The sequence below is a fragment of the Streptomyces bacillaris genome, from assembly GCF_003268675.1.
GTDB lineage: Bacteria > Actinomycetota > Actinomycetes > Streptomycetales > Streptomycetaceae > Streptomyces > Streptomyces bacillaris.
In genome coordinates this window covers 1,551,984-2,013,356 of record NZ_CP029378.1, presented here as the reverse complement: position 1 = coordinate 2,013,356, position 461,373 = coordinate 1,551,984, and the positions used below count along the sequence as shown (strand labels likewise).

Sequence of the window (461,373 nt, the reverse complement as noted above, 5' to 3'; positions counted from 1 at the left end):
GACCGTACGAGGTGGTCCGCCCGCGCGAGTGGGACCGCGACCCCTCCGCCGTACGCAAGCGGATCGTGGACTTCGCCGGGGAGCACGGCTGGCCGCTGTTCATCAAGCCCGCCCGGGGCGGCTCCTCCATGGGCATCACCAAGGTCGACGGCCTCGAAGGGCTCGACGCGGCGATCGAGGAGGCCCGCCGCCACGACCCCAAGTTCCTGGTGGAGTCGCTGCTGCGCGGCCGTGAGATCGAGTGCGGGGTGCTGGAGTTCGAGGACGGACCGCGCGCCAGCGTGCCCGCCGAGATCCCCCCGGTCACCGCGCACGACTTCTACGACTTCGAGGCCAAGTACATCGACTCGGCCACGGGTCTGGTGCCCGCCCCGCTCACCGAGGAGCAGACCGCCGAGGTGCAGCGGCTCGCCGTCGCCGCCTTCGACGCCACCTCCTGCGAGGGGCTGGTGCGCGCCGACTTCTTCCTCACCGAGGACGGCACCTTCGTCATCAACGAGATCAACACCCTGCCGGGGTTCACCCCGATCTCCATGTACCCGCGCATGTGGCAGGAGAGCGGCGTCAGCTACCAGGAGCTGGTCGACCGGCTGATCCAGGCCGCGTTGACCCGCTCCACCGGACTGCGCTGAGAGACCCGGAAGGCCGGGACGGCGGTGGCCGTCCCGGCCTTCCGGCGTGGGGCGGGGCTCTCCGCGGGCAGGGGGAGCCGCGGACGTGGACAGGGGAGAGCCGCGGGGCAGTACGATCGCCCCGTCAGCGCGCGGAGGATCACGGTGCCGGGGCGGAGAACCACGGGCGAGGACCGCGCGTCCCGCGCGGCACCGGACGGGGGTCAGAGGTGGACGACCGGACAGGTCAGTGTGCGCGTGATGCCGTCCACCTGCTGCACCTTGGCGACCACCATGCGGCCGAGCGCGTCGACCGTGTCGGACTGGGCACGCACGATCACGTCGTACGGACCGGTGACGTCCTCTGCCTGGATGACTCCCGGAATCTTGGAGATGGTCTCGGCGACGATCGACGCCTTGCCCACCTCGGTCTGGATGAGGATGTACGCCTGTACCACGGAACCTCCAGGGCGGCCACGAGGATCATGTGGGGGAAAGGGACGCCACGTTATCGCGTCGCGGAGGGTGACGGGGAGACCTACGGGACGTATGACGTCCACAGCGTGGCGTGCGGAGTGCGGAAGTTGACGTATCCCTTGACGGTGCCGACAGCTCTCCTGACGGTACCGACAGCAGTGACGGCTCGCGACCGGGGGCCCGGACGGGTGTCCGGGGCGATAGATGAGAGGTGAGACTCGGTGAAGGGAACCGTGGGCGAGTTGGGGGAGTTCGGCCTCATCAGAGAGCTGACGTCCCGGCTCACCACCACTCCGGCGGTACGGCTGGGGCCCGGCGACGACGCCGCGGTCGTGGCCGCCCCCGACCGCAGGGTCGTGGCCAGTACGGACATCCTGCTGGAAGGGCGGCACTTCCGCCGCGACTGGTCGACGGCGTACGACGTCGGCCGCAAGGCGGCGGCCCAGAACCTCGCCGACATCGCCGCCATGGGCGCCGTGCCCACCGCTCTGCTCCTCGGCCTGGTGGTCCCCGCCGACCTCCCGGTCACCTGGGCCGCCGAGCTGATGGACGGGCTGCGGGACGAGTGCCAGGTGGCGGGGGCGGCCGTCGTCGGCGGCGATGTGGTCGGCGGTGACACGATCACCGTCTCCATCACGGCCCTCGGCGACCTGCGCAACCACGAGCCGGTCACCCGCGCCGGCGCACGCCCCGGCGATGTCGTAGCCGTCACCGGCTGGCTCGGCTGGTCCGCCGCCGGGTACGCCGTGCTCTCCCGGGGCTTCCGCTCGCCCCGCGCCTTCGTCGAGGCCCACCGCCGCCCCGAACCGCCGTACCACGCGGGCCCCGCCGCCGCCGGGCTCGGCGCCACCGCGATGACCGACGTCAGCGACGGGCTCGTCGCGGACCTCGGGCACATCGCGGAGGCCAGCAAGGTCCGCATCGACCTGCGCTCCGGCCTCATCGACATCCCCTCGCAGATGTCCGACATCGGCCAGGCCGTCGGCGTCGACCCGCTCCAGTGGGTGCTGACCGGGGGAGAGGACCACGCGATCGTGGCCACCTTCCCGCCCGACGCCAAACTCCCCGCCCGCTGGAAGGTGATCGGAGAGGTCCTCAACCCCTCCGCCCTGCCCCAGGTCACCGTCGACGGAGCGCCCTGGACCAGCAAGGGCGGCTGGGACCACTTCGGCACGATCGAGGACACCTACTGACCAGGTCGCGCGGGGGCTCCCGTTAGATTGCTGCGCATGCCCATACGTACCGCTGTACCGCCCCGCGTGCTCACCGTCGCCGGTTCCGACTCCGGCGGCGGTGCGGGAATCCAGGCCGACCTGAAGACCATGCTCGCCCACGGCGTCCACGGCATGAGCGTCCTCACCGCCGTCACCGCACAGAACTCCCTCGGTGTCCAGGGCGCGTGGGAGCTTCCGGTGGAGGCCGTACGCGCCCAGTACCACAGCGTCGTCGACGACATCGGCGTCCAGGCGGTGAAGACCGGGATGCTCGCGTCGGCCGCCCTCGTGGAGACCGTCGCGGAACTCCTCGCCGCCACCGACGCCCCCGTCGTCGTCGACCCGGTCGGGGTCTCCAAGCACGGCGACGCTCTGCTGGCCGCCGAGGCGCTCGATTCCGTACGGACGAAGCTGCTGCCCGTCGCCACCGTCGCCACCCCGAACCTCGACGAGGTGGCACAGCTCACCGGGGTCACGGTCACCGACGAGAGCGGGATGCGCCGGGCCGCCGAGGAGATCCTCGCCTTCGGGCCCCGCTGGGCGCTGATCAAGGGCGGCCATCTGACCGGCGACGCGGTGGACCTGCTCACCGACGGGAGCGCGGAACACTGGCTGCGCGCCCCCCGCTACGACAACCGGCACACCCACGGCACCGGCTGCACCCTCGCCTCCGCCGTCGCCTCCGGGCTCGCGCTCGGCCAGGACGTGCCCACGGCGGTGGAGAGCGCGAAGGCCTACGTCACCGGCGCGATCCGGGCCGGATTCCCGCTCGGCGGCGGCATCGGCCCGGTCGACCACGGCTGGCGCACTCGCCTCGCCGAATGATCACCGCCGGATGAGCACAGCAAAAAGCCGGTCCACCGAGGTGGACCGGCTTTTCGGGCAACCGGAAGGCTGCGCTACGACGGAAACGTCAGCGCGCGACCTTGCCGGCCTTGATGCACGAGGTGCAGACGTTGAGCCGCTTCGGCGTTCGACCGACCACGGCACGCACGCGCTGGATGTTGGGGTTCCAGCGACGGGACGTACGGCGGTGCGAGTGCGAAATGCTGTTGCCGAAGCCCGGCCCCTTGCCGCAGACGTCGCAGTTGGCAGCCACGGGTCACTCCAAAGACTTCAGATGCACTTACAGTGAATTCCGGCGCGCCGGAATCATTGAATGAAGTGGCGGTACCGGAGGAATGGCCCGACTCTCGTCGGGCAACCGAAGCAGCATACAACGCCTGCTTCGGAGATACGAAACTACCACGGGTGGGACCGTCCCTCTCCCGCCCCCTGTCCCTGCCGGGGCTCAGGAAGGCGGGCTAACCTGCGGTGCAGCCCGTTGCCACGGCCGCTTCAAGGAGGACCATCGGTGCCGCAGCTCCCCGACGACCTGAACGCCGTCGCGGTGCGCACCTGGTGCTCACTGGCCCTGGAGGCCCTGGGCCGGGAGCGTACGGAGATCGATGCGATCAACGTCTATCCCATCGCCGACGGGGACACCGGGACCAACCTCTATCTGACCGTCGAGTCCGCCGCCGCGGCCGTCGAAGCCGTCTTCGCCGCCCATGAGACCGGCACCACCACCCCCGCCACCGCCGACGCCGTACGCGCCATGGCGCACGGCGCCCTGATCGGCGCCCGCGGGAACTCCGGCACGATCCTGGCCCAGCTGCTGCGCGGGATGGCCGGGGTGCTGGCCGAGGGCAGCGACGCGGACCACCTCGGCCTCGCCCTGGCCCGCGCCGCCGACGCCGCCCGGCAGGCCGTCGCCCACCCCGTGGAGGGCACGGTGCTCACCGTCGCCACGGCGGCCGCCGAAGCCGCGCGCGGGGACGCCGGGGACCTGCACGCCGTGGTGCGCGCCGCGTACGAGGGGGCGCGCGCCGCGCTGGCGAGGACCCCGGAGCAGCTCGCCGTGCTCGGCCGCGCCGGGGTCGTGGACGCCGGGGGACGGGGGCTGGTGACGGTCCTGGGGGCGCTGCTGGAGGCGGTGACCGGACAGGCGCCGGTACGGGAGCCGCGCACCGGTGCCGTCGGCCCGGCCGGAGCGGTCGCCGCGGCCACGGTGGCCGACGGCCCGCTCGACTGCCCCGAGGAGGCCGGGGGCGGCGGGCCCGCCTTCGAGGTGATCTACCTCCTGGAGGCCCGCGACGAGCAGGTGGACCGGCTGCGCGCCCGGCTCGACGCGCTCGGTGACTCCCTGGTCGTGGTGGGCGGCGACGGCCTCTGGCACGTGCACGTCCACGTCGACGACGCCGGGGCCGCCGTGGAGGCGGGCGTCGAGGCCGGGCGGCCGTACCGCATCCGCATCACCCACTTCGCCACCGAGAGCGGCCACGACGTCCGCGTCCAGGCCGAACCGGCCCAGCGCGCCGTGGTCGTCGTGGTCCCCGGCGACGGGCTGGCCGGGCTCTGCACCGAGGCGGGCGCCACCACCGTGATCGCCCGCCCCGGCGAACCCCCCGCCAGCGGCGAACTGGTCGACGCCATCCGCCGCGCCCACGCCCGCGAGGTGGTGCTCCTGCCCAACGACGCGGCCCTGCGCCACACCGCGGCCGCCGCCGCCGAACAGGCCAGGACCGAGGGGGTCCGGGTCGCCCTCGTCCCCACCCGCGCCGCCGTCCAGGGCATCGCCGCCCTCGCCGTGCACGAGCCGGACCGGGGCTTCGACGAGGACGTGGTCGCCATGACCGCCGCCGCCGGGGCCACCCGCTACGCCGAACTGGCCGTGGCCGAGCACCGGTCGTGGACCATGGCGGGCATCTGCCAGGCCGGGGACGTCCTCGGGCTGATCGACGGGGACGTGGCCGTGATCGGGGCCGACGTCCAGACCACCGCCCGCACGGTGCTGGACCGGATGCTGGCGGCCGGCGGCGAACTGGTCACCCTGGTCCTGGGGGAGGACGTCCCGGACACCTTGGCGGACGCGCTGGAGGAGTACGTACGCGAGGGCCACCTCGCCGTGGACACCGTCGTCTACCGGGGCGGCCACCAGCGCGCGCCGCTGCTGATCGGCGTCGAGTGACCGGAGCCGGGTGTGCGTGCCCGGCGGACGGTTGTCAGTGGCGTGGTGTGCAATGGATCGCGTGTCCTCGTTCGATGAACCTCTCAAGAAGCTGCTCGGCGGAGCCACCGCGAAGGTGATGGCCGAACACCTCGACCTGCACACGGTCGGGGATCTGCTGCACCACTACCCGCGGCGGTACGAGGAGCGCGGCAAGCTGACCGCGCTGGCCGACCTCCCGCTGGACGAGCACGTCACGGTCGTCGCCCAGGTCGCGGACGCCCGGATCCTGATGTTCAACAACGGCCAGGGCAAGCGCCTGGAGGTCACCCTCACCGACGGCAGCGGCCGCCTCCAGCTGGTCTTCTTCGGCCACGGCGTCCACAAGCCGCACAAGGAGCTGCTGCCGGGCCGCCAGGCGATGTTCGCGGGCAAGGTCTCCGTCTTCAACCGGAAGATGCAGCTCGCCCACCCCACGTACCAACTGCTCGACGCCTCCGACGCCGACGAGGCGACCGAGGCCGTGGACGCCTTCGCCGGACGGCTGCTGCCGATCTATCCCGCCTGCAAGCAGCTCGACTCCTGGCGGATCGCCAAGGCCGTGGACGCCGTGCTGCCCAGCGCCCAGGACGCGGTGGACCCGCTGCCCGCCTCCCTGCGCGAGGGGCGCGGCTTCACCCCGCTGCCCGAGGCCCTGCTCAAGGTCCACCGCCCGCAGACCAAGGCGGACATCGAGGACGCCAAGGCCCGGCTCAAGTGGGACGAGGCCTTCGTCCTCCAGGTCGCCCTGGCCCGCCGCCGCTACGCCGACACCCAGCTCCCCGCCGTCGCCCGCCGCCCCGTCGAGGGCGGGCTGCTGGACGCCTTCGACGCGAAGCTGCCGTTCACCCTCACCGAGGGCCAGGAGAAGGTCAGCAAGGAGATCTTCGACGACCTGGCCACCGAACACCCCATGCACCGCCTCCTCCAGGGCGAGGTCGGCTCCGGAAAGACCATGGTCGCCCTGCGCGCCATGCTCACCGTCGTCGACGCGGGCGGCCAGGCCGCGATGCTCGCCCCCACCGAGGTCCTCGCCCAGCAGCACCACCGCTCGATCACCGAGATGATGGGGGAGCTGGCCGACAATTGGGGGCTGTGGCGCGAAGCGCCTCTCGATGAGGGGCGGCGGTCGGGCGACGGGCGGGCGCTGGGGGGATCCGAGCAGGGGACCAAGGTCGTCCTGCTCACCGGCTCCATGGGCGCGGCCGCCCGCCGTCAGGCCCTGCTCGACCTGGTCACCGGCGAGGCCGGGATCGTCATCGGCACCCACGCCCTCATCGAGGACAAAGTCCAGTTCCACGACCTGGGCCTCGTCGTCGTCGACGAGCAGCACCGCTTCGGCGTGGAGCAGCGCGACGCCCTCCGCTCCAAGGGCAAGCAGCCGCCCCACCTGCTCGTCATGACCGCCACCCCCATTCCGCGCACGGTCGCCATGACGGTCTTCGGGGACCTGGAGACCTCCGTCCTGGACCAGCTCCCGGCCGGCCGCTCCCCGATCGCCAGCCATGTCGTCCCCGCCAAGGACAAGCCGCACTTCCTCGCCCGCGCCTGGGAGCGCGTCCGGGAGGAGGTGGAGAACGGCCACCAGGCGTACGTGGTCTGCCCCCGCATCGGGGACGAGGCCGAGGAGGACGGGAAGGGCGCGAAGAAGGCCAAGGCCAAGAAGGCGGCCCCCGATGAGGACCCCGAGAAGCGGCCCCCGCTCGCCGTCCTGGAGGTCGCGGACGAGCTGCGCAAGGGCGCGCTGGCCGGGCTGAGCGTCGAAGTGCTCCACGGCCGGATGCACCCCGACGAGAAGGACGACGTGATGCGCCGGTTCGCCGCCGGTGACGTCGACGTCCTGGTCGCCACCACCGTCATCGAGGTCGGGGTCAACGTCCCCAACGCCACCGCCATGGTGATCATGGACGCCGACCGGTTCGGCGTCTCCCAGCTCCACCAGCTCCGCGGCCGCGTCGGCCGTGGCTCCGCCCCCGGGCTCTGTCTGCTGGTCAGCGAGGCCCACGAGGCGAGCCCCGCCCGCGCCCGCCTCTCCGCCGTCGCCGCCACCCTCGACGGCTTCGAGCTCTCCCGGATCGACCTGGAGCAGCGCCGCGAGGGCGATGTGCTCGGCCAGGCCCAGTCCGGGGTGCGCTCCTCGCTCCGGATGCTCACCGTCATCGACGACGAGGAGGTGATCGCCGCCGCCCGCGAGGAGGCCGTCGCGATCGTCGCCGCCGACCCGGAGCTGGAGCACCTGCCGGAGCTGCGCACGGTGCTGGCCGCCCTGCTGGACAAGGAGCGCGAGGAGTATCTCGACAAGGGGTGAGCGCCCGGGCGGATCCGGGCGGGCCGGTACGTGAGCCACGGGGCCGCCCTGCCGGTCCCGGCCGTACGCCATATCGTGGACGCACAGCGGCACGCGGCCACCCATGCGCGCCGACCCGTACAGATCCCGACCCCGAGGACCCGACACCCATGACCCGCGTGATCGCCGGAACGGCCGGCGGACGCCGCCTCGCCGTACCGCCCGGCACCGGCACCCGCCCCACCTCCGACCGTGCGCGGGAGGGCCTCTTCTCCACCTGGGAAGCGCTGCTCGGCACCCTCGACGGCATCCGCGTCGCCGATCTGTACGCCGGATCGGGCGCCGTCGGCCTCGAAGCGCTCTCCCGGGGCGCGGTCCACGCCCTGCTCGTCGAGGCGGACCAGAAGGCGGTGCGCACCGTCCGGGAGAACGTCCGCACCCTCGGACTGCCCGGCGCCGAGGTCCGTACGGGCAGAGCCGAACAGATCGTGACAGGACCGGCGCCCTCCCACCCGTACGACGTCGTCTTCCTGGACCCGCCGTACGCCGTCACCGACGACGATCTTCGCGAGATCCTGCTCACACTCCGTGCCCAGGGGTGGCTCACGGACGATGCGCTCGTCACCGTGGAACGCAGCACCCGGGGCGGAGAATTCGGCTGGCCCGCCGGATTCGAGCCACTGCGGGCCCGTCGCTACGGCGAGGGAACGCTTTGGTACGGTCGCGCCGCCGCTACGTGCGAAGACGCACGATGACCGGACCGGAGAGCGAGGGAATCACAGTGCGCCGCGCCGTCTGTCCGGGGTCTTTCGACCCCATCACCAACGGACATCTCGACATCATCGGACGAGCCTCCAAGCTGTACGACGTGGTGCACGTGGCGGTGATGATCAACCAGTCCAAGAAGGGGCTGTTCACCGTGGACGAGCGGATCGAGCTGATCCGCGAGGTGACCGCCGACTTCGGCAACGTGGAGGTGGAGTCCTTCCACGGCCTGCTGGTCGACTTCTGCAAGCAGCGGGAGATCCCGGCGATCGTGAAGGGCCTGCGGGCCGTCAGCGACTTCGACTACGAACTCCAGATGGCCCAGATGAACAACGGCCTCTCGGGCGTCGAGACCCTCTTCGTGCCCACCAACCCGACGTACAGCTTCCTGTCGTCCTCGCTGGTCAAGGAGGTCGCGACCTGGGGCGGCGACGTCTCCCACCTGCTGCCGCCCACCGTCCACGAGGCGCTCACCGAGCGGCTGGGCAAGCGCTGATGCGCTGACGGTCCGTCACCAGGTGTCGGGCGGCCGCCGACTGGCCTTACAGTCGTCCCGTCCGTCTCCAACAGAGCAGCAGCTCCGAAGAGCAGCAGAGAGTGGCGAGCACACGGTGGACGTGCAGAAGAAGCTCGACGAGATCGTCGAAACGGTCGGGAACGCCCGCGCCATGCCCATGTCGGCCTCCTGCGTGGTCAACCGCGCCGAGCTGCTCGCCATGCTCGAAGAGGTACGCGAGGCCCTGCCCGGCTCGCTCGCCCAGGCCCAGGAGCTGATCGGCGGCCAGGAGCAGTTCGCGGAGCAGGCCCGCCAGGAGGCGGAGCGGATCATCCGGTCCGCGCACGCCGAGCGCGCCTCCCTGATCGCGGAGACCGAGATCGCCCGCCAGTCGCAGAGCGAGGCCGACCGGATCCTCTCCGAGGCCCGCCGCGAGGCCGAGGAGGTCCGGGCCGAGGCCGACGACTACGTCGACAGCAAGCTCGCCAACTTCGAGGTCGTCCTCACCAAGACCATCGGCTCCGTCGACCGCGGCCGCGAGAAGCTGCTCGGCCGGGGCCAGGGACTGGACGACCAGGGCTACCAGGACCCCGACTTCGCCGAGGCCCCCGAGCGCAGCACCGACCCGGAGACGCTGCGGCAGCGGGCCGACGCCTATGTGGACGCCAAGTTCGGCGCCTTCGAGGCCGTCCTCGCCAAGACCCTGGAGGCGGTCGGCCGCGGCCGGCAGAAGCTGCACGGCCGGGTCGCCACCGACGACCTCGGCGCGCACATCGCCGCCCAGGACGCGGCGGGCGCCCAGGGCCACACCAGCGACGCCGACTATCTGGCCGGCCTGGCCGAGCTGGCCACCCCGGAGCCGCGGCAGGTCCCCCAGCAGCCGCTCTACCCGGAGCAGCCCCAGCAGCAGCCGCAGGCCGAGCCGGGGTACGGGCAGGGGGAGTACGCCCAGCCCGAGTACGCGCAGGCGTCGTACGGCTACCAGGAGCAGCAGCCGCAGGACCCGTACGGCTATCAGCAGGTGCCGGACCCGTACGCGACCTACCAGCAGCCCGCCCCCGGCTACGACCCGAACGCCACCGCGTACCCGCCCCAGCCGCAGTCCCAGCCCGACTACGGCTGGCAGCAGCCCCAGGTGCCCGCCCAGCAGGGCCCGGGGGCGCTGGACGAGACCAGCCTCTTCGACACCAGCATGATCGACCTGGAGCAGCTGCGCCGCTACGAAGAGGGCCGCTGACCGCCCCCGGGCCCCGCCCCGGCGGCGGAGGCCCTGGGCCGATTGGGTGCTGAGCGGTCCGTCCAGTATCCTGAATCCTCGGTCGCGCATAGGTCCGGGATCCCGGCTGCCCGTTTCGGCTACGGAACAGAACAGTCCGTCTATGGACCGCAGACGGCCTCTCCCCTCCACAGCAAGCACGACCTCCATGATTTCGAAAGCAGGAAACGCCCTGAACGGCCACCTCGACCACCGCAGCCCTCTCGTGTTCGATACGCGCGAGCTGGGTCGGCGTCCCGGTGCCCTGAAGCGGCTCTCCCGCTCGGTGGAAGCTCCCGGTTCACCGGTTCTCGGTATCGACGGCGTCATCGGTGTGCCGGAAGGCGCGCCCCTGGAGCTGGACCTCCGACTCGAATCGGTCATGGAAGGGGTGCTCGTCACAGGCACCGCCCGTGCAACCGCCGAAGGGGAGTGCGTAAGGTGTCTGGAGCCGCTGACCGTCGAGGTCGACGCGGATTTCCAGGAGATGTTCTCGTACCCTGACGCCGATGACCGGGGCCGCCCTGCGGACCCGGCCGACGACGCCGAGGACGACGAGGACAGGTTCTTCCTCGAGGACGGCCTGTTCGACCTCGAGTCAGTGCTGCGTGACGCGGTAGTGCTCGCACTGCCCATGCAGCCGGTGTGCAAGGAGACCTGCGCCGGTCTGTGTTCCGAATGCGGAATCAGGCTGGACGAGAACCCGGGCCACCACCACGACGCCGTCGACATCCGTTGGGCGGCACTGCAAGGACTCGCCGAGACCGTTCAGGACGGCGAGAAGGACAACATGGGCGGCGCCGAACCGGGCGTCGACGAGAAGCAGGAGAAGTAGCCGTGGCTGTTCCGAAGCGGAAGATGTCGCGCAGCAACACGCGCCACCGCCGGTCGCAGTGGAAGGCTGCGGTCCCCACCCTGGTTTCGTGCGAGCGTTGCCAGGAGCCGAAGCTCCAGCACATTGCGTGCCCGAGCTGCGGCACCTACAACAAGCGCCAGGTCCTCGAGGTCTGAGCGGCTGGTGAGAGGCCCGATGTCTGAGTTGTCCAGCGCCAAGAAGCAGGCAGACAACGTCAACACAGCCTCGTCCCACACGCTTCTGGAAGGGCGGCTCGGGTATCACCTCGAGTCCGCCCTTCTGGTGCGTGCGCTGACCCACCGTTCGTACGCGTACGAGAACGGCGGCCTGCCCACCAACGAGCGGCTCGAATTCCTCGGGGATTCGGTGCTCGGCCTGGTGGTCACGGACACGCTGTACCGCACCCACCCCGACCTGCCCGAAGGCCAGCTGGCCAAGTTGCGGGCCGCGGTGGTCAACTCGCGGGCGCTTGCGGAAGTGGGCCGCGGCCTCGAACTCGGCTCCTTCATCCGGCTCGGCCGCGGTGAAGAGGGCACGGGGGGCCGGGACAAGGCTTCCATCCTCGCCGACACCCTCGAAGCGGTGATCGGCGCGGTCTATCTCGACCAGGGCCTCGGCGCGGCCTCGGAGCTGGTCCACCGGCTCTTCGACCCGCTGATCGACAGGTCCTCGAACCTCGGCGCCGGCCTGGACTGGAAGACCAGCCTCCAGGAGCTCACCGCGAGCGAGAGCCTCGGCGTCCCCGAGTACCTCGTCACGGAGACCGGTCCGGACCACGAGAAGACCTTCACTGCTGCCGCTCGCGTCGGTGGTGTCTCGTACGGCACCGGCACCGGCCGTAGCAAGAAGGAAGCGGAGCAGCAAGCGGCCGAGTCCGCCTGGCGCGAGATCAGCGCCGCCGCTGAGGCACGGCAGGCAGCGGAGAAGTCCGCCGCCGACGGAGGGGCCGCCGACACCCCTGCCGAACCGTCGCCCGACACGGACGCAGCTCCCGCCTGATGCAGTACTCCGAACCCCTCGGTGCCTCGCGCACCGGGGGGTTCGCCCTGTCCCGGGGAGCCGGTCCCGTGCTCCCGTACTACGCTCACCGTGTCTGGAGTGGTCCACCGTGCCCGAGCTGCCCGAGGTCGAAGTCGTCCGCCGGGGCCTGGAGCGCTGGGTCAGCGGCCGGACCGTCACCGACGTGGAGGTCCTGCACCCGCGCTCGGTCCGCCGCCACCTCGCGGGCGGCCCCGACTTCGCGGCCCGGCTGCGCGGGGTCCGGTTCGGTACGGCGATGCGGCGCGGCAAGTACCTCTGGGTGCCGCTCGACGAGGCCGCCTCCTCGCTGCTCGGCCACCTCGGAATGAGCGGCCAGCTGCTGGTGCAGCCCACGGACGCGCCCGACGAGAAGCACCTGCGGATCCGGATGCGGTTCGACGACGCGCTCGGCACCGAGCTGCGCTTCGTCGACCAGCGCACCTTCGGCGGCCTCTCGCTCCACGACACCACCCCCGACGGCCTGCCCGACACCATCGCGCACATCGCCCGGGACCCGCTCGACCCGCTCTTCGACGACGCCGCCTTCCACACGGCCCTGCGCCTGCGCCGTACGACGGTCAAGCGCGCGCTCCTGGACCAGTCGCTGATCAGCGGCGTCGGCAACATCTACGCGGACGAGGCCCTCTGGCGCGCGAAGCTGCACTACGACCGCCCCACCGCGACCCTGACCCGCCCCAAGTCCGCCGAACTCCTCGGCCACGCCCGGGACGTGATGAACGCGGCCCTCGCCCAGGGCGGCACCAGCTTCGACAGCCTCTACGTCAACGTGAACGGCGAGTCCGGCTACTTCGACCGCTCGCTCGACGCGTACGGCAGGGAGGGCGAGCCGTGCCGCCGCTGCGGGACGCCGATGCGCCGCCGCGCCTGGATGAACCGCTCCAGCTACTTCTGCCCGCGCTGTCAGCGCCCGCCGCGCGCCTCGTCGTAACGGCTCCGGGCGGCCAGGACCTCGTCCATCCGCCCCTCCACGAGCCGGATCAGCCCGAGGAGCTGCCCGGCGACCTCACGCCCGAAGGGGGTCAGCTCGTAATCCACCCGCGGCGGGTTGACCGGCTGGGCCTCCCGCAGGACGAGCCCGTCCCGCTCCAGGGCGTGCAGCGTCTGGGACAGCATCTTCTCGCTGACCCCGTCGACCCGCCGCCGCAACTCGTTGAAGCGCAGGCCCTCCTCGTACAGCGCGCCCAGCGTCAGACTGCCCCAGCGTCCGGTGGCGTGCTCCAGCGTGGAGCGGGAGGGGCACCGCCGGGAGAAGACGTCGAAGGCGAGATCGTCCGTATCGCTGGCCATATCACCAGCTTACGCCCGTACAGCGCTCACCCTGAGGGAGCGCTGTACGGGCGTAAGTGGTCAGGCGCCCGGGACACGGGCTATACGGGTCAGAAGCCGAAGTTCTGGACCCACCACGGGCCGCCGGAGGCCTCGTGGACGCCTATGCCGATCGTCTTGTAGTCGCAGTTGAGAATGTTCGCGCGGTGGCCTTCGCTGTTCATCCAGGCGTCCATCACGGCCTGGGCGTCGGCCTGGCCACGGGCGATGTTCTCCGCGCCGAGCCCCTGGACGCCGGCCTGCGCGGCCCGGTCCCAGGGGGTGTCGCCGTCGGGGTCGGTGTGGTCGAAGAAGCCGCGGGCCGCCATGTCCTCGCTGAAGTTCTGGGCGAGCGAGGTGAGGGCGGTGCTGGTGGTCAGCGGGGAGCAGCCGACCTTCGCGCGCTCCTGGTTCACCAGGGCCAGCACCTCGCTGCGGGTGGAGGTGGCGGAGGGCGAGGGGGCGGGCTTCTGGGCGGGCGGCGGCGGGGCGGCCGTGGTCTTCGTGGGCGCCGGGGCCTTGCTCGCCGGGGCGGTGCTCTTCTTCGGGGCCGTGGTGGGGGCCTTCGACTTCTCGGACGGTGTCGCGGCCGGCTTCTTCGAGGGGGCCGTGGAGGAGGGCGCGGCCGACTTCGACGGGGCCTTCGACGCGGTGGAGGGGGACTCCGACGGCGACTTCGACGGTGTCGTGGACGGCGACTTCGACGGGGCCCTCGACGGGGCCTCGGGGTGCTCGCTGCCCCGGCTGGCGGGGGAGGAGGAGCGGTCGGCCGGGGCGGTGGTGGAGCCGCCCTGCTGCGTCAGCAGGTCCGGGACACCGCCACCGGAGCGGACCTGGTCGGCCGCGGTGGGGCCGCCCGAGGTGTAGGTGGAGCCGCCGGGCAGCAGACCGGAGGCGACGGCGACCGCGCCGACCGCCATCGCGGCCGACGCGCCGAGGAGTCCGGTGCGCACGGGTACGGCGGACTTCTTCTTCCGGCGCGTGCCCCGGTGTCCGGAAGCGGCCCTGACCGCAGGTTCTTCAGCGGCGGGGCCTGCGGCGGATCGTCGGTGGCGTCCCATGCGCTGTGCCTTCCTCATGCTCCGGATGTCGCGGCGACGTCACCATCACCGGTCGATCTTCATCCCTATACTCACCCGATCGAGTGAGGCTATTGCGACGGGACTGTACGCCATGGGCCAAAGGGGCCGCCGTGTTCTTGGAGCAATTGGCCGGTTAGCGTTCGGGCATGAACGAAGAGGCACGGCTGGTCGTCTGGGTACGCGGCCGAGTACAGCAAGTAGGGTTCCGCTGGTTCACCAGGGCAAATGCTTTGGAGATCGGCGGACTCGTGGGCTTTGCACTCAATCTCGACGACGGTCGGGTCCAGGTCGTCGCCGAAGGATCACGTGACAATTGCCACCGTCTGCTGGACTGGCTGCGCTCCGACGACACACCCGGGCGCGTGGACGGAGTCACTGAGATCTGGGACACGCCGCGCGGCGGTTACGACGGATTCGCCATCCGCTGATACGGGCCCCGAACCGGCGCCCCGGTCCGCCCGGTGAGCGCGCCGGAGCCGCCCGTGAGCGAACCGTCACGGGCCGGCCCGCGGAGCCCCGCACCCGAAATGACCTGCGAAGGGACCGCGCGGCGACCGATGGTTGCCAGATACGGGATGTCGTGCAAGGCTGCGGCATTGACGAAGATCCCCACACCCGTCGGGGTCCCGCAGGAGAGTCGCGCCGCATGATCGTCCGGCCGCGCGCCCCCGGGACACCTGGCTCCACGGGGTGTGATCGTGTTGACCGTCAAACTTTTTGGTGAGACGCTGAAAACCCCGCGCACCTTAGCTGTTCGGCAGAGCTGATATGCAGCAGAACCGCAGTGGTGACAGAGCCCTGCCGAGCACCGCGGGTGCGATTCCCAGACGACCCACACCGCATCGGTCGGTCACTCATTGTGGAGGACCATCCATCATGGCAAAGGCGCTTCTCGGTTACGTCGGCGGTTCCGACCCGCGACTCCTCGCCGAGATGCGACGGCTCCAGCAGCGCGTCCAGGACCTGGAATCCGAGCTGAACCGGATCCAGCACGAGAACGACGCGCTCAACGCCGCCGCTCAGCACCAGGAGTCACTGCTCGACAGCATCGACATCGACGTACCCCAGGGCGAGCCTGCGCTGACCTGACCGGTGGCCCCTCGCGGGCCGGTCGGGCCGGGCAAGCTCAGCAGCCTCGGAACCTCTCTCCATAACTGCTCCATCCGATCCGTCCTGCGTCACGGATCGCCGCCTCCCGGAAGGCCGGGTCCCTGACCGACAGGGTCACTGGACGACGTGTGTCCGGGTGTCGGCCCACCGGCAACGGCACGGCCCGCCGGCCGTGGCGATGGACCGCGCAGGACCGCACCACGATCCACCGCGCAGCACCGCACCATGATTCCGCGCAGGATCGCACCAAGATCTACAGGGACGCTTCGGCGTCCCTTTTTCTTTGCCCAGGCCCCCCGGCCCCGCCCTGCCCCTCTCGCTTACCGTCTGATGTGCCCTGCACCTTCATCACCGAAACCGAGAGCGAAAGGTAGAGTCCGGCGGCGTGCACCTCAAGGCCCTGACCCTGCGTGGTTTCAAATCGTTCGCGTCCGCCACCACCCTGCGGTTCGAACCGGGGATCACCTGTGTCGTCGGCCCCAATGGATCGGGAAAGTCCAATGTGGTGGACGCCCTCTCCTGGGTCATGGGAGAACAGGGCGCCAAATCCCTGCGCGGCGGCAAGATGGAAGACGTGATCTTCGCCGGGACCACCGGGCGGCCCCCGCTCGGCCGCGCCGAAGTGTCGCTGACCATCGACAATTCCGACGGCGCACTGCCCATCGAGTACGCCGAAGTGACGATCACCCGGATCATGTTCCGCAATGGCGGCAGCGAATACCAGATCAACGGCGACACCTGCCGACTGCTGGACATCCAGGAACTCCTCTCCGACTCCGGTATCGGCCGCGAGATGCACGTCATCGTCGGCCAGGGCCAGTTGGACTCCGTCCTGCACGCCGACCCGATGGGCCGCCGGGCCTTCATCGAGGAGGCCGCGGGGGTGCTCAAGCACCGCAAGCGCAAGGAGAAGGCGCTGCGGAAGCTGGACGCGATGGGCGCCAACCTCGCCCGCGTCCAGGACCTCACCGACGAACTCCGCCGCCAGCTCAAGCCGCTCGGCCGGCAGGCCGCCGTCGCCCGTCGCGCCGCCGTCATCCAGGCCGATCTGCGCGACGCCCGCCTCCGGCTCCTCGCCGACGACCTGGTGACCCTGCGGGACGCCCTGCGCGACGAGATCGCCGACGAGGCCGAGCTGAAGAAGCGCAAGGAAGCGGCCGAGGCCGATCTGAAGGCGGCGCTCGCCCGGGAGGCCGAGCTGGAGGGCGAGGTGCGCCGCCTCGCGCCCCGGCTCCAGCGCGCCCAGCAGACCTGGTACGAGCTGTCGCAGCTGGCCGAGCGGGTGCGCGGCACGATCTCGCTGGCCGACGCCCGGGTCAGGAGCGCCACCCAGCCCCCCACCGAGGAGCGCCGGGGCCGCGACCCCGAGGACCTGGAGCGCGAGGCCGCCCGCATCCGCGAGCAGGAGGCGGAGCTGACGGCGGCCCTGGAGGCGGCCGAACGCGCGCTGGAGGACACCGTCGCCCACCGCGCCGACCTGGAGCGCGAGCTGGCCGCCGAGGAGCGCCGGCTCAAGGACGCCGCCCGCGCCATCGCGGACCGCCGCGAGGGGCTGGCCCGGTTGACCGGCCAGGTCAACGCGGCCCGCAGCCGGGCCGGTTCGGCCCAGGCCGAGATCGACCGGCTGGCCGCCGCCCGCGACGAGGCCCAGGAGCGCGCGGTCACCGCCCAGGAGGAGTACGAGCAGCTCAAGGCCGAGGTCGAGGGCCTGGACGCGGACGACGAGGAGCTGACCGCCCGCCACGAGGAGGCCAAGCAGGCCCTGGCCGACGCCCAGGCCGCCCACAGCACGGCCCGCGACGAGGCCACCGCCGCCGAGCGCCGCCGGGCGGCGGTCGCGGCCCGCCACGAGGCGCTCGCCCTGGGGCTCCGGCGCAAGGACGGTACGGGCGCACTGCTCGGTGCCCGCGACCACCTGACGGGACTGCTGGGCCCGGCCGCCGAACTGCTCACCGTCCGGCCCGGCCACGAGATCCCGGTCGCCGCTGCCCTCGGCGCCGCGGCGGACGCGGTGGCGGTACGGGACCCGGCCACGGCCGCCGCGGCGATCCGCATCCTCCGCGACCGGGATGCGGGCCGCGCGGCGATGCTGCTGGCGGGCGGGGCGGTGGAGGGCGTGGGCGCCGGCCACGTACCGGGCCAGGGCGGCGAACAGGTGCCGGGTGCCGCCGCACAACTGCCGGTACAGAGCGGAGCGCCGGGCGGCGGTACGGAAGGCGAAGCGCGGGGCGGTACGGAGAACGGCGCCCACCGCCGTACGGAGACCGGCGCCGGTGCCCACGGCCGTACCGAGAGCACCACCACCCTCTCCGCCCCCGCCGTCACCGACCTGATCACCGGCCCCGCCCCCCTCCTGGACGCCGTGCGCCGGCTCGTGCGGGACGCCGTGGTCGTCGCCACCCTGGAGGACGCCGAGGCGCTCGTCGCCGCGCACCCCGGGCTCACCGCCGTAACCGGTGAAGGGGACGTGCTCTCCGCGCACTTCGCGCACGGCGGGTCCGCCGGGGCGCCAAGTCTGCTGGAGGTGCAGGCCTCCGTGGACGAGGCTGCCGCCGAGCTGGCCGAGCTCGCCGTGCGGTGCGATGAGCTCGCTGAGGCCCAGCGGCTGGCGGGGGAGCGGCGCAAGGAGTCGGCCGCGCTCGTCGAGGAGCTGGGGGAGCGGCGGCGGGCGGCCGAGCGGGAGAAGTCGGGCGTCGCCCAGCAGCTCGGGCGGCTCTCCGGGCAGGCCCGGGCGGCGGCGGGCGAGGCCGAGCGGATGACGGCCTCCGCCGCCCGCGCCCAGGAGGCCCTGGAGCAGGCGGTCGAGGAGGCCGAGGAGCTGGCCGAGCGGCTGCTGGTGGCCCAGGAGGCGCCGGTGGAGGAGGAGCCCGACACTTCCGTACGGGACCGGCTCGCCGCCGACGGGGCCAACGCCCGCCAGACCGAGATGGAGGCCCGGCTCCAGGCCCGTACGCACGAGGAGCGGGTCAAGGGCCTGGCCGGGCGCGCCGACGGGCTGGACCGGGCCGCCCGCGCCGAGCGCGAGGCCCGGGCCCGGGCCGAGCAGCGCCGGGCCCGGCTGCGCCACGAGGCGGCCGTGGCCTCCGCCGTCGCCTCGGGCGCCCGTCAGCTGCTGGCCCACGTCGAGGTCTCCCTCGTACGGGCCGATCAGGAGCGCACGTCGGCCGAGGCCGCCAAGGGCGAGCGGGAGCGCGAGCTGACCGCCGAGCGGGGCCGGGGCCGTGACCTCAAGGGCGAGCTGGACAAGCTCACCGACTCCGTCCACCGGGGCGAGGTGCTCGGCGCCGAGAAGCGGCTGCGCATCGAGCAGCTGGAGACGAAGGCCCTGGAGGAGCTGGGGGTGGAGCCGGCGGGGCTGGTCGCGGAGTACGGACCGGACCAGCCCGTGCCGCCCTCGCCCGCGGCGGAGGGCGAGGAACTGCCGGAGGACCCGGAGCACCCCCGTAACCTGCCGAAGGCCTTCGTCCGGGCCGAACAGGAGAAGCGGCTGCGGTCGGCCGAACGGGCGTACCAGCAACTCGGGAAGGTGAATCCGCTCGCGCTGGAGGAGTTCTCGGCGCTGGAGGAACGGCACAAGTTCCTCTCCGAGCAGCTCGAAGACCTGAAGAAGACCCGGGCCGACCTGCTCCAGGTGATCAAGGAGGTCGACGAGCGGGTCGAGCAGGTGTTCACCGAGGCGTACCGGGACACCGCCCGCGAGTTCGAGGGCGTCTTCGCCCGGCTCTTCCCCGGCGGCGAGGGGCGGCTGATCCTCACCGACCCGGACAACATGCTGGCCACCGGAGTGGACGTCGAGGCGCGCCCGCCGGGCAAGAAGGTGAAGCGGCTCTCGCTGCTCTCGGGCGGCGAGCGGTCCCTGACGGCCGTGGCGTTGCTGGTCTCCATCTTCAAGGCCCGCCCCAGCCCGTTCTATGTGATGGACGAGGTCGAGGCCGCGCTCGACGACACCAACCTGCAGCGGCTGATCCGGATCATGGAGGAGCTGCAGGAGAGCTCCCAGCTGATCGTCATCACCCACCAGAAGCGGACGATGGAGGTCGCCGACGCGCTGTACGGCGTCTCCATGCAGGGTGACGGCGTGTCGAAGGTGATCAGCCAGCGGCTCCGCTGACCCCTCCACGGAAACATTCGACTCTTCACGCGAACGTCGGAAGTTCGACGCACGTTCTCGCCCGACCTGGGTACACGTCGGTCCGACCCCACTGGTTTGCTTCGTTTCTTGAACGCATAACCTCTGCGGAGTTGTTTTCGCCTTCAGGTGGTGGCGTGCCGCATGGTGTGCGCCACTAGGAAGGCTCACCCCAACGTCTGACGTGCGGCCAGGCATCAGGAGTTCATGTGACCACTTCAGCGAACGGACCGGAGTCCGGGGCCCGGACGGCCCATCCGGATCACCTCGGCCATGTCATCTTCATCACGGCGGCCGCGGCGATGGGCGGCTTCCTCTTCGGCTACGACAGCTCCGTCATCAACGGGGCCGTCGAAGCCATCCGCGACCGCTACGACATCGGCTCCGGGACGCTCGCCCAGGTCATCGCCATCGCGCTGATCGGCTGTGCGATCGGCGCCGCCACCGCCGGCCGGATCGCGGACCGGATCGGCCGCATCTACTGCATGCGGATCGCCTCGGTCCTCTTCACCGCCAGCGCCATCGGCTCCGCCCTGCCGTTCGCGCTCTGGGACCTGGCGATGTGGCGCATCGTCGGCGGCTTCGCCATCGGCATGGCCTCCGTGATCGGCCCGGCCTACATCGCGGAGGTCTCCCCGCCCGCCTACCGCGGCCGCCTCGGCTCCTTCCAGCAGGCCGCGATCGTCATCGGTATCGCCGTCTCCCAACTGGTCAACTACACCGTCCTCCAGATCGCGGACGGCGACCAGCGCGGCAAGATCCTGGGCCTGGAGGCCTGGCAGTGGATGCTCGGCGTGATGGTCGTCCCGGCCATCCTGTACGGGCTCCTCTCCTTCGCCATCCCCGAGTCCCCGCGCTTCCTCATCTCGGTCGGCAAGAAGGCCCAGGCCCGCAAGATCCTCGAAGAGGTCGAGGGCAGGAGCGTCGACCTCGACGCCCGCGTGGCCGAGATCGAGACCGCCATGCACCGCGAGCACAAGTCGTCCTTCAAGGACCTGCTGGGCAACCGCTTCTTCTTCCTCCCCATCGTCTGGGTCGGTATCGGCCTGTCGATGTTCCAGCAGCTCGTCGGCATCAACGTGGCCTTCTACTACTCGGCCACGCTGTGGCAGTCCGTCGGCATCGACCCGACCGACTCGTTCTTCTACTCGTTCACCACGTCGATCATCAACATCATCGGCACGGTGATCGCGATGGTGCTGGTGGACCGGGTGGGCCGCCGCCCGCTCGCCCTCGTCGGCTCCGTCGGCATGGCGATCGCGCTCGCCGTCGAGGCCTGGGCCTTCTCCGCCGACCTGGTGGACGGCAAGCTGCCCACCACCCAGGGGGCCGTCGCCCTGATCGCCGCCCACACGTTCGTGCTCTTCTTCGCCCTCTCGTGGGGTGTCGTCGTCTGGGTCTTCCTGGGCGAGATGTTCCCCAACCGGCTGCGGGCCGCCGCCCTCGGTGTCGCGGTCTTCGCGCAGTGGATGGCCAACTGGGCGATCACCGCCAGCTTCCCGAGCCTGGCCGACTGGAACCTCTCGGGGACGTACATCATCTACACCTGCTTCGCCGTGCTCTCCATCCCCTTCGTGCTCAAGTTCGTGAAGGAGACCAAGGGCAAGACGCTGGAGGAGATGGGCTGACCCCCGCTACCCCGCACCCCGGCCCGCTGCCCCGGCTCACTCCCGAGCCGGGGCAGCGGGCTCTCCCACCGCCTCGCAGAACAGCCGCAGACTCCGCCACCCCTCCTCCACCGGCATCCCGCCGCAGAGCGGATGCAGCACCAGCGAGTCCGCCTCCAGCGCCGCCAGCTCCCCGGGCGTGACGATCCGGTACACGCCCTCCTCGCGCAGCTCCGCCACCGTCGTGGCCGCCGACCGCACCGCCGAGCGGATGTCCTTCGACTGCCAGGAGGCGTACGTCCGCGCCTCGTGCAGCAGGTGCTCCCCGTACAGCGCCCACGCACGCTCCGGGTCCTCGGAGACGTGCAGCAGCGGGGTGCGCTCCGCGGGCATCACGCAGAAGCCCTCCGTCCCGTGGACCGCGCACCGCTCCCGGTAGTACGCCTCCAGCTCCGGCAGATGCGCGCTCGGGAAGAGCGGCAGCCCCAGCCGGGCCGCCCGCCGCGCCGCCGCCCGCGAGCTGCCGCCGACCAGCAGCATCGGATGCGGCCGCGTGTACGGACGCGGGGTGACGCGCACCGTACGGCCCCGGTACGGGAACGGCTCCCCGGTCCACGCCGCGAGCAGCGTCTCCAGCAGCTCGTCCTGGAGCCGGCCGCGCCGCCCCCACTCCACGCCCGCCCGCTCGTACTCCTCCGGCCGGTAGCCGATCCCCGCGACCGTCACCAGCCGCCCCGCGCTCAGCAGGTCCAGCACCGCGATGTCCTCCGCCAGCCGCAGCGGATCGTGCAGCGGCCCGATGACGGCCGAGACGGTCACCGCGATCCGCCGGGTGGCGCCGAAGACCGCCCCGGCGAAGGTGAACGGGGAGGGCAGCCAGGAGTTCGCCGCCCCGTGGTGCTCCTCGGTCTGGACGGTGTCGAGCCCGTGCCCGTCCGCGTACGCCGCCATCTCCAGGGCGGCGCGGTAGCGGGCCGAGAGGGTGACGGGGGTGGCTGTGGGATCGACGAGATTGAACCGGACCACGGTGAAGGCCATGACGGGTGTCCCTTTCGCCGGACGGGCAGGGCTCGCCTGAGGGGCGCGGCGGGGCGCACAGTAGCTGACGGATCGTCAGAAGGGGAGGGGTCGGGACCGGTCATTACCGCCAAAAGGTGCATCCGCGTCCGGTGGATCGCCGGGCGGCGTGCGGGGCCGTGCCCGTGCGGCGGCCGTGGCCGATACTGGACGGGTTATGGAACTCGTCGAAATCGTCATCCTCGCTGTAGTCATCGCCCTGGCCGCCGTCGGCCTGGTCGGCGGGCTCGTGGTCGGCAGCCGCAAGAAGAAGCTGCCGCCCCCGCCGCCGTCCACGCCGACCATCACTCCTCCCGCCGAGCCGAAGGTCGGCGAGGAGGCCGAGACGCCGCGCGACGAAGCGCGGCGCACCATCGACGAAGTCGGCCTCCCGGACGCCACCGCGCCCGCCGAGGAGGCCCCGGTCGTCGAGACCCCGGCGCCCCCGGCGCTGGAGGTCCCCGAGCCCACCGAGGGCCGGCTCGTCCGGCTGCGGGCCCGGCTCGCCCGCTCCCAGAACTCGCTGGGCAAGGGGCTGCTCACGCTGCTGTCCCGGGACAACCTGGACGAGGACACCTGGGAGGAGATCGAGGACACCCTCCTCACCGCCGACGTCGGCGTCGCCCCCACCCAGGAACTGGTCGAGCGGCTCCGCGAGCGCGTCCGCGTGCTCGGCACCCGCACCCCGGAGGAGCTGCGCGCCCTGCTGCGCGAAGAGCTGATCACCCTGCTCGGCCCGGACCTCGACCGCGAGGTCAGGACCGAGGGCGGCGCCGAGACCCCGGGCGTCGTCATGGTCGTCGGCGTCAACGGCACCGGCAAGACCACCACCACCGGCAAGCTGGCCCGGGTGCTCGTCGCGGACGGCCGCAGCGTGGTCCTCGGCGCGGCCGACACCTTCCGCGCCGCCGCCGCCGACCAGCTCCAGACCTGGGGCGAGCGCGTCGGAGCCCGTACGGTCCGCGGACCCGAGGGCGGCGACCCGGCCTCCATCGCGTACGACGCGGTCAAGGAGGGCATCGCGGAGGGGGCCGACGTGGTCCTCGTCGACACCGCCGGCCGGCTGCACACCAAGACCGGGCTCATGGACGAGCTGGGCAAGGTCAAGCGGGTCGTGGAGAAGCATGGTCCGCTGGACGAGGTGCTGCTCGTCCTGGACGCCACCACCGGGCAGAACGGCCTGGTGCAGGCCCGCGTCTTCGCGGAGGTCGTGGACATCACCGGCATCGTCCTCACCAAGCTCGACGGCACCGCCAAGGGCGGCATCGTCATCGCGGTCCAGCGCGAGCTGGGCGTCCCGGTGAAGCTGATCGGGCTGGGCGAGGGACCGGACGACCTGGCCCCGTTCGAGCCGGGCGCCTTCGTGGACGCCCTGATCGGCGACTGACGCGCACCACCCCGTACGGCGGACGGGCGGCGGCTCCCACGAGGAGCCCGCCGCCCGTCCGCCGTTGTGCTTCCCGGTCAGGACCGGTGGCAGCTGTACGCCAGCGTCCCCAGCAGCAGCCGGGCCTGCGGGGGAGCGGCGGCGGTGTCCAGCACCGGCGGCCGCAGCCAGCGGACCGGGCCGAGGCCGCCGAGGTCGGAGGGCGGGGCGGTGATGTGCGTGCCCGGCCCCAGCGCCCGCAGGTCCAGGTCCGCGTCGTCCCAGCCCATGCGGTAGAGCAGGCCGGGCAGTTCGGCGGCGGCCCCGGGGGCGACGAAGAACTGTGCCCGGCCGGTCGGCGTCACCGCCACCGGGCCCAGTGGCAGCCCCATCCGCTCCAGCCGCACCAGCGCCCGCCGCCCGGCCTGCTCCGCGACGTCCAGCACGTCGAAGGCGCGGCCCACCGGCAGCAGCATCGAGGCGCCCGGGGGCTCGCCCCAGGCGTCCGCCGCCGCGTCGACGCCGGTGCCCGCCGGGACCTCCCGGGCGAAGCCCAGCGGATGGGCGCCGGGGGCGGGGCAGGCCGGCTGCCCGCAGGAACAGGCGCCGTCCCGGGCGCGGGTGCCGGGCACCACGGTCCAGCCCCAGAGCCCGGTGTACTCGGCCACCGCGGTGGCCTCGGCGCCGCGGCCGCGCCGCCGTACGCCGGAACGTTTCTCACGGATGCCGCCGATCGTGAAGCCCATGCCCCCTCCAACGGGTCCGACTCATCGGTGGTTACGATCCGGAGCGCTCGGGTAGCCCTCCGTCGCTGCAACTCGATCGAGTGGTGTGCGCCGTGGTGCGCGAGGTGGTGCGGCGCGGTGCATGCGCCCCCGAGTGCTTCCGTACGCTCGCCATCGGTCGTAGTGGCTCAAGTCAAGCGTGCCGAGCGGCAGTCGGGTTCATTCGAAGGGGTGGCGAATGGTGGCGTTTCCGCAATCCCCCTCGCGGCAGGGGTGATCGTAGGATTACCGTCGGTACACGAACCCTGGGAGAATGTGCAGCCACGGGTATGCCCCGGGCAACCCGGTTTCCTGTTCGACCCCGTGCAACTCCCGTACGAGCGGCGGCGATGCACGGCATTCTGATGGGGGCACAGATTTCTGACGGCGGTTCGCGCGATGAGATTCGGCGGGGAGGATTCAGCGTGATGGGGGCGTTCCAGTGAGTGGCAGCGGCGCAGGCGAAGCGGAGGCCGGGACCGGCAAGCGCCCCAACGCGCAGTTGGGATCGTGGTTCCTGCGCAGCGGCTGGTCCAAGGGCGAGCTGGCCCGCCAGGTCAACCGGCGGGCCCGGCAGATGGGCGCCCACCACATCAGCACCGACACCTCCCGGGTGCGGCGCTGGCTCGACGGCGAACAGCCGCGCGAGCCGATCCCGCGCATCCTCTCCGAACTGTTCTCCGAGCGGTTCGGCGCGGTCGTCGCCGTCGAGGACCTCGGCCTGCGCACCGCCCACCAGTCACCCTCGGTGGCCGGGGTCGACCTGCCCTGGGCGGGCCCGCAGACCGTCGCCCTGCTCAGCGAGTTCTCCCGCAGCGATCTGATGCTCGCCCGGCGGGGCTTCCTCGGCAGCTCGCTCGCGCTGGCCGCCGGCCCCTCCCTCATCGAGCCGATGCAGCGCTGGCTGGTGCCCGTCCCGCCCAAGGGGCCGGGCGAACCGGAGTCGGAGGCCGCCGCCCGCAGGCCCTCCCGCCTCTCCGGTCCCGAGCTGGACCTGCTGGAGTCGACCACCACGATGTTCCGGCAGTGGGACGCCCAGTGCGGCGGCGGGCTGCGCCGCAAGGCCGTCGTCGGCCAGCTGCACGAGGTCACCGACCTGCTCCAGGAGCCCCAGCCCGGCCCCACCTCCAAGCGCCTGTTCCGCTGCGCCGCCGAACTGGCCGAGCTGGCGGGCTGGATGAGTTACGACGTCGGCCTCCAGCCCACCGCCCAGAAGTACTTCGTGCTCGCCCTGCACGCCGCCAAGGAGGCCGGGGACAAGCCGCTCGGCAGCTACATCCTCTCCAGCATGAGCCGCCAGATGATCCACCTGGGCCGTCCCGACGACGCCCTGGAGCTGATCCACCTGGCCCAGTACGGCAGCCGCGACTGCGCCACCTCCCGTACGCAGGCCATGCTGTATGCGATGGAGGCCCGCGCGTACGCCAACATGGGCCAGCCCAGCAAGTGCAAGCGGGCGGTCCGGATGGCCGAGGACACCTTCCTGGACGCCGGACTGGACGGCGAGCCCGAGCCCGACTGGATCCGCTTCTTCTCCGAGGCCGAGCTCAACGGGGAGAACGCCCACTCCTACCGCGACCTGGCCTATGTCGCCGGCCGCAGCCCCACCTACGCCTCGCTCGCCGAGCCCGTCATGGCGAAGGCTGTCGAGCTGTTCGGCGAGGACGACGAGCACCAGCGCTCCTACGCGCTCAACCTCATCGGCATGGCCACCGTCCATCTCCTCCAGCGCGAGCCCGAGCAGTCCACCGTGCTCGCCGGGCAGGCCCTGAAGATCGCCAAGAAGGTCCGCTCCGAGCGGGTCAACACCCGGCTGCGCAAGACCGTCGACACCGCTGCCAGGGACTTCGGGGACGTCGCCGATGTCGCCCGGCTCACCGATCTGCTCAGCGAACAGCTGCCGGAGACCGCCGAAGCGGTCTGACCCGGCACCACGGCCCCGGCCGCGGCACCTCTCCGTACTGCCCGACTCGGCTCCCCCATCGCCTGGTCACCCGGAGGGGAGCCGCGGCCGGTTCGCGTACGAAGGGGCCTCATCCGTCCACACGGCGGCGTTTCGGCCACACCGTGTACGGCATGGGCTGCATGGTAGGCAGCGCACCGGACCCGCCACCCGGGATTCATTCCGTCGTAACACGCACCACCTCTTCGTCACGCTCGCGAAACATCGTGCGGCTTCCCCGGAAACGGCGCTCCGCCAATCTCATGGCGCACAGGCGGTCTCCGGCCATGATCCACCGGACGCCCCTGACCGGCCCGCACCCTTCCCAGTGGTCCCGCAGCCTTCCCCCGCACGCCGCGGCCGCTCCGACGACGAGGAGACGCCGATGCCCCCAGGCATCACGACGCTTGCCGCAGACGCCCCCGAGCTGTCTGCCGCCAACACCGGGTTCATGCTCATCTGCTCGGCCCTGGTGATGCTCATGACCCCCGGTCTGGCCTTCTTCTACGGAGGCATGGTCCGCGTCAAGAGCACCCTCAACATGCTGATGATGAGCTTCATCAGCCTCGGGATCGTCACGATCCTGTGGGTGCTCTACGGATTCAGCCTCGCCTTCGGCTCCGACATCGGCTCGGTGATCGGCTGGAGCGGTGACTACGTCGGTCTCAGCGGGATCGGCCTCACCGAACTCTGGGACGGCACCACCATCCCGGTGTACGTCTTCGCCGCCTTCCAGCTGATGTTCGCCGTCCTCACCCCGGCCCTGATCAGCGGTGCGCTCGCGGACCGCGTGAAGTTCACCGCGTGGGCGCTCTTCATCGTCCTGTGGGTCACGATCGTCTACTTCCCCGTCGCCCACTGGGTCTGGGGCTCGGGCGGCTGGCTCTTCGAGATGGGCGTCATCGACTTCGCCGGCGGTACGGCCGTCCACATCAACGCGGGTGCCGCGGCCCTCGGCGTGATCTTCGTCATCGGCAAGCGCATCGGCTTCAAGAAGGACCCGATGCGGCCGCACAGCCTGCCGCTCGTCATGCTCGGCGCGGCCCTCCTGTGGTTCGGCTGGTTCGGCTTCAACGCCGGATCCTGGCTCGGCAACGACGACGGCGTCGGCGCGGTCATGTTCCTCAACACCCAGGTCGCCACCGCCGCCGCCGTCCTCGGCTGGCTGATCTACGAGAAGCTGCGCCACGGCTCCTTCACCACCCTCGGCGCCGCCTCCGGCGCGGTCTCCGGGCTGGTCGCCATCACCCCCGCGGGTGGTTCCGTCTCCCCGCTCGGCGCCATCGCGGTCGGTGCCATCGCCGGTGTCCTCTGCGCCATGGCGGTCGGCCTGAAGTACAAGTTCGGTTACGACGACTCCCTGGACGTCGTCGGCGTCCACCTCGTCGGCGGCATCATCGGCTCCATCCTGGTCGGCTTCTTCGCCACCGGCGGGGTCCAGTCCGACGCGGCGGGCCTCTTCTACGGCGGCGGTGTCGAACAGCTCGGCAAGCAGATCGTCGGCGTCGTCGCGGTCCTCGCGTACGCTCTGGTCGTCTCCGGCCTCATCGCCCTGGTGCTCCACAAGACCATCGGGATGCGGGTCTCCGAGGACGACGAGATCTCCGGCATCGACCAGGTCGAGCACGCCGAGACCGCGTACGACTTCAGCGGCACCGGCGGCGGCTCGGTCGCCCGCACCACCGCCCCCGCGACGGACCCGACGGCAGCACCGAAGGCAAAGAAGGTGGACGCATGAAGCTCATCACCGCGGTCGTGAAGCCCCACCGGCTGGACGAGATCAAGGAGGCCCTCCAGGCCTTCGGCGTCCAGGGGCTGACCGTCACCGAGGCCAGCGGTTACGGCCGCCAGCGCGGCCACACCGAGGTCTACCGGGGCGCCGAGTACACCGTGGACCTGGTCCCCAAGATCCGCATCGAGGTCCTGGTCGAGGACGAGGACGCCGAACAGCTCATCGAGGTCGTCGTCAAGGCCGCCCGTACCGGCAAGATCGGTGACGGGAAGGTCTGGAGCGTCCCGGTCGAGACCGCCGTCCGCGTCCGCACCGGCGAACGCGGCCCGGACGCCCTCTGACGGAGGCGCTTGCCGGAGCCGGAAGCCGGGCCGGGGCCCACGAGCCGGACATGGTCCGGCTCCGGGCTCCCGGCGCCTCCCGGTGCCTGGCTCTGGCTCCCGGCGCCTCCCGGCTCCCGGCGCCTGGCCGGGGCATACTCCGGCCAGGGGCTCCGGCCTCGGCCGGACGCTCCGGCCAAGACCCCGGGTGCCTGGCCGGGACGTACTCCGGCCGGACGCCCCGGCTGATCCGGCCGAAGGCTCCGGCCCGACGGCCCCGGGCCGAGGGGACAGGCTCCTGGCCGGACGTCCCGGCCGAGGGCACTGGCCCCCGGCCCCACGCCCCCGACCGACGGCCCCGCACACCGGACGGGCGCCCCTGACCGAGGCCCCGCCAAACGGAAGGCACCTGGGTGACGAGCACCGAAGCGATCACCGACAGCGAAGACTCGGGACCCAGCGGCTACGCGGCGGCCCGGCTGCGCCTCCTCCAGCAGGAGGCGCGGTCCGGGCCGCCGCGCCGTGCGGCCCTCGCCCGGCTCACCGACGACTGGCTCACCGGCCTGTTCACAGCGGCCGCGACCCGCGCCGGGGTGCGCGGGGCCGCCCTCGTCGCCGTCGGGGGCTACGGCCGCGGCGAACTCTCCCCGCGCAGCGACCTCGACCTGCTCCTGCTCCACGACGGCAGCGCCGACGCGGCCGCCGTCGCCGCCCTCGCGGACGCCGTCTGGTACCCGGTCTGGGACCTGGGCCTCGCCCTCGACCACTCCGTACGCACCCCCGGCGAGGCCCGGAGGACGGCCGGCGAGGACCTCAAGGTGCAGCTCGGGCTGCTGGACGCCCGGCCCGTCGCCGGGGACCTCGGGCTCGTCGCCTCCCTGCGCACCGCGATCCTCGCGGACTGGCGCAACCAGGCCCCCAAACGCCTCCCCGCCCTCCACGAGCTGTGCCAGGAGCGGGCCGAGCGGACGGGCGAGCTGCAGTTCCTCCTGGAACCCGACCTCAAGGAGGCCCGCGGCGGTCTCCGCGACGCCACCGCCCTGCGCGCCGTCGCCGCCTCCTGGGTCGCGGACGCCCCGCGCGAAGGGCTCGACCGGGCCCGCCGCACCCTCCTCGACACCCGCGACGCCCTCCACCTCACCACCGGCCGCGCCACCGACCGCCTCGCCCTCCAGGAACAGGACCAGGTGGCCGAGGCGCTCGGGCTGCTCGACGCCGACGCCCTGCTGCGCCAGGTGTACGAGGCCGCGCGCACGGTCTCGTACGCCACCGACGTCACCTGGCGCGAGGTCAACCGGGTGCTGCGCGCCCGCTCGGTCCGGCCCCGGCTCCGCGCCATGCTCAGCGGCTCCCTCGGCGGCTCCAAGTCCGCGCCGGAGCGCGCTCCGCTCGCGGACGGCGTGGTGGAGGCGGACGGCGAGGTGGTCCTCGCCCGGGCCGCCCGCCCCGACCGCGACCCCGTCCTCACCCTGCGCGCCGCCGCGGCCGCCGCCGAGGCCGGGCTGCCGCTCTCCCGCCACCTCGTACGCCATCTCGCCACCACCGTCCGCCCGCTGCCGGTCCCCTGGCCGCCGGAGGCCCGCGAGGAGCTGGTCACCCTGCTCGGCGCGGGAGAGGCCACCGTCGGCGTCTGGGAGGCGCTCGAAGCGGAAGGGATCATCACCCGGCTGCTGCCCGACTGGGAACGCGTCCACTGCCGCCCCCAGCGCAACCCTGTCCACACCTGGACCGTCGACCGGCACCTGGTGGAGACCGCCGTCCGGGCCGCCTCCCTCACCCGCCGCGTCCACCGCCCCGACCTCCTGCTGGTCGCCGCCCTCCTCCACGACATCGGCAAGGGCTGGCCCGGCGACCACTCGGTGGCCGGTGAGGTCATCGCCCGGGACATGGCCACCCGGATCGGCTTCGACCAGCACGACGTGGGCGTCATCGCCACCCTCGTACGCCACCATCTCCTGCTCGTCGAGACCGCCACCCGGCGCGACCTGGACGACCCCGCCACCGTGCGGTCGGTGGCCGAGGCCGTCTCCAGCGCCTCCACCCTGGAGCTGCTGCACGCCCTCACCGAGGCCGACGCGCTCGCCACCGGACCCGCCGCCTGGTCCGCCTGGCGGGCCTCCCTCGTGGCCGACCTGGTCAAACGCGTCGCCGCCGTCCTCGCGGGGGAGGCCCCCGAGGAGACGGAGGAGGAAGCGCCCAGCGCCGAGCACGAACGCCTCGCCGTCGAGGCCCTGCGCACCGGCGAACCCGTCCTCACCCTGCACACCCGGCCCGAGGAGCCCGCCGGGGACGGCGAGGTGGAGCCCGTCGGCGTCGAACTGCTCATCGCCCTGCCCGACCGGCCCGGCGTGCTGCCCGCCGCCGCCGGGGTCCTCGCCCTGCACCGGCTCACCGTGCGCGCCGCCGACCTGCGGGCGGTGGAGCTGCCCAACGAGGTGGGGGAGAGCGCGGACCTGCTGCTGCTCAGCTGGCGGGTGGCGGCCGAGTACGGGTCCCTCCCGCAGGCCGCCCGGCTCCGCGCCGACCTCGTACGCGCCCTGGACGGCTCGCTGGACATCCGCGCCCGGCTCGCGGAGCGGGAGGCCGCCTACCCGCGCAGGCGCGGGGTGAAGGCCCCGCCGCCCCGGGTGACCGTCGCGGCGGCGGGCTCCCGCCGGGCCACCGTCATCGAGGTCCGCGCCCAGGACGCCCCGGGACTGCTGCACCGGATCGGCAACGCCCTGGAATCCAGCGCCGTACGGGTGCGCAGCGCCCATGTCTCCACCCTCGGCGCCAACGCCGTCGACGCCTTCTACGTCACCGGCACCGACGGCGACCCCCTGCCGGAACTCCGGGCCGCCGAGGTCGCCCGGGAGGTCGAGAAGGCCCTCGGCTGACCTGTACGGCACCCCCTCGCCCGGCCGGTTCCGGGCGAGGGCTTGGTGTTCTCCGGGGGCCGGATACCCTGGAGGGCGACTGACCTGCCCCGCCCCCGACCCTGAGGACCGACGAGCGCCGTGTTCGATACTCTCTCCGACCGCCTTAGCGCGACTTTCAAGAACCTCAGGGGCAAGGGCCGCTTGTCCGAGGCCGACATCGACGCCACGGCACGCGAGATCCGTATCGCCCTGCTCGAGGCCGACGTCGCCCTCCCCGTCGTCCGGGCCTTCATCGCCAACGTGAAGGAGCGGGCGCGCGGCGCCGAGGTCTCCCAGGCGCTGAACCCGGCCCAGCAGGTCGTCAAGATCGTCAACGAGGAGCTCGTCGCCATCCTCGGCGGCGAGACGCGGCGCCTCCGGTTCGCCAAGACCGCGCCCACCGTGATCATGCTCGCGGGCCTCCAGGGTGCCGGTAAGACGACGCTGGCCGGAAAGCTCGGCCTCTGGCTCAAGGGCCAGGGCCACTCCCCGCTGCTCGTCGCCTGCGACCTCCAGCGCCCCAACGCCGTCAACCAGCTGAGCGTCGTCGCCGAGCGCGCCGGGGTCGCGGTCTACGCCCCCGAGCCGGGCAACGGCGTCGGTGACCCGGTCCAGGTCGCCAAGGACTCCATCGAGTTCGCCCGGGCCAAGGTTCACGACATCGTCATCGTCGACACCGCGGGCCGCCTCGGTATCGACCAGGAGCTGATGCGGCAGGCCGCGGACATCCGCGACGCCGTCAGCCCCGACGAGATCCTCTTCGTCGTCGACGCGATGATCGGTCAGGACGCGGTCAACACCGCCGAGGCCTTCCGCGACGGCGTCGGCTTCGACGGCGTGGTCCTCTCCAAGCTCGACGGTGACGCCCGCGGTGGTGCTGCCCTGTCGATCGCCCATGTCACGGGCAAGCAGATCATGTTCGCGTCGAACGGCGAGAAGCTGGAGGACTTCGACGCGTTCCACCCGGACCGGATGGCCTCCCGCATCCTCGACATGGGTGACCTGCTCACCCTGATCGAGCAGGCGGAGAAGACGTTCAGCCAGGAAGAGGCCGCCAAAATGGCCTCGAAGCTCCAGTCGAGCAAGGGCGGGAAGGACTTCACCCTCGACGACTTCCTGGCCCAGATGGAGCAGGTCCGCAAGATGGGCTCCATCTCCAAGCTGCTCGGGATGCTGCCCGGCATGGGGCAGATCAAGGACCAGATCAACAACATCGACGAGCGCGACATCGACCGCACCGCCGCGATCATCAAGTCGATGACCCCCAAGGAGCGCGCCGAGCCGACGATCATCAACGGCTCGCGCCGGGCCCGTATCGCCAAGGGTTCGGGCGTCGAGGTCTCCGCCGTCAAGAGCCTGGTGGAGCGCTTCTTCGAGGCCCGCAAGATGATGTCGAAGATGGCCCAGGGCGGCGGCATGCCCGGAATGCCGGGGATGCCCGGCATGGGCGGTGGCCCCGGCCGGCAGAAGAAGCAGGTCAAGCAGGCCAAGGGCAAGCGCAAGAGCGGCAACCCGATGAAGCGCAAGGCCGAGGAGGCCGCCGCCGCGGAGCGCCGCGAGCAGGCGGCCGCCCAGGGCGGGGCGTTCGGGCTGCCGACCCAGGGCGACAAGAACTTCGAGCTGCCGGACGAGTTCAAGAAGTTCATGGGCTGAGCGGCGACAGCAGGCATGTGTAAGGGGCGCCCTTGAGAGAGGGCGCCCCTTACGCGCGTACGGCGTCCCTCAGGGCGGCGCGCACGGCTGCCTCAGGTCATGTCGTGCAGACCAGGTAGCGGAAGACGTTCGGCATCCACACCGTCCCGTCCGGGCGCCGGTACGGATGCAGCGCCTCCGTCACCTCCTTCTCCACCTGGGAGCGGTCGGTGGCCCGTACGGCGGCGTCGAAGAGCCCGGTCGACAGCAGCCCGCGCACCGCGCTCTCCTGGTCCGCGTACCCGAACGGGCAGGAGACCCGCCCCGAACCGTCCGGCTTCAGCCCCGTCCGCGCGGCCACGTCCTCCAGATCGTCCCGGAGCGTCGGCCGCCACCCGCCCGGCCGGGGCGGACGCGCGGACTCCGTCAGCCGGGCCGCGACCCGCAGCACCGGCGCCGTGGCACACCGCTCCGGCGGGCCCCAGCCGGTCAGCACCACGGTCGCGCCCCGGGCCGCCAGCGGCAGCGCCGCCTCCAGAGCGGGCACCAACCCCTCGGAGTCACCGGCCGCACAGCCGATCGGCTCGAACACGGTGATCAGGTCGTACGGTGCCCCGTCCGCGCCGGCGCCCGAGGGGAGCCCGCTCTCGTGCAGCCGGGCCCGGTGCGCGGGCGCGCCTTCCGCGCCCTCCTCGGGCAGCAGCCGCGCACGCGCCAGCGCCAGCCGCTCCCGGTCGGAGTCCACGCCCGTGACCTGCGCCCCCCGGGCCGCCGCGATCAGCAGGGCGAGCCCGGAGCCACAGCCGAGCGACAGCATCCGGGTGGCGGCCCCGACTTCGAGCCGGTCGTACACCGCCTCGTAGAGCGGTGCCAGCATGCGTTCCTGGATCTCGGCCCAGTCGCGGGCACGGGTACCGGCGTCCGCCGGCGCGGAGGGATCCGCGTCCCGGAGGTTCCGGACGAGCGTTGGTGTCATGGAAAGCGCCCCAATCCGCCAAGAGGTCGATCTTGCCCGAGTGGACGGCCCCCGTGTGCGTACGTCCGCACCCCCCGTATGCCAGAGAACTGCGCATCCGCCGTTCCGTCCAGGGGTTGTGGGGCACCGATTGCGTACCCCGGTCGTGCGCCTCTCCGAATCAGTCTTACCCGACACCGGGCACCGGGCACGTCGAACGGCCGGCCGGGTACCCTCGCAGGCGGCCCGGTAAGTGGCGACGGGCGCCGGCGCACCGCACACCCCGTACGCCGGGCGCACCGCGCGCTGTGCACCACCTTGGTGCGAGCTGTGCGGCTTCTCCGCAGTTCGGCGCACCCGCCCGCCTCCGGACGCATCCAGGGCACATCACGGGCAACTGACTGGTACGTGCAAATTATTTGGGATGCCCCGGAATAGGAACACCACGGCACTCGGACTCGTTGTCACGACGTGAGCACGACACCACCTGTACTTGCCGCAGAGCTGGCACAGGCGTGGGCCGACATTCAGCGGTACCACCCCGAGCTGCCCGATCTAGCCGCGCCAGAGTCCCTGATCGGAGAGTCCTCGTCCGCCTGTGGCGCCGAGCTCTCCTTCGAACGACTGCTCCACGAGGCAGTCCACGGCATCGCCGCCGCGAGAGGAGTCCGTGACACCTCCCGCGCCGGCCGCTACCACAACAGACGCTTCCTCGCGATCGCCGAGGAGCTGGGCCTCGACCATGCCGAGGAGCCCCACCCCAGCAGCGGATTCTCGCTGGTCACGCTGAACCCGGAGGCCAAGCGCCGGTACCGCCCGACCACCGAGCGGCTCCAGCGCGCCCTCAAGGCGCACACGGTCGCCACCGCCGCCGACACCAAGCGCTCCTTCCGGGGCCCTGCCGCCCGGCACGGTTCCTCCGGGGGCGGGGTCCGGGTCAAGGCCGTCTGCGACTGCGGACGCAACGTCCGCGTCGTCCCCTCGGTCCTGGCCCAGGCGCCGATCGTCTGCGGTGGCTGCGGCAAGCCGTTCCGGATCCCGGAAGCGGCGGTCGCGGTGGGGTGAGGTGAAGTGGTGTGGCACAATGGCTAGCTGTACTCGACAGTCGCACAGGACCCCTCTCTCCTCCGGCTGACGCGTCCATCGGGCACTCCGAGTACCGCAACCCCACGTGGCATCTTCGTTGTGCCCAACCACGTCAGAGACCAGGAGACACCACTTCCGTGGCAGTCAAGATCAAGCTGAAGCGTCTGGGCAAGATCCGTTCGCCTCACTACCGCATCGTCGTCGCCGACTCCCGTACCCGCCGTGACGGCCGGGCCATCGAGGAGATCGGCCTGTACCACCCGGTACAGAACCCCTCCCGCATCGAGGTCAACTCGGAGCGCGCGCAGTACTGGCTGTCCGTCGGCGCCCAGCCGACCGAGCCGGTCCTCGCGATCCTGAAGCTCACCGGTGACTGGCAGGCCCACAAGGGTCTCCCGGCCCCCGCGCCGCTGCTGCAGCCGGAGCCCAAGGCTGACAAGCGTGCCCTGTTCGAGGCGCTGTCCGCGGACGGCGACGAGGCCAAGGGTGAGGCCATCACCCCCAAGGCCAAGAAGTCCGACAAGAAGGCGGACGAGGCGGCTGACGCTGCCGAGTCCACCGAGTCGACCGAGGCCTGAGCATGCTCGAGGAGGCTCTCGAGCACCTCGTGAAGGGCATCGTCGACAACCCCGACGACGTGCAGGTGGCCTCGCGCACCCTGCGCCGCGGGCGCGTGCTGGAGGTCCGGGTCCACCCCGACGACCTCGGCAAGGTGATCGGCCGCAACGGCCGTACCGCCCGCGCCCTGCGGACCGTCGTGGGCGCCATCGGCGGCCGTGGCATCCGCGTCGACCTCGTCGATGTGGACCAGGTCCGCTGACCGCAGTTGAACACCGGCCAGGGCCGGGGAGGGCTTTCGAGCCTTCCCCGGCCTTTGTCGGTCCCCGGCCCTTCTCGCCAGCCACACCGGGGCGCCACCGCGTCCGGACCCCATCCATGCGTCCGTACCCCATCAATTCGGAGAACAGCGTGCAGTTGGTAGTCGCGCGGATCGGCCGTGCCCACGGCATCAAGGGCGAGGTCACCGTCGAGGTACGAACGGACGAGCCGGAGCTGCGGCTCGGCCCCGGCGCCGTCCTGGCCACCGAACCGGCGGCCACGGGCCCGCTGACGGTCGCGTCGGGCCGGGTCCACAGCGGCAGGCTGCTGCTGCGCTTCGAGGGCGTGCACGACCGTACGGGCGCCGAGGCGCTCCGTAACACCCTGCTGATCGCCGAGGTGGACCCGGCGGAGCTGCCCGAGGACGAGGACGAGTTCTACGACCACCAGCTGATCGACCTGGACGTCGTCCTCGCCGACGGTACGGAGATCGGCCGGATCACCGAGATCTCCCACCTGCCCTCGCAGGACCTGTTCATCGTGGAGCGCCCCGACGGCAGTGAGGTGATGATCCCCTTCGTGGAGGAGATCGTCACCGAGATCGACCTGGAGGAGCAGCGCGCGGTCATCACCCCGCCGCCCGGCCTGATCGACGAGAGCGAGGCCGTGGTGGCCTCCTCGCGCGACGAAGAGACGGCCGACGGTGACGCGGACGGGGCGGCCGACGGCGGTGCGGCGGCCGAGGCGGCCGGGGGGCCCGGCGCGGCGCCGAAGGGCGACGGTTCCTGATGCGGCTCGACGTCGTCACGATCTTCCCCGAGTACCTGGACCCGCTGGACGTCTCCCTGGTCGGCAAGGCCCGCGCCCGCGGGGTCCTCGACGTCCACGTCCACGACCTGCGGGAGTGGACGTACGACCGGCACAACACGGTCGACGACACCCCCTACGGCGGCGGCCCCGGCATGGTCATGAAGACCGAGCCCTGGGGGGACGCCCTGGACGAGGCGCTGGCCGACGGGTACGAGTCCGGCGCGCACTCCCCGGTCCTCGTGGTGCCCACACCCAGCGGCCGCCCGTTCACCCAGGAGCTGGCCGTTGAGCTGTCCGCGCAGCCCTGGCTGGTCTTCACCCCGGCCCGGTACGAGGGCATCGACCGCCGGGTGATCGACGAGTACGCCACCCGCGTCCCGGTCGTCGAGGTCTCCATCGGTGACTATGTGCTGGCCGGCGGGGAAGCGGCCGTCCTGGTGATCACGGAGGCCGTGGCGCGGCTGCTGCCCGGGGTCCTCGGCAACGCCGAGTCCCACCGCGACGACTCCTTCGCCCCCGGTGCCATGGCCAACCTCCTGGAGGGCCCCGTCTACACCAAGCCGCCCGAGTGGCGCGGCCGGGGGATCCCGGACGTCCTGCTCAGCGGCCACCACGGGAAGATCGCCCGCTGGCGGCGGGACCAGGCCTTCGCCCGGACCGCCCTCAACCGGCCCGATCTGATCGAGCGGTGCGAGGCGAGCGCCTTCGACAAGAAGGACCGCGAGATCCTCTCCATCCTGGGCTTCGCGCCGGAGCCCGGCGGCCGATTTTGGCGCAGGCCACCGGCCGTGGAAGAATAGGCCGCTGCTGTACGTCCGGCGTGCGCCCCTGCCACAGGGGGAAAGACGCCCGCCCGACGCGATCAGCACTCCGAACTCCTCTCGATATCCCGTCGATGACCTGTGGCATCGGCGAAGAAAGCAGAACTCATGTCTTCCCTGCTCGATGGCGTCAACGCCGCCACCCTCCGTTCGGACGTCCCGGCGTTCCGCCCGGGTGACACCGTCAACGTCCACGTGCGAGTGATCGAGGGCAACCGCTCCCGTATCCAGCAGTTCAAGGGCATCGTCATCCGCCGCCAGGGCTCGGGCGTCAGCGAGACCTTCACGGTCCGCAAGGTCTCCTTCAGCGTCGGCGTCGAGCGCACCTTCCCGGTGCACAGCCCGATCTTCGAGAAGATCGAGCTGGTCAGCCGCGGTGACGTCCGCCGCGCCAAGCTGTACTTCCTCCGTGAGCTGCGCGGCAAGGCCGCGAAGATCAAGGAGAAGCGCGACAACTGAGGCACCGCTGGTGTCCACAGCGCGGCCGGATAGGATTCGGCCGCGATGGACACCCAAGCAGAGCACTCGGAGCGCGATCGCTCCTCGGAACCCCGCACCGGGTCCGAGGAGGGGTCGCGCTTCTCGCGTCTCCGGGGGGTTTCCGCCCGCGTACGGCCCTGGCGGCGGCGCGTCCTCGTCGTGGGAGTGGCGGGCGTGGCCGGGCTGCTGCTGTTCAGCGCCTTCGTGGTCCAGCCCTTCCTGATCCCCAGCGGCTCGATGGAGCCCACCCTGCGGGTCGGGGACCGGGTGCTCGTCAACAAGCTCGCGTACCGGTTCGGCGCCGAGCCCGAGCGCGGGGACGTCGTGGTCTTCGACGGTACGGGCTCCTTCGTACGGGAGGGCCTGGACGCCGACCCGCTGGCCGCCCTGGCCCACGGGGCGGCGGCCTCGCTGGGCCTGGCCGAACCCGCCGACACCGACTTCGTGAAGCGCGTGGTGGGCGTGGGCGGCGACCGGGTCGTCTGCTGCGATACGCGGGGGAGGCTCACCGTGAACGGGACACCGGTGGACGAGACGTATCTCCACCCCGGGGACACCGCCTCCAAGGCGCCGTTCGACATCGTCGTCCCCCGGTCCACGCTCTGGATGCTGGGCGACCACCGCAGCCGCTCCAGCGACTCCCGCGACCACCTGGGCTCGCCCGGCGGCGGGATGGTCCCCGTCGAGCGGGTGATCGGCCGGGTGGACTGGCTGGGCTGGCCGCCGGCCCGGATCGGCGGCATCGAGGGGACCGGCGCCTTCGACGGCGTACGGGAGCCCAGCGGAGCGCATGGGTAACCGCGGGCGCCCCCGCGGCGCCCCGGACCCCGACGCGTCCCTGCCGACCGGGACCCGGCCCACCGCGCCCCGCTCGCTGCCGACCCGGGCCGAGCGCCGCAAGCTCGCCAAGAAGGTCCGGCGCAAGCGCCGCAGGTCCGCGGTGAAGGAGATACCGGTGCTCATCGTGATGGCGCTGCTGATCGCGCTGGTCCTCAAGACCTTCCTGGTCCAGGCGTTCGTGATCCCGTCCGGGTCGATGGAGCAGACCATCAAGATCGGCGACCGGGTCCTGGTGGACAAGCTGACCCCGTTGTTCGGGTCGAAGCCGCAGCGCGGGGACGTCGTCGTCTTCAAGGATCCCGGCGGCTGGCTCCAGCAGGAGGACACCGGGGAGAAGGAGGACCCGCCGGTCGGCGTCAAGCAGGTCACCGAGGCGCTGAAGTTCATCGGCCTGCTGCCCTCCGACGACGAGCAGGACCTGATCAAACGCGTCGTGGCGGTCGGCGGCGACACCGTGAAGTGCTGCGGCGAGGACGGCCGGGTCACCGTCAACGGCGTACCGCTCACCGAGCCCTATCTGCACCCGGACGACCGGCCCTCGACCGTGGAGTTCGAGGTGGAGGTCCCGCCCGGGCGCCTCTTCATGCTGGGTGACCACCGCTCCAACTCCGCCGACTCCCGCTTTCACCTCGACGAACCGGACCGGGGCACGGTCTCCGAGGACGAGGTGGTGGGGCGGGCCGTCGTGATCGCCTGGCCGCTCGCCAACTGGACCACCCTGGAGGAGCGCGAGGCCTTCGCGGCGGTGGCGCGGGCGAGCGGATCGCAGGCCGCGGCGCCGGGGTCCGCGCAGGGACCGGAGGCTGCGGCGCCGAGTTCCGCGCATGGATCGGAGGCCGCGGTTCCGGGGCCGTCGCATAGGGTTGCCACTCCGGATCAGGACGGAATGGTCCGGCTCCCGACCCCTGCGGAACTCCCGCTCGTTATGGGAGTGGTGGGCCTGCGCCGGATGGGGCGTGGGCAGTGGCACGTATTGAGGAGTGGATGTGGGGGATTTGGCGGTCGGCGCACGATCCGGACGCGACGAGCCCGAGGACCGGCCGGGGCACGACGACTCTCCCGCAGGCGGCCAGGCGGTCCCGCCGGGCGGTGAGGGCGGTACGCCCGGCGACGACGGCGGGGCGCCGGGGGGTGGGGGCAGGCCTCCCAAGAAGCACCGTTCCTTCTGGGTGGAGCTGCCGCTGCTCATCGGCATCGCGCTGGTCCTGGCGCTCTTGATCAAGACCTTCCTGATCCAGGCGTTCTCGATCCCCTCGGACTCGATGCAGAACACGCTGCAGCGGGGCGACCGGGTGCTGGTCGACAAGCTGACCCCCTGGTTCGGCGCGGAGCCGGAGCGCGGCGAGGTCGTGGTTTTCCACGACCCGGGCGGCTGGCTGGAGGACACCGCCACCCCCGAGCCCAACGTGGCGCAGAAGTTCCTCAGCTTCATCGGTCTGATGCCCTCCTCGGAGGAGAAGGACCTGATCAAGCGGGTCATCGCGGTCGGCGGTGACACCGTGGAGTGCAAGGAGAACGGGCCGGTCACGGTCAACGGCAAGGCGCTCGACGAGAAGTCGTTCATCTTCCCGGGGAACACCCCGTGCAACGACAAGCCCTTCGGCCCGATCAAGGTCGAGGAGGGCCGGATCTTCGTCATGGGCGACCACCGGCAGAACTCCCTGGACTCCCGCTACCACCAGGAGCTGCCCGGCCAGGGCACCGTCTCCAACGACGAGGTCGTCGGCCGCGCGATCGTCGTCGCCTGGCCCGTGGGCCGCTGGGCGACCCTGCCCGTCCCCGACACCTTCGACCAGCCCGGCCTGAACGCGGCCGCCGCGATGGCCCCGGCCGCACTGGGCCTGGCCGGAGCCGTGCCCCTGGTGCTGTGGCGGCGCAGGAGGCTGACCGTCCGGCGTACCGCCGGGTAGGGTGCCGACTCGGATCAGCGATTGTCGATCTCCGATGGGGGAGCGCTGGGATGAGCGGTACGAAACGTGACGGGGGCGGCCGCGGCCGGACCGGCGCCATGGTGTCGGGTCTGACCGTGGCCGTCGGCTGCGTGCTCTTCCTCGGCGGCTTTCTCTGGGCGGCGGTGGTCTACAAGCCGTACGCCGTCCCGACCGACTCCATGTCCCCCACGGTGAACGCCGGCGACCGGGTGCTCGCCGAGCGGATATCGGGCGCCGACGTCCGCCGCGGTGACGTGGTGGTCTTCACCGACCGGGTCTGGGGCGACACCCCGATGGTGAAGCGTGTGGTCGGCGTCGGCGGGGACACGGTGGCCTGCTGCGACGAGAAGGGGCGGCTCACCGTCGGCGGGACGCCCGTCGACGAGCCGTATCTGGACCGGGGCCGCACCGCCGACGGCAGGCCCGCGCCCGCCTCGCCGCAGGACTTCTCCGCCGAGGTGCCCGAGGGCCAGATCTTCCTGCTCGGCGACGAGCGGTCCACCTCCCTGGACTCCCGGGTCCACCTGGACGACCCGGGACAGGGCTCCGTACCCCTGAGCGCCGTCCAGGCCCGGGTCGACGCGGTGGCCTGGCCGATGAACGGCATGATCGGCCGCCCCGACTCCTTCGCCGCGCTGCCCGGCGGTATCTCCGCCGACGGCCCGCTCCCGCTCCAGCTGGGGGCCGTGGTGGTGGGCATGGTGCTCATCCTCGGCGGAGCGGCGTACGGGCCCGTGGCCGCCCGCTCGGCCCGCCGACGGGCCGCCGGAGCCGCCCGGTGACCGCCGGGGCGCGCAGGGTGGCCCGGGTGGTGCTCCTGGACCCCGACGACCGCATCCTGCTGCTCCACGGCCATGAGCCGGCCGATCCGGACGACGACTGGTGGTTCACGCCCGGCGGCGGTCTGGAGGGCGACGAGACCCATGAGGAGGCGGCCCGCCGCGAGCTGGCCGAGGAGACCGGGATCACCGACATCGAGCTGGGCCCGGTGCTCTGGAAGCGGACCTGCTCGTTCCCGTTCGACGGGCGCCGCTGGGACCAGGACGAGTGGTACTTCCTGGCCCGTACGGCGCAGACCACCACCGCCCCGCAGGGCCTCACCGAGCTGGAATTGCGCAGCGTCGCCGGGTTGAGGTGGTGGACTTCCGCCGAACTTCTCTCGGCGCGTGAGACGGTGTACCCGACCAGACTCGCCGAGCTGCTGCGAAGGCTCCTCGACGAGGGTCCCCCGCGTGTTCCGTTGGTCCTCGCCGCCGAGATCGTCTGATCGTCCGGGGGCGTCGGAAGCTGACGCACAATGGGGGGACGCACGGCTGAAGGGGAAACATGCCATGAGCGCCGAGGACCTCGAGAAGTACGAGACCGAGATGGAGCTGAAGCTCTACCGGGAGTACCGCGATGTCGTCGGTCTGTTCAAATATGTGATCGAGACCGAACGGCGCTTCTACCTCACCAACGACTACGAGATGCAGGTGCACTCCGTCCAGGGTGAGGTCTTCTTCGAGGTGTCCATGGCGGACGCCTGGGTCTGGGACATGTACCGGCCCGCGAGGTTCGTCAAACAGGTCCGCGTGCTGACCTTCAAGGACGTCAACATCGAAGAGCTGAACAAGAGCGATCTGGAACTTCCGGGAGGCTGACCCGCGCGGTCCGGACCACGCGCGGCCCGGACCATGCACAGTCCGGGCCATGTGCGGCCCTGATTATGTGCGTCGCGTACACGACGCGGAGACCCGGTCACCCCTGTGGGTGACCGGGTTTTCCACATCGGCAGAGTTGTCCACCAAGATCCACAACTTTCCGGCGGCCGGGTCAGAGTCGGTCCCGGAGGTGGTGGAGAGATGAACGCACGGGGGGCACTCGGGCGGTACGGCGAGGGTCTGGCGGCACGGCTGCTGACCGACGCCGGGATGACCGTGATCGAGCGCAACTGGCGCTGTCGCGCCGGAGAGGTCGACATCGTCGCCCGGGACGGCGACGCACTGGTCCTCTGCGAGGTGAAGACCCGCAGATCGGGCCGGTTCGAACATCCCATGGCCGCGGTCACCCCGGTCAAGGCGGACCGGCTGCGGCGGCTCGCGGGGATCTGGCTGGAGCGGCACGGCGGGCCACCGCCCGGCGGGGTCCGGATCGATCTGGTCGGGGTGATCGTGCCCCGGCGCGGTGCCCCGGTGGCCGAGCACGCACGGGGGGTGGCCTGATGGGGTACGCACGGGCGTGTTCCGTGGCGCTGGTGGGCGTCGAGGGCGTGGTGGTGGAGGTCCAGGCGGACCTGGAGCCCGGGGTGGCGGCCTTCACGCTGGTCGGGCTCCCCGACAAGAGCCTGATCGAGAGCCGCGACCGGGTGCGGGCCGCGGTGACGAACTCCGGAGCCGAGTGGCCGCAGAAGAAGCTCACGGTCGGGCTCTCCCCGGCCTCGGTCCCCAAGAGCGGTTCGGGGTTCGACCTCGCCGTCGCGTGCGCCGTCCTCGGGGCGGCGGAGCGGCTGGACCCCGCCGCCATCGCGGACGTGGTGATGATCGGGGAACTGGGGCTCGACGGCCGGGTCCGTCCCGTACGGGGGGTGCTGCCCGCCGTCCTCGCGGCGGCCGAGGCCGGATACCAGCAGGTCGTCGTCCCCGAGCAGACGGCCGGGGAGGCCGCCCTGGTGCCGGGCGTCTCGGTCCTCGGCGTCCGGAGCCTGCGCCAGCTCATCGCCGTCCTCTGCGACGAGCCGGTCCCCGACGAGCTCGCCGACGACCGGGGGCGCCCCGACGCCTTGCTCGCCGGACTCATGGTCCCGGGCACCGGCCTCGGCGCCGGTCTCGCCCCCGCCTCGGTGCGCGGCGAGGGACACACCCCCGACCTGGCGGACGTGGCGGGCCAGCCGCGCCCCCGCAAGGCCCTGGAGGTGGCGGCGGCCGGGGGACACCATCTGCTCCTCTCCGGCCCGCCGGGCGCGGGCAAGACCATGCTGGCCGAGCGGCTCTCGGCGGTCCTGCCGCCGCTGACCCGGCAGGAGTCCCTCGAAGTGACGGCGGTCCACTCCGTGGCGGGCATCCTTCCCCCGGGCGAACCACTGGTCTCCCGGGCGCCCTACTGCGCCCCGCACCACTCCGCGACGATGCAGTCCCTGGTGGGCGGGGGCAACGGGATGCCGAGGCCGGGGGCGGTCTCACTCGCTCACCGAGGGGTCCTCTTTCTGGACGAGGCACCCGAATTCTCCGGCAAGGCCCTGGATGCGCTGCGCCAGCCGCTGGAGTCGGGTCATGTGGTGGTGGCGCGGGCGGCGGGGGTGGTGCGGCTGCCGGCCAGGTTCCTGATGCTCCTGGCCGCCAACCCGTGCCCCTGCGGCCGGCACACCCTGACGGGCGCGGGCTGCGAGTGCCCGCCCTCGGTGGTCCGCCGCTACCAGGCCCGCCTCTCCGGGCCCCTGCTCGACCGGGTGGACCTGCGGGTCGAGGTGGAGCCGGTCGACCGCGCCGCCCTGCTGAAGCAGGGCGGCCGGGGCGAGCCGACGGCCGTGGTCGCCGCACGGGTGCGGGAGGCCAGGGCCCGGGCGGCCGAGCGGCTGGCGGGGACGCCCTGGACCACCAACAGCGAGGTCCCCGGCCATGAGCTGCGCACCCGCCTGCTGGCCGCCCCCGGCGCCCTGGCCGCCGCCGAACGCGACCTGGAACGCGGCCTCCTCACGGCCCGGGGCCTGGACCGGGTCCTGCGGGTCGCCTGGACGGTCGCCGACCTCCGGGGCGCGCCCAGACCGGAGGCCCGGGACGTGGCGGTGGCCCTGGAACTGCGGACGGGCATCCAGCGCGGGGCACCGATGGAGGCGGGGGCGCTGTGAGGCGGGCGGAGCGGGAGCGGGTGGAGCCCGAGCGGCTGGAGTCCGAGCTGTTGGAGCGGCCGGGGCTCGATGCGGAGGGCGAGCGACCGGGGTCCGGGGCCGGGGACGGGCCGGAGGCGGGCGTGGAGGCCGAGCGGTTGGCGCGGGCCGCGTTGACACGGGTGGTGGAGCCGGGGGACGAGCGGGCCGGGGCATGGTTGCGGCGGGTGGGGGCCGTCGAGCTGTTACGGGTGCTCCGCACCGAGGACGGGGCCGCCGAGAGGCTGCCGGGGATGACCGCCGTGCGGCTGGAGGGCTACCGGCTCCGCGCGGCGGCGGCCGACCCCGCGCGGGACCTGGCGGCGGTGGCCGCTCTCGGTGGACGCCTCGTCTGCCCGGGGGACCGGGAGTGGCCGAGCCAGCTCGACGACCTGGGGGACGCCCGGCCCGTCGCGCTCTGGGTGCGGGGGCGGCCGGACCTGAGGCTGTGGGCCCTGCGCTCGGTCGCCGTGGTCGGGGCGCGGGCCTGCACGCCGTACGGGGCGCACATGGCGGCCACCCTCGGCGCCGGGCTCGCGGAGCGCGGCTGGGTGGTGGTGTCGGGCGCGGCCTTCGGCGTGGACGGGGCGGCCCACCGAGGGGTCCTGGCCGTGGGCGGTGCTACGGCGGCGGTGCTGGCCTGCGGGGTCGACGTCCCCTATCCGCGGGGCCACGCCGAGTTGATCGGGCGAGTGGCCCAACAGGGCCTGGTAGTTGCGGAGTTGCCGCCGGGCGGCCATCCCACGCGGGCCAGGTTCGTCCTGCGCAACCGGGTGATCGCCGCCCTGACCAGGGGGACGGTCGTGGTGGAGGCGGAGTACCGCAGCGGTTCCCTCGTCACCGCCCGGCAGGCGCAGCGGCTCGGCCGGTTCGTGATGGGCGTGCCGGGCCCCGCCACCAGCGGACTGTCGGCCGGTGTCCATGAACTGCTGCGCGGCGAAGGGGTGCTGGTCACCGAAGCGTCCGAAGTGGCCGAGCTGATCGGGGAGATCGGTGACCTCGCGCCCGACCGGCGCGGCCCGGTGCTGCCCCGGGATCGGTTGGACCCGATCGCGGCGAAGGTTCTCGACGCCCTCCCGTACCACGGCCTGACCAGCACCCGTGAACTCGCCCGTGGAGCGGGCACCTCGGCCGACGAAACGCTCGGGCGACTGTACGAACTGCACTCACTGGGGTTCGTCGAACGCGAGGGCGAAGGCTGGCGGTTGACGCGTCCGTCACCGCGCGACGGTGCCGTACGGCGAGGCGGTTCTTGACCTGGAGCATTCGGGTGAAAAGGTAAGGCCGATGACCTCGCACGATCGATCGGTGACCTGTCGGGGGCCGTCGCCCACGGCGAGGGCCCCGGCTCCCGGCGGGTGCGGGCGGCGCGCGAGGCGGAACGCGATCACGCGGCACGAATCTCCCCTCCTGTGCGGACTGCGACGTCATAGTCACGCTACGCTCACAAGGATTCCGCCCCAGACAGAAGTCCCCAGCACTTCACGGCAGAACGGCTCAAGGCACCACATGCCCCAGCACACCTCCGGGTCTGACCGCGCGGCAGTACCACCGGTTGCGCGTGGCACTGTGCGCCCTCCCGCCCCCTCCTCGCTCGACGAACTGTGGCGTTCGTACAAGACCACCGGCGACGAGCGGCTGCGGGAGCAGCTGATCCTGCACTATTCGCCGCTCGTCAAGTACGTCGCGGGCCGGGTGAGCGTGGGACTGCCGTCCAACGTCGAGCAGGCCGACTTCGTCTCCTCCGGAGTCTTCGGACTGATCGACGCCATCGAGAAGTTCGACATCGAGCGCGCCATCAAGTTCGAGACATACGCGATCACCAGGATCCGTGGCGCGATGATCGACGAACTGCGGGCGCTCGACTGGATCCCCCGCTCGGTGCGGCAGAAGGCGCGCAACGTGGAGCGCGCCTACGCCACGCTGGAGGCGCAGTTGCGGCGCACCCCGTCCGAGTCCGAGGTCGCCGCGGAGATGGGTGTCACGCTGGAGGAACTGCACGCGGTTTTCAGCCAGTTGTCGCTGGCCAACGTCGTCGCCCTGGAAGAGATGCTCCAGGTCGGCGGCGAGGGCGGCGAGCGGCTCACCCTGATGGACACCCTGGAGGACACCGCCGCCGACAATCCGGTGGAGGTGGCCGAGGACCGGGAGCTGAGGCGGCTGCTCGCCCGCGCCATCAACACGCTCCCCGACCGCGAGAAGACGGTGGTGACCCTCTACTACTACGAGGGCCTGACCCTCGCGGAGATCGGCAACGTCCTCGGCGTCACGGAGAGCCGGGTGAGCCAGATCCACACCAAATCCGTGCTCCAGCTCCGGGCGAAACTGGCCGATGCCGGACGCTGAAACTCCACCCTCCGGCCACCCCGTCCGAGGCTGAGCCCTTCCCTCCGGCAGCCGCCGCCGTAGAGTGGATACGTGCCCAGGATTCGAGCGGCCTCCGTGGCCGAGCACCGGACCATGCAGCGCGGCGCCCTCCTGGACGCCGCGCGCTCCCTGCTGTCCGAGGGTGGTACGGAGGCGCTGACCTTCCCCGCACTCGCCGAGCGCACGGGCCTCGCCCGGTCCTCCGTGTACGAGTACTTCCGCTCCCGCGCCGCCGTCGTCGAGGAGCTGTGCGCCGTCGACTTCCCCGTCTGGGCGGCCGAGGTCGAGAACGCGATGGAGCGCGCCGAGACGCCCGAGGCGAAGATCGAGGCGTATGTGCGCCGACAGCTCGACCTCGTCGGGGACCGCCGCCACCGGGCGGTCGTCGCGATCTCCGCGAGCGAGCTGGACGCCGGTGCCCGGGAGAAGATCCGGGCCGCGCACGGCGGGCTGATCGCCATGATCGTCGAAGCGCTGGGCGACCTCGGCCACACCCAGCCGAGGCTGGCCGCGATGCTCCTGCAGGGCTCGGTGGACGCCGCCGTGCGCCGTATCGAGCTGAGCGTGGCGGAGGAGCCCGGCGTCATCGCGGACACCGCCGTCGCGATGATCCTGCGCGGCGTACGGGGCTGACCCCGCCGCCGTACGCGAGTGAGGCCCGTCGGCGTACGTGACCACGGCGCACGCGACCGAGGCCCGCCGCCGTGTAAGCGAGCCGGGCCCGCCGCGGTACACGAGCGAGGCCCCGCAGCCGTACGCGATCGGCCCCGTGCCCCTCATGGCTCGGGAACCCCGGACACCGGCAGCAGCCGGGACGGGCCGCGCCGCAGCAGCGAGAGCGGGTTCAGGTAGGCCTCGCCCCGCCGCAGCCCCCAGTGCAGACAGCCTTCGGCGCAGTGGAACGGCCCCGCCTCCAGCAGCCCGACCGGCCGCCCCGCGACGACCTCGTTCCCCTTCGCCACCAGCGCCCGCACCGGCTCGTACGTCGTACGCAGCGCTGGCGCCCCGCTCCCGGCCAGCTCGACGACCAGGACCCCGCGCCCCGCCACCCGCCCCGCGAACGAGACGCGGCCGGTGGCGGCGGCCACCACCGTGTCGCCCGGCCGGGCCGCCAGGTCGACGCCACGGTGCCCGGGCCCGTACGGACCGGCGGGCGGCTCCCACCCCCGTACCACCGCGGGTCTCCCGGCCAGCGGCCAGACCGGCCCGCCGTCCCCCTCGGTACGGAGAACCGCAGGGGGCGGCGGCTCCCCGGCCCGTACGGTCGGAAGGAGCCGTACGGCGGCCGAGGGCGGCGGCAGAGCGGCCACCAGTACCGCCACCACCAGCAGCACGGCGCAGACGAGAGACGGACGGGCACGGCGGCCCGGGGCACGGTGGCCCGGGAGCGGCAAGGACGGGAAGCGCATGCGCCCACGTTCTCCCGGAGGCCGGGATTCCGGGGATCATGGGCCGCGCCTGTGGACTACTCGCCGGTTGTGGACATCTCCGTCACCCGACCGTGGACACCGAGCGCGCTCGCCGCCGGCAGCCGGCCCCGCCCGCTCATGGACATCTCCGTCACCCGGCACCCGGCGGGTCCCGTACACTTCTTACGGCGATCCGGGTCACCGGGTCGACTTCGCACGCCCCGCCACCTCCCTCTCAGCGGACGGTGGCCGCGCTCCTCGGTCCCTCGTGGCACGGCGCGTCGGGGCGTCAGGCGCGAGCGCAAACCTGCGGTCGCGATAACCGAGTACCTCAAGGAGTACGGCCATGGCCGTCGTCACGATGCGGGAGCTGCTGGAAAGCGGCGTCCACTTCGGTCACCAGACCCGTCGCTGGAACCCGAAGATGAAGCGCTTCATCTTCACCGAGCGCAACGGCATCTACATCATCGACCTGCTCCAGTCGCTGTCGTACATCGACCGCGCCTACGAGTTCGTCAAGGAGACCGTCGCCCACGGCGGCTCCATCATGTTCGTGGGTACGAAGAAGCAGGCCCAGGAGGCCATCGCCGAGCAGGCGACGCGCGTCGGCATGCCGTACGTCAACCAGCGTTGGCTCGGTGGCATGCTCACCAACTTCTCCACCGTCTACAAGCGCCTCCAGCGCCTGAAGGAGCTGGAGCTCATCGACTTCGAGGACGTGGCCGCCTCCGGCCTCACCAAGAAGGAGCTCCTGGTCCTCTCGCGCGAGAAGGCCAAGCTGGAGAAGACCCTCGGTGGTATCCGCGAGATGCAGAAGGTGCCCAGCGCCGTCTGGATCGTCGACACCAAGAAGGAGCACATCGCCGTCGGTGAGGCGCGCAAGCTCCACATCCCGGTCGTCGCGATCCTCGACACCAACTGCGACCCCGACGAGGTCGACTACAAGATTCCGGGCAACGACGACGCGATCCGCTCCGTCACCCTGCTCACCCGCGTGATCGCCGACGCCGTCGCCGAGGGCCTCATCGCCCGCTCCGGTGCCGCCACCGGTGACTCGAAGCCGGGCGAGAAGGCTGCCGGCGAGCCGCTCGCCGAGTGGGAGCGCGACCTGCTCGAGGGCGACAAGAAGGACGAGACCGCGGCCGCCGCCGAGGTCCAGTCCTCCGCCGAGACCGAGAAGGTCGCCGACGCCGAGAAGCCGGCCGAGGCCGTCGCCGAGGCCGAGGCTCCGGCCGCGGACGCCGAGCAGGCCTGACACCCGTCACGCGTGCTGACGGCGGGGGCCGGTGCCACGAGCGCCGCCCCCGCCGTTCACCCGTAGATCTTTCAGACTTCGAGAGAGACATACAGACTCATGGCGAACTACACCGCCGCTGACGTCAAGAAGCTCCGCGAGCTCACCGGCGCCGGCATGATGGACTGCAAGAAGGCGCTCGACGAGGCCGACGGCAACGTCGACAAGGCCGTCGAGGCGCTCCGTATCAAGGGCCAGAAGGGCGTCGCCAAGCGCGAGGGCCGCTCGGCCGAGAACGGTGCCGTCGTCTCCCTCATCTCCGAGGACAAGACCTCCGGCGTCCTCCTCGAGCTGAAGTGCGAGACGGACTTCGTCGCCAAGGGTGACAAGTTCCAGGCCGTCGCCAACGCGCTGGCCGCGCACGTCGCCGCCACCTCCCCGGCCGACATCGCCGCGCTCCTCGCCTCCGAGATCGAGCCCGGCAAGACCGTCCAGGCGTACGTGGACGAGGCCAACGCCAACCTCGGCGAGAAGATCGTCCTGGACCGCTTCGCGCAGTTCACCGGCGCCTTCGTCTCCGTCTACATGCACCGCACCATGCCCGACCTGCCCCCGCAGATCGGTGTCCTGGTCGAGCTGGACAAGGCCGACGCCGAGCTGGCCAAGGGCATCGCCCAGCACATCGCCGCCTTCGCGCCGAAGTACCTCTCCCGCGAGGACGTCCCGGCCGAGGTCGTCGAGGCCGAGCGCCGCGTCGCCGAGGAGACCACCCGCGCCGAGGGCAAGCCCGAGGCCGCCCTCCCGAAGATCGTCGAGGGTCGCGTCAACGGCTTCTTCAAGGAGGCCACCCTCCTCGGCCAGCCGTACGCGCTGGACGCCAAGAAGTCCGTCCAGAAGGTCCTGGACGAGGCCGGTGTCACCCTGAAGCGCTTCTCGCGCATCAAGGTCGGCATCTGAGTCCGTCCGGGCGAACAGCGCCGGACCCGATAGGGTCTGGTGCAGTCGACGGCCGCACTCACGCCGGACGACCGCAGATCTGACGAGGAGGCCATTGCCGCTGTAGGGACACCAGACCCACCGGCAATGGCCTTCTTCGTATGTGCACGAGGAGAATTTCCATGGACAAGGGCGCGGACGCCACTCAGGCCGACGACAGGCGCGACGACGACAAGGGCTCCGGGCGCTTCATGCTGAAGCTCTCCGGTGAGGCATTCGCCGGTGGCGGCGGCCTCGGCGTCGACCCCGACGTCGTGCACACCATCGCCCGCGAGATCGCCGCCGTCGTCCGCGACGGCGCCCAGATCGCGGTGGTCATCGGAGGAGGCAACTTCTTCCGCGGTGCCGAGCTCCAGCAGCGCGGCATGGACCGGGCCCGGTCCGACTACATGGGCATGCTCGGCACCGTCATGAACTGCCTGGCGCTCCAGGACTTCCTGGAGAAGGAGGGCATCGACTCGCGCGTCCAGACCGCTATCACCATGGGCCAGGTCGCGGAGCCGTACATCCCGCTCCGTGCGGTGCGGCACCTGGAGAAGGGGCGCGTCGTCATCTTCGGCGCCGGTATGGGCATGCCGTACTTCTCCACCGACACCACCGCCGCCCAGCGCGCCCTGGAGATCGACGCCGAGGCGCTGCTCATGGGGAAGAACGGTGTGGACGGGGTCTACGACTCCGACCCGAAGGCCAACCCCGACGCGGTGAAGTTCGACGCGCTGGAGTACGGCGAGGTGATCACGCGCGACCTGAAGGTCGCCGACGCCACCGCCATCACGCTCTGCCGTGACAACAAGCTCCCGATCCTCGTCTTCGAGCTGACCGCCGAGGGCAATATCGCCCGCGCGGTCAAGGGTGAGAAGATCGGCACGCTCGTGAGCGACGAGAGCACCCGGGCCTGACGGCCCCCCAGGATGGACAACGGCCTGCCGGTCGGACACCGTGCAGGTGAGGACGCGACGCAGGACCCGCAGGACCCGTCGATGACGGGCCCGCTCAAGACACGCAGGAGCACGTGGTGATCGAAGAAATCCTCCTCGAAGCCGAGGAGAAGATGGAGAAGGCCGTCGTCGTCGCGAAAGAGGACTTCGCCGCGATCCGTACCGGCCGTGCGCACCCGGCGATGTTCAACAAGATCGTCGCGGACTACTACGGCGCGCTGACCCCGATCAACCAGCTCGCCTCGTTCTCGGTGCCCGAGCCGCGGATGGCCGTCGTGACGCCGTTCGACAAGACCGCGCTGCGCAACATCGAGCAGGCGATCCGCGACTCCGACCTCGGTGTCAACCCGAGCAACGACGGCAACATCATCCGGGTGACGTTCCCCGAGCTGACCCAGGACCGCCGCAAGGAGTACATCAAGGTCGCCAAGGGCAAGGCCGAGGACTCCAAGATCTCGATCCGCTCCATCCGCCGCAAGGCCAAGGAAGCGCTCGACAAGCTCGTCAAGGACAAGGAGTCCGGCGAGGACGAGGTCCGCCGCGCCGAGAAGGAGCTGGACGACACCACCGCGAAGTACGTCGCGCAGGTGGACGAGCTGCTCAAGCACAAGGAAGCCGAGCTGCTCGAAGTCTGATGAACGACTCTTCCTGGGGCGCACCGCAGGGAGCCGGTTACCGGGCCGCCCCCGAGATGGGGGTCGCTCCGGCGGGTCCCGCCTACGATGTGCATGAAGCCCAGCAGACTCGGCCCATGCCCAACGTGCCGGACGTTCCCGACGCAGGTAGAGACGTAGAAGCAGACGCGGTCGGCCGCGACCGCCGGAACGGGGATGCCGCGCACGTCGGCGGCCCCCTGTTCCGTGACGAGATGCCGCAGGAGCCCATGTCCACCCCGCTGCCGTCCCCGCCGCAGAAGAAGCGTGCGGGGCGTGATCTGCGCGCCGCCATAGGGGTCGGCGTGGGGCTCGGCGCCGTCATCGTCGCCTCGCTGTTCTTCGTGAAGGCCATCTTCGTCGGCGTGATCGCCCTTGCCGTCGTCGTCGGCCTCTGGGAGCTGACCTCCCGGCTGCGGGAGCAGAAGGGCATCAACGCGCCCCTGATCCCGCTGGCCGTCGGCGGTGCCGCGATGGTCGTCGCCGGGTACGCGCGCGGCGCGGAGGGGGCCTGGGTCGCGATGGCCCTGACCGCCCTCGCGGTGCTGGTCTGGCGGATGACCGAGCCACCGGAGGGCTACCTCAAGGACGTCACCGCGGGGGTCTTCGCCGCGTTCTACGTCCCGTTCCTGGCCACCTTCGTCGCCATGATGCTGACGTCGGACGACGGGCCGTGGCGGGTCCTCACCTTCCTCGTCCTCACCGTCGTCAGCGACACCGGGGCGTACGCGGTCGGCTGGCGCTTCGGCACCCACAAGCTGGCCCCCCGCATCAGCCCCGGCAAGACCCGTGAGGGCCTGCTCGGCGCGGTCTCCTTCGCCATGGTCGCGGGCGCGCTCTGCATGGAGTTCCTGATCGACGGCGGCTCCTGGTGGCAGGGGCTGCTGCTCGGCCTCGCGGTCGCCGTCAGCGCCACCCTCGGTGACCTGGGCGAGTCCATGATCAAGCGGGATCTGGGGATCAAGGACATGGGAACCCTGCTCCCCGGCCACGGCGGCATCATGGACCGGCTGGACTCGCTGCTGCCGACCGCGCCGGTGGTCTGGCTGCTGCTGGTGCTGTTCGTCGGCTCGGGCTGAGCGTCCTTCCGAGGGCGCGCACCACGTCCCACCTGCACGTTCCACGAGTGAGGGTCCGTCGTCCACAGGGCGGCGGGCCCTCACCCGTATGTCTGCGACACTGGATGAACCATGCCTAAGCCCGGAGAACTCACTTTCGTCGCGCCCCGCGGAGCCAAGAAGCCCCCGCGGCACCTCGCCGACCTCACGCCCGCCGAGCGCAAGGAAGCGGTCGCCGCGACCGGCGAGAAGCCGTTCCGCGCCCAGCAGCTCTCGCAGCACTACTTCGCGCGGTACGCGCACGACCCGGCCGAGTGGACCAACATCCCCGCCGGGTCCCGGGAGAAGCTCGCCGAGGCGCTGTTCCCCGAGCTCATGTCCGTGGTGCGGCACATCAGCTGCGACGACGACACCACCCGTAAGACGCTGTGGAAGCTGCACGACGGCACGCTCGTCGAGTCCGTCCTGATGCGCTACCCCGAGCGCGTCACGATGTGCATCTCCTCCCAGGCCGGCTGCGGGATGAACTGCCCGTTCTGCGCCACCGGGCAGGCCGGGCTCGACCGCAATCTGTCGACCGCCGAGATCGTGCACCAGATCGTCGACGGCATGCGCGCCCTGCGCGACGGCGAGGTGCCCGGCGGTCCGGCCCGGCTCTCCAACATCGTCTTCATGGGCATGGGCGAGCCGCTCGCCAACTACAAGCGGGTCGTCGGTGCCATCCGCCGGCTCACCGACCCCGAGCCGGACGGCCTCGGTCTCTCCCAGCGCGGGATCACCGTCTCCACCGTCGGGCTCGTCCCGGCGATGCTGCGCTTCGCGGACGAGGGGTTCAAGTGCCGCCTCGCCGTCTCGCTGCACGCCCCGGACGACGAGCTGCGCGACACCCTCGTCCCGGTCAACACCCGGTGGAAGGTCCGCGAGGTGCTCGACGCGGCCTGGGAGTACGCGGAGAAGTCCGGCCGCCGCATCTCCATCGAGTACGCCCTCATCCGGGACATCAACGACCAGGCCTGGCGCGGCGACCTCCTCGGCCGGCTGCTCAAGGGCAAGCGGGTCCACGTCAACCTGATCCCGCTCAACCCCACCCCCGGCTCCAAGTGGACCGCCTCGCGCCCCGAGGACGAGAAGGCGTTCGTCGAGGCCATCGCGGCCCACGGCGTGCCCGTCACCGTCCGGGACACCCGCGGCCAGGAGATCGACGGGGCCTGCGGACAGCTGGCGGCCTCGGAGCGCTGAGAGCGGCCGGGGCTCCGGGCGCCGGTCACCTCAGCCGTACCGGCCGAAATCCGCCGGTGTAGCCTGGGCGCGAAATCAACTTCATATTCCGACAGGGGAGCGCCACAGCGCTGAGAGTGCGGCACCAAGGACAGGTTGGCCGCAGACCCTCTGAACCTCGCCCGGGTCATTCCGGGTAGGAAGTTCGGACCTTACTCAAGCTGTTGCGCCCTGCCCGCTTCCGGTTACGTCTGTTGCGTCTCCGGGGGCGGGCAGGGCCGCGTCTCTTCCTGGTCACCTCCAGGAGGAATCACATGAACACCACCAAGAAGTACGCCGCCACCGCGCTCGCAGCTGCGCTCGGCGTCACCGTCCTCGCGGGCTGCGGCGGCTCCGACGACGACACCCCGGCCGGGTCCGGCGCGTCCAAGGGCAGCGGCTCCAAGACCGTCACCCTGGTCACCCACGACTCCTTCAACGCCTCAGAAGACGTGCTGAAGCAGTTCACCGAGGAGAGCGGCTACACCGTCGAGCTGCTCAAGAGCGGCGACGCCGGTGCCGCCCTCAACCAGGAGATCCTGACCAAGGGCTCCCCGCGCGGCGACGTCTTCTTCGGCGTCGACAACACCCTGCTCTCCCGCGCCCTCGACAACGGCCTCTTCACCGCGTACGAGGCCAAGGGCCTGGACCGGGTCGCGGAGGGCACCGAGCAGGACAAGGAGCACCGGGTCACACCCGTCGACACCGGTGACATCTGCGTCAACTACGACAAGAAGTACTTCGCGGACAAGAAGCTCGACCCGCCGCAGACCTTCGAGGACCTGATCAAGCCGGAGTACAAGAACCTCCTGGTCACCGAGAACGCGGCGAACTCCTCGCCCGGCCTCGGCTTCCTCCTCGGCACCATCGCCTCCCAGGGCGAGGACGGCTACCAGGACTACTGGAAGAAGCTGAAGGCCAACGGCGTCAAGGTGGTCGACGGCTGGGAGCAGGCCTACAACGAGGAGTTCTCCGGCTCCGCGGGCGGCAGGAAGGCCAAGGCGGACCGGCCGCTGGTCGTCAGCTACGCCTCCAGCCCGCCCGTCGAGGTCCTCTACGCCGACCCGCAGCCCAAGGAGGCCCCCACCGGCGTCTCCACCGGCACCTGCTTCCGCCAGACCGAGTACGCCGGTCTGCTGAAGGGCGCCAAGAACGAGGCGGGCGGCAAGGCGCTGCTCGACTTCCTGATCAGCAAGACGTTCCAGGAGGACGTGCCGCTGAACATGTTCGTCAACCCGGTCGTGACGGACGCGAAGCTGCCGGAGATCTTCACCGAGTTCGGTGAGACCGTCGAGAAGCCGGCCACGGTGTCCCCGGAGAAGATCGCCGCCAACCGTGAGCAGTGGGTCCAGGCGTGGCACTCGATCGCCGTGAAGTAGACGGCCTCACCAAGGCCGCCGAAGCCGACCCCGCCGCCGGACCCCGGTCCGGCGGCGCGCGGACCGGAAGCGGCGGAGGGTGGCGCGGAGCGGCGGTGCGGCTCGGTCTGATGGCCGTACCCGTCGCGTTCTTCGCCGTCTTCTTCGCCTACCCCGTCTCCGCGATCGTCGGCCGCGGCCTGAAGACGGACGGTGTCTGGCAGTTCGGGCGGATCGGCGAGGTGCTGACCCGCCCGGACATCCTCGACGTCCTCTGGTTCACCACCTGGCAGGCCCTCGCCTCCACCGCGCTCACCCTGCTGATCGCCCTGCCCGGCGCGTACGCCTTCGCGCGCTTCGACTTCCCGGGCAAGCAGGTTCTGCGCGCGGTCGTCACCGTGCCGTTCGTGCTGCCCACCGTCGTCGTCGGCACCGCGTTCCTGGCGCTGCTCGGGCGCGGCGGGCTCCTGGACGAGCTGTGGGGGCTGCGGCTCGACACCACCGTGTGGGCGATCCTGCTGGCGCACGTCTTCTTCAACTACGCGGTCGTCGTCCGGACCGTCGGCGGGCTCTGGTCCCAGCTCGATCCGCGCCAGGAGGAGGCCGCCCGGGTGCTCGGCGCCGGACGGTTCGCCGCCTGGCGGCGGGTGACGCTGCCCGCGCTCGCCCCGGCCGTGGCCGCCGCCGCGCTGATGGTCTTCCTCTTCACGTTCACCTCGTTCGGTGTCGTGCAGATCCTCGGCGGCCCCGCCTACTCCACCCTGGAGGTGGAGGTCTACCGCCAGACCGCCCAACTCCTCGACCTGCCGACGGCCGCCGTGCTGACCATGGTCCAGTTCGTGGCCGTCGGCGCGATCCTCGCCGCGCACGCCGTGACCGTACGGCGCCGGGAGCGGGCGCTGAAGCTCGTCGACCCGGCGCAGACCTCCCGCAGGCCGCACGGCCCCGGGCAGTGGGCGCTGCTCGGCGGGGTGCTGCTCACCGCGCTGCTGCTGATCCTGCTGCCGCTCGGCGTGCTGGTGCAGCGGTCGTTCGACGGTCCGGGCGGTTACGGCTTCGGCTACTACGAGGCCCTCCAGAGCGCCGGAGGCAGCGGCTCGACCTTCCTCGTACCGCCGCTGGAGGCCGTCGGCAACTCGCTGCGGTACGCGTTCGTCGCCACCCTCATCGCGCTGGTCGTCGGCGGTCTCGCGGCGGCTGCCCTGACCCGCCGGGCAGGACGGCTCGTACGGGGCCTCGACGCGCTGCTGATGCTGCCGCTCGGGGTCTCCGCCGTCACCGTCGGCTTCGGTTTCCTCATCACCCTCGACAAGCCGCCGCTGGACCTCCGTACCTCCTGGATCCTGGTCCCGCTGGCCCAGGCGCTGGTGGGCGTCCCCTTCGTCGTACGGACCATGCTCCCGGTGCTCCGCGCGGTGGACGAGCGGCTGCGCGAGGCCGCCGCCGTGCTGGGGGCCTCGCCGCTGCGGGCCTGGCGGGAGGTCGATCTGCCGCTGGTGCGGCGGGCGGTGCTGGTCGCGGCGGGGTTCGCGTTCGCCGTCTCGCTCGGGGAGTTCGGCGCCACCGTCTTCATCGCCCGGCCCGACAACCCGACCCTGCCGGTCGCCGTCGCCCGGCTGCTGGGCCGCTCCGGGGAGCTGAACTACGGGCAGGCGATGGCCCTCAGCACGATTCTCATGCTGGTGTGCGCGGTCTCGCTGCTGCTCCTCGAACGTATCCGTACCGACCGATCCGGGGAGTTCTGACCACCATGCTGAGCCTGGAAGCGGCCACCGTACGGTTCGGGAAGCGGGCCGCGCTCGACGCCGTCGACCTGGAAGTGGCCGACCACCGCATCGTCTGCGTCCTCGGCCCCAGCGGCAGCGGCAAGTCCACCCTGCTGCGGGCCGTCGCCGGACTCCAGCCCATGGACGGCGGCCGGGTGCTGCTGGCCGGCCAGGACCAGGCGGGCGTCCCGGTCCACCGGCGCGGCCTCGGCCTGATGTTCCAGGACCACCAGCTCTTCCCGCACCGCGATGTCGGCGCCAACGTCGCCTTCGGGCTGCGGATGCACGGCGTCGGCCGGGCCGAGACCGGGCGCCGGGTCCGCGAACTCCTGGAGCTGGTCGGCCTCCCCGGCGCCGAACGCCGGGCGGTCGCCGCCCTCTCCGGCGGGGAGCAGCAGCGCGTCGCCCTGGCCCGGGCGCTGGCCCCGCGCCCGAAACTCCTCATGCTGGACGAGCCGTTGGGCCAGCTCGACCGCAGCCTGCGCGAGCGGCTCGTCATCGAACTGCGCACCCTGTTCCAGGAGTTGGGCACGACGGTGCTCGCCGTCACCCACGACCAGGGCGAGGCGTTCGCGCTCGCCGACCGGGTCGTCGTGATGCGGGGCGGGCGGATCGCCCAGGAGGGCAGCCCGCTGGACGTCTGGCAGCGCCCGGCCTCCGCGTTCGTCGCCCGCTTCCTCGGCTTCGACAACGTGACCCAGGCGACCGTGACCGGCCGGGCCGCCGCCACCGCCTGGGGCAAGGTCCCGGTGCCCGAAGGCTCCCCCCAGGGCGAGGCCGACCTCCTCGTCCGCCCGGCCGGGGTGCTGATCGGAGCCCCGGAGGACGGGCTGCGCTGCACGGTGGGCGTGCGCACCTTCCGGGGCAACCACGTCACCGTACGGCTGACCCCCGAGAACGCGCCGGTCCTGGAGGCCGAGTGCGCGCTGCGGGACACCCCGGACGAGGGGGCCGTGGTGGGCGTCCGGTTCGACGCGGCGGAGACGGTGGTGCTGGCGGGGGAGTGACGGGACCTGACTGCTGTGACAGGACAGGACAGGCCGGGGCGGGCAAGCTGGAAGACGACCCCGGGCCTTCGGATTCCGGCCCGGGGACCCCCACCACGAGACGAGGACCGCGACCATGAACGGCGGCACCCGCCAGGGCATCGACCTCACCCGTGTGCTCCACGCCCCGCAGCGGCGGGTCTTCGCGGCCTGGACGTCACCGGAGGACTTCGCGGCCTGGTACGGCGGCGAGGCCGAGGTCCCGCTGGACCGGGTGGCGATGGACGTCCGGCCCGGCGGGGCGTGGAGCCTGGTCATCGTGCTGCCGGGCGTCGAGATGCCCTTCCACGGGGTGTACCGCGAGGTGAGCGAGCCCGACGGGCTGGTCCTCACGCTCAAGGACGGATCAGCGCCGAAGGAAGCGGAGGGCGAGATCGTCACCGTGACCCTCACCGATCTGGGTGACGGCACCACCGAGCTGGCCTTCCAGCAGCGCGGCGGCAGCCTCACCCCGGCTCAGTACGCGGCGGCGGAGGACGGCTGGGAGGCCTTCTTCGACGCCCTCGCCGCCCGTCTCGCCACCCACCCCTGACCGCCCTCCGGGGCCTACTTCGCCAGCGGCAGCGCCGCCAGCTCCGCGATCACCCAGGTCAGCGGGGCGAACAGGGCCAGCAGGGCGGCGGCCCGGAGCGCGGCGGCCTTGCGCAGTACGGAGGCGGGCGCGCCCATCCGCAGCAGCGTCTCCGCCGTGTGGGCGCGGGCCTGCTTCGCCTCCAGGGCCGAGGTCAGCAGCGTCGCCGCCGTACAGCCGAGGACCAGCACCGCACCCAGCGCGGTGAGCGGCCCCCAGGGGCGCTCGTCGCCCCCGTACAGCGCGGACGCGGCCACCACCGCGGCCATCACCGCGCAGACCACCCCGAGCGGGCGCCCCAGCCGGCGCGCCTCGTCCATCAGGACCCGGCCCGCCAGCAGCCGTACGGCACCGGGGCGCACCGCCTGGAGCGCCCGCCCGCACAGATAGGTCAGCGCCGGTCCGGCCATGGCCAGGCCGGTCGCGGTCAGCGTCCACCCCGCCAGCACCGCCACCGGGGTCGCGTCGAACCGGCCCGGCAGCGGGAACGCGTGCCCGGCCGTACCCCGGGACGCGTACGCCTCCACCGCGAGCCCGGCGGCCGTCATCGCCACACCCCAGGGCAGCCCGGTCGGCGCGGGCGCGGGCTCCGGCAGCTCCTCGGAGCCGAAGGTGTCCCGCGCCGGGTCCGGCCGGGACCGCAGGGCCAGCGCGCTCGCCACCGCCGCCGTCACCGGTACGAGGGCGAGCAGCATCAGCGCGGCGGCCAGCGGCAGCGGGGTGCCCGCGCCGAGGAACTCCGCCGCGCCGCCGTCGAACGGCATCCCGGTCAGATCGCCCCGCAGGTGCAGGAAGAAGAGCAGCGCCACCATCGAGCCGAGCGTGGTGGAGACCGCGGTCGAGACGGCGGCCAGCACCGAGAGCCGCACCGGGCCGAGGCCCAGCGACGAGAGGCCGGGCCGGGGCCGGGTGCTCGGGTCCGTACGGGCGACGGCCACCGCGAACTGCACGGTGGCGGCCAGCGGGATGAAGCACCAGAGCAGCCGCAGCACCGAACCGGCGGAGGCCGGGTGCGCGGAGGCGTAGCCGAGGGCGGCGAGGAGGAGGAAGCCCACTCCGGCGGAGGCGGCGGCGACCAGCAGCCGCCGGACCAGGACGAGGGGATGCGTACCGCGGGTCAGACGGAGAGCGAGCACGCCGCACTGCCCTCCGCATCCGGTTCGGCGGGCAGGGCGACGGAGGAGACGCGGCGGCCGTCCAGCAGGGAGACGGTCCGGTCGGCGAGGGCGGCGACCCCGGCGTCATGGGTGGCCAGGACCACCGTGATGTCGTGCGAGCGGGCCGCGGCGGTCAGGGTGCGCAGGAGCTGGGAGCGCTCGGCGCGGTGCAGGGTCGCGGTGGGCTCGTCCGCGAAGATCACCGTGGGCCGGGCGCAGAGGGCGCGGGCGACGGAGACCCGCTGGCGCTCCACCTGGAGCAGGGCGTGCGGGCGCTTCCGGGCGAGCGCGGCGATGTCCAGGCGCTCCAGCCACTCCGTCGCGGCCTTCTTCGCGGTCCGGTGCGCGACGCCGCGCAGCAGCAGCGGCAGCGCGGCGTTCTCCCAGGCGGTCAGCTCGGGGACGAGCTGCGGGTCGGCGGCGACCCAGCCGAACCGTTCCCGCCGCAGCTGCTCGCGCACGCGCGGGGTCATGGTGTGGACGGGGAGGCTGTTGAACCAGACCTCGCCCTGGTCGGGAACCAGTCGGCCCGACAGGCAGTGCAGCAGGGTCGTCTTGCCGCTGCCGCGCGGTCCGGCCACGGCCAGGATCTCGGCGTCGCGCACGGAGACGGAGACCCCGGCGAGACCGGGCGATCCGTTGTGGGAGTGGTGCAGGGAGCGCGCCCAGATCACGTCGTTGTCCGGCGGGGCCACCATGGCGTACACCTCGGTTCGGATGAGTTTTCCCGTTCCCCCGTACGGGGGAACGAGGACGCGGCCGATCGGTCATGGGCACCGTAGATAGTCGGACCGGGGTGTCCGGACAGCACGCGGCCCGGACGCATCCCTTCTCACTCGAAAGGGCGCATCCGGGCCGGGTGGACCGTATGAAAGGTGCGCTGAATGATGATCGCTCCGGGGGCCCGGTCCGGATCATCCGGCGTACGCGGTGACGGTCAGAGCTTCGTCCACGCCTCCGTCAGCACCGCGCGCAGGATGCCTTCGATCTCGTCGAACGTCGACTGGTCGGAGATCAGCGGCGGGGCGAGCTGGACGACCGGGTCGCCGCGGTCGTCGGCCCGGCAGTAGAGGCCGTTCTCGTACAGCGCCTTGGAGAGGAAGCCGTACAGGACGCGCTCGGTCTCCTCGTCGGTGAAGGTCTCCTTGGTGGCCTTGTCCTTCACCAGCTCGATGCCGTAGAAGTACCCGTTGCCGCGGACGTCACCGACGATCGGCAGGTCGTGCAGCTTCTGCAGCGTGGTGAGGAAGGCGTTCTCGTTGTCCAGGACGTGCTGCGTGAGGTTCTCGCGCTCGAAGATGTCCAGGTTGGCGAGGCCGACCGCCGCGGAGACCGGGTGGCCGCCGAAGGTGTAGCCGTGCAGGAAGGTGTTGCCGCCCTGGTAGAAGGGCTCCGCGATCCTGTCCGAGACGATGCAGGCACCGATCGGGGAGTAGCCGGAGGTCATGCCCTTCGCGCAGGTGATCATGTCCGGTACGTAGCCGAACTTGTCACAGGCGAAGATCGTGCCGAGCCGGCCGAAGGCGCAGATGACCTCGTCGGAGACGAGCAGCACGTCGTACTGGTCGCAGATCTCGCGGACCCGCTGGAAGTAGCCGGGCGGGGGCGGGAAGCAGCCGCCCGCGTTCTGCACGGGCTCCAGGAAGACGGCCGCGACGGTCTCGGGGCCCTCGAAGAGGATCTCCTGCTCGATCTGGTCGGCGGCCCAGCGGCCGAAGGCCTCCGGGTCGTCGCCGAAGAGCGGGGCGCGGTAGATGTTGGTGTTCGGCACCTTGTGCGCGCCGGGGACCAGCGGCTCGAAGGGAGCCTTCAGGGCCGGGAGGCCGGTGATGGAGAGGGCGCCCTGCGGGGTGCCGTGGTAGGCGACCGCACGCGAGATGACCTTGTACTTGGTCGGCTGGCCCTTGAGCTTGAAGTACTGCTTGGCCAGCTTCCAGGCGGTCTCGACGGCCTCGCCGCCACCGGTGGTGAAGAAGACCTTGTTGAGGTCGCCCGGGGCGTAGTCGGCGAGACGCTCGGCCAGCTCGACGGCCTTCGGGTGGGCGTAGGACCACACCGGGAAGAAGGCGAGCTCCTGGCCCTGCTTGTACGCCGTCTCGGCCAGCTCGTGACGACCGTGGCCGGCGTTGACCACGAACAGGCCGGAGAGGCCGTCCAGGTAGCGCTTGCCCTTGTCGTCGAAGATGTACGTTCCCTCGCCGCGCACGATGGTGGGAACGGGCGCGTTCTCGTAGTCCGACATGCGGGTGAAGTGCATCCACAGGTGGTCGTACGCGGTTCGGCTGAGGTCCTTGCTCACGGCTATCGGGTTCCCCACATATAGGTCTGCTTCTTGAGCTTGAGGTAAACAAAGCTCTCGGTGGAGCGCACCCCGGGCAGCGCCCGGATGCGTTTGTTGATCGTCTCCAGCAGGTGGTCGTCGTCCTCGCAGACGATCTCCACCATCAGGTCGAAGGAGCCCGCGGTCATCACCACGTACTCGCACTCGGCCATGGCCGACAGGGCCTCGGCCACCGGGTCGAGGTCGCCCTCGACATTGATGCCGACCATCGCCTGGCGCCGGAACCCCACGGTGAGCGGGTCGGTGACGGCGACGATCTGCATCACGCCCTGGTCGAGCAGCTTCTGGACGCGCTGGCGCACGGCCGCCTCGGAGAGGCCGACGGCCTTGCCGATCGCGGCGTACGGACGGCGTCCGTCCTCCTGGAGCTGCTCGATGATTGCGAGGGAGACGGCATCGACCGCTGGCGGTGATCCGTTCCCGTTCCTGGAGTCTGCGCTGCGACTGGCCACACCTCCACTCTGCACCGCACTCGTCTGTCTCGCAACCCCAGATCGATGAAATTCGTTGAGTGAGTGCTCCAATGCGACTGAATCCGAAGCTGGTGGTGGTTGCCTATGTCGAAAGCGTCACCGGAACGATTAGGGTGGGTGTCTCACCCATCGGACAGCCGACAGGAGGGGTGGTCATGACCACCGAGGTGCGCCGTCTGCGCAACTACATCAACGGGGAGTTCCGGGACGCCGCGGACGGGCGGACCATCGATGTGGTCAGCCCGGTGACGGAAGAGGTCTACGCGACCTCGCCGCTCTCCGGCCAGGCCGATGTCGATGCCGCCATGGAGGCCGCCGCGGCCGCCTTCCCGGCCTGGCGCGACACCACGCCCGCCGAGCGCCAGAAGGCCCTGCTCAAGATCGCGGACGCGTTCGAGGAGCGGGCCGAGGACCTGGTCGCCGCCGAGTCGGAGAACACCGGCAAGCCGCTCGGGCTCACCCGCAGCGAAGAGGTCCCGCCGATGGTGGACCAGATCCGCTTCTTCGCGGGCGCCGCCCGGCTGCTGGAGGGCCGCTCCGCCGGTGAGTACATGGAGGGCCTGACCTCCATCGTGCGCCGCGAGCCCGTCGGCGTATGCGCGCAGGTCGCGCCGTGGAACTACCCGATGATGATGGCCGTCTGGAAGTTCGCCCCGGCGCTCGCCGCGGGCAACACCGTCGTGCTCAAGCCGTCCGACACCACCCCGGCGTCGACCGTGCTGATGGCCGAGATCATGGGCCAGTTCCTGCCGAAGGGCGTCTTCAACGTCCTGTGCGGCGACCGGGACACCGGCCGCGCGATGGTCGAGCACCCGACCCCGGCGATGGCCTCCATCACCGGTTCGGTCCGGGCCGGCATCCAGGTCGCGGAGTCCGCGGCCAAGGACGTCAAGCGCGTCCACCTGGAGCTGGGCGGCAAGGCGCCCGTCGTCGTCTTCGAGGACGCCGACATCGCCAGGACGGTCGCGGGCGTCTCCGAAGCGGGCTTCTTCAACGCGGGCCAGGACTGTACGGCCGCGACCCGCGTCCTGGTCCACGAGTCCATCCACGACGAGTTCGTCGCCGCGCTCGCCAAGGCCGCCGCCGACACGAAGACCGGGCAGCCGGACGACGAGGACGTGGCGTACGGCCCGCTCAACAACGCCAACCAGCTCAAGCAGGTCAGCGGCTTCATCGAGCGGCTCCCCGCCCACGCCAAGGTCGAGGCGGGCGGCCACCGGGTCGGTGACAAGGGCTACTTCTACGCCCCGACCGTCGTCTCCGGCCTGAAGCAGGACGACGAGATCATCCAGAACGAGGTCTTCGGCCCCGTCATCACCGTCCAGTCCTTCACCGACGAGCAGCAGGCCGTGGAGTACGCCAACGGCGTCGAGTACGCGCTCGCCTCCTCGGTCTGGACGCAGAACCACTCCCGCGCCATGCGCATGTCCAAGAGCCTCGACTTCGGCTGCGTGTGGATCAACACCCACATCCCGCTGGTCGCGGAGATGCCGCACGGCGGGTTCAAGAAGTCCGGCTACGGCAAGGACCTCTCGGCGTACGGCTTCGAGGACTACACCCGGATCAAGCACGTCATGACGTCCATCGAGGACTGACGCCGAGGCTGGTCGGCGCGTACGTCGTACGAGGACTGACCGCCGGCCGCGCTGTCGAGGTGTACGGCCCCGGGCTCCCCGCCCGGGGCCGTGCCCTTTCTGGACAACGTGTGCGGGGCGCGCCCGTCCCGCTGGACGCTTGGTCCATTGTCCGCCGAGGTGATCACCCGGCATCCTGCGCGGGTGCGAGCGATCCCGAAGAACCACCCCATGTCCCGCCGTTCCCTGCTGCGCGCCCTCGGGGCGGGGGCCGCCGGGACCGTCCTGGCCGGCTGCGGGGTGCCCGCCGCCTACGTCGAGCCGGGCGACCGGGCCGGACGCGACAGCTCCGACACCGACCGCACCCTGCACTTCGCCAACTGGCCGCTCTACATCGACACCGACGACGAGAACACCTCGAAGCGGCCCACCCTGGACGCCTTCACCGAACGGACCGGGATCTCCGTCACGTACACGGAGGAGATCAACGACAACGACGAGTTCTTCGGGAAGATCAGCCCCGCCCTGATGAACCGCCAGCAGACCGGGCGCGACCTGATCGTCATCAGCGACTGGATGGCCGCCCGCTTCGTCCGCCTCGGCTGGGTCCAGGAGATGGACCGGGCGAAGCAGCCCAACGTCACCAAGTACCTGGACCCGCAGCTGCGTTCACCCGCCTTCGACGCGGGACGGCTGCACAGCGTCCCCTGGCAGTCCGGGATCACCGGCATCGCGTACAACCGGAAGCGGCTCGGCCGCGAGATCCGCTCCACCGGTGACCTGTGGGCGGACGACCTGCGGGGCAAGGTGACCCTGCTCTCCGGGCTCGACGAGGCGTTCGCGCTGCTGATGCAGGGCGACGGCGTCGACATCACCCGGTGGACCGCCGACGACTTCCACACCATGTGCGAGCACATCGAGAAGCGCGTCCGCTCCAAGCACATCCGCCGCTTCACCGGCAACGACTACATCAAGGACCTCTCCACCGGCGATGTGCTGGCCTGCCAGGCGTACTCCGGCGACGTCATCCAACTCCAGGCGGACAACCCGGACATCGAGTTCGTCGTCCCCGAGGAGGGGGCCGAGCTGTGGGCCGAGTCCCTGATGATCCCCAACCTCGCCCGCCACAAGCGGAACGCGGAACGGCTGGTCGACCACTACTACGACCCCGAGATCGCCGCCGAACTCGCCACCTGGGTCAACTACGTCTGCCCGGTGCCCGCCGCCCGTGACGTCCTCGCCTCCTCGAAGGACGAGGAGACCGCCGAACTCGCCGAGGACCCGCTGATCTTCCCCGACGACGCGATGCGCAAGCGGCTGGCCATTGCCCGGGACATCACCGCCGGGGAGCGGACGGACCTCACCAAGAAGTGGAACACCATCGTCGGGTTGTGAAGCCGTACCAGGGGCGCCGTGAAGGGGGCGTAAAGGCGGGCGTACGCTGCGGATATGAGTGAGCGAGACGCCCTCGCACGGGGGATACGCAGGTGGCTGGTCTTCTTCATCGTCTGTCTGGTCCTGAGCGGGCTCACGGCCTTCCCGCTCGTCACCGAACTCCGCTGGGGCGAGGAGCTGCTGCGGTCCACCCCGGTCCCCGAACACCTCCCGGGCCTGATGGAGTGGGTCACCCGGGTCAGTGAGGGGCTCGCCACCATCGACCGGGACCAGCCCTTCATGCTGTACGGCACCGACTGGCTGGCCTTCGCCCACCTGGTCATCGCGGTCGCCTTCTACGGGCCCTACCGCGACCCGGTCCGCAACATCTGGGTCATCGAGTTCGGCATGATCGCCTGCGCCGGGATCATCCCGCTCGCGCTGATCTGCGGCCCGATCCGGGGCATCCCGTTCTGGTGGTCCGTGATCGACATGTCCTTCGGGGTCTTCGGCGTCATCCCGCTGCTGATCGTCCGCCGCATGATCAAGCGCCTGGAGGTGCTGGAACGGGCGGCGTCCGCCACGCCCCCGGCGCCCCTCGCGGCGAGCGCCTGAGACCTCAAGGCCTCCGGCCCACCGCGCCCGTACCGGCGGGCACCTGCCTCACGGCTTCCGGCCCACCGCGCCGAACTGGGCCACCTCCGGCTCCCGCGGGTTCGTACGCCAGCGGGAGCAGGGGACGATCCCCGGCTCCAGCAGGTCGAGACCGTCCAGGAACGAGGCGAACTCCTCCCGGCTGCGGGCGGTGATCGACGGGGTGGCGTTCTCGTTCCAGAAGCGCATCGCCGCCTCGTTGCCCGCGCCGCCCAGCTCCAGCGTCGGGTGGGTGAGCACCAGATGGCTGCCGGCGGGGACCGCCGCCATCAGCGTACGGACGATGGACCGCGCCTCCTCGGTGTCCAGCACGAAGTTGAGGATGCCGAGCATCATCACCGCGACCGGCCGCCCCAGGTCCAGGGTGTGCCGGGCCGCCTTCAGGATCCGCTCCGGATCGTGCGCGTCCGCGTCCACGTACTCGGTGGCGCCCTCCAGCGAACCGCTGAGCAGGACCCGCGCGTGGGCCAGCACGATCGGGTCGTTGTCGACGTAGACCACCCGGGCGTGCGGGGCCGTGTGCTGGGCGATCTCATGGGTGTTGTCGGCCGTCGGCAGCCCGGTGCCGATGTCCAGGAACTGGTCGATGCCCACGTCCCCGGCCAGATGCCGCACCACCCGGCCGAGGAACGCCCGGTCGGCGCGGGCCACTTCACCGATGCCGGGATACATCCCGGTAACCCGGTCGCCCACCGCCCGGTCCACCGGGTAGTGGTCCTCGCCGCCCAGCCAGTAGTTCCAGACCCGGGCGTTGTGCGCGACATCGATACGGATCCGGGCGGCGGCCGCCTCCTGCGGCCGGCGGTCACTCACGTCTGCTGCTCCTTCGCACACCCATGCGGCACCATGGCATCGACCATGATGCCGCACCGATCAAGTGCGCCTGAAATCAGGGGAGTTGGAGCGCAGCTTGTGCAGGGTGCCGATCCGGTTGGTGGTGATCGAGTCGACGCCCCGCTCGATCAGCCGGCGCATCGTGCGCTTGGTGTCGGCGGTCCAGACGGAGACCAGCAGCCCGTCGCGGTGCACCCGGTCGGCCAGTTCCCGGCTGACCAGCCCGAAGCGGTAGTTCAGCCAGCGCGGCTTCACCGCCTCCAGCAGCACCGGACGCGGCGGGGCGAGCGTCGTCCAGGTCAGGGCGATCTCGGCGGCCGGGTCCGCTCCCCGTACGCGCAGCATCGCGTCCGTGTTCGCGCAGTAGTACGCCCGCTCGCCCGCCCCGCACTCCAGGACCGTGGCGACGATCTTCTTCACCGAGGCGTCCGTGGAGCCGGGCAGGTCCACCATCACCCGGTGGTCCCGGGTGGCCTCCAGCGCCTCGCGCAGGGTCGGCACCCCGCCGCCGGTCAGCTCCCGCACCTCGGCGAAGTCCAGCCGGTCCAGCCGCCGTTCATGGCCCCACAGCCGCTCCAGCGTGGCGTCGTGGAGCAGGACGGGCACCCCGTCGCGGGTCACCCGTACGTCGATCTCGACCGCGTCCGCCCCTCGGTCGAGGGCGGAGCGGATCGAGGGCAGGGTGTTCTCGCGGGCCCGGTACGGATCGCCGCGGTGCGCCACGGCGGTGAGGCGGGGAGTGGTGTCGGCCATGGGGCCATTGTGACGACCGGGGTCAGCGGGCGGGCCCCCGGAGCCAGTTCGCCGTGTACGTGTCGATCTCCTCGGCCAGCCGCCGCTTGCCGGCCGGGTCCAGGAACGAGGCCTCCACCGCGTTCTTCGCGAGGCCCGCGATGCCCTGCTCGTCCAGGTCCAGCAGCCGGGCGGCGACGCCGTACTCGTTGTTGAGGTCGGTGCCGAACATGGGCGGGTCGTCGCTGTTGACCGTGACCAGGACCCCGGCCGCGACCATCTCGCGGATCGGGTGCAGCTCGATGTCGGTGACCGCCCGGGTGGCGATGTTCGACGTCGGGCAGACCTCCAGGGCGATCCGGTGCTCGGCCAGGTGCTCCAGCAGCTTGGGGTCCCGGACGGAGCTGGTGCCGTGGCCGATGCGCTCGGCTCGCAGCACGGTGAGCGCGTCCCAGACGGTCTGCGGTCCGGTGGTCTCCCCGGCGTGCGGCACCGAGTGGAGGCCCTCGGCGATGGCCCGGTCGAAGTACGGCTTGAACTGCGGGCGCTCCACCCCGATCTCCGGCCCGCCGAGGCCGAAGGAGACCAGCCCCTCGGGCCGCCGCTCCACCGCCAGCCGGGCGGTCTCCTCGGCGGCCTGGAGCCCGGCCTCGCCCGGGATGTCGAAGCACCAGCGCAGGATGACGCCCAGCTCGGACTCGGCGGCCTTGCGGGCGTCCTCGATGGCCTCCATGAAGGCCACCTCCGGGATGCCGCGCCGGGTCGAGCTGAACGGGGTCACGGTCAGCTCGGCGTACCGGATGTTCTGCCGGGCCATGTCCCGCGCCACCTCGAAGGTGAGCAGCCGGACGTCCTCGGGGGTGCGGATCAGGTCCACCACCGAGAGGTAGACCTCGATGAAGTGGGCGAAGTCGGTGAAGGTGAAGTAGTCGGCCAGCGCCTCGGGGTCGGTCGGCACCTTGGAGTCCGGGTGGCGGGCGGCCAGCTCGGCGACGATCCGCGGTGAGGCGGACCCCACGTGGTGGACATGCAGCTCGGCCTTGGGCAGCCCGGCGATGAAGGGGTGCGGATCGGTCATGTGTCTCTCTCCCGGTTCGGCGTGTACGGCGGCGGAGCCCCCAGGGCCCCCGGCCGGCCGCACCGATCATCGTAGGCGGGGTGAGGCTGCGCGGGACCGGGCCGTAGCATGACGGGATCACGATGGGGGAGGCCCATGTCAGACAACACAGAGCAGCCCGGGGGCGGGGCCGCGCCGCGCGATCCGTGGGCACCGCCGGACAGCGGGGTGGAGCTGGGCAAGAAGGACGCCGCCACTCCGCCGCCGCCCGCCGTCCACGACCAGCAGACCGTGACGTCGATGCCGAGTGCGGGCCCGGCCCCGGACGGCACCGGACCGATACCGACGGGCGGTGGCTTCGGCCCGCCGCCCTCGGCCGTACCGCCGCCGCCGATCGGCCCGGGCGGCCCCGGCCAGGCGGCACCGCAGCCCCCGACCGCCGGGCACTACGGCTACCCCGCGCCCCCGGCGCAGCCGTACGGCGGCTACCCGGGGTACGACGCCTACGGCGGCCACCAGCCCTGGGGGCCGCAGCCCTCCAACGGGCTCGGCACGGCCGCGCTGGTGCTCGGCATCATCTCGGTGGTCGGCTTCTGCATGTACGGGGTGAACATCGTCCTCGGCATCCTCGCGCTGATCTTCGGCATCATCGGCCTCGGCCGGGCCAAGCGCGGCGAGGCGACCAACCGGGGCATGGCGATCGCGGGGATCATCACGGGCTCGGTCGGGATCGTGCTCGGCTCCGTGCTCCTGGGTTTCATCATCTGGGCCGTCGCCAACGGCGAGGACTTCGAGGACGGCTACGAGGACGACCCGTTCGCCACGTCGCTGGTCATCGAGGGCCGCGGATAGGGAGTGTCCGGCGTCGCGGGCCCGGCCCTGATTCGCCGGACACGCTCTGGCCACCGCCGCGTACGGCATCCGGCGCGTACGGCATCCGCCGCCCGGTCCGGCGGGGAACCCTCCCCGCCGGACCGGGCGGCGCTGTCGTACCCGGGGGTCAGGCGGTGTCGGACATCCCCTGACCCCCGGGCACGAGGGCGCCGGGCGCCCCCCGGGCCACCCGCAGCCGCTCCCGCGCCGCCATCAGCGCGAAGCCCAGCAGATTCAGCCCCCGCCACTCCCGCGGCCGCTCCACCCGCTCGTCGTCCGCCGCCAGCCCGATGCCCCAGATGCGGTCCAGCGGGGAGGCCTCCACCAGCACCCGGTCGCCCGTGCCCAGCAGATAGCCGGCCAGCTCCGGGTCCTGCCCGAACTTGTGGACGCTGCCCTCCACGACCAGGGCGAACCGCTCCCGTATCCACACGTCCTCGTCGAAGCCGCGCACCAGCCGCCCGGCCTTCTTCGCCGCCGCCGGGCTCGTCGCGGACACCGCCGCCCTCTCGGCCTCCGCGTCCCCGAAGAGGCGGGCCTTCCCGGCCATCATCCAGTGCTCGGCGGTGGCATACGCGACCCCGTCCACCGTGAACGGCGAGGGCCACCACTGGCTCAGGCAACTGGCTCCCAGCCGCCCGTCCGGGCGCGGGCGGTGACCCCAGAACGGCAGATACTTCACCCGCTTGCCCTGCGCCACGTCGGCCAGAAGCTCATCGATCGGTCCCATGACATGTGAGTGTGGCATCCGCCACTGACACTCCGTACGGGGATTTCCGCACCGGCACGACACATGGTCGACAGATTCCGTCGCGTAACCAAAAGGCAACAACGGAATCACTTGTTGGGGTCGGGCCCCTCTGTCAGGATCGGCACTCAATTCACGAAGAGGCTACGCCGACCCCGTCCAGCGGGTACAGCGGCGGAGGAGAGCGTCATGAGCAACGGCTTCGCAGTTCAGGACCGCTTCGCGGCAGGTGCGCAGTACATCGGCGGCAAGCTGCTCCCGGGCACGTCCGGCCGCCACCACGACATCGTGAACCCCGCGACCGGCGCGAGCGTGCTCCGCTACGAGCTGGCGGGCACCGACGACGTGGACGCGGCCGTCGCCGCCGCCCGCGCCGCCTTCCCCGGCTGGTCGGCCGCCACCCCCGGCGAGCGCTCCGAGGCGATGCACCGGTTCGCCGCCGTCCTCGCGGAGCAGGCCGACGACTTCGCGTACGCCGAGTCCCTCCAGTGCGGCAAGCCGCTCAAGCTCTCCACCGAGTTCGACGTCCCCGGCACCGTCGACAACACCGCCTTCTTCGCGGGCGCCGCCCGCCACCTGGAGGGCAAGGCCGCCGCCGAGTACGACGGGGACCACACCTCGTACGTACGGCGTGAGGCGATCGGCGTCGTCGGCTCCATCGCCCCCTGGAACTACCCGCTCCAGATGGCCGCCTGGAAGATCCTCCCGGCCGTCGCCGCGGGCAACACCATCGTCCTCAAGCCCGCCGAGCTGACCCCGCTCACCTCGCTGATGTTCGCCCAGGCCGCCACCGAGGCCGGTATCCCCGACGGGGTCATCAACATCATCACCGGCGCGGGCAAGGACGCGGGTGAACACCTGGTGGGCCACCCGGACGTCGTGATGACCTCCTTCACCGGCTCCACCGCCGTCGGCAAGCGGGTCGCGGAGATCGCCACCGCCACCGTCAAACGCCTCCACCTGGAGCTGGGCGGCAAGGCCCCCTTCGTGGTCTTCGACGACGCCGACCTGGAGGCCGCCGTCCACGGCGCGGTCGCCGGATCGCTCATCAACACCGGCCAGGACTGCACCGCCGCCACCCGCGCCTACGTCCAGCGCCCGCTGTACGACGCCTTCGTCCGCGATGTGGCCGCCCTCATGGAGACCGTCCGGCTCGGCGACCCCTTCGACGCGTCCACCGACCTCGGCCCCCTCATCAGCCACGCCCAGCGCGACCGGGTCGCCGCCTTCGTCGAGCGCGCCCGCGGCTACGCCCGGGTCGTCACCGGCGGCGAGGCCCCCGGCGGGGAACTGGCGGACGGCGCGTACTACCGGCCGACCCTCATCGCGGACGCCGCCCAGGACAGCGAGGTCGTCCAGTCGGAGATCTTCGGCCCGGTCCTGGTCGTCCTCCCCTTCGACACCGACGACGAGGGCATCGCCCTCGCCAACGACACCCCGTACGGACTGGCCGCCTCCGCCTGGACCCGCGACCTGTACCGCGCGAACCGCGCCACCCGCGAGATCCAGGCGGGCTGTGTGTGGGTGAACGACCACATCCCGATCCTCTCCGAGATGCCGCACGGCGGATACAAGGCCAGCGGCTTCGGCAAGGACATGTCGGCGTACTCCTTCGAGGAATACACGCAGGTCAAGCACGTCATGTACGACAACACCGCGGTCGCCCGCAAGGACTGGCACCGCACGATCTTCGGGGACCGATAGAAGCTGCCGCATCCCGGGGGCCGACCACGACCGCGGGCCCCCGCGGCCTCCCACCCGAAAGGGCAAACGCGTATGGAGAGTTACGAGCCCGAGCGCCTCACGCCGGTCCAACTGGCGGCCATGAGGCGGTCCTTGACCAACGGTAGGGGCGCCCTCACCCGCCGCTCCCTGCTGCGCGCCTCCGGCATGGGCGCCCTCGCGCTGGGCGGCATAGCCACCCTCGGCGCCTGCGGCATCCCGCCCGCCGGACGCGCCGAGGGAGCAGCCGCCGCCGACGACCACTCGGAGCGGGAGAAGGTGGTGAACTTCTCCAACTGGACCGAGTACATGGACGTCAGCGACGACGAGAAGAGCCGCCCCACCCTCGCGGCCTTCACCGAGCGGACGGGCATCAAGGTCAAGTACACCGAGGACATCAACGACAACGTCGAGTTCTTCGGGAAGATCAAACCGCAGCTCGCGGCCGGGCAGGACACCGGACGCGACCTCATCTGCGTCACCGACTGGCTGGCCGCCCGGATCATCCGGCTCGGCTGGGCCCAGAAGCTCGACGCCTCCAACCTCCCGCACGCCTTCGCCAACGTCTCCGCCCAGTTCCGCAGCCCCGACTGGGACCCCGGCCGCGCCTACTCCTACCCCTGGACAGGCATCCCCACGGTCATCGCGTACAACGCGAAGGCCACCGGCGGCCGCAAGGTCGACTCCGTCACCCAGCTCCTCGACGACCCGAAGCTCAAGGGCCGCGTCTCCTTCCTCTCCGAGATGCGCGACACCGTCGGCATGACCCTGCTCGACCAGGGCAAGGACCCGGGGAAGTTCACCGACGCCGACTTCGACGGGGCGATCGGGCGGCTCCAGAAGGCCGTCGACAAGAAGCAGATCCGCCGCTTCACCGGCAACGACTACACCGCCGACCTCAGCAAGGGCGACATCGCCGCCTGCGTCGCCTGGGCCGGGGACATCATCCAGCTCCAGGCCGACAACCCGGACATCAAGTTCACCATCCCGGCCGCCGGTTACATCATCTCCAGCGACAGCCTCCTGGTCCCCGCCCAGGCCCGGCACAAGACCAACGCCGAGAAGCTCATCGACTACTACTACGAGCCCCCGGTCGCCGCCCAGCTCGCCGCGTACATCAACTACGTCTGCCCGGTCGACGGCGTACGCGAGGAACTCGCCAAGATCGACGAGTCGATGGCCTCCAACACCCTGATCCTCCCCGACAGGGAGATGGCGTCGAAGTCCCGCGCCTTCCGCTCCCTGAGTACGGAGGAAGAGACGGCGTACGAGGAGAAGTTCGCCAAACTCATCGGCGCCTGACCCGGCGCCCCGGCCACCGGCCCCGCCGCGGGCCGCTCCCCTTCCGCCAGGTCACCCCCTTCCTCACCTCACCGAACACACCGGGACCGCGACCCATGACACAGCAGCAGACCGCCGGCGGCGATGTCCGCCTCGCCGGCATCAGCAAGACCTACGGCTCCTTCACCGCCGTGCACCCGCTCGACCTGACCGTCCCCCAGGGCTCCTTCTTCGCCCTGCTCGGCGCCTCCGGCTGCGGCAAGACCACCACCCTGCGGATGATCGCGGGGCTGGAGGAGGCCACCACCGGCACGGTGCTCCTCGGGGAGAAGGACATCACCGACCTGCCCCCGTACAAGCGGCCGGTCAACACCGTCTTCCAGAGCTACGCCCTCTTCCCGCACCTGGACATCGCCGAGAACGTGGCCTTCGGACTCCGCAGGCGCGGCATCAAGTCGGTGAGGAAGCAGGTCGACGAGATGCTCGACCTCGTCCAGCTCGGGGACTTCGCCCGCCGCAAACCGCACCAGCTCTCCGGCGGCCAGCAGCAGCGCGTCGCCGTCGCCCGCGCGCTCATCAACCACCCGCAGGTCCTGCTGCTCGACGAACCGCTCGGCGCCCTCGACCTCAAGCTCCGCCGCCAGATGCAGCTGGAGCTCAAGCGCATCCAGACCGAGGTCGGCATCACCTTCGTGCACGTCACCCACGACCAGGAGGAGGCCATGACCATGGCCGACACCGTCGCGGTGATGAACGGCGGCCGCGTCGAACAGCTCGGCGCCCCCGCCGACCTCTACGAGAACCCCCGCACCACCTTCGTCGCCAACTTCCTCGGCACCTCCAACCTCATCGAGGGCGAGATCGTCTCCACCGGGAGCGACCTGGTCGTGGCGGCCGGCGGCGGCAAGCTCACCCTGCCCCGCGAGCGATGTTCGGCCCCCACCAGCAGTGGCGACCGGCTCCTCCTCGGCATCCGGCCGGAGAAGATATCCCTCGCCCACGCGGACGACGCCGACACCGTCGCGGCGGGCCGCAACCGGGTCACCGGCCGCATCACCGACTCCAGCTTCATCGGCGTCTCCACCCAGTACGTCGTCGAGAGCCCGGCCGGAACCGCCCTCCAGGTGTACGAGCAGAACATCGAGCGCGATACGCGCCTGGTCCCCGGCGCCGAGGTGGTCCTCCACTGGAACCCGGCCCACACCTTCGGCCTCGACGCCGCCCAGGACATCGACGCGGGCGCGACGAGCGTGGAGGACGCGGAGTGAGCGCCACCGAGGCGCCGCCCGCGCCGACCCCCGAGGGGCCCCGGGAGCTGACGCTCCGCAAGCCCTCCACCCGCAAACGGCTCGTCCCCTACTGGCTGCTGCTCCCCGGCATCCTCTGGCTGCTCGTCTTCTTCGCCCTGCCGCTGGTCTACCAGGCCTCCACCTCCGTACAGACCGGCTCCCTGGAGCAGGGCTTCGAGGTGACCTGGCACTTCCAGACGTACGTGGACGCGCTGCGCGAGTACTACCCGCAGTTCATCCGGTCCCTGCTGTACGCGGGCACCGCCACGATCCTCTGCCTGCTGCTCGGCTACCCGCTGGCCTATCTCATCGCCTTCAAGGCGGGCCGCTGGCGCAACCTGGTGCTGGTCCTGGTCATCGCCCCGTTCTTCACCAGCTTCCTCATCCGTACGCTGGCGTGGAAGACGATCCTCGCCGACGGCGGCGCGGTCGTGGACGTGCTCAACACCCTGCACGTCCTGGACGTCACCAGCTGGCTCGGCTGGACCGAGTCCAACCGGGTCCTCGCCACGCCCATGGCGGTCGTCTGCGGCCTGACGTACAACTTCCTGCCGTTCATGATCCTGCCGCTCTACACCTCGCTGGAGCGGATCGACGGCCGGCTCCACGAGGCGGCGGGCGACCTCTACGCCACCCCCGCCACCACCTTCCGGAAGGTGACGTTCCCGCTCTCCATGCCCGGCGTCGTCTCCGGCACCCTGCTGACCTTCATCCCGGCCAGCGGCGACTACGTCAACGCCGAACTGCTGGGCTCCACCGACACCAAGATGGTCGGCAGCGTCATCCAGAGCCAGTTCCTGCGGGTCCTGGACTATCCGACGGCCGCCGCGCTCTCGTTCATCCTCATGGCGATCGTCCTGCTGATGGTCACCTTCTACATCCGCCGCTCCGGGACGGAGGACCTGGTCTGATGCCCGTACTGCGCTGGATACGCCGGAACCTGGTCGTCATCGTGGGTCTGCTGACCCTCGCGTACATGATCCTGCCGAACATCGTCGTGATGGTGTTCTCGTTCAACAAGCCCAACGGGCGGTTCAACTACGAGTGGCAGCGGTTCTCGCTGGACGCCTGGAAGGACCCCTGCGGGGTCGCGGACCTCTGCGGCTCGCTCTCGCTCTCCCTCCAGATCGCCTTCTGGGCCACCCTGGGCGCCACCGCGCTCGGCACGGCGGTCGCCTTCGCGCTGGTCCGCTACCGCTTCCGGGCGCGCGGCGCGATCAGCTCGCTGATCTTCCTGCCGATGGCGATGCCCGAGGTCGTCATGGCCGCGTCGCTGCTCACCCTCTTCCTGAACATGGGCGCCCAGCTCGGCTTCTGGACCGTGCTGATCGCGCACATCATGTTCTGCCTCAGCTTCGTGGTGACCGCCGTCAAGGCGCGCGTCATGTCGATGGACCCACGGCTCGAGGAAGCCGCCCGCGACCTCTACGCGGGGCCCGTACAGACTTTTGTCCGGGTGACCCTTCCGATTGCCGCACCGGGAATCGCGGCGGGCGCGCTGCTCGCCTTCGCGCTCTCCTTCGACGATTTCATCATCACGAATTTCAACGCGGGCTCCACCGTCACCTTCCCCATGTTCGTCTGGGGTTCGGCACAGCGCGGCACGCCCGTCCAGATCAACGTCATCGGCACCGCCATGTTCATCATTGCGGTAATGGTGGTGCTCGTCGGCCAGCTCATCGCGAGCCGCCGGAAGAGCAGTGCACGGAACTGAACATCCCTGAAGGAGTTGGAAACCATGGCCCCAGCTGCCATGCGTATCGCTGCACAATCCCTCTCCGGCGCCAAGCCGGTCTCCTACTGGCTCGACGACCCGGAAAAGCCCGCCGCCCTCCCCGCCCTCACGGGCGACGAGCACACCGACCTCCTGGTCGTCGGCGGCGGCTACAGCGGACTGTGGACCGCGCTCATCGCCAAGGAGCGCGACCCGGAGCGGGACGTCGTCCTCATCGAGGGGCACGAGGTGGGCTGGGCCGCCTCGGGCCGCAACGGCGGCTTCTGCGCCGCCTCCCTCACCCACGGCCTGGCCAACGGCGTCGAGCGGTGGCCGGACGAGATCGCGAAGCTGGAGGAGCTGGGCGCGCGGAACCTCGACGCCATCGAGGCCGCCGTCGCCCGCTACGGCATCGACTGCGAGTTCGAGCGGACCGGCGAGATCGATGTCGCCACCGAGCCGTACCAGGTCGATGAGCTGCGGGAATGGCACCAGGAGATCGTCGCGCTCGGCATCACGGGCGTGGACTTCCTGGACCGGGACGCCGTGCGCGCCGAGGTCGACTCGCCCACCTTCCTCGGCGGCCTCTGGGACCGCCGCGGGGTCGCGATGCTGCACCCGGCCAAGCTCGCCTGGGGCCTGAAGCGGGCCTGCCGGGAGCTGGGCGTACGGATCTACGAGGGCACCCGGGGCCTCGACCTGGTCCGCTCCGGCGAGGGGATGGCGGTGCGGACACCGTACGGGCGGATCTTCGCCCGCCGGGTCGCGCTCGGCACCAACATCTTCCCCTCGCTCGTCAAGCGGGTCCGCCCGTACACCGTGCCGGTCTACGACTACGCGCTGATGACCGAACCGCTCACCCCCGAGCAGCTGGAATCCATCGGCTGGAAGGGCCGTCAGGGACTCGGTGACAGCGCCAATCAGTTCCATTACTTCCGGCTCTCCGCCGACAACCGGATCCTGTGGGGCGGCTACGACGCGATCTATCCGTACGGCGGAAAGCTCAGCGCCGATCTGGACCAGCGGCCGGAGACGTTCCTGAAGCTCGCCGGGCAGTTCTTCGACTGTTTTCCGCAGCTTTCCGGGGTGAATTTCTCGCACGCCTGGGGCGGGGCGATCGACACCTGTTCCCGTTTCACCGCGTTCTTCGGCACGGCCCATCAGGGGCGGGTCGCGTACGCCGCCGGATATACGGGTCTCGGCGTCGGCTCGACGCGTTTCGGGGCTGATGTGATGCTCGATCTCCTCGCCGGTGAGGAGACCGAGCGGACCCGGCTGGAGATGGTCCGCTCCAAGCCGATGCCGTTCCCGCCGGAGCCGTTCGCCTGGGCCGGGATCGAGATCACCCGGCGGTCGCTCGCCCGCGCCGACGACAACGGGGGCCGCCGCAATCTGTGGCTGAAGACCATGGACAAGCTGGGTCTGGGCTTCGACAGCTGACACCTTGTCCAACAGTGTGACCCAGTTCACTACCAACAAGTAGCCTGAACCCGCGTCATAGTTGGCGCCCGACGCTCTCTCGCACGTGAACGCACCGGCAGGACCCTGCCGGTGTCCACGTCAACGGGAGGCAGGCCATGACTGGCTCGGAGACCAGGGCCGCGGTCGAGTGGCTCACATCGGTGGCACCGGATCCGGGTGCCTGCCGGTGGGAGTGGGAGCGCAATCCGCAGGGGATCGCGCTCCTCCCCGCCGGCAAGCGCTGGGACGTGCTGATCCTGCCGGGGGAGCTGGGATATCCGACGCTCGACGTGCTCTCCCGCCTCATCGACCGGCCGGGCCCGGTCCTCGCCGACTTCGGCGAGTCCCGCATGGGCTTCTTCGTCCCGCCCGGCACCGCGTCCCGCTGGCTCGGGACCGGCATCCGGGGCGCGGGCCCCGGCACCTGGATCGTCGTTCCCCACCCGGGCCGGGCGGCCGGGGGAGTGCGCTGGCTGATCCCGCCGGACGGCTCGGGGACCCTCACGGACGCCGGGCTGCTGGAGCTCGCGATGCACGAGGCGGCCGGGGCCGCGGCGTCCCGGCACGACCGCGGGGGCGGGTGGCCTCCGGAGGCCCGGGACGGCCACGAGGAGGGGTGACCGGCTGCCAGAGGTCTTGACAACCTGATTGGTCTGGACCATGTTGTGCGCACGCCACACCCAATTCCCCCCTGCACGGAGGCTGTTGTGGGACGCACCGGACCAACCGTCAGATTTTCCGGACTTCTGGCCACCTGTACGGCCGCGGTGCTCGCCGCCGGTGCCCTGGTCGCCACGGCACCGGCAGCGAGCGCGGCCGACGTGGACGTGGCCCGCAACGGCGGCTTCGAGGCGGGCCTCGACGGCTGGAGCTGCACCGCCGCCAGCGGGGCGGCCGTCTCCACCCCCGTACGCAGCGGCACGGCGGCCCTGAAGGCGACCCCGGCGGGCAACGACAACGCCCGGTGCTCCCAGAGCGTCACGGTGAAGCCCAACTCCCGCTACACGCTGAGCGCCTGGGTGCAGGGCAGCCACGTCTACCTCGGCGCCACCGGCACCGGCACCACCGACGTCTCCACCTGGACCCAGTCCCCGGGCGCCTGGAAGCAGCTCACCACCAGCTTCACCACCGGCCCCAACACCACCTCCGTCAGCGTCTACACCCACGGCTGGTACGGCACGCCCGCCCACTACGTCGACGACCTCACCCTCGTCGGCCCCGGCGGCGACCCCGTGGTCGTCCCGGCCGTCCCCGCGGGCCTGCGGACCACCGCGCTCACCTCCTCCTCGGTCGCCCTCTCCTGGAACGCCGTCTCCGGCGCGACCGGCTACAACGTCTACCGAGGCGGTACGAAGGTGGCCTCGGCCACCGGCCCCGCCGCCACGGTGACCGGGCTGACCCCCTCCACCGCGTACACCTTCCAGGTCACCGCCACCAACGCGGCCGGCGAGTCCGCGAAGTCGGCCGGCCTCGCCGTGACCACCACCGAGGGCGGCGGGGGCGGCGGGGGCAAGCTGCCCGCACGGGCGCTCGTCGGCTACCTCCACTCCAGCTTCGCCAACGGCTCCGGCTACACCCGCATGGCGGACGTGCCCGACTCCTGGGACGTCATCAACCTCGCCTTCGGTGAGCCCACCACCGTCACCTCCGGCGACATCCGCTTCTCGCTCTGCCCGGTCACCGAGTGCCCGAACGTCGAGTCCGAGGCGGACTTCAAGGCCGCGATCAAGGCCAAGCAGGCCGCGGGCAAGAAGGTCCTGATCTCCATCGGCGGCCAGAACGGCCAGGTGCAGCTCGCCTCCACCGCCGCCCGGGACGCCTTCGTCACCTCGGTCTCGAAGATCATCGACACCTACGGCCTGGACGGCCTCGACATCGACTTCGAGGGCCACTCCCTCTCGCTGAACACCGGGGACAACGACTTCCGCAACCCGACCTCGCCGGTGATCGTCAACCTGATCTCCGCGGTGAAGACCCTCAAGGCGAAGTACGGCTCCGACTTCATCCTGACGATGGCGCCCGAGACCTTCTTCGTCCAGCTCGGCTACCAGTTCTACGGCTCCGGCCCCTGGGGCGGCCAGGACCCGCGCGCCGGCGCGTACCTCCCGGTCATCCACGCCCTGCGCGACGACCTGACCCTGCTGCACGTCCAGGACTACAACTCGGGCCCGATCATGGGGCTGGACAACCAGTACCACTCGATGGGCGGCGCGGACTTCCACATCGCCATGACCGACATGCTGCTCGCCGGCTTCCCGGTCGCGGGCGACACCAGCCGCGTCTTCCCGGGCCTGCGCCCCGACCAGGTCGCCATCGGCCTCCCGGCCTCCACCCACGCGGGCAACGGCCACACCTCACCGGCCGAGGTCAACAAGGCGCTCAACTGCCTGATCAAGAAGACCGACTGCGGTTCGTACCAGACGCACGGCACCTGGACGGATCTGCGCGGCCTGATGACCTGGTCGATCAACTGGGACCGGTTCAACAACTGGGAGTTCAGCCGCAACTTCAACTCCTACTTCGGTCGCTGACCGACCGGCCTACGGCCGGCCGCAGCACCCGGCCGTACGCCCACCAGACCGATGCCCGACGCCGGGGTGAAGAGGACCCCGGCGCCGGGCATCACCCATGCCGGGCCCGGGACGAGCCCGGCTCCCGACCTGAACTCCCCAGCCCTCGGGCCCCGTTGGCTCTCGCTCCCCGCGTCCCATGCCGTCCCTCGTCCCGTCCCTTCCCGTCCTGTGCCCGGTGGTGCCCCGGTGTCCCGTCCCGGGGTGATCCGGGACCGCCTGATCAGGGGCGGGAGGCATCCCGGGAATTCCCGGGAACCCCGGCAGGACTTCCTGGGACGCTCGTCCGCCGATCAGTGTTGCCACGGCGCCGACGGCCGGGAGCAGGCTTTCCCCGCTCCCGGCCGGGCCGCCCTTCGGGCAACCGATGCCCAGGGGGAGACCTGATGAGAAGGGGACACATCGTGCTGACCAAGAAGCTGGCCCTCGGGCTGTCGACCGCGGCCCTGCTGGGACTGGGGGCGCTCGGCACCCCCGCCGTGGCGGCGAGCCCGGCACCCGCGGCCGGTGGCCAGATCGGAGTGATGACCGTGCCCGGGTGCGTGTACGCGGGGACGCACCCGTTGGTGAAGTCGGGTGACAACAACCGTCATGTGAAGCACGCCCAGTGTCTGCTGAACGTGCGGCACGGCTACACGGTGGCTCAGGACGGCGCGTTCGGGCCCAAGACGAAGGCCGCCGTGATCAAGGCGCAGAAGCGCTGCTACCCGAACTCGCCCTCCCAGTGGGACGGCATCGTCGGTGACATGACCTGGGCCTGCCTGCACAAGAAGTACTGACGGACGCCGACGTACTGACGGGCGCCGACGTACTGACGGATGCCCGTCGCCGGGCCGCTCAGCGACCGTTCGCGGTCCGGCGGCGGGCCGCCCACCACAGCGGCGCCAGCAGCACCGGCCCCAGGCACCAGCTCGCCAGCACGTCCAGGGGCCAGTGGTAGCCGTGCAGCACCAGTCCGACGCCCGTCGCCGCGGTCAGCAGCACCGCGGCGGCGGGCGTCAGCCATGCGCGCAGCCGCGTCGGCCGGTCCACCGCGAGGAGGAGCAGGGCGGACGCCCCGTACGCCACCGCCGCCGTCGCCGTATGGCCCGACGGGTAGTAGTTGACGGCCTCGGTCAGCGGGCCCTGCCGGGCGGTGGCCACCTTCAGCGGGATCACCAGCGCGGGCACGGCCGCCATGGTGAGGGCCGCGTACACCGGCAGCCGCCTGGCCCCGCGCCACAGCGCGTACGCGATCGCGCAGACCAGCACCGGGAGCGCCACCGGCACCCCGCCGAGGTCCGAGAAGAGCTGGGTCAGGGCGGCGGGGCCGCGCCGGAACAGGCTCTCGCCGACGCGTTCGTCCAGCCGGACCAGCGGGCCGTCGGCCGCCACCTGCCAGGTGATCAGCCCGAACAGGACCACCAGGGCCACCAGCGGGGCGAGAACGAGAGAGGCCGGCCACCCGGGAACAGGGGGGTTGTTCCGGGATGGCCGACGGGACCGGGTCGCCGCGCGCCCCGGGGGGTGTGGGGCGGGCGGCCGTCCGATCGGTGAGGAGTCCCGGAGCCGGAGGCTCCGGTGCCGTGCACAGAGGCACGCCCGGGACGGCGCCGGGGAAGCTCCGGCCCGGAATCCCCCGCGGTCTCCCGCGGGCGATGTGTTTCTCTCATCTGCAGAAACCGTACGGCAGTGAGGGGGCGGCCGACAGCCGCAGCCGCCACCCGCCATCGCCCCCGCACACCTTCTTCACAGGCCCTCACCCGGACGCCGTACGGCAGCGGCGCGGAGCCGCCTCCGTACGCGCCCGGGTTCGAGGGATCAGAGCGTGCCGAATGCCTGCTCGATGACGTCCAGGCCCTCGTTGAGGAGGTCCTCACCGATCACCAGCGGCGGCAGGAAGCGCAGCACGTTGCCGTAGGTGCCGCAGGTCAGGACCATGACGCCCTCGGCGTGGCAGGCCTTGGCGAGCGCGCCGGCCGCCTCCGGGTTCGGGTCCTTCGTGCCGGACTTCACCAGCTCGATCGCGATCATCGCGCCGCGGCCCCGGATGTCACCGATGATGTCGCCGTTCGGGAGCTTCGCCTGCATCTGTGCGAGGCGGTCCTTCATGACCTCCTCGATGCGCTTGGCCTTCCCGTTCAGGTCCAGCTCGCGCATCGTCTCGATCGCGCCGAGCGCACCGGCGCAGGCGACCGGGTTGCCGCCGTACGTACCGCCCAGGCCGCCCGCGTGCGCGGCGTCCATGATCTCGGCGCGGCCGGTCACGGCGGAGAGCGGCAGACCGCCCGCGATGCCCTTGGCGGTGGTGATCAGGTCCGGGACGATGCCCTCGTCCTCGCAGGCGAACCACTGGCCGGTGCGGCAGAAGCCGGACTGGATCTCGTCCGCGACGAAGACGATGCCGTTCTCCTTGGCGAACTGCGCGATCGCCGGGAGGAAGCCCTTGGCCGGCTCGATGAAGCCGCCCTCACCGAGCACCGGCTCGATGATGATCGCCGCGACGTTCTCCGCGCCGATCTGCTTGGTGATCTCGTCGATGGCCTGGGCGGACGCCTCGGCACCGGCGTTCTCGGCACCGGTCGGCCAGCGGTAGCCGTAGGCGACCGGGACGCGGTAGACCTCGGGGGCGAACGGGCCGAAGCCCTGCTTGTACGGCATGTTCTTCGCCGTCAGCGCCATCGTGAGGTTCGTCCGGCCGTGGTAGCCGTGGTCGAAGACGACGACGGCGGTGCGCTTGGTGTAGGCGCGGGCGATCTTCACCGCGTTCTCGACGGCCTCGGCGCCCGAGTTGAACAGCGCCGACTTCTTCGCGTGGTCGCCCGGCGTCAGCTCGGCCAGCTGCTCGCAGACCTCGACGTACCCCTCGTACGGCGTGACCATGAAACAGGTGTGGGTGAAGTCCGCGAGCTGCGCGGAGGCGCGGCGTACGACGGCCTCGGCGGAGGCGCCGACCGAGGTCACGGCGATGCCGGAGCCGAAGTCGATCAGCCGGTTGCCGTCCACGTCCTCGATGATCCCGCCGCCCGCGCGGGCGGTGAACACCGGCAGGGTGGAGCCCACACCTGCGGCGACGGCCGCGACACGGCGAGCCTGAAGCTCGGCCGACTTCGGGCCGGGGATGGCAGTGACGACGCGGCGCTCCTGCGGAATGGCGGTCATGAGGGGCTCCTGGGGGTGTTTCGGACGCTCTTCTTTCTGCAGGCTAGGGGCGGGGGAGGGGCCCGGGCATGCTCCGATCGGGAGTGGTGGGTGCGTGTCGTTGTCCGCGGCGGACAGGACGGCGGCCCGGACCCCGCCGACCTGGCGCGATGCGGGTGCGGGGGCGGCCCGGGACGGCCCGGGACGGTCACTCTTCGGGCGGGTTGCTGAACTCCCCGTGTGCGCGCACTAGATTGACCGGGGCAGCGGACGGACCGGCAGGTCAAGGGGGCAGTGGTTCATGGACGACGAGGGCGCGCGGGGCGTACGGGGCACGGGCGCGGGCAGGGTGCCGGGGCCTCCGGCGGGGGTGCCGTTGCCGCCGGCGGTGCCGCCGAAGGTGCCGGGGACGGGGACACCCTCGTCGGGACAGCCCTGGGGCCCGCGGAGCGGAGAGCCGGAGGCGCCACGGGTGCCCGCGATCCCGCCCCCGGCCGGGCCACCCGCCGCCCACCTCACCGGCCCCACCCCGCCGCCCCCCACTGAGCAGCCACCTGCCTCCCTCGACGTCTGGCTGCGGACGCCCCGCCCCCGGGCGGCCCCGGGCGTCTGGCGGTTCGGGTTCACCCCGCGCCCGCCCGAGCAGGGCGAGGAGGTCTCCGACCGGTCGCTCGTCGTGGGCGCCGTCATCACCCTCCTCTCCGCCCTCCTCCTCTGGTCGCTCTGGCGCAACGGCTACCTCCCGTACCGGCTCGTCCCGCTCAAGCTCTTCACCCCGGGCGAGTGGTGGAACCCGGGCACCTCCGGCGGCCCCCGCACCATCGAGGGCTCGGACGCCCTCACCGTGTACGAGGCCCTCCTCTTCGGGCTCCTCCTCTACGGCTGCGGCCGGATCGGCAACTTCTCCGAGCTGTTCCGCCGCCATGTCGTCGACCGGGGGCAGCCCTTCCTCGCCCTCGCCGCGGCCGTGGCGGCGGGCCTCACCCAGCTGCTCGTCTGGAACGAGGCGCTGCCGGTCGTCCGTCCGGTCCTGGTCCTCGTCGCCGCCGTGGCGGGCGGCGAGATCTACCAGAGCCAGACCGTCGTCAACATCATCTACGGACTCATCGCCGCCGCCGTCCTCTGGCCCTTCGCCCGCCTCGGCCGCTGGCGCGAGCTGATCGCCGCCCGCAGGGGGACTGCCACCCCGCCCCCCGCCGACGACCCGGTCCCCGCCACCGAGACCTCCGCCGACCGCTGGCCCGAACTCCGGGCGGCCGGCTGGACCGACGCGGCCGAGACCCTCACCGCCGAGGTCCGCACCGGCCGGATGAACGACGTGGACGTGGCCCGCCTCCGCCACGCCTGGGCCGAGGCCACCCGCAGCCCCGACCGGCTCGCCCCCCTGGCCGAGGCCGTCCTCCGCACCGGGGGAGCCGCCGCCCTGCACCCCTCGGGCCGACGCGACCTGCCCCGCCGTACCGCCCGCCACGACGTGCTCACCGGCCAGGTCCGCATCGGGCGCTGCGCCGAGGACCCGCACAACCCCTACGCCCGCCGCTCCACCGGCCTGGCCCTGGACCCCACCCTGCTCGGCACCTCGCTGCTGGCCGTCGGGCCGCCCGGCTCCGGCAAGTCCGACCGGCTGGTGCGGCCCGTCGTCGAGGCCCTCGGGCTGCGTGCCCTGGCCGGACAGGCGGCCGTCCTCGCCGTCGGCGGCGCGGGGGCACCGCTGGGCCCGGACGAGGCCTTCGACGTCGTCGTCCGCGTCGGCAACCCCGCCTCCGCCCACGACCTGGACCTCTACGGCGGCACCAGCGACCCCGACGAGGCCGCCGCCGTCCTCGCGGAAGGGCTCGTCGGAGACGTCGGCAGCCTGGACAGCCGCCGCGCCGCCACCGTCCTCGCCCAGCTGCTGGGCCCGTACCGGGCGGCCCACGGCCACTTCCCCTCCGTACCGGAGCTGCGGGAACTCCTCGACGGAGCCCCGGCCGCGCTCGCCGCCCTCCGCGCCACCCTCGAAGCCGCCGGGCACCACGCGATGCTCCGCGAGCTGGAGGCCCGGGCCCGGCAGGCGGGCGCCCCCGGCGACCCCGCGCCCGTCCTCGCGGACCGGGTCGCTCTGCTCGACCGGCCCGCGTTCGCCGGGTTCTTCGCCACCAGCCCCGACGCCCGCCCCTTCGAACTGCGCTCGCTCGGCCAGTATCCGCTGCGGGTCCGCGTGGACCTGCCCGAGCGCGGCCACGCGGAGGCCTCCCGCCTCCTCACCCGCCTCCTGCTCGCCCAGTTCACCGCGATCACGGCGGTCCGCACGGACACCACGCTCTTCGCGGGCCTGGTGCTGGACGACGCGACCCACGCGGTGACCGCCGAGACCGTACGCGGCATCCGCCGGCTGCGCTCGGTCAACGCGGGGGCCGTCCTCACCCTCCGTACCGTCGACGACGTCCCCGAACCCCTGCACACCCCGCTGCTCGGCGCGGTCGGCTGCACGGCCGCCTTCTCCGGCATCACCACCTGGGACGGCAAGCGGTTCGCGGAGGCCTGGGGCAAGGAGTGGGTCGAGACCCGCGAGGTCGCCCAGCACACCGTCTTCGCCGACCAGCCCTTCACCCGCGCCCTGCACGCGCTGCGCAAGCTGGTCACGGGCAAGGCGGTGACCACGGACGCGGTGACCGTACGGCAGGTGGAGAAGGAGCGCTGGTCGGCCTCCGAGCTGGCGTACGCGGTCCCGGCCGGGCACGCGGTGATCCGGCTGACGACGGTGGACGGCGAGCACGCGCCGCCGCTGCTGGTGGAGCTGGGCGGCCGATAAGGGCGTCTTGCGGAACGGGGACGGCTGAGAGCGGTTACAGGAACTCTGCCGCCCTGGCAGAATCGGTGGAGGCCGTTCATACGGGACGGCGAAATACCCACTATCGATCCGGCCGGCGAACCCCCTCGTCGGCCGGGCGCCACCGACACCGAGGGTTCCGGTCCCATGCCCCCCACGCTCGCCTCGCTCGTCCAGCACTCGGCGCTCAAGCTCACGGTGCGGGCGGGGGCGGACCGGCTCGACACCCCGGTGCGCTGGGCCCACGCCAGCGAGCTGGCCGACCCCGTCCCGTACATGGACGGCGGCGAACTGCTCCTGGTGACCGCCACCAACCTGGACGCCGAGAACGCCGAGTCCATGCGCCGGTACGTACGACGGCTGGCCGGAGCGGGGGTCGCTGGGGTCGGCTTCGGGGTCGGCGTGAACTACGACGACATCCCGGACGCGCTCGTCGAGGCCGCCGAGGAAGCGGGCCTTCCGCTCCTCGAAGTGCCCCGCCGCACCCCGTTCATCGCCATCAGCAAGGCCGTCTCCGCCGCCATCGCCGCCGACCAGTACCGCGCGGTGACCGCCGGTTTCGAGGCCCAGCGCGAGCTGACGAAGGCCGCGCTCGCCGGGGACGGCCCCGCCGACCTCCTCGCCCGTCTCGCCGCCCACGTCGACGGGTGGGCCGCGCTGTACGACACCTCCGGCGCGGTCCTCGCCGCCGCCCCCGACTGGGCCGCCCGCCGTGCCGCCCGCCTCACCCCGGACGTCCAGCGGCTGCGGGACCGCCCGGCCCCGGCCAGCATCGTCGTCGCGGACAGCGAGGACCGGGTCGAGCTCCAGTCGCTGGGCACCGGCCGCCGGGCGCGCGGGGCCCTGGCCGTCGGTACGGGCGCCGCCCCGGGCACCGCCGAGCGGTACGCCGTGCACTCCGCCGTCGCCCTGCTCACCCTCACCACCGCCCGCTCCCGTTCCCTCCAGGGCGCCGAACAGCGCCTGGGTGCCGCCGTCCTGCGCATGCTGCTGGCCGGCCAGCCCGACCACGCCCGCGCGGTCGCCGGGGACCTGTACGGCGGGCTGCTCGACGCCCCCTTCCGGCTGCTGATCGCGGAGGCCGCCGCGCCGGCCGCGTACGAACTGCTCACCGAGACCATGGAGGCGGCCGCCGCCCGTACCGGCGAGGCGCTGCTCATGGTCCCCGAGGGCGAGCGCGTGGTGGTCCTGGCGGCCGACGGCGGCGTGGCGGTCGCCGCCTGCGCGGCCTACGCCGAGGCCCAGGACGACCGCGCCCCGCGCGAAGGGGGCGCCGAGGACAGCGACGTGGTCGTGGGCCTCTCCGCCCCCTGCGGCCCGATCGCCGTCTCCGCCGCGTACAAACAGGCCGAGCAGGCCCTCTCGGTCGCGCGCCGCCGGGGCAGGGCCCTGGTCGAGCACGAGGAGCTGGCCGCCGGTTCGGTCCTGCCGCTCCTCGCGGACGACGCCGTACGGGCCTTCGCCGACGGCATGCTCCGCGCGCTGCACGAGCACGACGCCAAGGGCCGCGGCGACCTCGTGGCCTCCCTGCGCGCCTGGCTCTCCCGCCACGGCCAGTGGGACGCGGCCGCCGCCGACCTCGGCGTACACCGCCACACCCTGCGCTACCGGATGCGCCGGGTGGAGGAGATCCTGGGCCGCTCGCTGGACGACCCGGACGTGCGGATGGAGCTGTGGCTGGCGCTGAAGGCGACGGAGGCGGCAACGCCACCGGAGGAGTAACCCCTTCTCGTGTCCCCCTGCCAATCCGTAGCAGGGGGAGGCCGCCCCCACTCCACCCCGGCTAAACGCGATCGAGGCCGCCCCGCCCTACCGTGGGACAACAGAGGGGAGCCTCCAGGGCGCCCACGACGTAGTACATCCCGATCTCCTTACGACCTCCTACGACCTCCGAAGGGCCGGAACCTCCATGACTTCGCCCCACGCCTTCTGGGTGGCCGGCCGCCGGGCCACCGGTGCCGACAGCTTCGACGTCACCAACCCGTACGACGGACGCCTGGTCGGCACCGTCAGCGTGCCGACCGACGCCCAGGTGGAGGAGGCCGTCGCCGCCGCCCACGCCGTACGCGACGAGTTCGCGGCGACCCCGGCGCACGTACGGGCGGCCGCGCTGGACCACGTCGTACGGCGGCTGGGGGAGCGCACCGAGGAGATCGCGCAGCTGATCTCGGCGGAGAACGGCAAGCCGATCAAGTGGGCGCGCGGCGAGGTCGGCCGGGCGATCTCGGTGTTCCGGTTCGCGGCCGAGGAGGCCCGCCGCTTCAACGGCGGCGAGGCGCAGCGCCTGGACACCGACCTCGGCGGCACCGGCCGCCTGGGCCTGGTCCGCCGCTTCCCGCGCGGGGCGGTCCTGGGCATCGCGCCCTTCAACTTCCCCCTCAACCTCAGCGCCCACAAGGTGGCCCCGGCCATCGCCGTGGGCGCCCCGATCATCCTCAAGCCGGCCCCGGCCACCCCGATCTCCTCGCTCATCCTCGGCGAGCTGCTGGCCGAGACCGACCTTCCGGCGGGCTCCTGGTCCGTCCTGACGGTCCCGAACGACAAGATGCCCGCCCTGGTCCAGGACGAGCGCCTTCCGGTCATCTCCTTCACCGGCTCGGGCCCGGTCGGTTACGCGATCATGGAGTCGGTGCCGCGCAAGCACTGCACCCTGGAACTGGGCGGCAACGGCGCGGCGGTCGTCCTCGGGGACTACGCCTCCGACGAGGACCTGGACTGGGCGGCGACCCGGATCGCCACCTTCTCCAACTACCAGGGCGGCCAGTCCTGCATCTCGGTCCAGCGCGTCATCGCGGACGCCTCGGTCTACGACCGCCTGGTCCCGAAGATCGTCGCCGCCGTCGAGGCCCTGGTCACCGGCGACCCGGCGGACGCCACCACGGACGTCGGCCCCCTGGTCAGCGAGGACGCCGCGAAGCGCGTCGAGTCCTGGGTCGCAGAGGCGGTCGACGCCGGCGCCGAACTCCTCACCGGCGGCAAGCGCGACGGCGCCACCTACGCCCCCACGGTCCTGGCAGGCCTCCCCGGCGACGTGCAGCTCGCCTGCGAAGAGGTCTTCGGCCCGGTCATGTCCCTCCAGAAGGTCGACGGCGAGGCCGAGGCGTTCGCCGCCGTCAACTCCTCCAAGTACGGCCTCCAGGCAGGCGTCTTCACCCACGACCTCCAGACCGCCTTCCGCGCCCACCGCGCCCTGGAGGTCGGCGGCGTGATCATCGGCGACGTCCCCTCGTACCGCGCCGACCAGATGCCCTACGGCGGCGCCAAGCAGTCCGGCGTCGGCCGCGAGGGCGTCCGCTACGCGATGGACGACTACACCTACGAGCGCGTCCTGGTCCTCACGGGCCTCGCCCTGTAACACCCCACCGACGCCCCTCCTGCCCGCCCTTCCGCCCGGACAGCGAGGGCGGGCGAGAGGCCGGCGAACCGAACGGCCGGAGCCCACTGTGCGGGGGCTCCGGCCGTTTCTGTCTTTCGGGGTCAGACTCACCGGGTGAGCGGTCTGGCGGCGACCAGAGGTTGGCAGACAGGGCACGGCACGACACGGATCTGTACCGTCGGCTTTATCCGGGAGCCTATGTTGATCAGGATCCTGCCGGATCCTTCACTTAGGCAGCGGAATATGACCCCACGATGCTTTCGTCCCGAGACATAGTCCTGGCTGCTCATAGCCGTTCGCCGATCGCGGCGATCAGGACGGAGGCTTCGAAGCAGACGGCGAGTTCGTCGAACCGGGTGGCGACCGCGTGGTTGCGCTTGAGCCGGTTGATTCCGCACTCGACCGCGTGCCGGGCCCGAGCCTTGTAGTCCTCGTGGTCGAACACCAAAGGCTGACCGCCGGTCTTCTCGCGTCGCTTGCGGTTCGCAGCCTGGTCCGCCGGTTCGGGGATCGTGCACCGGATGCCGCGCTTTCGCAGGTAAGTCCGGTTGGTGCGTGACGAGTACGCCTTGTCGTCCCGCACTCGCAGGGGCGGGACACGAGAACGGCCGGGTCCGGTGCGAGGCACCCGGATGCTTTCCAGGACGGCGGCGAGCTGAGGGCTGTCACTGTGCATGACCGCGGCGAAGGGCGTTCAGATCCAGTTGCCCCAGCCGAACGTGGCAATGTAGGCCCGACGGACGGCGTCCCGGCCACGGCCGCTGCTGATGTGGATCACCGCCAGTGCAAGAAGGAACCAGGCCGAGAGAGCGCCAGCAATGATCAAAGTCCACCGAGGGCCGGAGAAACCGGCGACGGCAATCAAGACGATGACGGTTACGCCCAAGCCCATGTGGGCGGCAGGGAGGCCCGAGCGCAATGCCTCGCGCAGAGCTCGGCGTTCTTGCTGTACGGCCCGGTTGTAGCGAGCCCGAGCTGCGCTTTCGCTGTTCTCCCGCTCAGCGCTGTGCTCCACGGTCGACCCCCTGTAGATCTCCTGGTGAGGCTGCACCCCGAGCAGCCCGTTGACGGCCATCATCGGTTGTTCGTCGCGGCGTGTACCCGCGATGGGAGTACGAGGCGGTCGACGCCCCGATCAAGCACGCCCAGGAGCCCCGGGTTTACGACCTGGGGCTCCTGCGGCCCGGTCAGCACGCCCGAGGGGAGCGGTCACTCAGCCGAGCACCAGGAACGTGGTGCTGATCGCCACGGCAAAGAGGCCGAGGGCGGACATGAGCGCGCCCCAGATACGTACGGACCGCCTGTGCCAGGAAGCATCGCGGTAGAAGTCCATCTGCGGATGCTCGATGCCCCGCCGGGCGTAGCGCCGCAGGAGCTGGGGCTCCGCATAGGCGGGGTTCAGCAGGACCTCCACGACCCACCGAGCCGCTCCACGGTAGTTCGTCGCCAGCGTCAGCCCGGAGAGGAAGACGGCGGCGCCCAGCAGCGGGGGTATCAGCGACATGGGGCCTCCGGGGCTCGTGTGGCACGCACAGTACGCAACCCACCCCACCCGGCCAGCCCCCACCCCCGCGCCAGGGCTGGTGGGGGTGCCGAACTCCGGGTACATGGGTTACATACGGACCAGTGAGCAGCCCGGCTCCTACGCATTCCGCGCGTCCGAGGGTCCGTCCGTCCTGGTGACGCCCAGCGAGGTGAGGCCCCATGTCCGCACCACACAACACCCCCCAGGTCCCCAAGGCACCCAAGGTCACCGAGCGTGAGGCGCGCCGGGTCGCGGAGGCTGCCCGGGAGCAGGACTGGCGTAAGCCCAGCTTCGCCAAGGAGCTGTTCCTGGGGCGGTTCCGGCTCGATCTGATCCACCCGCACCCCCTGCCGCCGCCCGACGACATCCGGCGCGGCGAGGAGTTCCTGGCGCGGCTGCGGGCCTTCTGCGAGGAGCACGTCGACAGTGCCCGGATCGAGCGCGAGGCGAAGATCCCGGACGAGGTGGTCGACGGGCTCAAGCGGCTCGGGGCCCTGGGGATGAAGATCGAGACCAAGTACGGCGGTCTCGGGCTCACCCAGGTGTACTACAACAAGGCGCTCGCCCTGGTCGGCTCCGCGAGCCCCGCCATCGGGGCGCTGCTCTCGGCGCATCAGTCGATCGGCGTACCGCAGCCGCTGAAGATCTTCGGCACCCAGGAGCAGAAGGACGCCTTCCTGCCCCGGCTCGCCACCACCGACATCTCCGCGTTCCTGCTCACCGAGCCCGACGTCGGCTCCGACCCCGCCCGCCTCGCCACCACCGCCGTCCCCGATGGGAACGATTATCTGCTGGACGGGGTGAAGCTCTGGACGACGAACGGGGTCGTTGCCGATCTGCTGGTGGTCATGGCCCGGGTGCCCGCCTCCGAGGGGCATCCCGGCGGCATCACCGCCTTCGTCGTCGACGCCGATGCCCCCGGCGTCACCGTGGAGCACCGCAACGCCTTCATGGGGCTCCGCGGCATCGAGAACGGCGTCACCCGCTTCCACCAGGTCCGGGTCCCTTCCGCCAATCGGATCGGGCCCGAGGGCGCCGGGCTGAAGATCGCGCTGACCACTCTCAACACCGGGCGCCTCTCGCTGCCCGCCATGTGTGTCGGCGCCGGGAAGTGGTGCCTGAAGATCGCGCGTGAGTGGTCCGCCGTACGGGAGCAGTGGGGGCGGCCCGTCGCGAAGCACGAGGCGGTCGGCGCGAAGATCTCCTTCATCGCGGCCACCACCTTCGCCCTGGAGGCGATCGTCGACCTCTCCTCGCAGATGGCCGACGAGGACCGCAACGACATCCGTATCGAGGCCGCCCTCGCCAAGCTGTACGGCTCCGAGATGGGCTGGCTCATCGCCGACGAACTGGTCCAGATCCGCGGCGGGCGCGGCTTCGAGACCGCCGAGTCGCTCGCCACCCGCGGGGAGCGGGCCGTTCCGGCCGAGCAGATGCTCCGGGACATGCGCATCAACCGGATCTTCGAGGGCTCCACCGAGATCATGCACCTGCTGATCGCCCGCGAGGCCGTCGACGCCCACCTCAAGGTCGCCGGTGACATCATCGATCCGGAGAAGGCGCTCGCGGACAAGGCCAGGGCCGGTGCCAACGCCGCCGTCTTCTATGCCCGCTGGCTGCCCCGGCTCGTCACCGGGGCCGGGCAACTGCCGCGTACGTACGGGGAGTTCAACCCGCCCGGCCACCGCGACCTCTCCGGGCACCTCCGGTACGTCGAGCGCTCCTCGCGCAAGCTCGCCCGGTCCACCTTCTACGCCATGTCCCGCTGGCAGGGGCGGATGGAGACCAAACAGGGCTTCCTCGGCCGGATCGTCGACATCGGCGCCGAACTCTTCGCCATGAGCGCCGCCTGCGTCCGCGCCGAGCATCTGCGCGGGGCGGGGGAGCACGGCCGGGAGGCGTACCAGCTCGCGGACGCCTTCTGCGAGCAGGCCCGCATCCGGGTGGAGGAGCTGTTCGGGCGGCTCTGGTCCAACACCGACGACCTCGACCGGCGCGTGGTGGACGGGGTCCTCTCCGGCACGTACGCCTGGCTGGAGGAGGGCGTCATCGACCCCAGCGGCGAGGGCCCCTGGATCGCGGACGCCACCCCCGGCCCCTCCGCCCGCGACAACCAGCACCGGCCCGTCCGCTGAGTCACGCCGCGCAGGGGGCGCGTCCGTACGCCGTGCGCGCCCCCTCCGTACCCGATCCGCGCCCCACCGGGACGCGCTGTCCACGCACACAGCCGGAGCGGCAACAATGGGGGCATGAGCGACAGCCCCGCCCCCCTCGCCGATCCGCATCTCCTCTTCGACACCGCGGACGGCCGCCGGGATCTGGTGATCCTCGGCTCCACCGGGTCCATCGGCACCCAGGCCATCGACCTGGTCCTGCGCAACCCCGACCGTTTCCGGGTCACCGCGCTCTCCGCCGCCGGCGGCCGGACCGCCCTCCTCGCCGAGCAGGCGCACCTCCTGCGGGTGAACACGGTCGCCGTCGCGGACCCGGGCGCGGTCCCCGCCCTGCGCGAGGCGCTGCGCGAGCGGTACGGGGCCGGGGAGCCGCTCCCCGAGATCCTCGCCGGGCCCGACGCGGCGGCCACGCTCGCCGCGAGCGAGTGCCACACCGTGCTCAACGGGATCACCGGCTCCATCGGGCTCGCCCCGACGCTGGCCGCGCTGGAGGCGGGCCGCACGCTCGCCCTCGCCAACAAGGAGTCGCTGATCGTCGGCGGCCCGCTGGTGAAGGCGCTCGCCGCCCCCGGCCAGATCATCCCGGTCGACTCCGAGCACGCCGCGCTCTTCCAGGCACTGGCGGCCGGTAAACGCGCCGACGTCCGCAAGCTCGTCGTCACCGCCTCCGGCGGGCCCTTCCGGGGCCGTACGCGCGAGGAGCTGGCCGACGTCACCCGTGAGCAGGCCCTGACCCACCCCACCTGGGCGATGGGACCGGTCATCACGATCAACTCCGCGACGCTGGTCAACAAGGGTCTCGAGGTCATCGAGGCGCACCTCCTCTACGACATCCCCTTCGACCGCATCGAGGTCGTCGTCCACCCGCAGTCGTACGTGCACTCCATGGTCGAGTTCACCGACGGCTCCACCCTCGCCCAGGCCACCCCGCCCGACATGGGCGGCCCCATCGCCATCGGCCTCGGCTGGCCCGAGCGCGTCCCGGACGCCGCTCCCGCCTTCGACTGGTCCAAGGCCTCCACCTGGGAGTTCTTCCCGTTGGACACCGAGGCCTTCCCATCCGTCGGCCTCGCCCGCCACGTCGGTACGCTCGGCTCCACGGCCCCGGCCGTTTTCAACGCGGCCAACGAGGAGTGCGTCGATGCCTTCCTCGCCGGACAGCTGCCCTTCAACGGAATCATGGATACGGTCACCGCTGTGGTGACGGAACACGGCACCCCCGCCCCGGGAACCCCGCTCAGCCTCGCGGACGTCCTCGAAGCGGAAACCTGGGCCCGCGCACGGGCCAGGGAACTCTCGGCGAAAGCGACAGCGGAGGCGCGCGCATGAGTCTGACCTCGATCCTGCTGACGGTCCTGGGGATCGCCGTCTTCGTCGTGGGCCTGCTGTTCTCCATCGCCTGGCACGAGCTGGGCCACCTCTCCACGGCCAAGATGTTCGGCATCCGGGTCCCGCAGTACATGGTCGGATTCGGGCCCACCCTCTGGTCGAAGCAGAAGGGCGACACCGAGTACGGCATCAAGGCCATCCCGGCCGGCGGCTACATCCGCATGATCGGGATGTTCCCGCCCGGCGCCGACGGCCGCCTCGAAGCCCGCTCCACCTCACCGTGGCGCGGCATGATCGAGGACGCCCGCTCCGCCGCGTACGAGGAACTGGAGCCCGGCGACGAGAAGCGGCTCTTCTACACGCGCAAGCCGTGGAAGCGCGTCATCGTGATGTTCGCCGGCCCCTTCATGAACCTGATCCTCGCCGTCGCCATCTTCATGGGCGTCGCGATGACCTTCGGCTTCCAGACGCAGACCACCGAGGTCGCCGGGGTCCAGCAGTGCGTGATCGCGCAGAGCGAGAAGCGCGACACCTGCAAGGACACCGACCCGGTCTCCCCGGCCAAGGCCGCGGGCCTCAAGGAGGGCGACAAGATCGTCGCCTTCGACGGGCGGCGGGTCGACGACTGGGCGACGCTCTCGGACCGCATCCGCAACACCATCGGTCCCGCCACCATCACCGTCGAGCGCGGCGGCCAGGAGGTCACCCTCAACGCCGTCCTGCGCGAGAACGCCGTCGCGAAGAAGGACGGCAGGGGCGAGGTCATCCCCGACCAGTACATCAAGGCCGGCTACCTCGGCTTCGCCGCCCAGACCGAGATCGTGCCGCTCTCCTTCGGCGACTCCGTCGTCCGGATGGGCGACATGATCGAGAACGGCGTCGACGCGATCATCGCGCTGCCCTCCAAGATCCCCGACCTGTGGAACGCGGCCTTCAGCGACGGCCAGCGGGCCGACGACTCGCCGGTCGGCGTGGTCGGCGCGGCCCGGATCGGCGGCGAGGTGATGAACCTCGACATCCCGGCCCAGAACCAGGTCGCGATGATGCTGTTCCTGCTCGCGGGGTTCAACCTGTCGCTGTTCCTCTTCAACATGCTGCCGCTGCTGCCCCTGGACGGCGGGCACATCGCGGGCGCGCTCTGGGAGTCGCTGCGGCGCAATGTGGCCAAGGTCTTCCGGCGCCCGGACCCGGGGCCGTTCGACGTGGCCAAGCTGATGCCGGTCGCCTATGTGGTCGCCGGGCTCTTCATCTGCTTCACGCTGCTGGTCCTGGTGGCCGACATCGTGAATCCGGTCAAGATCAGCTGATGATCCGACACGTGGGGGTGCGGAGGGGGTTGCCCCATTCGGCCCGGACGGGTCGTCTTCCGGCCTGGACGGGGTCGTCCCTTCCGCCCCACACATGACCACCGGGCACACGCGTCGTGTCCGGTCGGTCACCATCTGGTTGACTTGTCCAGACGGTGCGTGCGTCCCGGCTCCGGTGCCGTAACCTCGAAGCCTGGAGCCCGCCGACATCGGGACCTTGATCCACACCTTGGGGATGCACAGCGCATGACTGCGATTTCTCTCGGAATGCCGGCCGTTCCGACCAAGCTCGCCGACCGAAGGGTCAGCCGACAGATCCAGGTCGGCTCGGTCGCGGTCGGCGGTGACGCGCCCGTTTCCGTGCAGTCGATGACGACGACGCGTACGTCGGACATCGGTGCCACGCTCCAGCAGATCGCCGAGCTGACGGCCTCCGGCTGCCAGATCGTCCGCGTCGCCTGCCCGACCCAGGACGACGCCGACGCGCTCGCCACCATCGCGAAGAAGTCGCAGATCCCGGTGATCGCGGACATCCACTTCCAGCCGAAGTACGTCTTCGCCGCCATCGACGCCGGCTGCGCCGCGGTCCGCGTGAACCCCGGCAACATCAAGCAGTTCGACGACAAGGTCAAGGAGATCGCCAAGGCGGCCGGCGAGACCGGCACCCCGATCCGGATCGGCGTCAACGCCGGCTCCCTGGACGCGCGGCTCCTGAAGAAGTACGGCAAGGCCACCCCCGAGGCCCTCGTCGAGTCGGCCCTGTGGGAGGCGTCCCTCTTCGAGGAGCACGGCTTCGGCGACATCAAGATCTCGGTCAAGCACAACGACCCGGTCGTCATGGTCAACGCCTACCGCCAGCTCGCCGCGCAGAGCGACTACCCGCTCCACCTCGGCGTCACCGAGGCCGGACCGGCGTTCCAGGGCACCATCAAGTCGGCCGTGGCCTTCGGCGCGCTGCTCTCCGAGGGTATCGGGGACACCATCCGCGTCTCCCTCTCGGCCCCGCCCGCCGAGGAGGTCAAGGTCGGCCTCCAGATCCTGGAGGCGCTCAACCTCAAGCAGCGCCGCCTGGAGATCGTCTCCTGCCCCTCCTGCGGCCGCGCCCAGGTCGACGTCTACAAGCTCGCGGACCAGGTCAGCGCCGGTCTGGAGGGCATGGAGGTCCCGCTGCGCGTCGCCGTCATGGGCTGCGTCGTCAACGGCCCCGGCGAGGCCCGCGAGGCCGACCTCGGCGTCGCCTCCGGCAACGGCAAGGGCCAGATCTTCGTCAAGGGCGAGGTCATCAAGACCGTTCCCGAGTCGAAGATCGTCGAGACCCTCATCGAGGAAGCCCTCAAGATCGCGGAGCAGATGGAGAAGGACGGCATCCCGTCCGGCGAGCCCCAGGTCTCCATCGGCGCCTGACCTCCTGCAGCACAGCTCCTCACCGCCCCGCCCGGCCCCGCGCCCGGCGGGGCGGCGGCGTGTCCAGGAGGTCCCCGGGAGTCCGGTTCCGGACCCGGGCAGCGTTCAAGAGGCTTGTTGGGTACAGTGCGGAAATCAGCAGACCGCATGGTGAGGCCCCCTCGTGTTGACGCAGACCACCACCCGGGTCCTCGAACCCAGCGACCTCGGCGCAGCGCTCGCCATCCTGGAGAGCGAGCCCGTGGCCAACGCTTTTGTCACGTCCCGGGTCCAGGTCGCGGGGCTCGACCCCTGGCGCCTGGGCGGCGAGATGTGGGGCTGGTACGCGGACGGCAGGCTCCGCTCCCTCTGTTACGCCGGTGCCAACCTGGTCCCCATCTGCGCCGGGCCCGAGGCCGTGCGCGCCTTCGCCGACCGGGCCCGCCGGGCCGGCCGCCGCTGCTCCTCCATCGTCGGCCCCGCCGAACCCACCGCCCTGCTCTGGCGGCTCCTGGAGCCGGGCTGGGGCCCCGCCCGCGAGGTCCGCGCCAACCAGCCCCTCATGGTCACCGAGAGCCCGTCCGCCGACATCACCCCCGACCCGCTCGTCCGCCGCATCCGCAAGGACGAGATGGAGGTCCTGATGCCGGCCTGCGTCGCGATGTTCACCGAGGAGGTCGGGATCTCCCCGCTGGCCGGTGACGGCGGGCTCCTCTACCAGGCCCGGGTCGCCGAACTCATCGGCGCCGGACGCTCCTTCGCCCGGATCGAGGACGGCAAGGTCGTCTTCAAGGCGGAGATCGGCGCCGCCACCCCCCAGGCCTGCCAGATCCAGGGCGTCTGGGTCGCCCCCGAACACCGCGGCAAGGGCCTCTCCGAGACCGGCATGGCCGCCGTCCTGCGCTACGCCCTGGCCGACGTCGCCCCCGTCGTCAGCCTGTACGTGAACGACTACAACACCCCCGCCCGCAAGGCCTACCACCGCGTCGGCTTCCGTGAGACGGGCACCTTCATGAGCGTGCTGTTCTGACCCCTTACGCGTACGCGGCTTCTGACCCCGTACGCGTACGCGCCCTCGGGCGTACCGTTCCGGCCGCCGCGCGTACCGGCCCGCCCGCCCCGGCCAGTAGGGTTCGCGCATGGCACCAGTCACCGCGCACGGCCCCGCGGACCCCGGCATCGAGGTCGGCCCGATCGACCTGGCCGCACGCGTCGACGAAGCCCTCCACGTCCAGGCGGTCGCCTTCGGGCTGAGCCAGGACGAGGTCGACGTACGCCGCCACATCGTCCTGCGCCACCTCGACCACCCCCAGGCCCGCGCACTCGGCGCCCTCACCCCCGACGGGCGGCTCGTCGGCTTCGTCTACGGGCTGCCCAACGACCGCGCCCACTGGTGGTCCACCGTCGTCGAGCCCTACCTCCGGGCCACCGGCTCCGACGGCTGGCTCGACGACTCCTTCGTCATCACCGAGCTGCACGTCCACCCCGACCACCAGCAGCGCGGCATCGGCCGCACCCTGATCACCACCATCACCGACGCCGTCCCGCAGCCCCGCTCGATCCTCTCCGCGATCGACCGCGACTCCCCGGCCCGGGCGCTCTACCACGCCCTCGGCTACCGCGACCTGGCCCGCCAGGTGGTCTTCCCCAGCGCCCCGCTGCCGTACGCGGTCATGGGCGCGCCCCTGCCGCTGCTGCGCCCCCCGGGCTGAATGGATTTCCGCCCGCCCGCACCGCCCGGTTAACCTCGGCCTCACCACTTTCGCGAGCAGGAGTTCATCATGGCCCAGGTCCAGCGCATGTCCCGATTGATGATCAAGACACTGCGCGACGACCCGGCGGACGCCGAGACGCTCAGCCACAAGCTGCTGGTCCGCGCCGGTTACGTCCGCCGCAACGCGGCCGGCATCTGGACCTGGCTGCCGCTCGGCAAGAAGGTCCTGGACAACATCTCAGGCGTGGTCCGCGAGGAGATGGACGCCATCGGCGCCCAGGAGGTCCTGCTCCCCGCCCTGCTGCCCAAGGAGCCCTACGAGGCGTCCGGCCGCTGGGACGAGTACGGCGACCTGCTCTTCCGCCTCAAGGACCGCAAGGGCGGCGACTATCTCCTCGGCCCCACCCACGAGGAGATCTTCACCCAGACCGTCAAGGACCAGTGCACGTCCTACAAGGACCTGCCGGTGATGCTCTACCAGATCCAGACGAAGTACCGCGACGAGGCCCGCCCCCGCTCCGGTGTGCTCCGCGGCCGCGAGTTCCAGATGAAGGACTCGTACAGCTTCGACACCACGGACGAAGGCCTGGCGCACTCCTACGCCCTGCACCGGGCCGCGTACATCAAGATCTTCGAGCGCCTGGGCCTGGACCACCGCATCGTCTCCGCCGTCTCCGGCGCCATGGGCGGCTCGGCCTCCGAGGAGTTCCTCGCCCCCGCCGCCGCCGGTGAGGACACCTTCGCGGACTGCCCGAACTGCGACTACGCCGCCAACACCGAGGCCGTGACCTTCGCGCTCGCCCCGGTCGACGGCTCGGCGCACGGCGCGGTGGAGGAGCTGGACACCCCCGACACCCCGACCATCGAGACCCTCGCCGAGCACCTGGGCGTCCCCGCCTCGGCCACCCTGAAGAACCTGCTGGTCAAGGTGGACGGCGAGATCGTGGCCGTCGGCGTCCCCGGCCACCGCGAGGTCGACCTCGGCAAGCTGGGCGAGCACCTGGCCCCCGCCGTCGTCGAGCTGGTCACCGCCGAGGACTTCGTCGGCCGTGACGACCTCGTACGCGGCTACGTCGGCCCCCAGGGCCTGGAGAAGGTCCGCTACCTGGCCGACCCCCGCGTCGCCCCCGGCACCGCCTGGATCACCGGCGCCAACAAGGAGGGCAAGCACGCGAAGAACGTCGTCGCGGGCCGCGACTTCGAGGTCGACGAGTACCTGGACGTCGTCGTGGTCGAGGAGGGCGACCCCTGCCCCCAGTGCGGCACCGGCCTCACCCTGGACCGCGCCATCGAGATCGGCCACATCTTCCAGCTCGGCCGCAAGTACGCCGACACCTTCCAGCTCGACGTCCTCGGTCAGCAGGGCAAGCCCGTCCGCGTCACGATGGGCTCGTACGGCATCGGCGTCTCCCGCGCCGTGGCCGCGCTCACCGAGCAGACCGCCGACGAGAAGGGCCTGTGCTGGCCCCGCGAGGTCGCCCCGGCCGACGTCCACGTCGTCGCCGCGGGCAAGGCCCTCCAGACGGAGCTGGCCCTGGAGGTCTCGGAGAAGCTCAACGCGGCGGGCCTGCGCGTCCTGGTCGACGACCGCCCCGGCGTCTCGCCCGGCGTGAAGTTCACCGACTCCGAGCTGATCGGTGTCCCGAAGATCCTGGTCGCGGGCCGCCGCTCCGCCGACGGCGTCCTGGAGCTGAAGGACCGCCGCACCGGCGAGCGCGAGGAGCTGACGGTGGACGAGGCGATCGCCCGCCTCACGGCCGACCTGGCCTGATCCGCTCCCGTACGGACACGGCGGAGGCCCCCACGCTGCACGGCGTGGGGGCCTCCGCCCCGTACCGGAACGTACGAGGACGGCTCCTGCCCAGAGGCGTCCGTCGTACGGCGAAGGCCCCGGCACACCACCCGCCAGGGGCCCTCCCCGTACGCCCTCACCGGCTACAGCCAGCCCGCGAACTCCAGGTTGACCTCGCCCATCTGCCGCCGCCCCTCCGTCAGCGCGCGGGTCCCCGACTCGACCGCCCGGAACAGCGTCCAGCCGCGCAGCCGGGCCTGGTCCACCTCCAGGGACTCCGCCAGCTTCTTCACCCGGCGCCGGGCCGTCGCCCCACCGCCCGGGGAGGCGACCAGGTCCTCCGCCCGGTCCCGTACCAGCCGCGCCAGGTCGTAGGCACGCTCGCCCACCAGCGGCTCCGGGCCCACCGTCAGCCAGGGGGCACGCTCGCCCGCGAGCACCTTGCTCTGCCGGAAGTTGCCGTGCAGGAGGAGGAGTTCGGGGGAGGCCGCCACCAGTTCCGTGCGGGCCGCGAGGGCCGCCTCCACCAGGGGTGCGAGCGCCGGGTCGGCCTCGGCAGCCGCCCGCATTGCCCCGGCCTGCCGCCCGGTCCGCTCGGCCACCGTCTCGAAGGGGTGGCCGGCGGGCGGCTCCACCCAGAGCCGCCGCAGCGTGCCCGCCGCCTCCAGGAGCGCCTTGGCCTCGGGCAGCGAGCGCAGCGACACCTCGTGGTGCAGCCGCTCCAGCAGCAGCGCCCCGGAGCCCGACAGCTCCGCGTCCGGCTCCAGCGGCTTCACCGCGCCCCAGCCGTTCCAGTGCGCCAGCGCCGCCCGCTCCCGCTCCGGCTCGGCGGGCGGCGGGGCGATCTTCAGCGCCGCCGGGGTCCCGTCGGCCCGCCGCACCAGCAGCACCAGGGCGCTGCGCCCGCCGGGGGCGGCCACCCGCTCCACGGCGAGGTCCGGCCCGGCGGCGCCGACGGCCCGTTCGGTGAGCGCGGGGAGCCGGTCCAGCCAGTCGGCCGCCGTGCCGTCCCCGTACATCTCGCCGAGCGCGCGCACCAGGCGCTGCGGCGGTTCGAAACCCATACGTCCTGTGTTCCCTTTCCGGTCCTTCGGTCGGCCCCGAGGCTCAGGGGGTCTGTGCCCCCGCGGCCTCCACCGGGCCCGTCTCCGCCGGATCGGTGTCCCGGGCCCGCTCGGCGAGCCCCGGAAAGGCTACGTTGCCGCCCCGCCAGCGGGCCGCCCGTACGGCGGCCTCCCGGAGGGCGCCCGCCGCGTCGGCGCGCGCGGACCCTTCGGTGGCCCGTACGAGATCGGCGTAGACGCCCGCCACCCGGTCCTCCAGGACGGCGGCGAGACGCAGTGCCGACGCGGTGTCGGCAACCGCGAAGGGCAGAGCGTACGCGGCGTCGGCGGCGACCGGCGCACCGCCCAGGTCACGCACGGTGCGCATGAGCGTGTCCCGGCGGGCGCGGTGCCCGTCGTACGCCGCGCGCGCCTCGGTGCGCCGCCCTGCCTCCACCCGGCCGCCGAGCACCCCGTACCCGTAGACCGCCGCGTGTTCGGCGGCCAGCGCGGCCTGGGCGGCGGTGAGCGCGGGGGAGGGGGCCTCGTCCTCGGAGCGAAGGGTCATGACGGGGTCTCCTTGGCCAGCTCGGTCAGCAGATACGCGTGGGCCGCCGCGCCCGCCGCCACGGAGGCCAGCAGCCGGGCCAGCTCCGGTTCGGCGGTGAGCAGCGCCTCGGCGTGGGCGTCGGCCCGGCGGCGCTCGGCGGCGGCCAGCTCCTTGAGGGCCGTGGGCCGGTCGGTGGAGACGGGACCGGGTGCGGCGGCGGGCGGCTGCGGGCGCCCCGCCGCCACGGCCCCGATGTGCTGCCGCACGGCCGCCCGCAGGGGCGCCAGGCCCGCCGCGGCGTCCGGGTGGGCCTCGGTGACCAGGTCGTAGTGGGCGAGCGCCAGGGCGCCGGTGTGGGCCGCGGCCCGGCGCAGAGCCTTGTCGGCCCGGACCGCCTCGGCCTCGGTGAGCACGGGTCTGCCCGCGCCCGTGCCCTTGTCGTCCTCCCCGCAGCCGGTCAGCACCGCACCCAGTGCGAGAGCCCCTGTCGCGGTGAGCGCCCCCCTGCGGGTCGTCCCCGTGCGCCGCACGTTTCTCCTTCGGGCCGGGACCGATCCTGACAGGATCTGTCCTGAACTGATCACCGCAGGCGAGCGTACCCGCGGCAACGGGGCAGGCGGACGGCAACACCCCTGGCGACCGGATACCCTTTGACCTGACACACCACGATCCCCACAACAGCACACGCGGCCGAGGAGTCACCCGGATGAGCACCACCCAGAGCGAGAGGCTGCGCGGGCTGCTGGAACCGCTCGTCAGCGCGCAGCAGCTGGACCTCGAGGAGATCGAGGTGTCCCGGGCAGGCCGCCGCGGAGTGCTGCGGATCATCGTCGACTCGGACGAGGGCGTGGAGCTGGACACCTGCGCGGAGCTGAGCCGCGCGATCTCCCAGAAGCTGGACGAGACCGATGTGATGGGCGAGGGCGAGTACGTCCTCGAGGTCAGCTCCCCCGGCGCCGAGCGCCCGCTCTCCGAGCCCCGCCACTACGTCCGCGCCACCGGCCGGCTGGCCCGCTTCCACCTCGCAGCCGACGGCTCCGGTGAGCTGGTCGCCCGCATCCTCGCCGTCGACGAGGACGGGCTCGACCTGGAAGTGCCCGGCGTCAAGGGCCGCAAGCCCACCGCCCGCCGCCTCGCCTTCGACGAGATCGCCAAGGCGCGCGTGGAGATCGAATTCAACCGCAAGGACAAGAAGGAAGAGGAGGCGTAGCCGTGGACATCGATGTGAAGCTTCTGAAGGGCTTGGCGCAGGACAAGGAGATCCCGTTCGACGTGCTCGTCGGGGCGATCGAGTCGGCCCTCCTCATCGCGTACCACCGCACCGACGGCAGCTACCGCCGGGCGCGCGTGAAGATCGACGAGCGCGGCCATGTGACCGTCTGGGCCACCGAGGACCCGGCCGACCTCGAAGAGGGCCAGGAGCCCAAGGAGTTCGACGACACCCCCTCCGGTTTCGGCCGGATCGCCGCGTCCACCGCCAAGCAGGTCATCCTGCAGCGGTTGCGCGACGCCGAGGACGACAAGACCTTCGGGGAGTACGCGGGCCACGAGGGCGATGTCGTCACCGGCGTCGTCCAGCAGGGCAAGGACCCCAAGAACGTCCTGGTCGACATCGGCAAGCTGGAGGCCATCCTCCCGGTCCAGGAGCAGGTGCCGGGCGAGGAGTACACCCACGGCCTGCGCCTGCGCACGTATGTCGTCCGGGTCGCCAAGGGCGTCCGCGGCCCCTCCGTGACGCTCTCGCGCACCCATCCCAACCTGGTGAAGAAGCTCTTCGCGCTGGAGGTCCCGGAGATCGCCGACGGTTCCGTCGAGATCTCCGCGATCGCCCGCGAGGCCGGCCACCGCACTAAGATCGCGGTCCGCTCCACCCGTTCGGGCCTCAACGCCAAGGGCGCCTGCATCGGCCCCATGGGCGGCCGGGTCCGCAACGTCATGGCCGAGCTGCACGGCGAGAAGATCGACATCGTGGACTGGGCGGACGACCCGGCCGAGATGGTCGCCAACGCGCTGTCGCCCGCCCGGGTGAGCAAGGTCGAGGTCGTCGACCTCGGCGCCCGCTCCGCCCGGGTCACCGTGCCGGACTACCAGCTCTCGCTGGCGATCGGCAAGGAGGGCCAGAACGCCCGCCTCGCCGCCCGCCTCACCGGCTGGCGCATCGACATCCGGCCCGACACCGAGACCGACGAGGAGCGGGAGAACGCCGACCGCGAGCGGGCCGAGCGGGCCCGGGAGCGCTCGGAAAGGCGTTGACCCGGAGCCCCTCCAGGGAATAGATCTTGGCCGTACGCCGCTGAGATCACGACAACATCCGTTCGATTTTTGCCCCAAAGGGGTGAGGTCGGTACGGGGAGGTAGACTTAATCGTGTCTGGCCGGACGCAAGCCGGCGCTTGTCCCGAGCGGACCTGTGTGGGATGCCGGGAGCGAGTGGCCAAGAGCGAGCTGCTGCGCATCGTGGTGGACGAGGGCGCCTGCGCCCCTGATCCACGCGGTACGCTGCCCGGCCGGGGTGCTTACGTGCACCCCACCTCTGTCTGTCTCGACCTGGCGGTTCGCCGCCGGGCATTCCCCCGGGCCTTCAAGGCCAAGGGGCCGCTCGACACCGCGGCACTCACGCGGTTCGTCGAGCGGGTGACACCGTAAGAAAGTGAACGGCACGGGACCCCGTGCGGTCAGGTACCTCGCGAGTTGGAAGTAGGTCGAGATTGCGATGAGCACTCGATGAGTACGCGATGAGTACGCCCATGAAGTAGCGACGGTCCGGCGGTAACCCGGACCTAAAAGGAGCGAAGTGGCTAAGGTCCGGGTATACGAACTCGCCAAGGAGTTCGGCGTCGAGAGCAAGGTCGTCATGGCCAAGCTCCAAGAACTCGGTGAATTCGTCCGTTCGGCGTCCTCGACGATCGAGGCGCCGGTTGTACGCAAGTTGACCGACGCACTGCAGGGGCCCGGCGGCAACGCCGGCAAGTCCGCTGCGAAGCCGGGCGCGCCCCGTAAGGCGACGCCCGCGAAGCCCGCAGCGCCCTCCCCGGCCGCTGCGGCACGTCCCGCTGCCCCCAAGCCCGGCGCACCGGCCCCCAAGCCGGCCGCCGCCGAGGCCCCGAGCAGCACCCCGGCGGCGCCCGCCGCGCCGTCCCCCGCCCCGCGTCCGGGCCCGAAGCCCGCGCCGAAGGCGGCCCCGGTGACCCCGGTCCCGGCCGCCGAGTTCTCGGCTCCGGCTCCGGCCCCCGAGCGTCCGGCGGCCCCGCGGCCCACGGGTGCCACCCCGGGCCCGCGTCCCACCCCCGCCCGTCCGGCCCCGGCCGGCGGTCAGCGCGACGGTGGCCAGCGTGACGGCGGCCGTGGTGGCGAGCGTGGCGGCGACCGCCCCGCGCGTCCCGCCGGCCAGGGTGCCCCGCGCCCCGGCGGCGCCCGTCCGGCCGGTCCCCGTCCGGGCAACAACCCCTTCACCTCCGGCGGCTCCACCGGCATGGCGCGCCCCTCGGCGCCCCGTCCCGGCGGTGCCCCGCGGCCCGGCGGCGGCCAGGAGCGCCCCGGCGCCCCGCGTCCGCAGGGCGGCCCCGGTGGCGCCCCGCGCCCCCAGGGCGGTCAGGCCCAGGGCGGTGCCCGTCCCTCTCCGGGCGGCATGCCCCGTCCGCAGGCCCCGCGTCCCGGTGCCGGTCCCGCCGGTAACCGCCCCAACCCGGGCATGATGCCGCAGCGTCCCGCTGCCGGCCCGCGCCCCGGTCCCGGTGGCGGTGGCCGTGGTCCCGGCGGCGGCGGTCGTCCCGGCGGTGCCGGTGGCGGTCGTCCCGGTGGCGGCGGCGGCTTCGCCGGTCGTCCCGGTGGCGGTGGCGGCGGGTTCGCCGGCCGTCCGGCCGGTCCCGGCGGTGGCGGCGGCGGTGCCGGTCGTCCCGGTGGTGGCGGCGGCTTCGGCGGCCGTCCCGGCTTCGGCGGTCGTCCGGGTGGTCCCGGTGGCCGTGGTGGCACGCAGGGTGCGTTCGGCCGTCCCGGCGGTCCCGCGCGTCGTGGCCGCAAGTCGAAGCGGCAGAGGCGCCAGGAGTACGAGGCCATGCAGGCCCCGTCGGTCGGCGGCGTCATGCTGCCCCGCGGCAACGGACAGGCCGTCCGGCTGTCGCGCGGTGCCTCCCTCACCGACTTCGCGGAGAAGATCAACGCCAACCCGGCGTCGCTCGTCGCCGTGATGATGAACCTCGGCGAGATGGTGACGGCCACGCAGTCCGTCTCCGACGACACGCTGCGTCTCCTCGCCGAGGAGATGAACTACGTCCTGGAGATCGTCAGCCCGGAGGAGGAGGACCGCGAGCTGCTCGAGTCCTTCGACATCGAGTTCGGCGAGGACGAGGGCGGCGAAGAGGCCCTGGTCTCCCGTCCGCCGGTCGTGACCGTCATGGGTCACGTCGACCACGGTAAGACCCGACTCCTCGACGCGATCCGCAAGACCAACGTGGTCGCGGGCGAGGCCGGTGGCATCACCCAGCACATCGGTGCCTACCAGGTCTCCTCCGAGGTCAACGGCGAGGACCGGAAGATCACCTTCATCGACACCCCGGGTCACGAGGCGTTCACCGCCATGCGTGCCCGTGGTGCGAAGTCGACCGACATCGCGATCCTCGTGGTGGCGGCCAACGACGGTGTGATGCCCCAGACGATCGAGGCGCTGAACCACGCCAAGGCGGCCGAGGTGCCGATCGTGGTCGCGGTCAACAAGATCGACGTCGAGGGTGCCGACCCGACCAAGGTGCGCGGTCAGCTCACCGAGTTCGGTCTGGTGGCCGAGGAGTACGGCGGCGACACCATGTTCGTCGACATCTCCGCCAAGCAGGGCCTCAACATCGAGGCGCTGCTGGAGGCCGTCGTCCTCACCGCCGACGCCTCGCTCGACCTGCGGGCCAACCCCGACCAGGACGCGCAGGGTATTGCGATCGAGTCCCACCTCGACCGCGGTCGCGGTGCCGTCTCGACCGTCCTGGTCCAGCGCGGAACGCTGCGCATCGGTGACACGATGGTCGTGGGCGACGCCTACGGCCGGGTGCGCGCCATGCTCGACGACAACGGCAAGAACGTGGAGGAGGCGGGTCCCTCGACCCCGGTCCTCGTCCTCGGTCTCACCAACGTCCCGGGCGCCGGCGACAACTTCCTGGTCGTCGACGAGGACCGTACGGCCCGTCAGATCGCCGAGAAGCGTGCCGCCCGCGAGCGCAACGCCAACTTCGCCCGCAAGGGCGTCCGGTTCTCCCTGGAGAACCTGGACGAGGCGCTCAAGGCCGGTCTGGTCCAGGAGCTCAACCTCATCATCAAGGGCGACGCGTCCGGTTCGGTGGAGGCCCTCGAGTCCTCGCTGCTCCAGCTCGACGTCGGTGAAGAGGTCGACATCCGGGTCCTGCACCGCGGTGTGGGTGCGGTCACCGAGTCGGACATCGACCTGGCGACCGGCTCCGACGCCATCGTCATCGGCTTCAACGTGCGCGCCGCCGGGCGTGCGCAGCAGATGGCCGAGCGCGAAGGCGTGGACGTCCGGTACTACTCGGTCATCTACCAGGCGATCGAAGAGATCGAAGCGGCCCTCAAGGGCATGCTCAAGCCGGAGTACGAAGAGGTCGAGCTCGGTACGGCGGAGATCCGCGAGATCTTCCGCTCGTCCAAGCTGGGCAACATCGCCGGTGTGCTGGTCCGCTCCGGCGAGGTCAAGCGCAACACCAAGGCGCGCCTGCTGCGCGATGGCAAGGTCATCGCGGAGAACCTCAACATCTCCGGTCTGCGCCGCTTCAAGGACGACGTCACCGAGATCCGCGAAGGCTTCGAGGGTGGTATCAACCTCGGAAACTTCAACGACATCAAGATCGACGACGTCATCGCGACGTACGAGATGCGCGAGAAGCCGCGAGGCTGATCCGCAGGGATTCGGCGGGGTTGCGGGGGTTCGCCCCCGGAGCCCGGCCACCACGGTCGGGGCCGGTCGACGGGTCGTATTTCCGTCGATCGGCCCCGGCCGTTCCGGTACGGTTCTGATGTCCCCGCCAAGTTCTGGCGGGGCACGAACCCGAACCGGCGGGACATCCGGACACACATGTATGTGGGGACCCTGTCCTTCGATCTGCTCCTCGGCGACGTACGGTCGTTGAAGGAGAAACGCTCCGTCGTCCGTCCGATCGTCGCCGAACTCCAGCGCAAGTACGCGGTGAGTGCGGCGGAGACCGGCGGGCAGGATCTCCACCGCAGGGCCGAGATCGGCCTCGCCGTGGTCTCCGGTGACACCGGACACCTGACGGACGTGCTGGACCGGTGCGAGCGGCTGGTGGCCGCCCGCCCCGAGGTGGAGCTGCTGTCGGTGAGACGGCGGCTGCACAGTGACGAAGACTGACACGCAAGCGAACACCAGAAGGAAGAGTGACGGACCGGTGACCGACAACGCGCGGGCCCGCAAGCTGGCCGATCGCATCCAGGTCGTGGTCGCGGAGACCCTGGACCGGCGGATCAAGGATCCGCGGCTGGGATTCGTGACGATCACGGACGCCCGGGTCACCGGCGACCTGCGGGAGGCCACGGTCTTCTACACGGTCTACGGCGACGACGAGGAGCGCGCGGCCTCCGCCGCGGCGCTGGAGAGCGCCAAGGGCGTCCTCCGCTCCGAGGTCGGCCGGCAGACCGGGGTCCGGTTCACGCCGACCCTGGCCTTCGTCCCGGACGCCCTCCCGGACAACGCCCGCACCATCGAGGACCTCCTCGACAAGGCGCGCGCCAAGGACGCGGAGGTGCGCCAGGTGTCCACCGGCGCGACGTACGCCGGTGACGCCGACCCGTACCGCAAGCCCGAGGACGACGAGGACGAGACCGACGGACCCACCGAGAAGAACGAGGGCCCGGCCTCCGCATGACCGACCAGAACCCGACGCCGGACGGCCTTGTCATCGTCGACAAGCCGTCCGGCTTCACTTCGCACGACGTCGTGGCCAAGATGCGCGGCATCGCCCGCACCCGCCGCGTCGGCCACGCCGGAACGCTGGACCCGATGGCGACCGGAGTCCTCGTGCTCGGCGTCCAGCGGGCCACCAAGCTGCTCGGCCACCTCGCGCTGACCGAGAAGGAGTACCTGGGCACCATCCGGCTCGGCCAGGACACCGTCACCGACGACGCCGAGGGCGAGATCACCTCCTCCACCGACGCCTCCGGCGTGACCCGCGAGGGGATCGACGCCGGGGTGGCGGCCCTGACCGGCGCGATCATGCAGGTCCCGTCCAAGGTCAGCGCCATCAAGATCGACGGCAAGCGGTCCTACGCCCGGGTGCGCGGCGGCGAGGAGTTCGAGATCCCGGCCCGCCCGGTGACCGTCTCCTCCTTCCGCGTCTACGACGTCCGCGAGGCCGTCGCCGAGGACGGCACCCCCGTCCTGGACCTGGTCGTCTCCGTCGTCTGCTCCTCGGGGACGTACATCCGCGCCCTCGCCCGGGACCTCGGCGCCGGACTCGGCGTCGGCGGCCACCTCACCGCGCTGCGCCGCACCCGCGTCGGCCCGTACGGACTGGACGCGGCCCGCACGCTCGACCAGCACCAGGAGGAGCTGACGGTCATGCCGGTCGCGGAGGCCGCCGCGTCCGCCTTCCCGCGCTGGGACGTCGACGAGAAGCGCGCCCGGCTGCTCCTCAACGGCGTACGGCTGGACATGCCCTCCTACCCGCCGGGGCCGGTCGCGGTCTTCGGGCCGGACGGGGCGTTCCTGGTGCTCGTGGAGGAGGAGAAGGGCAAGGCCAAGAGCCTCGCCGTCTTCGCCTGATCCCCGGACCGGGCGGAGCGCTGATCCCCGGACGGGTGGCGATCTGATCCCCTGACCATGGAGAGACCTGGCCCTTCGGACCAGGTGGAGACCTGATCTCCGGATCATGTGGAGCGGGCACCCACCCCCCACCGGTGCCCGCTCCACCTTCCCCCACCCCGGGACCATCCCTGCTCCGTCCAGGTCACGGCTATTCACCCCATTGGACGGGCGCTCGGAGTGAATACCGGGGGCGCGGGGGGCGCTTTCGCCGTCCGCGCTACGCCGTACGATCACCGGCGGCCTACGGTCGGACCATGGGCAGTGGGGACCGGTCGACGCTGGTGAGAATCTGTGATCAGGCCGGCCGGCCGCGGGGGACGGGATTCGTCGCGGACGACCGCGGCACGGTCGTCACCGCCCACCAGGCCACCACTGCCCCCGGCCCGTACCTCCTGCACGGCACCGACGGCCGCACCTGTTCCGTCGGCCCCGACGACATCACCCCGCTCCCCGCCCTCGGCCTTGCCCTCCTGCGTACGGGCGGCTCCGGGACGCTCGACGTGGAGCCGCTGCCCATCGCCGTACGGGAGCGGATCGAGCCCGGGAGTTACGTCGGGATCGCCGCCCACGGCCGCCGCGAGGCCCGGGTCCTCGGCACGGCCCCCGCCACCTATACCGCCCCGGACGGCGCCCATCCGGTCCCGGCCGCCCTGGAGCTGGCCCTCGGTACCGACGGGCGCGACGCCCTGCGCTCGGGCGGCGCGGCCATCGGGGGACCGGTCACGGACCCGGCCACGGGCGCGGTCCTCGGCCTCCTCTGCACCGCCCTCACCACCCCGTACGAGTCCGCCGGGCTCGCCCTGCCCCTCCCACGCGGCGCCGACGCCGCCCTCGACGCCCTCCTCGCCCGCAACGCCACCGCCGCCCCCGCCTACGGCCCCGACCTCAACCTCGCCGGGGCCCTCCAGCTCACCGCCACCTCCGTCGGCTCGGCGGACGGGCCCGAGCCGCGCACCGTCCCCGTCGAGCGCGAGGACATCCACGCGGAGTTCACCGCCTTCGAAGCCGGTACGGCCACGGTCCTGGGTCTTGTCGGCGGACCCGGCACCGGCCGCACCACCGAGCTGGCCGCCCTCGCCGCCCGCCGGGCCGACCGGGGGGCGCCCGCCCCCACCCTCTGGCTGCGCGGCGCCGACCTGCTCGCCGACGACACCTCCGTGGCGGACGCGGCCGACCGCACGCTGACCCGCTCGGCCCGGATCGTCGCCGCCGCCGGGGCCCTCGGGGACATGGCGACGGCCACCGCCGAGCGCGTCGCCCGCCTCGCCGCCGACGCGGGCCACCCCCTCCTCGTGGTCCTCGACGGCCCCGAGGAGATGCCGCCGCTGCTGGCCCACCGGCTGGCCGAATGGACGGCGGGCACCGCCCGCTGGCTGCGCGAGCACCGCGTCCGGCTCGTCGTCGCCTGCCGCCCCGAGCACTGGGAGACCGCCGGGGCCCTCCACCCGCCGGACGCCCTGCACCGCCCCCGCCGCCCCGCCCGCGGCCTCCCGCCCTCGCTGCGCCTGGCCGACCTCACCCGGGCCCAGGCCGAACAGGCGCGGGAGCGGTTCGACATCCCGCCGCACGCCCTCGCCCCGGGCCACGACCGGCACCCGCTCACCCTGCGGCTGCTCGCGGAGGTCCGCGAGGCCCTGCCGCCCGGCGTCCAGGGCCGCCCCGACACGGAGGACGTCTTCGGCGCCCACCTGGACCTGATGTGCGTGCGCATCGCGGTCCGGATCGCGGCCGCCGCCGGTGAGCAGCCCCGGGGCACCGCCGTACGCCGGCTGGCCGCCCGGGTCGCGGGCCAGGTCCACGAGGCGGCCCGCCGCTGTCTGGGCCCGGGCCAGGGGGAGCTGGACCGGGAGGCGTTCGAGGAGATCTTCCCCTGGCGCACCGGGTGGGCCTCGGCCGTGCTCACGGAGGGGCTCCTCGTCCCGGCAGGGGCCGGATACCGCTTCGCCCACGAGGAGCTGGGCGACTGGGTCCAGGGCGCGCACCTGGACCTGGACGCGGCCCTGCGCTCCCTGGTGCACCGCTGGCACCGGGGGAGCGGGGGGCGTGGGGCGCGCGCTGCCGGTGGGGGGCCGGTGCCGGTACTGCCGTTCGGCCCGGTACCGCGGGCGGGCCCGGTGTCGGCGCGGCGCTCGGCCCGGACCGGATGGCGTACCGGAGGAGGAGGGGCGGGCCGGACCCGTTGGCGGGTTCCCACGCCCCCGGGGAGCCGCGCTTCGGTGACGAGCCGTCTGCGGGCGCCGAGGAACCCCGCTCCCTCCCCGTGCCCCGGCACCGGATCGGGCCGGTGATCCAGGCGATGGTGCTCCTCGGCCGCCGCCAGGGCACCGCCGCCCTCGCGCACCGGATGGCCGACCTGATCGAGGCGCTGGACCGGCTGTGGACGTACGAGGGGCAGCAGGGCGAAAGCCCCCGCCGCGGGCCCCGGGACGAGGACGCCGCCTGGTGGGCGGCGCACCTGCTCGCCGGAAGCCTGCTCCGGGTGCCCGACGCCCGCCCGTATCTGGGCGTCCTCCGGGTCCTCGCCGGCCGGATCACCCGGTGCTCGGCCGCCGCCGGGGGACCGGCGGGCCCGGGGGCGTACGGGGAGTTCGGCCCCTGGTTCTGGCGGCGGCTCCGGCTGCCCGAGGAGGACCGGATCGACCTCCTCCGCCGTCTGGTACCTGCCGACGGGGTGCCCCGCACCGACGGCGACGAGCGGTACCTCGACGCGGTGGCCCGCCGCCTGGGCTACGACCCCTCCACCGTGCAGCCGCTGCTCTGCCGCTGGTTCACCGACGAGCGCCCGCTGCTGTTCGCCGGCGGCGCCCCCGAAGCCCCCGGCGCCCCCGAAGCACCGGAGGAGGGGCGCCTGCGCCCCACCGTGGCCGACGCCGCGCAGGCCCTGCTCTACGCCCGCCGGGACCTGGCCGTCGACGATCTGACCGACGCCCTGATCGCCACCCCGCACACCCGGGCCGGTGAGCTGCTCGCCGCCCTCGCGGAGGACGAGCCCACCGCGCTCTGCCGGGCCGTCGAGCGGTGGGCCCGGGACGAGGACCGCCCGGCCCGCCGCTCCGCCGCCGCCCGGTACGCCGGACTGCTCCAGCCCCGGATCACCGCCGAGGGCGACCGGGCGCTGCTCAGGTCCGCCGCCGAGATCCTGGTGGGGCGCCCGGCGGACCGGGAGCTGCACCCGGCCGCCCTCACCCTCCTCGTCCGGGACCCCAAGTCGCGGGGCCGCCACCTCCCGCAGGCCCTCCGCCTCTTCGCCCACGGTGAGCCCGGTCTCACCGTGGAGCTGCTCGCGGAGGTCTTCCCGGCCCACCCCGAGCCGGTCCTCGCCGCCCTCCGCGCCCGCCTGGCCCACCCGGGCGACGGAGCGGCGGCGGTGCTGCGGGCCCTCGCCGGGCTCGACACCCCCGCACTCGCGCTGCACGTCGCCGGGCTGGTACGCGAGTACATCGACGCCCACCCCGACGACGGCACCCACGCCGCCGAGTACGTGGACCTCCGCCTGGAACACGGCCCCGCCGCCCGCGCCCTGCTGCTGCCCCTGGTCACGGGCCTGCTCCGGGACCGCCCCGCCCCGCCCCCCGTACGCGCCGCCCTCGCCCGGGTCCTCGCCGGGGCCGGGTCCACCGCCTCCCGGCCGCTGCGGGCCGAGCTGCTGGAGGTCCTGCTGGAGTTCGAGGGGACCACCGGACGCGACCCGGACGTGCTGGACGCCCTCCTCCGGGCCGCCGCCGACGGGGCCCACGGCCGCCCCGAGATCCGCACGCGCGCGCTCGTCCACCGCACCGGCATGCTCCTCGTCCGCACCCCCGAAGGCGCCGTCCGCTTCGACCGCCGCCTGGTCGAACTCGCCCGTGACGTGCCCGGATTCGCCGCCCTCGTCCTCCGCTGGCTCACCGACGCCCCGCAGGAGTGGGCCGCGGTGGTCGGCCCCAGCGCCCGGCACACCGTGGAGGCGTTGGAGACATCACGTCAGGCGATGCCGATGCCGATGCAGGCGGCGGGGCGTGAGCATGGCAGTCTTAGACCTGCGTAACGGCACACCTACACACGTACACAGGTTCGGGCGAGGAGCGGTCACAGTGCAGCGCTGGCGTGGCTTGGAGGACATCCCCCAGGACTGGGGACGCAGCGTCGTCACCATCGGCTCCTACGACGGCGTGCACCGCGGACACCAGCTGATCATCGGCCGGGCCGTCGAGCGCGCCCGTGAGCTGGGAGTCCCGTCCGTCGTGGTCACCTTCGACCCGCACCCCAGCGAGGTCGTCCGCCCCGGCAGCCACCCGCCGCTGCTGGCCCCGCACCACCGCCGCGCCGAACTCATGGCGGAGCTGGGCGTGGACGCGGTGCTGATCCTGCCGTTCACCGCGGAGTTCTCGAAGCTGTCGCCCGCCGACTTCATCGTGAAGGTCCTGGTCGACAAGCTCCACGCCAAGGCCGTCATCGAGGGCCCCAACTTCCGCTTCGGCCACAAGGCCGCCGGAAACGTGGCCCTGCTCACCGAGCTGGGCGCCACCTACGACTACGGCGTCGAGGTCATCGACCTGTTCGTGACCGGTGAGGCCGGCGGCGGGCAGCCGTTCTCCTCCACTCTCACCCGCCGCCTGGTCGCGGAGGGCGATGTCACGGGCGCCGCCGAGATCCTCGGCCGCCCGCACCGGGTGGAGGGCATCGTGGTGCGCGGCGCCCAGCGCGGCCGCGAGCTGGGCTTCCCCACGGCCAACGTGGAGACCCTCCCGCACACGGCGATCCCGGCCGACGGCGTCTACGCGGGGTGGCTGGAGGTGGAGGGCGAGTCGATGCCCGCCGCCATCTCGGTCGGCACCAACCCGCAGTTCGACGGCACCGAGCGCACGGTGGAGGCGTACGCGATCGACCGCGTCGGCCTCGACCTGTACGGGCTGCACGTGGCCGTCGACTTCCTCGCCTACGTCCGCGGGATGCTGAAGTTCGACACGATCGACGACCTCCTGGTGGCGATGGCCGCCGATGTGAAGCGGTGCGGCGAGCTGATCGCCGCCTACGACCGCACCCACTGACGCACCCCTTCCCCGTGCACCCGGCCCGGGGACGGCGGATGCTGGCAGGGTGCGCGACATCCTGCCCGGCCTCCGCTCCCGCTGCGCCGCCGGTACGCCCCTCGCCCTGGCGACCGTCGTCGCCGTGCACGGCAGCGCGCCCCGCGACCCGGGCGCGGTCATGGCCGTCGACGCGGAGGGCACCGTGCTCGGCAGCGTCTCCGGGGGCTGTGTCGAGGCCGATGTGTACGAGGTCGCCCGCGAGGTGCTCGCCGGGGCGGGGCCGCGCGTGGTCCCGTACGGGATCAGCGACGACGAGGCGTTCGGCGTCGGGCTGACGTGCGGCGGCACGATCGAGGTGCTGGTGCGCGCGTACGCCTCCGGAGCCGAGCTGGCCGACCTCGCGGCCCTGCTCGACCTGCTCGCCGCCGATGTGCCGGTCGCGGAGGCCACCGTTCTGTCCGGTGCGGCGGAGACCGGCGCCCGCATGGTGGTCCGGGCCACCGGCGTACACGGCACTCTCGGTACGGAGGGGCTCGACGCGGCCGTCACGGACGACGCCCGGGGCCTGCTGGAGCAGGGCCTCACCGGCATCCAGTGGTACGGGGCGCGCGGCCAGCGCCGGATGGCGGAGGTCGCGGTCTTCGTCCGGTCCCACACCCCGCCGCCCCGCATGCTCGTCTTCGGCGCCATCGACCACGCGGCGGCCACCGCCCGCATCGGCTCCTTCCTCGGCTACCGGGTCACCGTCTGCGACGCCCGCCCCGCCTTCGCCACCCGGGAACGCTTCCCGACCGCCGACGAGGTGGTGTGCGCCTGGCCGCACGACTATCTGGAGGCGACCGGGGTCGACGCCCGCACGGTGATCTGTGTCCTCACCCACGACCCGAAGTTCGACGTGCCCCTGCTCCTCGCGGCCCTGCGCACCCCCGCCGCGTACATCGGTGTCATGGGCAGCCGCCGCACCCACGACGACCGCCTCGCCCGGCTCCGCGAGGCCGGGGTGGACGAGGCGCACCTGTCCCGCCTCGCCTCACCCGTGGGCCTCGACCTCGGAGCCCGTACGCCGGAGGAGACGGCGGTCTCCATCGCCGCCGAGATCATCCAGCACCGCTGGGGCGGCACGGGGCGCCCGCTGGGCGAGCTGACGGGGGCGATCCACCACGGGGCACCCCCCAGCGCTGAGCCTCGTCCCTAGGCCCGATCGCCGCACGCCGCCGCCCAGTGGCACGCCACCTGGGCCTCCCCGCCGCCGTTCAGCACCGGCAGGTTCACCGTGCGGCACGCCTCCGCCACCCCGGCCCGCTCCGCCGCGCCCGAGGCGAGGACCTGGCAGCGGACGTGGAAGCGGCAGCCGGACGGGACCTTCGAGGGGTCCGGGGGCTCGCCGGTCAGGACGACCGGTTCGCCCTCCGCCTCCGGGAGGACGGACAGCAGGGCCTGGGTGTACGGGTGCCGAGGGGCCGTGAGCAGCTGCTCGACCGGGCCGGTCTCGACGATCCGGCCGAGGTACATCACCGCCACCCGGTCAGCGATGTTCCACGCGAGCCCCAGGTCATGGGTGACGACGAGCGCCGAGAGGCCCAGTTCGTCACGGAGGCGCAGGAGGAGGGCCAGGATCTCGCCCCGTACCGACGCGTCCAGCGACGCCACCGGTTCGTCGGCCACGATCAGCTCCGGCTCCAGGACCAGGGCCCCGGCGATCACCACGCGCTGGCGCTGGCCGCCCGACAGCTCGTGCGGGTAGCGCAGGAAGAACCGCTCGGGCGGTCGCAGCCCGGCCCGGGAGAGGGCTTCCGAGACGGCCGCCCGCTCGTCGCCCGCGTACCCGTGGATGCGCAGGCCCTCGGCTACCGCGTCGTACACCGTGTGGCGCGGGTTGAGCGAGCCGCTGGGGTCCTGGAGCACCAGCTGCACGCGCTTCCGGTACGCCTTCAGCGCCCGGCCCGCGTAGTCCAGCGGGGCTCCGGCGAAGGTGACCCGGCCGGCGGTGGGCGGGACCAGGCCGAGCAGCGAGCGGGCGAGCGTCGTCTTGCCGCACCCCGACTCACCGACCAGCGCCACGATCTCGCCGGGCCGGATGTCGAGATCGACGCCGTCGACCGCGCGGGCGGTGGCGGCCCCGCGCCGGCCGGGGAAGGAGACCTTCAGGGCTTCGGCGCTGAGGAGAGGGACTGTGCTCATGCGGTGTTCCTCGAATCGTCGGTCGCGGGAGTGTCCACCAGCACGCACGCCGCCCGCCGCTCGCCCCCGGCCTCCCGCAGCTCCTGGTCCTCCGTGGCGCAGGAGTCCAGGGCCACCGGGCAGCGCGGGTGGAACGTACAGCCGCCCGGCAGCGCCGCCGGGTCCGGCGGGTCGCCCGGCAGACCGCGCGGGGCGCGCCGGGAGGCCAGGTCGCCGATCCTCGGGAAAGCGGCGGAGAGCGCCCGGCCGTACGGGTGGCGGGCCTCCGCGTACACCTGCCGGGCCGGGCCCTCCTCGACGACCCGGCCCGCGTACATCACCGAGAGCCGGTCGCAGGTGTCCGCCAGCACCGCCAGGTCGTGGCTGATCATGATGAGCCCCACGTCCTGGTCGGCCACCAACTGCTCGATCAGCCGCAGGATCTGGGCCTGGATCATCACGTCCAGGGCCGTCGTCGGCTCGTCCGCGATGATCAGGCGTGGGTCGCAGGCGAGCGCCATCGCGATCATCACGCGCTGGCGCTGGCCGCCCGACAGCTCGTGCGGATACGCCTGGGCGCGGGCGGCGGGCAGGCCGACCTGCTCCAGCAGCTCCCCGGCGCGCCTGCGGGCGGCGGCCGGGGTGGCCTTGGCGTTGTGCAGCAGGATCGGTTCCGCGATCTGGTCCCCGACCCGGTGGACCGCGTTGAGCGAGTGCATCGCGCCCTGGAAGACGATCGACGCGCCCGCCCAGCGGACCGCCCGCAGCCGCCCCCACTTCATGGTGAGGACGTCCTCCCCGTCGAGCAGGATCTCCCCGGTGAGCTTCGCCGTCGCGGGCAGCAGCCGCAGCAGCGCGAGGGCCAGTGTCGACTTGCCGCAGCCGGACTCCCCGGCGATCCCGAGCTTCTGCCCGGCTTCCACCCGGAGATCGACGCCTCGTACGGCCGGGACGGTGCCGCCGTACGTGACGGTCAGGTTCCGCACCTCCAGCAGCGGCGGGTCACCGACCGGTTTCGAGAGATCGGGCGACGCGGACGGCTCCGGGCCGGTCGTGGTGGTCGTGGCCGTCAACGGGACACCCCCAGCTTCGGGTTGAGCACGGCCTCGATGGCCCGGCCGCAGAGCGTGAAGGCGAGCGCGACCACGGCGATGGCGAGTCCGGGCGGGGCGAGGTACCACCAGTTGCCCGAGCTGACCGCCCCCGCCTCCCGGGCGTCCTGGAGCAGCCCGCCCCAGGACACGATCGTGGGATCGCTCAGCCCGAGGAAGGCGAGGGTGGCCTCGGTGAGGATGGCGGTGGAGATCACCAGCGTGGTCTGGGCGAGCACCAGCGGCATCACGTTCGGCAGGACATGGCGGGACATGATGTGCCCGTGCCCGCCGCCGAGCGCCCGCGAGCGTTCGATGTACGGGCGGGACTCGACCGAGAGCGTCTGCGCCCGCACCAGCCGGGCGGTGGTCGGCCAGGTCGTCACGCCGATCGCGAGGATCGTCGTCCAGATCGACCGGGAGAGCACCGTGGCCAGGGCGATGGCCAGGACGAGCGTCGGCATCACCAGGAACCAGTCGGTGATCCGCATGACGACCGTGGCGTACCAGCCCTTGAAGTGGCCCGCCGTGATCCCGATCAGGGTCCCGATCGCCACGGAGAGGAAGGCGGCGAGCAGGCCGACGGTGAGTGAGACCCGGGTGCCCCAGAGCATCAGGGCCAGCAGGCTGCGCCCGAACTGGTCGGTGCCGAGCGGGAACTGGCCGCTGGGTGCCTCCATGGGGCCGCCCGGCGCATCGGTCACGCTCTTCGAGTCGGCCCCCACCAGGAGCGGGGCGGTTAGCGCCAGCAGGGCGATGACCACGAGCACGGCGAGGCCGACGAGACCGGCGCGGTGGGTGCGGTACTGCTGCCAGAAGCGGAGGGCGGCCTGCCGGCGCCGGGCCCGGGTGAGGGCGCGCGGGCTGTCCGCCCGTACGGCTTCGGGCGGGCCGGAGGGCTTCTCCGTGGGCTCCGGGGGCTCCTGGTGTTTCTCCATGGACGTCGTCATCGGCCCACCCGGGGATCGAGCAGCGGATAGATCACATCGGCCAGCGTGTTCATCAGGATCACCGCGGAGGCGAAGACGAAGAACAGCGCCTGCACCAAGGGCAGGTCCGGCACGCTCAGCGCCTGGTAGAAGAGGCCGCCGAGCCCCGGCCAGGAGAAGACCGTCTCCACCAGGATCGCCCCGGCCACCGTCGTGCCGAGGTTCACGAAGAGCAGCGTCACCGTCGGCAGCATCGCGTTCGGCACGGCGTGCTTCCGGCGGACGAGGTCGTCCCGCAGCCCCTTGGCCCTGGCTGTCGTCAGGTAGTCGCTGCCCATCTCGTCCAGCAGCGAGGAGCGCATCACCAGCAGCGTGCGCGCGTACTCCACCGCGACCAGCGTGATGACGGGCAGCACCATGTGGTGCGCGATGTCGAGTACGCGGTCGAAGCCGGTGGTGGAGCCGGACTCCATGCCGCCGGTCGGGAAGAGCCCGGGGATCGGGCCGATACCGACCGACAGGGTGATGATCAGGAGCAGGCCGAGCCAGAACGACGGCACCGAGTAGAGCGTCAGCGCGAACGCCGTGTTGGCCCGGTCCCCGGCGGCGCCGTTGCGCCAGGCCGAGCGGGAGCCCAGCCAGATGCCGAGCAGGGTGTAGATCACGAACGCGGTGCCGGTGAGCAGCAGGGTCGCGGGCAGCGCCTCGGTGATCTTGTCCATGACGGGGGCCCGGAACTGGTACGACGTACCGAAGTCGCCGGTCAGGGCCTTGCCGCAGTACTGCGTGAACTGCTGCCAGAGCGGCAGGTCGAGCCCGAACTCACGGCGCATCGCCGCGATCTGCTCGGTCGACACCTGACGGCCGCCGGTCATCTGCTTGACCGGGTCGCCCGGGATCAGCCGGAAGAGGAAGAAGCTGGTGACGAGGACGGCGAAGAGGGAGACGGCCGCCCCGGCCAGCTTCCCCGCCGCGTAGCGGAGGTAGGCGGCCGTGGTGCGGGAGCGCGGGGAGCGGGCCGGCGGCCCGGCCGGAGCCGGGCCGCCGGATGCGGTGCTCTCCACACCCGCCGCGCCTTTGACCAGCGCGGGAGTGGATTCTGAGCTCATGGACTATTCACGGTCTTCCGCGGTCGAGCGGCGGCGCATGGCGAACAGCAGTCCGCCACCGACGAGGACGACGACGGCGATCCCGACCCCGACGAGCACCCCGGTGGAGGAGCCACCGGAGTCGGAGGAGGCCGACGAGGAGGCGCCCGCGGCCGGAACCGCCGACCACCAGCTCCAGTAGCCGTCCTGGCCGTAGATGTTGCCTCCGTCCGACGGCATGGTGGTGATGGACTCGATGTGGTCGGTGCGGTAGGCCTCGACGGCATTCGGGTACGCCATGACGTTCATGTACCCGGTGTCGTACAGCCGCGACTCCAGTTGCCGGACAAGTTCCGCCCGCTTGGCGGGGTCGTACTCGGCCAGTTGCTTCTTGTACAGCTCGTCGTACTGCTGGTCGCAGATGAAGTTGTCGGTCGCCGCCGACTCCTTCGCCTTGGCGGGCAGCGCGGCGCAGGTGTGGATGGAGAGGACGAAGTCGGGGTCCGGGTTGACGGACCAGCCGTCGAAGGCGAGGTCGTACTCACCCGCGTACCAGGGGTCCGAGACGTTGTCGAGGCAGTCGACCTTCAGCCCGATGCCCAGGTCGCCCCACCACTCCTGGAGGTACTTGCCGATCGCCTTGTCGTTGGGGTCGGTGGCGTGGCAGAGGATCCGGAAGTCCAGCGGCCTGCCGTCCTCGCCGACGCGCTTGCCCGCGCTGTTCTTCCGGTACCCGGCCTCGTCCAGCAGGGCGGCGGCCGCCGCCGGGTCGTAGGAGAGCTTCTGCTCGGCCGACGGCTTCCAGAAGTAGTCCGCGAAGCGCGGCGGGATGTACCCCTCGCCCTCCACGGCGTGGCCCTGGAAGACCTTGTCGATGATCGTCTTCCGGTCGACCGAACGGAACAGTGCGTGGCGCACCTTCTGGTCCAGCAGCGCCGGATGCCCGTCACCGAACTTCTGGCCGTCCTTGGTACGGGCTCCGGGGTTGACGGCGAGCGCGAAGAATCGGCGGCCCGGGGCGTCGTTCACCTTGATGTCCGGGGCGTTCTCCAGCGAGGCGGACTGGGCCGGGGTCAGGCTGGGGCTGCCCGCGACGAAGGAGACCTCACCCTTGCGCAGGGCGGCGACGGCCGCGTCCTGGTCCTTGTAGTAGCGGAAGACCAGCTCGTCGAACTTGGGCGCGCCGCGCCAGAAGTCCTTGTTGGCCTTGAGCTTCACATAGCTGTCGACCTTGTAGTCCGTCAGGATGAACGGACCGTTCCCGACGATGGGGAAGTCCTTGTCGTTGTTGAACTTGGAGAAGTCGTCGACCTTCTCCCAGACGTGCTTCGGGACGATCGGCACGTCCAGCGCCGCCATGGTGGCCTGCGGCTCCTTGAGCCTGATGACCAGCTTGTCCTTGCTGGGTGCGGTCACCTCCTCGAAGTTGCCGACGAAGCTGCCGTTGGAGGTGGCCGCCCCCTCGTCGGTCATCATCTTGTTGAAGGTCCAGGCCGCGTCCTCGGCGGTGGCCTGCTGCCCGTCGGACCACTTCGAGTCCGACCGGATCGTGTACGTCCACGTCAGCTTGTCCTCGGACGGCTCCCAGGCGGTGGCGAGCCCCGGGATCGCCCGGCTGTCCTTGGCGTCGTAGTTGGTCAGGTAGTCGTACATGAGCCGGTGGATGCTCGTGCTCAGCAGCCGCTGGGCGAGGAACGGGCTCAGCGAGTCGACGCTCTGCGCGACGGCGACCGTGAGCGTCGTCTTCCCGTCGTCGGCGCGGGCCTCGGAGGGCACCGGCGCGAGCGGGTTTCCCGGGACGACGGCCCCGGCGGTGAGCGCCAGGGCGGCCGCGCCCGAGGCCAGCAGCGTACGCAGACGCCTGCCGGGCCGGGGGGTGCGGGAGGAGACTCTTGTGACCATGGACGGTGACCTCGCGTCATCACTCGCTTGAGAAGGCGGGTTGATCTCTGGTTCGCCAGTTGGTGAAGCGAAGGTCTATCAGCGGTCGGGAGGCTCGTCAACGGTCCGTCAAACCGCGTGTGTACTGCGGAAACAGCCCAAAGGGCCCGCACCGCGCGAGCGGTACGGGCCCTCATTGGTCTACACCTCTAACGCCTCACTGGTGAGGAGCCTGCGGTGGCTGCGGAGGCGTCTGCTGCCGGCCCCCGGGCGGCACCGGACCCTTCAGATCGGCCCGGCCCTCCGGGTCGTCCGGACCACCCGGCTGCCCCTGCGGCGGGGCTGCGGGCCCCGGTCCACCCGATTGGGCCCGCGGGTCACCTGTTTGGGCCCCGGGGTGGTGCGGTGCGCCGGGCGCGGGCTGGTGCGGTGCTCCGGGGTGGGGGTGGTTCGGCGCTCCGGGCTGGGCGTGCGGAGGTGTTCCCGGCTGGGCGTGCTGGGGCGTGCCCGGCTGGGCCTGCGGGGGGAGCGGCTGCCAGCCGTTCTGCGGTCCGGCCGCCGGGCCGGGCTGCGGGGGGTAGGGCTGCTGCGGGGGCTGCGGTGCGCCCGGCTGTCCGGCCGCCTGATATCCCCCGTACGGCGGCTGCGGCTGGCCGGGGTAGGGGGGCTGGCCGGGGTGTCCCGGCATCGGCTGGCTGGGCTGACCGGGGTGGCCTTGCTGACCAGGGTGACCGGGGTGGCCTTGCTGACCGGGCTGGCCAGGGTACGGCTGCTGGTAGGGCCGGCCGGGGCCGGGCTGCTGGGGGGCGTACGGCTGCTGCCCGCCGGGGCCCGGCTGCTGCTGGGGCGGGTAGGGCTGCTGCTGCGGTACACCGGGGTGCTGCGGGGTGTGGCCCTGCTGACCGGGGGCCGTCTGGCCCGGGGCCTGACCGGGCACGGGCGCGCCCGGCACCTGACCCGGCATCTGCTGGCCCGGGATCTGCCCCGGCATCGGCTGGCCCGGGACCGGGTAGCCCTGTTGGCCCGGCAGCGGCGGGGCGTACTGCGGGGGCGGGTTCTGCCCGTCCGAGGTCCACAGCCCCTGCTGCTGCTGGGCGCGGGCGAAGTCCTCCGCGACGAGGGCCGAGAGGTTGAAGTACGCCTCCCGCGTCTTCGGCCGCATCATGTCGAGGTCGACCTCGGCGCCCGCCGCCAGGTGCTCGTCGAACGGGACGACCACGACACCCCGGCAGCGCGTCTCGAAGTGCTGCACGATGTCGTCGACCTTGATCATCTTGCCGGTCTCGCGGACCCCCGAGATGACGGTGATCGACCGCTGCACCAGCTCCGCGTACCCGTGCGCCGAGAGCCAGTCCAGCGTGGTGGAGGCGCTGGAGGCACCGTCGACCGAGGGCGTGGAGATGATGATCAGCTGGTCGGCCAGGTCCAGCACCCCGCGCATCGCGCTGTAGAGGAGGCCGGTGCCCGAGTCGGTGAGGATGATCGGGTACTGCTTGCCGAGCACGTCGATCGCGCGCCGGTAGTCCTCGTCGTTGAACGTCGTGGAGACGGCCGGGTCCACGTCGTTGGCGATGATCTCCAGACCGGAGGGCGCCTGCGAGGTGAACCGCCGGATGTCCATGTACGAGTTGAGGTACGGGATCGCCTGGACCAGGTCGCGGATGGTCGCCCCGGTCTCGCGGCGCACCCGGCGCCCCAGCGTGCCCGCGTCCGGGTTGGCGTCGATGGCGAGGATCTTGTCCTGCCGCTCGGTGGCCAGGGTGGAGCCCAGCGCGGTCGTGGTGGTGGTCTTGCCGACGCCGCCCTTGAGGCTGATGACGGCGATGCGGTAGCAGGAGAGCACCGGCGTACGGATCAGCTCCAGCTTGCGCAGCCGCTCGGCCTCCTCCTTCTTGCCGCCCAGCTTGAACCGGGAGGCGGCGGAGGGGTTCCGGCTGCTCTTCGCCTTCTGCTTGCCGCGCATGAGCCGGTCGGAGGACAGCTCGACGGCCGCCGTGTAGCCCAGCGGCGCGCCCGGCACGGAACGCTCGCGCTGGTCGTGCGTGACCGGGGTGGGCCAGGCGCCACCTGCACGCGGGTCGACGGGCGGCTGCCCCGGGTGCTGTCCCTGCTGCTGGCCGTGCTGTGGGCCGTGCTGTTGGTACGGCTCCGGCTGCTGCGGGGTGGTGGGGGCGGCGGGCGCGGGCAGGTTGGGCGTTGCCTGCGCGGGGAGGGGGGCCGACTGCTGGTGCTGCTGTTGCTGGGGTGTGTCGGCGGCCGGGGCCTGGGGCGGCTGGGGCTGCGGGAAGCCGTAACCTCCCGGCCCCGGGGTGCCTTGCGGGAAGCCGTAACCGCCGGGCCCCGGAGCGCCCTGGGGGAAGCCGTAGCCCCCCGCGCCCTGGGGAGCCTGAGGTGCCTGAGGTGCCTGGGGGTGGGCCTGCGGTGGCAGGGGGGCGCCGCCCGGAGCGGCCGGTGCGCCATGCGGGCCCTGGCCGGGGAGCTGGTGGGGCGGCTGGGGTGCCTGCTGCTGAGGCGCCTGCGGGAAGCCGTAGCCCCCGGGAGCCTCGGCGGGCGGCACGGGCGCGGGCCACTGGGCCGCGGGCTGCGGTGCGATGGGCTGGGGCGTGGCCGGCTGGAAGGCGGGCGGCAGCGGCGGCAGCGCGTTCTCGTCGGCGGGCGCGGACCACGGCACCGGCGCGGCCGAGGCCTGCGGTGCGGGCAGGGCGGCGGACGGTGCGGTGGGCGACTCTGCGGGCGGGGCGCCCTCGGGAGCCGCGTCTTCGGGAGTCGCGTTTCCGGGAGCCGCGTCCTGCGGTACGGCGTCGGCGGGGGCGTCGCCGCTGTCCGCCGTGGCGTCCGCCTTGTCGTCGGATGCGGCCACGTCGGTGGCGTCCGCCGACTTCGGCTCGTCCGCTTCGGCCGACACCTTGGTGCCGGCGTCGGTGTCCGTGTCGGAGTCCCCGGTCACCGAGTGGTCGGCGGGGGCCGGATCGGAGCCCGTACCGTCGGCGGCCGTGGAACTCGCCTCCGTACGGGAGGAGCCCGCACCCTCCTCCGTACGGGAAGCCTCCGCCGCCGCCTCGCGCTCAGCGATCTCCCGCTTCAGGGCGGCCGGCGAGAACCGCATCGTGGCACCGCTCTCCACGTCGCCACCCCCGAACGTGCCCGGGTCGTCACCGGCCCCCTCGGCAGAGGCGGCGGGTGCGGCGGGTGCGGCCGGGGTGGCAGGAGGCGTGGGCGCACCGGGAACAACGGGCCCGACCGGATCGGCGGGCGCGTCCGCCACAGGCGCGGCCGGAGCCGCAGAAGGGACGGACGGGACATCCGGAGCCGACGAGGTCGGCGGGGCCGGGGGAGCAGGCGCCCAGTTGGGGTCGAAGCCGCCCGGGGACGGCTGTGCCGGTACGGACACGGGAGCCCCGTGCGGCGGCGGAGGCGGGGCCAGATGGGAGCCCGCGCCGCCCGACGAATCCCCCGCCGCGTTCTGCGTGTACCAGGCGGGAGGGGTGTAGTCGATGGTGAACTCACCCGTCATCTCGGCGGGATCCGCGTCGGACGACTCGTCGACGGGCGTGTTCCATCCGCCGCGGATCTCGTCCCGATCGCTGTTCACTGTGCCTCCTGGTGTGGTCGAGCACCCTTGTGCCGTGGTGGGTGGGGGCGACCGGTCTCATGGGCCCGGTACGCCCGGCTCTCCCCCTTGCGACGCGCACAACCCGCTCGCAGGTTTCTTCTGCCGCGCCCCACCCACCCTAATCGCCATCGGGGGCACTCCGGCAGGCCGTACCGCCCGGCAAAGAACGGCGAAGAACGGCAAGAGCGGCAGAGAACGGCGAAGGGTGGCGGCCGGGCCCGGCCGCCACCCCGCGTACCGCCGACGGCGCCTACTTGAGGTCGAACTCACCGTCGCGCGCACCCAGGACGAACGCCCGCCACTCCGCCTCCGTGTACCGCAGGACGGTGTCGGGGTCCAGGGAGGAGCGCATGGCGACCGCGCCACCGGGCAGATGAGCGATCTCGACGCGCTCCTCCTCCTGCTCGGTGCCGGGTGCGCACAGCCACTCCACGCCCGAGATGTCCAGAGCGTAGAGCTCGTCCTTTTCCTGCTGGGTGCCCATGCCGGCGTCCCTTCCGATCGAACTGTCGAACTGCCTGTGGTGCTGCGTGGTCCATGCTCCCTGGCGGGAGGGGGCCATGAGGTGCGAACGGAGAGGAATCAGTCCATCCGGCGAGCGGTGCCCAGCAGACCCGTCTCCGCGTCCGTCGCGCTCGTCATCACCCAGTGGTGCTCGCGCCCCGCCACCCAGAGCGTCACCCCGTCCGCCAGTGTCGGCAGCGCCTCGCTCTCGGCCCGGGCGAGCCCCAGGATGCGGCCGATCTGCTCGGCCTCGTCGGGCGAGACCCGCTGGATGCCCACGAGCGCCGACGAGCGCATCAACCGGGGCGCCACGGGGCTGAGATAGGGGAGCAGCGTCAGCACGGACTGCCAGGGGGAGGAGATGACCCGGCCGCGGGGCGGCCGCATACCGCAGTCCCGGATCACCACCACGGGGCTGCCGACCGTGGCGCCCGTCGGCGGGACCCGCCCCACGTCGTACAGGGAGACGCACTCGAGACCGGCGCCCGCCGCCTGGGCCAGCGTGGTCCAGGCCTGGACCCGGCCGGTCTCGACCGCCACCCGGGCGCCGGTGCCCGCGGCCCGCAGCGCCAGCACCTGCGCCGTCCACAGTCCGCCGATGAGCAGGACGTCGTACGGGACCGGGCGGTGGAACCCGATCAACTGCGGGCGCCCCTCCGCGTCGTCGCCGATGATCACGCCGTCGTCACCGACCGGGAGCGACAGGGCGCCCAGATGGTCGGTGGGCACGGTGTGGCCCGCGTGGCGGGGGCCGAGCAGCCCGCGCCTGGCCCCGATCCGCTCCGTCACTCCGCGTCCGCGCCCCACAGCCGCGCCCCTTCCTGAACTGTCTCTCCCCGAACCGTCCCTCCTCGCCGTGCCCCTCACCGGGCCCCTCCCAGCGGGAGCGTCGCCAGCACACCCGGCAGCTGTTCGCGGTCCAGCCGCGCCAGCCCGACCTTGGCGTGCCGGGCGGCCTGCTCCAACGTCCTGCGTACGCCGACGAGTTCGGTGTCCGACCCGCCGGTCACCCGGACATGGCCGCTGACGCTCGTCTCACCCTGCCGCGCTCCGCGCCGTACGGTCAGGCTGAAGGTCGTGGCGTACGCGGGGACCGACGTCAGCAGCGCGACCAGCTGCGGGAGCGGCGTCGCGCCCCGGCCCAACTGGGGCCAGCGGTCCACGGCGTACGTGGTGTGCCACCGGTCGTCGCACCGCCAGACCCGCGAGGTCTCCATCGTGCGCCGCTGCGGCGCGGCGTCCGGACGTCCGGCGCGGCCCGAGAGCAGGGGGTTGGCGCAGGCGGACGTGGCGACGGCCGAGTTCAGCCCGTCCTGGTCCAGAACCACCGCCCGGAACCCGGCCCCCGTGATCCGGCTCGCCACATGGTCCGCGGCCCGCACCAGGGCACGCTGGGCCCCCTCGATCCCGCCGCCGCGCGCCTCGATGGCCTCCCGGCACAGCTCCGGATCCAGCTTCACCGCCACCCAGGTCATCCGGAGCGCGGGCGCCCCGGTCCTGTCCTGAAGGGGCCCGTAGGAGAGGCGGGCCACCGACTGCTGCGGCAGATGGGGCGCGGGAGCGGCCCGTACCTGCTGCACCAACTGCGCCGACTCCAGCACGATGTCGTCGACCTGGAGGGCGTCCCCGAGCAGCGACAGCGGGAGCGAACGGGCACCGAACGCGGGCCGCAGCGCCTCACCGCTCGCCTCCACCCGGACCGCGGCGGTCAGGAAGGTGCCGTCACCGAGCATGCCCACCGTGCGGTGGTCCCGGTCGACATAGATATAAGGAGCGAAGCCGGGGACGTTCTCCGCGACCGGGGCGAGCATGGGCTCCGCGTCGGGGCCCGCCGCCGCGGCCGCCCGCCGCCGGGCCTTCAGCGTGAGGGCGCCCGACAGCCAGTCCTGGAGCGCGCGGCCCCGGCGGCGTACCACCGCGAGCAGCACCAGCAGCACGGTCAGCACCCCGGCGGGCACCAGCCACGCACCGCCCAGCACCGCACCCACCACGGCCACCACGAGCGCCGCCTCGATGATCACCAACTGCCGCCGCAGGGGCCGCACCCGGTCGGTGCGCGCGATGGCGCGCAGGGTGGTGGCCGCGGGGGTGCCCGACGCGGTGTCCGGCGTGGTGGCGGGGGCTGCGGCGGCAGGCCCGCCGCCACCGTTGCTGCGTTGCCGCCGGGAAGAACCGGAGGCCCGGCGACCGGACCGCCCAGTACGCTCGCGCGTGGCTGCACCCATTGCCGCGTTGCCCCCTCGTGTCCCGTATTCGCCGTTTTCCGTACGGGTGTTGATCGGTTGGTCACCCTACCTGAGCAGTGGGGGCCGAACCCCTGGGGGCATAGTAGGGGCCCGGTGCGACAGCGGGGGCCGACGGTGCGTATGGCACCCTGGTCGACCATCGGGGAGAAGGGGCAGCGGAACATGGCATCACGGCGGGACGAGCTCAACGCCTACACCTTTGCGAAGCGAAGGCTGATCGCACAGTTCCTGCAACCCAACCCGACCGGCTCCGAGGAAGGCGCGCCGCGCCCCCTGCGCGCGGTCCTGCCGGGAGCGATCATCGGCGTCGTCGTCCTCGCCGGCTTCGGCGCCTGGGGCATGTTCAAGCCGGTGGCCCCCAAGGGCTGGGACACCCCGCACGAGAACGTCATCATCGCCAGCAAGTCCACCACCCGTTATGTGGTGTTGACGACCAACGGCAAGAAGCAGCTCCACCCCGTCCTGAACATGTCCTCGGCCAAGCTCCTGCTCGCCCAGGACAAGGGCACGGTCGTCAACGTCGACGAATCGGTGCTGGACAACGGCACGATCCCGCACGGCGCGACCCTCGGCATCCCGTACGCCCCCGACCGGCTGCCCGACCCCAAGGACGCCGGGGCCGCCAAGCGGTGGGCGGTCTGCGAGCGGCCCGGCGAGGGCGGCCAGGCCATCCAGAAGGCGGCCTTCGTCCTCGCCGAGCGCGAGAAGAACAAGACCGAGGGCGCCTCACGGCTGCGCGGCGGCGAGGCCATGTACGTCGAGGGGCCCGCCCCCGACCGGACCCGCTATCTCGTCGACGCCGTAGGCAAGGCCTACCCGCTCCCCGACGACGAACTGCTGCTGCGCACCCTGGTCGGCCAGAACGCCAAGCCCCAGCGCGTCTCCGCCGCCTGGCTGGCCACGCTGCACCGCGGCGACCGGATCACCTTCCCCACCCTGGACGGCAAGCCGGGCGACCCGGCGAACGCCCCGGGCACCCTGGACGCCGCCACCAACAAGGTCGGCATGGTCCTGGCCGCCACCGCCGGAACCAGGACCCAGAGCTATGTCGTCCTGCCCGGCAGGGTCGCCCCGGTCTCGGACTTCATCGCCAAGCTCCTGCTCAGCAGCCGGGACCTGTCGACGCTCGGCCAGGCCGGCCGGGAGAAGCCGGTGAGCGCCGCCGACTTCTCGCCGGGCCAGGCCTTCGGCGCGGAGCTCGACTGGCCCGCCCACGAGCCGAAGCCCGTCAACTCACCGGACGTCGGGAAGGGAAGCCGGAACACCGTGTGCAACGTCCTGCGCGACGTCGACGCCGACAACGGCGCCACCACCCTCTCGACCTGGGTCGGTACGGGATTCCCGGCGACGCTCCCCACCGGCTCCTCCAGCGCCTACGTGACCCCCGGATCGGGCGAGTTCTTCCGCCAGTTCAAGGGCTCGAAGACCGACGTGGGCTTCCTCTTCCTGGTCACCGACACCGGCCTGCGCTACGCGATGCAGTCCAACAGCGACAGCGGCCAGGACGACTCCGGCATCGGCGCCTCCGGCTCGGAGAAGGAGCAGCAGGCGCGCCGCCAGGAGGCGCAGCAGGCACAGAACCTGCTCGGCTACAAGGACGTCGACCCCACCCCGGTACCGGCCGTCTGGTCCACGTTCCTGCCGACGGGCCCCAGGCTCTCGACGGGCGCGGCGAGCCAGCCGCAGGGCTCATGAGGACGGCGGGTCCGGGTACGGGCCGTCTCCTCAAGGTGGCGACGGCGGCAAGCCTCCTCCTGGTAGCCCTGCCGCTCCCCACGGCGGCGGCGGACGACGCGACGCAGTGCACGTTCCCCTCGAAGATGTACGCGGGCCGCCCCTGGTCGCTGCAGCGCGTGCTGATGGACGAGCTGTGGAAGCAGTCCACCGGCAAGGGGGTACGGGTGGCGGTCATCGACACCGGCGTCGACGTGAAGAACCCTCAGCTCACCCCGGCCGTGGACGTCAAGGCGGGCCGCAACCTGATGCGGAAGGACCTCAAGACAAAGGACGGCCGGAAACTGGAGCGCGGCAAGGAGGACGGCACCACGGACACCGTGGGCCACGGCACCAAGGTCGCCGGCATCATCGCCGCCCGCGAGGCGAAGGGCACGGGCTTCACCGGCCTCGCCCCCGACGCCACGATCATCCCGATCCAGCAGAACGACGCCGAGGGCAACGGCACGGCCGAGACCCTGGCCGAGGCCATCCGCTACGCCGCCGACAAGGCGGAGGCCGACATCATCAACATCTCCCAGGACACCGCCGACGCCGTGGCACCGACACCGCTCCTGAAGCAGGCGGTCGAACACGCCCTGTCCAAGGACATCGTGGTCGTCGCGTCGGCGGGCAACGACGGGGTGGACGGCAAGGTGAAGCCGACCTACCCGGCCTCGTACGAAGGCGTCCTGGCCGTCGCCTCCTCGGACCGGAACAACGAACGCGCCTACTTCTCCCAGGGCGGCGGGTTCGTCGGCATCGCCGCCCCCGGCGTGGACATGATCTCCACCGTCCCCGGCGGCGGCCACTGCGCCGACAACGGCACCAGCTTCTCCGCCCCGTACGTCGCCGGGGTCGCCGCCCTCATCAAGGCCAAGCACCCCAAGTGGACGCAGCGTCAGATCGTCGCCCAGATCCAGCAGACGGCGGAACGCTCGGTGGCGGGCCACGACCGCCACGTCGGCTGGGGCGTCGTCGACCCGGTGCGCGCCCTGACCGAGGACGACAAGCCCATCGACCGCCCGGTCGCCCGCGAAGGCATGAGCAAAGGCGAAGCCCCCACCCCGGCCGAGTTCCACCTGGGCGAGACGGCCGACGAACGCAACGCCCGCCTGGCGACGTACGTCGTCGTGGGCGGCGGCGTCCTGGTGGCCGCCATCGCCGGTGCGGCCGTGGCCGTACGGGACAGGAATCGCCGCATGAGGCGGGTGGCGGGCGGCGGTTGACGCATGAGACAAGTCACGTGGCAGCCAACCCGATTGGCCCGGCGCCACGCAGTGACTAGAGTTGCCGGATGAGATGGGCTCCGACCGTGTCGATGCGATAGCAACGCCGAACGGTCCGAGCAAACGGGGATGCACAACGGGGAGGACGGCACTGTGACCGGTCCAGGCGGTGATCTCAGGCGTGGTGTAGGCGCGCTGGAGACCTTCAAGAAGCGGGTGGACGCCGTACTCGCGGACCTCGAGGGCTCGGCGGCCGGCAAGTCGAAGGTGGCGGCACAGACGGTGTCCCGCGCCTCCTTGAGCGGCCCCAACGCCCGCTTCGCCGAGGCGGACGGCCTCTACACCCAGTACAACCGCGTCCACGAGTCCCTGGTCTCGCTCTCCAAGTCGCTCGGCGACCAGATCGAGTACCTGAGCCTGGGCGTGCACGCGGCGGCGGTCGGGTTCGACAATGTGGACGACGACACGCGGCGGCGGTTCCACGAGATCCAGACGCGGATCGACAAGGAACACGCGGAGGCTGCCAAGCAGAAGCAGCGCAGTGACGACGGTCGGTCCGGGTCCGGGTGGGGAGCGGAATGAGCGACGAGAAGCAGCCGGAACTGACCCCGGCGGAACAGCAGAAGCAGGACGAGGGTCGCGTCAGGGCCCAACTGGTCGTCACCGACGCGACGGAGCTGGGCAAGAAGGTCCTGAACCTCTTCGCTCCCGGCGGCGGCAGCACCGGAGGCCGTACCTCGTTCGAGGGACACGACCTCAACGCCATCATCGATCTGGTGGAGAACTCCAACCCGGCGGACCTGGAGAACGCGGGCGAGGCGCTCTGGAAGGCCAGGGACGCGATCCGGAGCGCGGCGAAGGATCTGGGCGACTACATCGACAAGGTCGACTGGCAGGGCGAGTCCGGCGAGGCCTTCCGTAAGTGGGGCAAGGGCCTGGTCGGCCACGCCACGAAGCTCAGCGACTTCGCGGACGCGGCGGGCACGCAGATCACGGTGGCGGGCACGGGCCTGGCGTCGGTACGCAATTCCATGCCGCCGCGCGACCGCCGGATGATCCAGACGGACGTGGACGACATCCTGTTCCCGGCCCGGACCCAGACCAACCCGGTGTACGCGGAGGCCATGGCGGTGGAGAGGAACCGCCAGGAGGCCATCAACCAGATCAACCGGCTGGCGTCGTACTACGCGGTGTCGGAGGAAGTGCTGGCTGCGCAGGAGCCGCCGCGGTTCGATCAGCGGCTTGGTATCGATGTCCCTAGGCCAGTCGGCAATGGGGAGCAGAACGTATCAGCGGGGTTGTCGTCCGGCGGTACCGAAACTCTGGGTGCGGATAGGGCCGCGCCTGTCGTGTCGGAGCGCGCAGTACTAGGCGGATCGCCTGGCGTCGGCAGCCAGAGTGGCCGGTCCCCGGCCGAGGTTCTTGGACCCGCGCCTGTGCTGGACGGGAGAGTAGGGACGGAGATCAACAGCGTCGCTCCCCCGACTGTTCCGAACACACTTACCACCACGGCGCCGCCCACTCCGCCGGTTGCCAATGGGCCAGGACCGAACGTACCGACGCCGCCCATGGTGACCAGCTTCGGTAACCAGGTACCGGCAGGTCCCCCGCGGTACACAGGGGCATCGGGCGGACCCCGGTCGGTGAACCCGGTGGGGGGTGGCCTGGGGAAGGCCGCCCCCATGGGCGCTGGCCCCACCACAGCCAGAGGGGACGCGGGCATGCCCGTCGGTCGGCCGAGCCCCATGGCCAGTGGACCATCAGCAGCGGGGCGTATCGGCGGAGGGACGCAGCCGCCCATGGCGGGTCAGTCCGGGGTCATGGGCGGCCGCCCCACCGCGGCTCCCGGTGGTACAGCCGTGCCCGGGAGCTCTCGTACGGGACAGGGCACCGGCATCGTGGGCGGCACACCGCAGCGGACTGTTTCCGGTGTGTCCGGGATGGGCGGAACTCGTGGAGTCCCGCGAGGAACGGTAATCGGTGCACCCGGCGCGAGCGGCAGTACGCCCCGAGGGGCGTCAGGCTCCGGTGCCAAGGGCTTCACTGCTGGTGGTGCAGGCCTGGTTCGTGGCCCTGCTGCTCGGCGGAAGACCGACCGGGAGGATGAGGAGAACACCGGGTCGACTCGTCCGGACTACCTGACGGAAGACGAAGAAACATGGGCGTCGCGACGGCGTGGAGCCGTGCCGCCGGTGGTCGAGTAGTAGCCCCAGGGAAGGTTCTGAAGTCGGAATGACAGCGGGAATGGGCTGGTCCCAGAAGCGCATGTTCGGCGCATTGGCTATGGCTGCTTCGTGGAGCGTGGTCTTTGCCGGGGCAGCGCAGCCTGCCACAGCTGCGGATGTGCAGTCGAAGCAGTGGTACCTCACTGCCATGCAGGCCGAGGAGATGTGGAAGGTCTCCACGGGCGAAGGCGTCAAAGTGGCTGTCATCGACACAGGCGTCAACCGATCCACCCCGTCCCTGCAAGACCAGGTTCTGAAGGGCACTGACGCCACAGCGGCCGAGGGAGACGAGAACGACGACTACAGCGGCCACGGTACGACGATGGCTGAGTTGATTGCCGGAACAGGAAAAGGTGGCGGACTCAAGGGGCTTGCCCCAGGTGCCAAGATTATCCCGATCCGAATCAGTGACGACAAGTTTCAGAAGAATCTCTCTTTGAGTGCCACTGAATGGGCGGACGCTATTCGGGCTGCGGCTGACAGTGATGCCAAAATCATCAGCATGTCGTTTGGTGGAGAGTTCGGTCTGGATCGGGAGAGGGAAGCCGTCAAGTACGCGGAAAGTAAAGGCAAGCTCTTTTTCGCCAGCGTTGGAAACAATGCGGAAAAGGGTAACGATGAAATCTATCCGGCTTCGTACCCTCAGGTTGTAGGGGTCGCCTCGGCCGATAAGGAGGGGAAGGTCTCAAAGTTTTCGCAGAACGGAGACTCTGTAGATATTGCCGCTCCGGGAAGTGACATTCCCCGCTGGTGCGATAACTCCTTCCAGAAGTACTGTGACGGGATCGGCGGAACCAGTTCCGCCACCGCCATCGCCTCCGCCTCCGCCGCCCTCGTCTGGTCCGCCAACCCCGACTGGACCGCCAACCAGGTCCTGAACGTGCTCTTCGACACGGCTGGAAGGGACTGGGAGAAAGGCACTCTCAGCAGGTACCTCGGCCACGGCCTCATCCGCCCCGCGATGAACATCCTCAAGGGCAAGGGCGATCCCGGGGACCCCGACATCAGCCCGCTCACCAACGAGCGCACCACCGGCTCCCCGGCTTCACCGGCCGCCTCCGAGCAACCCTCTACCTCCGCCTCCGAACAGCCCGCCCAGAGCGGCAAGGGCAGCGAGGCCGACGAAACCGTCGCCGCAGGCGACAGCAAGACGTCGGCGTCGGATGACGGCGGCGCCCCCCTAAGCCTCATCCTCGGCGGTATCGCAGGCGTGGCCGTCCTCGGAGGAGTGGTCTTCGCCCTCGTCCGCAGACGCGGCGCGGCCTGACCACAGGTTCCTCACATGTACCGGCCGGTGAGCCATGCCGGCCCCGCACCATCAACTGGCAGGAAAGGAAAGCCATGTCTGCAGATCAGAAGGTCTCAGCCGAAGCCCTTCTCAGGCTCGAGAACGCTCTCACCGAGAGGTTCGACTCCGTGAAGGGCCAGCTCCGGCAGCTGCACGCGACGATCGACAGCCTGGAAGGTGCCTGGAAGGGCATCGGGGCCGGTCACTTCAACCAGAAGCAGACCCAGATCAACAACGCGATGGTCGGCATCGGCAACGAGCTGCTCCGCTTCCAGGAGGCCATCAAGGCCGCCCGTACGATCTCGGGCAACACCGAGGACGAGATCAAGGCCGCCCTCATGGGCGTCGACGTCGTCGACGGCTACTCGGGCGACGCCGCGGCCACGGCCCGGACCTCGAACCTGAACAACCTCTGACCGGCATTCCCCAACTCGACTGAAGGAGGACCACATGGCCGCCAACGACGGTACGACGGTCGTCACTTATGCCAGCCTCGACCTCGCGGCCGCGTCCATCGACCGCCAGGCCAAGCAGCTCGACCAGGACCTCAAGGCGATCAAGGCGATGATCGCCTCGGTCTCCGAGCTGTGGGAGGGCGAGGCCAAGTCGGCCTACCGCTCCGCGCAGACGCGGTGGGACACGCAGGCGACGGGCATCCGGGAGAACCTCTCGCAGATCTCCCGCGCCGTGCGCGAGGCGGAGACCGCCTACCGCAGCGGTGACAAGCGGGCCGCGGCGAACTTCCAGTAGCCGATCAGAGCTGACTGGTAGTCGATCCAGCAGCCGATCAGGGAGCTGACCGGCAGCCCGACCCGCAGCCGATCAGGCAGCGGCCGGCAGCCGATCCGGCGGGAAACAGACCGCAAAGAGCGAACAGCAAACAACACATCAGGGTGGACACGCGCGGGAGGTGTCCACCCTGATGTGCTGCACGGGCCCGCCTACTGCCCCTCCACCAACCCCGTCTGCACCAGCGGATTCCCCCGCCGCCGCGTGATGAAGACGCCCCGCCCCGCCGGCATCGGCCGCGGCCGTACGCCGCCCAGGATGTCCCCCTCCATCGGGTCGCCCGACAGCAGCACCCCCTGCGCGCCCAGCTCCGTCATGCGCTGGAGGAACGGGTCGTACAGCGCCCGGCTCGCCCCCGCCGTGTTGCGGGCGATGATGAAGCGGACGCCCACGTCACGGGCGAACGGGAGCAGCTCCGTGAGGGACGCCAGCGGGTTGCCGCTCGACGTGGAGACCAGGTCGAAGTCGTCGATGACCACGTAGACCGCCGGGCCCCGCCACCAGCTGCGGTCCCGCAGTTCCTGGGCCGTGACGTCGGCGGACGGGGTGCGGCGCTTCATCAGGTCGTGGAGCGCGACCATGTGGTGGTCCATGTTGTTGGACATGGGGATGTACTCCGCCAGATGCGACGCCGGGGTCACGTCCAGCAGCGAGCGCCGGTTGTCGACGACGAAGAGCTTGCAGGCGTCGCCCTCGTACCGCTCGGTCAGCTGCTTGATCAGCAGCCGCAGCAGGTTGGACTTGCCGGACTCGCTCTCGCCGAAGATCAGGAAGAACGGGTCGTGGTCGAAGTCCAGGAAGACCGGTTCGAGGTTGTTCTCGTCGATGCCGAAGGCGACACCGCGCTCCGGAACCGCGTGACCCGCCGGGAGTTCCGCGGCCGGGAGCCGGCGCGGGAGGAGACGGACCTGCGGGGCCGGGGCCGCCGTCCAGTGGCGGGAGACCTCCGCGTTCATGGCCGCCGTCGCCTCGGACAGATCGCTGTCGGAGTTGATGCCGTCGATCCGCGGCACCGCAGCCATGAAGTGCAGCTTCTCCGGGATGAGCCCGCGCCCCGGCACCCCGGCCGGCACGTTGGCCGCGACCTTGCGGTCCAGCTCGGAGTCCATGACGTCACCGAGCCGCAGCTCCAGGCGGTTCATCAGGTGGTCCTTGAGGCTGGCCCGGACCTCCAGGGAGCGGGACGCCGTGACGATCAGGTGGATGCCGTAACCCAGGCCCCGCGCCGCGATGTCCACAGCGGCGTTCTCCAGCGCCTCGTAATCCGTACGGAAGTTGCCCCACCCGTCGATGACCAGGAAGACATCGCCCCACGGCTGGTCCGCCACCGAGATCTCGCCGCGCGCCCGCATCCGCCGGAAAGTGGCGATGGAGTCGATGCCCGCGCTGCGGAAGTACTCCTCGCGCCGCGCCATGATCCCGTACACCTCCGCGACCGTACGGCGCACCCGCTCGGGGTCCAGACGCGAGGCGACCCCGCCGACGTGCGGGAGGCCCGCGATGGCCGAGAGGCCGCCGCCACCGAAGTCCAGCCCGTAGAACTGGACCTCCTCCGGGGTGTGCGTCAGCGCGAAGCCCGCGATGAGCGTCCGCAGCAGGGTCGACTTGCCCGACTGCGGACCACCGGTGATCTGCATATGGCCCGCCGCTCCGGAGAAGTCCCGGTACAACGTGTCGCGTCGCTGCTCGAACGGCTTGTCGATCACACCCAGCGGTACGACGAGCCGCCCCGCCCCCTCGAACCCGGGCTGCGTCAGCCCGCGCCCCGGGACGGCCGAGAGCCCCGGCAGGATCTCGTCCAGCGTCGGCGGGTTGTCCAGCGGCGGCAGCCACACCTGGTGGGCCGAGGCGCCCCGCCCCTCCAGCCGCCGCACGATCACGTCCAGCACCGTGTCCGCCAGCGCGTCGTCGTCCCCCGACCGCTGCTCCGGCACCCCGCCCCCGGCCTGCGGGTCCGGCTGCACGTACCGCACCGGCACCGGCGCCGCCGTGAACGCGACCGGCCTCCGGTCCACCGGCAGAGGCCCTCCGGCCATGGCCGCCTGCCGGTCACCCGCCCGGTACACCCCGGAGACGTAGGCGGCCTTGAACCGCACCATCTCCTCCGTACCGAACTTGAGCAGGCCGGAACCCGGCACGTTCGGCAGGTGGTACGCGTCCGGTACGCCGATGGCCGCCCGGGACTCCGCCGCCGAGAAGGTCCGCAGACCGATGCGGTACGAGAGGTACGTCTCCAGCCCGCGCAGCCGTCCCTCCTCCAGCCGCTGCGACGCCAGCAGCAGATGCACGCCCAGCGACCGGCCGATGCGCCCGATCTGCACGAACATGTCGATGAAGTCGGGCTTCGCCGTCAGCAGCTCGCTGAACTCGTCGATGACCAGGACCAGCGAGGGGATCGGCTGGAGCGGCGCACCGGCCGACCGCGCCTTCTCGTAGTCGTGGATGTTGGCGTAGTTGCCCGCGTCGCGCAGCATCTCCTGGCGCCGGTTCAGCTCACCGCGGATGGAGTCGCCCATGCGGTCCACCAGCGTCAGGTCGTCCGCCAGGTTGGTGATCACCGCGGCCACGTGCGGCATCTGCGCCATACCGGCGAAGGTCGCACCGCCCTTGAAGTCGGCGAGGACGAAGTTCAGCGTCTCCGAGGTGTGCGTCACCGCCAGGCCGAGCACCAGCGTCCGCAGCAGCTCCGACTTGCCGGAACCCGTCGCCCCCACGCAGAGCCCGTGCGGGCCCATCCCCTCCTGCGCCGCCTCCTTGAGGTCCAGCATCACCGGAGCGCCGCCCTCGCCGACCCCGATCGGCACCCGCAGCCGCTCCGCCTGGGAGCGCGGCCGCCAGGTCCGGCTCACGTCGACGGAGGCCGCGTCCCCCAGGTTCAGCAGATCCGTGAACTCCAGGTTGGCCAGCAGCGGTTCGTCGTCGTCCCCGCCCGTCGCCATGTGCAGCGGCGCCAGCTGCCGGGCCAGCGCCTCCGCCGCCTCGTGACTCAGCAGGTCCGGCACCCCGTCGTAGACGAGCCCGTGCCCCGACTCCAGCCGGAGCGACTGCGGCTGCACCACCACGGAGAGGCCGCCACGCGCCCCCTGCACCTCGCCCGGGACCACCTCGATGACCGTCACGCCCTGCAGCCCCTCCGCCGAGGCCAGCACCGACATCGGGGGCACCGAGTCGCCGTCCAGGACGACCACGATGTGCGGCTGCTCCAGGAGCGGCGGGCCGCCGGGCTGGAAACGGGGGCGCCCGTCGAGCCGGGCCGCCAGCTGCTGCTCCAGCTCCAGGACGCTGCCGGTGATCAGACGGCGGCTGCCGGCCCCGTCGGCCGACGACCTGTCCTGTACGTGGGGGAGCCACTTGGCCCACTCCCAGTGCGGGGCCGCATCGGCGCCCGCCGCGACGCCGATCACCAGGTCCTCGGGGGAGTGCAGCGAGGCCAGCGCGCCGACCATCGCCCGTGCCGAGGCGCGCGCGGAGTCCGCGTGGCCGCTGACCGTCAGGTGGTAGAACGCCCGCAGCGACACCGCCATCGGCAGCCCGTCCAGCGTGGAGTGCGTCGTCAGGAACTGCTGCATCGCCCCGGCCGTCAGCGGCTCCAGCTCGTCGACCGGCGCCGTCTCGGGGGCGACCAGGGGCGTCGCCAGCTCCTGGCTGCCGAGCCCGATCCGTACCTGCGCGAAGTCCCCGTCACCGACCCGCCGCTCCCACACCCGGCTGCCCTCGGCGACCAGCGCCCACAGCTGATCGGGGGAGGGGTGCAGATAGAACTGCGCGTCCCGCTGCTTGCGCGCGGTCTTCAGCACCGTCCGCCGGGTCTGCGTCAGGTACTTCAGATAGTCCCGCCGCATGTCCGCGAGCTGGCCCTGCGTACCCCGCCGGAAACGCACCAGCATCGCGATGGCCATGGCGACCGTCGAGGCGATCATGATCACGCCCATGATCCGCATGATCGGGTTCGGCGTCATGAAGAAGAAGACGACCGAACCGCCCATGCCCAGCATCGGCAGGAGCTGCATCAGCGCGCCCTCCTGCTGACCGCGGGGCAACTCCGGCGGAGGTTGCAACTGCACCTGTTCGACCGGCACTTCGGAGGGCAGGGCCCGCGGTGGGCGCTTGACGACGATCTGGCTCACAGCTCACCAATTCCCTTGCCGGACGGAACTGTTCCTATCGGCGCCCCCGTGGCGACGGGCTCCATCCGCGCGTTGGATCCTACTGGCGGAGCGGGGACCCCATGGCGGTAGGGTGTCGCGATGCGTATACGCATCCGCTAACTACCGCAAGAACGCTAACTACCGCAAGAAGACGGTCATTCGGGACGCGGGGCGAAATGCGCGGCTCTGAAGGGTGTTTCCGGCGCAAGCCCCGGAAACCGAGCCATAAGCAACCGGGCAATGAGCATCAGCGCGCGAAGTGCCGAAGCACACAGGGGGAGCAGCAAGGTGACAATGACGGACCGGACGGCAGCCACCACGAGCGGCCGCCCCAGCCACGGCGCCGCGTCCGCCGGCGGCACCGGCTTCTGCCGGGTCACCGTCGTCGCCCCCGACAGCCGGGTCGACGTGGCCCTGCCCGAGGACGTGCCCGTCGCCGACCTCTACCCCGAGATCCTCCGCCTCTCCGGCCAGAGCCCCGCCCCCGGCGCACCCGTCGGCTACCACCTCGTACGCCGCGACGGCACCGTCCTGGACAGCTCCCGTACGCTGGCCGGCCACCGCATCCTCGACGGCGAACTGCTCTCCCTGCGGCCCTTCTCCGAATCGCTGCCGCCCGCCGTCTTCGACGACGTCTCCGACGCGGTCGCCACCGCCGTCGCCAAGGACCGCACCCTCTGGGGCGACTCCCTCATGCGCGGCGCCGGACTCTTCGGCGGCTCCGTCCTGCTCTGCCTGCTCGGCTTCGTCCTCTGGACCGCCGACCCTCGCCACGACATGCACGGACTCCCCGGCATCCTGGCCGCCGTCGTCGCCGTCCTCCTGCTCGCCCTCGCCTGCGTCCGCGCCCGCGTCTACGACGACCGGGGCTCGGCCATCGCGCTCGGCACCGGGGCCATGGTGAACGCGGCGGTGGCCGGTTCCGGGCTGCTCACCCTCTCCGCGGGCCAGGGTGTGGGACGGCTGCAGTTCCTGCTCGCCTGCGCCGCCGTCCTGGTGGTCTCGGTCATCCTCATGATCACCGCACCCGGCGGTGACGGCCCGTTCGTCGCGTTCGTCTTCGCGAGCGCCACCGGCCTCGTCGTCACCTTCATCGCGATCACCGCCGAGCTGAAGCCCACCGAGGCCGCCGCCGTCTGCGCCCCCTTCGCCGTCGGCGCCCTGGCCTTCCTGCCCGGCCTCTCCACCCGCTTCGCCCGCCTCCCCATCGGCTTCGAACCGCCCCGCTCCGCCGTCGGCGACTACGGCACCGGCGACCAGGCGCCCCAGGGCCCGGTGGACGCCGCCCGGATCGCCGCCCAGGCCCGCCGCGGCCACGAGCTGCTGCTCGGCCTGGTCGGCGGCTGCGCCCTGGTGGCCGTGGCGGCGGCCGCGGTGCTGGGCTTCTCCGACAACGTCTGGGGCCAGCTCCTCGCCCTGGCCACCGGCGTCGCCATGCTGATGCGCGCCCACCTCTTCCGCTACACCGCCCAGGTCGGCTGCGCCCTCGCCGCCGGTCTCGGCTCCCTCGTCCTCCTCGGCCTCGGCCTCTCCCTCAACCCGCCGCTCACCCTGGTGCGCGACGCGCTGCGCGGGGACGGTGCCGGACTCGACCTCCGTACGGTGTGGCTCGCCGCCGCCGTCGCGGGCGTCGCCGCCCTGATCACCGCCATCGGGCTGATCGTGCCGCGCAAGGGGGTCACCCCGTTCTGGGGCCGTTTCCTGGAGATCGCGGAGACGGTCGTCCTGCTCACCCTGCTCCCGCTCTGCCTCGCGGTCTTCGACGTCTACCGCTCGATCCGCGCCCTGACCAGCTGACGCCGTACCGTCCGCTCCGGGCCCTCACCGGCGCACCGCCGGAGCGGACCGTGGCCGACCGCCGGAGTGGGCCGTCCGGGTGTGACCCGAATGGCTGGTACTCTGACCAGTGGCCGTTTGTGTACGCCTCTCCGGATCATCCTGGGGACTGCGCTCATCGGACCTTCGCCTCCGAGTCACGGAAGCTCCCCTGAGAACAAGACCAGGGGCACTCGTGGGCGCTTCGAACATCAAGAGGAGTACGCGTGCCGCTCGACGCCGCTACGAAGAAGCAGATCATGGCCGAGTTCGCCCAGAAGGAGGGTGACACCGGATCCCCCGAGGTCCAGGTCGCCATGCTCTCCCGCCGGATCTCGGACCTGACCGAGCACCTCAAGACGCACAAGCACGACCACCACTCCCGTCGTGGTCTGCTGATCCTGGTCGGCCAGCGTCGCCGCCTCCTGCAGTACCTGGCCAAGAAGGACATCCAGCGCTTCCGTGCGCTGGTCGACCGCCTCGGCATCCGCCGTGGTGCGGCCGGCGGCGCCAAGTAAGTACGCCGTGGAGAGGGAGCGGTTCCCGAGTCTGAGGGGACCGCTCCCTTTGCCGTACGTGCGCGACCGGTGTCAAGCTCAGTAATCTGGACACCGGAACACCTGTAACACCACGCAACACCCACGCAATGCCAGGGAGAGGCGCAGCGACGCCGCCGCCGGTCCTCGGTAGTGGCCCCCGGGAACATGCCCGGGAGCTTCGATCGAAGACCGGCCCGCACACACGGTGCGCTTCTCCCGCACCGTCCTCCGCCACACGGGCGGGAGGACGAAAGACGACGAGTATGGAGAAATCACTAGTGGAGAACGAGACCCACTACGCCGAGGCCGTCATCGACAACGGCACGTTCGGCACCCGCACCATCCGCTTCGAGACGGGCCGCCTGGCCAAGCAGGCCGCCGGCTCCGCCGTCGCGTACCTGGACGACGACACCATGGTGCTGTCGGCCACCACCGCCTCCAAGCGGCCCAAGGACAACCTGGACTTCTTCCCCCTCACGGTGGACGTCGAGGAGCGGCAGTACGCCGCGGGCAAGATCCCCGGCTCCTTCTTCCGCCGCGAGGGCCGCCCCTCCGAGGACGCGATCCTCACCTGCCGTCTGATCGACCGCCCGCTGCGCCCCTCCTTCAAGAAGGGCCTGCGCAACGAGATCCAGATCGTCGAGACGATCATGGCGCTCAACCCCGACCACCTGTACGACGTGGTCGCGATCAACGCCGCCTCCTGCTCCACGCAGCTCGCGGGCCTGCCCTTCTCCGGCCCGATCGGCGCCACCCGCGTCGCCCTGATCAAGGGCCAGTGGGTCGCCTTCCCGACCCACACCGAGCTCGAGGACGCCGTCTTCGACATGGTCGTCGCCGGCCGTGTCCTGGACGACGGCGACGTCGCGATCATGATGGTCGAGGCCGAGGCCACCGAGAAGACCATCCAGCTCGTCAAGGACGGCGCCGAGGCTCCCACCGAGGAGATCGTCGCCGCCGGTCTGGAAGCCGCGAAGCCCTTCATCAAGGCGCTCTGCAAGGCCCAGTCGGACCTGGCGTCCAAGGCCGCCAAGCCCGTCGGTGACTTCCCGGTCTTCCTGGACTACCAGGACGACGTCCTGGACGCGCTGGCCAAGGCCGTCACGCCCGAGCTGAAGCAGGCGCTCACCATCGCCGGCAAGCAGGAGCGCGAGACCGAGCTGGACCGCGTCAAGGAGATCGCCGCAGAAAAGCTTCTGCCGGCGTTCGAGGGCCGCGAGAAGGAGATCTCCGCCGCCTACCGCGCGCTGACCAAGAAGCTGGTCCGCGAGCGCGTCATCAAGGACAAGGTCCGCATCGACGGCCGTGGCGTCACGGACATCCGTACGCTCGCCGCCGAGGTCGAGGCCATCCCGCGCGTGCACGGCTCGGCGCTCTTCGAGCGTGGCGAGACCCAGATCCTGGGCGTCACCACCCTCAACATGCTCCGCATGGAGCAGCAGCTGGACACCCTCTCCCCGGTGACCCGCAAGCGCTACATGCACAACTACAACTTCCCGCCGTACTCCGTCGGTGAGACCGGCCGCGTGGGCTCGCCCAAGCGCCGCGAGATCGGCCACGGTGCGCTCGCCGAGCGCGCCATCGTGCCGGTCCTCCCGACCCGCGAGGAGTTCCCGTACGCGATCCGCCAGGTCTCCGAGGCGCTGGGCTCCAACGGCTCGACGTCCATGGGCTCGGTCTGCGCCTCCACCATGTCGCTGCTGAACGCCGGTGTGCCCCTCAAGGCCGCCGTCGCCGGTATCGCCATGGGTCTGATCTCGCAGGAGATCGACGGCAAGACCCACTACGTCGCCCTCACCGACATCCTCGGTGCGGAGGACGCCTTCGGCGACATGGACTTCAAGGTCGCCGGTACGAAGCAGTTCGTGACCGCGCTCCAGCTCGACACCAAGCTCGACGGCATCCCCGCCTCGGTCCTGGCCGCCGCGCTGAAGCAGGCCCGTGACGCGCGTCTGCACATCCTGGACGTCATGAACGAGGCCATCGACGTCCCGGACGAGATGTCCCCGAACGCCCCGCGGATCATCACCGTCAAGATCCCGGTGGACAAGATCGGTGAGGTCATCGGCCCCAAGGGCAAGATGATCAACCAGATCCAGGAGGACACCGGCGCCGACATCACGATCGAGGACGACGGCACGATCTACATCGGTGCGCAGCAGGGCTCGCAGGCCGAGGCCGCCCGCGCCACGATCAACGCCATCGCCAACCCGACCATGCCGGAGGTCGGCGAGCGCTACCTGGGTACGGTCGTCAAGACGACCACCTTCGGCGCGTTCGTCTCGCTCATGCCGGGCAAGGACGGCCTGCTGCACATCTCGCAGATCCGCAAGCTCGCCGGTGGCAAGCGCGTGGAGAACGTCGAGGACGTGCTCGGCGTCGGTGCCAAGGTCCAGGTCGAGATCGCCGAGATCGACTCCCGCGGCAAGCTCTCCCTCATCCCGGTCATCGAGGGTGAAGAGGACGAGAAGAAGGACGACACCGACAAGTGACGTCCCGTAGTTCCGCGACGACGGCCCGCCCCTCCTCCGGGGGGCGGGCCGTCGCCCGTACCCAAACGCTTCTCCAGGGCAGCAACGGCATCGGAACCGTCCGCAGGACCGTCCTCCCCGGCGGTCTGCGGATCGTCACCGAGACCCTGCCCTCCGTCCGGTCCGCCACCTTCGGCATCTGGGCCAACGTCGGCTCCCGCGACGAGACGCCCACGCTGAACGGCGCGACCCACTACCTCGAGCACCTCCTCTTCAAGGGCACCGCCAAGCGCACCGCCCTCGACATCTCCTCCGCCATCGACGCGGTCGGCGGCGAGATGAACGCCTTCACGGCGAAGGAGTACACCTGCTACTACGCGCGGGTCCTCGACACCGACCTGCCGCTCGCCATCGACGTCGTCTGCGACATGCTGACCGGCTCGCTGATCGCCCCCGAGGACGTCGACGCCGAGCGCGGCGTCATCCTCGAGGAGATCGCGATGACGGAGGACGACCCGGGCGACTGCGTGCACGACCTGTTCGCGCACACCATGCTCGGTGACACCCCCCTCGGCCGCCCGGTCCTCGGCACCGTCGACACGATCAACGCCCTGAACCGGGGCCAGATCGCCCGCTTCTACAAGAAGCACTACGACCCCACGCACCTGGTCGTCGCCGCCGCGGGCAACGTCGACCACGCCACGGTCGTACGCCAGGTCCGCCGCGCCTTCGAGAAGGCCGGCGCCCTCTCCCGTACGGACGCGGTGCCCATGGCCCCCCGCCAGGGCTCCCGCACCCTGCGCACCGCCGGCAAGGTCGAGCTGCTCAACCGCAAGACCGAGCAGGCCCACGTGGTCCTCGGCATGCCCGGCCTCGCCCGCACCGACGACCGCCGCTGGGCCCTCGGGATCCTCAACACGGCCCTCGGCGGCGGCATGAGCTCCCGCCTCTTCCAGGAGGTCCGGGAGAAGCGCGGCCTGGCCTACAGCGTGTACTCGTACACCTCGGGCTTCGCGGACTGCGGCCTCTTCGGCGTCTACGCGGGCTGCCGGCCCAGCCAGGTCCACGACGTCCTGAAGCTCTGCCGGGACGAGCTGGACCGGGTCGCCACCCACGGCCTGGCCGACGACGAGATCGCCCGCGCCATCGGCCAGCTCTCCGGCTCCACGGTCCTCGGCCTGGAGGACACCGGCGCGCTGATGAACCGTATCGGCAAGAGCGAACTGTGCTGGGGCGAACAGATGTCGGTGGACGACATGCTGGCCCGTATCGCGGAGGTCACCCCCGACGACGTACGGGAGGTGGCGGCCGAACTCCTCACCCACCGCCCCTCGCTCTCGGTCATCGGCCCGCTCAAGGACAAGCAGGCGGACCGCCTCCACGAAGCGGTCTCCTAACTCCCAAGCGCTCGCACCTAAGGAATCAAAGATGAGCAAGCTGCGCGTAGCCGTTCTCGGTGCTCAGGGCCGGATCGGCTCCGAGGCCGTACGGGCCGTCGAGGCCGCCGAGGACCTGGAGCTGGTGGCGGCCCTGGGCCGGGGCGACAAGCTGGAGGCCCTCGCCGAGGCGGGCGCCCAGGTCGCCGTCGAGCTGACCACCCCCGCATCGGTGATGGGCAACCTCGACTTCTGCGTCCGGCACGGCATCCACGCCGTCGTCGGCACCACGGGCTGGACCGACGAACGGCTCGCGCAGCTGAACGGCTGGCTGGACAACTCCCCGGAGACCGGCGTCCTCATCGCCCCGAACTTCTCCATCGGCGCGGTCCTGACCATGAAGTTCGCGGAGCAGGCCGCCCGCTACTTCGAGTCCGTCGAGGTCGTCGAACTCCACCACCCCAACAAGGTCGACGCCCCCTCCGGCACCGCGACCCGCACCGCCCAGCTCATCGCGGCAGCCCGCGCGAAGGCGGGCAGCGCCCCCCAGCCGGACGCCACCACCACCGCCCTGGACGGCGCCCGCGGCGCGGACGTCGACGGCGTCCCGGTCCACGCGATCCGGCTGCGCGGCCTGCTGGCCCACCAGGAAGTGCTGCTCGGCGGTGAGGGCGAGACCCTCAGCATCCGCCACGACTCCCTCCACCACAGCAGCTTCATGCCGGGCATCCTGCTCGGCGTCCGCCGCGTGGTGACCACTCCCGGCCTCACGTTCGGCCTGGAACACTTCCTCGACCTGAACTGACTGGTCCCCCATGCGCGCAAAGATCACCTACTTCGTCACGGCCGCCGTCCTGGTCTTCTACTTCGTCCTGGTCGGCAGCCGGGGCGTGATGCTCATCCGGCACGGCACCCTGCTCACGGTCACGTTCGGCATCGCCGTGCTGATCCTGCCGGTGATCGGCGTCTGGTTCCTCTGGAAGAACACCCAGTTCGTCCGCCGTGCCAACGTGCTCGCCGCCGAACTGGACGCGCAGGGCGGCCTCCCGGTCGACGACCTGCCCCGCACTCCGTCCGGCCGTATCGAGCGCGACGCCGCCGACGCGGCCTTCGCCAAGCGCCGGGAGGAGACGGAGGACGCCCCGGACGACTGGCGCGCCTGGTTCCGCCTGGCGGTGGCGTACCAGGACGCCAGGGACACCCCGAGGGCCCGCAAGGCGATGCAGAGGGCGATCGCCCTGCACAAGTCGACCCCGAATCCGGCTGGTCCGGTGCTCAAGGACACCGAGTCCAGCCCGTCCTCCGCACCCTCCAGCCCGTCCGGCACTTGAGGACAAGATCCAGCAGGTCCGGCGCCTGAGGACGAAACAGAGCCCGTCCGGCGATTGAGGACATCTTTTCCAGCCTGTACGTGAGTGAGCCCGGGACCCCCACAAGGGTCCCGGGCTCACTCACGTACAGCCGACAGAAGCGGCCTCACCCGAGCCGATACTCATCCGCCCAAGCCTCAACCGCATCCGTGGCCCGCTCGAACGCCTCCTCGCGCCCGAGGAAGTCCGCGTTGTGGTCGGAGACCAGCGGCGGCAGGACCACACCGCCCTGCCGGGTCACCACCAGCGCCTGGCCCTGCACCGTACGGGGCAGACCCAGCCACTTCACCGGCTGCTGGACCGTACGGACCGAGGCGGTCGAGGCCCACGGCACCGTGACGGTCCGGAAGAACCCCACGCGCCGCACACCGTGCCGACTGACCCACGCACCGACCCGGAGCAGCCGCAGCGCCGCACCGATCAGCGCGCCGGCCAGCAGCAGACAGACCGTGGCCCCGGAAGGCGCTCCGGCGAACCCGATGATCATCGCCGCGAGGAGCACGAACGAGGCCAGCAACAACAGGGTGGCCGCCGCCGCGACCCGCCACGGGCCGGGGCGGTAGGGCCGCCGCCAGCTGTCGTGGTCGTCGAACGGCAGCGCGACGTCGTCCGCGCTCGCGTCGAATGCGCGGTCGGCCGTCAGAAAGGGCAGGGGCACGACTCATCCTCACTCACAAGCACGCTCGATTGCTGTGCCCGGTGAGGCTACCGAGGCCGCACCCGGCCCGACCACCCCAGGGGGGCCGTACGAGTGTGCGTCAGCGGCCCTGGGAGGCCTCGGACTGCTTGCCGTGCGAGGCGGGCTGCTCGGAATCGAGCGCCGGGAGCCCCAGCAGCAGCGAGCCGACGAGCCCGGCGACCACGGTCAGTCCGACGAGTGAGCGCCCCAGCAGCTCGGGAACGCTGGCGCGGGGTGCGGGAGGGGGAGTGACATTACTGCGGAACCGGTCGGCCTCGGCGACGAACGAGAACGGGACGGATTCACGCCGGCGGAACATGAGGAAACTCTCCTTGATCTCTGTGGCGGGTGCTGCTAATGAGTCAGACGTACGAACGACCGGATCGGTGCCCGAATCGCCGTACTTGTTCGGGGAACTCCACGAACGGCTGCCCGACACCGCCGCGTACATGCGTCACCCGCCCGGCCCGTAGAGTGGTCGCCGCCCGCGCCACGCCGCCGGGCCTCCCGCGCCGCCCCCGGAAGCGGGCCTCCTGCACCGCCCCTGGAAGGACCCCTGTCGGTGACCGACACTCCCGAACCCGCAAAGCCCCATTTCCGCAGCGATGTCACCGTCGAGCTGGTGAAGAGCGCCGCGGGCGACGCGGATGTGCTGTTCGCCGCCCGGGTCTCCACCGCGGGCGAGCAGTCACTCGAAGAGGTCACCAAGGACCCCGAGCGCTCCAAGGGGCTCATCAACTTCCTCATGCGGGACCGGCACGGCAGCCCGTTCGAGCACAACTCGATGACCTTTTTCATCAGCGCCCCGATCTTCGTGTTCCGCGAGTTCATGCGGCACCGCGTGGGCTGGTCGTACAACGAGGAGTCGGGCCGCTACCGGGAGCTGGAGCCGGTCTTCTACGTCCCCGGAACCTCCCGCAAGCTGGTCCAGCAGGGCCGCCCCGGCAAGTACGAGTTCGTCGAGGGCACCGAGGAGCAGTACGACGTCACCACCCGCGCGATGGAGGAGTCCTACCGGGCCTCCTACGAGGCCTACCAGGAGATGCTGGCCAAGGGCGTGGCCCGCGAGGTCGCCCGCGCGGTCCTGCCCGTCGGCCTCTTCTCCTCCATGTACGCCACCTGCAACGCGCGCTCCCTGATGCACTTCCTCGGCCTGCGCACCCAGCACGAGCTGGCGAAGGTCCCGTCCTTCCCGCAGCGCGAGATCGAGATGGTCGGTGAGCAGATGGAGGCCCACTGGGCGCGGCTCATGCCGCTCACTCATGCGGCCTTCAACAAAAATGGACGAGTCGCCCCATAGGCGGTGTCCGTATTGCGGCGCTTCGAGAAGTTCATCTAGGCTGATCAAACGGACCCGGCACTGCTTGAACCCCCGAGCAGGCAGTGCCGGGCTCCTCTTTCCCGGTCCCCCTAGAGGGGACCACGCGCTGAGCAGCGAGTAGCGTGTTACCCATGGCTCCGATCTCCACTCCGCAGACCCCCTTCGGGCGGGTCCTCACCGCTATGGTCACGCCCTTCACGGCGGACGGCGCTCTCGACCTCGACGGCGCCCAGCGGCTCGCCGCCCACCTGGTGGACGCAGGCAACGACGGGCTGATCGTCAACGGCACCACCGGCGAGTCCCCGACCACCAGTGACGCGGAGAAGGACCAGCTCGTACGGGCGGTGCTCGAAGCGGTAGGAGACCGGGCGCACGTCGTCGCCGGCATCGGCACCAACGACACCCGGCACAGCGTCGACCTCGCCCGCACCGCCGAGAGCTCCGGCGCCCACGGCCTCCTTGCCGTCACGCCGTACTACAACAAGCCGCCGCAGGAAGGCCTCCTGCGGCACTTCACGGCCATCGCCGACTCCACCGGCCTGCCCGTCATGCTGTACGACATCCCCGGCCGCAGCGGCGTCCCGATCGACACCGAGACCCTGGTCCGGCTCGCGGACCACCCGCGGATCGTCGCCAACAAGGACGCCAAGGGAGACCTGGGCCGCGCCAGCTGGGCTATCGCCCAGTCCGGCCTCGCCTGGTACTCGGGCGACGACATGCTCAACCTCCCGCTGCTCTCCGTCGGCGCGGTCGGCTTCGTCTCCGTCGTCGGCCACGTGGTCACCCCCGACCTGCGGGCCCTGGTCGAGGCCCACCTGGACGGCGACGTCCAGAAGGCCACCGAGATCCACCAGAAGCTGCTCCCGGTCTTCACCGGCATGTTCCGTACGCAGGGCGTGATCACCACCAAGGCCGCCCTGACCCTCCAGGGCCTCCCGGCCGGTCCGCTGCGCCTCCCCCTGGTGGAACTCACCGCCCAGGAGACGGCCCAGCTCAAGATCGACCTGGCCGCCGGTGGGGTACAGCTGTAACCACAGACTTCACAACTGAATGAGAAGAACGAGCGAGGCACCTCGCAGAAGCACGACCCCAAGACAACAGCAAGTGCACGAATGACATGCGCGCCACGTGCCTCAGCGGTACGTGGCGCGTGTGGTTAAGGAGAGTCTTTTGAGCCATCCGCACCCTGAACTCGGTACCCCGCCGAAGCTCCCGAAGGGCGCCCTGCGGGTCACCCCCCTCGGCGGCCTCGGTGAGATCGGCCGCAACATGACGGTCTTCGAGTACGGCGGCCGCCTGCTCATCGTCGACTGCGGTGTCCTCTTCCCCGAGGACGAGCAGCCCGGCATCGACCTGATCCTGCCGGACTTCACCACGATCCGGGACCGCCTGGACGACATCGAGGGCATCGTCCTCACGCACGGCCACGAGGACCACATCGGTGGCGTCCCGTACCTGCTGCGGCTGAAGCCGGACATCCCCCTCATCGGCTCCAAGCTGACGCTGGCGCTCATCGAGGCGAAGCTCCAGGAGCACCGCATCCGCCCCTACACCCTTGAGGTGCAGGAAGGGCAGCGCGAGCGCATCGGCGTCTTCGACTGCGAGTTCATCGCGGTCAACCACTCCATCCCGGACGCGCTGGCCGTCGCCATCCGCACCCCCGCGGGCATGGCCGTGGCCACCGGTGACTTCAAGATGGACCAGCTCCCGCTGGACGGCCGGCTCACCGACCTGCACGCGTTCGCGCGCCTCAGCGAGGAGGGCATCGACCTCCTCCTCTCCGACTCCACGAACGCCGAGGTCCCCGGCTTCGTGCCGCCGGAGCGGGACATCTCCAACGTCCTGCGCACGGTCTTCGCCAACGCCCAGAAGCGCATCATCGTGGCGAGCTTCGCCAGCCACGTCCACCGCATCCAGCAGATCCTGGACGCGGCCCACGAGTACGGCCGCCGGGTCGCCTTCGTCGGCCGCTCGATGGTCCGCAACATGGGCATCGCCCGCGACCTCGGCTATCTGAAGGTCCCCGCGGGCCTCGTGGTGGACGTCAAGACCCTCGACGACCTCCCGGACGACGAGGTCGTGCTGGTCTGCACGGGATCGCAGGGCGAGCCGATGGCGGCCCTCTCCCGCATGGCCAACCGCGACCACCAGATCCGGATCGTCCCCGGCGACACGGTGATCCTGGCGTCGTCCCTCATCCCCGGCAACGAGAACGCGGTCTACCGCGTGATCAACGGTCTGACCCGCTGGGGCGCCAACGTCGTCCACAAGGGCAACGCCAAGGTCCACGTCTCGGGCCACGCCTCGGCCGGCGAGCTGCTGTACTTCTACAACATCTGCAAGCCGAAGAACCTGATGCCGGTCCACGGCGAATGGCGCCACCTGCGGGCCAACGCCGAGCTGGGCGCCCTCACCGGCGTGCCCAAGGACCACATCGTCATCGCGGAGGACGGCGTGGTCGTCGACCTCATCGACGGCAAGGCCAAGATCGTCGGCAAGGTCCAGGCCGGCTACGTCTATGTCGACGGCCTCTCCGTCGGCGATGTCACCGAGACCTCGCTCAAGGACCGCCGCATCCTCGGTGACGAGGGCATCATCTCGGTCTTCATCGTGGTCGACAGCACCACCGGCAAGATCGTGGGCGGCCCCCACATCCAGGCCCGGGGCTCCGGCATCGACGACAGTGCCTTCACCGGCGTCACCCCGAAGATCCAGGAAGCCCTGGACAAGTCGGCCCAGGACGGCGTGCTGGAGCCCCACCAGCTCCAGCAGATGGTCCGCCGGGTCGTCGGCAAGTGGGTGTCCGACACCTACCGCCGTCGCCCGATGATCCTTCCGGTCGTCGTCGAGGTCTGACCCCTCACGACCGCCTGACCTGGAGCGGGGCCCTCGATTTGCATCGGGGAGCCCCGCTCCAGTACGTTGACGTCTCCGCCTGAACGGGAAGCACCGCGCGCACTCGTGTGCCCGGACCACCCTGAACGGGGCGGGAATTCCGACTCAGAATCTCTGATAAAGTTGGATCCGCCGAAAGGCAAGGTCACTCCACTGGCCACCGGAAATCAAATTCGGACCGGAAACGGAACGAAAAAGAGTCTGGTAAAGTTGGAACCGCCGAAAAGGGAAACGCGAAAGCGAAGAACCTCGAAAGCACCCCGCTTCGACCGGGATCGGACACTGGAAAGCGTCTGATAGAGTCGGAAACGCAAGACAGCAAGACACAAAAGAAGTAAACGAAGGGAAGCGCCCGGAGGGGCCCGGTGATACGGGACCGAAGGAAGCGTCCGTTCCTTGAGAACTCAACAGCGTGCCAAAAGTCAACGCCAGATATGTTGATACCCCGGCCTGCTTCGGCAGGTTGGTGGTTCCTTTGAAAAGTCCTACGGTCGCCATGTGCGGCGGTAGGCAATACACAGCGAGGACGCTGTGAACGACGGGTCTTATTCCGACCTTGTTGTTCCGCTCTCGTGATGTGTGCACCCGATTACGGGTAAACATTCACGGAGAGTTTGATCCTGGCTCAGGACGAACGCTGGCGGCGTGCTTAACACATGCAAGTCGAACGATGAAGCCGCTTCGGTGGTGGATTAGTGGCGAACGGGTGAGTAACACGTGGGCAATCTGCCCTTCACTCTGGGACAAGCCCTGGAAACGGGGTCTAATACCGGATAATACTCTGTTCCGCATGGAACGGGGTTGAAAGCTCCGGCGGTGAAGGATGAGCCCGCGGCCTATCAGCTTGTTGGTGGGGTAATGGCCTACCAAGGCGACGACGGGTAGCCGGCCTGAGAGGGCGACCGGCCACACTGGGACTGAGACACGGCCCAGACTCCTACGGGAGGCAGCAGTGGGGAATATTGCACAATGGGCGAAAGCCTGATGCAGCGACGCCGCGTGAGGGATGACGGCCTTCGGGTTGTAAACCTCTTTCAGCAGGGAAGAAGCGCAAGTGACGGTACCTGCAGAAGAAGCGCCGGCTAACTACGTGCCAGCAGCCGCGGTAATACGTAGGGCGCAAGCGTTGTCCGGAATTATTGGGCGTAAAGAGCTCGTAGGCGGCTTGTCACGTCGGATGTGAAAGCCCGGGGCTTAACCCCGGGTCTGCATTCGATACGGGCTAGCTAGAGTGTGGTAGGGGAGATCGGAATTCCTGGTGTAGCGGTGAAATGCGCAGATATCAGGAGGAACACCGGTGGCGAAGGCGGATCTCTGGGCCATTACTGACGCTGAGGAGCGAAAGCGTGGGGAGCGAACAGGATTAGATACCCTGGTAGTCCACGCCGTAAACGTTGGGAACTAGGTGTTGGCGACATTCCACGTCGTCGGTGCCGCAGCTAACGCATTAAGTTCCCCGCCTGGGGAGTACGGCCGCAAGGCTAAAACTCAAAGGAATTGACGGGGGCCCGCACAAGCAGCGGAGCATGTGGCTTAATTCGACGCAACGCGAAGAACCTTACCAAGGCTTGACATATACCGGAAAGCATCAGAGATGGTGCCCCCCTTGTGGTCGGTATACAGGTGGTGCATGGCTGTCGTCAGCTCGTGTCGTGAGATGTTGGGTTAAGTCCCGCAACGAGCGCAACCCTTGTTCTGTGTTGCCAGCATGCCTTTCGGGGTGATGGGGACTCACAGGAGACTGCCGGGGTCAACTCGGAGGAAGGTGGGGACGACGTCAAGTCATCATGCCCCTTATGTCTTGGGCTGCACACGTGCTACAATGGCCGGTACAATGAGCTGCGATGCCGTGAGGCGGAGCGAATCTCAAAAAGCCGGTCTCAGTTCGGATTGGGGTCTGCAACTCGACCCCATGAAGTCGGAGTTGCTAGTAATCGCAGATCAGCATTGCTGCGGTGAATACGTTCCCGGGCCTTGTACACACCGCCCGTCACGTCACGAAAGTCGGTAACACCCGAAGCCGGTGGCCCAACCCCTTGTGGGAGGGAGCTGTCGAAGGTGGGACTGGCGATTGGGACGAAGTCGTAACAAGGTAGCCGTACCGGAAGGTGCGGCTGGATCACCTCCTTTCTAAGGAGCATCTAGATTCCGTAAGGAATCGAGAGCCACTACGTCGGCAAATGTTCGACGGTGGTCAGCTCATGGGTGGAACGTTGACTATTCGGCACGATCAATCGGTTTCTGTCAGTACTGCTTCGGCGTGGAACACAGAGGACGAGGGATTGTGTCGGGCACGTTGTTGGGTGTCTGAGGGTGCGGCCGTAAGGTTGTTCCTTCTGATCCGGCCCCAGTGAACTCGTCCTCAGGGACGGGGTGGTGGGTGGCTGGTCGTTGTTTGAGAACTGCACAGTGGACGCGAGCATCTGTGGCCAAGTTTTTAAGGGCGCACGGTGGATGCCTTGGCACCAGGAACCGATGAAGGACGTGGGAGGCCACGATAGTCCCCGGGGAGCTGTCAACCAAGCTTTGATCCGGGGGTTTCCGAATGGGGAAACCCGGCAGTCGTCATGGGCTGTCACCCGCTGCTGAACACATAGGCAGTGTGGAGGGAACGAGGGGAAGTGAAACATCTCAGTACCCTCAGGAAGAGAAAACAACCGTGATTCCGGGAGTAGTGGCGAGCGAAACTGGATGAGGCCAAACCGTATGCGTGTGATACCCGGCAGGGGTTGCGTATGCGGGGTTGTGGGAGTTCTCTTTTGCGGTCTGCCGGCCGTGAGACGAGTCAGAAACCGTTGATGTAGGCGAAGGACATGCGAAAGGTCCGGCGTAGAGGGTAAGACCCCCGTAGCTGAAACATTGACGGCTCGTTTGAGAATCACCCAAGTAGCACGGGGCCCGAGAAATCCCGTGTGAATCTGGCGGGACCACCCGCTAAGCCTAAATATTCCCTGGTGACCGATAGCGGATAGTACCGTGAGGGAATGGTGAAAAGTACCGCGGGAGCGGAGTGAAATAGTACCTGAAACCGTGTGCCTACAAGCCGTGGGAGCGTCGCTGGCAGCACTTGTGCTGTCAGTCGTGACTGCGTGCCTTTTGAAGAATGAGCCTGCGAGTTAGCGGTGTGTAGCGAGGTTAACCCGTGTGGGGAAGCCGTAGCGAAAGCGAGTCCGAACAGGGCGTTTGAGTTGCACGCTCTAGACCCGAAGCGGAGTGATCTAGCCATGGGCAGGTTGAAGCGGAGGTAAGACTTCGTGGAGGACCGAACCCACCAGGGTTGAAAACCTGGGGGATGACCTGTGGTTAGGGGTGAAAGGCCAATCAAACTCCGTGATAGCTGGTTCTCCCCGAAATGCATTTAGGTGCAGCGTCGTGTGTTTCTTGCCGGAGGTAGAGCACTGGATAGGCGATGGGCCCTACCGGGTTACTGACCTTAGCCAAACTCCGAATGCCGGTAAGTGAGAGCGCGGCAGTGAGACTGTGGGGGATAAGCTCCATGGTCGAGAGGGAAACAGCCCAGAGCATCGACTAAGGCCCCTAAGCGTACGCTAAGTGGGAAAGGATGTGGAGTCGCAGAGACAACCAGGAGGTTGGCTTAGAAGCAGCCACCCTTGAAAGAGTGCGTAATAGCTCACTGGTCAAGTGATTCCGCGCCGACAATGTAGCGGGGCTCAAGCGTACCGCCGAAGTCGTGTCATTCATACACATATCCTCAACGGGAGTATGGATGGGTAGGGGAGCGTCGTGTGCCGGGTGAAGCAGCCGCGGAAGCGAGTTGTGGACGGTTCACGAGTGAGAATGCAGGCATGAGTAGCGATACACACGTGAGAAACGTGTGCGCCGATTGACTAAGGGTTCCTGGGTCAAGCTGATCTGCCCAGGGTAAGTCGGGACCTAAGGCGAGGCCGACAGGCGTAGTCGATGGACAACCGGTTGATATTCCGGTACCCGCTTTGAAACGCCCAGTACTGAATCAGGCGATGCTAAGTCCGTGAAGCCGGCCCGATCTCTTCGGAGTTGAGGGTAGTGGTGGAGCCGATGAACCAGACTTGTAGTAGGTAAGCGATGGGGTGACGCAGGAAGGTAGTCCAGCCCGGGCGGTGGTTGTCCCGGGGTAAGGGTGTAGGACGCACGGTAGGTAAATCCGTCGTGCATATAAGTCTGAGACCTGATGCCGAGCCGATTGTGGTGAAGTGGATGATCCTATGCTGTCGAGAAAAGCCTCTAGCGAGTTTCATGGCGGCCCGTACCCTAAACCGACTCAGGTGGTCAGGTAGAGAATACCGAGGCGTTCGGGTGAACTATGGTTAAGGAACTCGGCAAAATGCCCCCGTAACTTCGGGAGAAGGGGGGCCACGCCTGGTGATCGGACTTGCTCCGTGAGCTGGGGGTGGCCGCAGAGACCAGCGAGAAGCGACTGTTTACTAAAAACACAGGTCCGTGCGAAGCCGTAAGGCGATGTATACGGACTGACGCCTGCCCGGTGCTGGAACGTTAAGGGGACCGGTTAGCTGCTCTTCGGGGTGGCGAAGCTGAGAACTTAAGCGCCAGTAAACGGCGGTGGTAACTATAACCATCCTAAGGTAGCGAAATTCCTTGTCGGGTAAGTTCCGACCTGCACGAATGGCGTAACGACTTCTCGACTGTCTCAACCATAGGCCCGGTGAAATTGCACTACGAGTAAAGATGCTCGTTTCGCGCAGCAGGACGGAAAGACCCCGGGACCTTTACTATAGTTTGATATTGGTGTTCGGTTCGGCTTGTGTAGGATAGGTGGGAGACTGTGAAGCGGCCACGCCAGTGGTTGTGGAGTCGTCGTTGAAATACCACTCTGGTCGTGCTGGATGTCTAACCTGGGTCCGTGATCCGGATCAGGGACAGTGTCTGATGGGTAGTTTAACTGGGGCGGTTGCCTCCTAAAGAGTAACGGAGGCGCCCAAAGGTTCCCTCAGCCTGGTTGGTAATCAGGTGTTGAGTGTAAGTGCACAAGGGAGCTTGACTGTGAGACCGACGGGTCGAGCAGGGACGAAAGTCGGGACTAGTGATCCGGCAGTGGCTTGTGGAAGCGCTGTCGCTCAACGGATAAAAGGTACCCCGGGGATAACAGGCTGATCTTCCCCAAGAGTCCATATCGACGGGATGGTTTGGCACCTCGATGTCGGCTCGTCGCATCCTGGGGCTGGAGTCGGTCCCAAGGGTTGGGCTGTTCGCCCATTAAAGCGGTACGCGAGCTGGGTTTAGAACGTCGTGAGACAGTTCGGTCCCTATCCGCTGTGCGCGTAGGAATATTGAGAAGGGCTGTCCCTAGTACGAGAGGACCGGGACGGACGAACCTCTGGTGTGCCAGTTGTTCTGCCAAGGGCATGGCTGGTTGGCTACGTTCGGAAAGGATAACCGCTGAAAGCATCTAAGCGGGAAGCCTGCTTCGAGATGAGTATTCCCACCTCCTTTGAGGGGTTAAGGCTCCCAGTAGACGACTGGGTTGATAGGCCAGATGTGGAAGCCCTGTGAGGGGTGGAGCTGACTGGTACTAATAGGCCGAGGGCTTGTCCTCAGTTGCTCGCGTCCACTGTGTTGTTCCCGGGTTGCGAACAGTTATCGCGCCGGTTGAACAGTTTCACTACTTAATTGAAGAGTGTGCTTGTTCGCTAGAACCCGATAGGGTTTCGGTGGTCATTGCGTTAGGGAAACGCCCGGTTACATTCCGAACCCGGAAGCTAAGCCTTTCAGCGCCGATGGTACTGCAGGGGGGACCCTGTGGGAGAGTAGGACGCCGCCGAACAATTTTTGTGGGAAAGCCCCGCACCGTATGGTGCGGGGCTTTCCTGCGTTCTGCGGCAGACCGCCACCCTGACCAGCCCGTAGGGAGCCGGCCGGACGCGATTATGCATATCCCCCGATCCCGTGTATGGTTTACCTCGTTGCCACAGCGCAGCAAGGCCCCAATAGCTCAGTCGGTAGAGCGTCTCCATGGTAAGGAGAAGGTCTGCGGTTCGATTCCGCATTGGGGCTCAGAGAGAAAAGAAAGGCCCCCGCCATTCGGCGGGGGCCTTTCTCGTTGGTCGTCAGTGTCGGCCTCAGGCGCGGGGCGGTTCCGGGACGCGCATCGCCAGGATGGCCATGTCGTCCGACGCGGGCTCCGCCGCGAAGCGCTCCACGGCCCGCAGGATGCGGGCGGCGACCGCTCCGGCCGTCAGGCCTGTACAGGTCGACAGGACGTCCGCGAGGCCGTCGTCGCCGAGCATGCGGGTGCCCTCGCGGCGTTCGGTGACGCCGTCCGTGACGCAGAGGAGGACGTCGCCCGGGTCGAGGGTGACCTCCTGCTCGTACAGCTCCAGGTCGTCCAGGACGCCGAGCAGGGGCTGCGGTTCGGCGGCGGGCTCCACGGTGCCGTCCTGGCGCAGGCGGAGCGGCAGCGGGTGTCCGGCGCAGACCACCTTCAGGAGGGCGCTGCCGTCCTCCTGGGGCCACAGCTCGCCGTACAGGAGGGTGAGGAAGCGGCTGCGGGCGCCCTCGTCGAGGATGGCCGCGTTGAGGCGCTCCAGGACCGCCGGGCCGGGGAAGCCCTCGCGGGCGAGCAGGCGCAGGGCGTGGCGGGCCAGGCCGGTGACGGCGGCCGCCTCGGGGCCCGTACCGCAGACGTCACCGATGGCGAAGCCGTACGCGCCGTCGCGGATCGGGAAGACGTCGTAGAAGTCGCCGCCGACCTCGTTGCCCTCGCCCGCGGCGCGGTAGATGACCTCGATCTCGACGTTCGGCACGTCGGGGAGGCCCGGGGGCAGCAGGCTGCGCTGGAGGGACTGGCTGATGGCCATGCGCTCCGAGTACAGGCGGGCGTTGTCCAGGGCCAGGGCGGCCCGGCGGGAGAGGTCCTCGGCCAGCTCCAGGATCTCCTGGCGGAAGTGGTCGTCCGAGGGCTTCCCGAGCGTCAGCATGCCGATCACGCGGTTGCGGGCGACCAGCGGCAGGACCACCGTCTCGCCGCCGACCGCCTGGGCCGTGGCCAGGATCGTGCGGGTGGCCGTCGACATGCTCAGCGGCGCGTCGTGGTCCAGGCTGCGGGTGGAGGTGGAGAGAGCCGCGCGGTGGCCGGCCTCGGACGGGGCGGCCCAGATGCGGGCGCCCGGGGTCGGGACCGGGTCGGGCGGGGCGATCTTGGAGAGCAGGGCCTTGAGGCCGTCGATCAGGTCCTCGTCCTCGTGGAGCACGTACGAGAGGTACGGGTCGGAGGACTGGTCCGCGATCGTGTAGACGGCGCACCAGGTGGCCAGGGTCGGGACCGTCATCTGAGCCATCAGCGCCAGCGTCTGGTCGCGGTCCAGCGTTCCGGCCAGCAGGTCGGAGGCCTCGACCAGGAACGAGAGGGAGCCACGGCGGAGCCGTTCCAGCTCACCGAGGCGGGCGGACTCGACGGCCAGGGCGATGCGATCGGCGGCGAACTGGAGGCGCAGGGCCTCCTCGTTCGAGTAGCGTCCCGGAGCCTCGGCCGCGACGCCCAGGGAGCCCGTCAGACGGCCCTCGACCTTGAGCGGGACCGTGACGACCGAGCGCATCCCGGTGTCGGTGAGGAGCGGGACGGCGCCGGGAACGGCCGTGAGGTCCTCGTGGACGGCCGGCATGCGGGCGGAGCCGTAGCGGCCCGTTCCGGCTTCCACGGGCACTCTGGCGAAGCGCTGGCGGGCGGAGGGCAGGCCGGTCGTGGCGCGGACCTCCAGCTCCGTCTCGTCGTCCGTGGCCAGCAGGAGGAACGCGGCGTCCGCGTCGAGCATGTCGCGGGCCCGCTCGACCGTCCGCTGGAGCAGGCCGTCCAGGTCGTCGGGGGCGGGGGAGCCGATGAAGACCTCGAACGGGTCCGTGGTGCGGTTCTCGGCGGAGGAGTCGGAGACCGGGGCGCGGACCGGGGACTGCAGGACGGCGCGCTCGTGGTCGCGGACGAGGAGGCAGACCGTGGACGGTTCGCCGTCGGTGTCGCGGACCCGCAGGTGCGAGGCGTAGACGGGGATGGTCCGGCCGTCGGCGCAGCGGATGCCGTAGCTGCCCTCCCAGCGGGAGAGCCGGAGCGCGTCCGCGATGCCGGTGTTGGTGCCCGGGGTGTGCGGCCAGGCCACGAAGTCGGTGAGCTGCTTGCCGGCGACCTGGTCCGCCGCGTGGCCGAAGAGGAAGGCCGCGTCGTCGTTCCAGGCGGCGATCGAGCCGGAGTGGTCGATCTGGACGACGGCCACCCGTACCCGCTGGTCCGCCACCGGCAGCAGCGCGGTCGGCAGCAGCGGTCCGGCGGAGCGGATGCCTACCGGGCGCTCGGGGAGGTCCAGCTGAAACCAGACATGTTTGCGCGTGGGGGTGTATTCGACGCCCCAGCGGGCGGCCAGGGCCGCGCAGAGCAGGAGGCCCCGGCCGTTCTCGCGGTCCGGGGAGCCGAAGTCGAGCCCGCTGCTCTGGAGCGGGACCTCACGCTCCGGATAGTGGTCGGCGACCTCGACGCGTACGCCGTCCTCGGTACGGAGGCAGAGCACATCGGCCGCCGTGCCCGCGTGGATCACGGCGTTGGTGACCAACTCGCTGGTGAGGACGACGGCGTCGTCGACGACATCGTTGTACCCCCACCCCTGGAGGGTGTCCCGGACAAAGGCGCGGGCGGTCGCGACCGAGCGCCCGACCGGTTCGAAGGTGGCGGCCGCGCGCGCGGTGATCACAGCACTCCCCATATGGTGTCTCGTCGCTTCCCCGAGTCCTGTGCCCGTTTCTCGCCGCTTCGATTCGCTTGCCAGGCTAGACGTTCGTCAAGGGTGCCGGGTACACGAGGGCCGAGATCGGGACAGGACGGTACGGGTCGTGCGCGGGCGCACGGGTGTGCATCCCGGTGGCAGGGACGGGGTGCGAGTGGGGGAGGTTGCCCGCCGACCTGTTCCGGCCTGGTACGTTGCAACGATTTGACGTCCGCCCGGCCACCCGTTGACGGTGTGCTGTGGCGGTGAGCCAAAGTGGAACTGGGCAAGCTTCCGGATAGGCCCTAGCGAAACGGTCAACCCCTGCGGGAGGGACACGGTGGAGTCTGGCGTGGCGGCGCGGGGTTCTCATACGCGTACAAAAGGCGGACAGTCCGTGAAAAAGCAGCGCAATGGCACCGTCGAGGTCGACGCGGCAGCTCTGAACAGACTGCTGGCGGGTCTCGTGGCGATGCGCGACGGAAATTTCCGCAGGCGGCTGACCGTCTCCGGCGACGGCGTGATGACGGAGATTGCGGCGGTCTTCAACGAGGTCGCGGACCGCAATCTGCACCTCACCGGTGAGCTGGCGCGGGTGCGGCGGGTGGTCGGCCGTGAGGGCAAGCTGACCGAGCGGCTGGAGACGGGGGCCCTGGAGGGCTCCTGGGCGGCCGCGATCGATGCGTCCAACGAGCTGGTCGACGATCTCGCGCGGCCGGTCTCCGAGGTGGGCCGGGTGCTGTCGGCGGTGGCCGACGGTGACCTGGAGCAGCGGATGGAGCTGCGGTCGCACACGACGGACGAGACGGTACGGCCGCTGCGCGGCGAGTTCCTGAAGGTCGCCCGTACGGTCAACAACCTCGTCGACCAGCTGTCGGTCTTCACCGAGCAGGTGACGCGCGTCGCCGTGGAGGTCGGTACCGAGGGCAAGCTCGGGGGCCAGGCGCAGGTGCGCGGGATGTCCGGGTCCTGGAAGGACCTGACGGACTCCGTCAACACGATGGCGTACCGGCTCACCGCCCAGGTGCGGGACATCGCGCTGGTGACGACGGCGGTGGCCAAGGGGGATCTGTCGCGGAAGGTCACCGTCCATGTGGCCGGTGAGATGCTCCAGCTGAAGAACACCGTCAACACGATGGTCGACCAGCTCTCCTCGTTCTCCTCCGAGGTGACGCGCGTCGCCCGTGAGGTGGGTACGGAAGGTGAGCTGGGCGGTCAGGCGACCGTGCCCGGTGTGGCCGGGGTGTGGAAGGACCTCACCGACTCCGTCAACACGATGGCGGGCAACCTCACCTCCCAGGTGCGCGGGATCGCCGAGGTGACGACGGCGGTCGCCAGTGGTGACCTGACGCAGAAGGTCACGGTGAGCGCGCGCGGCGAGGTCGCCCAGCTCGCCGAGACGATCAACCAGATGACCGAGACGCTGCGCACCTTCGCGGACGAAGTGACACGTGTGGCGAGCGAGGTCGGTGGTGAGGGCCTCCTCGGTGGTCAGGCGCAGGTGCCGGGGGCCGCGGGGACGTGGAAGGACCTCACCGATTCTGTGAACACGGTCTTCCGGAACCTGACCACGCAGGTGCGGGACATCGCGCAGGTGACGACCGCGGTGGCCAGCGGTGACATGTCGCAGAAGGTCACGGTCGACGTGGCCGGGGAGATGCTGGAGCTGAAGAACACCGTCAACACGATGGTGGACCAGCTCCAGTCGTTCGGTTCCGAGGTGACCCGCGTGGCCCGGGAGGTCGGCGTCGAGGGCCGGCTCGGCGGCCAGGCCGAGGTGCCGGGGGCCGCGGGGACGTGGAAGGACCTCACCGACTCGGTGAACACCGCCTTCCGGAACCTCACCGGCCAGGTCCGGGACATCGCCCAGGTGACCACGGCCGTGGCCAACGGTGACCTCTCCCAGAAGGTCACCGTGGATGTGGCCGGGGAGATGCTGGAGCTGAAGAACACCGTCAACACGATGGTGGCGCAGCTGTCCAGCTTCGCGGACCAGGTGACGCGGATGGCCCGGGACGTGGGCACCGAGGGCCGTCTCGGCGGTCAGGCCCGGGTGGACGGTGTCTCCGGTACGTGGAAGGAGCTGACGGACTCCGTCAACTTCATGGCCGGGAACCTCACCTCCCAGGTGCGGCAGATCGCCCAGGTGACGACGGCGGTGGCGCGGGGCGACCTGTCGCAGAAGATCGACGTGGACGCCCGGGGCGAGATCCTGGAGCTGAAGAACACGATCAACACGATGGTCGACCAGCTCTCCGCCTTCGCCGACCAGGTGACCCGCGTCGCCCGTGAGGTGGGTACGGACGGGCGGCTGGGCGGCCAGGCGCAGGTGCCGGGTGTGGCCGGAGTGTGGCGCGATCTCACCGATTCGGTGAACGGCATGGCGGGGAACCTGACCGCTCAGGTCCGTAACATCGCGCAGGTCGCCACGGCGGTGGCGCGCGGTGACCTGTCGCAGAAGATCGACGTGGACGCGCGCGGCGAGATCCTGGAGCTGAAGAACACCCTCAACACGATGGTGGACCAGCTCTCGAACTTCGCGGAGCAGGTGACGCGGGTCGCCCGCGAGGTGGGTACGGAGGGGATCCTCGGCGGTCAGGCCGAGGTGCAGGGCGTCTCCGGTACGTGGAAGGACCTCACCCAGTCCGTCAACGGCATGGCGAACAACCTGACCCTCCAGGTCCGGAACATCGCGGAGGTCACCACCGCGGTCGCCAAGGGCGATCTCTCCAAGAAGATCACCGTCGACGCCAAGGGCGAGATCCTCGAACTGGTGACGACCGTGAACACGATGGTCGACCAGCTGCTGAACTTCGCGGACGAGGTGTCCCGGGTGGCCCGTGAGGTGGGCACCGAGGGGATCCTCGGTGGTCAGGCGCGGGTGCGCGGGGCGACCGGCATCTGGAAGGACCTCAGCGAGAACGTCAACCTGATGGCGAACAACCTGACCAGCCAGGTGCGGAACATCTCCCGGGTCTCCTCGGCGGTCGCCAACGGCGATCTGACGAAGAAGGTCACCGTGGAGGCGCGCGGCGAGGTCGCGGAGCTGGCCGACACCGTCAACACCATGGTGACGACGCTCTCCTCGTTCGCGGACGAGGTCACGCGGGTGGCCCGCGAGGTGGGTACGGAAGGTGAGCTGGGCGGTCAGGCCCGGGTGCCGGGAGTCGCCGGTACGTGGAAGGACCTCACCGAGTCCGTGAACTCGATGGCCTCCAACCTGACCGGCCAGGTGCGGCAGATCGCCACGGTCACCACGGCCATCGCCAAGGGCGATCTGACGAAGAAGATCGACATCGACGCCCGCGGTGAGATCCTGGAGCTGAAGAACACCATCAACACGATGGTCGACCAGCTCTCGTCGTTCGCCGACCAGGTGACCAGGGTGGCCCGCGAGGTGGGCACGGAAGGGCAGCTGGGCGGTCAGGCACGGGTGCGGGACGTGGACGGCACCTGGCGCGACCTCACCGAGTCGGTGAACGAGATGGCCGGGAACCTGACCCGTCAGGTGCGGGCCATCGCGGCCGTCGCCACGGCGGTGACGCGCGGCGATCTCAACCTGAAGATCGACGTGGACGCGGCCGGGGAGATCCAGGTCCTCCAGGACAACATCAACACCATGATCGCCAACCTGCGCGACACCACGCTCGCCAACAAGGAGCAGGACTGGCTCAAGGGCAACCTGGCCCGGATCTCCGGTCTGATGCAGGGCCGCCGCGATCTGGACGACGTGGCCTCGCTGATCATGAGCGAGCTGACGCCGGTGGTCTCGGCCCAGCACGGCGCGTTCTTCCTGGCCATGTCGCCGGGCGACTCGGACGAGGTGGGTCCGGACAACGGCGACGACGGTGCGTACGAGCTGCGGATGCGGGGGAGTTACGGCTACTCCGCCGGGTCGATGCCGACCTCGTTCCGGCCCGGTGAGACGCTCATCGGGACGGCGGCCGAGGAGAAGCGGACGATCCAGGTCGACAACGTACCGCCGGGCTATCTGAAGATCTCCTCCGGTCTCGGGGAGGCGCCGCCCGCGCATGTGATCGTGCTGCCGGTGCTGTTCGAGGGCAAGGTGCTCGGGGTGATCGAGCTGGCCTCCTTCCAGCCGTTCACACACATCCAGCGGGACTTCCTCAACCAGCTCGCCGAGATGATCGCGACGAGCGTGAACACCATCAGTGTCAACACCAAGACGGAGAAGCTCCTTGAGCAGTCGCAGGAGCTGACCGAGCAACTGCGCGACCGCTCGCAGGAGTTGGAGAACCGGCAGAAGGCCCTCCAGGCGTCCAACGCCGAACTGGAGGAGAAGGCCGAGCTGCTGGCCCAGCAGAACCGCGACATCGAGGTGAAGAACACCGAGATCGAGGAGGCGCGGCAGGTCCTGGAGGAGCGCGCCGAGCAGCTCGCGGTCTCGATGCGTTACAAGTCCGAGTTCCTGGCGAACATGTCGCACGAGCTGCGGACGCCGCTCAACTCGCTGCTGATCCTGGCCAAGCTGCTGGCGGACAACGCCGAGGGCAACCTCTCGCCGAAGCAGGTGGAGTTCGCCGAGACGATCCACGGGGCCGGTTCCGACCTGCTCCAGCTGATCAACGACATCCTGGACCTGTCGAAGGTCGAGGCGGGCAAGATGGACGTCAGCCCGACCCGCATCGCCCTGGTCCAGCTGGTCGACTACGTGGAGGCGACCTTCCGCCCGCTCACCGCGGAGAAGGGGCTCGACTTCTCCGTACGGGTCTCGCCGGAGCTTCCGGCCACTCTGCACACCGACGAGCAGCGCCTCCTCCAGGTGCTGCGCAACCTGCTGTCGAACGCGGTGAAGTTCACCGACAGCGGGGCGGTGGAGCTGGTGATCCGGCCGGCCGGGGCCGATGTGCCGAACGCGATCCGGGAGCATCTGCTGGAGGCGGGTTCGCTGCGGGACGCGGACGCCGATCTGATCGCGTTCTCGGTGACCGACACCGGGATCGGGATCGCGTCCAGCAAGATGCTGGTGATCTTCGAGGCGTTCAAGCAGGCGGACGGCACGACGAGCCGCAAGTACGGCGGTACGGGGCTCGGCCTCTCCATCAGCCGGGAGATCGCGCGGCTGCTCGGCGGCGAGATCCACGCGGCGAGCGAGCCGGGCCGGGGGTCGACCTTCACCCTGTACCTGCCGCTGCACCGCGCCGAACTGCCCCCGCAGGGCTTCCCGCAGGTGGGTTCCGGTTCCGGCGAGGGAGTGGGCACCGGGACCGAGAACGGGCAGGCGTCCCAGGGTGGCGAGTCCGCCCCGCTCGGTGACCCGGCCAACTCCGCGGGAGTCTTCCGGCGCCGCCGCAAGACCCTCGGGGACGCGGCCAGGCGGCCCGCGCTGCCCGCCGGCCGGGCGCAGGGCGAGACCGTTCCGCAGGAGGAGTGGGTGCAAGGGGGTGCGGGTGCGTCGGAGGAGGCGGCGGAGCCGCGGCGGACGTTCCGGTTCCGCGGTGAGAAGGTGCTCATCGTCGACGACGACATCCGTAACGTCTTCGCGCTCACCAGCGTGCTGGAGCAGCATGGACTCTCCGTGCTGTACGCGGAGAACGGCCGCGAGGGGATCGAAGTCCTGGAGCAGCACGACGATGTGACGGTCGTACTGATGGACATCATGATGCCCGAGATGGACGGGTACGCGACCACGACCGCGATCCGGCGGATGCCGCAGTTCGCCGGGCTGCCGATCGTCGCGCTCACCGCGAAGGCGATGAAGGGCGACCGGGAGAAGGCGATCGACTGCGGCGCTTCCGACTATGTGACGAAGCCGGTCGACCCTGATCATCTGCTTGCGGTGATGGAGCAGTGGATGCACGGAGAGTGATGGGATTCTGAACGAATTGGCGTGAGTTGCTGACCGACTGTGCGCGAACGGGTGTGAAACCGCTGTATCCGGGGAACCTTCTGGTCTCCCACCGCGTTTGCGGTATGTGCACAGTGACATCGCGGTGACAGGGTGTGGTGACGGGCGGGGTGCGGCTACCATGACCGGCACAAGGACGGACGGCGTAAGGGAGTCGTCCCCTGGGGCGGCACCCGGTGCATTTCCGGGGCGAGGAGGGCGGGCCATGGTGCAGAAGGCCAAGATCCTCCTGGTCGATGACCGGCCGGAGAATCTGCTGGCGCTGGAGGCCATCCTCTCTGCGCTCGATCAGACACTGGTCCGGGCATCGTCAGGGGAGGAGGCGCTCAAAGCGCTGCTCACGGACGACTTCGCGGTCATCCTGCTGGACGTCCAGATGCCGGGCATGGACGGTTTCGAGACCGCCGCCCACATCAAGCGGCGCGAGCGGACCCGGGACATCCCGATCATCTTCCTCACCGCGATCAACCACGGCCCGCACCACACCTTCCGGGGATACGCGGCGGGCGCGGTGGACTACATCTCCAAGCCGTTCGACCCGTGGGTGCTGCGCGCCAAGGTCTCGGTCTTCGTCGAGCTGTACATGAAGAACTGCAAGCTCCGCGAGCAGGCCGCGCTCCTGCGGCTCCAGCTGGAGGGCGACGGCCACGCGGGCGGGGCGCACGAGAAGGAGCCCGCCGGTCTGCTGGCCGAACTCTCCGCGCGGCTCGCGGCGGTCGAGGAGCAGGCGGAAGCCCTCTCCAAACAGCTCGACGACGAATCCGCCGACGCGGCGGCCGTCGCAACGGCCGCCCATCTCGAACGCAAGCTGACCGGCCTGCGCCGTGCGCTCGACGCGCTGGAGCCGGGCACGGGCGGCGGCGCCGGCATCCTGCCCGCGCAGAACTAGGGCCTCTCGCCGTAGATCTCCGGCAACGGGTGCACACAGCCCCGGGCCTTCGGCCGCGCACCTCGCCGTGAGGGTTTGTCAGTTCCCGGGCACCGGGCGGCGACACGGTCGGGTGAACCAGTAGGCGAACGTGTTCACGGGCGTGGACAGCGGTAACCTCGGCACCATGGCCTCACGTACGTCCGGCAAGGGTTCCCAGTCCACAGCGGGCACCGCGAAGCGCGCCGGCCGTACGCCAGGGCCGGCGAAGAAAGCCGCACCCGCCAAGAAGGCCGCCCCGAAGAAGGCGGCAGCACCCGCGAAGAAGGCACCTGCCAAGAAGGCGGCGGCCAAGCGGCCCGCGCCCAAACCCGCACCGTCCCCCACCAACGGCATCTACCGGCTGGTGCGCGCCGTCTGGCTCGGCACGGCCCACGGCGTCGGAGCGGTGTTCCGCTCCATAGGGCGCGGTGCGAAGGGACTTGACCCCGCCCACCGCAAGGACGGCCTCGCGCTCCTGCTCCTGGGCCTCGCGCTGATCGTCGCCGCCGGCACCTGGTCCAACCTCCAGGGGCCCGTCGGCGACCTGGTCGAGATGCTGGTGACCGGGGCGTTCGGCCGACTCGACCTGCTCGCGCCGATACTGCTCGGCGCCATGGCCGTACGGCTCATCCTGTATCCGGAGCGGCCCGAGGCCAACGGCCGGATCGTCATCGGGCTCTCCGCCCTGGTCCTCGGCGTGCTCGGCCAGGTCCACATCGCCTGCGGTTCGCCGGGGCGCGAGGACGGCACGGAGGCGATGCAGGACGCGGGCGGGCTGGTCGGCTGGGCCGTCTCCAAGCCGCTGATCTTCATGATGGGCGAGGTCCTCGCCGTACCGCTGCTCGTGCTGCTCACCGTCTTCGGGCTCCTCGTCGTCACCGCGACCCCCGTCAACGCCATCCCGCGCCGACTGCGCCAGCTCGGCGTCCGGCTCGGCATCGTGGAACCGGCGTACGAGCCCGGCGAGGGCGACGAGCACGACGACGAGCGGTACGAGGAGCAGTGGCGCGAGGCGCTGCCCGCCGGGACGCGGCGCGGCTCCGCCCGCCGCCAGGACCCCGACGCCGTGTACGACCACGACAGCGTCGAGGAGCAGGCCCTCTCCAAGCGCAGGAGGCCCCGCAGGCCCGCCGCCCAGCCCGCGATGAACCGTCCCCTGGACGCGGTCGATGTCGCCGCCGCCGCGGCCGCCGCCCTGGACGGGGCCGTACTCAACGGCATGCCGCCCTCGCCGGTCGTCGCGGACCTGACCCAGGGCGTCTCGGTGGACCGGGACCGGGAGCGTACCGGCACGCCCGTGCCCGGAGCACGGGAGGCCGAGCAGGCCGAGCGGCCCAGGCCGGGCGTCCGGAAGGCGGCACCCGAGTCCGGCGACGCGGCGGAGCGCTCCGGGGGAGTGCCCGACCTCACCAAGCCGGCCCCCGAGGCCTCGCCCGGACTGCCCGCCCGCGCCGAACAGCTCCAGCTCTCCGGCGACATCAGGTACGCGCTCCCCTCGCTCGACCTGCTGGAGCGCGGCGGACCCGGCAAGACCCGCAGCGCCGCCAACGACCTGGTGGTCGAGTCGCTCACCACCGTCTTCAGCGAGTTCAAGGTGGACGCGGCGGTCACCGGCTTCACCCGGGGGCCGACAGTCACCCGGTACGAGGTGGAGCTGGGCCCGGCCGTCAAGGTCGAGAAGATCACCGCGCTGACCAAGAACATCGCCTACGCGGTGGCCAGTCCGGACGTACGGATCATCTCCCCGATCCCGGGGAAGTCGGCGGTCGGCATCGAGATCCCCAACAGCGACCGCGAGATGGTCAACCTGGGGGACGTGCTGCGGCTCTCCGAGGACGACGACCCGATGATGGTGGCCTTCGGCAAGGACGTCGAGGGCGGCTACGTCATGCACAGCCTGGCGAAGATGCCGCACATGCTGGTGGCCGGAGCCACCGGGTCCGGAAAGTCGTCCTGCATCAACTGCCTGATCACCTCGATCATGGTGCGGGCGACCCCGGAGGACGTCCGGATGGTCCTCGTCGACCCCAAGCGCGTCGAGCTGACCGCGTACGAAGGCATCCCGCACCTGATCACGCCGATCATCACCAACCCCAAGAAGGCCGCCGAGGCGCTGCAGTGGGTCGTACGCGAGATGGATCTGCGCTACGACGACCTGGCCGCCTTCGGCTACCGGCACATCGACGACTTCAACAAGGCCGTACGGGAGGGGAAGGTCAAGCTCCCCGAGGGCAGCGAGCGGGAGCTGTCGCCGTACCCCTATCTGCTGGTGATCGTCGACGAGCTGGCCGACCTGATGATGGTCGCCCCGCGCGACGTCGAGGACTCCATCGTCCGCATCACCCAGCTCGCCCGCGCCGCCGGCATCCACCTGGTGCTCGCCACCCAGCGCCCCTCGGTCGATGTGGTCACCGGGCTCATCAAGGCCAACGTCCCCTCCCGGCTCGCCTTCGCCACCTCCTCCCTCGCCGACAGTCGGGTCATCCTCGACCAGCCCGGCGCCGAGAAGCTCATCGGCAAGGGCGACGCGCTGTTCCTCCCGATGGGCGCCAACAAACCCACCCGTATGCAGGGCGCCTTCGTCACCGAGGACGAGGTCGCGGCCGTCGTCCAGCACTGCAAGGACCAGATGGCCCCGGTCTTCCGGGACGACGTCGTAGTCGGTACGAAGCAGAAGAAGGAGATCGACGAGGACATCGGCGACGACCTGGACCTGCTCTGCCAGGCCGCCGAGCTGGTCGTCTCCACCCAGTTCGGGTCCACCTCGATGCTCCAGCGCAAGCTGCGGGTCGGCTTCGCGAAGGCGGGGCGGCTGATGGACCTGATGGAGTCGCGCTCCATCGTCGGCCCCAGCGAGGGATCCAAGGCGCGCGACGTCCTGGTGAAACCCGACGAGCTGGACGGGGTGTTGGCCGTCATCCGCGGGGAATCCGCTCCCTGAGGGTGGCCGGTTCCGTAGGGGTGGCCCGTCGCCGGGAGCGGCGGGCCGACTCCGTACAGGTGAATCCATCCGTAAAGGTTCTGTGGGCAACCGTTTCGCGCGGTCGTACGTCCAGTTGGAGGGAGGGGTGGAACGATGCTCCACCGCCCTCCTGCCCAGCCCGTAACCCCCTACCCTGTTCGGCCCACTCCAGGTTGCCCAGTCCTCGACAGGGGCACGGTTCCGGTCCCGCTCCGTCCGCGGAGAGGGCCCCGGGGCCGCCCGGCGAACCCGATGGCGCACAAAGTCGTCCCTCCCGGTTGCCCCTCCCTTTCGTAACCCCCCTAGACTGAACATCCAGCAGGTGGCTCACGCTCGAAAGGCGCCCCCGTGTCCATCGGCAACTCCCCCGAAGACGACCGGCCTTCGATCGGTCGTGCCCTTCAGCAGGCTCGCATCGCCGCAGGTCTGACGGTCGAGGAAGTCAGCAGCTCCACCCGGGTGCGCATCCCCATCGTGCACGCGATCGAGGAGGACGACTTCTCGCGCTGCGGCGGTGACGTCTACGCACGCGGCCACATCCGCAACATCGCCCGTGCCGTCGGTATCGACCCGGAACCCCTGGTCGAGCGGTACGACGGCGATCACGGCGGCCGTCCCGCACCGACCCCGGCGGCTCCGCTGTTCGAGGCGGAGCGCATCCGTTCCGAACCGCGGCGGCCCAACTGGACCGCGGCCATGGTCGCGGCCATCGTCGCCGTGGTCGGCTTCGTCGGCTTCACCCTCTTCAACGGCGGGGACGACAAGCCCTCGAACACCGCCCAGGTCGCGGAGGGCTCCAAGCCCGACAAGACCGCCGCCAAACCCGCCACCACCAAGCCGGCCGAACCCGAGCCCGTGCCCTCCGAGAGTGCCATCGCCGCCGCCCCCCGGGACAAGGTGACGGTCAAGCTCGGCGCCAACCAGGGCAAGAGCTGGATCTCCGTCAAGGACCACAACGGCCGGCTGCTCTTCGACGGGCTGCTCCTCGAAGGCGAGTCCAAGACCTTCCAGGACAAGGAGCGCATCGACCTCGTCCTCGGCAACGCCGGGGCGATCGAACTCTTCGTCAACGGCAAGAAGCTCGAGGACCGCTTCGAGCCGGGCCAGGTCGAACGGCTCACCTACACCAAGGGTGACCCCGAGGCCGGCTGAGCCCGCACCTCCGTACCGCGCCGACGGGCGCCCGGCCCAGTGCCGGGCGCCCGTCGCCGTTCCCGGCCCCCTCCCCGCCTGCTACGCGGAGTAACAGCGGCGGGGGCGGGCAACCCTGCTCGGCGGGAGGGCCGCCGGGACGAAGTAGTCTTGAGTCCATGCCCGAACGCCGTACCGTCGCCCTTGTCACTCTTGGCTGCGCCCGTAACGAGGTGGACTCGGAGGAGCTTGCAGGCCGCTTGGCAGCGGACGGCTGGGACCTCGTCGAGGATGCCTCCGACGCGGATGTCGCAGTCGTCAACACCTGTGGGTTCGTCGAAGCCGCCAAGAAGGACTCCGTCGACGCCCTGCTCGAAGCCAACGATCTCAAGGACCACGGCCGCACCCAGGCCGTCGTCGCCGTCGGCTGCATGGCCGAGCGCTACGGCAAGGACCTCGCCGAGGCCCTGCCGGAAGCGGACGGCGTCCTCGGGTTCGACGACTACGCCGACATCTCCGACCGGCTCCAGACCATCCTCAACGGCGGCATCCACGCCTCGCACACCCCGCGCGACCGCCGCAAGCTGCTGCCGATCAGCCCCGCCGAGCGGCAGGACGCCGCCGTCGCGCTGCCCGGGCACGCCCAGGAGGCACCCGCCCCGGCGCCCGAGGACCTCCCGGAAGGCGTCGCCCCGGTCTCCGGGCCGCGCGCCCCGCTGCGCCGCCGGCTCGGCACCAGCCCCGTCGCCTCGGTGAAGCTCGCCTCCGGCTGCGACCGCCGCTGCTCCTTCTGCGCCATTCCCTCCTTCCGCGGCTCCTTCATCTCCCGCCGTCCCTCGGACGTGCTCCAGGAGACCCGCTGGCTGGCCGAGCAGGGCGTCAAGGAGGTCATGCTGGTCTCCGAGAACAACACCTCGTACGGCAAGGACCTCGGGGACATCCGCCTGCTGGAGACCCTGCTGCCCGAGCTGGCCGACGTGGACGGCATCGAGCGGATCCGGGTCAGCTACCTCCAGCCCGCCGAGATGCGCCCCGGCCTTATCGACGTCCTCACCTCGACGCCGAAGGTCGCCCCGTACTTCGACCTCTCCTTCCAGCACTCCGCCCCCGGCGTGCTGCGCGCGATGCGCCGCTTCGGTGACACCGACCGCTTCCTGGAGCTGCTGGACACCATCCGGAGCAAGGCCCCCGAGGCCGGTGCGCGCTCCAACTTCATCGTCGGCTTCCCCGGCGAGACCGAGGCCGACCTCGCGGAGCTGGAACGCTTCCTCACCGGCGCCCGCCTCGACGCCATCGGCGTCTTCGGCTACTCCGACGAGGAGGGCACCGAGGCCCTCGGCTACGAGAACAAGCTCGACGCCGACACCATCGCGGAGCGGCTCGCCCACATCTCCCAGCTGGCCGAGGAGCTGACCTCGCAGCGCGCCGAGGAGCGCGTGGGGGAGACCCTCCAGGTGCTCGTGGAGTCCGTCGAGTCGGACGAGGACGGCGAGGTCGCGATCGGCCGCGCTGCCCACCAGGCCCCCGAAACGGACGGCCAGGTGGTCTTCACCACACGCGAGGGTCTCGTGCCGGGCCGTATGGTCGAGGCAAAGGCAGTGGGCACCGAGGGCGTCGACCTGGTGGCCGAACACCACGAGCTTGCGGAGGCAGCCAGATGACGGGAGTCCCGGCATCCGCGGCAGGCGGCTCCGGCGCGAAGCCGGTCCGCGGCGGCAAGCTGGGCGCTGCGGCCGTCAACCAGGCCAGCCTGTGGAACATCGCCAACATCCTGACCATGGTGCGGCTGCTGCTCGTGCCCGGGTTCGTCCTGCTGCTGTTCCACAACGGCGGCTACGACCCGGCCTGGCGCTCGTTCGCCTGGGCGGCCTTCGCCATCGCCATGATCACCGATCTCTTCGACGGTCATCTGGCCCGGACGTACAACCTGGTCACGGACTTCGGGAAGATCGCGGACCCGATCGCGGACAAAGCGATCATGGGGGCCGCGCTGATCTCCCTGTCGGTCCTGGGCGATCTGCCGTGGTGGATCACCGGGGTGATCCTCGCCCGTGAGCTGGGCATCACGCTGATGCGGTTCTGGGTGATCCGGCACGCGGTGATCCCGGCCAGCCGGGGCGGCAAGCTCAAGACCCTGGCCCAGGGGACGGCGGCCGGGATGTACGTCCTGATGCTCACCGGACCCCTGGCCACCCTGCGGTTCTGGGTGATGATGGTGGCCGTCGTGCTGACGGTCGTCACCGGTCTCGACTACGTACGCCAGGCCGTCGTCCTGCGCCGCCGGAGCCTGGCCGCCGAGCGTGCGGCCGTGGGGCGCACGGCGGAGGCGCTGCAGGAGGCGGCGGGGTCGCCGGGGGCCGGTGTGGTCTCCGGTCCGGGGGCTGCAGGGGCTGCTGGTGCGGCTGGGGCTGTCGCGGACGGTGCCGGTGGTTCCGGTCCGGCTGTGGGTGTGGCCGGCGGTGCGAACGGTTCCGGCCCGGTGATCGCCGGTGGACCGGCCGGTTCCGGATCGGTCGTGGGCGGTGACGCGGTGCCCGTGGAGCCCGTCGTGGGGGCGCGGGACGGCGCGGAGGCCGAGCGGTGACAGCCGCTGCCCGGGTGCTGGGGCGGCTGGTGGAGCGCGGGGAGACCCTCGCCGTCGCCGAATCACTGACGGGCGGCCTGGTGGCCGCGGACCTCACCTCCGTACCCGGCGCCTCCCGGTCCTTCCGCGGTTCGCTCACGGCGTACGCCACGGCCCTCAAGGGGGAGATCCTCGGGGTGGACGGGACCCTGCTGGCGGAGCGCGGGGCGGTCGATCCCGAGGTCGCGCGGCAGATGGCGGCCGGGGTACGGCGTGCGCTCGGCGCGGACTGGGGGATCGCCACGACCGGCGTCGCGGGCCCCGAGCCGCAGGACGGACAGCCCGTCGGAACGGTCTACGTGGCCGTCGCGGGACCTTCCGGCGTCGATAAAGTGTCGGCTCTGCGGTTGAATGGTTCCAGGGCGGACATCCGTAAAGAGAGTGTGCGAAGCGTCCTCGAACTGCTCGCGAGCGAACTCGACGGAAATGTGCGGGCACAGGATACGGAACAGACCGGGGGGAATTGATGTTTGCAGCCCTGAGTGAACACGACATCGCTCCCCGCACGGCCGCAGCGCAAGGCGGTACGGTAGGGCGTGAAGGATGCGGCTACGCGGTCCGAGGAGGGAGCCACCGATGATTCTGCTCCGTCGCCTGCTGGGTGACGTGCTGCGTCGGCAGCGCCAGCGCCAAGGCCGTACTCTGCGCGAAGTCTCCTCGTCCGCCCGGGTCTCGCTCGGTTATCTGTCCGAGGTGGAGCGGGGGCAGAAGGAGGCATCCTCCGAGCTGCTCTCCGCGATTTGCGACGCGCTTGACGTACGGATGTCCGAGCTCATGCGTGAGGTGAGCGACGAGCTGTCGCTCGCGGAGCTGGCCGAGTCGGCAGCTGCCAGTGATCCGGTCCCAGTACCGGTTCGTCCGATGCTCAATTCCGTCTCCGTCTCGTCGGTCGCAGGAGTGCCGTCGGGACGCGTGACCATCAAGGCGCCCGCGGAAGCGGTGGACGTCGTCGCCGCCTGATTCCGCGCGCGGCACAGTGCTCGACCGGAGTCCCGGTCGGTCCCCACAGGGGCCGGCCGGGACTTTCGTTTTCCCCGCGGGTGAGGTGTGTGAGGTGCCGGAGAGCGGGCAGACGGAGGTGGAGGCCAACATGACTGTTTTGTTTGATTTGTGCCATCGTGGGTGGTGCGCCGAAACGGTCGGCGGACCGTCCGACGACGGCCCGCAGTACGCCTGAGGATGGGAGTGTGCATGTCTGTGGTGAAGAGCCCACTGTCCGAGAGCGATCTCAAGCTCGTCGGGGAAGCGCTTCAGGGCGCGCTGGTCGATCTGGTCGACCTCTCCCTGGTGGCAAAGCAGGTCCACTGGAACGTGGTCGGCCCGCGCTTCCGGTCCGTCCACCTCCAGCTCGACGACGTGGTCGCGACGGCCCGGCAGCACTCCGACACGGTTGCCGAGCGTGCCTCCGCGATCGGGGTCAACCCCGACGGCCGTTCCGCGACCGTCGCCAAGGAGACCGCCATCCGGTCTGTCCCTGAGGGCTGGATCAAGGACACCGACGCGGTGAAGGCGCTCGTGGACGCCCTGGGCGTGGTCATCGACCGGATGCGCGAGCGCATCGAGGTGACCGACGCGCCGGATCCCGTCACCCAGGACATCCTGATCGCACTGACAGCAGACCTCGAGAAGCACGCCTGGATGTTCCAGGCCGAAAGTGCCTGAACGGAAGGAACGAACATCGTGACCGGTGACAACGCCATGGACAAGCTCAAGGGCAAGGGCAAGGAGGCCGTCGGCAAGCTGACCGGCGACCGCCGCAAGGAGTCCGAGGGCAGGGCCGACCAGGCCAAGGCCACGGCCAAGGACAAGGTCGACGAGGTCGGCGACCGCGCGAAGGGCGTCACGGACTCCCTGCGCAACGACGACAAGTAGTCGCGACGACGCGAGTAGCGCCTCCGGGCGCTGCCGCCCGCCCGCTGCTCCCGAGTGCCCCCACCGTTCCGGTGGGGGCACTCGGGCGTGTGCGGGGCACGTGCGGGGTGTGAGCGTGGGGTGCGTGTGGGGGAGCTGTCGGGCGTGCGTTCTGGATGCAGGGGGGCCGCTGCCAGGGGAAACTGCCCGAAAGGATGTCGGCCGCAGGAGGGCAGCGATGGTACGGCGATGGGTGCCGGCGCTGGTCCTCGGCGGGCTGTGGTGGTGGGCGGTGCTGCGCCTGGCCCTCCAGCCGGAGCAGGCCGGTGTGGTGGAGGGCGCGGTGGCCGCGGGCGGGTGGGGGCTGAGCCTGCTGCCGGTGCATGTGACGGGTTCCGGTGGGATGGGTTCCGCTTCTGGTTCCGGGGCGGGGGTGGAGGTTGGGGGTCGTGCGGGGGCGGGTTCCGGTGGGACGGGCGTGGGGCGTCCGGCTACGGGGTGGCTTCGGGCGATATCCGGGCCGGGGCGGGAGCGACGGCGGGGGCGTGGGTGGCCGGCGGCGGGGGTCACCAGGGCATGGCGACGCCGCCGTTCGGGCGGAGGATCTGGCCGGTCGTGAAGGCCGACGCGTCGGACGCCAGATACAGCACCGCGTGGGCCACGTCCTCGGGCTCCCCGACCCGGCCCAGGGGCGAGCTCCGGGCCATCGTGGCCTCCGCCCGCCGCTGCTGCCCGGCGTCGTGCCGTTCGGTCATCGGCGTACGGATCCACCCCGGGGCCACCGCGTTCACCCGTATGGCGTGCGGGCCCAGCTCGGTGGCGAGAGTCTTGGTCAGCTGGACCACGGCCGCCTTTGCCGCGCCGTAGCAGAGCAGGCCCGCCTGCGCGGAGTCCACGGCGCCGGACGCCAGCGTGACCAGCGAACCGGGGGCGGAGCGGCCGACCAGGGAGCGGGCCACCTCCTGGCAGGCGTACAGCACTCCCTTGAAATTGACCGCCAGCACCCGGTCCAGGTCGTCGTCCGCCGTCTCCAGGACGCTGCTCGTGTGCATGATCCCGGCCGCGGCGACCAGGATGTCGACCTCGCCCGCCGCCCGGACGGCCGCCCGCACCGCGTCCCGGTCGGTGACGTCGAGCGCGTGGGTGCGGGCCGTGCCGCCCGCCCGCGTGATCGCCTCGTACGTCCGGCGCAGCCCCGTCTCGTCGCGGTCGGCGCAGTGGACCGTGGCTCCGGCCCCGGCCAGCAGCACGGCGCTCGCCCGGCCGATCCCGCTCGCCGCACCTGTGACGAACGCGGACCGGTCCGTGAGGTCGTACGCGGCGTACGCATCGTCCGCGGAGAGGGGCATGAGGGGACCGTACGGCTGGATCTGACGGGCCGTCAATTGTTGTGCCGGACCCTGTTTCACTGCGGCCTCAGGGCGTCAGGCCCGATTGGCAGGACGGGCACCAGTACGTGGGCCGGTCGGCCTCGTCGACCTTGCGGATGGGGGTGCCGCAGCGCAGGCAGGGGCGGCGGTCCCGTCCGTACACGTACAGGGGCTCCTGGACCCGGAGGGGCGGCAGGGGTCTCTTCGGCCGTGCGGGGCCGGGGTGTCGGGGCGGGGGCGGCGTTCGGCGCGGACGGTGGTGGTGCGGGTGGGGCGGTACCGGTTGGCGTCGAGGAGCCGGTGGGCCAGGGCGACCAGCCGGGGGAGGGTGCCGTCGGGGAGTGCGCCCACGGGGAGCCAGGGGGTGACGCGGGCCAGGAAGCACAGCTCGCACTTGTAGACATTGCCGATGCCCGCCAGGTTGCGCTGGTCCAGGAGGGCTTCGCCGAGGGATCGGTCCGGGGCGGCGGCGAGCCGCTCCACGGCCAGGCCGGGGTCCCAGTCCGGGCCGAGCAGATCGGGGCCGAGATGACCGACGGCTTTGCTCTCCTCGCTGGTGCGGAGCAGTTCGAGGACGGGGAGCCGGTAGCCGACGGCGGTGTGCTCGGTGTTGGCGAGGACCGCGCGGATCTGGTGCCCGGGGCCGCCGCGCCAGCGCTCGCCCGGTGCGTACACCCGCCAGGCCCCGTCCATCCTGAGGTGACTGTGCAGGGTGAGCCCGCCCTCGACGCGGGTCAGCAGGTGCTTGCCGCGCGCGGTGACGTCCAGGACCGTACGGCCGCTGAGGTCGGAGGTGGCGAACCGGGGGACGCGCAGGTCGGCCTGGGTCAGGACCCGGCCCGCCAGCGCTGCGTGCAGCCGGGCGGCGGTCTGCAGGACGGTGTCTCCTTCGGGCATACCTCCATGATGGGCGCGCGGGTCCTTGGGTGGGGTGAGGTCGGGTGGGTGGCGGGTGGCGGGTGGAGGGCCGGTTGCCGGTTGCCGGGTGGTTGGGGCGGCGGGGCGGTGGCGGAAGGCCCGGGTGGCCGGTGCTGGGCAGCGGACGGTGGGGGCGGTGGGCCGGGCCGGGTGGCGGTTCGCCAGGTGGCGGTGGGCCCTGGGCTGCGGAGGCGGTCGCGGAAGGTCGGGCGGCGAGTGCCGGGCAGCGGGGGCGGTGGGCCAGGTCAGGTGGCGGTGGGCCCTGGGCTGCGGGGCGGTCGCGGAAGGCCGGGTGGCGGGTGCCGGGGCAGTGGGTCGAGTCGGGTGGCGGTGGGCCGGTCGCTGGGTGCGGCCGGTGCCGCCCGGGCTCCGGCCCGCCGGGTCAGGCTCTCAGGCGCAGGCCTCTCGGGGTGGCGAGGAAGCCGGCCGCCTCCAGGGTCCGGCCCAGGGGGGAGGTGAGGGCGGAGACCCCGTTCGTCCGCTCCACCGTCACGGTGCCCAGCGTCCCGGCGCGGGCGGCGGCGGCCAGGGCCTCGGCTGCCGCCAGCAGTGTGGGGGACTCGGGGTCGGAGGGCCAGGCGAGCAGGGACTTGCCGCCGCGCTCCATGTAGAGCGTCAGCTCGCCGTCGACGAGGACCACCAGGGCCCCCGCCTTGCGGCCCGGCTTGTGCCCGGCGCCGTCCGGGGACTCCGGCCAGGGCAGGGCGGCGCCGTACGCGTTGGCCGGGTCGGCGGCGGCGAGCACCAGGGCCTGGGGCGCGGTGCCCGGGTCCCGGCGGTCGCGGGCCGTGGCGGCCGCCCGCAGCCGGTCCACCGCCCCGTCCATCGCGAACTGGGCGGCCCCAAGACCCTCCACCACATAGCCCCGCCGGGCCTGCCCGCTGTCCTCGAAGGCGGCCAGGATGCGGTACGTCGCGGAGAAGCCGCCCTCCACCCCTTCGGCCTGCACCGCGCCCCGGGTCACCACCCCGTGCCGGTCGAGCAGGGTGCGGGCCAGGGCGTGGGCGCGGTGGGTCGGCTCGGGCTCGCGTGGGGGCAGCAGCGACCAGCGGCCGGAGACCGTCGGAGGGCCGGTGCGGGAGACGGGCCGGGCGGCCGTGGTGAGGGAGCCGTACCGCCCGCGGGGCACGTTGCGCCGCGCGCGGTGGGCGGTGGAGCCCGCCGTCCGGCCCGAGCCGAGGAGCGAGCGGAGGGGGGCGAGGGTGTCGTTGGTGAGCCTGCCCGACCAGGCCAGCTCCCAGAGGGCGTCGGCGAGCTGCTGGTCGGAGTAGTCCGGGTGGGTGGTGGCCCGGACCTGGTCGGCGATCTGCCGGAAGAAGAGGCCGTAACCCCCGTTGAGGGTGGTGAGCAGGGACTCGTGGAGCGCCGACAGCTCCAGCGGGTGCGGGGCGGGCAGGAGCAGGGGCGCGCTGTCGGCGGGGTAGAGGGAGAGCCAGCCGTCCTTGCCCGGCAGCGCTCCCGCTCCGGCCCAGACGACCTCGCCCGTCGTCGTCAGCTCGTCCAGCATCGCCGGGGTGTAGCCCCTGACCCGGCTCGGCAGGATGAGCTTCTCCAGGGCCGAGGCGGGAACGGGCGCCCCCTGGAGCTGTTCGACGGCGCGGGCCAGCCCGTCGATGCCCCGCAGGCTGCTGGAGCCGAAGTGCTGCCACTGGGGGAGGAAGGAGGCGAGCGCGGCGGGCTCCACCGGCTCCAGCTCCTGGCGGAGCGCGGCCAGCGAACGGCGCCGCAGCCTGCGCAGCACCGTGGCGTCGCACCATTCCTGGCCGATGCCCGCCGGGTGGAACTCGCCCTGCACGGTCCGGCCGGCGGCGGCCAGCCGGTGCAGCGCACCGTCCGTGACGGCGGTGCCCAGGCCGAACCGCTCGGCGGCCCGGGCGGCGGTGAACGGGCCGTGCGTCCGGGCGAACCGGGCGAGGAGATCGCCCAGGGGGTCCTTCACCGGCTCGGTGAACGCCTCGGGCACCCCGACCGGGAGCGCCGTGCCCAGCGCGTCCCGTAGCCTCCCCGCGTCCTCGATCGCGGCCCAGTGGTCCGACCCGGCGATCCGGACCTGGATGGCCCGGCGGGCCGTCGCCAGCTCCGGGGCCCAGGAGGGCTCGGCGCCCCGCTCGACCAGCTCGGCGTCGGTCAGGGGGCCCAGGACGCGCAGCAGGTCCGCGACGCCTTCGACGTCCTTGATCCGGCGCTCCTCGGTGAGCCACTGGAGCTCCTGCTCCAGCTCGGTGAGGACCTCGGGGTCGAGCAGCTCGCGCAGCTCGGCCTGGCCCAGCAGCTCGGCCAGGAGGTGGGAGTCCAGGGAGAGTGCGGCGGCCCGCCGCTCGGCCAGCGGTGAGTCGCCCTCGTACAGGAACTGGGCGACGTAACCGAAGAGGAGGGAGCGGGCGAACGGGGAGGGCTCCTGGGTGGTCACCTCGACCAGCCGGACCCGGCGCGCCTCCAGGTCACCCATCAGCTCCGTGAGGCCGGGGACGTCGAAAACGTCCTGGAGGCACTCGCGGACGGCCTCCAGGACGATCGGGAACGAACCGAACTCGGAGGCCACCTGGAGCAGCTGGGAGGCACGCTGGCGCTGCTGCCAGAGCGGGGTGCGCTTGCCTGGCGAGCGCCGGGGCAGCAGCAGGGCCCGGGCGGCGCACTCGCGGAAGCGGGCGGCGAACAGCGCGGAGCCACCGACCTGGTCGGTGACGATCTGCTGCACCTCGCCCTGGTCGAAGACGACGTCGGTGGCGCCTACCGGGGGCTGCTCGCTGTCGTACGAGGGGAACTGCGGGGTCGCTCCGTCGTTCGCCGCGTCCCCGGCGGGCGGGGCGTCGAAGTCGAGCAGATCCAGGCCCATCATGTCGGCGTCGGGGAGCCGCAGCACGATCCCGTCGTCGGCATGCATGACCTGGGCGTCCATCCCGTACCGCTCACCGAGGCGGGCGGAGAGGGCGAGCGCCCAGGGGGCGTGCACCTGGGCGCCGAAGGGGGAGTGCACGACGACCCGCCAGTCGCCCAGCTCGTCCCGGAACCGCTCCACCAGGATCGTCCGGTCGTCCGGGACATGGCCGCAGGCCCGGCGCTGCTCGTCCAGATAGGCCAGGATGTTGTCCGCCGCCCAGGCGTCCAGCCCGGCGGCCAGCAGCCGGAGCCTGGCGTCCTCCTCGGAGAGTCCGCCGATCTCGCGGAGGAAGGCCCCGAGGGCGCGGCCCAGCTCCAGGGGGCGGCCCAGCTGGTCGCCCTTCCAGAACGGCAGCCGTCCCGGAACGCCCGGGGCGGGGGAGACGAGGACCCGGTCGCGGGTGATGTCCTCGATCCGCCATGACGTGGTGCCCAGCGTGAAGACGTCACCGACGCGGGACTCGTAGACCATCTCCTCGTCCAGCTCCCCGACCCGGCCGCCGCCCTTCTTCGGGTCGGCCCCGGCCAGGAAGACCCCGAAGAGGCCCCGGTCCGGGATGGTGCCGCCCGAGGTGACGGCGAGCCGCTGCGCGCCGGGGCGGCCCGTGACCGTACCGCCGACACGGTCCCACACGACCCGGGGGCGCAGCTCCGCGAAGGCGTCGGAGGGATAGCGTCCGGCGAGCATGTCGAGCACGGCCGTGAACGCCGACTCGGGGAGCGAGGCGAAGGGGGCGGCCCTGCGGACCAGGGCCAGCAGGTCGTCCGCCTGCCAGCTGTCCAGGGCCACCATGGCGACCAGCTGCTGGGCCAGGACGTCCAGCGGGTTGGACGGGATGCGCAGCGCCTCGATGGCCCCTTCGCGCATCCGCTCGGTGACGACGGCGGCCTGCACCAGATCGCCCCGGTACTTCGGGAAGACCACTCCGGTGGAGACCGCGCCCACCTGGTGCCCGGCCCGGCCCACCCGCTGGAGGCCGGAGGCGACGGAGGGCGGGGACTCCACCTGGACCACCAGGTCGACCGCGCCCATGTCGATGCCCAGCTCCAGGCTGGAGGTGGCCACCACGGCGGGAAGCCGCCCGGCCTTGAGGTCTTCTTCCACCTGGGCCCGCTGCTCCTTGGAGACCGAGCCGTGGTGGGCGCGGGCCAGCAGCGGGGGAGCGCCCTTGCCCGCACCGGACTGGGCCATGATCTCGGCGGGGGCGTGCGCCTCCGGGAGCGCGGGGGCGGGGTTGTCCGGGTCGAAGGCGGTGCCGGTGGCCCGCTCGTACGCGATCTCGTTCAGCCGGTTGCACAGCCGCTCGGCCAGCCGCCGGGAGTTGGCGAAGACGATTGTGGAGCGGTGCGCCTGGACGAGATCCGCGATGCGCTCCTCCACATGGGGCCAGATCGAGGGCTTCTCCGCCTGGGCGGCGTCCCCGTCGGTGGCCGGGGAACCTCCCAGCTCGCCCAGATCCTCGACCGGGACGACCACCGACAGATCGAACTCCTTGGTGGAGGGCGGCTGGACGACCTCCACCTTGCGCTGCGGCGACAGGAAGCGGGCCACCTCCCCGACCGGGCGGACCGTCGCGGAGAGCCCGATCCGCCGGGCGGGCCGGGGCAGCAGCTCGTCGAGCCGCTCCAGGGAGAGCGCGAGATGGGCGCCGCGCTTCGTACCGGCGACGGCGTGCACCTCGTCCAGGATCACCGTCTCGACGCCCGCCAGCGCGTCCCGGGCGGAGGAGGTGAGCATCAGGAACAGCGATTCGGGCGTGGTGATCAGGATGTCCGGCGGCCGGGTCACCAGGGAGCGCCGCTCGGCGGGCGGGGTGTCACCGGACCGGATGCCCACCCGCACCTCGGGCTCGGGCAGGCCCAGGCGCACCGACTCCTGGCGGATGCCGGTCAGCGGGGAGCGCAGATTCCGCTCCACGTCGACCGCCAGCGCCTTGAGCGGGGACACGTACAGCACGCGGCAGCGCTTCTTCGCCTCGGCGGGCGGCGGCCCGGCGGCCAGCCGGTCCAGCGAGGCGAGGAACGCGGCCAGCGTCTTCCCGGAGCCGGTCGGCGCGACCACCAGCACGTCGCTGCCCTCGCCGATGGCCCGCCAGGCACCTTCCTGCGCGGCGGTGGGCGCGCTGAAGGCACCGGCGAACCAGCTGCGGGTCGCGGGCGAGAAGGCGTCGAGAGCGGAGCCGGTCATGTCCCCCATCGTGCACCCCGCCACTGACAACGGGCCCTCCGACACCGCCCGGCACCCCTCGCCCGCCCTGCGTCGCACAGCCGGGACCTGCGAGAATGGGGCCATGGCGGGAGCGGATCGGGCGACGGAGTGGGCGCGGCACTGGACGTACGCGGAGCTGCCCGACCTCGATCTCCTGCGCGCCCGGTACGTCCGCCACACCTTCCCCCGCCACAGCCACGAGGGGTACGTGTTCGGTGCGGTCACCGGCGGCGTGGAGGACGTGGGGCTGCCCGGCGGCACGGTCCACGCGATCCCCGGCACCGTGGTGATGATCAACCCGGAGGTGCCGCACACCGCCCGGCCCGGGCAGCCCGGAGGCTGGACGTACGACACGCTCTACCCCTCCGCCCAGGTCGTCAACGACATCGCGGCCGAGGTGACACCGCTGCGCGGAACCGTCTGGTTCGGGGAGACCCGCACGACCGACCCGTACGCCGCCCGCCTGATCACCCAGGTGCACCGGGCCGCCGAGGAGGGCAACGCGCTGGCCGCCGACAGCCTGCTGCGGGTCCTGGTCGTCCGCCTCCTCGACCGGCACGGCAGCGTGCTCCCGCGCACGACGCCCCGGGCCGGAGGGGCGCGGGACGCCGAACGCGCCCGGATCGCGCTGGAGGGGAGGATGGCCGCGCCGCCCACGTTGGAGGCGCTCGCCGCCGAGCTGGGCACCAGCCCGTTCGCGCTGCTGCGGGCGTTCAAGAAGGAGTACGGGATGCCACCGCACGCCTGGCTCACCGACGCCCGGGTGCGCAGGGCCCGCCGGCTGCTCGACGCGGGCACCGCCCCCGCCGAGGCCGCGGCCGCCGTCGGCTTCACCGATCAGCCGCACCTCAACCGTCACTTCACCCGGATCGTGGGGGTGCCGCCCGGCGCGTACCAGCGCGAACGGGGCGTGTACCGGCGCGGGCGACCCGCCTCCTAGGGCACCTCTTCAAGGGCGACGGGGAGCGCAAGAACGTACAAGACCGGATCCCAACCCTCCCCGTAACGTGCGGCGGGTGGCAGAACAGACAGCACTCCCAGAGAGCACCGGCGCGACCGGTGCCATATCCGCCGGGCCGCCGACCCCGGCGGCCCCGTCCCCGGCGCCGGACAAGCCCGACGCCGCCGTCGTACGGGACGCGCTCGCCGTCGGTGTCGCCGTCGGGCTCTCCGGCTTCGCCTTCGGCGTCACCGCCGCCGGCTCCGGGCTCAGCCTGCTCCAGATCTGCGCCCTGAGCCTCTTCGTCTTCACCGGCGCCTCTCAGTTCGCCCTGGTCGGGGCGTTGGCGGCGGGCGGCAACCCGTACACGGCGGCGGCCGGGGCGTTCTTCCTGGGCGTCCGCAACGCCTTCTACGGGCTGCGCCTCTCGCAGCTCCTGGTGCTTCCCCGGGCGGTGCGGCCCCTCGCCGCCCACTGGGTGATCGACGAGACGACCGCCGTCACCGTGGCCCAGCCCACCCGGCGGGCCGCGCGCATCGGCTTCACGGTCACCGGGCTCACCCTCTACGTCCTGTGGAACCTCACCACCCTGGTGGGTGCGATGGGGGCCGAGGCGCTGGGCGACACCGAGGCCTGGGGCCTGGACGCGGCCAGCCCCGCCGTCTTCCTCGCGCTGCTCGCGCCGATGCTCAGGAGCACCACCGAACGCGTCACCGCCGGGGTCGCGGTGCTGCTGGCCCTGACGCTGCTGCCCGTTCTGCCGGCCGGTGTACCGGTGCTGCTGTCCGCGCTCGCGGCACCCGTCGTCCTCTTCCTGATGGGACGGCGCAAGCGAGGAGCGGTGACGGCCTCCCCCGGGAAGACGACGGAGACGAAGGGCGGACGGGACTCATGAACGTCTGGATAGCCATCGGACTGACGGCGGTGGGCTGCTACCTCGCCAAGTACGGGGGCCTGCTGGTCCCCGCCGGAGTGCTGGAGCGGCCGCTCGTCCGGCGGATGGCGACCCTGCTGCCGGTGGCGCTGCTGGCGGCCCTCACCGCACAGCAGACCTTCGGCGACGGACAGCACCTCGTCCTCGACGCCCGGGCCGCCGGACTCGCCGCCGCGGCGATCGCGCTGATCCTGCGCGCCCCCTTCCTGGTGGTCGTCGGCGCCGCCGTGGTCGTCACGGCGGGTGTCCGCGCGCTGGCGGGGTGAGCAGGGCCCGGGGCCGGCGGAGGCCCCGGAAGAGCCCGGTCAGCCCGGGGCGCGGCCGTAGGCCCGTAGCGTCTCCAGGGCCCTGAGCGTCACCAGGGGCCTGCCCTCCAGCGCGGTGCCGGGGGCCCACTGGCGCCAGTTGACGGGCCAGCCGCCGTCCTCCTGCTGCTCGGCCGTCAGGTGGTCCAGCGAGCGCTCCAGCTCCTCGTCGGTGAACCAGCGGCGGGCCAGTGACTCCGGCGTACGGGCGTAGTCGTACGGGAAGTGGTGCTCGCCCGGTGCGTACCCCGGCGCCACCGGGTACTCCCCCCGCCGGGCGGGGTCCAGCACCGCGAGCCGCTGGGCGCGCACCAGCCGGCCGAGCCGGTCCGCCGCCCGCTCGGCACGGGCCCGGTCCGGCACCCCGTCCAGGAAGGCGACCGCGGCCTCGATCTCGTACGGGTGCGACTGCTCCAGGGCGTCCACGGCGCCCCAGCAGAAGTCCGTCGCCCGGAACAGCCAGGCGTGCCACACCTCGTTGCGGTGCAGCAGTCCGACGATCGGACCGGTCGCGAGCAGTTCGGCCGGTGGGTCGTCGACGACGGGTACGAAGGGGGCGGCGGGATAGCCGCGCTGTGCGGGGAGCAGCGCCGGAAGCGCACCCTCTTTTGTCGACACCTTGCTCAGATAGCGGCAGATCCGCTCCACGCGCAGTCCGTCGCAGCGGCCGATCGAGTCGAGGACGCTGAGCGCGTGGGCGGTGTGCAGCGGCTGGCTGACCGGCCCCCGCAGATCGGGTTCCAGCGCGTGGGCGTAGCCGCCGTCCTCGTTCCCGTAGGCGGCGAGCGCCGTCTCGACGGGGTCCGGGGAGCCGTCGAGGAAGCGGTGGGCGAACCTGCGCTGTTCGAGGACGCGGGCGGTGAGCCAGATGAAGTGCTCGGCGCGGGCGAGGGGAGGTGCTCCGGTTCCAGCCATGGACCGACCGTAGAGGGGGAAGAGGCCCCGGCACAGGTCCGGCGGACCGGCTGCACTCTCAGGAGCGCGATACTGATGGCATGCGGTTGACGATTTTCTGGGAGCGGATGGCGGACCACTTCGGTGCCGCGTACGCGGACTCCTTCGCGCGTGACCATGTGATGGCCGAACTCGGCGGCCGTACGGTGCACCAGGCGCTGGACGCGGGCTGGGAGGCGAAGGACGTCTGGCGTGCGGTCTGCGCGTCCATGGACGTCCCGGCCGACAAGCGCTGACCCGCCTGTCCCGGCCAGGACCCGTCCCGAGCGGTACGCGCGTCGACCGGCCGGGGACCCCGCTGTCAGTGGCGTAGGCGAGACTTGTCCCGTGTCATCGACAGACGAGACCGTCCCGGCCCAGCCGCCCGCCACCCCGCCCGCCGAGCCCCCCGCGCCGCCGTCCGGTCCGGGCCCCGCCCGGATGCCGGGCTGGCTGCCGCGCGCGATGGTGCTGGCCCTGGCGCTCTACGCCTGCTTCCAGCTCGGCAGCTGGGCGTTCGACCAGCTCATCGGGTTGCTGACCAATGTGCTGATCGCGTTCTTCCTCGCGCTCGCCATCGAGCCCGCGGTGGGCCGGATGTCGGCGCGCGGCATGCGCCGGGGGCTGGCCACGTTCCTCGTCTTCATCGGCCTGATGATCTTCAGCGCGGGGTTCGTCGTCCTGCTGGGGTCGATGCTCGCGGGCCAGATCGTCGACATGGTCGACGACTTCCCCAAGTACATCGACTCGGTGATCAACTGGGTCAACCAGACCTTCCACACCGAGCTGTCGCGGGTCCAGGTCCAGGACAGCCTGCTGCACTCCGACTGGCTGCAGAAGTACGTCCAGAACAGCGCCTCCGGGGTGCTCGACATCTCCACCACGGTCCTGGGCGGACTGTTCCGGCTGCTGACGATCTTCCTGTTCTCGTTCTACTTCGCGGCGGACGGCCCCCGGCTGCGCCGCGCCCTCTGTTCCGTACTGCCGCCGGCCCGGCAGACCGAGGTGCTGCGCGCCTGGGAGATCGCGGTCGACAAGACCGGCGGCTACCTCTACTCACGCGGTCTGATGGCCCTGATCTCCGGCGCCGCGCACTACATCCTGCTGGTCGTCCTCGGCGTGCCCTACGCTCCGGCGCTCGCGGTCTGGGTGGGGCTCGTCTCCCAGTTCATCCCGACCATCGGTACGTATCTGGCGGGCGCCCTGCCGATGCTGATCGCCTTCACGGTCGACCCCTGGTACGCGCTGTGGGTGCTCGGCTTCGTGGTCGTCTACCAGCAGTTCGAGAACTATGTTCTCCAGCCCAAGCTGACCGCCAGGACCGTCGACATCCACCCGGCGGTCGCGTTCGGTTCGGTGGTCGCGGGGACGGCCCTGCTGGGGGCCGTCGGCGCCCTGATCGCCATCCCCGCCGTCGCCACCCTCCAGGCGTTCCTTGCGGCCTATGTGAAGCGGTACGACGTCACCGACGACCCCCGGGTGCACGGCGGCCCCCGGCCGAGGCGCGGGGAGCCGGTCCTCTCCCGGATACGCCGGGCACTCGGCGGCCCGGGGCGTACGGGCCCCTGAGGAGGGGCCGCCGAGCACCCGGGGCGGCCGTCAGGGTCAGAGGTACGAGGGGCGCGTCACCCGGTGGCGGAAGGTGTGCCAGGTCCATGCCTGGGCGGCGACCAGCAGCGGGCAGAACGCCAGCAGGACCGGGATCAGCAGGGTGAGCGTCGCCCCGTCCGCCGTGTGCGCCGACGGATGGAGCGCCGGGCCCGCGAAGAGCGGCAGGGCTCCCATCAGGACGGCGGTCAGAGCGAAGGAGCGGCCGGGACCGGTGCGCCCCACCAGCCGGTGCGCCCGCGACCAGGGACGCCCGGTCAGCCGCAGCGCCGCGAACCCCAGACCGTGCGCGGCGAACAGGGCGGCGACGGCCAGTGCGGTCACGGCCCCCACCGGGGCGGTGGCCGTCCGCTCCGGCGTCCCCGAGAAGAGCGCGGCCAGCAGCCAGCCCCAGGACAGCGCCACCGCCCAGCTTCCGCCCACCACGGCCCCGTCGCATCCCGCCCGCCACCGCAGCCCGCCGTCCCGCCCGCGCAGCCACAGCCCCGCGTCACGCACCATCCAGCCCGCGACCAACGCCACGACCACGGTGAACTGGGCGCTCAGCAGCTCGCCCTCCAGGACCGGGAAGCAGCCCACCAGCACGCCCGCGGTGGCGACGAGCCACACCTCGTTGCCGAGGAAGAACGGGGCGAAGGAGGCGATCACCAGGCGCCGTTCGCCGTCGTCCCCGCCCAGGTACGGCAGCAGCATGCCGGTGCCGATGTCCGCACCGGCGAGGACGAAGTAGCCGGTGGCGAAGAAGGCGAGCAGGCAGACGGCCAGGGTGTCCACGACGGCTCCTCGGTGGCGGGGCGGCAGCAGGCCGACAGCGGATCAGCAGTCGGCAGTGTCGGCATTCGGCAGGTCAGTAGCGGGGGGTGAAGGGCGGCGGAGGCCCGGCGGGCCCGCCGGATTCCGCGGATGCGCCGGAGGCGGGGGCGGGTTCCGCAAGGGTCCGTTCGTCCTGTCCGAGCCCCGTCTCCACCGGTCCGAGACGTGCGTGGCGCAGCAGCAGCCGGCCGTTGAGGACGGCCAGCGCCGCGAACAGCACGGTGAAGACGATCAGCGAGGTGAGCATGGTGGCGGGGGAGTGGCCGGAGACGGCGTCCTCGGTCTTCAGCAGCCCGTACACCACCCAGGGCTGACGCCCGGCCTCCCGGAAGACCCAGCCGCTGATCATCGCGAGGTAGGGCAGCGGCACGGCGGCCATCAGCACCACATGCCAGGGCCGGAAGCGCTCGACGGCCTTGCGGAAGCAGGCGAGCACGACCCCGGCCAGTGAGAGGTACATCATCAGCGCGAAGGCGAGCAGCATCAGCAGGGCGCCGCCCCGCGTCCACACCTCCGACGGCACGTAGTCGCCGGGGCCGAACCGGGCGACCATCTCCGCCTGGAGGTCGGCGATCTCCGCCGTCTTCTGTGTGAACATGGCCGACTTCATCGGCTGGAGATCCGCCAGCCGGGCCAACTGGACCCCGCCGAACGCCGCCGTGACCCACAGGGCCGGGAAGGAGACGAACACCCCGATGCGCAGACTCCGTACGAAGAACTCGGCTTCGGGGGTGCGCCGGAAGAGGTGGAAGGCGCTCACGCCCGACATGAAGAACCCGGCCGTCAGCAGCGCCCCGCCCAGGATGTGCCCGAAGGCCAGCAGCGCGCTGGGGTTGGTCAGCAGCGCCCCGGCGTCCGCGAGGACGAGCTGCCCGTTCTCGATGCGGTGCCCCACGGGGTTGTTGAGGAAGCCGTTGGAGACGAGGATCCAGTACGCGGACACGCAGGCGGTCAGGGCGACGATCCAGATCGTCGTCAGATGGACCCACCGGTTGAACCGGTGCCATCCGAAGATCCACAGCCCGAGGAACGTCGACTCCACGAAGAACGCGACGATCGTCTCGACGGCCAGCGAGGCGCCGAAGACATTGCCCGCGTAGTGCGTCAGACCGCTCCAGCTCAGCCCGAACTGGAACTCCATCACCAGCCCGGTGATGATCCCGACCGCGTAGTTGATGACGTACAGCTGCCCCCAGAAGCGCACCATGCGGTGGTACGCAGCCTTCTTCGTCACCGTGGCCGCTGTCTGGAGGCAGGCCACGACGAGGGCCATCCCCAGCGTCAGGGCGACGAAGAGGAAGTGGCCGCCCGCCGTGAGGGCGAACTGCAACCGCGCGAGGTCGAGCGTTTCCGGATCCACCCCGAAAGCCTCGGTGCGGGGTGGGCGTCCGCGCGTCGGCCCGGGGATGACAACGGGCCTACACCGGGAGTTGTGGGCGGGGCCGTCCGCGTACTACGGAAGTTGACCCCCGGCCCCGGCCCTGCCCCGGGGAGCGGGAAACCCGGCCGGCCGTCCCGCTCAGGCCAGCCAGCCCGGCGTGATCATGCCCGACTCGTAGGCGAGGATCACCAGCTGCGCCCGGTCGCGGACACCGAGCTTCGTCATGATCCGGCTGACATGGGTCTTGGAGGTGGCGGGGCTCAGCACCAGCCGGGCGGCGATCTCGTCGTTGGAGAGCCCGGCCCCCACCAGCCCCATGACCTCCCGCTCCCGCTCGGTCAGGGCGTTGAGGCGGGGACCCGGCTCCGGCTGCCTGCGGCGGCTCGCGAACTCCGAGATCAGCCGCCGGGTCACGGCGGGGGCGATCAGCGCGTCGCCCCGCGCCACCACCCGTACACCGTGCAGCAGCTCCATCGGCTCGGTGTCCTTGACCAGGAAACCGGAGGCTCCCGCGCGCAGCGCCCCGTACACGTGGTCGTCCATGTCGAAGGTGGTCAGGATGACGACCCGGACGCCCGCAAGGCGTGGATCGGCGGTGATGCGGCGGGTGGCCTCCAGGCCGTCGGTCCCGGGCATCCGGATGTCCATCAGGACCACGTCCGGACGGTGCTCGTGGGCCAGGGCGAGGGCCTGTTCGCCGTCGGCCGCCTCGCCGACGACCTCGATGTCGTCCTCGTCGGACAGGATCGAGCGGAAGCCCGCCCGTACCAGCGTCTGGTCGTCGGCCAGCACTACGCGGATCATTCGGTCCTCCCGCTCCCCTCGGTCCGCGGCCGGGCGTCGACCGGCAGCCGCGCGCTCACGCCGAAGCCCTGTGCGGTGTTCCGCGCGGTCAGCTCGCCGCCGAAGGCCCTGGCCCGCTCGGCCATGCCCCGGATGCCGCTGCCGGGCGGAGAGCCCTCGGGCGCGCCCTCGCCGTCGTCGTCGACCCGTACCCGTAGGGCCGCTCCGTCGGTGTAGTCGACCGTCACCACCGCGCCCGTCGCCCGTGCGTGCCGGGTCACGTTGGTGAGCGACTCCTGCACGATCCGGTACGCCGCCAGGTCGACCGGGGGCGGCAGGGGCCGCCGCTCGCCCTCGGTGCGCAGGCGTACGTCGATGCCCGTGGCGCGGGCCCGGGCGACGAGTTCGTCGAGCCGGTCGAGCCCCGAGGCGGGGGAGGTCGGGGCGCTCTCGTCGGGCCCGCGCAGCGCGCCGAGGGTGGAGCGCAGCTCGCGCAGCGCCTCCTTGCTGGTCGCCTTGACCGCCTCCAGAGCCTCCTCGGCGGCGGACAGGGCCGCTGCCGGCTCCGGCTTCTTGCTCAGCCTGTGCAGGGCCGCGCCCGACTGCACGTTGATCAGCGAAACGCTGTGCCCCAGCACGTCGTGCAGCTCCCGGGCGATCCGCAGCCGCTCCTCGGTCGCGCTCTGCTCGGCCCGCGCCTCCTGCTCCCGCTCGGCGGCCAGCGCCCGCTGCTCCACCTCGCGGAGATAGGCGGCACGGGTCCACTGGGCCCGGCCCACCGCGACCAGGCTGACCAGCCAGCCCGCGAGCATGAACAGCGACATGTCGTCGATCTGCCGGTTGCCGTCGTGCTGGCGCGCCTCGCCGAAGCCGACGGCGATCAGGGTGACGACCGCGAGGGCGACCGCGGCCGTGAACCGCCCCTCGGCCGCCGCCGTGTAGAGCGCGAGCGCGAACGTGACCATAAGAGGACCGTCGTACACGGACAGCGGGTAGTAGACGACGCAGACGGCCAGGGTCACGACGGCCACGGCGACGGGTGCGCGGCGCCGGAAGTACAGGGCGCCGCACCCCACCGCGATGAGCGCCCAGCCGATCACCGTACGGTTCAGCGGCTCGCTCTCGTACCGCATCGTCAGCACCGTCCAGACCACCACCAGCAGGGTGACGGCGGCCGCCACCCCGATGTCGGCCGTCCGCGCGGAGAGGCCACCGCCCCGGGGGCGGGAGGCACCGGTGTACGGGCCGGGAGGGAGGGACATGTCAGGAAGGATAGGCACCGGGGGCGGAGGGCGACGACTGCCGTGAACCGGACGACCGCCCTGTATGACGAGTGGCCCGTCACGGATCGGCGGTAGCCCGTGGCTCGGCGGCGGCCCGTGACGGAGACGGATCAGCGGTAGCCCGTCACATCGGCGGGCAGGCCCCGGTCCTGGACCTCCGTCAGATACCGCCAGGCGTCAGGTCTGCTGCCGTCCGTGTCGGTGAAGCCGTAGACCCGGGCGAGCTGCCCGCTGGAGAGCGACCGCCCGTTCCAGCGCGCCACCTCGGGGTCGCGGGCGAGGGCGGCGACGGCCCGGCCCACATAGGCGGGGGACTCGGAGATCGCGAAGTGGGGCGTGTGCGCGATCGCCTCGCGCCAGGTGGCCTCGGTGACCCCGTGGGCCTGGAGCATCGCCTCGGAGCGGAGCCAGCCGGGGGTGAGCGCCACGGAGGTCGAACCGTACGGTGCCAGCTCATGGCCGAGCGCGAAGGCCATCCGGTTCACGGCGGCCTTCGCCAGGTCGTAGAAGAAGGAGACGCGGTAGTTGGCCGCGTTGTACTCGTCCGTCCCGTCGGTCATCTCGACCACCAGACCGCCCGGGGTCTCGATCAGCAGCGGCAGCGCGAAGTGGCTGGTGATGGCATGCGTGTCGACGGCGAGCCGGAGCGTGCGCAGCCCGGTGTCGAGCGACGACTCCCAGACCGACCTGTTCCACTCGATCTCGGCGCCCCAGATGTCGTTCACCAGGATGTGCAGGGCCCCCTGCTCGCCGGAGATCCGGGCGACGAGCGCGCTGACCTGGTCGGGGACCAGATGGTCGACCCGTACGGCGATCCCGCGGCCGCCCGCCGCGTCGACCAGGGCCGCGGTCTCCTCGATCGTCTCGGGCCGGTCCATCTCGGAGCGCTCGGAGCCGCTCGTACGCCCGGTGACGTAGACGGTCGCCCCGGCGGCGCCGAGCTGGACGGCAATTCCCCGGCCCGCTCCGCGGGTTCCTCCGGCGACGAGCGCCACCCGTCCGGCGAGATCGGGGCCCGTATCGGTGCCCTTGGTGGAGGAGCTGTCCGGAGCCGGGGTGCTGTCCGGCCCTTCCGGTGTCGAAGAGGGTCCCATATCGCCTCAATGTAGGGCACATGACCGGTCAGGGCCCGAGCTGTGAGCCGATCTCCGTACGGGACGACACCCCCAGCTTCCGCAGGGCACGGGCCACATGGTGCTCGACCGTCCGGTGCGAGAGGACCAGCTCGCGGGCGATCTCGCGGTTCGAGAGGCCGAGCGAGGCCAGCCGGGCCACCGCCCGCTCCCGGGGCGACAGATGGTCCCCGTACCCCAGCGCGCCGGGCCTGCGGACGGTGACCTGGCCGTGGTCCCGCAGGCCGCGCTGACAGCGCAGCACATCCCATACGGCGTCGATGTCCTGGTAGGCCGCGATCGCCTCGTGCAGCACGGTACGCCCGCCCGCCGCCCCCGCGGCCAGCAGCCGGAGACCCCAGGCCTCCCTGACGTACGCGGCCTCGTAGGGGCGCTCCAGCTCCGTCCAGGCGTCCACGGCGGTCAGGTACGGGGCGTCGGCCCCGCCGGTCCCCGGCTGCGGACCGGCCGCGTCGGTGAGCAGTGCCCGGCAGGTCAGCAGGGCGGCCCGGGCGGCCGGCGCGTCCCGGCGGGCGATGCCGTCGGCCAGCTCGGTGACCAGGAGACGGGCCTCCCCGGCGCGGCCCGCCCGCAGCATCGCCTGGACGGCCGGCGGGGCGAGGGCGCTCGCCCACACCCAGGCACCGGTGCGGCGGACGTGGTGGAGCGCCCCCTCCATCGCCTGGACGGCCGGGGCGGGGCGGTCGGCGGCCAGATGGACCCGGACCTGGGCGGCCGCGGCGGAGGTCAGCACGATGCCGGTGTCCAGCGCGGTGGTGCGGACGGCCCGCTCCAGAAGGCGGCGCGCCACATCGGTCTGCCCCTTGGTGTGCAGGCGCAGCAGCCCGCAGACGAGGAGGGCCTCCGCATGGAAGTCGGGCACGTCCCGGTACTGCTCCTCGGCGCGCTCGGCCCGCTCCAGCAGCCCGGTCCACCGGCCGCGCGTGAAGGCGGTGAGCATGTCCGTGGTCTCGACGAACGCTTCGAGGTACGGGGCGTGGTGGGTCCTCACGGCCTGCCAGGCCCGGGTCTGGCAGGCGCGGGCGCGTTCCGGATGGCCTAGGGCGGTCGCGGCCCCCGCCAGGTTGGCGTGCACCCGGGCCGCCGCCTCGCCGCTGAGGGTGTCGGGCAGCTCGGCCACCGCGTCCCACGCCGAGGGGTCGCCCATGAGGGCCAGAGCGGTGGCCCGGTTGGCCAGGACGGCCGCCCGCAGGTCGTCCCCGTCCACCTGGGGCAGCAGCCGTTCCGCCTCGGCCAGCAGCCGCCGGTGCTCACCGAGCGGCCACCCTTTGAGGGAGGGGATGGCGATGATCGCCAGGGCCCGTGCGGCCTGCCCCGGCGAGACGGCGAGGAGATCCGGAACGGCACGCGCTATCTCCTCCAGCGCCTCCAGACCGGAACCCGACTGGTTGCGCAGCAGCAGCCCCAGGAGGAGCCGGATCTCGCCGCTGGGCCCCGGGCCCAGGGAGCACCGGTCGAGCACCTGCCGCAGGGCGGCGGGCACCTGCGGTCCGGGGCGGGCGTTGAGAGCGACCCGGGCCAGCTTCAGCGCGACCCGGTCGCGGACGACGGCCGGGGGCCCGCCGCGCAGGGCGGCCAGATAGTGGTCGGTGGCCGCACCGGCGTCCCCGTTCCCGGCGGCCCGGTCCGCGGCCGCCTCCAGCCACCGCACCGCCTCCGTGGGGCGGCCGGCCAGCCGGTGGTGTCCAGCGATGCGCACGAGGGGGAGGGGCGAGGTGTGCCGGGCGAGGGCGCGGGCCGCGCGCAGGTGCAGGACGCGCCGTTCCGGCTCCGCGACCGCCTCGTACGCCGCTCTGCGCGCCAGCGCGTAGGGGAAGGCGTAAGTGCCGCCCCCCGAGTCCCCCGCTGCTCGCAGCACACCTTCTTTCAGTGCCGCGGTGAGCGCACGGCGGGTCTCCTCCTCGCCCAGCCCCGCGACCGCTCCCAGCAGGTGTACGGGGGCGGGGTCGTCGAGCACCGCCGCCGCGGCGACCACCTTCCGCGCGTCCGGGGGAAGGCGGCGCAGCCCCTCCACCACGAGTCGGCGTACGGACGCGGGCAGGGGCGGCTCCGGAACTCCGGCCCCGCCCGTTCCGGTGGGGTGCGCCAGGGGATCGGGCCAGCGGCGCAGCACCTCCTCGATCACGTACGGAAGCCCGCCCGTCCACCGGTAAAGCTGCCCCGCGAACTCCTCGGGCACCGCCCGCCCGCCGAGCAGACCGGCGGCCAGCGCACCCGTCCCGGCCACCGACAGCGGTACGAGGTGCCGCTCGGCCGACACCACATGGGGCGGCGGGCGCAGCGGGAAGGGGAACGCGTCACCGTCCTCACCCCGCGCGGTGAGGACCAGCCCCAGGTGCGGCGGCGGGTCGGAGACGAGCGTACGGAGGAAGGCGACGGTGCCCGCGTCGGCCCACTGGACGTCCTCCACGACGAAAACCGCCCTCCCCAGGGATGCGGTCAGCCCGCACAGTGCCCGGACAAGGCGGTGCTGTTCGGCGCGCGGATCGCCCACGGGGAGCGGCGCGGGCGGCAGGAGACCGGCCAGTTCGGGCAGCAGTCCCCGGAGCGCACCGGTCACCGGAGGCAGGTCCTCCGCCAGGGGCCGACACTGGGCCAGTACCTCGACGAGCGGCGCGAACGGGGCGGGAGCGTCCGGCTCCCGGCAGCGGGCGACCAGGGCGGGGGTGTCCGACGGCGGTGTCCGCGTGAGGAGTTCGCGGACCAGCCGGCTCTTTCCCACCCCCGCCGCACCGGTGATCACCACGAGGGCGGGCCGGCGGTCCAGCTCCGCGTACAGGTCGTCGCAGAGGCCGTCCAGGAGCGCGGTGTGCCCGGTCGGGGCTCCGGCGGGGACGGAGGTCGGCGGGTCGGCGTCCATGGCTTCCTTCCGCGCCCGTGGGCAGCAGGGGCATGACGGCCGGGGGCCGGTCGGCCGCCCGGCGGGCTCATGATGGCCTTTCACGACGGTGGGTGGAAAGGGGGGAGTGACGCCTGCGGCGCATGTGCGGGCGCCGCAGGCGTCCCCCGACCGGCCGGTGAGGTTCGCGGAGAGGTCTCACCGGCCGGGTGGGCCGGGATCCACCAGGGTTCGGGACGTGGATCACCGGCGGTCCGGTGGGGTGTTCCCGGAGGAGGTGGAGCCTCGGAAGGTTCCCGGGGCTCCACCGGGACGTCGGCCGGCCGGAACGTCAGCGGTCGGTCAGAACTTCAGCGACCAGGAGTTCAGCGTCCCTGTGTCGTTGACCCAGTTGTCGCTCACCCGCAGCTTCCAGGTGCCGTTGGCGGGTTTGGCGGAGGCGTTCACGGTGAAGGTGCCGCGTACGTCGTCGGCGCTGTCGTTGGCGTTGTAGTCCTTGAGCCGGAAGACACCGCCGTCCGGGGCGACGAGGTCGACCCGGAGGTCACCGCGGAAGGTGTGCCGGATGTCGACCGTGACGGAGAGCGCCGAGGGCGCGTTGCCCGCGATGCCGCTCACGGTGATGGGGGACTCGACGGTCGTGTTGTCGCGGATCGGGAAGGCGTTGGTGTTCTCGAAGGTGCTGCCGGTGGGCGGCGGGGTGGTGTCGCCGTCGTTCGGGACGTACAGCAGGCGGTTGGGCGAACCGGTCCGCGCGTCGGTGACCTTGTTCGGGGTGGCGTCGGCGATCAGCCGGTCGTGGACCTGCTTGGGCGTCCAGGAGGGGTTGGCCGAGAGCAGCAGGGCCGCCGCGCCCGCCACGTGCGGGGAGGCCATCGAGGTGCCGCCGTCGGAGCGGGAGCCGGTGTCGTTGAGGTGGGAGGCGGAGATGACGTCGGAGCCCGGGGCGAACAGGTCCAGGCAGGTGCCGTGGTTGGAGGACTTGCCGCTCGGCCAGATCGACCGGGCGTCGCGGCTGTCGGTGGCGCCGACCGTCACCGCGCCCGGCACGGCGGCCGGGGAGGTGTTGCAGGCGTTGGCACCGTCGTTGCCCGCCGCGACGACGTAGGTGACGCCGGAGGCGATCGACCGGGCCAGCGCGTCGTCGACCGAGGAGTTCCGGCCGCCGCCGATGCTCATGTTGGCGACGGCGGGCTTGACCGCGTTCTTGGTCACCCAGTCGATGCCGGCCAGCACCGGGGCCCAGGTGGAGCCCGAGGAGCCCTGGCAGTTGAGGACCCGTACGCCCACGAGCTTCACGCCCTTGGCGACGCCGTAGGCCGTACCGCCGACCGTGCCCGCCACGTGGGTGCCGTGCCCGTTGCAGTCCTGGGCGACGGAGTCGTTGTCGATGAAGTCGTAGCCGCTGACCGCCCGGCCGCCGAAGTCCCGGTGCGAGGTGCGTATCCCGGTGTCGAGCACATAGGCCGTCACATTGGATGCGGTGTTGGGGTACGTGAACCTGCGGTCGCCGGGCAGATCGCGCTGGTCGATGCGGTCCAGGCCCCAGGTCGGGTCGTTCTGGGTGCCCAGGGCGTACGCGACTCCGTCGGCCTCCACGCGGGCGACGGAGGGATCGGCCGCCAGCCGCTTGGCCTGCTCCTCGCCCACCTTCACGGAGAAGCCGCGGAGCGCGGCGGTGTAGGTGTGGCCGACCTTTCCGCCGTGCCGTCCGGCGAGTGACCTCGCCACCTTGTCGATGTCCGCCCGCGCCACCGAGTCCTTGAAGGTGACGATGTACGAGCCCTCCACCGCGCCCGCGCGGTCGGCGCCCAGGATGCGCCCTTCGGTGGGCGTGGGTGCTGCACCGGCCGTACCGGCACCGGCTATCAGTGCGCCGACCGCACACGCGGCAGCGGCGACACGCCACACCGCAGCTTGAGACACCATGCGATTCCTCCTGAGGGGTGGGCCGGGACCGGCTCCGGTCCCGGCTGGGCCCGCGCACGGCGAACACCGGGCACGGGCGAAGGAAGGGGCGCGGCGGGGGCTCCGGACGAGGGGACGTCGACCTCGTACGGCGGATGCCGATCTTGGGGGGCCGGCAGATGCACGAGGGGCGGAGCCACCGCCGCCTCAGGAAGAATCGAGCCCTGGGGGCGGGTCGAACAATGCGTAGGTGTACCCAACCGTTCCGGGGCGGGTCCGGCACGGCGGGGCGGGTCGGCTACGCGCTGTCCCGGACGGGGCGGGGCCAGGCGCTCTCGCGCAGGAGGCGCAGGCCGTTCAGGCCGACGATGACGGTGGAGCCCTCGTGGCCGGCGACACCGAGCGGCAGGGGCAGGGTGCCGATCAGGTCCCAGGCGACCAGGACGGTGATGAACGCCCCGGCGATGGCCAGGTTCTGGACGACCAGGCGGCGCGCGGTGCGGGAGAGTCGCACGATCGAGGGGATGGTGGCGAGTTCGTCGCGCACGACGACGGCGTCGGCGGTCTCCAGGGCGAGGTCGGAGCCGGCCCGGCCCATCGCGATGCCGGAGTGCGCGGCGGCCAGGGCGGGGGCGTCGTTGACGCCGTCGCCCACGACCAGCACCCGGCGTCCCCGGGCCTCCCATTCCCTGACGGCGGCGACCTTGTCCTGGGGGAGCAGTCCGGCGCGGACGTCGGTGATGCCGACCTGGGCGGCCAGGTGCCGGGCGGCGCGCTCGTTGTCGCCGGTCAGCAGGATGGGGGTGCGGCCGGTCAGGCGGGTGAGGGCGGCGACGGTGGCCGCCGCGTCCGGCCGGAGCCGGTCCGCGATGCCCAGCACGCCCACCGGCTCCCGGTCGCGCAGGACGACGACGGCGGTCCGCCCGGCCTCCTCCAGTTCGGCCACCACTTCCCGTTGCGGCCGGGCGTCGGCGCCGGTGTCCAGGAGGCGGGCGGGGGCGCCGACCGTGATGGTGCTGCCGTCGACGGTGGCGGTGACGCCCTGGCCGGGTACGGAGGTGAAGTCCTCGACGCCGGTCAGGGGCAGGGCGCGTTCGCGGGCGGCGGCGACCACGGCCCGGGCGAGCGGGTGTTCGCTGGGGTGCTCGGCGGACGCAGCCAGCGCCAGGAGCGCGTCCTCGTCCAGGCCGCTGCCGGTGAGGGGGCGCAGGTCGGTGACGTGGGGAGTGCCTTCGGTGAGGGTGCCGGTCTTGTCCAGGGCGACGGTGTCGATCTGCCCGAGGCGTTCCATGACGACGGCGGACTTGACGAGCACACCGCGCCGTCCGGCGTTGGCGATGGCGGACAGCAGCGGCGGCATGGTGGAGAGGACGACCGCGCACGGCGAGGCCACGATCATGAACGTCATGGCCCGCAGGAGGGCCGAGGAGAGGGAGTCTCCGAAGGCGAGCGGGATACCGAAGACGGCGAGGGTCGCGACCACCATGCCGATCGAGTAGCGCTGCTCGATCTTCTCGATGAACAACTGGGTGGGGGCCTTGGTCTCCGAGGCCTCCTCGACCATCTTCACGATCCGGGCGATCACCGAGTCCGACGGGTCGCGCTCGACCCGTACGAGCAGGGCGCCGGTGCCGTTGACGGTACCGGCGAACACCTCGTCCCCCGCCCGCTTGGCCACGGGCAGCGGCTCGCCGGTGATGGTGGCCTGGTCGACCTCTCCGGAACCGTCGAGGACCCGGCCGTCCGCGCCGACCCGCTCGCCGGGCCGGACCAGGACCGTGTCCCCGACCGCCAGCCGCTCGGTCTCGACCGTCTCCTCGGTGCCGTCGGGCAGCAGCCGGGTCGCGGTGGCCGGGGCGAGGTCGAGCAGTCCCCGTACGGAGTCGGCGGTCCGCGCGGTGGCGACCGCTTCCAGGGCGCCGGAGGTGGCGAAGATGACGATCAGTAGTGCGCCGTCGAGGATCTGCCCGATCGAGGCGGCCCCCAGGGCGGCGACGACCATCAGCAGGTCCACGTCGAGCGTCCTGTCCTTGAGCGCCTTCAGGCCCTCCCAGCCCGGCCCCCAGCCGCCGGTGACGTAGGTCGCGGCGAACAGGGTGCCCCACAGCCACGCCGGACCGTCCAGCAGGTGGACGGGCAGGGCGAGGAGGAACAGCACCAGCGCCGTCAGGGCCCAGCGGGCCTCGGGCAGCGTGAGCAGGCGGGTGCGGCGTCGCGGCGGGGCCGGGCGCGTGGCGTCGGAGGGCGGCGTGGAGCGCTGGTCCAGGACAGAAGACATGCCGAAGCAACCCTTCGCGGGTGGGACGAGGACGACGGTCCCACCATACAAGAACATGTGAACAGGTATTCAAGTGTCGTCGTTATGATGGGGTCCATGGGTCACGGACGCGACATCACCACCGGTGCCGGCACCCGTGAGCGCCTCGACGCGGTCGGCGCCGCCGATGTCGCGGCCACCCTGCAGGCCCTGGCCACGCCCTCCCGGCTCTACATCCTCGCCCGCCTCCAGGAGGGCCCCTGCTCGGTCGGTGATCTCGCCGAAGCCGTCGGCATGGAGAGTTCGGCCTGCTCCCACCAGCTCCGGCTGCTGCGGAACCTCGGCCTGGTGACCGGCGAGCGCCAGGGGCGCAGCATCGTCTACTCCCTGTACGACGACCACGTCGCCGAACTCCTCGACCAGGCCCTCTACCACGTCGAGCATCTGCGCCTCGGGCTGCACGACGCCGCTGCCCCCGAATCCGCCGCCACCGTCGGCCGCTGACCGGCGCGACCGGCCTTCGGTGACCTGGGCGCATGCTCGCTCGGTGCGGGTGCGTGCCCGCCCGGGACGCGTGCGTGCCGACTGGGGCTTCGGTGTCGCGGGGCGTCCTCCGTGGGTGCTCGGCAGTCCCGCGTGGTGCGCTTGACACCAAAATCGAACATCCATTCTCATGGATTTCGGCCGGGTTTTTCCGGGCCCGACCGTGGAGTTGTCCACAGGCCGGGAGGACGTCGAGGCCCATTGTCAGTGGCAGGGGTTAGCGTCTTTGACGTGAAGCGATCGACTCAAGCAAATCGGGTGGAACCCATGGCAGGAACCGACCGCGAGAAGGCGCTGGACGCCGCACTCGCACAGATTGAACGACAGTTCGGCAAGGGTGCGGTGATGCGCCTCGGCGAGCGGCCCAACGAGCCCGTCGAGGTCATCCCCACGGGATCGACCGCCCTCGATGTCGCCCTCGGCGTCGGCGGCCTGCCGCGCGGCCGCGTGGTGGAGGTGTACGGACCGGAGTCCTCCGGTAAGACGACGCTGACGCTGCACGCCGTGGCCAACGCGCAGAAGGCCGGCGGCTCGGTGGCGTTCATCGACGCCGAGCACGCCCTCGACCCCGAGTACGCCAAGAAGCTCGGCGTCGACATCGAGAACCTCATCCTGTCCCAGCCGGACAACGGTGAGCAGGCCCTCGAGATCACCGACATGCTGGTCCGCTCCGGCGCCCTGGACCTGATCGTCATCGACTCCGTCGCGGCCCTGGTGCCCCGTGCGGAGATCGAGGGCGAGATGGGTGACTCGCACGTGGGTCTCCAGGCCCGTCTGATGAGCCAGGCCCTCCGTAAGATCACCAGCGCGCTCAACCAGTCCAAGACCACGGCGATCTTCATCAACCAGCTCCGCGAGAAGATCGGTGTGATGTTCGGCTCCCCGGAGACCACGACCGGTGGCCGGGCGCTGAAGTTCTACGCCTCGGTGCGCCTCGACATCCGCCGGATCGAGACGCTCAAGGACGGCACGGACGCCGTCGGCAACCGCACCCGCGTCAAGGTCGTCAAGAACAAGGTCGCCCCGCCCTTCAAGCAGGCCGAGTTCGACATCCTCTACGGCCAGGGCATCAGCCGCGAGGGCGGGCTGATCGACATGGGCGTGGAGCACGGCTTCGTCCGCAAGGCCGGCGCCTGGTACACGTACGAGGGCGACCAGCTCGGCCAGGGCAAGGAGAACGCCCGCAACTTCCTCAAGGACAACCCCGACCTCGCCAACGAGATCGAGAAGAAGATCCTGGAGAAGCTGGGCGTCGGCGTCCGCCCGGACGCGGAGTCCGCCGAGCCGGCCGCCGAAGGCGCGGCGGCCGCAGGTGCGACGGAGACGGCGGCGGCGAAGCCTGCGGCCACCACGGCCGCCAAGGCGAAGACGGCCAAGACCGCGGCGGCCAAGAGCTAGGGCCCATCCGTGACACGTCGTACGGAGTGGCCGGGAGAGCCCGTCGAGCCCGGCACCGGGTTCGGCGAAGGGGCGGGCCGCCGTGCCCGCTCCGCCACCAGGAGCAGCGGTTCCCCCTCCTCGTCGAGGGCCGGGCAGGGGGAGCCGCGTGACCGGCGGGAGCGTGGGCAGCGGCATACGGGGGAGCCGCAGGACCCGGTCGAGCAGGCGCGCAACATCTGTCTGCGCCTGCTCACCGGGACGCCCAGGACGCGCAAGCAGCTCGCGGACGCCCTGCGTAAGCGGGAGATCCCGGACGAGGCGGCCGAGGAGGTCCTCGCCCGCTTCGAGGACGTCGGGCTGATCGACGACGCGGCCTTCGCCGGGGCGTGGGTGGAGTCCCGGCATCATGGCCGGGGGCTCGCGCGCCGCGCCCTCGTCCGTGAGCTGCGGACGAAGGGCGTGGACTCCGCCGTGATCGACGAGGCGGTCGGCCGTCTCGACACCGACCAGGAGGAGGAGCGGGCCCGGGAGCTGGTGGCCCGCAAGCTCCGCTCCACCCGGGGCCTGGACCGCGACAAGCGGCTGCGCCGCCTGGCGGGGATGCTCGCCCGCAAGGGATACGGGGAGGGCATGGCCCTACGGGTGGTGCGCCAGGCGCTGGAGGAGGAGGGCGAGGACACGGAGGGCCTGGACGAGCCGTTCTGAAGTGAAAGTGAAGGGAAGAGACCTGTGCCGCCCGGTTCTCAGTGTCCGGCCAGTCTCAGTGCTCGGCCAGGGCCGCGCGGCGGGCGGCTGCGTCGACGAGGGCCAGTGCATCGGCGGCGGTGCGGCCGGGGGCCCGGTTCCAGGGGCCGATCAGTCCGGTCCACCCCTGGGAGCGCAGCTCGGTGATCAGCCAGGCACCGGCCCGGTCCACGGTGGCGGTGGAGCCGTAGCCGAGCCGGTGCGCGGTGAGCAGCGCGCCGCAGACACAGCGGGCGCCCCGGGCGTTGCGCAGGCGGTACGGGGTGTTCTGCCAGCCCCATTCGGCCAGGATCTGCCGCGCGTAGCCGAGGTGGACGGAGGGCCGGACATCGGCCTGGCCCACCCGTCGCCAGGCATGGACACGGTCGGGCAGGACCGCCCCCAGCCGGCCGGGGAGCGGGCGCTCGGGCGGCGAGGCGGCGGGCAGTGCCCGTAGCGAGTCGTCGATGAGCTGCTCCACGGGGACGGACAGCAGGCTCCGCCAGTCGGCGGGCCGGTCCTGCCCCGAAGAGGGCCGGTCCTCCCCTGAAGGGGGCGGAGCTACGGGCTCGGGGGCGGTGCGCCCCCACCCCGAGACGATCTCCCGCCATGCCCCGGTGTCGTACAGCCGGGAGGCCTGGGCGTCGAGCTGGTCCGGGGTGAGAACAGGGATCGCCATAGCGCGTCATCTCCGTACATTTCGCCTCTGTATGAGGCGAATGTCGGTCGCGCACGGCGATGGCTCCACCGGAATGCGGCGTTCGGGTGTGTCCTGAGAGAGGGGGCCAGGAGAGAAGGTGTCAGGGGCGTGTCACCGGGAGGCCGGCCGCGCGCCAGGCCTGGAAGCCGCCGATCAGGTCGGTGGCCCGGTGCAGCCCGAGCTGGCGCAGCGACGCCACCGCGAGGCTGGAGGCGTACCCCTCGTTGCAGATGACGACGACCCGGAGGTCATGGCTCACCGCTTCGGCGGCGCGGTGGCTGCCCTGGGGGTCGAGCCGCCACTCCAGTTCGTTGCGCTCCACGACGAGCGCGCCGGGGATGAGCCCGTCGCGCTCCCGGAGGGCCGCGTACCGGATGTCCACCAGCAGCGCCCCGTCCGTCGCCGCCGCAGCCGCCTCCTGCGGGCCGATCCGCTCGTAACCGGCCCGGACCCGTTCCAGCAACTCGTCGATCCCGACCCGTTCCGGCGTCCCCGCCCGCTCCGTCCCGCCCGCGCTCCAGGCACCGACGTGGTCGCCGCCGTCGCCGCTCACTGCCAGTCCTCCGGGGCCTCGGTCTGCTCCAGCCGGAGCACGGCACCGGTACGGCTGAAGCGGCGGATGCGCGGCAGCGGCGGGTAGTAGGCGTGGACGGAGACGGCGTGCACGCTGTCGGACTCGTTGAGCACCTCGTGCACATGGTTCTGACCGAAGGCCCGGCCCTGACCGGCCGCCAGCTCCCGCTCCCGGTCCACCCCGTCGTTCAGCTCCAGGGTCTTCCAGCCGTCGGTGGGCAGCCGTACGGCCAGTGAGTGTTCCTTGAGCGTGCCGGACGCGGTGGTGAACGCGCCGACCGAGTCGGCGTGGTCGTGCCAGCCCGTCCCGGTCCCCGGCGGCCAGCCGATCAGCCAGGCCTCACTGCCCCGGGGGCCGTCGAGCCGGACCCAGGTGCGGCCCTCCGGATCGAGCGGGAGCGAGGCGATGAGGGCGGTGTCCTCGGCGGCGCGGCGGACGAAGTCGAGCAGCTCGGCGGCCGTCGGACCGGCGGAGACGCTACGGGCCGAGCCGACCCGCGCGGAGACGGCGGGAGCCGGGCCGACCGGGGCGGAGACCGCAGGGGCCGAGGCCGCCGGAGCGGTGGCGGGGGAGGGTACGGAGGCGGCCGTGGGCACGGTGGAAGGCACGGCGGAAGAAGGGGAAGACACAGGGACCGTCCTGAGAGTTCGCGCGAGGACCGGCCGTGCGGAGAGAGGCACGGGCCGGTGGAGGAAGGCGATTCAGCAGGACGGGCGACACACGCAGCCCGCGTAACGGACGAGGTCCATATGGACCCTCCGCCACAGGCGCACATCGGTGTCGGTCATGATCTGGAGTACACCATGTGCGCCCGTGACGGTCAATTGATCCCGGCGGTCCGGTCGGCGTGAACCCGGTCGCGCGGTCCCGGCGTGCGCGCCGCGCCCTCACGCCTGCCTTCGCCGTCCTCGACGGACCCCGAACCGGACCCGGACCCCGAGCCCGTATCCTCCGCCTCCGTTCCCGCCCCCGCCCCGGCCCCCGCCGATCCGCCCAGCGCCGCCCGGGCCGCCGCGAGCAGCTCCGCGGGACGTACGCCCGCGAAGGCGGCCACCAGATGCCCGTCGGGCCGCACCAGCAGCACGGTATGGGCCGACGCCCCCGGATAGCTCTCCGTGACCAGCAGCTCCGCCGGTGACGGCAGCGCCTCCACCGCCTCCACCAGGCGCGGCATGATGCCCGCGGTCAGCCAGTGGCGCCGGTCCCACACCCCGGTGCCGGGCGCCACCAGGATCACCAGCGGGCGGCCCTGCCCGAGCCGCTCCCGGAGCCGTACCGCTGTTCCGTCCGGTGCCGTCACCCGTACATCGGCGACCGGCGCACCGGGGGGCGTACCCACAGCGGTGTGCGCCTCCGCGTGCGGTGGTGCAAGGGTGGAGTGGGAGTACGAAGGGGGCGCACCGAGGGCTCCACAGCCCAGGTGGCCGTCGGCGAGCAGGGTGTCGTGGCCCCGGGCCGCCCCCGGGACCAGTGTCCGCAGCCCGCCGCCGCCCCGCAGTATCGGCAGGGACTGGTCGGCGGCGCGCAGCCGGGAGGCGACGGCGGCCCGGCGCTCGGCCTGGTAGCTGTCGAGCAGCGGGTCGGCGCCGCCGTGGTGCCAGGCGTGGGCGAGTTTCCAGGCCAGGTTCTCGGCGTCCCGGATCCCCTCGTCGAGCCCCTGGGTGCCGAGCGCCCCCAGCAGATGCGCCGCGTCCCCCGCCAGGAAGGCCCGCCGCACCCGCCACCGCCGGGCGAGCCGGTGGTGGAGCGTGTGGACACCGGTGTCGAGCAGTTCGTACGGAGGGGTCTCGCCGCACCAGCCGGCCAGGGTGTCCCGGATCCGGGCGACCAGGGCGTCCGGGGTGACCAGGTCGCCGCGCGGCGGGAGCAGCCAGTCCAGCCGCCAGACCCCGTCCGGCAGCGGCCGCGCGCTGATCTCGGCGCCCCCGCCGCGCCACGGTGGCTGACGGTGCAGCACCGCCCGGTCGGGCCAGGGCAGTTCGGCCCGGAGCGCGGCGACGGCGTGCCGCTCCACCGCCGTACGACCCGGGAACCGGATCTCCAGGAGCTTGCGCACGGTCGACCGGGCGCCGTCGCAGCCGACCAGATAACTGCCGCGCCACCAGGTCGGATCGGGCCCCTTGGTGTGGACCGTGACGCCGTCGCCGTCCTGTTCCAGGGTGTCGACGCGGCTCAGCTCCGCCACCTTCACCAGCGGCTGGGCCGCGACCGCCGCCCGCAGGGCCGAGGCGAGCGCGTGCTGCGGGATGTGCAGGGGGGCGGGGAGCGGGGACGCGTCCGGCTCTCCGCTCTCCGTGTCCTCGGCGTCCGCGCCCAGCGGCACATCGCGGACCAGCTGCTTCCGGCGCATCGAGCGCCAGCCGCTCCAGCGCAGCCCGTCCTTCTCCAGGGCGGTGGCGCCGAGCCGTTCCACCAGGTCGGCGGTGTCCTCACGCAGCACGACCGTGCGGGCGAGGCGGACCTCCTCCGTGCCCGGCCCCTCGTCGAGGAGCACGCTCGGGACGCCCTGGGCGGCCAGGGCCAGCGACAGCGTCAGACCGACGGGTCCGGCGCCGACGACGATCACCGGGTCCACGGCGCGTCTCCTCCGGCCCGTACGGTCGAGCGGAACGTGGCAGTCGAAGCCGGGTGCGTGATCACAGAACGTATGCAACCCATTGGGGGTGCTTGCGTCAAGTGACCGAGGCAGCGACGCGTGCGCCGCTGCCTCGAATGCTTCCGCCGGGAGAGACCGGCGGGGGTCAGTTCGTCGTCCCTCCGGCCCCACCGGCACCGTCGGTCCCGGTGCCTGCGCCCCCTGCGCCCCCCGCACCGTCGGTGTTCGAGCCGAACGTGCCGGCCGTCGCGTCGATGGTCCCGGGTGCCTGGACGGCCGGCGCCACCGCGATGCCGGTCTTGGCGCGGCGGCCGCGCTTCTCGATCCAGGTGGCCAGCGACGAGAGCAGCAGACAGAGCACGATGTAGATCGTGCCGACGACGGTGATCGTCGAGACGTACGGGTACTGGCCGTTCACCAGCGTGTTGGAGGCGATCAGACGCGCGGTCTGGAGCAGCTCCGGGTACAGGATGATGAAGCCGAGCGAGGTGTCCTTGAGGGTCACCACGAGCTGGCTGATGATCGTCGGCAGCATCGACCGGATGGCCTGCGGCATCAGCACGGTGACCATGACCTGCGTCTTGCGCATGCCGAGCGCGTACGCGGCCTCGCTCTGGCCCCGGGGGACGGCGTTGACACCGGCGCGCAGCACCTCGGCCTGGACACAGCCGTTGTAGACGGAGAGGCCCGCGGCCAGCGCCCACATCGAGTGGTCGGTGAGGAAGCCGACCCAGATCGCGTAGATCGTGATGAGCAGCGGGAGCGAGCGGAACAGCTCGATGAAGGTGGTCGCCGCCCAGCGGATCGGCTTGTGGTCGGAGAGGCGGCCCACCGCGAGCAGCACACCGAGGACGAGCGAGCCGATCGCGGCCAGGCCGAACGCCTTGAGGGTGGCGACGAGGGCGTTGGCGATGTTCTGCCGGATGCCCGCGTAGTTGAAGATGTCCCACATCTCGGGGGCGAGGTGCCCCTTGTCGGCCAGGCGCAGCACGCTGACCACGAGCAGCGCCGCGATGACGACGGTGCCGACGACGGCGTAGATCCGGTTGCGGACGAGAGCCTTGGGGCCCGGTGCGTCGTAGAGAACGCTGGCGCTCATCGGGCGACCTCCATGCGACGCTCCAGCAGCCGGAAGAGGCCGCTGATGGTAAACGTGACCACCAGGTAGCCGAGGGCCACCCAGATGAAGACGGGGACGATGTCGTAACCCTTGTCGCTCATCAGCTTCTGCCAGCCGAACAGCTCGGCGACGCTGAAGGCACCGGCGATCGCGGAGTTCTTGGTGAGCGCGATGAAGATGCTGCTCAGCGGCGGGATGACGGTCCGCGTCGCCTGGGGGAGCACCACGATGCGCAGGGTCTGGGAGAACGTCATCCCGATCGAGCGGGCGGCCTCGGCCTGGCCCAGCGGCACGGTGTTGATGCCGGAGCGGACCGCCTCGCAGACGAACGAGGAGGTGTAGAAGCCGAGCGCCAGCGAGCCGAGCACGAAGGGGCTCATCCCCGGGAAGAGGATCTCCGGGACGACGAAGAAGAAGATCAGGAAGAGCAGCGTCAGCGGGGTGTTGCGCATCAGCGTCACCCACGCGGTGCCGAAGTACCGCAGCGGCGGCACCGGCGAGACCCGGAACCCGGCGACGAGCACACCGAGGACCAGGGCGATAACCGAGCTGACGGCGGTGATCGACACGGTTCCTATGAAGCCGTCGCGGAACTCTGGGAAATTGTCGAGCAGTACGTTCATGAGGTCTCCGCGTCGGCGGGCAGCGGCATCAGGGCAGGGGAAGGGGCGCCCCGTACGTCCGCCGGGCCCCTGAGGGGCGGCGGGGCGGCGTACGGGACGCCTGGGTCACACGCGGTACGTCGGTGACGGGCGCCGGCCGCGCGGGGCGGCCGGCGGGCGTCAGGTCAGTAGCGCTCGAGCGCCGGCGGCTCGACGAAGGCCGAACCGGACAGGCCCAGCGTCGCCTCGTAGATCTTCTTGTACGTGCCGTCCTTGACGCGGTTCTCCAGCGAGTCGTTGATCGCGTCGCGCAGGACCTTGTCGTCCTTGTTCAGGCCGACGCCGTAGGGCTCGCTGGTGAAGGGCTTGCCGACGACCTTGAGCTTGCCGGAGTTGGCGGCCGCGTACCCCTTGAGGATCGAGTCGTCCGTTGTGAGGGCGTCGACCTGCTTGGTCAGCACCTGCTGCACGCAGTCGGAGTACTTGGCCAGCTCGACGACGTTGGCGCCGTACTCGGGCTTCTTGATCTCCTGGAGCGGGGTGGAGCCGACGATCGAGCAGACGCGCTTGCCCTTCACCGAGTCCTTGCCGGTGATCGAGTCGTCGTCCTTGCGGACCAGGAGGTCGGCGCCCGCCTTGTAGTACGGACCGGCGAAGCCGACCTGCTTCTTGCGCTCGTCGTTGATCGTGTACGTGCCGACGTAGTAGTCGACCTGGCCCTTGGAGATGGCCGTCTCACGGACGCCGGAGTCGACGGTCTTCCACTCGATCTGCTGCTCGGAGAAGCCGAGGTCCGCCGCGATCATCTTGGCCAGCTCGATGTCGAAGCCGGAGCGCTCCTTGGTCGACTGGTCCTCGAAGCCGAGGTAGGGCTGGTCGGCCTTGGCGCCGATGATCAGCTTGCCGCGCTCCTTGGCCTTCTTGAAGACCGGCGAGTCCAGGGCGACGTCCTTGGCGACCTCGTACGTGGGCAGCGCGGGGGCCTCGGAGGAACCGGGCTTCGTGCCGCTCGGCTTGTCACCGGCGGAGCCCTCCTTGCCGCCACACGCGGTCGCGGTCAGGGCGAGCACGGCGATGGCCGCGACGGCGGCCGACTTGCGGAGCTTCATGTCAGATTTCCTTAAGCCGTATGGTCGTTGTCGTCTGTCGTCGATCGTTCGGACGTCGTTCGTCAGTGGTGAAGGATCTTCGACAGGAAGTCCTTGGCCCGGTCGCTGCGCGGGTTGCTGAAGAACTGCTCGGGCGCGGCCTCTTCGACGATCTTTCCGTCGGCCATGAAGACCACGCGGTTGGCGGCCGAGCGGGCGAAGCCCATCTCGTGGGTGACGACGATCATCGTCATCCCGTCCCGGGCCAGCTGCTGCATGACCTCCAGGACCTCGTTGATCATCTCCGGGTCGAGAGCCGACGTGGGCTCGTCGAAGAGCATGACCTTCGGGTCCATCGCCAACGCCCGCGCGATGGCGACGCGTTGCTGCTGGCCACCGGAGAGCTGCGCCGGGTACTTGTTGGCCTGAACCCCGACGCCCACCCGCTCGAGCAGGGTCCGGGCCTTCTCCTCCGCCGCCTTCTTGTCGGCCTTGCGGACCTTGGTCTGGCCCAGCACGACGTTCTCCAGCACCGTCTTGTGCGCGAAGAGATTGAACGACTGGAAGACCATGCCCACGTCGGCGCGCAGCCGCGCCAGCTCCTTGCCCTCCTGGGGCAGGGGCTTGCCGTCGATCGAGATCGCACCCGAATCGATCGTCTCCAAGCGGTTGATCGTGCGGCACAGCGTGGACTTCCCGGACCCGGAGGGCCCGATGACGACCACGACCTCGCCACGGGCGATGGTCAGGTCGATGTCCTGGAGCACATGCAGCGCGCCGAAGTGCTTGTTGACGTTGCTCAGTACGACAAGGTCGTCGCCCGCGGGCGCGGCATCCTCGGCGGCCTTGGTCACTGAAACTCCGCTCATCGGCTTCTTGCTCCGTCCTCCTCGGGTTCCAAGGACACTAATGACGCGGTGCGACCAGCGTCATTACATCTGAGCGGAAATTGAGCATAACGATCCGGCGGCAACCGGACACTCCGCGTGAAGGGGACGCCACGTGCGGTGCGAGGGCGTACCGGGTACATAACGGAAACCCTCCTGCAACCGGCAACCCCTTGACGGGCGTACCCGTCATCGGAGTGGATGCCCTGTGCGGCGGAGCGAACGGAGCGCCACCGCAGACGGACTGGCGGCGGCGAAACACTGACGAAGGCGGTCGAACACCGTCGAACGGAGCACGAAGCCGGTTTACGCGAACGAGTCCGGGAAAGTCCGAAGGCCCGGGGAGAGCGAGAGGAGGGCCATGAGACTGCTGCTCGTCGAGGACGACGACCACGTGGCGGCGGCCCTGTCCGCCGTGCTCGCCCGGCACGGCTTCCAGGTCGTGCACGCCCGCAACGGCGAGGAGGCGCTGCGCGCGCTGCTGCCCGCCGAGAAGGAGCCCTTCGGGGTCATCCTCCTCGACCTCGGCCTGCCCGACCAGGACGGCTACGAGGTCTGCGGCAAGATCCGCAAGCGCACCGCGACCCCGGTGATCATGGTGACCGCGCGCGCCGACGTACGTTCCCGGATCCACGGGCTCAACCTCGGCGCCGACGACTACGTCACCAAGCCGTACGACACCGGCGAGCTGCTCGCCCGGATCCACGCGGTCGCCCGGCGCACCACCGGCACCGAGGACACCGCCCCGACCCCGGTCGCCGCCCTGCGGCTGGGATCCGTCGCGATAGAGCTGCCCACCCGGCGCGTCAGCGTCGACGGCACCGAAGTCCAGCTCACCCGCAAGGAGTTCGACCTCCTGGCCCTCCTGGCGCAGCGGCCCGGTGTGGTCTTCCGCCGCGAGCAGATCATCAGCGAGGTCTGGCGCACCAGCTGGGAGGGGACCGGGCGCACCCTGGAGGTGCACGTGGCCTCGCTCCGCTCCAAGCTGCGGCTGCCCGCCCTCATCGAGACCGTGCGGGGCGTCGGCTACCGGCTCGTCGCGCCGTCCGCGTAACGGGCCGGTACATCCCCGGTGCGCACCCGTCTCCTTCCGCTGCTCATCACCCTCATGGCGGCCGTCCTGGCCACCCTGGGCTTCCCGCTCGCGGTGAGCGTGGCCGCCGCCGAGCAGCAGCGGCTGGTCATCGACCGGATCGACGACACCGCCCGGTTCGCCGCCCTCGCCCAGCCCATCACCGACACCGTCCCCGCCTACGACGAGCGCCGGCTCACCCTCGCCACCGACCTGGAGGTCTACGCCTCCGTGTACGGGATCCGGGCCGGCGTCTTCTACCGCAACGACCTGGCCCTGGCGAAGGCCCCGGACGGCTGGATGCTACCGCCCGAGGGGGAGGGGCGCACCGCCTTCAACGAGGCGCTCCTCGGCCGCCGTTCGCACGACCCTCCGCAGGTGTGGCCCTGGCAGGACGGCCGGGTCGTCGTCGCCTCGCCCGTCGTGCGCGACGGCGACGTGGTCGCCGTCGTCGTCATCGACTCGCCCACCGACGAGATGCGCGCCCGGATCCTGCGGACCTGGCTGCTGATCGCCGTCGGGGAGGCGCTGGCGATGCTGGTGGCGGTCGGCGCCGCCGTCCGGCTCACCGGCTGGGTGCTGCTGCCGGTACGGGTCCTGGACGCGGCCACCCACGACATCGCCGTCGGCCGGATGCGCTCACGGGTCGCCGCCGCGGGCGGGCCGCCGGAGCTGCGGCGGCTGGCCCGGTCCTTCAACGAGATGGCCGACAACGTCGAGGACGTCCTGGAGCAGCAGCGCGCCTTCGTCGCCGACGCCTCCCACCAGCTGCGCAACCCGCTCGCCGCGCTCCTGCTGCGCATCGAGCTGCTGGCCCTGGAGCTGCCGGAGGGCAACGAGGAGATCGCCGCCGTACGGACCGAGGGCAAGCGGCTGGCCCGGGTCCTGGACGATCTGCTCGACCTGGCGCTGGCCGAACACGCCGAGGCCGACCTCCAGCTCACCGACATCGTCCCGCTCACCGCCGACCGCGTCGCCTCCTGGCGCCCGATGGCGGACGAGAAGGGCGTCCACCTCTCCCAGGACGGGGCGCCCGCCGCCACGGCCTGGGCGGACCCGGTGGCGCTCTCCAGCGCGCTGGACGCGGTCATCGACAACGCCCTGAAGTTCACCCCGGCCGGGGAGGACGTACGGGTCACGGTCACGCCGGGCACCACCGCGGTGACCGTCGTGGTGGCCGACCGGGGGCCCGGCCTCACCGACCAGGAGCTGGAGCGCGTCGGGGACCGCTTCTGGCGCTCCACCCGCCACCAGAACGTCAGGGGGTCGGGGCTCGGCCTCTCCATCTCCCGCGTGCTGCTCGCGGCGGGCGGCGGCTCGATCGCGTACGAACGCCATGAGCCGCACGGTCTGCGGGTGACGCTCTCCGTGCCGCGCGAGCAGCCGCCCGCCACCGGGTCCCGGGGCCCGGCCGAGCGGTAGCGCCTCGGGGGCGGACCGGGCGCCGGTGCCTCAGGGCTGGATCAAGGGCCGTGCCTCATGGCTTGACCGAGCGGTAGTAGCGCCTGGCCCCTTCGTGCACGGTCAGCGGGTCGGTGTAGATCGCCGTCCGCAGATCCACCAGCTGGGCCGCGTGCACCTCACGGCCGATCCCGTCCCGGCTGTTGATCACGGTCCGGGTGAAGGCCTCCGCCATGGCCGGATCTATACGGTCCGTGGTGATGAGCAGATTGGCCACCGCCACCGTGGGCACCGACGTGCCCCGCTGCGCGTAGCGGTAGGCGTCGGCGGGCATCGTGGCCGACCGGTAGTAGCGCGCGGAGCCGCCGTTCGACTGCAACTCCTTGACCAGCTCCTCCTCCAGCGGGACCAGCTTGATCGCGAACCGCCGCGACAGCTCGTGCACCGCCCCCGTCGGCAGCCCGCCGGACCAGAAGAAGGCGTCGAGATCGCCGGAGACCAGCCGGTCCGGCATCGTGTTGATCCCCGCCGAGACGGCGGTCAGGTCCCGCTGCGGATGGACCCCCGCCGCGCTCAGCAGCCGGTCCGCGACCAGCCGGACCCCCGAGCCCTCCTGACCCACACCGACCCGCTTGCCCCGCAGATCGGCCACGCTCGCGATGTCGGAGTCGCGCGGGACCACCAGCTGTACATAGTCGTCGTAGAGCCGCACACAGCCCCGCAGCCGATGGGCGCCGGGCCTGCCGTCGCGCACATAGGTGGCCACGGCGTCGGCGGTGGCGATGGTGAAGTCCGCCTTCCCCGTCGCCACCCGCGCGAGATTCTGCTGGGACCCCTCACTGGTGAGGAGCTTTATGGAGACCTCGGGCATGTCCTTGGCAAGGGCGCCTTCCAGCCGTTCCCCGTACCGCTGGTAGACCCCGCTCGGCACACCCGTGGAGAACGTCAGCGTCCCGCTCGGCGTCCGTTCGCCCAGCGGGAGGAGCCACCACCCGAGCAGCCCGAGCACGACCGCGAGCACGGCGCCCGTCCGAAGGGTGCGCCGTCGGTCGAACCGGGACAGAGCGTGGAACATGCGCGCGATCCTGCCAGCTCACCGCCTCTCTGACCAGGCCCGGCCGGGCAGGGACCGGGGCGCACCCGGCCACCGCCTACCCTGGTCACATGAGCAGCGGCAACCGGAGCGAAGAAGCAGTGGACGTCCAGAAGAGCTACGAGGTGCGTACCTACGGGTGCCAGATGAACGTCCACGACTCCGAACGGCTGTCGGGTCTCCTGGAGGACGCCGGTTACGTCCGCGCTCCCGAGGGCGCCGACGGTGACGCCGACGTCGTCGTCTTCAACACCTGCGCGGTACGGGAGAACGCCGACAACAAGCTCTACGGCAACCTCGGCCGCCTCGCCCCGATGAAGACCAAGCGCCCCGGGATGCAGATCGCCGTCGGCGGCTGTCTGGCGCAGAAGGACCGCGACACCATCGTCAAGCGCGCCCCCTGGGTGGACGTCGTCTTCGGCACGCACAACATCGGCAAGCTGCCCGTGCTGCTGGAGCGCGCCCGCATCCAGGAGGAGGCGCAGATCGAGATCGCGGAGTCGCTGGAGGCCTTCCCCTCCACGCTCCCCACCCGCCGCGAGTCCGCCTACGCCGCGTGGGTCTCCATCTCCGTCGGCTGCAACAACACCTGCACCTTCTGCATCGTCCCGGCCCTGCGCGGCAAGGAGAAGGACCGCCGCACCGGCGACATCCTGGCCGAGATCGAGGCCCTGGTCGCCGAGGGCGTCTCCGAGATCACCCTGCTCGGCCAGAACGTCAACGCGTACGGCTCCGACATCGGTGACCGCGAGGCCTTCTCCAAGCTGCTCCGCGCCTGCGGGAAGATCGAGGGCCTGGAGCGCGTCCGCTTCACCTCGCCGCACCCCCGCGACTTCACCGACGACGTCATCGCCGCCATGGCCGAGACGCCCAACGTGATGCCGCAGCTCCACATGCCGATGCAGTCCGGCTCCGACCGCATCCTCAAGGCGATGCGCCGCTCCTACCGCCAGGAGCGCTTCCTCGGCATCATCGAGAAGGTGCGCGCCGCGATGCCGGACGCCGCCATCTCCACCGACATCATCGTGGGCTTCCCCGGCGAGACCGAGGAGGACTTCGAGCAGACGATGCACGCGGTCCGCGAGGCCCGGTTCGCCAACGCCTTCACCTTCCAGTACTCCAAGCGCCCCGGGACCCCGGCCGCCGACATGGACGGCCAGATCCCCAAGGAGGTCGTGCAGGAGCGGTACATGCGCCTGTCCGCCCTCCAGGAGGAGATCTCCTGGGACGAGAACAAGAAACAGGTCGGCCGCACCCTGGAGGTCATGGTCGCGGAGGGCGAGGGCCGCAAGGACGGCGCCACCCAGCGCCTCTCCGGCCGCGCCCCCGACAACCGCCTGGTCCACTTCACCCAGCCCGAGCAGCCCGTGCGCCCCGGTGACGTGGTGACCGTCGAGATCACCTACGCCGCCCCGCACCACCTCCTCGCGGAGGGCACCCCGCTCGCCGTACGGTCCACCCGCGCGGGCGACGCCTGGGAGAAGCGCACCACGGCCGCCGCCAAGCCGGCCGGAGTGATGCTCGGCCTCCCCACCGTCGGCGCCCCGGCCCCGCTCCCGGCGGCCTCGGCCCCTGCCTGCGGGATCGGCTGACCGTACGGGGCGGCGAACCGCCTGGCCGGGTCGGGCGAGGGCGACGGGCGAAGAGCCCCCGTCGCCTCGGTGCGGGGGCGCGGCGGACCGTTCCCCCTGCCCAGTACGCTGACCGGCATGCTTGTCGCCGCTGCCGTCTGCCCCTGTCCGCCGCTCCTGGTGCCCGAGGTCGCCGCCGGGGCCGCGCCCGAACTCGACCCCGCGCGGGCCGCGTGCCTCGACGCCGTGGGGGTGCTGGCCGCCTCCCGCCCCGATCTGCTCGTGGTCGTGGGGCCGGGGGACGGCTCGACCGCCGGTGCGTACCCGGCAGGCGCGTACGGCTCCTTCCGCGGCTTCGGCGTCGACCTCGACGTGACCCTGGGCGCGCCGGACCCGGCCGCTCCGGGGCCGCGGCTGCCGGACTCCCTCGCCGTCGGCGCCTGGCTGCTGGAGCGGGCCCGCTGGACGGGTGCACCGGTCGAGGCGCTCGCGGTGGACGGGCGCGCCCCCGCCGGGAAGTGCGCCGGGGCCGGGCAGGAGCTGGCCGCCCGCGCCGACCGCGTCGCGCTCCTCGTGATGGGCGACGGCAGCGCCTGCCGCACGGTCAAGGCGCCCGGCTATCTGGACGAGCGGGCCGAGGCCTTCGACGCCCGGGTCGCCGAGGCGCTGGGCGCGGCGGACCTCGCCGCACTCGACGCCCTGGACGAGACCCTCGCGTACGACCTCAAGGCGGCCGGCCGGGCCCCCTGGCAGCTCCTCAGCGGCGCCGCACGGGGCGCGGGCCTCGACGGGCGGCTGCTGTACGAGGACGCGCCCTACGGCGTCGGCTACACCGTCGCCGCCTGGTCCTGAACGCGCCGATGGCGGCACCGGAAGGCTCCGGTGCCGCCATCGGGAGTGCCGTACCGCCGATCGGGTCAGGAAGCGGGCGGGGGCGGGGTGGCGCCAGGGGTACCGCCGGGCGTGCCGCCGTCCTTGTTGCCCAGCTTGTCCACGGCCTCCTTGGCCTTGCGCGTACCCGAGTCGATCTTGTCGCTGTACTTGCCCTTGGTCTTCTCGTCGACCGTGCGCGCGGCCTTGTCGAGGCCCTGCCCGATCTTGCCCCCGTGCTGCTGCGCGAGGTCGCCGACCTTGTCCTTGGCCGGTCCCAGCTTGGCCTTGAGGTTGTCCAGGAGCCCCATCGGGTCACCTTCCGTGCAGTGAGGACGGTCTGACGGGAGCGTTCTCCCGCCCCCATTGTCCGTCACCTGCCCTTTCCTGCCGACTTTACTCGCCCTTTAGCGTTTCCCTGATGGTCCGCGGAACCCCGGAGTGTGCGGTGGCACCCCGGGGGTTTGGGAGACTGTTCCGGTGAACCGTCCCCCTTCAGCCCCCGTGTCATCACCGTCGTCGGCCCCACCGCGGCCGGAAAATCCGATCTGGGGGTCTTCCTCGCCCGGGAACTCGGCGGCGAGGTGATCAACGCCGACTCCATGCAGCTCTACCGCGGGATGGACATCGGTACGGCGAAGATGACCCCCGCCGAGCGTGCGGGCGTCCCGCACCATCTGCTGGACATCTGGGACATCACCGAGGCCGCCAGCGTCGCCGAGTACCAGCGCCTGGCCCGGCTGGAGATCGACCGGCTGCTCGCCGAAGGCCGTACGCCGATCCTGGTCGGCGGCTCCGGGCTGTACGTGAAGGGCGCCATCGACGCCCTGGAGTTCCCCGGTACGGACCCCGAGGTGCGCGCCCGGCTGGAACGGGAGCTGGCCGAGCGCGGCTCCGGCTTCCTCCACCAGCGGCTCGCCGCGGCCGACCCCGACGCCGCGCGCTCCATCCTCGCCAGTAACGGCCGCCGGATCGTCCGGGCCCTGGAGGTCATCGAGATCACCGGCAAGCCCTTCACCGCCAACCTCCCCGGCGAGAAGCCGGTCTACGAGGCCGTCCAGATCGGCGTCGACGTGGAGCGCCCCGAGCTGGACGAGCGCATCGCCCTGCGCGTCGACCGGATGTGGGAGGCGGGCCTCGTCGACGAGGTGCGCGCCCTGGAGGCGGCCGGACTGCGTGAGGGCCTCACGGCCTCACGGGCCCTGGGCTACCAGCAGATCCTGGCGGCGCTCGCGGGGGAGTGCACGGAGGAGGAGGCGCGGGCGGAGACCGTACGCGCCACCAAGCGCTTCGCCCGCCGGCAGGACTCCTGGTTCCGCCGCGACCCGCGGGTGCGGTGGCTCGGCGCCGGACACCGTGACCGGGAGGAACTCCCGCACCGGGCGCTGACGTTGATCGAACGAGCGGTCACAGCCTGATGGTGTGGTGGCGGAACGATCGCGTAGCGGGAGCTCCGACCCCCTCATGAACCGCCCGCTTCACGGTGGACGGCCTTCCTGACATGAGGTTCGAAAACTGTGAGGACGCTCCAACTGGCGCCGCCGTCAAGACGCTTCCATGGGGTCACGGGGCGGGCGTCCATGGTCACCGTCGCAGTGTCCCGGTCCGTCTCGATGGAGACGCGCAGCCTCACCGGGCCGACAGGCGAACTTGCGCAGATGAGGGTGAGCTTGCCGTGCGTGAACTCCTCGACTTCGTCGATCCGGGGGGACGGCACCTTCTTGAGGGCGTGCAGCACGCTGTCGGTGAGCTGGTAGGCGGTGGTGCCGGCGGGCACCGGCGTCCGGAACACGACGGTGCAGGACACCGCCGCGGCCTCGGCCGCCGGTGTCAGGCCATGACGCGAAGCCGTACGCCAGAGATGCCACGTGTTCGACGTGGCGATCACGACGGCCAGGACGACGCCCGCCAGAAGGCCGACGAGCATCCCTTGGAGGAGCGCGGTCGGCCAAGCGTGCGTGTCCTCCGATATCAGTACACCGGCCATGGCTGCCCCGATGACAACGGCGACCGAGACGGCGGCCACGGCGGTGCGACGCACGATCGCGAGCCAATAGCGCAACATGAATGGAATTCTCGGTTTCTGTTTGAAGGGTCGATCAGAATTCAAGCGTCATGCCGCCTGGACGGTGACAGATAAAAGCAGGACGACATGCGCCCTGGCCTCAGGATCCTGAGGCCAGGGCGCATCCGGGATTACTTCATCGCCTTGGTGAGCTTATCCCATGCCTTGATCGATGCCCGGTCTCCGTACCCCCGGAAGACCTTGCCGCCGATCTTCTTGATCAGTTTTCCTACTGTTCCGCCGAACCCGCCGATCGCGGCCCCGACGAGAACTGATTTGAGGGCGCCTCGGGTGGTGAACCCGTGCCCGCCGTGGTGCGTGTACCAGTACCGCGCGAAGCCGCTGATTCCGCCGCCGACGGCTCCACAGATGATCGGGCCGGCGAACGGTGCGCACACAGCGCCGACGATCGCCCCGATACCCGTGGTGAAGACACTGCACCAGAACCCGCATGAGCGCGGCTTCTTCTGCTTCTTCCTGCCGTCGAGGTCGTAGCAATTGACGGGATCGCCGCCGCAGTACTCGTAGGCGTTGGCATTTCCCCCGTAAATCGGGTCCACGGAAAGGAAGCGTCCCGTGGTGGAATCGTAGAGACGTACACCCATGAGCGTGACACCGTTCGGTGTCTCACTGGAGCGTTGCTTCCCTCCGAGCCAGCCGTAGCGGGCGGAGTTCGTCCCGGGGAGCAGGTTGCCGAATTCGTCGTAGCTGTTGACCACGGGGGTGGTCGAGTCGACCAGGGGAATCTGGGTGGTGACGTCACCGTGGATGGTGGCCAACTGAAGAACCACGTCACCGTCGGCGCCCGTGGTCGCGATCAGGTCGCCGGCGAGGTCCTTGAGGTTTCGGCTGATCCCGCTGCCGCCCTCTTCGGTCCACTCGGGGCTGTCCGCATCCGCTCCGTAGTGGTTCTTCTTGGTGACGGTGGTGTTCCAGGCCGCGTTCTCATCCTGCTCCTCGACCGTGAAGGAAGAGGGGCGGCCGAGAACGTCGAGGTTGTACGTGGTGCGCTTTCCAGCGGCAGTGATCTGACGGACCAGATCGTTGGTGTAGTAGCTGTATGCCGCGCCGCCGGCCTGTGCGGTGGTACGGCCGAAGGCGTCGTAGACGGTGCCGTCGGCGATGAGCCTGTCGGCGCTGTCGTAGGACGAGGAGACCGTCCTGGTCTCCGGTGCACCGCCATCGACATCATCGACGGTGGTGGTCAGGGACTTCCGGTTGCTGTTGTCATCGAAGGCGTAGGCGCGGTGAGTCGTCACGCCGACCTGTGAATCGTCGGTACGTGTGAGGCGGCCGGCCGCGTCGTAGGTGTACTCCTGGTAGGCGCCGCCTCCGGTGTACGTGGTGCGCTCCACGACCTGGTCGTGGATGTTCTTGCTGAGAGATTCCCCCTGGACGGTCCAGCCGGATTCCCAGTGCCAGAAGCGAGAGGTCTCGGCTCCCGTGGGGTCGAGGTTGAACTCGACGTCCATGTTCCAGGGCAGCTTCTGCTTGTAGAGGCGGCCGTCGGAGTCGTAGAAGGCCGTGACGTCGCCAATGCCGCCCATCACCGAGTCGTGGGCACGCGTGGGCAGGCCCGCAGGGCTGTCGTAGGTGTAGGTCGTCTCCGAGGGGACGGAGTTCGCGCTCCGGATGACCCGGTTGCGGCTGTCGTACTCGGTGTTGGTGACGTTGCCGGTACCGTCGTCGTAGGAGACCTCACGGCCGAGCTTGTCGTTGGTGCGGCGGACCGTGTTGGTGCCACCGGTGAGGGTCGCCACGGATCCGTTGCCGGAGTCGTAGGTGACCGACGTGTCGGGAACAGCGGTACCGGAGCCGCCGGTGCTCTGGCTCTGCTTCAGGCGGCCGGCCGCGTCGTACGTAGTGGTGTTCGTACGGGTGACGCCGTTGGCGACCTCGATCGTCCTGGCCGGGTTGCCCCACCGGTCATATTCGAAAGTGGACGTGGCCAGTTCGTCCGGGTTTCCGGCACCACCGGTGATCTTGCCTGCCGGACCCGTGGAGCAGAGCAGGTCCGCCCATTCCGGGCGGCCCGCACATGCACCGGTGCCCGTGCCGGACCAGTAGGTGCTGACCCTCGCTCCCGCGTCGGCTCCGCTCGACTTGGGCAGCGTGGTTTTGACGACACGCCCTTGTGCGTCGTATTCCGTAGCCTTGGTCAGCTTCAGGCCGTCGGGGTCGGTGATCTCCTTGAGGCGCAGCCCCTTGACCCAGTCGTAGGTCATGGCAGTGGTGCGGATATCGCCATCGGTCGGGTAACCGTCGACGAACGCCCCGACAGCCGTCGTGGTGGGCTGGTCGGCGATGCGTGCGCTGCCGTCGGTGGGCCGCCCCTCGTCATACCGGGTGACGGTGTGGGAGCGGGCTGCGACCTGGGTTCCGGCCGCGAGGTCGGGGCTGTCGCTGTCGCCCTTGAGACCCTTCGCCAGAGTCACCAGGTGGAGCGGTTCGTACTGTTCCACCAGCCGGGCACCATCAGCCGTGTACACCGAGACCGAGGCGAGCTTCTGTGCGCGTTCGGCCGGGGAATCAGGGAAAATGCCCAGTTCCTTCTGGGTGTTCACCTGGAAATCGGCACTACCCAGAGCGAGCTCACGGTTGGTCGCGCCCAGTTCGAACACGGTGTTGCCGAAACGGTCGTACTGAGTGGCGGTCAGGTGCCGGCCCGGCAGTCCGGTGTTGACCGAGAGGCCCGAGGCGTTGGTGTAGGTGATCGTCGCCTTGTCGTAGTCACCCGCGCTCAGGTCGCTTCCCGTGTGGGAAGCCGGCACCTGGTCGGCGGGGAAGACCGCTGTGGCGTCGGACGGGGCGTCGTCCTGCGCCCAGGCCCTGGTGTCGGAGACAGCAACCTGATTCGGAGCCTTCGCTCCGGAGAGCGCGACATCGTACACAAGGGACGTGGTGGCCTTGCCGCCGTCGGCCTCGTCCTTGCTTCCTGCCTTCAGAGTGGGACGAGAAGCGGACAGGAGCATGCCGTCACCGGCGACAGCGGCCGCGCCGGCCTTGCCGTACGCGAAGGTCCACGGCAGCTCGCCGGGCGGAGTCTGGGTGAGCACGCGGCCCGCGCTGTCGTAGGTGTACGCGGTCTTCAGCGCCGGGCTGATCCGCGGATCCCATTGCTCGCGCAGTCGGCCCGACGCGTCGTAGGCGTACTGGGAGACGACCGTGGCCGTTGCCGTGGAAGCACCGGGGACCGTGTTCCACAGACGGATGCGATTCACCTGGCCGGTGAAGTCACCCAGGGCCGAACCGGAAGCCGTGGTCGCGGTGGCGTACTGGTACTCCAGGATCCGGCATCCCTTGGTGGAGGGAGCAGTCGCGCAGGTGGATGCCGACACCGCGGAGCTGGGGGAGATCACGTACTTGGGGCGCGCCAGGGGCTTGCCGTTCACGGTGACCGTGTCGGAGTGCACCGTGGTGGTGGAGTTATTGGTGGGCAGAGCGGTACTCGACAGCTGCCAGGTGTCGAAGGACGCGCTGATCTTGGTGAATGTGGCAGTGGATCCCTCGCTCTCCCGCAGAGTGAAGGACTCGGTGAACTTTCCGGTGAGAGTGAAATCTTCCGCTCCGGGTTCGGACTTCCAGCCACCGGCGTTGGTCGCGGTGAACCCGATCTCCGTTCCGTCAGCGGCCACCACCGCGACCGAGGTCGTGGAAGTCCTGCGGAGGAACGTCCAGTCGCTGCCGGACGTTTCCGCGATCGTGCCGGCAGTCCACTGCGGGCCGAAGATCGCTGCCTGGCCTTCCTGCTGACCACCCTCGTCGGGGGTGCGCGAAGAAGCGGTGCGCGCCGCACTCAGGGAGAAGCCGGAGGCATCGACGGCCGACAGCGTGAAGTTACCGGTCAGAGTGTTGACGGTGCCCGGCCCCACAGCTTCGCTGGGTGCCGCACCTGCCTGGCGGTCCACAGTGACGGTGCTGGCAGGAGAGGCGTCGGTGCTGGTGCCGTCGGTGAAGACCGCACGGACATCGATCGGACCGTCCTCGCCGAAGGTGTCGGTGATGTTCCAGGTCAGGGCCTCGGGCGTGCCGGTGCTGACCTTCGCGGGCCAGGACGGCAGAGTGCTTCCATCGGCCTTACGGCGTACGTCCGCGACCGGGACGTCCCTCCAGGTGTCGGTCTCGCCACGCCGGTACTGGTAGCGCACCCCTGTGTCGGTGCTCTTGCCCAGACCTGCCAGCTCGGCCCGTCGAGCCGACCGGTCACCCTCACTGGGGGCGGTCAGAGCCGCGCCCGAACCCGCGTAGAAGACGAAGGTCCTGTCGGCCGAGACGTTGCCCGCCCCGTCCTTGGTACGTGCGGTCAGGGTGTGTTTGCCGGCGCGGAACGCTGGCTTGGCGGTCACCGCGGTGCCGGTGGTGGGGATCGACTGCCAGGCTCCGCTGTCCAGCTTCCACTGCACCTCCTTCACATCCGACGATGGCGGGGTGAGGGTGAAGGAGCCGGTGAAGTCGCCGTTGCCGTTCGGGGTGCCCGACCACTGGTTGGCGGGGAAGTCGGTGGAGGACACGGACGTCGCGGCCGGCGCGGTGGTGTCCACGCTCAGAGCGCGGAAGGCGGACCACGCGCTGGTGGCCGAGCCGTCGCTGGCTCGCACCCGCCACTTGTAGGCACCGCTCGTCAGCGCGGTCGGCGTCCAGGTCGCCTGCGCGCCCGATGCCGCCGACTTACTGCCGGTCCGCAGCGCTGCACTTCCGTTGGCAGCCCACACCTCGTAGGCGAGGGTGACCTGGGAGCCGTCTCCGTCCAGGGACTTCGCAGACAGTGCCGGGGTGCCCGAGGACGCCGCGAACTGGTCGACGGGAGCGATCAGCGTCGGCACACCAGGGATCGAGTTGTAGGTGACCGACATGTACGGGGTATTGCTCGCGGCGTTGCCGGAGTTGAACCGCTTCCACCCGTAGGGGTCGGTCTCGTCGGCAGCGCGTACGCCCAGAGTGTTGCTGCTATTGCCGTTCCCTGCCCATGACTTGGCCAGCGAGGTGACGTCGGCGCTCACCCAGCCGTCGTCACAGGCGGTGGAGAAGCCCTTGGTCTGCGTGCTGGAGCCGTGCTTCGTGCCCCAGCTCGGCTGGTTCGTCCAGAGGGTGGAGGTACTCGCGGTGCCGGTGGACCACACCTCCCAGCCCTTGGCCGTGCAGGACCAGGAGTGGTACGCGAACAGGTTGAGCTTGGCGGCCGTGATCTGCTTGCCCGTGATGTTCTTCATGGGGAAGGACAGGAACGAACGCGCCACCTGGGAGGCCCCGTTGTTACCGATCTTCAGGTCCGTCGAGGTGGACTGACCAGTGGTGTAGCCCTGCTGGACGAAGGTGTCGAAGCTCGCGCCCACGTTGATCGCCGGGTCGATGGTCACCGGGAACTGCGTAGACGCGTCCGCCAGGAACTTCGCGTCCGGGGTCAGCGTCAGGGTGACGGTGTCACCGTTCTGCGCGACCGTCACGTCCACCTCGGCCGTGTGGGTGCGCTCGCCGGACTTCTTGTCCACCTGCGCGTCCCACATCACCGGAGCGGGCAGCACCCCGACGAACTTCCCCTTGGCGTCGGTGAAGGAAACGGAACCGTCCTTCTGCGCCTTTGCCTGGAGGCCCTTGGCCTTCAGGCTGTAGGCGATCGCCCCCTTCGCATCGACAGCGGAACGGCTCTTGAGTTCCAGGAACTGTTCGTAACCGGTACGGGTCGATTCGATCAGCAGGTCCGTCGCGGGCAACGCGTCCTTGTACCGGGCGACGTTGTTCTCGGCACCTTCGATGACAGGTGTCGGCAGGGCCCCGTACCAACCCAGTTGGATCTGTTGTCCGGTGTGGCCTTCCAGCGTCACCAGCGGCGTACCCGCCTGGGACGTTTTCTGCCCAACTCTCTTCAGCCCCTTGGGCGCCGCGCTCCTACCGCCGAGGCGCAGGTCGTGCGGGTGCCCCTTCGCGGCGACCGATCCGTCCGACATCTTTTCCAGGGAGACATCGATGTCCTGCCAAGAGCCCTGATCGTCCAGGAACCTGACCGGACCGGCGTACGCGTCCTCCGTCACCGACCCGTCAGCGTTGACAAAGACTGACGAAGTCTCGGTTCGTTCGTCCAGCGCCTCGATCCGACGCTTCTGGATCTTCGCCTTCAACCGGGCTGCCGCCAGCGAATCCGCTGTCGCGGGCCCCACATCCTTCGTGGGCTCGGCTGCCTGCTGGGCACTCTGCGGCTCAACCGCGAAAGCCCCGCGCTCAGTCGTGACGACCGCAGCCGCCTCGATGGTCATCAGCAGTGTCAATGCCGCGGCTATCGATCGCCAGCGCTGCGTCGATGGAGGGGGCGAGAAGGGTCTGGGGGATGCGACGGATCTCCGTCTTTCCCCCCGCAACATGCTTATCACGCCTGCTCCTTGTGCTGTGTGCGGATTGATCTCCGCATATGCACGGGATGATCGCATGTGCTTCACGGAAGGTGCGCTGAATCTTCACGGGCCGGCAGGGGGTTCTGGTGCTGGATTTTGTCTGCTTCTCCCTCATATGCGGAGTGCTGTCGGAGGCGACCCTCAAGTAGACCTCAATAAAATTGTCCATTTCAGGGCTTAAGTTCGTAATATTGCGATCTAGTATTTTGCCTTCTCTTGGCTATCCGGCTTGGCTGAAATTAGTTAATGGCTGTATCTGCTCTGGCCCCATGGCCTCATGCCGGTTCCCGCCCGACGCAGCGAGCGCTCGGCCTCGCTGACCCGCGGCTCGCCACATCGTCTGAGAACACGTCGTCCAAGAACTCGCCACCGCCCTCGCCGCTGGGATGAGATCCGGCAAATGTCACCTGCCGCGTGGCGTTTCCGGCGGGCCGCTGTGTGCGTGGCCCCGTCGGTATGCGGATCCCGGTCGGGACCGGGCAGCGCGTAGGCGGGCCGCCTCGAGCGGTGGGGTCGCGACCTGTGATTCCATGCCGGTGCGCGTCCGGGACGCGGTCGCGGCTTTCGTGCTGCCGGTGAGGCCGCGCTTGCTGGCGAGCCGCGCCTTCGCGTACTCCTCGAAAGCCATTTCTCCGAGGGTCGCCCGCTGTTCGGCGGTGGTTTCGGAGGGTGGTCCTGTGAGCTCCGTGCTGCTCGGTCAGGCGATCGACGGCGGCGTCCTGGGTGGGGAAGTCAGGACTCCTCGGCCTGCTTGCACCGGGTGTTACGGAAGCGGATGGCGTGGAGGTGCGGGTAGCTGAGGGCCTGCGACACTCCCAGGCCGGAAGAAGCCGCCCATGACCTGCGCAAGCTTGTTCGACATGGTCGTGGTGGTTCCTTCTGCAGGCCGGTCCCGGCTGGTCAATCCGGCGCTGACCTGGGGCTATTGCTGACCTCTCACCGACTCCCTGACCAGCGGCGGGTGCCTGACCTGCATAAACCCCAAAGCGTGGCTATAACGGCCTGATCACGTGATGGCATCGGGACGCCCCGGCCGTCAATTCGGCACCCGTGATCGTGCCATCATCGAGCATCGATCCACCAGTGCAGTCCGAGTTGGGAGGGCGCGTGGCGATGGAGGCCGGCCCTCGCGACACGGAGCAGCACGACGTACCGCCACCGCGGCAGCTCGCGGGGCGGCTGAGTCCTGACGGTCCCGACGGCCCGGACGAGCAGGACGTGGCCCCCGAGGTCGAGGTCGAGCTGCGGCCCGCCCGCAGACTGCGGATCTGGCAGCTCGCGCCCATCGTCACGCTGGCCGCCGTCGGCTCCCTGATGTTCGCCTTCCCGCTCGCCTTCGAGTTCGGCGACGGCGGCGCCGTGGTCGCCATGCTGGGGCTGCTGATCAGCTGCTGCGCGGCCGGCTGGGGCATGATGGCGGCCCGCCGCGTCGGCCACACCTGGCCCGGCCTGCCCGCCCGGGGCTCCGGCGACCGCCCCGACTGGCGGGTGATCGCGCTGTACGTGGCCGTGGGCGCCGGACTCGTCGCCCTCGCCATCTGGCGCGTGGCCCGGTTGCGCTGACGGCCCTCGGGGCGCCGTTCCGGGGCGCTCGCTCGGCCGCCCGGATCGGGGCCTCAGAGGCCCTGGAGTCCGCCCGGGGCGCCCCCAGGGACACCCCTGGAGCCTGCCCGGCGGGTCCGGCCTCGCGGAGTGTCGGTGGCGGCTCGTACAGTTGCCCTGTGAGCACTTCGAGCACTTCGCGGATCAGCTTCCTCAAGGGTCACGGCACCGAGAACGACTTCGTGATCGTCCCCGACCCGGACAACGCCCTCGCGCTGCCCGCCCCCGTCGTCGCGCGGATCTGCGACCGCCGGGCCGGTATCGGCGCCGACGGGGTGCTGCACGTGGTCCGCTCCGCCGCCCACCCCGAGGCCCGGGACATGGCCGCCGAGGCCGAGTGGTTCATGGACTACCGCAACGCGGACGGCTCCGTCGCCGAGATGTGCGGCAACGGCGTGCGCGTCTTCGCCCACTACCTCCAGCGCGAGGGCCTCGTCGAGCAGGGCGGCCTGGCCGTCGCCACCCGGGGCGGCATCAAGCAGGTGCACATCGCCAAGGACGGCGACATCACCGTCTCCATGGGGCGCGCCCTGCTCCCCGAGGAGAGCGCCACGGTCGCCGTCGGGGAGCGCAGCTGGCCCTCCCGCAACGTCAACATGGGCAACCCGCACGCGGTCGCCTTCGTCGACGACCTGGCCCACGCGGGCGACCTGCTCTCCGCGCCGCCGGTCAGCCCCGCCGCGGTCTACCCGGAGGGCGTCAACGTCGAGTTCGTCGTCGACCGGGGCCCGCGCCACGTCGCCATGCGCGTCCACGAGCGCGGCTCGGGCGAGACCCGCTCCTGCGGCACCGGCGCCTGCGCGGTCGCCGTCGCCACCGCCCGCCGGGACGGCGCGGACCCCGCGGTGACCGGCCTCCCCGCGACGTACCGGGTGGACCTCCCCGGCGGCACCCTGACCATCACCGAGCACCCGGACGGTTCGGTCGACATGACCGGCGCCGCCGTGATCGTGGCCGAGGGCACCATCGACCCGTCCTGGCTGGAAACGGCCACCGGCTGACCGGCAGGCACGCCCCGGGGCTCCCGGCTCGAAACGGTGATCGGTCCGGGCTTCGCTCGAATGGGTGATCCGTTTCACGCTGGGCGAGAGCCGGACTGCGCCACGTGGTGGGGTCGATAGCATCAAGCACCGGCCCGGAGCGGCATCCGCCCCTCCCCACCGCCGGTCGACGTTGCCGGAGGTGCCCCCCATGAGTGCAGAGGCCGCCGACCCCGCCGCTGTGCCCCGCAGGCGGAGCCGGCCCAGGATCGATCTGCGCAGACTGGGCCGGGTGGCGCTGCTCGGCCCGGTCCCCCGCGACCGGCTGCCCGCCGCCATCAGCCATGTCGCGGAGGCGCACCGGGCCCACCACCCCGACGCCGACCTGGCCATCCTGCACCGCGCCTACGTCCTCGCGGAGTCCTCGCACCGGGGCCAGATGCGCAAGAGCGGCGAGCCCTACATCACGCACCCGCTGGCCGTCACCCTGATCCTCGCGGAGCTGGGCGCCGAGACCACCACCCTGACCGCCTCCCTCCTCCACGACACCGTCGAGGACACCGAGGTGACGCTCGATCAGGTGGGGGAGCAGTTCGGCGAGGAGGTCCGTTACCTCGTCGACGGCGTCACCAAGCTGGAGAAGGTCGACTACGGCGCCGCCGCCGAGCCCGAGACCTTCCGCAAGATGCTCGTCGCCACCGGCAACGACGTCCGGGTCATGTCGATCAAACTGGCCGACCGGCTGCACAACATGCGCACCCTCACCGTGATGCGCCCCGAGAAGCAGGCCCGGATCGCCAAGGTCACCCGGGACGTCCTCATCCCGCTGGCGGAACGCCTCGGCGTCCAGGCGCTCAAGACCGAGCTGGAGGACCTGGTCTTCGCCATCCTGGACCCCGAGGGGTACGAGGAGACCCGCGCCCTCATTGCCGGTGCCACGGGCGGCGAGGACCCCCTGTCCGCCATCGCCGGCAACGTACGGACGACCCTGCGGGAGGCGGGCATCACCGCCGAAGTCCTCATCAGGCCGCGCCACTTCGTCTCCGTCCACCGGGTCCGCCGCAAACGCGGCGAGCTGCGCCCCACCGACTTCGGCCGGCTGCTCGTCCTGGTCGGGGAGGACGCCGACTGCTACGCGGTCCTCGGTGAGCTGCACACCTGCTTCACCCCGGTGATCTCCGAGTTCAAGGACTTCATCGCCGCCCCCAAGTTCAACCTGTACCAGTCGCTGCACACCGCCGTCGCCGGACCCGGGGGCGCGGTGGCCGAAGTCCTCATCCGTACGCACCGGATGCACAAGGTGGCGGAGGCGGGCGTCGTCGCCCTGGGCAACCCGTACGCCCAGGGACCCGCCGCCCCGCAGACCGAGCCCTCCGACGAGCGCGCCGACCCGACCCGGCCCGGCTGGCTCTCCCGGCTGCTGGACTGGCAGGAGTCCGCCACCGACCCGGACACCTTCTGGACCACGCTCCGCGCCGACCTCGCCCAGGACCGCGAGATCACCGTCTTCCGCACCGACGGCCGCACCCTCGGCCTGCCCGCCGGGGCCAGCTGCGTCGACGCCGCCTACGCCCAGCACGGGGAGCGGGCCCACGCCTGTATCGGGGCCCGGGTCAACGGCCGCCTGGCCACCCTGAGCACCGTCCTCAGCGACGGCGACACCGTGCAGCTGCTGCTCGCCCAGGACACCGCATCCGGCCCGTCCCCCGAGTGGCTCGACCACGCCCGCACCCCCGCCGCCCGCATCGCGATCACCGGCTGGCTCACCGCGCACCTGGAGGCCGCTGGACCGGAGGCCGGGGGCTCCGAAGCCTCCGGGCCCGAGGCCGCGGACTCCGGCCGTCCGGTTCCGGTGCCGGAGGCCGGGGGAGCGGACGGCGCCGATGACCGTACGGAACCGGCCCCCGGCGGCCCGCAGCCCGCCGCGCCCGCCCGCACCCGGTCCGGAGGGAGCGCCGCGGGCGTCGTGGTCGACGGCACCGACAGCCCCACCCGCCTGGCAGGCTGCTGTACGCCGGTGCCCCCGGACGAGGTGGTCGGCATCGTGATCCGGGGCGGCGCCGTCACCGTGCACCGCCAGGAGTGTCCCGCCGTGGCCCGGATGCGGGAGATCGGGCGCGCCCCCGTCGCGGCCCGCTGGCGCGCCGAGGACGGCGGGAGCGACGCCGCGGGCTGCCGGGTCACCCTCGTCGCGGAGTCCTTCGGGCGGCCCCGGCTGCTGGCCGACCTCACCGAGGTGATCGCCACGGCCGACGCGGCCATCGTCTCCGCCACCGTCGAACCGCCCAGCGAGCAGCGGGTCCGGCACACCTACACCCTCCAACTCCCCGACGCCGCCGGGCTGCCTGCGCTGATGCGGGCCATGCGCGAGGTCGCCGGGGTCTACGACGTCAGCCGGGCCCAGCACCCGCCCGCCACCGGCTGACCCCCGGCCACCGGGCGTGATGGGTTCGGGGTCACCCGCCCCCGGCCCCAGCCCCCCGGCCGCCACCAGCCGGGATGCGTCACCGGAGCGCCCCCGGGGCCGCCCCGTTCGGGTGGTGCGGCGCGCGGCGTCGCCGGGAGCGCGCCCCGCGCTGATAGCGGTAGTCCATGCCGCACCTCTCCCGCCGTCTGCGCGCCGCCCTCCTGGCCACCGCGTCGCTCACCCTCGTCGCCGCTGCCGCCCTGCCCGACCCCGAGCCGCTGGGCATCGGTGACCGGCTCTTCCCCGAGCTGGGCAACCCCGGGTACGACGTCCTCGCGTACGACATCGCCTTCACCTACCACGGCAGCAACACCAAGCCCCTGGACGCCGTCACCAAGATCGCGGCCCGCACCACCGCACCGCTGGACCGGATCAACCTCGACTTCGCCCGGGGCACCGTCCAGGGCGTCGAGGTCAACGGGCGGGCCGCCGACTTCGGGAGCAGGAACGAGGACCTCGTCGTCCAGGCCCCCCGCCGCCTCCCCGCGGGCGTACCGCTCGACATCACCGTCCGGCACACCAGCGACCCGGCCGGGACCGCGGGCAACGGGGGCTGGATCCGTACGGCCGACGGCCTCGCCATGGCCAACCAGGCCGACGCCGCCCACCGGGTCTTCCCGAGCAACGACCACCCCTCGGACAAGGCGCACTTCACCTTCCGTATCACCGCCCCCAAGGACCTCACGGCCGTCGCCAACGGGCTGCCCGCGGGCCACACCCGTCACGGCACGACCACCACCTGGACGTACCGCACCGAGCACCCCATGGCCACCGAACTGGCCCAGGTCTCCATCGGCCGCTCCCACGTCCACCACCACACCGGCCCCCACGGACTGCCGCTGCGCGACGTCGTCCCGGCCGCCGACCGCAAAAAGATGGAGCCCTGGCTGAAGAAGACCCCGGCCCAGCTGGAGTGGATGGAGCGGCGGGTCGGCCGCTACCCCTTCGAGTCGTACGGAGTCCTCGTCGCGGACAGCCGCATCGGCTTCGCCCTGGAGACCCAGACGCTCTCGCTCTTCGGCAAGTCGTTCTTCACCGAGCCCGCCTACCCCGAGTGGTACGTCGACTCCGTGATGATCCACGAGCTGGCCCACCAGTGGTTCGGCAACAGCGTCTCGCCCGCCACCTGGTCCGACCTCTGGCTCAACGAGGGGCACGCCACCTGGTACGAGGCCCTGCACGCCGAGGAGAGCGGGGGAGTGACCCTGGAGCGGCGGATGCGCGAGGCATACAAGCTGTCCGACGGCTGGCGGGCGGACGGCGGCCCTCCGGCGCGCCCGGACGCCCCGGCCGAGGGCGAGAAGCTGAGCCTCTTCCGCCCGGTCGTCTACGACGGCAGCGCCCTGATCCTCTACGCCCTGCGCCAGGAGATCGGTGCGGCGGCCTTCGACCGGCTGCAGCGCGCCTGGGTCCGCGTCCACCGGGACTCCACGGCGACCACCGAGGACTTCACCCGGCTCGCCTCCGGCATCGCCGGACGGGACCTCACGGCCTTCTTCGAGGGATGGCTGTACGGGGAGAAGACCCCGCCCATGCCCGGTCACCCCGACTGGCGCGCGGCTCAACCTGCTGCCACCCCGTGAGCGCGGGGGAAACCCCGGCCGTGACCGTGGGGGAAAACCCCGGTGACGGGCCCGGCGGGGCCGTGCCACTATCGACAGGTCGGTACGGCGGACCGCACGGGAAGGCCCGGCGGTGGTGATCGGGAATCATCCGGAAAGATCACACGTTGTGACTGACGTAAAGACTTCTATCGACGTAAGGATCCAATGACCTCCTCTTCTTCCCTTCCCCAGGACGCGCAGGACGCGCGGAGCGCCACGGACAGCACCCCCGGGAGCCTCACCGAGGGCCTTCGGGCCGACGCCCTGATGGAAGAGGACGTCGCCTGGAGCCAGGAGATCGACGGAGCGCGCGACGGCGATCAGCTGGACCGCTCCGAGCGTGCCGCGCTGCGGCGCGTCGCCGGTCTCTCCACGGAGCTCGAGGACGTCACCGAGGTCGAGTACCGACAGCTGCGCCTGGAGCGCGTCGTGCTGGTCGGTGTCTGGACCTCGGGGACGGTGCGGGACGCGGAGATCTCCCTCGCGGAGCTGGCCGCCCTCGCCGAGACGGCCGGCGCCCAGGTGCTGGACGCGGTGTACCAGCGGCGCGACAAGCCCGACCCCGCGACCTACATCGGTTCCGGCAAGGCGCTGGAGCTGCGGGACATCGTCCTCGAATCCGGCGCCGACACCGTCGTCTGCGACGGTGAGCTGAGCCCCGGCCAGCTGATCCACCTGGAAGACGTCGTCAAGGTGAAGGTGGTCGACCGCACCGCCCTCATCCTCGACATCTTCGCCCAGCACGCCAAGTCCCGGGAGGGCAAGGCACAGGTCTCCCTGGCGCAGATGCAGTACATGCTGCCGCGGCTGCGCGGCTGGGGTCAGTCGCTCTCCCGTCAGATGGGCGGCGGCGGTTCCAGCGGCGGTGGAGGCATGGCCACCCGTGGTCCCGGTGAGACCAAGATCGAGACGGACCGGCGGCGGATCCGCGAGAAGATGGCGAAGATGCGCCGGGAGATCGCGGAGATGAAGACCGGCCGCGAGATCAAGCGGCAGGAGCGCAAGCGCAACAAGGTGCCCTCCGTCGCCATCGCGGGCTACACCAACGCGGGCAAGTCCTCGCTGCTCAACCGCCTCACCGGCGCCGGTGTCCTGGTGGAGAACGCCCTGTTCGCCACCCTGGACCCGACCGTGCGCCGGGCCGAGACCCCGAGCGGCCGGATCTACACCCTGGCCGACACCGTCGGGTTCGTCCGGCATCTGCCGCACCACCTGGTCGAGGCGTTCCGCTCCACCATGGAGGAGGTCGGGGAGTCCGATCTCATCCTGCACGTGGTGGACGGCTCGCACCCGGTGCCGGAGGAGCAGCTCGCCGCGGTCCGCGAGGTGATCCGTGACGTCGGCGCGGTCGACGTGCGCGAGATCGTCGTGATCAACAAGGCGGACGCGGCGGACCCGCTGGTCCTCCAGCGGCTCCTGCGCAACGAGAAGTACGCCATCGCGGTCTCGGCCCGGACCGGCGAGGGCATCGACGAGCTGCTCGCGCTCATCGACGCCGAGCTGCCGCGCCCGTCCGTCGAGATCGAGGTGCTCGTGCCGTACATCCAGGGGGCTCTGGTCTCCCGGGTGCACGCCGAGGGCGAGGTCCTCTCCGAGGAGCACACCCCCGAGGGCACCCTGCTCAAGGCCCAGGTCCACGAGGAACTGGCGGCGGAGCTGGGGACATTCGTCCCCGCCGCGCACTGATCACCCGCGCCCTGACCGCCGTACGGCGGACCGGGCCGTGACGAGGACGCCCGACCGGGAAACCCCGGCCGGGCGTCCTCGCGTTCACGCCCGCTGCGGCGCCGTCCAGCCCCTCCGGCATCGGCCCCGCCCTCGCCGTCGAACCGTCGGTCCTGCCCTCGCCCTCGCCCTCGCCGTCGTACCGCCGTACGACCGTCGTTCACGCCCGCCCCCGCCGTACCGCCGTCGCGTTCACGCCCGCCCCGTCGTACCGGAACCGTCCGCCGCGTCCCCGTCCCCGTACCCCGGCGGCACGAAGCACGCGGTCACGGTCTTGCCGTCGCGCTGCGGATGGTGGTGCCAGCTGTCGGCCAGCGCGTCGACGATGGCCATGCCCCGGCCGCCGAGCGCCCCGGGGTCCGCGTCCCGTGGCGTGGGCGGCTGCGGACTGGAGTCGTGGACGCTGACGTGCAGGCACGCGCTGTCCCAGGTCAGCACGAGCTGGGCGTCGCTGTGGGCGTGCCGGTGCGCGTTGGTGATCAGCTCCGAGACGGCGATGAGCACCGAGTCCACCGTGTCCGGCGAACCCTCGGCCCACTCCAGGGATGCGAGGTGCTCGCGCGCCCAGTGCCGTCCCGCCCGTACCCCTTGGGATATGGGGAAGGACTGCGCCCAGCCCACCGCCCTCATCGTGGAATCGGTCATCACCCTGCCTCTCCGTCATGGCCGCACGGAACGCGGTGCCCGGTCGCCTTCCGTGTACCCGCCGGAACGCCGAACACCGTCCCGCCGGGCGGCGGAACGGTGTTCGGGGTGGTCGGCCGGGCGGGAGAGCCCTACTGACCGGCGTACTTCTCGCTCACCGCGCGGTAGACGCCCTCGGCCTCCTTGCCGAGCCGGGGACCGGCCAGCCAGCCCGCCGAGACCGGGCCGATCGAGGTGTTCGAGACCAGGGCGGGCTTGCCGTCCGACCCGGCCGCGACCCAGCCGCCGCCGGAGGAACCACCGGTCATCGTGCAGCCGATGCGGTACATCGTCGGCTCGTCCCGGCGGACCGACAGCCGGCCCGGCTTGTCCTTGCACTGGAGCAGCTGCTGCCCGTCGAACGGCGGCGCGGCCGGGTAGCCGGTGGCCGTCATGTCGGGGATCTGCGGGACGGCCGGAGCGTTGAACTCGACCGGCAGCGCCGAACCGACCGTCTCCTCCAGCGACTTGCCCGTCGACCCCTTCTCCGGCGTCACGTGCAGCACCGCGAAGTCGTACGGGGCACCCTGCCCGCCGGTCGCCGCGCCCTCGGTGATCCACTGCTCGGAGGTCTGGGCCCACCGGCCCCACCACACGCCGTAGGGAGCGATCTTCTCCTTGGGCGCGGTCTCCAGCTCCGTCAGCGAGAGACCGTTGTTGTTGTACGACGGGACGAAGGCGATGTTGCGGTACCAGCCGCCCTTCTTGCCCGCGTGCACACAGTGCCCGGCGGTCCACACCATGTTGGACTTGCCCGGGTTGGCCGGGTCCTTCACCACGGTCGCGGAGCAGACCATCGAGCCCTGGGGGCCGTCGAAGAGCAGCTTCCCGGACTCCGGCGCGTTGTCGTGGTACGGCGTCGCGACCCCGGCCGCCCGCACGGGGGCGGGCGTCGGGTCCGTCACGCCGTCGTCGCCGGAGATGTCGTTGTCGACCGGGGCCTCCGGGGGCGTCTCGGCCTCCCGCATCCGGTCCGGGTCCCAGAGGTCCTCGATGATCGGGTTGACGAAGTCCTTGGCCTCACGCAGCCACTTGTCCTTGTCCCAGTTCTTCCACTCGCCGTCCCGCCACTTGTCCGGGTCGATCCCGTGCTCCTTGAGCCGGTTCTTCAGGTCGTCCGGGATGGCGATCTTTCCGTCGGACGACGGTTCGGCCGAGGCGCTGGGCGTCGTACCGCCCGCGTTGTCCTCCTCCGGACCGCAGGCGGTGGCGGTGAGCGCCAGGACGGCGGCGACCGCCGTGGCGGCGAGCACACCGGAGGGCATCCGGCGCACGCGCCTGCCGCGGCGCGCGGTATCGGTCGGGCGAACGGTTCGCATGTCGTGATCCCCCTGGGACTTCGTCACTCGGTACTCCGTGCTGCTTTTCGGACACTCCGGGCCGTGGAGCAGGTGCTTCCGGCGCCCGGTGCGGCCCCCCACTATGCCGGTGCCGATGGGGACGGTACGCGGCAGGTCCGCGGTTCCGTTCCCGCCAAGGACGTTCCGGTGTACCCGTGATCCCTTGCGGTCGGCGTCGTTGGTACGTACGGGGGACACCAGGACAGCGTTCACCCCCGCACTCCGCCCGCACGCATCCGTACCGACGTGCAACGCAACTGTTACCGCAGGAGGAACAAGAGCCGTGTCCGTGACCGAACCCGCTCCGGTGGCCCCGCCTCCCGCGCCCCCCGTGCACGAGGGCATCCTCCGCCGCCAGTCGCTGCGCGAGTCGGCCGCCCGCACCTATGCGCGGTCCCTGCCGATCGTCCCGGTCCGGGCGCGCGGGCTCACCATCGAGGGCGCGGACGGACGGCGCTATCTGGACTGTCTCTCGGGCGCGGGCACCCTGGCACTCGGCCACAACCACCCGGTCGTGCTCGAAGCCATCCGGAAGGTCATCGACTCCGGCGCCCCCCTCCATGTACTCGACCTCGCCACCCCGGTCAAGGACGCCTTCACCACCGAGCTGTTCGCCACCCTGCCGCGCGAGTTCGCGGAGAACGCCCGCATCCAGTTCTGCGGCCCCGCCGGTACGGACGCGGTCGAGGCGGCGTTCAAGCTGGTCCGCGCCGCGACCGGGCGCGAGGGCCTGCTGACCTTCACCGGCGCGTACCACGGCATGACGGCCGGGGCGCTGGAGGCCTCCGGCGGTGCCCGCGACGTGAAGGTGACCCGGCTGCCCTTCCCGCAGGACTACCGCTGCCCGTTCGGCGTCGGCGGCGAGCGCGGTGCCGCCCTCGCCGCCCGCTGGACCGAGCAGCTGCTCGACGACGAGAAGGGCGGTGTCCCGGCCCCGGCGGGGATGATCGTGGAGCCGGTCCAGGGCGAGGGCGGCGTCAACCCCGCCCCGGACGCCTGGCTCCGCAGGATGCGCGAGATCACCCGCGCCCGGTCCATCCCGCTCATCGCCGACGAGGTGCAGACCGGCGTCGGCCGGACCGGCGCCTTCTGGGCCGTGGAGCACAGCGGGATCGTCCCGGACGTCATGGTCCTCTCCAAGGCGATCGGCGGCTCCCTCCCGCTCGCGGTGATCGTCTACCGCTCTGAGCTGGACCTCTGGCAGCCGGGCGCCCACGCGGGTACGTTTCGTGGCAACCAGCTCGCCATGGCGGCGGGCGCGGCCACCCTCGCGTACGTCCGGGAGAACGGGCTGGCGGACCGGGCGGCGGCCTTGGGGGCCCGGATGCTCGACAGCCTGCGGACGTTGCGGGCGGACCATCCGGGGATCGGCGACGTACGGGGGCGCGGACTGATGATCGGCCTGGAGCTGGTGGACCCCGAAGCCGCGCCCCTGCGGGCCGAGGCCGACGACCCCGCCCCGGCCCCGCCGCCGGACCCGGTCCTCGCCCGCGCCGTCCAGCAGGAGTGCCTGGACCGCGGCCTCATCGTCGAACTGGGCGGCCGGCACAGCGCCGTGGTCCGCCTGCTGCCCCCGCTCACCCTCACCGACGAGCAGGCGAGTGCCGTCGTCGACCGGCTGGCCGACGCGCTGGCGGCCGCGGAGCGTTCACCGCACCGCCGGGCCACCGCCGCGCTGACCTCCTGATCCCCCGCGAACCACAAGGAAGACCGCCGTGAACCCCACCCCCGCGCCCGAGGCCGACGGCCCCGGGACCCCCCAGCACCGAGGGCAGGACGGACCGGCCGCCCCCGGCACGGTCGAGGCGACGACGACCGTGCCCCGTCAGAAAGCGCCGTACGAAGGCGACTTGGCCGCCCCGGTGTTTCCGGGCGGCGAACTCCCGTACGGCGACGACCCCCTGGACCACCCCGACCCGCTGCGGGCCGCCGACGCCGCCGGGACCGAGAGCCTGCTGCGGTGCTGGATCCGGGAGAACGACCTGCCCCGCCCCGAGGACGACACCCTGCGCGTCGCCTTCCCCGCCACCGGCACCGCCCTCCTCGTCCCCGTCGCCTACTGGTCCGCCACCGGAGCCCACCGCTTCGGCCCCCCGGTCCTGGAGGGCGCCCCCGAGAAGGCCCCGCCCGCCGACGCCGTCACCGTCGCCGTCCTCATCGGCCGCGAGGCCGACCGCAACGGCTCCGCCGACCTGGTCGCCCGGGTCGCCGACTCCGTACGCCACACCGCCGGGTTCGTCGAGGAGCGCCGCCGCCACCCCGCGGAACCGGCCGACACCGACCTCTTCCTCACCGCCGAGCAGTCCCTTCTCCTCGGCCACCCCCTCCACCCCACCCCCAAGAGCCGCGAAGGGCTCTCCGAGGCGGAGGTCCGGCGCTACTCGCCCGAGCTGCACGGCACCTTCCCGCTCCACTGGTTCGCCGTCGACCGCTCCCTCACCGCCACCGACTCCGCCTGGACCGACGGCGGTCCGGCATCCGCCGAGGAACTGCTCGCCCCGCACCGCGAGGGACTGCGTCTGCCGCCCGGCACCGCCGCCGTACCGCTCCACCCCTGGCAGGCCGCCGACCTGCTGAGCCGCCCTCAGGTCGCCGCGCTCCAGGAGTCCGGCCTGCTGCACGACCTCGGTCCGTACGGTGACCCCTGGCACCCCACCTCGTCCATCCGCACCGTGCACCGCCCCGGCGCCCGCGTCATGCTCAAGCTCTCCCTCGGCGTCCGCATCACCAACTCCCGCCGGGAGAACCTCCGCAAGGAGCTGCACCGGGGCGTCGAGGTCCACCGCCTCCTCTCCACCGGCCTCGCCGACAGCTGGCAGCGGGAGCATCCCGGATTCGACATCGTCCGCGACCCCGCCTGGCTCGCCGTCGACGACCCCGAGGGCGCCCCCGTCACCGGCCTCGACGTGATGCTCCGGCAGAACCCCTTCGGGCCCGGCGACGACGCCGTCTGCATCGCCGGGCTCACCGCCCAGCGCCCCCGACCCGGCAGGCCGGAGATGCGCTCCCGGCTTGCCGAGGCCGTCACCGCCCTGGCCGCCCGCACCGGGCTCACGGCAGCCGAGGTCTCCGCCGAATGGTTCCGTCGCTATCTGGACAAGGTCGTACGCCCCGTCCTCTGGCTCGACGCCCACGCCGGGGTCGCCCTCGAAGCCCACCAGCAGAACACCCTGGTCCTGCTCGACCCGGACGGCTGGCCGGTCGGCGGCCGCTACCGCGACAACCAGGGCTACTACTTCCGCGACTCCCGTCGCGAGGAGCTGGAACGGCGGCTTCCGGGGATCGGCACCGTCAGCGACACCTTCGTCTCCGACCCGGTCACCGACGAGCGGTTCGCCTACTACCTGGGCATCAACAACGTCCTCGGCCTGATCGGCGCGTTCGGCGCCCAGCGGCTCGCGGACGAGCGGGAACTCCTCACCGTACTGCGCCGGTTCCTCACCGAGGCGGCCGAACTGGGCTCGCCCCTGCCCGCGTATCTTCTGGACCACGGCCAACTGCGCTGCAAAGCCAACCTGCTGACCAGGCTGCACGGACTCGACGAGCTGGTCGGCCCGGTCGACACCCAGTCCGTCTACGTCTCCATCGCCAACCCACTGCACGCCTAGAGGGGCCGGCCGCGACCGCGTCGGCCGCCCGCTCCAGAGAGGAGAGTGCCCCTGTGCCTCCCGCCGACGCGCCCGCGGAATCCGACACGGCGCCGCCGGAAGCGGCCGACGCACCTCCGGATCCCGCCGACATGTCTCCGGAACCGGCCGGTCCGCCTCCGGAGCCCCGCCCCGGAACCGCAGGGCCGGGCGCAGGCACAGGGGCAGGCACCGGCACCGAGGACACTCTCGACCTGAAACTCACCGAGGAGTTGCTCGCTCTCACCGGCCAGGACCGGGGCCGGGCGGCTGCGGCCACCGGAAGCGCGTCCTCCGGCGAACTGCTCACCGACCCGGGCACCTGGCCCGGAGCGGCCACCGGGGCCGGGGTGTTCCACCTGGTCCCGGTGGTCCTGGAGCGCGACCTCGCCCTGATCAGCCGGTGGATGAACGCCCCCGCCGTCGCCGCCTTCTGGGAGCTGGCCGGGCCCGACTCCGTCACCGCCGACCACATCAGGACCCAGCTCGAAGGGGACGGCCGCTCCATCCCCTGCCTCGGCGTGCTCGACGGAACGCCCATGAGCTACTGGGAGATCTACCGGGCCGACCTGGACCCGCTGGCCCGCCACTACCCGGCCCGCCTCCACGACACCGGCATCCACCTCCTCATCGGGGGCGTGAACCACCGAGGGAAGGGCCTGGGCACCACCCTGCTCCGCGCCGTGGCCGACCTCGCCCTGGACAACCTGCCGCGGAGCGGGCGGGTCGTCGCGGAGCCGGACCTGCGGAACACCCCGTCCGTAGCGGCCTTCCTGAGCGCCGGATTCCGGTTCTCCGCCGAGGTGGACCTCCCCGACAAACGTGCCGCCCTGATGATCCGCGACCGAACGTACCGCGATCACCTGTGAACATCGCATCGCACCGTCCACACCGCTCGAACCCCATCGGTTCCACCCGGAGGAGTCCCCGTGCCGACATATCCCGCGAGCCATGACGCAGCCGAGCCCCGCCCGCTGCTCAGCCCCCCGGAGCTGAACCGGCAGGTCTGGGACCGGGCCGCGGCGCGGCTGCTCGCCAAGATGCTCGGTGAGTTCGCGTACGAGGAGATCATCGAGCCCGAACGACGGCCCGGCGACGGCCGCCTGCACTCCCTCACCCTCGACGACGGTACGGAGCTGCGCTTCACCGCCCGCCGGGGCGTGTACGGGAGCTGGCGCGTCGACCCCGACTCCATCGGCACGGCCCACCCGCCCGCGAACCCCCTCTCCAACGGCGCCTCCTCGCACCACGCGTCCGCCGGACACCACGCGTCCACCGACGGCGCTCCGGGCGGGACGCTCCGGCCGTTCCGGGACCCGCTCCGGTTCCTCACCCGCGCCCGCTCCCTGCTCGGCCTCGACGGCGCCACCCTCGGCCACCTCATCCGCGAACTGACCCTCACCCTCACCGCCGACGCCCGGCTCGACCACACCGCCCTCACCGCGGCGGAGCTGGCGGACGTCGGATACGCCGAGCTGGAGGGCCACCAGACCGGCCACCCCTGGCTGGTGGCGAGCAAGGGGCGGCTCGGCTTCTCCGCCGCCGACGCGGCCCGCTTCACCCCCGAGACCCGCACCCCCCTCCGGCTGCCCTGGATCGCCGTGAGCACCCGGATCGCGCAGTACCGGGGCGTGGGCCGCCTCACCACCCCCGAGCACCTGTACGCCGGGGAGCTGGACCCCGCCGTCCGCGCCGCGTTCGCCGCCGAGCTGAAGACCAGGGGGCTCGACCCGGAAAGCTACCTCTACCTCCCCGTACACCCCTGGCAGTGGGACGAATGGATCGTTCCGCTCTTCGCCCCCGCCATAGCCGACGGGGACATCGTGGCGCTGCACACCGACGGCGACGCCCGTCTCGCCCAGCAGTCCGTGCGCACCTTCGCCAATGTCTCCCGCCCCGACCGGCACACGGTGAAGCTGCCGCTCTCCATCCTCAACACCCTCGTCTGGCGCGGCCTGCCCACCGAGCGGACCCTCGCCGCCCCCGCCGTCACCGCCTGGGTCCAGGGGCTGTGCGAGAACGACCCGTTCCTGCGCGACACCTGCCGGGTCGTCCTGCTCGGCGAGGTCGCCTCCGTCACCGTGGAGCACCCGCTCTACGACCACCTCCCCGAAGCCCCGTACCAGTACAAGGAAATCCTCGGTGCGATCTGGCGGGAGCCTCTGCCGCCCCGCCTCGCCCCCGGCGAACGTGCCCGTACGCTCGCCTCCCTCCTCCATACGGACCCGGCGGGCCGCGCGTTCACCGCCGAGCTGGTCGAGCGCTCCGGCCTCACCCCGGCGGCCTGGCTCACCCGCCTCTTCGCCGCCCTGCTCCCGCCCCTCCTGCACTTCCTCTACCGCTACGGCACGGTCTTCTCCCCGCACGGCGAGAACGCCATCGTCGTCTTCGACGAGAACGACGTCCCCGTCCGCCTCGCGATCAAGGACTTCGTCGACGACGTCAACATCAGCGCCCACCCGCTGCCGGAGCACGACACCATGCCCGACGAGGTGCGCGAGGTCCTGCTCACCGAGGAGCCGTCCTTCCTCACCCAGTTCATCCACTCCGGCCTCTTCGTCGGCGTCTTCCGCTACCTCTCCCCGCTCTGCGAGGAGCAGTTGGGCGTGAGCGAGGACGACTTCTGGTCACTCGTCCGGGCGGAGATCGTCCGCCACCACGCCCGCTTCCCCGAACTGAAGGAGCGGTTCGAGCTGTTCGACATGCTCACCCCCGAGATCGAACGGCTCTGTCTCAACCGCAACCGGCTCCACGTGGACGGCTACCGCGACCGGTCCAGCCGCCCGCACGCGGCGATCCACGGCACGGTCCCCAACCCGCTGCATCCCGCCGCCCGGATCCGGGAGTGACCGCCGTTGTCAGTGGTGCGCCGTAGGGTGGTCGGGCTATGACGAAGCCATCCCTCCCCGAGCTCCTGCACGCCGCCGTCACCGCCGTCGGCGGTACGGAGCGCCCCGGCCAGGCCGCCATGGCCGAGGCCGTCGCCGAGGCGGTCGACGACCAATCCCACCTGCTGGTCCAGGCCGGCACCGGCACGGGCAAGTCCCTCGGCTACCTCGTGCCGGCGCTGGCGCACGGGGAGCGGGTCGTCGTGGCCACGGCCACCCTCGCCCTCCAGCGCCAGCTGGTGGAGCGGGACCTGCCGCGCACGGTGGAGGCGCTGCACCCGCTGCTGCGCCGCCGCCCGCAGTACGCGATGCTCAAGGGCCGCTCCAACTACCTCTGCCTGCACCGGCTCCACGAGGGGGCGCCGCAGGACGAGGAGGAGGGGCTCTTCGACCAGTTCGAGGCGGCGGCGCCCACCAGCAAGCTCGGCCAGGACCTGCTGCGGCTGCGGGACTGGTCGGACGACACGGAGACGGGGGACCGGGACGACCTGACGCCGGGCGTCTCCGACCGGGCCTGGGCGCAGGTCTCGGTCTCCTCGCGCGAGTGCCTCGGTGCCACGAAGTGCGCGTACGGCCCCGAGTGCTTCGCGGAGGCGGCCCGGGAGCGCGCCAAGCTGGCGGACGTGGTCGTCACCAACCACGCCCTGCTCGCGATCGACGCCATCGAGGGCGCGCCGGTGCTGCCCTCGCACGAGGTGCTGATCGTGGACGAGGCCCATGAGCTGGTCTCCCGGGTCACCGGGGTCGCCACCGGCGAGCTGACCCCGTCCCAGGTCAACCGGGCGGTCCGGCGGGCGGCGAAGCTGGTCAACGAGAAGGCCGCCGACGCCCTCCAGAGCGCCGCCGAGGGGTTCGAGCGGGTGATGGAGCTGGCGCTCCCCGGACGCCTGGAGGAGCTGCCCGAGGACCTGGCGTACGCGCTGATGGCGCTGCGCGACGCGGCCCGTACGGTGATCTCCGCGATGGGCGCGACCCGCGACAAGTCCGTCCAGGACGAGGACGCCGTACGGAAGCAGGCGCTGGCCTCGGTCGAGTCGATCCACGGGGTGGCCGAGCGGATCACCCTGGGCTCGGAGTACGACGTCGTCTGGTACGAGCAGCACGACCGGTTCGGCGCCTCCGTGCGGGTGGCCCCGCTCTCGGTCTCCGGGCTGCTGCGCGAGAAGCTGTTCACCGAGCGCTCCGTGGTCCTGACCTCGGCCACGCTGAAGCTCGGCGGGGACTTCAACGGGGTGGGGGCGTCCCTCGGGCTCGCCCCCGAGGGCACGGCGGGTGACGACATCCCGCAGTGGAAGGGGCTGGACGTCGGCTCGCCGTTCGACTATCCGAAGCAGGGCATCCTCTACGTCGCCCGCCATCTGAACACCCCGGGGCGCGAAGGCTCCCGTGCGGACATGCTCGACGAGCTGGCCGAGCTGGTGGAGGCGGCGGGCGGTCGCACACTGGGGCTGTTCTCGTCCATGCGCGGGGCCAAGGCGGCCGCCGAGGAGCTGCGGGGACGGCTGGACAAGCCGATCCTGCTCCAGGGCGAGGAGACCCTCGGCGAGCTGATCAAGAACTTCGCCGCCGACCCGGAGACCTGCCTCTTCGGCACGCTCTCGCTCTGGCAGGGCGTCGATGTGCCGGGGCCGAGCTGCCAGCTGGTGGTCATGGACCGGATCCCGTTCCCCCGGCCCGACGACCCGCTGATGAGCGCCCGCCAGAAGGCGGTGGAGGAGGCCGGCGGCAACGGCTTCATGGCGGTGGCGGCCACGCACTCCGCGCTGCTGATGGCCCAGGGCGCGGGCCGTCTCGTCCGCGCGACGGGGGACAGGGGCGTCGTGGCCGTGCTGGATCCCCGGCTGGCCACCGCGCGGTACGGCAGCTATCTGCGCGCCTCGCTGCCGGACTTCTGGTACACCACGGACCGCAACCAGGCCCGGCGCTCCCTGGCCGCGATCGACGCCCTGGCCAGGGCGGAGGGCAAGTAGGACACACGACGGAGCCCCAGGACGCCTCACGGCTCTCCTGGGGCTCCGTCGTGTCCAGGTCGACGAACCGGCGGGCTTCACACCCGCCGCAGCACCGCCACCACCTTGCCGAGGATCGTCGCCTCGTCACCGGGGATCGGCTGGTAGGCGGCGTTGTGCGGCAGCAGCCAGACGTGCCCGTCCTCGCGGCGGAAGCGCTTGACCGTCGCCTCGCCGTCCAGCATCGCGGCGACGATGTCCCCGTTCTCCGCGACGGGCTGGCGGCGCACAGTGACCCAGTCGCCGTCGCAGATCGCCGCTTCGATCATCGAGTCACCGACGACCTTCAGCACGAACAGCTCACCGTCACCGACGAGCTGGCGCGGCAGCGGGAAGACGTCCTCGACCGACTCCTCGGCGAGGATCGGCCCACCGGCGGCGATCCGGCCCACCAGAGGGACGTAGGAGGCGGCGGGCTTCCCGGTCGTGTCGGTCGGCTGGGTGCTGGGCTGGTCCGAGCCGCGCACCTCGTAGGCGCGGGGCCGGTGCGGGTCGCGCCGGAGGAAGCCCTTGCGCTCCAGGGCCATCAGCTGATGGGCGACGGACGACGTGCTGGACAGGCCCACCGCCTGACCGATCTCCCGCATGGACGGCGGGTACCCCCGGCGCTGCACCGAGTCGCGGATGACCTCGATGACCCGCCGCTGCCGGTCCGTGAGCCCCGAGCTGTCCGCCCTGATCCCTGGAGGCCTGCCGGGCAAGGCGCGGCCGGGGCGACCGGGCTCGGGCCCGTCCGTGTTCGTCAGTGAGTCATTCATGGCATGCACCGGCTCAAGTCGGCTCTGGGAGCGGTGGTCCCGGGCGGTGATGGTGGCACTGTCTGCGGTCGTGGTCACGTCGGCGGCCCCTCTCGAATGGTCTCCCTGGCTGGACAACGGTAGTAGCTTTCGAAAGGTTGCGCCAAACACACGTTCGAGTGAAAAACGAATAAAGGGCTGCCGGGATGCTGCCCGCAGGTGTATGAGCATCGGGCGGAAGGCGCGTACGGCGTGGACCCGGGGTTCCGAGGGCTCCCCGGGGGCCTCCCCGTCCAGTCTTTCATCCGGGTCCCTGCCCCGGCGCCCCCGGCGGATCGCGGAGTGCGCGATTCCCGTACCCTCTTCCCTGGCCCGCGCTCCCCCCGGCGCCGCAGCCGGGGTGCGACACGCGGTAGGGCCGAATACCCCGCCGAACCCTAGATCTAGTGGTTGGATCGTCCTGGCCGCCCAGAAGTAGTGGTCCCGGGTTCAAGCGGCCCAGGCCATCGCCTATGCTGGGGACTGCCTCCGAGGGGCCCGCGAGGGTCGGCCGGACGAGGCTATTCAGTCGTGCTGTGAAGGAGGGTTGGGAGCCATGCACTGCCCCTTCTGCAGGCACCCCGACAGCCGGGTCGTCGACAGTCGCACCACCGACGACGGCACGTCGATCCGCCGTCGCCGGCAGTGCCCCGACTGCTCCCGCCGTTTCACCACGGTGGAGACCTGCTCGCTGATGGTCGTCAAACGCAGCGGCGTGACCGAACCCTTCAGCCGTACCAAGGTCATCTCCGGCGTCCGCAAGGCATGCCAGGGCCGGCCCGTCACGGAGGACGCCCTCGCCAAGCTCGGCCAGCAGGTCGAGGAGGCGGTGCGCGCCACCGGCAGCGCCGAGCTGACCACCCACGACGTGGGTCTGGCCATACTCGGCCCCCTGCAGGAACTCGACCTCGTCGCGTACCTGCGCTTCGCGTCCGTCTACCGGGCGTTCGACTCCCTGGAAGACTTCGAGGCCGCCATCGTGGAACTGCGCGCGCAGCGGTCCACCGCGGAGGACCCCGGGAGCGGCGAGACCCTCGAGGTCCCCGCCCCCGCCATCGCCGCCGACTGAGCGGTACGCGCCCGTCACGGTCCGGAGCAGGCTCCGACGACCGGTGACCGGGCGATTGCAGGACCTGTTCCCGTGGCCGAGCGCGGCCCCGGGGCAACGGACACACATTGTGCCTGGGAAGAACTGGGCACTTCAGGGCGTTTTTGCCCACATATGGGAGGCGGCATGACAGAGACGGCGAGCGGCCCGCGAGGTTCCCGCACCAAGGGCGCCAAGGCGAGCAAGGGTCTGCGTATCGAGCGCATCCACACCACCCCCGGCGTGCATCCGTACGACGAGGTGGCGTGGGAGCCCCGTGACGTCGTCATGACCAACTGGCGCGACGGCTCGATCAACTTCGAGCAGCGTGGCGTCGAGTTCCCCGACTTCTGGTCGGTGAACGCGGTCAACATCGTCACCAGCAAGTACTTCCGCGGTGCCGTCGGCACTCCGCAGCGCGAGACCGGCCTCAAGCAGCTGATCGACCGGATCGTGAAGACGTACCGCAAGGCCGGCGAGGACAACGGCTACTTCGCCTCTCCCGCGGACGCCGAGATCTTCGAGCACGAGCTGGCCTACGCCCTCCTGCACCAGATCTTCAGCTTCAACTCCCCGGTCTGGTTCAACGTCGGCACGCCCCAGCCCCAGCAGGTCTCCGCCTGCTTCATCCTGGCCGTCGACGACTCCATGGAGTCGATCCTCGACTGGTACAAGGAAGAGGGCATGATCTTCAAGGGCGGCTCCGGCGCCGGCCTGAACCTCTCCCGTATCCGCTCCTCCAAGGAACTGCTCTCCTCCGGCGGCAACGCCTCCGGCCCGGTCTCCTTCATGCGCGGTGCCGACGCCTCCGCCGGAACCATCAAGTCCGGTGGCGCCACCCGCCGCGCGGCCAAGATGGTCATCCTGGACGTCGACCACCCCGACATCGAGGCCTTCATCGAGACCAAGGTGAAGGAGGAGGAGAAGATCCGCGCCCTGCGTGACGCGGGCTTCGACATGGACCTGGGCGGCGACGACATCACGTCCGTCCAGTACCAGAACGCCAACAACTCGGTCCGTGTCAACGACGAGTTCATGAAGGCCGTCGAGTCCGGCTCCACGTTCGGGCTGCGCTCCCGGATGACCGGCGACGTCATCGAGGAGGTCGAGGCCAAGGCCCTCTTCCGCAAGATGGCCGAGGCCGCCTGGGCCTGCGCCGACCCCGGCATCCAGTACGACGACACCATCAACGCCTGGCACACCTGCCCGGAGTCCGGCCGGATCAACGGCTCGAACCCGTGCAGCGAGTACATGCACCTGGACAACACCTCGTGCAACCTCGCCTCGCTCAACCTGATGAAGTTCCTCAAGGACGACGGCCTGGGCAACCAGTCCTTCGAGTCCGAGCGCTTCGCCAAGGTCGTCGAGCTGGTCATCACCGCGATGGACATCTCGATCTGCTTCGCGGACTTCCCGACGCAGAAGATCGGTGAGAACACCCGCGCCTTCCGCCAGCTCGGCATCGGCTACGCCAACCTCGGCGCCCTCCTGATGGCGACCGGCCACGCGTACGACAGCGACGGCGGCCGCGCGCTCGCCGGGGCCATCACCTCGCTGATGACCGGCACCTCCTACAAGCGCTCCGCCGAACTGGCCGCGGTCGTCGGCCCGTACGACGGCTACGCCCGCAACGCCGAGCCGCACCAGCGCGTCATGAAGCAGCACGCCGACGCCAACACCAAGGCGATCCACGTCGACGACCTGGACTCCCCGGTCTGGGCCGCCGCCACGGAGGCCTGGCAGGACGTGATCCGGCTCGGCGCGAAGAACGGTTTCCGTAACGCGCAGGCCTCGGTCATCGCTCCCACCGGCACCATCGGTCTCGCGATGTCCTGCGACACCACCGGCCTGGAGCCCGACCTCGCCCTGGTCAAGTTCAAGAAGCTGGTCGGCGGCGGCTCGATGCAGATCGTCAACGGCACGGTGCCGCAGGCGCTGCGCCGCCTCGGCTACCAGCCGGAGCAGATCGAGGCGATCGTCGCCCACATCGCCGAGAACGGCAACGTGATCGACGCCCCGGGCCTGAAGACCGAGCACTACGAGGTCTTCGACTGCGCGATGGGCGAGCGCTCCATCTCCGCGATGGGCCACGTCCGGATGATGGCGGCGATCCAGCCGTGGATCTCCGGCGCCCTCTCCAAGACGGTCAACCTCCCGGAGAGCGCCACCGTCGAGGACGTCGAAGAGGTCTACTTCGAGGCGTGGAAGATGGGCGTCAAGGCGCTCGCGATCTACCGCGACAACTGCAAGGTCGGCCAGCCCCTCTCCGCCAAGACCAAGGACAAGGAGAAGGAGGAGGTCGCGGCCAAGGCCGAGGAGACCATCCGTACGGCGGTCGAGAAGGTCGTCGAGTACCGTCCGGTCCGCAAGCGCCTCCCCAAGGGCCGCCCCGGCATCACCACCTCCTTCACGGTGGGCGGCGCCGAGGGGTACATGACCGCCAACTCCTACCCGGACGACGGTCTCGGTGAGGTCTTCCTCAAGATGTCCAAGCAGGGCTCGACCCTCGCGGGCATGATGGACGCCTTCTCCATCGCCGTCTCGGTCGGCTTGCAGTACGGCGTCCCGCTGGAGACCTACGTCTCGAAGTTCACCAACATGCGCTTCGAGCCGGCCGGTATGACGGACGACCCGGACGTGCGGATGGCGCAGTCGATCGTCGACTACATCTTCCGCCGCCTGGCGCTGGACTTCCTGCCCTTCGAGACCCGCTCCGCCCTCGGCATCCACTCCGCCGAGGAGCGCCAGCGCCACCTGGACACCGGTTCGTACGAGCCGTCCTTCGAGGCGGACGGCGTGGACTCCGAGAGCCTCGCCCAGTCCGCCCCGGTCCAGTCCGAGCCCCTGAAGGCGGTGGCGGCTCCCCGTGAGTCCGCCGAGAGGCAGGCCCCGGCGGCGGCCCACACCTCGGCCGAACTGGTCGAGATGCAGCTCGGCATCAGCGCGGACGCCCCGCTCTGCTTCTCCTGCGGCACGAAGATGCAGCGCGCCGGCTCCTGCTACATCTGCGAGGGCTGCGGCTCGACCAGCGGCTGCAGCTGAGCCTGAGCAGTGACGATGGGAGGGGCACCGGCCACACGGCCGGTGCCCCTCCCTTCGTCGTCACCGGGGGCGCTTCCCGCCGTCGTCACCGGGGTCGCCCGGGCCATACGGTCTCCACGGCGTACACCGGATCGAACGGCTCCACCAGCTCCCCGGTGGCCACCTCCAGCAGATGCGGCGGGACCGCACCGGCCGTCAGCCCGCTCACGTACGCGAGGCCCTCGGCGGGCGACAGCACCGGCAGCTTCCGGCGCAGGGCCCGCACGGCGTGGAGCCGGCCGCGGGCGGCGGCGACCGCCCGCAGCGCGTCGTGCAGCTCGTCCACGGCGGTGCGGACCGGCAGCCCCCGTATCCGGCTCCGGTAGTCGTCCTCCCACGCCCCGGTCACCGCGGAGACGGCGCCGATCCGGTGCAGCCCTCCGTCGACGCGGTCGACCAGGTACGGGCCGCCGCCGACCAGCAGGAACGCGGTGTCCCCGGTGCGCACGTACTCCTCGGACTGGTAGGAGACGATCCACACCAGCTCGTGGGGCTCGACATCGACCACCGTCGTACGGACCGCGTCCACGCCCGCTGCCCGCCACTCCCGGTACTCGCGCTCCAACTGCTCCTCGACGGCCCGGACTGCGGCCTCGCGATCGGTCATGCGGGCAGCTTCGCGTACGGGCCCCGGGCGCTGCCAGGGGAATGCGGCCGTGGCAGTGCCCGGGGCCGGGCGGCGTGGGGCGCCGCCCGGCGGGGGACCCACGCGCGGTTGGCCGGAACTGGCTGTTGCCGCTCAGGCTCCGGAGACGCGGTTCCCCATCACGGCGGCGAACGCGTCGGGGTCCGCGTCGAAGCCGCGTACGTCCGCACGGAAGACCCACGGGCCCGACCCCGTACGGGAGAACTCCCCGACGACCGCCGCCGTCGACGGGCCGACACCCGCGAAGTCGTCCTCGACCAGGTTGGTGTACCCCTCCCGGATCTGTACGACGGTGGAGCCGACCTCACCGAAGGTCTTCCGGCCCCCGCGCTGCTGGATCGCCACCCCGACCACCACCCGGCCGTACCGGTCCGCCAGCCGGTCCAGCTCGATCGTCATGACCTCGTCGAAGCCGAACCCCTGGCCCGTCCTGCTGTCCCGGTTCAGGGTGATGGTCCCGTCCGGCGAGCGGCTGTCGAAGTGGACCAGGTACGCGGGGCTGCCGTACGGCTCCTCCGCCCGGTAGGTCGCCGCGATGATGTCGAGGTCGATGTCGGGTTCACCGTGCGGGCTGGGATCCCATTTGATCCGTACTTCGACTTTCCCGATGTCTTTGTTCGGAGTGCTCACCGGACTTCCCCTCCTGGCCGACGGTCCGCGGACCGTTCTCCTCACCCGATTCCCCGATCATGTACGGAACGGGCCGCCCAGCCAACTGCCCCTCTTCCGGACGGCGGATTCGGGCCATGTGAGGGGAAGTGCTGCATGCGACCGCTGTGCCGGACGGGCCCGGTGCGCCCGCAGTTCGGCGGACGGCCGTGATCCGGGCCACGTTCGGCGCCGTACGATGGCGCGGTGCTGGTGAAGTGGATTCGCTGTTCCGTGGTGGACCGTCAGGGGTTCGAACAGGGACAGCGGAAGTGGGCGGGGCTGCGCGGCGAGCCGGGGTTCAAGGGGCAGAGCGGCGGGTGGAGCCGAACGCGCCCCGAAGTCGCCCATGTCTTCGCGTTCTGGGAGAACCGCGTCTTCTACGACTCCTTCATGGCCCGCGCACAGGACCACCCGGCGACCGGCCAGGCGGGCACCTTCCGCGATATGCAGGTCATGCTCTTCGAGCGCCGGTTCGACGTGAAGACCGGCTTCGAGCCCGAGTTCACGGAGGCGGACGTCGTCCGGGTCGCCCACAGCAGCGTTCACGAGGACCGGGCCGAGCACTTCGTGCTGATGCAGAAGCAGGTGTGGAACCCGGCGATGGCCGGTTCCCCCGGGATGGTGCGCGGGGTCTTCGGAGAGGCGCCCGGCAACGAGTTCCTGGTGCTCTCCATGTGGAAGTCGAGCGCCGAGCGCGGCAAGTACCGCGCCGAGGGCGCCCGGCGCCTGGCGGCCCGCGCGCAGACCGACACGGACGTGGCCGCGCTGGCGGGGGACGTCGTCCAGCTGGAACCGTCCTGGACGGTCTGACGACGGCCGGTCCCCGCCGCGGGGGCCTTCCGGGGCACGCGGAATCGCCGTACACCGCCTAACGAGCTCGTGCACGCAGGCGGTGAGACGTCGAGGCTGTCGGCGGGGCTCGGTGTTCACGTTTGCCGTGTCGGCTTCAGGTCCGCGGTCTGCTGGTGGGACAGCAGGCCGGCGACGGCTTGTACGGTGTCGCTCATGTGCTCAGGGCGGCCGAGGTGGCGGGCCAGGGCACGCCAGTTCTTCAGATGGGCGATGCCGTGCTCGACCCGGATCCGCCTTGAGGAGTGTGCCTTGCGCTAGCGTTCGTACATCTCCTCGTACCAGTCCGGGGCGTTCTTCTTGAACTTGCGGTGTGGTGGTGTCACCACCCGGCCGCCGGTCTGCGCGCCAAGGCCCTGGTAGCCGGCATCGGCGAGAATCTCGACCGCGGGCCCGTCGGCCAAGAGCTTGACCAGCCCTAATTGGCGGGCGTGAGTGATGTCCGCGCAGCTTGCGGGTCGTGCTGGGCTGCACCACAGCACGTGGCCTTCGGCGTCCGTGACCACCATGGACTTGACGGCGTTCTGCTTGTTCTTGCCGGAGATGAACTTGTCGCGGTCCTTACGTCCGGCGGCGGGCCGACGGACCCGGATCTCGGTGCCGTCGATGATGCCGGTCGTCCCGCTCGCGCCGAGGTGGTTGACGACGTCGGCCAGAGTTCGCAGCCGCACGTCGGGGCTGACGGTGCAGCCTCGCTCGGCGAGCAGGGGCCGCACCTCGCCGACGGCCCGGGTGATGGTGGAGCGGTCCACGCCGAACCAGCAGGCCAGCACGTCGTGGGTGACCCCGTGACGAAGACGGACGAGCGTGGCCAGCAGCCGATCGACAAACACCAGCCGGTGCTTTGCGCCGGCGCCCACGGCCCGCTTCCGTGGCCGGGAGGTGAGCCGGGCCTGGTGACGCTCTTGCCACAACGGGCCGATCTCCTCGACGAGTTCAGCAATCACTCCCACAGCCAGGCCCGTGATCCGCCGATTGCTGATGATCACCGCACGCGTTGAGTCCCCCATCACAGGACCATGATCAAGGATCAGGAGCTCGACGTCTCACCCCCTACCGTGCACGAACTCGTTAGGAAGGGAGGACCTACAGCCGGGCAGAAAGGCCAGCGGTGCTCCAGGGCGCCCCCCGCTGGGGAGGGAGATAAGCCTGTCAGCGTGATCGCTCACTGCGGGGAATGCTGCCGCGGGGCGCCCAGGAGAGTAACGTCCCGCGGCAGCCGTTCCTCACGGACCTCGGTCCGCGGGGAACGGTGCGGCTCCCCATTCCCCATGGCTTGCCGCAGCATGCACGGCACCTCCTCCAAAGCGCCGCACACCGTGCATTCGCCAGCGGGCGCACCCCGGATTGGTCGGAGGCCGAGAAACCCACCGGACGGGCCAAGCCCGCCACCCGGGGCAGCAGCGGAACAGCGGTCACATCTTTTTCAGCAACACACCAATCCGAAGAGCTGGTTGCTTCGAATAGCAGGCATGACGATCAACGAGATGCGTGTGGCCCGACACGGACCCAGCGCTGTTCCCGCCGCGCTTCGGAGACAACCTCGCTGATCAGCTTTCCCCGCTTCTCACAGCGCTTGCCGGCGTGAACCTCTCCGTGCCGGGACCGAGCCCTTGCAGCCCTCAGGCGGCACTGAGAGTGACCATTCGAACGCACAGGAGACTTCCCGTGAACGCCTTCCGCTACCGCCGTGCCGCCATCGCCGTCACTGCGGCCGTCACCCTGCCCCTCACCCTGGCCGCCTGCGGCGGAGACGACAGCTCCTCCGACGCGGCCGCCGACAACGCCAGCAGCTCCGCTCCCGCCGAGGAGCAGTCGAGCCCGGCGGAGGAGGAGAGCACTGCCATGGACGGGCCGTTCGGCCCGGCGTGCGCGTCGGTTCCGCAGGACGGGGCGGGATCCTTCGACGGGATGGCCCAGGACCCGGTCGCCACCGCCGCCTCCAACAACCCCGCCCTGTCCACCCTGGTCACCGCCGTGAAGAAGGCCGGTCTGGTCGACACCCTCAACAACGCGCAGAACATCACCGTGTTCGCGCCGACGAACGACGCGTTCGCCAAGATCCCGAAGGCCGACCTGGACAAGGTCCTGGCCGACAAGGAAATGCTCACCAACATCCTGACCTACCACGTCGTCGGCGAGAAGCTCACCCCGCAAGCCCTTGAGAGCGGCACCTTCGAAACCCTCCAGAAGTCCACCCTGGCCACCAAGGGCTCCGGCGAGGACTACACCGTCAACGACAACTCCAAGGTCGTCTGCGGCAACGTCCCCACCGCCAACGCCACCGTCTACATCGTCGACACCGTCCTGATGCCCAAGGCCTGACCACCACGTTCCGCACCTGCCACGCGATGACGCGGCAGCGCTCCCTTCCGTGAGCACAGGATGGCGAGCCTGCCGCACGTCGCCACCCGCTGGAGCCGCATGCTCCAGCAACCGGCCCCGAGCCGCCTCCCCCTCCCCGGCTCGGGGCCCTCGTGCGCTGCGGAAGGCCCCAAGGGCGCCGCTGCTGGGCGGGAACGTCTCCGGCCGAGCGGTGTTCCTCCGGCGACCGGCCGTCTGCCCTTTACCGGTGGTCACCTGGATGGTGAGCCGGGTGAGCGGCCGCGGTCTGTTGGCGATGCCGGAGGTCGGGAAGCTCACCCGGGCCGACGAGCAATCCGGCCCTCAGGTCCGCTGGCGGCGCGGACGGCAGCTCCCAAGCCGAGTGCTGCCGGCCCTCCGACGACAACAGGGAGGCCGGGGCCCGGAAGGACATACATGGCCGCTCCCGCCGCAGTGGCGACGGCCCCGCCGGACATCAGTACGGCGCCTATGAACGAGGGTTTCACAGTTCTCAGCAATCTCCGCAACTCCCGCGCGCCCCCATCGGTCCGGCGAGGCGCTCCCGGGCCGGGGCTCCTGTCAGCTCAGCCGCCAGCTCGGCCTCGGCCGGCCCGGACGAGGCCGCTACCAGAAACGGACATGACGGCCTCTCAATCCTCTGCGTCGCGGACCAGGAGCGCGACCTGTACCCGGTTCTCGACCGCCAGCTTGGCGAACAGGCTGCCGGTGTGGGCCTTGACCGTCGCGACGGTGATGCGCAGCCGCTCGGCGATCTGCGGGTTGCCCAGTCCGTCCGCGATGGCCCGGGCGGTCTCGTGTTCCCGTTCGGTCAGCACGGACAGGCGTTGCCGCGCGGTCTCGCGGGAACGGTCTCGGGCGCGAGAGGAGTCCGGGCCGGTGGCCGCGGCGATCACCCGGGCCGTGGCCACAGGGGACAGCACCGGATTGCCTTCCGCGACGCTCCGCACCGCGTCGAGGATGCGGGCGGGCGGGGTGTCCTTGAGGACGAAGCCGAGGGCCCCGGCGCGCAGCGCCCCGAGCACCAGGTCGTCGGAGTCGAAGGTGGTAAGCATCAGCACCCGGGGCGGCGCTGGCCGGATGAGCAGCTCCCGGGTCGTGACCAGACCGTCCCGGCCCGGCATCCGTACGTCCATCAGCACCACGTCGGGCCGCTGCTCGTCCACGACGGCCAGCGCGGCGTTCCCGTCGCCCGCCTCCCCCACGACGGTCAGGTCCGGTTCGCCGTCGATGATGAGCCGCAGTGCCATGCGTACCAGTTGTTCGTCGTCGACGACGACGACGCGTACGGGCCGTGAGGAATCGTGTCGGCTTTCCACTCATGTGCTCCCTTCGTTGCTGTGGGTGTGGCTGTGAAGGTGGCTGTGGTTGTGACCGGGGTCGTCAGGCCAGGGCAGCCGTGCGGTGAGAACGTACCCGCCCTCGGGCGTGGGACGGTGGTCGAGCCCGCCGTCGGCGAGGGTGATCCGTTCACCGAGCCCCAGCAGGCCGAAGCCGGAGGCCGGTGGCGGTGCGGTGAGCAGAAGGAGGGCCGGTCCGTTGCGGACGCCGACGTCCAGGGTGCCGCCCGCCGCGCCGTCGAGGGTCACCTCTACGACTGCGCCGGGTGCGTGCTTGGCCGCGTTGGTCAGGGCTTCCTGGACGATCCGGTAGCAGGTCCGTCCGACGCTGTCGGGCGGGTTGCCGGTGACGGCGTCGGTGAGCTGGACGTCGAGCCCCGAGGCGCGGGCGTCCGCCACCAGGTCGGGTACCCGGTCGAGGGACGGCTGCGGCGGCTCCGGGTGGCCGGGCTCGGCGCGGAGCACGCCGAGGACCTCCCGTAGCTCTTCCAGCGCCTGGTGGGATCCCTCGGCGATACCGCGAACCAAGACGCGACTCTCCTCGGCCGAGAGGTCACCGCGGTGGTCGAGCACTCCGGCCTGCATGGCGACCAGGGAGATGCGGTGCGCGAGGACGTCGTGCATCTCGCGGGCGATCCGGTTGCGCTCCAGGGCCCGTGCCTGCGCCGCCCGCGCGCTCTGCTCCCGTTCCGCGCTCTCCGCCCGCTCCCGCAGGGACCGCACCTCGACGCGCCGCGCCCCGACCGCCATGCCGACGGCCACCGCAATCCCGGCGGTCAGCGCCGGCATCGCCAACTGGACCCACCACCACGCGCCGACCGGATCCTGCACCGGATACACCTCGGCGGCGAGCTGTGTCGCGGTCACGTAGGCCAGGGCCACGGCCCCCATCTCCACCGGCCTGCGGCGCGTGGCGACCGAGCCCAGCGCCAGCAGCGCGGCGCCGGTGGCGAGCGCCGACACGGTGGAGGCGACCGCGACCGTCAGGGCGACCGCGAGGGGCCACCGCCGCCGCCACAGGAGCACCGCCAGGCAGCCCAGGGCCACCGACGGATCGCCTATGAGGGTCCAGGAGCCCGGAGCGCCGTCCTGGCTCCGCATCAGCGCGAGGGTCGAGAGCCAGATCGGCAGGCTCACGACCACGGCCACCGTCAGCCGCCAGGTCTGCTGCCACACCCCGAGCCGCGGCATGAAATCCGTGTTCACCAGTCCATTGTGGCCACCTGATGCGACTGGCGGATCAGACCGGGGACGGAGGCGCCTTATACCCAGGTCCAACCGGTGCCTCTCCTGTGGTCGGAGCCGGGTCGGCCCTACAGGCCGATGTGTCTGCCGCGCCTGACGAACAGAGTCGTTCAGGTGCCGGTCAAACCCTCGCAGGAGCCCACAGGAGGACACCTCATGCGCAGAATTCTGTCCCTCGCCCTCACCACCGCGGCGGTGGCGGTGACGGCGCTGCCGGCCACGGCGTCGTCGGCGACCACGGCAGCGGCACCGAGCACCCTGCAGTGGGGCCCGTGCCCCGAGGGTGCACCCGCGCCCCGTCTGGAGTGCGCGACGCTCGGCGTACCGCTGAATTACCGGGATCCCGACGGCCGGCAGATCGAGGTCGCCGTCTCCCGGCTGGCGAGCGAGAAGCCGTCGAAGCGGCGCGGCGTCCTGCTGACCAACCCGGGCGGCCCGGGCGGTTCGGGCCTGACGTACCCAGCCGTCCTCGCCGCCTCGGGGCTGCCGCAGGAAGTGCTCGACTCCTACGACATCATCGGCTTCGACCCGCGCGGTGTCGGCCGCAGTACGCCGGTGACCTGCGACCTGACGGAGGAACAGCAATGGCGCGGCAACTTCCCGCCGTACGCGCACACCGCGGCCGACGTCACGCGGGAGGCCGGGTACGCACGGAAGATCGCCGAACAGTGCGTGAGCTCACGGACGGCGTGGATGCTGCCGCACACCACCACCGCCAACACCGCGCGGGACATGGACCGCCTCCGGACGGCCCTAGGTGAGCCGAAGCTGTCGTACCTCGGTGCCTCCTACGGCAGTTACCTCGGCGCGGTCTACACGACGCTGTTCCCGCGGCGCGGCGACCGGATCGTCCTCGACAGCAACATGGGCCCCGGCGGCTACGACGTCACGGCCATGCGGTTGCTCGCCCGGGGGATGGAGGACCGCTTCCCCGACTTCGCGGCCTTCGCGGCCAAGCACCACGGGTACGGCCTTGGCACCACGCCCGAGCAGGTCACCGCCAAGTTCTACGAACTCGTGGAACGGCTGGACGCGAAACCGGTCCAGGATGTCGACGGGACCGCGTTCCGCGGGTACACCTTCGAGCAGCTGTACGCCGACGGCTCCATGCCCGCACTCGCGGAGTTCTGGCAGGCGGCCGACACGGGTGGCGAACTGCCGCTCCCGCAGCTGACCGAGGCCACGGAGAACCTCCTGGCCTCGCGTTTCGCCGTGGTCTGCGGTGACTCGCGCTGGCCGGAGACGGTCCGGGAGTACCAGCGCAATGCCGCCGTCGACAGGCTCAAGTACCCGATGCTGGGCGGCTCCACGGCGAGCATCAACCCCTGCGCGTTCTGGCCGCGGGAGCGGATCGAACCACCGGTGCGCATCGCCGGCCACGGCCCGTCGAACGTGCTCATGGTGCAGAACGAGCGCGACCCGGGCACGCCGCTGGCCGGCGCCCGGGAGCTTCGGCGAGCCTTCGGCCGGCGGGCCACGATGGTGACGATCGACCAGGGGGGCCACGGTGTCTACCCGTACGGCGGCAACACGTGCGCCAACGACGCGGCGACGACGTTCCTGACCACCGGGGAACGTCCCGAGCGGGACCTCGCCTGCGCGGCCGAAGAGACCGGATGAGCGAGTAAGCGAGTACGCACGAGGCGAGTGACGGAGGCGAAAGACATGTTCGAGGAGATGCGAAGCCGCCGGGCCGCCCGGCGGATCACCTCGGGGGACGGACGGCCGCTCAAGCGGTTCCGCTGGTGGCAACTGCCCTACCGCTCCCTGTTCTACCTTCGGCTGCCCGACGGCGACGACGGGCCGGCGGTCTATGCCGTGGACGTCAAGCGCGGCCAGGACCAGACGTCCGGCGAGGCCGGGGCCGACCTGTACCTCGACGGCAGGCACCACGCCCGGTCGAAGCTCCCAGCCGCCTTCCCAGTTCCCGGCGGCACCGTCGAGGTACGACTGAGCAGCTTCGGGCTACGGCGCTGCCACTACGTCACCGCCCAGGGCACCGCCGAACACCTGCTCGTCCCGGACAGCGCCTCCGCAGAGGGCCGTCGCGCCCGCCTGGACCAGGCGCATCCGACGCTGAGCCGTGTGATCGGCATTGTCTCGCTGACCGTGCTCGTCGTCGCCTTGGTCCTCCTGGCCGCGCAGCTCGCCGAACGGCTCACTGAGGTGCCTCCGGTGGCCGAGCGCGTTGGTGCCTTCACCTCGCCGGTCCGCCTGTCGTTCTGGGGCAACGCTGTGCTGACCCTGGTCACCTTGACGGCCAGCACGGAACGGGCCCTGCGACTGCGTTACAGCCGGCTGTTCGACGGCGCGGCGGGCTGACGGCTACGGGGCGGTGACAGTCGCCCCGCAGCCCGGCGGGAGGGAAGCGAGGGCGGAACTCTTTGCGGTACGGCGTCCGCGCCCGTGCCGTCGGACGGCGCTCGGGGCAAGGCGCGGGCGGCCGGCACGAGCCAGCCGGGGCCGCACGACGGGGGGCAGGCGGCGGACCTGGACAGCCTCTCCGGTACAAAGCCGTTGCGGGCCTCGCCGGTCGGCGTGTCGTTGACGTCCCGGACGAGCTGGAGGGCGCGCCGTAGCGGCTGGAAGCGGGGTGCGGTGGCGTCAAGCAGGGCATGTGCCGCAGTCAGCGCCTTCCTGGTCTTTTGGCAGGTGAGGGTGATCAAGGCGCGGGTCGCCGGTATGTCGTCGCCTTGTTGGAGTGCGACGCGAAAGGCATCGCAGTGGTCGAGGTCGTGCTGTGGCAGGTACAGGCGTCCTTGTACCAGGTCATCGGCGAGGTCGGTGAGGTGGTCGAGGCGTTGGAGCGCTTCGGCGAGGTGTCGGCTGCTGGGCGGAAGGCCGTGTCGCCGCCACCTTGAAGTTGCAGGTCCTCGACCAGCACCAGTGCGGTTGAGCAACGTTGTCGACGTAGCGTTGGAAGTCCGCCTCGGTGGCGAAGCAGGTGAAGTCCAGCTCCTCGATGGCGCCTTGTAGGTAGGTGCAAACCCAGTGGTGGGGAAGTTCCTGGCGGCGACGGTGTGCAGCAACGCGCGCAGGATCGGGTTCTCGGCGCGGCCGGTTTCCAGTCCGCCGGTGACCCCTTCGGCCCATGCTCGGCAGCCTGGTCGGCGCTGTGAGAGGGGTCTTTGGTCGGCAAGTTCGTTCGTGCGGCGAGGAAGGCGTACGCGGCGACCACGTGGGGCTGCAGCCATGAGGGAGCAGCAGTCGCACTGCGGCGTAGTGCGCGGGGATTCGGCGGGCGCACCCTGCGGCGTCGCGGTCGCGGGGACCCCGGCATGCCGGCAGGGGGCCGACGGGACCTGTGGCGTCTTTCCTGTACGCCCGATAGTCCGGTCACGCTTCAGATCAGCGACGGCCCCGACGCGGTCGCCGGACGCTTGGTCACCGGTACGGCGTGGGGCCCGGGTGCCGACTGAGCCTGTCGGCGTTCGTTCGTCGCACGGTGTCCGCACATCGGCTGTGCGGAATCCCGGCAGCAGTCCGGCGCCTCTGCTCCGCCGGCGGAGCAGGTGGGCACGAGAGCGGCGCGACCGGAACCCGGACGCGCCGCTCTCGAGCTGTGGTCAGCCCCCGGGTCAGTGAAGCTTGTTGACGGCGGTCTTCGTCGTGGTGCGGAAGGCGGCCAGCGGGGCGTCCTCGAGATCGCCCATCTGGCCCCAGCGGACGAGAGTGACGGTGCGGCCGTCGCGGCCGACGGAGAACAGGTGGATGTCGGAGATGCCGATCTGCGGGTCGGCGGTGTCCAGGCTGTAGACCCAGGCGCCCTCCTCGACGGCGAGCTTGCCGTGGGAGGCGCTGACGGCCTGCAGGCCCGGGTTCTGCTGCTCCAGCAGGGGGCCGCAGCCGGCGAGGGACTTGCGGAGGGTGTCGACCAGCTTCACGGCGTCGGTCTCGGTACGGGCGACGGTGGTGACCTGGACGCCGTTGGTGTCGAGCTCGGTGTTGAACTCGCGGTAGCGGGTGTTCTGCGCCGGGATCTTGTACGGGGCGCAGAGGACGCCGCCGTTCTCCGGGATGCCGGTGAAGACCTGGGTGGCGTTCCACGGCGTCGACGAAGGCGGCATCTGGGAGGCGGCGAGGAAGGCGGGCTGGGGAGCGGCCTGCGCCTGGGTTGTGGCGAGGGCCGCGAGGCCCAGAGCGGCAGCGGCTGCGGCGGCGAGTGCGGTGCGGAGCTTGTTCATGGCGGTGGATCCCCCGTTGGGTCGTTCGTTCGGTCAGTGCTCAACCAGCGTGGGGCCGGCGCCCGCCGACTGCAACGATCACGGGCCCACCAGCCGTCCCGCAGCCATTCCAGGAACCATTCCACCCCCTCTGACGTGCAAGGACGTGAAGGATGGGACACAAGGTCGAGGGGGATGGAATGCCGAAGGACGCCGCCGTCGATGAGTTCGCGGGGCTCGTGCGCACGCTGAAGGCGCGGGACGGGAGGAGTTACGAGGCGCTGGGCCGGCGGCTGAGCGTCAGCGCGTCCACCCTCCACCGCTACTGCTCGGGCGCGACCGTCCCGGAGGAGTTCGCCGTGATCGACCGCCTCGCCCGGCTGTGCGGGGCCAACGAGGAGGAACGGCGGGCTCTGCAGGCGGCCTGGACGGAGGCGGAGCGCGCCCGCCGCCGGGCGGCCTCGCCCGCGCCCCCGCCTGTGCCGGCCATGTCGGCCGCGCAGGAATCGAACCCGGAACCGTCCCGCCGGAACCAGGCCCCGGACCCGTCCGCCCCGGACCTGTCTGCGCCGGAGGCGCCCCGCGCCCGCCCCCGTCGAGGCGCCCCCGCTCCCCTCCTCGTCACCGCCGCCGTCGCCCTCGTCGTGCTCGCCCTCGCCGCCCTGCTCGGCCACCCCACCCGTAGGGCTTCCGCCCCCGCTCCCGCTTCGCCCCCTCCGGAGCGGACGGCAGCCTCTCTCCCCTTCACCTGGAGCATCGGTTCCCAGCTCTGGGAGGGCGGCTGCGGGCACACCTACCTCGCCCCCCGCGCGGTTGCCGCGCCGCCGGTTGCGGCCGACGCCGGGGCGTGGGCCGGGACGCACGGTGCCGTGCACGGCGGGGAGGCGCTGGTGCGGATCACGGTCCAGGGCCGGTCGCAGTCCGACGCTGTCGTCCTTCATGCCCTGCATGTCCGCGTGGTCGACCGCGCCGCGCCGCTGCTGTGGAACGCGTACCGGATGGACGACGGCTGTGGCGGCGCCGTGACCCCGCGCCACTTCGCCGTGGACCTCGACCGGCCGCGCCCGCTCGCGAGGCCCGTCGACGGCCTTGACGCCTCCGGCGCCGAGGTCAGGAAGATTCCGGCCGTCTCCTTCCCGTACAAAGTCACCTCATCCGACCCCGAGGAACTGCTGGTCTTCGCGCGGACGGCGGCCTGCGACTGCCGCTGGTACCTGGAGCTGGAGTGGAGTGCCGGGGGCCGTACGGGGACGGTGCGGATCACGGACGGCGGGAAGCCGTTCCGCACGAGCGGGGCCAAAGGGAGGCCCGCGTATGTGCACGACTCCGCCGAAGGGCGCTGGATCACAGATTCGGACTCTGGACAGACCGGGTGACCGATGAGTAACTTCACTCGATCTTGGGATGGGCAAGCGCTACCTGAAGGCAAGTCCCCGTGTAGGCCCCCGGGCACCCGGGGCGCCGCGCGCGACATCGCCGCCGCTGCACCTCTGCGGCCAGAGGCCTCCGTGGACCTGAAGCTCTTTACGGGCCGCATCCTGACGAAGGGTCCGCCGACCGCCCGGCCGGCTACGTCACCGTCAGCCCGGAGCAGGGTGTAGGGCTTGGCGGCTACCTGTCCGTCGGCGGCCAGGTAGTAGGAGTCGCTGATGCGGACCGGGTCGATCGTGTCGGCGTCGACGAACGCGGCGATCTCGATCGCTTTCGCCGTCGGCAGCGGCATCTGCTCGAGCTCCTCGTCCGTCACCGGGGCCGTCTGGTCCTTCGCGATCTCGTACCCCTTGCCGATCTCCTCCTGGGAGACGACCTGGCCGTCGAGCTCGCAGACCTTCCGCGTCCGGACCTGGCCCATGTCCGCAAGGTGCACCCGGTGGAATTGGACGTCGTGGTCTTACTTCTGATTCTCACGGGGCGGGGCGACCCGTATCTTCACCCCAACCCCAGCAATGGGTGACCGGGAAGAGCTCACCCTGCAGGCAGCTCGCGGAGCAGATTCCGTCAGCGCAGGGGGTGTTTCGCTGGTCGGGTTTCGGCCCGGTTTCTTTGATGCAGAAACTGTTGCCATAGGGCAAGAGAGGGAATGGTGGATGACACTCCAGGAGGAACAGGGGCAATCAAGTCGGCTTGATCTGGCACGTTTACGTGTTTGTGCTCGGGAACGTGTTCGTGTCGCGTGAAGGGAGCGTGGCAGCGTGTGGGCTTCCGGTGGCCCGGGGAGGCCACCGTGCCTACACATCCCGTGGGGGGATCGCATGGTTTCGCGTGCTTCCGGCACGCCGTTTCGGCGTGCCCGTACATCTCGCAGAGGTGCTTTGACGGCGGCCTTGGTGGTGGCCGCTTTGGGTGCTTCCGCGCTGCCGGCGCTGGCCGCGCCGGGTGAGGACCCGGCCTCAGCTCCGACTGCGGTGTCTGTCTGGGGCAAGAAGGTCGATCCGGAATCCGTACCGCCGGTCAAAGTCGGAGCCAACAGGCCGCCGGCCAACGTCGAGGAGCCCGTTCCGTCGGCGGCAGAGGCCGCCTGGCGGGCCGCGCAGAAGGAGCGGGCCAAGACCGGCGAGAGCACCTCGTCGTCGGCGGCTCGTTCGGCGGCCGTGCGCAGTTGGGTGCCGCGGGGTCAGGGGGCGGTGCCCTGGCACCAGTTCTCCGATGTCCGGGTCACGGACTCGCTGGTGGCGAGGATCGACCTGTCCAACGGCAACCTCATGCTCGCCGCGACCGACTTCGACGTCGCCGGCGTAGGGCAGAAGCTGCGGCTGGCCCGTACCTACAACTCGTTGGACGCCCCGTGGGGCAAGGTGTCGCAGCGGTGGTGGCAGGAGTACGAGCGCTACCTCTCGCTCTACGCGAACGAAGTGGTGCTCTTCGGCGCCACCGGGGACGCGGCGTCCTTCACGAAGAACGCCGACGGAAGCTTCAGCACGCCGAAGGGCTACTCCAAGGACCTGAGGAAGAACGCGGACGGCACCCACACGCTGACCGACCGCAGGTCCGGCTCCAAGGACACCTACGACCAGCACGGCACGCTGACGAAGGTCACCGACCGCAACAAGGGGGCCATCACCGTCACGCAGCACGACGAGGGCGATGAGCACAAGGGCTTCAAGCTCACCGAAACCCGTTCCGGGCGTTGGGTGGACCTGGTCAAGACGTATCCGAACCAGTGGCAGGCCAAGGACCACACGGGCCGCACCGCCGTCTTCGACCTCGACGGGGACGACCGTCTGGTGAAGACGACGGACACCGAGGGCAAGGCCACGGTGTTCGGCTACGACTCCTCGGACCGTCTGACGAAGATCACCACCCCGGAGGGGCGGGTGACGGTCTTCACCTACGACGGTGAGAACCGCGTCACCTCGATGCTCCGCGCCACCGAACTGAACGGCTCCGGGCACACGGGCCCGACCTGGACCTACGCGTACTCCGCCGCCTCGTTCGACGACGCCGGCACCACCACGGTCACCGACCCCGAGAACCACGCGACGACGTACGAGCACGACGCGGACGGCCGTGTCACGAAGGTCACCGATGCTCTGGAGCGGTCGCGTTCCAGGAAGTACGACGCGAACAACAACGTGCAAGAGGCCACCGACGCCATGGGCACCGGCGGCGTGGGCGGCAACGTCACCACGTACGGGTGGGACGCCCGCAACAACCCCACCGGCTCCACCCTCCCCACCGGCGCGACGGCGAGTGTGACGGGCTACCAGACGATCGCGGGCACCGACCTGCCCGGCCGGTCGACGACGGCGGACGGCGAGAAGACCGACTACACCTATGACACGGCCGGCAACACCAGGTCCGTCGCGGTCCAGGGCACGGGCGGCGGCAACCAGTCCTTCGAGTACAACCCCGCCACCCCGACCTGCGGCGGGTTCGAAGGCCAGGTCTGCAAGGTCACCACGAAGATGACCGCGTCCAAGTCGGTCGCCACCACCTTCACCTACGACGCCAAGGGCAACCTCAAGACGGTCAAGGCCCCGGCACCGCTGGGCACCACCACCTACACCTACGACGACCTCGGCCGGATCTCCTCGGCCAGGGACGCCCGCGGCATCACCACCCTCTACACCTACGACCATCGCGACCGGGTCAAGAAGGTCGACTCCTCCAACTACCAGACGGTCAGCTACGAGTACGACGCTGACGGCAACCTCACCCTCCGCTCCGACGGCACGGGTGTGATCAAGTACGCCTTCGACCCGCTCTCCCGGGAGACGGTCCGCACCCTCCAGAACGGCTCGCAGACCGTCCTGGCCTACACCCCCGCGGGCAACGTCGACACCTACCAGGACCCCGCCGGCCTGACCGGCTACACCTGGAACAAGGTCAACAAGCTCACCGAGCTGAAGGACCCGACGGGCGAGGTCACGAAGTACGCGTACAACAAGAACGACGTCCGCACCACGACCACCTACCCCGGCAACACCGTGCAGACAGTCACGCCGGACAAGTCCGGCCGCCCGGAGAAGATCAAGGCCACCAGCCCCAAGGGCACCCTGGTCGACCTCGCCTACACCTACGGCTACGGAAGCGGCGGGGCGACCGACGGGACCAAGATCCGCACCACCACAGACGCGGTCGCCGGGACGAAGACGAGCTACGAGTACGACAGCGCCGGCCGCTTCTCCTACGCGGCGGAGAACAAGGGCGCAACGCTCAACTCCTCCTGGCAGTACTGCTACGACCTCGCCGGGAACCTCACCTCGCAGGGCGTGGACAAGGGCTGCCCGCGCGGCACCACCTACACGATCAACGACGCCCAGCAGATCACCGCGAAGAACGGCTCCACCACCAACTGGTCCTACGACCAGATCGGCAACGAAACGGCCGGCGCTTCCACCCCCGAGTCCACCCGCACTGGGGTCACGTGGTCGGACTACTCGCAGATGACGTCGATCACCACCGGCGGTAAGACCTATGCGGGCCAGTACGGCTCGACCGACCAGTCCGAGCGCATCAAGCTCGGCGACACCTTCTTCCACAACGGACCCCTCGGCCTCTCCGCCACATCGACGGCCGGAGTGGACACCGGATTCAACCGCGAACCCGGGGGCACGCTGAACTCCATGACCCGCGGGGGCAAGAACCACTACTACCTGACCGACGCACTCGGCAGTGTCGTCGCCCTGGCCGACGAAGCGGGCACGAAGGTCAACACGTACGCCTACAGCCCGCGCGGCGTCCAGCGTGCGGGCACGAGCGAGCAGATACCGCAGCCGTACCGCTTCGCCGGCGGCTACCAGGACACCACCGGGCTCTATCACTTCGCCGCCCGCTACTACGACCCCAACATCGGCCGCTTCACCACCCCCGACCCCTCCGGCCTCGAAAAGAACCCCTACCTCTACGCCGCAGGCGACCCCGTCAACACCATCGACCCCACCGGACTGTGGTCGGTCATGGACACCATCACTACCACGATCGCCGTCGTCGGTTTGGCGGCTGCTGTCCCTACAGGTGGCGCGTCTCTGACAGTCCTTACTGCCGTGGGACTTGTTGGGGCTCAGACGGGACTGGCTGTGGCGGTTGGATGCGGATTCTCAGAGAATTGCTGACGGATGAAGGGAAGACGATATGACCGAGCAAGGCGCCCAGCCCTTCTACGTCCCCTTGGCGGTTCTTCTTCTCGTCGCCTCGGTAGTTGTGAGCGTCATCGCGGGTGACGCTCACCCTGGATTTCGTACCGCAGCAATGATCGTCGGCGGGGCAATTGCCATCGGCCTAGCCTTCTACAAGGCTCGGTCAATGCTGAAAAAGTGAGGCTACAGGTCTCATTTCGCAGATAGTCCAGTGGCTGTATCCTGCCACAAGGGCCCTCCCTTCCGGACGGGCCCTTGTGGCGTAAAAGGTAATTCATGCCGACTCAGCGGTATACCGAGGGGCAGGCTGAACTCCATGACCCGCGGGGGCAACAACCCCTACTACTTGACCGACGCACTCGGCAGCGTCGTGGCCCTGGCCGACGAGGCGGGCACGAAGGTCAACACCTACGGGTATAGCCCCCGCGGCGTCCAACGCGCCACCACCACCGAACAGGTCCTCCAGCCCTACCGCTTCGCCGGCGGCTACCAGGACCCCACCGGCCTCTACCACTTCGCGGCCCGCTACTACGACCCCAACATCGGCCGCTTCACCACCCCCGACCCCTCCGGCCAGGAAAAGAACCCCTACCTCTACGCCGCAGGCGACCCCGTCAACACCATCGACCCGTCCGGGCTCCTCAGCTTTGCCGACAGCGTCGGAATAGTGGCTGGCACGCTCGCAGGGGGCGTAGCCGTAGCGACGGTTGCGGTTGCGTGTGCAGGCACCGCTGGCGTCGGTTGCATAGCTGCGGGTGCAGTGACTGCCGCCTTGTGGGGGGCTGGCGCAGGTGGTGTAGGAGCAGCTATCGCCGGCGGCACCCCGGCCGAGCGCGAAAACAGGGCTCTGGGAGGTGCGCTCGCCGGTCTGGTCGGACCGCTCGGATCTGCCGTATTCCGGTAACTCGGAGCAGGAGAAGCATGGATAGTGGTGGATGGCGAAAATCCGTTCCGCTCGTCCTTGGAACGGCCGCGATAGCAAGCGCTATGGGAATGCTTGCCGCACTGCTCGGCCTGTTCGACGGAGCGCTCTGGCAGACGGCCCTCGTTTTCGGAGGAGCTGGAGCTCTCAGCGGATTTGTCATAGCGATTCTCAAGCCGTAGGCCGTCAAGCGTTAGCTTCGCGGCGAAGACCCTGGAATCGTTCCTGTAATTCTTGAAAGTGGATAGGCCAGACATCCAGGGTTCGGACGTGGAAGGCCCGCGCCTGCTGGTGAGGGCCTTCTCCTGGGATGCCCGGTTACGCGCCGGAAACAACCACCAGCACCCCACCCGAACGGGTGGGATACCGCAGGATGCCTGCGACCAGTCCGGCCCCTTACTACTCGGTCCCGGAGCGCCGGGTGTCGGCATACACCCGGGCCTGGACCCCGGGGATGCCTGGCGTACGCCGGAGCGTGGCCGTTCCGGAGGTGGCCCACTGCCTCTCCAGACCGGCCATCACTTGCAGGGCGGTTTCCTCGTCGGCCGCGGTGATGTCGAACACCACCAAGCCTGACTCGCTGAGGTGCTGCTATTCGATTTCTTTCATGCCTGCTTTTGATCTGCGGCCGCCCGCACGGGTCGGGCGACGATTCCGCCGCGCCCGCCCGGGTCCGGCGACGAGTCCGCCTGCATCGAGAGGGAGAAGCCTGTCTCCACGGGCAAGGTGAGTTACGAGGCCGGCTCGTACTCGACGACGGAGTCGGCGCACGGCTCGGCTAAGGGCTGTCCCGCAAAGATCTTGAAGCCGCCTCGGGCATGGTGGCCGCCTTCCAGTCGGCTCGCCTATCCGGCGAGGGGGAGGTTGTGCATCCGGGCGATACCGAGCATGGCGTGGTGGACGCCGTCGCCTCTGAGGCGGCAGTCGCGGAGGATCTTCCACGTCTTGATGCGGGCGAAGACGTGCTCGACCCGGGCGCGGACCTGCTTGTGGGACTTGTTGTGTTCCTCTTTCCAGTCCGGGAGTTCGGCCTGGCCTGGCTGCCGGCGGTGGGGGATGACGAGTCGGGTGCCTGGGTAGCCGCCGTCGGCGATCGTGACGGTGTTGCCGACGGCGGCTTTGGCGCCGGACTCCTCCCATGCCCTGCAATCGTTGCGGTTCCCGGCGAGCGGCTGGCCGACCACGACGACGAGGCGGGTGTCGGCGTCGATGACGACCTGGTGGTTGGTGGAATACCGGTAGTTCTTGGACCGCTCAGCAATGGTGTGGTCGCGGGTGGGAACCAGGGTGCCGTCCACGATGAGCACGGCGTCCTTGCGCCGAACAGCGGAGCGAGCTGCCGCAAAATTGGTGCGCCAGTAGGCCATGACCAGCAGAACTCGGTCCTCCAGCGGCAGATTCCACGGTCGGCCTCGGTGGACCCCATCTGCTCCATCGCGTCGCAGTGTGGTCAGCAGTTTGCCGAAACAGCGCGGGCTCAGCCCCGCGAACGGGGTTATCCAGGACGGCTCCGATGCCGTGATCACACTCGCCACATCATGATCATCTCTCAGGCCGGCCTCATGCCGAGTCGATCCCACAGCTACGGTGCTCGGGGCAGTCCACAGTGAGCAAGACCCGGGGGGAAACCGTGACGAGACCTCTGCTGTTCCTCGACGTGGACGGGCCGCTCAACCCTTATGCGGCCAAGCCGGAGAGGCGTCCCGACGGCTACACCACACTCAGAGTTCCCCGGAACGATGCTCATGAGGACAGCAGGGGCCTTGCGTCCCGACGACGCCCCCTGCGGGTCTGGCTCAACCCGGAGCACGGACGAATCCTGCTCCGGCTCGGCTTCGAGCTGTGCTGGGCCACCACATGGATGGACGACGCCAACCGGTGGATCGCACCGGTCCTTGGCCTTCCGGCACTTCCCTTTGTGGACTTCGGCCGCGCCCTACTCCAAGAACGCCCTGATGGAGTCCACTGGAAGACCGGACCGCTGGTGGACTACGCAGGCGGCCGTCCCTTCGCCTGGGTGGACGATGAACAGAGCGAGCTGGACCAGACCTACGTGACCGCCCACCACCAAGGGCCCGGGCTCCTCCACCACGTCAACCCGCGGATCGGCCTACGCGAGAACGACTTCCACACGCTCGCCGACTTCGCCCAGTCCCTGGACACCTCACGAGACACCGGCTGAGCACCTCACCAGCTCTGCGGGCCGCTCCGCACTCGAAACCGAGACCTTTGCGGGACAGCGCTTAGGGTCGGTGCATGGCACGACCGCAGCGCATTGTCCTAGTCCGGCACGGCGAGTCCGAGGGCAACGCCGACGACACGGTGTACGAGCGGGAGCCCGACCACGCGCTCCGGCTCACCGCGACCGGGCTGCGGCAGGCCAGGGAGACCGGGGCGCTCCTGCGCGAGCAGTTCGGCGACGAGCGGGTGAGCGTCTACATCTCGCCGTACCGCCGGACCCACGAGACGTTCCGGGCCTTCGATCTCGACCCGGCACGCGTCCGGGTCCGCGAGGAGCCCCGGCTGCGCGAGCAGGACTGGGGCAACTGGCAGGACCGGGACGACGTACGGCTCCAGAAGGCGTACCGGGACGCCTACGGGCACTTCTTCTACCGCTTCGCGCAGGGCGAGTCCGGCGCCGACGTCTACGACCGGGTCGGGGCGTTCCTGGAGAGCCTGCACCGCAGCTTCGAGGAGCCGGACCACCCGGAGAACGTCCTGCTGATCACCCACGGGCTGACCATGCGGCTCTTCTGCATGCGCTGGTTCCACTGGTCGGTGGCCGAGTTCGAATCGCTCTCCAACCCCGGCAACGGGGAGACGCGGACCCTGCTCCTCGGAGCCAACGGCCGCTACACCCTCGACCGCCCCTTCCAGCGCTGGCGCACCCCTGAGCCGTACGGCCGTACCGGATAGAGTGGCAGGGCGATGACCGTTGATTCTGCTTCCGAGCGGCGCTTCGAACGCGCCCTGGCCAGTCTGCGTGGCCTGTCCGTGGGAGACGCCCTGGGCTCCCAGTTCTTCGTCCCGGTCAACTACCCGCTGCTCAAGCAGCGCGTCCTGCCGCCCGGCCCCTGGCAGTGGACCGACGACACCGAGATGGCCTCCTCGGTCCTGGCCGTGCTCGCCGCCCACGGCCGCATCGACCAGGACGCGCTCGCCACCTCCTTCGCCGAGCGCCACGACTTCGACCGCGGGTACGGCCCCGCCGTGAACCGGCTGCTCCGGCTCGTCCGGGAGGGCGGCGACTGGCGCGAGCTGGCCTCGGCGCTCTTCAACGGACAGGGGTCCTGGGGCAACGGTTCGGCCATGCGGATCGCCCCGCTCGGCGCCTGGTACGCGGACGACCCGGAGCAGGCCACCCACCAGGCCGAGATCTCCTCGTACACCACCCACCAGCACCGAGAGGCCGTCGTCGGCGCGATGGCCGTCGCGGCGGCCGCCTCGCTCGCCGCCGCCCCGGACGGACCGCCGACGCCCGAGGAGCTGCTCGACGGCGTCATCGCGCTCGTGCCCCGCAGCGCGGTCGGCGCCGGGCTGCGCAGGGCCCGCGACATGCTCGACTACCAGGACGCCGGGACGGTCGCCGCGGTCCTCGGCAACGGCCGCCGGACCAGTGCCCACGACACCGTGCCGTTCGCCCTGTGGTCGGCGGCCAGGAGCCTCGGGAACTTCGAGGAGGCCTTCTGGCTGACCGCCCAGGCGGGCGGTGACGTCGACACGACCTGCGCCATCGTCGGCGGTGTCGTCGCCGCCGGTACGGCCGGGGCTCCGCCCGCCGAGTGGCTGGCGCAGACGGAGGAGCCTCCCGGCTGGCTGGTCCCGGCGCGCCACTGACCGTACGGGCGCCGAGGCCCCTCGGACCGTGGGGCGTCGAGCCGACGCTCTGTCACGGTCCTGCCACAGCCTCACTCCGAGTGTTCGCGGACAGCGGTTCGGGACCTAATCTTTCGGCCACGCCGTCCCCTGGTCCACCGGTCGACCTGCACGGACGCGCGCCGAATGAGATGCCTGGACCACGCGCCACCCGAGGTCGTGCGTGGGCCCGGTGGGGGAGGGGTCCCATGTCCGAAGAACCGTCCGAGCTGTCTGATCCGTCCGAGCCGTCCGGGGCGTCCAAGCCGTCCGAGGCGGCAGAACCGGCCGGGGCGTCCACGGCGGCGGAGCCGTCGGCCGACCGTCCGCCGACTCCGCAACAGCCCTCTCCGGCCGCTGCCTCTCCTGCTGCCGCCACGCAGGCGGCCGCCGCCACGCCAGCCGCAGCCTCCCCGGTCGCCGCCGCCTCGGTTGCCGCGCCGCCCCGGCTTCAGGCTCCGCCTCCGCGTCAGGCCCCGCCCCCGCACCCCGGCGGGCCCTGGCAGCCCCCGGTGAAGCGACCCAGCGCGACGGCCAGGCTCCGTCCGGCCGCGCCGCCCCCGGCCCCGCCCGCCGTCCTCGCCGCGGTCCTGGCCACCGCCGTGCTCAGCGCGCTCCTGCTGGGCGACGGCCTCGGGGTGAACCTCCTGATCGTCGCCGTCCCCGCCGCCCTGGCCGCCGCCTTCGCGGCGCGGGAGGCCGGCCGTCGGCTGCGGCCCTGGACCGCCACCTGGGCCGTCGGCGGCCTCGCGCTACTCGCCGTCCCTGCCCTCCGGGACGCGGGCTGGCCGACCTTCCTGGCCGTCGTGTCGGCCTTCGCGCTCGGTTCGCTCGCGCTGCACGGCAGCCGGAGCTGGCCCGGCGTGCTGATCGGCTCCGTGGGCCTCCTCGACTCCATCGGGCCGGGGGTCCGGTGGGGCTGGCGCGGGGTACGGGAGCGGGCCGACGGTTCCCGGGGGCGCTGGGCCACCGGCATACGCACCACGGCCGTGGCCCTCGGGCTCCTGGTGGTCTTCGGGACGCTCTTCGCCAGCGCCGACGCCGCCTTCGCCGACCTGCTGGGCCGGCTCATCCCCGATGTGTCGATCGTGGACGGCCCGTGGCGGACGTTCCTCTTCCTGGTGGGGCTCGTCGGCGCGCTGGCCGCCGCCCGTACCGCCGCCGCACCCGTGCGCTGGGACGGGCTCACCGTCAAGCCGGGCAAGCCCCGGGCACGTATGGAATGGGCACTTCCGCTCATCGTCCTCAACCTGCTCTTCGCCGCCTTCATCACGCTCCAGCTGGTCGTCCTCCTGGGTGGCTACGAGAAGGTGCGGGAGGCGACCGGGCTCGACCACGCCCAGTACGCCCGCCAGGGCTTCTGGCAGCTCCTCTGGGCCACCCTGCTCACCCTCCTGGTGATCGCCCTCGCCCTGCGCTGGGCGCCGCGCGGCTCCGCCCGGGACCGCACGCTGGTCCGCGCCGTCCTCGGCACCCTCTGCGTGCTCACCCTCGTCGTCGTCGCATCGGCGCTGCGCCGCATGGATCTGTACGTCGACGAGTACGGGCTGACCCGGCTCCGGATCTCCGTGGCAGCGATGGAGCTGTGGCTCGGCACCGTCTTCGTCCTGATCCTGGCGGCCGGGGTCTTCGGCGCCAGGTTCCTGCCGCGCGCGATCGCCGTCAGCGCGGCGGGAGCCGTACTGGCCTTCGGGCTGATCTCGCCGGACGCGGTCGTCGCCGAGCAGAACGTCCGGCGCTTCGAGGACCGGGGCTCGATCGACCTCGACTACCTCAGGGACCTCTCCGCCGACGCCGTACCGGCCCTGGACCGCCTGCCGGAACCCCAGCGCTCCTGCGCGCTTCGGACCGTCCAGCGCGAGCTGCGCGGCTCCGACTCGCCCTGGTACGCCACAAGCTGGGGCGAGGCGCGGGCTGCGGAGATCCTCCGCGAGCGGCCCGTGTCCGTGGACCGCGGAACCTGCTACGGCCTGGGCACCGACGGCGTACGGGAAGGGGAGCGGGAGGGCGAGCAGGACGGCTACGAGCGGGACCGGGACGAGTACGACCCGTACTGATCCGACGAGCACGGCCCGTACCGGTCTTCCGTGCCGATCGCCCGTACGATCCGCCGTACTGCCCCTCGAACGACGGCGTACGCCCCTGCCGGTCACGTGCCCGCGCCGGTGCGCACGCGCTCCGGTCGCACACCCGGCCCGGGCCCGGCGGCCGAATCTCGGTGTGCACGGTGCCCCGGGGTGTTGCTGCCGTCGCTCTCGGCGTACGCTGGCTGGCGCCATGCCGTACGAACCACCCACGCACACCGTCGAGCGCTCGCTTCGCGCTACCGCCGGTGCCAGGACCGTTGCCGGTGTCGACGAGGTCGGACGCGGGGCGTGGGCCGGACCCGTCACCGTGTGTGCCGCGGTCACCGGCCTGCGCCGACCGCCCGAAGGTCTCACCGATTCCAAGCTGTTGACGCCCCGGCGGCGTGCCGAGCTGGCTCCGGTGCTGGAGAGCTGGGTCACCGCCCACGCCCTGGGGCACGCCTCTCCGCAGGAGATCGACGACCTCGGGATGACGGCCGCGCTCCGGCTCGCCGCCGTACGGGCCCTGGAGGGGCTGCCGGTGCGGCCCGACGCGGTGATCCTCGACGGCAAACACGACTACCTGGGCGCCCCCTGGAAGGTCCGTACGGTCATCAAGGGCGACCAGTCCTGCATCGTGGTGGCGGCCGCCTCGGTCATCGCCAAGGTGCACCGCGACCGGATGATGGCCGAACTGGGCGGGGAGTCCGCGGAGTACACGGACTTCGCCTTCGCCGCCAACGCGGGGTATCCCTCGCCGGTGCACCGGGCCGCGCTGGAGGAGCGGGGGCCCACGCCCCATCACCGCCTCTCCTGGTCGTATCTGGACGCGCTGCCCCGGTGGCAGCACCTGAAGAAGGTCCGTTTTTCCGCCGAGGCGGCCGCACTCGAAAGCGGGGGCCAGCTCGGCTTCGAATTCTGATCGCGCGCAGGCGCCCCACCGACGGTGCCGACCGACCACGTCGGCCCATGACAGACCACCTTCCTGCCTCAATCCCGAGGAGCCTCAGATTCACGAGAGTGCCCAGGGTCCCCGCGTCACTCCGGCCGCCGGCCGTACCGCGCCGACCCCTCGTCCCGTACCCGGTCCGCGTTCCGCGGCCACGCCGCGGCCCGGCCGTCCGGTCCCCGGCCCCGCGCGCCCCGCGCCTCCGGCACAGCGCGCCCATCCTGCACCCGCACCCGTACCCGGCCCCGGTTCCGCGGCGCCCGGGAGCGCTCCGGCCGGGCGGTCGGAGAATCGTTCCGCACCGCAGCTCCAGCTGATCCCGGCCCCGGCCGGCGGAGCCCTCGACGCGGCCGAGGAAACGGTCGACCTGCTGCTGGAGTCCGGCCGTGCGCCGGGCGACATCCTGGTGCTCACCACCGGCGAGCAGCACCCGTGGGCCGCCCACGAGCTGTCCTTCGGCGAGGCCGCGTACTGGGCCCAGCAGGACGCGGGCGACGACGTCTTCTTCGCCGACGCCTCCGCGGTCGACCGGGCGAAGCCCCGGCCCGTGGTCGTGGTGGCGGTCAACGGGGACGCCGACGAGACCGTCGCCCGTGCGCTGCCCGTGGCCCGCGACCGTGCCGCCGCGCTGCTGATCGTCTGCGGGGACCCGCAGACGATCAACTCCGCACTCGGCGCGGGCGTCTGAACCGCAGCACCGCCGCACCGCAGAACCGATGAGCCCCGGCCGCCCGTGCGGGCAGCCGGGGCTCCGGTCGTCGGTCACGCTTCCGGCCGCTCCGGCTTACGGCGCGTGCGTTCGCCACGCCGTTGTGGACGGCTCGGCGCCTCACGCGCTCCGGGCTCGGGGCTCCGCGCTCACCGGGCGGCCGAGCGGTGCAGCGCCTGGGCCGAGCCGCCGCCGGTCCGGGTCAGCGTGGGCGGCTGTTCGGTGACGAGGTCGGCCAGCGGGGCGGGCTCGGACAGGGAGCTGGGCCGCCGTCCGCCCCGCCCCTCACCGAGCACCTGCCAGCCCCCGCCGGTCAGCGTGATGTACGCACCGCACCGCAGCCCGTGCAGGGTGCAGGCGTCCCGCAGGCCCCACATCCACGCGCCGTCCTCCTCGGTCCACCGTTCGTCGCCGTCACGGCAGTAGAGAAGTACGGCTGTACGCGCCGGAGTACGGCGGCGCAGATCGTGCGGGATCACCCGCCGCAGGTGGGCCAGCAGCGCGTTGCGGAACTCCCAGCCGTCCGCCGCGACCGTGTCCCGGCGCACGAACGAGGCGCTCGCCGTGAGCCGTTCCTCATGGTCGAGGACCGCGATCACGGCGGTGGTGGGCGTCGGCCGGTGGCGGGAGTGCAGCCCGCTGACGACCTCGCGCGGGCTGCGCAGCAGCGGTATGCCCGCCGAGGCCCACTCGGCGGGTTCGAGCATCCGGGCAAGGCGGTTGACGGAGGCCGCGGAGCCTGGTGGCGTGGGGAACGCCGATATCGAAGTGGCGGGGGACGGGGCGAATCCGAAGGTCATGGTCCTCCCTTCGCTACGCGCCCACGGTGCGGGCAGGGTCGAGTGAGGGCGCGCCGCGGCACAGCCCTTCCGGGCCCGACGAGAACTGTGCGGGGAGCAGTCCCAATTCTTCCTGGCGTATCGGCAGGCGGCAACGAGCAATTGACGACGCTGACGGGTATCGGCCGGAATGCTACTGATATCCCTGCCCAGCCTCGGCCGGATGACGCCTGCCGTTCCCCCTGATCACCGCTGATCACCCCTGAACCGAGAGGATCAGGGGACACACCCCCTCGGCTCCGGTGCGCCGCAGCAGCCGGGCGGCTACGGCCGGTGTCCAGCCGGTGTCGGAGAGGTCGTCGACGAGGAGCACCGGCCCACCTGCGGACTTCAGCGCCACCTCCGGCCCCGGCTCCCCGTCAGGGCCTCGTGCGGGGCTCGTACCCGCTGTGCGCTGTCGGTCTGCGACACCGTCAGATCCTCGGTGCCCGGGACGTACGTCACCGTCCCGGGCAGGTGACCACCGTGTCCGTGACATCGTCCGGAACTGATCCGTCCGGAGCCTGCGCCGTGAGCACGGGGCGCAGCCGGAGGGCCCCTGGGCTCAGGCTCGCCCGGTCCGGCGGACCGCGCAGGACTCGTCCATCCTCGATCGGCGTGTGCGGACCGTTTGCGAACCAGTGGTGACACAGGGTGAAGTCGTCGATTGTCGGTGCTATCGGGTTGCATGGGGGTATGGACACCCTGGAACTGCGCACCGAAGCCGACACCGTCCTCGCTGAGCTGGTCGGAGCCCCTGTGGGATCGGCGCGGCTGCGGGAGGACCAGTGGCAGGCCGTGGCGGCCCTGGTCGAGGAGCGCCGCCGGGCGCTGGTGGTGCAGCGCACCGGGTGGGGGAAGTCGGCGGTCTATTTCGTGGCCACCGCTCTGCTGCGGCGGCGGGGTGCCGGCCCTACCGTGATCATTTCGCCGCTGTTGGCGTTGATGCGTAACCAGGTCGAGGCGGCGGCGCGTGCGGGAATTCAGGCGCGCACGATCAACTCGGCCAATCCGGAGGAGTGGGAGACGATCTACGGTGAGGTGGAGCGCGGTGAGACCGATGTTCTCCTCGTGAGCCCGGAGCGCCTCAATTCCGTGGACTTTCGTGATCAGGTGCTGCCGAAGCTCGCGGCGACGACCGGTCTTCTGGTGGTCGACGAGGCGCACTGTATTTCCGACTGGGGTCATGACTTCCGGCCTGACTACCGGCGGCTGCGGACGATGCTGGCCGAGCTTCCGGCAGGGGTGCCCGTGCTCGCCACGACGGCCACGGCGAACGCCCGGGTGACTGCGGATGTGGCGGAGCAATTGGGCACCGGGGGCAAGGACGCCTTGGTGTTGCGGGGGCCGCTGGACCGGGAGAGTCTCCGCCTGGGGGTGCTGGAGCTGCCGAATGCGGCGCACCGGCTCGCGTGGCTGGGGGAGCGGCTCGGGGATCTCCAGGGTTCGGGGATCATTTACACGCTGACGGTCGCAGCGGCGGAAGAGGTCGCGGCATTCCTGCGGCAGCGCGGATATCCGGTGGCCTCCTACACGGGGAAGACGGAGAACGCCGAACGGTTGCAGGCGGAGGAGGATCTGCTGGCGAACCGGGTCAAAGCCCTGGTTGCCACGTCCGCACTCGGCATGGGCTTCGACAAGCCGGACCTCGGCTTTGTGGTGCACCTGGGTTCGCCCTCGTCTCCCATCGCCTATTACCAGCAGGTGGGGCGCGCGGGGCGTGGCGTGGATCATGCGGATGTTCTGTTGCTGCCCGGGCGGGAGGACGAGGCGATCTGGGCCTACTTCGCCTCGGTGGGTTTCCCGCCCGAGGAGCAGGTACGGCGCACCCTGGACGTGCTGGGACAGGCGGGCCGACCGTTGTCGCTGCCGGCGCTGGAGCCGTTGGTGGACCTTCGGCGTTCGCGTCTGGAGACGATGCTGAAGGTCCTTGACGTGGACGGGGCGGTCAAGCGTGTGAAGGGCGGCTGGACTGCCACAGGGCAGCCGTGGGCGTACGACGCGGAGCGGTACGCCTGGGTTGCGAAGCAGCGGGCCGCGGAGCAGCAGGCCATGCGGGACTACGTGGCGACCGCCGACTGTCGCATGGAGTTCCTGCAGCGGCAGTTGGACGACGAGAAGGCGGTCCCCTGCGGTCGCTGCGACAACTGCGCCGGCCCCTGGCTCGATCCCGCCGTCTCGTCCTCGGCCCTCGCGGCGGCGACGGGCGAGCTGGACCGGCCGGGTGCCGAGGTCGAGCCCCGCAAGATGTGGCCGACCGGCCTTGCCGCCGTCGGCATGGACCTCAAGGGCCGCATTCCGGCGGGGCAGCAGGCGGTGACCGGGCGGGCGCTGGGGAGGCTGTCGGACATCGGCTGGGGCAACCGGTTGAGGCCGCTCCTTTCCGCGCAAGCGGCGGACGGGCCCGTCCCGGACGACGTGCTGGACGCTGTGGTGACGGTGCTGGCGGACTGGGCCCGTTCGTCGGGCGGCTGGGCCGACGGTACTCCTGACGCGGTGACCCGGCCCGTCGGTGTCGTGGCCATGCCGTCCCGCACCCGTCCCCAGCTGGTCGGCTCGCTCGCCGAGGGAGTGGCCAGGGTCGGCCGGCTCCCGCTCCTGGGCAGCCTGGCCTACACCCCACACGCGGACGAACACATCGCGCACCGCAGCAATTCGGCCCAACGGCTACGCGCGCTCGCGGACTCGTTCACCGTGCCCGACGGTCTCGCCGCGGCCTTGGCCGCCACGCCGGGCCCGGTCCTGCTCGTCGACGACTACACCGATTCGGGCTGGACCCTCGCGGTGGGCGCGCGTCTCCTGCGTCGGGCCGGAGTCGACCAAGTCCTCCCGCTGGTCCTTGCGCTCGCCGGATAGCCGTTGGGGGAGCGGGAGCGTTTCTGCCTGTTCCTGGGCGCTGTTCGTCACGCGTCGGCCGTGCGCGCCTCCTGTTCGGTGGTACAGGGGCTCGGGCGCCCGCGACGGGTGCGACACCCGCCGGGAGGCCATCCTCTGGATCGTGGCACAGCCCGATACGACGGCCTCACGGTGATCAACGAGTTGCCTTCACCGGACCCGGCCTGGTGGCGCTCGACACCACCGAGACCGACGAGGAGACCACGCACCAGCCGGCTCGGACGGGCGGTCACCGCGTGCCGGCGGTCACGTCCACGTCGATCCAGGGGCGTGTGGTCTGGGTGACGGTCACGGTGGGCGCGGGCTTGGGCTGCGCGGTGCGCGTGACGGTGACCGTGGGCGCGGGCTTGGGCTGCGCGGTACGCGTAACGGTCACGGTGGGCGCGGGTTTCGGCTGCGCGTGACGGTGACCGTCGGTGCGGGTTTCGGCTGCGCGGTGCGGGTGATGGTGACCGTGGGCGCAGGCTTGGCCTTGGCCGAGGGTGCGGCAGGGGGCTGAGCGTTGGCCAGTGCGGTCGGCACCACCACGACGAGAATCGGCAGCACGACCGTGCTGGTGATCGCGAGCCCCACACGTTTCCTATGGCCTGCTCGCCGCGGCAGCGGATCTTGGCGTGGGTGGTGTTGTGGCGGCGCTTCCATCGCTTGAGGCGGCGGCTCCGAAACGGGACTCGGACGGCTCCGCCGGCACCTTGATACGCCTTGTCAGCCCAGCATCTGAGTCCCGCTTCAGCGAGGGCTTCGATGATCCCGTGCTGTCGCGCGGCGGTGAGGTCGTGAGTGGAGCCGGGCAGCGCGGGCGAGGCCCGGAGCAGTCGTCCGAACGGGTCGGTGAGGACCTGGACGTTCATGCCGTGGCGCTTGTGTTTCCCGGAGTAGTACGGGGTGTCGGCGGCGATCCGGTCGATCGGCAGCAGGGTGCCGTCGAGGATGACGAACGCCTTCGCCCGGATCGCCTTGATCGCCTCGGCCAGGGACGGGGCGAGGGTGGCCAGGATGTCGACGGCCTCGCGTATATAGCGGAAGGCGGTCGCGATCCCGATGCCGAATCCGGCCGCGAGCTGTGCGTAGGTGTCACCGCACCGCAGGTGGGCCAGAGCCATCAGAGCCTGTCGCGCTGCGGGAAGCCGCCGCCACCGCGTGCCGATCTCCCCCCGCCTGGCGGTCAGTTGCCCGGTCAGGAACCGCAGGGTGCGGGTGGACAGATCAATCGACGACGGGCAGACAAGCACACGAAGCTCCTGGCGGACACGGGTGATCTTGGTCGAGAACCCGTCTACCAGGAGCTTCATCGTTACGCAGGACCGTCCAACTCGTGGTCAACGCCGCCAGCTTGGAAAGCGCTCATGGTCCTGATCACCGAACGTTTCACCGTCCACCCCCTCACCAGGCCCTTCCTCGGTACCGGCGTCCTGGGCGGATACACCACCTTCTCCACCGCCACCATCGACACCCAGCGCCTCCTCGGCAACGGTCACCCCGGCCCAGGACTCCTGTACGCGGTCGCAACCCTGGCGGCCGCGTTCACCGCGGTCTGGGCCACCGCCGCCCTCACCCGTCTCGCCGTCCTCCCCCGTGCCGAGCGGGGGCAGGCATGAACTGGCTCATGGTCATCACCGGCGCGATGATCGGCGCCCCGCTGCGCTACCTCATCGACCACGCGGTCCAGGCCCGCCACAACACCGCCTTCCCCTGGGGCACTTTCACCGTCAACATCGCCGCTTGCGCCGGACTCGGCTTCCTCACCGCCGCCGCGGCCATCACCACCGTCCCCACCGAGTTGCAGCACCTCATCGGGCCCGGTCTGTGCGCCACACTCAGCACCTACTCCACTCTCTCCTTCGAGAGCCTGCGCCTGGCCGAGACCGGCACGAAGTATTTCGCCGTAGCCAACGCCCTCGTCAGCATCGCCGCCGGCCTCGGCACCGCCTACCTCACCGCTGCCCTCGCCACCATGGTGCTGCGCTGAGACCGGACGCCACCGGAATGCTTCTCCCTCCCGGAGAACTTCGGCGCCTGCCAGATCCCGGTCGCGGCCCGGGCGACCGGTGGGGGCTCCTGCGCCAGATGCCCGGGCGCAGCCGGGTCTCACCCGTGGCATCCCCGACGAAGCGGGCGAGGACGGAGTCGGCCGAGGCTCTGAGCGCTGCACGGTCCGCGTTGGTCGTCCCCCATGCAACCCGATGGCGACCACAAACCGCGAACTGCGGGGCGAGCCTGTGGATAACGTTATCCACAGGGGTCGCGGGATCCGGCGGGGCGCGGGACCGTCGAGCCATGAACAAGCACCAGGAATCCACCGGCCCGGCCGACGGCCGGCAGATCACCCTCCGAGGCCCCGCCGAACTGGCCGATGCCCTCCCGTATCTGATGGGTTTCCATCCCGACGACAGCGTCGTGATGGTGGCGCTGCACGGCGACCGGGGCCGGTTCGGCGGCCGGCTCCGGCTCGGCATCCCACGGGCGCCCGGTGAATGGGGTCCGGTCGCCGCCCAGTTGGCGGAGAGCCTGATCACGGGGAGCGAGCGCCGGGAGGGGCGGCCCGACGCGATCCTGATCTTCCTCTGCCAGGACTCGCCGGACGGCGCGAGCGGCCGGGTGACCATGGAGCGGCTGCGGCCGTTGGCCCAGAGCCTGCGCACGGCGTGCGGGGCGCTCGACGTGCCCGTGCTCGAGGCCCTCTGCATCTCGGACGGCCACTACTGGTCCTACTGCTGCCCGGACGTCCGCTGCTGCCCGCCCGAGGGAAAGCCCCTGGCCATGCCCGGTACGACGGTGATGGCCGCGGCGGCGGCGTACGCCGGGATCCAGGTGCGGGGGACGCTGCGCGACATGGAGGCCCGGCTCACCCCCTGGCAGACCCCGGACACCGCCGCCGCTCAACTGCGGGCCCTGGACCGGGCCGCGCCGTCGCTGGTGGCCCGGATCCTGAACGACCGGGCGAAAGCCCAGGTGGCGGAGGAGACCCTCACCCTCGCCCGCACACTCATGGGCCGCCTCGGCGGGATGCGGCCCGCCCCGGAAGCGGTCTCCGACGTCGGGGACGACCAGGCCATCGGCGACGAGGAGGCCGCCGCCGTCATCCTCGGCCTCCAGGACCGGGAGACCCGCGACAAGGCGGCCGCCTGGATGGAGGGCCCCGACGGTCACCACGCCCTGCGGCTCTGGCGCACCCTCGCCCGCCGCTGCGTCGGCCCGTACGGCGAGCACGCGGCGGCCCCGCTCACCCTGGCGGGCTGGGTCTCCTGGTCCACCGGCGACGAGCCCGGTGCCCGCGTCGCCCTGACGATGGCCCTCCGCGCGGACCCGCACTACACCTTCGCCCAACTCCTGCACCGCGCCTGCAACGAGGGCCTCGACCCGGAAACCCTGCGCCGCTGCCTGCGTGGGGAGGCCGAGGGCCCGGAGACGGCGGGTTCGGGTGCTGGGAAGACCGGGGATGCCGGGGGCACCAGGGCGGCGGTGGAGGCCGAGTGGCCTGGGGAAGCCGGGGTGCTGACGGGGGCCGATGAGGGCGCGGCGGCCGGTACTGCCGGGAACGGGGAAGCACGGGCGGCTGGAGCCGCAAAGGAAGCCGGGGCGGCGGTGGGGGCAGAGTGGCTCGGGGAGACCGAGGTTCCGAAGGCGTCGGATGGGCGAGAGGCGGTCGGGGCATCGGTGGACGTCGAGCGGCCCGAGGTGGTGGGGGCGTCGTCGGGGTCGGAGCGGCCGGGGGAAGCGGGGCCCGAGCGGCCGGAGCAGGCCGGGAACGTCGGGGCGGCAGGTGCGGCGGCAGAAGCCGTGACCGCCCGCGGGCCCGCCCTGCGCGTCCGCCGGGTCAGGCCTGCGGCGACCGGGACACGGCGGCGCGGGAGCGGGCGCCGAACCACGGGCACCGAGGGAAGGCCGCCGACGCCCGGCACCACCCGCCCCGGGCCGACCGCCGCCGGGCGCCGCGCGAGCGATATCCGGCGGTACGACCGACGGGGCACCGGGACGCGCCGCTGAGGCGGGGAGCCGAGCCGGGGCGGGGGCCGCATACCGGGGCAGCTCGCTCCGGCCGACGACCCTGGGCGATCACTCGACCACCCCGCCGCCTGCCTCCTGGGGGCGGCCCGCCGCCCCAGCCTTCCGGGCCGCTCGAAGGCCGCCCGCCTGCTTGCGCTGGGAGGGCCGCCCCTTTCCGTCGGGGACTCCCGCCCCGGAGGGCTGTCCGCCCGCCAAGGCCGCGGCCCCCAGGACGATCACCCGGTCACCCGGTCACCCGGCCGCCGGCCTCTGGGCGGTCGGCCCGCCGTTCTCAGGGCTTCGGCCCCCTCCGGCCCTCCGCATCCGGGTTCCGGCCCCCGGGCCCCGGCCAACCAGTCCCGGACCCCCGGCCCCCGGCCACCAGTCCCGGGCCCCGGGCCACGGCCGTCAGCCTTCGGCCCCTGGCTGCTTGCCTCCGGGGGGCGGCCCGCCGCAGCCCCAGCCCCCGGCACGCCTGCCCGCCCGCCAGAGGCCCACCCTCCCCCGGAAGCCCCTGGGGCGGGGCTGGTCCGACCGGAGCGGGCGGCCCCGGGACCAACAGCCCCGAACTTCCCTCCGCCCAGGCCCCATCCGGCCCCGCACCGCGGAATTCCTGATCACCGTCGCACCGAAGGGAGTGTTTATCGTCAGGCAGACGACTATGATCGCGGCATGCCGCCCTACGACCCGTCGAACTTCCCGCCCTTCGCCGTCACCGTGGATCTGGTCGTACTCACGGTGCGCCGCCACGCCCTCTGCGCGCTGGTGGTCCGCCGTGGGGAGACGCCCTTCCAGGGCCGGTGGGCGCTGCCCGGCGGGTTCGTCCGGGCCGACGAGGATCTCGGGTCGGCGGCAGCGCGTGAACTCGTCGAGGAGACCGGGCTCTGCGCCCACGATCCGGCGAAGCCCGCCGTGGGCAACGGCGCGCACCTGGAACAGCTGGCCACCTACGGGGACCCCGCGAGGGACCCCCGGATGCGGGTCGTCAGCGTCGCCCACCTCGCCCTCGCGCCGGACCTCCCGGCGCCCCGGGCGGGAGGGGACGCCCACAGTGCGCGCTGGGCGCCCGTGGACGATCTGCTCAGGGAGGGCGAGGAGGCCACGCCGCTCGCGTTCGACCATGCGCGGATCCTCGCCGACGGGGTGGAGCGCGCCCGCTCCAAGATCGAGTACTCCTCGCTGGCCACGGCGTTCTGCCCGCCCGAGTTCACCGTCGGGGAGCTGCGCCGGGTGTACGAGGCGGTGTGGGGCGTGGTCCTCGACCCCCGTAACTTCCACCGCAAGGTCACCGGGACGCCCGGCTTCCTGGTGCCTTCCGGCGGGACCACCACCCGGCAGGGCGGCCGGCCCGCGCAGCTGTTCCGGGCCGGAGCGGCCACGGTGCTCAACCCGCCGATGCTGCGGCCGGAAGTCTGAGACCACCTCCGGTGGAGGCGAAGGCAGCAGGACCATCGCCGCCGGAAGAAGCGCGAGCCCCGAGCCCACGCTGGGACGGGCGGAAGCCGCCGGGCCGCAGTCGGAGCAGGCGGAAGCCCCGAGGCCGTTGCCGGAAGAGGCGTACGGCGCGAGGCCGTCGCCGGAAGGCAGTGCCGGGCTCCGCCCACCCCGCAGTGCGGAACACCCGCGGGCCCACTGCTGCACCAAAAGTCGGAAATGTCGCGTTATGTTGCTGCGGTACCCCTCTGCCGCCGAGCGGTCTCACCTTCCGCGAGAGAACGCGAGAGAAGCGATGCTCCAGGCCATCGGACTCACCAGCACCCCCCGCCGCAACGCTCCGCCCGCCGTGGACGATCTGACCTTCGAGGCCCCGCCCGGCCGGGTCACCGCTCTGCTGGGCGCCCCGGGGGCGGGCAAGACCGCAGCCCTGCGGCTGATGCTCGAACTCGACTCCGGCCGGGGTGTCGCCTACTTCCGGGGGCGGCCGCTCCACCGCATCGCCCACCCGGCCCGCGAGGTGGGCGTGCTGCTCGGTGATGTGCCCGGGCATCCCTCCCGTACGGTCCGCGGGCAGTTGCGGATGCTCTGCGCCGCCGCCGGGACGCCCGTGACCAGGGCCGACGAGATGCTCGAAGTCGTCGGCCTGGCCGGGCTCGGGGACCAGCGGCTCGGCACCCTCTCGGTGGGGATGGACCGCCGCCTCGGCCTCGCCTCCGCCCTGCTCGGAGACCCGCACACCCTGGTCCTGGACGACCCCGCCGAAGGCCTCTCCCCGCGTGAGAACAGCTGGCTGCACGGGCTGTTGCGCGCCCACGCGGCCCAGGGCGGAACCGTCCTGTACGCCACCGCCGACCCCAAGGAGGCCGCCCGCACGGCCGATCGCGTCGTCACCCTCGACGCCGGCCGCCTCGTCGCGGACCAGGACGTCACCGACTTCGCCCGCACCCGGCTCCGCCCCCGCGTCGCCGTCCGCACCCCGCACGCGGCCCGGCTCGCCGCCGTCGTCATCCGGGAGGCCCGCGCCGCGCGGCGGTCCGTCGAGGTGGTCCCCGAGGCCAACGGCCGGGTGACCGTGTACGGCTCGACCTGCGCCGAGATCGGGGACACCGCCTTCCGCCACGGCGTCCCCGTCCACCAACTCGCGGACGAGATCGGGGACACCGGTCCCGCCGCCCAGCCCCCGGACGGCACCGAGGCGCCCCGCCCCGCCGCCGACCTCTCCGAACTGCCGCCGCCCATCCGGGCCCGCCCTGCCCGGGGGCCGCTGCGCCCGCTCCGCTACGAGCTGCGGCGCTCCCTCGGGGTCCGTACGACGACCCTGATCATGGCCTCCGTGCTGCTGGTCTCCGCCGCCCTCTCCGTCCTGCTCGCCCGCACCGGTGGTACGCCTCTGCCGCGCGCTCTCGCCGCCTGGCCCGAAGTGCTGCCGCTGCCCCCGGCCGCCCTGGGCGCGGGCATCCTGGGCGCCCTCTCCTTCGGTGACGAGTTCCGCTACCCCGCGCTCGCCGCCGGACGCGGCACCGTGCCCCGGCGGATCGGCCTGCTGCTGGCCAAGCTCACGGTGACCGCCGGGTTCGCCCTCCTGCTGGCCGCCCTCACCGTCGTCTGCGGGGCGCAGTGCCTGCGGCTCTTCTACGGGCCGGAGTTGATCACGGTGCCTGCCAACGCCTTCGCCCTCGGAGCGAGTTGGGCGGGGCTGACCGTGGGGTGCGCCTGGGCCGGGCTGCTGGCGGCGGGCGTCTTCCGGGTGACCGGCGCGGGCATCGCCGCCGTACTGGCCGTACCGGTGCTGGTGGTTCCGCTGGTGCAGAAGGTGTTCGCCGCCCCGTCCGCGCGTTCGGTCACCGGCCTTCCGGGCCGACTGCGCGAACTCGCCTGGTGGCAACTGCCGCAGGAGGCGGACCGCTGGGTCCTGGCCGTCGCGCGCCTGGTCGCGCAGCCCGTGGGCGCCGCGCTCGCCCTGTCGTTGTCCGCCCTTGTCTGCGCGTACCTGTTCACCAGCCTTCGCGGAAAGGTGCGTTGGTGATCACCGAGGTCCGGCATCGAGGGGAGGAGCCCGTAACTCCCTAGAAAATGCGTGGTTCATACGGATATGGCGTCAATTGCGGCGTGAGCGCCGATCACCCTTTCGTGTGCTTTTCACCAAAGACCTCAAGGGGTGGGCGAGCCACGCCGACAAAGGATGCGTGAGTACCCTTGCGCACACCATGATGACCGCCGCCCGCTCCGCCGATTCCGGCCTGGCCGGCTCGGGCGAACTCGATCGCTATCCCTACGCGGAGACGCCGGCCGGAGAACGTGCCGCGGCCCGCCCCTGGGGCGGCTCCGATTCCGAGTTGGGGCGGGCGAGCCGACGGGGGGCGGCCAGCCGCGGGCGCGGCCTGCACGGCCAACTCGTCCAGCAGCTCGGCCAGATGATCGTCTCCGGTGACCTCGGTGCGGACCGCCCGCTCGTCCCGGAGGAGATCGGCCAGCGGTTCGAGGTCTCCCGCACCGTCGTCCGCGAGTCCCTGCGGGTCCTGGAGGCCAAGGGGCTCGTCAGCGCACGCCCCAATGTGGGTACGCGCGTCCGCCCGGTCAGCGACTGGAACCTGCTGGACCCCGACATCATCGAGTGGCGCGCCTTCGGCCCGCACCGCGACGACCAGCGCCGGGAGCTGGCCGAGCTGCGCTGGACCATCGAGCCGCTCGCCGCCCGCCTCGCCGCCGGTCACGGCCGCGAGGACCTCCAGCAGCGCCTCGGCGACATGGTGGAGATCATGGGGCACGCGATGGGGCAGGGGGACACGATCACCTTCTCCCGCGCCGACGCGGAGTTCCACGCCCTGCTCATCCAGGCCGCGGGCAACCGGATGCTCGAACACCTCTCCGGCATCGTCTCGGCCGCCCTGCACGTCTCCGGCGGCCCGGTCACCGGCTGCGACCGGCCGGGTGACGCCTCGCTCGCCCACCACGCGCGCATCGTCGACGCCCTGGCGTCGGGCGACTCCGCGGGCGCCGAGACGGCCATGCGTCAGTTGCTCGTCGTCCACCCCGACGTGGACCGTGTGGTGCCCGCCCCCCGCGAGCAGCACTGACCCGGCCCACGGCCGGGGTGGACAGGCCCAGGGCCTGTCGTCAGACTGCCGCCTGCCGTGCGACGCCTGGCACGCACGCTCGCGGCGTTGCCGAAATGCCCTGGTAGCCCTTTCCCCAAGCTCTCAACTGAGTTCGAGCGGGGGAGGCCCCATCCAAGGCCATTCCGGCCCCTTGCGATCGCACGCACCATGCGCCGCGCGGCCGCCCTCCGGGCGACGACGGCAGTCTGACGACAGGCCCTGTGCCGCCGGACCGCACGGGTCCGGCGGCACAATGGTGAGGGATGCCCGTCCTGGCACGGTTCGTCGCGAATGGGGTGTGACTCGGGCCACGCGGATTGGGCGTAACACTCCTCGAAGCAGCGCGATGACTTAAGAGGTGACCGCCGCGGAAGGAATACAGCAGCCCTTGGGTGCGCTGTTCAGTTCTGAGGCCAAACCCGCGCCGTCGGCGACATCCCCAGTCGGCGGACGTCGGTTCCCGCCCTCCCCAGGGCAGGGCCGGAAGCCGTTTCCATCGTTCCGAGAGGTTGTTCGTGTCGGCCAGCACATCCCGTACGCTCCCGCCGGAGATCGCCGAGTCCGAGTCTGTGATGGCGCTCATCGAGCGGGGAAAGGCTGATGGGCAGATCGCCGGCGATGACGTGCGTCGGGCCTTCGAGGCTGACCAGATTCCGCCAACCCAGTGGAAGAATGTTCTGCGCAGCCTCAACCAGATCCTCGAGGAAGAGGGTGTGACGCTGATGGTCAGTGCCGCGGAGTCGCCGAAACGCGCCCGCAAGAGCGTCGCAGCGAAGAGCCCGGTCAAGCGCACCGCCACCAAGACTGTCGCGGCGAAGACCACCGTGACCCGGACCGTCGCGGCCACCGCCGCCCCGGCGGCCACGAGCGCGGAAGCGGCGGCCGACGACGCCGTCGCGGCCGCCCCCGCGAAGAAGGCCGCAGCCAAGAAGACGGCTGCCAAGAAGACCGCCGTGAAGAAGACGGCGGCCAAGAAGACGGCGGCGAAGAAGTCCGGCAAGCAGGACGACGAGCTGCTCGACGGTGACGAGGCCGTCGAAGAGGTCAAGGCGGGCAAGGGCGGCGAGGAAGAGGAGGCCGAGGGCGAGAACAAGGGCTTCGTCCTCTCCGACGACGACGAGGACGACGCACCTGCCCAGCAGGTCGCCGTCGCCGGCGCCACCGCCGACCCGGTCAAGGACTACCTCAAGCAGATCGGCAAGGTTCCCCTCCTCAACGCCGAGCAGGAGGTCGAGCTCGCCAAGCGCATCGAGGCCGGTCTCTTCGCCGAGGACAAGCTCGCCAACGCCGACAAGCTCGCGCCGAAGCTCAAGCGCGAGCTGGAGATCATCGCCGAGGACGGCCGCCGCGCCAAGAACCACCTCCTGGAGGCCAACCTCCGACTGGTGGTCTCCCTGGCCAAGCGCTACACCGGCCGCGGCATGCTCTTCCTGGACCTGATCCAGGAGGGCAACCTCGGTCTGATCCGCGCGGTCGAGAAGTTCGACTACACCAAGGGCTACAAGTTCTCCACGTACGCCACCTGGTGGATCCGTCAGGCGATCACCCGCGCCATGGCCGACCAGGCCCGCACCATCCGTATCCCGGTGCACATGGTCGAGGTCATCAACAAGCTCGCGCGCGTCCAGCGCCAGATGCTCCAGGACCTGGGCCGTGAGCCCACCCCGGAGGAGCTGGCCAAGGAGCTCGACATGACCCCCGAGAAGGTCATCGAGGTCCAGAAGTACGGCCGCGAGCCGATCTCGCTGCACACCCCGCTCGGCGAGGACGGCGACAGCGAGTTCGGTGACCTCATCGAGGACTCCGAGGCCGTCGTCCCGGCGGACGCGGTCAGCTTCACGCTCCTCCAGGAGCAGCTGCACTCGGTCCTCGACACGCTCTCCGAGCGCGAGGCCGGCGTGGTCTCGATGCGCTTCGGTCTCACTGACGGCCAGCCGAAGACGCTGGACGAGATCGGCAAGGTCTACGGCGTGACGCGTGAGCGCATCCGCCAGATCGAGTCGAAGACGATGTCGAAGCTCCGCCACCCGTCCCGTTCCCAGGTCCTGCGCGACTACCTGGACTAGAACACAGGGCGGAAGATTCACCGGTGAGGGCCCGGATCCCCAGGGATCCGGGCCCTCCGGCGTGTCCACGGGGGCGGAGGGGGACGGGCTGGATCACGCTGGGCGAAACGTTTCCACCTCAGCGTCAGGAGCCCCCATGCCCCGTCCCGTCGTCCGTGCCCTGACCGGGGTCCTCGCCCTGACCGCCGCGGCCGTCGTCACGCCGCTCGCCGCGCCGCTCCCGGCGGCCGCGGACAGCGTCGTCGTCGGCGGCCAGCCCGCGCCCGTGGCGGACAGTCCCTGGGCGGTGGCGCTGTCGAGCCGGGACCGGTTCGGGGGAGCGCGCTCGGGCCAGTTCTGCGGCGGTGTCGTCGTGGCGCCGACGAAGGTCCTGACGGTCGCCCACTGTCTGGGTGAAGAGGCGCTCGGCGGGCCCGTGAGCCGGGTGAGGGACCTGCGTGTCATCGCCGGACGGGAGCGGCTGAGCGAGACGACCGGCCAGGAGATCCCGGTCCGGGGGGTCTGGGTCAATCCGGCGTACGACCCCGACACCAACGCCGGGGACCTCGCGGTGCTCACCCTCTCCCGGGCGCTGCCGAGGAGCAGCGTGATCCCCATGGCCCGGGCCGGGGACGAGGCGTACCGGGCCGGTACAGGAGCGGCGGTCTACGGGTGGGGGGACACGACCGGGGCCGGTACGTACTCCTCGGTGCTGCGCTCCGCCCGCGTCCAGGTCCTGCCCGACGCCGAGTGCGCCCGCGCCTACCCGGGCGGCCGGGAGGGTACGTACGACGCCTCAGGGATGCTCTGTGCGGGCGATCCGAGGGGCGGGCGGGATGCGTGCCAGGGCGACAGCGGCGGGCCGCTGGTGGCCCGTGGGCGGCTCATCGGCCTGGTCTCCTGGGGGAGCGGCTGCGGGCGCCCGGGCAGCCCCGGGGTGTACACCCGGGTCTCGGCCGCCGTGAAGTGGGCGGAGGGGCGTATCTGAGGGGGCGGGGACGGCTGACCAGGCGGGGTCCGGGGAGAGGCCCGTGCGCGGGCGAGGGGCCGCGCACGGTGGGCCCCTCGACCGCGCACGGCGGCGGCCCGCCTGCGGGGAGGTTTCTCGCGTGCGGGGAGGCTTCGCGTACGGGGAAGGCTCGTGCTCACACCGTACGGCGGCCGTATACGGAGAGAGTCCGCCGTCCTACGGAGCGTTCCCCCGGACGACGAGAACGGGCGGCACCCCGGTGGTGGGGGTGCCGCCCGTCGGCCGGTCCTGGACCGGCCCCTGGCTCGTCGTGGATGCGAGGTGTCAGCGGTCCTCGTCGGCTGCGGTCGCCTGCACGGCGGTCAGCCGATCCGTCTCATCCTGTATTTCCGCGGCGATCTTCTTGAGTTCCGGCTCGAACTTGCGCCCGTGGTGGGCGCAGAAGAGCAGTTCACCGCCGCTGATCAGGACGACGCGCAGATAGGCCTGGGCGCCGCAACGGTCACAGCGGTCTGCTGCGGTCAGCGGGCTCGCGGGGGTCAGAACAGTAGTCACGTCGCCTCTTCTCTAGCTCGACGAGCTGTCGTACCAGGGTCAACATCCAACCAGGCCGAAAACGTTCCCGCTCGTGGCTTTTCTTCGAAACTTCTTCTCGGTGTGGCTGTCAGTTGCCGGTTGGCGGCGAATGTGCCGTATGCGGAGCGCTACGGTTTCGCATTGCTTGTCTTGGGGGTGGGTCCCGCCGGCCGGCTTGCCGGTTTGTTCATGAGGACGTGCCCGGAGCCTAAATGGTTCATGCCTCGAAGGGAACGTGATGTGCACGTCACTCCGACGAATGATCGAACATCCATGCGAGCCCGGATGAAGCTCGACTAGCATGAGGATTCCCCGAGGGTGGCGTTACAACCGCTCTACCAGGCCTCTGTAGGCTCTCAGCGGCAACCGAAGCCGACCGTGATACCCACATGGGGCCCAGATGAAATTCAGCGAGGAGCGAACCGCGTGACCGCCGAAACGTCCGTGCCGTCCACCGCGATGCTGGCCGCAGCAGGCGGCGACCGGGACAGCTCCAACTACACCGCGCGGCACCTCCTCGTCCTCGAAGGGCTCGAGGCGGTCCGCAAGCGCCCCGGGATGTACATCGGGTCCACCGACAGCCGTGGCCTCATGCACTGCCTCTGGGAGATCATCGACAACTCCGTCGACGAGGCCCTGGGCGGTCACTGCGACCTGATCGAGGTCATCCTCCACGACGACGCCTCCGTGGAGGTCCGGGACAACGGCCGCGGCATCCCCGTGGACGTGGAGCCCAAGACCGGCCTCTCCGGCGTCGAGGTCGTCATGACCAAGCTGCACGCCGGCGGCAAGTTCGGGGGCGGCTCCTACGCCGCCTCCGGCGGCCTCCACGGCGTCGGCGCCTCCGTGGTCAACGCCCTCTCCGCCCGGCTGGACGTCGAGGTCGACCGCAGCAGCGCGACCCACTCCATCAGCTTCCGGCGCGGCGTACCGGGCATGTTCACCGAGCAGGGCCCCGACAGCCCCTTCGACCCGGCCAACGGCCTCCGCAAGGGCAAGCGGGTCCCCAAGACCCGTACCGGTACCCGGGTGCGGTACTGGGCGGACCGGCAGATCTTCCTCAAGGACGCCAAGCTCAACCTGGAGACGCTCCACCAGCGGGCCCGCCAGACCGCCTTCCTCGTCCCCGGCCTCACGATCATCGTCCGCGACGAGCGGGGGATCGACGGCGAGGGCAAGACGGAGGAGACGTTCCGCTTCGACGGCGGCATCAGCGAGTTCTGCGAGTACCTGGCGCAGGACAAGGCCGTCTGCGACGTCCAGCGGCTGACCGGCACCGGCACCTTCAAGGAGACCGTCCCGGTCCTCGACGACCGCGGCCACATGACCGCCACCGAGGTCACCCGTGAGCTGGGCGTCGACATCGCGCTGCGCTGGGGCACCGGCTACGACACCACCATCAGGTCCTTCGTCAACATCATCGCCACCCCCAAGGGCGGCACCCACGTCACCGGCTTCGAGCGCTCGCTCACCAAGACGGTGAACGAAGCGCTCCGCTCCGCGAAGCTGCTCCGGGTCGCCGAGGACGACGTGGTCAAGGACGACGCCCTCGAAGGGCTCACCGCCGTCGTCACCGTACGGCTGGCGGAGCCGCAGTTCGAGGGGCAGACCAAGGAGGTGCTCGGCACCTCGGCGGCCAACCGGATCGTCGCCGCCGTGGTCGCCCGGGAGCTGAAGGCGTTCCTGACCTCCACCAAGCGGGACGCCAAGGCCCAGGCCCGCGCGATCCTGGAGAAGGCCGTCGCCGCCGCCCGTACGCGGATCGCGGCCCGCCAGCACAAGGACGCCCAGCGTCGCAAGACCGCGCTGGAGTCCTCCTCGCTCCCCGCCAAGCTCGCCGACTGCCGCAGCGACGACGTCGAGCGCAGCGAGCTCTTCATCGTCGAGGGGGACTCGGCGCTCGGCACCGCCAAGCTGGCCCGGAACAGCGAGTTCCAGGCGCTCCTGCCGATCCGCGGCAAGATCCTCAACGTTCAGAAGTCGTCCGTCTCGGACATGCTGAAGAACGCCGAGTGCGGCGCCATCATCCAGGTCATAGGAGCCGGGTCCGGGCGGACCTTCGACATCGACGCCGCCCGCTACGGCAAGGTCATCATGATGACCGACGCCGATGTGGACGGCTCCCACATCCGTACGCTGCTGCTCACCCTCTTCCAGCGCTACATGCGCCCGATGGTCGAGGCCGGACGGGTCTTCGCCGCCGTGCCCCCGCTCCACCGGATCGAGCTGGTCCAGCCCAGGAAGGGCCAGGAAAAGTACGTGTACACGTACTCGGACAGCGAGCTGCGCCAGACGCTGCTGGAGTTCCAGCGCAAGAACATCCGCGTCAAGGAGTCCATCCAGCGCTACAAGGGCCTCGGTGAGATGGACGCCGACCAGCTGGCCGAGACCACGATGGACCCGCGCCACCGCACCCTGCGCCGGATCAACATCGGGGACCTGGACTCCGCCGAGCAGGTCTTCGACCTCCTGATGGGCAACGAGGTCGCGCCCCGCAAGGAGTTCATCACCAGCTCCGCGGCGACCCTGGACCGCTCCCGTATCGACGCCTGACCGCCTGATCCGCACGGCCGGCCGGCTCCCGTCCTCCCGCACCACCGGGAGGGCGGGAGCCGCTGTCGTTCCGCGGTCCGTAGCGCTGCCGTTCGGGACTTCTGTCACCTGAAGAGGTGAATTCGGGCGAATGGCCCGCTCCCGGGCTTCCGCCACCGCCCATCGTGGGCCACGCGGCCGAAAAGGTCCGTGGACAAGGGAGTTGCTCGGTGGAGAAGGAAGCAGGGCCGACGGCCGCGGGAGTGCGGTTCGACGACCCGTGGTACGAGGCGTCGGCCGCGGGCTGGGACGAGGAGGACGGGCGGGACGGCGCGGCGGACGGCGGTGCGCCTAGCCCCGGTGGGCCGCGACCGGCGCCCGGGGTGGCCGAAATCTATCTGGAGGTGCACCGGAGCGAGGCCTTCCGCGAGGTGCGCCGCCGCTACCGCCGCTTCGTGGTGCCCGCCGCCCTCGCCTTCCTCCTCTGGTACCTCGCGTACGTCGTCGCGGCCACCACCGCGCCCGGGCTGATGGCCCGCCCGGTCGCCGGAGCGGTCAACGTGGCGATGGTGGCGGGGCTCGGCCAGTTCCTCACCACCTTCCTCCTCACCTGGGCCTACGCCCGTCACGCACGGCTGCGCAGGGACCGGGCCGCGCTCGATCTGCGGTGGGACACCCAGGAGCTGACGCGAGGGCTGCCGGGGCAGCAGGCGGGAGGGCCCGTACGGTGAGAGGCGACCACCAGACACTCGCCCTGCTGCTGTTCTGCGCGTTCATCGCGGTGACCCTCTTCATCACCACCTGGGTCAGCCGCAACCGGCAGGGCTCCGCCGAGGAGTTCTACGCCGGAGGGCGCCTGTTCTCGCCCATGGAGAACGGATTCGCCATCGCGGGCGACTACATGTCCGCCGCCTCCTTCCTCGGCATCTCCGGGCTGATCGCCCTCTACGGCTACGACGGCATGCTCTACTCGGTCGGCTTCCTGGTCGCCTGGCTCGTCGTCCTGCTGCTGGTCGCCGAACTCGTCCGCAACTGCGGCCGGTTCACCCTCGCGGACGTGGTCGCCGCCCGGATGGCCGAGCGCCCGGTCCGTACCGCGCTCGGCACCTCCTCCGTCACCGTCTCGGTGCTCTACCTGGTCGCCCAGATGGTCGGCGCGGGCTCCCTGGTGGCCCTGCTGCTCGGCGGGACGAGCGGTGCGGCCCGCTCATGGACCGTGGTCGGCGTCGGCGCGCTGATGGTCGTCTACGTCTCCTTCGGCGGGATGCGGGCCACCACCTGGATCCAGATCGTCAAGGCCGTGCTGCTGATGGGCGGGGCCGTCGCCCTCACCGTGCTCGTCCTGCTGCACTTCCGCGGCGACGTCAACAACCTGCTCAACACCGCCGCCGAACGCAGTGGCCACGGCCAGGACTTCCTCGCCCCCGGCCTGCGCTACGGCGGCGACTGGATCTCCCGGTTCGACTTCATCAGCCTGGGCGTCGCGCTCGTCCTCGGCACGGCGGGGCTGCCGCACATCCTGGCCCGCTTCTACACCGTGCCCACCGCCCGCGCCGCGCGCCGGTCCGTCGTCTGGTCCATCGGCCTCATCGGCAGCTTCTACCTGATGACGATCGTGCTCGGCTTCGGCGCCGCCGCCCTGGTGGGCTCCGCCGACGTCCGCGCCTCCAACGAGGCGGGGAACACCGCCGTACCGCTGCTGGCCCTGGTGCTCGGCGGCGGTGAGGGGTCCACCGGCGGAACGGTCCTCTTCGCCGTGGTCGCCGCCATCGCCTTCGCCACCATCCTCGCGGTCGTCGCGGGCATCACGCTCGCCTCCTCGGCCTCCGTCGCCCACGACCTCTACGCCTCGCTCCGCCGCCCCGGGCGCAAGCCGTACGGCGAAGTGGCCGTCGCCCGGGTCGCCGCCGCCGTCATCGGGGCGGTCGCCATCGCGCTCGGCCTGCTCGCGCAGAACCTGAACGTGGCCTTCCTGGTCGGCCTCGCCTTCGCCGTGGCCGCCTCCGCCAACCTTCCGGCCCTGCTCTACGCCCTGTTCTGGCGGAACTTCACCACCCGGGGCGCGGTCTGGGCGGTGTACGGGGGACTCGTCCCGGCGGTCGTCCTGGTCGTGGTCTCACCCGTCGTCTCGGGCAGCCCGACCTCGCTCTTCCCAGGCATGGACTTCCAGCTCTTCCCGTTGGAGAACCCGGGGCTCGTCTCGATCCCGCTCGGCTTCCTGGCGGGGTGGCTCGGCACGGTCACCTCGCGCGAGAAGCCGGACGAGGCCAAGCACGCCGAGACGGAGGTCCGGGCGCTGACGGGGGCGGGGGCGGCGTAGAGGCGTGACGTACGGGGGCGGGGCGATGCAGGGACGTACGCGGGTGGCGCAGGAGCGTGGCGTACGGGAGTGGGGCGGCGTGGCTCCCCGGCCCCGGGCGCCTCAGCCCGCCGCCCACGTGTACCGGTGCTCCGGGCGGCCCGTCTCGCCGTACCGCAGCGTCAGCCGGACCTTTCCCGTCCGCTCCAGCAGCTTCAGATAGCGCTGGGCCGTCTGCCGGCTCATCCCCGCGCTCTCCGCGATCTCCTGCGCGGAGAGCGGGGCGCCCGCGTTCCGCAGCGCCCGCCGGACCAGCTCGGCGGTGGTGGGGGAGTGGCCCTTGGGCAGTTCCGGCTCGCCCGCTGCCCACAGGGCGCCGAAGAGCCGGTCCACCTCCGCCTGTTCGGCCTCGCCGCCGCCGTCGAGCGTCCGGCGCAGCGCCGCGTACGCGGTCAGCTTCGAGCGGAGACCGGCGTACGTGAACGGCTTGACCAGGTACTGGAGCGCGCCGTGCCGCATCGCGTCCTGCACGGTCGCCACATCACGGGCGGCCGTCACCATGATCACGTCCACCTGGCGGCCCAGCCGGCGCAGCTCCCGTACGACGGCGAGGCCGTTGCGGTCCGGGAGGTAGTGGTCCAGCAGGATCAGGTCCACCGGCACCTCCTCGACCACGGCCAGTGCCTGCGCCGCCGAGTGGGCCTGGGCGGCCACCCGGAAGCCGGGGACCTTGGCGACGTACGCGGCGTTGATGCCCGCCACCCGGACGTCGTCGTCCACGATCAGGACCTGGATCACCGGTTCTCTCCCGTCGTGGTCGCGCTCGTGGCCGTCGTGGCCGGGTCCGGTACGGGCTCCGAGGGCGGCTCCACCGGTCCGGCCAGCGCCTCCGGGAGGACGACCGTGAAGACCGCCCCGCCCCCGTCCGCCGCGGCGACGCTCACGCTGCCGCCCTGGCGCTCCGCGAGCCGGCGGACCAGGGGGAGCCCCAGGCCCCGCTTGCCGTGCGCCGGGAGGTCCTTCGTGGACCAGCCCTCGGTGAAGATCGAGGCGTGCTGCTCCGGGGCGATCCCGGGCCCGCTGTCCCGTACCCGGAGCACCACCGTACGGCCCTCGGCCCGCAACCCCACCTCGATCCGGGCCTCCGCCGACCCGGCCGCCGCGTCCGTGGCGTTGTCGACCAGGTTGCCGACCACCGTGACCAGCCCGCGCGGGTCCACCACCCGGTCCGGCAGCAGTGTGCCGGGCGCCAGCCGCAGCGCCACCCCGCGCTCGGCGGCCACGGTCGCCTTGCCGACGAGCAGGGCGGCCAGCAGCGGGTCCCGTACCTTCTCGGTGACCTGCTCCGCCGTCGCCCGGTGGACGCCCACCACTTCCGTGACGAACTCCATGGCGTCCTCGTGCATCTCCAGCTCCAGCAGGCCCAGCAGGGTGTGCAGCCGGTTGGCGTGCTCGTGGTCCTGGGCGCGCAGCGCGTCGATCAGCCCGGTGGTGGAGTCGAGTTCGCGGCCGAGGCGCTCCAGTTCGGTCCGGTCGCGCAGGGTCACCACGGCCCCGCCGTCGGCCGTCTCCATCCGGTTGGCCAGCAGCACCCGGCCGCCCTGGACCGCCAGCAGGTCCTCGCCCACCACCCGCCCGGCCAGCACGTCCGCCGTCCGGCCCGCGTCCAGCACCTCGTCCAGCGGGCGGCCCGCCGCCTCGGGGCCGAGCCCCAGCAGCCGCTGCGCCTCGTCGTTGAGCAGCCGGATACGGCCCGTGCCGTCGAGCGCGACGACCCCCTCGCGGATGGAGTGCAGCATCGCCTCGCGTTCGGTCAGCAGCGCGGAGATGTCGGAGAAGGCCAGGTCGTGGGTCTGCCGCTGGAGCCTGCGGGAGATCAGATACGCGGCGAGGGCGCCGACCGCCAGGGCCGTACCGGCGTACGCGAGGAGCCCCGGGATCGCGCCCAGGAGCCGGGCGCGGACGCTGTCGTACTCGATCCCGACCGAGACCGCGCCGACCACCTCACCCGAGGGGCCGCGCAGTGGCACCTTGCCCCGGGCCGAGCGGCCGAGGGTCCCGCTGTCGATCTCCATGACCTCCCGGCCGCGCAGCGCGTCCCCGGGGTCGGTGGAGACGACCTCACCGATCCGGTCCGCCTCCGGGTGCGACCAGCGCACGCCCCGGCGGTCCATGACGACGACGTACTCGGCGCCGGTGGCCCGTCGGATCCGCTCGGCGGCGGACTGCACGGGGCCGAGCGCGGACGGCTCCGTGGTGCGCAGGTCCTCCGCGACGCCGGAGTCGGCGGCCGTGCTCTGCGCGATGGCCAGGGCGCGGCGCATCGCCTCGTCGTCGAGCTGGGAGCTGAGGGGGGCCAGGAACAGGCCGGTGACCAGCACGGTGACACCCGTGATGATCGCCAGCTGCACCAGCAGGACCTGGGAGAAGACCCGCTGCGGCCAGCCGAACCGGCGGGGTCCCCGGCCGGAGGGCGGTGGGGCGTTCATCGTACGAACGGTAGAGGGCGCGGCGGTCGCCCGGAAACCCGCGGGGTTCCCCGGGCCTCCCCTCTTGCCCGGCGACGCGCCTTCTGTGAGCGTTCTCGTACGGGTTCTGTGAGCGTCCTCGTACGGACGTTCTGGGGGCGTTGCGGTGAGTTCGTTCAGCAGCGCAATCTGCTTGCGTTTCTTGCGCTAATCTTGCGTTCATGACGCGACGACTTGCTCAAGTGGCCCAGAAGGTGGGAGTCAGCGAGGCGACGGTCAGCCGGGTGCTGAACGGCAAGCCGGGCGTCTCCGACGCCACCCGGCAGGCCGTCCTCTCCGCGCTGGACGTCCTCGGCTACGAGCGCCCCACCCAGCTGCGGGGGGAGCGGGCCCGGCTGGTCGGGCTCGTCCTGCCCGAGCTGCAGAACCCGATCTTCCCGGCCTTCGCCGAGGTCGTCGGCGGCGCGCTCGCCCAGCAGGGGCTGACCCCGGTGCTCTGCACCCAGACCAAGGGGGGCGTCTCGGAGGCCGACTACGTGGAACTCCTCCTCCAGCAGCAGGTCTCCGGGGTGGTCTTCGCGGGCGGCCTCTACCACCAGGAGGACGCCCCGCACGACCACTACAAGGTGCTCGCGGACCGCAAGATCCCCGTCGTCCTGATCAACGCGGCCATCGACCGCCTCGGCTTCCCCGGGGTCTCCTGCGACGACTCGGTCGCCGTCGAGCAGGCCTGGCGCCACCTCGTCTCGCTCGGCCACGAGCGCATCGGCCTCGTCCTCGGCCCCTCCGACCACGTGCCCTCGCAGCGCAAGCTGGCCGCCGCCCGGGTGCTCGCCCAGGAGACCGGCACGTCCATCCCCGACGAGTGGGTGGCGCGGGCGATGTTCTCGTTGGAGGGCGGGCAGGCCGCCGCCATGCGCCTGCTGGAGCGGGGCGTCACCGGCATCATCTGCGCCAGCGACCCGCTCGCCCTCGGCGCGGTCCGGGCCGCCCGCCGCCGGGGGCTCTCCGTCCCCGGCGACGTCTCGGTCGTGGGCTACGACGACTCGGCGTTCATGAACTGCACCGAGCCCCCGCTGACGACCGTCCGCCAGCCCATCGAGGCCATGGGGCGCGCGGCCGTGGAGCTGCTCTCGGTGCAGATCGGCGGCCGGACCGTGCCCTCGGACGAGCTGCTCTTCGAACCCGAACTGGTGGTGCGCGGCTCCACCGCCCAGCCGCCACGCGGGAATTCCCTCTGATCCGTAGCTAACTTGCGTTGGTCCGGACGTGAGGGTTCACGAGGGTTCGGACCTGAGGGGCTCACGGGAGGGGCTGCGGCGGTCGCGGGCCCGTGTACTGCCCGCTCGGGCGGATCCGCAGCGGGCGCTCCCCGTACTCCTCCAGCGCGTGCGCGATCCACCCCGCCGTACGGGAGATGGCGAACACCGTCTCGCCCGCCTCCGCCGCCATCCCGCAGCCCACGGAGAGGACGGCGAGCGCCAGGTCGATGTTGGCGGGCAGCGGCGCCTGGCGGGCCGTGGTGGCGATCACCTCCCGGGCGGCCGCCAGCGCCCCGGCCGCCTGCGGAACGGCCTCCAGCAGGGCGAACAGGGTCCGGGCCCGGGGGTCCTCGGCCCGGTAGAGCCGGTGGCCCAGGCCCGGCACCGGGCGCCCGGTCCGCAGCTGGTCGGCTACTACGGGGACCGCGCTGCCCCGGTCCACGGCCTCCTGGAGCATGCGGTGGGCCGGCCCGCTGGCGGCGCCGTGCAGCGGTCCCTCCAGGACCCCGAGACCGGCGGAGACCACGGCATACGGATGGGCGTGGGCCGAGGCGGCGACCCGGGCGGCCAGGGTGGAGGCCGCGAGGTCGTGGTCGATCAGGAGGGTCAGGGCCGCGTCCAGGGCGGCGAGGGCCGGGGCGTCGGCGGGCCGAGCGGTCAGCCGGGGCCACAGCTGCCGGGCCAGCGCATCCCCGTCGGCCCCCGCGTCCGTCTCCCCCTCGCCCACCACCGGCAACGCCCCCACCAGCGTCGGGATCAGGGCGCGCGCACTGCTCAGCACCGCCTCCGGCGCGAGGTCGAACCGCAGCGGGTCCATGGCCGCGGCAGCCGTCACCGCCGCCCGCAGCCGGTCCGTCGAACCGCTGTGCGCGGGCAGCGCCGCCACCGTCCGGCGGGCTGCCGCCAGGGTCGCGGCGGGAGCCTCGAAGCGTGTGCCCGGCCGCAGCTCACCTGTCCACAGCCACTCCGCGACCTCCTCGTAGCGGTGGCGCCGGGCCAGCTCCGTGGCGTCGACCCCACGGAAGTAGTACCGGTCGTCCTCGATGAGGGTGATGCCCGTACGGAACACGAGGTCGCCCCCGGCCGGTGCCGGATCGCGCCGCCCCGAGCGCCGGGCCAGGGCCCGCACCTCGTCGGCGTCGAACGTGCTGCCCCGGCCGCCGGCCGCCCGCACACTGCTGAGCTGACCCCGGCTGACGTACGCGTACACCGTCTCCGGCTTCACCCCCAGCAGCTCGGCCGCCTCCCGGGTGGTCAGCCGGGGCGCACTGAGGGAGCCGGGCTCTGGTTGATCGGTCATGCAATCACCGTATCCACTCTCCATCCACATTGATTCAATCAATATTGACGGATCGATCGTCAAGCATGAACAGTTGAATCAATGTTGCATGCACGGAGGAGAGACCGGCCATGACCACCACCCCTGCCGCCCCTACTGCCCCCGCCGTCCCCCGCGGCCTCGCCGGAGTCGTCGTCACCGACACCGCTCTCGGTGATGTCCGTGGCCGCGAGGGCTTCTACCACTACCGCCAGTACTCGGCGATCGAGCTGGCGCGGACCCGGAGCTTCGAGGACGTCTGGTACCTGATGTTCCACGGCGAGCTCCCCGACCGGGCGGCGTCCGCCGACTTCGCGGCCCGTACGGCGCGGCTGCGCGTGCTCCCCGCCGACGTGCGCGAGGCGCTGCCCGCCATCGCCCGCGCGGGTGCCGTCTCCGGCCCGCTCGCCGGACTCCGTACGGCCCTGTCGCTGCTCGGCGCCTCCGCCGGATTCCGCCCGGTCTACGACCTGGACGCCGAGAACCGCCGTACGGACGCGCTCGCCGCCTGCGCCGCCGTCCCCACGATCCTCACCGCGCTCCAGCGCCTGGGGCAGGGCCTCGAACCCGTCGAGCCCCGCGCGGACCTGCCGTACGCGGCCAACTACCTGTACATGCTCACCGGGAGCGAGCCGGAGCCCGACCGGGTGCGGGCGATCGAGCGGTATCTGATCTCCACGGTCGACCACGGCTTCAACGCCTCCACGTTCACCGCCCGCGTGGTCGCCTCCACCGGTGCCGACCTGGCCGCCTGTCTGGTCGCCGCCGTCGGCGCGCTCTCCGGGCCGCTGCACGGCGGGGCGCCCAGCCGGGCACTGGACACCCTGGATGCCATCGGCACCCCGGACCGCATCGACGGCTGGATCCGCGAACAGGTCCTCTCCGGCCGCCGCATCATGGGGTTCGGCCACCCCGTCTACCGCACCGAGGACCCCCGCTCCCGGATGCTCAAGTCGATCGCCCAGGAGTCCGGCGGGCCGCTCGTCGACTTCGCCGTGGAGGTCGAGCGCCAGGTGGAGGCCATCCTCGCGGAGCTGAAGCCGGGGCGGGAGCTGCACACCAACGTGGAGTTCTACGCCGGGGTCGTCATGGAGCTGTGCGGGCTGCCGCGTGCCATGTTCACGCCCACCTTCGCCGCCGCGCGGGTGATCGGCTGGAGCGCCAATATCCTGGAGCAGGCGGAGGACTCGAAGATCATCCGCCCGGCGGCCCGCTACAGCGGCACCCCCGCGCCGCAGCCGGTCCCCGCCCCCTGACCGTCCCCCGGAGGAAGGCTCCCGTTGACCCCGCCCCGCACCCAGCAGATCCCGGTCGTCGTCCTGGCGGGCTTCCTCGGCTCCGGCAAGACCACGCTCCTGAACCACCTCCTCCACAACCGCGCCGGCACCCGGATCGGCGTGATCGTCAACGACTTCGGGTCCATCGAGATCGACGCCATGACCGTCGCGGGGCAGGTCGGCTCCACGGTCTCCCTCGGCAACGGCTGCCTGTGCTGCGCGGTCGACGCCAGCGAACTCGACACCTTCCTGGAGACGCTGACCCGCCCCTCGGCCCGGCTGGACGTGATCGTCATCGAGGCGAGCGGCCTGGCCGAACCGCAGGAGCTGGTAAGGATGCTGCTGGCCAGCGAGAACCCGCACATCCGGTACGGGGGACTGGTCGAGGTCGTCGACGCCGCCGAGTTCGACGGGGTCCGGGAGCGCCACCCGGAGCTCGACCGCCATCTGGCCGTCGCCGACCTGGTGGTGTTGAACAAGACCGACCGGGTGGGGGAGGCCGAGCGGGAACGGCTGCGGACGGTGGTCGCGGAGCTGAGCCGGCCCGCCGCCGTGATCCCCGCCGCGCACGGCCGGATCGACCCCGAGCTGCTCTTCGACCCCGCGCTGCGGCCGGACGCCGAGGAGAAGATCCGTCAGCTCACCTTCGAGGACCTGCTGCGGGGGGAGGCGGGCGAGGAAGGGGGCGACGGGCACGGGGACCACGACGGCCATCTCCACGCGGCCTACGAGAGCGTCGACTTCACCTCGGACGTCCCCCTGGACCCGCGCCGCTTCATCGCGTTCCTGGACTCCCGGCCCGAAGGGCTCTACCGGATCAAGGGGTTCGTCGACTTCGGCGCGGGCGACCGCGACAACCGGTACGCACTACACGCGGTCGGCCGGTTCCTGCGGTTCGTGCCGCAGCCGTGGGCGCGGGACGAACAGCGGCTCACCCAGCTCGTCCTGATCGGCTCCGGGATCGACGCCGAGGCCCTGCGCGAAGGGCTGGCCGCCTGCAGCGCGGAGCCGGGCCCCGACGCCCCGGACGCCGAACGCGCCATGTGGGGCGTGCTCCGCTACGTACAGCAGGAGCCGGACCCCGAGGACGTACCGGCAGAGGTCTGACACCCCCGTCCCGTACGGCGGAAGCGGCCCGGAGGCGCGAGAGACCCCCGTCTTGTACGAACGTCCCGTACCAACGGAAGCTGAGACGCCTCCAGGCTCACGGGAGGCGGCCCGGAGGCGTGGTGCCGCGGGCCGCTTCCCGTGTACGGAGACGGGTCGCGCCTACTGCGGCGGCCCCGCGATCACTGCAACCGGCTGGAGCAGCGGCGTGCCCGAACCGTCGCGGCGCGGGTCCGGCTCCGGCAGCTGCGCCGGGGTGCCGTTCTTCTGCGCGGCGCGGGCCGGAGTGGCGCCTGCCCAGGCGAAGACCAGCACGTCCTCCCCCTTCAGGAACCGCTGGCAGCGCACCCCGCCGGTCGCCCGGCCCTTGCGCGGATACTGGTCGAACGGGGTGAGCTTCGACGTCAGCACCGAGTCGTCCAGCGTCCCGTGCGAACCGGCCACCGTGAACACGACCGCGTCCGCCGCCGGGTCCACCGCCGTGAACGACAGCACCTCGGCCCCCGCCCCCAGCTTGATGCCCGTCATACCGCCGGCGGCCCGCCCCTGCGGACGCACCGAGGCCGCCGGATAGCGCAGCAACTGGGCGTCGGAGGTGATGAAGACCAGGTCCTCCTCGCCCGTACGCAGCTCCGTCGCGCCCACGATGCGGTCACCGTCCCTGAGGGTGATGACCTCCAGCTCGTCCTTGTTGGCGGGATAGTCCGGCACGACGCGCTTCACCACGCCCTGGAGCGTGCCGATCGCCAGCCCCGGTGAGGCCTCGTCGAGCGTGGTGAGGCAGATCAGCTCCTCGTCCGCCTCCAGGGTGAGGAACTCCGAAATCATCGCCCCGCCCGAGAGGTTGGGCTCGGCGTGGGTGTCCGGCAGCTGCGGCAGGTCGATCACCGAGAGCCGCAGCAGCCGCCCGGTGGAGGTCACCGCCCCCACATCGCCGCGCGCCGTCGCCGCGACCGCCGAGACGATCACGTCGTGCTTGGTCCGCCGGGCGTCCTCGGAGATCTCCACCGGCTCCGCGTTGGCCGTACGGGCCAGCAGCCCCGTCGACGACAGCAGCACCCGGCACGGGTCGTCCGCGACCTCCAGCGGTACGGAGGCGATCTGCGAACCCGCGGACTCCAGCAGCACCGTGCGCCGGTCCGTGCCGAACTTCTTCGCCACCGCGGCCAGCTCCGAGGAGACCAGCTTGCGCAGCTCCGCGTCCGACTCCAGGATCGCCGTCAGCGCGTCGATCTCGCTGTTGAGCTTGTCCCGCTCGCCCTCCAGCTCGATCCGGTCGAAGCGGGTGAGCCGGCGCAGCGGGGTGTCCAGGATGTACTGCGTCTGGACCTCGCTCAGCGAGAAGCGCTCCATCAGGCGCTCCTTCGCCTGCGCCGAGTTGTCGCTGTCCCGGATGATCCGGATGACCTCGTCGATGTCGAGGAGGGCGACGATCAGACCCTCGACCAGGTGCAGCCGGTCGCGGCGCTTGCCCCGGCGGAACTCGCTGCGCCGGCGCACCACCTCGAAGCGGTGGTCGAGATAGACCTCCAGCAGCTCCTTGAGGCCCAGGGTGAGCGGCTGGCCGTCGACCAGCGCCACGTTGTTGATGCCGAAGGACTCCTCCAACGGCGTCAGCTTGTAGAGCTGCTCCAGCACCGCTTCCGGCACGAAGCCGTTCTTCACCTCGATGACCAGCCGCAGGCCGTGCGCCCGGTCGGTGAGGTCCTTGACGTCCGCGATGCCCTGGAGCTTCTTCGCCGAGACCAGGTCCTTGATCTTGGCGATCACCTTCTCCGGGCCGACGGTGAAGGGCAGTTCGGTGACGACGAGGCCCTTGCGACGGGGCGTCACGTTCTCCACGGTCACGGTGGCACGGATCTTGAACGTGCCGCGGCCCGATGTGTAGGCGTCCTTGATGCCGCCCAGGCCGACGATCCGGCCACCGGTCGGCAGGTCGGGGCCGGGGACGAAACGCATCAGCGTCTCGATGTCGGCGCCCGGGTGCTTGATCAGATGGCGGGCGGCCGCGATGACCTCGCCCAGGTTGTGCGGGGGCATGTTGGTGGCCATGCCGACCGCGATGCCCGAGACGCCGTTGACCAGGAGGTTGGGGTAGGCGGCGGGGAGGACGACCGGCTCGCGCTCCTGGCCGTCGTAGTTCGACTGGAAGTCGACCGTGTCCTCGTCGATCGCCTCCGTCATCAGGGAGGTGGCGTCGGCCATCCGGCACTCGGTGTACCGCATCGCGGCCGGCGGGTCGTCGTTGCCCAGCGAGCCGAAGTTGCCGTGGCCGTCGACCAGGGGCAGCCGCATCGAGAAGGGCTGCGCCATCCGCACCAGCGCGTCGTAGATCGACGCGTCACCGTGGGGGTGCAGCTTGCCCATGACCTCGCCGACGACGCGCGCGCACTTCACATAGCCGCGGTCGGGGCGCAGCCCCATCTCGTTCATCTGGGACACGATGCGCCGGTGCACCGGCTTCATGCCGTCGCGGGCGTCGGGCAGGGCCCTGGAGTAGATCACCGAGTACGCGTACTCGAGGAAGGAGCCCTGCATTTCGTCGACGACGTCGATGTCGAGGATCTTCTCCTCGAAGTCGTCCGGCGGCGGGGTCTTCGTGCTACGGCGGGCCATCGCGGCTGCGACTCCTTCTCGGATTCACGGATTCTGATCGGACAACCTGGGGTACTGATGCGGACCATTGTGGACCTCCGCACTGACAACGCGGACCTCGACCCGTCCGAAGCCGTCCCGGGCGCACGGCCCGGGACACCATCGACGGAAACTTCCGCGGAACGGGAACTTCGCCAGGTGCCGGTGCGCTTGCTTAGAGTGGCAGGTCTGGCAGGGAGTACCGGTCAGGAAGTCCAGTATCGCGATCGAAGGGACGTACATGCCCATGGGTCACACGGCCACCGCACAGGCCGGCTCCGGCGGCTTGACAGCGACCGAGCACCGCCTGGCCAACGGCCTGCGTGTGGTGCTCTCCGAGGACCATCTGACCCCGGTCGCCGCGGTCTGCCTCTGGTACGACGTCGGTTCGCGCCACGAGGTCAAGGGACGCACCGGTCTGGCTCACCTCTTCGAGCACCTGATGTTCCAGGGCTCGGGCCAGGTCAAGGGGAACGGTCACTTCGAGCTGGTCCAGGGGGCCGGCGGCTCGCTCAACGGGACGACCAGCTTCGAGCGGACCAACTACTTCGAGACCATGCCCACCCACCAGGTGGAGCTGGCCCTCTGGCTGGAGGCCGACCGCATGGGTTCCCTCCTCGCCGCCCTGGACGAGGAGTCCATGGAGAACCAGCGCGACGTCGTCAAGAACGAACGGCGCCAGCGCTACGACAACGTGCCCTACGGCACCGCGTTCGAGAAGCTCACCGCCCTCGCCTACCCCGGGGGCCACCCGTACCACCACACTCCGATCGGCTCCATGGCCGACCTGGACGCGGCCACCCTGGAGGACGCCCGCGCGTTCTTCCGTACGTACTACGCGCCCAACAACGCGGTGCTGTCGGTCGTCGGTGACATCGACCCCGAGCAGACCCTCGCCTGGATCGAGAAGTACTTCGGCTCCATCCCGTCCCACGACGGCAAGCAGCCGCCGCGCGACGGCACCCTGCCCGAGATCATCGGCGAGCAGCTGCGCGAAGTGGTCCACGAGGAGGTCCCGGCGCGCGCCCTGATGGCCGCCTACCGCCTCCCGCACGACGGCACCCGCGCCTGTGACGCGGCCGACCTGGCGCTGACCGTGCTGGGCGGCGGCGAGTCCTCCCGGCTCCACAACCGCCTGGTCCGCCGCGACCGTACGGCGGTGGCTGCCGGGTTCGGGCTGCTGCGGCTCGCCGGGGCGCCCTCGCTGGGCTGGCTGGACGTGAAGACCTCCGGCGGCGTCGAGGTGGAGACGATCGAGGCCGCGGTCGACGAGGAGCTGGCCCGGTTCGCCGCCGAGGGGCCCACCCCGGAGGAAATGGAGCGCGCCCAGGCCCAGTTGGAGCGCGAGTGGCTGGACCGGCTGGGGACGGTCGCGGGCCGCGCCGACGAACTCTGCCGCTACGCGGTGCTGTTCGGTGACCCGCAGCTCGCCCTGACCGCCGTGGGCCGGGTCCTGGACGTCACCGCCGAGGAGGTGCGCCAGGCGGCCGAGGCGGCCCTGCGCCCCGACAACCGGGCGGTGCTCGTCTACGAGCCCGTCGAGCCTGCCGAGGACGGGGACGAGGCCACCGACGCGCCCGAGGGGACGGACAAGTGAGCGACGCCGCCGTGACTGGAGTAGCCATGGAGTACCACCCGCAGCCGACCCCGGGCACCGCCCGGCCGTGGGCCTTCCCCGCCCCCGAGCGCGGCGCCCTGCCCAACGGGCTGACCGTGCTGCGCTGCCACCGCCCCGGCCAGCAGGTCGTGGCCGTGGAGATCTTCCTGGACGCGCCGCTGGACGCCGAGCCCGAGGGCCTGGACGGCGTGGCCACGATCATGTCGCGCGCCCTCTCCGAGGGCACCGACAAGCACAGCGCCGAGGAGTTCGCCGCCGAGCTGGAGCGGTGCGGCGCCACCCTGGACGCCCACGCCGACCACCCCGGCGTCCGGGTCTCCCTGGAGGTCCCGGCCTCCCGGCTGGCCAAGGCGCTCGGCCTGGTGGCCGAGGCCCTGCGCGCCCCGGCCTTCGCCGAGAGCGAGATCGAGCGCCTCGTCGGCAACCGGCTCGACGAGATCCCGCACGAGCAGGCCAACCCGTCCCGGCGCGCCGCCAAGCAGCTCTCCAAGGAGCTGTTCCCGGCCACCGCCCGGATGTCCCGCCCCCGGCTGGGCACCGAGGAGACCGTGCGGCGGATCGACGCGGCCGCCGTCCGCGCCTTCTTCGACGCCCACGTCCGCCCGGCCACCGCGACGGCCGTCATCGTCGGTGACCTGACCGGCATCGACCTGGACGCCCTGCTCGCCGACACCCTCGGTGACTGGTCGGGCGACGCGGGCCAGGCCCGCCCGGTCGCCCCGATCACCGCCGACGACACCGGCCGGGTCGTCATCGTGGACCGCCCCGGCGCGGTCCAGACCCAGTTGCTGATCGGCCGCATCGGCCCGGACCGCCACGAGAGCGTCTGGCCCGCCCAGGTGCTCGGCACCTACTGCCTGGGCGGCACCCTCACCTCCCGGCTGGACCGGGTGCTGCGCGAGGAGAAGGGCTACACCTACGGCGTACGGGCCTTCGCCCAGGTCCTGCGCTCCGCCGGGCCGGACGCGGGCGGCGCGGCGATGCTCGCCATCAGCGGTTCGGTGGACACAGAGTCCACCGGCCCGGCGCTGGAGGACCTCTGGAAGGTCCTGCGCACGCTGGCCGCCGAAGGGCTGACGGACGCCGAGCGCGAGACGGCCGTGCAGAACCTGGTGGGCGTCGCCCCGCTCAAGTTCGAGACGGCCGCCTCGGTCGCGAGCACCCTGGCCGACCAGGTCGAGCAGCACCTGCCGGACGACTACCAGGCCCAGCTGTACGCCCGCCTCGCGGAGACGGGCACCGTGGAGGCGACCGCGGCCGTGGTCAACGCCTTCCCGGTGGACCGGCTGGTCACGGTCCTGGTCGGGGACGCGGCGCAGATCGCGGAGCCGGTGAAGGCGCTCGGCATCGGAGAGGTGACCGTCGTCAGCGGCTGACACCGCACCGGCGCGGCAAGAACAGTGAGGGCCCCGGTTCGCCGGGGCCCTCATTTTTTGCGCGTTAAGTCCCAAATATCCAGATTCCTCCCAGAGAGTGGCGATCTGCCCTGTGGGATGCGTGACAAATCCCCCTGTCCGTTTGGTGATGCGCAGCCGCCCCGCCTAGCGTCGGCCCGGCTGTCCGCCACCCGTATGCCGCACCCGCGGCGCCGGGCAGCCATCGCCGAGTCCCCGTCAGGCGCGAGCCTGGGGAGCCGGGGACCCACACGCAGTCCCCGGGGTGAATCGGATCCCCGTGCCGCGAACCGGCCCGGGAGTCCGTAGGAGACCTTCCTGCTCCGAACCCGTCAGCTAACCCGGTAGGCGAGAAGGAAGGAAAGGATCCAGCCCCTCCATGGCGTTCACCCGTGCCACCGGGAAGCACCGTGCCCCGAGCCGCCTGACGCGCCGCAGCGCCCATGTCGCCGGCGTCACGGCCCTGGCCACCACCGGCGTCCTCGGCACCCTCGCCTCCCCGGCCACCGCGGCGGACTCCGAGGCCGCCCGGACCGTCGAGACCGGACTCACCCAGGCCATCACCCTCGACGCCACGCTCGCCGAGCAGCTCGACGCCCAGGCCCGCGCCCAGCACCAGCAGGCGGCCGCCGCGGCCAGGGCGAAGGCCAAGGCCGCCGCGGAAGCCAAGGCCAAGGCCGAGAAGGCCCGGGCGAAGGCGGAGGCGGAGCGCAAGGCCGAGGCCCGCGCGAAGGAGATCCGCGAGGAGAAGGCCCGGGCCGCCCGCGCCGCCGAGCGCGCCCGCCTCAACGCCTTCCACCTCCCCGTCGCCGGCTCGTACGTCACCACCGGCTACAAGTCGGGCGGCGCCCTCTGGTCCTCCGGCAGCCACTCCGGCGTGGACTTCCGCGCCGCCTCCGGCAGCTCCGTCGTCGCGGTCGGCGCCGGTACGGTCGTCGAGGCCGGCTGGGGCGGGGCGTACGGCAACAACGTGGTGCTCCGGATGGCGGACGGCACGTACACCCAGTACGGCCACCTCTCCTCGATCACCGTCTCCGTCGGCCAGAGCGTCACCTCCGGCCAGCGGATCGGCCTCTCCGGCTCCACCGGCAACTCCACCGGCCCGCACCTCCACTTCGAGGCCCGGACCACCCCGGAGTACGGCTCGGACATGGACCCGGTCGCCTACCTGCGCTCGCACGGCGTCAACGTCTGATCCGACCACGGTCCGGTGATCCGCGACCACGGTCCGGTGATCCGGCCCCAGGTCCGATCCGGTCCCGCGCCTTCCGGAACTCGCCAGAAGATATCCCTCGATTCCGACCCGCCATCGGAAATTACGGTGGATTGCAATAGAGTCACGGAACAGGTGTCGGCCGGCCGCGTTTCGCGGGGATTATGGCGGAGGTTCGGACATGCGCATTCCCGCGCAATCGGTATGCACGGCAATCCGTGACGACATCGTCTCCGGTGTCTACGAACGCGGCAGCCGCCTCACCGAGGAACTGCTGGCGCGGCGGTACGGGGTCTCCCGCGTCCCGGTGCGCGAGGCCCTGCGCACGCTGGAGTCCGAGGGCTTCGTCGTCACCCGCAGACACGCCGGGGCCTGTGTCGCCGAGCCCACCGAGCAGGAGGCCGCCGACCTGCTGGAGATCCGGATGCTCCTGGAGCCGCTCGCCGCGGCCCGGGCCGCCCAGCGCCGTACGGAGGCACACCTCAAGGTGCTCCGCGGCCTGGTCAGGCTGGGCCAGGAGCGGGCCCGCCGGGGCGAGGGGGAGGACCTGCGGTCGCTGGGCGGCTGGTTCCACGAGACCCTCGCCCAGGCCTCCGGCAGCCCCGGCCTCATCGCCCTGCTCACCCAGCTCAGACACAAGACCGCCTGGATGTACGCGGTCGAGCAGCCGGCCCGCCCCGTCGACTCCTGGGCCGAGCACGGCGCCATCGTGGACGCGGTGGCGCGCGGCGACGCGGAGCGGGCGAGGGCGCTGACCGCCCAGCACGCGGAACGGTCCGCCGCGGCCCACCGGCTGCGCCGCCGCCCGGACCGGCCCGGCCGTCGCCCGGCACCGCCGTCCCGGGTGAGTTCTTCGCAACACGGCGTAAACATTGCGAGTGCCCGTCATTAACAAGGACGCCGTATACAAAGAGACGTAATTGCCGAGGGCCTTTTTCGTGCTGCCTCCGAATATTCAGGTCGGTGATAGGGGAAGGGCTGCGGAATAAGAAAAGAGCCGTGGTCCCCTCAGGGGATCCACGGCTCAGTTCTTCGTACCGTCAGACGGTTTCGGGCAGCTCCTCGAGACCCTCGGCGACCAGCTTCGCCAGACGGTCCAGGGCGGCCTCGGCGTCGTCCGCGTCCGAGGCGAGCACGATCTCCTCGCCGCCCTGGGCGCCCAGGCCCAGCACCGCGAGCATGGAGGCGGCGTTGACCGGGTTGCCGTCGGCCTTGGCGATCGTCACGGGGACGCCGGAGGCCGTGGCGGCACGGACGAAGATGGAAGCGGGGCGGGCGTGCAGGCCCTCGGCCCAACCGACGTTGACGCGGCGCTCAGCCATGGTTCTGCCCTTCACATATCAACGGTTGTCTAGACCAGTCTCTCATGCGGTGCGTACTGCTCTGCCCGGCCTCCCCTCCGGCCGGTCCCGTCCGGATCGTCCCCAGACTGCCCCGGTACCGAACCCTCCGCGACCGGGATGCCGGCCGTAGGCTTGGCCCATGGAGCCCACGCCGGAGCAGAGTCCGCATCACGCGTACCCCGACCACTGGGAAGCGGACGTGGTGCTCCGCGACGGGGGCACCGCGCGCATCAGGCCGATCACCACGGACGACGCCGAGCGGCTGGTCAGCTTCTACGAGCAGGTCTCCGACGAGTCGAAGTACTACCGCTTCTTCGCCCCCTACCCCCGCCTTTCCGACCGGGACGTGCACCGCTTCACCCATCACGACTACGTCGACCGGGTGGGGCTGGCCGTCACGATCGGCGGCGAGTTCATCGGAACCGTCCGCTACGACCGCATCAACGAACAGGGCAGGCCCGCCTCCGCCCCCGCCGACGAGGCCGAGGTCGCCTTCCTCGTCCAGGACGCCCACCAGGGCCGCGGGGTCGCCTCCGCGCTGCTCGAACACATCGCCGCCGTCGCCCGTGAGCGCGGCATCCGGCGCTTCGCCGCCGAGGTGCTCCCCGCCAACACCAAGATGATCAAGGTGTTCCGGGACGCCGGCTACACCCAGCAGCGCAGCTTCGAGGACGGCTCCGTCCATCTCACCCTCGACCTCGAACCCACCGAGAAGTCCCTCGCCGTGCAGCGCGGCCGGGAACAGCGCGCCGAGGCCCGCTCGGTGCAGCGCCTCCTCGCCCCCGGCTCCGTCGCGGTGATCGGCACCGGCCGTACGCCCGGGGGAGTGGGCCGCACCGTCCTGCGCAACCTCCTCGCCGCCGGGTTCACCGGCCGTACGTACGCGGTGAACCGGGCCTTCGACGAGGGCCTGACCACCCTCGACGGCGTCCCCGCCCACCGCTCGCTCGGCGAGATCGACGAGCAGGTCGACCTGGCCGTCATCGCGGTCCCCGCCCACCGCGTCCCCGAAGCCGTCGCCGACTGCGGCGAGCACGGCGTCCAGGGCCTCGTCGTCCTCTCCGCCGGATACGCCGAGCGGGGCTCCGCCGGCCGGGAGCTCCAGCGCGAACTGGTCCGCCAGGCCCGCTCGTACGGCATGCGCATCATCGGCCCCAACGCCTTCGGCATCATCAACACCGCCGAGTCCGTCCGGCTGAACGCCTCCCTCGCCCCCGAGTCGCCCGCGCGCGGCCGGATCGGCCTCTTCACCCAGTCCGGCGCCATCGGCATCGCCCTGCTCTCCGGCCTCCACCGCCGGGGCGCGGGCCTCTCCTCGTTCATCTCGGCGGGGAACCGGGCCGACGTCTCCGGCAACGACTTCCTCCAGTACTCCTTCGAGGACCCGGACACCGACGTCGCCCTCCTCTACCTCGAATCGCTCGGCAACCCCCGCAAGTTCACCCGCCTCGCCCGCCGGACCGCCGCCGTGAAGCCCGTCGTCGTGGTCAAGGGCGCCCGCCACAGCGGCACCAACCCGCCCGGCCACGCCGTCCCCGTCAGCCGCATCCCCGATGCCACCGTCTCCGCCCTGATGCGCCAGGCGGGCGTCATCCGGGTCGACACGGTGACCGAGATGGTGGACGCCGGACTGCTCCTGGCCGACCAGCCCCTCCCGGCCGGCCCCCGGGTCGCGATCCTCGGCAACTCCGAGTCCCTGGGCCTGCTCACGTACGACGCCTGCCTCGCCGAGGGGCTCCGCCCGCGCCCGCCGGTCGACCTCACCACGGCCGCCTCCCCGCAGGACTTCCGGGACGCGCTGGCCGAGGCGCTGGCGGACGGGACCTGTGACGCGGTGATCGTCACCGCCATCCCGTGGGTGGGCGAGAACGGCAACGCGGAGACCGGCGACGGCGAGGTGCTGGCCGCCGCCCTGCGCGGAGCCGCCGCCGGGGGACCGGCCAAGCCCGTCGCCGTCGTCCACGTGGAGATCGGCGGCCTCGCGGAGGCGCTGGCCGCCGCGAGCAGCACGGCCGCCCCGCGCACCCGCCCCACGACACTCGCCGGCCGCCCCGCCACCACACCCGGCACGACCGCGCCGGGAGCATCAGCAACCACGGCCACCCCACCGGCCTCGCCCACCACAGCAACCACAGGCACCACAGCGCCCGCCACGGACACCGCACAGCCCACGGCAGCCACAGCCACCCCGGACACCCCGTCGGCCACCACGCCCACCACGCCCACCACCCCCGGCCGCATCCCCGCCTACCCCGCCGCCGAACGGGCCGTACGGGCGATGGCCGAAGCCGTGAAGTACGCCCAGTGGCGACGCCAGGCTGCCACCCCCGGCAAGGTGCCCGAGTTCCTCGACGACACCATCGACGAGCCCGGCACCGCCGCCCTGATCGACACCCTGCTCGGCCCCGCCCCCGACCCGCGCGGCCGCCCCCTCACCCCAGACGAGGTCAGCGAACTGCTCGGCCGGTACGGCATCCCCGTACGCCCCACGCTCCCCGCCCCGGACGCCGAGGCCGCCGTCGCCGCCGCGGCCCGGCTCGGCTACCCGGTGGCGCTGAAGACCACCGCACCCCATCTGCGCCACCGCGCCGACCTCGGCGGCGTACGGCTCGACCTGGCGGACGAGGAGGCGCTGCGCCGCGCGTACGGGGAGCTGACCGACCTCCTCGGCAAGCCCGCCGAACTCCTCCCGGTCGTCCAGGCCATGGCCCCCCGGGGCGTGGACACGGTCGTCCGGGCCTCCATCGACGCCGCCGCCGGGGCCATCCTCTCCTTCGGCCTCGCGGGCGCCCCCTCCGAACTGCTGGGCGACACCGCGCACCGGCTTGTCCCCGCCACCGACCGGGACGCCGCCGAGCTGATCCGCTCGATCAAGGCGGCCCCGGTCCTCTTCGGCTGGCGCGGCTCGGCCCCCGTGGACACCGCGGCCCTGGAGGAGCTGCTGCTGAGGCTCTCCCGGCTGGTCGACGACCACCCCGAAGTGGTCTCCGTGGCGCTGGAACCGGTGGTCGTGGCCCCCCAGGGGATCACCGTGCTCGGCGCGAGCGTCCGGCTGGCCCCGCCGCCCCCGCGCGGTGACCTCGGCCCCCGCCGCCTACCGAACTACTGATCCGCCCCGTCCGGGAGCCCCCAGGGCGTCCCCGGCAGTCACCGGCCCCCCGTAGGATGGTGCACATGGCAAAGACCGGTACGACGACCCAGGGGCTGCGCGCGGCGATCGAGCGCAGCGGCTACTACCCGGCCCTCGTGGCCGAGGCGGTCGAGGCCGCCGTCGGCGGGGAGCCGGTCGCTTCGTACCTGGTCCACCAGGAGACCACGTTCGACTCCAACGAGGTCCGTCGCCATGCCACGGTCCTCGTCCTGACGGAGAACCGGTTCATCGTCAGCCACACCGACGAGCAGGCCGCCGACACCAGCTCCCCGACGCCGTACGCCACCACCTCCACCGAGTCGGTGAAGCTGGAGCGGATCTCCTCCGTCGTGGTCAGCCGGGTGGTGGCCAACCCGGAGAAGTACGTCCCGGGCACCCTGCCCCGCGAGGTCGTCCTCACCATCGGCTGGGGCGCGGTCTCCCGGATCGACCTGGAGCCCGCCGCCTGCGGCGACACCAACTGCGAGGCCGACCACGGCTACACGGGCAGCTCCACCGCCGACGACCTGAGCCTGCGCGTCAGCGAGGCCGGTGACGGCCCCGACGCCGTCCGCCAGACCCTCGCCTTCGCCCAGTCCCTCTCCGAGGCCACGGCCGCCACCGCCGCGACCGGCCGGTGATGGCCCAGCCCGCCTGGCAGGACCCGGTCCCGCTCGCGCTCGACACCGCGCCCGCCCCGGCGTACGGCAGCGGCTCGCTGGCCGACCTGCTGCCGACGCTCGCCGCCGGGCAGGGGGTGGAGGGGCTCACCGCCACCATCCCCGAGCTGACACCCGCCGACCGCAACTGCGTCTTCCTGATCGACGGCCTCGGCTGGGAGCAGATCAAGGCCCACCCCGACGAGGCCCCCTTCCTGCACTCCCTGCTCCCCACCTCGCGCGGTGGCACCGGCCGCCCCATCACCGCGGGCTTCCCCTCCACCACCGCGACCTCGCTCGCCTCGGTCGGTACGGGACTGCCGCCCGGCGCCCACGGTCTGCCCGGCTACACCGTGCGCAATCCGGAGACCGGCGAGCTGATGAACCAGCTCCGCTGGCGCCCGTGGAGCGAGCCCAAGGTCTGGCAGCCGTATCCCACGGTCTTCCAGCTGGCCGACGCGGCGGGCGTGCGCACCGCGCAGGTCTCGTCGCCGGACTTCGAGCACACCCCGCTCACCAAGATCGGCCTCAGCGGCGGCTCCTTCCTCGGCCGGCTCTCCGGCGAGGACCGGATGGACACCGCCGCCCAGCGCCTCGCCGCCGGAGACCGCTCGCTCGTCTACACGTACTACAGCGAGGTCGACGGCAAGGGTCACCGCTTCGGCGTCGACTCCGACGCCTGGCGTGGCCAGTTGATGTACGTCGACGGGCTCGCCCAGCGCCTCGCGGAACAGCTCCCGCCGCGCTCGGCGCTCTACATCACCGCCGACCACGGCATGATCGACATCCCCTTCGACGAGCAGTCCCGGATCGACTTCGACGAGGACTGGGAGCTGCGCGCGGGCGTCGCGCTGCTCGGCGGCGAGGGCCGCGCCCGCCATGTCTACGCGGTGCCCGGCGCCCAGGGGGACGTCCTGGCCGTCTGGCGCGAGGTGCTCGGCGAGCAGTTCTGGGTGGCGAGCCGGGACGAGGCCATCGCGGCCGGCTGGTTCGGGCCCGCCGTCGACGAGCGGGTGTACGGCCGGATCGGCGATGTGGTCGCCGCCGCCCACGACGACGTCGTCATCACCGCCTCGGTCAACGAGCCGCACGAGTCGGCCATGGTCGGCATGCACGGCTCCCTGACCCCCGTCGAACAGCTCGTCCCGCTGCTCGAAGTACGCTCGTAACCGCGTTCTCCCCCTCCGCTGTTCTGAAAGTCCGCTGTCCTGAAAGGTGCTCGACCCCTCATGCCCGAGCTGGTGTTCTTCTCCGGAACCATGGACTGCGGAAAGAGCACGCTGGCCCTGCAGATCGGTCACAACCGCTCCGCGCGCGGCCTCCAGGGCGTGATCTTCACCCGTGACGACCGGGCGGGCCAGGGCAAGCTCTCCTCCCGGCTCGGCCTGGTGACCGACGCGGTGGAGGCCGAGGAGGGCATGGACGTCTACGCGCACATCGTCGACCGGGTCAGCCGCGGCGGCAAGGTGGACTACGTGATCGTGGACGAGGCGCAGTTCCTCGCCCCGGCCCAGATCGACCAGTTGGCACGTGTCGTCGACGACCTGGGCCTCGACGTCTTCGCCTTCGGCATCACCACGGACTTCCGGACCAAGCTCTTCCCCGGCTCCCAGCGGCTGATGGAGCTGGCCGACCGGATAGAGGCGCTCCAGGTGGAGGCGCTCTGCTGGTGCGGGGCCCGGGCCACGCACAACGCCCGTACGGTGGGCGGCGAGATGGTCGTGGAGGGCGCCCAGGTCGTGGTCGGGGACGTCAACCGGCAGGCGGACGAGGTCGGTTACGAGGTGCTGTGCCGACGCCACCACCGCCGCCGGATGACCGCCGAGACCGCCCGCGCAGGTGCCCTCTCCCCGGACGTGCTCCCGGTCGCGGCGGACGGCTGAGGGGTCTGGAGGGCCCTGAGGTGCCTCCTTACTCCCCGGACGACCGGACGATGGTGAAGGCCGCGCCCTCCGGGTCGGCCACCGTCGCCAGCCGGCCGCTCGCCCCCTCGCGCGGCGGCTGGAGGATGTGCCCGCCCAGCTCCACCACCCGGGCGGCCGCCTCGTCCACGTCCGCGACCTCGAAGTACGTCATCCAGTGCGGGCCCCGGTCACGCGGCAGCGCCTGGCCGACCCCGTGCAGGGCGGCCACCGGGCGCCCCTCCAGGTGCAGGGTCTGGTAGTCGAAGTCGGCGGAGACCACCGCCTCGGTCTCGTAACCGAAGACCGTCTGGTAGAACTTCGCGACCATCGAGGTCTCCCGGGTCACCAGCTCGTTCCAGACGGGGGTGCCGGGGGCGCCCGCCGTCATGGTCCCGATGTGGTCCGCGGCCTGCCAGACGCCGAAGACCGCCCCGCCCGGGTCCGAGGCGATGGCGAGCCGCCCCGCCTCGTCCGCGTCGATCGGGCCGACCGCGACCGTACCGCCGCAGGAGCGGATCACCTCGGCGGTCAGATCCGCGTCGTCCGACGCCAGATAGGTGGTCCAGGCGATCGGGAGGTGCCGGTCGGGCGGCAGCTGGCCGATGCCCGCGACCTCCTTCCCGTCGAGGAACCCCCGGACGTAAGGGCCCAGCTGGTCGGGGCCCGGGCGGAACTCCCAGCCGAACAGGTCCCCGTAGAACTCCTGGGTCGCGGTCAGGCCGTGCACGATCAGACTCACCCAGCAAGGTGTTCCGGGCGTACGCCGGGCGGCAGCCTCGGTCATCGTCTTGTCTCTCCTCGGACCGTTGTGGTGGCCGTACAGGGGAACGCGGCGGTGCGGCCGTCCCGGGTCGGGACGCGGACCGCACACCCCGTGCAGATGCTCGCACCACCCGCCGCGCGTGCGGCCCCGGCCGCGCCGCGTACGCCGGGTTCTCGGTGCTCGCCGGGTTCTCGGTTGAGCGGGTTGAGCGGGTGGGGCCGATGGAGCCGTCGGAATCGGTGGCTCCGGTGGAGGGAGACCGCCACGCTGCGGTGAATCCGTACCGATGCCGGTACGGGTGCCACGGCCTCTGCGCGAGGATGGCACCCATGAAGCCCATCATCACCGCAACCGAATACGCGAGCGAGTCGGCGGGACCGCGGCCCCCGGTCCTCCTGGACGTCCGCTGGCAGTTGGGTGGTCCGCACGGCCGCCCCGACTACGAGGCGGGCCACCTCCCCGGCGCCGTCTTCGTCGACCTCGACGCGGAGCTGGCCGGACCGGCGGGCAGCGGCGGCCGCCACCCCCTCCCGGACCCGGAGGCCTTCGGCGCCGTGATGCGCCGGGCCGGGGTCGGCCAGGACACCCCGGTCGTGGTCTACGACGGCGGGCAGGGCTGGGCCGCCGCCCGCGCCTGGTGGCTGCTGCGCTGGACGGGCCACCCGGACGTGCGGGTCCTGGACGGCGGGCTCGCCGCGTGGACCGGCGGCCTCACCACCGAGATCCCGTACCCGGCCGAGGGCGATTTCCGGCCGAAGCCGGGCGCCCTGCCCACCCTGGACGCGGACGGGGCCGCCGCCCTCGCCCGTACGGGACTGCTCCTGGACGCCCGGGCGGCCGAGCGCTACCGGGGCGACGTCGAGCCCATCGACCGGGTCGGCGGCCACATCCCCGGGGCCGTCTCCGCCCCGACCACCCAGAACGTCACCGAGGACGGCCGCTACCTTCCGGCCGAACGGCTCACCGAACGGTTCACCGCGCTCGGGGCGGGGAAGAGCGACGGGCCCGTCGGCGTCTACTGCGGCTCGGGGGTCTCCGGCGCCCACGAGGTGCTGGCCCTGGAGATCGCCGGCATCCCCGCCGCGCTCTACCCCGGCTCCTGGTCCGAGTGGTCCGCCGACCCCGCCCGTCCGGTCGCCACCGGCCCCGACCCGAGGTAAGGACCGGCGGCAGGACGGAGAGGGGCCCGTACGCCATCGCGTACGGGCCCCTCTCCCGCCGACCGGCACTCCCGGTCAGTCCTGCTTCTTGCGGCGGGTACCGAAGACGATCTCGTCCCAGCTCGGCACGGCCGCCCGCCGCCCCGGCCGGACCCCGTCCGCCTCCGCCTGACGGTCCGTCGTCCCGGTCAGCCGGTCGCGGTGACCGGCCACCGCCCTCGGCATCAGCACGTCCGCGTACGCCGAACCGGCACCGGCGGAGGCCGCCGCCGCGGGCGGTTCGTCCGCCTCGGCCTCCTCGGCCGCGGGCTCCAGCGCGGGCGGCTCGGGCTGCGTGGGCCGCTCCGGCACCACCATGTCGCCCCGGAAGCTCGGCACCGCCTCCAGCAGGCTGGTCAGCGAGTCCCGCTCACCGGCCGAGGCGCTGCTCACGTACTCCTCCGGCTCGGGAGCCGGAACGGGCCGTTCCACATGCCGCTCGATCTGCCGGTCCAGGGTGCGGTCCAGCGGCCGGTCGCGCGGCAGCCGGGCGATCCGGGGCACGAACGGGAAGCTCGGCTCGGGCGCCGCGTCGTCGGTCTCCCCGATCAGCGAGCGCGCCTCGTCGTCGACGGCCTGGACCAGCCGGCGCGGCGGGTCGTAGCTCCAGCTCGCCGAGTGCGGTTCGCCCGCGACCCGGTAGACGAGCAGGACCTCCCAGGTGCCGTCGTCACGGCGCCAGGAGTCCCACTGGACGGTCTCCTTGTCGGCGCCGCGCAGCAGCAGCCGCTCCTGCACCGCCTCGCCGAGCTGGGGGCCGGTGTTCTCGCCGGGACGGCGCACGGGGGTCTTCCGGGCCCGCTCGGCCATGAAGGCGCGCTCCGCGAGCACGGGGCCCTCGAAGCGGCGGACACGGTCGACCGGGATACCGGCGAACTGAGCGACCTCCTCCGCGGAGGCACCGGCCCTTATGCGGGCCTGGATGTCGCGGGGGCGGAGGTGGCTCTCCACCTCGATCTCGATCTGGCCCAGCCGGGCGCGGTCGTTGCGCACGGCGGCGCGCAGCCGCTCATCGATCGGAAGCGTGTATTCCGTGCTGTCCGCAGCCTTGAGCACCAGTCGTGTGCCGTCGTTGGAGACGGCCACGACACGCAGTTCGGGCATGGGGACCTCCCGGGTGGTGCCTGCCGACGTCACGTGCGTCGCTGCTTCCGCTAGTCGAGTGTGACCTGCCCGGGTGCAGCCTGCCACAACCTTGCCAAGTTGCCCGGCGTGTCGGGCGCTCGCCCTGGAACGCCGCCATGGCACGGTTGTCTCTTGCGTCCCAAAGTGACCGATTTGGCCGCTCTGCGTAGCAAACACCCGTGCAATGCCTTGGCGCCGCCGGTTCGAGTGCCGCCGTCGGCCCCCTCCCGTAGCTGCGGATACCCGTATGGGAGTCCGCCCCAGGGCTCGTCACAGTACTCCATTCGGGCCACCGGGGTGGACCGGCGCGCCGCCGAACTTCTCGGGAGGCCCGGGAGTTGGGTTACCCACTTCCCTGCGATATGCCCCTGATGCGTGGCGTGCTTCACACAATCACCGGAAACGGAACTATCCACTTCGCTCATTTGTCCCTTCCTGTTGCATGGTGGGAGAGATGTCAAGCAGGGGCTGGTAATGGTTCAGAAGCCGGAAAGTGACATAGAACCCAAGGAAAGGCGCATCGATCTGAGTCTCCCGCAGGTCGCCGGGAGCGCCGTGGCGGCCGTCGCCGCGGCGGTGGCGGCCTCGCAGCTGGGCGTGTACGGGACCATCGCCGGGGCGGGCGTGATGAGCGTCGTCGCCACCTGCGGGGGCTCCGTCTTCCAGCACTTCTTCCGCCGCACGGGTGAGCAGATCCGCGAGGTGACGGTCCAGGTGACCCACCCGGAGGGCCGCCAGGTGACGGTGCGTACCAAGGAGACGACGCCGGCCGGACGCAGATCCGCCGAGCGGCGGCCGGAGCCCGGTCCGGGTCCGGCGGAGGACGCCACCACGGTGCTGCCGACCGTCGACCCGGGCGCGGTCCCGGAGGTGGACGCGCACGGCGCCCCGGACCCGGAGCGCACTCAGCTCCTGAGACCGGTCGCGGACCCGGACCGTACGCAGATGCTCGGCGCGGTCCCCGCCGCCGACGACCACACGCGGCTGCTGGGACCGGTGGCCGACCCGGACCGCACGCAGCTGCTGCCGCAGGCGGCCGTCCACTCCACCGGGACCGACGAGGCCCCGGCCGACGACGCGTTCACCGAGGGCACCACCCACGGCACCCGGCTGCGCGGCTGGAAGCGGCCCGCGCTCGCGGCGGCCGCCGTCTTCGCCGTGGCCATGGGCGGGATCACCGTCTTCGAGATGATCTCGGGCAACGACCTCAGCGGCGGCAAGGGCACCACCCTCGGTTCGGTCGTCCGGAGCGGTGGCGGCGACCGCGACTCCGGCCCCGCCGACCCCGCGCCCTCCGGTGACACCGGCCGGGACGGGGGAGAGGGCGAGCAGCGGCAGACCCCCGGCAGCGGTGACGGCGAGAGCGACGGCAGTGGTACGGGCTCCGCCCCCGCCACCGACCCCGGCAAGGACGGCGGCACGAGCCCCGACCCCGGCACGGGCACCGGCGGCGAGAGCCCGGGCACCGGGTCCACCCCCACGCCCACCCCCTCCGGCGGCGGCACCACGCCCGCCCCGACGCCCACGCCGTCGGCCCCCGACGGCAACGGGACCGGCGCCCCCGACCCGACGACCGATACGGGCCCCGGCGCCGCCGCCGGCCAGGGCGAGCAGGCCCCGCCCGCGGGTGGCGCAGGCGCCGAGTGACCGGCGTACCGGAGAACGGTTCGGCCCCCTCACCACCGTGAGGGGGCCGAACCCGTTTACGGGCTTACCGGCTTACCGGCTTACCGGCTTACCGGCTTGTCGGCGGAGGCTCACTCCCCGAGGACGCGCCGCAGATAGTCGTTGCCGAACATCCGGTCCGGGTCGAGCCGGTCCCGTACGGCGGTGAACTCCCCGAACCGCGGGTAGACCCCCGCCAGATACTCCGCGTCCCGGGTGTGGATCTTGCCCCAGTGCGGGCGGCCCGCGTGCGCGGTCATGATCCGCTCGACCGCCGTGAAGTACGAGCGGTGGGGCGTGCCCTTGTAGAGGTGGACGGCGATGTACGCGCTGTCGCGGCCGGAGGCGGTTGAGAGGGCCATGTCATCGGCGGGCGCGGTCCGCACCTCGACCGGGAAGCTGATCTTCAGCGGTGAGCGTTCGACCATCGCCTTCAGCTCCCGCAGCGCCGCCACCGCCCGTTCGCGCGGAACGGCGTACTCCATCTCCACGAACCTCACCCGGCGCGGGCTGGTGAAGACCTTGTAGGGGATGTCGGTGTAGGTGCGGGCGGAGAGCGCCCGGCTGGAGAGCTTGGCGATGGACGGGATGGTCGCGGGGACCGCCCGGCCGACCGAACAGGCCACCTGGAAGACGCCGTTGGAGAGCAGCTCGTCGTCGATCCAGCCGCTGACCCTCCCGGGCGGGGCGGCGGGGCCTGCGCTGCGGTTGTTGCGCTTGGTGTTGCAGTTGCCCGTGTGCGGAAACCAGTAGAACTCGAAGTGCTCGTTCTCCGCGACCAACTGGTCGAACTCGCCCGTCGCCCGGTCGAAGGTCATCGGCTCCTCCCGGGCAGTCAGCAGGAAGACCGGCTCCACGGCGAGGGTGACCGCGGTGATCACCCCGAGGGCGCCGAGCCCGACCCGGGCGGCGGCGAACACCTCCGGGTTCTCCCGTTCCGAGCAGACCAGCACCGAACCGTCGGCGGTGACCAGCTCCAGGGCGCGGATCTGGGCGGATATGGAGGCCGAGTCGCGGCCGGTGCCGTGCGTTCCGGTGGAGGTGGCCCCGGCGACCGTCTGCTCCATGATGTCGCCCATGTTGGTGAGGGAGAGCCCCTCACGGGCGAGCGCGGTGTTGAGGCGCTTGAGCGGAGTGCCCGCCTCCACGGTGACGGTCATCGCCTTGCGGTCGATGTCCCGGATGCCGGTGAGCAGGTCCGGGCGGATCAGCACCCCGTCGGTGGCGGCGGCCGAGGTGAAGGAGTGGCCGGTGCCGACCGGCTTCACCCGCAGCCCGTCCGCGTGCGCCCGGCGCACCACGTCCACCAGCTCGTCCACGGACGCGGGGGACTCGGTCCGGGCGGGCCGGGCGGTGACGGTCCCCGCCCAGTTACGCCACGCGCTCGTCGTCTTCCGTGCGTAGGTGTCGCTCATCTTCCCCGCGCCCTCCCGTAGGAACCGGCTTCGCCAGCCGGCGATACCCCAGGAACGCCACCGCCGCCGCGAGCGCCCCCGCCGCGACGGGCACCGCGTACCCCGCCTTCGCCCCGGCGGCGTCGACCACCCAGCCGGCGGCCGAGGAGCCGAGCGCCACTCCGACCGCTAGCCCGGTACTGGTCCAGGTCATGCCCTCGGTCAGCTTGGTGCGCGGTACGTGCGCTTCGACGAGAGCCATGGTGGTGACCATCGTGGGTGCGACGGAGATGCCCGCGACGAAGAGCGCCACGGCCAGCAACGGAAGGTTCCCGGCCAGTAGGAGGGGGATCATACTCACGGCCATCGCACAGACACCCACCAGCCACCTGGCCGCGGGCCTCCCCTTCAGGTGCAGCAGCCCGAAAACGGCCCCCGCGAGGCAGGAGCCCAGCGCGTAGACGGCCAGCACCAGGGAGGCCGCCGCCTTCTTGCCGCTCTCCTCGGCGAACGCCACGGTCACCACGTCCACCCCGCCGAAGATGGCGCCCGTCGCCACGAAGGTGGCCACCAGCACCTGGAGCCCCGGCGAGCGCAGCGCCGAGCCGCCGGTGTGCAGTGACTTCGGGTGCGGGACGGGCTCGGTGGCGCGCTGGGCGGTCAGCCAGAAGACCCCGACCAGCAGGAAGAGGGCGGCGATCAGCGGACCGGCCTCGGGGAACCAGGCGGTGGAGAGGCCGATCGAGATGATCGGGCCGAAGATGAAGCACACCTCGTCGACGATCGACTCCCAGGAGTACGCCGTGTGCAGCTCGCGGCTGGAACTCCGGTAGATCGCCGCCCAGCGGGCCCGGACCATCGACCCCACGCTCGGCACACAGCCCGCGGCCGCCGCGAAGACGAAGAGCGTCCAGTCGGGCGCCCCCTGCTGGGCGCAGATCAGCAGCCCCGCCACGGCCGCCACCGCGACCAGCGTGAAGGGGCGCAGCACTCGGCGCTGCCCGTACCGGTCGACCAGGCGCGAGACCTGCGGACCGAAGACGGCGGCCGCCATGGCGAGCGTCGCGGTGAGCGCACCGGCCAGCCCGTAGCGGCCGGTGAGCTGCGAAATCATGGTCACGACGCCGATGCCGAGCATGGAGAGCGGCATCCGGCCGAAGAACCCGGCGGCGGAGAACCCCTTGGAACCGGGGGCGGCGAAGATCGTGCGGTAGGGGCTGGGCAAGAGGGTGCTCCGGTCGTGCCTGTCATGCGTGTAGCTGGCCGATACAGCTTACGGCCGGGCGGAGGTGCCGGACACCGGAATTCCGGCCGCCCGGGGGAGCGCGGCCGGTGACGGGAGAGGGGCGCGGGCAGGCACGTGACCAGGGCGCGAGAAGGCGCCCGGACTCCCGGTTCCGGCACTTGCCGACGGGGCGTCGGATGTCGGTTGCCGTGCTGTCGGAGGCGAGTGGCAGGATCGGTGTCATGTCTGATCTGCGCGATCCCGCTCCCTACGACGCCCTTCTGCTGCTCTCCTTCGGCGGTCCCGAGGGCCCGGACGACGTGGTCCCGTTCCTGGCGAACGTGACCCGTGGCCGGGGCATCCCCGAGGAACGGCTCAAGGAGGTCGGGCAGCACTACTTCCTCTTCGGCGGGGTCAGCCCGATCAACGCCCAGAACCGGGCCCTGCTGGACGCCCTGCGCAAGGACTTCGCCGACCACGGCCTGGACCTGCCGGTCTACTGGGGCAACCGCAACTGGGCGCCGTACCTCACCGACACCCTGCGCGAGATGACCGCCGACGGGCACCGCCGCATCGCCGTCTTCGCCACCAGCGCGTACGCCTCCTACTCGGGCTGCCGCCAGTACCGGGAAAACCTGGCCGAGGCCCTGGCCGCCCTGGAGGCGGAGGGGCTGGACGTGCCGCGCGTGGACAAGCTGCGCCACTACTTCAACCACCCCGGTTTCGTCCGGCCCATGGTCGACGGCGTGCTCGCCTCGCTGGCCGACCTCCCCGAGGACGTCCGGGCGGGCGCGCACCTCGCCTTCACCACCCACTCCATCCCGACCTCCGCCGCCGACGCCTCCGGCCCCATGGAGGACCACGGCGACGGCGGCGCGTACGTCGCGGAGCACCTGGACGTGGCCCGGCTGATCGTGGACGCGGTGCGCGAGGAGACCGGCACCGAGCACCCCTGGCAGCTCGTCTACCAGTCCCGCAGCGGCGCCCCGCACATCCCGTGGCTGGAGCCCGACATCTGCGACCACCTGGAGACCCTGCACGGCGAGGGTGTCCCCGCCGTCGTGATGGCGCCCATCGGCTTCGTCTCGGACCACATGGAGGTCCTGTACGACCTCGACACCGAGGCCACCGCCAGGGCCGCCGAGCTCGGGCTTCCGGTCCGCCGGTCCGCGACCGTGGGCGACGACCCGCGCTTCGCCGCCGCCGTACGGGAGCTGCTCCTGGAGCGCGCGGCGAGCGAGCGGGGGCGTGCGGTGACCCCCTGCGCGCTGGGCTCGCTCGGCCCGTCCCACGACCTCTGCCCGGTCGGCTGCTGCCCGGCCAGGGCCCCGAAGGCGGCCGCGGCCGGCGCCGACAGCCCGTACGCGTAACGCATCCGTCCCGTCGAGCCCCCTGGGAGCCCCCGTGACCGACCCCGCCCTCACCGAACTGCTCGACCTCGCCCTGGAGGCCGCGCGCCGCGCCGGAGCCCTGCTGCGCGACGGCCGCCCCGCCGACCTGGGGGTGGCCGCCACCAAGTCCAGCCCCATCGACGTGGTCACCGAGATGGACATCGCCGCCGAGAAGCTGATCACCGGCTATCTCACCGACTTCCGCCCCGACGACGGCTTCCTCGGCGAGGAGGGCGCCAGTTCCCCGGGGACCACCGGCATCCGCTGGGTCATCGACCCGCTCGACGGCACCGTGAACTATCTCTACGGCCTGCCGACCTGGGCCGTCTCCATCGCCGCCGAGCGCGACGGCGAGCGGGTCGTGGGCGTCGTCGAGGCCCCGATGCGCGGCGAGACGTACCACGCGGTCCTGGGCGGCGGTGCGTACGCGAACGGCAACGCCCTGCGCTGCCGCCCCGCCCCGCCGCTCGACCAGGCCCTCGTCTCGACCGGCTTCAACTACGTCGCCCACGTCCGCGCCCACCAGGCGGACGTGGCCCAGCAGCTGATCCCGAGGCTCCGCGACATCCGGCGCGGCGGCTCGGCCGCCGTGGACCTCTGCGATGTGGCGGCGGGTCGGCTGGACGGCTACTACGAGCGCGGGCTGCACCCCTGGGACCTGGCCGCGGGCGACCTCATCGCCCGGGAGGCGGGTGCGCTGACCGGCGGCCGCCCCGGGCTGCCCGCCGACGGCGACCTCACGGTGGCGGCGACCCCCGGGGTCTTCGAGCCGCTCCAGGCGGCCTTGGAGGAGCTGGGCGCCTGGCACGACTGACCCCGCCGACGCCCTGGTGGGAGCTGTGCGGGGCGCTGAGCACAGCAGAGGGCCCCGGGGGCCGTGACGGCTCCCGGGGCCCTCTGTCGTACGGCTCAGACGCTCGTGGCGCCGATTTCCACGCCGTGCTCGGCCGCGAGGCGGTGCAGGTCGTCCAGCTCGCCCTGCTCGACATCCGCCAGGAAGTCGTCGCCGTCCTCGCGAGCCCGCGTGAGGTCGGACTCGGTCGTCTTGATGCGTTGCAGCAGACCTGCGGTGAAAGCGTCCATGATGCGCCCCCTCATCGTGGGTCGGTGGCACGGGGGTGTGCCCGGGATTCCTCCGGCAGGGGAGCCGGAGGGGCGGGTGATCTCGCCGCTTCTCCGGGGAAAACGGAGAGGGGCCGTGGCGTGCCACGGGCCGGACGTGATCGCGGGTGTGAACCCCTCATCCCCATGCGCAACCTCACGGAAACCTCAACTGGCCGGTAAATCCGCCCCCTTCTCGGGGGCGGGCCGGCCCAGCGCCGTCTTACCGCCGGTTTATACGCGTTGCGGGCAGGATGGATGTACACAGTCGGCCTCCCCTGGGGGCCGTTCGCTGTGTGAACCCGTAGAAGGACCTAAGGAAGGAATGCGCTGTGCGCGTACTCGTCGTCGAGGACGAGCAGCTGCTCGCCGATGCGGTGGCCACCGGGCTGCGCCGGGAGGCCATGGCCGTCGACGTCGTCTACGACGGTGCCGCGGCCCTGGAGCGCATCGGGGTCAACGACTACGACGTCGTCGTGCTGGACCGGGACCTCCCGGTGGTGCACGGCGACGACGTCTGCCGCAGGATCGTCGAGCTGGGCGTGCCCACCCGGGTCCTCATGCTCACCGCCTCCGGCGACGTCAGCGACCGGGTCGAGGGGCTGGAGCTGGGCGCCGACGACTACCTCCCCAAGCCCTTCGCCTTCAGCGAGCTGACCGCCCGGGTCCGCGCGCTCGGCCGCCGTACGACGGTCGCCCTGCCCCCCGTCCTGGAGCGGGCCGGGATCAAGCTCGACCCCAACCGCCGCGAGGTCTTCCGGGACGAGGTGGAGATCCAGCTCGCCCCCAAGGAGTTCGCGGTGCTGGAGGTCCTGATGCGCAGCGAGGGCGCCGTCGTCTCGGCGGAGCAGCTCCTGGAGAAGGCCTGGGACGAGAACACCGACCCCTTCACCAACGTGGTGCGGGTCACGGTCATGACGCTCCGCCGCAAGCTCGGTGAACCGCCCGTGATCGTCACCGTACCGGGCTCCGGATACCGGATCTGAGGACCATGGCCGCCACCCCGCCGCCCCCCACGGCACCCCCGAAGCCCACCTGGGAGCCCAAGCAGCAGGAGCCCCCGTACCCCTGGCTGCGTCCGACCATCCGGATACGGCTCACGCTGCTGTACGGCGGGATGTTCCTGATCGCGGGCATCCTGCTGCTCTCGATCATCTACATGCTGGCCGCCCAGGCCCTCGGGGTGGGCAGCAAGCTGCCCTTCGAGATCGTCAGCGGCCGGGTCGCCAGCGAGATCTGCGACCTGCCGACGACGCCCTCCCCGGAGGCCTTCAACGCGGCGATGAACGCCTGCGTCAACAACCAGCGCAAGGAGGCGCTGGAGACGCTGCTCAACCGCTCCCTGCTGGCCCTGGTCGGGCTCAGCATCATCGCGTTCGCCTTCGGCTACGCCATGGCGGGCCGCGTCCTGTCCCCGCTGGGCCGGATCACCCGGACCGCGCGCCGGGTGGCGGGCACGGACCTCACCCGGCGGATCGAGCTTGACGGCCCGGACGACGAGCTGAAGGAGCTGTCGGACACCTTCGACGACATGCTGGACCGGCTGGAGCGGGCGTTCACCGCGCAGCAGCGGTTCGTCGGCAACGCCTCGCACGAGCTGCGCACCCCGCTGGCGATCAACCGCACCCTGCTGGAGGTCCACCTCTCCGATCCGCAGGCCCCGCCGGAGCTGCAGCAGCTCGGGAAGACCCTGCTGGCCACCAACGAGCGCAGCGAGCAGCTGGTCGAGGGGCTGCTGCTGCTGGCCCGCAGCGACAACCAGATCGTGGAGCGCAAACCGGTCGACCTCGCCGAGGTCGCCGACCGCGCCATCGACCAGGCCCGGGCGGAGGCGGTCGAGCGGAACGTGGAGATCCGCGGTGAGCGGGCCGGTGCCGTCGTGCAGGGCAACGGGGTGCTGCTGGAGCGGATCGCGCTCAACCTCGTCCAGAACGCCGTGCGCTACAACGTGGCCGAGGACGGCTGGGTGGAGGTCACCACCTCCCTGCAGCCCGGTCAGGCCCTGCTGGTCGTCTCGAACACGGGACCGGTGGTGCCCGCGTACGAGATCGACAACCTCTTCGAGCCCTTCCGGCGGCTGCGTACGGAGCGCACGGGCAGCGACAAGGGGGTCGGACTCGGCCTGTCGATCGCGCGGTCCGTCGCGCGGGCCCACGGAGGCCGTATCATCGCGGAGCCCCGCGAGGGCGGCGGCCTTGTGATGCGTGTCACCCTGCCGGCCTGAGAGGCTGCGCGGTGTGATGCTCCACCGGATCTCCATGTTCGCTTTGGGCGGAATTTTCAGGACCCGTTCCCTGGCGAGCCGTGTGTGATCAATCACAGGGCCCGTTTTCGGCTCTTACACGCTCCGTGATCACATCCCGTTCGGAAAGCCGGTAATCGTCCGGGTTTTCGGAGGGCGTTATCACGGGAAGTACACGGGGTGGCGCCTGTGAACTGCACAGACGGGACCGTGTACGGTCCCCATCGCCACCCAAGCCGAGCCTCGCCGAGGCGGCCGGTTGGGTGTCGATTGAGTAACAGACCTTGATGTGAGGCAAAATCTCCGCCTCAGGTCGGGCACAAGTCCGGCCTCTCACGCGTTACGTGCGCTGAGACACCCGCAGACACCCAAGAGGGGGAGAGCGACATGGCAACGGATTACGACACCCCACGCAAGACCGACGACGACGTCGACCAGGACAGTCTTGAGGAGCTGAAGGCCCGTCGGAGCGACAAGACGGCCTCCGCCGTCGACGTCGACGAGTTCGACGCCGCCGAAGGCCTCGAGCTGCCCGGCGCGGACCTCTCCAACGAGGAGCTGGCCGTCCGGGTCCTGCCCAAGCAGGCCGACGAGTTCACCTGCATGAGCTGCTTCCTGGTGCACCACCGCAGCCAGCTGGCCCGCGAGAAGAACGGTCAGCCCATCTGCCGCGACTGCGACTGAGGCCGGGTCGGCCGTGGCAGGCGACACACCGTTCCGGAAGCGGCGCCCCTGGCGCCGGCACGGACCGGAGGAGAATCGGGGCGGCACAGGCGCGGCAGCGGGCGACAGCCCGGCTGCCGAGCGGGCCGCCGCCCTGCCGGACCCCTCCGGTGTCTCCGGCCCCGGTGGTTCCGGTGCTTCCGGTACGTCCGACGACGAGCGGGGCCGTCCGGCCTCGCTCGAAGTGGCGGGGGCGGCAGACCTGCCGGACAGCGACGAAGAGAAGGACCAGGCGGAGCCCGTGACCGGGGCAGGCCGCCTGCGTGTAGTGAAACGGGGGGTGCGCAAGAGCGGGGAGAGCGCCCGTGCGCTGGCCGGCCGGCTGGCCGACCTGATCATCGAGACGGCTCCCCGCGTCCCGGTGCGCGACCTCGCCACCCTGCGCAAGCAGTTCCCCGGGCTGGGGCCCGAGGAGCTGGCCGACAAGCTGGTGGCGGGCGCGAGCCGGGCCAGCGCCACCGTCGGAGCGGGCGTCGGCGCGGCCGCCATGATGCCCGTACCACCGGCCATGCTCGCCGAGCTGGCGGCCGAGGTCACCGGCGTCGCCGCGATCGAGATGAAGCTCGTCGCCGAACTCCACGAGGTCTACGGCCACCGCCCGCCGGGCAATCTCGCCCAGCGCTCCACCGCGTATCTGACGTCGTGGACGGAGGAGCGCGGTATCGACGTCATGCGCCCCGCCACGCTCAACGCGGCCCTGGGCGGCCAGATGAAGCGCGAGCTGCGCCAGCAGATCACCAAGCGCATGGCACGCAACCTGCCCAACCTGATCCCGTTCATGATCGGCGCCGCCGTCGGCGCCACGATGAACCGCCGCGACACCCGCAAGCTCGCCGACCGGGTCAGGAGCGATCTGCGCAAGAACCAGATCCCCTGGGACCGGCTCACCGAGCTGCCCCCGCTGGAGCGGCCCGCCGTGCCCGTCGTCCTGCCCAAGGGGATCGAGGGCGCCTGATCCGATCGGCGCCCCTTCACGCACGACCGGAAGCGGGCGCCCCCGGATGCGTACGCCTACGGGCGGTCAGGCCGCCGGGACGCCACTCAGCGCCGCCGCCAGGCCCTTCGGGTCCCGGGTGGAGAGGAAGACGTACGGAGTCGGGTCGTCCGGATCCGTGACCTCCACCCGCACCGCCGTCCCCACATAGCTGCGCAGCAGCATGAAGGCCCGCGCGTCCGCCTTGTGCGTCCGCCAGGCGCGCGCCTCCTCGGCGTCCAGCGCCTCGGGCTCCCCGAGCGCGGAGAGCGGAATGCGGGCGTCACCCGCCACCAGCGCCCCGCCGACCACCCGGATCCGGGCGGAGCCGTAACTGCTCACCGCCGCCGCGGCCGCCGCCGCACCGCCGACCAGCCCGGCCAGCATCGGCAGGGTGCCCAGCGGCAGAAGCATCAGCGCACAGGCGACACCGATCCCGAAGGCGATGAACCACCAGGAACGGGGCGCGGTGAGACGTTCGTCGAAGGGCGGTGCGGAAGGCTGCATGGAACCAAGCTTGGCACGGCGCGCCCGGCGTGCCGCCGCGCGGGTAAGGTCTGCGCCTGTGAGTGGAACATCAGCAGCTCTGACACCCCCGGCCGACGCCGTCGCACCGGTCCGGCACCCGGACGCCCCGCCTCCCGGGGAGCTTCTCGGCGCGCACTACGAGCACTGCTTCGGCTGCGGCGGCGGACAGCCGCACGGACTGCACCTCCAGGCCCGGGCCGGCGAGGGCGTGAGCGTCACCGCCGAGTTCACCGTCAAGCCCGCCCACCAGGGCGCCCCCGGCCTCGCCCACGGGGGCGTGCTCGCCACCGCGCTGGACGAGACCCTCGGCTCGCTGAACTGGCTGCTGCGCACGATCGCGGTGACCGGACGGCTGGAGACCGACTTCGTGCGCCCCGTCCCGGTGGACACCGTGCTGCACCTGGACGCCCGCATCACCGCCGTGCACGGCCGGAAGATCTACTCCACGGCCACCGGCCGCATCGGCGGCCCCGAGGGCCCCGTCGCCGTCCGCGCCGACGCCCTCTTCATCGAGGTCAAGGTGGACCACTTCATCGAGAACGGGCGGCCCGCCGAGATCCAGGCCGCCATGGCCGACCCGGACCAGGTCAAGCGTGCCCGAGCCTTCGAGGTGAACCCCTGATGCGCAGCCCCGTCGACGTACTCATCCGCCTGCTCGACCCGGACGTGCCGATTCCGGCGTACGGACACCCGGGGGACGCCGGGGCCGACCTGGTCACCACCGAGGCCGCCGAACTCGCCCCCGGCGAGCGCGTGGTGCTCCCCACCGGGATCTCGATCGCCCTGCCCGACGGGTACGCCGCCTTCGTCCACCCGCGCTCCGGCCTCGCCGCCCGCTGCGGAGTGGCCCTCGTGAATGCCCCAGGGACGGTTGATGCCGGGTACCGTGGGGAGATCAAGGTGATCGTGGTCAACCTCGATCCGCGCGAGAGCGTGCGGTTCGAGCGGTTCGACCGGATTGCCCAACTGGTCGTCCAGCAGGTCGAGAAGGTGCGCTTCCACGAGGTGGCGGAACTTCCCGGCTCGGCGCGGGCCGAAGGGGGCTTCGGGTCCACCGGCGGCCATGCGTCGGTGGACGTCGCCGAGGGCGGGATCACCCACGGTGGGAACAGCTACGCTTCGGTCGTATCCGACCGGGAAGGACAGTGACGTGTTCGGACGTCGCAAGAAGAGTGGTTCCGCCGAGGACGCGGCGGACGAGGTGCGCGAGACCGAGCAGGTCGCCGACGAGGGTACCGACGGAGCCGCGTCGGGCGCCCGGCGGGTGAACCTGCCGCCGGCCCCCGCCCCGACGGACCCTGGGACAGCACCGAGGTCTCCCAGCCCGGCGAGGGCCGGGTCGACCTGGGCGGCATCTTCGTCCCCGGTGTCGAGGGCATGGAGCTGCGGGTCGAGGTGGCCGGGGACGCGATCGTCGCCGCCACCGTCGTGCTGCGCGACAGCGCCATCCAGCTGCAGGCCTTCGCCGCCCCCAAGCGCGAGGGCATCTGGGGCGAGGTCCGCGAGGAGATCGCCTCCGGCATCACCCAGCAGGGCGGCATCATCGACGAGGTCGAGGGCCCGCTGGGCTGGGAGCTGCGCGCGCAGGTCCCCGTACAGCTCCCGGACGGCACCAACGGGGTGCAGCTGGTGCGCTTCGTCGGCGTCGACGGTCCCCGCTGGTTCCTGCGCGGGGTCATCTCCGGCCAGGGCGCCGTGCAGCCGGAGGCCGCCGGGCTGCTGGAGACGATCTTCCGGGACACCGTGGTCGTCCGCGGCGACGGCCCGATGGCCCCCCGCGACCCGATCGTCCTGAAGCTCCCCAACGACGCCCAGATGGTGCCCGAGGGCGTCCAGCAGGAGGAGCAGGAGGGCTCGAAGTTCTCCGGCGGCATGGGCCAGCTCCAGCGCGGCCCGGAGATCACCGAGGTCCGCTAGCGGTACGTGACCGGGTCCACCGGTCCGTGACCACAGCATCGGCCGGTGGGCCGCTCCCTTCCGAGGGTGCGGCCCACCGGCCTTTCCCGTGCGCGCCCCTCACCTGCACGGTTCCCGCGTCAGAGTTACGTCAATACGTCCCCGGTCCCCGCTCCCACCACCGGAGACCGGCCCCGGGCGGAGTAGCGTCGTGGGTGGCAGCCGCACCGGGCGCCACCGGCCGTCGCACCGAGGACGGCCGACGGATGAAGACAATGGGGCCATGGGACGCGGCACACTCCGGATCTACCTGGGCGCGGCACCGGGCGTCGGCAAGACGTACGCGATGCTCTCCGAGGCCCACCGCAGGGTCGAGCGCGGCACCGACTGTGTGGTGGCCTTCGTCAACCACCACCGGCGGCCGCGCACCGAGGCGCTGCTGCACGGCCTGGAGCAGGTCCGACGCTGCGAGATCACCCACCCCCCGGCCCACCCCGCCGAGACCGAGATGGACGTCGACGCGGTCCTGGAGCGCGCCCCGGCCGTCGCCCTGGTCGACGAGCTGGCCCACACCAACCTCCCCGGTGCCCGCAACGCCAAGCGCTGGCAGGACGTCGAGGAGCTGCTCAAGGCCGGGATCGACGTCATATCCACGGTCAACATCCAACACCTGGAGTCGCTCGGCGACGTCGTGGAGTCGATCACCGGCGTCCGCCAGGAGGAGACCGTCCCCGACGAGGTGGTGCGCCGGGCCGACCAGATCGAGCTGGTCGACATGTCGCCCCAGGCGCTGCGCCGCCGCCTTGCCCACGGCAACATCTGCCGCCCCGACGAGCTGGACGCGGCCCTCTCCCACTACTTCCGCCCCGGCAACCTCACCGCCCTGCGCGAGCTGGCCCTCCTGTGGACCGCCGACCGGGTCGACGAGTACCTGCGGCAGTACCGGGGCGAGCACGGCATCCGCACCCCCTGGCAGGCCCGTGAACGCATCGTCGTCGGCCTCACCGGCGGACCCGAGGGCCGCACCCTCATCCGCCGCGCCTCCCGGATGGCGGCCAAGGGCTCCGGCAGCGAGATCCTCGCCGTCTACATCGCCCGCAGCGACGGGCTGACCTCCGCGTCCCCCAAGGAGCTGGCGGTCCAGCGGACCCTGGTCGAGGACGTCGGCGGAACGTTCCACCACGTCATAGGCGACGACATCCCCGCCGCCCTCCTGGAGTTCGCCCGCGGGGTCGACGCCACCCAGATCGTGCTGGGCTCCAGCCGCCGCAAGACCTGGCAGTACGTCTACGGCCCCGGCGTCGGCGCCACCGTCGCCCGGGAGTCCGGACCCGACCTGGACGTCCACATCGTCACCCACGGCGAGGTCGCCAAGGGGCGCGGGCTCCCCATCGCCCGGGGCGCCCGGCTGGGGCGGGCCCGGATCGTCTCGGGGTGGCTCATCGGCGTCGTCGGCCCGGTCCTGCTCTCCCTGCTGCTGCTCAGCCTGGAGAACGGCCCCGGCCTCGCCAACGACGTCCTGCTCTTCCTCTTCCTGACGGTCGCCGCCGCCCTGCTCGGCGGGCTGCGCCCCGCCCTCGCCTCGGCCGCCGTCGGCGTCATGCTCCTGAACTACTGGTTCACCCCGCCCACGCACACCCTCACCGTCCAGGACCCGGAGAACTTCGTCGCCATCGTGATCTTCTTCGGGGTGGCGGTGGCCGTCTCCTCGGTGGTGGACCTGGCGGCCCGCCGTACCCACCAGGCCGCCCGGCTGCGCGCCGAGTCGGAGATCCTCTCCTTCCTGGCGGGCAGCGTGCTGCGGGGGGAGACCGCGCTGGACGCGCTGCTGGAGCGGGTGCGCGAGACCTTCGCGATGGAGTCCGTCGCCCTGCTGGAGCGGGCGAGCGACGTCGACCCGTGGACCTGCGCCGGGTTCGTGGGGCCCGCGCCGGTCGCCCGGCCCGAGGACGCGGACGTGGACATGCCGGTGGGCGACAACATGGCGCTCGCCCTCTCGGGCCGGGTGCTGCCCGCCGAGGACCGCCGGGTGCTCGGCGCCTTCGCCGCCCAGGCCGCCGTCGTCCTGGACCGCCAGCGGCTGGTCTGGGAGGCCGAGCAGGCCCGCAGGCTGGCCGAGGGCAACCGGATCAGGACCGCGCTGCTCGCCGCCGTCAGCCACGACCTGCGCACCCCGCTCGCCGGGATCAAGGCCGCCGTCACCTCGCTCCGCTCCGACGACGTCGCCTGGTCGCCGCAGGACGAGGCCGAACTGCTGGCGGGGATCGAGGACGGCGCCGACCGCCTCGACCACCTGGTCGGCAACCTGCTGGACATGTCCCGCCTCCAGACCGGCACCGTGACCCCGCTGATCCGCGAGATCGACCTCGACGAGGTGGTGCCGATGGCGCTCGGCGGGGTCCCCGAGGGCAGCGTCGAGCTGGACATCCCCGAGACGCTGCCGATGGTCGCGGTCGACCCCGGGCTGCTGGAGCGGGTCGTCGCCAACATCGTCGAGAACGCCGTGAAGTACGGCTCCGCCGGGGAACCCGTCGCGGTGGCCGCCAGCGCCCTCGGCGAACGCGTGCAGCTGCGGGTGGTCGACCGGGGGCGCGGGGTCCCCGACGAGGCCAAGGAGCGCATCTTCGAGCCCTTCCAGCGGTACGGTGACGCCCCGCGCGGTGCCGGGGTGGGCCTCGGCCTCCCCGTCTCCCGGGGCTTCGCCGAGGCCATGGGCGGCACCCTGGACGCCGAGGACACACCCGGCGGCGGGCTGACCATGGTCCTCACCCTCACCGCCGTACCGGGCCGGGACCGCGACCGGGGCCGGGACCCGGCGGCCCTCCCGGCGGAGGCCCACCTCATGACGGCGTCCTTCCCGGCGGAGGCCACCTCATGACGGCGGCCCCCCCTCGCCCCCTCCCCATACCGTCCGCACCGCCCGTACCGCAGAAAGGCAGGTCCCCGATGACCCGGGTGCTCGTGGTCGACGACGAGCCGCAGATCGTCCGCGCCCTCGTGCTCAACCTCAAGGCCCGGCAGTACGAGGTCGACGCCGCGCCCGACGGGGCGACCGCCCTCCAGCTCGCCGCCGCCCTCCACCCCGACGTGGTCCTCCTCGACCTCGGGCTGCCCGACATGGACGGGGTCGAGGTGATCCGCAGCCTGCGCGGCTGGACCCGGGTCCCGATCCTCGTCCTCTCCGCCCGCCACACCTCCGACGAGAAGGTGGAGGCGCTCGACGCGGGCGCCGACGACTACGTCACCAAGCCGTTCGGCATGGACGAGCTGCTGGCCCGGCTGCGCGCCTCCGTACGCCGCTCGGAACCGGTCGGCCAGGACCTCACCGAGGACCTGGCGATCGTCGAGACGGCCGGCTTCACCGTCGACCTGGCCGCCAAGAAGGTGCACCGGGGCGGCCGCGACGTACGGCTCACGCCCACCGAGTGGCACCTGCTGGAGGTCCTCGTCCGCAACGCCGGCCGCCTGGTCGGCCAGAAACAGCTCCTCCAGGAGGTCTGGGGGCCCTCCTACGGCACGGAGACGAACTATCTGCGGGTCTACATGGCCCAGCTCCGCCGCAAGCTGGAGGCGGACCCCTCGCACCCCCGCCACTTCGTCACCGAACCGGGGATGGGGTACCGCTTCGAGCGCGGCTGAGACCACGGCCGGGCCCATGCCGTACGTCAGGGGCCGTCCCTCCCGCCTCACCCTTCCGAGTGATCGCACCGGCCCTCCGTACCGGGCCCCCCGGGACCGGTACCCTTCGGGTATGAGTGCTGTTCCCCGACGCGAGAAGGCCGGCAGGGCGGAGAGGCCGTCCGGCCGCTTCCGCCGTATGCTCGACCGGCTCTCCAGCTCCCAGGCGGACCTGGAGTCCCAGGAGCTGCGGGAGGACGCCCAGGCCACCGGATGCACCCGGATATCGGAATGCTCCGACCGGCAGATCGTGAAGGTGGCTGGTACGTTGCGGACCGTCACCCTGCGTCCCCGGGCCGGAGTGCCCGCCCTGGAGGCGGAGCTCTTCGACGGCACCGAGCCGCTGGACGTGGTCTGGCTGGGCCGGCGCTCCATCGTCGGGATAGAGCCCGGCCGCAGGATCATCGCCTCGGGCCGGGTCGCCATGAGCCACGGGCGCCGGGTGCTGTTCAACCCCACATACGAACTCCGACCGCTCGGCAAGGAGTAGCCGGTGACGTCTCTCGACAAGCCGACGTCCGAAACGGACCAGTCCCACCGCACCGAACAGCACAGCGCCACCGGAGAGCGGAGCGCCGGAGGCGGGCACGCCGCCCACCAGGACCCCGAGTCGAAGGCGGTCACCGAGGCCGCCCTCTTCGAGGCCTTCGGCGGGGTGCGCGGCATGGTGGAGACGGTCCTGCCCGGGCTGCTCTTCGTCACGATCTTCACCATCAACAAGGACCTGCACATCTCGGCCATCGCGGCCCTGGCGGTCTCCCTGGCCCTGGTCGCCGTACGGCTGGTCCGCCGGGACACCGTGAAGCACGCCTTCAGCGGCGTCTTCGGGGTGGCCTTCGGTGTCGTCTTCGCGATGATGACGGGCAACGCCAAGGACTTCTACCTGCCGGGCATGCTCTACACCCTGGGGCTCTCCGTCGCCTACCTGGGCACGGCCGCCGCCGGTGTACCGCTGATCGGTCTGATCCTCGGCCCGGTCTTCAAGGAGAACCTCTCCTGGCGGACGCGTAACCCGGGCCGTAAGAAGGCGTACACCAAGGCCAGTTACGCCTGGGGCCTCATCCTGCTCGCCAAGTGCGCGATCCTCTTCCCGCTCTACTGGTGGGCCGACACCACCCAGTTCGGCTGGGTGCTGGTCGCGCTGAAGATCCCGCCGTTCCTGCTCGCGGTCTATCTGACCTGGGTCTTCCTGGCGAAGGCCCCGCCGCCCATCGACGTCTTCGCCGAGATGGAGGCCGAGGAGCAGGCCGAGAAGGAGCGCAAGGAGCAGGCCGCGGCCGCGCTGCGCAACCCGGAGGCGTAACAGCACGTATGAGGGAGGGCCCGTAACCGTACGACGGTCACGGGCCCTCCCTCATGCCCGTACCTCAGTCGTCGGACGGCGACGACGGGGCGCGGCGGACCGACAGCAGGTCCTCCAGCTGCTCCTCGCGCGCCTGGGCCGCCACGAACAGCAGCTCGTCACCGGCCTCCAGCGACTCCTCGGGGCTCGGCGTCAGCACCCGCGTACCCCGGATGATGGTGACCAGCGAGGTGTCCTCGGGCCAGGCGACCTGCCCGACCCGGGTCCCGGCCAGCGCCGACTCCGGCGGCAGCGTCAGCTCCACCAGGTTGGCGTCGCCGTGGCTGAAGCGCAGCAGCCGGACCAGATCACCGACGCTCACCGCCTCCTCCACCAGGGCCGACATCAGCCGCGGGGTCGAGACCGCGACATCGATGCCCCAGGACTCGTTGAACAGCCACTCGTTCTTGGGGTGGTTGACCCGCGCGACCACCCGCGGCACGCCGTACTCGGTCTTGGCGAGCAGCGAGACGACCAGGTTCACCTTGTCGTCGCCCGTCGCCGCGATCACCACGTTGCACCGCTGCAGCGCCGCCTCGTCCAGCGAGGTGATCTCGCAGGCGTCCGCGAGCAGCCACTCGGCCGAGGGGACCCGCTCCACCGAGATGGCGGTCGGCGCCTTGTCGATGAGCAGCACCTCGTGCCCGTTCTCCAGCAGCTCGGCGGCGATGGAACGGCCCACCGCGCCCGCCCCCGCAATCGCCACACGCATCAGTGACCACCCTCCTCGGGACCCTCGGCGAAGGCCTCCTCGACCTTGGCGATCTCGTCCGTACGCATCATCACGTGGACCAGGTCGCCCTCCTGCAGGACCGTCTGCGAGGTCGGCAGGATCGCCTCGCCCAACCGGGTGAGGAAGGCGACGCGGACGCCGGTCTCCTCCTGGAGCGTGCTGATCCGGTGGCCGATCCAGGACGGCGTCGTGTGCACCTCCGCGAGCTGCACACCCCCGCTCGGATCGCGCCACAGCGGCTCCGCGCCCGAGGGCAGCAGCCGCCGCAGCATCTGGTCCGCCGTCCAGCGCACCGTCGCGACGGTGGGGATGCCGAGCCGCTGGTAGACCTCGGCCCGCTTCGGGTCGTAGATCCGGGCCGCGACGTTCTCGACGGAGAACATCTCGCGGGCCACCCGGGCCGCGATGATGTTGGAGTTGTCACCGCTGCTCACCGCGGCGAACGCCCCCGCGTCCTCGATGCCCGCCTCGCGGAGGGTGTCCTGATCGAAGCCCACCCCGGTGACCCGGCGACCGCCGAATCCGGAGCCGAGACGGCGGAAGGCCGTCGGGTCCTGGTCGATCACCGCGACCGTGTGCCCCTGCTGTTCCAGGGTCTGCGCGAGAGCGGCTCCGACGCGCCCGCAGCCCATGATGACGATGTGCACTGTGCGCCTACCCCGCCGTCCTGGTCATCCGGCTGACCTGCGAAAACACGCTGCTCACACTTCTCTCTCAGCTTGCCGGGCAAACAACGGGGCAACGACTTCGGCGTTGCCCGGGGATGAGCTTATGCCGCTGTGGGCCCGGTGTTTCCTCCGAGTGTGCGTTGCCCCGGACACATGGGCAAAGGGGGAGTAAAGGCGCAGGGTCCGTTCGCAAGGATTGCGTTAAGGATTACGGCCGGATTCTGCTCCTACCGCAGGAGACAGGGGGGCCACGGCGATCAGGCGTCCTCGACCGGCGCGGGCTGCCCTTACGATCCTCAGCGTGTCCAAACTGACCGACCTGCCCAAAAGGATTCTGATCGGCCGGGCGCTGCGCAGCGACAGGCTGGGGGAGACGCTCCTGCCCAAGCGCATCGCGCTCCCGGTCTTCGCGTCGGACCCGCTCTCCTCGGTGGCGTACGCCCCCGGCGAGGTCCTCATCGTCCTGTCCATCGCGGGTCTGTCGGCGTACCACTTCAGCCCCTGGATCGCGCTGGCCGTCGTGATCCTCATGTTCACGGTCGTCGCCTCCTACCGGCAGAACGTCCGCGCCTACCCGAGCGGCGGCGGCGACTACGAGGTCGCGACCACCAACCTCGGCCCCAAGGCCGGACTGACCGTCGCCAGCGCCCTGCTGGTCGACTACGTCCTCACCGTGGCCGTCTCGGTCTCCGCCGGGGTGGAGAACCTGGGCTCCGCGATCTCCTTCGTCGTCGAGCACAAGACCCTCTGCGCCATCGGCGCCATCGTCCTGCTCGCCCTGATGAACCTGCGCGGGGTCAGGGAGTCGGGGAAGCTGTTCGCCATCCCCACCTACCTCTTCGTGGCGGGCGTCTTCCTGATGCTCCTGTGGGGCGGGTTCCGCGGCCTCGTCCTCGGGGACACCATGCACGCCCCGACCTCCGGCTTCGACATAAAGCCCGAGCACCCGGGACTGGCCGGTTTCGCCCTGGTCTTCCTGCTCCTGCGCGCCTTCTCCTCCGGCTGCGCGGCCCTCACCGGGGTGGAGGCGATCAGCAACGGGGTGCCCGCCTTCCGCAAGCCGAAGAGCCGGAACGCCGCGACCACGCTCGCCCTGATGGGCCTGCTCGCCGTCACCATGTTCTGCGGGATCATCGCCCTGGCCATGGCCACCGGCGTCAAGATGGCCGAGAACCCGGCGACGGACCTGATCCGCGACGGCGTCCCGGTCGGCGACGGCTACACCCAGCACCCGGTGATCGCCCAGGTCGCGGAGGCGGTCTTCGGCCCCGGCTCGTTCCTCTTCGTGCTCCTCGCCGTGGCCACCGCGCTGGTCCTCTTCCTGGCCGCGAACACCGCGTACAACGGCTTCCCGCTGCTCGGCTCGATCCTCGCCCAGGACCGCTACCTGCCGCGCCAGCTCCACACCCGCGGCGACCGGCTCGCCTTCTCCAACGGCATCGTGCTGCTGGCCGGCGCCGCCATCCTGCTGGTCTGGATCTACGGCGCCGACACCACCCGCCTGATCCAGCTCTACATCGTGGGCGTCTTCGTCTCCTTCACCCTCAGCCAGACCGGCATGGTCCGGCACTGGAACCGCCTCCTGGCCGGCGAGCGCGACCGCGCCCGGCGCCGCCACATGATCCGCTCCCGCGCGATCAACGCCTTCGGCGCCTTCTTCACCGGCCTGGTCCTGGTCGTCGTCCTGGCCACCAAGTTCAGCCACGGCGCCTGGGTCGCCCTGCTCGGCATGGTGATCTTCTACGGCACGATGACCGCGATCCGGAAGCACTACGACCGGGTCGCCGAGGAGATCGCCGCGGACGACGCCTCGCCCGACGAGAGCGTCCGCCCCTCCCGCGTCCACGCGATCGTCCTGGTCTCCAAGCTCCACCGCCCCACCCTGCGCGCCCTCGCCTACGCCCGGCTGATCCGCGCCGACCAGCTGGAGGCGCTCTCCATCAGCGTCGACCCGGCCGAGACGAAGGCCCTGCGCGAGGAGTGGGAACGGCGCGGCATCAACGTACCGCTCAAGATCCTCGACTCGCCCTACCGCGAGGTGACCCGCCCGGTCATCGAGTACGTGAAGGGCCTGCGCCGCCAGAGCCCGCGCGACGTGATCAGCGTGTACATCCCGGAGTACGTGGTCGGCCACTGGTACGAGCACCTGCTCCACAACCAGAGCGCGCTACGCCTCAAGGGCCGCCTGCTCTTCACCCCCGGTGTGATGGTGACCTCGGTCCCGTACCAGCTCCAGTCCTCGGAGGCCGCGAAGCAGCGGGCGCGGAGGCGGGCGGAGTGGAGCGCGCCGGGTTCGGTACGGCGGGGCCCGGTGGAGCGGAGGCAGAAGGAGCCGAGCCGGAAGGGGTGAGGGTGCGCGGTCCGGCCGGCGGGGAGGTGGCCCGGCACGGGAGGAACGTCTCGTGGTCAGCACCCCGACGGCACGCACGTAGACTGGTGGGCTGTTGTCCGGCCGCGCGCTCGCCCTGCCCTCCCTTCCTCCCTGGAGCCTCCCCTCATGCAGAACGAACCCACGTCGTCGCTGGTCGGGGAGGAGTACGAGGTCGAGGTCGGCCCCGTCGCGCACGGCGGCCACTGCATCGCCCGTACGGCCGAGAACCAGGTCCTCTTCGTCCGCCACACGCTCCCCGGCGAGAAGGTCGTCGCCAAGGTGACCGACGGCGACACGGACTCCCGCTTCCTGCGGGCCGACGCCGTACGGATCCTGGAGCCGTCCAAGGACCGGGTCGAGGCCCCGTGCCCGTACGCCGGTCCCGGCATGTGCGGCGGCTGCGACTGGCAGCACGCCAAGCCCGGCGCCCAGCGCCGCCTGAAGGGCGAGGTGATCGCCGAGCAGCTCCGCCGCCTGGCGGGGCTGACGCCCGAGGAGGCCGGCTGGGACGGCACGGTCATGCCCGCCGACGGCGACAAGCTCCCGCCGGGCGAGGTCCCGGCCTGGCGCACCCGGGTCCAGTACGCCGTCGACGCGGACGGCCGGGCGGGCCTGCGCAAGCACCGCTCGCACGAGGTCCAGCCGATCGACCACTGCCTGATCGCCGCCCCCGGGGTCTCCGAACTCGGCGTGGAGAAGCGGGAATGGCCGCAGATGGCCGCGGTCGAGGCGATCACGGCCACCGGCTCGAACGACCGTCAGGTCATCCTCACCCCCCGGCCCGGCGGCCGGCTCCCCCTGGTCGAGCTGGACAAGCCGGCCTCCGTACTCCGCGTCGACGAGAAGGACGGCGGCGTCCACCGCGTCCACGGCCGCGCCTTCGTCCGCGAACGCGCCGACGACCGTACGTACCGCGTCGGCTCCGGCGGCTTCTGGCAGGTCCACCCGCAGGCCGCCAACACCCTGGTTCGCGCGGTCATGCAGGGCCTGCTGCCCCGCAAGAACGACACGGCCCTCGACCTCTACTGCGGCGTCGGCCTCTTTGCCGGCGCCATCGGCCAGCGCATCGGCGAGAAGGGCGCGGTGCTCGGCATCGAGTCCGGCAAGCGCGCGGTCGAGGACGCCCGCCACAACCTGAAGGACCTGGACCGTGTCCGCATCGAACACGGCAAGGTCGACCAGGTCCTGCCCCGCACCGGCATCACCGAGTGCGACCTGATCGTCCTGGACCCGCCCCGCGCGGGCGCCGGCAAGCAGGTGGTCAACCACCTGGTGTCCCTGGGGGCGCGCCGCATCGCCTACGTGGCCTGCGACCCGGCGGCCCTGGCCCGGGACCTGGCGTACTTCGCGGACGGGGGGTACCGGGTGCGGACGCTGCGGGCGTTCGATCTGTTTCCGATGACGCACCATGTGGAGTGCGTGGCGATCCTGGAGCCCGCCTCAAAGGGCTCCTGACCTGCTGTTTCTCCGAGTGTGCGTTATGGGCGTTACGTGCGTTAGGTGCGATATCTTGACGCATATCTGACGCATATCTGACGCACGTGACGCACGTTTGACGCACGGACGGCACGGTTTCTGATGGGTCGTCATGCAGGCTTGCCGACCATCGAGTGGAGCCCTCAGCTGTCTGCTCTCAGGCACGCTGAGGTGGCCGGGGCGCTGGCTGCTGAGCTGTTGGCCGCCCCTGCCCATCCCTTCTCGGTAGTGACGTTCTGTGACGCTAGATGAGGTGTCCGGTCCGTGTCGTGTCAGGGGCCGTATGGGCTCCAGTGCCCGAGAAAGGGCCTGAGATCGTCGGCTCGTGGTTCGGGGATGTCGGGCAGTCGGGGCGGTGTGTTCAGAGGGTCGAGGCGCTCCACGCGTGTTGCTGCCCAGTCGATCCACGTTTCGGCTTCGGTCCTGGTCTGGCCTGGGGGCATGGCGTCGACTCGGGTGCGTACGGCGCTGACGTACTCCGCGAGTCCGGTGGCGTGACGCCATGCCGCTTCCTGCGCCTCGAAATGCCTGACCCGATACGCCTCTGCGTACTGGACGCGCGCTTCGTCCATGGCGGCTTCCCAGCGGATGCGCTTCTGGCGCGCTGCTTCGATCTCGTCGAGACGTCTGCGTTCAGCGGCTTCGCCGCGAAGCGTGACCTCCTGCACGATCTCGGCGAGCTGGTTCTCTAGGGAGCGCCCTGGGGTGTCGGACCATTCGCTCGCCCGGTGCGGCTGGCCGCCGCTGAGGACGAAGCGGAGACGTTCGGACGGGGTGTAGTCGAAGCGGGGGATCCTGATCCAGGACTTCTTCTTGGCCTCGGCGAGTTCCTTCTCGGTGGCGACGTGCTCAGTCCGGTCCTGTTCCTGGAGGACGAGGAACTCCACGGTCTGGCCCTGCGCGGTGATGGTGAAGTGGGGAGACGCCCTGTGGCGGCGATGGGGCGGGGGCGCGAAGCCGGTCTGCCCTGCCGCACTGGAGTGTCCTGCGTTCTCGGTGGCGATGATCAGCGCCTGGATAAGCCTGAGGGCGCGTCCTTGGACGGACTTGGTGAGGCCCAGCGGCTGGGGTTCGTTCTGCATGGCCCGGACCACGCTGTGCGGCCGCGCGAGCCGCGAGGGCACAGGGACGGGTTCGAGGGGCGCGAGGCGCCAGGCTGGCATGTTGACGAGCTTGATTTCGTACCCGCCACGGCACCAACCTCCATAGAGCTCCTTCGTCTCCGGGATCCTTCCGGATCTGCGCGCCGTAGCTACACGCGACGGCCACTTCTCCAACTCCGGACCGCTGCCGCTCTTGATGAGTCGGCCGCCCGCCTCCGCGAGCTCCTGTAACAACTGCTCCGTGAAGGTCACGCGAGGCCGTGGAGGAGGGCTGGGCTTTCGCCCAGCTGCCGGAATTTCCTGCGCTCGGGTGGGCGGCGGTTGCGGAGTGGCGGCCTGGGCCTTCCGTGGGCGAGGCCTGCGGGGAGGGTACGTGCCGTGTGCCAGGTAGTGCCGACCGGCGCTCGTCAGAGCGACGCTCCACTGCCCACCCTTGCGGGAGACCGTGACCAGGCCCCGGTTCTGCAGTGCCTGACAGGTGGTTTTGTAGGAGCTGGTCTCCCATACGCTGGCAGGACACCCGGCTTCCACCCACTCAAGAACCGCAAGCTGACGTTCATTGACCGGCCGTTCCAATGGTCTGCCCTCGGATTATGGCTGCGTGACGGGCGGATGCTGTCAGTGATCGTGGTGCAGGGTGGGTGCTGCGTGGAGGGTTCGCCTGAAGAGGTAGCCAGTGTCGCCTTTTCCGCCGGCGGGATTCGAAACCGCGCACATGACTCCGGGGGCCGTCGTTTTCCGATGTTTTACCAGGTCATCAGAGCATCTGATTCTATGTTAGTGGCCCAGCCTCACGCATTCCGCGAAAACGAAACGTTCTGCTTGGTTGCCATTGCATGCTTTCCGGCTTGTTTTGAAAGTCTGGTGCAACGTGGCGGATGCCGTGGGGCGTTGTAGGGGTGCGTGCACCGGCCCTCGATTCGAACGAGTGGGTGGTCGCGTGCATGGATGGCCGAGTGTGCCTGACCGCAGGGAATGCGGCGGCTCCCGGTAACCGCAAGGTCGTATGCCGGTCGAGTGTCGAGTGCGCCTGAGGGCGTACGCGGTCTGTCCGTGGCAGGGGGCGTCACTTCCGGCCGGGGGTCCATTTCATGCCGAGCCGGTAGGCGCGGGAGATCACGTCCTGGACGCCGGGGCCGTCCTGCGGAGTGAACCAGCGCACCTCGCGGCCGATGACGAGTTCGCCCTTCTGCCGCTTGATGAGGGCGATGGCGCAGGCGTGTGCCTGCGGCGGGCACTCGTCCAGAACCACCCGGAAGCGGTCACCGCGGTCGGAGGTCAGCGTCACCACGGCGTCGAGGCCGCGGAAGTCGCCGGACCCTTCGTAGATGTAGACGAAGAGCAGGAGCTTCTGGAACTCGGCCTGGTGGTCCAAGTTGATGACGAGGTTCTCTCCCGTCTCCCGGGCGCCGGTCCGGTCGTCCGCGTCGAGGGCGACGTACGGGAAGCGGTCCACCGTGCCGAACGCGTTGCCCAGTGCCTGCACCACGGTCTTGGAGCCGTCGGTGCAGCGGATCATGCAGCCGAGGTCGAGATCCACATGCCTGGCCGCGGCCGACCGCAGCGATGCCCGTATCCGGCCGAACAGGCCATGGGCCTCGCCGGCCGCCCGCTGGGCGGCGGCCTGCGGTGAGGTCCAGTTGAGGTTGACCTTGATCAGTCCCGAGGTCACGCCGTGCTTGTCCAGGGAGACCGTGGGCGAGGCCTTCGTCAGGTTCACAGTGGCGGGCTGGGTCATGCGGCGCCTTTCGGGGAAGGCCCGGGGAGCCGGGGTGGTCGACGACCATACAGGCGGGGCGTGAGGCGCCGCAGGGAATCAGTTGTTGACGGTCTGGTGCGAGGAGGATCCGTCGGCCGGGCGGCGGAGCCGGCGGGACTTGGAGGGCGTGCGAGTTGCTGAAAGCAGCAGTGACGCGCGGAGGTGGCGCCGTACTGATCCCTGGGGTTGTTCGATCCGGCGGCCGTTAGTGTGAGCGCAGTTGGTGGGGGAGTCCGAGCCGGAGCGGAGCGCGGAGAGTTTTGGGCGGTCTTACGGAGGCGAAGCTGAGGGTGCTGGCCGGCGAGCGTTCGTTCGGGCGCGGGCTCGGTTACGTCGACGAGGTGTCCGGTGTGGAGTTCGGTGACGGCTGGATCAGGGCGTCGGTGCACGGAACGGAACGGTACGAGACGGAGCTCGTCCTGGGTGGGCGCAAGGGGAAGGGGCCGGCGGGCACGTGTGACTGTCCGTACGGCCAGGAGGGCAACTTCTGCAAGCACCTGGTCGCACTCGGCCTGACCGTGATCGCCCAGGAGGCGGACCTCCCGCGTCTGCGGGAGTCGGCCCTGGACCGGGCGCGCGGCCTCGATACCTGGCTGTCCGCCCTGTCGCGGGAGGAACTGCTCACTCTCGTACGAGACGAGATCGCCGTGGACCGGCAGCTTGGGCGCCGCCTGGAGCTGCGTGCGGCGAGTGCTCGCGGAGACCTGGCCGGGATCCGGGCCCGCATCCGTGAGCTGCTCGACATCGGCCCGTTCGCCCAGTACGGCTACGTCGAGTACGCCGACGCCCGCGCCTACGCCGACCAGGCCGGGCAGGCGGTGTCCGCGATCCGCTCGCTGACCGGCTCCGGCCGGGCCTCCGACGCGATAGCGCTGTCGCGGGAGGCGATCGGGCTGCTGGCCGGGGTGGCCGAGAGCATCGACGACTCCGACGGCTGGCTCGGCCAGATCGGCGCCGGCCTCGCCGACGCCCATCGCGACGCCTGCTATGAAGCCACGCCCGAGCCCGAGGAACTCGCGCACTGGCTGGTGACCCACGCGCTCGACGAAGCGGCCGACCTGACGGACATCGACCCGCTCGACTACGAAGACCTGCTCGGCGAGCAGGGACTGATCGCCCTGCGCCGGTACGCGACGGAAGCATGGACGGCCAACCGCACCGGCTGGGCCGAGAGGCACCTGCTGCAGCGCCTGGCGAAGTCGGGCCGGGACGTCGACACGGTGATCGCCGTGCACGCCGCCGACCTCGCGCCGAATGGTCACACCCACCTGCTCATCGCCCGCGAACTGGACACCGCCGGTCGCCCCGCCGAAGCCCTGGAGTGGGCCGAGCGCGGCATCCGCGACGCTGAGGACCTCGCCACTGTCGACACCGCCCTGGTCGACCACCTCACCGACCGCTACACCCGAACCGGCCGGCTCGCCGACGCCGTCACCCTGCGCCGTGACCACTTCGCCGCCCGCCGCAGCCTGCTTGCCTACCAGCAGCTGCGCGCCGTAGCCAGGGCCGCCGCATGTTGGCCGCCCGAGCGCGAGAAGGCTCTGGCCTTGTTGCGCACCGACGCGGAACGGGCGAAAGGCTGCGGTGGGCGTGTCCTCGTCGACGTCTTCCTGGACGACAAGGACACGGATGCCGCTTGGTGCGCGGCCACGGAGCACACGACGGCCAGTGGCTCACCCTCGCCGACCGATCTCGCGCCACCCGCCCCGCCGGTGCCCTCGCCGTCTACCACCGCCTGGCCGCCCCGCTCACCTGCCAGACCGGCAACCACGCTTACGAACAGCTCGTCAGCCTGCTCCTGAGCATCCGCGACTGCCACCGTCACCTCGGCACGCCGGACGACTTCACCACGTACGTCACCGACCTGCGCGCCACCCAGAAGCGCAAACGGAACCTGATGCGCCTGATGGACGAACACGACCTGTGACCCACCAGCATGCGTGTTGACGCCGTCAACGCATTGAAGTGTTGTTTACGATGGAAGCATCGTGTACGCTGCCTGTGGGGCTGGGAGTCTGTCCGTGTCGCATTCCACGGCATTCTCCCGTGGGGAGTCGTGTGCTCGCAGGGCCACGCGAAGATGCAAGGGAATGGGCTGTGGCGACGGAGATGATCGCAGGGCGGTTCCGGCTTCTGGGGGCTGTGGACTCGGGCAACATGGGTGAGGTCCACAGAGCCGAGGATCTTGATGCCGCCCCGGGCGACGCCGACCGCGTCGTGGCGGTCAAGCTGATCCTCCGGCGCCGGTCCGGTCTGCGGATCGACACGCACGGCGACACCAAGACGGTGGAGCGGTTCGCCCGCGAGGTGCGGATCATGCAGACCTTCGGCCGGCACCCCAACCTCCCGCGTACGATCGCCGGCGGTGTGGACGACACGAACGGCGGCCTGCCCTACCTCGCGATGGAATTCCTCGACGGCCATCCTCTGGCCGACCTGGTCGCCGACGAGCCGCAGCTGCCGATCTCCTGGGCGGGGGCCATCGCCGCGCAGATGGCGGAGGGACTCAAGGCCGCTCACGTCGAGGGTGTCGTGCACCGCGACCTCAAGCCCCGCAATGTCATGCTCACCCGCGGTGGCCTCGTGAAAGTCCTCGACTTCGGCATGGGGCGGATCGTCGACGACCCGGACGGCGCCAAGCTCACCAGCACGGGCGTCACCGTCGGCACCGCCCGCTACATGGCCCCCGAGCAGTTCCAGGGCGGAGCCGTGACCCCGGCGGCGGACCTCTACGCCCTCGGCTGCGTCCTGTACGAGATGCTCCTCGGCGTGCCGCCGTTCGTCGGCACCTCCGCGTACGAGCTCGGCGAGAAGCACGTCCATCAGGCGCCGAACCCGGTCCGGTTGGTCCGGCATGACGTCCCCGAGGCGCTCGCCCGCCTCGTCGACCGCCTGCTCGCCAAGAATCCGGCGGACCGCCCCGAGAGCGCCGCCGCGGTACGGGACACCCTGCTGCCGTTCGTCGCGCCCGCCGAACCGCTGCCCGCCTGGCGCGAGTTCGACCCGGTGGGCCGCCTCCTCCAGGACCGGTCCGCGCTCTCCACGCCCACGGCGCGGCAGGCTCCGGCCGACCAGCCGCCCGCCCAGACCCGCCCACACACGTCCGGCATGGACGTCTTCGGCGTCCACCGGGACCTGATCGACGAGTACCGCGCCTTCACCCAGGGCGGCACGATCATCCGTGACGAACGCGTCGCCGACTTCGTCCGGCGCGACCTCGACGCCAAGTCCCAGTGGCCCAACCCGTGGATCTCCCTCAACCCCTTCTTCGACTCCGCCGGCACCGTTGCCGAGCTCGCTTCCCAGGGCGTCCTCCACCCCGAGTGCGCGCGGATCTTCCAGGCGAAGAAGGCCAGGGGCGGCACCGTCTGCGACGGCCGCCCGCTCACCCTCCACCAGCACCAGCGCGAAGCCGTCGACGCCGCCCGGTCCGGGGCGTCCTACGTCCTCACCACCGGCACCGGCTCGGGCAAGTCCCTCTCCTACATCGTGCCCATCGTCGACAAGGTCCTCAGGGACCGGGAGACGGAGCCGCGAGGGACGGCCAAGAGAGTCCGCGCGATCATCGTCTACCCCATGAACGCCCTGGCCAACAGCCAGCTCAAGGAGCTGGAGAAGTACCTGAGGGACGGCTACGGCGCAGGACGCGAGCCCGTCACCTTCGCCCGCTACACCGGCCAGGAGGACGACGCCGCCCGCAGGGAGATCCGTGACAACCCGCCGGACATCCTGCTCACCAACTACGTGATGCTGGAGCTGATGCTCACCCGTCCCGACGACCGAGACAGCCTCGTCCGGATGGCCAAGGGCCTCGAATTCCTCGTCTTCGACGAACTCCACACCTACCGAGGCCGCCAGGGCGCCGACGTCGCCCTGCTCATCCGCCGCGTCCGCGAGGCGTGCCAGGCCGACCGTCTCCAGTGCGTCGGAACCTCCGCCACCATGTCCACCGAGGGCACGATCGACGAGCAGAAGAGCGTGGTCGCGGGCGTCGCCTCCAAGCTCTTCGGCACGAGGATCCGCACCGAGCACGTCATCGGCGAGACCCTGGTCCGAGCCACCGACCCGGCCCCCGACACCGTCCCTGCCGAGCGGCTGCGCACCACCGACGCGCCCCGTGCGTACGCGGACCTGGTCCGCGACCCGCTTGCCCGCTGGATCGAGACCCGCTTCGGCCTGGCCACCGACACCCTCACCGACCGCCTCGTCCGCCAGAAGCCCGCCAAGATCGAGGACGCGGCCGAGGACCTCGCCCGGGAGAGCGGCGTGTCCGTCGAGGACTGCGCCGCGGCCCTGCGCGCCACCCTGGAGGCCGGCTCGCAGGCCCGTCACCCCGTCACGGAGCGCCCCCTCTTCGCCTTCCGCCTCCACCAGTTCCTCTCCAAGGGCGACACCGTCTACGTCACCCTGGACGACCCGGCCAGCCGACACCTCACCCGTGACTACCAGCAGGTGCAGCCCGGCACCGACGGCAAGCTCCTCATCCCGCTCGCCTTCTGCCGGGAGTGCGGCCAGGAGTACCTGACGGTGTGGCGCACCGAGAAGGACGGAGAGGTCCGCTACGAGTCCCGCCGCGACACCTCCGCCACGGGCGGCAGGGCCGGCGACGGCTACCTCTACGTCGGCCGCCCGTGGCCCCGCTCGCTCGACGAGGCCGTCGCCGAGCGCAAGCTGCCGGAGTCGTGGCTGGAGCTCGACGACCGTGGTCAGGAAGTCGTCAGGAAGTCGTACCGCGAGCGCGCGCCCCGCGCCGTGACCGTCGATCCCTACGGGTACGAGGGACGGGGCGACCTGGACGCCGCCTTCATCCCGGCCCCGTTCCGCTTCTGCATCCAGTGCTCGGTGTCCTACGAGCAGCCGCGTGGCAAGGACTTCGCGAAGCTCGCGACCCTCGACCAGGAAGGCCGGTCCTCCGCCACCTCCCTGGTGTCGGCGGCCGTCGTCCGCTCCCTCAAGGCCGTTCCCGAGGAAGCCCTCGACAAGGAGGCGCGCAAGCTCCTCACCTTCGTCGACAACCGCCAGGACGCCTCCCTCCAGGCCGGCCACTTCAACGACTTCGTCCAGATCACCCAACTGCGCGGCGCGCTCTACCGGGCCGCCCTGGACGCCGGGGAAGAGGGCATCCACCACGAGGAGCTGGCCACCCGCGTGGCGAACGCCCTCGCCCTGGACCCCGTCGAGTACACCGGCCAGTCGGACCTGCCGCCCGCCCTCGCCCGCAACGCGGCCAAGACCCTGCGTGACGTCATCGCCTTCCGTCTCTACCTCGACCTGGAGAGCGGCTGGCGCATCACCATGCCGAACCTGGAGCGGACCGGTCTGCTGACGATCGACTACGCGGACCTCCAGTGGGTCGCCGAGCGTGACGAGCGCTGGCAGGACACGCATGCGGCGCTCCGCGACGCCGACCCCGCCCTGCGCGCCGAGATCACGCGGACGCTCCTGGACGACATGCGCCGCGAACTCGCCATTGACGTCCAGTACTTCCGCGACGACTTCGACGCCCTCCAGCGTGCCAGCGAGGAACGCCTCATCGACCCGTGGGTCCTCGGCAGGTCCGACGCGCCCAGGGTCAAGACCGCCTACCCGCAGCCCTCCAGCCCTGGCATGGACCGGTCCGGGCACTTCCTCTCGGCCCGCGGCAAGTTCGGCAAGTACCTGCGCCGCACCGCACCCACGGTCTTCGACGTGCGCGACGGCGTGAAGCTGGACAACACCGACCTCCAGAAGATCATCGAGGACCTGCTGAAGGTGCTCGCGAAGGCCGGCCTGGTCACCGAGGTCAGCGCCGCCCCCCAGCGTGCCGGCCGCTTCCGCGCGCCGACCGGTCCCGCCGCCACCGGCTACCGGATCTCCGCCGCCTCCCTCATCTGGCGGGCCGGCCCCGGCGAGTCCGGCGCCCACGACCCGCTGACCCGCACGTACGCCAGTGGCGACGGACCGCGCGTCAACACCTTCTTCCGTGACCTCTACCGCAACGCCGCCGTCGAACTGTCCGGCCTGTTCGCCCGCGAGCACACCGCCCAGGTCGACCCGGCCGAGCGCGAGCGCCGCGAAGAGGCGTTCAGCAAGGCCGAACTGAAGCTCCTCTACTGCTCCCCGACCATGGAGCTGGGAGTCGACATCTCGTCCCTCAACGCGGTCATGATGCGCAACGTGCCGCCGACCCCGGCCAACTACGCACAGCGCAGCGGACGCGCCGGCCGGAGCGGCCAGCCCGCCCTCGTCACCACGTACTGCGCCACCGGCAACAGCCACGACCAGTACTACTTCCGCCACTCCGAGCGCATGGTGGCGGGTGCAGTCGCCCCGCCCCGCCTCGACCTCGCCAACGAGGACCTCGTCCTCTCCCACCTCCAGGGCATCTGGCTCGCCGAGGTGGGGCTGAAGCTGGGCCGCGCCATCCCGCAGATCATCGACATCGCGTACGACGAGAGCCTGGGCCGCCCGAACCCGGCGCTCCACCTCCACGACGACCTGTACGCCGCCTCCCGCGACGCCGACGCGCAGGCCCGCACGGTGGCGGCGGCCCACCGGGTCCTCGGCCCGCTGCTTCCCGACTTCGCCACGACCGTCTGGTGGGACGAACGCTGGATCGAGGACCGCGTCCGCACCGCCCCCGACCGCTTCGACCGCGCCTTCGACCGCTGGCGCGACCTCTTCCGGGCCGCCCTCGTCGACCAGTACGTCCAGAACAAGCGGGTCCTCGACCACACCCTCACGGAAGGGGACCGGCGGCGTGCGACAGGCCGCCGCAAGGAGGCCGAGACCCAGCTCAACCTCCTCAAGAACGAGACCCCGGACAGCCGGTCCGTCCTCTCCGACTTCAACCCCTACCGCTACCTCGCCTCCGAGGGCTTCCTGCCCGGCTACTCCTTCCCCCGCCTGCCGCTGGCCGCCTACATCCCGACCACCGGCCGCCGCCACGGCGACGGCGACTACCTCCAGCGCCCCCGTTTCCTCGCCATCCGCGAGTTCGGCCCCGGCGCGCTGATCTACCACGAGGGCGCCCGCTACCAGGTGACCCGCGTCCAGCTGCCCCCGGACTCCTCCGGTGACATCGCCACCACCGCGGCCACCCGCTGCAAGCACTGCGGCTACCACCACGATCCCGAGCAGCGCGCCGACGTCTGCGACATGTGCAAGGAGCCGCTCGGCGCCGCCGCCTACAACCTGCTGCACCTGCACACCGTCTACACCCAGCGCCGGGAGCGGATCTCCTCCGACGAGGAGGAGCGCCGCAGGGCCGGATTCCGGCTGGAGATCTCGTACCGCTTCCAGGACCACGGCATCCGCAAGGGCCGCCAGGACGCCCACGTCTCGGACCCGGCGGGTAGTCTCGCCACGATCTCGTACGGCGACTCGGCCACCGTCCGCATCACCAACAAGGGACGGCTGCGCGCCAAGGAGAACGAGCAGGACGGCTACTGGCTCGACCCCGCAAGCGGCCACTGGATGAACGAACGCGATGCCGCCGAGGCGTCCGGCGACTCCAGCGAGATGCCGGTCATCGACCCGGACGGCAACGAGAAGCGCCGCAAGAAGCGAGTCGTCCCCTTCGTCGAGGACCGCCGCAACATCCTCGTCGTCACCCTCGACGAGCCGCTGCCCGAACCCATCGCCCTCACTCTCATGTACGCCCTGGAGCGGGGCGTCGAGGCTGCGTTCGAGCTGGAGGACTCCGAGCTCACCAGCGAACTGCTCCCGCCCGACGACGGTCCCCGCAACCGCTTCCTGCTCACCGAGGCCGCGGAGGGCGGCGCCGGAGTCCTGCGCCGCCTCCAGGCCGAGCCCGGAGCGCTCGCCGCCGCCGCCCTCCGCGCCCTGGAGATCTGCCACTTCGACGAGCACGGAGTGGACCAGGCCAAGCAGCACTGCGCCCGCGGCTGCTACGACTGCCTGCTCACCTACGGCAACCAGCTCGACCACGCGGCCATCGACCGCCACACCGTCGTCCACCTGCTGCGCCGCCTCGCCTCCGCCGTGTCCGAGCCCGAAGGGCGGGGCGAGTCCCCGACGGAGCAGCACCGGCGGCTCGTCGAGGAGCTGGGGCGAACGGCCCCGAAGCTCGCCGACACGCCGGCCGACGACGCCGACGACATGGCGAACACTCCCCTGGAGCAGACCCTCGTCAACTGGCTCAGGGACCACGGCCTGCGCCTGCCCGACGAGGGCCAGACCCTCGTCGGCACCGCCCTCCCCGACTTCGTCTACCACCTGCCCGGAGTCAACCTCGCCGTCTTCGTCGACGGGCCGGACAGGGAGGAGGACGCCACCCGGGACGAGGACGCCGAGGAGCGCCTCTACGACGCCGGCTGGGGCGTCGTCCGCTTCCCGGCCGACCCCGCCGACTGGGACGCCGTCGTCGCCCGCCACGCCCGCTACTTCGGCGGCCCCGCCGCCTCCTGACCACGGAACCGACCGACCACCCGAGGACCCCGAGGACTCACCCGATGACGCTCACCTACTCCGCCGGTTCCCTGGTCACCGCCCGAGGCCGCGAATGGGTCGTGCTCCCCGAGAGCGCCCCCGACATGCTCGTCCTGCGCCCGCTCGGCGGTTCCGACGACGACATCGCCGCCGTCTTCCCCGCCTTCGAGGACGTCAGAGGCGCCGAGTTCGCCCCGCCGTCCGCCGCCGACCTCGGCGACCACCGCGCCGCCGGACTGCTGCGCTCCGCCCTCCGCATCGGCTTCCGCTCCGGAGCCGGCCCCTTCCGTTCCCTCGCCGGCATCGCCGTCGAACCCCGCGCCTACCAGCTCGTCCCGCTCCTCATGGCGCTGCGGCAGAGCACCGTACGGCTCCTCATCTCCGACGACGTCGGCATCGGCAAGACCGTCGAGGCCGGCCTCATCGCGAGCGAACTCCTCGCCCAGGGCGAGGCACGCGGCCTTGCCGTCCTCTGCTCACCGGCCCTCGCCGAGCAGTGGCAGGAGGAGCTGCGCACCAAGTTCGGCCTCGACGCCGAACTCGTCCTCGCCTCCACCGTCTCCCGCCTGGAGCGCGGCCTGGACCTGGGCCAGTCGCTCTTCGACAAGTACCCCCACGTCATCGTCTCCACCGACTTCATCAAGTCCACCCGCCACCGCGACGACTTCGTCAAGCACTGCCCCGACCTGGTGATCGTCGACGAGGCCCACACCTGCGTCGCCGCCGACGACACCACCTCCACACAGAACCAGCTCCGCTACGAGCTGCTGCGCCGGATCGCCGAGGACGCCGAGCGTCACCTGCTCCTCGTGACCGCCACCCCGCACAGCGGCAAGGAGTCCGCCTTCCGCAACCTTCTGGGCCTGGTCAGGCCCGAACTGGCAGGCACGGACCTGGACTCCGACCAGGGCCGACGACTCCTCGCCCAGCACTTCGTCCAGCGCAAGCGCGCCGACGTGCGCCAGTACCTGACGACCGAGGACGGCCTCGGCGACGACAGCCTGGCCGAGCGGACCGCGTTCCCGTCCGACCGCTTCTTCAAGGACGAGACCTACAAGCTGTCCCCGGCCTACCGCGCCCTCCTCGACGACGCCATCGCCTACGCGAGCGAGCGTGTCGAGGCCGCCGACAGCCAGGGCAAGCGCGAGGCCCGTATCGCCTGGTGGTCCGCGATCGCCCTGCTCCGCTCCCTCGTCTCCTCCCCGCGCGCCGCCGCCCAGACCCTCCGTACGCGCTCCGCCGCCGCCGCTGCCGTCAGCGCCGAGGAAGCCGACCGCTTCGGCGCGCCCCTCACCCGCGACGCGGCCGACAGCGACAGCCTGGAGGGCATGGACGTGGCCCCCGGCGCCGAGACCGACGACGCCGGCGCCCGCCTCGCCGAACTCGCCGACCGGGCCGCCGCCCTGGAGGGCCCGGACGGCGACCTCAAGCTGAAGGCCCTGGTCAAACATCTCAAGGCGCTGCTCGCTGACGGCTATCACCCGATCGTCTTCTGCCGCTACATCCCCACCGCCGAGTACGTCGCCGAGCACCTGGACGGCAAGCTCGGCAAGAAGACCGTCGTCCGCGCCGTGACGGGCACGATCTCGCCCCAGCAGCGCATCGAGCGCATCGAAGAACTGGCCGAGGAGGCCGGCCAGGAGGCCGCCGCCCGCCGTGTCCTCGTCGCCACCGACTGCCTGTCCGAGGGCGTCAACCTCCAGCACCACTTCGACGCCGTCGTCCACTACGACCTCGCCTGGAACCCCACCCGCCACGACCAGCGCGAGGGCCGCGTCGACCGCTACGGACAGCACCGCGACGAGGTCCGGGTCATCACCCTGTACGGCAGCGACAACGGCATCGACGGCAAGGTCCTCGATGTCCTCATCAAGAAGCACCGCCAGATCAAGAAGGACCTCGGCATCTCCGTCTCCGTCCCCGACGAGACCTCCTCCGGCGTCACCGACGCCATCGTGGAGTGGCTGCTGCTGCGCGGCCGGGAGGGGGAGCAGGGCACCCTCTTCGAGGCAGACTCCTTCCAGCAGAGCTTCGCCGACCTGGAGGCCGACTGGAAGTCCGCCGCCGAACGCGAGACCCGCTCCCGCTCCCGGTTCGCCCAGCGGTCCATCCACCCGGAGGAGGTCGCCCGCGAGGTCCTCGCCATCCGCGACACCCTCGGCCGCGCCGACGAGGTGAATGACTTCGTACGGACCTCCCTCGCGGCCCTGGAAGCCCACCTGGTGGAGGCGGGCGACGGCTCCGGCGACTTCACCGCCGAGGTCAGCGGCACCTCCGCCGGCCTGCGCGACGCCCTCGCCCCCGTCGTCGGCTCCGCCGCCGTCGAAGGCGCCCGCCCCATCCCGTTCCGTACGACCTCGGCGGTGGCCCGGGGCGAGGCCGCCCTCGTCCGCACCGACCCCGTCGTCGGTGCCATCGCCGCCCACGTCCTGAACTCCGCCCTCGACAGCCAGGCCGACGGCCGCCGCCCCGCCCGCCGCTGTGGTGTCGTCTCCACCCGCGCCGTCGAGACCCGCACGACCCTGCTCCTCGTCCGCTACCGCTTCCACCTCACGCTGCCCTCCCGGCAGGGGGAGAAGCAGCTCGTCGCCGAGGACGCCCGCCTCCTCGCCTTCCAGGGCTCCCCGAAGAACGCCGTGTGGCTGCCCGAGGACCAGGCCCATGCCCTCCTCACCGCCCAGGCCGCCGACAGCGTCGACCCCGACCACGGTGAGCACATGATGACCCGGGTCCTCGGCCAGCTCCCGGCCGTCACCGACCACCTGGAGCAGTACGGCGACACCCTCTCCGCCGAACTCCACGAGTCCCACCGGCGGGTCCGCCGCGCCTCCGACGAGATCGTCCGCGGCCTGCGGGTCACCGCCCAGAAGCCGGCCGACGTCCTCGGCGTCTACGTCTACCTGCCCGCCGCGTCCGGAGAGGCCGCCGTCTGATGTCCGCCACCACCCGCAACCAGGTCTTCTCCGCCGTTCACACCGTCGGCGGCCTGCTCCCCGCCGACATGCTGATCCGCATCGCCGACGGCAAGGACGTCAAGGGCTCCGCCCCCGCCGACTACCAGGTCATCGGCGCCCGTTCCGTACGCGACGAGGCCGAACGCCACTGGGACTACCTGAAGTCCGTCTGGCGCGAACTGCGCGAGAAGCTGCCGGTCGCCCCGGACGCTGAGACCCCTGCCGATCCGACCGGCCTGGCCGTCTCCCAGTGGCTGGAACCGCTCTTCGCCGAGCTGGGCTTCGGCCGCCTGACCCCGATCGGCGCCACCGGCATCCCGGCGGACAGCGACCCCGACCGCGTCTTCCCCATCAGCCACCGCTGGAACCACGCCCTCCTCCACATGACGGCCTGGAACGCCGACCTGGACAAGCGCACCGGCGGAGCGGGCACGGTCCCGCCCCAGTCCCTCGTCCAGGAGTGCCTGAACCGCACCGAGGCCCACCTGTGGGGCGTCCTCACCAACGGCCGTCGGCTCCGGATCCTGCGCGACTCCAGCGCGCTCGCCACCGCCTCGTACGTCGAGTTCGACCTCGAAGCCATCTTCGACGGCGAACTCTTCAGCGAGTTCGTGCTCCTGTACCGCCTGCTGCACGTCTCCCGCTTCGCGGTGGCGGAGGGCGCGGCCCCGTCCGCCTGCTGGCTGGAGAAGTGGCGTACGGAGGCGATCGCCTCGGGTACGCGGGCCCTGGACCAGCTCCGCAAGGGCGTCCAGGAGGCCATCACCACCCTGGGCACGGGCTTCCTGCGCCACCCGGCGAACACGGCCCTGCGCGAGGACACGGACGTCAAGGCCCTGCACGGCGCGCTGCTGCGGCTCGTCTACCGCCTGCTGTTCGTCTTCGTGGCGGAGGACCGCGACGCCCTGCACGGCCCGGAGGCGACGGAGCAGGCGCGGGAGCGTTATGCGTCGTACTTCTCCTCGGCTCGCCTGCGCGCCCATGCCCGCCGCCGCCGGGGCACCGCCCACGGCGACCTCTACCAGGCCCTCCGGATCGTCCTGGATGCCCTCGGCGACGAGAACGGCCGCCCGGAACTGGGCCTGCCGGGCCTCGGCGGCATCTTCGACGAGACGGACGTGGACGCCCCGCTGAAGGGCCTGTCCCTCTCGAACGAGTACCTCCTCACGGCCGTACGCCACCTCTCCCAGGTCCGGGACGCGGGTTCGCGGCGCTGGCGCACGGTCGACTACCGCCATCTGGACGCCGAGGAGCTGGGCTCGATCTACGAGTCCCTGCTCGAACTGGTCCCGCAGCACAGCGCCGCCGACCGCACCTTCGAACTGGTGGAGCTGGCCGGCAACACGAGGAAGACGACGGGCTCGTACTACACCCCGTCCTCGCTCATCGAGTGCCTCCTTGACTCCGCCCTGGACCCGGTCCTGGACGACGCGGTCAAGCGTGGCGAGCAGACGGCGAGCGCGGCGGGCACCCCGGACCCGTCGGACGCGATCGTCCGCGAGCTCCTGTCCCTCACGGTCTGCGACCCGGCCTGCGGCTCGGGCCACTTCCTGGTGGCGGCGGCGCGCCGCATCGCGAAGCGGGTGGCGGCGGTACGGGAACGCAACCCGGAGCCCACCCTTGAGTCCGTCCGCCACGCGCTGCACGAGGTCGTCGCGCGCTGCGTGTACGGCGTGGACCTCAACCCGATGGCCGTCGAGCTGGCCAAGGTCTCGCTGTGGCTGGAGGCCCTGGAACCGGGCAAGCCGCTGGGCTTCCTGGACGCCCACGTGAAGCACGGCAACGCGCTCATCGGGGCGACACCGAAGCTGCTGCGGGGCGGGATTCCAGACGAGGCGTTCAAGCCGATCGAGGGCGACGACAAGAAGTACGCCAAGACCCTGGAGAAGCAGAACAAGGCGGAGCGGGGTGGCCAGCGGGGCCTCTTCGACCTCGGCGGCGAGACGAAGATTGCCAACACGGTCTTCGCGACGGGCCTGCGCCGCATCACCGGTGCCGCCTCGGACACCCTGGCCCAGGTGCGCCGGCAGGAGGCCGCCTACCAGGACTGGGCGGAGTCGACGGAGTACGTCCGCGCCCTGCACGTGGCCGACGCCTGGTGCGCCGCTTTCACGTGGCGCAAGAGGGCCGACGCTCCGATGGCGGTCACGGAGGAGGTCTTCCGTAACCTCCAGGATCCGACCTCGGACGCGGCCCCGCAGTCGACTCACGACGAGATCGTCCGCCTGCGGACGCAGTACCGGTTCTTCCACTGGCACCTGGAGTTCCCAGAGGTGTTCTCGGTCCCGGAGTCGGGAGTGGGGATCGATGAGGCGACGGGATGGGCCGGCGGGTTCGACTGTGTGCTGGGGAACCCGCCGTGGGAGCATCTTGAGCTCAAGGAGCAGGAGTTCTTCTCTGCACGCGCGGCGCACATTGCCGAGGCTGCGGGGGCGAAGCGGAAGAAGCTGATTGCAGGGCTTCCTGCGGGGGACCCTGCTCTGCACGAGGAATACGAGGCAGCCAAACGCGAGGTTGACGGAACGCGCCACTTTGCCAGCGGTTCGGGAGTATTTCCGCTGTGTGGGCGCGGCCGTATCAAGACGGACCCTGTCTTCACCGAGCAAGGGCGCAAGTTGACAGCGCCGCGCGGCCGAATGGGCGTGATCGTCCCGACGGGCATTGCGACGGATGCAACGACGCAGTACTTCTTCAAGGACCTGGTGCAGCAGGGCTCGATCGCGGCGCTGTACGACTTCGAGAACAGGGCCGGCCTGTTCCCGGACGTGGACTCCCGTATGAAGTTCAGCATCCTGTCCCTGACGGGCCGGGCACTGCGCGAGCCTGCCGCTCGGTTCGCCTTCTTCCTCCACGACCCGGCGGAGCTGGACGAGGCGGACAAGGCGTTCACGCTCACTCCGGAGGAGATCATCCTTCTCAACCCGAACACGGGCACGTGCCCTGTTTTCCGCTCTCGCCGCGACGCCGAGATCACCCTGGGCATTTACCGCCGTGTCCCGGTCCTGATCAAGGATGGTGATCCCAAGGGCAACCCCTGGGGTGTCTCGTTCATGCAGGGCTTGTTCAACATGACCAGCGACTCGCACCTCTTCAACACCCGCGAGGACCTGGAGGCCGAGGGGTGGCACCTGGAGGGGAACGCCTTCGCCAAGGGCGAGGCCCGAATGCTGCCCCTGTACGAGGCGAAGATGCTCCACCACTACGACCACCGCTGGGCTACCTACGACGAGGACGGCTCTACCCGTGACTTGCCCCTGGAGGAGAAGTGTGACCCGGGCGCGGTGGTTCTGCCTCGCTACTGGGTCGCTGAACGCGAGGTAGACGAGAAGCTGGCCTCGAAGCGCTGGAAGCGGAAGTGGCTCCTCGGCTGGCGCGACATCTGCCGTGCCACCGACGAGCGCACCGCGATTTCGTTCTCCTTCCCCAAGTCGGCGGTGGGTAACAAGATTCCCCTCATGCTGGCGGACCAACCTCCGGCTGCTCTGGTCGCGTTGATTGCCTGTCAGGGTTCGCTCGCCCACGACTTCGCCAGCCGACAGAAGGTCGGCGGAATCACCATGAACTTCTTCATCTGGCAGCAGCTTCCCGTACTAGCCCCGGGCGCGCTGCTGTCGCACTACCAATGGGTCGGCATCAGGGCCAAGGAACTCAGCTTCACTTCGTGGGATATGGCTCACCTTGCCCGTGACCTCGGCGACATCGGCGCCCCCTTCATCTGGGACGAAGACCGCCGTACCGTCATCCGTGCCGAACTCGACGCCCTGTTCTTCCACCTCTACGGGATCACCCGAGACGACGTCGACTACATCCTCGACACCTTTCCCATCGTCAAGCGCAAGGACGAGGCCAAGTACGGCACCTACCGCACCAAGGACCTCATCCTCGCCGAGTACGACCGGATGGCGGCGGCCGGCGTCAGCCTGACCAACCCCCTCGTGGACGGCGAGAACTACACCTCCACCCTCACCCCGCCCCCCGGCCACGGCCCCCGCCACGAAGGAACCGGAGAGTGACGAGTCCGCCGCCGGCCGGGGCACGGGCCGAGGCGGTCGCGCGGGAGCGGGAGCGGCTGCGGGCGCTCAGGGAGCGCAGGGAGGCTCAGAGCGCGGACTCGGGAATCGACGGGTTCACCGTACGCAGATGGCGGAAGGTGGGGGTGCTCGGAGCCCAGGCGGTGCCGCGCGCCCACACCCTGCTCCGGCGACTCGCCGACTTCGCGCGCGACACGGCTCACGACGTCGCGCATGACGCACTGACCGACGCCCTGCACGACGAACCGGACGACCGGCTGCTGCCCGCTGTCCGGGCCGTACTCGAACGGGCCGCCCCGGCCGCGGTCGCCGCGACGCTCACGGAGGTTCACGCAGGCGGCTTCCTGTGGCTGTCCGAAACCGGGGAGCAACGGCTTACCGCGCTGACGGCGGGCGACGACACCGTCGCCGTCTCCGGGAGCGAGGACCCCTCCGGGGCGTTCGCTCTCCTCGCCGCGTTCGCGGCGGAGAGTACGGCCGCCTTCCCGTCCCGGATGCTGCCGCGGGTGCTCCCCTGGATACCGCTGAGCGTCCTCGACGACCTGATCGACGCCGCAGTGGTCGGCCCCGAGCACCAGCCCTGGCAGTACCGGGCCGAGGAGACGGATCACGCGTACCTCAAGGCCCGGCTGGTCCCCGACCAGGTGACCGCCGAGCAGGCGACCACGCTGGAATGGACGGCCCGGGAGCGGCGGAACGCGTTCCTCGCAGGGGGCGAGTCGCTGCCCTTGGCCGACGACGTCTACGACCTCCTGGAGCGGGTCGCCGACGGCGACGCCTCGGTCGTGAAGGAGCTGGAACGGGAGCTGCCCCGTGACCTGGTGCTCCGGCTGCGCCGACTCCTGGACGGGGTCGCGGTCGGCAACTGGGACCGGGACATATGGGAGGACCGAGGATTGTGGCGGCTCATCTTCGCCCTGTGGGAGCCCAAGGCGGCTGTCAACCCGTCGCGCTCGCCGCTGCACGCGCTGATGGCCCTGCGCCAGGCCTACGACCTGCTGTGCATGAACGACCTCGCACGTGCCTCAGCCCAGATCGACAAGCTGGTGTCGTACGAGGCCGCTGACCCGGCCTGTCGGGCCGAGGCCCTCAACTTCCACGCGTACACGCTGCTGCTCCAAGAGGAACTCGATGCGGCGGCCCTGGTCCTGGAGGGCATCCGCGACGCGCACGAGCGGGCCGAGTCCAACCTTCGTATGCTCCGCCGGCGTCAAGCGGTTCAGCGCAACGACAGACCGGCGGCCTCCAACCCCTATCTCGACCTCGGGCTGCCGCACGGCGCACCGAGCTGGACGACCCGGTACCGGGACCTCCGCCGGGAGCATGTGCGTGATGTAGACATGAGCGCGCAGCTCAACAGCGCGATGAAACGCATCAGGGACGCCGAGCGTGACGAGGACTGGTCTGGCTTCTTCGTGCTGCCGCTCGACCTGGACGTGTTCGAGCTTCCGGACGAGGTGCCGGTCACGTTGGTTCCGCCCCTGGCCCCCCTGACCAGGCGAACGGCATCTCACTCTCCCGAAGGCCTGGGGCTCGTGCGGCAGCGGGCGGTGGCGGATCTGCTGCCCCACCTGCTCAACGCGCCCCGGCGCCCCGATCGCAACGCAAGGACGCACACACCGTGAAGAAGGTGCCCCGCAGCCAGCGGAAGACCCTGGTGGTTCCCAAGCGGGTTCCTGCCAAGGGGAACAACGGCCTCAAGCATCGTCGGGACAAGCGGCGAGCGGAGGCCGATGCCCCTGCTGCCCCTCCGCAGGCTTCCCGCCGACTCCCCGCAGACTCCCCGCGCACCTACCGCCCCGAGGAACTGCTCAGCCCCCACATGCTGCTTGCACGTTTCACCGAGCGGGCGACCGAGCTCCTGACCACTGTCCCGGAAGTGGAGAGGCCGACGCAGACTGCTGTGGCGGCTGCCCTGCGCCAGGCCGTTCTGGAGGCGTTCCGCTCCCGGGAGGAGTACGTGGCCCGGATGGTCGAGGTCGATCTGCTCGCCGGCGCGCCCAAGCAGAATGCCACCTCGCTTCGCAAGGGCATCCGTGCCGCCCTGCTGGACCAGGGAGTGCGGTGCGTGGACGCCCCCGACGGCGAACACGAGCTCTTCGTGGTGGTGGAAGGCGACGGTGAGGCGTTCGAGGTGCTGCGCCCGGCCTATGTGGACCAGGCCACCGGGAAACTGGTGCTCGCCGGGCAGCTGCGCCGCCTGCCCGGCCCGGACGGAGCAGGCTACTCAGCTGGGGGCGACGACGCCGCGAACGGGGAGGGCGTGTGACCGCGACCGGGATCGATTTCGGTACCACCAACTCCGTGGTGGCCCAATGGCTGGGCGATGACGTCGACGTGCTGTCACTGGACGCCCACCACATCGACGCCGACTGGCGTCACCCCGGCTTCGAGTACCTCTTCCCGTCGGTGGTGGGCATGAGCTCACTGCGCCGGGGAGCGTTGTTCGGCTGGGAGGCCAAGCTCCGCTCCGAAGAGGCGGCCGAGGCCTGCAAACGACTGCTCAAGAGCGACGAGTACGTCACGATCCACGGCCGCAGGTTCGCGGCCACGACGGTGGCGGCCGGTGTCTTCCAGGCCATGCGCAAGGGAGCGGAGCACAACCTCACCGCCATCGACCAGGCCGTGATCACCGTGCCCGCCAACGCCACGGGCGCCGCCCGCTACCGCACGCGCGCCGCCGCGCGGTTCGCCGGCATCGAGGTCCTGGCGCTGCTCAACGAGCCGACGGCGGCAGCGATCTCGTACGTGCACGAGCTGCGAGAGGCTCGCACCATCCTGGTCTTCGACTGGGGTGGCGGCACCATCGACGTCACCGTGCTCGACTACCAGGACGGGTTCTTCGAGGAGCTCGCTTCACGGGGCGTGACCGAGCTGGGGGGCCTGGAGATCGATCGTCGCCTGCGTGACCTCGTCCTCGAACGGGCTCCGGCGCGATCGGCGTGGACGCCCGCGCAGGAGCGGCAGTTCGGGCTGGACGTGGAGCGCAGCAAGATCCGCCTGTCCTCCGAGGAGTCCGTCACCATCAGGACTCCGGACGGCGACACCGTCGAGGTGTGGCAGGGGGAGTTGGAGGACGCAATCACCGACCTCGTGGACCGCGCTCTCGCGCCGGTTCAGCAGTGTCTCACCGACCTCCACATGGCTCCTCTGGACGTGGACGCGGTGCTGATGATCGGTGGCACGAGCCAGATCCCGAGTGTGCGGGCCGCGGTCGCCGAGGTCATGCAGCAGCAGCCCGTCGAGGTCGATCTGTGCGATCCCATGACTGCGGTCGCCCGCGGCGCCTCCATCGCGGCAGCCGTGCTGTCGGGGGAGGCTGATGGCGTGATCCAGGTGGCGACGAGTCACGCCCTGGGCACGGTCGTCACGGACGACACCGGACAGCGGGCGTTCAGCCAGATCATCCCGCGCAACTCACCCCTGCCGTGGAAGGAGCGCAAGAGCTACACGCCTCGCCGGGACAACGCACGCAGCCTTGCCGTGGAGATCTGGGAAGGAGACCCCGACCGTCCCCTCGACCACGCTGACAACGTGCAGCTGACGGACCTCCGCCTCATCTACCAGAATCCCCGGGTCCGCGAGGACTCCCGTTTCCTGCTGGAGTACACGTACGACACCAACGGGCTCCTGCACGTCAAGGCGACCCTTGAGCGCACCGGCGAGGAAGTGCTGAACGAGGAGATCAAGAGCTTCAGCTCCGGTGGTCCGACGCCGGGGGTGCGCAAGGAACTCGATGATCTGCTCGCGGGCAACACGGTCACCACGCTCCTGCCGACGCAGACGCGGAGGCGATCCGCGGGCTCGGCTTCCAAGGCGCTCGTGGTCGACGGCTCCAACCTGGCGTGGATCGGCAGGTCGCCCCGACGACCCGGTGTATACGGCAGGGACGACCGGCCCTCCTACGCCCAACTGCTGTCCGCGCGCGACGCCCTGGCATCGCGGTATCCCGATGCCGTGCTCCACGTGGTCGTCGACGCCACCTTCCGGCACAAGGTCGCGGAGGAGGAACGCGCCGCGGTGGACTCGGCGCTTGCTACAGGGGACCTCATCCAGCCCCCGGCCGGAACCGAGGGCAAGGGCGACGCGCTGGTCACGGCGATCGCGCAGGACACGGACGGAATCGTCGTCACCAACGACAACTACGCCGAACTGCAAGGCAGGTACCCCTGGTTGCGGGACAAGGAGCGGGTGCTCGGGGCCACCCTGACCCAGGGCATGTGGGTCTTCACGCCGCGCACCTGCGTACCACCCCGTCATCGGATCGTACGAGCGGAGGCGTTCCAGCAGTCGCGGGCCCTGATTCCTCCGAGCCCAGATCCACTGCCCGAGTTCAGGTACCACCGCCCCCACGAGGAGTAGTGATGACTGACGGGGCGGTGAACGACAGGACGAGCCTCAGAGCCGAGATGCTGGCGCTCCTGCTCGAACCGTTGGGGGTGGATGCCATGGTCGGACCGGCCGCACTCCAGCGATTCGCCAAGGAGGTGGACGCGGTCGCCCAGGCGCGCGGGTGTGCCGGCCTGCCGCCGTCCGGGAGCACGCTTCCGTGGGTGTCCGACGCGGTGGCGGCGTGCGTCGAGGAACACGAGCTGGCCCGTCTGGCAGTGGCTGGGGGCCGGACTCCGGCGCCGGGCGGGGGCAGATCTCTCTGGGAACTGAAGCGGCTGGAAGGACTGCGGACTCATCTCCAGGCGCTGGAAGGCGTGCCGGTGGAAGCGCTTCGGGCGGACGCCGCGGCGGTGGCGGCCGCGGAACGGCTGCTGCCCGAAGTCCTTGAGCCGTGCCGTAGTGCGGACCGGGAATGGCCCGAGGAGATCTGGCGCTCGATCCGTGAGATCGACATCGAGCCCGCGCTGGCCGACCTCAGTCGTCGACGAGGAGGCCGGAAGGCGGCGGAGGCGCGCGAGCTCGTGCTCAGGCACAGTGCCGCGGCGGCCCGGGATCTGCGGAACCGGGAGCTGGTGCCGCTGCTGGAGAAGGCGCGGGACTTCGTCGCCGCGGAGGAGTCGTACGAGGCGGTCCTGTCCGAGCGGCCGCAGTGGTGGCGCTGGCTCGCACCGGACGCGCGGTTCGGGCTCAGATCGGATCGACGTGACGCTCTGCTCTGGGCGATCGAGGTCCGTGACACCGGTGCCGTGTCCGGAAGCATGGTGGACATGCTCGCGGACGACAGCGTGCGGGCGCTGATCGGGCATATGCCCGCGACGGCGCCCGTGAACAGGGCCGTGTCTCCCGCTGCGAGCTCGGCCGCACGGCTCACGGCGGGGCTGCTGGCGGTCGCCTCCCGGACCGGCATCAAGGAGCTGCGGGCGTTCGAGTCCTGGTACACGAAGAACGTCGAGTCGTTCGACCGCGTGGCGGCGGCCATGGACCTGTGGCGAACCGAACCGGATCTCCGCGAGGCCCTCGGGGCCCTGGTCGGCGAGCTCGCGCCCGGGACGGTGGACACGAGCCGATCGGCCTACCGCGATATCCAGACCGCTCTCCGGGAGGAGGCCGAGGCCCGTCCTTCGCGAGCGCCGTACTCCGCGTACGCGATCGAGAGCGAGGGCCTCGTCGGGGTCATCCGCCGCATCGGAGCGCTCGAACGCGAACTGCGCGATGCCGTACGGGCCATGCCCACGGCGAGAGGCAGGCTGCGCGTGGCCGTCGCCGGAAGGACCAAGTCCGGGAAGACCACGCTCCGCAAGGCGCTGACCCGCGACGCGGACCGGACCGGGATCGGGCGAGGGGCGCATCGCACCACGCGGGAGACCTCCGCGTTCCACGTCGGCTCTGTGACGTACCTCGACACGCCCGGCGTCGCCGCGAAGGACGACGACCTCGACGCCACGCGTGCTCGGGCCGCGTGCGACAGCGCCGACGCGGTGATATGGAACTACGCCGACACGCTGCGTGAGGAGGAGTCCACCGAGCTCCAGCGACTCCTGCTCACGGGGAAACCCCTGCTCACTGTCGTGAATGTGAAGGGAAAGGTCGACGAACCGCACCGCCTTCAGCGCTTCGCCCAGGCCCCGGAAAGAGAGTTCGCGTCGGCGACGGGTCACACGGTCCGGATCGAGCAGGTCTCCAGAGCGGTCGGCGTCACGCCGCCCGTAGTCCTCCCGGTCCACTCCGGAGCCGCGCACGAAGCGTTGTCCACGGCGGACCGCGAGCTGGGGGACAGGGCCCTTCGGGCGAGCAGGTTGCCCGAGCTGGAGCAGTCCCTCACCCGGCTCCTGGCCGAGCGTGCAATTCCGCTTCGTGCGGTTCGCCTGGCCGAGGACGTGCGGGCGCCGGTCGCCGCGTTCCACGACCGGCTGATCGAGGAACTCCCCGGGATCGATCTCGCGCTTGCCGAACTCGAATGCTCGACGCCGCGTGACCGGGCAGAGTCGCTGGAAGCTTTCCGGACAGCGGGCCGGGACACGCGTGACCTACTCGAAGCCGAGCGCCACCGCGCCAAGGAGCGGGTGTCGGAGGTGGTTCGGGACCTGGGCGGCGTGGCTGACGCGCAGCGGTGGAGCGACTTCGTCACCGGTTTGGACCTGGAGGGTCTTCTCTCCGGTCTCGGGGACACGTTCGAGCAGGAGGCGCGGAAACGGGGGATGCTTCTGCGCGTGCGGGCGAGCGCCACGGACCATCAGGACGACGCGCAGCCGCGTGTACGACCGCGTCCTGATCTGAAGGAGCAGGCCGCGAGCCTGGGCGCGGCGGCCGTCAAGGGGGCGGCGACGGCCCTTCTGAGCTCCGTCGCCGCCAAGGGGATCCCTAAGAAGCTCGCGGTCCCTCCTCCCGCGGCGACGTTGGTCTACGCGGTGGAGGGCCTGGCCGGAGCGGCGAAAGCGGTGAGCGGTGAGGTTGCCCGCGCGCGGCGGGCGAAGGACGGGTGGACCAGCACGACCACGACCGAGGCTGAGGCCTGCCTCGATGACCTGTTCGACGGACTTGTGGCATGGTCGGCTCGTATCACCGATGACGCGACGGCTCAGATCGATGCCCGGTTCGAGGCGCGGTCCGCAGACATCAGGGTCACGCGGGAGCGGTTCGAGCGACTCTGCGGGCTGCGGACGGCCGTGCGGTCCGCCCTCGACGCGATCGACCTCGTCCTGGCGCGCCGGCTCCTGGCTCTCGCGGGAGGGGACCCGGCGGCGATCCGTCGGGCACGTCGGACACCGGGAGTCGAACTTCGTGTCTGGGCCGACGCGTCCCGCGTCGCGGGCGTGCGGTCGTGTCTGCGGGACCAGTTCGTGGACGTCCTCACCGAACGGATCGAGATCCGCGCGGATCTCGGATGGCTCGGCACCCTCGAAGGAACCGAAGGGAACACAGATGGCTGACGGTGGTCCGGTCGACGCGCCCACGATCGACGGGGGCCGAAGCGCTCTCGTACTCGCGCTGGCCGCACGTGCCGAAGAGGTCCTGGGCGCTCACCCTCGCACTCGCGCCCTGACCACGAGCCTGCCTCGTGCGGACACGAGCCCGCTGCGGATCGCACTGCTGGGCCCGTACAGCGCGGGGAAGTCCACGCTCGTCGCGGCACTGCTCCGGCTCCCGTCGGCCGACATCGTCGATCTCGTCGACGCGGCGCCCAAGACGCACGAGGCGACGTCGTACGAGTGGAACGGAGCGACGCTGGTCGACCTGCCCGGGACGCTGTCGGGTGTCGACGGGCACGCCGATGCGGCGCGGGGCGGCGTTCGTGGTGCGGACGCGCTGATGATCGTGACAACGAGCGAACTGCCGGGCGAAGCAGAGACCAGGACGATTCTGCGGGCTCTCGACGCTGACGGGTTCGCTGACCGGAGTGTGGTCGTCGTCAACAAGATGAACGCCGAGAACAGCGATCGCGATGTCGTCCTCGACGAGATCCGCGGGCGCCTCGGGCCTTTCGCCGACCGCGTCCCGATCGTCCCCACCGACGCACGCGACTACATCGACGCGCTCCATGACCCCACTCTCCCGCCCGATCAGCGACAGTGGCTTGTCGCGGAGAGCGGTATCGACGCTCTGGCGGCCGAGTTGCGGAGAATGACCGCGCCCGGTGTCAGCGGTGTCCGGCCCAAGGCTCAGGCCTTCGAACTCCTTCGAGTGCTGGCGGACGCCGAGCGGCAGTGGGTTCTGGACGGCGAGGAACTCGATGCCGCGGAGAGCGCGAAGAAGGTCGAGGAGTCGATCTCGCGGGCGAAGGAGCGTGTGCTGAGCGCCCTGTTGAGAGGGAGTGAAGTCGTCGCTTCCAGGATCACGACGGCCGGAGACAGGGCCGCTGCCGGCGTCTCGGAGAAGGACGGGGTCGTCCCCGACCGCGTCACTCGTGCCGTCCAGGAGCAACTGGAGCGTGCGAGCAATGAGTTCGACGCGAGTTTCTCTTCGTCGGTGAGGACGGCCTTCGACGCGCTGGTCGCCGAGTACGGAACCGGTGTGCCCGAGCCTGAATCCTGGGGGAACGACCTCGAAGCACGCGAGACGACGTTCGACGGGTCCCCGGATGGCACGCCACCGTTGACGCAGGGGGTCAAGGAAGCGGCGAAGAAGGCCGCGAAGGTGGGTACCGAGAAGGCGGGCGAGTGGATCGGGAAGATCGCGGACGGCGGTAACGGGCCGGGAAGCGCGGCCTCCGCGGTCGTGGAAAAGCTCAGCAAGAACCGGGTGGGCCGGAAGATCCTCGACGCCGGAGGGAAAGTCACCAACGGCGCGGAGAAGTTCAAACCGTGGGGCAAGACCAAGGCGGCCGGCAAGGTAGCCGGTACGGCCCGCAAGGTGCAGTGGGTGCTGGCAGTCACAGGGCCGTTGATGGACCTGACGAGCGTCGCGCAGGACCAGAGCAAGTGGATGGCGCTCAACAAACGGCGGAAGCAGATCAAGGATCACTTCGACGAGGAAGCGCGCGAACAGCGGACCGCTCTCACCGATGCCGGTGAGCGGTACCTGAGCGAGTGGATCACCGAGGTGGAACGGTCGCTCAGCGGTCTCACGAAGCGGGGCTCGGACATCAAAGCCGAGCGTGAAGCGGCCCTGACGGCGATCAAGGGCCTCCGCGAAGAGGCCGAGAAGCTGGTCGGGCCGACCCGCTGACCTGACGGACCGTGGTCCCGGCGGTGAACGCGCCCCGTGATCACGGCCGCCGGGACAGGCGCTCAGGTTCCGATGCGAACCCCGCTGACCGCGACCAGGTGTCCCGGCCGGGGCGCTCGGACCCGTCGGCGTGTCGGCGCCGTTAGCCTGTCGGCATGACGGAGCGTGTCGTGCCCGGCCGTGCGGGCGGCCTGATCACCCTGGAGGCCGCGGACGCGCTGTGGGTCGGGCTGACGGCCGGCGGCGCCGTGCTGACGGCTTCCGGGGTGTTCACCCGCTCGCCCGCCACCCGTGCCCGGACGGGGTACGTCCTGCTCGGGAGCCGCGTGGTCGCGACGGCCAGGGCGGGCGGCGGTCGGTGGGGCGTCGCGGAGCGCGAGGTGCGCCGGGCGGCCGTGGAACTGGGCGCGGTGGTCATGGACCGGCGGGACCTGGTCCGCGTCGGCCCGTTCCGCGGAGCGCCGGAGCCTGAGCCGGAGCGCGACGAGGAGACGCCGCTGCGCTGGCGGTGGCGCGTCGCGGGGGAACTGGGGGAGCCGGGCGGCCCCGGGCGCGGGACACGGCACGAGGACGGCCGGCCGTGTCATCTGGTGGGGATCGACTGGCGACGGCTACTCGTGGAGCACAGCTCCGACGGGACCCGGCGGACGTGGTGGCTGCCGCGCGCGGTGGTGAGGCTGCTAGACGCGGCCGAGCACGCCGAGAGGCGGTGGCTGCGAGCCGCGTGGATCAGTGAGACGGGCACGGCCGTGGCCGAGCCGTCCTCCCACCCCCGGCGGGCCGAGGACGCCGACGGGCGGCGCGCGACGAGCGCCGAGAGCCCCGCCGCCTCATTGCGCCCGTATGGCAGGGAGCTCGAAGGCCAGCTGTACTCGGTGTTCAGCAGAAAGCCCGGCATCTCCCAGAAGGTGGCCGGGTGGGTGTGTGCCGTCTGTGGCGGCGAGCCCGCCACGGTCCTCGATCACTGCCACGAGCACGGCTACGTCCGCGCCCCCGTCTGCCAGTCCTGCAACACGCGGGAACGTCCCGACCATCTGTACGCCAACGACGTCCGGGTCGCGAACCGCTACACCCGCCTCTTCCATACCGACGCCGACGACTGGCTTCGCCACTGGCATCGCTGCACCGGCTGCCGCGCGCGCACCACCCTGCCGCTGCCGCACCTCGCCGCGTGGACCGCCTTCATAGCCTGCCGGTCACTGCGCCCGACCCACCGGGCCCCGCGCGGGCGCGAGCCCTGCGGCACCCTGCGCGTGTCCTGGGCGGGTAGTCAGAACGCGCCTCGGTCCTGCCTGTTCACGGTCACGGTCGATTTCTGCCCCGCCGGCGAGCACCGTGTCCTGGCGCGGGTCTCCTACCGTGAGGCCGCCGAGCGGTTCCGTGGCTGGCTCGCCGAGACGGCCCCCGCCGTGGCCGCCGCGTCCGGCCCCGACCGCCTGGACGGCCTCCCCGCCCAGCCCCGGCCGGTCGTCGTGGATCCCGGCGGCGAGGGCCTGGGACTGTTCTGAGCCGAAGAGCCGCCCGCCGCGTACGGCGACGGGCGGCTCCCGCGTAACACAGGACGGGTGTGCCGCTCAGTCCTCCGCCGCGTACCGCACGAACCGCGTCCAGCCCTCGCGGCCGACCGCAAAGGGCCGGCGCTCCACGTCCTTGGAGTCCCGGACGTGGACGGCCTGCGGGGTGACGGCGACCTCGACGCAGCTGTCGCCCTGGCTGCCGCTGTAGCTGGACTTGAACCAGGCGAGTCCGGTCGTACTCATAGCTCTCCTCGCAGTTGCTCCAACAGACCCCGGGACTCCTTGGGGTTGAGGGCCTGTGAGCGCAGTGTGTCATAGCGCTGGTGGAGCAGACTCACCTCTTTCGGGTCGGAGATCAGCCGCCCGTTCTGCTGCCCCTCGGAGTACCCGAGCCGCCGCCCGTCTGGGGTCTCCAGGAGTTGCAAAGGCCCGTCCAGGCACGCGTGCAAACCCGCGTCCAGGGGGATGACCTGCAACGTCACGTTGCGCGGCGCGCTCGCCTCCAACACGTGATCCAGAAGCTCCCGCATCTCCTCCGTGTCGCCGAACCGGCGCCGGAAGACGTGCTCTTCCACGATGAAACTGAACGGCACAGTCGGCCGCTCCCGCAACATCCTCTGGCGTTTCTGCCGCGCGGCGAGCTGTACGTCCAGCTTTTGATCGGTCAGCAATGGAATGGTGCCCTCGAACACCGCCCGGGCGTACGCCTCCGACTGCAGCAGCCCCGGCACGAGCCGACACTCGTACGTGTACAGGCTGACCGCCACCTTCTCAAGGCGTGCCCACCGCCGGAACCACACCGCGAGACCCGCCTCGGCGCGGGTGAGGAACGGGGCGGACCTCCGCAGCGCCCCCGTGTTCCCCAGGGCCCCTTCCCCTCGCTCGACGAACGCCTCGTCCGGCATCCGCCGCCCCAACTCCACCGATTCCACCGTGTGCTTGGAGAAGCGGACGATCTCCGCGAACTCGGCCCTGCTGAGCCCCGCGTGCTCCCGCAGGGCCTGTACGACGGCCCCGAAGGTCCGCAGGCTGTCCGACGGATCGGGCTCCCGGCCCTGCTCGTCCGTCTCGCCCGCCCCGTCCGTCACGATCTCGACGTCCTCAGCCACCCGCGGCCACCTCCCGACGCACCCGTACCTCGACCGCCGTCCCGGCGATCGACAGCACTCAGCGTGACGCGTACGCCCCCGTACCGTCTACCGCATGTGCCCGTACGCTGACGCAGCGTACGGGTCTCGCTCCTGGCGCGTGCTCCCGCGCCCCCGCCACGCTGGCCTCATGTACGCGACCGGACCCCACCAGCACTCCACCGTATGGACGTTCGCCCAGCGGCTGTCCTCGACCCGTCGCGGTGCCCGCCTCGCCCGCCTGCTCGTCGCCGAGCGGCTGACGGCCTGGGAGGTGTCACCCAGCGTGGCCGAACGGGCGGTACAGATCACCGCCGAACTCGCGGCCAACGCCGTCCTGCACGGCCGTGTCCAGGGCCGTGACTTCCGGGTCGCCCTCACCTGCGCGGCGGCGTCCGGCGGTGTCCGCATCGAGGTCACCGACCCGCGCGGCGAACGGCTTCCCACCCCATCGCCAGGCCCCGGAGGCATCCCCTCCGACACCGAGTCGGGCCGAGGGCTCCTCCTGGTCGCCGCCCTCGCCGACCGCTGGGGCGTGGAGCCGTACCCACCGAGTGGCAAGACGGCGTGGGTCGAGATCGGGCCGGGCGGTGCCGCCCGAAGTCACGAACCCGGACCCCCAACCCGTTGATCGCCTCGACGGTGGCCGCCCGGTGTACTCCGACAGCCGACCACCGACGAGCAGCCCGGGGGAGGGTGCGCACAGAGCCGCGCGGGCAGGCTTGGTGTGGAAGGATTCGAGTATCCGAGGACGGCCGGGAGGAGGGCAGCCATGATCGACAGGTTCACGGACGGGCTTCTCACACCGGCCGAGACGTCGTCCTACCTCCAGATTCCCTCCTCCACCCTGCACAGCTGGCTCCAGGGGAGGGCGGCCGGAGCGCCGCTCGTCCACAGTGTCGACCCCGTGCGGCGAGGACAGCCCTCGGTGCCGTTCGTGGCGGTGGCCGAGGCGTACGTCCTGCGGTCGCTGCGGGACCTCGGGCTCAGGATGAGCGAGATCAGGGAGGCTGCCGGGGCGGTGCGGGCGGCCTTCGACACGCCGTATGGCCTTGTCTCCCGGCGCATCGCCACGGACGGCGTGGACATCTTCATCGAGCACGCCCCCGACGACCTGCGCAGGGCCCGTGACGGGCAGGCGCCGATCCGGGAGGTCGTCGCGGACTACCTGCGCTACCTGTCCTGGGACGCGGGGGACGATTTCCCGTCCAGTCTCCGGCTGCGACAGTACCCGGCCTCCGTGCCGGTCGTGATCGACCCCCGGTTCGGGCACGGCCTGCCGGTGATCGAGGCCAACCGGGTGCCGGTGAAGGCGCTGACCGACCTGTGGGAAGCCGGCGAGTCCGTCGAGGACATCGCGTACGAGTACGACATGGAGCCGGAGCAGGTGGACGCGGTCCGCCAGGCTGTGGTGCGCCTTGCCGCCTGAGTTCTTCCTCGACCGCAACCTCGGACGGCGCGTCGCCGAGGAACTGCGTGCCCGTGGATGGACCGTGCACAGGATCGGCGAGGTCTTCGCGGGCGACGCCCAGGACGTACCGGACGAGGAGTGGATCCTCCACGGGCTCGCCCAGGGGTGGGTGCCTCTGTCGAAAGACGGGCGGATCAAGACACGCGACCGCGAGATCCGGCCGGTCCACGAGCACGCGGCCGTACTCTTCTATCTGGATAACCAACAGCTCCGCAGCCTGGAGATGGTCGAGCGTCTCCACATCTGCCGCGAGGCGATCCACCGGGCGGTCGAAAGGGGCGGCCCCGCCGCCTATGCCGTCCGAGCGGACCGCATCGAGCGCACCTGGCCTTGACTCTCGCACCGCCCCCGCCACCCCCTCCGGGTGGCCGCCCCCCCGCCGGGCGGTGCGCCGCGCGTCCATGCCGACTCACAGCCGATGGCGTCGTCCCCGTCGTGGTCCAGCTGGTGCGGGTCGCGAGCCGACCGAGGCGGACGGGAGGCCGTCTTCCGGCGCTGTCAGGCCCGGAGTATGTCGGCCACTTGGTGGAGCGCGTCCTCGCGGTGCCGCTCGCGCGCCGCGCGGACCTGGGGGTCGGGCGACCACAGTGCCTGCCGGCCCGGGTGGTACGTACGCACCACCTGGAAGTGTTCCTGGCCGGCGAGGGCCGGGTGCGCCTTCTCCAGCCGCCGCCAGGTGGCCTGCGCGTCGCCGCCCTGGAGCAGGACGACGCGGAGGTCCGGCATCAGTCCGAGGAGGCGCACGAGGGCCTCGGCGCCGGCCTTCTGTTCGGAGGCGTCGGGCTTTCTGTTGATGTACCAGGGATAGGCGTTCCAGGGCGTGACGTCGCGGGCGTCGATGCCGGCCTGCTCGAAGGCCCGGCACTGACGCTCGGCGGTCGGGTCGTCGTTCTCCGTGCACAGGAAGCCCGAGCCGGTGCCGTCCTGGGTCTTGGGCCCCGGATCGCGCAGCATGGACAGCACGCGCGCCTCGGTTCCACCGTGCCAAGGAGCGACGTACGGCATCCAGCCCCTGCCGTCCTGGTCCCGCAGGCCGTCGACCAGCTCGTTGATCGCGCGGACGTGTGCCGCGTACCGGTTCCGCTCCTGGTCGGTACGGAACGTCTCGTTCGCCATCTGTCGCGCCATGTCGTCCTCCCCTGCCGTCTCCACCCGAGTGCACGTCGACAGGGGCGGTGCTCGGACTCCTACGCTAGAGGGTGGCACTGACATGTGGGGGCGAGGCCCGAGACGTCAGAAGACGGGTAAGGGCGGCAGCCAGCCCACCGCGCGGAGTGTCGGCATGACCCGGGTGATGACGTACGCCATGACCGGGGTCTCGTCGTCGTCCACGGGGAAGTACAGCGCGTGCTGGAGGGGCTTCACGGCCTGAGGGTGCTCCAGATCGACCAGGGGGAGGTCTTCCTGGTCGAAGGCGGGTTCCAGCGTGACGCCGGGACGGCTCGTCAGAGTCCGCAGGAGCGAGAGCCCGCACTGCGTGGCGAGTTGCGCCGTGGTGAGGGACTTCTTGAAGCCGGCCCGGTCCGAGCCGGTCCTCGGTATGACGGTCCAGGCCATGAGGCGCAGGCGACCCCTTCCGGCGGGCACGGCCTCGATGCCTGCGCGGCGGCGGCCGTGCAGATTGGCCAGGAGGGCGGGCATCTCGGGAACCACCGACGGCTGGTGGAGGACCAGGTCCCGCTCACCGTTGTCCCAGCGGGTGTCGTGCAGGGTGAGTTCAGGGCGACCGGGCAGGACGAGACGCCATTTCACGGCGGTCCCGTTCTCCGTTGATCCGGAGCAGGTGGCTCCGTGGCGCGTCGCGCGGGTGCCTGACCGCCGCAGGGTCAGCTGGTCCGTAAGTCTCATGACGGTTGAGCTTCTCCTCAAGAAGTGTGGCCGTGCGGCCGTCTGGCGGTCACTCATGCCGCCCGGATTCGCGATCGTACACAAATTCGCATGAAGTGTGGCAGGAAATATCTGTTGACGACGTCAACGTCTCTACGTCACCCTGGGGCTCCCGGCTGCGGACTTCGCCGTCGCACCCGCCGTCTCCCGTGCATGGAGCCACACCGTGAGCGACCAGCCCCACCCCTCCCTCCGCGACCTCGTCCTCCAGCGCCTGGCCGCCGCCGGCCTGGAGCCGGAGACGGCGGATCTGCTGCGCGACCTCTTCCCCGGGACTCGGGCCGGAAGCGCCTCCCGAACCGGTCCTCTCTTCCTCCGCTCCATCACGGCCGCCGGGTGGCGAGGCATCGGCCCGGAGACCACGCTCGGCCTCACCCCCGCACCGGGCCTCACCGTGGTCGCCGGACGCAACGGCTCCGGTAAGTCCAGCTTCGCCGAGGCCGCCGAGATGGCACTGACGGGCGACAACTTCCGCTGGCAGGACCGTACTCAGATCTGGCGGCAGGGGTGGCGGAATCTGCACGATCCGGCGGCTCCCCGCGTGGAGGTGGAGTGCCGCCGTGACGGTGCCGACACGCCCGTCACCGTCCGCAGGAGCTGGCACGGCGACGGGCTGGGCGACGCACGGGTGGCGGTCCACCGGCCAGGCCTGCCCGGCGGAGAGCTGGGCGAGGTCGTCGGCGCGGAGGAGCTCGCGCTGTACCGGCCGTTCCTCTCGTACAGCGAACTCGGCGCCGTGATCAACGGCCCCATGACCGCCCTCCATGACGGACTCGCCCAGATCCTCGGCCTGGAGCAGCTCTCCGAGGCCTACAAGGAGGCGGGAGCCCGCCTCAAGGTGATCAAGGACGGCGAGAAGAAGGCCACCGACCTGGCAGCCGCGGTCCTCGCCGAACTGCGGGGCTCCGGCGACCCGAGGGCCGTCGCGGCCGTGGAGGTTCTCTCCGCACGCCGCCCGGACCGCGAACGCGTTCGCACCCTCCTTGCCGCACGGCCCGAGGGCGACACCGCCGAACTCGAAAGGCTGCGCGGGCTGTCCACCCTCGAAGGGCCTGATCTGAGCGACATCAGCGGTGCCGTGACGCGGCTGCGGGAAGCCGCGGCCCGGGCCGATGACGCGCGGTCCGGCTCCGCCGAGGACGCCCGCCGTCTCTCCGACCTCCTGGAGCGGGCGCTCGACCACCGGCGGCGGGCGCGGACCGCCGACTGCCCCGTCTGCGACACGCCCGGACTGCTCGACGACGACTGGGCGGTGCGCGCCCGGGAGCAGGTCGAACGGCTCCAGCGCGAAGCCGCGGAAGCGCAGTCCGCGCGCGACGACCTGCGCGGCGCCATCCGCGCCGTCCACGATCTCGTCCAGCCCGTCCCCGTATGGCTCCGGCCGGAGGACTCGCCGCTCGCCGCCCTCTGGCGGGAATGGTCCCTGTGCCGGAGCGCGACCGACCCCCGCCCGCTGGCGGATCAGGTCGAGCGCCTTTCGGCCGCCCTCGCCGACGCCTGCCGGCAGGAGAGCGAGAAGGCGGCCCGCCTGCTCGCTGATCAGGACGCCGGCTGGCGGCCGCTCGGGGTGCGCCTCGCCGAATGGCTGGCCGTCGCCGACCGGGCCGCCGAGGCCGCATCGCTCGGCAAGCGACTCAAGGACGCGCAGACCTGGCTCAAGAAGGTCACCGACGAACTCCGCGAGGAGCGGCTGCGCCCGTTCGCCGACCAGTCGCAGACCATCTGGAAGCTGCTCTGCGAGCGCAGCAGCGTCACGCTCGGCTCGATCGGCCTGACGGGGACGGCCAACCAGCGCAAGGTGAAGCTTGACGTGTCCGTGGACGACATGGACGCGCCCGCCTTCGGCGTGATGAGCCAGGGTGAACTGCACTCGCTCGCCCTCTCGCTGTTCCTCCCTCGCGCCACCCACCCCGACAGCCCCTTCGGGTTCCTGGTGATCGACGACCCGGTGCAGTCCATGGACCCGGAGAAGGTCGAGGGGCTCGCGCGGGTCCTCCATGCCTGTGCCCAGCGCCGCCAGGTGATCGTCTTCACTCACGACACCCGCCTCCAGCAGGCCATCCGCCACCTGCGCATCCCCGCGACGATCATGCAGGTCTCCCGGCAGACCGACTCCGTCGTCAAGGTCACCCGCACCGACGACCCGGTCTCCCTCGCGCTGAGCGAGGCCCGGGCCGTCGCCAAGGACCCGAACGTGCCGCAGGGCGTCGCCGACCGGGTCCTACCCCAGATGTGCCGAGGCGCCCTGGAGGCCGCCTGCCTGGAACCCGCACGGCGCCGCCTGCGGGCCGAAGGCCACGGCCACGCCGACGTCGAGGCCAGGATCGGCAAGGCCCACAAGCTCACCGATCTCGCCGCGCTCGCCTTCTACGACAGCAGCATGGAACCCGCCCAGGTCCTCGCGGCCGTCGCGCAGGACCACGGCCCCTGGGCCCGCGCGCTCATCGAACGGTGCAACGCCGGCGCCCACCAGTTCCTCACCCCGATCGGCGACCGCATGGACCTGGTCCGGGACACCGAGCGCCTCGCGAAGGCGGTGCGCGGCCGATGACCCGTACCCCCGACGAACTGGCCGCGGCCGCCCGTCATCTGCTCCTCCCTCCCCCCGGTATTCCCCACACCCTCGCGCCGGGACTCCGCGCCCGAGCCGCCGCCGCCCTGCTCCGGCTGGCCCTGGACGAGGCCATGGACGGCTTCTGGCGGCGGGTCAGTCCCGCCATGGCGCACAGCCGTGGCCGTACCAAGGCGCTCTGTCTGGAGTGGTACGCCCCGTGCTCCGTGGCCCGTCAGTGGTACGCCGTGTGGTCCGCGCTCAGCGCGGCCTGCCACCACCACACGTATGAACTCCCGCCCACCCCGGGCGAGGTCAGGGCCTGGCACGACGACGTCGTCGAACTGCTCGCCGCCCTCCGCCAAGGACCCGAGCGGACCGAAGCCTGACCGGTGCACCGAAAGGACCACGGCATGGACACACGCCGCTACCGCATGGTCGTCACCAGCGGCCTCGACTACGTCAGCACCGGCGCGCAGGTCGACGCCCGGCTCCGGGACTGGCTGCGTGAACCGCCCAAGAACTACGACATCCAGGCGTTCGCGGAGGGACGCAACGAGATAGCCCGGGGAGTCACGCTCGACCACGACTCGGCGACCGGCACCGGCGGGGCGTACGGGCGTTGGCGCCTCCGGGAGACCGCCCCGGACGGCACCTGGCAGACGACCCTGGTGATCAGGCAGACGGAGAGTCGGCCGACCCGCGTACAGCTGGACGTAGAGCACCTTCCCGACGATCCGGACACGTTGCCGACGCCCGCAAAGACCCCCCGCCTCGCGGCAAGCCTGCTGGACGTCCTCCAGGCCCGCGACGGGCTCGCGGACGTGACCCGGATGCCACAGGTCGTCGAGGCGGCCGACATCGACTCCGTCATCGACGAGTTGTGCGACGCGGAGCGCCGTCTGCCGATCGTCATGGCCACCGCCCCGAACGGGGCCGACTTCGATGTCTGGCTGGAGCGGACCCTGGACCCGCTGGTCCGTCCCCTGGCCGGCCTCGCCATCCTCTACGCCCTCGCGCCCGGGGCGGACAACCGCTTCAACCGGCTCATGGAGTACCACCGGGTGTACGGCGGAGGCATCCGGACCTTCCTTCCAGGTGTGGACCCGGCCTGGGCGGCCGACGGCCAGCGCCACCGCGTCATGTCGCACCGGGTCGTCGCCGAGAACCCGGCCCGGGCCCGCCGCCTGCTCGCCCAGCTTCCCCAGGGCCTCGCCACCCGGGCGCCACTGCCGCCCGAGCTGGACGCGGTACCCGTGTTGCGCGCGCGTACCAAGGAGAGCTCGGGCAGCTCCGAGCTGGAGCGGCTGAGGGACGAGAACCACGCCCTCTTCGAGATCCTCGAGGAAGCCGGGCGCGAGCAGCGGGTACGGGCCGACGAGATCAGGGACCTGAAGAACGAACTCCAGCGCGCCAGGAGCGACGAGATCACGCTGATCGCCGAGTACGACGAGCAGTACCGGGAACTGCATGAGACCCGGGTCCAGCTCGTCACCGTGCAGAAGCGCCTGCTCGCCCTCGGCGCCGCCGAAGCCGCGTACGCCCCGGACGACGGCGGTCCCGCTGTCCCCGAGTCCTTCGCGGAGATCCTGGAACGGATCGAGGAGATGCCTCGCGTGCACTTCACCGGAGCCAGGAAGATCACCCTGGAACTGGACGACCAGGCGTACGGTTCCTCCTGGGTCCGTATGGCCTGGGACGCACTGCTGGCGCTTCGGGACTACGCCGACGTCTCGGTCGACGCCCCCGCCGACGGCGCGGCCTTCCGTGACTTCAAGCAGTGGTGCGAGGACGCTCCGGGCGGCAGGCACGCGATATCGCCCCGTAAGGTCGTGCGCGACGAGTCCAGGACAGTGAAGACGAACACCGTCTGGCGCAAGGAACGGACCTTCCCCGTCCCGGAAAACGTGGATCCCGCCTGCCGGCTGTTCATGGGCGCGCACGTGAGGATCGGCGGCGGCAACACCGTCGCTCCACGCCTGCACTACCACGACGCCGCCCGCGCCGAGCACGGGATCTTCATCGGATACATCGGGCCGCACCTCACCAACACCCTCACCTGAGGTACGGAGCGGGGCTAAGGTCCTTCTCGGCACCGGCCTTCGGGCATATGCCCTGCCCGTGTCCAAGGACTCACGGGAACGAGGAACGTACGTGAACCAGGAGTGTGCGTGAACGAGGACAGCGGCAACCCCGCCGAGTACCCGGAGTTCCGGCTGCGGCTGCCCGGCGGGGACGGCATCGGGCGGGCGGTCGGCGTCCTCCTCGACGCCGTCGGCACCAACGGGAGCCGCAAGTTCCTGGTCCGGGCCGGTTCGCCGGCCCGGGAGCACGTCATGCCGTCGTTCCCCAAGCACTTCAGCGGCACGTTCAAGCGGCGCGAGGAGCTGAGAGCCGCCGGAGTCCTCGCGCCGTCCGACCGCTGGCCCGGATGGCTGGAGCTGACCGCTGACGTCGAGTGCGGATCGCCGTCCGCCGCCGCCGAGATACTCGTCGGCGCCCCGCGCAACGGCTGGGAGGAGTGGCGCACCGAGGCGGGCACACCGCTGTCCGACTTCATGGAGGGCATGCGTTCCGGGCCCAACCGGGCCTGGCTCGTGCGCGGCTCGAACGTGGCGGGCAGTGACCTCGTCCACCGGCTCTGGCTTCCCGAGGGCAGGGTCACGCTGTCGGCCTCGCGGCTGCGCCAGGGAGTGGCGCAGGGGGCGAGCAAGGAGCGGCTGAGAGCGTTCGTCGAGGAGGACTACGGGACGACGGCGACCTACAACCAGAAGCTGGAGCTCGTCGACGAGCTGTACGCGTTCCTCTCCTGGATGAAGCCGGGCGACACGGTGTGCGGCATCTCCGGGGGCCGCCTGTACGTGGGTGAGATCACCGGAACGGTCGAGCAGACCGCCTCCGAAGGCGGCCGCTCCAACCTGCGCCGCCCCGTCGACTGGCAGAGCAGCGGGTACGCCTACGACGAGCTTCCCGAGGAACTCCAGCAGAAGCTCTCGGCGCAGCACGACGTCGTCGACCTCACCTCCGTGCAGGCCCTCATCGACGGACTCGGCCGTACCGACGAGGAGCTCGCCGACGAGGCCGTGTCCCGGGAACGCGACCCGAGCGAGACCGTCCCGGCCCTCGCGGCCCGGCGTGAGCTGGAGCTTCCCGAGCCGGGCCAGGCCCTCGCCGACGAACTGCTCGTCCACGACGTGGAGTGGCTGCGCGAGGTGAAGGACCTCCTCTGGGACGAACGGCAGCTGGTGCTGTACGGACCGCCGGGCACGGGCAAGACCCACCTGGCCCTCAAACTCGCCGAGTTCCTCGGAGGCGGGCCCGAACGGGTCAAGCTGGTGCAGTTCCATCCGTCGTACGCGTACGAGGACTTCTTCGAAGGCTTCCGGCCGAAGGAGGACCCCGACACCCGGGAGGTCGCCTTCCGGCTGACGGCGGGCCCGCTGCGGGAGCTCGCCGACCTCGCCTCCCGCGAAGGAAACCGCCACATCCCGCACTTCCTGATCATCGACGAGATCAATCGTGCGAATCTGGCCAAGGTCTTCGGAGAGCTCTACTTCCTCCTGGAGTACCGGAACAAGTCGGTCCGCCTGACTTACTCGGGCGACGACTTCGCCCTCCCGTCCAATCTCTTCGTCATCGGCACGATGAACACCGCCGACCGCTCCATCGCCCTTGTCGACGCGGCCATGCGACGGCGCTTCGCCTTCGTGGAGCTCTCGCCGCGTACCGAGCCCACCCAGGGGCTGCTGCGCCGCTGGCTCGCCGCCCAGGACCGCGGCCCCGAGCCGGCGGACCTGCTGGACGCGCTCAACTCCCGCATCGACGACCCCGATTTCCGTATCGGCCCCTCGTACCTGATGAAGAAGGCGGTCTACCGGGAAGGCGGCCTCGACCGCACCTGGCGCACCAAGATCCTTCCGCTCCTGGAGGAGCATCACTACGGAGAGGGAATCGACATTGCCAAGACCTACGGTCTCGAAGCCCTTCGCGCGAATATTGCACCGGCTGCCGGCCCGGGTGAGACCGACGCGTGACTGGCATCCAGCTCGTCGAACACGCCCCGCACACCACCCATGACCTGCCGGCGGCCATCGGCCGGGCACTCGCCGCCTCCCGGATCGTGGACGCGGCGCCCGACCCGTACCGGACCGGGGGATGGCGGCTGCGCGCGGGGAGCAAGGTCGGAGCCTTAGTGGTCAGGGCCCCGGGGGAGGACCCCGTCACCCTGAGGATCACCCCGAAGGTGCCGATCGCCCATCTGTTCTTCCTCCTGGGGTACGCCCTGAACCCGCGGATCCACCAAGAGGGCACGGTGGAGGTGTCGGCGCACACGGAACTGGTTCCCTTCTTCGCCCAGACCTACGAGAGGGCGCAGGAGCGAGCCCTGAGGCAAGGAGTGCTGCAGGGGTACCGGCACACGCAAGAGGCGTCCCCTGTCCTTCGCGGTCGGCTCAGGGAGACCGACCAGGTGCGCCGTCACCACGGACGGCTCTTTCCCCTGGAAGTGGCCTATGACGAGTACACCACCGACATACCCGAGAACCGGCTGCTGCGGGCGGCGACCGAGCGGCTGCTGAGCCTGCCCCGCGTCCCGGCCGGAGTACGGCGGTCCCTCCAGCACCAACGGGCCCGGCTCATCGACGCCGAGCCCCTGCTGCGCGGCGCCGCTCCGCCCCGGTGGCGGCCGAGCCGACTGAACCTCCGCTACCAGCCCGCGCTGCGGCTGGCGGAGACCGTCCTGCGCCGCGAGTCGCCCGAGCACCTGCCGGGTGACGTCACCGTCGACGGATTCCTGCTCGACATGAACAAACTCTTCGAGGACTTCGTCTGCGTGGCCCTGCGTGAGGCCCTCACAGCGCATGGCGGACACTGCGCGCTCCAGGCCAAGGGAGTGCATCTCGACGCGGACGGGACCATCCGCATGAGGCCGGATCTCCTCCGGTACGGGGACGACGGCCGCCCGCTGAACGTGGCCGACGCCAAGTACAAGGCGCAGAAGCCCGACGGTTTTCCCGACGCCGACCTCTACCAGATGCTCGCCTACTGCACAGCGCTGGGTCTTCCCGAGGGGCATCTGATCTACGCCAGGGGCGGCGCGCTTCACGCTTCCCACCGAGTCCGGAACGCGGGGATCGTCATCCACCAGCACGTCCTGGACCTGGAAGGGCCGCCGGCGGAACTGCTCGGGACGGTCCGGGACCTCGCCCGCCTGATGGCCGAGGGCGCGGGCCTCGCATCCCCCTAAGATCGTTTCGGCCGCGCCGCACGCCACGAGGTAAGGAGCCCACCGTGCCCCAGCTCGCCTTCGCGAACAGCTTCTGGGAGAGCTACGACGTGCTGGAGAAGCCCGTCAAAGCCGGAGTGCGCAAGGCGATGACCAAGTTCCAACAGCTCACCGTCGCGGAACTGCACGCCGACAAGGGGCTTCACCTGGAGTCGGTGGACAAGGCGCGCGATCCACGGATGAGGACCATCCGGATCAACGACTTCTGGCGCGGAGTGGTCCTCGCCCCGAACGACGGCAGCGATGTCTTCCTCCTCATCAACGTCGTGCCGCACGACGACGCCTACAGCTGGGCGGCCAAGCGGCTCTACACGGTCAACACCGCCACCCGCGGCCTGGAGGTCCGCAACGTCGTCGCCATCGAGCAACTGACGCCGGCCCTGGAGAAGGCGGCGGCAGTGGCCCCCACTCTGCTCTTCGCCTCCCATTCGGACACCGTGCTGCGGGAACTCGGCATCGACGCGCAGGTGTTGCGGGCGGTGCGCACCATCACGGACCAGGCCCAGCTGGACGCGTTCGGCACCCTGCTTCCCGAGGACCAGTTCGAAGTCCTCCAGTACCTCGCGGAGGGCTTCAGCCCCGAAGAGGTCTACCGCGACCTCGTCACCGCACGGCGGCCCGCCGACGCTCCTGGGGACCCCGCGGACGACCTCGCGTCGGCGATCCTCCACACCAGAAGCCGCATCACACTCGTGACCGGGCCGGACGAGCTGGCCGAGATCCTGGAGAAGCCCTTCGCGGCCTGGCGGGTCTTCCTCCACCCCTCCCAGCGGCGCGTCGCCTACCGCGTGTCCTACGGCGGACCGGCGCAGGTGACCGGAGGCCCAGGCACGGGCAAGACTGTCGTCGCCCTGCATCGCGTCAAGCACCTGTTGTCCCGCTCCGAGGACAGCCGGGTCCTGCTCACCACGTACACCAACGCTCTCGCGGCGAGCCTGCGCGAGAACCTCGCCCTGCTGCTCGACGGCGATGAGGCGCTGCTTCGCAGGGTCGACGTGACGACAGTGAACGCCTACGCGCACCGAGCCCTTCAGGCAGCCGGCGGCCGGACTCTGTCCCTCGTCGGAGACCGTGAGGAGCAGCAGATCTGGCAGCGGGTCGGCAAACGCCTCGGCCTTCCGTGGCCGGAGCAGTTCCTCGCTCAGGAATATCGCCACGTCGTACTCGCCCAGGACATCGGCACGCTCGACGCCTACCGGGGCGCGGTGCGCAGAGGACGCGGCTCGGCGCTGCCCGTAGCCCAGCGAGAGCGGGTCTGGGAGGCGGTCGAGTTCTTCCGGGCCGAACTTGCTGCCCGAGGCGGCCGCACCCACCTCGATGTCTGCGCCCAGGCGGCACGGCTGCTGGAAGGGAAGGTCGCTTCGGACGGCCACGACTACGACCACGTGGTCGTCGATGAGGCGCAGGACCTGCATCCAGCCCAATGGCGGGTGCTGCGGGCAGCTGTGGGCCGTGGACCCGACGACCTCTTCATCACCGGTGACCCCCATCAGCGGATCTACGATTCCAGGGTCTCCCTGGCCTCACTGGGCATCACGGTGACCGGCCGGAGCGGTCGGCTGCGGATCAACTACCGCAGTACGGAGGAGATCCTCGGCTGGTCCACCGGCATTCTGAAGGAGATGGACGTCGAGGATCTCGGGGGCGACGGTGCGGACAGCCTCCTCGGTTACCGCTCACTGCTCCACGGAGGACGCCCTCACGTCAGAGGTCATGCTTCCGAGCAGGTCGAAGTGGACGCGATCGTCGAGCGGATCGAGGAGTGGATCGGCCAAGGCATGCGCCCCGAGGAGATCGGGGTGTGCGCCCGCTTCCACCTGCTCCTGGACAAGGTGTACGACAGGCTCGCGGCTCGGGGCATTCCCGTGGTCCGGGTCAAGGAGGGACCGGGGGCGGGAACGGCAGGGGTGCGCCTCGCGACGATGCACGCGATGAAGGGGCTGGAGTTTCGTGGCGTCGGTGTACTCGGGGTTTCGGACGGCGCACTCCCGTTCGCCCGTGAGGTCACCGCGGCCGCGACGGACAGGCTGCAGAACGAGGCCGATCTGCTGCGTGAGCGGTGCCTGCTCTTCGTCGCCTGCACACGGGCCAGGGAAGCACTGCACGTGTCCTGGAGCGGAAAGCCCAGCCCGTTCGTGCCCCTGCCTTCCGAACTCCCCTGACCGGCCGACGGGTCACTCGCCGGAATCGTCCGCAGGAGGTGCAAGGGCTCCGTTGGTCAGCCCCTCCCGGGCCAGAGCGGCTGCCTCCTTCCCCAGTTCGGCCAGACTCGCGACGCGTTCCTCGAACTCTTGGAGAGAACGGAAGACGGCTCCGTAGCGACGCTGGTCGGCGACCGCCATCTGCGGGATGCGGGCCGCCCGCGCGTCCACACGGTGCGTTCCGCTGGTACTGGTCGAGCGGCGGACGTTGGACGCGCTCTGAAGAAAGCCGCGCAGGTAGTCCGTATCGAGTTGAGGACTCAGGGATTGGGGGCCGCCGGCGCCCGCCTCGATCAGTCCCGCTCGGGACAGATCCGCGAGGCTGACCGTGGCTGTGTCCAGAGAGTCTTCTCCCGCCGTTTCCCGCAAGGCCGGCAGGAGTGCGCCCAGCGCTTGGAGCTGCTGCTCGATCTCTTCGCGCAGGGACCAGTACTCCGCCCGGAAGTCCTGGGTGGAACGGTGGATGTGAAGGTTCGGCGTGAGGTCCACGGTCTCGTCGAGGAGGTCGATGAGGGGGATGTCGGCGACCTGGTCGCTGGTGGGTTCTAGGGGTCCGTCCGGATCGTTGCCCGTCAGGTCGACCATGCGGACGTGTGACGGAGTCGTGTCGTCCGGTTTCGGGCGGCGGAGGATCCAGAGCAGTACGGGGACGGAGTGCGAGGAGGCGACTCCACCCGGTAGCGCGATGACGTGGGCGAGGATTCCCCGCCGTACGAGTTCCGCCCGGATCCGGCGTCCAGCCTTGCGGTAGGCCACGGATGACGGCATGACGATCACCGTGCGGCCGCCAGGGGCGGTGTGGGCGTAACAGTGCTGGAGCCAGGCGAGCTCCCCCTCCGCCTTGGAGGGGGTGCCAAGCTCCCATCGTGCGTCGAGGAGCAGTTCCTCGCGCCCCCAGTCCGGGCCGACGGCGGGAGGCTCGCACACGACGAGGTCGGCGCGGAGCGAGGGCCAGGCATCCGCCCGCAGCGAGTCACCCGCTTGGATCACCGCATCGGCTCGGCCGCTCAACTTGGCTCGGAGTTCCGCGAACCGTGCTGCTGCGGGGTCGATCTCCTGCCCGCGAATGACCGTACTGCCGTCGTCCCCCGCAACCATGAGAAGGACCCCGATCCCGCAGGCGGGATCGAAGACGGTGGTGCCCTTGGGCAAAGGGCCCACAAAGTGAGCGACCGCCCGGGCGATCCTCGCCGAGGTCACCTGATCCGAGCCGCTGCGACGCGCCGAATCCTGAAAGCGTTCGACGAGTCCGTCGGCCACGTCGGTTGGTGTGGCGCTCTGTGCTGACGAGGCGACGATCGCAGCCGCTGCGGAGTCGAGACCAGACGGATTTCCCGTCGAAAGGAATGCTGCGACCGAAGACAGGCCGCTGATCATGTCATCGCCGAACGACGCGCGGAGCGCCTGCCAGAGCCGGACTTCGTCGGACACGTCATGGCTCTTCCGCTGGTTCGCGAGCCATGCCCGTACATCGGTAAGGGAAAACAGAGGTGTGCCTGAACTGCCTCCCGCCGGGGCGGGGAAGTCCTTGTGGCGGCGTCTCCAGTTCGACACAGCGGCTCGTGTCACGCCCGCGATGCGAGCGATCTCGGCCCCGGTGATCAAAGGGTCTACTGCACCCGCGTCATCCCTCATACGGAAACCGTACACGCCATTGCAGACACGCGGTAAGTGTTGGGCGTTGACGTCGTCAACGTGTTCATCTGGGACGGAAGTCATCCGCTTGTGCAGGAACGTGAGCGGCGGTGGGATTCAGACCTTCATGACGGTGGCGTGCCCGCGGCAAAGCGCTGTGAGGTCCTCAGGATCGGAAGCAAGGATCGTGGCCGGCCCTGGTGAGGCCAGTGCGGTGGCGGCGAGTATGGCGTCGATGGCGTACTTGTGGCCGTGCGGGCCGGCGTCGGCGAGCAGGATGGCGGCGTGGCGGGCGATCGGCTCGGTGATCGGTTCCACGACCAGGCGGGAGAGTGTCCACTCCAGGGCAGGGCGGTTGATGCGGGGGTGGGCCACTTCGGCCAAGGCGACTGCCGAGGTGATCACACGGAGGTCGTCGGTGCGGGCCAGGGCGAGCCGGGCGTGACCGTTTGGCGGGCAGGCGGCCGAGGTGATCACTTGAAGGCCGGCGTCACAAGCGACTGCGAGCGGCTTGCGGACCTCGTGGTCGCGTTGTGCAGTCTCGGCGAGCCTTCGCCGGCGGCGAAAAGATCACGCTCGCGAGCTCGCCCCGCTTGGTGGCGGCATCCGGGCCGTCGAGGGGCAGTACGCGTGCGTCGAAAGGCCGCGCGTAGCGCCCATGGCGCACGTAGTGCACATGGATCTTGAGTCCGTTTTGCGCACCACGTGTCTCTGACCTGCGGTTTTCATTAACCTGTTCTTGGCTCTACATGTTTTCGATGACGGCGCACGTGGAATGCGTGGCCATCCTTGAGCCTGCGGCAAAGGTCCTCTGACCTGCTGGTTCTCCTTGCTCCCCATGCTCGGGCCGATCGGTCCGACCTGTTTCCAGGAGCGCATCATGTGGAGTGCGTGACGCTCCTTGAGCCTCTCGAAAAGGCCACTGACCTGCAGGTTCAGAGAGTGTGCGTGGCGCGTGCCACTCCGGTTCCGGGCGACGGCATGGTGCTGACAGAGTATCTTGACGTTCACCTGACGCTCCTTCTGATGGGGCGTCAGGTGAACGACTGGGCTGAACAGGTGTCCCTGGGGAACTGTCATACCTACCGGGTGGGACAGCTTGGCCCGCCGCCGATGTCGACAACCCTATGTCGGCGCAGACGGCCACGCGATCCAGCGTTCTGGCGTCGTATTCTTAAGGCTCGCAGAGAATCAAGGTGTTGCTTCCCGTGATGCGGCTCGTAGTTGTGGTACGAGCGTCTCCGACGAGGTTCGCGGTCAACTTGCTGCGAGGTTCGAGGTGTTGTTCCCGCACCTCGACGAGCGGCAGCGGCGGCTGATGATGGGGGCCGAGGCCCGGATCCTGGGGCACGGCGGTATCCGGGCGGTTGCGCGGGCGGCCCAGGTCAGCGAGACGACGGTCCGCAAAGGCGTGGACGAGCTGGAGGCCGGCGAGGAACCCCTGGGCCGGGTGCGCAGGCCCGGTGGTGGCCGGAAGAGGTCCGCGGATCTTGACCCGGGACTGCGGACTGCGCTGCCGGCCCTGGTGGAACCCGACGAGCGGGGCGATCCGATGTCGCCGCTGTGCTGGACGGTGAAGTCGACCAGGAGCCTGACGGCCGCGCTCACCGGTCAGGGCCACCAAGTGAGTGCGGACACGGTCGGTGACCTGCTGCGGGAAGAGGGCTTCAGCCTGCAGGCTGGCGCCAAGACCATCGAGGGCAGGCAGCACCCGGACAGCGACGCCCAGTTCCGCTACATCAACGAGCAGGCCGGAGGGCACATGGGCGCCGGCCAGCCGGTGATCAGCGTGGATGCGAAGAAGAAGGAACTCATCGGCGACTACAAGAACGCGGGCCTCCAGTGGCGGCCTGCCGGTGAGCCGGTACTGGTCAAGACGCACGACTTCCTGGACCGGCAGGGACCGGGCAAGGCGATCCCCTACGGGATCCATGACATCGCCGCGAACACCGGCTGGGTCACCGTGGGCACTGATCACGACACCGCCGCGTTTGCTGTCGCCTCCATTCGCCGCTGGTGGCAGGCCCGGGGCCGGCACGACTATCCGGCCGCTACCCGTCTGCTGATCACTGCGGACGCGGGCGGGTCCAACGGCTACCGCACCCGTGCCTGGAAGACCGAACTCGCCGCCCTGGCCACCGAGACGGGCTTGGACATCACGGTCTGCCACATGCCGCCGGGCACCTCAAAGTGGAACAAGATCGAGCACAGGCTGTTCTTCCGCATCTCCATGAACTGGCGCGGCTGGCCGCTGACCAGCCATGACGTCGTCGTGAACAGCATCGCGGCGACCACCACCCGCACCGGGCTGACCGTCCATGCCGAACTCGACCCGGGCACCTACGACACCGGCATCAAGGTCACCGACAGCGATATCGACGCTCTGCCCATGCACCGGCACCGTTTCCACGGCGACTGGAACTACACCCTCCACCCCCGCTCTCGCGACACCGCCAGCGCAGACACGGCCCCGCGGGCAGCCGGCGCCCCGTCCCCACAGCCCTGCTCCAGGTGTCTGCGCAACCCGGAGCTGACCGGTATGCCCGAACCGGCGCTGGACGAACTCATCAACCAGCTGGGCAGGAAAATCGACGAGTTACGTGAGCACCACGTCCAGCCCCTTCTGGCCGAGCACGGCTGCACCATCCAACCCTCGACAGCCAGGTTCGGGACAGGGCTTCGGCGTAGTCGCGTGATGCCCGGTTCGTGGCGGAATGTCAGCTCAGCGGCGGTGTTCTCAGAACGTGACAGGCACGGCTTCCAAGATCATGGAGTTCTCTACGCCCCGTGATCCAAGTGGAAGACCGTGCCTGCCGACGCATCATCTCTGATCCCGCCTGCCCTTGACCAACTGCGCGAGAATCCGCAGGTCGGACCCGAGGAGCTCCCGGGCCTGCTGGAACGGCTGGCCGAGGTGCCGGACCCGCGTGACCCACGCGGGGTGCGCCACCGCCTGGCCGTCGTGCTCGCTCTCACCGCGTGCGCGGTGCTGGCCGGAGCGACCTCGCTGCTGGCGGTCGGCGAATGGATCACCGATGCCCCTGGGCATGTGCTGGAACAGGTCGGTGCGAACCCCGATCCGCTCCTGCCCGTGCGGGTGCTGCCCGCCGAGAGCACGGTCCGCCGGCTGCTGGCCCGCGTCGACGGCGACGCTCTGGACCGGGCAGTCGGACGTTGGCTCGCCGACCGTCTCCCGAAGGCGACCGGGCTGCGTGGCCTGGCAGTGGACGGCAAAAGCCTGCGCGGCGCGGCAAAAGCGAACGGCCGCAAGATCCACCTGCTCGCCGCACTGGAACACGCCACCGGCTTGGTCCTGGCCCAGATGGACGTCGGCGAGAAGACGAACGAGATCACCTGCTTCCAGCCACTGCTGGACACCCTCGCCGACCTGGCAGGAGTCGTCGTGACCAGCGACGCCATGCACACCCAGCGCGAGCACGCCGACTACCTCCTCGACCGGGCCGCCCACTACATCGTGATCGTCAAGGGCAACCAGAAGAAGCTGCGCCGACGGCTCAAGTCCCTTCCCTGGAAGGACATCCCGCTTCAGGGCCGCACCCGGGCAACCGGCCGCGGCCGCTCCGAGATCCGCCGGATCAAGGCCGCCACCGTGAACAGCCTCCTCTTCCCCGGAGCCCGCCAGGCCGTCCAGATCAAGCGCCGGCGCACCGACCGCAAGACCGGCAAGACCACCGTCAAGACGGTCTACGCCGTCACCAGCCTGACCGCCGAGCAGGCCACTCCGGCCCAGCTCGCCCGACTCGTCCGCGACCACTGGACGATTGAAGCCCTGCACCACGTCCGTGACACCACCTTCGCTGAGGACGCCTCCCAACTGCGGACCGGCAACGCGCCCCGCGCGATGGCCACCTGGCGCAACCTCGCTATCGGGGCACTCCGGGCAACCGGAGCGAAGAACATCGCGGCAGGTCTTCGCCACAACGCCCGTGACCCTCGCCGCCCGCTCGCACTCCCCGGCCTCGCATGATCACAAAACGGGCGTCACGCAACTACGCCGAAGCCTTGAGGTTCGGGACACCCGCTGACGTCGCCGCGTTCCTCGCCAACAGCAGCCCCACAAAGATCAAACCAACATGTTGATTCTCTGCGAGCCCCAAGAATCGGCTGAGGAAGCGCGAACCGACTCACCTCGGAGTTCTGTTAGTGCAGCCCCGACACGCCCTGCATGACCCTGAACCGATCACACCACAATGAAGCTGGTGGATCCGCGCTGAACTGAGCCAGAACAAGGAACGGCCTCCGGGGCAGATCGGCCCCGGAGGCTTTGTTGTCAGCGGCCTTGACGCTGGCGGCATACGTCGACCTGCTGCCGGGGATCCGAACCCCGCATTTCTCCTTACAGAGCGAAAGGGGTATAGGACAAGGCGGTGTCCACAACCTCTTCTGCCGTCAAGCCATCCGCAAAACCTTCCATGTCGGGATGGTAGATGAGATTGAGTACACGAGGATGAGGAACGCTCGCTTCGAGAATCTCCACGAGCCTATCGACTTCCTCCTCCGTCCCGTGTTGCGCCATGATTGTGCGAACAAGCTCGACGAGCTGATCGCGGGTATGGTCACGCGCGCCCATCACACCTCACTGATGATAGTTGGGGTCCAGTATCTCTGCATGATACCGGGGCGTTACAACCACCAGGTTGTCCAGATCGTAGACGCCGCCGCCATGCTGAATCGGTTTTACGTGGTGGAGGACGTACTTGTTATTCCTTCCCACGGCTTGCTGGTTCGCCACAAATGGTGCCCTGCCGGCAGCCATACGTGTCCTGTTTGATTTACTGAAACCTGTTGCCAAACCTGAGTCACTGGCAACAGCCTTCCAGAAAGCCTCGCGAAAATCCCCGAATGTCTTGAAGGATTTCCCCTGCAGCTGTCGGCCGATCTGTCCCGGGACTTTCCCCGTACTTCCATGGGTTCCCTTCAGCCACCCACCAGATATATCGGACAGACGCCCGCCACCTGTTACAGCGCCTGGAGAGTTCCTTAGCTCTGTGGCCGTCCTGGCCCCCATAATGGCGGGACGACTACTCAGCCCTTCGGCGCCCAGGGTCGAGGTCTCGGGCTCGACCGCTTGTCGCCTCCAGCCGGTGAGGCCGCCGACCCCGACGAGGGCCACTTGTTGGGTGAGTTCGTCGGCTGCTTCGGCGTAGAGGTCGGCGAGTGCGTCGCAGCCTTGTTGGCGGAGCATGTATTCGGCGCGGTAGAGGCGGTAGGCGGGGCGGACGGGGAGGTACTTGTCGAGGAAGGCGCCGGCGCCGCCGTTCTCGCCGGTGAAGGCGTCCTGTGCGTCACCGAGGAACACGAAGGGTGACTTGACGACGTCGGCGAAGGCGTTCCCGAAGATGCCCAGTACGTCGCCGATGCCGTCGACGCTGTCGTTCGGGTCTTCGGGGGTACGGCCGCTCGGGTCGGTCAGGAGGGTGGGTACGTTATCGGCGTATGCGTACGGGGAAACATGGTGGCTTGAGGTGCTGCGGGTCACCGGATCGGTGCTGTTGAAGCGGCCGGTAGCGGGGTTGTACTGGCGGGCGTGGAGGTCGATGTTGCCGGTGGTGGTTTCGTAGCGGGCGCCGGTGTAGGTGGGGGTGCTTGAGGGTGCGCCTGCGGTGACGGTGCCCAGGACCCGGGTGCCGTAGGGGTCGTAGGCCCAGCGCTGGTGGAGGGTGCCGGTGCTGCTGGTGACGGCGAGCGGGGAGCCCTGGGTGTCGTGGTGGTAGTAGAAGACCGCGCCCGTGCCGGTTTTGGTGGCGGCGGGCTGGCCGAGGGGGTCGTAGCGGTAGGACTGCTTGACGGCCCAGGCGCTGTCGTACTCGGTGGCGAGGATCGGCAGGGGTGCGTTGGGGTCCCACTGGGTGCGGCTGGTGACCGCGCCGTCCTTGAGGGTGGCGACCTGGTTGCCGCTGGCGTCGTGGTCGTAGGTGTAGTTGGCGCCTGCGACGGTGGCGGCGGAGATCTGTCCGGCCAGGTCGTAGGTGAGGGTGTCGGCGCCGGCCTTGGTCTGGTTGCCTTCCGCGTCGTATGCGTATGCGGTGGTGGTGGTCCCGGTGGTGGTGGAGGTGAGCTGGTCGGCGTCGTCGTAGGCGTAGCTGGTGGACGTGGCACCGAGGGTGGAGGTCAGGCGGTTGCCGACCTTGTCGTAGGTGTAGGACGTGGTGCGGGTGGCGGGGCAGCCGGTTACCCAGGGCTGGGGGTAGCAGCCGGAGGTGAGGCGGCCCGCGGTGTCGTAGGTCTGGTCGTAGCCGCCGGTGCCGACTCCGGCACGGGTGACGTCGACGCGGGTGGGCAGGCCCGCTGCCGACAGGGTGAGGGCGGTCTTGGTGACCGTCGTGCCCGCCTTGGTGGAGGTGACGGCGGTGACGCGGCCCGCTCGGTCGTAGGTGCGTTCCTCGGTCTCCGTGTTGGGCAGTGCCGTCTTGGTGAGGTTGCCTGCCGCGTCGGAGGTGTAGGTGGTGGTGCCGTCGGCCGTCATCGTGGCGGTGCGGCCGTCGTTGTCGTAGGTGTAGCCGATGGTGTTGCCGTCGGAGTATTTACGGGTGAGCATCTGCCCGGCGGCGTCGTAGGTGTAGGCGAAGCCGCGGGTCTTGGTGAGGTCGCCGACCGCGTTGTAGACGAAGTCCTCGGAGATCTTCGCGTTGGCGCGGGCGGTCATGCGCCCGGCGTCGTCGTAGCCGAGGGTGACGTCCGGCGTGGCATCCGAGTAGTCGATCTTGGTGACCAGGCCGCGGACGTCGTACGTCCGGGTGGTGGTGCCGCGGGGCGTCGTCACCTTGACCGGATTGCTGTCCGCGTCGTACGCGTACGTCGTCACCCGGTCCAGCGGGTCGGTGACCGACGTCAGGCGGTGCGCCGCGTCGTAACCGTAGGTGGTGACGTGATTGTTGGCGTCGGTCCGGCTGGCGACGTTGCCGACCGAGTCGTAGCCGTAGGTGGTGGCCGCGCCGCCGGGGGCGGTGACGGTGGTCAGCCGGTCGAGCTTGTCGTAGCGGTAGGTGGTGGCACGCTGGTCGGCGTCCGTTCTCCGGATGACTTTCCCGATGGCGTCGTACTCGGTTCTTGTCACGTTGCCGAGTGGGCCGGTGACGGCGGTCGGGTTGCCCGACGGGTCGTAGTCGTAGGTGGTGGTGTACTGGGCGGGGGAGGCTCCGGTGACGTTGCCTCGCGGGTCGACGGCCGTGGCTCGGCGGCCGTCATCGTCGTAGGTCCAGCTCTCCTTGTTGCCCAGGGGCGAAGTGCTGCTGAGCAGATGCCCGTCGGCGTCGTAGGTGTAGGTGCTGGTCTTGCTCAGCTGGTTGGTGCTGCTGGTGAGCCGATTGTTCTTGTCGTAGACAGAAAGAGTCGTCTTGCCTGCCGCGTCGGTGACCTTGGTGACGTTGTCGTTGGCGTCGTACGTGTAGCCGGTGGTGTGTCCGAGCTGGTCGGTGTTCACCAGCGGCCGGTTGATCGCGTCGTAGGTCGTGGTGGTGAACGCGCCGGTGGGTCCGGTGACCTTGGTGGTGTTGCCTGCGGCGTCGTAGGCGTAGCTCGTCGTATATGCGGCCGGGTCGTTGCCTGTGACGTTGCCGCGCGGGGAGACGCTGGTGAGCAGGCGTCCTACTTTGTCGTAGGTGTAGGTGGTCTTGTTGCCGGCGGCGTCCGTCTCGGAGGCGAGGTGTCCGGCGGCGCTGTAGGTGCGGGTGACGAACTCCCCCGCCGCGTCCGTCGTCCGGATCAGGTGCCCGGCATCGTCGTAGGCGAACGCCGTGGTCTCGCCCTCGGGGTTCCTCGCGGTGAGGAGCTGCTCTGCACCGTTGTAGGTGTAGGTCGTGGTGCGGCCCAGCGGGTCGGTGGCCGAGCTGAGCAGACCTCGCCCGTCGTAGGCGTACGTCGTCATGTAGGCGGTGGCGTCGGCGCCGGTGGCGTTGCCGCGCGGGTCCGTCCTGGTCAGGATCCGCCCGGCCGCGTCGTAGGTGAACGTCGCCTTCTCACCCAGGGGTGTGGCCACCGAGGTCCGGTTACCGGCTGTGTCGTAGCCGTAGGTGGTGACCTTGCCCCGCGGCGTCTTCACCGTCTGGATGGCGCCGAGCGTCGTGTACGTGTAGGCGGTGGTGCCGCCGAGGGGGTCGGTGGTGGTCGTCAGCTGGTTGGACGTGTTGTACGCGTACGTCGTCTTGTTGCCGCGGCCGTCAGTGTGGCTGGTGATGTTGCCCGACGTGTCGTAGGTCCATACCTCTTTGTAGCCAAGGCTGGCAGGTGAACTCCGGGTGAGCATGCGACCGGCGCTGTCGTACGTCATCGACGTGGTGTTGCCGCGCTGGTCGGTGATGGACACGGGCCGCAGATTGCGGTCGTAGTCGTAGGTGATGCTCTTGCCGTACGGGTCGATGGTCGACATGAGGACGTTGCCGGAGTACACGTCGGTCCACACGCCGCCGTCGGGCGCCGTGGTGTGCGACTCGCGGCTGCCGTCCCAGGTGAACGTGGTCGTCTTGCCGTTCTGGTCGGTCTGGGATCTGATCCGGCCGGTCGGGTCGTAGAGGTTGCTGACCTTGCCGCCTGCGGGGTCGGTGTAGGAAGACAGCCGCTTGTCGGTGCCGTACGTGTAGGAAGAGGTTTTCCTCGCCGGGTCGGTCACCGAGGTCAGCAGACCGCCGGTGTAGCCGTAGGACACCGACCTCGTGTCCGGCAGGGCCACCTTGGTCAGCAGCCCGTCCGCGCCGGCCGTGAAGGTCGTCGTGCGTCCGGCGGCGTCCTTGACGGAGGCGAGCTTGCCGGACGCGTACGTCAGGTTCAGCCCCTTCCCTGCCTTGTCCACGACGGAAACGAGCTGACCACCGCTGGTGAAGGTCCGCTTGGTGTGGTCAGGCGTGATCAGGGTGAAGGCACTGGTGCCCTTGACCAGTTTGGCCGCCGACCCGGCCGGGGCTTTGTACGTTCCGTCGCTGTTCTGCGTGAAGACGATCGACGCCCCGTCGTCCGCCCGGTAGGTGACCTTCCCTGTCGCGACCGTGAGCTTCGAGTCGAACGGTGTCGCCCAGCCGCGTCCCAGCAGGCCCGCTGTGGTCGAGTCGGAACGGTACGTGCGTTCCAGGGCGAGAGGCACACCTGGGCCGACCAGGGAGGCGTCGGTGAGCTGTTCGAAGAACATGCCGGTCGCCGTGTTGACCGGGTCGGCACGGTGGGCCTGCGCGTAGCAGGTGCAGATGCCTGCCTGCGCTCCGGGAATGTCGGGCGTGTAGAAGGCTTCCACCAGGGGGGAGGTGGTTCCGCCCGGACTCGACGACCCGTCGGTGCCGGTGAGGAAGATCCAGGCGTAGTACTTCTTGCCGTCCTCGAGATGCCCCCCGAGTGTGCTGCCGCTCCACCAGAAGCACTGGTCGGCGGGGTAGGCGTTGCCCGGCCACCATCCGTAGCACCAGGCACCGTTGTCGAGATAGCGGCCCGAAGGGTCACCGGTGGAGCGCTTGATCTCCTGCTGGAGGACGAAGTTCCCGGCCTCGTCGCGGACATAGAGCCACATCCCGGATACCGAGGAAGCCGTCGTGCCCGTCGGTAACTGCAGTTGCCCGCCGATCGACAACATCGCCGGGTAAGCAGTGGCGTACGCGCTGACCCATGGGGGATTCCCTGTTGCCTGTGTGCCGAACGGAGTTGCCGATCTGTTGGCGGCCGGGCCTCGGTCGGCTGGCTCGGTGGGACGGGGGTGCGGTGTGCCGGACGGCTTTTCTGCGCGCGGGTCGATGTAGTTGTGCATGGGCGACAGCTCGCCCCGGTCCCGCTTCACCTGCTGGCGTCTCTCGGCCAGCGTCATGGCCTTGGGCGGCTTCGGGAGGTCCGCCGCGGTTCTCGCCGCGGCCGTCCGTAGGGCAGCCGATGGGGGTATGGAGGTCTGTTGGCCTCCGGGAGATGCCCAGGAGGGGATGACCCCTGCGACGGCCAGGAGAGCCAGAGCCAGGAGTGTTGTGAGGAGTCTTCGCGCCTGTGTGCGCACAGTGCATCACCCATGAGTAAGTCGTGAACAAAGTCGGGGTAATGCTTGATCCGAAAGTGGACCGAACTAACGCGCGGCGGCGTATGGGGCTGGATCCCGATCTGCCGCACCGAACGGTGCCCGGCGTGTTCCCTGGTCGCGGGGTCAGCCAGCCGCCCCTTGATGGGCGATTGGCGTGAACGTGCCGTTATGCCCTGGAGGCGGTAGTTGAACACCCGGAGGGCAGCCGGCCAAGCCTTGGTTTCTGTTCGGAGGTGAGCTGCCCCGAGTTTCGTAGAGTCCGATCTTGATTGGTTCAGGCGGACTGCGGGGTTTGCTCCTGGCTGCGCCAGAAGGCTTCCTCGTGCTCGGCCGGCGGCACGTAGTCGAGCGCGGAGTGCAGACGTTCCTCGTTGTACCAGGTGACCCACTGGAAGATCGCCCGCTCGACCTGCTCGACGTCCTTCCAAGGACCCTGCATCTCGATCAGCTCGGCCTTGAAGGTCCCGTTCAGCGCCTCGGCCATCGCGTTGTCATACGAGTCCGCGACCGACCCGACGGAGGCGGAGGCGCCGATGTCCGCGAGCCGGTCGGTATACCGAATTGACACGTATTGCGACCCGCGATCGCTGTGGTGGATCAGTCCGGAGTCCTTCTTGATCCGACGCCGCCAGAGCGCCATCTCCAGGGCGTCCAGAGGGAGTTCGGTCCGCATGTGGTTCGCGACCTGCCAGCCGACGATCATCCGCGAGTACACGTCCAGGACGAATGCCACATACATCCATCCCGACCAGGTGCGGACATAGGTCATGTCCGCGACCCACAGCTGATCGGGCCGCGAGGCGGTGAAGTCGCGGTCGACCAGGTCCGGCGGACGCGGCGCCGACGGCTCCGGGACCGTGGTGCGGCGGCGCCGGCCACGGATGACGCCCTCCAGGCCCAGCTCGGCCATCAGCCGCTCGACCGTGCAGCGGGCCACCTCGACGCCCCGGCGGCCCAGGGCCCGCGTGATCCGGCGGGCGCCATAGGTGCCGCCCGAGTCCGCGTGGACCTCCTCGATCAGAGGCATGAGCTGCTCGTCGCGGAGCCGACGGGCCGACTTCGGCCGCTTCTTGCGGGCGAAGTACGTCGACGGAGACAGGTCCAGCACCCGGCAGACGGGATCGACCCCGAGGCCGTGTCCACGCAGGTGGTCGATCACCTGCTCGGCCTCGTCCGGGGACGGTCGATCTCCTGGGCAAAAAACACCGAGGCGGCTTTCAGGATCTCGTTCGCCCGCCGCAGCTCCGCTACTTCTTTACGGAGTTGCTTGAGCTCGTCGAGCTCTGCGGTGGTGAGCCGGTCGTCCCGCTCGCCGCGGTCGGCCTCGGCCTGGCGGACCCAGCCGCGCAAGGCCTCCTTGTGGATGCCCAGGTCCTTCGCGACGTGCGCGATCGGGCGGCCGGTGGTGCGGACCTCGCGAATCGCGCGCTCGCGCAGTTCGTCCGGATATTTACGGGGTGCTGCCATGGTGCTGGTGGATCTCCTTCGCCAGGACCGTAACCCTGGCATCAGGGACTCCACAAATCTCAGTACAGCTCAGTTCGTGGCTGATGACCGACCTCGGGGCATCCCGCAGGGGAGGGGCTCAGCGCGCAGGCGAGCCGGACGATCGGCACCCACGTCAGCTCGATACGGAGCAAGCTGCGGCAGAGCGGGTGGATCCGGACCGTCCTGGGCGTGGGATTCCGGGTCTGTCAGGGCTGAGCCCCGTCGGGGCCCTGCCGCCGTGGCGCCAGGCATGGGACCGGAGAGTCAGCAGCCGGTCCAGGACGCCCGGATCCTGGATGACGGAGGCCGGCGGTCCGCCGTCCGGGACCAGCGTGGGCACGCCCCTGACGCCGCGCTTCCACGCCGACCGTTCGTCCGCGCGTACGTTCTCCGTGAACTCCGTGCCCTCCAGCATCCGGCGGAGCGCCGACGGCTCCAACCCTGCATCGACCCCCAGCTTCTCCAGTACCTCGTGGGAGGCGATGTCGAGCCCTTCGGTGTGGTAGCCGTGGAGTAGCCGTTCGCGGGCGTCCGGTTCACCAGGTCCGACGAACTGGCACGGGCTCTGGTGGACCGGGCCCATGAGGCCGGGGTGCTGCGGGCGGACGCCACAATCGTGGACGTCTCCCTGCTCGTCGAGCAGTTGGGCAAGTCGTCGCTGGTCGAGCAGTTCGAGACGCAGGCAGGACCGATCTGGCCGAGGCGGCGGCCAACGCCCGCCACCGCGTCATCGCCATCGCGCTGTACGGGCTGCGGGCCGGACACGGCTCCCTGCCGGGCAGCCCGCTCGGCCCCGGCCTCCCCCCGCCGAGCGCTGGTAGGACGGGTTCTTGGCGTCGGCCCCGGCGATCTCCTGCCCGGTCGGCTGCTCCTGTGGGCCGACGTCTCCGGACGGTCGGCCCCGATCGCCGCCCTGACACCCGCCCCCGGCTGTCAGGGCAGCAAGGTGTCAGGGCGTCGGGGCGGCGCCGTGATTCAGCTCGTCCTGCGGCGGTTGCGGCCGAAGAAGAGGACCCCTACCGCGAACAGGGCGGCGCCCGCCGCCCAGGTCAGGGCATTCGTCAGCGGGGAGCCGGCGGGCTGGGAGGAGGTGGCGGAGACCAGTGCGGGCGGCTGTTCGTCGCCGCCGTGGCCGTGGTGGCTGACGGTCGAGTGGGCCGTGCCCGCGTCGATCTTGGTCTCGGTCGGGGCCTTGGCCTTGGCCGCGGTGGGGGCCGCCGTGCCGAAGACGACGTCCGAACAGCCGTAGAACGCCTCGGGGCTGTCGTGGCGCTGCCAGACCTTGTAGACGATGTGGCGGCCTGTGCGCTCGGGGAGGGCGCCGGTGAAGTGGTAGTAGCCGTTGTCGCTGGTACGGGGCGTGGCGTAGCTGCCCACCGGGGTCGGGTCCAGGTCCGACCACTTCAGCGGCTGCGTCGGGTCGAAGCCCTCCTTGGTGATGTACATCGTCATCGTGCCCAGGTGGGGTGCGGTGACGCGTACGTTGAAGTCGTAGGAGCCCGCGGCCACGGTGGTGGCGGGCCAGTCGGTGCGGGCCCAGTCCAGGGCGCGGTACTTCTCGCGGTTGGCGGAGCAGAGCTTCCCGTCGGGGATGATCTCCTGATGTCTGCCGTCCGCGTTGGCGATGTTCACCTCGTTCCAGTCGTAGAGCGGCTGGGTCCCCGAATCGGCCACCAGGTCCTTGCAGACCTGGGACTTCGGCGTCTCCGGGCCTTCGGCGAAGCAGGCGCTCACCCGGCTGACCGGGCCGAAGACGGAGCCGTGCGCGCTCGCGGGGGAGGGCGCCAGGGAGATGAGGGTCGCGGCGGATACGACGGAGGCCAGGGCGATGCGGCGCCGGGCAGTGGACATGGGTGCTCGCTCTCGTACGGGTGCGGCTGTGGGGGCTGTTGCGGAAACTTTCGGCAACACCATCCCGAATGGGGTGAGTTGGGATGGTGACCCGAGTCAGCAGCAGGATGGCATTGGTCCATACCAATCCACAAGAGAAGGGAGCGGCCGAAGAGAGCTAGAAGCAGTGCGGCACCGCTGCCCGCTCCCGTGTCCGTACGGCCGGGAGCCAGGCCACAGGAGGCTCGGAGCGGGCCGAGGGCTCGGACACGGGGAGTTCGGAGCGGGCCGGGAGCCCGGTTACGGGGAGCCCGGAGTCGGCCGGGAGGTGGACGCGGAACCAGTTGGTGGAGCGGTGGTCCTCCTCGTCGATGATCAGTTCGCCGTGCGGGATCTGACAGTCCGTGGTGAGGACGTCGTCGTGCCAGACCCGCGTCGGCACGACGTTCTCCGCCGTGTAGGGGCGCGTCGGGTCGATCGCCAGGCCCAGGCTGCAGCCTGGGCGGCGGTCGGGCTGTTCGCGGCAGGCCCGTTCCGCGTTGTAGACCCGGACCGTGGCGGGGGCCGCGGGGGAGGGAGCCCGCAGGGTGTCCGAGGCCAGGGTGGCGCCCGCGATGCCGCACAGGGCCGTGGCCAGGAACGCGGCGCGGGCCCGGTCGGCCAGGCGGGGCGGGCCCGGGGCGGCGGCGCCCTGGTGCGCGGTGATACGGGCGAGCAGGGACGCGGCGGTGTGCGGGGCCCGGGCCTCGTGGGTGGGGGCCAGGCAGTCTGCGGCCAGGGCGCGCCAGAACGGCGGTACGGCGTGGTCCATGCGCAGCGGCGCCCGGCCCTGGCCGTACTCCTGGACCGCCGCGCCCCGGGCCATGGGAGTGGCCCCGGGGAACGGTGAGGCGCCGGACGCGTACAGCTCGTGGATCACGATGCCCAGCGCCCAGATGTCCGCCGTCGGCCGGACCCGTACGCCGAGTTCGCCCAGCGGCGCCCGCCAGCGCTCGGGCGGGAAGTAGTCCAGGGTGCCCAGCGGCGGAACGTGCCCGTGCGTTCCCGTCAGCTCGGTGGCGAGCCCGAAGTCCGACAGCTTCACCGAACCGTCCGCGCCCAGCAGGACGTTCTCCGGCTTGAGGTCGGCGTGGACCCAGCCCGACCGGTGCAGCTGGGCCAGCCCCTCGCAGATGCCCGCGATCAGCCGCCCCCGGTCGGCCTCGGGGACCCCCGCCTCGATCAGCTCCCGCAGGCTTCCGGCGGCCCGTTCCATCACCAGCACCATCGCACCCTCCAGCGAGGGGCGGCCGGGTGGAGAGGTGAGGACGAAGGAGTCCAGGAGGCCGATCAGCCGGGGGTGCCCCGCCCTGCGCCCGAGCTCCACCTCGCGGCGGGCGGACTCCGCGATCCGGTGGGCCTGGCGCGGGGCGAGACCGGCTGTCGGCATGATCTTGAGCGCTGCCTCGGCGGGGCCGGGCGATCCGTCCGGAAGGGTGTCCGCCCGGCGTGCCGCGTACACCGTGGACCAGCCGCCGGAGCCGATCAGGTGCGTGACCGCCCAGCCGCCGACCCGGTAGCCGGGCGGGAGCTGCTCGGCCCGGTCGTCGTCCGGCGGGCTCACCGTGCGGCCTGCCGCTCCCGCCCGCCGGCCCCCGCCAGGGGTGGCAGCAGCGCGAGATGCTCCTCCCGTACGAGCCCGAAACGCAGCGCCAGACCCACGACCTCCTCCCGCTTGCCGTTGCGGCGGTCGCCCTTGCCCGGGTCGTGCGGGTCCGGGGCGCCGATGCGCAGCTTCTCCTCCGCGAGGTAGTCGATGTGCGAGCTGACCGCGCGTGCTGTCAGCTCGGCACCGGCGGGGTGCCCCCTCAGCCGTTCGACGATCTGGGGCGTGGTCGGCACGGCCACCCGCGACTGGTCGCGCAGGCGCGGCTCGCAGAGGGCGACCAGGACCAGGAAGTACGTCGCCGTCTCGTTCAGCGAGTAGGCGGTCACCGTGCTCGTGCCCCGGGGCCCGCCCATCGCGTCCGGGTCCAGATAGAGGTGGTCGGGCGCGAACACCTGGAAGGAGACGGTCACTTCACCCCGCGTCGGCAGCACCACGCGTGCGAACTCGAACGGGATCGGCGCCCCCACCCGGCGCGGCGGCACCCTCAGATACTCGCCCGCGCCCTCCGGGTTCTCCACCAGATAGCTGTGGGTGGTGCTGTGGTTCGTCAGCTGCCAGTGGTCGTCGGTCACCCGGATCTCCCCGGCGAGCCGGGAGATCGCCGGGTCGTCCAGGCGCAGTTCCACGGGGACCGTCGCGGAACCCCGTCCGAAGCGGGCGACCTCGCCCGGACCCAGCCGTAACGTCACCGCGTCACCGTGCGGTTCACCCCCGACGGCCCCACCACCCGTCCCGCCGTTTCCCCGCGGTAGATGGACGACTACGCCGCTCACCGCTCCCCCCGCCCCCCGTGTCACGTGTCGGACGAGCGGAACGATACTCATCCGGGCGGGGAGGTCACCGGTGCACTTCGGCCACATTGCCGGAAATCGCCGTCCGGCGTCACGGATGCCCCGTTCTGGACCAGGGTCAGTGGGGAACGTCACCGAGGCGCGAGGGGGACGCGCCACTTGGCGGGATTTGCGCGGTTCGCTGTTCGCCGTCCGTGGCCTGCGGGTTCGTGAGGGCCGTGAGAGCCGCGCCTCCGTGGCCTGCGAGTTCGTCAGGGCCGTGACGGCCGCGCTCCGTGGCCTGGCGGTCCTTCCGTCAGAGTGCGGGGGTGCCCGCGACGACCGGTGCCACCGCACGGTCCCCGAAAGCCGTCCAGGGGTGCCACCCGCCGCTCGGCCGGGTCTGGACGCGCCGCCGGATCCGGCCCGCCACCGTGACGGCGAAGACATGCAGCCGGCCGGTGGCGTCGAGCGCCGCCGTGGGGGTGGCGACCAGCCGGATGCCGGGCTCCCCGAACTCCCCGCCGGGGTGGACGTCCCCGCCGGGCGCGGTCTGCCAGCGGTGGCTCAGGCGGGCCCCGCCGGGGGAGAGGGAGAACGCCTCCAGCCGGCCGTCCGCGTTCACCGCGAGTACCGGGGCCGCCGCGCTCCAGCCGAACAGCGGCTGCCACTCGCCCCAGCCGCCGCTCGCCACGGTCTGCCGCCGGGTGAAGGTCCCCAGGCCCGACGGCCCGATCGCGGTGACCGTGAGCCGCCCGCTGCCGTCCCCGGCCACCCGGGGCGCCGCCCCCGCCGCCGTACCGAACGGGTGCCACGCCGACCAGCCGCCCCCGGGGGCCTCCTGCCAGCGGTGGGCGATGCCCGCGCCGCCGGGGGCCAGGGCGAACACCTCCAGGCGGCCGTCCGCGTTCGCCCCGACCACCGGGGGCGCGCCCACCGGACCGCCGAACCCGGGCTCCCACGGGTCCCAGGCGAGGGCCCCGGCCGACCGCTGCCGCCGCCGCGCGACCGAGCTGCCGCCGGGGCTCGGGGCGAAGACCTCCAGCCGGCCGTGGGCGTCACGCGCGACGGCGGGGGCCGCGTCGGCCGGTCCGCCGAACTCCTCCCAGCCGTACCAGCCGCCGTCCGGCCGCTGCACCCGGTGGTGCAGGTTGACGCCGCCCGGCGCGAGCGAGAACACCTCCAGCCTGCCGTCGGTGGTGCGCCCGAGCGTGGGGACGGCGCCGGCCGGTCCGCCGAAGCGCTCCCACTCCGACCAGTTGTCCGTGTGCGGGTCGAGCTGGACGCGCCGCAGCATCGCGCGGTCGGCGGCGTCGAGGGCGAACACGGTCAGCCGGCCGGTCACGTCGAGAGCGGCCACCGGGTTGTCGGGGCTCTGCCACGGCGTGGGCGTGGCCTGCCAGGAGAGGGGCGCCACATACAGCCCGTTCCGGAACCAGCCCGCGGCGCTCGCGTACCACTCATCCCCGTCCCGGACCACCTCCACCGCGTGTCCGGCGACATGCCCGGTCCAGCCGGAGAGTTCGAAACGGAACGGGTCGCGGGAGGCCAGGACGTCCGTGCCCTCGTAGCCGTTGCGCGGGCCGATGAACAGGTAGTACCAGCCGTCCCGTCCGACGACGTACGGCGACTCGGTGACCGAGACCGTCGTCTCCGTGCTCGCGTCGGTGAACGCGACCCCCGGTTCGCTCCAGTGCAGCAGATCGGTGGAACGCCGGTACGCCACGATGTGATGGCCGCCTCCGTGGCCCGGGCCGCCGCCACCCGTTCCGGAGACCTCCGTGTAGTACATGACCCACTCGCCGCCCACCCGCAGCACCATCGGGTCGCGTGCCGCGCGGCCCCGGAAGAGCGGGCCGGAGGGTGCGCGGGTCCAGGTGAACAGGTCGGCCGACGTGGCCACGTTGATCGCCGCGCCGCCGCCCGCACCACCTGTGCCGCCTCCACTGCCCGTGCCGTCCGCGCCACCCGCCGCGTAGAACATCCAGAAACGGCCGTCCGCCTCGATGACGTGCGGCGCCCAGAGGTGCTCCTCGCCGAAGTACGAGGGGTCGACGGTGAGCGCGTCGGGGTGGCTGGTCCACGGTCCGTACGGGCCCGGGGCGGAGGCGTGGGCGAAGGAGACCTCGGCCGCGCTGTCCGGGGATTCGCCGCGCGGCGCGCTGTTCCCGACGATGCTGAACAGGTGCCACCGGCCGTGCGCCCGGATGAGCGTGTGGTCGTTGAGATAGCGCGGGCCGGTGGCGGCGGTGGAGGGGTCGTGGACATGGCGGAAGGGGCCCGCGCCGACCCGGTGGGGCGGCGGGACGTTCCCGGAGGCCGCGGTGGCCGCGGCCGGGCCGGCGCCCAGGAGGGGGAGGGCACCGGCACCGGCCGCGCCGCGCAGCAGGCTCCGTCTGCTGATCGGGGGCATGGCTTCCTTGGGCGAGGTCAACCGACGGCCGGGCCGGAGGAGTTGTTGAGCCAGAGCCACTCGGACCAGGTGGCGAACCCGGTCTGCCACTTGTGGTACGTACCGGCGTGGCTGGTGCCGAAGACCTCGATCCGGCCGTCGGCGTTGGTCGCGGCCGTGACCTCGGTGCCACCGGTGCCGAAGGTGGCCCATGCGCTGTAGGGGGCGTTCACGGCGGTCTGCCAGCTGTGCATGGCGGTGGTGCCGTTCATGGCGAAGACCTCGACGCGCCCGTCCGGGGTGCGCTCGCTGGTGAGCTGCGCGTCCGCGGGTCCGCCCGTGGCCTCCCAGCCGGACCAACTCGTACGGCCCGTCTGGTACTTGTGGAAGACGCCGACCGGTCCGGAGGCGAAGACCTCCAGGCGCCCGTCCGCATTGTGATCGATCGTCAGATCATGTCCTCCCTCACCGAATCCGGTCCACGGGGACCAGCCGCCGTTGGGAGCCGTCTGGTAACGATGCTGGAATACCTGGCCGTTGAGCGCGAAGACCTCCAGCCGGCCGTCGGGCGCCTTCCCCATCTCGACCCGGCTGTCGGCGGGGCCGCCACCCGTGGACTCCCACCCCGACCAGCCTCCGTTCGGGGCGAGTTGGTAGCGGTGGAAGAGCCCGGCCGGGCCGGAGGCGTACACCTCGATCCGGCCGTCGGCGTTGACCCCGGCCGCGGTGTCCCGGCCGCCGCCCCCGAAGTTCTGCCAGCCCGACCAGCCTCCGGACGGGCTCACCTGCCAGCGGTGCTCGAAGGTGGTGCCGCTGAGGGCGAACAGCTCCAGCCGGCCGTCGGCGTTCGGCGCGATGGCCAGTTCGGCGTTGCGGGGGCCGCCGAGCGCCTCCCACTCCGACCAGTCGCCGTTGGCCCGGCGCTGCCAGGCGTGGTGGATGCCGTCGGCCGCGGCGGCGAACAGCTCCAGCCGCCCGTCCGCCGACCGCGCCGACACCACCCGGCCCGACTCCGCCGGATACACCAGCGGCTTGGGGCGCGGCCCGCTCCCCGGGGTGCAGGGCAGCACGATGCCGCGCTCCGCGAGATGGACCTCGGGGTCGATCCCCCGGGACGTGGAGCGGTCGGACCAGATCCGCAGATGGAGGTGGGGGCCGGTGGACTGCCCCTCGGAACCCATCAGGGCGATCTGCTGCCCGGCCGCCACCCGGTCGCCGACGGAGACGTCCCGCCGGCTCATATGGCCGTACTCGGAGATCCGCCCGTCGGGGTGCAGGACCCGGATCCACTGCCCGTAACCGGTGTTGTCGTAACCGGAGATGGTCACCTCGCCGTCGCCCACGGCGTAGATCGGCGTGCCGACCTTGTTGGCGATGTCGACGCCGTTGTGGCCGCTGTGGAAGTGCTGGGAGACGAAACCGGCGGCCGGACAGGCGGCGGTGGCGGCGGTCGTGGAGGCGGCGGCGGTGGCCGGGGACAGGGGCGTCAGCGTCGGTGCCAGCAGGGCGGTCGCCGCTGCGAGCGCCCAGGTCAGCGCGCGTCGGGAAAACCGTGGAAGCACGAGTCCTCCTCCCGGGGGCGGTCCCGGGGTGCGTGGGGTGGATGGTCGGGGCCGTGCGGACGAGCGGACGAACGAGTCAGCGGGTGAGCGGTTGATCGGTCGAGCGGTCAGCGGCGATCGGTCGAGCGGGTTCGGAAGCTAGCAGCCGCGCGGGCCCGGAAGACCCCGGAAGGTTACGGACTGACAGGCGGCGGCAGATCCGCTAGGCGCCTCTTGTCGGATTTCAGCGGGATTTCATCGGTCCTCCTTAGCGTGGCCGCGTTCCGGCGACGGCCCGCACGGCAGGGGGCCCGACAGGGGAGGGGAAGAACGGCGATGGCACGGAGGAGACTACGAGAGAGACGAGGGAGAGCCGGGGCGAGACTGCCGGTGGCGCTCCTGGCCGCGGTGGCCGTGCTGAGCACGCCGGTGCTCACCGGCTCGGCGGCGGCCACGGGGACGTCCGCCGCCGGACAGGGGCCGGACCGGCCGACGATCCGCTACACCGAGTACGGCATCCCGCACATCATCGCCTCCGACTGGGAGGGGCTGGGAACGGGTTACGGCTACGCCTCGGCACGGGACAACATCTGCACCCTGGCCGACACCTATCTCATGGTCAACGCCCAGCGCTCCCGCCACCTGGGGCCGGACGGCAGGGCGAGCCCCGGCCAGGACCAGAACACCACCTCCAACCTCAACAGCGATCTGTACTTCCAGCGGATCAAGGACAACCGGGTGGTGGAGCGGCTGCTCGACAAGCCCGCCCCCGACGGTCCGGAGCCGGAGGTACGGGAAGCCATCCGCGGCTATGTCCAGGGCTACAACCGGTACCTGGCCGAGACGGGCGTGGACGGTCTCACCGATCCGGCCTGCCGGGGCGCGGACTGGGTGCGGCCGATCACCGAGCTGGACGTCTACCGGCACGCGCACGCCGAGATCATCATGGGCAGCGCCGACCCGCTGCTGGAAGGCCAGGTGAACGCGGCCCCGCCGGGCGCCTCGGCCGCTTCGGCGACCTCGACCGCCCCAGCCTCCCCTGCCCCTCGGCTGCCCGGAAACAGCGGCCGCCCGCGGCCTCACCCTCACCCTCGCCCGAGGAGACGGCGGCGAAGATCCGTGACGCGATGGCGGAGGGCCGCGAACGGGGCATGGGCAGCAACGCGTTGGCCGTCGGATCGCAGGGCGTCTCCGGTGGCACCAGCATGCTGCTCGCCAACCCGCACTTCCCGTGGCAGGGCAAGAACCGCATGTGGCAGAGCCAGTTGACGATCCCCGGGAAGGTCAACGTCTCCGGGGCCAGCCTGCTGGGCTTCCCCGCCGTGAACATCGGCTACAACGAGAACGTGGCCTGGAGCCACACGGTCGCCACGGTGGCCCCCTTCGGACTCTTCGACGTCCAGGTGGACCCGCTCAGCCCCACCAAGTACCTGGTGGACGGGGCGTGGGAGCAGATGACCTCGCAGCGGGTGGAGGTCGACGTACGGCAGCCGGACGGCTCCCTCGCCAAGGTCGGCCGGACGCTGTGGGCCACACGGTACGGGCCCGTCACCACCGCGATCCAGGGCCAGGATCTGCCCTGGGTGGTCAGCGCGCACGCCGTACGCGATGTGAACATGCACAACCTGCGGGCACTCAACACCTGGTTCCGGCTCGACCAGGCCGATGACGTCCACGAGGTGGTGGACATCCTGGAGACCACCCAGGGCGTCCCCTTCTTCAACACCGTGGCCTCCGACCGCACGGGCAAGGCGCTGTACGCGGACATCCAGGCCGTCCCGAACATCACCGACGAGCACGCGCGCTCCTGCCTCACCCTGACCGGGCAACTGCTGTTCTACCAGCCGCTACGGCTGCCGAACGCGACACCGGTCTCCATCCTCGACGGCAAGCGCAGCGCCTGCGACTGGCCCGACGACCCGGACGCGGTCGCGCCCGGGCTGCTCTCCCCGAAGGTGCAACCACGCCTGATCCGGAACGACTTCGTGGGCAACGCCAACGACAGCCCGTGGCTGGCCAACCCCGAGCAGCCGCTCGCCTTCCCCCGGGTGATGGGGGACACCGCCGCGCCCCGGTCGCTGCGTACGCAGGAGCTCATCCTGACCGCGCGGAAGCGGATCGACGGCACCGACGGCCTGCCCGGCAAGGGCTTCACCCCGCAGACCATGGGGCAGTTGCTCTTCGCCGACAACAGCAGGGCGGCCGACCTGGCGCTCGGCGCCACGGTCACGATGTGCCGCAACGTGCCCTTCGGGCTCGTCCTGGTGGACGGCAACCTGGTCAATGTGAGCGAGGCGTGTCCGGTCCTGGCCGGCTGGAAGAGCCACGACTACACGACGGACAGCCGGGGTTCCTGGCTCTTCGCCCACTACTGGGCCTATCTGCTGGGCGGCCAGGGCGTCGAGAAGCTGCCGTGGCGGGTGCCCTTCGACCCCAAGAACCCGGTGCACACGCCCAATTCGCTGGACACCGGCAGCTCCGCCCTCCGCGACGCGCTCGCCCGGGCCGTGCACGCGCTGCGCACGGCGGGCATCGCGCTGAACGCCCCGCTGTCGGACGTCCAGAAGGTCACCCGCGGCGGTGAGCAGATCCCGATCCACGGCTCGCTCGGCCAGCTGGGCGTGCTCAACGTGATCACTCCCGGCCAGGTGGACGGGAAGTTCGACATCGTCTTCGGTTCCAGCTTCATCCAGCAGGTGCGGTTCACCGCCGACGGCCCGCCGCAGGCGCTCTCCGTCCTGGCCTACTCCCAGTCGGCCAACCCGAATTCACCGCACTACGCCGACCAGACGAAGTTGTTCTCGGCCGGTGGCTGGGTGACCGAACGCTTCACGGAGGAGCAGATCGCCGCTTCACCGGCCTTGCGGATCAAGGTCCTTGACTGATCCGGACATGACCCACCCTGCGGACGAACCCACTTGGGGGAAGACAGTGACGAGAACAGCACACTGGTGGCGGCTCGCGGTGGCCTGGATGGTCGCGGCGGTGGCCGTGGCCGTGGTCGCCCCGGCGGCTCCGGTACGGGCCGCCGACGCGGCCTCCGCGCCGCCGCCCTTCACGTACGGCTTCGGGCTGACCGAGGCCCGACCGGCGGTCGGCAGCGCCACCAACTTCCATCTCACCGTGACCACGCCCCAGGTCGCGGGCGAACAGCACATCAAGATCATCCTGCCGGGCGGCTACTACGACGACCCGGACCGGCGCTATCCGGTGCTGTACTTCCTGCACGGTTCGCCCGACGACCCCGTCGGGCAGAACTACCCGGCGCTGACGATGTCGGACGACATGATCACCGTGATCCCGGACGGCGGGGCGCGCGGCTGGTACACCAACTGGCTCAACCAGAAGACCGCGGCCGGTGCGCAGAACTGGGAGAACTTCCACCTCCAGCAGGTGATCCCGTTCATCGACGCCAACCTGCGGACCGTCGCCGCCAAGAAGGCCCGGGCCGTCGCGGGCGTCTCCATGGGCGGGTTCGGCGCCTTCCACTACGCCCAGATCCGCCCCGACCTGTTCAGCCACACCGCCTCCCTCTCGGGCGACATCGACTTCTCGGTCCGCCACATGGGCCTGCGGATGGCCGTCGTCGCCTCCCTCATCGACGGGGAGGGCGCGCTCTGCGCCCTGGCGTCCGGGACCTGTGACCCGAACAACTCCCCGTACAAGCCCGCCGTGGACAGCGACGCCGCGTTCGGCTCGCCCTACCCGGTGTTCAACGCCGACTGGCGGTGGAACCAGGTCGACCCGTCCCAGAACATGGCCAAGCTGGCCGCCGCAGGCATCGGGGTCTCCATCTACACCGGCGACGGGGGCGGTGCGGTCAACAGCCTGGAGTTCTGGGTGGCGGGCGCCGCCAAGAACGTCAAGGAGGCCATGGACGCCCTGGGCATGTCCTACTACTACGTCAACTACGGCGACGGCGCCGGGTGGGGCACCCGGTGCGACGGCCACCACAACGGCGGCTGCTGGGAGGAGACGCTGCGTGATCTGATCCCGAGGCTGGAGCGGGAGTTCTCCACTGCTTGATCCAGGCAGGAGCGCCTGACACAGGAACGCGCGCCCGGGGTTCTCTCCGGGCGCGCGCTGCCAAGGTCTTTATCTGTGCCCTCAGTTGATCGCCGGACCGGAATCGTTCAGCCAGGCCCACTGCGACCAGGTGGAGAAGCCGGTCTGCCAGCGGTGGTAGACGCCCGCGTGACTCGTACCGAAGACCTCGATCCGGCCGTCGGCGTTGTTGGCCGTACCGATCGAGGTGCCTCCGCCGCCGAAGGTCTCCCACTGCGAGAACGCCGCGTTCGGCCGGGTCTGCCAACTCTGGCTTGCGGTGGCCCCGTTGATGGCGAACACCTCGACCCGCCCGTCCACCGACCGTGACGTCGCCAGCTCGGCGTCGGGTATGCCGCCGGTGCCGGTCCACGCCGACCACGAGGCCGGGCCGGTCTGCCAGCGGTGGAACACCCCTTCGCCGCTGGAGGCGAACACCTCCAGCCGGCCGTCCTGGTTGTGGCTGACGGCGACGGCGCGTCCACCGGTGCCGAAGTTCTCCCAGGCCGACCAGCCCCCGTTGACCCGGGTCTGGTAGAGGTGCTCGAACGTGGAGTCGGAGAGGGCGAAGACCTCCAGGCGCCCGTCCGGCGCGTTCTCCATGGCCAGCCGCGCGTTGGGCGGCCCGCCGTGCGTGCCCTCCCAGGCGGACCAGCCGCCGCTGGGCGCGGTCTGCCAACGGTGGAACACCCCTTGGGCGTTGGAGGCGAAGACCTCGATCCGGCCGTCGGCGTTGTGGCCCGCCGCCAGCCGGTGCCCGCCGGTGCCGAAGTTCTTCCAGGCGGACCAGCCGGCACTGGGCCCGGTCTGCCACATGTGGTCGAACGTACTGTCCGAGAGGGCGAACAGCTCCAGCCGCCCGTCCGCGTTGGAGGCCACCGCGAGCTGCGCGTTGCGTGGGCCGCCCACGAAACGCCAGGTCGACCAGGCGCCGTTCACCGAGGTCTGCCACGCGTGGTGGACCCCGTCGGCCCCGGCGGCGAACGCCTCCAGCCGCCCGTCGGCCGACCGGCCGGACACCACCCGGCCCGAGGCGTACGGGTGCTTGGGCCCACCGCCCGTACCCGCCCAGAGGGCGTTGGCGATCAGTGTGGCGTCGGCCGCCTCGATCCCGTACAGATGACGCAGGTCCTCCCGGGGCTGCTGCACCCGCCAGCAGACCTCACCGATCGGGGCGCTGTTCCACGAACCGTTCGGATAGCGCCGCTCCATGTCGTTGAGGAAGGCGTTGGTGGCGTAGGCCGGGTTCAGCCGCTGCTCCCGGCTGCCCCACCAGTCCTGCTGCTGGAACAGGCCGATGCTGGTGTGGTCGACGGCCTGCGAGTAGTTGTTCATGCTGGACTCGACGATGATCGTGGCGATGGCGATCGCGGCGGCCCGCTGGTTGAGCCCGCGCTCCTTCACCGCCTGGGTGACCATGCGCGCGCACGACATCCGGTACGCGTCCAGATGGCCGGCCATCTTGTTGCGGAGCTGCGGGTTGAGCTGGGCGGCCATGGTGCCGTCGCCGCCCGAAGGACCGGCCGGGTCGCACGGCGCGGTCGGGATGGCCAGGCCTTCGGGGCCGGCGAAATACCGGGAGACGCCGGACCGGTCGTCGCCCCGCGGCGGACCGGACGCGGAACCCGACCCGGGTACGGGCCGGGCGACCGCGACCGACGCGGTCATCGCGATCACCGCCGCCCAGACACCGGCCAGCAGGGCCAGCCGGGTGAGTACGCGGTGTAAGCCGCATCTTGCCATGAGGGTGCCTTTCCGTCATGAACGCCTGTCGTGGGCGGCCGACAGTAGAAGACGGCGGTGAAATGACGATGGAATCGGGCCCTGTCCGTTTCCGTGTCCGTTTCATCGCGCGTTTCATCGGGATGTCATCGGCCGCTGCCAGGGTCGGGAGCCGTAGCAGACAGACCAGATGGGGAGAATCGCATGCGGATCAAGAGGATGGCGGCCGCCGTGGCCGGACTTCTGCTCACGGCAGGGCTCTCGGTGACCCAGACGTCCACGGCCCAGGCGGCACAGCCCGCCGCCCCGTGCGGAGGCACGTACACCATCGTCGTCGGCGGTACGGGAAGCTCCTGGGACCGGGACGGCTTCACCGGCAACATCCAGCAGCACGTCGGCTACCCCACCACGATCCCCAACGGCGCGAGCGCCCGGGCGGGCGTCAACGAGCTGAACCGGCTGGTACGCGACCAGCGCGCCGCCTGTCCCAACCAGCACGTCAAGATCGGCGGCTACTCCCTGGGCGCCGCGGTCGTGCACATCTGGGTCACCGAGAACTGGCAGACCTTCGACAAGGTGAACGCCATCCTCATCTCGGACCCCAAGCGCCAGGGCGGCCCCGGGGCCAACGGCGGATCCGTGCCGTTCGGCGGCATCGTCGGCGCCCCGCTCGCCGGCGCCGACAAGTTCTTCGGCAACGTCCCCGTCAAGACGATCTGCCACTGGGACTACGTCTGCGACGAGTCCGCCGGCATCTGGACGTACCCGCACAACCACATCAACAACTACCCGCACGACTTCAACATGGACCACCACAACAACACCGCCAACGAGCAGTGGTACAACGGCGTCTGGCACCCGGCGTCCTGGTGACCGATGGCCGGTGACCCGGTGACGTGATCCGGGGTCTCACTCGCCCCGGAGGATCATCTGGTGCGCCCGCCGCAGCAGCCGGCTCGGGGTGACCCCCAGGTCGTCCGCGAGCCGGCGGCGGGCGCGCTCGAACACCGTCAGCGCGTCGGCCTGCCGGCCGTCCCGGTACAGCGCCCGCATCAGCATCGCGGCCAGCGGCTCGTTGAGGGGGTGTGCCGCCGACAGGGCGAACAGCTCGTCGATGGCCTCCGTGTCCTGACCGAGCCGCAGCTGCCACTCCACCTTCCGCCGCACGATGGCGACCCTGCGTTCGACGAGCCGCAGCCGCTCCAGCTCGGCGAGCGGCCCCGGCAGCCCGGCCAGCGGTTCGCCCCGGAACAACTCCAGTGCCTGGGAACAGAGATGGAGTGCCTGGAGCGGATCGCCCGCCCGGTCGGCCCGTCCGATCCCGGCGACCAGCTCCTCCATACGGGCCACGTCCACCTCGACCGCGCCCGGGGCGAGCTGGTAGCCCCGGGGACCGCGCTCGATGACCGCGTCCGGGCCGCCCCCGCCTCGGTCGTCGCCGGCGCAGCCGTCGTGGAGGGCCTTGCGCAACCGGTAGATGTAGACCGGCACCACATTGGTGGCCGGTGGCTCCAGCCCCCAGACGTCGTCCAGCAGTTCCCGCTGGCTGAGACATCGCCGTCCCGCCCCCAGCGCGAGCGCCGCCAGAACGGCCTGCTGACGCAGATGCCCCAGCTCCAGACACCGGCCGCCCCGCCACGCCTGCAACGGCCCGAGCAGTGAGATCCGCACCTGCGGCCGCGCCACCGCCCGTACGGAGGTCGCCTGTACGGAGACCCTCTGCACAGGGGCCTTCTGCACGGGGTCCTTCCGTACGGAGACCGCCCGGGCGGCCGGTCGAGCGGCCCGGGCCCGGGGGCCGTGCCCGGGGACGACCAGCCCGCAGTCGAAGGCGTGGACGACGGCGGCGGCCCGGTCCCGCAGGCCGAGCTTGACCAGCACCCGCGCGAGATGCCCGGCCACGGCCTCCTCGGGGAGGGCGAGGGCGGCGGCGATCTCGTCGTCCCGCAGCCCGCAGCCGACCGCGGAGAGCACCTGGCGCTCATGGTGGGTGAGGGCGGCGGTCAGGCCGTCGGGGGCGGTGGTGAGGGTGGTGACCGCGGAACGGTCGACGGGGTCGGTGGTGGGGCGGTCGGTGGTGACGGTCGTCGGCATCGCTGCTCCCCGGACTCCGGACGGGTCGGTCTTGCGGGCGCCGTCGAAAAGTAGTGGGGGGAGCCCGGGGCCGGGCATCCGGAACGATCCGGAGTGACAGACGCGAGCGCCTGTCGTCTTCGCGTCCGCGCGTATCCGTCGTCTTCGAGCCCGGGCGGGCTGGGGCGCGGTCAGCCGCGCCGCGTGCCCGGCAGAACGTCCTTGGCCACGAGCCGGGAGTCCGCGTAGCAGAGCCGGTAGATGTCCACCTGCTCCAGCAGATTGCCGTTCGACCGGTAGAACGCGCAGACCGTCCCGGGGGGTTCGGGGTGATCGTCGGCCACCCGGTCCGGTACGTAGGGGAACTGCCGCTCGGGGAGGACCCGGGCCAGCTCGGTGCTGGTCCGGCCGGTGCGGAGTCCGGCGAAGTCCGCCGGGCGCAGCACGCAGGCGGTGAGCTGATGGGCGAGGAGGGCGGCCGAGACCAGCATGACCGCGCCGAGCGCCGCCGGGACGGCGAACGCCACCACGAAGCGCCGCCTCGTACGGCGGCGGGCGTCGGCGAGTCCGTGCAGCGGCCCGGGGTCCTGGTCCGGCCCCTGCGGGGCGTACGGTCCGTCCGAGGGGCGCCGGCCGCCCACCGCGTCCGGCAGGACCGCGCACACCTCGTACCCACCGTCGCCGTACGGCCCCGTACGCAGGGTTCCGCCGACCAGCTGGACGCGCTCGCGGAGGGCGGTGAGACCGTGGCCGCCGCCGGGGGCCGGGGGAGCAGCGGGCGATGCGCCTTCCGGGGGCGGGGAGTTGGTGACCCGTACGGTGGCGCGGTCGTCCCGGTGGGTGAGGTGGATGCGGACGGCGGCCCCGGGGGCGTGCTTGACGGCGTTGGTCAGGGACTCCTGGACCACCCGGTGGACGGTACGGGTGATCAAGGGGGAGCGGAGGGGCGGCTCGCCCTCGCGGTGCACCTCCGCCGCCACACCGGCCTCCCGGGCCCTGCGGACGAGCGCGTCCACGGACTCGGCGGCAGGCGCGGTGCCGGGAGCGTCCACGAAGGCGCCCCGGGGCGCGGTGCCGGGGGCGTCCTCGTCCGCCCGCAGCACGGTGAGGGTCTCCCGCAGATGCCCGACCGCGTCCGCGACGTCCGCCCGCAGCCCGGCCAGGTCGGCCCGGTCCTGCCCGCTCAGCGTCGGGGACAGCTCCAGCGCACCGGCGCGCAGCGCGATGAGGCTCAGCTGATGGCCGAGGGAGTCGTGCACATCCGCCGCGATCCTCGTACGCTCCCGCAGCCCCGCCCGCTCGGCCACGGACCGCTGCTGCTCCGCCAGGACCCGCGCCCGCTCCCAGCCCCCGTGGACCAGGGCCAGCCGCGCCTGCCGGTGGCGGCCCGCCAGCCAGGCCGGGAGCAGGGCCAGGGGCACGAGCGCGAGCACGTAGAACCAGTACACCGCGTCGACGGCCAGTACGGCGCAGACCGCGAGGTCGACGGCCACACAGGTGCCGAGGAGCAGGAGCGCCCTGCCGGTGTCGGTGCCCCGGACCCCCAGCAGGTAGGCCAGGGCGGCAAGGGCCAGGAGGTACGGGCTCGCCGCCGGAGGCGTGGCGGCGAGCCCCACCGCGCAGAGCGCGTTGGCGGCGAACACGGCCGCTCCCGGCCGCCGTCGGCTCCCGGGGACCGCCACCGCCAGCACGGACAGGGGGAGGAGCAGGTCCAACGTGAGGGAGGGGGCCGCGCGGTCGGTGTAGGCGTAGAAACCGGCGGCGGAGAGCGCCGCCCACAGGGCCGTGTCGTGGAGGACGGGCCTCCACCGTCCCGTCGCCGTCGAGGTCCCCACCACGTCCGTCTCCTTCTCTCTCTCCCGGCCACCGGCCCTGTTGGTCCGCCACCGTTGCTCAGCCCGCTCGACCCGCTCGGTCCGCCCCGGCCGTCATGCGTCCCGCCGTACGAGCAGAGCCCGGCCCGCCAGCTGGGCGACTGCGGCCCAGGCCGCCACGATCAGCAGACCGGCCCACCGAGGGTAGGGGGCGCCGCCGTCCCCGAGCAGGAAGTGGCCGCCGGCGGTCTGCGGAAGGTAGCTGTCGACCGTGAGGAGGAACGTGCCGCCGAGACCGACGCAGAGGGCGGGGAGGGCGGACAGCAGACCGAAGAGGGCGGAGAGGGCGCCCGCCGCGTTCCGCAGGGCGAAGGAGACGCCCACGCTCAGGACGGCGGTCAGCGCCAGAACGGCCGCCATGGCGAGCGCCTGGGCCGTAGCTTCGGCCGCGTCGAAGGTGGCGTGACCGTCGAAGGAGGGCCAGGCGACGGCCATGCCCAGGACCGCGTAGAGGAGCCCGGCGCCGAACCCCACCGCCCCGGCCACCAGCGACTTCGCCAGGAGCACATGGCGCCTGACCGGCACCCACAGCAGGGAGGAGCGGACGCTGCCGGTCGTGTACTCGCTCGTCACCGCCACCATCGCGAGGACGACGACCGCGAACTGGACGAGGACGACGGAGGCGACGGTCGCGTTGCCCAGGGGCTGGACCGGATGGTCGTTGATCCTGGCGATCGAGCCGTAGTAGAAGGTGAAGACCACGGTCAGCAGGGCGCCCGCCGACAGGCAGATGTAGGGGGAGCGCAGCGACCGGAGCTTGGTCCACTCGGCACGGACCGCACCGGGGAGCCCGCCGCCCGTGGGTGCGGGAAGGGCACGTGGCGCGGCGGGGGCGGGACGGGGGGACAGCGTACTCATGGCGGTCACACCCCGTCCGGTGTCGTGGTGGTACGGGAGTGCCCGGCCCGGACCGGCGGGGCCGCGTACTCCACGCTGCGTTCGGTCAGTTCCATGTACGCCTCCTCCAAGGAAGCGGTCACGGAACGGAGTTCGTGGAGCCGGATGCCGAGGCGGTGGGCCAGATCCCCGATCTCCTCGGCGGTCCTCCCCTCCACCACGATCTCCGCGCCGTCCACGGTCCGTGCGCTGGTCGCGGGCTCCGCGCCGTCAAGGGCCGTGCAACCGGGGGCTGTTCCCGCCTCGCGCTCACCGTCGAGATGGGTCAGCAGGGTGCGGCGGTCCTCGGGGTGCGGCACCCGTACGCGTACCGAAGGCCGTGAGTTCTCCGAGAGGAGGGATGCCATCGGGCTGTCCGCCAGCAGGCGCCCCCGGCCGATGACGACGAGCTGGTCGGCGGTGAGCTGCATCTCGCTCATCAGATGGCTGGAGAGCAGGACGGTCCGCCCCCGGTCCGCCTGCGCGCGGACCAATTCCCGTACCCAGCGCACCCCGTCGGGATCGAGGCCGTTCACCGGCTCGTCCAGGACCAGCACTTCGGGGTCGCCCAGCAGGGCGCCGGCGATGCCGAGCCGCTGGTACATGCCGAGCGAGAACCCCCCGGTGCGCCGCCGTGCCACCGTGGTCAGCCCGACCTCGTCGAGCACCTCGTCCACCCGGCGTGCCGGGATGCCGTTGCTGTGCGCCTGCGCCAGCAGATGGCTGCGCGCCGAGCGGGCGGGGTGCAGGGCCCTGGCGTCCAACAACGCGCCCACCACACGTACCGGGTGACGCAGGGAGGCGTACGGCCGGCCGCCGATGAGCGCCTCCCCGGAGGTGGGGTGGTCAAGTCCGAGGATCATGCGCATCGTCGTCGACTTCCCGGCGCCGTTGGGACCGAGGAAGCCCGTGACCCGGCCCTCCGCGACGTCCAGCGTCAGCCCGTCCACGGCGACGGTCGTGCCGTAGCGCTTGGTCAGCCCTCTCAAGGTGATCACGTCGGTTCCTTCCGGTGGGTGGGGCTCCTGTGCTGCCCTCTGCAGTCCTCTGCTGTCCTCCCGACCGTAGAAACGCGATCCCCGGCGCACATCGGCCGCCGGGGAGTGTTCCGACCCCCTACTTTCGTCAGGTGTCCGCGGCGGTGCGGGACGTTCGACAGGGGGCTTTCCGGCAGGGGTCGTTACGATGCTCCGATGGTCGAGGTGCTGATCGCGGACGACGAGGCGATGGTCCGGGCGGGGGTCCGCGCGATCCTGGCGAGGGACCCCGCGATCGAGGTCGTGGCGGAGGCCGCCGACGGACACGAGGCGGTCGAGGCGGTCCGCAGGCACCGGCCGGCAGTGGCCCTGGTCGACATCCAGATGCCCGGACTCGATGGCATCGCGGCGGCCGCCCGTATCCACCGCGAACTGCCCGGCACCGGGGTCGTGATGCTGACCACCTTCGGCGAGGACGACTTCATCGCCCGCGCCCTCTGGGAAGGGGCCAGCGGCTTCCTGCTCAAGGCGGACGACCCCCGGGAGCTGCTGGCCGGTGTGCACGCGGTGGCGGCCGGAGGTGCCTACCTCTCGCCCCGGGTGGCGGCCCGGGTCGTCGAGGGCCTGCGCTCGGGCCGCCTCCCCGGCGCGGTGAGCCACCGGCGCCCCCTGGACCGGCTGACCGGGCGGGAGCGGGAGGTGCTCGCGCTGCTCGGGGCCGGGCTCTCCAACGCCGAGATCGGCGCCCGGCTGCACCTCGTCGAGGGAACGGTGAAGGCCCATGTCAGCGCGATCCTCGGCAAACTCGGCGTACGCAACCGGGTGGAGGCCGCCATCGCCGCGCACGAGGCGGGGCTGACGGGACGGGGCTGACCGGACAGAGCTGACGGTACGGAACTGACTGCACGTCAGGCGAGTTGTTCTGTAAGGGAATCGGCGGCACCCGTGTCCCAGTATGCTCGCGTCGGAAGCACCGCAGCACGTATGCGGAAATCGGGGGATCCGGGGATCGGGGAAGCATGAGCCGAGTTGTCGTGGTGCACGGAGTGGGGCGGCAGCTCGACACCGCCGAGACGCTGCTGGCCGAGGTGGAGCCCGCCCTGCGCGGCGGGGTCGGGCTCGCGTTGCGCCGGGACTCCACGCTCGGACGGCTGGCCGACGGCGAAACCGTCTGCGCCGGATACGGCGATCTCTACCGGCGGCCCGGCACGCGGGGCGAGCCGTACTACCGGGCGGAGGACGTGGAGCCCGGCTTCGAGGCCGAGCTGCTGGAGACCTGGTGGCGGGAGGCCGCCCGGCTCGACCCGCGCATCCCCGGACCGGACACCGGCCCGGCCGGGAGCCCCGGCCCCGCTCCCCGCGGTGCCGTCGGCCATCTGGCCTCCCGGCCGCTGACCGTGGACCGGGTCCGCCGAGCACTGGACGCCCTGACCCGTACACGGTTCTTCGGCGCGGTCTCCGACCGGTTGCTCATCTCGGACCTCAAGCAGGTCCGCCGCTACTTCACCGAACCCGAACTGCGCTCCGCCGTACGGGCCCGGGCCGCGGAGCTGATCACGCCCGAGACCCGGGTGGTCGTGGGCCACTCGCTGGGTTCGGTGGTCGCGTACGAAGTGCTGTGCGCGCTCCCGCCGGGGCAGAAGTCACTGACCCTGGTCACCCTCGGCTCCCCGCTGGGTCTGGCGAAGCTGGTCTTCGACCGCCTGGAGCCCGCCCCCGGGCAGGACGGCACGGGCGTCTGGCCGGCCGCCGTCGACCGGTGGACCAACCTGGCCGACAGCGGCGATGTGGTCGCCCTCGTCCGCGACCTCGCGCCCCGCTTCGGCCCGGAGGTCGTGGACCTGCCGGTCGACAACGGGTCCGACATGCACAGCATGCGGTCCTATCTGACGGCCGTGGAGACGGGAACGGCGATCGCCACGGGCCTGGCCCGGTGACAGAGGGCACGACGGCAGATGGCTCGACGACGGACGGCCCGATGACGGGCGCTCCCGGGGAAGAAGCCACCGACGGTCTCAACCGGTACGTGTTCGCCTTCGGCGCCCACACGTTCACGGAGGACCCCGCGCTCGCGGACCTGCCGGGTGTCCCCGACGACCTGCGCCGGGTGAAGGCCCTCTTCTCCTCCCTCGGCTACACCGAGATCCTCCCGGAACTGGCCGGGGCGCCCGACGCCCAACTGGTGCGCGCCGGGCTGGAGGACTGGCTCAAGGCCGACGGGCGCGGCCCGGAGGACGTCCTCGTCGTGTACTACGCCGGGCACGGCCTGCGGGACGACCGCAGCCACCGGCTCACCTGCCGCACCAGCAAGCACAACCGGGTGAGCACCACGCTCGCCACCCGCGAACTCGCGGACCTGCTGGTCGACACGAGGGTCGGCCACGCCCTCCTCCTGCTCGACACCTGTTACGCGGAACTGGGCGCGGCCGAGATCGCCAACGTCACCGGCCAGCTGGTGGACTCCCGCCCGCCGGACGCCGACGGGCTGTGGCTGATGGCCTCCGCCCGGTCCCGCGAGGCGGCGTACGACCACGCCTTCGTCACCGCGCTGGAGAGCGCGGTCCGCGCGGGCACGGCCGGAATGCGCCAGCGCTACCTGGACATCCCCACGGTGACCGGCCAGGTCAACGGCCATCTCCGCGAGCACGGCCCGGACCAGTGCGCGAGCTACCACGCGGTGTCCGGCCGGGCCGTCCCGCCGTTCCTGCCCAACCCGAAGTACCGGCCGGGCCTGCCCGACGAGGCCATGGACGTGCAGTCGCAGCGGGAGTGGACCGCGCACTTCGGCCCGCGGGGCCGGGGGGTGGAGTACGCGAGCGAGCCCGGCGACTGGTTCGTGGGGCGCCTCCAGGCCCTGGCCACGGTGGCCGGCTGGCTGCGCGAACCCGTCCACGACGCCCGCGCGCGGGTCGTGACCGGGGACCCGGGGTCCGGGAAGTCGGCGGTCCTGGGCCGGCTGCTCGCGCTGGCCCGCCCGGACCACCCCGAGGCCCCCGCCCACCTGCTGCCGCCGCCCGGCTCGGTGACGGTCTCCGTACACGCACACGGCACCACCCTGGAGAGCCTCACCGCCCGGCTGGCCGCCGCGCTGGAGGTGGAGGCGGACGGTCCGGCGCAGCTGCTGGCCGGGCTCGCGGAGTACACCGGCCCGCTGCGGACAGTGCTGGTCGATGCGCTGGAGGAGGCGGGCACCGGCGTCGGGGGCCGCGAACCGCAGCGTATCGCCCGGGAGTTGCTCCGGCCGATGTCCGCCCTGCACAACCTGCGCCTGCTGATCGGCACCCGGCGGACCATGATTCCCGAGCTGGGCCGGGCCGTAGAGATCATCGACCTGGACACCGACGCGTACACCGGACGCGACGACATCGAGCAGTACGCACGGCGCGCGCTGACGGAGATGCCGGGCGGCCCGACGGCCGAGGACCGGGAGGCCGTGGCCGTCGCGGTCGCCCGGCGCGCGGGCCGCTCTTTCCTGGTGGCGCGGATGACCGTACGGGCCCTGCTCCATGGCGACCTGGCCCCCGACGTCTCCCGTCCCGGCTGGGAGGAGGAGCTGCCCTCCGAGGTCGGCCAGGCCTTCGATGCCTATCTGGCCCGGTACGGGGACGACGAGCAGCGGGTACGGAGACTGCTGCGCCCCCTGGCGTACGCGGAGGGGACCGGCCTGCCCTGGGACTCGCTCTGGGCCCCGCTGGCGGCGGCCCTCTCCGGCGAGAAGTGCAGCAACGACGACGTGGACTGGCTGCTCAGGCAGGCGGGCGCCTACATCGTGGAGGTGCAGGCAGGTGAGGGCCGGTCGGTGTTCCGGCTCTACCACGAGGCGCTGGCCGAGCACTTGCGCGATGCGCGGCGCAGCCGCGAGGACCAGCGCCGGATGACGGCCGAACTGCTGTCCTCGGTGCCGCCGAGGACCCACGGCGACGGCCCGGACTGGGAACGCGCGCACCCCTACGTCCACGCCCATCTGGCGGGCCACGCCGCCGCCTCCGACGACCTCGAACGTCTGCTCCAGGACGCGTGGTTCCTCGTCCACGCCGACCCCGACGGGCTGCTGGCCGCGATGGACGGCGTACGGGACGAGGCGGCCCGGCGCGTCCGCACGATGTACCGGACCTCGGCCCACCTCTACCGGGATCTGTGCGCCCATGAACGCGCCCAGGTCCTGGCGGTGGACGCGGCCCGCTACCGCCTGGAGCACCACCGGAAGACACTGGGGCGCCACCTGGAATGGACACCGCGCTGGGCGACCGGCTCCCAGACGAGCAGCTTGTTCCGGGGCGAGCTGGATTCGTTTGCCGGTGACCCGCTGGTCTCGACCGAGCTGAATGGGATGCCGGTGGTGCTCAGCGCCCAGCTCGGCGGCCCGGTCCGAATTTGGGATCCGGCGGAGCAGAGCTGTGTGGCCACCCTGGACGGCCATACCCGTACGGTGACCGCGATGGACTGTGTGGAGGTGGACGGGGTCACGTATGCGGTGACCGCCTCCAAGGACGGAACCGTACGCGTCTGGGACCTCGACCGGACCACGGCGGCCCGGCAGTTCGTGGTGCGGGAGGAGGGCGGAACCGCCGACGAGGTCGATGAGTGGAGAATCGAGCCCGCCGTTGCGGCGTTGTCCTGTACGCGGCTCCACGGTGAGGTGCTCATCGTCGGCTGTGGCCCGGACGGCTCGGCCTGGACTCGTGATTTCCGGACCGGGGAGGTACGCGGGAACTTTCCGGGAACTGCTGGAGGGCAGGAAGACCTTCCGTTGGTCTGCCTACAGATGGAGGGAACGACCCTGGTCTTCGTCGGTTCGCCATGGGGCTCGCTGCGGTGCTGGGACCTGGGCACGGGAGAAGGGAAAGAGATCCACGATTCCGTGGACTGCCGAGCGGTCTCGACCCTCGTCCAGGACGGCCGTCCGCTGGTCTCCCTCGGCTACCGCGACGGCCGGCTGCAATTCCGGGAGCCGGGCACGGATGCCGTCGTCACCTCTGTCCAGGTCGGCCGGGGCTGGGTGTCGGCCATCGCTTTCACGGAACTCGACGGCAGTCCGGTCATGGTGGTGGGGTACGGGGACGGCTCGATGGAGCTCAGGGAACAGCCGACAGGCCGGTTGCTCGCCCGGCTCAACGGCCACCGGGATTGGGTGCACTGCATCGCCGTCACCAAGGTGGACGGCCGTCCGGTCGCCGCAAGCGCCGACAGCGCAGGGTCGGTGCGTTTGTGGAGCCTGGAGGAGCGGGATGAGCAGGTGGAGCCTTCGGGCCATTCCAGCAGAGTGTCGGCGGTCGCATGCGCGGTGCTGGAGGGGGCCACCGTCGCGGTGTCGGCGAGCCACGACCACACAGGCCGCGTGTGGGACCTGACCTCGGGGAGGGAACTGCGCCGTCTGGAAGGGCACACCCATTGGGTGGCGCGGATGGCGTGCACCACGGTGGCCGGCTCACCGATGGCCGTGACGAGCGGACACGACGACACGGTCCGGGTGTGGGATCTCGCGAGCGGGTCGGAGACGGGGAGGGCCGAGGCCAAGCACCCGACCTTTCTGGCCTGCGGACACCTCGGTGGTGAACCGGTTGCCCTGTTCGGGGCCCCGGGCTCCGGCAGGGGCCCCACGAGTGTCTGGTACCTGGAGCGTCGAGAGATCAGTACCACTCCCGCTGCCGTCCGGCAGTTGGGATCTCTGACATGGGCTCTCGTCGACGGGCGCCCGCTGGCGGTGAGGGCGCAGAACGGATGGCCCGACGAGGAAGGGTGGTCCGTGGATGTCTGGGATCTCACCGACCATGGACGGGTGGGTACCTTGACCGGCCTCACCGATCAGGTGAACGCGCTGGCCTGCGGCACCGACGGACAGAACGCCGTGGTCCTGGCCGCCACCGCCCATGGTGGCCTGCAGGTCTGGGATCTACGAGCCCGGAAGCAGCTGCTCCGCCTGGGAAACGGCTGGGTGTCCGATGTGGAGTTCGGTCTGCTGGACGGGGTGCCGGTGGCCGTCGGAGCCTGTCACTTCGCTCTCCGCGTCTGGGAATTGAGCCGTGGCTCCCTGCTGCACGAGATCCGGATGCCGGTCGATCCCCGCGCCGTCGCCCTCGCCCCCGGCGGCGAACTCGTCGTCGGCGCCGGGTACGAAGTGGTCGTCCTGGAGCGCTGAGGCGAGAGGGCCGGCCCGGAGCCCGCCGCACCGGATCAGGTCGACCAGACCACCCGCCCGTTGTGCACGATGACCACCTTGGCGTCGGGGCGCAGCACCATCCGGGCGCCGCCGAAGTCGTGGGTCTTCGCGGCCCAGATCGGGCGGTCGTCGCCGTTGTGGATGACCAGGTTGCCGTCCGGCTGGAAGATCGCGCGGTGGTTCTGGCCGAAGGTCATGGCGGCCCAGATGGGCTTGTTCTGCTCGTTGTAGACGACGAGGTTGCCGTCCTGCTGCATGGTCATGCGGATGCGGTTCGTGGCCCAGGACTGGCCGACGCCGATGGAGCTGGGCGCGGAGACCGTCAGGGTGCCCCAGTTCGGCTGCGGGGCCGCCTTGGGCTTGGGCTTCGGCTCCGGTTTCGGCTCGGGCTTCGCCTCCGGCTTCGGGGAGGGCGTGGGGGTGGGCGTGGGCTTCGGCGGGGCGCTCGTCCTGGGTTCCGGTGCGGGGGCCGCCTTCGGCGGGGTGACCTTCTTCTGCTCGGTCGGGGAAGGGGTGGGCTTCACCATCACGTAGTCGTCCAGGGCCGCCGGGGCCGAACCGGGGTTGAGGACCGTGTCGGCGCTCCCGGCGACCGGTGCCGGGTTGTTGCGGGGCTCCTCGTCGTTCGCGCTGCCCATCAGGAGCACGGGTATCGCCACCAGGGCGGCGCCGACGAACACCGCTCCCGCCAGGACCGGTGCGCGGGGACGGTCCCGGTCGGTGGCGGTGAGGGTCTTGGTACCCGGCTTCGCGGCGAGCGCCGTGGCCAGGGCGAGGCCCTCGGTACGGCCTTCGGGCGATCCGGTGGTGCCCGCCGTGGACGGGGGCTCGCCGGGAGACGCGGCGTCGGGCGCCCCGGCTCCGGTCCTGGCTCCCTCCCCGGCTCCGGTCCCTGCCGTCGGGCGAGCCCCGGCCCCGGCCCTGGCCCCGGCCCCGGCCCTGGCCCCGGCCCCGGCCGCAGGGCCCGAGCCGGCGTCAGTTCCCGCTGCGGGGCCCCGTTCGGGTCCGCTTCCGGCCGCAGGGCCCGATCCCGCCGCAGGGCCTGGCTCGACCCCCGGCCCGGCCGCAGGGTTCGGTCCGGCCTCGGCCGGTGCCCGGCTCTTCGTGGTCCCGGCCGTCGCTTCGGCAGGGGCCGGTGGCTTCTCCGCCGTAGCCTCTCCGGTCGTCGTGGCCGACGGCCCGGTGCGTGTGCCGGGTGTCCCGGCCGCCTCGGAAGGTGAAGGCGGTGAAGGTGCCGAAGGCGCGGTGGCGGGCTCCTTGGGACCGGTCGGCGCGGGGGCGGTGCCGGGCTTCTCGGCGGACGCTGCGGAGTCGGCGCCGGGGGCAGAGGGTTCGGGGGACATGGGGACTCCTCCTCAGGGGCGTGCCCAACGTAGTCGGTCGGGGGAGACGTGAGGGACCTCTCCTCCGATCCAGCCGCGTCGCTTTGTCCGCCCACGCCTCACCGATCCCGGAAAGTTCCCCGACCGGGCGGGAAACGGGCACGTCAGGTGGAGATACGGGCACCCTGTCGGACCCCGTGAACTGGGCCGGTGTGACATCCTGTTGGCTTCCCGGTCCACTGGTTGCCGACGGTGCATCCGACCGCAGGCGGCCGATGATTCGTACGGAGCCAAGAGTTCAGGTGGACATACCGCTCGGAGAGCGGCGCGAGGACGCACGGAGCCTTCCGGACGCCTCCCTGGTGCCGGAAGCCGTGAGGGACGCCGCCCGCCGTGCGCCGGGGCACTGGATCGGCATCGTCGATCCGGAGTGGACCCGGACAGAGACCCCGCCGGGGTGGGCCGTCGTGGGGGAGTGGCAGTCCGACGCGGACGGGGGCGTGGGCGAGTACCGCGCCAACCCCGAGTACCGTCCCTCGGCCCAGGTTCTCGGCTGGCCGGAGCCCACCGACCCGGTGGACGCGGCGGCCCAGCGTGCCGCCACCGGATACGGCACGGTGGAGGCAGCGCTCGCGGTGCTCGCGGAGACGGACGTCACCGTCGTACGCGGACCGGAGGGCGGGCCGCTCCTGGCCGCCGGGCGGGACGGGGCGCCGGTCGTCCTGGCGTTCACCTCGTCCACACACGCATTCATGTCCCCGGCACTTCACCATGACACCCTGCCCGCCCGGGAGCTGGCCGGATCGGTGGCGGACCTCGGCGCCCTGCTGATGGTCAACGCAGGGGCCGCGGCCCCGCTGCTCGTCCCGGCCGCCGACCTGCTGCACCCCGAGAGCCCGGCCCCCGCGACCGCGGCAGGCGGGCCCGACCCGGCCGGATCCCGGCCCGACACCACAGGGAGGACCCCGTGACGCGTTCGTCCCAGAAGCCCCCCGCCTCCCCGGAGGCCCTGGCGGAGGCCGAGACGCCCGCCACCCCGGCCCCGGCCTCCGGAACGGACGGTGCGCCGAAGGCCTCCGCCGGAAGCCCGAAGGAGCCCGGAGCCGCCCCGGACGAGGCGCCGGTGACCGGCAGTCCGTCCGCGGCCGGCACGCCCTCGGAAGCCACCGCGGCCCCGGAGGCCGCGAACGGCGCCACCGGCGCCACGCCCCCGGCGACAACAGCGACAACCGCAGCAACAACAGCCACGGCAAAGACCTCAAAGGCCCCCGCCACGGCCGTCGTCACCGAGGAAGCCGGCACCAAAGAAGCCGACGCCGGGAAGGCCCGTACCGCCCCCGCCGCCGGGGAGGCCGAGAGCGACACCGACCCCAGCGCCTCCGCCGCCGCCCAGAGCCGGCTCCCCGCGCTCGTGAAGACCATGAGCGCCACCGCCATCGGCAAGCCCCAGCCGGAGGCCGGTCCCGTCGGCCGGCCGGGCAAGGCCGCGCTCGCCGGGGCGGCGGTCGTCGGCGCCCTGCTCGTCTCCGTACCCTTCCTCGTGCTCGCGGGGAACAAGGACGACGAGCCCCGGCGGACGAACACGGCGGCGGCCGGGACCGTCCTCGACGGCAACGGGCAGGAGGCGCCCGGTGAGTTCGCCGTCGTCGCCCCCGAGACCAGCGCACCGCCGACCACCGCACCCGCCGAGGAGAAGCAGACTCCTCCGAAGGCAGCGAACCCCGTGCCCGCCGTACCCCCGGCCGCACCCTCCGCCGAGGGCAAGGGGGAGGCGAAGAAGGACGACGGCCCCAAGGACCCGCCGAAGAAGGCCGATCCGCCCAAGACGGAGCCCAAGGCCGAGCCGAAGGCCCAGCCCAAGCCGAAGAACCAGCCCGCCAAGGCCCAGCCCGCCGTCACCTTCCGGGGGCCCTTCTCCTTCCGCAGCCACCTCTCCGGCCGCTGCATCGACGTCCCCGGCCACAACTTCAACGACGGCCAGCCGCTCTTCATGTGGGACTGCAACGGTGCCGACGCCCAGAAGTGGCGCATCGGCTCCGACGGCACCATCCGGGCCCGGGACAAGTGCCTGGACGTGGCCAACGCCGTCTTCCGCAACGGCACCCCCATCCAGCTCGCCTGGTGCAACGGGTCCGCCGCCCAGAAGTTCGACCTGAACCCCGCCCACGACCTGGTCAACACGGTGGTCGGCATGTGCGTCAACATCCCGAACGACAGCAAGAGCCGGGGTCCGTCGACGTACCTCGTCCTGTGGGAGTGCACGGGGCGCGACAACCAGAAGTGGAGCTCCTGACCCGGACGTCCGGCTGCCGGGAGCCCGCCCCCGGCAGTTGTCCGCCCGTGGCGGGGCATGATGGCATCGCCGGAGCGCCGGAACCGTGTCACCGGCGAAGAGGGGCGTCCGCACAGGGCGCCGCCGTAGCAAGGAGGTTGGTGCGTGTCGCGCCAGGTACTGTCGGTCGGCCCCGGGGACCGCTTCTCGACGATCGGTGAGGCGCTCGCCGTCGCCCGTACCGGTGCGCTCATCAGCGTCCGGCCCGGGACGTACGCGGAGAACCTGGTGATCCACACCCGGGTCACCCTCACCGCCGCCGAGGGGCGCGGCACGGTCGAGATACGGCCGCGTTCGGGCAGCGTGGTCGCGCTGCGCGCGGACGCCGTCATGATCTCCGAACTCACCCTGCGCGGCGGCGACTCCGAGCTGCCCGCCGTCGACGTGCGGCGCGGGCAGGCCGCGTTCGACGGCTGCGAAATCGTCGGCGCCGCCTGGACCGCGATGCTGGCCGGGGGCACCGGCTCCCTCGCGCTGCGGAACTGCCGGGTGAGCAACCCGCAGGGCGCCGGGATCGTGGTCACCTCCACCACCCCCACCACCGTCGAGTCCTGCACCCTCGAACACCTCGGCACCAGCGGCATCGTCCTCGCCGAGCAGGGCGAGGCGCGGGTCCGCGACTGCACGGTCCGGGGCGCCCGGGGCAACGGTCTGCTCGCCAACGGCGAGACCCGTGGCACGGTCGAGGACTGCGACATCTCCTCCACCGACAAGCCCTCCATCGCCCTGGAGGAGAACTCCGCCGTCTCCGTCGTCCGGACCGTCGTGCACGACACCAGCACCGGCGTGCACCTGAGCACCGCGGGCCGCACCACGCTGGAGGACGTACGGGTCACCGGCTCCTCCGGGAACGGCGTCGTCCTCACCGCCGGCACCGACCCCGTGCTGCGCCGCTGCCGGGTCTCGCGCGCACGCGGCAACGGACTGTTCGTCACCGACCGGGCGCGCGGCACCTTCGAGGACTGCTGGGTCGACGGGGCCCAGGGCGCGGCCCTGCGGGTCGCCGGGGCGTCCTCCCCGGCGCTGACCGGACTGACCGTCCGCGACTGCGAGGGCACCGGGCTGCTCCTGGAGGAGGACGCCGCCCCCGAGCTGGACCGCCTGGAGGTGATCGGCTCCTCGCCCGCCGTGGCCGTGCAGGGCGGCGCCAACCCGCTGCTGCGCCGGGCCCGGCTGGTGGAGCCCGCCGGTGACGGCATCGCGGCCACCAAGGACGCCCGCGGCCGCATCGAGGACTGCGAGATCGTCCGGCCCCAGGGCGCCGGGGTACGGGTCGCCTCCGGCTCCACGCTCTACGTGGCCGGTGGCGGGGTCTCCGACACGGCGGCGACCGGCCTGCTTGTGGAGGACGGCGGCAATGTCACCGTCCGCGACTTCCGCGTCGAGGTCTCCGGCGAGGAGGGCGTGGTCGTCGAGGCGGGCGGCGAACTGACCGCCAACCGCACCACCGTCCACGCGCCCAAGGGCCACGGCTTCCTGCTCCGCGAGGGCGCCCTCGCCTCGCTCAGCGGCTGCGAGGCAAACGGCGGCGCCCAGGACGGGTTCCGGGTCGAGTCCACCGCCCCCGTCTCGCTCGTCAACTGCACCGCCCGCGAGAACGAGGGCGGCGGCTTGGTGCAGACCGCCCCCGGCGACCGGCTCGCCGTCGACGGGCTGAACAGCGTCTCCAACGGCAAGCGCGACGCCTGGGGCACCGGCAGCGCCGAGAACACCGACCCGGCCGGCTCCGGGGCCGCCGACGGTCCGGCGCCGGACCGGGCGGACGGGCCGCTCGGCGCGCTCAACGCGCTGATCGGTCTGGAGAACGTCAAGCAGCAGGTCCGTACGCTGGTCAACCTCACCCAGCTCGCCCAGCGCCGCGAGCAACTCGGCATGCCCGCACCGCCGATGAGCAGACATCTGATCTTCGCCGGTCCGCCCGGCACCGGTAAGACCACCGTCGCCCGCCTCTACGGGGCGATCCTCGCGGAGCTGGGCTCGCTGCGCAGCGGCCATCTGGTGGAGGTCTCCCGCGCCGACCTGGTCGCCCAGGTCGTCGGCGGCACCGCCATCAAGACCTCCGAGACCTTCCAACGGGCCCTCGGCGGCGTGCTGTTCATCGACGAGGCCTACACCCTCACCGCCGACAGCGGCAACGGCGGCGCCGACTTCGGCCGCGAGGCCGTGGACACCCTGCTGAAGCTCATGGAGGACCACCGCGACGACGTGGTGGTGGTCGCCGCCGGATACTCCCGCGAGATGGACTCCTTCCTCAGCTCCAACCCCGGTCTGGCGTCCCGTTTCTCACGGACCGTCGAGTTCGAGAACTACTCCGTGGACGACCTGGTCGCGATCATGGAGAGCATGTGCAGCCAGCACCAGTACGAGCTGGGGGAGGGGACGGCCCAGGCGCTGGCCGCCCACTTCGGGGCGATGGACCGCGACGCGGGCTTTGGCAACGGCCGTGCCGCACGCGGGGTGTTCGAGGAGATGGTGGACCGGCAGGCGATCCGGCTCTCCACCCAGGACCAGGTCGGTGAGCACGACCTGCGGCTGCTGCTCCCCGAGGACGTCTCCGCCACCGCCGCCGCCTCGGCCTCCGGGACCGCCGCACCGGACGACGACCCGCTCACCCGCCTCGGCGACATGATCGGCCTGGCCGAGGTGAAGCGCGAGGTCGCGGACCTGGTCAACCTCATCACCACCGCCCGCCACCGCGCCGCCGCCGGACTCCCCGTCCCCACCCTCAGCAACCACCTGGTCTTCACCGGACCGCCCGGCACCGGCAAGACCACCGTCGCCCGCCTCTACGGCGAGGTGCTCACCCAGCTCGGCGTGCTGGCGCGCGGCCAGCTCGTCGAGGCCGCCCGTGCCGATCTCGTCGGCCGCTACATCGGCCACACCGCCCAGTTGACCCGCGAGGTCTTCGAGAAGGCCCGGGGCGGCGTGCTGTTCATCGACGAGGCGTACACCCTCACCCCGCGGGGCTCCGGCGCCGACTTCGGCCAGGAGGCGGTGGACACCCTGCTGAAGCTGATGGAGGACCACCGCGACGAGGTCGTCGTCATCGTCGCCGGATACACCGACGAGATGGAGCGCTTCCTCGCCTCCAACCCCGGTCTCTCCTCCCGCTTCCCGCGCCGGATCGCGTTCAGCGACTACTCCTCCGAGGAGCTGGTCACCATCGTCCGCGCCCAGGCCACCACCATGGGGTACGAGTGCGGGCCCGGCACCGGGCCGCTGCTCAAGGAGTACTTCGACTCGATCCCGCGCGACCGCTCCTTCGGCAACGCCCGCCTCGCCCGTCAGGTGGTCGAGTCGATGGTCACCCGCCAGGCGGGCAGGCTCAGTTCGCTGGCCGCGCCCACCCTGGACGACCTGCGCATCCTCCTCCCGGCCGACGTCCCGGCCGCCGCGCCGGGGGCGGTCTCACGGTGAGGCCGCCCGCCCGGGGGACGGCCCGCCTGCTGTACGGGGCCGGGCTCGCCGCCGCCCTCACGCTCCCCGCGGCCGTCGCCCCGGCCCACGCGGCGCCCCACTCCCGTACCCCCGCGGTCGTCCCCGCCGCCGACGGGGCCAAGGGGCAGGAGCTGCCCGGGATGCCGACGGTGCTCGACAGCCGGCAGGGCGAGGTGAGCTGCACCCCCGCGTCCAAGGCGACCGCCGAGAAGCAGGACTGGTCCCGGCAGCGGCTCGACCTGGACCGGCTGCACCGGCACTCGACGGGGCGGGGCACCACCGTGGCGCTGATCTCCACCGGGGTGGACCCGGAGGCCGCGGGGCTCGGCGGGCGGGTCACCGCCTCCGGCGACGCCGCCGACGACTGCGTCGGGCTCGGCACGTTCCTGGCCGGGATCGTCGCCGGGGACGGCGGCGGCAGCCCGCGCCTGACCGGAGCCGCCCCGGCCGCGAAGATCCTCGGCCTGCGCGGCACCGACCGGACCGGGGTCCCGCAGCCCGGCCTGGTCACGGCGGCGGTCCGCGCGGCGACCGAGGCGAAGGCCGACGTCATCGCCGTCGCGGTCGCCCTGCCCCGCCGGGACGCCGCCCTGACCCGCGCGGTCGCGGACGCCCGCAAGGCGGGGGCGGTGGTGCTCGCGGCGGCCACCCCGGAGACCCCGGCACGCGGCTCCTCCGACGAGATCCCCGCCCGTACCTACTGGCCCGCCGGTGAGCCCGGGGTGTTGTCGGTCGCGGACATGCTGCCCGCCGGGTCCCGCCCGGACCGGGCGCTGCCCACCGGCGACGTCGACCTGGCCGCCCCCGGAGCGGGCGTCGTCTCCGGCGGGCCGCGCGGCAAGGGCCACTACCTCGGCGGCGGTGTCGCGGTGGCCACGGCGTACGCCGCCGGGGCCGCCGCCGCCGTCCGCGCAGCCCACCCCGACGCGTCGGGCGAGGAGGCCGCCCGCAGGCTGACCGCGACCGCCTATCCGGCCGACATCCCCCAACTGGACGCGTACGCCGCCGTCACCACCGTCCGGGCCGGCTCCGGCGCGCCCGCCGCCGGTCCGGCCCCCGCCGCCGAGCCCGTGGCCGTACGGGACACCTCCGGCACCGACCGTGCCACCGGCCGGGCCGTCCTCTTCGTGCTGCTCGGTTCGGCCGGGGTGTTCTCGCTCCTGTGGGCCGGATTCGCCCTCTCCCGGGCCCGGTCCCGGGGCTGGCGGCCGGCCGGAGCGGGTACCGCGGGCAAGCCCTGAGGTACGGCAGAGGCCCCCTCCCGCAGTCCGCGCGGGAGGGGGCCTCTGCCGTACCGTCTCAGCCCTCCTCGACCAGTGCGGTCTGCACCAGCCGCGGCTTGCGGCGCTGGATGTGCAGGGCCCGGCCCGGCGGCAGGTTCAGCGGCTTCGCGTTGCCGAAGAGACGGCCCTCCGTGGGCGGGCAGGAGAGCAGCACGGCCGGGTTGTTGGCCTCGTCGAGGCGGCGGATCAGCCCGTCGCTCAGCCCCCGGCCCGCGCCCATGGCGCTGCGGGCGACGACCAGGTGCAGCCCCATCTCGAAGCCCAGGTTCAGATGCTCGAAGAGCGGCTCGAACGGGCTCTGGAAGGAGTTGCCGGAGACCATGTCGTAGTCGTCCACCAGGATGAACAGGCGCGGGCCCGTCCACCAGTCGCAGCCGCGCATCCGGGCGGGCGAGATGTCGGCCCCGGGCACCCGGGTCTTCATCGCGCGGGCCGCGCCCTCGATGGTCTCGTTGAGGTTGTCCAGGGAGATGACGTGCCCGATGCGGTACTCCTCCGGGATGGCGTCGACCAGCGTACGGCGGTAGTCCACCACGATGATCTTCGCCTCGGAGGGGGCGTACCGGCGGGTGATGCCCTGGGTGACCAGTCGCAGCAGGTTGGTCTTGCCGCTCTCGGTGTCCCCGACCGCGATCATGTGCGGGGTCCGGCTGAAGTCGTGCCAGACCGGCTCCAGTGCCTCCTGGTCGAGGCCGAGGGCGAGCCGCATCCCGCCGCCCTCCGTGGCCTCCGGTGCCGGGAGTTCGGAGACCGGCAGCCGGTGCGGGAGCATCCGGATCTGCGGGGCGGACGGGCCGTGCCAGTGCCGGGAGATCTCGGCGACCAGGTGCGCCACCCCCTCGCCCAGGTCCTCCAGCGAACCGCTGCCGTCCAGGCGCGGCAGACCGGCCAGGAAGTGCATCTTGCTGTCCGCGGTGATGCCCCGGCCGCCGGTGCGCGGCACCGAACGGGCCTTGCGGGTGTCGATCTCGGAGTCCATCGGGTCACCCATCCGCAGCTCCAGGCGGGTGGCCGCCTGGTCGCGGACCTGGGCGGACAGCTCCACCCAGCGGGTGGTGGTGACGATCAGGTGGATGCCGTAGTTGAGGCCCCGGGCGGCCAGTTCGTTGAACTTCGGGATCAGGTCGTCGTAGTCCTGGCGGACCGTGGACCAGCCGTCGACCACCATGAACACATCACCGAACGGCTCGTCCGGGAACTCCCCGGCGGCCCGGCGGCGCCGGTAGGACTGCATGGAGTCCAGTGCGTGGTCCACGAAGAACTGCTCGCGCCGGGCGAGCAGCGCCATCACCTCGGCCACCGCCCGGTTGACCCGCTCCGGGTTGAGCCGGGCGGCGACCCCGCCGACATGCGGGAGCCCGGCGAGCTGGGAGAGGCCGCCGCCGCCGAAGTCCAGGCAGTAGAACTGGATCTCGGCCGGGGTGTGGGTGAGGGCCAGGGCGGCGATCAGGGTGCGGGCCAGCGTGGACTTGCCGCTCTGCGAACCGCCCGCGACGGCGACATGGCCGCCCGCCCCGGAGAGGTCCACGATCAGCGGGTCGCGGCGCTGCTCGAACGGCTTGTCCACCAGGCCGACCGGCACCCGCAGCTTCCCCGTGCCCGGCCAGCCCGCCGCGGTCAGCCCCCGCACCTTGTCCGGGGCGATCCCGGGCAGCAGCGCGTCCAGCGGTGACGGCTCGTCCAGCGGCGGTAGCCACACCTGGTGGGCGGCGGGCCCGGAGCCGCGCAGCCGGTCCAGCGCCACGTCGATCAGCGCCTCCTCCTCGCCCTCCCCGGCCTCCGGCTCCGGCTCGGGCGCCGCCTCCAGGGTGCGGGGCACCACCCAGCCGCTGGTCCACGGCACCACCTGGCTCGCCACCCGGGCCTGCACCACCGCGCCCGTACGACGCCGGTACGTCCCCGAGGAGTACGCGGCCCGGAACCGGGTCAGCGCCTCCACCCCGGACTTCAGATAGCCGCCGCCCGGAGCCGCGGGCAGCTCGTAGGCGTCGGGCACCCCGAGCACGCCCCGGCTCTCCATCGCGGAGAAGGTGCGCAGCCCTATCCGGTACGAGAGGTGGCTCTCCAGCTGGTGCATGCGGCCCTCGTCCAACCGCTGGGAGGCCAAGAGCAGATGGACGCCGAGCGAGCGGCCCAGCCGCCCGATCATCACGAACAGCTCCATGAACTCCCGGTGGGTGGACAGCAGTTCGCTGAACTCGTCGACCACGACGAAGAGGCTGGGCAGCGGGGCGAGGTCCGCCCCGGCGGCGCGGGCCCGTTCGTACTCCAGCGCCGAGGTGTAGTTGCCTGCTGAGCGCAACAGCTCCTGGCGGCGGATCAGTTCGCCGTGCAGGGCATCCTGCATCCGTTCCACCAGGGCGACTTCGTCGGCCAGGTTGGTGATCACCGCGGAGGTGTGCGGGAGTTCCTCCAGGCCGAGGAAGGTGGCGCCGCCCTTGAAGTCGACCAGGACGAAGTTGAGGGTCTCGGAGGAGTTGGTCAGCGCGAGGCCGAGGACCAGAGTGCGCAGCAGTTCGCTCTTGCCGGAGCCGGTGGCGCCGATGAGCATGCCGTGCGGGCCCATCCCGCCCTGCGCGGACTCCTTGATGTCCAGCTCCACCGGACGGCCGTCCACGCCGACCGCGATCGGCACCCGCAGCCGACCGGAGCCGGAGTGCCGGGCGAAGAGGGTCTGCGGATCGTGCCGGTGCAGATCGGGGATGCCGAGCAGCGTGGTCAGCTCGACATCGGTCTCCAGCGGCTGCGCGATGTCGGAGCCCAGGCTCATCCGGCGCGGGGCGAGGAGCCGGGCCAGCGCCTGCGCGCCGAGCGTGCCGAGCCGGTCCGGGCGGCCGAGCGGAACCGAACGCTCCTTGCGGCTGCGGTCGGTGCGCACCAGGTTCACCTGCCCGGGCCCGACGGTCAGCCGCAGCGTGTTGCGGCCGGGCCGCCAGCGCAGCGCCCCCGACACGTCCAGGACCAGGGCGTTGCGGTAGCCGTGCCCCTCCCAGCGGTGCCCCTCGGGGATGGTGACCCCGTCCACCACCACGACCGTGTACGGCTCGTCGCGGCCCGGGGTGGCGTCCGGATCGAAGCCGGGGCGCTCGGCGAACTCGGCGCCCAGCAGATCGTCCAGCTCGGTGAGGTCGGCGGTGATCCGGCGGGCGTGGCCAGCCCCGTCCTCCTCGTGCGGATCCAGCACGTGCGGCAGCCACTTGACCCACTCCCAGTCGGGCCGCCGCTCGTCGCTGACGCAGAACGCGATCCACAGCTCCTCGGGCGCGTGGAAGACCGCGAGCTGCCCGAGGACCGCCCGCACCAGCGCCCGTACGTCCTCGCTCCTGTCCTCCGCGGCACTCCCGTCCGGCCCCTCCTCGGGGCGCAGCAGGATCCGGGCCGAGGAGCGCAGATAGAGGCCGAGCGGCTGGTCCGGGATGGTGGAGTAGGCGCGGATGAAGCGGCGCAGGGCGTGTGCGCAGAGCGGTTCGAGGTCCTCCACCGGCCGGGTGGAGACCGGGTTGAGGGTGAGCGCGAGCTGCTGCTCACCGACCGCGATCCGGACCTCGCCGAAGTCCTCGTCCGCCGGGCGCCGTTCCCACAGCCGGGTGGTGCGGGCCAGCGAGCGCAGCGACGCCGGCTCCGGGTGGCGCCAGGCCAGCGCCCGCTGCTGCTCCGCGATGGTGGTCCGCACCCGCTTGCGGGTCTGCGCCAAGTAGCGCAGATAGTCCCGCCGTTCCCCCTTCAGCCGCTGCTTGCGCTCGCTGGAGCGGCGCATCAGCTGCCCCAGCAGCATCGCACCGGCGGAGAGCGCCATGACGCCCATCGCCAGATACATGAAGACGCCGTTCCCGCCGCCGGGGCGCAGGAACATCAGCATCATCGACACCGACATCAGCGCCATCGGCAGGTACGTCCACACCGCCGAGGTGTCCGGCACCGACTCGGCGAGGACCGGTGGCTCCTGGAGGGTCAACTGCCCATCGGGCATCTCCGGTCCGCGTCTGCGGGCCGGACGGCGAAACAGCACGACACTCAAGGAACAGAACCTCCGGTTCACTGGCTTTCCGGCCCGCCCCGAATAGCGGCGCGTCCGGGAGGAGGAAAGACCGCACCCGGAGGATTCCTCGGGCGGGGATGCACCGATGAACGCCGGGTGAATGTTTCGAGCGGATGGCGGGCGTGTCCGGACTTCCGGGCCGGACGGAGCCCGCCGTATTCCTCCACCGGCCCGCAGTACGGCCGGTGGCCGCAGGCAGTAGTCTGCATTCACGGAACGCGCCCTGTCCACGCGGGAGTGGTGGCCGACGGGTGCGCGGGCACAATTCGCCCGCATCGCAGCCCGGTTCACAGGCCGCGGACTTATCCGTACTGTTCGCACATTCCCTCTCCCGGGGAAGCTTCCTGTCAAAGCCTGCACGGAAGACGAGAGTTCTGCTGATGACCGACAGTGCGGTGGCCGAAACGTGCCGCCTGACCGTACGTGCGCCGAGCGTGACCATCGATCTGGCCGTGCCCGCCGACGTGCCCGTCGCCGACCTCCTCCCCACCCTCCTGCGGTACGTCGGTGAGGAGGCCGAGGAGGCCGGGCTCGACCACGCCGGATGGGTGCTCCAGAGGCTCGGGGACGCACCGCTCGACGAGGAGACCACCCTGGCGGGCGCCGGTCTCGCCGACGGGGCCGTGCTCCATCTGCGCCCCCACACAGAGGCACTGCCCGAGGCCCGCCTGGACGACCTGGTCGACGGGATCGCCGAGACGGTGGGCCGGCGGCTGCACACCTGGCACGCCGGGGCGGCCCGCGGCCTGCTCGTGGGGACCGCCCTGGCGACGGTGGCCGCCGCCCTGGTGCTGGTCTTCCGGCCCGGTGTGACCGACTCCACCGGCATCCGGGCCGCCTGCGCCACCGTGGCCGGGGTGCTGCTCCTCGCGGGGGCCGGCACCGCCAGCCGCGCGATCGGGGACCGGCTCTCCGCCACCGCGCTGGGCCTGCTGGTCGCCCCGTGCTTCGCCCTGGTCGGCTGGGTGCTGCCCGGCGGCGACCTGACCGGGCCCGACGCGGCCCAGGTCGTGGGCGCCCGGCTGCTCGCCGCCGGTGCCGCCGCCGCGGGCGGCGCGGTCCTCGCGCTCGCCGCCACCGCCGTCGGCGCCCCCGCGCTGCTGGCCACCGCCGTGGTCGCGGTCGCCACCGCGATCTCCGGCGCGCTGATGGGCTACTCCGGCCTGGACGTGCCCGCCGCCGTCGCGCTGGTCGCCACCGTGATCGCGCTCGCCGCCGGGGCCGTGGCCCCCTTCGCCTTCAAACTGGCCGGGATGCGGATGCCCGCCCTGCCCTCCTCCGCCGGGCAACTCCAGGAAGGCATCGACCCGTACGCGGGCGACGAGGTCGCCGAACGCACCGAACTCGCCGGGCGCTGGGTCACCGCCCTCTTCGCCGCCACCGGAACCGTCGTCGCCGCCGCCCTGACCGTCCTCGCCCACACCCCCGACCTGCCCGAGACGCTCACCGCGCTGGCCCTGTCCCTGCTGCTGCTCCTGCACGCCCGGGGCCTGATCGACATCGGCCAGCGCCTCACCCTCGTGGTGCCCGGGATCTGGGGGCTGCTGCTGCTCGCCCGCGCCTGGGCGGTGGACAGCGACGCCGACGGCCGCCTGGTGGTCTTCGCGGTCCTGCTCGCCGCCGCGGCCGGTCTCGTGACCGCCTCGTGGGTCGTGCCCGGCCGCCGGATGCTGCCGTACTGGGGCCGGGCCGCGGAGCTGGCCCACACCGGCCTCGCGGTCGCGCTGCTGCCGTTCGCCCTGTGGGTCGCGGGCCTCTTCGGCTGGCTGCGCGGCCTGTTCGGCTGATTCCCCCCCGTACGCCGCTTGATGGAAGACGAGTTGAGGAGAGGCCGTGCAGTCCAAGCGCGACCAGGTGCAGGCCCACGGATTCATGATGGGCAGGCTCAGCTCGGGCCTGCTCACCGCCGACCCGGACGCCCCGGAGAGCCCGTTGGGCCGCACCACCCGGGGCGTGGTCTTCGGCCTGCTGGTGACCGTCCTGATCGGCGCCGGAGCCACCGTATACGGGCTGCTGCGCCCCGGCGGCAACGAGACCTGGCGCAAGGGCGAGAACCTGGTGGTCAACCGTGAGACCGGGGCCCGCTATCTGTGGACCGGCACCGACGGGGTGCTCCACCCGGTGCGCAACTACGCCTCCGCCCGGCTGATCGGAGGCGCCCAGCTCAAGGCCGTGGACGTCTCCACCGCCTCGCTGCGGGACGTGCCCGTCGGCGCTCCGGCCGGCATCCCCGGCGCCCCCGACACCCTTCCCGGCCCCGCCCAGTTGGACGCCGGGGCCTGGCACATGTGCGTGACCGGCCCGGACGGGGCGCTGCCCAGCACCTCAGGTGCCGTCGCGGGCGCCGGGGTGGAGCAGGCGGGGGCCACCACGCTGGTCGCCGGGGCCCCGCTGGAGACCCAGGACGTCGGCGCCGACCGGGGCGTCCTCGTCAGCGGCCCGGACCGCGCCGAGTACCTGGTGTGGCGGGGCAGCCGGCTGCCCCTGGACCGGGCCTCCGACGCCCGTAACGCCCTCGGTTACGGCTCCGAGCGGGCCATGCCGGTCTCGGCCGCCTTCCTCGACGCCCTGGCCCCCGGCCCCGCGCTGAAGCCCCCGGAGGTCCCGGGGCGCGGCGAGGAGGGCCCGGTCCTGGGCGGCGAACCCAGCCGCGTCGGCCAGCTCTTCGAGGTCAGCGTCCCCGGCGGCGACAGCACGTACCACCTGCTCCGCAAGGACGGCCTGGTGCCGCTCTCCCGGCTGGAGGCCGCCCTCGTGCTGGGCGACCCGGCCACCCAGAAGGACGCCTACCAGGGGAGTTCGCCCAAGGCCCGCGCGGTCGGCGCCGACGCCCTGCGCACCCACCGCGCGAAGGAGTCCGCCACGCCCCCGGCGGCCGGCGCGGAGCTGCCCCGTACGCCTCCCGCCCCGCAGTCCGCGCCGCGCGGCACCGCGCTCTGCGCGCAGGTCGACGGCGGCAACGGCGGCGCCCGCATCCGGTCGGTCCTGGTCCCGCTGACCGGGCTGGCCCCCGTCGCGTTCTCGCAGGGCGCCGCCCAGCCGCTGGCCGAGGCCTGCGCCTCCACCGACGCCACGGTCGTACGGCCGGGGCACGGCGCCCTGGTACGGGCCCTGCACGCCAGCGGCGCGGCCCACGCGGCGACGACCTACCTGGTGGCGGAGAACGGCGTGAAGTACCGGGTACCGGGCAAGGACGCCCTGGCGGCGCTCGGGTACGGGGAGGAGGACATCGGCTCCGTACCCGCACCGCTCCTCGCGGCCCTGCCGACCGGCGCGGACCTGGACCCGGCCGCCGCCACCGGCGCCGCCGAGCCCAGGGTCACCGCCCCCCGGTGCGCGGACGGCGAGAAGACGGCGGCCGGATCGCCCAAGGCCGTGGGCGCGGCCGACTCCCGGCCATGATCCGCCCAAATGCTCCCAACAGCGCTGGAACGGGAAATGAGGGCGGCTCAGGTGGTGCGCACAGCCCGGTGCCGCTCGGGGAGATTTGGTGGGGAATTCTCAGGAGAAACCTCAGATAAAGCTCAGAAAATGGGCCGCCCCGCTGCCCGTTCGGATTCTTCCGGTGCCCGTTTCCTGTCTGAACCCCGCCGCGTGGCCATCCGGCCCCCATCCGCGTTCATTTCGCGGAAACATCGGATCAACTTCCTTGCCGTGCACGGAATGCAGGAACCCGTCCTATGCTCAAATCTTCCTTGCGTACGTTGCGCCGCACGCGAGGTTCTCCATAACCTCAGCGGGCAACCACGTGACGAGAGTTGCCTCGACGAAGGGAGCGTGACATGGCGGACACTGGCCAGCGCAGGGCGGATCATGCCAAAGGCTTGGGAGGTGTCTCCTCACTCGAGTCGGCCCGTAACTCGGTGGAGAAGATCCAGGACAACGTTGCCCAGATCGCGGCGCGTTCGGGTGTCGGAGGCGACGAGGGCCAGGCCCTGCTGAAGCTCTTCCGGAGCTGGACCGGCGAGTCCCAGAAGGTCGTCGTCCAGATCAGCAAGATGATCAACGCGCTCCAGGAGAACGTGGACTCGGCGAACCGGCTGGCGCAGGAGAACCGGGACCTCACCGAGGTGCTCAACAGCAAGACCAGCCAGGGCGTCTTCGAGGCGCTGCGCTGACCTTCCTCGCGTCGACCGTCCTCCGAGCGGAGGCCGGAAACCCCTGAGCACCCCCGGGCCCCGGGCCCGGTCATCCGAGAGGAGATGTCATGGCCGACGGCATCATCGATGTGCAGTACGCCAAGGTTCGCCACGCGATCGAGGAGCTGGCACAGGAGACCCAGAAGATCATCACCACCCTCAGCAACCTGGAAGGCGAGCTGAAGCCGCTGATCAGCTCCTGGGAGGGTGCCGACCAGGAGATGTATCGCGGCGTGCAGTTCGAGTGGAACCAGGCGACCCAGCGCATGGCGGAGCTGCTCCGCGACAGCGGCGACCTGGTCCAGACGATCCACGACAGCCACTCGCGGGACGAGCGCCGGAGCGCCGACAACTGGGGCAACGTACGGGCCCGTTAGCCGACTCCGGGTTCCGCCCCACCGCCCCGTCGGCGGGCGGGACCCGGACGCGTCGCGGGCGACCGGAGACCTCCGGCGCCCGCCGCTCCGTACCCCATCCGGCACCGAACCCGAGGAGGATGCCCCATGGCCGGTGAGAAGGCCGACGTCAAGCACTTCGACCTCAAGCAGATGGAGAACTTCCGGGACTACGAGGTCGAGCCGGTCCAGCGCGATGCGAAGAGCCACCGGGAGGACACCAAGGACGGCGTCCGCCCGCTCGGTGACCTGGTCGCCGGATACACCACGGAGGAGAACTCCAAGAAGGACCAGCAGATCCTGCGCATCGGCAAGATCGGCCGGGGCGAGGAGGAGGACCTGATCTCCGGCAAGACGCTGCTCACCTCCATCACCACGGCGGCCACCGGGATCGACAAGCTCCTCGGTGACCAGGTGACCCTCTTCAAGGAGCTGAAGGAAGCCCTCACCGAGACCATCGAGGAGGCGAACAAGACCAAGGAGAAGAATCTCGACGCGATCGACGCGCAGACGCTGCTCCAGACCTTCGACGAGGTGGACGCCCTGACCGTCGGAGGCACCGGCGGCAGCGAAGGAAACTCCTGACCGGCACCAGGACCAGGACGAGGACCAGCACCGAAGGGGCCACCAGTGGCTGAGGTCGGGAACGCGGACCCCAACTCCCGCGACAACATCAACACGCTCAAGGGGTACGAGGCGGAGACCGATGACGCCTGGGCGACCCTGGTCCGTCACATCACCGGCTATCCGGTGCCGGACCGCAAGACGATCTTCGAGAAGCTCACCTCGACCAGCGGTGGCCCGCTGTTCCGGATGGACATCCGTGAACGAGACCTGAAGTCCGTCGTCTCGGAGTCCGGCTTCCTCGTCAACGAGGGCCAGGACTACGACATCTACTTCCTGAACAAGAACAAGAAGACCGTCCTCATGCAGGCCCGGATCGTCTTCGAGGGCCGGGTCAAGTCGGACAACGAGATCCACTTCGCGAGCACCTCGTCCGAGGACGTCGACGACGTCAGCGTCCGTGAGGGCAACGAGTTCAAGGACTACAACAAGCAGGAGATGAGCACGATCCCGCTCGCCCAGTACATGAACGGCCCCCGGGCCGCACTCATGGCGCTGCGCGACGGCGGGACCGAGGGCGTCAAGTTCGCCGGGCTCCAGGTGGACGACAACAACGCCGTCGTGCTCAAGTCCTTCTCCGATACCGGGGAGTCCTTCGACCGGGCGGCCCAGTTCTTCAAGAACAAGGCCGTCGTCCTGAAGGACTGGGAGGACCGCTTCGCCCGCGAGGACGCGAGCTGGAAGGGCGAGGCGGCCGATGTCTTCCGCAATCTGCTGAAGAAGGTCCGCGAGAACTACGACGGGTACGTCGAGACGTTCGGCGCCTCCACCTACGCCGACGACGCCACCGGCAGCGGCGGCACGGTCTACTCCCGCGCGCTGTCCATCGGCAGCCAGACCCTCAAGGACAGTGCCACGAACCTGCTGGGGAACTGGCTGGAGTGGGCGCAGTCCCCCCACTACGACCCGCTGCGGGTGCTGCGCTATCTGCTCGACGACCTCGCGATGTGGGTGAACGAGCACAACATCGGCCAGAGCGACATCGAGGCCTACACCCACACCGGCTACCAGGGAGCCGGATACACCAGCGTCACCCACTCGCCCAAGGGCGGCTTCCTCCAGGAGCACCCGATCTACGGGGACCTGAGCGACATCGCCAACTGGAAGAAGGTCGGTGACCGGGCCGTCGAACTGTGGAACCAGGGCGTCGACCAGGATCTGATCCGGCCGGCCATCGCGGAGACGTCGAAGCTCAACAACCGCTTCCTGGACCTCACCAAGGACTTCACCGAGAACGTCCCGAAGCCCAAGACCACCAGCACGGCGGGCGAGGACTACGCCAACGACAAGCTCAACGACCCCACGGGCGGCGGCGGTCCGGACATCGACGAGTGGCTCGAGAAGCTCAACGAGAACAACAACGACTTCCTGGACGACCTGAACAAGAACAACAACGACATCCTGGATGACCTCAACAACAAGAACAACGACATCCTGGACGATCTGAACAGCAAGAACAACGAATTCCTGGATGATCTGAACAAGAACAGCAACGGCATCCTGGACGACCTCAACCAGAACAACAAGACGGTCCTGGACGACCTCGGGAACATCAACAACACGGCGCTCGACAACCTCAACGACCTGGGCAACGCCAACAACGACGTGCTCAACAGCCTGGGTGACCTGGGCAACGCGAACAACGAGGCGCTCAACAGCCTGGGGAATCTGGGGGACTTGGGGAACCTGAGCGACGACCTGAACGGCGGCCCCGGTGCGTTCCCCCCGGGCGTCATCCCTCCGGTCACCCAGAGCGGCCCGGTGAACTTCGGCCCCCTCAACGGCAACCAGGACGGCACACGCGGCAACCCGAACCAGGAATTCACCCGGAGCCTGGGCAACCTCCTCGGCAACAGCGGCCTGAACACGCCGACCGGAGGCAGCACCCGGCTGCGGGACGGGGCGATCACCACGGACTTCCCGAACGGCGGCCGGAGCACCTTCGACCCGGAGACCGGGGACCTCACCACCATCTCGCCGGACGGCTCCACCGTCACCCGTAACCTCTCCGGCGGAGCCAAGATCACCAACCCGGACGGCTCGGTCACCTCGCTCGACCGCGACGGCAACCTGACGACCACCTTCCCGGACGGCTCCAAGCAGGTCATCGACCCGCGGACCGGACAGGCCGTCACCACCAACCCGGACGGCAGTACCACGACCACCGACCTCGGCAACCTGGGCGGGCTGAACAACCCGTCCGGTGGGTTGGACCGGCTGGACCTGGGTGGCCTCGATGGTGCTCCTGGTGGGTTGGAGACCCCGACGGGTGGTCGTACGTCGTTGGGGCTCGACGGTGACCTGAACAGTGTGTTTCCGGATGGGAGTCGGAGTTCGTTCGATCCGGATACGGGTCGGTTGACGATCACTGATCCGGATGGTTCGACGCGGACGGTGGATCTGACGCATGGTGCGGAGGTGACCAATCCGGATGGGTCGAAGACGGTTCTGGACAATGGTCAGTTGAAGACGACGTTCCCGGACGGATCGGTGCAGGTCACCGATCCGGAGACGGGCCGTACGACCATCACCGATCCGGACGGCAACACCCGCACCGTCGACCTGGGCGGACTCAACAACTCCTCCGGTGGGCTGGACCGGTTGGACCTGGATGGTATGGACGGGGCTCGTGGCGGATGGGAGACCCCGACGGGTGGTCGTACGTCGTTGGGGCTCGATGGCGATCTGAACAGTGTGTTTCCGGATGGGAGTCGGAGTTCGTTCGATCCGGATACGGGTCGGTTGACGATCACTGATCCGGATGGTTCGACGCGGACGGTGGATCTGACGCATGGTGCGGAGGTGACCAATCCGGATGGGTCGAAGACGGTTCTGGACAACGGTCAGTTGAAGACGACGTTCCCGGACGGGACGGTGCAGGTCACCGATCCGGAGACGGGCCGCACGACCATCACCGACCCCGATGGCAACACCCGCACCGTCGACCTGGGCGGGCTCAACTCCGGACTGGACCGGGGCCCCGGCGAACGGCTCGACCTCGGCAACCTGGGCAGCCTGAACGGCAACGGAGGCGGCGGCTCCTCCGGCGGCGGCCCCAGCACGGTCTCCCGCGACGTGCCGCTCTCCGGCCTGGACCTCGGCGGCGGTGGTAACAGCGGCGGCAGCCTCGGGCCCGTCGCGCTCGACAACGCCCTCCTCGGGAACGGTACCGGCGACGGGCTCAACCCCGGCCAGCCCACCGGACAGGGCGGGCCGCCCCCCGGTGCCCCCGGCGCACCCGGGATGCCCGGCTCACCCGGTATGCCGATGGGCGGCGCGGGCATGGGCGGCGCCGGAGGCGAGAAGGGCAACGGTGAACGCGTGCGCGCCGTGCTGGTCGACGCGGCGGAGGAGAGCGCCCGCCGCAAACGCCGGCGCCGCGGTGCCTGGAACCGCCAGGAGAGCGAGGACACCTTCCTCGCCCCCGCCCCCCGGGTCTCCACCACCAGCAACGGCAGCGACCCCCGGGCCGCCGAGGAGCCGGACAGCGCCCGCAGGACCACCAGTTCCTCCGCGTACCTGGAGGAGGACGAGGACGTCTGGGGCACCGAGGAGGGCGGCAGCCCCGCCGTGATCGGACGGTGACCGCACCGGCTCCGCGCCCCCGGGCGGAGAAGAGACGCATCCCATAGGGACGGCGGGCCGTACGGGCTTCCCCCGACGGGCGGTCACCAGCAGAATCGTCAGGTGTTGATCAAGGTGTGCGCTCCGTGGGGCGGCACACCGGGGTCGACAGGAACGGAGAAGGGAACATGGGCGTGCCGGAACCTCTGGAGAAGCGTCTGGAGACGGCGATGGCCGAACTCCAGGAAGCACAGGAAGCCATCGCGCGGACCGAACACGAGCTGCGGCAGGCCTCGTTCGCCCGTCTCTCCTCCGACCGCGCGGTGCGCGTGACCGTGGGCCCCCAGGGGGAGCTGACCAGCCTGGAGTTCCTGGAGAACAAGTACCGGGACATGTCCCCCAGGAGTTGGCGGCCAGCGTCATGGAGGCGGCCGCCGAGGCCCGGCTGGCGATGAACCGCCATGTGATGAAGGCCCTGATGCCCTTCACCGAAGCCAGCAGCGCCGTGCCGGAACTGCCGGGCTTCGAGGTCGACTGGGCGAAGATCTTCGGCCCCGAGGTGCTGGAGAACGACGAGGAGGACCGGCCGCGGCCGGACGCCGCCAAGCCCGCCTGGCGGGACGCGCTCGACGAGGACGGTGACTGAGATGGCCGGACGCTACTACTTCGACCCCAGCCGGGTGGAGTCGCTGACCGAACAGCAGGACCAGATCGCCGAACTGGCCATGTCCATCCTGACGGACTTCCGCGACGGCGTCTTCGAGACCGCGGGCTGGACCGGCACGGCCGCGAGCACGGACGAGATGAGCCAGAAGGCCACCGAACGGGACCGGGAGGAGACGCAGAAGGTCACCGCGACCATGACCGGCTTCCGGGACGCGCTCAGCGCCAGCACCGCCGCCATGAAGGACCAGATCCACCTGGTGCGCCAGACCCGGGACACCAACCTGGAAGGCCTCCACAAGTACAACAGCCGCACCGAGACCGACGGTGCGTACGGCGGCGGCTCGGGCGGACGTGCGCGCCACTGACCTCCGCCGCGACGGCCGCTCCCGCACCACCGGGGGAGCGGCCGGTCAGGGCTGCCCGGACGGCACCGGAGGCGGCCGCCGTTGAGCATCATGCCCACGCCGGAGATCAACGCGATGATCTTCGCGTTGACCGGGGAGTTCCTCACCACGATCGACGAGGACCTGGCGGACCAGAGCCAGTACAACTTCACCGGCATGGCCCGCAAGATCGAGCAGCTCTCCGGACTGATCGAGAAGTCGGTCCACGACATCGCCCAGGCGATGCCGGACGAACTGGCCGTCTCCTACAAGCAGGCGATGGGCACGCTCATCGACGACCAGGGCAAGAACTACCTCCTGGAGTTCACCAAGCAGCTCGACCAGATCGGCGCGGGCCGCCGCAAGACCGGCATGGACGTCATGGAGTCCAAGTGGCAGGTCATCGCCGAGATCATCCGGCTGCTCATCGAGATCGCCATCTATCTCGCGCTGTCCTTCTTCACGGGCGGCGCCTCCGCCAGCCAGATCCTGATGGCGAAGCTGCGCAGCCGGTTCGTGCTCCTCACCCTCTTCAGCCACCTGATGAAGCGGCTCCACCTGATGCCGTCCCTCAGCGAGGCGCTGGCGGAGGCGTTCACCACCTTCGCCGTCCGGCTGGCGATGATGAACTTCGCCCCCGAGGGCCGCCGTCCGGACGGCATCGACTGGGGCGACATCGGCAAGGCTGCCGCGTTCGGCGCGGCGGCCGGGTTCTTCACGAGCGTCTTCGAGAACTGGGCGAAGAACATCGTGAAGAGCTACGACATGAACTTCCTCAAGGACGGGCCCCCGTTCAAGGACCGGCCAGGACCCGGCCCCGACCTGAAGTTCGACACCCCGAACCCGAACCCGAGCCCGAACCCCAAGCCCGGCCCGGACACGCCCACCCCCGAGCCGAAGCCGAAGCCCGAGCCCACCCCGCAGCCGAAGCCGACCCCCACCCCGGAGCCCACCCCGGGGCCGAAGCCGGGCCCGGATCCGTCCCCCGAACCGGGACCGCGGCCGAAGCCGGGCCCCGAGCCGGATCCGGTGCCCGGGGGCGGTCCCCAGGACCGCCCCCGGCCCCGCCCCGACCTGGACAGCGACCTGCCCGCGTTCCTCCGCGACCGGCCGTTCACCTTCCGCTACGACCCGGCCGTCTGGCGCTCCAACCCGGACCTGTGGCGCAACTACCGCCTGCTGGAGAACAACGCCGACCGCCCCGGCGCACTGGCCGGACATTACGGACTCAAGGGCGTCCTCGACTTCGCCGCGGCCGGCGGCGGCGAGACGGTCGGCGAGATCCTGATCAAGGGCGCCTTCGAGGGCGACTTCTCCTCGAACTGGACCACGTTCGTCGGCGCGGGCGTCAGCAGCAAGGTCGAGGGCGGGCTCTCCGACATCGCCCTCAACACCGGCAACGAACTCCGCACCGCCATCGAGAACCTGCGCAACCAGCCGCCCACCATCTCCGGCGGCGCGGCCTCCGACGCCCCCGCGCGGACCGGCGACGGCGACGGCTCCGGCCGCACCGGCGACGGCCCGCCGCGTACGGAGTCCTCGGGCGGCGGCTTCGACGGCGACGGCCCGGGGGCACCCCGCCCCACCGGGCTCGACGAGTTCACCAACTCCTCCTCCCCGCGGCCCGTCGTGGCGGAGAGCCCGCCGCCGTACACCCCGCAGGACCCCCCGGCGTACGTCCCGGTCGACCCGCCCGCGTACACCCCGGGCCCGCTGCCGGTGACCGCCGCCGAGAACGCCCTGTGGCAGCAGGTCCACCAGGGGCCGCCCGAGGTGCGCGACCAGGCGCTGCGCGACCTCGCGGCCCTGCGCGGCGAACGGCCCCCGGGACCGGCCGAGATCGGCGTACGCGACGGTCTGCACGGCAACCTGTCCCAGCTGCCCGAGATACGGGTGGTCCCCACCGGCAACGGGCCCGCTGCCCTGATCGACGCCGACGAGGTGCGCCGGGCGCTGGAGAGCCTCGGCACACCGGTGACCGTGAACCCGCCGGGTACGGGGGAGGGGACGCCCGCGCCGCTCCCCGGGCCCGGTACGCCCACGGGCGCGGCCCCGGACGGCGTGGACACCGTCGGCCGGCCGGGCACAACCCCTGGCGAGGGCACCGCTACCGGTCCGGGCGACGGGGTGCGGGACACCCCCGGTTCCGGGCAGGAGCCGTCCGGGCAGGGGCCGGAGACCCGCGACACCGCCGACGAGGGCAACGCCTCCGGAGGGCGTGAGGTGGGCGGCGAGGGCCCGGAGACCCGTGACAGTACGGGGCCGGTGGCCTCGCCCGGCACCGGTACCGGTACCGGCACCGACGCACCGCTGACCGTCATCGTCGCGGAGAACCTGCCCCCGGCGGCCGAGGGGTCGCCGGAGGCCGCCGCGCTGCTGGACGGCGCCGGGGTGGACCGGGCCGTGGTGCTCGGCCCGCCGGGCGGGGGCGACGCGGCGCTGACCGAACGCGGTGCCGTCGAGCTGACCCGGGAGGGCCCCGGCGCCCCGGTGCAGGTCCGCCCGCTCACCGGACCGGAGTTCGCGGGGGGCCCGGACGCGCCGGTGGACACGGCGTTCCCCGGCGCGAACGTGCTGCTGCCGCTCGCCGATGCCCTGGGCGTACCACCGGTCGTGACGGCGCCTCCGCCTCCGGGTACCACGGCCGCTCCGCCCGCCACGACGACCGGCGGACCGACCTCGACCACCTCCACGACGACCTCCGCCCCGCCGAACTCCAGCACGTCACCGGCACCGCGTCCCGGCACGCCCGGCGGACCGGTCGGCAACTCCGGTTCCGTACAGCAGCCGTCCGGTGAGGGGACGCCGGAGAACCCCGGCCCCGCCGAGCCCGGGCAGGACGATGCCGAGTCGCCCGCGGTGAAGGCGGCCGAGTCGGGTACGACGACGGACCCGGGCGCCGTCGACGGTCCCGGCGCGGATGCCCGGCCGGCCGACACCACCGGGACCACCGCCGGTCCCGAGGAGTCTCCGGGCTCCCGGCCGACGGTGGTCACCACCAGCTCGGACCTCCCCACGGACACCGGCTCCCCGGCCTCGACATCGGGTCGTGAGTCCGGTGCCGACGTGAAGCCGCCGGTCACCTCGGATTCGGGTCCGGAGTCGCGGCCGGACGTCAAGCCTCCGGTGACGACGTCCGGTCGGGAGCGCGCCCTGGATGTGAAGCCTCCTGTCGTGTCCGAGTCGGGCCCCGAGTCGCCGTCGGACGTCAAGTCGCCGGCGCCGCCGTCCGGTCGTGAGCCCGGCACCGACGTCAAGCCGCCCGTCACGTCCACGGCGGGTCCCGAGTCGCCCTCGGACGTGAAGCTGCCGGTGTCCGCCTCCGGTCGTGAGCCGGCCCCCGACGTCAAGCCACCGGTCGTCACCGCCTCCACGGTCACCGCCGAAGGCCCCGCCGTCTCCAAACTGGCCGCCGACGCCCGGCCCTGGAGCGAGGCCGCCACCGAAGTGCACCTGGAAGGCGGGCGGGAGGGCGGCACCGGTCCGGAGACGGGCGGTACCCCGAGCCGCACCGGTCCGGACTCCGGTACCACCCCGGGCGCCCTCGTCACCACCTCCACCACCCCGGCCACCCGTGGCGGGACCGTCCCGTCCACCACCGCCGGGCCCTCCGTCACCACGCTCGGCGGGAAGACGGTGCCCTTCTCCGAGCTGCGGCGCCTCGTGGCGAGCACGGCGGCCGCACCGCAACCCGGCACCGCCGTACGGACGGTGACCATCTCGCAGAGCCCGGCCGAGGACGGTACGGGACGGAGCGCAGGGCGCCGGGCGCTGCTCGGCCAGGACACCTTCCGGGGTGTGCGCACCACCTCCGAGGGGACCCCGGGGGCCGACGGGACCGCGCCCCCTCCCCGTACGGTCTTCACCGGCGCGCCGGCCCCGCTCCCCGGCTCCGGCACCGAGCGCGGTGCCGACTACTTCGTGGGCCACGGCACGCCCCGTACCGTCACCCTCGGGACGGACAACGCCGCGCACCCCACCGTCGAGGTCAGCGGCGTGCAGCTCGGTGAGGTGCTCAAGTCCTGGGCGCAGGACGGGGACCAGGACCGGCCGCTGGTGCTGTTCTCCTGCGAGACCGGGCAGCAGCCGAGGATCGCGGGACTGCCGGTCGCCCAGCATGTGGCGAACCGTACGGGGCGCCCGGTGTACGCGCCGACCACCGAGGCGGGCACCGCGAAGGACCGCGACGGCAACGTACGGGCGGTGCTCGGCGACGGCCCGGGCGGGCCCGGGCGGTGGCGGCTGTTCACTCCGGAACCCTCCGGCTCCGCCCTGGACGACCTGGCGCGCGACGCCGGACTGCACAGCGGTCCCGACCCGGCCGACGCGTTCGCCCGGGCCCGCACGCTCCAGCAGATCCGTACGCTGCGGGAGGCGCTCGGCCCGGACGCCGAACAACGGCCCGGCAACCGGGAGGCGCTGGCCGCGCTCGCCTATGTGGACGGGCTCCGCTGGCGCGACCCGGGAACCGCGGCCCGGTACGGCGACGGCCGGATGACGCCGGACCTGCTCGACCGCATGGTCGCGGACTGGCACGCCGCGACCGGCTACGCCACGGCCGTCGACCCGTCCACCGGCCCCACCCCGGACCAGTACACCGCGTTCCTGGAGGCCGCCGCCGCGCTCCGGTCCGGTGCCACTCCCACGACCACCCTCGACAGCCTGCTGCCGCCCCCGCCCGCCCCGCCGCCCTCACTGGCCCCGGACACCCTGGTCTCGCGGTCCGATGTGTCCGGCCTCGCCTACGCCCGGTCCGCGGAGGTCGCCTGGTCGCTCTCCGACGCCCCGCTCCCCGTCTCCCAACTGGGCCTCGGCCCCGAGGACTCCGCCGAGCTGGCCCGCCGCCTGGACCGCCCCGGACCCGCCCCGGCGGACCGGCCGGAGAGCATCGCGGGGGACGTGGACCTGTTCAGCGAGGACAGCACGGTGCCTGCCCTCTCCGACACCATCGACGTGGCCGGCGTCCCCTTCCGCAAGCTGCCCGCCCGGGCCGACGGGGACTGCCTCTTCCGGGCGCTGCTCGACAGCGCACGCGCCACCACCGTGCCGCCCGCCTGGGCCGCGCGGAACGTCGCCGGACTCCGCAGCCTGCTCCGCGACCGGCTGACCGGCTCCGAACTGCTCGCCCCGGCCGTCGAGGCCACGCCGGACCCGGTGCTCGCCGTCGTCGACGACCTGCGGATGACCGCCCTGGCGGGTGTCTCGCACCCGGAGGCGCGGGAGCACATCGGGCGGCGCTGGGACCGCATCGCGCAGGAGGTCGTCACCGACGGGGACGGACGGCGGTGGCGGCGCATCCTCCGGGACAGCGGCTACTCCCGGCTCGCGGAGGTGGCGTCCACGCCCGCCGACGCGCGGCGGATCGGCACCGGAGGGCTGATCGTGGAGGCGGCCGGGGAACGGGGCCTGTGGTCCTCGCCCTTCGCCGATGTCCTGCCGCTCGCCCTGGCCCACACCCTCGGCGTCGAGCTGCGGCTCGTCGGACCGGACACCACGTCGCCCGGGCACACCTTCACCGCCCCGCTCAACCCGGGCGGGGACGGCGGTGTGCTGCACCTGGCCTACAACGGCTCCGACCACTACGACGCCCTGGTCCCGGCCGCCGCCCTGCCCACCCCGACGACCACTCCCACGACCGCCCCCTTGACCACGCTCACCCCGGCCCCCGTCCCGGCGCCGCCGACCGCTCCGGCGACCCCGGACCCGGCCGGCTCCGACGTGTTCGGGGAGTGGCTGCGGAGCATGGGCGGCGTCACCGACCTGGACACCCCGACCCCGTCCGACCCGGACCGGGGCGACCCCGTCCCCCTGGAGACCCAGCTCGACCGGCACCGCCCGGCCCGGCTGCTCACCGGCGACGACGCCCGCCCGCCGGGCGCCGCCCCGCGCACCGTCACCTTCGACGACGGCAGTCGGCTGCCCGCCGTCCTGATCAGCCCCGACACCGACCCGGACGGCGGCGGCACCGGCCCCAGCCCCGGACCCCGGAGCGCCACCGGTCCGCGGACCGGGCTGCTCAACGGCGTCGGCATCCTCACCCTGCGCTCGCCCGACCAGGTGGCCCAGCAGGTCTTCGACCAACTGCCCGAGAAGCTCCGCACCCAGTTCGACCGGGCGGAGGTGGAGCGGCTGCTGAAGGACCAGCCCGGCGCGTTCACCGCCCCGCGCGGGGCCCGCTTCGTGGGCCGGGAGAAGTCCGGGGTCGGCCACGAAATGATCGTCGAGGCCGTGCCGTACCACCGCTGGGAACGCTTCTCCGACGTCGGCGGGGCCACCGTCCGGGTGGACACCATGCGGCGCGGCCAGGCCGGATACGGCGGCGGGCGCAGCGTCGGCACCGGACGCAGGATCGCCCTGGCGATCGGCATGGGCCCGCCGCTCAACTGGATGCTGAAGATCGGCGTCTCGCTGGGCTGGACGCGGAAGACCGACTACACCCAGGGCACCCAGGCGTACCACCAGAGCGAGTACCGGTCCGTCGACGGCTCCCACCTGCACCTGGACGACGTCCACTACCGGGTGCGCGTGGAGCGGGTCACCGAGGCCCCGAAGACCCCCGGACCGGCCGCGACCACCCCGGGCACCCCGCCCGCCACCGCACCCCACTGGCAGCGCACCGAGGTGCACTCCGCGCGGTTCGCCCTGCGCGACGGGCTGAGCTGGCGGCTGCCCGACGAGCTGACCGTGCCCTTCAAGGGCCCCCAGCGGGCCCCGCGGACGCTGACCTTCCCGGACGGCGTCGAGCCGCGGATCACCGACACGACCGCGCTCCACCTGACGGACCCGCCGGAGGACGTGGCGCTCGCCATCTCCGGTGCCAGGCCCGGCAGTTCGGCCCACCGCACGCTGGTCTCCTACGTCCGGCCGGGGCGGCTGCTCGGGCTCTTCGGCCGGTTCTCCGGACCGGTCAGCGGACCCGAGCTGACCCGGGGCGCCGGTCAGCACCCGCTGGGCCACCTGGTCGTCGAGCGGTCCATCCCGCACCGGGCGACCCTGGTCACCGAGTCGGTCACCGCCGAGGTGCGCGACCTCACCCAGACCACGTATCAGAACCAGCGGGCCCACACCCGCGACACCCGCCTCGGGGTGCAGATCACCGCCGGGCCCAACTCCACCGTCATCGGCCCCGAGACCGATGTGCGCATCCAGGGCGGCCCCATGGTCCGCGCGGACCTCAGCGCGGGCCGGGGGCACAACCTCGGCACCGACGCTGCCCGCAAGGTCACCGGCCGCGTCCGCAACCACCCGGTGGCGCTCTACCGGGTGGAGCGCACCCTGATGGTGCGGGGCGCCGGCCAGCCCGCCTCCGCCGCCCGCCCGGTCCGGGTGGTCAGCCTCGACTGGATCTCCACCCAGGACGCGCGCCGCCTCGCGGGCTGGGACAGCCGTACGCCGGGTGCCACCGGACCGAACGCGGACGCCGAGCCGCCGGTGCCGTGGTACCTCACCCGGGAGGACCCGGTCCACCTGGGCGGCCAGGTCCGCGCCGAGGGCTTCGTACCGGACCGGCGCCCCGCCCCGCCCGCCACGACCACCCCCGCCCCGGCCACCACCCCGACGCCGGCCCCCGTACCGCCGACCGCCCCGGCCACCGCCACGCCCACCCCGGCCCCCGCGACGGCCGTCACCTCCACGCCCACGCCGACACCCGCTCCCGCGACGGCCGTCACGCCCGCTCCGGCGCCTGCCCCCGCGCCCGCCCCGCAGGATCCGCTGAAGGCCTTCACCGACACGGTCCTGGACACACTCCACCGGGCCTATCCCTCGCTCTTCGTACCGCCGCTGATGCTCCGTCACCCGCATCTGGCCAAGCTCTGGTACGGGGACGGGCGGATGCGCACCGCCCTGCACAACGACCGCCAGGTGCGGGAGGCGCTGAACCGGCCGACCCTCGCGCAGAGTCTGGACGACCTGACCACCACCGGGGTGCCGGTCACCCTCACCGAGGACGGCAAGGTCCGCCGCGGCCACCACACCCTCGTCCTGCGCGCCCGGCTCACCGACCGGCAGTTCGAGACGACCCTGAGCGAACGGTCGCTGCGCAACGCCGTCATCGGCACCGAGATCTCCGGGCAGGGGCAGCAGGAGTCGACCACGCTCTCCGGCGGCATCGAGGTCGGTGTCTCGCCCCGCGACCACGCCAAGGAGCCCACCAGCGGGCTGCCCCGCCAGACGGGCAACGTCGCCGTCGGCGCGCGCCACGCCAGGACCCACGGCAAGGCCACCAAGAACACCGTGGCGGTCACCCACGACCAGCTCACCTTCCAGAACGGTGCCGATCTCTACAGCTACCAGGTCGAGTTGGGCGCCACCTTCGAAGGCCACCGCCGCCCGCGCGGCTGGACCCGGCTGGTCTCGGTGGGGCTGCTGGGCGCGGGCGTCTTCGTCAGCAAGGTCGAGGAGCGCCCCCTCTTCGCCCGGGGCACCGAGACCGTCGGCCGGGTCGAGCTGGCCGTCCCCGCGGCCCACGGCTCCCCGCGCCACAGCCCCGCCGACACCCCGGCCACCGGCCCCACCCCGGCGCCCACCCCTGCCCCGACCCCGCTCTCCGCCGCCGAGGCGGACCAACTCCTCGACGGAATCCGGCCGTTGCCCCGGACCGCCGCGTCCGACCGCAACCTCGTGAACAAGCTGCTCAGCGCCCCGCACGTGGTCCTCAGCACCGAGGGCGGCGAACAGCGCCAGCGGCTCGTCCAGGACACCGCCGACCGCGCCACCGGCTCCTCCTGGCACGTCAGCGCGCCCGGCACCCCGATCCGGACCGCCCTGCGCCGGGCCATGGCGGACCTCGGCATCGCCGGACAACTGGGCCAGTACCTCGGCCCGTTCGGCTCCCGCATCACCGGACTCACCGGAGCGGGCCCCTTCTCGACGCACTACCTCAAGGCGGCGGTCCGGGGCGAACTCGGCAACCTGCGGGTGAAGAGCGACCCCAAGCCGGGCAGCCTCGAAGCCACCATCGGCAACGAACACCGCGTCGCGGGCACCTCCAGCAAGGGGTCCCGGACCACCCTCGGTCTCCAGGGCGCGGACATGCCGTTGCAGCAGGCCCCCGGCGGTCCCGCCGTGGCCGGTTCGTACGCCACCGCCCTCCAGTACGCCTGGGGCAAGGGCCGCAGCGTCTCGCAGACCCTCACCCGCGGTCGCAACACCACCCTCAGCTACGCCGGCCGGATGTACCTGGTCGTCGCGGACGCCGCCGAGACCGTGGCCGTGCGGGACCGCTGGACGGCCGCGATGGGGGCGGTCGGCACCCGCGCCGGGACCGGGATCAGCTCCGCCGCCGGGCGGATCTCCGAGGGGTTCGGGCGCGCCCTCGCCCCGCGCCGGGCCGCGGCCGCCCTCCAGCGCATCCGCGACGCGGTGATGTTCCACCTGCCGATGCAGGACGCCATCGAGGCCGGGCTCGCCCCCGACGGGCTGGGGACCGCCACCCCGGACAACCTCGGCGGCCGCTACCGGCTGCCCCCGTTCCTGAGCCGCCGCCACTTCCCCTCCCACCCCAGCGGGCAGCTGGACGCGAGCCGCGCGGCCCAGCAGCTGACGGGGCAGCTGGAGCGGAGGGGCGTGCCCTCGCACGACCGGGAGCAGGTCCTCCAGCGCCTCTCGCCGGACTTCCTCCGCTCCCATGTGCACGAGCTGACCGCCGACGGGATGGCCCTGCCGGTCCGCTACCGCTCCTGGTCCAGCCCGCACCACCTGCCGGTCGGGGGGAGCCCCGGGCAGCTGAGGCTGACCCTGACGCCGGTCACCACCACCGTGGAGCGGCTGCGCACCGGTTACGAGCTGGAGGACTACCGCACCACCGCACGCGACGACGTCGGCGGCCGGACCCAGGACCGGGGCGGCGACGTGACGCTCAGCGCGAGCCAGCGCTCGCCGGGCGACGGGCCCCTGGCCGCCAACCCGTCCCTCCAGGGCACCGCGGCCAAGCAGCGGTCGGGCAACGTGACCGAGGCGACGGGCAGCACCTCGATGCCCAACATCGCCACCACCCAGGCGCACGCCGAGATCGTCACCACGTACATCCTGACGGCCACCCTGGAGGACGCGTCCGGCCGACCGCTCGGCCCCGCCGTCACCGCCCCCGTCGGCAGCCTCAACGAGATCCTCCCTGCCAGCCTCCTCACCCCCGAGGGCGACGGGAAGGACGGTGCGCTCACCGAGCAGAACGTGCCCGAACCCCCGCACTCCGTACGCGTTCTGACGGCTGATCAGGCTCGCCCGGAGGCCGTCGCCCGGTGGCGGACCACGGACGGGGAGACCGGTGAGACCGACCCGGACATCCTGACCTTCGACGACGCGATCGGCTCCGGCATCCTCGCCGTGGACATCGTCGGCTCCGGCAACGTGCGGGACGCCCTGACCCTCGCCACCGCACGGGCCGACGGCTTCCCGGGCGACGCGGACCTCGGCAAGCGCCACACGGGCGCCTCGCTCACCGAACGCGTACGGATGGCCCGGCACACCCCGCTCACCGCGCTCGGCACCGCCCCGGCCCAGGCCCAGCAGGAGGCCACCTCCCAGGTCGGCCTGACGGCGGGCTTCCGCGAGGCGCTGGGCCCCGACGGCTCCCCGCTGCCCACCCAGTCCTCCGCCCGCCTGCTCGGCCAGTCCCACACCGCCGACTCCCGCCTCTTCGCCAAGATGCACCGCACCGGCGCCCGGCTGCTCGCCGTGGAGAACAAGCCGCGCATGGAGGCCGTGCAGCGGCGCAAGACCGGTGACGCGCTGGAGGCGGGCATCGCCGACAACACCGAGGGCGCGGTCGGTACGTCGCCCCTGGCGGGCAACAGCAACGCGGGCGTGATCAACCCCGGTGTCTCGGCGCCGATCGGTGGAGCCAACGACTCCACCGCGCTCAAGGGCGCCACCGACACCACCCTCGGCACCCACGTCAAGGTCGTCACCGACCGCAGCATGCTCTTCGCGGTCCCCGTCAGCTGGCTGTCGGTGGCCGAGGTCGACCACCGGGTCACCGACTCCCGCCCGATGCAGGCCCTCGGCAGGCCCCGGCGCGGCCCGCGCGCCGTCGAGGCCGAGACCACGGCGCTGGTGTGGCTGCGCGAGGACATCGCCCGCGACCACGGCCTCCTCGACGACACCACCTTCCCCGAGGAGGCCCGTACGGCCTGGGACGACCAGGCCAAGGCGGCGGCCGACCTCGCCGCCGCCGAGAAGAGCTACTACGACGCCCGCGCGAAGGCCCGGGAGGCCTGGCTCGACCTGAGCGACGACCAGCGCACCGCGCTCGGCGACGACGGCCGGGCGACGGTCCTGTCCCGGCCCCTCGCCGAGTCCCCGGCCGTCACCGCCTGGCAGACGGCCCGCGACGAGGTGCGCCGCCGGCAGGACAACCTGGACACCGCGGCCCAGGACCACCACCGTCTCCACCTCGCCGCCGCCCGCCTCACCGCCCACCACCAGGGCTCGGCCGCGGTCCCGGTGAAGGACGCGCCGCAGACGTACACCACGCCGGACTGGCGCTCCGAGGCCCCGGAGCCGTACAAGGTCACCGACGCCACCGGCACCGACCCGCGCACCCTCACCTCGCCGGACGGCATTACGGTGCACCAGGTGCACGAAGTCCCGCACGACGGGGCCTCGTTCTTCCATGCGCTGCTCGCCACGGCCCAGGGTGAGGGGCAGCTGTCCCTCCTGCTGGGCCCGGACCTCGCCGACCGGTTCACGTCCGCCCCCGGCGACCCGTCGGTCACCGCCGAGGCCGTCGAAGCCGCGCGCAACCGGCTCGCGTGGGCCCTGGGCGACAACGGCAACGAGGACCTGCTGGACGGTCTGGCCCTGGACGCGGCGGACACCTTCACCCAGGCCGAACTGGACTTCGCGGAAATTGATCTGACGGATGCTCAACAGGCGGAGTTCGACGCGTTCGGGCGGCTCCCGCAGACCGTCTGGCCCAGCCCCGAGCAGCGGATGGCGCTGGCCATGGCCGCCCTGTCCCGCCCGTTCGCGCCCGAGCCCGTGGCGGACCCGGCCGAGGGCTCCCCGGCCGACGGGTCTCCGGCTCCGCCCGTGCGCCGGGCGGGCGACCACGGAGGCGCCGATCTCCTGCCCGCGCTCGCGGCCCGGGTCCTGGGCGCCCCGGTGACGGTGGTCACGGGCGAGGGGCGGCCGCAGACGTTCCTCCCGCACGGCGCCGACCCGGCGACGGCCGAGCCGACGGCGGGCCCGGTGCTGTTCGCCGCCGACGGCTTCTTCGCCGCCGCCCTCACCCCCGACGCCACCCCTCCGGTCACGACCGCGCTGCCCGCCCCGCCGACCACCGGGACGACGGGCACAACCGCTGAGACGACGGGTGGAGGTACGACGGGTACGACCTCCGAGACGACGGGTGGAGGTACGAAGGGGACGACCGTCGGCACCACGACCGGTACGTCCCCGGCCCCCGGCACCACGGGGGCCACCCCGAAGCCGCCCGCCCACCGCACCCACACGACCCCGCCCTGGCTGCCGCCCGCCGACGCCACCGGCCCCCGCCACCGTCTGGACCGAG

Annotated in this window: 334 protein-coding genes, 1 tRNA gene, 3 rRNA genes, 12 pseudogenes and 1 riboswitch (2 of these 351 running past the window's edge); of the genes and pseudogenes, 232 read left to right on the top strand and 118 right to left on the bottom strand. The window is 71.4% G+C overall.

What is annotated here, in order from left to right:
* Positions 1-632 carry the 3' portion of a D-alanine--D-alanine ligase family protein gene (locus DJ476_RS08080; protein WP_112490187.1) on the top strand. The gene continues 544 nt to the left of window position 1, outside the view, so only the last 632 of its 1,176 coding nucleotides appear in the window; its start codon lies off the left edge, out of view; the stop codon is at positions 630-632.
* A gap of 203 nt (positions 633-835) precedes the next feature.
* On the opposite strand, the gene DJ476_RS08075 is transcribed toward DJ476_RS08080, so the two are convergent.
* Positions 836-1,069, bottom strand: a complete 234-nt coding sequence (locus DJ476_RS08075; RefSeq protein ID WP_018488685.1) for an Lrp/AsnC ligand binding domain-containing protein — start codon at positions 1,067-1,069, stop codon at positions 836-838.
* Positions 1,070-1,309: 240 nt separating this feature from the next.
* Between DJ476_RS08075 and DJ476_RS08070 the strand changes: the two genes are divergently transcribed.
* Both DJ476_RS08070 and thiD read left to right on the top strand, forming a co-directional pair.
* On the top strand, positions 1,310-2,281 hold the full coding sequence (locus DJ476_RS08070; protein ID WP_070199289.1) for a thiamine-phosphate kinase: 972 nt from the start codon (positions 1,310-1,312) through the stop codon (positions 2,279-2,281).
* 36 nt (positions 2,282-2,317) lie between these two features.
* Entirely contained in the window at positions 2,318-3,127 is an 810-nt protein-coding gene (gene thiD / locus DJ476_RS08065) for a bifunctional hydroxymethylpyrimidine kinase/phosphomethylpyrimidine kinase (RefSeq protein WP_112490186.1), read from the top strand.
* Positions 3,128-3,215: 88 nt separating this feature from the next.
* Here thiD and rpmB read toward each other — a convergent pair whose 3' ends face one another.
* Positions 3,216-3,401 carry a 50S ribosomal protein L28 gene (rpmB, locus tag DJ476_RS08060; RefSeq protein WP_019762972.1) on the bottom strand — a complete coding sequence of 62 codons (186 nt, stop codon included), beginning with the start codon at positions 3,399-3,401 and terminating at the stop codon, positions 3,216-3,218.
* Between the two features lie 255 nt (positions 3,402-3,656).
* On the opposite strand from rpmB, the gene DJ476_RS08055 reads away from it, so the two are divergent.
* From DJ476_RS08055 to mutM, 9 genes are all read left to right on the top strand, one after another.
* Positions 3,657-5,312: a DAK2 domain-containing protein gene (locus tag DJ476_RS08055; RefSeq protein ID WP_112490185.1), complete on the top strand. Its 1,656-nt coding sequence runs from the start codon at positions 3,657-3,659 to the stop codon at positions 5,310-5,312.
* Between the two features lie 52 nt (positions 5,313-5,364).
* Positions 5,365-7,638: an ATP-dependent DNA helicase RecG gene (gene recG / locus DJ476_RS08050; RefSeq protein WP_112490184.1), complete on the top strand. Its 2,274-nt coding sequence runs from the start codon at positions 5,365-5,367 to the stop codon at positions 7,636-7,638.
* A gap of 149 nt (positions 7,639-7,787) precedes the next feature.
* Positions 7,788-8,372: a 16S rRNA (guanine(966)-N(2))-methyltransferase RsmD gene (rsmD, locus tag DJ476_RS08045; protein WP_053559213.1), complete on the top strand. Its 585-nt coding sequence runs from the start codon at positions 7,788-7,790 to the stop codon at positions 8,370-8,372.
* 26 nt (positions 8,373-8,398) lie between these two features.
* Positions 8,399-8,878 (top strand): pantetheine-phosphate adenylyltransferase, encoded by a 480-nt coding sequence (coaD, locus tag DJ476_RS08040; protein ID WP_181006558.1) that lies wholly within the window; start codon positions 8,399-8,401, stop codon positions 8,876-8,878.
* Positions 8,879-8,993: 115 nt separating this feature from the next.
* On the top strand, positions 8,994-10,115 hold the full coding sequence (locus DJ476_RS08035) for an ATP synthase F0 subunit B (RefSeq protein WP_112490183.1): 1,122 nt from the start codon (positions 8,994-8,996) through the stop codon (positions 10,113-10,115).
* A gap of 187 nt (positions 10,116-10,302) precedes the next feature.
* Positions 10,303-10,968, top strand: coding sequence for a YceD family protein (locus DJ476_RS08030; protein WP_112490182.1), 666 nt, complete (start codon positions 10,303-10,305; stop codon positions 10,966-10,968).
* Between the two features lie 2 nt (positions 10,969-10,970).
* Positions 10,971-11,144 (top strand): 50S ribosomal protein L32, encoded by a 174-nt coding sequence (gene rpmF, locus DJ476_RS08025; RefSeq protein WP_003965982.1) that lies wholly within the window; start codon positions 10,971-10,973, stop codon positions 11,142-11,144.
* Positions 11,145-11,163: 19 nt separating this feature from the next.
* Positions 11,164-11,988, top strand: a complete 825-nt coding sequence (gene rnc, locus DJ476_RS08020; RefSeq protein ID WP_070199283.1) for a ribonuclease III — start codon at positions 11,164-11,166, stop codon at positions 11,986-11,988.
* A gap of 109 nt (positions 11,989-12,097) precedes the next feature.
* Positions 12,098-12,958: a bifunctional DNA-formamidopyrimidine glycosylase/DNA-(apurinic or apyrimidinic site) lyase gene (gene mutM, locus DJ476_RS08015; protein WP_112490181.1), complete on the top strand. Its 861-nt coding sequence runs from the start codon at positions 12,098-12,100 to the stop codon at positions 12,956-12,958.
* Here the strand turns inward: mutM and DJ476_RS08010 are convergent.
* Both DJ476_RS08010 and DJ476_RS08005 read right to left on the bottom strand, forming a co-directional pair.
* Positions 12,931-13,317: a winged helix-turn-helix transcriptional regulator gene (locus DJ476_RS08010; RefSeq protein ID WP_112490180.1), complete on the bottom strand. Its 387-nt coding sequence runs from the start codon at positions 13,315-13,317 to the stop codon at positions 12,931-12,933. The genes mutM and DJ476_RS08010 overlap by 28 nt on opposite strands.
* An 89-nt stretch (positions 13,318-13,406) precedes the next feature.
* Positions 13,407-14,396 carry a CAP domain-containing protein gene (locus tag DJ476_RS08005; protein WP_112490179.1) on the bottom strand — a complete coding sequence of 330 codons (990 nt, stop codon included), beginning with the start codon at positions 14,394-14,396 and terminating at the stop codon, positions 13,407-13,409.
* Between the two features lie 167 nt (positions 14,397-14,563).
* On the opposite strand from DJ476_RS08005, the gene DJ476_RS08000 reads away from it, so the two are divergent.
* From DJ476_RS08000 to DJ476_RS07980, 4 genes are all read left to right on the top strand, one after another.
* On the top strand, positions 14,564-14,845 hold the full coding sequence (locus DJ476_RS08000; RefSeq protein WP_078562686.1) for an acylphosphatase: 282 nt from the start codon (positions 14,564-14,566) through the stop codon (positions 14,843-14,845).
* A 448-nt stretch (positions 14,846-15,293) separates the two neighbouring features.
* On the top strand, positions 15,294-15,506 hold the full coding sequence (locus DJ476_RS07990) for a hypothetical protein (RefSeq protein WP_018488699.1): 213 nt from the start codon (positions 15,294-15,296) through the stop codon (positions 15,504-15,506).
* 406 nt (positions 15,507-15,912) lie between these two features.
* On the top strand, positions 15,913-19,638 hold the full coding sequence (locus DJ476_RS07985) for a chromosome segregation SMC family protein (protein WP_112490178.1): 3,726 nt from the start codon (positions 15,913-15,915) through the stop codon (positions 19,636-19,638).
* Between the two features lie 227 nt (positions 19,639-19,865).
* Complete coding sequence (locus DJ476_RS07980; RefSeq protein WP_103418924.1) at positions 19,866-21,284, top strand: sugar porter family MFS transporter; 1,419 nt, start codon at positions 19,866-19,868, stop codon at positions 21,282-21,284.
* Between the two features lie 36 nt (positions 21,285-21,320).
* On the opposite strand, the gene DJ476_RS07975 is transcribed toward DJ476_RS07980, so the two are convergent.
* Complete coding sequence (locus DJ476_RS07975; protein WP_112490177.1) at positions 21,321-22,301, bottom strand: LLM class flavin-dependent oxidoreductase; 981 nt, start codon at positions 22,299-22,301, stop codon at positions 21,321-21,323.
* Positions 22,302-22,497: 196 nt separating this feature from the next.
* On the opposite strand from DJ476_RS07975, the gene ftsY reads away from it, so the two are divergent.
* Positions 22,498-23,706, top strand: a complete 1,209-nt coding sequence (gene ftsY, locus DJ476_RS07970) for a signal recognition particle-docking protein FtsY (protein ID WP_070199279.1) — start codon at positions 22,498-22,500, stop codon at positions 23,704-23,706.
* A gap of 77 nt (positions 23,707-23,783) precedes the next feature.
* Here ftsY and DJ476_RS07965 read toward each other — a convergent pair whose 3' ends face one another.
* Entirely contained in the window at positions 23,784-24,431 is a 648-nt protein-coding gene (locus tag DJ476_RS07965; RefSeq protein WP_112490176.1) for a bifunctional DNA primase/polymerase, read from the bottom strand.
* A gap of 460 nt (positions 24,432-24,891) precedes the next feature.
* On the opposite strand from DJ476_RS07965, the gene nsdA reads away from it, so the two are divergent.
* The 5 genes from nsdA (at position 24,892) to ffh (ending at position 32,993) form a co-directional block, all read left to right on the top strand.
* A complete protein-coding gene (nsdA, locus tag DJ476_RS07960; protein ID WP_103418927.1) occupies positions 24,892-26,373 on the top strand; it encodes a transcriptional repressor NsdA in 1,482 nt (493 codons plus the stop codon).
* A 403-nt stretch (positions 26,374-26,776) separates the two neighbouring features.
* Positions 26,777-28,129 carry an ammonium transporter gene (locus tag DJ476_RS07955; protein ID WP_070199277.1) on the top strand — a complete coding sequence of 451 codons (1,353 nt, stop codon included), beginning with the start codon at positions 26,777-26,779 and terminating at the stop codon, positions 28,127-28,129.
* On the top strand, positions 28,126-28,464 hold the full coding sequence (locus DJ476_RS07950; protein WP_003965965.1) for a P-II family nitrogen regulator: 339 nt from the start codon (positions 28,126-28,128) through the stop codon (positions 28,462-28,464). Before DJ476_RS07955 ends, DJ476_RS07950 begins: the two co-directional genes overlap by 4 nt.
* 392 nt (positions 28,465-28,856) lie before the next feature.
* On the top strand, positions 28,857-31,319 hold the full coding sequence (locus tag DJ476_RS07945) for a [protein-PII] uridylyltransferase (RefSeq protein ID WP_112490175.1): 2,463 nt from the start codon (positions 28,857-28,859) through the stop codon (positions 31,317-31,319).
* Positions 31,320-31,439: 120 nt separating this feature from the next.
* Positions 31,440-32,993, top strand: a complete 1,554-nt coding sequence (ffh, locus tag DJ476_RS07940; protein ID WP_103418929.1) for a signal recognition particle protein — start codon at positions 31,440-31,442, stop codon at positions 32,991-32,993.
* Positions 32,994-33,090: 97 nt separating this feature from the next.
* Here the strand turns inward: ffh and DJ476_RS07935 are convergent, their stop codons facing one another.
* The gene (locus DJ476_RS07935; protein WP_112490174.1) at positions 33,091-33,948 is read right to left on the bottom strand and encodes a methyltransferase domain-containing protein; all 858 of its coding nucleotides are present in this window, start codon (positions 33,946-33,948) and stop codon (positions 33,091-33,093) included.
* A 450-nt stretch (positions 33,949-34,398) separates the two neighbouring features.
* Here DJ476_RS07935 and DJ476_RS07930 point away from each other — a divergent pair, with 450 nt between their 5' ends.
* The 17 genes from DJ476_RS07930 (at position 34,399) to DJ476_RS07850 (ending at position 47,555) form a co-directional block, all read left to right on the top strand.
* On the top strand, positions 34,399-34,992 hold the full coding sequence (locus tag DJ476_RS07930; RefSeq protein WP_003965961.1) for a hypothetical protein: 594 nt from the start codon (positions 34,399-34,401) through the stop codon (positions 34,990-34,992).
* 158 nt (positions 34,993-35,150) lie between these two features.
* A complete protein-coding gene (rpsP, locus tag DJ476_RS07925; protein ID WP_006127898.1) occupies positions 35,151-35,591 on the top strand; it encodes a 30S ribosomal protein S16 in 441 nt (146 codons plus the stop codon).
* A gap of 2 nt (positions 35,592-35,593) precedes the next feature.
* Complete coding sequence (locus DJ476_RS07920; RefSeq protein WP_003980229.1) at positions 35,594-35,833, top strand: RNA-binding protein; 240 nt, start codon at positions 35,594-35,596, stop codon at positions 35,831-35,833.
* 149 nt (positions 35,834-35,982) lie between these two features.
* Positions 35,983-36,621, top strand: coding sequence for a ribosome maturation factor RimM (gene rimM / locus DJ476_RS07915; RefSeq protein WP_103418992.1), 639 nt, complete (start codon positions 35,983-35,985; stop codon positions 36,619-36,621).
* Positions 36,621-37,442 (top strand): tRNA (guanosine(37)-N1)-methyltransferase TrmD, encoded by an 822-nt coding sequence (gene trmD / locus DJ476_RS07910; protein WP_103418931.1) that lies wholly within the window; start codon positions 36,621-36,623, stop codon positions 37,440-37,442. The genes rimM and trmD overlap by 1 nt, the downstream gene beginning before the upstream one ends.
* Before the next feature lie 129 nt (positions 37,443-37,571).
* The gene (gene rplS, locus DJ476_RS07905) at positions 37,572-37,922 is read left to right on the top strand and encodes a 50S ribosomal protein L19 (RefSeq protein ID WP_019763533.1); all 351 of its coding nucleotides are present in this window, start codon (positions 37,572-37,574) and stop codon (positions 37,920-37,922) included.
* A 45-nt stretch (positions 37,923-37,967) separates the two neighbouring features.
* Positions 37,968-38,741, top strand: coding sequence for a signal peptidase I (lepB, locus tag DJ476_RS07900; protein ID WP_103418932.1), 774 nt, complete (start codon positions 37,968-37,970; stop codon positions 38,739-38,741).
* The gene (gene lepB / locus DJ476_RS07895) at positions 38,734-39,876 is read left to right on the top strand and encodes a signal peptidase I (protein WP_112490173.1); all 1,143 of its coding nucleotides are present in this window, start codon (positions 38,734-38,736) and stop codon (positions 39,874-39,876) included. Before lepB (DJ476_RS07900) ends, lepB (DJ476_RS07895) begins: the two co-directional genes overlap by 8 nt.
* Positions 39,779-40,693 carry a signal peptidase I gene (lepB, locus tag DJ476_RS07890; protein ID WP_070199271.1) on the top strand — a complete coding sequence of 305 codons (915 nt, stop codon included), beginning with the start codon at positions 39,779-39,781 and terminating at the stop codon, positions 40,691-40,693. The genes lepB (DJ476_RS07895) and lepB (DJ476_RS07890) overlap by 98 nt, the downstream gene beginning before the upstream one ends.
* A 50-nt stretch (positions 40,694-40,743) precedes the next feature.
* The gene (gene lepB, locus DJ476_RS07885) at positions 40,744-41,496 is read left to right on the top strand and encodes a signal peptidase I (protein ID WP_112490172.1); all 753 of its coding nucleotides are present in this window, start codon (positions 40,744-40,746) and stop codon (positions 41,494-41,496) included.
* The gene (locus tag DJ476_RS07880) at positions 41,493-41,981 is read left to right on the top strand and encodes an NUDIX hydrolase (RefSeq protein ID WP_103418936.1); all 489 of its coding nucleotides are present in this window, start codon (positions 41,493-41,495) and stop codon (positions 41,979-41,981) included. Before lepB (DJ476_RS07885) ends, DJ476_RS07880 begins: the two co-directional genes overlap by 4 nt.
* A 64-nt stretch (positions 41,982-42,045) precedes the next feature.
* Positions 42,046-42,354 carry a DUF2469 domain-containing protein gene (locus DJ476_RS07875; RefSeq protein WP_003965949.1) on the top strand — a complete coding sequence of 103 codons (309 nt, stop codon included), beginning with the start codon at positions 42,046-42,048 and terminating at the stop codon, positions 42,352-42,354.
* A gap of 201 nt (positions 42,355-42,555) precedes the next feature.
* Complete coding sequence (locus DJ476_RS07870; RefSeq protein ID WP_070199269.1) at positions 42,556-42,915, top strand: YraN family protein; 360 nt, start codon at positions 42,556-42,558, stop codon at positions 42,913-42,915.
* Positions 42,915-44,537, top strand: a complete 1,623-nt coding sequence (locus DJ476_RS07865) for a YifB family Mg chelatase-like AAA ATPase (protein WP_112490171.1) — start codon at positions 42,915-42,917, stop codon at positions 44,535-44,537. Before DJ476_RS07870 ends, DJ476_RS07865 begins: the two co-directional genes overlap by 1 nt.
* Before the next feature lie 161 nt (positions 44,538-44,698).
* A complete protein-coding gene (gene dprA, locus DJ476_RS07860; protein ID WP_208853572.1) occupies positions 44,699-45,811 on the top strand; it encodes a DNA-processing protein DprA in 1,113 nt (370 codons plus the stop codon).
* A 253-nt stretch (positions 45,812-46,064) separates the two neighbouring features.
* Positions 46,065-46,901 carry an RNA polymerase sigma factor WhiG gene (gene whiG, locus DJ476_RS07855; protein ID WP_053559189.1) on the top strand — a complete coding sequence of 279 codons (837 nt, stop codon included), beginning with the start codon at positions 46,065-46,067 and terminating at the stop codon, positions 46,899-46,901.
* A gap of 96 nt (positions 46,902-46,997) precedes the next feature.
* On the top strand, positions 46,998-47,555 hold the full coding sequence (locus DJ476_RS07850; RefSeq protein WP_018488723.1) for a TetR/AcrR family transcriptional regulator: 558 nt from the start codon (positions 46,998-47,000) through the stop codon (positions 47,553-47,555).
* Between the two features lie 143 nt (positions 47,556-47,698).
* On the opposite strand, the gene DJ476_RS35455 is transcribed toward DJ476_RS07850, so the two are convergent.
* Positions 47,699-48,331, bottom strand: coding sequence for a murein hydrolase activator EnvC family protein (locus DJ476_RS35455; RefSeq protein WP_318294460.1), 633 nt, complete (start codon positions 48,329-48,331; stop codon positions 47,699-47,701).
* A gap of 346 nt (positions 48,332-48,677) precedes the next feature.
* On the opposite strand from DJ476_RS35455, the gene rpsB reads away from it, so the two are divergent.
* The 10 genes from rpsB (at position 48,678) to DJ476_RS07795 (ending at position 59,169) form a co-directional block, all read left to right on the top strand.
* On the top strand, positions 48,678-49,586 hold the full coding sequence (gene rpsB / locus DJ476_RS07840; protein WP_019766411.1) for a 30S ribosomal protein S2: 909 nt from the start codon (positions 48,678-48,680) through the stop codon (positions 49,584-49,586).
* Between the two features lie 99 nt (positions 49,587-49,685).
* Positions 49,686-50,522, top strand: coding sequence for a translation elongation factor Ts (tsf, locus tag DJ476_RS07835; protein ID WP_018488726.1), 837 nt, complete (start codon positions 49,686-49,688; stop codon positions 50,520-50,522).
* A 161-nt stretch (positions 50,523-50,683) separates the two neighbouring features.
* A complete protein-coding gene (gene pyrH / locus DJ476_RS07830; RefSeq protein WP_019766410.1) occupies positions 50,684-51,460 on the top strand; it encodes a UMP kinase in 777 nt (258 codons plus the stop codon).
* A 116-nt stretch (positions 51,461-51,576) separates the two neighbouring features.
* A complete protein-coding gene (gene frr / locus DJ476_RS07825) occupies positions 51,577-52,134 on the top strand; it encodes a ribosome recycling factor (RefSeq protein WP_018488728.1) in 558 nt (185 codons plus the stop codon).
* Positions 52,134-53,231 carry a phosphatidate cytidylyltransferase gene (locus tag DJ476_RS07820; protein WP_070200379.1) on the top strand — a complete coding sequence of 366 codons (1,098 nt, stop codon included), beginning with the start codon at positions 52,134-52,136 and terminating at the stop codon, positions 53,229-53,231. The genes frr and DJ476_RS07820 overlap by 1 nt, the downstream gene beginning before the upstream one ends.
* A gap of 111 nt (positions 53,232-53,342) precedes the next feature.
* Positions 53,343-54,449 (top strand): 23S rRNA (adenine(2503)-C(2))-methyltransferase RlmN, encoded by a 1,107-nt coding sequence (gene rlmN / locus DJ476_RS07815; RefSeq protein WP_018488730.1) that lies wholly within the window; start codon positions 53,343-53,345, stop codon positions 54,447-54,449.
* Between the two features lie 293 nt (positions 54,450-54,742).
* The gene (locus DJ476_RS07810) at positions 54,743-55,846 is read left to right on the top strand and encodes a thiamine ABC transporter substrate-binding protein (protein ID WP_103418959.1); all 1,104 of its coding nucleotides are present in this window, start codon (positions 54,743-54,745) and stop codon (positions 55,844-55,846) included.
* 110 nt (positions 55,847-55,956) lie between these two features.
* The gene (locus DJ476_RS07805; RefSeq protein WP_112492468.1) at positions 55,957-57,570 is read left to right on the top strand and encodes an ABC transporter permease; all 1,614 of its coding nucleotides are present in this window, start codon (positions 55,957-55,959) and stop codon (positions 57,568-57,570) included.
* 5 nt (positions 57,571-57,575) lie between these two features.
* The gene (locus DJ476_RS07800; protein WP_112490170.1) at positions 57,576-58,598 is read left to right on the top strand and encodes an ABC transporter ATP-binding protein; all 1,023 of its coding nucleotides are present in this window, start codon (positions 57,576-57,578) and stop codon (positions 58,596-58,598) included.
* 115 nt (positions 58,599-58,713) lie between these two features.
* Positions 58,714-59,169: an SRPBCC family protein gene (locus tag DJ476_RS07795; protein ID WP_103418961.1), complete on the top strand. Its 456-nt coding sequence runs from the start codon at positions 58,714-58,716 to the stop codon at positions 59,167-59,169.
* A gap of 14 nt (positions 59,170-59,183) precedes the next feature.
* Here DJ476_RS07795 and DJ476_RS07790 read toward each other — a convergent pair whose 3' ends face one another.
* The 4 genes from DJ476_RS07790 to DJ476_RS07775 form a co-directional block, all read right to left on the bottom strand.
* On the bottom strand, positions 59,184-60,344 hold the full coding sequence (locus tag DJ476_RS07790) for a hypothetical protein (RefSeq protein WP_112490169.1): 1,161 nt from the start codon (positions 60,342-60,344) through the stop codon (positions 59,184-59,186).
* Positions 60,326-61,063: an ABC transporter ATP-binding protein gene (locus tag DJ476_RS07785; RefSeq protein WP_112490168.1), complete on the bottom strand. Its 738-nt coding sequence runs from the start codon at positions 61,061-61,063 to the stop codon at positions 60,326-60,328. Before DJ476_RS07785 ends, DJ476_RS07790 begins: the two co-directional genes overlap by 19 nt.
* A gap of 239 nt (positions 61,064-61,302) precedes the next feature.
* A complete protein-coding gene (locus DJ476_RS07780) occupies positions 61,303-62,682 on the bottom strand; it encodes an aspartate aminotransferase family protein (RefSeq protein WP_079167178.1) in 1,380 nt (459 codons plus the stop codon).
* A complete protein-coding gene (locus DJ476_RS07775; RefSeq protein ID WP_018488738.1) occupies positions 62,667-63,158 on the bottom strand; it encodes an Lrp/AsnC family transcriptional regulator in 492 nt (163 codons plus the stop codon). Before DJ476_RS07775 ends, DJ476_RS07780 begins: the two co-directional genes overlap by 16 nt.
* Positions 63,159-63,334: 176 nt before the next feature.
* On the opposite strand from DJ476_RS07775, the gene DJ476_RS07770 reads away from it, so the two are divergent.
* From DJ476_RS07770 to DJ476_RS07760, 3 genes are all read left to right on the top strand, one after another.
* On the top strand, positions 63,335-64,774 hold the full coding sequence (locus tag DJ476_RS07770; protein WP_103418964.1) for a gamma-aminobutyraldehyde dehydrogenase: 1,440 nt from the start codon (positions 63,335-63,337) through the stop codon (positions 64,772-64,774).
* A 210-nt stretch (positions 64,775-64,984) separates the two neighbouring features.
* Positions 64,985-66,148 (top strand): ABC transporter substrate-binding protein, encoded by a 1,164-nt coding sequence (locus DJ476_RS07765; RefSeq protein ID WP_103418965.1) that lies wholly within the window; start codon positions 64,985-64,987, stop codon positions 66,146-66,148.
* A gap of 54 nt (positions 66,149-66,202) precedes the next feature.
* On the top strand, positions 66,203-66,742 hold the full coding sequence (locus DJ476_RS07760) for a hypothetical protein (protein ID WP_103418966.1): 540 nt from the start codon (positions 66,203-66,205) through the stop codon (positions 66,740-66,742).
* A 48-nt stretch (positions 66,743-66,790) separates the two neighbouring features.
* Here the strand turns inward: DJ476_RS07760 and DJ476_RS07755 are convergent, their stop codons facing one another.
* From DJ476_RS07755 to DJ476_RS07745, 3 genes are read right to left on the bottom strand one after another with little or no spacing between them, the layout of a single operon-like run.
* Positions 66,791-67,594 (bottom strand): SAM-dependent methyltransferase, encoded by an 804-nt coding sequence (locus tag DJ476_RS07755; protein WP_103418967.1) that lies wholly within the window; start codon positions 67,592-67,594, stop codon positions 66,791-66,793.
* A 60-nt stretch (positions 67,595-67,654) separates the two neighbouring features.
* The gene (locus DJ476_RS07750) at positions 67,655-68,368 is read right to left on the bottom strand and encodes a glycerophosphodiester phosphodiesterase (protein ID WP_103418968.1); all 714 of its coding nucleotides are present in this window, start codon (positions 68,366-68,368) and stop codon (positions 67,655-67,657) included.
* Between the two features lie 22 nt (positions 68,369-68,390).
* Complete coding sequence (locus DJ476_RS07745; protein ID WP_103418969.1) at positions 68,391-69,425, bottom strand: adenosine deaminase; 1,035 nt, start codon at positions 69,423-69,425, stop codon at positions 68,391-68,393.
* A 135-nt stretch (positions 69,426-69,560) separates the two neighbouring features.
* Here DJ476_RS07745 and DJ476_RS07740 point away from each other — a divergent pair, with 135 nt between their 5' ends.
* Positions 69,561-70,256: a DUF4190 domain-containing protein gene (locus tag DJ476_RS07740; RefSeq protein WP_103418970.1), complete on the top strand. Its 696-nt coding sequence runs from the start codon at positions 69,561-69,563 to the stop codon at positions 70,254-70,256.
* Between the two features lie 148 nt (positions 70,257-70,404).
* Here DJ476_RS07740 and DJ476_RS07735 read toward each other — a convergent pair whose 3' ends face one another.
* Positions 70,405-71,007, bottom strand: a complete 603-nt coding sequence (locus DJ476_RS07735) for an NADAR family protein (protein WP_103418971.1) — start codon at positions 71,005-71,007, stop codon at positions 70,405-70,407.
* Positions 71,008-71,214: 207 nt separating this feature from the next.
* Here DJ476_RS07735 and DJ476_RS07730 point away from each other — a divergent pair, with 207 nt between their 5' ends.
* The 9 genes from DJ476_RS07730 (at position 71,215) to DJ476_RS07690 (ending at position 81,841) form a co-directional block, all read left to right on the top strand.
* Positions 71,215-72,729 (top strand): gamma-aminobutyraldehyde dehydrogenase, encoded by a 1,515-nt coding sequence (locus DJ476_RS07730; RefSeq protein WP_103418972.1) that lies wholly within the window; start codon positions 71,215-71,217, stop codon positions 72,727-72,729.
* Positions 72,730-72,801: 72 nt separating this feature from the next.
* A complete protein-coding gene (locus tag DJ476_RS07725; protein WP_112490167.1) occupies positions 72,802-74,049 on the top strand; it encodes an ABC transporter substrate-binding protein in 1,248 nt (415 codons plus the stop codon).
* 95 nt (positions 74,050-74,144) lie between these two features.
* A complete protein-coding gene (locus DJ476_RS07720) occupies positions 74,145-75,296 on the top strand; it encodes an ABC transporter ATP-binding protein (RefSeq protein WP_112490166.1) in 1,152 nt (383 codons plus the stop codon).
* Positions 75,293-76,228: an ABC transporter permease gene (locus DJ476_RS07715; protein WP_018488749.1), complete on the top strand. Its 936-nt coding sequence runs from the start codon at positions 75,293-75,295 to the stop codon at positions 76,226-76,228. Before DJ476_RS07720 ends, DJ476_RS07715 begins: the two co-directional genes overlap by 4 nt.
* Positions 76,228-77,031 carry an ABC transporter permease gene (locus DJ476_RS07710; RefSeq protein ID WP_103418974.1) on the top strand — a complete coding sequence of 268 codons (804 nt, stop codon included), beginning with the start codon at positions 76,228-76,230 and terminating at the stop codon, positions 77,029-77,031. The genes DJ476_RS07715 and DJ476_RS07710 overlap by 1 nt, the downstream gene beginning before the upstream one ends.
* Before the next feature lie 24 nt (positions 77,032-77,055).
* Positions 77,056-78,471: an NAD(P)/FAD-dependent oxidoreductase gene (locus tag DJ476_RS07705; protein ID WP_103418975.1), complete on the top strand. Its 1,416-nt coding sequence runs from the start codon at positions 77,056-77,058 to the stop codon at positions 78,469-78,471.
* A gap of 137 nt (positions 78,472-78,608) precedes the next feature.
* Positions 78,609-79,112, top strand: coding sequence for a hypothetical protein (locus tag DJ476_RS07700; protein WP_112490165.1), 504 nt, complete (start codon positions 78,609-78,611; stop codon positions 79,110-79,112).
* A gap of 87 nt (positions 79,113-79,199) precedes the next feature.
* Entirely contained in the window at positions 79,200-81,023 is a 1,824-nt protein-coding gene (locus DJ476_RS07695) for a chitinase (protein WP_103418977.1), read from the top strand.
* 425 nt (positions 81,024-81,448) lie between these two features.
* The gene (locus tag DJ476_RS07690; protein WP_146066222.1) at positions 81,449-81,841 is read left to right on the top strand and encodes a peptidoglycan-binding domain-containing protein; all 393 of its coding nucleotides are present in this window, start codon (positions 81,449-81,451) and stop codon (positions 81,839-81,841) included.
* 58 nt (positions 81,842-81,899) lie between these two features.
* On the opposite strand, the gene DJ476_RS07685 is transcribed toward DJ476_RS07690, so the two are convergent.
* Together DJ476_RS07685 and gabT are read right to left on the bottom strand one after the other, a co-directional pair.
* Positions 81,900-82,475 carry a phosphatase PAP2 family protein gene (locus DJ476_RS07685; protein WP_318294454.1) on the bottom strand — a complete coding sequence of 192 codons (576 nt, stop codon included), beginning with the start codon at positions 82,473-82,475 and terminating at the stop codon, positions 81,900-81,902.
* A 387-nt stretch (positions 82,476-82,862) separates the two neighbouring features.
* Positions 82,863-84,203 carry a 4-aminobutyrate--2-oxoglutarate transaminase gene (gene gabT, locus DJ476_RS07680; RefSeq protein ID WP_070200400.1) on the bottom strand — a complete coding sequence of 447 codons (1,341 nt, stop codon included), beginning with the start codon at positions 84,201-84,203 and terminating at the stop codon, positions 82,863-82,865.
* Positions 84,204-84,483: 280 nt separating this feature from the next.
* Between gabT and DJ476_RS07675 the strand changes: the two genes are divergently transcribed.
* From DJ476_RS07675 to DJ476_RS07665, 3 genes are all read left to right on the top strand, one after another.
* A complete protein-coding gene (locus tag DJ476_RS07675; protein WP_112490164.1) occupies positions 84,484-86,976 on the top strand; it encodes an ATP/GTP-binding protein in 2,493 nt (830 codons plus the stop codon).
* Positions 86,977-87,141: 165 nt separating this feature from the next.
* Positions 87,142-88,716 (top strand): PucR family transcriptional regulator, encoded by a 1,575-nt coding sequence (locus DJ476_RS07670; RefSeq protein ID WP_112490163.1) that lies wholly within the window; start codon positions 87,142-87,144, stop codon positions 88,714-88,716.
* Between the two features lie 187 nt (positions 88,717-88,903).
* A complete protein-coding gene (locus tag DJ476_RS07665) occupies positions 88,904-90,349 on the top strand; it encodes an aldehyde dehydrogenase family protein (protein WP_103418982.1) in 1,446 nt (481 codons plus the stop codon).
* Positions 90,350-90,656: 307 nt separating this feature from the next.
* Here DJ476_RS07665 and DJ476_RS07660 read toward each other — a convergent pair.
* The 3 genes and pseudogenes from DJ476_RS07660 to DJ476_RS07650 all read right to left on the bottom strand — a co-directional run.
* A pseudogene (locus DJ476_RS07660) lies at positions 90,657-91,052 on the bottom strand (IS5 family transposase); the annotation flags it as partial.
* 12 nt (positions 91,053-91,064) lie between these two features.
* Positions 91,065-91,448, bottom strand: coding sequence for a hypothetical protein (locus DJ476_RS35450; protein WP_244209861.1), 384 nt, complete (start codon positions 91,446-91,448; stop codon positions 91,065-91,067).
* A 135-nt stretch (positions 91,449-91,583) separates the two neighbouring features.
* A complete protein-coding gene (locus tag DJ476_RS07650; RefSeq protein WP_112490162.1) occupies positions 91,584-91,874 on the bottom strand; it encodes a hypothetical protein in 291 nt (96 codons plus the stop codon).
* A gap of 200 nt (positions 91,875-92,074) precedes the next feature.
* On the opposite strand from DJ476_RS07650, the gene DJ476_RS07645 reads away from it, so the two are divergent.
* The 7 genes from DJ476_RS07645 to DJ476_RS07615 all read left to right on the top strand — a co-directional run bounded on the left by DJ476_RS07645 (position 92,075) and on the right by DJ476_RS07615 (position 101,573).
* Entirely contained in the window at positions 92,075-94,030 is a 1,956-nt protein-coding gene (locus DJ476_RS07645) for an acyl-CoA dehydrogenase family protein (protein WP_112490161.1), read from the top strand.
* Between the two features lie 114 nt (positions 94,031-94,144).
* Positions 94,145-95,398, top strand: coding sequence for a 1-deoxy-D-xylulose-5-phosphate reductoisomerase (dxr, locus tag DJ476_RS07640; protein WP_093754941.1), 1,254 nt, complete (start codon positions 94,145-94,147; stop codon positions 95,396-95,398).
* On the top strand, positions 95,395-96,705 hold the full coding sequence (locus tag DJ476_RS07635) for a M50 family metallopeptidase (RefSeq protein ID WP_103418985.1): 1,311 nt from the start codon (positions 95,395-95,397) through the stop codon (positions 96,703-96,705). The genes dxr and DJ476_RS07635 overlap by 4 nt, the downstream gene beginning before the upstream one ends.
* Positions 96,706-96,951: 246 nt before the next feature.
* Positions 96,952-98,109, top strand: a complete 1,158-nt coding sequence (ispG, locus tag DJ476_RS07630; protein WP_029395236.1) for a flavodoxin-dependent (E)-4-hydroxy-3-methylbut-2-enyl-diphosphate synthase — start codon at positions 96,952-96,954, stop codon at positions 98,107-98,109.
* A gap of 166 nt (positions 98,110-98,275) precedes the next feature.
* Complete coding sequence (locus DJ476_RS07625; protein ID WP_070200408.1) at positions 98,276-99,118, top strand: GNAT family N-acetyltransferase; 843 nt, start codon at positions 98,276-98,278, stop codon at positions 99,116-99,118.
* 109 nt (positions 99,119-99,227) lie between these two features.
* Positions 99,228-99,800, top strand: a complete 573-nt coding sequence (locus DJ476_RS07620; protein WP_103418987.1) for a GNAT family N-acetyltransferase — start codon at positions 99,228-99,230, stop codon at positions 99,798-99,800.
* 69 nt (positions 99,801-99,869) lie between these two features.
* Positions 99,870-101,573 carry a proline--tRNA ligase gene (locus DJ476_RS07615; RefSeq protein ID WP_103418988.1) on the top strand — a complete coding sequence of 568 codons (1,704 nt, stop codon included), beginning with the start codon at positions 99,870-99,872 and terminating at the stop codon, positions 101,571-101,573.
* 164 nt (positions 101,574-101,737) lie between these two features.
* Here the strand turns inward: DJ476_RS07615 and DJ476_RS07610 are convergent, their stop codons facing one another.
* The 3 genes from DJ476_RS07610 to DJ476_RS07600 are packed head-to-tail and all read right to left on the bottom strand — an operon-like array spanning position 101,738 to position 103,717.
* Entirely contained in the window at positions 101,738-102,658 is a 921-nt protein-coding gene (locus DJ476_RS07610) for an aminoglycoside phosphotransferase family protein (protein ID WP_103418989.1), read from the bottom strand.
* A 43-nt stretch (positions 102,659-102,701) separates the two neighbouring features.
* Complete coding sequence (locus DJ476_RS07605; protein ID WP_070200412.1) at positions 102,702-103,205, bottom strand: ferritin-like domain-containing protein; 504 nt, start codon at positions 103,203-103,205, stop codon at positions 102,702-102,704.
* Positions 103,202-103,717, bottom strand: a complete 516-nt coding sequence (locus DJ476_RS07600; protein WP_112490160.1) for a hypothetical protein — start codon at positions 103,715-103,717, stop codon at positions 103,202-103,204. The genes DJ476_RS07605 and DJ476_RS07600 overlap by 4 nt, the downstream gene beginning before the upstream one ends.
* A gap of 176 nt (positions 103,718-103,893) precedes the next feature.
* Here DJ476_RS07600 and rimP point away from each other — a divergent pair, with 176 nt between their 5' ends.
* From rimP to DJ476_RS07550, 10 genes and pseudogenes are all read left to right on the top strand, one after another.
* Positions 103,894-104,397, top strand: a complete 504-nt coding sequence (gene rimP / locus DJ476_RS07595; protein WP_018488770.1) for a ribosome maturation factor RimP — start codon at positions 103,894-103,896, stop codon at positions 104,395-104,397.
* 2 nt (positions 104,398-104,399) lie between these two features.
* Complete coding sequence (nusA, locus tag DJ476_RS07590; protein ID WP_112490159.1) at positions 104,400-105,440, top strand: transcription termination factor NusA; 1,041 nt, start codon at positions 104,400-104,402, stop codon at positions 105,438-105,440.
* Positions 105,441-105,553: 113 nt separating this feature from the next.
* Complete coding sequence (locus DJ476_RS07585) at positions 105,554-105,832, top strand: YlxR family protein (protein ID WP_181006556.1); 279 nt, start codon at positions 105,554-105,556, stop codon at positions 105,830-105,832.
* 148 nt (positions 105,833-105,980) lie between these two features.
* The gene (gene infB / locus DJ476_RS07580; protein ID WP_112490158.1) at positions 105,981-109,082 is read left to right on the top strand and encodes a translation initiation factor IF-2; all 3,102 of its coding nucleotides are present in this window, start codon (positions 105,981-105,983) and stop codon (positions 109,080-109,082) included.
* A gap of 177 nt (positions 109,083-109,259) precedes the next feature.
* Positions 109,260-109,553, top strand: coding sequence for a DUF503 domain-containing protein (locus DJ476_RS07575; protein WP_015611818.1), 294 nt, complete (start codon positions 109,260-109,262; stop codon positions 109,551-109,553).
* A gap of 37 nt (positions 109,554-109,590) precedes the next feature.
* Entirely contained in the window at positions 109,591-110,067 is a 477-nt protein-coding gene (gene rbfA / locus DJ476_RS07570) for a 30S ribosome-binding factor RbfA (protein ID WP_070200415.1), read from the top strand.
* Positions 110,064-110,963: a tRNA pseudouridine(55) synthase TruB gene (truB, locus tag DJ476_RS07565; RefSeq protein ID WP_070200416.1), complete on the top strand. Its 900-nt coding sequence runs from the start codon at positions 110,064-110,066 to the stop codon at positions 110,961-110,963. Before rbfA ends, truB begins: the two co-directional genes overlap by 4 nt.
* A 296-nt stretch (positions 110,964-111,259) precedes the next feature.
* Positions 111,260-115,032, top strand: a pseudogene (locus DJ476_RS36235) (serine protease).
* 46 nt (positions 115,033-115,078) lie between these two features.
* Entirely contained in the window at positions 115,079-116,035 is a 957-nt protein-coding gene (locus DJ476_RS07555) for a bifunctional riboflavin kinase/FAD synthetase (protein ID WP_103421464.1), read from the top strand.
* A gap of 49 nt (positions 116,036-116,084) precedes the next feature.
* Positions 116,085-117,212 (top strand): XdhC family protein, encoded by a 1,128-nt coding sequence (locus DJ476_RS07550; RefSeq protein ID WP_112490157.1) that lies wholly within the window; start codon positions 116,085-116,087, stop codon positions 117,210-117,212.
* Here DJ476_RS07550 and DJ476_RS07545 read toward each other — a convergent pair.
* The 9 genes from DJ476_RS07545 to eccE form a co-directional block, all read right to left on the bottom strand.
* Complete coding sequence (locus DJ476_RS07545) at positions 117,209-118,198, bottom strand: oligopeptide/dipeptide ABC transporter ATP-binding protein (RefSeq protein ID WP_103421462.1); 990 nt, start codon at positions 118,196-118,198, stop codon at positions 117,209-117,211. The genes DJ476_RS07550 and DJ476_RS07545 overlap by 4 nt on opposite strands.
* The gene (locus tag DJ476_RS07540; protein ID WP_112490156.1) at positions 118,195-119,250 is read right to left on the bottom strand and encodes an ABC transporter ATP-binding protein; all 1,056 of its coding nucleotides are present in this window, start codon (positions 119,248-119,250) and stop codon (positions 118,195-118,197) included. The genes DJ476_RS07545 and DJ476_RS07540 overlap by 4 nt, the downstream gene beginning before the upstream one ends.
* Entirely contained in the window at positions 119,247-120,206 is a 960-nt protein-coding gene (locus DJ476_RS07535) for an ABC transporter permease (RefSeq protein ID WP_112490155.1), read from the bottom strand. Before DJ476_RS07535 ends, DJ476_RS07540 begins: the two co-directional genes overlap by 4 nt.
* An 8-nt stretch (positions 120,207-120,214) precedes the next feature.
* Entirely contained in the window at positions 120,215-121,306 is a 1,092-nt protein-coding gene (locus tag DJ476_RS07530; RefSeq protein ID WP_112490154.1) for an ABC transporter permease, read from the bottom strand.
* 3 nt (positions 121,307-121,309) lie between these two features.
* Positions 121,310-123,187, bottom strand: coding sequence for an ABC transporter substrate-binding protein (locus DJ476_RS07525; RefSeq protein WP_112490153.1), 1,878 nt, complete (start codon positions 123,185-123,187; stop codon positions 121,310-121,312).
* Between the two features lie 196 nt (positions 123,188-123,383).
* Positions 123,384-126,758, bottom strand: a complete 3,375-nt coding sequence (locus tag DJ476_RS07520) for an SCO5717 family growth-regulating ATPase (RefSeq protein WP_112490152.1) — start codon at positions 126,756-126,758, stop codon at positions 123,384-123,386.
* A gap of 271 nt (positions 126,759-127,029) precedes the next feature.
* Positions 127,030-127,263: a DUF397 domain-containing protein gene (locus DJ476_RS07515; RefSeq protein WP_026237653.1), complete on the bottom strand. Its 234-nt coding sequence runs from the start codon at positions 127,261-127,263 to the stop codon at positions 127,030-127,032.
* 98 nt (positions 127,264-127,361) lie between these two features.
* A complete protein-coding gene (locus DJ476_RS07510; RefSeq protein ID WP_070200425.1) occupies positions 127,362-128,072 on the bottom strand; it encodes a hypothetical protein in 711 nt (236 codons plus the stop codon).
* 74 nt (positions 128,073-128,146) lie between these two features.
* The gene (gene eccE / locus DJ476_RS07505) at positions 128,147-129,508 is read right to left on the bottom strand and encodes a type VII secretion protein EccE (RefSeq protein ID WP_181006687.1); all 1,362 of its coding nucleotides are present in this window, start codon (positions 129,506-129,508) and stop codon (positions 128,147-128,149) included.
* Positions 129,509-129,691: 183 nt separating this feature from the next.
* On the opposite strand from eccE, the gene eccB (DJ476_RS07500) reads away from it, so the two are divergent.
* The 7 genes from eccB (DJ476_RS07500) (at position 129,692) to DJ476_RS07470 (ending at position 136,734) form a co-directional block, all read left to right on the top strand.
* Positions 129,692-131,224: a type VII secretion protein EccB gene (gene eccB, locus DJ476_RS07500; protein ID WP_112492466.1), complete on the top strand. Its 1,533-nt coding sequence runs from the start codon at positions 129,692-129,694 to the stop codon at positions 131,222-131,224.
* Positions 131,221-132,471, top strand: coding sequence for a type VII secretion-associated serine protease mycosin (gene mycP / locus DJ476_RS07495; RefSeq protein ID WP_112490151.1), 1,251 nt, complete (start codon positions 131,221-131,223; stop codon positions 132,469-132,471). Before eccB (DJ476_RS07500) ends, mycP begins: the two co-directional genes overlap by 4 nt.
* Positions 132,472-132,600: 129 nt before the next feature.
* Complete coding sequence (locus DJ476_RS07490) at positions 132,601-133,053, top strand: hypothetical protein (protein ID WP_112490150.1); 453 nt, start codon at positions 132,601-132,603, stop codon at positions 133,051-133,053.
* Positions 133,050-134,675: a hypothetical protein gene (locus DJ476_RS07485; protein WP_112490149.1), complete on the top strand. Its 1,626-nt coding sequence runs from the start codon at positions 133,050-133,052 to the stop codon at positions 134,673-134,675. Before DJ476_RS07490 ends, DJ476_RS07485 begins: the two co-directional genes overlap by 4 nt.
* Before the next feature lie 28 nt (positions 134,676-134,703).
* Entirely contained in the window at positions 134,704-135,963 is a 1,260-nt protein-coding gene (locus DJ476_RS07480; RefSeq protein WP_112490148.1) for a S8 family serine peptidase, read from the top strand.
* A 74-nt stretch (positions 135,964-136,037) separates the two neighbouring features.
* Positions 136,038-136,400, top strand: coding sequence for a WXG100 family type VII secretion target (locus DJ476_RS07475; RefSeq protein ID WP_018488792.1), 363 nt, complete (start codon positions 136,038-136,040; stop codon positions 136,398-136,400).
* Positions 136,401-136,434: 34 nt separating this feature from the next.
* Positions 136,435-136,734 (top strand): WXG100 family type VII secretion target, encoded by a 300-nt coding sequence (locus DJ476_RS07470; protein ID WP_103421454.1) that lies wholly within the window; start codon positions 136,435-136,437, stop codon positions 136,732-136,734.
* A 191-nt stretch (positions 136,735-136,925) separates the two neighbouring features.
* On the opposite strand, the gene eccCa (DJ476_RS07465) is transcribed toward DJ476_RS07470, so the two are convergent.
* A complete protein-coding gene (gene eccCa, locus DJ476_RS07465) occupies positions 136,926-140,900 on the bottom strand; it encodes a type VII secretion protein EccCa (protein ID WP_103421453.1) in 3,975 nt (1,324 codons plus the stop codon).
* Positions 140,901-141,215: 315 nt separating this feature from the next.
* Here eccCa (DJ476_RS07465) and eccD (DJ476_RS07460) point away from each other — a divergent pair, with 315 nt between their 5' ends.
* From eccD (DJ476_RS07460) to DJ476_RS07435, 6 genes are all read left to right on the top strand, one after another.
* Positions 141,216-142,718, top strand: a complete 1,503-nt coding sequence (eccD, locus tag DJ476_RS07460) for a type VII secretion integral membrane protein EccD (RefSeq protein ID WP_103421452.1) — start codon at positions 141,216-141,218, stop codon at positions 142,716-142,718.
* A 245-nt stretch (positions 142,719-142,963) separates the two neighbouring features.
* On the top strand, positions 142,964-143,254 hold the full coding sequence (rpsO, locus tag DJ476_RS07455) for a 30S ribosomal protein S15 (RefSeq protein WP_014048684.1): 291 nt from the start codon (positions 142,964-142,966) through the stop codon (positions 143,252-143,254).
* A gap of 299 nt (positions 143,255-143,553) precedes the next feature.
* Complete coding sequence (locus tag DJ476_RS07450; RefSeq protein ID WP_103421451.1) at positions 143,554-145,767, top strand: polyribonucleotide nucleotidyltransferase; 2,214 nt, start codon at positions 143,554-143,556, stop codon at positions 145,765-145,767.
* Positions 145,764-147,143 (top strand): M16 family metallopeptidase, encoded by a 1,380-nt coding sequence (locus DJ476_RS07445; protein ID WP_112490147.1) that lies wholly within the window; start codon positions 145,764-145,766, stop codon positions 147,141-147,143. The genes DJ476_RS07450 and DJ476_RS07445 overlap by 4 nt, the downstream gene beginning before the upstream one ends.
* 31 nt (positions 147,144-147,174) lie before the next feature.
* Positions 147,175-147,927: a 4-hydroxy-tetrahydrodipicolinate reductase gene (gene dapB / locus DJ476_RS07440; protein ID WP_112490146.1), complete on the top strand. Its 753-nt coding sequence runs from the start codon at positions 147,175-147,177 to the stop codon at positions 147,925-147,927.
* A 10-nt stretch (positions 147,928-147,937) separates the two neighbouring features.
* Positions 147,938-148,453, top strand: coding sequence for a tetratricopeptide repeat protein (locus DJ476_RS07435; protein ID WP_103421449.1), 516 nt, complete (start codon positions 147,938-147,940; stop codon positions 148,451-148,453).
* A 145-nt stretch (positions 148,454-148,598) separates the two neighbouring features.
* On the opposite strand, the gene DJ476_RS07430 is transcribed toward DJ476_RS07435, so the two are convergent.
* Together DJ476_RS07430 and DJ476_RS07425 are read right to left on the bottom strand one after the other, a co-directional pair.
* Entirely contained in the window at positions 148,599-149,150 is a 552-nt protein-coding gene (locus DJ476_RS07430; RefSeq protein ID WP_103421448.1) for a hypothetical protein, read from the bottom strand.
* A gap of 100 nt (positions 149,151-149,250) precedes the next feature.
* The gene (locus tag DJ476_RS07425) at positions 149,251-149,490 is read right to left on the bottom strand and encodes a hypothetical protein (RefSeq protein ID WP_019766278.1); all 240 of its coding nucleotides are present in this window, start codon (positions 149,488-149,490) and stop codon (positions 149,251-149,253) included.
* Between the two features lie 243 nt (positions 149,491-149,733).
* On the opposite strand from DJ476_RS07425, the gene thyX reads away from it, so the two are divergent.
* From thyX to DJ476_RS07385, 7 genes are all read left to right on the top strand, one after another.
* Positions 149,734-150,471: an FAD-dependent thymidylate synthase gene (thyX, locus tag DJ476_RS07420; protein ID WP_019766277.1), complete on the top strand. Its 738-nt coding sequence runs from the start codon at positions 149,734-149,736 to the stop codon at positions 150,469-150,471.
* Between the two features lie 152 nt (positions 150,472-150,623).
* A complete protein-coding gene (dapA, locus tag DJ476_RS07415) occupies positions 150,624-151,523 on the top strand; it encodes a 4-hydroxy-tetrahydrodipicolinate synthase (RefSeq protein ID WP_103421447.1) in 900 nt (299 codons plus the stop codon).
* Positions 151,524-151,662: 139 nt separating this feature from the next.
* Positions 151,663-153,348 (top strand): ribonuclease J, encoded by a 1,686-nt coding sequence (locus DJ476_RS07410; RefSeq protein WP_018488804.1) that lies wholly within the window; start codon positions 151,663-151,665, stop codon positions 153,346-153,348.
* 641 nt (positions 153,349-153,989) lie between these two features.
* Positions 153,990-155,517: ribosomal RNA gene (locus DJ476_RS07400) — 16S ribosomal RNA — on the top strand.
* Positions 155,518-155,814: 297 nt separating this feature from the next.
* A 23S ribosomal RNA gene (locus DJ476_RS07395) occupies positions 155,815-158,941 on the top strand.
* A 111-nt stretch (positions 158,942-159,052) separates the two neighbouring features.
* Positions 159,053-159,169 (top strand): 5S ribosomal RNA (gene rrf, locus DJ476_RS07390).
* Together the 16S, 23S and 5S rRNA genes with 1 tRNA gene alongside form the textbook arrangement of a ribosomal RNA operon.
* A gap of 157 nt (positions 159,170-159,326) precedes the next feature.
* A tRNA-Thr gene (locus DJ476_RS07385) sits at positions 159,327-159,399 on the top strand.
* Between the two features lie 65 nt (positions 159,400-159,464).
* On the opposite strand, the gene DJ476_RS07380 is transcribed toward DJ476_RS07385, so the two are convergent.
* Entirely contained in the window at positions 159,465-162,092 is a 2,628-nt protein-coding gene (locus tag DJ476_RS07380) for a SpoIIE family protein phosphatase (protein WP_103420247.1), read from the bottom strand.
* A 397-nt stretch (positions 162,093-162,489) separates the two neighbouring features.
* Between DJ476_RS07380 and DJ476_RS07375 the strand changes: the two genes are divergently transcribed.
* From DJ476_RS07375 to DJ476_RS07330, 10 genes are all read left to right on the top strand, one after another.
* The gene (locus DJ476_RS07375; RefSeq protein WP_103420249.1) at positions 162,490-167,922 is read left to right on the top strand and encodes a HAMP domain-containing protein; all 5,433 of its coding nucleotides are present in this window, start codon (positions 162,490-162,492) and stop codon (positions 167,920-167,922) included.
* A gap of 244 nt (positions 167,923-168,166) precedes the next feature.
* Positions 168,167-168,850, top strand: a complete 684-nt coding sequence (locus DJ476_RS07370) for a response regulator (protein WP_019766422.1) — start codon at positions 168,167-168,169, stop codon at positions 168,848-168,850.
* 166 nt (positions 168,851-169,016) lie between these two features.
* Positions 169,017-171,812 carry a DNA translocase FtsK gene (locus DJ476_RS07365; RefSeq protein WP_112492465.1) on the top strand — a complete coding sequence of 932 codons (2,796 nt, stop codon included), beginning with the start codon at positions 169,017-169,019 and terminating at the stop codon, positions 171,810-171,812.
* Between the two features lie 369 nt (positions 171,813-172,181).
* Entirely contained in the window at positions 172,182-172,985 is an 804-nt protein-coding gene (locus DJ476_RS07360) for a helix-turn-helix domain-containing protein (protein ID WP_112490145.1), read from the top strand.
* Between the two features lie 158 nt (positions 172,986-173,143).
* The gene (gene rimO / locus DJ476_RS07355) at positions 173,144-174,625 is read left to right on the top strand and encodes a 30S ribosomal protein S12 methylthiotransferase RimO (RefSeq protein WP_103420255.1); all 1,482 of its coding nucleotides are present in this window, start codon (positions 173,144-173,146) and stop codon (positions 174,623-174,625) included.
* On the top strand, positions 174,622-175,548 hold the full coding sequence (gene pgsA / locus DJ476_RS07350) for a CDP-diacylglycerol--glycerol-3-phosphate 3-phosphatidyltransferase (RefSeq protein WP_112490144.1): 927 nt from the start codon (positions 174,622-174,624) through the stop codon (positions 175,546-175,548). The genes rimO and pgsA overlap by 4 nt, the downstream gene beginning before the upstream one ends.
* Positions 175,545-176,054 (top strand): CinA family protein, encoded by a 510-nt coding sequence (locus DJ476_RS07345; protein WP_112490143.1) that lies wholly within the window; start codon positions 175,545-175,547, stop codon positions 176,052-176,054. The genes pgsA and DJ476_RS07345 overlap by 4 nt, the downstream gene beginning before the upstream one ends.
* A gap of 109 nt (positions 176,055-176,163) precedes the next feature.
* The gene (locus DJ476_RS07340) at positions 176,164-176,547 is read left to right on the top strand and encodes a helix-turn-helix domain-containing protein (RefSeq protein WP_003965837.1); all 384 of its coding nucleotides are present in this window, start codon (positions 176,164-176,166) and stop codon (positions 176,545-176,547) included.
* A gap of 231 nt (positions 176,548-176,778) precedes the next feature.
* On the top strand, positions 176,779-177,249 hold the full coding sequence (locus DJ476_RS07335) for a Dps family protein (protein WP_103420261.1): 471 nt from the start codon (positions 176,779-176,781) through the stop codon (positions 177,247-177,249).
* Positions 177,250-177,285: 36 nt separating this feature from the next.
* On the top strand, positions 177,286-177,459 hold the full coding sequence (locus DJ476_RS07330) for a CsbD family protein (protein WP_112492464.1): 174 nt from the start codon (positions 177,286-177,288) through the stop codon (positions 177,457-177,459).
* 545 nt (positions 177,460-178,004) lie between these two features.
* On the opposite strand, the gene DJ476_RS07320 is transcribed toward DJ476_RS07330, so the two are convergent.
* The 3 genes and pseudogenes from DJ476_RS07320 to DJ476_RS07310 all read right to left on the bottom strand — a co-directional run bounded on the left by DJ476_RS07320 (position 178,005) and on the right by DJ476_RS07310 (position 184,794).
* Entirely contained in the window at positions 178,005-178,787 is a 783-nt protein-coding gene (locus DJ476_RS07320) for an SDR family NAD(P)-dependent oxidoreductase (RefSeq protein ID WP_112492463.1), read from the bottom strand.
* 67 nt (positions 178,788-178,854) lie between these two features.
* Positions 178,855-179,705, bottom strand: a pseudogene (locus DJ476_RS07315) (Fpg/Nei family DNA glycosylase).
* A gap of 403 nt (positions 179,706-180,108) precedes the next feature.
* A complete protein-coding gene (locus tag DJ476_RS07310) occupies positions 180,109-184,794 on the bottom strand; it encodes an Lhr family ATP-dependent helicase (RefSeq protein ID WP_112490141.1) in 4,686 nt (1,561 codons plus the stop codon).
* Between the two features lie 103 nt (positions 184,795-184,897).
* Between DJ476_RS07310 and DJ476_RS07305 the strand changes: the two genes are divergently transcribed.
* The 3 genes from DJ476_RS07305 (at position 184,898) to DJ476_RS07295 (ending at position 186,955) form a co-directional block, all read left to right on the top strand.
* Positions 184,898-185,755 carry an AraC family transcriptional regulator gene (locus DJ476_RS07305; protein WP_103420358.1) on the top strand — a complete coding sequence of 286 codons (858 nt, stop codon included), beginning with the start codon at positions 184,898-184,900 and terminating at the stop codon, positions 185,753-185,755.
* Positions 185,756-185,831: 76 nt separating this feature from the next.
* The gene (locus DJ476_RS07300) at positions 185,832-186,650 is read left to right on the top strand and encodes an AzlC family ABC transporter permease (protein ID WP_112490140.1); all 819 of its coding nucleotides are present in this window, start codon (positions 185,832-185,834) and stop codon (positions 186,648-186,650) included.
* Positions 186,647-186,955, top strand: a complete 309-nt coding sequence (locus DJ476_RS07295) for an AzlD domain-containing protein (RefSeq protein ID WP_103420271.1) — start codon at positions 186,647-186,649, stop codon at positions 186,953-186,955. The genes DJ476_RS07300 and DJ476_RS07295 overlap by 4 nt, the downstream gene beginning before the upstream one ends.
* A gap of 39 nt (positions 186,956-186,994) precedes the next feature.
* On the opposite strand, the gene DJ476_RS07290 is transcribed toward DJ476_RS07295, so the two are convergent.
* Positions 186,995-187,909 carry a hypothetical protein gene (locus DJ476_RS07290; RefSeq protein ID WP_103420272.1) on the bottom strand — a complete coding sequence of 305 codons (915 nt, stop codon included), beginning with the start codon at positions 187,907-187,909 and terminating at the stop codon, positions 186,995-186,997.
* A gap of 80 nt (positions 187,910-187,989) precedes the next feature.
* On the opposite strand from DJ476_RS07290, the gene DJ476_RS07285 reads away from it, so the two are divergent.
* Together DJ476_RS07285 and DJ476_RS07280 are read left to right on the top strand one after the other, a co-directional pair.
* Complete coding sequence (locus tag DJ476_RS07285) at positions 187,990-188,184, top strand: DUF3046 domain-containing protein (RefSeq protein WP_019765274.1); 195 nt, start codon at positions 187,990-187,992, stop codon at positions 188,182-188,184.
* A 184-nt stretch (positions 188,185-188,368) separates the two neighbouring features.
* Positions 188,369-189,496 carry an AI-2E family transporter gene (locus DJ476_RS07280; protein ID WP_103420274.1) on the top strand — a complete coding sequence of 376 codons (1,128 nt, stop codon included), beginning with the start codon at positions 188,369-188,371 and terminating at the stop codon, positions 189,494-189,496.
* Between the two features lie 36 nt (positions 189,497-189,532).
* On the opposite strand, the gene DJ476_RS07275 is transcribed toward DJ476_RS07280, so the two are convergent.
* The 8 genes from DJ476_RS07275 to DJ476_RS07240 all read right to left on the bottom strand — a co-directional run bounded on the left by DJ476_RS07275 (position 189,533) and on the right by DJ476_RS07240 (position 201,953).
* Positions 189,533-190,309: a cytochrome d ubiquinol oxidase subunit II gene (locus DJ476_RS07275; protein ID WP_103420276.1), complete on the bottom strand. Its 777-nt coding sequence runs from the start codon at positions 190,307-190,309 to the stop codon at positions 189,533-189,535.
* 73 nt (positions 190,310-190,382) lie between these two features.
* Entirely contained in the window at positions 190,383-191,708 is a 1,326-nt protein-coding gene (locus DJ476_RS07270) for a cytochrome ubiquinol oxidase subunit I (protein WP_318294439.1), read from the bottom strand.
* A gap of 159 nt (positions 191,709-191,867) precedes the next feature.
* A complete protein-coding gene (locus DJ476_RS07265) occupies positions 191,868-192,533 on the bottom strand; it encodes a response regulator (RefSeq protein ID WP_103420278.1) in 666 nt (221 codons plus the stop codon).
* A complete protein-coding gene (locus tag DJ476_RS07260) occupies positions 192,530-193,774 on the bottom strand; it encodes a sensor histidine kinase (RefSeq protein ID WP_112490139.1) in 1,245 nt (414 codons plus the stop codon). The genes DJ476_RS07265 and DJ476_RS07260 overlap by 4 nt, the downstream gene beginning before the upstream one ends.
* A 131-nt stretch (positions 193,775-193,905) precedes the next feature.
* The gene (locus tag DJ476_RS07255; RefSeq protein WP_318294438.1) at positions 193,906-194,889 is read right to left on the bottom strand and encodes an SDR family oxidoreductase; all 984 of its coding nucleotides are present in this window, start codon (positions 194,887-194,889) and stop codon (positions 193,906-193,908) included.
* Between the two features lie 28 nt (positions 194,890-194,917).
* The gene (locus DJ476_RS07250; protein ID WP_112490138.1) at positions 194,918-197,788 is read right to left on the bottom strand and encodes an ATP-binding protein; all 2,871 of its coding nucleotides are present in this window, start codon (positions 197,786-197,788) and stop codon (positions 194,918-194,920) included.
* A gap of 321 nt (positions 197,789-198,109) precedes the next feature.
* A complete protein-coding gene (locus tag DJ476_RS07245; RefSeq protein ID WP_112490137.1) occupies positions 198,110-199,696 on the bottom strand; it encodes a S8 family peptidase in 1,587 nt (528 codons plus the stop codon).
* A gap of 277 nt (positions 199,697-199,973) precedes the next feature.
* Positions 199,974-201,953, bottom strand: coding sequence for a heavy metal translocating P-type ATPase (locus DJ476_RS07240; RefSeq protein ID WP_112490136.1), 1,980 nt, complete (start codon positions 201,951-201,953; stop codon positions 199,974-199,976).
* Between the two features lie 96 nt (positions 201,954-202,049).
* On the opposite strand from DJ476_RS07240, the gene DJ476_RS07235 reads away from it, so the two are divergent.
* The 3 genes from DJ476_RS07235 to recX all read left to right on the top strand — a co-directional run bounded on the left by DJ476_RS07235 (position 202,050) and on the right by recX (position 204,560).
* Positions 202,050-202,436: an ArsR/SmtB family transcription factor gene (locus DJ476_RS07235; protein ID WP_103420362.1), complete on the top strand. Its 387-nt coding sequence runs from the start codon at positions 202,050-202,052 to the stop codon at positions 202,434-202,436.
* Between the two features lie 306 nt (positions 202,437-202,742).
* Complete coding sequence (gene recA / locus DJ476_RS07230) at positions 202,743-203,873, top strand: recombinase RecA (protein ID WP_070199592.1); 1,131 nt, start codon at positions 202,743-202,745, stop codon at positions 203,871-203,873.
* A 9-nt stretch (positions 203,874-203,882) separates the two neighbouring features.
* Positions 203,883-204,560, top strand: coding sequence for a recombination regulator RecX (gene recX, locus DJ476_RS07225; protein WP_103420288.1), 678 nt, complete (start codon positions 203,883-203,885; stop codon positions 204,558-204,560).
* A 55-nt stretch (positions 204,561-204,615) separates the two neighbouring features.
* Here recX and DJ476_RS07220 read toward each other — a convergent pair whose 3' ends face one another.
* The 9 genes from DJ476_RS07220 to DJ476_RS07185 form a co-directional block, all read right to left on the bottom strand.
* Positions 204,616-205,257: a DUF6197 family protein gene (locus tag DJ476_RS07220; RefSeq protein WP_112490135.1), complete on the bottom strand. Its 642-nt coding sequence runs from the start codon at positions 205,255-205,257 to the stop codon at positions 204,616-204,618.
* Between the two features lie 121 nt (positions 205,258-205,378).
* A complete protein-coding gene (locus tag DJ476_RS07215) occupies positions 205,379-205,831 on the bottom strand; it encodes a rhodanese-like domain-containing protein (protein ID WP_181006626.1) in 453 nt (150 codons plus the stop codon).
* On the bottom strand, positions 205,828-206,460 hold the full coding sequence (locus DJ476_RS07210; protein ID WP_318294437.1) for a cupin domain-containing protein: 633 nt from the start codon (positions 206,458-206,460) through the stop codon (positions 205,828-205,830). Before DJ476_RS07210 ends, DJ476_RS07215 begins: the two co-directional genes overlap by 4 nt.
* Before the next feature lie 93 nt (positions 206,461-206,553).
* Positions 206,554-206,640, bottom strand: a complete 87-nt coding sequence (locus tag DJ476_RS35440; protein WP_311605579.1) for a putative leader peptide — start codon at positions 206,638-206,640, stop codon at positions 206,554-206,556.
* A 32-nt stretch (positions 206,641-206,672) separates the two neighbouring features.
* Positions 206,673-208,427, bottom strand: coding sequence for an FAD-dependent monooxygenase (locus tag DJ476_RS07205; RefSeq protein WP_112490133.1), 1,755 nt, complete (start codon positions 208,425-208,427; stop codon positions 206,673-206,675).
* Between the two features lie 166 nt (positions 208,428-208,593).
* Positions 208,594-209,547, bottom strand: a complete 954-nt coding sequence (locus DJ476_RS07200) for an amino acid ABC transporter permease (protein ID WP_112490132.1) — start codon at positions 209,545-209,547, stop codon at positions 208,594-208,596.
* Positions 209,544-210,191, bottom strand: coding sequence for an amino acid ABC transporter permease (locus tag DJ476_RS07195; protein WP_070199598.1), 648 nt, complete (start codon positions 210,189-210,191; stop codon positions 209,544-209,546). Before DJ476_RS07195 ends, DJ476_RS07200 begins: the two co-directional genes overlap by 4 nt.
* A gap of 164 nt (positions 210,192-210,355) precedes the next feature.
* Positions 210,356-211,279, bottom strand: a complete 924-nt coding sequence (locus DJ476_RS07190) for a glutamate ABC transporter substrate-binding protein (protein ID WP_019762302.1) — start codon at positions 211,277-211,279, stop codon at positions 210,356-210,358.
* Between the two features lie 62 nt (positions 211,280-211,341).
* Positions 211,342-212,127, bottom strand: a complete 786-nt coding sequence (locus tag DJ476_RS07185; protein ID WP_112490131.1) for an amino acid ABC transporter ATP-binding protein — start codon at positions 212,125-212,127, stop codon at positions 211,342-211,344.
* Positions 212,128-212,506: 379 nt separating this feature from the next.
* On the opposite strand from DJ476_RS07185, the gene DJ476_RS07180 reads away from it, so the two are divergent.
* On the top strand, positions 212,507-213,199 hold the full coding sequence (locus DJ476_RS07180) for a response regulator transcription factor (RefSeq protein ID WP_019766652.1): 693 nt from the start codon (positions 212,507-212,509) through the stop codon (positions 213,197-213,199).
* An 18-nt stretch (positions 213,200-213,217) separates the two neighbouring features.
* The gene (locus tag DJ476_RS07175) at positions 213,218-214,639 is read left to right on the top strand and encodes a sensor histidine kinase (protein ID WP_103420300.1); all 1,422 of its coding nucleotides are present in this window, start codon (positions 213,218-213,220) and stop codon (positions 214,637-214,639) included.
* 55 nt (positions 214,640-214,694) lie between these two features.
* On the opposite strand, the gene DJ476_RS07170 is transcribed toward DJ476_RS07175, so the two are convergent.
* Positions 214,695-215,693, bottom strand: a complete 999-nt coding sequence (locus DJ476_RS07170; protein WP_103420302.1) for a TAXI family TRAP transporter solute-binding subunit — start codon at positions 215,691-215,693, stop codon at positions 214,695-214,697.
* Between the two features lie 89 nt (positions 215,694-215,782).
* Here DJ476_RS07170 and miaB point away from each other — a divergent pair, with 89 nt between their 5' ends.
* Positions 215,783-217,303, top strand: a complete 1,521-nt coding sequence (miaB, locus tag DJ476_RS07165; protein WP_103420304.1) for a tRNA (N6-isopentenyl adenosine(37)-C2)-methylthiotransferase MiaB — start codon at positions 215,783-215,785, stop codon at positions 217,301-217,303.
* 117 nt (positions 217,304-217,420) lie between these two features.
* Positions 217,421-218,134, top strand: a complete 714-nt coding sequence (locus tag DJ476_RS07160; protein WP_103420306.1) for a class III extradiol dioxygenase subunit B-like domain-containing protein — start codon at positions 217,421-217,423, stop codon at positions 218,132-218,134.
* 65 nt (positions 218,135-218,199) lie between these two features.
* Here DJ476_RS07160 and DJ476_RS07155 read toward each other — a convergent pair whose 3' ends face one another.
* Positions 218,200-218,463, bottom strand: coding sequence for an antitoxin (locus tag DJ476_RS07155; protein WP_018488338.1), 264 nt, complete (start codon positions 218,461-218,463; stop codon positions 218,200-218,202).
* Between the two features lie 153 nt (positions 218,464-218,616).
* Here DJ476_RS07155 and miaA point away from each other — a divergent pair, with 153 nt between their 5' ends.
* A complete protein-coding gene (miaA, locus tag DJ476_RS07150) occupies positions 218,617-219,570 on the top strand; it encodes a tRNA (adenosine(37)-N6)-dimethylallyltransferase MiaA (protein ID WP_112490130.1) in 954 nt (317 codons plus the stop codon).
* A 44-nt stretch (positions 219,571-219,614) separates the two neighbouring features.
* On the opposite strand, the gene DJ476_RS07145 is transcribed toward miaA, so the two are convergent.
* Together DJ476_RS07145 and DJ476_RS07140 are read right to left on the bottom strand one after the other, a co-directional pair.
* Entirely contained in the window at positions 219,615-220,214 is a 600-nt protein-coding gene (locus DJ476_RS07145) for a hypothetical protein (protein WP_162638651.1), read from the bottom strand.
* A 134-nt stretch (positions 220,215-220,348) separates the two neighbouring features.
* On the bottom strand, positions 220,349-226,468 hold the full coding sequence (locus DJ476_RS07140) for a DNRLRE domain-containing protein (RefSeq protein ID WP_318294435.1): 6,120 nt from the start codon (positions 226,466-226,468) through the stop codon (positions 220,349-220,351).
* 1,248 nt (positions 226,469-227,716) lie between these two features.
* On the opposite strand from DJ476_RS07140, the gene DJ476_RS07135 reads away from it, so the two are divergent.
* The 5 genes from DJ476_RS07135 to hflX all read left to right on the top strand — a co-directional run bounded on the left by DJ476_RS07135 (position 227,717) and on the right by hflX (position 234,942).
* A complete protein-coding gene (locus tag DJ476_RS07135) occupies positions 227,717-228,166 on the top strand; it encodes a hypothetical protein (RefSeq protein WP_103420312.1) in 450 nt (149 codons plus the stop codon).
* 158 nt (positions 228,167-228,324) lie between these two features.
* Complete coding sequence (dapF, locus tag DJ476_RS07130) at positions 228,325-229,206, top strand: diaminopimelate epimerase (RefSeq protein WP_103420314.1); 882 nt, start codon at positions 228,325-228,327, stop codon at positions 229,204-229,206.
* A 190-nt stretch (positions 229,207-229,396) separates the two neighbouring features.
* Entirely contained in the window at positions 229,397-231,610 is a 2,214-nt protein-coding gene (locus DJ476_RS07125) for a RelA/SpoT family protein (protein ID WP_112490127.1), read from the top strand.
* A 167-nt stretch (positions 231,611-231,777) separates the two neighbouring features.
* Positions 231,778-233,235, top strand: coding sequence for a M1 family metallopeptidase (locus DJ476_RS07120; protein WP_103420318.1), 1,458 nt, complete (start codon positions 231,778-231,780; stop codon positions 233,233-233,235).
* A gap of 186 nt (positions 233,236-233,421) precedes the next feature.
* Entirely contained in the window at positions 233,422-234,942 is a 1,521-nt protein-coding gene (gene hflX / locus DJ476_RS07115; RefSeq protein ID WP_019762236.1) for a GTPase HflX, read from the top strand.
* Positions 234,943-235,173: 231 nt separating this feature from the next.
* On the opposite strand, the gene DJ476_RS07110 is transcribed toward hflX, so the two are convergent.
* Both DJ476_RS07110 and DJ476_RS07105 read right to left on the bottom strand, forming a co-directional pair.
* The gene (locus tag DJ476_RS07110) at positions 235,174-235,626 is read right to left on the bottom strand and encodes an ATP-binding protein (protein ID WP_181006627.1); all 453 of its coding nucleotides are present in this window, start codon (positions 235,624-235,626) and stop codon (positions 235,174-235,176) included.
* Positions 235,627-235,757: 131 nt separating this feature from the next.
* Positions 235,758-236,930: a trypsin-like serine peptidase gene (locus DJ476_RS07105; RefSeq protein WP_112492461.1), complete on the bottom strand. Its 1,173-nt coding sequence runs from the start codon at positions 236,928-236,930 to the stop codon at positions 235,758-235,760.
* Positions 236,931-237,288: 358 nt separating this feature from the next.
* Between DJ476_RS07105 and DJ476_RS07100 the strand changes: the two genes are divergently transcribed.
* From DJ476_RS07100 to DJ476_RS07080, 5 genes are read left to right on the top strand one after another with little or no spacing between them, the layout of a single operon-like run.
* The gene (locus tag DJ476_RS07100; protein WP_112490126.1) at positions 237,289-238,692 is read left to right on the top strand and encodes a diaminobutyrate--2-oxoglutarate transaminase family protein; all 1,404 of its coding nucleotides are present in this window, start codon (positions 237,289-237,291) and stop codon (positions 238,690-238,692) included.
* A 28-nt stretch (positions 238,693-238,720) separates the two neighbouring features.
* Positions 238,721-240,613 carry an IucA/IucC family protein gene (locus tag DJ476_RS07095; protein WP_112490125.1) on the top strand — a complete coding sequence of 631 codons (1,893 nt, stop codon included), beginning with the start codon at positions 238,721-238,723 and terminating at the stop codon, positions 240,611-240,613.
* A gap of 53 nt (positions 240,614-240,666) precedes the next feature.
* Positions 240,667-241,500 carry a GNAT family N-acetyltransferase gene (locus DJ476_RS07090; protein ID WP_208853478.1) on the top strand — a complete coding sequence of 278 codons (834 nt, stop codon included), beginning with the start codon at positions 240,667-240,669 and terminating at the stop codon, positions 241,498-241,500.
* 60 nt (positions 241,501-241,560) lie between these two features.
* Positions 241,561-243,480, top strand: coding sequence for an IucA/IucC family protein (locus DJ476_RS07085; RefSeq protein WP_112490124.1), 1,920 nt, complete (start codon positions 241,561-241,563; stop codon positions 243,478-243,480).
* A gap of 38 nt (positions 243,481-243,518) precedes the next feature.
* Entirely contained in the window at positions 243,519-245,489 is a 1,971-nt protein-coding gene (locus tag DJ476_RS07080) for an ATP-dependent DNA helicase (protein ID WP_103420328.1), read from the top strand.
* Between the two features lie 77 nt (positions 245,490-245,566).
* Here DJ476_RS07080 and lexA read toward each other — a convergent pair whose 3' ends face one another.
* Positions 245,567-246,364, bottom strand: coding sequence for a transcriptional repressor LexA (lexA, locus tag DJ476_RS07075; RefSeq protein WP_019762227.1), 798 nt, complete (start codon positions 246,362-246,364; stop codon positions 245,567-245,569).
* Positions 246,365-246,860: 496 nt separating this feature from the next.
* Here lexA and nrdR point away from each other — a divergent pair, with 496 nt between their 5' ends.
* Complete coding sequence (gene nrdR, locus DJ476_RS07070) at positions 246,861-247,373, top strand: transcriptional regulator NrdR (RefSeq protein WP_018488320.1); 513 nt, start codon at positions 246,861-246,863, stop codon at positions 247,371-247,373.
* Between the two features lie 165 nt (positions 247,374-247,538).
* A complete protein-coding gene (locus DJ476_RS07065; protein ID WP_103420330.1) occupies positions 247,539-250,433 on the top strand; it encodes a vitamin B12-dependent ribonucleotide reductase in 2,895 nt (964 codons plus the stop codon).
* An 85-nt stretch (positions 250,434-250,518) separates the two neighbouring features.
* Here the strand turns inward: DJ476_RS07065 and DJ476_RS07060 are convergent, their stop codons facing one another.
* A complete protein-coding gene (locus tag DJ476_RS07060) occupies positions 250,519-251,079 on the bottom strand; it encodes a YrhB domain-containing protein (RefSeq protein WP_112490123.1) in 561 nt (186 codons plus the stop codon).
* Between the two features lie 132 nt (positions 251,080-251,211).
* The gene (locus DJ476_RS07055) at positions 251,212-251,748 is read right to left on the bottom strand and encodes a TerD family protein (RefSeq protein ID WP_070199617.1); all 537 of its coding nucleotides are present in this window, start codon (positions 251,746-251,748) and stop codon (positions 251,212-251,214) included.
* Positions 251,749-251,973: 225 nt separating this feature from the next.
* Between DJ476_RS07055 and DJ476_RS07050 the strand changes: the two genes are divergently transcribed.
* Positions 251,974-252,579 (top strand): YdbC family protein, encoded by a 606-nt coding sequence (locus DJ476_RS07050; protein WP_112490122.1) that lies wholly within the window; start codon positions 251,974-251,976, stop codon positions 252,577-252,579.
* A 296-nt stretch (positions 252,580-252,875) separates the two neighbouring features.
* Here the strand turns inward: DJ476_RS07050 and DJ476_RS35095 are convergent, their stop codons facing one another.
* The gene (locus tag DJ476_RS35095) at positions 252,876-253,607 is read right to left on the bottom strand and encodes a transposase family protein (RefSeq protein ID WP_318294432.1); all 732 of its coding nucleotides are present in this window, start codon (positions 253,605-253,607) and stop codon (positions 252,876-252,878) included.
* A 679-nt stretch (positions 253,608-254,286) separates the two neighbouring features.
* On the opposite strand from DJ476_RS35095, the gene DJ476_RS07035 reads away from it, so the two are divergent.
* Positions 254,287-254,943, top strand: a complete 657-nt coding sequence (locus DJ476_RS07035; protein WP_070199620.1) for a fasciclin domain-containing protein — start codon at positions 254,287-254,289, stop codon at positions 254,941-254,943.
* A 650-nt stretch (positions 254,944-255,593) separates the two neighbouring features.
* Here the strand turns inward: DJ476_RS07035 and DJ476_RS07025 are convergent.
* Together DJ476_RS07025 and DJ476_RS07020 are read right to left on the bottom strand one after the other, a co-directional pair.
* Positions 255,594-256,280 carry a response regulator gene (locus DJ476_RS07025; protein ID WP_112490120.1) on the bottom strand — a complete coding sequence of 229 codons (687 nt, stop codon included), beginning with the start codon at positions 256,278-256,280 and terminating at the stop codon, positions 255,594-255,596.
* Positions 256,281-257,492 (bottom strand): sensor histidine kinase, encoded by a 1,212-nt coding sequence (locus tag DJ476_RS07020; RefSeq protein ID WP_162638859.1) that lies wholly within the window; start codon positions 257,490-257,492, stop codon positions 256,281-256,283.
* A gap of 210 nt (positions 257,493-257,702) precedes the next feature.
* On the opposite strand from DJ476_RS07020, the gene DJ476_RS07015 reads away from it, so the two are divergent.
* Positions 257,703-259,166: an alpha/beta hydrolase gene (locus DJ476_RS07015; RefSeq protein WP_112490119.1), complete on the top strand. Its 1,464-nt coding sequence runs from the start codon at positions 257,703-257,705 to the stop codon at positions 259,164-259,166.
* Between the two features lie 45 nt (positions 259,167-259,211).
* Positions 259,212-259,868: a hypothetical protein gene (locus DJ476_RS07010; RefSeq protein ID WP_112490118.1), complete on the top strand. Its 657-nt coding sequence runs from the start codon at positions 259,212-259,214 to the stop codon at positions 259,866-259,868.
* On the opposite strand, the gene DJ476_RS36015 is transcribed toward DJ476_RS07010, so the two are convergent.
* Positions 259,835-260,740: a squalene/phytoene synthase family protein gene (locus tag DJ476_RS36015; RefSeq protein WP_112490117.1), complete on the bottom strand. Its 906-nt coding sequence runs from the start codon at positions 260,738-260,740 to the stop codon at positions 259,835-259,837. The genes DJ476_RS07010 and DJ476_RS36015 overlap by 34 nt on opposite strands.
* A 384-nt stretch (positions 260,741-261,124) precedes the next feature.
* Entirely contained in the window at positions 261,125-261,730 is a 606-nt protein-coding gene (locus tag DJ476_RS06995; protein WP_112490116.1) for a hypothetical protein, read from the bottom strand.
* Positions 261,731-261,882: 152 nt separating this feature from the next.
* Between DJ476_RS06995 and DJ476_RS06990 the strand changes: the two genes are divergently transcribed.
* Positions 261,883-263,085 carry a helix-turn-helix domain-containing protein gene (locus DJ476_RS06990; protein WP_456339956.1) on the top strand — a complete coding sequence of 401 codons (1,203 nt, stop codon included), beginning with the start codon at positions 261,883-261,885 and terminating at the stop codon, positions 263,083-263,085.
* Between the two features lie 209 nt (positions 263,086-263,294).
* Here the strand turns inward: DJ476_RS06990 and DJ476_RS06985 are convergent.
* Positions 263,295-263,600: pseudogene (locus DJ476_RS06985) on the bottom strand (Ku protein); the annotation flags it as partial.
* A gap of 439 nt (positions 263,601-264,039) precedes the next feature.
* Between DJ476_RS06985 and DJ476_RS06980 the strand changes: the two are divergent.
* The 3 genes from DJ476_RS06980 (at position 264,040) to DJ476_RS35430 (ending at position 268,192) form a co-directional block, all read left to right on the top strand.
* Positions 264,040-267,264 carry an RHS repeat-associated core domain-containing protein gene (locus DJ476_RS06980; protein ID WP_404827586.1) on the top strand — a complete coding sequence of 1,075 codons (3,225 nt, stop codon included), beginning with the start codon at positions 264,040-264,042 and terminating at the stop codon, positions 267,262-267,264.
* Positions 267,265-267,283: 19 nt separating this feature from the next.
* A complete protein-coding gene (locus DJ476_RS06975; protein WP_070199626.1) occupies positions 267,284-267,469 on the top strand; it encodes a hypothetical protein in 186 nt (61 codons plus the stop codon).
* 135 nt (positions 267,470-267,604) lie between these two features.
* The gene (locus DJ476_RS35430; RefSeq protein WP_404827472.1) at positions 267,605-268,192 is read left to right on the top strand and encodes an RHS repeat-associated core domain-containing protein; all 588 of its coding nucleotides are present in this window, start codon (positions 267,605-267,607) and stop codon (positions 268,190-268,192) included.
* A 417-nt stretch (positions 268,193-268,609) separates the two neighbouring features.
* On the opposite strand, the pseudogene DJ476_RS06965 reads toward DJ476_RS35430, so the two are convergent.
* A pseudogene (locus DJ476_RS06965) lies at positions 268,610-268,786 on the bottom strand (DUF6207 family protein); the annotation flags it as partial.
* A 269-nt stretch (positions 268,787-269,055) separates the two neighbouring features.
* Positions 269,056-269,745 (bottom strand): annotated as a pseudogene (locus tag DJ476_RS06960) (transposase).
* Positions 269,746-269,840: 95 nt separating this feature from the next.
* On the opposite strand from DJ476_RS06960, the gene DJ476_RS06955 reads away from it, so the two are divergent.
* The 6 genes from DJ476_RS06955 (at position 269,841) to DJ476_RS06930 (ending at position 275,768) form a co-directional block, all read left to right on the top strand.
* Positions 269,841-270,392: a hypothetical protein gene (locus DJ476_RS06955; RefSeq protein ID WP_112492458.1), complete on the top strand. Its 552-nt coding sequence runs from the start codon at positions 269,841-269,843 to the stop codon at positions 270,390-270,392.
* 74 nt (positions 270,393-270,466) lie between these two features.
* On the top strand, positions 270,467-271,126 hold the full coding sequence (locus DJ476_RS06950) for a histidine phosphatase family protein (protein ID WP_103420338.1): 660 nt from the start codon (positions 270,467-270,469) through the stop codon (positions 271,124-271,126).
* Positions 271,127-271,138: 12 nt separating this feature from the next.
* Positions 271,139-272,047 (top strand): ADP-ribosylglycohydrolase family protein, encoded by a 909-nt coding sequence (locus DJ476_RS06945; protein ID WP_103420340.1) that lies wholly within the window; start codon positions 271,139-271,141, stop codon positions 272,045-272,047.
* 227 nt (positions 272,048-272,274) lie between these two features.
* Positions 272,275-274,122 carry a DUF4153 domain-containing protein gene (locus tag DJ476_RS06940; protein WP_112490112.1) on the top strand — a complete coding sequence of 616 codons (1,848 nt, stop codon included), beginning with the start codon at positions 272,275-272,277 and terminating at the stop codon, positions 274,120-274,122.
* Between the two features lie 220 nt (positions 274,123-274,342).
* Positions 274,343-275,053: a ribonuclease HII gene (locus tag DJ476_RS06935; RefSeq protein ID WP_103420344.1), complete on the top strand. Its 711-nt coding sequence runs from the start codon at positions 274,343-274,345 to the stop codon at positions 275,051-275,053.
* Between the two features lie 88 nt (positions 275,054-275,141).
* Complete coding sequence (locus DJ476_RS06930) at positions 275,142-275,768, top strand: hypothetical protein (RefSeq protein WP_103420346.1); 627 nt, start codon at positions 275,142-275,144, stop codon at positions 275,766-275,768.
* A gap of 170 nt (positions 275,769-275,938) precedes the next feature.
* Here DJ476_RS06930 and DJ476_RS06925 read toward each other — a convergent pair whose 3' ends face one another.
* Both DJ476_RS06925 and DJ476_RS36010 read right to left on the bottom strand, forming a co-directional pair.
* The gene (locus DJ476_RS06925; RefSeq protein WP_103420348.1) at positions 275,939-276,589 is read right to left on the bottom strand and encodes a hypothetical protein; all 651 of its coding nucleotides are present in this window, start codon (positions 276,587-276,589) and stop codon (positions 275,939-275,941) included.
* 235 nt (positions 276,590-276,824) lie between these two features.
* Positions 276,825-276,968: a hypothetical protein gene (locus DJ476_RS36010; RefSeq protein WP_404827471.1), complete on the bottom strand. Its 144-nt coding sequence runs from the start codon at positions 276,966-276,968 to the stop codon at positions 276,825-276,827.
* A 335-nt stretch (positions 276,969-277,303) separates the two neighbouring features.
* Between DJ476_RS36010 and DJ476_RS06915 the strand changes: the two genes are divergently transcribed.
* Entirely contained in the window at positions 277,304-279,463 is a 2,160-nt protein-coding gene (locus DJ476_RS06915) for a RecQ family ATP-dependent DNA helicase (protein WP_112490111.1), read from the top strand.
* A 268-nt stretch (positions 279,464-279,731) separates the two neighbouring features.
* Here DJ476_RS06915 and DJ476_RS34415 read toward each other — a convergent pair whose 3' ends face one another.
* The 3 genes and pseudogenes from DJ476_RS34415 to DJ476_RS06905 form a co-directional block, all read right to left on the bottom strand.
* Positions 279,732-279,878: a hypothetical protein gene (locus DJ476_RS34415; RefSeq protein WP_162638541.1), complete on the bottom strand. Its 147-nt coding sequence runs from the start codon at positions 279,876-279,878 to the stop codon at positions 279,732-279,734.
* On the bottom strand, positions 279,875-280,075 hold the full coding sequence (locus DJ476_RS06910; protein ID WP_103420352.1) for a hypothetical protein: 201 nt from the start codon (positions 280,073-280,075) through the stop codon (positions 279,875-279,877). The genes DJ476_RS34415 and DJ476_RS06910 overlap by 4 nt, the downstream gene beginning before the upstream one ends.
* Positions 280,075-280,734: pseudogene (locus DJ476_RS06905) on the bottom strand (transposase family protein); the annotation flags it as partial. The gene DJ476_RS06910 and the pseudogene DJ476_RS06905, both read right to left, overlap by 1 nt.
* 114 nt (positions 280,735-280,848) lie before the next feature.
* Here DJ476_RS06905 and DJ476_RS06900 point away from each other — a divergent pair.
* The 8 genes and pseudogenes from DJ476_RS06900 to DJ476_RS06860 all read left to right on the top strand — a co-directional run bounded on the left by DJ476_RS06900 (position 280,849) and on the right by DJ476_RS06860 (position 291,057).
* Positions 280,849-281,100 (top strand): fluoride efflux transporter FluC, encoded by a 252-nt coding sequence (locus DJ476_RS06900; RefSeq protein ID WP_112490110.1) that lies wholly within the window; start codon positions 280,849-280,851, stop codon positions 281,098-281,100.
* The gene (locus DJ476_RS06895) at positions 281,097-281,471 is read left to right on the top strand and encodes a fluoride efflux transporter FluC (protein WP_112490109.1); all 375 of its coding nucleotides are present in this window, start codon (positions 281,097-281,099) and stop codon (positions 281,469-281,471) included. Before DJ476_RS06900 ends, DJ476_RS06895 begins: the two co-directional genes overlap by 4 nt.
* Before the next feature lie 308 nt (positions 281,472-281,779).
* Positions 281,780-282,982 (top strand): annotated as a pseudogene (locus tag DJ476_RS06890) (DUF4192 domain-containing protein); the annotation flags it as partial.
* Positions 282,983-284,161: 1,179 nt separating this feature from the next.
* Positions 284,162-284,905, top strand: a complete 744-nt coding sequence (locus DJ476_RS06885; RefSeq protein WP_018488309.1) for an NUDIX hydrolase — start codon at positions 284,162-284,164, stop codon at positions 284,903-284,905.
* Between the two features lie 313 nt (positions 284,906-285,218).
* Positions 285,219-286,952, top strand: a complete 1,734-nt coding sequence (locus DJ476_RS06880) for an ATP-binding cassette domain-containing protein (protein WP_112490108.1) — start codon at positions 285,219-285,221, stop codon at positions 286,950-286,952.
* 160 nt (positions 286,953-287,112) lie between these two features.
* A complete protein-coding gene (locus tag DJ476_RS06875) occupies positions 287,113-288,003 on the top strand; it encodes a FadR/GntR family transcriptional regulator (protein WP_175513288.1) in 891 nt (296 codons plus the stop codon).
* Between the two features lie 536 nt (positions 288,004-288,539).
* The gene (locus DJ476_RS06865) at positions 288,540-290,090 is read left to right on the top strand and encodes an RNA polymerase sigma factor (protein ID WP_018488306.1); all 1,551 of its coding nucleotides are present in this window, start codon (positions 288,540-288,542) and stop codon (positions 290,088-290,090) included.
* A gap of 136 nt (positions 290,091-290,226) precedes the next feature.
* Positions 290,227-291,057: a serine protease gene (locus DJ476_RS06860; RefSeq protein ID WP_112490106.1), complete on the top strand. Its 831-nt coding sequence runs from the start codon at positions 290,227-290,229 to the stop codon at positions 291,055-291,057.
* 306 nt (positions 291,058-291,363) lie between these two features.
* On the opposite strand, the gene DJ476_RS06855 is transcribed toward DJ476_RS06860, so the two are convergent.
* Positions 291,364-291,594 carry a DUF7455 domain-containing protein gene (locus tag DJ476_RS06855; protein ID WP_018488304.1) on the bottom strand — a complete coding sequence of 77 codons (231 nt, stop codon included), beginning with the start codon at positions 291,592-291,594 and terminating at the stop codon, positions 291,364-291,366.
* Positions 291,595-292,041: 447 nt separating this feature from the next.
* Between DJ476_RS06855 and DJ476_RS06850 the strand changes: the two genes are divergently transcribed.
* The 3 genes from DJ476_RS06850 (at position 292,042) to DJ476_RS06840 (ending at position 296,467) form a co-directional block, all read left to right on the top strand.
* Positions 292,042-294,168 carry a DNA gyrase/topoisomerase IV subunit B gene (locus tag DJ476_RS06850; protein ID WP_103419594.1) on the top strand — a complete coding sequence of 709 codons (2,127 nt, stop codon included), beginning with the start codon at positions 292,042-292,044 and terminating at the stop codon, positions 294,166-294,168.
* 209 nt (positions 294,169-294,377) lie between these two features.
* Positions 294,378-294,878 (top strand): DUF485 domain-containing protein, encoded by a 501-nt coding sequence (locus DJ476_RS06845; RefSeq protein ID WP_318294427.1) that lies wholly within the window; start codon positions 294,378-294,380, stop codon positions 294,876-294,878.
* Complete coding sequence (locus tag DJ476_RS06840; protein ID WP_103419596.1) at positions 294,875-296,467, top strand: solute symporter family protein; 1,593 nt, start codon at positions 294,875-294,877, stop codon at positions 296,465-296,467. Before DJ476_RS06845 ends, DJ476_RS06840 begins: the two co-directional genes overlap by 4 nt.
* A gap of 102 nt (positions 296,468-296,569) precedes the next feature.
* On the opposite strand, the gene DJ476_RS06835 is transcribed toward DJ476_RS06840, so the two are convergent.
* Together DJ476_RS06835 and DJ476_RS06830 are read right to left on the bottom strand one after the other, a co-directional pair.
* Complete coding sequence (locus DJ476_RS06835; RefSeq protein ID WP_103419597.1) at positions 296,570-297,244, bottom strand: response regulator; 675 nt, start codon at positions 297,242-297,244, stop codon at positions 296,570-296,572.
* A complete protein-coding gene (locus DJ476_RS06830) occupies positions 297,241-298,935 on the bottom strand; it encodes an ATP-binding protein (RefSeq protein WP_112490104.1) in 1,695 nt (564 codons plus the stop codon). The genes DJ476_RS06835 and DJ476_RS06830 overlap by 4 nt, the downstream gene beginning before the upstream one ends.
* Positions 298,936-299,135: 200 nt before the next feature.
* Between DJ476_RS06830 and DJ476_RS06825 the strand changes: the two genes are divergently transcribed.
* Positions 299,136-300,155, top strand: a complete 1,020-nt coding sequence (locus DJ476_RS06825) for a LacI family DNA-binding transcriptional regulator (protein WP_053559066.1) — start codon at positions 299,136-299,138, stop codon at positions 300,153-300,155.
* Between the two features lie 61 nt (positions 300,156-300,216).
* On the opposite strand, the gene DJ476_RS06820 is transcribed toward DJ476_RS06825, so the two are convergent.
* Positions 300,217-301,476 (bottom strand): citrate synthase, encoded by a 1,260-nt coding sequence (locus DJ476_RS06820; protein WP_112490103.1) that lies wholly within the window; start codon positions 301,474-301,476, stop codon positions 300,217-300,219.
* A 110-nt stretch (positions 301,477-301,586) separates the two neighbouring features.
* On the opposite strand from DJ476_RS06820, the gene DJ476_RS06815 reads away from it, so the two are divergent.
* Positions 301,587-302,750, top strand: coding sequence for a citrate synthase/methylcitrate synthase (locus DJ476_RS06815; protein ID WP_103419600.1), 1,164 nt, complete (start codon positions 301,587-301,589; stop codon positions 302,748-302,750).
* A 24-nt stretch (positions 302,751-302,774) separates the two neighbouring features.
* Positions 302,775-303,878 carry a CobW family GTP-binding protein gene (locus tag DJ476_RS06810; protein WP_112490102.1) on the top strand — a complete coding sequence of 368 codons (1,104 nt, stop codon included), beginning with the start codon at positions 302,775-302,777 and terminating at the stop codon, positions 303,876-303,878.
* Between the two features lie 162 nt (positions 303,879-304,040).
* Here the strand turns inward: DJ476_RS06810 and DJ476_RS06805 are convergent, their stop codons facing one another.
* On the bottom strand, positions 304,041-306,494 hold the full coding sequence (locus tag DJ476_RS06805) for a DNA gyrase/topoisomerase IV subunit A (RefSeq protein ID WP_112490101.1): 2,454 nt from the start codon (positions 306,492-306,494) through the stop codon (positions 304,041-304,043).
* 259 nt (positions 306,495-306,753) lie between these two features.
* Between DJ476_RS06805 and DJ476_RS06800 the strand changes: the two genes are divergently transcribed.
* The 4 genes from DJ476_RS06800 to DJ476_RS06785 all read left to right on the top strand — a co-directional run bounded on the left by DJ476_RS06800 (position 306,754) and on the right by DJ476_RS06785 (position 311,629).
* On the top strand, positions 306,754-308,109 hold the full coding sequence (locus DJ476_RS06800) for a M16 family metallopeptidase (protein WP_112490100.1): 1,356 nt from the start codon (positions 306,754-306,756) through the stop codon (positions 308,107-308,109).
* 26 nt (positions 308,110-308,135) lie between these two features.
* A complete protein-coding gene (locus DJ476_RS06795) occupies positions 308,136-309,506 on the top strand; it encodes a M16 family metallopeptidase (RefSeq protein ID WP_070199652.1) in 1,371 nt (456 codons plus the stop codon).
* A 214-nt stretch (positions 309,507-309,720) separates the two neighbouring features.
* Positions 309,721-309,889: riboswitch (cyclic di-AMP (ydaO/yuaA leader) on the top strand.
* A 14-nt stretch (positions 309,890-309,903) separates the two neighbouring features.
* Entirely contained in the window at positions 309,904-310,719 is an 816-nt protein-coding gene (locus DJ476_RS06790) for a M23 family metallopeptidase (RefSeq protein WP_112490099.1), read from the top strand.
* A 199-nt stretch (positions 310,720-310,918) separates the two neighbouring features.
* The gene (locus DJ476_RS06785; RefSeq protein ID WP_112490098.1) at positions 310,919-311,629 is read left to right on the top strand and encodes a GntR family transcriptional regulator; all 711 of its coding nucleotides are present in this window, start codon (positions 310,919-310,921) and stop codon (positions 311,627-311,629) included.
* A 148-nt stretch (positions 311,630-311,777) separates the two neighbouring features.
* Here the strand turns inward: DJ476_RS06785 and DJ476_RS06780 are convergent, their stop codons facing one another.
* Positions 311,778-312,059 (bottom strand): HPr family phosphocarrier protein, encoded by a 282-nt coding sequence (locus DJ476_RS06780; RefSeq protein WP_007449776.1) that lies wholly within the window; start codon positions 312,057-312,059, stop codon positions 311,778-311,780.
* Between the two features lie 160 nt (positions 312,060-312,219).
* Between DJ476_RS06780 and DJ476_RS06775 the strand changes: the two genes are divergently transcribed.
* From DJ476_RS06775 to DJ476_RS06760, 4 genes are all read left to right on the top strand, one after another.
* Positions 312,220-315,189, top strand: coding sequence for a bifunctional acetate--CoA ligase family protein/GNAT family N-acetyltransferase (locus DJ476_RS06775; protein WP_112490097.1), 2,970 nt, complete (start codon positions 312,220-312,222; stop codon positions 315,187-315,189).
* 65 nt (positions 315,190-315,254) lie between these two features.
* Positions 315,255-315,851, top strand: a complete 597-nt coding sequence (locus DJ476_RS06770) for a DUF5998 family protein (RefSeq protein ID WP_103419607.1) — start codon at positions 315,255-315,257, stop codon at positions 315,849-315,851.
* Positions 315,851-317,038 carry an alkaline phosphatase family protein gene (locus tag DJ476_RS06765; RefSeq protein WP_103419608.1) on the top strand — a complete coding sequence of 396 codons (1,188 nt, stop codon included), beginning with the start codon at positions 315,851-315,853 and terminating at the stop codon, positions 317,036-317,038. The genes DJ476_RS06770 and DJ476_RS06765 overlap by 1 nt, the downstream gene beginning before the upstream one ends.
* 60 nt (positions 317,039-317,098) lie before the next feature.
* Positions 317,099-317,752, top strand: coding sequence for a thymidine kinase (locus DJ476_RS06760; RefSeq protein WP_070199658.1), 654 nt, complete (start codon positions 317,099-317,101; stop codon positions 317,750-317,752).
* A gap of 28 nt (positions 317,753-317,780) precedes the next feature.
* On the opposite strand, the gene DJ476_RS06755 is transcribed toward DJ476_RS06760, so the two are convergent.
* Positions 317,781-318,557, bottom strand: coding sequence for a VOC family protein (locus DJ476_RS06755; protein WP_112490096.1), 777 nt, complete (start codon positions 318,555-318,557; stop codon positions 317,781-317,783).
* A gap of 308 nt (positions 318,558-318,865) precedes the next feature.
* Here DJ476_RS06755 and DJ476_RS06750 point away from each other — a divergent pair, with 308 nt between their 5' ends.
* Complete coding sequence (locus DJ476_RS06750; RefSeq protein ID WP_103419610.1) at positions 318,866-319,696, top strand: sulfurtransferase; 831 nt, start codon at positions 318,866-318,868, stop codon at positions 319,694-319,696.
* A gap of 75 nt (positions 319,697-319,771) precedes the next feature.
* On the opposite strand, the gene sepH is transcribed toward DJ476_RS06750, so the two are convergent.
* The gene (gene sepH, locus DJ476_RS06745) at positions 319,772-320,839 is read right to left on the bottom strand and encodes a septation protein SepH (protein ID WP_103419611.1); all 1,068 of its coding nucleotides are present in this window, start codon (positions 320,837-320,839) and stop codon (positions 319,772-319,774) included.
* 495 nt (positions 320,840-321,334) lie between these two features.
* On the opposite strand from sepH, the gene DJ476_RS06740 reads away from it, so the two are divergent.
* Positions 321,335-322,507 (top strand): hypothetical protein, encoded by a 1,173-nt coding sequence (locus DJ476_RS06740; protein ID WP_112490095.1) that lies wholly within the window; start codon positions 321,335-321,337, stop codon positions 322,505-322,507.
* A 110-nt stretch (positions 322,508-322,617) separates the two neighbouring features.
* Here DJ476_RS06740 and DJ476_RS06735 read toward each other — a convergent pair whose 3' ends face one another.
* Positions 322,618-323,940 (bottom strand): D-arabinono-1,4-lactone oxidase, encoded by a 1,323-nt coding sequence (locus DJ476_RS06735; RefSeq protein WP_103419613.1) that lies wholly within the window; start codon positions 323,938-323,940, stop codon positions 322,618-322,620.
* Positions 323,897-325,144 (bottom strand): MFS transporter, encoded by a 1,248-nt coding sequence (locus DJ476_RS06730; RefSeq protein WP_103419614.1) that lies wholly within the window; start codon positions 325,142-325,144, stop codon positions 323,897-323,899. The genes DJ476_RS06735 and DJ476_RS06730 overlap by 44 nt, the downstream gene beginning before the upstream one ends.
* Before the next feature lie 242 nt (positions 325,145-325,386).
* Between DJ476_RS06730 and DJ476_RS06725 the strand changes: the two genes are divergently transcribed.
* Both DJ476_RS06725 and DJ476_RS06720 read left to right on the top strand, forming a co-directional pair.
* Positions 325,387-326,514, top strand: coding sequence for a ferrochelatase (locus DJ476_RS06725; protein WP_103419615.1), 1,128 nt, complete (start codon positions 325,387-325,389; stop codon positions 326,512-326,514).
* Positions 326,515-326,548: 34 nt separating this feature from the next.
* Positions 326,549-327,349 carry an inositol monophosphatase family protein gene (locus DJ476_RS06720; RefSeq protein WP_103419616.1) on the top strand — a complete coding sequence of 267 codons (801 nt, stop codon included), beginning with the start codon at positions 326,549-326,551 and terminating at the stop codon, positions 327,347-327,349.
* 95 nt (positions 327,350-327,444) lie between these two features.
* On the opposite strand, the gene DJ476_RS34825 is transcribed toward DJ476_RS06720, so the two are convergent.
* Positions 327,445-327,618, bottom strand: coding sequence for a hypothetical protein (locus DJ476_RS34825; protein ID WP_162888441.1), 174 nt, complete (start codon positions 327,616-327,618; stop codon positions 327,445-327,447).
* A gap of 350 nt (positions 327,619-327,968) precedes the next feature.
* On the opposite strand from DJ476_RS34825, the gene DJ476_RS06710 reads away from it, so the two are divergent.
* From DJ476_RS06710 to DJ476_RS06695, 4 genes are all read left to right on the top strand, one after another.
* Entirely contained in the window at positions 327,969-328,622 is a 654-nt protein-coding gene (locus DJ476_RS06710; protein WP_070199664.1) for a response regulator transcription factor, read from the top strand.
* 5 nt (positions 328,623-328,627) lie between these two features.
* A complete protein-coding gene (locus DJ476_RS06705) occupies positions 328,628-329,860 on the top strand; it encodes a sensor histidine kinase (protein WP_112490094.1) in 1,233 nt (410 codons plus the stop codon).
* A 405-nt stretch (positions 329,861-330,265) separates the two neighbouring features.
* On the top strand, positions 330,266-330,562 hold the full coding sequence (locus DJ476_RS06700) for a DUF4193 domain-containing protein (protein ID WP_003965732.1): 297 nt from the start codon (positions 330,266-330,268) through the stop codon (positions 330,560-330,562).
* A 13-nt stretch (positions 330,563-330,575) separates the two neighbouring features.
* Complete coding sequence (locus DJ476_RS06695; RefSeq protein WP_112490093.1) at positions 330,576-331,556, top strand: hypothetical protein; 981 nt, start codon at positions 330,576-330,578, stop codon at positions 331,554-331,556.
* A 66-nt stretch (positions 331,557-331,622) separates the two neighbouring features.
* Here the strand turns inward: DJ476_RS06695 and DJ476_RS06690 are convergent, their stop codons facing one another.
* The gene (locus tag DJ476_RS06690) at positions 331,623-332,081 is read right to left on the bottom strand and encodes a DUF3093 domain-containing protein (RefSeq protein WP_019761757.1); all 459 of its coding nucleotides are present in this window, start codon (positions 332,079-332,081) and stop codon (positions 331,623-331,625) included.
* A gap of 58 nt (positions 332,082-332,139) precedes the next feature.
* Here DJ476_RS06690 and DJ476_RS06685 point away from each other — a divergent pair, with 58 nt between their 5' ends.
* From DJ476_RS06685 to DJ476_RS06655, 7 genes and pseudogenes are all read left to right on the top strand, one after another.
* Positions 332,140-332,724 (top strand): PaaI family thioesterase, encoded by a 585-nt coding sequence (locus tag DJ476_RS06685; protein ID WP_019761758.1) that lies wholly within the window; start codon positions 332,140-332,142, stop codon positions 332,722-332,724.
* Complete coding sequence (gene dut, locus DJ476_RS06680) at positions 332,724-333,251, top strand: dUTP diphosphatase (RefSeq protein ID WP_103419620.1); 528 nt, start codon at positions 332,724-332,726, stop codon at positions 333,249-333,251. The genes DJ476_RS06685 and dut overlap by 1 nt, the downstream gene beginning before the upstream one ends.
* A 1-nt stretch (position 333,252) precedes the next feature.
* Positions 333,253-334,019: pseudogene (locus tag DJ476_RS06675) on the top strand (DUF3710 domain-containing protein).
* 262 nt (positions 334,020-334,281) lie between these two features.
* A complete protein-coding gene (locus DJ476_RS06670; RefSeq protein WP_112490092.1) occupies positions 334,282-336,876 on the top strand; it encodes a DUF4118 domain-containing protein in 2,595 nt (864 codons plus the stop codon).
* Between the two features lie 68 nt (positions 336,877-336,944).
* A complete protein-coding gene (locus DJ476_RS06665; protein WP_112490091.1) occupies positions 336,945-337,637 on the top strand; it encodes a response regulator in 693 nt (230 codons plus the stop codon).
* Positions 337,638-337,749: 112 nt separating this feature from the next.
* A complete protein-coding gene (locus tag DJ476_RS06660; RefSeq protein WP_181006601.1) occupies positions 337,750-338,166 on the top strand; it encodes an OB-fold nucleic acid binding domain-containing protein in 417 nt (138 codons plus the stop codon).
* A gap of 3 nt (positions 338,167-338,169) precedes the next feature.
* Positions 338,170-338,979: a DUF3159 domain-containing protein gene (locus DJ476_RS06655; protein WP_103419624.1), complete on the top strand. Its 810-nt coding sequence runs from the start codon at positions 338,170-338,172 to the stop codon at positions 338,977-338,979.
* A 64-nt stretch (positions 338,980-339,043) separates the two neighbouring features.
* On the opposite strand, the gene DJ476_RS06650 is transcribed toward DJ476_RS06655, so the two are convergent.
* Together DJ476_RS06650 and DJ476_RS06645 are read right to left on the bottom strand one after the other, a co-directional pair.
* On the bottom strand, positions 339,044-339,730 hold the full coding sequence (locus DJ476_RS06650) for a potassium channel family protein (protein ID WP_070199670.1): 687 nt from the start codon (positions 339,728-339,730) through the stop codon (positions 339,044-339,046).
* Complete coding sequence (locus DJ476_RS06645) at positions 339,730-340,398, bottom strand: potassium channel family protein (RefSeq protein ID WP_019761763.1); 669 nt, start codon at positions 340,396-340,398, stop codon at positions 339,730-339,732. Before DJ476_RS06645 ends, DJ476_RS06650 begins: the two co-directional genes overlap by 1 nt.
* Positions 340,399-340,720: 322 nt before the next feature.
* Here DJ476_RS06645 and DJ476_RS06640 point away from each other — a divergent pair, with 322 nt between their 5' ends.
* Both DJ476_RS06640 and DJ476_RS06635 read left to right on the top strand, forming a co-directional pair.
* Positions 340,721-342,769, top strand: a complete 2,049-nt coding sequence (locus DJ476_RS06640; protein WP_103419625.1) for an APC family permease — start codon at positions 340,721-340,723, stop codon at positions 342,767-342,769.
* A 147-nt stretch (positions 342,770-342,916) separates the two neighbouring features.
* Complete coding sequence (locus DJ476_RS06635; RefSeq protein ID WP_103419626.1) at positions 342,917-344,245, top strand: class I SAM-dependent RNA methyltransferase; 1,329 nt, start codon at positions 342,917-342,919, stop codon at positions 344,243-344,245.
* A 293-nt stretch (positions 344,246-344,538) separates the two neighbouring features.
* Here the strand turns inward: DJ476_RS06635 and DJ476_RS35425 are convergent, their stop codons facing one another.
* A complete protein-coding gene (locus DJ476_RS35425; RefSeq protein ID WP_241565676.1) occupies positions 344,539-345,621 on the bottom strand; it encodes a hypothetical protein in 1,083 nt (360 codons plus the stop codon).
* 814 nt (positions 345,622-346,435) lie between these two features.
* Complete coding sequence (locus tag DJ476_RS06625) at positions 346,436-347,107, bottom strand: hypothetical protein (RefSeq protein WP_056557577.1); 672 nt, start codon at positions 347,105-347,107, stop codon at positions 346,436-346,438.
* 281 nt (positions 347,108-347,388) lie between these two features.
* On the opposite strand from DJ476_RS06625, the pseudogene DJ476_RS06620 reads away from it, so the two are divergent.
* From DJ476_RS06620 to DJ476_RS06575, 10 genes and pseudogenes are all read left to right on the top strand, one after another.
* Positions 347,389-349,055, top strand: a pseudogene (locus tag DJ476_RS06620) (SWIM zinc finger family protein).
* Positions 349,056-349,285: 230 nt separating this feature from the next.
* Positions 349,286-355,537, top strand: a complete 6,252-nt coding sequence (locus DJ476_RS06615) for a protein kinase domain-containing protein (protein WP_112492457.1) — start codon at positions 349,286-349,288, stop codon at positions 355,535-355,537.
* A 44-nt stretch (positions 355,538-355,581) separates the two neighbouring features.
* Positions 355,582-358,491, top strand: coding sequence for a helicase-related protein (locus DJ476_RS06610; protein ID WP_112490090.1), 2,910 nt, complete (start codon positions 355,582-355,584; stop codon positions 358,489-358,491).
* A complete protein-coding gene (locus DJ476_RS06605; protein WP_112490089.1) occupies positions 358,491-362,525 on the top strand; it encodes an Eco57I restriction-modification methylase domain-containing protein in 4,035 nt (1,344 codons plus the stop codon). Before DJ476_RS06610 ends, DJ476_RS06605 begins: the two co-directional genes overlap by 1 nt.
* The gene (locus tag DJ476_RS06600; protein ID WP_112490088.1) at positions 362,522-364,168 is read left to right on the top strand and encodes a hypothetical protein; all 1,647 of its coding nucleotides are present in this window, start codon (positions 362,522-362,524) and stop codon (positions 364,166-364,168) included. Before DJ476_RS06605 ends, DJ476_RS06600 begins: the two co-directional genes overlap by 4 nt.
* Positions 364,165-364,812: a hypothetical protein gene (locus DJ476_RS06595; RefSeq protein ID WP_162638647.1), complete on the top strand. Its 648-nt coding sequence runs from the start codon at positions 364,165-364,167 to the stop codon at positions 364,810-364,812. Before DJ476_RS06600 ends, DJ476_RS06595 begins: the two co-directional genes overlap by 4 nt.
* Positions 364,809-366,905: an Hsp70 family protein gene (locus DJ476_RS06590; protein WP_112490086.1), complete on the top strand. Its 2,097-nt coding sequence runs from the start codon at positions 364,809-364,811 to the stop codon at positions 366,903-366,905. The genes DJ476_RS06595 and DJ476_RS06590 overlap by 4 nt, the downstream gene beginning before the upstream one ends.
* Before the next feature lie 2 nt (positions 366,906-366,907).
* Entirely contained in the window at positions 366,908-369,865 is a 2,958-nt protein-coding gene (locus DJ476_RS06585; RefSeq protein ID WP_112490085.1) for a GTPase, read from the top strand.
* The gene (locus DJ476_RS06580) at positions 369,858-371,600 is read left to right on the top strand and encodes a GTPase (protein ID WP_162638645.1); all 1,743 of its coding nucleotides are present in this window, start codon (positions 369,858-369,860) and stop codon (positions 371,598-371,600) included. Before DJ476_RS06585 ends, DJ476_RS06580 begins: the two co-directional genes overlap by 8 nt.
* A 155-nt stretch (positions 371,601-371,755) precedes the next feature.
* The gene (locus DJ476_RS06575) at positions 371,756-373,108 is read left to right on the top strand and encodes an endonuclease domain-containing protein (protein ID WP_112490083.1); all 1,353 of its coding nucleotides are present in this window, start codon (positions 371,756-371,758) and stop codon (positions 373,106-373,108) included.
* Positions 373,109-373,174: 66 nt separating this feature from the next.
* Here DJ476_RS06575 and DJ476_RS06570 read toward each other — a convergent pair whose 3' ends face one another.
* Together DJ476_RS06570 and DJ476_RS06565 are read right to left on the bottom strand one after the other, a co-directional pair.
* Positions 373,175-373,360, bottom strand: coding sequence for a DUF397 domain-containing protein (locus tag DJ476_RS06570; RefSeq protein WP_103419635.1), 186 nt, complete (start codon positions 373,358-373,360; stop codon positions 373,175-373,177).
* Complete coding sequence (locus tag DJ476_RS06565) at positions 373,357-374,226, bottom strand: helix-turn-helix domain-containing protein (RefSeq protein ID WP_167480370.1); 870 nt, start codon at positions 374,224-374,226, stop codon at positions 373,357-373,359. Before DJ476_RS06565 ends, DJ476_RS06570 begins: the two co-directional genes overlap by 4 nt.
* 169 nt (positions 374,227-374,395) lie before the next feature.
* On the opposite strand from DJ476_RS06565, the gene DJ476_RS06560 reads away from it, so the two are divergent.
* From DJ476_RS06560 to DJ476_RS06550, 3 genes are all read left to right on the top strand, one after another.
* Complete coding sequence (locus tag DJ476_RS06560) at positions 374,396-374,875, top strand: ATP-binding protein (protein WP_112490082.1); 480 nt, start codon at positions 374,396-374,398, stop codon at positions 374,873-374,875.
* Positions 374,876-375,016: 141 nt separating this feature from the next.
* Positions 375,017-375,673: a DUF433 domain-containing protein gene (locus tag DJ476_RS06555; protein ID WP_112490081.1), complete on the top strand. Its 657-nt coding sequence runs from the start codon at positions 375,017-375,019 to the stop codon at positions 375,671-375,673.
* Positions 375,663-376,049, top strand: coding sequence for a PIN-like domain-containing protein (locus DJ476_RS06550; RefSeq protein ID WP_030026459.1), 387 nt, complete (start codon positions 375,663-375,665; stop codon positions 376,047-376,049). The genes DJ476_RS06555 and DJ476_RS06550 overlap by 11 nt, the downstream gene beginning before the upstream one ends.
* A 164-nt stretch (positions 376,050-376,213) precedes the next feature.
* Here the strand turns inward: DJ476_RS06550 and DJ476_RS06545 are convergent, their stop codons facing one another.
* On the bottom strand, positions 376,214-376,843 hold the full coding sequence (locus tag DJ476_RS06545) for a uracil-DNA glycosylase (protein ID WP_112492455.1): 630 nt from the start codon (positions 376,841-376,843) through the stop codon (positions 376,214-376,216).
* 105 nt (positions 376,844-376,948) lie between these two features.
* Entirely contained in the window at positions 376,949-377,467 is a 519-nt protein-coding gene (locus tag DJ476_RS06540; RefSeq protein WP_318294422.1) for a hypothetical protein, read from the bottom strand.
* A 301-nt stretch (positions 377,468-377,768) separates the two neighbouring features.
* Here DJ476_RS06540 and DJ476_RS06535 point away from each other — a divergent pair, with 301 nt between their 5' ends.
* The 6 genes from DJ476_RS06535 to DJ476_RS06510 all read left to right on the top strand — a co-directional run bounded on the left by DJ476_RS06535 (position 377,769) and on the right by DJ476_RS06510 (position 387,599).
* Positions 377,769-380,153: an AAA family ATPase gene (locus tag DJ476_RS06535; protein ID WP_112490079.1), complete on the top strand. Its 2,385-nt coding sequence runs from the start codon at positions 377,769-377,771 to the stop codon at positions 380,151-380,153.
* A complete protein-coding gene (locus tag DJ476_RS06530) occupies positions 380,150-380,542 on the top strand; it encodes a hypothetical protein (protein ID WP_112490078.1) in 393 nt (130 codons plus the stop codon). The genes DJ476_RS06535 and DJ476_RS06530 overlap by 4 nt, the downstream gene beginning before the upstream one ends.
* 24 nt (positions 380,543-380,566) lie before the next feature.
* Positions 380,567-382,216: a hypothetical protein gene (locus tag DJ476_RS06525; protein WP_112490077.1), complete on the top strand. Its 1,650-nt coding sequence runs from the start codon at positions 380,567-380,569 to the stop codon at positions 382,214-382,216.
* A gap of 108 nt (positions 382,217-382,324) precedes the next feature.
* On the top strand, positions 382,325-384,187 hold the full coding sequence (locus tag DJ476_RS06520) for a DUF4357 domain-containing protein (protein ID WP_112490076.1): 1,863 nt from the start codon (positions 382,325-382,327) through the stop codon (positions 384,185-384,187).
* Positions 384,184-385,398: an McrC family protein gene (locus tag DJ476_RS06515; RefSeq protein WP_103419644.1), complete on the top strand. Its 1,215-nt coding sequence runs from the start codon at positions 384,184-384,186 to the stop codon at positions 385,396-385,398. Before DJ476_RS06520 ends, DJ476_RS06515 begins: the two co-directional genes overlap by 4 nt.
* 44 nt (positions 385,399-385,442) lie before the next feature.
* Complete coding sequence (locus DJ476_RS06510) at positions 385,443-387,599, top strand: UvrD-helicase domain-containing protein (RefSeq protein ID WP_103419645.1); 2,157 nt, start codon at positions 385,443-385,445, stop codon at positions 387,597-387,599.
* 12 nt (positions 387,600-387,611) lie between these two features.
* On the opposite strand, the gene DJ476_RS06505 is transcribed toward DJ476_RS06510, so the two are convergent.
* Together DJ476_RS06505 and DJ476_RS06500 are read right to left on the bottom strand one after the other, a co-directional pair.
* Positions 387,612-389,273, bottom strand: a complete 1,662-nt coding sequence (locus DJ476_RS06505; protein ID WP_030026468.1) for an N-6 DNA methylase — start codon at positions 389,271-389,273, stop codon at positions 387,612-387,614.
* 117 nt (positions 389,274-389,390) lie between these two features.
* Positions 389,391-389,750, bottom strand: a complete 360-nt coding sequence (locus DJ476_RS06500; RefSeq protein WP_051722255.1) for a type II toxin-antitoxin system VapC family toxin — start codon at positions 389,748-389,750, stop codon at positions 389,391-389,393.
* Positions 389,751-390,591: 841 nt separating this feature from the next.
* On the opposite strand from DJ476_RS06500, the gene DJ476_RS06495 reads away from it, so the two are divergent.
* The gene (locus DJ476_RS06495) at positions 390,592-392,064 is read left to right on the top strand and encodes an ISAzo13 family transposase (RefSeq protein ID WP_456339961.1); all 1,473 of its coding nucleotides are present in this window, start codon (positions 390,592-390,594) and stop codon (positions 392,062-392,064) included.
* A gap of 15 nt (positions 392,065-392,079) precedes the next feature.
* A pseudogene (locus DJ476_RS06490) lies at positions 392,080-393,102 on the top strand (ISAs1 family transposase); the annotation flags it as partial.
* A gap of 528 nt (positions 393,103-393,630) precedes the next feature.
* On the opposite strand, the gene DJ476_RS06485 reads toward DJ476_RS06490, so the two are convergent.
* From DJ476_RS06485 to DJ476_RS06435, 9 genes are all read right to left on the bottom strand, one after another.
* Positions 393,631-393,864, bottom strand: coding sequence for a bacteriocin immunity protein (locus tag DJ476_RS06485; protein ID WP_103419647.1), 234 nt, complete (start codon positions 393,862-393,864; stop codon positions 393,631-393,633).
* A 6-nt stretch (positions 393,865-393,870) separates the two neighbouring features.
* Positions 393,871-399,078, bottom strand: coding sequence for a DUF6531 domain-containing protein (locus DJ476_RS06480; RefSeq protein ID WP_318294419.1), 5,208 nt, complete (start codon positions 399,076-399,078; stop codon positions 393,871-393,873).
* A 475-nt stretch (positions 399,079-399,553) separates the two neighbouring features.
* A protein-coding gene (locus DJ476_RS06475; protein WP_112489517.1) for an IS3 family transposase occupies positions 399,554-400,746 on the bottom strand; the annotation gives its coding sequence in 2 pieces (ribosomal slippage) (positions 399,554-400,482 and positions 400,482-400,746; 1,194 coding nt in all).
* Positions 400,747-400,900: 154 nt separating this feature from the next.
* Positions 400,901-401,350, bottom strand: coding sequence for a DsbA family protein (locus DJ476_RS36005; RefSeq protein WP_404827469.1), 450 nt, complete (start codon positions 401,348-401,350; stop codon positions 400,901-400,903).
* Positions 401,351-401,742: 392 nt separating this feature from the next.
* Positions 401,743-402,618, bottom strand: a complete 876-nt coding sequence (locus DJ476_RS06455; RefSeq protein ID WP_112490074.1) for a lytic polysaccharide monooxygenase auxiliary activity family 9 protein — start codon at positions 402,616-402,618, stop codon at positions 401,743-401,745.
* A 157-nt stretch (positions 402,619-402,775) separates the two neighbouring features.
* Positions 402,776-404,200, bottom strand: a complete 1,425-nt coding sequence (locus tag DJ476_RS06450; protein ID WP_112490073.1) for a serine/threonine-protein kinase — start codon at positions 404,198-404,200, stop codon at positions 402,776-402,778.
* Complete coding sequence (locus DJ476_RS06445) at positions 404,197-405,018, bottom strand: FHA domain-containing protein (protein ID WP_208853476.1); 822 nt, start codon at positions 405,016-405,018, stop codon at positions 404,197-404,199. The genes DJ476_RS06450 and DJ476_RS06445 overlap by 4 nt, the downstream gene beginning before the upstream one ends.
* A 313-nt stretch (positions 405,019-405,331) precedes the next feature.
* A complete protein-coding gene (locus tag DJ476_RS06440) occupies positions 405,332-407,428 on the bottom strand; it encodes a family 43 glycosylhydrolase (protein ID WP_112490071.1) in 2,097 nt (698 codons plus the stop codon).
* A 17-nt stretch (positions 407,429-407,445) separates the two neighbouring features.
* A complete protein-coding gene (locus tag DJ476_RS06435) occupies positions 407,446-408,969 on the bottom strand; it encodes a peptidoglycan DD-metalloendopeptidase family protein (RefSeq protein WP_112490070.1) in 1,524 nt (507 codons plus the stop codon).
* Between the two features lie 369 nt (positions 408,970-409,338).
* Here DJ476_RS06435 and DJ476_RS35415 point away from each other — a divergent pair, with 369 nt between their 5' ends.
* The 3 genes from DJ476_RS35415 (at position 409,339) to DJ476_RS06425 (ending at position 412,974) form a co-directional block, all read left to right on the top strand.
* The gene (locus tag DJ476_RS35415; protein ID WP_318294417.1) at positions 409,339-410,217 is read left to right on the top strand and encodes a penicillin acylase family protein; all 879 of its coding nucleotides are present in this window, start codon (positions 409,339-409,341) and stop codon (positions 410,215-410,217) included.
* A complete protein-coding gene (locus DJ476_RS06430; protein ID WP_318294416.1) occupies positions 410,100-411,833 on the top strand; it encodes a penicillin acylase family protein in 1,734 nt (577 codons plus the stop codon). The genes DJ476_RS35415 and DJ476_RS06430 overlap by 118 nt, the downstream gene beginning before the upstream one ends.
* Positions 411,834-411,921: 88 nt before the next feature.
* On the top strand, positions 411,922-412,974 hold the full coding sequence (locus DJ476_RS06425) for an alpha/beta hydrolase (RefSeq protein WP_208853571.1): 1,053 nt from the start codon (positions 411,922-411,924) through the stop codon (positions 412,972-412,974).
* A gap of 81 nt (positions 412,975-413,055) precedes the next feature.
* Here the strand turns inward: DJ476_RS06425 and DJ476_RS06420 are convergent, their stop codons facing one another.
* Complete coding sequence (locus tag DJ476_RS06420) at positions 413,056-414,735, bottom strand: peptidase M23 (RefSeq protein ID WP_112490068.1); 1,680 nt, start codon at positions 414,733-414,735, stop codon at positions 413,056-413,058.
* Between the two features lie 183 nt (positions 414,736-414,918).
* On the opposite strand from DJ476_RS06420, the gene DJ476_RS06415 reads away from it, so the two are divergent.
* Positions 414,919-415,587 (top strand): cutinase family protein, encoded by a 669-nt coding sequence (locus tag DJ476_RS06415; RefSeq protein ID WP_103421741.1) that lies wholly within the window; start codon positions 414,919-414,921, stop codon positions 415,585-415,587.
* Positions 415,588-415,623: 36 nt separating this feature from the next.
* Here the strand turns inward: DJ476_RS06415 and DJ476_RS06410 are convergent, their stop codons facing one another.
* The 4 genes from DJ476_RS06410 to DJ476_RS06395 all read right to left on the bottom strand — a co-directional run bounded on the left by DJ476_RS06410 (position 415,624) and on the right by DJ476_RS06395 (position 420,535).
* Positions 415,624-416,808, bottom strand: a complete 1,185-nt coding sequence (locus tag DJ476_RS06410) for a BTAD domain-containing putative transcriptional regulator (protein WP_112490067.1) — start codon at positions 416,806-416,808, stop codon at positions 415,624-415,626.
* A 170-nt stretch (positions 416,809-416,978) separates the two neighbouring features.
* On the bottom strand, positions 416,979-418,625 hold the full coding sequence (locus tag DJ476_RS06405; protein ID WP_318294413.1) for a sensor histidine kinase: 1,647 nt from the start codon (positions 418,623-418,625) through the stop codon (positions 416,979-416,981).
* Between the two features lie 90 nt (positions 418,626-418,715).
* Entirely contained in the window at positions 418,716-419,519 is an 804-nt protein-coding gene (locus tag DJ476_RS06400; RefSeq protein WP_112492452.1) for an ABC transporter permease, read from the bottom strand.
* A 5-nt stretch (positions 419,520-419,524) separates the two neighbouring features.
* Positions 419,525-420,535: an ABC transporter ATP-binding protein gene (locus DJ476_RS06395; protein WP_112490066.1), complete on the bottom strand. Its 1,011-nt coding sequence runs from the start codon at positions 420,533-420,535 to the stop codon at positions 419,525-419,527.
* A gap of 195 nt (positions 420,536-420,730) precedes the next feature.
* On the opposite strand from DJ476_RS06395, the gene DJ476_RS06390 reads away from it, so the two are divergent.
* From DJ476_RS06390 to DJ476_RS06380, 3 genes are all read left to right on the top strand, one after another.
* Positions 420,731-421,387, top strand: a complete 657-nt coding sequence (locus tag DJ476_RS06390) for a response regulator (RefSeq protein ID WP_112490065.1) — start codon at positions 420,731-420,733, stop codon at positions 421,385-421,387.
* Between the two features lie 146 nt (positions 421,388-421,533).
* A complete protein-coding gene (locus DJ476_RS06385; RefSeq protein WP_112490064.1) occupies positions 421,534-422,451 on the top strand; it encodes an alpha/beta hydrolase family protein in 918 nt (305 codons plus the stop codon).
* A gap of 41 nt (positions 422,452-422,492) precedes the next feature.
* Positions 422,493-426,653 carry a caspase family protein gene (locus tag DJ476_RS06380; protein ID WP_112490063.1) on the top strand — a complete coding sequence of 1,387 codons (4,161 nt, stop codon included), beginning with the start codon at positions 422,493-422,495 and terminating at the stop codon, positions 426,651-426,653.
* A 35-nt stretch (positions 426,654-426,688) separates the two neighbouring features.
* On the opposite strand, the gene DJ476_RS34410 is transcribed toward DJ476_RS06380, so the two are convergent.
* The gene (locus DJ476_RS34410) at positions 426,689-427,354 is read right to left on the bottom strand and encodes a hypothetical protein (protein ID WP_404827467.1); all 666 of its coding nucleotides are present in this window, start codon (positions 427,352-427,354) and stop codon (positions 426,689-426,691) included.
* A 944-nt stretch (positions 427,355-428,298) separates the two neighbouring features.
* Here DJ476_RS34410 and DJ476_RS06370 point away from each other — a divergent pair.
* The 4 genes from DJ476_RS06370 to DJ476_RS06355 all read left to right on the top strand — a co-directional run bounded on the left by DJ476_RS06370 (position 428,299) and on the right by DJ476_RS06355 (position 435,007).
* Positions 428,299-428,967, top strand: a complete 669-nt coding sequence (locus tag DJ476_RS06370) for a type VII secretion system-associated protein (RefSeq protein ID WP_103421739.1) — start codon at positions 428,299-428,301, stop codon at positions 428,965-428,967.
* On the top strand, positions 428,964-430,289 hold the full coding sequence (locus DJ476_RS06365) for a ricin-type beta-trefoil lectin domain protein (RefSeq protein WP_103421738.1): 1,326 nt from the start codon (positions 428,964-428,966) through the stop codon (positions 430,287-430,289). The genes DJ476_RS06370 and DJ476_RS06365 overlap by 4 nt, the downstream gene beginning before the upstream one ends.
* A gap of 144 nt (positions 430,290-430,433) precedes the next feature.
* The gene (locus DJ476_RS06360; RefSeq protein WP_112490061.1) at positions 430,434-433,745 is read left to right on the top strand and encodes a right-handed parallel beta-helix repeat-containing protein; all 3,312 of its coding nucleotides are present in this window, start codon (positions 430,434-430,436) and stop codon (positions 433,743-433,745) included.
* A complete protein-coding gene (locus tag DJ476_RS06355) occupies positions 433,742-435,007 on the top strand; it encodes a S8 family serine peptidase (RefSeq protein ID WP_112490060.1) in 1,266 nt (421 codons plus the stop codon). The genes DJ476_RS06360 and DJ476_RS06355 overlap by 4 nt, the downstream gene beginning before the upstream one ends.
* 58 nt (positions 435,008-435,065) lie before the next feature.
* Here the strand turns inward: DJ476_RS06355 and eccCa (DJ476_RS06350) are convergent, their stop codons facing one another.
* Entirely contained in the window at positions 435,066-439,019 is a 3,954-nt protein-coding gene (gene eccCa / locus DJ476_RS06350; protein WP_112490059.1) for a type VII secretion protein EccCa, read from the bottom strand.
* A 449-nt stretch (positions 439,020-439,468) separates the two neighbouring features.
* Here eccCa (DJ476_RS06350) and eccD (DJ476_RS06345) point away from each other — a divergent pair, with 449 nt between their 5' ends.
* The 9 genes and pseudogenes from eccD (DJ476_RS06345) to DJ476_RS34405 form a co-directional block, all read left to right on the top strand.
* Positions 439,469-440,875 (top strand): type VII secretion integral membrane protein EccD, encoded by a 1,407-nt coding sequence (eccD, locus tag DJ476_RS06345; protein WP_112490058.1) that lies wholly within the window; start codon positions 439,469-439,471, stop codon positions 440,873-440,875.
* Between the two features lie 46 nt (positions 440,876-440,921).
* On the top strand, positions 440,922-442,490 hold the full coding sequence (eccB, locus tag DJ476_RS06340; protein WP_103421905.1) for a type VII secretion protein EccB: 1,569 nt from the start codon (positions 440,922-440,924) through the stop codon (positions 442,488-442,490).
* A 380-nt stretch (positions 442,491-442,870) separates the two neighbouring features.
* Positions 442,871-443,206, top strand: coding sequence for a hypothetical protein (locus tag DJ476_RS06335; protein WP_070202355.1), 336 nt, complete (start codon positions 442,871-442,873; stop codon positions 443,204-443,206).
* An 89-nt stretch (positions 443,207-443,295) separates the two neighbouring features.
* Complete coding sequence (locus DJ476_RS06330; RefSeq protein ID WP_070202356.1) at positions 443,296-443,604, top strand: WXG100 family type VII secretion target; 309 nt, start codon at positions 443,296-443,298, stop codon at positions 443,602-443,604.
* 126 nt (positions 443,605-443,730) lie between these two features.
* Positions 443,731-444,207 (top strand): type VII secretion system-associated protein, encoded by a 477-nt coding sequence (locus tag DJ476_RS06325; protein ID WP_103421904.1) that lies wholly within the window; start codon positions 443,731-443,733, stop codon positions 444,205-444,207.
* A gap of 45 nt (positions 444,208-444,252) precedes the next feature.
* Complete coding sequence (locus DJ476_RS06320) at positions 444,253-447,831, top strand: AAWKG family protein (protein ID WP_112490057.1); 3,579 nt, start codon at positions 444,253-444,255, stop codon at positions 447,829-447,831.
* 173 nt (positions 447,832-448,004) lie between these two features.
* A pseudogene (locus DJ476_RS06315) lies at positions 448,005-448,456 on the top strand (YbaB/EbfC family nucleoid-associated protein).
* A 1-nt stretch (position 448,457) separates the two neighbouring features.
* Positions 448,458-448,841 (top strand): hypothetical protein, encoded by a 384-nt coding sequence (locus DJ476_RS06310; protein WP_070202359.1) that lies wholly within the window; start codon positions 448,458-448,460, stop codon positions 448,839-448,841.
* Between the two features lie 90 nt (positions 448,842-448,931).
* Positions 448,932-461,373, top strand: partial view of a lonely Cys domain-containing protein gene (locus DJ476_RS34405; protein ID WP_318294873.1) — the 5' portion only. 19,181 nt of this gene lie beyond the right edge of the window; the window shows 12,442 of its 31,623 coding nt (coding positions 1-12,442); the start codon lies at positions 448,932-448,934; its stop codon lies off the right edge, out of view.

Excerpts from the sequence above, each read along its gene's own strand:
- DJ476_RS07475 (WP_018488792.1), top strand. The coding sequence starts at position 136,038 with ATGTCTGCAGATCAGAAGGTCTCAGCCGAAGCCCTTCTCAGGCTCGAG.
- DJ476_RS07425 (WP_019766278.1), bottom strand. The coding sequence starts at position 149,490 with ATGTTCCGCCGGCGTGAATCCGTCCCGTTCTCGTTCGTCGCCGAGGCC.
- DJ476_RS06605 (WP_112490089.1), top strand. The coding sequence starts at position 358,491 with ATGTCCGCCACCACCCGCAACCAGGTCTTCTCCGCCGTTCACACCGTC.
- recA (WP_070199592.1), top strand. The coding sequence starts at position 202,743 with ATGGCAGGAACCGACCGCGAGAAGGCGCTGGACGCCGCACTCGCACAG.
- DJ476_RS07720 (WP_112490166.1), top strand. The coding sequence starts at position 74,145 with ATGACACAGCAGCAGACCGCCGGCGGCGATGTCCGCCTCGCCGGCATC.
- DJ476_RS06765 (WP_103419608.1), top strand. The coding sequence starts at position 315,851 with ATGGCCCAGCCCGCCTGGCAGGACCCGGTCCCGCTCGCGCTCGACACC.
- DJ476_RS07965 (WP_112490176.1), bottom strand. The coding sequence starts at position 24,431 with ATGGGCTTCACGATCGGCGGCATCCGTGAGAAACGTTCCGGCGTACGG.
- DJ476_RS06425 (WP_208853571.1), top strand. The coding sequence starts at position 411,922 with ATGGTCGCGGCGGTGGCCGTGGCCGTGGTCGCCCCGGCGGCTCCGGTA.
- DJ476_RS06815 (WP_103419600.1), top strand. The coding sequence starts at position 301,587 with ATGACCACCACCCCTGCCGCCCCTACTGCCCCCGCCGTCCCCCGCGGC.
- whiG (WP_053559189.1), top strand. The coding sequence starts at position 46,065 with ATGCCCCAGCACACCTCCGGGTCTGACCGCGCGGCAGTACCACCGGTT.
- DJ476_RS07490 (WP_112490150.1), top strand. The coding sequence starts at position 132,601 with ATGCACAACGGGGAGGACGGCACTGTGACCGGTCCAGGCGGTGATCTC.
- DJ476_RS06950 (WP_103420338.1), top strand. The coding sequence starts at position 270,467 with ATGGCACGACCGCAGCGCATTGTCCTAGTCCGGCACGGCGAGTCCGAG.
- sepH (WP_103419611.1), bottom strand. The coding sequence starts at position 320,839 with ATGCCCGAACTGCGTGTCGTGGCCGTCTCCAACGACGGCACACGACTG.
- DJ476_RS06580 (WP_162638645.1), top strand. The coding sequence starts at position 369,858 with ATGGCTGACGGTGGTCCGGTCGACGCGCCCACGATCGACGGGGGCCGA.
- DJ476_RS07110 (WP_181006627.1), bottom strand. The coding sequence starts at position 235,626 with ATGACCGATTCCACGATGAGGGCGGTGGGCTGGGCGCAGTCCTTCCCC.
- DJ476_RS06635 (WP_103419626.1), top strand. The coding sequence starts at position 342,917 with ATGCAGAACGAACCCACGTCGTCGCTGGTCGGGGAGGAGTACGAGGTC.
- DJ476_RS06530 (WP_112490078.1), top strand. The coding sequence starts at position 380,150 with ATGACCCGTACCCCCGACGAACTGGCCGCGGCCGCCCGTCATCTGCTC.
- rplS (WP_019763533.1), top strand. The coding sequence starts at position 37,572 with ATGTCTTCCCTGCTCGATGGCGTCAACGCCGCCACCCTCCGTTCGGAC.
- DJ476_RS07635 (WP_103418985.1), top strand. The coding sequence starts at position 95,395 with ATGAGTCTGACCTCGATCCTGCTGACGGTCCTGGGGATCGCCGTCTTC.
- DJ476_RS06660 (WP_181006601.1), top strand. The coding sequence starts at position 337,750 with ATGAGTGCTGTTCCCCGACGCGAGAAGGCCGGCAGGGCGGAGAGGCCG.
- DJ476_RS07330 (WP_112492464.1), top strand. The coding sequence starts at position 177,286 with ATGGACAAGCTCAAGGGCAAGGGCAAGGAGGCCGTCGGCAAGCTGACC.
- DJ476_RS07935 (WP_112490174.1), bottom strand. The coding sequence starts at position 33,948 with ATGACACCAACGCTCGTCCGGAACCTCCGGGACGCGGATCCCTCCGCG.
- DJ476_RS08005 (WP_112490179.1), bottom strand. The coding sequence starts at position 14,396 with ATGGGACGCCACCGACGATCCGCCGCAGGCCCCGCCGCTGAAGAACCT.
- DJ476_RS36005 (WP_404827469.1), bottom strand. The coding sequence starts at position 401,350 with ATGGGCCCGGTCCACCAGAGCCCGTGCCAGTTCGTCGGACCTGGTGAA.
- DJ476_RS07800 (WP_112490170.1), top strand. The coding sequence starts at position 57,576 with ATGCTGAGCCTGGAAGCGGCCACCGTACGGTTCGGGAAGCGGGCCGCG.
- DJ476_RS07535 (WP_112490155.1), bottom strand. The coding sequence starts at position 120,206 with ATGGAGAAACACCAGGAGCCCCCGGAGCCCACGGAGAAGCCCTCCGGC.
- eccB (WP_112492466.1), top strand. The coding sequence starts at position 129,692 with ATGGCATCACGGCGGGACGAGCTCAACGCCTACACCTTTGCGAAGCGA.
- DJ476_RS06795 (WP_070199652.1), top strand. The coding sequence starts at position 308,136 with ATGGAGTACCACCCGCAGCCGACCCCGGGCACCGCCCGGCCGTGGGCC.
- DJ476_RS07645 (WP_112490161.1), top strand. The coding sequence starts at position 92,075 with ATGTCCGCACCACACAACACCCCCCAGGTCCCCAAGGCACCCAAGGTC.
- DJ476_RS07015 (WP_112490119.1), top strand. The coding sequence starts at position 257,703 with ATGCGCAGAATTCTGTCCCTCGCCCTCACCACCGCGGCGGTGGCGGTG.
- DJ476_RS07020 (WP_162638859.1), bottom strand. The coding sequence starts at position 257,492 with ATGCCGCGGCTCGGGGTGTGGCAGCAGACCTGGCGGCTGACGGTGGCC.
- DJ476_RS07380 (WP_103420247.1), bottom strand. The coding sequence starts at position 162,092 with ATGGGGAGTGCTGTGATCACCGCGCGCGCGGCCGCCACCTTCGAACCG.
- eccD (WP_103421452.1), top strand. The coding sequence starts at position 141,216 with ATGACGGACCGGACGGCAGCCACCACGAGCGGCCGCCCCAGCCACGGC.
- DJ476_RS06995 (WP_112490116.1), bottom strand. The coding sequence starts at position 261,730 with ATGAACAAGCTCCGCACCGCACTCGCCGCCGCAGCCGCTGCCGCTCTG.
- DJ476_RS36015 (WP_112490117.1), bottom strand. The coding sequence starts at position 260,740 with ATGGCTGCAGCCCCACGTGGTCGCCGCGTACGCCTTCCTCGCCGCACG.
- DJ476_RS06895 (WP_112490109.1), top strand. The coding sequence starts at position 281,097 with ATGAACTGGCTCATGGTCATCACCGGCGCGATGATCGGCGCCCCGCTG.
- DJ476_RS07785 (WP_112490168.1), bottom strand. The coding sequence starts at position 61,063 with ATGGTGGCCCCGCCGGACAACGACGTGATCTGGGCGCGCTCCCTGCAC.
- DJ476_RS08030 (WP_112490182.1), top strand. The coding sequence starts at position 10,303 with ATGATTTCGAAAGCAGGAAACGCCCTGAACGGCCACCTCGACCACCGC.
- rsmD (WP_053559213.1), top strand. The coding sequence starts at position 7,788 with ATGACCCGCGTGATCGCCGGAACGGCCGGCGGACGCCGCCTCGCCGTA.
- DJ476_RS07120 (WP_103420318.1), top strand. The coding sequence starts at position 231,778 with ATGCCGCACCTCTCCCGCCGTCTGCGCGCCGCCCTCCTGGCCACCGCG.
- DJ476_RS07670 (WP_112490163.1), top strand. The coding sequence starts at position 87,142 with ATGCCCCCCACGCTCGCCTCGCTCGTCCAGCACTCGGCGCTCAAGCTC.
- pyrH (WP_019766410.1), top strand. The coding sequence starts at position 50,684 with ATGGACAAGGGCGCGGACGCCACTCAGGCCGACGACAGGCGCGACGAC.
- gabT (WP_070200400.1), bottom strand. The coding sequence starts at position 84,203 with ATGACCGCCATTCCGCAGGAGCGCCGCGTCGTCACTGCCATCCCCGGC.
- rimO (WP_103420255.1), top strand. The coding sequence starts at position 173,144 with ATGCCCGAACGCCGTACCGTCGCCCTTGTCACTCTTGGCTGCGCCCGT.
- dapB (WP_112490146.1), top strand. The coding sequence starts at position 147,175 with ATGAGCAAGCTGCGCGTAGCCGTTCTCGGTGCTCAGGGCCGGATCGGC.
- DJ476_RS07950 (WP_003965965.1), top strand. The coding sequence starts at position 28,126 with ATGAAGCTCATCACCGCGGTCGTGAAGCCCCACCGGCTGGACGAGATC.
- ftsY (WP_070199279.1), top strand. The coding sequence starts at position 22,498 with ATGGAACTCGTCGAAATCGTCATCCTCGCTGTAGTCATCGCCCTGGCC.
- rlmN (WP_018488730.1), top strand. The coding sequence starts at position 53,343 with ATGCCTAAGCCCGGAGAACTCACTTTCGTCGCGCCCCGCGGAGCCAAG.
- DJ476_RS06975 (WP_070199626.1), top strand. The coding sequence starts at position 267,284 with ATGACCGAGCAAGGCGCCCAGCCCTTCTACGTCCCCTTGGCGGTTCTT.
- DJ476_RS06615 (WP_112492457.1), top strand. The coding sequence starts at position 349,286 with ATGGGTGAGGTCCACAGAGCCGAGGATCTTGATGCCGCCCCGGGCGAC.
- DJ476_RS06785 (WP_112490098.1), top strand. The coding sequence starts at position 310,919 with ATGCGCATTCCCGCGCAATCGGTATGCACGGCAATCCGTGACGACATC.
- DJ476_RS07125 (WP_112490127.1), top strand. The coding sequence starts at position 229,397 with ATGAGTGCAGAGGCCGCCGACCCCGCCGCTGTGCCCCGCAGGCGGAGC.
- DJ476_RS06310 (WP_070202359.1), top strand. The coding sequence starts at position 448,458 with ATGGCCGGACGCTACTACTTCGACCCCAGCCGGGTGGAGTCGCTGACC.
- thiD (WP_112490186.1), top strand. The coding sequence starts at position 2,318 with ATGCCCATACGTACCGCTGTACCGCCCCGCGTGCTCACCGTCGCCGGT.
- DJ476_RS07185 (WP_112490131.1), bottom strand. The coding sequence starts at position 212,127 with ATGAGCGGAGTTTCAGTGACCAAGGCCGCCGAGGATGCCGCGCCCGCG.
- DJ476_RS07870 (WP_070199269.1), top strand. The coding sequence starts at position 42,556 with ATGAACGCACGGGGGGCACTCGGGCGGTACGGCGAGGGTCTGGCGGCA.
- nrdR (WP_018488320.1), top strand. The coding sequence starts at position 246,861 with ATGCACTGCCCCTTCTGCAGGCACCCCGACAGCCGGGTCGTCGACAGT.
- eccCa (WP_112490059.1), bottom strand. The coding sequence starts at position 439,019 with ATGCCCGATGGGCAGTTGACCCTCCAGGAGCCACCGGTCCTCGCCGAG.
- DJ476_RS07470 (WP_103421454.1), top strand. The coding sequence starts at position 136,435 with ATGGCCGCCAACGACGGTACGACGGTCGTCACTTATGCCAGCCTCGAC.
- DJ476_RS06570 (WP_103419635.1), bottom strand. The coding sequence starts at position 373,360 with ATGAGTACGACCGGACTCGCCTGGTTCAAGTCCAGCTACAGCGGCAGC.
- DJ476_RS06805 (WP_112490101.1), bottom strand. The coding sequence starts at position 306,494 with ATGGCCCGCCGTAGCACGAAGACCCCGCCGCCGGACGACTTCGAGGAG.
- DJ476_RS07080 (WP_103420328.1), top strand. The coding sequence starts at position 243,519 with ATGACGAAGCCATCCCTCCCCGAGCTCCTGCACGCCGCCGTCACCGCC.
- DJ476_RS07875 (WP_003965949.1), top strand. The coding sequence starts at position 42,046 with ATGAGCGCCGAGGACCTCGAGAAGTACGAGACCGAGATGGAGCTGAAG.
- DJ476_RS06725 (WP_103419615.1), top strand. The coding sequence starts at position 325,387 with ATGTCTGATCTGCGCGATCCCGCTCCCTACGACGCCCTTCTGCTGCTC.
- DJ476_RS07190 (WP_019762302.1), bottom strand. The coding sequence starts at position 211,279 with ATGAAGCTCCGCAAGTCGGCCGCCGTCGCGGCCATCGCCGTGCTCGCC.
- DJ476_RS07990 (WP_018488699.1), top strand. The coding sequence starts at position 15,294 with ATGGCAAAGGCGCTTCTCGGTTACGTCGGCGGTTCCGACCCGCGACTC.
- DJ476_RS06935 (WP_103420344.1), top strand. The coding sequence starts at position 274,343 with ATGCCGTACGAACCACCCACGCACACCGTCGAGCGCTCGCTTCGCGCT.
- DJ476_RS07200 (WP_112490132.1), bottom strand. The coding sequence starts at position 209,547 with ATGAGCGCCAGCGTTCTCTACGACGCACCGGGCCCCAAGGCTCTCGTC.
- DJ476_RS07975 (WP_112490177.1), bottom strand. The coding sequence starts at position 22,301 with ATGGCCTTCACCGTGGTCCGGTTCAATCTCGTCGATCCCACAGCCACC.
- lepB (WP_112490172.1), top strand. The coding sequence starts at position 40,744 with ATGAGCGGTACGAAACGTGACGGGGGCGGCCGCGGCCGGACCGGCGCC.
- DJ476_RS06495 (WP_456339961.1), top strand. The coding sequence starts at position 390,592 with ATGATGGGGGCCGAGGCCCGGATCCTGGGGCACGGCGGTATCCGGGCG.
- truB (WP_070200416.1), top strand. The coding sequence starts at position 110,064 with ATGACCGACCAGAACCCGACGCCGGACGGCCTTGTCATCGTCGACAAG.
- DJ476_RS07220 (WP_112490135.1), bottom strand. The coding sequence starts at position 205,257 with ATGGCGATCCCTGTTCTCACCCCGGACCAGCTCGACGCCCAGGCCTCC.
- eccD (WP_112490058.1), top strand. The coding sequence starts at position 439,469 with ATGACCGACAGTGCGGTGGCCGAAACGTGCCGCCTGACCGTACGTGCG.
- DJ476_RS06700 (WP_003965732.1), top strand. The coding sequence starts at position 330,266 with ATGGCAACGGATTACGACACCCCACGCAAGACCGACGACGACGTCGAC.
- DJ476_RS07340 (WP_003965837.1), top strand. The coding sequence starts at position 176,164 with ATGATTCTGCTCCGTCGCCTGCTGGGTGACGTGCTGCGTCGGCAGCGC.
- DJ476_RS06990 (WP_456339956.1), top strand. The coding sequence starts at position 261,883 with ATGGGACACAAGGTCGAGGGGGATGGAATGCCGAAGGACGCCGCCGTC.
- DJ476_RS08000 (WP_078562686.1), top strand. The coding sequence starts at position 14,564 with ATGAACGAAGAGGCACGGCTGGTCGTCTGGGTACGCGGCCGAGTACAG.
- DJ476_RS06420 (WP_112490068.1), bottom strand. The coding sequence starts at position 414,735 with ATGGCAAGATGCGGCTTACACCGCGTACTCACCCGGCTGGCCCTGCTG.
- DJ476_RS07310 (WP_112490141.1), bottom strand. The coding sequence starts at position 184,794 with ATGACCGGCTCCGCTCTCGACGCCTTCTCGCCCGCGACCCGCAGCTGG.
- DJ476_RS34825 (WP_162888441.1), bottom strand. The coding sequence starts at position 327,618 with ATGGACGCTTTCACCGCAGGTCTGCTGCAACGCATCAAGACGACCGAG.
- DJ476_RS06430 (WP_318294416.1), top strand. The coding sequence starts at position 410,100 with ATGGGCAGCAACGCGTTGGCCGTCGGATCGCAGGGCGTCTCCGGTGGC.
- DJ476_RS06760 (WP_070199658.1), top strand. The coding sequence starts at position 317,099 with ATGCCCGAGCTGGTGTTCTTCTCCGGAACCATGGACTGCGGAAAGAGC.
- DJ476_RS06415 (WP_103421741.1), top strand. The coding sequence starts at position 414,919 with ATGCGGATCAAGAGGATGGCGGCCGCCGTGGCCGGACTTCTGCTCACG.
- DJ476_RS07705 (WP_103418975.1), top strand. The coding sequence starts at position 77,056 with ATGGCCCCAGCTGCCATGCGTATCGCTGCACAATCCCTCTCCGGCGCC.
- DJ476_RS07260 (WP_112490139.1), bottom strand. The coding sequence starts at position 193,774 with ATGTCCCTCCCTCCCGGCCCGTACACCGGTGCCTCCCGCCCCCGGGGC.
- DJ476_RS06480 (WP_318294419.1), bottom strand. The coding sequence starts at position 399,078 with ATGACGCTGGCCGAGAGACGCCAGCAGGTGAAGCGGGACCGGGGCGAG.
- DJ476_RS07290 (WP_103420272.1), bottom strand. The coding sequence starts at position 187,909 with ATGGCTGGAACCGGAGCACCTCCCCTCGCCCGCGCCGAGCACTTCATC.
- mycP (WP_112490151.1), top strand. The coding sequence starts at position 131,221 with ATGAGGACGGCGGGTCCGGGTACGGGCCGTCTCCTCAAGGTGGCGACG.
- DJ476_RS06825 (WP_053559066.1), top strand. The coding sequence starts at position 299,136 with ATGACGCGACGACTTGCTCAAGTGGCCCAGAAGGTGGGAGTCAGCGAG.
- DJ476_RS07610 (WP_103418989.1), bottom strand. The coding sequence starts at position 102,658 with ATGGGTTTCGAACCGCCGCAGCGCCTGGTGCGCGCGCTCGGCGAGATG.
- DJ476_RS07700 (WP_112490165.1), top strand. The coding sequence starts at position 78,609 with ATGACTGGCTCGGAGACCAGGGCCGCGGTCGAGTGGCTCACATCGGTG.
- DJ476_RS07305 (WP_103420358.1), top strand. The coding sequence starts at position 184,898 with ATGGCGGGAGCGGATCGGGCGACGGAGTGGGCGCGGCACTGGACGTAC.
- DJ476_RS06690 (WP_019761757.1), bottom strand. The coding sequence starts at position 332,081 with ATGCAGCCTTCCGCACCGCCCTTCGACGAACGTCTCACCGCGCCCCGT.
- DJ476_RS07320 (WP_112492463.1), bottom strand. The coding sequence starts at position 178,787 with ATGCCCCTCTCCGCGGACGATGCGTACGCCGCGTACGACCTCACGGAC.
- DJ476_RS07710 (WP_103418974.1), top strand. The coding sequence starts at position 76,228 with ATGCCCGTACTGCGCTGGATACGCCGGAACCTGGTCGTCATCGTGGGT.
- DJ476_RS07480 (WP_112490148.1), top strand. The coding sequence starts at position 134,704 with ATGACAGCGGGAATGGGCTGGTCCCAGAAGCGCATGTTCGGCGCATTG.
- DJ476_RS07725 (WP_112490167.1), top strand. The coding sequence starts at position 72,802 with ATGGAGAGTTACGAGCCCGAGCGCCTCACGCCGGTCCAACTGGCGGCC.
- DJ476_RS06940 (WP_112490112.1), top strand. The coding sequence starts at position 272,275 with ATGTCCGAAGAACCGTCCGAGCTGTCTGATCCGTCCGAGCCGTCCGGG.
- DJ476_RS06885 (WP_018488309.1), top strand. The coding sequence starts at position 284,162 with ATGCCGCCCTACGACCCGTCGAACTTCCCGCCCTTCGCCGTCACCGTG.
- DJ476_RS06830 (WP_112490104.1), bottom strand. The coding sequence starts at position 298,935 with ATGAACGCCCCACCGCCCTCCGGCCGGGGACCCCGCCGGTTCGGCTGG.
- rpsB (WP_019766411.1), top strand. The coding sequence starts at position 48,678 with ATGGCCGTCGTCACGATGCGGGAGCTGCTGGAAAGCGGCGTCCACTTC.
- DJ476_RS07255 (WP_318294438.1), bottom strand. The coding sequence starts at position 194,889 with ATGGGACCCTCTTCGACACCGGAAGGGCCGGACAGCACCCCGGCTCCG.
- DJ476_RS07285 (WP_019765274.1), top strand. The coding sequence starts at position 187,990 with ATGCGGTTGACGATTTTCTGGGAGCGGATGGCGGACCACTTCGGTGCC.
- DJ476_RS07675 (WP_112490164.1), top strand. The coding sequence starts at position 84,484 with ATGGACGACGAGGGCGCGCGGGGCGTACGGGGCACGGGCGCGGGCAGG.
- DJ476_RS07620 (WP_103418987.1), top strand. The coding sequence starts at position 99,228 with ATGGCACCAGTCACCGCGCACGGCCCCGCGGACCCCGGCATCGAGGTC.
- DJ476_RS07745 (WP_103418969.1), bottom strand. The coding sequence starts at position 69,425 with ATGACCGATCCGCACCCCTTCATCGCCGGGCTGCCCAAGGCCGAGCTG.
- DJ476_RS06380 (WP_112490063.1), top strand. The coding sequence starts at position 422,493 with ATGACGGGCGCTCCCGGGGAAGAAGCCACCGACGGTCTCAACCGGTAC.
- rimP (WP_018488770.1), top strand. The coding sequence starts at position 103,894 with ATGAGCACCACCCAGAGCGAGAGGCTGCGCGGGCTGCTGGAACCGCTC.
- DJ476_RS07740 (WP_103418970.1), top strand. The coding sequence starts at position 69,561 with ATGTCAGACAACACAGAGCAGCCCGGGGGCGGGGCCGCGCCGCGCGAT.
- DJ476_RS07140 (WP_318294435.1), bottom strand. The coding sequence starts at position 226,468 with ATGACCATCGAGGCGGCTGCGGTCGTCACGACTGAGCGCGGGGCTTTC.
- tsf (WP_018488726.1), top strand. The coding sequence starts at position 49,686 with ATGGCGAACTACACCGCCGCTGACGTCAAGAAGCTCCGCGAGCTCACC.
- DJ476_RS06575 (WP_112490083.1), top strand. The coding sequence starts at position 371,756 with ATGACGGAGCGTGTCGTGCCCGGCCGTGCGGGCGGCCTGATCACCCTG.
- dut (WP_103419620.1), top strand. The coding sequence starts at position 332,724 with ATGCGCAGCCCCGTCGACGTACTCATCCGCCTGCTCGACCCGGACGTG.
- DJ476_RS07180 (WP_019766652.1), top strand. The coding sequence starts at position 212,507 with ATGAGACTGCTGCTCGTCGAGGACGACGACCACGTGGCGGCGGCCCTG.
- DJ476_RS35450 (WP_244209861.1), bottom strand. The coding sequence starts at position 91,448 with ATGATGGCCGTCAACGGGCTGCTCGGGGTGCAGCCTCACCAGGAGATC.
- DJ476_RS07515 (WP_026237653.1), bottom strand. The coding sequence starts at position 127,263 with ATGGGCACCCAGCAGGAAAAGGACGAGCTCTACGCTCTGGACATCTCG.
- DJ476_RS06390 (WP_112490065.1), top strand. The coding sequence starts at position 420,731 with ATGGTCGAGGTGCTGATCGCGGACGACGAGGCGATGGTCCGGGCGGGG.
- DJ476_RS35455 (WP_318294460.1), bottom strand. The coding sequence starts at position 48,331 with ATGCGCTTCCCGTCCTTGCCGCTCCCGGGCCACCGTGCCCCGGGCCGC.
- DJ476_RS07170 (WP_103420302.1), bottom strand. The coding sequence starts at position 215,693 with ATGTTCCACGCTCTGTCCCGGTTCGACCGACGGCGCACCCTTCGGACG.
- DJ476_RS06400 (WP_112492452.1), bottom strand. The coding sequence starts at position 419,519 with ATGAGTACGCTGTCCCCCCGTCCCGCCCCCGCCGCGCCACGTGCCCTT.
- DJ476_RS06925 (WP_103420348.1), bottom strand. The coding sequence starts at position 276,589 with ATGACCTTCGGATTCGCCCCGTCCCCCGCCACTTCGATATCGGCGTTC.
- DJ476_RS07955 (WP_070199277.1), top strand. The coding sequence starts at position 26,777 with ATGCCCCCAGGCATCACGACGCTTGCCGCAGACGCCCCCGAGCTGTCT.
- DJ476_RS07195 (WP_070199598.1), bottom strand. The coding sequence starts at position 210,191 with ATGAACGTACTGCTCGACAATTTCCCAGAGTTCCGCGACGGCTTCATA.
- DJ476_RS07795 (WP_103418961.1), top strand. The coding sequence starts at position 58,714 with ATGAACGGCGGCACCCGCCAGGGCATCGACCTCACCCGTGTGCTCCAC.
- DJ476_RS07240 (WP_112490136.1), bottom strand. The coding sequence starts at position 201,953 with ATGTCTTCTGTCCTGGACCAGCGCTCCACGCCGCCCTCCGACGCCACG.
- DJ476_RS06670 (WP_112490092.1), top strand. The coding sequence starts at position 334,282 with ATGGGACGCGGCACACTCCGGATCTACCTGGGCGCGGCACCGGGCGTC.
- DJ476_RS06525 (WP_112490077.1), top strand. The coding sequence starts at position 380,567 with ATGGACACACGCCGCTACCGCATGGTCGTCACCAGCGGCCTCGACTAC.
- DJ476_RS07235 (WP_103420362.1), top strand. The coding sequence starts at position 202,050 with ATGGGTCACGGACGCGACATCACCACCGGTGCCGGCACCCGTGAGCGC.
- DJ476_RS06820 (WP_112490103.1), bottom strand. The coding sequence starts at position 301,476 with ATGACCGATCAACCAGAGCCCGGCTCCCTCAGTGCGCCCCGGCTGACC.
- DJ476_RS07295 (WP_103420271.1), top strand. The coding sequence starts at position 186,647 with ATGAACGTCTGGATAGCCATCGGACTGACGGCGGTGGGCTGCTACCTC.
- DJ476_RS07615 (WP_103418988.1), top strand. The coding sequence starts at position 99,870 with ATGGCCCAGGTCCAGCGCATGTCCCGATTGATGATCAAGACACTGCGC.
- DJ476_RS06610 (WP_112490090.1), top strand. The coding sequence starts at position 355,582 with ATGACGCTCACCTACTCCGCCGGTTCCCTGGTCACCGCCCGAGGCCGC.
- DJ476_RS06860 (WP_112490106.1), top strand. The coding sequence starts at position 290,227 with ATGCCCCGTCCCGTCGTCCGTGCCCTGACCGGGGTCCTCGCCCTGACC.
- DJ476_RS06650 (WP_070199670.1), bottom strand. The coding sequence starts at position 339,730 with ATGCGTGTGGCGATTGCGGGGGCGGGCGCGGTGGGCCGTTCCATCGCC.
- pgsA (WP_112490144.1), top strand. The coding sequence starts at position 174,622 with ATGACGGGAGTCCCGGCATCCGCGGCAGGCGGCTCCGGCGCGAAGCCG.
- DJ476_RS06780 (WP_007449776.1), bottom strand. The coding sequence starts at position 312,059 with ATGGCTGAGCGCCGCGTCAACGTCGGTTGGGCCGAGGGCCTGCACGCC.
- trmD (WP_103418931.1), top strand. The coding sequence starts at position 36,621 with ATGCGGCTCGACGTCGTCACGATCTTCCCCGAGTACCTGGACCCGCTG.
- DJ476_RS06735 (WP_103419613.1), bottom strand. The coding sequence starts at position 323,940 with ATGAGCGACACCTACGCACGGAAGACGACGAGCGCGTGGCGTAACTGG.
- DJ476_RS07820 (WP_070200379.1), top strand. The coding sequence starts at position 52,134 with ATGAACGACTCTTCCTGGGGCGCACCGCAGGGAGCCGGTTACCGGGCC.
- DJ476_RS07530 (WP_112490154.1), bottom strand. The coding sequence starts at position 121,306 with ATGAGCTCAGAATCCACTCCCGCGCTGGTCAAAGGCGCGGCGGGTGTG.
- eccE (WP_181006687.1), bottom strand. The coding sequence starts at position 129,508 with ATGGGTGCAGCCACGCGCGAGCGTACTGGGCGGTCCGGTCGCCGGGCC.
- DJ476_RS06740 (WP_112490095.1), top strand. The coding sequence starts at position 321,335 with ATGGTTCAGAAGCCGGAAAGTGACATAGAACCCAAGGAAAGGCGCATC.
- DJ476_RS07435 (WP_103421449.1), top strand. The coding sequence starts at position 147,938 with ATGCGCGCAAAGATCACCTACTTCGTCACGGCCGCCGTCCTGGTCTTC.
- DJ476_RS06915 (WP_112490111.1), top strand. The coding sequence starts at position 277,304 with ATGGACACCCTGGAACTGCGCACCGAAGCCGACACCGTCCTCGCTGAG.
- DJ476_RS07810 (WP_103418959.1), top strand. The coding sequence starts at position 54,743 with ATGAACACCACCAAGAAGTACGCCGCCACCGCGCTCGCAGCTGCGCTC.
- DJ476_RS08010 (WP_112490180.1), bottom strand. The coding sequence starts at position 13,317 with ATGGCCAGCGATACGGACGATCTCGCCTTCGACGTCTTCTCCCGGCGG.
- DJ476_RS06665 (WP_112490091.1), top strand. The coding sequence starts at position 336,945 with ATGACCCGGGTGCTCGTGGTCGACGACGAGCCGCAGATCGTCCGCGCC.
- DJ476_RS07280 (WP_103420274.1), top strand. The coding sequence starts at position 188,369 with ATGCCGGGCTGGCTGCCGCGCGCGATGGTGCTGGCCCTGGCGCTCTAC.
- DJ476_RS07365 (WP_112492465.1), top strand. The coding sequence starts at position 169,017 with ATGGCCTCACGTACGTCCGGCAAGGGTTCCCAGTCCACAGCGGGCACC.
- DJ476_RS07010 (WP_112490118.1), top strand. The coding sequence starts at position 259,212 with ATGTTCGAGGAGATGCGAAGCCGCCGGGCCGCCCGGCGGATCACCTCG.
- DJ476_RS07160 (WP_103420306.1), top strand. The coding sequence starts at position 217,421 with ATGCTTGTCGCCGCTGCCGTCTGCCCCTGTCCGCCGCTCCTGGTGCCC.
- DJ476_RS06385 (WP_112490064.1), top strand. The coding sequence starts at position 421,534 with ATGAGCCGAGTTGTCGTGGTGCACGGAGTGGGGCGGCAGCTCGACACC.
- DJ476_RS07805 (WP_112492468.1), top strand. The coding sequence starts at position 55,957 with ATGGCCGTACCCGTCGCGTTCTTCGCCGTCTTCTTCGCCTACCCCGTC.
- DJ476_RS06800 (WP_112490100.1), top strand. The coding sequence starts at position 306,754 with ATGCCCATGGGTCACACGGCCACCGCACAGGCCGGCTCCGGCGGCTTG.
- DJ476_RS06560 (WP_112490082.1), top strand. The coding sequence starts at position 374,396 with ATGTACGCGACCGGACCCCACCAGCACTCCACCGTATGGACGTTCGCC.
- DJ476_RS07765 (WP_103418965.1), top strand. The coding sequence starts at position 64,985 with ATGTCCCGCCGTTCCCTGCTGCGCGCCCTCGGGGCGGGGGCCGCCGGG.
- DJ476_RS06335 (WP_070202355.1), top strand. The coding sequence starts at position 442,871 with ATGGCGGACACTGGCCAGCGCAGGGCGGATCATGCCAAAGGCTTGGGA.
- DJ476_RS07750 (WP_103418968.1), bottom strand. The coding sequence starts at position 68,368 with ATGGCCGACACCACTCCCCGCCTCACCGCCGTGGCGCACCGCGGCGAT.
- DJ476_RS06555 (WP_112490081.1), top strand. The coding sequence starts at position 375,017 with ATGATCGACAGGTTCACGGACGGGCTTCTCACACCGGCCGAGACGTCG.
- DJ476_RS07730 (WP_103418972.1), top strand. The coding sequence starts at position 71,215 with ATGAGCAACGGCTTCGCAGTTCAGGACCGCTTCGCGGCAGGTGCGCAG.
- DJ476_RS06485 (WP_103419647.1), bottom strand. The coding sequence starts at position 393,864 with ATGGGCGCGCGTGACCATACCCGCGATCAGCTCGTCGAGCTTGTTCGC.
- DJ476_RS07155 (WP_018488338.1), bottom strand. The coding sequence starts at position 218,463 with ATGGGGCTCCTGGACAACCTCAAGGCCAAGCTGGGACCGGCCAAGGAC.
- DJ476_RS06945 (WP_103420340.1), top strand. The coding sequence starts at position 271,139 with ATGACCGTTGATTCTGCTTCCGAGCGGCGCTTCGAACGCGCCCTGGCC.
- DJ476_RS06750 (WP_103419610.1), top strand. The coding sequence starts at position 318,866 with ATGAAGCCCATCATCACCGCAACCGAATACGCGAGCGAGTCGGCGGGA.
- DJ476_RS06585 (WP_112490085.1), top strand. The coding sequence starts at position 366,908 with ATGACTGACGGGGCGGTGAACGACAGGACGAGCCTCAGAGCCGAGATG.
- miaB (WP_103420304.1), top strand. The coding sequence starts at position 215,783 with ATGAGCAGCGGCAACCGGAGCGAAGAAGCAGTGGACGTCCAGAAGAGC.
- dxr (WP_093754941.1), top strand. The coding sequence starts at position 94,145 with ATGAGCGACAGCCCCGCCCCCCTCGCCGATCCGCATCTCCTCTTCGAC.
- DJ476_RS07920 (WP_003980229.1), top strand. The coding sequence starts at position 35,594 with ATGCTCGAGGAGGCTCTCGAGCACCTCGTGAAGGGCATCGTCGACAAC.
- DJ476_RS06755 (WP_112490096.1), bottom strand. The coding sequence starts at position 318,557 with ATGACCGAGGCTGCCGCCCGGCGTACGCCCGGAACACCTTGCTGGGTG.
- DJ476_RS35440 (WP_311605579.1), bottom strand. The coding sequence starts at position 206,640 with ATGACCGACACCGATGTGCGCCTGTGGCGGAGGGTCCATATGGACCTC.
- hflX (WP_019762236.1), top strand. The coding sequence starts at position 233,422 with ATGACCTCCTCTTCTTCCCTTCCCCAGGACGCGCAGGACGCGCGGAGC.
- DJ476_RS07060 (WP_112490123.1), bottom strand. The coding sequence starts at position 251,079 with ATGACCGATCGCGAGGCCGCAGTCCGGGCCGTCGAGGAGCAGTTGGAG.
- DJ476_RS06330 (WP_070202356.1), top strand. The coding sequence starts at position 443,296 with ATGGCCGACGGCATCATCGATGTGCAGTACGCCAAGGTTCGCCACGCG.
- DJ476_RS07335 (WP_103420261.1), top strand. The coding sequence starts at position 176,779 with ATGTCTGTGGTGAAGAGCCCACTGTCCGAGAGCGATCTCAAGCTCGTC.
- DJ476_RS07605 (WP_070200412.1), bottom strand. The coding sequence starts at position 103,205 with ATGACCCTTCGCTCCGAGGACGAGGCCCCCTCCCCCGCGCTCACCGCC.
- DJ476_RS06900 (WP_112490110.1), top strand. The coding sequence starts at position 280,849 with ATGGTCCTGATCACCGAACGTTTCACCGTCCACCCCCTCACCAGGCCC.
- DJ476_RS06770 (WP_103419607.1), top strand. The coding sequence starts at position 315,255 with ATGGCAAAGACCGGTACGACGACCCAGGGGCTGCGCGCGGCGATCGAG.
- DJ476_RS07690 (WP_146066222.1), top strand. The coding sequence starts at position 81,449 with ATGAGAAGGGGACACATCGTGCTGACCAAGAAGCTGGCCCTCGGGCTG.
- DJ476_RS07865 (WP_112490171.1), top strand. The coding sequence starts at position 42,915 with ATGGGGTACGCACGGGCGTGTTCCGTGGCGCTGGTGGGCGTCGAGGGC.
- DJ476_RS07770 (WP_103418964.1), top strand. The coding sequence starts at position 63,335 with ATGACCACCGAGGTGCGCCGTCTGCGCAACTACATCAACGGGGAGTTC.
- DJ476_RS07245 (WP_112490137.1), bottom strand. The coding sequence starts at position 199,696 with ATGGTGTCTCAAGCTGCGGTGTGGCGTGTCGCCGCTGCCGCGTGTGCG.
- DJ476_RS06625 (WP_056557577.1), bottom strand. The coding sequence starts at position 347,107 with ATGACCCAGCCCGCCACTGTGAACCTGACGAAGGCCTCGCCCACGGTC.
- DJ476_RS07265 (WP_103420278.1), bottom strand. The coding sequence starts at position 192,533 with ATGATCCGCGTAGTGCTGGCCGACGACCAGACGCTGGTACGGGCGGGC.
- DJ476_RS07525 (WP_112490153.1), bottom strand. The coding sequence starts at position 123,187 with ATGGTCACAAGAGTCTCCTCCCGCACCCCCCGGCCCGGCAGGCGTCTG.
- DJ476_RS07545 (WP_103421462.1), bottom strand. The coding sequence starts at position 118,198 with ATGAGCACAGTCCCTCTCCTCAGCGCCGAAGCCCTGAAGGTCTCCTTC.
- DJ476_RS07105 (WP_112492461.1), bottom strand. The coding sequence starts at position 236,930 with ATGCCCTCCGGTGTGCTCGCCGCCACGGCGGTCGCCGCCGTCCTGGCG.
- DJ476_RS07575 (WP_015611818.1), top strand. The coding sequence starts at position 109,260 with ATGTATGTGGGGACCCTGTCCTTCGATCTGCTCCTCGGCGACGTACGG.
- DJ476_RS06775 (WP_112490097.1), top strand. The coding sequence starts at position 312,220 with ATGGAGCCCACGCCGGAGCAGAGTCCGCATCACGCGTACCCCGACCAC.
- recG (WP_112490184.1), top strand. The coding sequence starts at position 5,365 with ATGGATCGCGTGTCCTCGTTCGATGAACCTCTCAAGAAGCTGCTCGGC.
- DJ476_RS07065 (WP_103420330.1), top strand. The coding sequence starts at position 247,539 with ATGACAGAGACGGCGAGCGGCCCGCGAGGTTCCCGCACCAAGGGCGCC.
- DJ476_RS06545 (WP_112492455.1), bottom strand. The coding sequence starts at position 376,843 with ATGGCGCGACAGATGGCGAACGAGACGTTCCGTACCGACCAGGAGCGG.
- DJ476_RS35430 (WP_404827472.1), top strand. The coding sequence starts at position 267,605 with ATGACCCGCGGGGGCAACAACCCCTACTACTTGACCGACGCACTCGGC.
- DJ476_RS06410 (WP_112490067.1), bottom strand. The coding sequence starts at position 416,808 with ATGCCGACGACCGTCACCACCGACCGCCCCACCACCGACCCCGTCGAC.
- DJ476_RS07760 (WP_103418966.1), top strand. The coding sequence starts at position 66,203 with ATGAGTGAGCGAGACGCCCTCGCACGGGGGATACGCAGGTGGCTGGTC.
- DJ476_RS07135 (WP_103420312.1), top strand. The coding sequence starts at position 227,717 with ATGGAGGCCGGCCCTCGCGACACGGAGCAGCACGACGTACCGCCACCG.
- DJ476_RS06505 (WP_030026468.1), bottom strand. The coding sequence starts at position 389,273 with ATGAGGGATGACGCGGGTGCAGTAGACCCTTTGATCACCGGGGCCGAG.
- lepB (WP_103418932.1), top strand. The coding sequence starts at position 37,968 with ATGGACACCCAAGCAGAGCACTCGGAGCGCGATCGCTCCTCGGAACCC.
- rnc (WP_070199283.1), top strand. The coding sequence starts at position 11,164 with ATGTCTGAGTTGTCCAGCGCCAAGAAGCAGGCAGACAACGTCAACACA.
- DJ476_RS06880 (WP_112490108.1), top strand. The coding sequence starts at position 285,219 with ATGCTCCAGGCCATCGGACTCACCAGCACCCCCCGCCGCAACGCTCCG.
- DJ476_RS06790 (WP_112490099.1), top strand. The coding sequence starts at position 309,904 with ATGGCGTTCACCCGTGCCACCGGGAAGCACCGTGCCCCGAGCCGCCTG.
- ispG (WP_029395236.1), top strand. The coding sequence starts at position 96,952 with ATGACTGCGATTTCTCTCGGAATGCCGGCCGTTCCGACCAAGCTCGCC.
- lepB (WP_112490173.1), top strand. The coding sequence starts at position 38,734 with ATGGGTAACCGCGGGCGCCCCCGCGGCGCCCCGGACCCCGACGCGTCC.
- dapA (WP_103421447.1), top strand. The coding sequence starts at position 150,624 with ATGGCTCCGATCTCCACTCCGCAGACCCCCTTCGGGCGGGTCCTCACC.
- DJ476_RS07370 (WP_019766422.1), top strand. The coding sequence starts at position 168,167 with ATGGTGCAGAAGGCCAAGATCCTCCTGGTCGATGACCGGCCGGAGAAT.
- DJ476_RS06455 (WP_112490074.1), bottom strand. The coding sequence starts at position 402,618 with ATGTCCACTGCCCGGCGCCGCATCGCCCTGGCCTCCGTCGTATCCGCC.
- DJ476_RS07485 (WP_112490149.1), top strand. The coding sequence starts at position 133,050 with ATGAGCGACGAGAAGCAGCCGGAACTGACCCCGGCGGAACAGCAGAAG.
- DJ476_RS07735 (WP_103418971.1), bottom strand. The coding sequence starts at position 71,007 with ATGGGACCGATCGATGAGCTTCTGGCCGACGTGGCGCAGGGCAAGCGG.
- DJ476_RS07250 (WP_112490138.1), bottom strand. The coding sequence starts at position 197,788 with ATGGACGCCGACCCGCCGACCTCCGTCCCCGCCGGAGCCCCGACCGGG.
- DJ476_RS07650 (WP_112490162.1), bottom strand. The coding sequence starts at position 91,874 with ATGTCGCTGATACCCCCGCTGCTGGGCGCCGCCGTCTTCCTCTCCGGG.
- DJ476_RS06325 (WP_103421904.1), top strand. The coding sequence starts at position 443,731 with ATGGCCGGTGAGAAGGCCGACGTCAAGCACTTCGACCTCAAGCAGATG.
- DJ476_RS06440 (WP_112490071.1), bottom strand. The coding sequence starts at position 407,428 with ATGCCCCCGATCAGCAGACGGAGCCTGCTGCGCGGCGCGGCCGGTGCC.
- DJ476_RS07665 (WP_103418982.1), top strand. The coding sequence starts at position 88,904 with ATGACTTCGCCCCACGCCTTCTGGGTGGCCGGCCGCCGGGCCACCGGT.
- DJ476_RS06705 (WP_112490094.1), top strand. The coding sequence starts at position 328,628 with ATGGCCGCCACCCCGCCGCCCCCCACGGCACCCCCGAAGCCCACCTGG.